The following is a 332312-nucleotide window of genomic DNA, read 5'->3' as shown; positions in this document are numbered from 1 at the left end:
ATCGTGTTTTGTGGACGGTTAGGACGGTGTTTCCGGGGGAGGGCGATACTTGATACGACTTCCCCCGGTTTCGCACTCTGGAAGCCTTGTAAATCAAGGACTTTTCAGCCCCTAACTGTCCACAGCAGACCTCCTTTTCCGTTCACTTTCTGTTTTCTGCCGCCTGTGAACTCTGGCGGCGCAGTCGGGACAGTATTTTCCCCGGTTGGACTTTGGGACGAACACTCTGCCGCAGACCGCACAGCGTTTTAGCTCCTTATCCCGGAAAATCTCTGCTTCCAGCATTCCGATTTGCGGCAAGACCGACCAGCGGAACCATTTACAGCAGACCGAGAAAGAAATCATCTGTGGGCAAGTGCAGGTGTCCCCATCGTCAAGAGCGATACAGTCCCCGTCCTCACAGTTACAGCACTCCCGGCGTATTAAGGCGTTGGCTTGTTTCCGCTGTGCCGGGGTCATGCGGTAGTGCGTGCCGTCCGGCCTGCGCTCCAACGGTGGCAAGTCTTTGTATGGGTTATTTCTCATGCGTCCCTCCGTTTGTTTTCCGTTGCCGTTCTCCCCGAAAAGGCTTCCTGCCCCATTCCTGCGGCGTGTTCCGGCGTTGGCGCGCTCCCCACAGCTTCGGGACAACTTGTCCCGAAGTGACCTCTGGACAAAGTGTCCAGAAGTTGGCTCCTTGCGGCGCTTCCCCAGCCAGGGTATTCCTTTTCGGACGGTCATTTTGTTTTCAATGCGCTGTTCATCGATGAACTATCTCAAGTCTACACTTTTTTGACCGCCTGTGCCGTATATCCGAAAGGTGGGAAATCGGTCTAAAAAACAGGCTATTTCCACGCTCTCGGAATTGTGGTAAAATAATTAAATACAGGGGGACAAACCGAAAGTGGGAGGAGAAACGCTACATGAAAACATATCAGGTAAGTTTGAACGGCAGACAATACAGTATGCTTGAAAAAATGTTATGTTCATTTAGGGCTAGCCAATTAGCAAAGAACCAATGTATAAACGGATATGAATTGTTTTCAGATATGATTGATGACATATCTTCGCCTGTAACAGATGGATGGAGTACATATGAAATTGTACTGAAAGAGTCTGTTGATAAATTGACTTTATTAAGGTCTATAACAAAAGTGGTATTCCCAGAAGATGAAGATTATTTTGTAAGGCAAATTGGGAAAAATTTTCAATGTGAAAAAGACTTTGGATTTCAGATTTCTTTGAACTTTTGAAATTCCTATTTATCGAGCAGACAAGGGGAGGGAGCGCATGGAACTGTCCATACAGGAACGCCTAAAAGACCTGCGTGTAGAGCGTGGGCTGACGCTGGAGCAGCTTGAAGAACAGGTAAATCTCTCCAAGTCTGCACTGGGTAGTTATGAAGCAAAGGACTTCAAGGACATCAGCCACTATGCCATTATCAAGCTGGCAAAGTTTTACGGCGTGACCGCCGATTACCTGCTGGGGCTGTCCGAAACAAGAAATCACCCAAACGCCGATCTTGCAGACCTGTGTTTGAGCGATGATATGATTGAACTATTGAAAAGTGGGCGGGTGGATAATTCCCTCTTGTGTGAGCTGGCGGCGCACCCTGATTTTCCCCGGCTGATGGCAGACCTTGAAATCTATGTGAACGGCGTGGCGGGAAAACAGGTACAGAGTGCAAACGCCATTGTGGACGCTGTAAGCGCAACCATTATGAAGCAGCACAATCCCGGCTTGACCGACCCACAGTTAAGACAGCTTATCGCCGCCCATATTGATGATGACAGCTTTTGCCGCTATGTGATACAGCAGGACATAAACAAGATAGCTCTTGACCTGCGGGAAGCGCATAAGGACGATTTTTTCAGCGTCCCGGAGGACAACCCGCTGGAAGATTTTTTACAGACCGCAGATGAAGTCGCCAGCGAGGGCAGCGACCCGGAGCAAGCGGCTTTGGCGTTTATCTGTAAGCGGCTCAAATTGAATTTGAAGAAGTTGTCCGAAGAAGAAAAGAAGTGGCTGAAAAAGATTGCACAGAAGTCGGACTTGCTGAAAAATCCGAACCCACAGCGGGGACGGAAGTAGAGAACAAGACAGTAAAATATGGAGGAAAAATACATGGGAATGATTGCAAATTATCAGTCAACTACTGACACTGAATTAGAAAAATTTATGTGCCTTGATGATGTGGAAGAAGCGCAGGAAAATGAGAACTTGGAAATTTGTGATATAGATAAAATGTGGGACGCACTTCATTTCTTGCTGACAGGAAAATCTGCCAGCGAACCGATTGAAGATAATTTAATCAGTGAAGCGATTGTAGGACAGTTTAATATTTCTGGGGAAGAAATCTTTATATCTGGAACGAAAACCGATAGAGTAAAAGAAATTGCAAAAGCGTTGCAGGAACTTAATTTTGAAACATATATTGATAAATTTGATATGCGTGCGTTTCGCCAAAATGGTATTTACCCCGATATTTGGGGATATGAAGATGAAGCAGATTTAATTAAAGATGATTTAAGAAATTCATTTGAAAATTTGAAAAAGTTTTATGAAAAAATGGCAGAGCAAGAAAGAGCCGTATTAGTGTCAATTTGCTAATTATCTAAATCTACCTGTTGAAAAAATAGCAAAGCCAGCCGAGCCAGTCAACGGTCAAGATGAACGGCGCATAAATGCGCCGCCGTTGACAGCCTCGCCCGTCTTTGCTGATGGGTAATCAAGGCGGGAAAGCCCTAAAATGGCTTTCCCGCCCATTTCAAAATTTAGAAAATTTGGTTATGGAGGGAGTTGCAATGTGTGACTACTGTCATAATATTCAGAAATGGAAGAGATTTAACGCACCGAAAGATTATCTGGCGTGTATCGAATACATCCAACAGCTTGTGACAAATGGCGGTTTTGAACTGCTTGAGGAAGAATCCACTTGCCCGTTGAATCAGGTAAAGACCGAAGATGGATGGGCGGATGAAATTATGGTTCACATGGTACGGTGCAAACACTGTGGACAAGTCTTTACCTGTGTTGTCAACACTTATCGTGGTAGTGGTTCTTTCAAAAAGGGTAACGGTTGACAAGTACGCTTGCTTATCAAAATGGTTCGGGACATTTTGTCCCGTAGTCCGGCGTGGGACGAGGGACGGGGGCTTTCATATCCGCCCTGTCTGCTGATGAAACCAGTCCTGCGCTTGCGGCTTCACGCCACGCAATCACAGCCCTGTTTTCCTGCTGCTTCAAATGCCCTTGCCCTCCCCGGCGGCAACCTCATTTTCGCAGCAACGCCGACAGAGCGTATAACACACTACACTTTGCAAGCAAAGTCGTGTGCCAAAGGGAAAGCCCCTTTGGAAACCCCGGACAACAAAACAGGCTGAATATCTCGCACTTCCCCGGTGCTTGATATTCAGCCTTTATTTGTTGTCAGCAGCCCCCGTTTCGTGGTCTGCGTGTAGTTCCTTGTAAACTGACCTAATTGGAATTGCAAATATCATATAGTGCTGGTGCCAAAAGATCGGAGAAAAGTAATATACACGAAGCAGCGCAAAGATATAGGGAAGATACTGAGAATAGCGCAAAGATATAGGGAAGATACTGAGAATGCTTTGCGAATACAAATATGTGGAAATGATCGGGGCCCATACAATACCGGATCACATCCATATGCTGGTATCGATTCCACCCAAATTGGCAGTAGCAGATTTTGTAGGATATTTTAAGGGAAAAAGTACACTTATGATATTCGAAAAGCGCGCAAACATAAAGTACAAATACGGACGCCGTGTATTTTGGAGTAAGGGGTATTACGTCAATACAGTGGGAGGGCAGGAAGCAGCAATAAAACATTATATTCTGGATCAAGAGATGAATGACCAGATGGGGGACCAGTTGAGCTTCAGAGAATACGAAGATCCATTCAGAAATGTAGCAGACTTTGACGATGACGATTCGCAAGAGAACTCCAACAGAAAGTAAAATAAGCAGGTAAAAAAGCGACGCCAAGTGCGGTTGGCGTCGCTTATTGTGCGTCTTTAGACGCGGCTGGCATTGCGGCTCCTATGGGGCCATTGTTCCAACCCCACGTTGAACGTGGGGTTATAATTAATGGGTAAACAGCCACGACATCATGCTATGGATAACTCCGGTTAGGAAGGCTTGTTGTGAGTATGTGACGAAGCAAGGTTTTCTCTATGTGTAACTATTGACATTACATCTGGAGTATGCTACACTGACTCGTTTTAATTGTATTCGTTACATCTGATGCCGTTCCGATTCTCATAAATAAGCAAGAGAATTTCCTGACAGAAAGAGGTTTTCCATGAAAGCAATCCAGATTGAGCGCTATGCCAAAACCATCCATACCGTTCTGCGCGATGTGCCCGTCCCGGCAATTTCCGATTCCGAAGTGTTGATCCGGGTCAAGGCGGCGGCGGTCAACCCCGTGGATCTTCTGATTCTGACAGGGAGTGTCAAACTGATTCAAGGATACTCCATGCCCCTGACTCTGGGCAATGAGTGCGCTGGAATTGTGGGGCAGGTGGGAAACAAAGTACTCGGATTTCAGAAGGGAGATCAAGTCTATGCCCGGCTGCCCATCCACAAAATCGGTGCCTTCGCGGAATATGTGGCCGTGGACCAGAAAGCAATCGCCAAAATGCCCGCGGGGTACGATTTCGCCACGGCAGCCGCTGTCCCGCTGACTGGTCTGACTGCCTGGCAGGCAATCACCGAAGAACTGGAAGCAAAGCCCGGACAAAAAATCCTGATCCCCGGCGGGTCAGGTAGTTTCGGTCAGATGGCCGTTCCTCTAGCCAAAGCTCTGGGGCTGCACGTCACGGTTACGGGCAACGCACGGTCGAAGGAATCGTTTATGGCCATGGGTGTGGACCGCTATCTGGACTACAAGCAGGAAAATTACTGGGAGCAGCTGTCCGGCCTGGACGGGGTGATCGATACGCTGGGCCCGGCGGAGTTTGAACATGAGCTGTCGGTGCTGAAACAAGGCGGACGCCTGGTCAGCCTGCGCACCGGACCCAACAGGGCTTTCGCCGAGGCTAGGCAGTTTCCCGGCTGGAAAAAACAGCTCTTCGCCTTGGCAGGCCGAAAATACGACAAGACCGCCCAAAAGCAGGGGAAAGAATACCGGTTTGTCTTTGTCCGTTCTGACGGTGCACAGCTCCGGGAAATTACCAAGGTCGTGGAACAGCAGCAGATACACCCGGCTGTGGATGATCGTGTCTTTACCCTGGAGGAGGCGAACGAGGCACTACAGTTGGTGGCAAAAGGACCGCTCCACGGTAAAGTGATGATTGAGATGTAAAGGAGGCAGACCGGTGAAACGATCCATTCCCGTTGTGAAGACCATTCAGAAGCGGCACAGTGTGCGCACCTATGAGGAACGGGCTCTTTCCCCACAGGACCGGGCTGCCCTGGTGGCCTTCATGGAGCGGCTGGACAATCCCTTCGGCGTTCCGGTTCACGAATATATCCTCGACAGGAAGGTGGATACTGCAGGGGAAAAACTGGGCACTTATGGCGTGATCAAGGGGGCCAGCACCTTTCTGGGGGTTTCTGTCCCCAAAAACGAGCTGGCGCCGCTGGCTGCCGGATATGAATTTGAAAATCTGTTGTTGTATGCTACCCATCTGGGGTTGGGCACGGTGTGGCTGGCCGCTACCTTTCAGCGGGAGCATTTCGCGGCTTCCATGGGGATTTCCAAGGAGGAACTCTTCCCGGCCATCTCGCCGGTAGGTTATCCCGCCGCCAAACGCAGCCTGGCGGAAACCCTCATGCGCGCCACCATGAAATCCTCGGTTCGCAAACCCTGGGAAGAATTGTTCTTTCAGGAGGATTTCCACACCCCGCTCACCACCGCCGAGGCGGGCCTCTACGCCCAACCGCTGGAAATGGTGCGGTTGGCACCGTCTGCCACCAACGCGCAGCCCTGGCGGGTATGCAAAGCCGGGGACCTGTATCATTTCTATGCGTCGTATAAGCCCGGACTTGCAGAGCCGGAACAACTGATCAAGCAGGTGGACCTGGGCATTGCACTGTCCCACTTCCATCAGACAGCTCTGGAACTGGGGCTTGCCGGCGCTTTTGTATCCGTACCCCAGGCGAACAGGGACCTTCCCGATACCATGCATTACATCCTGTCCTGGAAAGCCGGAAAAGAAATCTGAAGAAGGAGGATTTTTGCGATGAAACTCTATAAGATGAAACTCTATAACATCGTGTTCAGTCCCACGGGAGGGACACAGAAGGTGGCGGTCTTGCTGACAAAGGCACTGGCCGGGGAAGCAGCCGCCATTGACCTCACGGACAGCAAACAGGATTTTTCCGCCATTCGCCTGACGCAGGAGGATGTAGCACTCATAGCGGTGCCGTCCTACGGCGGTCGTGTTCCGGCAGTGGCCGTGGAACGGCTGACAGCGATGCACGGCCAGGGCGCGCGGGCGGTGCTGGTCTGCGTGTATGGCAACCGCGCTTATGAGGATACCCTGGTGGAGCTGGAAGATGCAGCCCAAAAAGCCGGTTTCCGGGTGATTGCCGCCGTGGCGGCGGTGGCGGAACACTCCATCGCCCGGCAGTTTGCCGCCGGCCGGCCCGATGCACAGGATGCAGCACAGCTTGCCGCTTTTGGCGAAAAAATCCAGGCAAAACTTTCTGCAGACGACTTGTCGGAACCGGACCTTCCAGGCAACCGTCCCTACAAAAAAGCCGGAGGTGCCGGCATGGTGCCCAAGGCCACCAAGGCGTGCAACCGCTGCGGTGTTTGTGCCGCGGAATGTCCGGTACAGGCCATCCATAAGGAGGATCCCACAAAGGTGGATGAAAAGGCATGTATCTCCTGCATGCGTTGTGTCGCCGTATGCCCGCAGGGGGCCCGAAGAGTTAATCCGCTTCTGCTGTCGGCGGCGGGCCTGATGCTGAAAAAGGTGTGCTCCGAGCGCAAGGACTGTGAACTGTTTCTTTGAGCGGAAAGGCGGCAAGACGTCGTCCGAAACAGACGTAGAAGGGCGGCAGCGGGAGTTTTGCCTGCCCACCTACGCTGATAAAGCTACCATTGAATCCGGCTGATCCGGCCAAAGAAAGACCACCTTCCGCATAGCGATGCTGTATTGCGTCGCTGCATAATTCGCTCCCTGTTGTCTATAATACGGATGGAAAAACAACAGGGAGGAACAGGGTATGAATCCTTTTGAAGAGAAGCCATCTCGGAAAGCGGGGGAGTTCCAGAGCTGGAAAAGCCTGTACCCCAAAGCTTACTGCAAGGACGAGACCGATGCCTATACCAAAGTTCGCATCATCCTGATGACCGGGGCAGAGTATGAGGCGGTATGGTTCGGTCATCAGTTCCACCGCCACTGCACGGACAACGATCTGCGCCGGGAACTGGCGGTGGCCCGGCGGCAGGAGCAGCAGCAACAACATCAGCTTGCCTACCTGAAGCCTGCCGACGAGACCCAGCTGGAGACCACCATCACCTACGAACAGCTGGCGGTGGACCTGACCGCTATTCTGGCCCAACGGGATCCAGACCCTTATGTGGTGAAGGCCCTGAACTTTGCTCTGTTGGAGGACTTTGACCACCTATACCGGTATGCGGACCTGTTGGAAATGGAGCAGGGCATTCAGGCAGAGCGCCTGGTGGGCGGCTACACCGAAATCATGCCCGGGCGGCCTACCATCGCCCATCACCGCCATCCCGTGGACAGCGTTCGCCGGGCCTGCAATTTCAAGAAGGCGGATCTGCTCACCATGCTGGATACCTGCATTATCACCGCTGCCGAACAGCAGACCATGAACTACTATATGAACCTGGGGGCCTTTTACCCCAACGATCTGGGCCGCCGACTGTACCAGGAAATCGGCATGGTGGAGGAAGAGCACGTCACTCAGTACGGGGCTCTCATGGATCCCAGCTGCACCTGGCTGGAAAATCTGCTGCTCCACGAGTACAATGAGTGTTACCTGTACTGGTCCTGCTTTGAGACCGAGACCGACGACCATGTGAAAAAGATATGGGAACGGTATTTTGACATGGAAGTGGGGCACCTGCACAAAGCGGCCAAGCTGCTACAAAAGTATGAGGACAAGGAGTGGCAGGAAGTGCTGCCCCAGGGAGAGTTCCCGGAATTACTCCGGTTCGAGCCCCAGATAGACTATGTACGCAAGGTGCTGAAAAACACGGTGGAGCTCACCGCCGGCGGGGAAGACTATCTGCCTGTTGATCAGATTGCTCCGGATTCTCCCTTCTTCCGGTACCAGGAGGCGGTCAACAAGGGTGGCCCCGAGGCGGTGCCCAGCCACAAAATCATTTGGTCCTACCAGGAGAAAAATGGGGAAGACTACCGCTACCAGACCAAAAAGCACCCCGTCCCCGCCCTGGCGGACCGGACTGCCGACAACACCCAGCTGGGCCGGATGCCCGAAACTGCCAAGAATTGACCCAACAACCGATTCCACTTTTCAAAAGCCCAGGCTACGGCCTGGGCTTTTTGCTGCCTGTGCGGTCTTTCTGCAAAATACAGGGCCAGAGGATTTTTTGGCAGCTGAAATTTTTGTGGAACCTGCAGAATAATATTCAAATTATTTAGGTAAATTTTTTGTAATCTTCCAAAAATTGATCACAATTCAATAATTTGTACATTTGTTAAAGGACATTTGCGGTTTTGTGTGGTATACTCAACGGTAGCGCCTCGAAAAAAAGGCGCAAGATTGAGAAAAAATGAACAGATGGTCAAACAGACAATTGGGTACACGGTATGATACATTCAGGAGGAAACAGATGATTACCTACGAGAATACCAAAACAGTGTATGACCTGGTAGAAAATGCGGGAAAGGAATACAGCGACAAAGTCTTCCTGCGGTATGAAGGGCCCTGCATCCAAAAGGACGATGTGGAGTCCATTCGCCCTAAAATCCTGGACGCTGATATGATGGTGTTTGTGACGCCGCTGTATTATTATGGCATGTCTGCCCAGCTGAAAGCGATGATCGACCGTTTTTGTGCTTTCAACAGTTCCATCCAGCAGAAAGGAATGAAATCTGCACTTCTTACCGCAGCCTGGAATGCGGATAGCTGGACGTTTGAAGCGCTGGAGGCCCATTATAAGACTTTGGTGCGTTATCTGAATCTGGAGGATATGGGTATGGTATTAGGGTATGGGTGTGGAACACCGTCCACAACGAAGCTCTCCTCCTATCCCCAGCAGGCCTATGAGTTGGGGAAGCGACTGCCGTGATTCTGTAGGAGTGATTCCGTGCCATGTTTCTTCGGGTCGGACCGTTGACCGCCGGAATTCAAAAGCAAGGCGGAGAAAACCTGTGTTGCCTTTGAGTCTGGTAGGAAAGGAGAGAATCTTATGAAAAAAACACTGTCTGTTTTGTTTGCTGTGTTGCTAATGGTTTCACTCGTTGCCTGTGGGGAGCAAAATACCGGTTCCGAGGAAAATTCCGCTTCACAAGCTCCGGCCGTTTCTGCGTCGCTTTCTTCGGCTCCAGCGGAAGAGCCTGCATCCGACGCGATCCCGGAATCTGCTCACGATGCGGCCTCCTCTGAATCGGTGAAGCCCGGCGGTACGCTGGTGGCGTATTTCTCCTGGTCTGGCAATACCCGCAGGATGGCGGAACTCATTGCACAGGAAACCGGCGGAAACCTCTTTGAGATTGCAACGGCGGTGCCTTACACCGATGATTATAACGAACTTTTGGATATTGCTCAGCAGGAGCAAAGCGAAGAGGCTCGTCCCGAACTGAACGGGCAGGTGGAAAACTGGGACAGCTACGATACGGTTTTTGTAGGCTATCCTAACTGGTGGAGTGATGCCCCTATGGCGGTCTACACCTTTCTGGAATCGTACGATTTTACCGGCAAAACGCTGATTCCATTCAATACCAGCGCCAGCGGCGGTTTCGGCAGAAGTCTGGCTGGTATGGAGGAGAGTGCAGTCGGTGCAACGATGCTGGAAGGCCTGGCTCTTACAGAAAGTGAGCTGGAGGATGAACAGGCCCACATCACTTCGTGGCTGGAGGAGTTGGCGTTGAACAGGTAAACCAAGAAAGGAGGGCAAGATTGTGAAACCAAAAGCACATATAAAAATGCTTGTGGATGCGTTGATGAGCCTGGCGTTGCTTTTTTTGATGGGATATCAGTTTTGGGGAAATCTTGCCCACGAATGGGTGGGGGCAGCCATGTTTGTCCTCTTTATCGTTCATCACATCCTCAATTGGAATTGGTATAAGACGCTTTTCAGCGGCCCCTGCACCCTGTTTCGCATGGCGCAGATTCTTTTGGATTTTGCCGTGTTGTCCGCTATGATTTGCCTGATGATCAGTGGAATCCTGCTGTCCAACCATGTTTTTGCCTTTTTACATCTTCAGGGGGGAACTGCGATGGCGCGATTGCTTCATATGGCGTCTTCTTACTGGGGATTTGTCGTCATGGCACTGCATCTTGGAATGCATTGGGACATTTTCATCGGTGTTGCAAGAAAAGAGCTCCGGATAGGGAAAGCATCCCCGAAACGCAGTGCGGTGCTACGCCTGATGAGTGCGTCCATTGCCCTTTACGGCCTTACGGTTTTTGCAAAACGAAATCTGTTGACCTATATGTTGGTACAGACACAATTCGTTTTTCTGGATTTCGAGGAGCCTGTGCCACTGTTTTATCTGGATTATCTTGCCATGGCGGGATCCTGCATGTTTCTTTCCCACTACGGCGGCCACCTGCTGAGGAAAATGCGCCTAGATCCTACCAGACAAACCGGGAAAGAGCGCCCCTCATAAATCGGTACAGCAGTAAGTGGAAGCAATATAAAACATATGAATCGGGAGGATTCTTACTATGAAGAAACAAATTGGAAATGCGCTGGCTCTTTATCCTACACCGCTGGTCGTGGTGGGAACGATGGTGCATGGAAAACCGAATTGGGCTCTGGTGGGGCATGTAGGGATCATTGGCCATGATCGTGTTATGGTCAGCCTGGCAAAACTGCATTACACCAATCAGGGAATCAAAGAAACGGGAAAGTTATCCATAAATATCGTGGATGAACTTCTGTTGGCCAAGGCGGACCGGGCAGGCTGCATCAGCGGGGCCAAGGCGGACAAGTCCCAACTCTTTGACTGCACTGTGGACGATGCCGGAGTACCGATGATTGCTCAGGCTCCGGTGGTCATGGAATGCGAGGTGGTGGATACTTATGTAACGGAAGGCTTTGAGTCTTTTATCTGCAAGGTTGAACGAACCTATGCGGAAGAAAACATTTTGACAGAAACCGGAAAAATCAACTACCATCTTCTCAAGCCGGTTCTGTTTGAGATGCCAACCTACGAATATTTGGCCACAGGAGATGTCCTGGGCAAATGTATGTCGTTTGGCAAGCTGGACTAAATGTTATATAAATCCCTGCAAGAAAACTTTGTTTTTATAGTAAGCACGAGGATCATACGAGGAACTTGGGTAAAGTATCTGCTGTGCAGCGGTAAGCCTTGATCATTTCCTGCTCCGGCGTCACGCACCAAATTTCCCGCGCATTCCAGTCTGACGCGGTGCGGATGGGTGTGATCGGAAGTTGGGGGAAATCTTGAACCCGTGGATTGAAAAACAGCAATCCTCCATAAGCAAGTTGGTTGAAATCCGGCTTGACAATCTGAAAAGAGGGCAATGATATGCAATACACAAAACTGGGAAATTCGGATTTGAATGTCTCCCGTATTTGTATGGGCTGTATGGGTTTTGGAGATGCCAAACGTGGTCAGCACAGTTGGACGCTGGACGAGAGGCATTCCCGTGAAATCATCAGGCATGGCCTGGAACTGGGAATCAATCATTGCATATCAGAGCGGTACCAGTGAACAGTATGTGGGCAGAGCCCTGCGTGCTTTTGCCCGGCGGGAGGATGTGGTATTGGCCACTAAGTTCCTGCCCCGTACGCAGGAAGAGATTCAGAATGGCATTTCGGGGCAGCAACATATTGAGCGAATGGTCAATACCAGCCTGAAAAATCTGGGAATGGATCATATCGATCTGTATATTTACCATATGTGGGATTACCAAACGCCGCTCTATGACATTATGGACGGTCTGAACCGTGTGGTGAAGGCAGGAAAAGTTCGATATATTGGTATCTCTAATTGTTTTGCCTACCAGTTGGCCAAGGCCAATGCGTTGGCGGAAAAAGAGGGCTTTGCCAAATTCATTTCTGTTCAAGGGCATTACAACCTGATTTTCCGAGAGGAAGAGCGGGAGATGGCCAAGCTCTGCGCCGAGGACAATATCGCCATGACGCCCTACAGCGCTCTGGCCGGCGGGCGGCTTTCCAAGCATCCTGGCGAAACGTCCAGACGTCTGGAAGAGGACAGTTACGCCAAGTTCAAATATGATGCCACGGCACAGCAGGATGGTGTCATTATCCGTCGGGTGGCAGAGCTGGCGAAAAAAAGGGGCGCGACCATGACGGAAATCTCTCTGGCATGGCTGCTGACCAAGGTGACAGCCCCTGTTGTGGGCGCCACCAAGTTCCACCATGTGGAAGGGGCTGCCAAAGCGACGGGGCTCATTCTGACGCCGGAAGAAGTCGGATATCTGGAAGAAGCCTATCTGCCGCATAATCTGGTGGGTGTGATGGCTCAGAACACCGCAACGGCAGCAAAAGATGCGCATGTATGGTCAACGGGCAACCAGAAGATCGAAAAGTAAACAACATTCTGCCTCCGGCTTAGGAAGGCCGAAACGATAAAAAGCCTTGCGGAGAAAGAAAATCTCTCACCGCAAGGCCTTTCGTTTTCTGTGAGGGTTACGCCTCAGGGGAAGTAATCAAACGAAGGGATATCTCAGTAATGACAATTCGTTTCATTTACTGTTTCCTAAAATTCAAAGGTTGTCTGCCAAGGCGGCGGCCTGCTGGCAACCGTCGGTTTTGTCAATGTCACCCAACTTCAGAACACCCGGAACCAGCACTTCACCCACCATCTTCCACTGGTTCAGGGCGGCGGTGCGTTCCATAGGAATACGCACGCCATCCAGAACGGAGGGCTCTTCCTCCTCGCAGCAGGCAATCAAGGCACATTCCTTGCCGGCGATATTTTTGCCACCAACCACCAGGGAATAGAGCCGATCAATCACACCCTTGATTTGGGAAGGGATGGAATACCAGTAGACCGGCATAGTGAAGACAAGAACATCCGCTTCCAGTATCGCCGGAGCAATAAGATTGAAATCGTCATCAAAAGAACAGGCTTTCCCGGTTTTGAAGCAGGTCTCGCAGGCGCGGCAACCGTCGATTTGCATCATGGCCGCATCAAAGCGGGTTACCGTATGGCCTTTGGCCTGAGCTGCCTGGATAAAACTGTCCGTCATGGCAAAACTGTTTCCGGATTTACGGGGACTGCCGGTAATTACAACAATCTTCTTGCTCATAATAAACCTCCTGTTGGAATGAATTTGACTTTTTGTGATCGTTCTCTTACAATCATAGCAAGAACTGGAAATTTGACAAGTACGCACATTTACGTACAATACTTACCTAAAGGAGAGTGTGCCATGGATCCACAGAAATATCAGATATGTATTGCAACCGCCAATTTGGCTGATACAGGATTCAGTTATACTTTGTCACTGATTCAGGGCAAGTATAAGATGACCATCCTGTATACCCTGATGACTTTCGGTGTGGTGCGCTTTAATGAAATGAAAAAATATATCGGCGCCATTTCCTATAAAACACTGAGTGCAACCCTGAAAGAATTGGAAACCGACCAGTTGGTGCATCGAGAGGAATATCCCCAGATTCCGCCCAAGGTGGAGTACAGCCTGACCTTGCGAGGACAATCTTTGATTCCCATTCTGGACCAGATGTGTGAATGGGGAGAAAAGAATCGTTTATAATGCTGTTCTGTTTCAGCAAAAAAGGAAGCGGCCCGCCGATTTTAATCGGTGAGCCACTTCCTTTTTATGTTTTGGGGGAGGTGAGATCTTGAATTGAGGTACCCACATGGATGGTAGGCTGCAAAACCAGGGAATAATCGTATTGCTCATAATCCCGGCGATGAATCATCTTCATCAGTTGTGACGCAACCTTGCTGCCGATGGTATATCCCTGATGCACCGAACAGGTGATTCCTTCTTCTTCCCAGTCATTGCCAGAGTAGTCAAAGCATACCAGGGAATAGTCTTCCGGTATCCGTTTGCCTTTGCTGTCCAGCACTTGACGCACCAGTTTGTAGATCATATAGTTGCAGCATACAATGGCAGTGCACTTGGGCAGGCCTTTCAGGAACTTTTCAATGGCACGAGTAAAGCTTTGATCATGTGCTTCGTTGGAAACGCACCACTTGATGTAGTCGTCCTGGAATTCCACGCCGGATTTTTGGAGCGCCATGGCCATTCCCTGAAACTTTGCAATACTTTGGTAATTGTCGTACACAAAGATGCCGGCAATATGCCGGTGACCGGCCTGGATGAGCAAGTGAATCAAACGGTCGGCACAGAGCGTATCGTTGACGGTGACCCGGGGATAGCGCAACGTTTTGTAATAATTATTGTAGAAAATAACCGGGATACGCTTGCGCTGCAATTCCTGGTAACAATCCATATTGGGGTTGAGCAGACTGGCTTTGACGCCGTCTACAATAAATCCTTGAAAATTCTGACGCATAACTGTTTGCAGACAGCGTCGCTCATTGGAAAATTTGTTATCCGTCAAAAAGACGCGCAGTTCAACCTGGTCAGGAAACAATACGCTTTTGACACCCTCTATCAGTTCGGTGTTGGCATCGGTGTCCTGCCCCTGCAAAATAAGACCGATTTTCCAGGGGGCACCGGCGCTACCAAGATCTCGGGACATGGCAGCGTCCTTGTTGAAGTAGGTACCACTGCCACGGATTTTGCGGATCAGCCCCTCCTGCAGAAGCTGATCCAGAGCGGTACGCACCGTTTCACGGCTTGTCCCCAGCCGTCGGCACAAAGCATTTTCGGATGGGAGCTTCTGGGTGTTGGAAAACTTGTTCTCATCAATATATGCCAGCAGCCATCGATACACCTGCTGTGACTTTTTGTCCGAAGCTCCCATACGCCATTACTCCTCGTCCAAAATCGTGGGACGATAACCTTCCGCGCTCTCGATCCAGTCCAGCAAGCGGCTCCGCAGATCCCGTTTGATGGCCGTATAGCGGGAATCCCGCACCACATTCTGAAGCTGCCAGGGATCCACTTTCAGATCATAGAGAAAATCGTCTGCATAGGTATCTGCTGCGGCTACTTCTCCGCCGTTGACGCCGGGAGCGTACACAGAATACAAATACTCCGGGGTACGCACGCAGCGGCCTACACGGCTCTCCGAAATCTGTGCAAATACCTGGTTGGATCTATTATCGGTCTTTTTTTGTACCACGTCAAGCAGGTTCTCTCCAATCATGGCATTACCCACATTCACACCGGCCAAGGCCAGAATGGTCTTGGGCAGGCTCTCGGTGCTGACTAGTTCCTCCACGGATACACCACCCCGGTAGGGACCCCCGGCAATGACCAACGGTACATGGAGAGCGCCATCGTGACAGCTTCGCTTATAATCGTCGTACCCGTTAAGATGATTATCGGTGTTGCGTGTTTTGAAATGAGAGCCGTGATCAGAAGCATAAATAATAACGGTGTTTTCGTACAGGCCCTTTTCCTTCAGTTTGGCAATCAAACGGCCCAGGTTTTCGTCCAGGCTGGCGCACTGTCCCAGATAGTCAGGATACTCTTCGGCCGCATTGCCGCCCAATACCTCCAAATCATGAGGAAGAACAAAATTGGCAAAGCGTTCTTTGGAACCATGTGGGCCCTCATAGTGGTTGTGGTCGTTCTGATGGTGTGGCTCAATCTGAGATACCGTCATGAAGAAAGGTTTCTTACCGTCGTAGACATCCAAAAACTCCAGGGCCATGTCGTTGATACAATCGGCTCGGTAGCCCTTGAAATCGATGCGGCGGTTGTTTTCGTCAAAGACATACCCATCGTACCCGTGGGAGGTAAACTCCAGCACGTCGGCAGCACGCCAATATCCAGTATAGCCGCCCCGTAATTCCCGGGGCACAGCGGTGATGGTGTGGTCGATGGTAGGAGCTTTTTCCAGTTCCCCGTCACTGGCCAAATGCCATTTCCCGATGTAGGCGGTTTCATAACCGGCGTCTTCAATATAGTTTGCCAAGGTTTTGATATGAGAGGGGAGCATAATGTTGTTGCGGAAACAGCCGGTCTCTGTGGGATATTTCCCAGTCTGAAACAGGGCTCGGCAGGGGCCGCAGACCGGCTGAGGGGAAAAGGCGTTGTCGAACTTGACGCCTTCCCGGGCGAGTTGGTCCAGGTGAGGGGTGATGTTCAGCGGTTGGCCAAAGCATCCACAGGTGTCCCAACGCTGTTGGTCACTGAAGTAAAAAATAATATTGTGGGGCATGGGGTCAATCCTCCTTGGGGGCGGCCGCAGCCACAGAGCGGGCCTTCTTTTGATCGATAAGCTTGCCACGCACGATGGTCGCCACGGCAACCACAATCAGGGCAAGGAAAATCAGGCAATAAACACTGCTGAAGAAGATGGACGGGTCGCCGTTGGAAATCAGCAGGGCACGGCGGAAGTTGGTTTCGGTCATGTTACCCAGTACCAGGCCCAGCAGGATGGGAACCGGGGGCATATCCAGTTTGCGCAGCACCCAGGCCAGCACGGCAAAGACCAAGGCCACGCCCACGTCAAAGTAGTTGTTGTTTACGGAGTAGGCGCCGGCAAAGCAGAAAATGACAATCACTGGGGTCAGGATAGCCTGGGGGATGGAAACCACTTTGGCGAACAAAGAGGTAAGGAATCGGCCCTGTATCAGCATGAACAAGTTTACCAGAATCAACCCCAGCATAATAGCGTACATGATGTCGCCATCCGTGGTGAAAAGAGAGAGTCCAGGGTTCAGGCCGTTGATCATCAGGGCGGACAGCATCAGGGCAACGGTACCATCGCCGGGAATGCCCAGGGTCAGCAGCGGAATCAGGGTGGCACCGGTGACGGCATTATTGGCCGCTTCGGCAGCGGCAATGCCTTCCACCGAACCGTGCCCGAATTCTTCCGGGTGTTTGGATAGGTTTTTTGTCTGGCTGTAGCTGAACCAGGATGCCTCCGAAGCACCGGTGCCAGGGATGATTCCCACCATGGAGCCAATAAGGGAGGATATCAAAACCGGACGAATCATCCGCCTGTACTCATCTTTAGTAATTTTGCCGTCGTCCTTGATTTTCCGGGTATCCATATGCAGTTCGCTGAGACACTTTTCTGCTTTGGAGAGAATTTCCACAAGGGCGAACAAACCGATCAAACAGACAGCCAGATCCAATCCCAGGTACAGACGGGGCACGCCGAAGGTAAATCGGTCATAACTGGTCATGGGATCGGAACCGATGCAGGCAATCAAAAGACCGAGACAGGCGGAAATAATGCCGCGGATCATGCTTTTTCCGGAAACACCGGCAATGATGGTGAGGCCGAAGACGCAGACCATGAAATACTCGGGAGTTCCAAGCTGGGCAGCTACCTTGGCAACCTGTGGCCCCAGGAAAAGCAGCATGAGGGCCGAGAAGACGCCGCCGAAAGTGGAAGCGTAAAGGGCGATTTTCAAAGCAGCCTTGGTGCGCCCTTTCTGAGAAAGGGGGTGACCATCCAGCATGGTAGCGGCGGCGTGGGGCGTACCGGGGGTGTTGATCAAAATTGCCGACACACTTCCGCCATAACCGCCGGCGCAATAGATGCCCAGCAGGAACATCATGCCAGGAATAGCCGACATGGTGTACGTGACCGGCAAAAAGAGAATTACGCAGAGGATAACGCTCAAGCCGGGAATTGCGGCGAATACGGAACCGACAAATACGCCGATGTTGATCCAGAGGATGTTTTCCAGCGTAAACAGCAAGCCGGTAGCGGGAGCAATATATTGAAGCATTGAAATGGTCTCCTTTCCGGCTTAGAAGTCAACGCCAAGGGCAAAACGGAACAATGCCCAAATACCTATGGCAAGCGTGAGGGTAATGGCGTAATAGGTGGGCTTTTTGCAACGGAAATAAACGAGAAAACCCAGTGCGCAGAAAACAGCGCCCACCACAAACAGATTTGTCAATCGGCAGAGAAGGTAGAAAATCAAAAGGATACCCAGAATAGCCAGAGCTTTCAGCTCTACCCACAGGTTGAGGGTTTTCCAATTCATAGGTTGTTTGGTGATCAGTTTGTACAACTCTTTGAAGACCAACAGCGCGCAGCAAATCAGCATGACCCACATGAGCAGAGAGGGAAAAGCGCGGCCATTGACCACATCTTTTTCGGAAATGACCACTTGCTGCGGCATAATGAAAAGAATGAAGAGTGCAAAGGCGGAAAAGAGGATGCCCACTGTTAAATCAACCGGGATCCGAATTTCCTTTTTGCTCAGCTTCGCCCCCCAGCTATCCAGCCGGGCGTGCAGTTGTGCCAGAGAGTCTTTCATCCGGCAACCTCCTTTTCTTGGACGGCCAAACACAGAAATAAGAAGGGGATGGGCAGGGCAACCCCCGGGCCCATCCCCGTATGAAATTCTTGTCAGCCGGCAACAATGTCCTTGTATTCGTTGACGATGTTCTTTACATTCTCAATGTGCTGTTCCACATCCTCCTGGGACATGGGATCCACTTCCAGCAGCATGGTATCCTGCAGCCAAGTCTTGACCTCTTCATCGGACAGGATCTCGTCATACAGTTCCTTCAGCTCGGTAACCTTGTCGGCATCAGTTCCCGCCCGTGCCATGACAAAGCAGCGATTGCGGAAGTAGGGGTAGCCGTGTTCCCCGACACCCTGTACACCGGCGAAGGGGCCGTGTTCAATGGCCTTTTCATCAAAGGCACAAACCACGTTAACATCACCCTGCTGGGCAGTTTCCAGAATCTGGGACTGGTGCGAAACCGCAAAGCTGGACTCGCCCTTGGCGACGGCCTGGGCGGCCTCGGCGGCGGACTGATAGGGCGTCAGCTTCAGTTTATCCCCAGCGCCCATAGACCCGAACAGGGAAGCCGCCAGAAAAGCTTCCGAACCGGTGGCCCCGTTGACCGCCACACTGATTTCCGAAGTATCCTTCACATAGGTTTCCAAGTCTTCCAGCGTTTTGACGTTCAACGTAGCATCTGCGGAAAGAACGAAAACCGAAGAATACAGATTTTCTACATAGGCAAAGTCGTCGTAAGTGAACTGCATCTTGGCGGGGTCCAGAATGGAAGTGATGGAAAGCAGACCTTCGCCCACGAAGACCAGTTCCTTGCTGTTGGCGTCGTTATTGGCAATCCATGTGTTGACGGTGGCTGCATCCCCGGGAACGGCTTCTGCGACCAGTGTGAGTTTGTCGGAGTATTTGGTGGACATTTCCGCCGCTTTCTGGCTGACTACTGCAGCCACGCCGGAGGGGGCCCAGGGGCATGTTACCTTCCAGCTACTTTTTTGAGAACCGCTGCAGCCAGCCAAAACGCCAGCACTCATGGTCAGGGCCAGGCCCAAGGATAGGAAACGTTTTTTCATCATGTTGCTCCTTTTCGGTGTGTGATAAATTGCCGTACGCTTTCGGCAGGGATGCTCCCGCCGGTTTGTTTGTTCCAATGTAACATGGCAATGCAACAAGGTCAACAAATTTTATCAAAAATATTAAAAAGTTGTATGGTAAGTGTGCATATAAGTCAAAAGATGTCTTTGATAATGGAAAAGTATTGGTCAATATTCACATCTGCACAGCGGATACATTGGGCAGTTTCACCAGACGCCTTTTTCCTCCTGAAAGGGAAGCGACTGGAGGATTTCTACTGCCTGCGCAACATCATCCGTTGTTTTCCCTGTTTCAACATGGTAAAATTGGTTCATACTTTATGTCGAGAAAAGTAAAATTTTATTGCTTGTCATTTGTGTGTTTCAAAAGCATCATCTTGATTGGTATCACCTGTTTTTTGAAAGAAAAACGGAGACATACGAGTTCTGATTATCCTGTAACTCATGTTGCCACCGGAAAGCGCTCTGGAAGAAGTGGGTGCGTACACGCAGAAAGAATCGTTGAAAAGAGGAGCTGCGGATGTCTACATTTTGGATGAAAGGCCTTGCCTTGTTGGCGATGACCATTGACCATGTGGGGCTGGTGTTCGGCAGAGAAGGGTGGGACTTGCTTCCTTTTGATTCTTCCATTCTCCGTGCTATTGGTCGGATCGCTTTTCCGCTTTTCGCTTTTTGTCTGGCGCAAGGCTGGCACAAAACCCATGACAGGAAGAAATATTTTCTTAACATTACCAGGGGGGCTGTGGCATCCCAGATCCCTTTTTGTATGGCCTTTTGCGCCCCCAATAGAATGATGGGGGACGGCAACGGTATTCAAGTTCATTGGATGCTAAGTTATCTCCTGTTTGCGATGGTGGCGGTTTGGGTATACTGGCATTTCATACTCCATGAACAAGGGGACAGGAGCCTTCTGCTGGTGGCTGTGGCAGCTCTCCTTCCTGGGATTCAGGTACAAGTCCAGGGATTCTGGTTTTTGTGTCAAAATATCAATGTACTTTATACTTTTTTGATGGCTTTTTTCTGCCTGTACGCCTTGGAACACCGCTATGATGGAAAGATCAAGCAACGCATTGGGCTGTGCATTGGAGGTAGCCTACTGCTGATCGCATATGGTTTGCCTGCTGATTATGGCACCGGCTTACTTGGAATTGTCTTGATTACGGGGTTTGCCATCCTGCCCGGAAAAATATATCAAGCACTATTTTTGGTTCTGTGGAGTATCCTTTTTTATGCTTTCTTTACAGAAAATATCTGGAACATCCTGTTCTGCTCTGCGGCTGCCGTTGGAATTTTTCTGTATGATCCGACGGCCAAAAGCCGGTTTCGCGCCAAGAAATTTTTTTACTGGTATTATCCAGCCCACCTGCTGATTCTGGGCGTTTTCAATGTCGGAATGCGCTATTGGTAACATCGGAGATTTTTTCTTGACGATGGAGGCAGGGAAGGAATATACTTACTGCATTACTGGGAAAGGAGCCTTATTTATGTTGGAAGTTGGTACAAAAGCGCCAGATTTTACCTTGTCGGATCAAAACGGCAAGGAGGTAAGCCTGGCCGATTTCTTGGGTAAGTATGTGGTCTTGTATTTTTATCCTCGGGACAATACGCCGGGGTGCACTCGTCAGGCCTGCGCATTCACACAGAATTTTGAAGGATTTCAAAGCAGCGATGTTGTCGTCATTGGTATCAGCAAAGACTCTGTAGCGTCCCACCTCAAATTTGCACAAAAATATAACCTGCCATTCCTACTGCTTTCGGATCCTGAACGAAAAGCGATTGAATCTTACGGTGTCTGGCAAGAGAAAAAACTCTATGGCAAGGTCAGCATGGGGGTAGTGCGCTCGACCTATATCATCGATCCGCAGGGAAATATCGAAAAGGTAATGCCTAAAGTGAAACCCGATACCAACGCTGCTGAAATTCTGGAATATTTTAAAGGGAAAAAATAAAGTGCGTTTTGGGAGTCAGAGAATTTATTTCGAAGCACTGTCCATTTATGACGGAGAAAAGACGAAATGAGAATCATTCTATCACCTGCCAAAAAGATGCATGTGGACCTGGATAGCCTGCCCTGGCAGAATCTGCCGGACTTTCTGGACAAAACGCAGATGCTGCGCCAAACGATGCGAGCCATGTCTTATGAAGAAATCCGAAAAGTCTGGAAATGCAACGATACGCTGGCCCGCCTTAATGTAGAACGCTTGCAAAAGATGGATTTGCGTAAAAATCTGACTCCCGCCATCCTGAGTTATGAAGGAATACAGTATCAATATATGGCACCAGGCGTTTTCAACGAGGAGGAACTGGCATACGTACAGGAACATTTGCGAATCCTTTCCGGGTTTTACGGGATGCTCCGCCCCTTTGATGGCGTGACGCCGTATCGTCTGGAAATGCAGGCCAAACTGCCAGTGGCAGGGGCCAAAGATATCTATGCATTCTGGGGTGATTGTCTTGCAAAAGCTCTTTTTGCCCAGACGGACTGTATTGTAAATTTAGCGTCCAAAGAATACAGCATGTGCATTTCCCGCTATCGCTCAAACGACATTCGTTTTGTGACCTGCATATTCGGAGAAATTCGAGCAGGGAAGATCCTGGAAAAAGCAACTATGTGCAAGATGGCACGAGGGGAGATGGTGCGCTTTATGGCCGAACGTCATGTGAAAAGCCCTGAGGAGTTGAAAGAGTTTGACAGGATGCAATTCGTTTTTTCGCCGGACCACTCTGATAATGAAACCTATGTTTTTCTGAAAAACAATGGATAAACACCGAAAACAAAAGAGGCATCCCTTTGACAGGGATGTCTCTTTTGTCGTTTGAAAAGGATTGGATCGCAGAATCTGCTGGCTGAATGCAAGGCGCCCGTTCCTTAAGAGAGTCAAGCTTCAAATGCCTGCTGCAATCTCTGCAGAAAGATCTCTGCTGCAGGAGAGAAAATCTGATACTTCTTCCAAACAATGTTGAGCCCGGATTCCAGGCGGGGAACCAGTGGACGAAAACACAACGCGCTGTTGGCAGATGTGTTTGCCAGATGATCCAGCGTTACCGCGTACCCGATACCCTCTTCCACCATAATAGCGGCGTTGTAAATCAGATTATACGTACAGACAATGTTGAGTTTTTCGAATTCGGAGCCGAACCAGGATGCAAAGGCGTTGCCGTGCCGTTGCGATAAGATCGCTTGGCGTGAACAAAGCAGCGGCAGAAAACGCAAATCTTCTTTACATACGGATTGTTTGGCGGCCAATGGGCTGTCCTTGCGCATGATGACACCCCATACATCCTTGTCGGGCAGCACAAGAGAATCGTACTTGGTGATATCCGCAGGCTGAATCAGGACGCCAAAATCCAGTAATCCGTTATCCAGGCGATCGGTGATATCTTGTGCGTTGCCGCTGTGCATATGGTAATGAATGTCTGGATAGTCCTGCTGCAGCTGCCGGATGATTCTTGCAATCTGACGAACGGCTTGCGTCTCGCCGCTGCCGATATAAACGTCACCACTGATGGTAGTTTCGAGAGAGCGGAACTCCGATTCGGTCTTGTCAACCATAGAGAGAATCTCTTCAGCGCGCTTGCGAAGCAGCATTCCTTCCGGAGTCAGTGCCACGCGATGACTTTTGCGGATTAGGAGTTGTTGCCCCAGTTCCTCTTCCAAATCGTGAATTTGCCTGGATAATGTCGGCTGTGTCAGGTGAAGGAAGTTGGCGGCAGCGGTAATACTTTCTTCCCGTGCCACAGCCAAAAAATAGCGCAAAACTCTGATTTCCATCGTACAGGCGTCCTCCTTTCCTGATTATAGTATACTCTTTCATGAAATGCTCTGCAAGCATATCATGAAAGAAAAAACAAGTATTTGCTCTTTATCAAAAAGAGAACTACAATAAAACCAGAAAGAGAGGGGGGAGCCGTATGAAAGAAATCAGCGAGGAACATGCGTTTCGCATCCGACGAAATTTAAAAGATGCCGGATGTGGATTGCCTGTGGTGACGCAATATCTGGATCTGGAACAACGGCAATGCCGGCGGGAACAATATCGGCTGCTCTCCTGCCAAAAATCAATGCTGCTGCAAAAACTGCACCGGATTCAGTATAAAATCGATTGTCTGGATCATCTGGTTTACACTATGCAGCAGGAAGACGAAGAACAACGGAGGCGTGAATCATGCAAAAAGCAACGATTGTGACCCAGGAATGGGATAAAACATTTCCTGAAAATGAACGGGTAAATCACCGCAAGGTGGTTTTTCATAATCGATATGGAATTGAGCTGGTGGGAGATCTTTACACCCCCAAGCAGGCAGCAGAGGCCCGGCTGCCTGCCATTGCTGTTTGCGGTCCCTTTGGCGCCGTCAAAGAACAATCCTCAGGATTGTATGCCCAGACGATGGCAGCTCGCGGCTTTGTGACGCTGGCATTTGATCCCTCCTTTACGGGAGAAAGCGGCGGTGAACCGCGCTATATGGCGTCTCCGGATATCAATACCGAGGATTTCCAGGCGGCAGTAGACTATCTTTCGACGCTGGATCAGGCAGACCCCGACAGAATTGGGATTATCGGCATCTGTGGATGGGGCGGTATGGCCTTGAATACGGCGGCTCTAGATACCCGTGTGAAGGCTACCGTGACCTCCACCATGTACGACATGGCCCGCGTCAATGCCAATGGGTATTTTGACAGCGAGGATTCTGCAGAGGCCCGTTATGCCAAGCGGCAGGCCCTGAATAGACAACGTACCGAGGATTATCGGAATGGAACGTACGCACTGGGGGGCGGTGTTGTGGATCCGCTTCCGGAAAATGCGCCATTTTTCGTAAAGGATTATTACGATTACTATAAAACGCCCCGTGGGTACCATGCACGTTCCCTGAACTCCAACGGTGGCTGGAATGTCATCGGGTGTATGTCGTTTATGAACCAGCCTATTCTGCGCTACAGCAATGAGATCCGCAGTGCAGTTTTGATGATTCACGGTGAAAAAGCACATTCCTGCTATTTTACCAAGGATGCCTTTGCCAATATGATGCGGCACAATCCTTACAAGGACAACAAACAATTGTTACTGATTCCCGGGGCGGTACATACCGATCTATATGATCGGATGGATGTGATTCCCTTTGATGAGATTACAGAATTCTTCCGTAAGGTTTTTGCGTAAGGAATGGAGAGGGGAAGCGTTAGAATGGTCCTTTTGGAAAATCGAACCTTTGATGAGGAGCGGGCGCTTTACGGAAGCGACGGCATTCTTGTGCGGAACTGTCGCTTTGATGGCCCCGCGGACGGAGAGAGTGCACTCAAGGAAAGTCGGAATGTACAGGTGGAGCATTGCTTTATGAACCTGCGCTATCCATTCTGGCATGATGAACAGCTATGCATCCAGGACAGCGAACTGACACCGCTCTGCCGCGCTGCTTTGTGGTATTCCAGCCATGTTCAAATCAAGAATACAAAACTGCATGGTATCAAAGCTGTGCGGGAATGCATGGATGTGTCGCTGTTCCGGTGCGATATTGATTCGCCGGAGTTCGGATGGTCTGCCGATGGAATCCATATGCAGGATTGCACTGCGCAAAGTGAGTATTTTCTGCTGAGAGCCCGCAACATTGAATTAGAACGGGTAAATTTCCAGGGAAAATATTCTTTCCAATATATTGAGAATGCGGTATTCAGTGATTGTCGCTTCGAAACAAAGGACGCCTTCTGGCACGGGAAGAATGTGACAGTGCGGAACAGCATTATTAAAGGGGAATATCTTGGGTGGTATTCCGATGGATTGACACTGGAACACTGCAAGATCATTGGCACCCAACCGTTCTGTTACTGCAAAAACCTAACTTTGATTGATTGCGAGATGGTGGATACGGATCTCTGCTTCGAAAAATCCGAAGTGGAGGCTGAAATCACCACACCGGTGCTGAGCGTCAAGAATCCGCTGGCAGGGCACATTTTTCTGCCTGCTGTAGGGGAGATTATTCGGGACGATCCGCATTCACAGGGAAAGATTCTCATCGGCACACAGAAAAATGCTCGAAATGCAGACGAAAAGGGGGCAACCAAACATGCCTAAGAATGTGGTGGTCATAACCAGCAGCTTGCGCGCCGGCAGCAATTCCGATGCACTGGCAGAAGTTTTTGCCCGCGGTGCCCGCGATGCAGGGCATTCTGTAGAAGTGATCAGTCTCAAAGAAAAGACCATTGCCTTTTGCCGTGGATGTCTGGCTTGCCAGAAGACCTGCAAATGCGTAGTGAACGATGATGCCGTTGCCATCGCCGATAAAATCTGCCAGGCTGATGTAGTGGCTTTTGCTTCGTCGGTCTATTATTACGGGCTTTCCGGACAGCTGAAAACCTTGCTTGATCGCTGCAATCCGCTGTATTCCCGCGAGTACGCATTCCGCACAGTATATCTGCTGGCCAGCGCGGCGGAAGACGATCCGTCTACCGTAGAAGGAAGCGCGCGTGGTCTGCAAGGTTGGGTCGATTGTTTTGAAAAAGCTTCCCTCGCCGGGACGATTTTTGCCGGAGGTGTTACCGAGCCCGGGGAGGTTTCCCAACATCCGGCTATGAAGCAGGCTTATGAAACAGGCAAGACCCTTATTTGAGTGTTTGGTTTCGTTGGGTATAGCTGCAGTTCTGCTGATTGGTTGGCTATTTCAGAGGAGCGAAGCAGTAGCTTCACAGGCCGTTTTGCAACGCAAAGGTGAAACAGCTGCCTATGAACAGATGCAGCGGGAAGGGGATACAGTAAAAGTGCAGCAGATTGAAATCCGAGTAGGCGAATCCGTTTATACAGTGGATCTGTATGAAAATGATACCGCACAAGCATTTGCGGAACTTCTTCCCTTGCAAGTCACAATGCAGGAATTGAATGGTAACGAAAAGTACATCTATCTGCAGGAAGAGCTCCCTGCCAAGGCTCAGGCGGTTTCCTCTATTCGAGCCGGCGATCTCATGCTCTATGGGACAGACTGCGTTGTTTTGTTTTATGAGAATTTTTCTACTTCTTATCGATATACACGGATTGGCCGAGTTGCTACCCCGGGAGGGTTGCAACAAGCGCTTGGCACCGGCACGGCAAAGGTAGTCTTTCAGGCCGTGACGACGATGTAAATGAACATAAGGAAAGCCCCAGGCAGAAGATGAACCGCCCCAGATTGTGCAGACAGCACAAAAAAAGCTCCCGGTGCAGGAATATTCAGTTTTAGCAGGAGTGGCGCAACGTCAGCGGCGCCACTCCTGTTTTGCTTTGGATGCGCTCGTGGTTGTAAAAATAGATGTATCGGTCAATCATCTCTTTGGCTTCAGAAAGAGTCGCCGGTTTGTGGCGGTAGATGCATTCTGTTTTGAGGATAGAGAAGAAATTTTCCGCCATTGCATTGTCATATGGGGTCTCACGTCTTGACATCGAAGGTGTGATGCCGTATTGTTGAGTCAGCTCAAAATATGCTTGTGAGGCGTACTGAGCACCCTGGTCGCTGTGGAGGTGCAAGTCTGCAGCGACCTTCTTCTTTTCTCCTGAGGACTGCCTGGCGGATAGTATCCAGAACCAGATTCACGCTTTGCTCCGTTCCAGTCTTGTAGGCTACAATGCTGTTGTCGTACAGATCTCGGATCATAGACAGCTACAACACCCCTTGCTTGGTTTTAATATAGGAAATATCCGTTACCCATTTGCTGTTTGGTGTTTCGGCATGAAAATCCCGGTTCAGTAGATTTTCATATTTGTGCAGTTGCTCACCCATCCGCTGCCACCTTTTGCGGCGGCGAATCTCGGCCAGCAGGCCATATTTCTTCATGACACGCAAAATCGTCTTGGGATTGTGGTAAGTTCCTTTGCTGTCTTTCAGCCACTGCCACATCCGTCGGCAACCGTAGGTATGAAAGCATTTTTTCTGCTGCTGCCAGATTGCTTCGGCAAGAGCTGCATCCCTTTCCGGTCGATTCATTCGTTTGACAAAGGTGTAATAGCCGCTTCTGGACACTGCAAAGAATCGGCACATAGCAAGCACAGGATACTCCTCCCGGTGGTGCTCTAGATTACTGCGTATTTTACTTTTGCTCTCACTTCCTTTCTGTGGATCGCAGAAAATCCCGCAGCAATTCATTCTCCATTCGCAGACGTCGGATCTCGTAAGCCTGCTCTGCAACAATGTCCCTGGGCGCATCGCTTTTCCTCCGCCTACCCTTCGGGCGTGGAAAAATTCCGGCCTTCAGTTTTGCTTGTTTGCGGTTAATCACCGTTGGAACCATTTTACATGTAAGTCAGAATAAAGCGAGCGGCGATGCCGCCGTACAACGTCTTTCTGACGCGGATAGCGCAGGCAATGTTACGGCAACCGCTACCTTGCCGCGGGGGGCATGGTCTGCCGGTGCAGCACAGGTGAGTGCCATAACACAGAGCAGCCGGCAGGACCTTGTTCTTCCAGCGAGCGCAGTCCATCAGGATCAGGAAGGAAACTATGTGCTGGTCATGGAAGAAAAAAATACTGTTTTAGGGCTGCAGTATGTGTTGCGCAGAGTGTCCGTGTCGACCATTGACAGCGGAGACTCAACGCAGGCGGTTTCCGGAGCGCTGGATTCGCAGGCGCAGGTCGTTGTGGCCAGCAGTAAGCCCGTACAGGAGGGAGATCGGGTGAAGGTCGATGAGAAATTCTGAGTGTCCTGCGTTGTCGCCCGCATCCCGTCGGAGTTGGCCGGCTCTATGGCTGTTTGGAGCCGCGTTGGTTTCACTTTTTCTGTGGCGGTATGCTGCCGAGCAGGAGCGTTTATACGCTACAACCAGTTTGCGCTTCGCGGAGGCCCTCACAGAAGAGGAAATGCAGGCAGTGACCGCTTACCAAAGCGATGCCGATCATGATTCCCGTATATATGCCAGCTTCTGGGGACAGAATACGGCAATGGTCAAGGCCGGCGATGGACGCTGGGAAGACGACGTAACTTGTATTGGATTTTGCGGAGAAGCGGCGGATTGTCTGCCGGCACGGTATCTTCGTGGAGGTGCTCCCGGCAGCACGGGGAAAACATGTTCGATTTCTGATGGATTGGTACAATCGATATATGGCAGTGTCTGGATGGAAGGCTTGCAAATCGAGCTGGCGGGAGAATTTTATGAAATCACAGGGGTATTTTCCGCAGAGGACAAAGTTGTGCTTTATCCGTCCCGGCAGCGACTGACCTGTGCAGAGCTGCGCGGTGTGTCCAAAGATACGCCTATGGCCGATGTGGAACAGTGGCGTACATCCGCAGGGCTGCCTGCACCCCAGTGGATTTACTACGGTCCTCAGCGCGTCATGATTGTGCAGTTTCTTTGCTGGCTGCCGGGGATTCTTACGGTGGCTGTGTTGCTGATTGCATGGATTCGCATGAGTATCTCCTGGGGGATTTTTGCCCGGAACGTATTATGGTTTTTCCTGGCAACGGGTGGGGCGCTGGCACTGCCCGTGCTGCTCCACGCCCTTCCCGGCTGGTTGATTCCGTCGCAATGGAGCGACTTTTCCTTTTGGCCGGATCTTTTGAAAACGATTGTGAAGAATGATGGAGCCTGGAAAACAGCTGTACGATATTGGCGGGATTATGCCCGGTTCTGAGAAAAAAGAGCTTGTTGCATTACGCAGCAAGCTCTTTTGTGAATCAGATCATCTTTTGTCCGTTGATCTCCAGGGCGAAGGTCTGGCCCAACACCTTGGCAACCTCACGGCACAACCGCATGCGATCCAGAAAAATTTCAAAATAATCCATCAAGGCACAGGAGGTGGTGTCGATTCTCAAGCGCAACAGAATCGTGCCGCCGTTGACAATCACTTGGCTCTCTTTTACCGCATAATTCACGCGATCATAAATATCGAAGGTGTTTGGATCCTGATTGCGGACACGGTTAGTACGTACGTCGGTCTTATCCGCTAAATGAGGGCCGCCGCTACCGCGTTGACAGGATAGGCGGTTCCTTCGTCATGGTTGCCGATCGCCGTGATGACAGTCGCAACCTCATCCGGGGCGGCGCCCATCTTGTCGAGAATCCGGAATGCCATAATCGCGCCGCTCTGTGCGTGGTCGTGCCGGTTGATGATGTTGCCGATATCGTGCATCCAACCGGCAATAGCGGCCAACTCCGCCGTTCTTTCCTCGTATCCAAGCGTACGAAGGATTTCGCTGGCCAACGCAGAAACTCGCCCTGCGTGGGCGTAGCTGTGCTCTGTATAGCCGAGCGCAGACAGACTTTCATCGGCCTTACGTATATAGCTGTTGATCTCTTCGCTCTTTTTGATCTGTTCCAGATTTAACGGCATAATGATACGGTCCTCTCGTTAGGCTGATATCTGTATCATACCGCAAGTGTTGTGACAGCACAAGTGAAAATCTTCGTTTTACGGAAGTTTTACACTCTTTTGATATACAACCACGGAGATTCCTGCCGAAATCACCTCGGTGATCCAGAAGGCATGCCAGACGCCCGTGGGGCCCATGGCACGGCAAAGGATCCAGGCCAGCGGCATGATCGCAAAGCTGTAACGAAACAGAGAGATAACCAGCGAGGCTGCTCCTTTACCGAGGCCCTCCAGCGCACCGGAAGAGGCAACAGAAACGGCAGAGATGATAAAGCCAAGACTGATGACGCGAAGTGCCTGCCGTCCAATGCGGATGGTTTCCGGGTTGGACGTGAACAAGGAAATCAACCGGTCGGAAAGCAGCAGACACAGCACTGTCCCCATCGCCATAATAGCAGCACAGAGCCACAGGGTCAGCCGATAGATTTTTCGAACACGCTTGGTTTCGCCGGCCCCATAATTGTACGCAATCAATGGCCGCATGCCTTGTACAATACCACTGCCCGGCAGATACAAAAAGGTCTGGAGCTTGTAGTAAATACCAAGCACCACCACATAGCTTTGAGAAAATACAGAAAGAATCCCATTCAAAAATGAAATCAGGACCGATGGAAGAGCCAGATTCAAGATGGCAGGAATGCCAATGGCATACAGCTGTAAATCCATTCTGCCGTTAGGGCACAGACAAGTACGTCGCAAATGAACAGGCAGGGAATGTGTTTTGTAATATACAAGATAAATACAAAGTGTCAGTGTCTGACCGATCCCGGTAGCCAGGGCAGCTCCGGCGATACCCAGTCTGGGAAAAGGCCCTATGCCAAAAATCATCATGGGGTCCAGCAGAATATTGCAGACGGTTCCGGCGACCAACGCACACATAGTGATTTTCATTTGCCCGATTGCCTGATACATTTTTTCAAAAGCCAACGACCCCATAATAATAATGGAAAAAGAAAAAGCGATGGTTGCATAGGTAGTGCCCATGTGGATAACAAGGGTGTTGTCGGTGAACGCGGACAAAAATTTCTGAACGACCGCAATGCTGATGATTGTGATCACGATACCGTGAAGCAGCGAATAGAGCATACCGTGGGTGGCAGCTGTATCGGCACGACACTGGGCCCCGGCGCCAAGGTGCAGCGCGATCTGCGCGTTGATACCCACCCCAAAACCGATTGCAATGGCGTTGATGAGGTTTTGCATCGGAAAAACCAGCGAGAGCGCCGTCATGGCTTCTTCACTGATCTGTGCCACAAAAAAGCTGTCCACAATATTATACAAAGCGTTTACCAGCATCGAAAATACCATTGGTAACGCCATAGAAGTCAGCAGGGGAAAAATCGGCTTTTCTTTCATAAAAGAGGTATTCATATACAGGATCCTTTCGCCCAAAAGCACACAAAAAAGCCACACAATGATCCAAATCAGACCATTGTGTGGCGAAAAGTAGCGTGACACTGTAAAAATCCACACGGTGTTTTATTGGTTTAACGATATCATAAATCGAAAGAACTGTCAAGCCGGGCAAAGGAGGGGGGAGGTGAAATCCTTCCATTCTTCACCACTGGCGGCGGTATTCCCCTGGCGGAACGCCCTCCACTTTTTTGAAGAGGCGCGAAAAATAGTTGGCATCATTCAGGCCGCAATCCTGCGCGATAGCCTCAATGCTGCGGTCAGTAAAGCGAAGCATCCGTTTGGCCTGAGTAATGCGCAATTGTACGAGGTAGTTTGTTACGGGCTGACCGAATTGCTCTTTAAAGACGCGGGTTAAATAAAATTTATTGATGTAAAATTTCGCAGAAAGATCGTCCAGTGTGATTTTTTCTGCAAAATGCGTGTCAAGATATTCCTTGATTTCCTGAAGATTTTGTTTCTTTCCGTGTGTCACACGTACAGTGCCTGGATGCCAGCTTTCTTCCATTAGAAGGGTCAAAAGTTCCACAAGCTTGCCATAAATCTGCATATCGCGCACATAGTCGTCGGACCCGGCCAGTTGGTACAGTTCCTGCAACAGGCGCGAAAAACGTTCCGGTTGGCGCGCACGAAACACTGGTTGGCCTCCGCGTTCCTCATACTTTTTGTAAATAGCTCCCATATTCGGGCCGAAAAAATGGACCCAGCGCAAATGCCAAAGATTTTCCCCGGTGCGGTGCAGATATGGTCTGCGGCAATCCAAAAAGGCACAGTCTCCAGTCTTCAGCCCGCGGTGCACCCCTTCATATTCCAGCGCACCGGAACCATGCTCTACCAGAAAAAACAGATAGGAGGAAAGATCCTTGCGTGCGCTGTCATGCGGCTGCCGAGCCTGCAAGTTGCCTACCTCCTGCAAATGCAGTAAACTGGCTCTGGCAAAGGGAGAAGGTGTGTAGATAATACGTCTGGAGTGTACCAGCTTTCCATCAAAAAGCGGCGTATCCGTAGAAGATCACCTCGTATCAGCTGTTTTTTATAGTATAGCAAGAAAGTCAATATAATGCTAGTCTTCTGCAAGATTTTCCCTGTATAAACAAAGAAAATCACGATACAATTGCAAACAGAAAAGAAGGGCCGTGTGGTGTGTTCTGTGCGGTTACCACAAGCAGAAAGGTGAAACAACGTATGAAAAAAGCATTGATTACCGGTGTAACCGGACAAGACGGAAGCTATTTGGCCGAATTCCTGATCGAAAAAGGCTACGACGTCCACGGCATGATCCGCCGTTCCAGTGTGGACTACCGGGAGCGCATTGCCCATCTGGAAGGGAATCCCCAGTTTCACTTGCATTACGGTGACCTGGGCGACTCCATCAGCCTGGTGAAGATCATCAGCGAAGTGCGCCCGGACGAGATCTACAACTTGGCCGCCCAAAGCCACGTGCAGGTCAGCTTTGACGTGCCGGAATACACCGCCGACGTGGTGGCTACCGGCGTGCTGCGCGTACTGGAAGCGGTGCGCGTCTGCGGGTTGGAAAAGACCTGCCGCATCTACCAGGCGTCCACCAGTGAGTTGTACGGCAAGGTGGAGGAAGTCCCCCAGAACGAAAAGACTCCGTTTCATCCTTACAGCCCCTACGCCGTGGCCAAGCAGTACGGCTTCTGGATCGTGAAGGAATACCGGGAAGCCTACAACATGTACTGCTGCTCCGGTATCCTGTTCAACCATGAATCCGAGCGGCGCGGCGAGACCTTCGTTACCCGCAAGATCACTTTAGCAGCGGCTCGCATTGCCCAGGGCAAGCAGGATAAGCTGTACCTGGGCAATCTGTCCAGCCTGCGCGACTGGGGCTATGCCAAGGATTACGTGGAGTGCATGTGGCTGATTCTGCAGCAGGACAAGCCGGACGACTTCGTCATCGCCACCGGCGAGCAGCACAGCGTGCGGGAATTCTGCCAGCTGGCCTTCCACGAGGTGGGCATTGAGCTGGAGTTCCAGGGCGAAGGTATGGAAGAAAAGGGCATCGACAAGGCCACCGGCAAGGTACTCATCGAGGTCAGCCCGGACTTCTACCGTCCCACCGACGTGGTTAACCTGTGGGGGGATCCCACCAAGGCCAAGACCGAGCTGGGCTGGAATCCCACCAAGACCAGCTTTGAGGAACTGGTCCGCCTGATGGTCCGCAGCGATATGCGCAAGGTAGCCGTGGAGCGTGCCGAAGAGAATGTGGACCTGTACAAGATCGAAGCCCTGGAGAAGGGCGTGCGGAAGTAAAATATCCGCCTGCAAGGGATAGAAAACGGCTTTTGCAATAACATTTCATTTACCTTGTTTCCAACAGTAGAAAGGAAGTCTTATCCCATGATGGATAAAAATGCCAAGATTTATGTGGCGGGCCACCGCGGCATGGTGGGCAGCGCCATCGTCCGTGAACTGCAGCGTCAGGGCTACACCAACATCATCACTCGTACCCACAAGGAACTGGACCTGACCCGTCAGGACGCCGTGGAAGAGTTCTTCGCCAAGGAAAAGCCGGAATACGTCTTTCTGGCAGCTGCCAAAGTCGGCGGCATCGTGGCCAATGAGGAAGCGCTGGCCGATTTCATGTATGACAACATGACCCTCGAGATGAACGTCATCCACTCTGCCTGGAAGAACGGCTGCAAGAAGCTGGAATTCCTGGGCTCCAGCTGCATCTATCCCCGCATGGCGCCTCAGCCCATGAAGGAAGACTGCCTGCTTACCTCCGCCCTGGAAAAGACCAACGAGGCTTACGCCCTGGCCAAGATTTCGGGCCTCAAATACTGCGAGTATCTCAACCGTCAGTACGGCACCGACTACATCAGCGTCATGCCCACCAACCTGTACGGCCCCAACGATAACTATCATCCCACCCACAGCCACGTGGTGCCCGCTCTCATCCGCCGCTTCCATGAAGCCAAGGAGCAGGGCCTGCCCTACGTCACCTGTTGGGGCGACGGCAGCCCGCTGCGCGAGTTCCTGTATGTAGACGACCTGGCCAACCTCTGTGTCTTCCTGATGAACAACTACTCCGGCAATGAGACTGTCAACGCCGGTACCGGCAAGGAACTCACCATCAAGGAACTGACCGAGCTGGTGGCCAAAGTAGTGGGCTACACCGGCGAGATTCGCTGGGATCCCACCAAGCCCAACGGCACACCTCGCAAGCTGCTGGACGTGAGCAAGGCAACCAAGCTGGGTTGGACTTACAAAACCGAACTGGAGGACGGGCTTCGTCTCGCGTACGAAGACTTCCTTCACAATCCCATGCGCGCAGAACGCTGATTACGGGTATTGACAGAAAAGGAAGAAGTTTATGCATATTATTTTGCTTTCCGGCGGTTCCGGCAAGCGTCTGTGGCCGCTGTCCAATGATATCCGATCTAAACAATTCATCAAGATATTTAAGACGGCGAACGGTTACGAGTCCATGGTCCAGCGTGTGTACCGTCAGATTACCGAGGTCGACCGTGACGCAACTGTCACCATTGCTACAAGCAAGACGCAGGTGAGTTCCATTCACAACCAACTGGGAGATGCCGTCGGCGTTTGTGTAGAACCCTGCCGCCGGGATACTTTCCCGGCCATTGCCCTGGCAACCGCTTATCTGCACGATGTGAAAGGGGTTGGACTGGAAGAGCCCGTCGTGGTATGTCCGGTCGATCCCTACGTCAACAACGATTACTTTGAAGCGCTCAAAAGGCTCTCGGATTTGGCGGAAGAGGGGCAGGCCAATCTGTCCCTTATGGGGATTGAGCCGACGTACCCCAGCGAAAAATATGGCTATATCATTCCGGAAACTGCCGATCCAGTCAGCAAAGTGAAGACCTTCAAAGAAAAGCCGGATACCAAAACGGCAGCAGAATACATTGCGCAGGGGGCCCTGTGGAATGGCGGTGTCTTTGCGTACAGGCTGCAGTATGTTTTGGAGCGTGCGCACCAACTGATTGATTTTACCGATTACCAAGATCTCTTTGCTAAATACGAAACCCTGCAGAAGATCAGCTTTGACTATGCTGTGGTCGAGAAAGAACCCAACATTCAGGTGATGCGCTTTGCGGGACAGTGGAAAGATATGGGAACCTGGAACACACTGACCGAAGCCATGGAAGATGCCAGCATCGGCAAGGCCATTCTGAACGATACCTGCGAAAATGTTCATGTGCTTAATGAGCTGGATGTGCCGGTTCTCTGCATGGGCCTGAAGGACGTGGTGGTTTCTGCCAGTCCGGAAGGTATCCTGGTTTCAGATAAAGAACAGTCCAGTTATATCAAACCCTACGTGGATGCCATTGACCAGCAGATTATGTTTGCCGAAAAATCCTGGGGCAGTTTTCGTGTGTTGGACGTGGAAGACGAGAGCATGACCATCAAAGTGACCCTGAATCCGGGCCACAGCATGAATTATCACAGCCACAACCGGCGTGATGAGGTATGGACGGTGATTTCCGGTACAGGGCGGACCATTGTAGACGGTATGGAGCAGCCTGTGCAGGCAGGCGATGTGGTTACCATGCAGGCAGGCTGCCGCCATACCATTATTGCAGACACCGAACTCAAGTTGATCGAGGTCCAGTTGGGCAAGGAGATCAGTGTGCATGACAAACAAAAATTCCCTCTCGAAAAATGAGCCGTTTTTGCTTTGCCCGGTAGGCAAAGACTATCTCTGGGGCGGGAACCGCCTGAACGACGACTTCTCAAAAGGAATCGACCTGCGTCCGCTGGCGGAAACGTGGGAGTGCTCCACCCACCCAGATGGCCTCAGCACGGTGGCCAGTGGGCCTTTCACAGGACAGACACTGCGGCAAGTCCTTTGCGGCCATCCGGAGTATCTTGGGACGCATCCCCGCACCCGTGATGGAGAATTGCCGGTTCTGATCAAATTCATCGATGCCAAAAGAGATCTTTCTGTACAGGTGCACCCCAGCGATGAATACGCCATGGAGCATGAACATGGCCAGTCTGGCAAAAGTGAGATGTGGTACGTCCTGGATGCAGCAGACGACGCCGAGCTTGTTTATGGATTCAATCACCCGATTGATCGGGAAACGCTTCGTAAAAGTCTTGAAAACGGCACGGTAGAAAACTATCTGCGGCGTGTGCGTATTCGCAAAGATGACGTGTTTTACATCCAGGCCGGCACAGTCCATGCTATAGGAGCAGGAGCGCTGATTGCGGAAATACAGGAAAGTTCCAATCTGACCTATCGTATGTACGATTACGGACGGGTTGATAAGAACGGAAAGCCCCGCACGCTTCATATCGACCGTGCTCTGGATGTGGCGCGCCTGGATAGCGGTGAGAATCCTCGTCAGCCGATGAGAGTTTTGAAATATACGCCTGGTTGTGCCAGCGAATTGCTGTGCCGGTGTAAATACTTCATGGTGGAACGGATGCTGATCAATACCAAACGCATCCGTCAGATGGCCGCTGTCTCCGCAGGGGAAAACTCTTTCCAGGTTTTACTGTGCGTGGATGGCTGTGGCGTTGCTTTCCCTGAGAGCGCGGAGGCAATTCCATTTTTCCGCGGGGATTGTTTGTTCCTTCCGGCCGACTCCGCTGTGGTTCGACTCCACGGATGTGCGCAGCTATTGAAAGTAAGTTGTTAAGAAATGCAGGCAACACTATACTTTTTTACCGCTAGGGCTTGACTTGCTCGTTAAAATCTGTATAATGGTAGTGTTGCTTCTGCGTGCTAGTATGGCTCAGTTGGTAGAGCAGCTGATTCGTAATCAGCAGGTCGTCGGTTCAAGTCCGACTACTAGCTCCAGATTAAAATCGCCGCAGCGTTTTGATGCGCTGCGGCGATTTTTTGTCTTTTTGAGGAATTGCAAATGCAGTGCCCCAGACTACTCAACGTAGCGCGAGAGCTAAAACACCTTCTCGTCTTTCTTTCCGCCTTGTTCCAAAATTTCAATTGTTCATAAAAATTTTATATCCAAACCCCTTGATTTTTTGTGGGAAAGTGGTTATTATATGTTTAGCACTCAAGAGAACTGAGTGCTAAACAAAATCTACAAAGAGAAATCTTTTAATAGGGAGGATCTTTCATTATGAAAATCAAACCTCTTGCAGACCGCGTTGTGATCAAGCTGGTCGAAGAAGAAGAAACCACCAAGGGTGGTTTGATCCTGTCCGGTTCCGCCAAGGAAAAGCCGCAGGTTGCCGAAGTTTTGGCTGTTGGCCCCGGTGGCATGGTTGACGGCAAGGAAGTCCAGATGATTGTCAAGGTCGGCGACAAAGTGCTGACCAGCAAGTATTCTGGTACCGAAGTCAAGGTTGACGGTGAAGAGTGCACCATCGTCCGCCAGAGCGACATTCTCGCCGTGGTGGAATAATTTTCCTGATTTTAACGCTTTTCTGAAATACAAAGGAGAAATGCTTTATGGCTAAACAGATTAAGCAGGGCGCAGAAGCCCGCAAGGCGCTGTGCGCCGGTATTGATCAGCTGGCTGATACTGTCAAGGTTACGCTGGGCCCCAAGGGTCGAAATGTGGTGCTGGCCAAGAAGTTCGGCAGCCCGCTTATCACCAATGATGGCGTGACCATTGCCAAGGAAATTGAGCTGAAAGATGCTTTCGAGAATATGGGCGCGCAGCTCGTTCGTGAAGTTGCCACCAAGACCAACGACGCTGCTGGCGACGGCACCACGACCGCTACCGTACTGGCGCAGGCTTTGGTCAACGAAGGTATGAAGAATGTTACTGCTGGTGCCAATCCTATGGACATCAAGCGTGGCATGCAGAAGGCGGTTTCCGCTGCTGTTGAGGCCGTCAAAGCCAACAGCCAGAAGGTTAACGGCAGCAAGGATATCGCCCGTGTTGGTACCGTTTCTGCTGGTGATGCCGAGATCGGCCAGTTGATTGCCGACGCGATGGAAAAGGTTACCGCGGACGGTGTTATCACCATTGAGGAAAACAAGACTACTGCCGAGACCTACACCGAGGTTGTGGAAGGTATGCAGTTTGACCGTGGCTATGTGACTCCCTACATGGTCACCGATACCGAGAAGATGGAGACCGTCTACGAAGATTGCTCTGTCCTGATTACTGACAAAAAGATCAGCGTCTTCCAGGATATTGTTCCTCTGCTGGAGCAGGTCATCCAGTCTGGCCGTAAGCTGCTGATCATCGCAGAGGATGTCGAAGGCGATGCTCTGTCCAACCTGATCATCAACCGCCTGCGTGGTGGCCTGAATGTGGTTGCCGTCAAGGCCCCCGGCTTCGGCGATCGTCGCAAGGAAATGCTGCAGGATATCGCTATCCTGACCGGTGGCACCGTGATCAGCAGCGACCTGGGCTACGAGCTCAAAGATGCTACCATGCAGTTGCTGGGCACCGCCCGTCAGGTCAAGGTGACCAAGGAGAACACCACCATTGTGGGCGGCAACGGCGATAAGAATGCCATTGCTGATCGTGTTGCCCAGATCCGCAACCAGATTTCTACTGCGACCTCCGATTTCGACCGTGAGAAGCTGCAGGAGCGCCTGGCCAAGATGGCCGGCGGTGTTGCCGTCATCAAGGTCGGTGCCGCCACCGAGGTCGAGATGAAGGATAAGAAGCTCCGTATCGAGGATGCATTGAACGCTACCAAGGCGGCCGTTGAAGAGGGCATCGTTGCTGGCGGCGGCACCGCTACCATCAACGCGATTCCTGCAGTCGACAAACTCGTCGATACTCTGGAAGGTGACGAGCGCACTGGCGCCAAGATCGTCCGCAAAGCGCTGGAAGCGCCTCTGCGTCAGATTGCAGCCAACGCCGGTCTGGAAGGCAGCGTCATCATCAACAACATTCTGAAAGCCAACAAGGCCAACTATGGCTTTGACGCTCAGAAGGAAGAGTATGTAGAGGATATGATCGAGGCTGGTATCGTCGATCCTACCAAGGTCACCCGTTCCGCTTTGGAGAACGCTTCCAGCGTTGCTGCGATGGTTTTGACCACCGAAAGCCTGGTTGCTGATCTGCCGGAACCGCCGGCTCCGGCAGCCCCTGCTGGCGGTGACATGGGTGGCATGTACTAATCCATTTTGTACAGTTTTGCGCTGAAATCACAGTAAAAATCCCTCCCGGATTCTGTAGGATCCCGGGAGGGATTTTTTGTATCTTTAAATAAAAAGTTACCGCTTACCGTTTCACTTTATGGGGGAGCAGAAAAGCCTTACGGACAAACTGATCTATTTCCGGCTTTTTGTCATAGCAACAAATCATCCATTCGTCGCCCATAGCGCCGGCCAATGCAGGCGGCATTTTTCCTACTCGGCAAAGGTGCTCACCGCAGGATATACACAACTGTTCTAAAGAATAAGCATACCGTACTTGTGTGCGGCGTCCCACATAAACGCAGAACCGTTTGGGGCCGATATATGTATGTCTGCTGGTATCGTGGGCCACCATGTCAGCATAGATCTGATAAACATCCACACTTTGCCCGTAATTGATCATCTCTGTTGTAAAACCGCCAGCAGGCCGCATATTGACTTCCAACCCAAGCAGGGTTCCTTTAGAGCCCAGACCGGGTTTATTCTGTGTCAGGCGGAAAAACTCAAGATGGAAAAAGCGGCGGGTTACGCCGAAGGCCTGCAGCGCTTTACGCCCGATCTGCTCAACATCCGCAGGAACGTGATCGTTTATATAGTAGTAAGTGGGAACGCCTTTGTTGACCATATCCATGATGGAATTGGGCGTAATATGGCTGACGGCGAAGAGCACCTTGCCCTGGGAATCGCAGATGCCGTCGTAGGTTGTGACAACACCTGGGACATATTCTTCCATTACGTAGGGAACCTGCGGAAGCGCAGCAAAAAAATTCTCTACATCAGCATCCTGCTCCAGCCGATAGGTGGCGTTGGCGCCGACACCATTATCGGGTTTTACGACCACCGGATATCCAACCTCTTTCACAAAAGCGAAGGCGGCTCTTCGGGTCGTAACTGGAATGCACCGTGCGCAAGGAATGCCCGCCTGCTGGTAGGTTTCCTTCATGGCCAGTTTGCTTTTCCAACCGTGAATTTCCGCGGATTTTGGGCCAGTTGTAATGTTGAAGGCAGTTCGCAGGGCTGCGTCCATCTCCAACCAATACTCGTTATTGGATTCAATCCAGTCAATCTTTCCGTAGCGGAAGGTGAAATACCCCACCGCACGAACCATGGCGTCATAATCTCCCAGGTCATCCAGACGGTAGTATTCCGTCAAGGCTTCCCGAAGATCCGAATGAAGCTCGTCATAGGGCGCATCCCCAAGTCCCAAAACATTTACGCCGTTTTCTTTCAGACGAATCGCAAACCAACGGAAAGTCTCGGGGAAATTGGGGGAAACCAGAATGAAATTCATACAAACGGCTCCTCCTTTTCATCGGCGGTTTCCGGGGAAGCACTGTCATTGGCTACCGGAATAAAACGTTTTACAAATTTGCCTTTGCCGCGACTGCGCACATAAAAATATCCGATAATGGAAAACACCAGTGCACCAATAAAGTTGACGAAGAGATCCTCCATCGTATCCATCAACCCGATATCGAGATACCCGCCTAGCCCTAACGCAGTCTGTGTGCCGTCGGCTTGCACAACAATCACATCCGTAATGTTGCGCAGAACAACCGGATGATTGCCGCCGGTGGGATCCAACATGATGGTGCCGATGTTGTGAACGATGGCATCCTTCTGCATGTCAAGAAAGAAAAAATGATCCATGGCGCATTCAAAAAATTCCCACACGACCCCTACTGTCATCGAAAAGCAGAAGGCAACAATGGCAAGATATAACGGAGAAAGGTGGAACCGGGCCCGGTTGTGCCGGTTCAGAATATCCAGCAGAGAAAAGCCGATGGCCGCACACAGAAAACCGTTCATCGTATGCAGGACCGTGTCCCAGTAAGGGAACGTCACATAGTACGCCCCGATTTCCCCAAGAATTTCAGCTGCATAAATGAACAAAAGAATGATGATTTCCAGCGTATTGGGCAGATCTATATCAAGTTTCCGCTCCAAAAGGGAAGGCATAGTGAAAAGAATCAGCGTGAGAAGACATAGGAAAACATTCTCGAAGTTCCGATTGAAAATTTGTGCCAGCAATACAAGCACTACGGAAGTGCGCAAAAAAATATAGACGATGGTGACTGCCTTTTTTTCCTGCCACACAGTTTTCAGGCTTTCCCGCCTGGATTGCTTTGGGTGTTCCATTGAAAACTCCTTTTACTCCAATGTGAAATCTTTGGGATCCAGTTCCGGCAGCACCTGACGATGGGGCACCCGCATCAAAGGGTCGTATTGGAAACGACGGCAAAAATAATAGGGTGATACCACACCTTTGAGCTTGCAGAGGATCATTTTAGGATCGGAGGCCGGTGTACCATGCAGGCAATAGGAGCAAGCTGGTGCAATTTTACTTCCGTAATAGGTCTTTTTGAACATATCCTCACCCCAAAGCCAACAAATATACTATTTATTATAAAAGTTTTGCCGGACCTTGTAAAGGGAAGCACAGAGAAACAAAAACACGATGATGGTGGCATCGATCGGGAGTCTCTGGGCGGTAATAACGCGCGGTGCCATACTCCGGTATACGGCAGTTGTACCTGGAAGAAAATATACGCAAAACCGTACCATAAACAAAAACATAATCAAGTGCAGGGCCCGGTGTACAAGCAACAATTTCATCGGGAGTGCTCCCTGTAGCAGCATGGAAAGCTGGACCCAGACGGAAAGTCCCAGCAGACTCAGGCAAATGCAACATCCATACAGCGCAAATCCTCCACCCAATGCGGCAAAATCTGCACAGCCTGCACTGATTTCAAGGCAGGCGCTTGTCAAAGGAACTGTCAAGCGATTGTCCGGGAGCATCGGCAACAAAACTGCCTCTGCCATACGAAAAAACAGAACACAGCCGCATACCTGCAAACTGCTGCTTACAGCGTTGTTGATGGAAATCGACAGCGATGGCTGTTTGGGGACTTTATTCGGTGCGTCGCTGTGGCATGAGGAATTTTTAGGCAGAAGGCTGAGGCAGAAAGCTGCTGCAAGCAGATTTGCCGCCAGTTGTAGTAAATACAAAAGCACACCGAGACGAAGATTTCCCAGCAGCAAACCTCCCACACACCCAATGACAAACCCCGGGCTTGAGCAACACCCCAGTAAAAGGACTAGTGATGCATCCCGTTCGTCCAGCAACTGACTGCGGCGAAGCTCTCCAACAAGACGCGCGCAAACTGCATATCCTCCCAGCCAGGAAATTAAAATAACGAGAATGCCGATGCTATTTTGCATTCCCAGACACCGCGCCGCCGGACGAAAACAATCTCCACGAAACGGACAAGACAACAGCAGATCCGTCAGAACAAAAAAAGGAAACAACGCCGGCAAAACGGTGTCCACGCAAAGGCGAAGCCCGCTTTCAAAGCCCTGGGCCGCCAGCTGCGGTTCTTTCAGAAAAAGCGTTCCCAGCAAGCTGCAGAAAAGCACCGGTAGGCATACAGTTTTTCCAGGCTGATACATAGAAACCACCTCCGTGGGCGTATATTGGGATGATCCGATCCGGGAAGGGGAGAGTATCTGCATGAAACTCCGTAAAAAGAGACTCCATAATGTAACCCATGACAGGGCGAGCGTTCATGATCTTCTGTCGCAGCCACCTGCAGATTTCTATCGTCTGCCGGAGTTTGCTCTGCGTGGAGGATATCTCACTACCGAAGGATGCCGCAAGGTTCTGGACTTCCAGCCGGAGAAAATCTGCCTGGATATGGGAAACTTTCTGGTAACATTTTATGGAGCAGAACTGCGAATAGAATCCTTGAACGGCAAAAGATTGATTCTGGCAGGACAGATTCGGGATATCTCATTCCGCGGCAAATGGGAGGAGCCATCGCATGAGGCATAGACTATGGAGGGCGGACCGCATCCGTTTTCGGATTCAGGGAAGGGATCCGCAGCGCTATATAAACCGCGTTATTTCTCAAGGTGTGCAGCTCGATCACATCCAATGGGAAACAAATGGTTGCATCGCACAGGGGTTCGGACGGGACTATGCCACGCTGCATACGATGGCCGTACAGGGAAAATGGCAGTTTTCCGTTCTGCAGCGTCATGGCCCGGGACGTTTTGGGGAAGCCACTATCGCCCGCCCCGGGCTTATCGTTGGCGTAATTTTGTTTATCCTGCTGCTGAATCTGTTGCATCGCTTTGTTTGGGTCATAGATTTTGGAGCTTTGGGGGGAGATGCTTCGGAACGGATGCGTATTCTTCTCGAAGAATGCGGCATTTATGAGGGGGCGCTTTTGCAGGAAGATGCGTTAGAAAATGCACAGACGCTGGCCTTGCAGCAAAGCGACCTGTTCGGATGGGTGAGCCTGAACTTCACGGGAGGCTGTCTTTTCGTAGAAAGCACCGAAGCGCAAGATCAGATGATCAAGGGCGAGCCGGAGCTGCGCCCACTGTACGCCAAAACAGGCGGTGTGGTCACCGCCGTACAAGCTGAAAGCGGTTTTGCCTGCGTAGTTCCCGGTCAAACGGTAACAGAGGGGCAATTGTTGGTGGATACCGTCCGGCTGGACCGGGACGGGCGGGAAATTTCTCAAGGAGCCAGCGGGAAGATTCTGGCAGAGTGTGAGATGACCTTTTCCGCTTCTGAAGAGCTGGAACAAACGTCCGCAGTGTTGGAACCCGAAAAGTTCTCCAAAAATACTTTGTACTTTCTGGGCGGAACTTGGCATTTCCAATCTCATGAGAATCACACAGCGGGGGACAGTGTTATCGAATGGTTGCCGCTGCGGTTTGGGCGCCTGAGTCTGCCAGGATGCATTTGCAGCGAAACCGTATGGAAGCGGGAGGTACAAACAATTTACTATACGCCGAAACAAGCAGAGGCGTTAGCACGCAGAGACTGCCGTCGCCAACTTTTAGATACTTTTCCAGACGCAGAAATCCTGGCAGAGCGTTGTGTACTCCAAACCGCTTCCGATTCGGTAACGGCAGAAGTAACCTACCAATTTTGTGCCAATATTGCATTTTCGCAGCAATAGTGTTCTTTATAGAGGCATAAAAGAAAGTGATGCCAAAAGCCTGGAGAAAATTTTGTGCATAATAGACAATTTCTTTTGGTAAAAATTGTGATATAATCTGAATGGGTTATTATGATATTCGATACACGGAGGGTATGAAATTTGGCAGAGCGATCCATTGAATTGGACAGCATTGAACTGGCAGCCGCCATTTTTGGTAACTGTGATCAAAACATCCATCTTTTGGAAAAAGAGTTCGGCGTCACTGCCGTATGCCGTGGTTCGGAGTTGAAGTTTACCGGTGCGGAGAAAGATGTGACTGCAGCGGCCCACGCAGTGGACGGCATGGTCACATTGATGCAGAATCACACGCCGTTGGAGGAGCAAACCGTCCGGTACTGCATTAGCCTTGCGCGGGACGGAGAGGAAAAACGCCTGCGCGAATTGACCGACGATTTTGTGGCTGTTACCGCAAAAGGCCGACCGATTCATCCTAAAACACTGGGGCAGCGGGAGTACTTGGCTGCCATCCGCAAACATGCCATCACGTTCGGGGTGGGGCCAGCCGGCACGGGCAAAACCTATTTGGCCGTAGCAATGGCGGTCAAGGCATTTAAATCCAAGGATGTGAGCCGCATTATTCTGACTCGTCCCGCAGTGGAAGCAGGCGAAAAGCTCGGTTTTCTGCCGGGAGACTTGCAGAATAAGGTAGATCCATATCTCCGGCCTTTGTATGATGGCCTGTTTGACCTGCTGGGCGCAGAGACATTTCAAAAATTGTTTGAAAAACAGATCATTGAGGTTGCGCCGCTGGCATATATGCGAGGACGTACGTTGGATGATGCCTTTATCATTCTGGATGAGGCTCAGAACACCACCCCGGAGCAGATGAAAATGTTCCTGACACGCATGGGTGTTGGCAGTAAAGTGGTTGTAACCGGTGACATCACTCAGGTGGACTTGCCGGATAAAGTCCGCAGCGGTCTTGTGGACGCATTGCAGGTATTACAGGATGTGGATGGCATTGCCCAGGTACGCCTGACGGAAAAAGACGTGGTGCGTCACCGTCTGGTGCAGCAGATCGTAAAAGCTTATGAAAAGGCGGCCGAACGTTCGGCCAAACAATAAAAACCAGAAACAGGAGGTTGATACCCTATGTCCAATAAGGTGCTGATTACCAACGATCAGAATGTTGTCAAGATTCCGTCCGGACTGCGAATCCTCATTCGGCGCAGCTGCAACGCAGTTTTGGACTTTGAAAAATTTGAAGGTTCCGCAGAAATCAGTGTTACATTCGTGGACAACCATCGGATTCATGAACTGAACAAGCAGTATCGAGACAAGGATTCCGCCACCGATGTACTGAGCTTTCCTATGGGTGAAAACGGCGAATATGATATTGACGAGGATAATGGCTGCAAAATCCTTGGTGACATTGTGATCTCTATGGAGCGCGCCATGGAGCAGGCCGAACTGTACGGTCACAGCCTGCAGCGGGAAGTGGCCTACCTGACCGTGCATTCCATGCTTCACCTGTTGGGATACGATCATGAAGCCAGCGGTCTGGAGGCTGTCCGGATGCGGGAAAAGGAGGAGGCGGTGCTGATCAAGCTGGGCTTGCCCCGTACCGTTTCGTACACCAGCGATGAAGTCTGAGATCAAACGCTTTGGCCGTGGGTTTGTCTACGCCTGGAACGGAATCCGGGCAGCGGTACAGGAAGAACGCAATTTCAGGTTTCATCTTTGTGCCGCTTGTTATGTGGTCGTTTTTAGTGTACTGGCCCAGCTGTCCGCCGTGGAATGGGCATTGATTGCCTTGTGTATTGTGGCGGTGCTGGGGATGGAACTGATGAATTCCGCGGTGGAACGAGCTGTGGACAAGCCGGACACCACCCATTGGTGGAGCGCCGGAGCTGCCAAAGATATGGCCGCCGGTGCGGTTCTGGTTGTTGCGTTGGGAGCTTTGGTGGTTGGTGGATGCCTTTTGGTGCCGCGGCTGGATCGGATCACCCAGGCTTTTCTCGATGCCCCTATGATCGGCGGCATATGCCTGTTCGCCTTGATTCCTGCTTATTTCTTTATTTTCCGATATCATTCCGCAACACAGAAAGGTGAAACAACGAATGGCAAAACCAATTCCTGAAATGCCCAGCAGCGTATTCGTGGCACTGGTAGGACGTCCCAATGTTGGCAAATCCAGCCTGACCAATTATCTGGTAGGGGAAAAGGTCGCCATCGTTACGAAAAAACCGCAGACCACCCGCAGCCGGATTACCGGTGTTATTACGAAGGGGCCTGTGCAATATGTTCTTATGGATACCCCCGGCATCCACAAAGCACATAATAAGCTGGATGCCCGCATGACACAGACAGCGGCCGCCAGCCTCAAGGATGTAGATGTGACAATGATGCTCTTCGAACCGGAGGGAGAACTGACGGATTCTGAGCTTACCATGATCAAGGCTCTGCAAAAAGGTGGCCCGGCGATTGCTGTCATCAACAAAGTGGACTTGCTGGACAGCTTTGCCGCCTTGGAACAGCGCAAGCGTCAGGTTGCTGATTTTCGATGCTTTGACGCGGTGGTCACTGTTTCAGCCAAAGATGGAACCGGCTGTGAAGAGCTGTTTACACTTCTCAAGCCCTATGGCAACGAAGGTCCCCATTATTTTGATGATGATGCTTTCACCGACATGCCGGAGAAAGAACTCGTAGCTGAGCTCGTACGGGAAAAGGCCCTTTTGTTCATGCGTGATGAAATTCCTCACGGGATTGCAGTCGTGGTGGAACGGTTCAAGGAGCGCCCAGACAAAGATCTTATTGACATCGATGTCGATATCTATTGCGAACGAAAGAGCCATAAAGGAATGATTATCGGCAAGGGCGGCCAGATGCTCAAAAAAATTGCATCGGCAGCCCGGATGGATATAGAAGAACTCCTGGGGGTGAAAGTCAATCTGCAATGCTGGGTGAAGGTCCGGGAAGACTGGCGTGACAACGAAAATCTCCTGAATACGCTGGGCTTCGCCAAGCCTTGACCTCTGTTTCGGCGCCCCCGTTGGACAACTTTTCCGTTTGTGACATGGTATGATGTCAGAAGCGGAAAGGAGGCGGCCGGCCATGGCTTGTTCAGCAGGAGACTGGGCCCGTTTTTTGCAGACCGGAAGTGTGTATGATTATCTGAATTTTAAAGCACAGCAGTGTGCGCTTCAGGAGGAAAAAGATGCAGATCGCAACGACAGGCCTGGTATTGCGCCAAGTCAAAGTGGGAGAGGCCGATCAGATCCTGACGTTGCTGACTCCTGAGCTTGGCGTTGTATCTGCTTCTGCAAAAGGAAGCCTTCGGCTGAAAAACAAACTGTTCAGTGCATGCGGGTTATTCTGCTATTCGGAATTCAGCCTGACAAGTGGACGAAGCCATTATTTTGTGGAATCCGCCCAGGTAAAAAAGGTGTTCCATGGCGTATCGGAAAGTGTGGAAGCCATGAGTCTTGCAACGTACATGGCAGAGATCGTGCTTTCTCTTTCACCTGCGCCGCCGGAAGCAGATGCTCAATTGCGGCTGCTCCTCAACAGTCTGTACATGATCGGACTGAAAAAGCTGTCGCTGCGCCAGCTCAAAACAATTTACGAGCTTCGGGCTATGAGCATGGCCGGCTATCAGCCCAATTTGCTGGCCTGTTCTGAGTGCGGCAAATATGAGGGCGGTGAGTTCTATTTTGACCCTGTAGAGGGAAACCTTCTGTGCGAGGAGTGTGCCGACAAAGCGCGTCACATCCCCAATCTGGATACCGGTGCGCTGTATGCGCTGCGCCATATCTGTCTGGCTGAAGACCGCAAATTGTTTTCCTTCACACTGGCACCTGCCAGCCTGAAGAATTTGTCCCGCGTCAGTGAACAGTATGTGTTGGCACATCTTGAACATGGGCTGAAAAGCCTGGATTTTTTGAAGACTGTACTCGAATAAGGAGAAGCACAACCCTGTATGGATACCGCTTATAAAACCACCCTGGAATTAGATAAGATCATTGCCCGTGCGGTACAACTCTGTGCCTGCCAGGAAACCAAGGAGATGATGCGGGGCCTGGAGCCCTGCGCGACGCCCGAGGATGAACGTTTTGCCCTGTCCCAGACAAACGCCGTCAACTCGTTGCTCATCAAGAACGGCAGCCCCCGGTTCGGCAGAGTATCGGAGGTACGTCGCATCACGGCCCATGCCCAAAAAGGCGGCATTCTTTCTATGGGCGAACTGCTGGAAATCGCTGCGACGCTGCGCAACTTTGCTGGATTGTCTCAATGGTACGGACTGAGCGAACACGAGATGCTGCCCACAGATGATTTGTTTTATGCACTGGCACCGCAGCCGGTGCTGGAGAAACAGATCAGTGAGAGTATTCTTTCTCCGGAGGAAATGGCGGACACTGCCAGCGTTACGCTGCATGATCTGCGCCGCAAGATCCGGCAGACGGAGGATTCTATCCGTACCAAGCTGGACAACATTATAAAGAATTCAACCACCAACAAATTCCTACAAGACGCGGTAGTCTCGCTGCGAAACGGACGGTATGTAGTTCCGGTTCGCGCTGAGTATCGCGGCGAGGTTGGCGGCGTAATCCACGACGTATCTTCGACCGGCGCCACAATTTTCGTGGAACCGACGGCTGTTGTGGAGGCCAATGCGCGGATTATGCAGCTGCGCGCCCAGGAGCAGGAGGAAATCACCCGCATTCTTTCGGCGTTCTCGGCACAGGTCGGTTCGCTGGAGCCGCAGTTCTCCTACAGCTACGAGGCAATGTTGCAGATTGATTTGCTGCTGGCCAAAGCACGGTTGGCGGTGGAGCAGAATGCTTTTATGCCGACTGTCAGTGACACCGTGTACTTCCGGTTGAACCGGGCGCGGCATCCGCTGATTGACAAGAAACAGGTCGTGCCGGTGGATATTGCACTGGGAGAAGAATATGATACCTTGGTGATTACCGGTCCCAATACCGGCGGCAAAACGGTATCCATCAAAACCGCAGGTCTGCTCAATGCCATGGCGCAGCACGGATTTTTGATCCCCGCGCATGAAAGCAGCGTTGTCTGTAATTTCCGGGAATATCTTGTCGATATCGGTGACGAGCAGAGCATCGAGCAAAGCCTCTCCACCTTTTCCGGACACATGAAGCGGATCAGCGGGATTCTTCAGCTTGCCGGTCACGGCACTCTGACGCTGATCGATGAGCTGGGGGCCGGTACCGATCCCGCGGAAGGTGCCGCTTTGGCAGTCAGCATCCTGGAACAACTGCGTCGGCAGGGAAGTCTGCTCATGGCGACAACGCACTATGCGGAATTGAAGGTTTACGCACTGGAAACGCCCGGTGTGGTAAACGCCAGCTGTGAGTTTAATGTAGAGACACTGATGCCGACCTACAAACTCAGTGTAGGTGTCCCCGGCAAGTCCAATGCATTCCTGATCAGCGCCAAATTGGGAATTCCCCAGGAAATCATCGATGCAGCCCGCAACCACATGTCCAACGATGATAAACGCTTGGATAGTGTGCTTGCTCAGTTGGATGATTTGAAGCTGCAGCTGAAGGGAGCACAGGACGAGGCGGAAAAGGCCCGCTACGAGGCGGAACACGCCCTTGAAAGTGCAGAGAAAAAGCGGGAGGAGCTGATTGAACAGGGAAAACGCGAACTGGAAGATGCTCGTCGTCAGGCTCATGAACTGATGCAGCAAGTACAAAATGAGGCCTATAATCTGACCGATGAGCTTCGGCGCATTCAAAAAGACGAAAAAACAAGTGCGGCACAGCGCGCCGTGCGTGCCCGTGAAATTGCACGCAAAGATACCGAGACACTTCTCAAACGCACTGATGCGAAACCGGTCCCCAAAAAGTTTGTTCCGCTTAAAGAAGTGCAGATCGGACAGGAAGTGGTCATTGCGGAGCTCAACCAATTGGCTACTGTCACCGCGCGCCCCGATCGCGATGGCATGGTGGAAGTACGTGCCGGTATTATGAAGACCAAAGTGCCGTTGACTGGTCTTCGTGCTCCTGACAAGATGGAAAAGCGGCCCCAACGGGAGCCCCGTCGCTCCAGCACACGGGTACAACTGGACAAGAACCGCAAGACCAGCATGGAACTGAATCTGCTGGGCTATACCGTCGAGGAGGCCTTGGCAGAAGTAGACAAGTTTCTGGATAGTGGCATGCTGCGCGGTCAGCAGACGCTGTATATTATCCATGGCAATGGCACTGGAGCCCTGCGCAGTGCCATTCAGAAACACCTTCGAACCCACAAAGCGGTCAAAAGTTTCCGCCTTGGCCGCTACGGCGAAGGGGAAAGCGGCGTCACCGTCGTGGAACTGAAATAACATTTAAAAAAGCGACCTGTCCCATGCGGGGCAGGTCGCTTTTTTGTGTCTTTCACCGTTTGCGTATTTTCTTCCTGCGCTTCACATAGACTGATATCGGAGTCTCGAGCGGGGAGGGGAAAACTTGAAAACGGTCATCTATCTGGACGTGCTGCTGCTCGTTAATTTCCTTGCAGCTTATTTTTTGCTGTTGGGGGCCGGCCTGCTCAGTGGTCAGCGCGCCGGCTTCGTCCGCCTGCTTCTGGGAAGTGGTGCAGCGGCCCTGTCGTCTCTGGTTCTTTTTGCGCCGGAACAAGCCTACCCGGTTCAAATCCTGTACAAAATTTTCACGGCACTGATCATCACCGCCATTACCTTTGGATGGCACAACAAACGCCGGCTTATCACCGAAGCCTGTTGGTATGCGGCACTCAATATTGCACTGGCCGGCCTTGTGATGCTTATCATTCTGCAAACCGGCACAAAAATACTGCAGACAGGAAATCTTGCCGTTTACCTGCGTGTTTCTCCTCTGCTGCTCGTGATCCTGTCTGGCCTTTGCTGCGCGGCGGTAGAAATCGGATCCCGCTGCTTTACCAAACACAAACCTGTATTGGAAACCGTCGGTCTGGAGATGGAACTTGGCGGGTTGCTCATTCGTCTGCGCGGAGTCCTTGATACCGGCTGTCACCTGACAGATCCTATCACCTGTTTGCCGGTGCTCGTGGTAAGTTTTCCGGACGCAAAAGACCGCCTTCCGCAGCCGGTCCGGGAATTTCTTCGGGCTTGGTTTGCAGGCGATGCACCGGGGGAGCCCCCACCCGGTACACGACTTCGATTAATCCCGTGCAACACGGCATCTTCCCACAGCCTTCTGCCGGGATTTGCTGTAAATGGCATCGGTATGATTACTCCGCACGGCGTCCTTGGGTTAGGGCGTAGCGCCGTAGCGTTTGCTCCGCAGTCTTTTGGAAGTGACCGCTATGAAGCACTGTATGGGAACGATTTTTTGTGATATAGGGGAGGAAACTTATGCAGACGATCGAACTGGTAAATCGGACGCTTCGAGCACTTTGGCTTCGGTTGGCGTCTCCGCAGGAATTGCACTATATCAACGGAGCTGATACACTGCCGCCTCCTCTGGATCCCCAGCAGGAGCAGCAAGCCCTTGAAGGGCTCAGCGCAGGAAAAGGTTCCGCGCGGGATCTTTTGATTACACATAACCTGCGGCTGGTCGTGTACATTGCGAAAAAGTTTGAAACGCCCTCCGCCGGTATTGAGGATATGATATCCATCGGGACTATAGGACTTATCAAGGCCGTAAATACCTTTGAACCTTCCAAAAATATCAAACTGGCCACCTACGCCAGTCGCTGCATTGAAAATGAAATTCTGATGTACCTGCGAAAAAGCTCCAATCGCCGTCAGGACGCCAGCATCGATGAACCACTTAATACGGATAACGACGGTAATGAATTGCTTTTGATGGACGTGCTGACAAGTGACCAGCCCCAGGTCGGGGAAGAACTGGAACGCAGCGCAGAACGTGCTGCGCTGCGGCTGGCGGTCGGACGACTGGCGCCTCGGGAACGACGAATCATGGAACTGCGTTTTGGCCTCAATCACGAGTCCGAACATACACAGAAGGAAGTAGCCGATGCGTTGGGGATTTCCCAGAGTTACATTTCCCGCCTGGAAAAACGGATCATCAAACGGCTGCGGCGGGAACTGGAAACGGTGGGTTAAGATTCCTCTGCCCGGGTATTGTTGACGAAATAATACGCCAGACCGTTCATCATGTTCATTTCCGGCTCTTCGGAATAGATCAGATATTCAAAATCACCGCGTGTCCAGTAGACGGCCGCACGCCGACCGGCTTTTTGACTTTGGGTAACGGTCACATCTGCAATATCGTATTGCTCCACGCTCTCAAACGCATCCGCGTAGTAGCTGTCCGGAAATCGCATTTTTCCCCGCTTGGCAATAAACAAAGTCATATATCGCCCAGGTACAATGCTGTAATCCAGTGCGGCGATGCTCTCTTCAATCAGCCACAGCCGCTGCAGGATAACCAGTTCATTATCCGGGTAGGCGGTCAGCCGAAAACCGGCGGAAGATGAATAGTTGGGTGTCAGATATTGGGTGCGTGTCTCACGTCCGGATGCAGGCGCCTCTGCGTGTAACACAAGCGTCAGAACCAGCGCCACCGATACTGCCGCCAGCAGTATCAGAACAATCACAAACCAAATGGATTCTACCATAGAACGACCCTCCTTTGACCTCATCCTATGCGGTTCCAGGAGATGTTGTGCGGAAGAATTTCCCAGCCTTTGCTCTGTTTGCTTGCTCTTGAATCAGACCATACTTCTCATCAACGGGAAGGAGGATGGTCCATGTATGCTGGCAAAGTGGAACTGTGTGGTGTAGATACTTCACAGTTACCTGTGCTGAGTGAGACAGAAAAAAGCGCACTGATCCGAGCGGCCCGCGCTGGTGATGCCGAAGCGCGCCGAAAAATGATTCAAGGCAATCTTCGGCTTGTGCTCAGCGTCGTGCAGAAATTTGCCAACCGCGGAGAAAATCTTGACGACCTGTTTCAGGTTGGCTGCATCGGACTGATCAAGGCCATCGATCATTTCGATCCCAGTCTGCAGGTACGCTTTTCGACCTATGGTGTGCCGATGATTGTGGGCGAGATCAGGCGTTTTTTGCGCGATAACAATGCGGTACGGGTCAGTCGGTCTATCCGGGATCTCGCATACCACTCCATGCGTGCCCGGGAAGCATTGCAGAAAGAAAACGGACGTGACCCGAAAATCTCCGAGATTGCGGCCCGGGTAGGAGCTTCACCGGAGAACGTAGCGATGGCACTGGAATCGGTGGTGGAGCCTGCCAGTCTGTATGAGCCGGTTTACTCCGACGGTGAAGACAGTTTTGCCATCGTAGATCAGCTGCACGACGCCACTGGAGAGGAGAGCTGGATCAGTGACATCATGTTTCGGGATACAGTAAAATCCCTCTCTGCCCGGGAACGCCGGATTATTGCCATGCGATATCTGGGCGGTAAAACGCAGATGCAGGTGGCACGGGAAATCGGCATCAGCCAGGCGCAGGTAAGCCGTCTGGAAAAAGGTGCCCTGAACCGCATCAAGGAACAGATCTCTTCCAATTGCTGAAAACCGCCCGGCAGGGAAGTTTCCCCCTGCCGGGCGGTTTCATTTCAGTTGAATTCCGCAGGCTCCGAGTGCCCGCAGGAAAGATTTTGGATTCTTGTACAAAATTCCGGTGATACCAAGGTTGTAAGCTGCTTGTGCATTGATTTTGTTGTCGTCCACAAAAATGGATTCGTCATAGGCAAGGTTGCATTTCTGCATCAGAATCGTATAGATCTCCGGCTCCGGCTTGCAAAGATGCACATCACAGGAGGCAATGCCGCCATCAAACAGGGGAAACCAGTCCCGTTGCCGCAGTTCATCCATAATATCCACCGGAATGTTTGTCAGATAGTACAGCCGATACCCGGCTTCCTTCAACTCCCGCATAATTTTGACCGTGGTCTTTTTGGTGCGCAGCATGGAAGCCCACTCCTCAATGACCGTCTGTACCTCAAATTCGCGGTTTACATGGGCTGCGTTCTCCATCATAATGCGATTGGCCACCGCGCGGGTAATGGTTCCGCGGTCCAGATCCTGCCACTCCTGGCTGCCGAAAGTCAGGTCGTAGACGATTTCTTCTGCATGTTTGTTCATAAATCGGTCCATCAGGAAGTTGCGCGGATTGAAATCCACCACCACGCCGCCAAAATCAAAGATGACATTTTTATACATAAAACCCTCCCGGATAGTGCAGATGTTTCAGTTTTATTATACACGGAAACGAAGCAAGAAACAATCGCCTTTTTCCTGCATAGAATAAACCGGTACGCTGCGTAAGGGAGGTGCCTTCTCTATGACATTACATGATTTAAGCGAAAAAGACGTGATTCAGATCAAGACTGGCGAAAATTTGGGGCGAATTGATGACCTGCTGTTTGATGAACATGCTGCCAAACTGCAGTCTGTCATCCTGCGTGGACGCGGGCACTTGTTTGGGCTGCTCGGCTATGAAGAGGATCTTATCATCCCATGGGAGTCTATCCGCAACATCGGTACGGATGTCATTATGGTGGATGCAGAACCGCTGCCGGCGCAGCATCGGACAAAACGATGTCAGTAAGCGGTATATTTTCTGTAAAAGGTGCGAATTTCGGGTGCATTTTTCCCTGCGCCATGGTATAATAAAAACAATTATCAGAACGGGGGCTTTGCTGTGCCAGAAAATCCGGAACGCACTGTAATTATCCGTTTGCTTCTGTGCACCGTAATCGCGCTGGCGGCCATTGCTTGGGGCGCTTTGTTCCTGATTGCGCCGGTGTGGCAATTTTCGGGACCAACAGCCTCTTATACGGACAAGGATTTTGCATCCGTCTCATCGGAAACGATTCAAACAGACTGCATTAATATCAATCTGGCAGATGCTGAAACCTTGATGATGCTGCCTGGCATTGGACCGGCTAAAGCGGAGGCTATCCTTGCATGGCGGGAGGCACACGGCCCGTTTTCCACTCTGATGGACCTGGAACAGGTAAGTGGCATATCATCAGGCATGATTGAAAGCTGGGAAGGCCTGGCCTATGTGGGCAGTTCTGATACGCAAACACAGTGACGGGAGGAAAAGGACTTGGAAAAGCCGGAAAGCATTTTTATCAACCGTGAACTGAGCTGGCTGGATTTTGACAGCCGTGTGCTCGCGCTTGCAAAGGAAAAAAATGTACCGCTCGGAGAGCGGCTGAAGTTTGCTGCCATTTTCGGCAGCAATATGGATGAATTTTTCATGGTACGCGTAGGGTCGCTGTATGACCAGACGTTGCTGAAAAACAACAAACCCGATATCGTGACGCACATGACGGCTTCGGAACAGATCGCTGCCATCACGCCCCGGGTGGCCGAACTGCAAGCCAAGTGCGACAAGTATTTCCAACATCTGGTGGATTTGCTGGCTGACGCTGGCTACAAGAAAGTGGACTTCAATAAACTGAGCAAGCAGCAGGATCATTTCTGGAAGACCTATTTCCAGAGAGAACTGCTGCCGTTGCTCAGCCCGCAGATTGTGGATTCGCGCCATCCGTTCCCGTTTCTGAACAACAAAGACATCTATTACATTGCGCAGCTTTATAACAAAGGGGATGGTGTCAGTTTCGGCATCGTGCCGGTGAGCAATCGCTTTGAACGGGTGCTCTTTGTCAAAGACGGAGAGATGACCTGCTTTGCTTTCATCGAAGAACTGGTGGCACGGTATGCATCCACGATCTTCAGTACCAGCACCGTTCAGAAAGAGTGTCTGTTCCGCGTAACCCGCAACGCCGACATCACGGTGGATGAGGGCATGATGGATCACGATATTGATTTCCGCGATGTGATGAGCGAGCTGCTGAAAAAGCGGCGTAAACTGGCAGCTGTCCGCCTTCAGTTCTGGCCTGAAGCTCCCCAGGAGATCGCAAAATTCCTGCGCGAGAAGCTCGTGGTTCCCGCATCCCGTTGCTACGCCCAAACTTCTCCGCTGGATACTGGCTGTCTGTTCAAGCTATCCAGCCGTATTGCCAATGACGGAGACCATTCCGAGATGTTTTATCCTGCCGCCAAACCGATGCAGGCGCCGGCCGGCTACGATTTGTATACCGAAGTCCGCAAACACGATGTGCTGCTGGCATACCCCTATCAAAGTATTCGCCCGTTCATCCGCATGTTGTTGCGCGCCGGTGCAGACCCGAACGTGGTTTCCATCAAGATGACGCTGTACCGCATGGCCAGTGATTCCCAGATTGTAGGGGCTTTAATCAATGCCGCGGAGAACGGCAAAGAAGTGGTGGCCATGGTCGAGTTGCGTGCCCGGTTTGATGAACAGAACAACATCGACTGGTCCAAGCAGCTGCAGGATGCCGGCTGCACAGTTCTGTACGGCTTTGACGATTACAAAGTACATTCCAAATTGACTCTGATTACCAGTCGGGTGGATGGCAAATATCATTACCTGACCCAGATCGGTACCGGTAACTACAACGAAAAAACCAGCGAGCTTTATACGGATCTTTCCTTTATCACCACCCGTCAGGAGATTGGCGAAGAGGCCAGCGCAGTTTTCAATAATATGGCGCTGCAACGCCTGACCAGCGAGGTAAACACCATGCTGGTAGCACCGCTTCACTTCAAGACTGTTCTGCTGGAAGAGATGGACCGCCAGATTGCATTGGCTATGCAGGGCAAGCCGGCATCCATTATTCTGAAAAATAACTCTATCAATGACCCACAGATTATTGCCAAGATCAGTGAAGCCAGCTGCGCTGGAGTGCGTGTTGATATGATCGTGCGTGGGATCTGCTGCGTGCGTGCCGGTGTGCCGGGCCGGACCGAAAATGTGCATATCCGCAGCATTGTCGGCCGATATCTTGAACACTCCCGCATTTACTGCTTCGGCAACGGCGATGAGATGCGGATTTACATTGCATCGGGCGACTTCCTGACCCGCAATACTGAACGCCGTGTGGAGGTAGGTGTTCGGGTTGACGATCCTGCCATTGCGAAAAAACTGCGCGGGATTCTGGATCTTCAGTTGCGGGATACCGTCAACGCACGGGAAATGCAGCCGGATGGCACTTACACCAAGGTGAAACCGGCGCCCGGCCAATTCCCGGTAGACAGTCAGATGGCTATGTTCGGTTACTTCAAGGATGGGTTTGAGATGGAACCGGCAAAGCCTAAACCGCAGGCAACGGCCAAAGTTGTCGCCAAAAAGGCAACTGCCAAACCGGTGGGCCGACAAACCACTTCTCTGCGTCCTTCGCGTTCCGGACTGTGGCAGAATTTGTTCGGCCGCGGCAAAAAATAAAAGGAGATTTCAAAAATGAAAACCTGTGTTGTGACAGCAAACTATGCCTGTGATCCCTCCAAGGTTTGGCTGTATCTGACCAAGCCTACGCTGAACGGCTGGCGAAAAGATGTGCGCGATTTCGAAGAAAGCGACGACGGGCTTCATGTTACCGAACACAACACCGATGGCAGCACAACTGAGCTTCGCTTCACCCGGAAAGAAAAGCCCCGGTGCCTGAGCTGCAGCTTTGAAAATGGCAAAGTCAGCGGCACCTTCACGGCAATCCTTCTGGGCGGCGGCGACTCCACCAGCCTGGAATGCACGATGGAAGTGTCCGGTCTCGGCTTGTTTGCCAAGCCCAAAAAACTTTTGGAAGATCGTTTGAATATGCTGCACGCAGCCCTTGGCGTTTGATAAGTTGTTCGGTATCCGCTCCGACAGAGTTCTGTCGGAGCGGATATTTTGCTTCCTCTTTGCATATAGATGCGTAAAAGGGGGTGCTTGTAGATGTGGGAAAGCGCTGCGCCGACTCCACCGCCGCAAGCCAACGATAAAGCTTACGGCAAACGTTGTATTGCCCGGCAGTCGGACGGGGATTTTGTAGTATGGGGGCAGCTGCTTGTATCGCTGGTGGTCCTCGGTGTCGTCGTACTGGCCAAGATGCTGAACTGGCCGTTTTTTCCGGAACTTCGCATCGCATTCCGAGAAGCCATGCAGCCGGAACAAGGCACATTTTTGTCCGAAAACCGGGAGTTGTCTAAATTTACCGAGAGCGCGGCACAAGCTCTCGCGGAGACCGTGCAGCAGCTCATGCCGGAACCAATACAGTCAGCCTCATCAGAAACGGCTCTTCGTCAGATCCACGCCAAAACACAGCCCATTCCTTCCGGGGCACGGCAGGAGAGTTATCTGCCTGATTTCACGTTGCAATTTCCATTGTCCGGCCAGGCCTGCACCTATACCTCCGGATACGGCTGGCGCACCGATCCCATGGGAGGCTCCGGCTCCGACTTTCATTTGGGAAATGATCTGGCCGCCGCAGAGGGGACCGCTGTCCTGGCTGCCGCAGACGGTATCGTACGCTATGCCGGAACACACAACAGTTATGGCAATTATGTGCGTATTCTGCATTCTAACGGTGATGAGACCCTGTATGCTCATATGCAATATCTGTTTGTGCATGCCGGGGAGCAGGTGTCCGCCGGAGACTGTCTTGGCACGGTAGGGGAGACCGGCAACGCTACCGGACCGCACCTGCATTTTGAACTGCTGCATAAAGGAATCCGCTATGATCCGTCCGAAGCACTGCAAAGCGCATCGTAAGGCGCGCATTCATCTTCGTGCGCCGATGCCGCTTCTGTTTCTTCTTGCGTTCGCCCTGGCCCTTGACGGAACGGGAATAGTCCGGATTGGGCTTCTTTGTGCACTGCTGCATGAGGGAGGGCACCTTTTCATGTATTACTGGCTCTGGCGCCGATGGCCCGATTTGCAGCTTTCCCCCTTGGGGATCTGCCTGCTGCAGCGTGGTCGCGTCATGACTCCACGGCAGGAATTCCTGCTGGCCGCAGCCGGACCATTGTCCAATCTCTTGTGCTGCTGTGCAGTCCTCGGCTGGATGCGTCTGACTCATTACAGCTATGCCGGCTACTGGTTTGCCAGCACCAATTTACTGGTTGGAGGTACCAATCTGCTGCCTCTGCCTGGGTTGGATGGTCAACGGCTTCTGCATTCTTTCTGGCAAGGACCGTAAACGGTTGCATTTCTGCGGCACATAGGGTACAATAAACGAAATAATGACAAGGACGGTTTATCATGATGGCGGAATTTTCCCCGAAATTCAAAGAAGCGCTCAGTCTTGTGCAGAAGCCGGGCCGTTATACGGGCGGCGAACCGGGTTGTGTCTATAAAGACAAGGCTGCGGTGGATGTGCGGATGGCGTTCTGCTTTCCGGACACCTACGAGATCGGTATGTCTTTTCTTGGCGAGAAGATTTTGTACGATCTTCTGAACCGCCATGAAAACTGGTGGTGTGAACGGGCCTTTATGCCGTGGACCGACATGAAAGAGCAGATGGAGCGACTGCAGATTCCTCTGTACTGCCTGGAGAGTAAGGATCCCTTGACCGATTTTGACATTGTCGGTTTCTCTCTGGAGTATGAGCTTTGTTATACCAATATCCTGGCAATGCTGCGCCTTGCTGGAATCCCGTTGCGTGCCGCTGATCGGGACGAACATTGGCCGCTGATCATCGCGGGCGGTCCTTGCGTCTGCAATGCTGAACCGATGGCGGATTTCTTCGATGTGATGCAGCTTGGCGAGGGAGAACAGATGTTGCAGGATATTTGCGCCACTGTTGAGCAAGGCAAAAAGCAGGGATGGAGCAAAGAGAACCTTCTGCTGGAACTGGCTAAAATTCCCGGAGTATATATTCCCTCTTTCTACGATGTAACCTACCTCCCGGATGGTCGCATTGATAAAATTTCGCCTAACCGTCCTGGCATCCCGGCGCGTATTACCAAAGCCATTGTTAAAAATATGGACGACTACGAGCCGCCCAAAAACTTTGTGGTGCCGTTGGTAGGCGCCGTGCAGGACCGAGCCAGCGTAGAAGTACTGCGTGGCTGCGTTCGTGGATGCCGGTTCTGTCAGGCTGGCCAGATTTACCGTCCTTTCCGGGAGCGTTCCCCTCAGCTGATCAGCGATTGCGCCCGGGAACTTTGCCGTAATACCGGATATGATGAACTGAGCCTGACAAGTCTTTCCACTTCCGATCACTCCCGTCTCGAGGACATTCTGGATGCCCTCAATTCTTGGGCTGAGGCGGACCATGTGAGCCTTTCCCTGCCTTCTCTGCGAGTGGACAACTTCTCGCAGTCTCTCGTGGAAAAGACCACCAAGGTGCGCAAAAGTGGACTGACGTTTGCGGCTGAAGCCGGCACACAACGTCTGCGGGATGTCATCAATAAAAACGTGACCTGGGATCAGATTGAACGCGGCTGCCGCATTGCGTTTTCGGAGGGGTATACCTCTGTCAAACTGTATTTTATGATGGGCCTGCCCACTGAAACGATGGAGGACATCAAAGGCATTGCCGACACTGCCCAAAAAGTGGTGGATCTCTTCTACCAGATTCCCGACCGTCCAAAAGGAAAAGGCGTACAGGTTACGATCAGCGTCGCTTGCTTCGTTCCTAAGCCCGATACTCCATTCCAGTTCTGTGCACAGGATCGCCGAGAAACGCTGCGCGAGAAGCAGAAGTATCTGCTCAGTTGTGTGCATTCTCGCAAAATCAAGGTCAATTATCACGACAGTGCTACCAGTGTGCTGGAAGGTGTTTTCGCTAAGGGGGATCGGCGCCTGGGACGTGTCATCGAGACCGCTTTTGAAAACGGCGCATTTTTTGATACCTGGGAAGAATACTTTGACTACGACCGCTGGATGAGTGCCTTTACCGCTTGCGGTATTGACCCGGATTTTTATAATTACCGTACGATGGGGCTAGATGAGGTAACTCCCTGGAGCCATCTTGATGTGGGCGTGAGCCACGCTCATCTGGTTCGGGAATACCAGAAAGCGCTCAAAGCCGAAACCACACAGCCGTGCAACCGCCAGTGCAGCGGCTGCGGCGCCAATAAACTGCTGGGAGGACCGTGTTTTGACTACAGTAAGAATCTTCTTTGAAAAACGCGGGGAATCTGCCTATATCTCGCTTCTGGATCTGCAGCGGGTGTTTCATCGGCTGCTCAAGATCAGCAACCTGCCGGTGTGGTACACACAAGGCTTTAACCCGCATATTTACCTTTCTTTTTCTTGTCCGCTCTCCTTGGGGCAGGAAAGTCTGTGTGAAAGCTGCGAAGTGAAAACCGAACAGGAGACGATCGATGCACTGGCCTGGCAGACTGCTCTTCAGCCGCTGATGCCGCGAGGCATTCGAATTACTAAAGTAGCCCCCGCGTTGGAGAAAGTAGGGGAAATCACATCGGCCGCTTATGAAATCATGATGCCTGGAGACTCAGCAGCAGCCATCCAAGCGTATAATGCGGCGGATGTTGCGGAGGTCACCAAAAAGACTAAGCGCGGGCAGAAATCCATCAATTTGAAAGAGCACTTGCCGCAGATTTCCTATGAAACACAGGGAGACAGTATCCATTTTACCATTCTATTGCCTTGCGGCTCCGGCGAAGCACTGAATCTGAATCCAGCACTGCTGATGGAATACCTTCAAGAGCATGGCGGCGCACCGGCATGGCAATGCCAGGTACTCAGGACACATCTATATACCAAACGGGGAATCGATTTCGCATAAAATCGGTACACTGGTATTTTTTGCAAAAAATGCTTGCAATTTCGCAATGCGTGTGGTATTATACTACGGCAATACACACGCATTGCGTTGTTTTTTTGTGCCTTTTTTCAGCAGAAATCAGGTTAGAAAACATAAAACGCCATGCGGAGGGTAAAACTAAATTTATTGGAGGAAACAAACTATGGCAGTCGTATCTATGAAACAGCTCCTGGAGGCCGGCGTTCACTTTGGTCATCAGACCCGCCGCTGGAACCCCAAGATGGCAAAGTACATCTTCACCGAGCGCAACGGTATCTACATCATCGACCTGCAGAAGACCGTGAAGAAGCTGGACGAGGCGTACAACTTCGTTCGTGACACTGCGGCCGAGGGCGGCGAAATCCTGTTCGTCGGCACTAAGAAGCAGGCTCAGGAGTCCATTCGCGATGAAGCTACCCGCTGCGGTATGCACTATGTCAACGCTCGCTGGCTGGGCGGCATGCTGACCAACTTCCGCACCATTCGCAAGCGCATCGACCGCATGGAGCAGCTGAAGACCATGCAGGCTGACGGCACTTTCGATCTGCTGCCCAAGAAGGAAGTTGTCAAGCTCGAGCTCGAGATGGAGAAGCTGGACAAGTACCTGGGCGGCGTCAAGAACATGAAGAGCCTGCCGAAGGCCATGTTCATTGTTGACCCCCACAAGGAGCGCATTGCTGTTTCTGAGGCCCGCAAGCTGAACATTCCTATTGTTGCCATCGTCGATACCAACTGTGATCCCGATGAGATCGATTACGTGATTCCCGGCAACGATGACGCCATCCGTGCTGTCAAGCTGATTTCCGGTGCCATGGCCAATGCCGTTCTGGAAGGCAAACAGGGCGTTCAGGAAGCGCCTGCCGCTGAAGCTGCTGAAAGCGCCGAGGCTTAATCGTAAGATAAAAGCGTAAGACAGAAAGGACAAAAAGAGTATGGCTATTTCTGCAAAAGACGTTATGGAACTGCGCCGCCAGACCGACTGCGGCATGATGGAATGCAAGAAGGCCCTGACCCAGGCTGACGGCGACTTTGAGAAGGCAATCGAGATTCTGCGTGAGCAGGGCCTGGCTACTGCTAACAAAAAGGCTGGCCGTATTGCTGCCGAGGGTATGGTCTACGCCGTTTCTTTTGACAACTGCGCTGTTGTGGTCGAGGTCAACGCCGAGACCGACTTTGTTGCCAAGAATGATAAGTTTGTCGAGTTTACCAAGGAGCTGACCAAGGTTGTTGCGGACCAGAATCCCGCTGATGTGGAGGCTCTGATGGGCTGCAAGATGGGCGAGGGCACTGTGGATGATGCCCTGAAGGCCCTGATCCTTGTCATCAAGGAGAACATCAAGGTTCGTCGTTTTGCCCGTTACGAGGGCCATTGCGCTGCTTACGTGCATGGCGGTGGCACCCATGGTGTCATCGTTAAGTTCGAGACCAGCGATGAAGTGGCTGCCAAGTCCGAGTTTGTTGCTTTCGGCAAAGATATCGCCATGCAGATTGCTGCTGCGAACCCCAGCTATTTGGATGAGGCTGCTGTTCCGGCTGAAATCATTGCCAAGGAAAAGGAAATTATCCTGGCCCAGATGGCTAATGATCCCAAAACCGCCAACAAGCCTGACGCTATCAAAGAAAAGATGGCTGTCGGCAAACTGGGCAAGTTCTACAAGGAGAACTGCCTGGTCGATCAGGCCTTCATCAAGGACGGCGGCATGGACGTCAAGAAGTACGTTGCCGATACCGCCAAGGCTCTGGGCGGAGACATTCAGATTGTGGCCTACACCCATTTTGTCAAGGGTGAGGGTCTGGAAAAGCGCAACGAGGATTTTGCTGCCGAAGTTGCTGCTGCCATCAAGCACTAATCATGTGTTCGGGGGCAAAATAAGTTGTCATAAAAGGCGATTTATCTTGTCCATGATATGAAAAATACGCGGAGTAATGTAGAGTTTTCACTCACATTGCTCCGCTATTTTTTATCCCTTTTTACAGCGGGCAATCTCCAGGTGCTCTCCTGATAGTTCCTCTCATAACTTTTCTTCTATCTGTGCTTCAAAGACAAACTATTTTGCTAACAGACAATCAACACGAATCAATTTAAATAGTTAAACGGCCACTGGCAACATACCAATGGATACTTTTTTGTTTGACAGCCTTCTGTTTCGGCCATACTAACACCGGACAGGAGGCGTGATTTTTATATGTCGATGAGTCGATTACGCATGTTGAGCGTTTCTCTTGTATTGCTGACATGCATTGTCCTGTGCCGTGTTCTATGGGTCAGTACCGATACCCTTTATGCCGCCAGTGCCGGAACGCAAACCGAACAAATTACGGAACTCCCTCGCACCAGAGGGAACTTTTTTGACCGTAGCGGCCAATTGCTGACCGGTTATACGCCGGAGTGGTATGCACTTTGTATCCCGGGGGACATCAGTTACGCTACACTCTTTCCCTATGTATCATATGCGGAGCAGGCAGAGCTGTATGAAAAGCGCAATACTACTTCTCCATTTTTGATTCAAGTAGATCAGGACCTTACTATGAATGGCATTCCCACCTATGAAAGCGCTCAACGGTATCTGCCTTTGCCGATTGCTGTCCATCTGCTTGGATATCTCGATGGGGAAGGCAAGGGGGTTTCGGGATTGGAATACGCTTACGATGATATATTGTCCCGATCAGGAGACATATCGGTTGTTTCTTGCCTGACTACAGCGCAAGGGAACCTCTTGACCGGTGACGAACCTATACAGCAACTCCATGAAAAAGGAACCGGCCAGGGGGTTTCCTTAACGCTGGATGCAGATATCCAGCGCGTGTGTGAGGGAATCGCCGGACTGACGATGAAACGTGGCTGTATTCTTGTGATGGAGACCGCAACAGGGGACTTGCTTGCCAGTGTCAGCATGCCGGAATATGACCCAAACAACGTCGCCAAAAGCATCCGGGCCAATGACACCTCATTGATCAATCGCACTTTCAACGCTTTCAGTGCCGGGTCGGTATTTAAGGTCGTTCTGGCTGCGGCCGCCTATGAGAACAACCTTGACTGGTTCACCCATGAGTGTACCGGAAGCGTGGAGGTTGCCGGTCAGACCTACCGGTGTGCACAGGGGCGCGCTCATGGTATCGTGAATCTGCGTGGGGCGCTGGAGCAAAGCTGCAACTGCTATTTTGTGGAGCTGGGCCGCCTTTTGGGCGAAGATTCCATTCGCTCCGAAGCGGAAAAACTGGGCTTTGGCTCTGCCTGCGCGATTGCTCCGGGGCTTAAGAGCAGCGCCGGAATGCTTCCGGAATCGCAAGATTTGCAAAACGCCGGACAGCTTGCACTTTTCAGCTTCGGACAGGGCGACTTAAGTGCAACTCCACTGCAGATCACTGCCATGATGAATACTGTGGCAAACGGCGGCGTTTATTATACGCCTCGCTTTGTATACGGTGTGGTGGATGACGATTTAAATCTGACGGATTCCATGCAACTTCCCGAAAGTGAAAAGGTTCTGGATTCGGACACTGCTCGTATTTTACGCGATATGCTTCAGTCGGTTATAAGTGAAGGTATTGGCAGGGAAGCGGCTCCGAGGGAAGAGGCCGCCGGTGGCAAAACCGGAACTGCGCAGACCGGACAGTTTGATGAAGAGGGGGAGGAATTGCTCAATTATTGGTTCAGCGGTTTTTACCCCGCAGACCATCCTCGCTATACCATCACTGTTTTGCAGGATGGAGTTTTGGAGCCGGATGTCTCCAGCGCGGCAATTTTTGCACAAATTGCCGATTCCTTGCATGTGCTGATGTCGTCGGAAAGTATCCAAACACCGGAAACTGCTGCAAAAACCAGTTGACAATACCGGCAAAGGAGCCTATAATTACCTTGTAAAAAGGAAAATGGCGTTGAAGGGGCTAATGCCGGCCCATACAGTCTTCAGAGAGGGTATTGATTCGGTGCAAAATACCTGACTGCATCCCGGTGAAGCCACCCCGGAGCTTTTGGCGGTGAGCCAAACGTATTTGCGGCGTTAACGCAGGGAAAGCGGCGGTCTGTAGAGACCGCAAACCGGGTGGTACCACGGAAGCGATCAGCCTTCGTCCCTGTAAAGGGGCGAGGGCTATATTTTTTTCATGGACCTTTTTAAATGAACCTATGGATGGGAGAACGTTTTGTATGCAATGGACCGGATTGAATGAACTTCGTGAGAAGTATTTGCATTTCTTTGAGACCAAAGGCCATCTGCGGTTGGGCAGCTTCCCACTGGTCCCGAAAGACGATCCGAGCCTGCTGCTGATCAACAGCGGCATGGCTCCTATGAAGAAATGGTTTTTAGGGCAGGAGGAACCGCCTCGCCACCGCGTCACGACCTGCCAGAAGTGCATCCGCACGCCGGATATTGAGCGCGTTGGTATCACGGCTCGCCATGGCACCTTTTTTGAGATGCTGGGCAACTTCAGTTTCCAGGATTATTTTAAGGAAGAAGTTATTCCCTGGGCCTGGGAATTTCTGACTAAGGAGCTGGAAATTCCTGCTGACAAACTGTATATTTCAGTCTACTTGGACGACGACGAAGCCTATGACATCTGGACCAAGAAAGTCGGCATTCCCGAAGATCACATGGTCCGCTTCGGGAAAGAAGACAATTTCTGGGAACACGGCTCCGGTCCGTGCGGTCCCTGCTCAGAAATTTATTATGATCGCGGTCCCGAGCATGGCTGTGGCAAACCCACCTGCAAAGTTGGCTGCGATTGTGACCGCTATATGGAAATCTGGAACCTGGTCTTCAGCCAGTTCGATTCCGACGGCAAGGGCCATTATGAGCGCCTGCCGCGCCCCAACATCGACACCGGCATGGGTCTGGAGCGTCTGGCCTGCGTAATGCAGGATGTAGGCAACCTGTTTGAGGTGGATACCGTTGCCTCCGTACTTCATCATGTGGAACGCATCTCCGGCAAGCATTACGGTGACAGCGAAAAGGATGATATCTCTATCCGCGTTATCACCGACCACATCCGTTCCACCGTTTTCATGGTATCCGACGGCATCTTGCCCTCTAATGAAGGCCGTGGCTATGTGCTGCGTCGTCTTTTGCGCCGGGCTGCCCGCCACGGCCGCATGCTGGGCATTGACCGTCCGTTCCTGACTGAACTGGTGGATACTGTCATTGAATCCAGCGAGGCCGGCTATCCCGAGTTGCGCGAGCACGAATCCTACATCAAAAAGGTAGTCGGTACAGAAGAAGAGCGTTTTGGACGCACCATCGACGCCGGCCTGAACATTCTGAATAACATGATTGATGAGCGCAAGGCCGCGGGGGAGACTGTCCTGTCCGGTTCTGAAGTGTTCAAGCTCAACGACACCTTTGGCTTCCCGCTGGATTTAACCAAAGAGATCGCCGCAGAAGCCGGTTTCACCGTGGACGAAGAAGCATTCCATGCGGAGATGACCAAGCAGCGTGAACGCGCCCGTGCTGAGCGGCTGGCCAAAGACATCTCCGGTTGGAGTGCCGACTTGTTCGGGGAACTGGCCGCAGAGCCCACTCAGTTTGATGGCTATGAGACGCTGCACGAAACAGCCAAGGTTCAGGCTTTGTCTGACGGTGAAGAGCTGGCTGATGCCATTGCCACCGATGAAGCCGGCGAATCCAAGGAGGGTGTTCTGGTTGTCCTGGACCGTACCCCGTTCTATGCAGAAATGGGCGGTCAGGTTGCTGACTACGGCTACATTGCCTCCGGTGATGCAAAACTGAAAGTCACCCAGGTCAAGAAGACTCCCAAAGGATATTTTGTTCATACCTGTGAGCTCCTGGACGGCACGATCAAAGTCGGGGACGAGGTCACCGCTTTTGTGGACGAGGCCCGCCGGATGGCGATTTGCCGTAACCACACGGCAACCCATCTGCTGCAGAAAGCACTTCGAGAGGTCCTGGGTGAGCACGTCCATCAGGCCGGCAGCTATCAGGATGACAAAATCACTCATTTTGACTTCACCCACTTCAGCGCTGTGACGCCGGAGGAGTTGACCGAAGTTGAACGCAGAGTCAATGAAAAGATTTTTGCTTCCTTGCCGGTGGTTATTCAGAACCTGCCCATTGAGGAAGCCAAAAAGATGGGCGCTATGGCGCTGTTTGGTGAGAAGTATGGCAGCGTTGTCCGCGTTGTGGACGCCGGAGGCTGGAGCACCGAGTTCTGCGGCGGTACCCATGTGCAGAACACTTCTCAAATCGGCTGCTTCAAAATCCTGAGTGAATCCAGTGTGGCTGCTGGAATCCGCCGTATCGAAGCCACGACCGGTTTTGGTGTGCTGCGCCTGCTGGATGAACGTACTGACGTACTGGCCAAAACTGCAGCTGCCTTGAAGGCCAATAACCTGAAAGATGTTGCTGACCGCGCAGAAGCGATGGCCGCAGAGCTGAAAGAGACCAACAAACAGTTGGATGGCCTTAAGGCCGAGATGGCAGCTGCCAAAGTTGATGGTCTGTTTGAGAATGCCGCTGATGTAGATGGCGTGCGGATCATTTCTGCTTATCTGACCGGTACCGGCGCCGATACGCTGCGGGAGATGGTGGACAAGGTTCGCGACAAAGCCCCCAACGCCGTTACGGTTCTGGTAGGCAACGACGGCAGCAAGACAATGATGGCCGTTGGCGTTTCGGCCAACGCCAAGGCCCGTGGCCTGAAGGCTGGTGTGCTGGTGAAGAAGATTGCTGCCATCGCAGGTGGCAACGGTGGCGGCAAACCGGACTTCGCCATGGCCGGTATCCGCGATATCAGCAAGATCGATGAAGCTTTGAATGCCGTGCCGGAAATCGTCAAAGGTGAACTCAACGCATAAGATTTGTACGACACATTTGAAATCCAGCAAAGGAGGGAAAAAATGGAAGATTGTCTGTTTTGTAAAATTGCAGCAGGGGAGATCCCTTCCAACAAACTGTATGAAGATGAAACACTGCTGGCTTTTTACGACATTGATCCGCAGGCCCCGGTTCACTTTCTTGTCATTCCCAAGCAACACATTTCTTCGGCTGCCGCTTTGACAGAGGAAAACGCTGCCCTGTTGGGGCATATCTATGCGGTCATTGCGGAACAGTGCCGCAAACTTGGTGTGGATGAAAAGGGTTATCGCGTTATCACCAATGTCGGTGAAGACGGAGGGCAAAGCGTCAAGCACCTGCATTTCCATGTGCTGGCAGGCCGCAGTCTGGCCTGGCCCCCGGGCTGATCCCGATCACTTCCCATTTTTTGATTGTAGAAAGAGGTTTTCCATCATGGCAGACACCTATACACTGCACATTGCCGGGCTTACACGTGAACTGCCCATCTGCAAGGTAAACGACCACATGGACATTGCTGCCTTCATTATGTTCAGCGATGTGGAACTGACGGAGGCATGCGCCGCTGCTCTTCTGAAAAAGGCTCCGGAATTTGATGTGATCCTAACGGCGGAAGCCAAAGGCATTCCCCTTGCATATGAAATGGCGCGCCAGAGCGGTAAATACTGGATTCCTGCACGCAAAGGCCCCAAGCTTTATATGCGCAATCCTGTGGTTATTGAAGATGAGTCAATCACCACTGCCGGCAAGCAGGTCCTTGTGATCGACGAGAAAGACATCGAGTATATGAACGGCAAACGGATTCTGATCGTGGACGATGTGATTTCCACCGGCGGGTCTCTCCATGCGCTGGAGACGCTGGCCGCCAAGAGCACCGGCACGGTTGTCGGTTGCTGTGCAGCGCTGGCGGAAGGAGATGCGGCAAAACGTACCGACATCTTTTTCCTGGAGCCGCTACCGCTGTTTATCCACTAAATCGGATGAAACGCAAACTTGCTTGTTTTGGCTTGGCCTTCGCATTGGCCGAATGGTTTGCGGCTGTTGTGCCGCCGCTGGTTCTTTTGCCCGCGGCGGCACTTTTTGCTTTGCTGTTATTCGTTTATCACCGGCAGGATCTTCGCTTCCCGCTTTTAGGCGCAGTTTGCGGACTTGCGTGGTTTTCGATCTTCGGTCTGGTAGCCGTATGGCCTGTACAGCAGTGGGCTGGCCAGCAAACGACTTGTACTGTTGTAGTGGAAACAGATGCAGAATCTTCGTATCGTGATGGATATCTGCGCGGTACCTTGCGGATAACAGAATGTGGCGGGGAACCCACCAATTTTCTCGTTTCCTGTGAGGCATTTCCAGGCGCAAAGCCGGGAGAACGTTTTACCGCCGATTTCATTTTCTCTGCACTGGAAAAAGGCCCCTATGAATCGTCCTACTTGAGCGATGGTATCTATCTGCAGGCAGAATACCAGGGGAATTACTTTCCCCTGCAGGAAAGCACAGCGTCGCGCTTCCTGTTTTTTCGCCTGCGGCAGGTTTTGGCCAATCGCTTGCAGCAGTGGATGCCCGAGGAAGAAGGCGAACTGGAATCCGCTATGCTTCTCGGTCAAAAACAGACCCTTAGGGATTCCCTTCAGGACAGTTTCCGCGCAGCGGGCGTTTCGCATCTTTTGGCAGTCTCCGGTCTGCATGTTGCTCTCCTTTGCGGAATCTTTTCGATGGGACGAAAACGCCGTTTTTTGCGCCCTTTGATTCTGTTTCGCGCCGGACTGGTTGTTTTTTATATGTTTCTTACAGGGCTCCCCGTCTCGGTCTTACGGGCAGGATTTGTGTTCCTGTTGTCACTGGTTGGTGATTTTTTCTGGCAGCCGGTAGATCTTTTGACCTCCACGGGGGTCGCCGCAGTAATACTTGGTCTGCAAAACGCCTATGCCCCCTGTGATATGGGATTTCAACTTTCCTTCTGTGCCGTGCTGGGAGTTCAAGCGGCTGGAGCCTTGTTCAACCGGGAAATTGAAGTGTTACCAGTTCTTACTGGAAAATTCACTGCCAGAATCTATGATCTGGGTCTGTGGGTTCTGGAATCGGTGCAGACGGCGCTGCTGGCCTCCCTGGCCACACTTCCTATTCTAGTTGTTCACGGTCTTACCGCCAGCGGTGTAGGTCTGCTGACTAACCTGCTTGTGGTTTGGATGCTGCAGCCTGCATTGCTGCTTGGCGTTTTCCTGCTCATTCTGGCTGCTTTGCCTCTCCTCGCTCCGGTTATGCACATGGTGAGTCTTCTCCTCTCGCTCTGGCTTCATGCCATGATTGCTGTCGTTGCATGGTGCGCCAGCCTTCCTGCTGCATATATTGATCTTCCGGCACGATACACATTGTTTGTCTTTGCTGTTCTCGGACTGTTGGCCCTTGCTTTCTGGTACATGCACCGATTGACTTGGTATTCAGCAGCGGCAGCTGCCTGTGCTGTTTTCGCTGTAATTCTTGGGATACTGGCCCAAAAAGATGTTGTTCAAATTGCGTTGGTAGGTGCGTCCAACAATTCCTGTGTGGTATGCATTCAGAACGGGGAAGGTGTGGTGCTTTTTCGCGGCGGCCAAAGCAACCTAAACGCGGTAGAACAATTTTTGGCGGAGCATGCACAACCGAACATCACCGCACTTGTGGATCTGCGGCAGGAACCATCGGAGCTGGATTTTTCTGATATTCCGGTAATTTCCGCTGAGGGCTTGGCTGCGGAGGAATCCGTGCCAGTACTTGACGATTTGACCTTGGACCTGTATCATGATGGCAGTGGAAACCTTGCAATTTTGAATGCAGGCCAATATCGTATTGCAGCTATGACTGGCAATATCCGACTGGAACAGTCTGTTGTAGTAGATGTTTTCTGTGCCACCGGCACGTTGTCCGATTCCGTGGAATCAAACACAATCCTCACCGCATCGCGTTCCCCTAAATGGTCGGATGAGGTTACGGATGAGGAAGTCCTGTATGCCGCAGACCGTTCTTTTGTGACTGTACGTCCCGGACATTCCCTGATTTTTGAGGAGGTGGAGCCGCTTGCTCTACAGTGAGAAAGAACTGAAAAAAAGGTTGCAGTCCGGCTGCGCCCTCTATTATTTTTATGCCTCTGACGAAGCATTGGTGCGCTCTGCAGCCGCCAAAGCTCTAAAGGTCCTGAATCAGGACGACCCCGAAACAACGATTCTGGATGGTCCCACGCCTACGGTGGAAGAGATTGTTCTGGCGGCAGGAACAATCTCATTTTTTGGCGGTAAACGTCTGGTTCTGATGCCGCTGATCCGTCCTTCTACGTATTCGGACAAAGATCTTCAGGAACTTTGTGAAACCCTGGCCGATACCGAAAACGCAATCTTTGTGATGACCAGTGTCATAGAAGAAAAATTCGGCAAGCTGCGCCCCGGAAAGCGTGAACAAAAACTGATTGCCGCTTGTGAAGGCATAGGATACTGTGTACAGATCAACAAACCGGGGCGTTCAGAATTGCAGTCCATGGCACGCAGTTGGGCAGAAGATGCCGGCGCTTCGTTCGCACCAGGAAGTGAGTCTGCTTTGTTGGATCGCTGCGGGGAGGACCAGTTTCTTCTCCAAAACGAGATTGCCAAACTGGCCGCTTTGGCGAACTACGGAATCATCACCCAGGAAATGGTTCAGCAGCTTGGAACGGTAACGCTTGATGCCGATACTTTTGAGATGGTGGAGTTGGTGGTGTCCGGTCGAACTGATCAGGCGCAGAAACGTCTGAAAACCTTATTGGAGTTGCAGAACGATCCCATTATGATTGCCGGTGCACTGATCGGCAATTATCTGGATCTGTATCGGGTGCTTCTCGGAAAGCGAGGCCGCCGCAGCCTGGCCGATGTAGCCAAGGATTTTGGTTATGGAGGTAAATGGAGTTATCGCCTCGGCAAGACGGAAAAGACGGCCTCCCGTTTCAAGCGACATCAGTTGGAACAATGCTTGTGCATCCTGCAAAAACTGGACCTGGATCTGAAAAGCAGCAAGCTGGATGCTGATCTGCTGTTACAAAAAGCGCTGTGCGAGCTATCCTTGGCCGGGAGGCGTGCATGCTGAAAATTCATGAAGTTCTCCTGGTAGAAGGAAGGTATGATGCTGCCCGCCTGCATAATCTTGTGGAGGGAACCATTCTCACCTCCGACGGCTTCCGTATCATGAAAGACCGTGCCTTGCAGACGATGATCAAGCGCTTGGGTCGTGCCCAAGGACTTATTATTCTGACGGATTCCGACGCGGCAGGTTTTAAGATCCGTCATTTTGTAACCGGGCTTGTGGGCGCTGAACATGTGTTGCAGGCCTACGTTCCCGCTATTGCCGGAAAGGAAGCTCGCAAGGAATCGCCTGGGAAAGAGGGGCTCCTGGGAGTGGAAGGTATCCCGGATGGCCTGATCCTGCAAGGGCTGCAGACTGCACTGGACAGTCGGCCGTATAAGGCTGACGATCAATCTGCCCCAGCTCCCATCACCTACACAGATTTGTACGAGTGGGGAATTTCTGGCACAGCGAACAGTGCAACGCGCAGGCGCAAATTGCTTCAACAATTGGGGTTGCCGCCACGGCTGAGTAAAAAAGAACTTTTGCAGGTTCTTTCCACACTGTATACGCGGGATGGCCTGGCTGCACAAATCTCACAGCTGGAAGAGGATTACTAAAAAAGCAGCTTTCCGAATTGCACCACCCCAGTAAAAACGGACAATGAAAAGAAGGCCTCCTGTGGTAGAATGGAACTACCACAGGAGGCCTTTGCTATGCCGAGAAAATACAGCCATATTCAAGACCATGAGAAAGAAATACTGGAACTGCGGGAGCAGGGAATGACCCTGCGGGAAATCGGGGAGAAATTGGGGGTTAGCTATAAAGCAACGAGAGAATGCACCACCCGATATAACCGAAGACAGAGAAAACTTGCCGCAGGGGTTATTCCAAAACCCAAGGGAAGGCCCAGGAAAGCCGAGCCAGATAAATCCAGCATTGAATACTACAAAGCTGAGATTGAACGCTTGAAAATGGAGAATGAGTTGCTGCGGGATTTTCTGCAATCCACAGAAAGGGAGTGAGCGCCAGGGTAAAATATGCTGTAATTTACCGTCACCAGGAGGCACATTCCATTTACAGGATGTGCGGGTTCTTTTGTGTTTCCCGAAGCGGGTATTATTCGTATACTGAAAGATTGAACCGACCAGATCCAAATCAGGCAATCATAGAGCGGATTGCAAGTCAACAGAAACGCTGCAAAAATACATACGGCTATCGCAGGATGCAGCTCTGGTTGGACAAGAACGGTTGCCACAAGAATCCCAAAACCATCCTCAAACGCATGAAAAGCCACGGTTTGTTGTCCGAAATCCGCAACTTCTCAGACAGTCAATCTGGTGCTGGATACCATTCGACTTGCTGTAAAGAAAGAAAAAGTCGCCGGGGAATTGCACCTCTGCGGCGACCAAGGCTTTCGATATACCTCACACGGATATTTTAAGCTAACTCAAGATTACGGCATTACGCCGCCCATGTCAAGACGTGGGAACCCGTATGACAATGCAATGGTGGAAAATTTCTTTTCCATTCTCAAAACGGAGTGCATTTATCGCCAAAAGCTCAAGACATTTCAGTAAGCCAACCATCTGATCGACGAGTACATCCATTTCTACAATTTGTGCTGTCCGCACAATCTGGAGCGGTTCATCAAATGGAAAGCTGCTTTTTTCTTTATCGAAGTGTACCATCCATGATCTGGCGGCAGTACCAGGGCTTTTCCGCATGGAATACACGTCCCGCCAGATGCGCGAACTGTGGATTTTCAATGGTTTCAGGAAACCGAAGTTCCCAGGCACACAACGCCTGATACTTGAAATGCAACTCCCTGTTTGCTGCATTATTTCCATATTTGGAATCTCCCAGAATAGGGCATCCGATATGCGCCAGATGAGCGCGGATCTGGTGGGTCCGCCCCGTTACCAGTTCCACCTCCAAAAGTGCCAAACGACCGCTTACTGCCAGCGTTTCATATCCCGTAATAACTTCTTTAGCGCCGCTGGCAGGAGAGGTGATGATTTTTACCACACCCCGTTCTGCATCCTTGAGCAGGTAATCATGCATCAAAGCCGCAGGAGGTTGTGGCCTTCCAAAGGTCACGCAGAGATACCGCTTTTCAATTGTACGGGCCTTAATGGCTTGGGTAAGGAAGAGTTCTGTGGCCTGGTTTTTGGCCAGAAGAACCAATCCGCTGGTCCCGGTATCCAAACGATGGCACAGTACCGCATGCCCCGCCTTTCCCGCAGCGGCAAGGGTGGTCTGCACGCGTTTGAGCAGAGTATCTGCCGCTGGACCATCCACTTCGATACCGGCCGGTTTGTTGACCACAAGGATATCCTCATCTTCATATACAAACACGGCGGACGGAAGCGGACGATCTTCCAGCTGCTCATCTTTCAGGAACAAGCGAATTACGTCGCCGTTCTGCACCCGGGTGGAGAGGGGCTGTTTTTTTCCGTTCAGCTTAATTTTGTTTTCCCGCAATGCCTTATTCAATCTCCCCAAACCGAGAGAAGGATACTGTTCCATCAAATATTTGTCCAGCCTTACCGGCAAAAGGCTTCTTACATGCAACTCTTTCATCTGGTCGTCAACTCCTGCCCCCACAATACTGTGGCGTCCTCAATTTCCAAGGTGACCATCAACCATCCCGGGTCGCTTTCGTCCACTAAGGTGATGGCATATTCCCGTCCGTCTGCGCAAAGATACTTTGCGTTATCCAGTTTGGCGCGTGCAAAGGGGGAATCGGCAAAGCACACTGTTTTCTTGGTAGAATCCAACACACCGCGATTCCACAAGGCATCTGTATAATCAGCAAGCCGAAGCGGATACGAACCATCGTACACCGTACACAATCTGTCAAACTCTTGGTTCTGCAACCCGGGTGCAATCACATACCAGGTGGACGTCCCGGTCTGATCTGTGACGGAACCGCACCAGGCTTGTTCTTTTACCGGTTCCACAGCTTGCAGGAAAGCGCCCTCATCCGAAAACAGATACAGTGTATCCTGCCGCAGTACCCCCATTGCCAGTTCCTGCAAAATTTTCTGGCGCTCCTGTTCCAACGCTACAGTATCATACCGAGCTGCAAAGGGATCGTTTGTCGTCATACTGTGATCGGCGGCGAACAGTGCCAGATGCAGTGCATCATCTTGAAGTCCCTGCACGGATTCTATGTGTTGGTAGCGGCCAGCAACGTTTTTCCAAAAATTGCTCTCCAGGGCACTGGGGAACGCTGCGGTCTGCACAGCAGCCGCCATGTCCTGGTGTCTCTGACAAATTCCCGGGCTGACATCCCAAATTTGTATAACCAGCATCAGCACCAATACCAACCGGGAGGCAGGGAAGCGGCAGATTCCTGCAAATGCAGACAGTAGCAGCAGCTCATAGACCGGCCAAAACAGCCGCCCGCCAGACCGAAATACCGAGCATAGTTCCACGACCTTGCCGGGAAGGGGAATGGAAAAAAGGGTGACCCCGTTGGCCGTGACGGTGTTGCTGATTGCAAACAGTGTCAGAATGAGACAAACAGATGCCAACGCCCAATGCCGGAGAAGCTGCTTCCCAATCCGGTGACGGGCGTGGAAAACAACGACGGGCAACGATATCAGAACCCCCAGTCCCAGGTAAGCGAACGCGTCATAGTTTCCATTGATCTGATTCTGTGCAGGAAGCAGGCGACTGTACAGCGTACCATTGATCCCCACCGGATTCCACAGGGAATTGAGGTTCATGGAAAAATACCCATACAGAGCTTGCCCACCATTGGTGGCTGTGCCGTAAAAAAGTCCCAACAGCCATCCGAGCCCCACCGTGCAAATCAGATTGGAGGTAAGATACAGGACGGGCCCTTTCCATTGATGTCGCTGTACGCTATATTCCAGCAGCAGCGCCAAGGTGACCGCATAAGTCATAGGCAAAAAGTAAGGGTGAATACCAATTGCGAGCACATTGAGCAGAAACAATCCTCGGGAGGCATAGCGTCCCTCCCTTCGCAGGGAAAAATACAGGTAGAGCGCTGCCAAAACAAGCCATTGTGCTCCCAGGGAAGTATGCCGAAAGGCGCGTTCATATAAAATGGGGCTGGAAACAAACAGTGTCGTCCCCAACAAGGGACGAAGTGTTCCTTCCGAAAAAAGGCCGCACAATAAAGCGCTGAAGCCTCCCTGCAAGGCAAAGCATAAAAGGGTAAACCAACCAAAATACTGGAAAGTTCCTCCCAGCCAATTGGCCAGGGGTCTGCAAAAAAGTGCCGCCAGCGGGATGGAATCCGTATAGGCGATGCTTACCCCCTGCGGTGCGTTGATAGCCGTTGTAACGCATAGAGGAAATGAGAGTGCACTTTCTCGATAAAACAGCCACCCTGCATAATGCTGCTGAATATCTTTTTCTACATAGCCGCCGCGGCAAAAGGTGTCATTGGTCACATCCAAAGGTACAATCCCGTATACCAGCAAGAACGCGGCAATCCCCAGCAGCGTTCCCAATACAAATAACCGCAGCTGCTGTTTCTGCAATGAATTTTTGTGGAGCATCTCCCTATGCCTCATTTTCAAAAGTTTTTATCAGTATACCATATAGGGATGGGCTTCTTCAATCCGCATTGACATTTACATCCTGCTGTTGTACAATAAACTCAATCTGCCGCCGTGGCGGAACTGGCAGACGCAAGGGACTTAAAATCCCTCGGTAGCGATACCGTACCGGTTCGATCCCGGTCGGCGGCATATAAAATCCCGCAGCAGTTTCTAGGGAATCTGCTGCGGGATTTTTCTTGCATCCATAAATTAATAAAATGTCAGGATTTCCTCCGGTGCTTTGCGTGGTGGATGGTTGGCAGGCTGTGCTGCATATCCCACGGCAATAACGGAAGCAATAGTCTCTGTCTGAGGGATTTTCAATAGAGTTCGGATCGATTTCTCATCCCGCAACCCCATCACCAGGGTATCCAACCCCAGTTCTTTCGCTTTCAAAAGAAACAGCGCGTTGTGCAGCCCCAGATCATAGAATCCCCAGCCGTCGGCGCATTCATTGTCCGGCTTTCCCTGCGTAAAGCCGGCGGTTTCCTTTACAAATGTCGTTACCACCAGTGCTGCATGCTCGGCTTTCTTGGCGTTTCGTTCCGGCAGGCAAAGGCGCATAAACTCTCTACGCATCTCATCCGAAAGAACTGCGTAATAACGTGCCGTCTGTGAGTTCTTCCAGGAGGGAGCTTCAATAGCCGAGGCCACGATTTCACGGATCTGCGCCGCAGTTGCCGACCGGTTGGGGTCATATTGACGGATGCTCCTTCTTTCTCGGATGAGGGTGTCAAATTCCATAACACATAACCTCCTTTTAGGGAACTTTCTACTTCTTAGTATAAAGAAAATCCGCCGAAAATCAATATTAATATAATTTTTGTCCACCTTTCGGTATGCGATTTTTTCGTTTTTTTATCTTTTTATAGGTAAACACTAAAGAAAATGCTTGTTTCTTTCGCATAAATCGTATATAATGTAGTGTATGCCTGCGATTGCGTCAAAATAGAGGGGATGCCGCAGGAAACTATAACTATAGGGGGAAATGATATGGCAGACTATTTTGCAATGGACCATGCCGCACTGACCGCTGAGAAGGACCGTCTGACGGCCGAGTACAAAAAGTTTCAGGATATGGGCCTGAAACTCAACATGGCGCGCGGCAAACCCGGCCCTCACCAGATGGACCTGGCGATGGATCTGTTGAAAATGGACGACTATACCACCGATGATGGTTTTGATGCCCGTAACTATGGCAATCTTGAAGGGTTGTATGAGGCCCGGGAACTTTTTGCCGATGTCATGGGCGTCAAGCCTGCCGAAGTCTTTGTCGGCGGCAATTCCAGCCTGCAGCTCATGTACAATCTGATGGCCATCGGTTTCATGTTCGGTTACCCGGAATCTCCGTGTCCGTGGTCTCAGGTGGAAAAGCGTAAATTCCTGTGCCCTGTGCCCGGTTATGATCGTCACTTTGCGATTACCGAAGAGATGGGCTTCGAGATGATCAATATCCCCATGTCCGAAGACGGTCCCGATATGGACATGATTGAGAAACTAGTGGCTGAGGATGACACGATCAAAGGAATTTGGTGTGTGCCTCAGTATTCCAACCCCGATGGCTATACTTACAGCGACGAGACAATCCGCCGTTTTGCTGCTATGAAGACCGCTGCCCCTGATTTCAAGATTTTCTGGGATGAGGCATACATCGTTCACCACCTCACGGATGAGATCATCGAAACGCCGGTACTCCTCAACGAAAGCAAAAAGTACGGCACAGAGGATCGGGTCTTCATGTTTACTTCTACGAGCAAGATCACGTTCCCCGGTGCCGGTGTTTCTGCCTTTGCCTGCAGTGAGAACTCCATGAAGTACATCTGCAAGCGGTTCTCTGCCATGATCATCAGCTATGACAAGATGAATCAACTGCGCCACGTGCGATTCCTGAAGAACAAGGAAGGTGTTCTGGCACATATGGCCAAGCATCGCCGTCGTCTGGTTCCTTGTTTTGACGCGGTCAAGACCACTTTTGAGGAACAGCTGACTCCTTGCGGAGACATTGCACACTGGACCAATCCCAAGGGCGGTTACTTCATCAGCCTGTATGTAATGCCCGGTTGTGCCAAGCGCGTGGCCCAGCTCTGCAAGGATTGCGGCCTGACCCTGACGGGTGCCGGCTCCGCATATCCGTACCATAAGGATCCCGACGACTCCCATCTGCGCATTGCGCCGACGTATCCGAGCCTGGACGAGGTCGAAACTGCTTCTGCGCTGCTGTGCGTCTGCGTACGCCTGGCAGTTGTTGAAAAACTGCTGGCTGACCAGCAGTAATAAAGTATCCCGCTCGCCGGTGCGGGCATATTGTTGGAGGTTTCTATGAACAAGAGAGGGAAGTCATGGCCGTTGTTCGTCGTGGCAATTTTGATCGTTGTATTTTCCCTTACGGCCATCTTCGGTGTAAGCTATCAATACGGTGACACCAAGCATACCTATGTAAAAGGTGCTTCGGATATCCGTTTCGGCATCGACATTCGCGGCGGCGTGGATGTCACCTTCATGCCGGATGGGGATGTGGATGCGACACCCGAGCAGATGACTGCCGCCAAAACGGTCATTGAAGATCGTCTTGTGGGCTTGGGTATTACCGATTATGAAAGCTATGTCGACAGCAACAAAGATCGTATCATCGTTCGTTTTCCGTGGAAAACGGGGGAGTCTGATTTCAACCCTCAGACGGCTATCGATGAGATCGGTACTACCGCCAAGATGGTGTTCCGAAAAGGTTCAACTGCCGACGGGGAAGAGATTCTCAGCGGCGATGATGTAACCTCCGCCAATGCTGCATACAGCGAGACCGACGGCTGGGTTGTCCAGCTGAAGTTCAGCAGTGAAGGGGCGCAGGCGTTTGCCGATGCCACGACGGAACTGGCCGCCAGCGGCGATCCGATTTCCATTTGGCTGGATGATGAGAACATTTCCACTGCCTCGGTTGATGAGGCCATTACCGGCGGTGAGGCTATCATCAAGGGGAACTTTGATCAGGACAGCGCCGCAACGCTTGCCAACCAGATTAATTCCGGCGCTCTTCCGTTCGCACTTTCTGCAGAAAGCTATTCCACCATTAGCCCGACGCTGGGTGCCAGAAGCCTGGAAGTAATGGTTCTGGCTGGTATTGTGGCCTTTGTACTGGTAGCGTTGCTCATGATTCTGCGCTATCGCCTGCCCGGTACCATTGCGGCGGTTTCCCTGCTGGGACAGGTTTGTGCTACGCTGGCTGTGGTTTCCGGCTATTTCAGTGTTTTCCCGGGATCCACTCTGACGCTGCCCGGTATTGCTGGTATTATTCTCGGCATTGGTATGGGCGTGGATGCCAACGTTATTACAGCGGAACGCATTAAGGAAGAACTTTCCAAGAACAAAACTCTTGATGGAGCCATTAAGAGCGGCTTTAAAATGGGGTTGACGCCCATCATCGACGGCAATGTCACCATCGTGATCGTGGCCGCCATCCTGATGGGGGCGTTTGGTCCCACGGATGGTTTCTGGGCCAAGGTCTTTAATCCGATCTTCTTCTGGTTCGGACCGTCCACAGCCGGTACCATCTATTCCTTCGGCTTTACTTTGCTGACCAGTGTTTTGCTCAACTTCGTCTTTGGTGTGTGGGCTACTCGTGTTATGATCCGTGGTGCCGTTCACTGCAAGGCTCTGCGCAATCCTTGGTTGTACGGCGGCAAAAAGGAAGGCGGTGCCGAATACAAGACCCCGACCATCAACTTTGTCGGCAACCGCAAGAAGTTCTATGCTTTCTCTTGCTGTGTCATCGCTATTGTTTTAATTTTCTCTGCTGTATTCGGTGTCAGCATGGATGTGGAATTCAAAGGCGGTTCCATGATTACGCTGGCTTATGAGGGAGATGCGGATCTGGATGCGCTGAAGAACACGGTCAGCACCGAACTCAATCAGAGCAATCTGACGCTGCAGACCGGCTCGGATATTTCGGGTGGACAGACGCTGACTATCACGCTCCCCGGTAGCGAAACCCTCTCTACTGATCAGCTGGATGGTCTGCTGACAACACTGAATGAGCAATACCCCGACAATCAGTTTGTCCAGAACGAAGTCAGCAACGTGGATGCAACCATCGGCAACGAGTTCCTGCTCAAGAGCCTTGTTGCACTGGTGGCCGCCTGTGTCCTGATTCTGCTGTATGTCGCGTATCGTTTCCGCCGCATCGGCGGCCTCAAAGCCGGTGCCACGGCAGTGGTCGCGCTGCTGCACGACATGTTCATCATCTTTGGTGTTTTTGTCCTGCTGCGAATTCCTCTGAATGGCAACTTTATCGCCGCGATGCTGACCATTCTGGGCTACTCCATCAACGATACCGTTGTTATCTATGACCGCATTCGGGAAAATAGCGCTTTGTTCGGCAAAAAGCAGATGGGCCTGAAGGAACTGGTCAATCTGTCCATCAACCAGAGCTTCTCCCGCTCGTTGATGACTTCCATTACCACTTGCCTGGCGTTGGGTGTTATCTGCGTCGTGTCGGTGGTTTATCGTCTTGACAGTATCTACACCTTTGCTTTCCCGCTGCTGTTCGGTATGATCAGTGGTGTCTACAGCACGATCTGCATTGCCACACCGCTGTGGGTCGACTGGAAAATGCATAAAAAAGCCCCTGCCAAAAAGAAAGCCTGAGTTGGCTAAGAGGAGGAATCTGCCATGAAGTGCCCATACTGCGGTGAAGTTGATTCCAAAGTTATTGATTCCCGTCCTACTGAAGACGGCGAAAAAATCCGCCGCCGCCGTGAATGCCTGAATTGCAAAAAGCGTTTCACCACCTACGAGATCGTAGAAACGGTCCCGCTGATGGTGGTCAAGAAAGACCATTCGCGTGAAGTGTTTGACCGCCAGAAGCTGCTCAACGGTATGCTACGTGCCTGCGAAAAGCGGCCTGTCAGCTATCAGCAGCTGGATGACGCTGTAAGCCGCATCGAGCAGATGCTGCTGAACTCCTATGATCGGGAGGTCACTTCGATTCATATCGGCGATCTTGCAATGCAGGAACTGAAGAAGATGGATGATGTTGCTTATGTGCGTTTTGCTTCGGTTTATCGGCAGTTCAGCGATGTGAATACCTTCATGGAAGAACTCAAAGACATGCTGGATACCCGCTCAAAACCAGCTGAAAAATGATTCCCGAATCTGCTGTGCCTGGGTACGGGCACGCGCAGTCTCTACCGCTAAATCTGCCACATTTTCTGCAGATACGTAAGAGGGGATAGTTGCCAGTGTTTGATTGAGCTGATCCACAAGGCTGCGACGGATCAGAAGCATCCAGACTGGGCTGTTTTCTTCGCTGCGTTGTGCTGCTTTCTGGAATGCCTGCTTGGCCTGTTCGTATTCTCCTGATACAGCAAGATTATATGCGACATCGAGTTCCCGGGTCAGAGTTTGTGTGTTGTTATCCACATAACGCCCAGCGATGTACAGCAGGAAAATAAGCACTGCCAGCAAAAATGCTGCATACCAATTGCGATTCAAGTCACAGGATCCTTTCCGGACCACCCTTCGGGGTGGTCTTTTTTTGTACCAGCAGTAGTTGCTTTCCGTTATACAAGACAAGAAGAACCTGCCGACGGTCGAGTCCTCTTTTAGCAAGAGCACTATCCAGCCATTTTTCATCCAGGTGCAGTGCTTGCAGATTGTCATGATAGATCTGATCATCAATCAGTAACGGAAGCATGGGTTTTTCTTGGTTGCTGTTCTTTACCGTAGCGGTGCTGATATGGCCGTTTGGTTCTACGACCGCCCAAAGAACTTCATCGGGGGAAAAGATATCTTTCCCCCGCAACGCCTCCATCAGATCTCCCGCCGTGATGCGAAGACGAGGCAGAGCCTCCTGTACAATTTTTCCGTCGCGAATCACCGTGATTGGTTTGCCGAAGAGGACTCGTGCATAGGTAGGGTTAAGATACGCCAGCGTAGAACTGAAGATCTCCAGCGACGTCAGAAGAATAATCAGAACCAGGCTGGATAGTAATGGCAGATCCGGCTCATCGATACAAATTGACGCAACATTGGAAACCAACAGCGTTGTCACCAGTTCTGAAGGCTGCAACTCACCCAACTGGCGTTTTCCCATCAGGCGCAGTGCAGCCACAACGGTAGCATAGACGACAATGGTTCGAAAAATTGCTGAAAGCATCCATTGGCCTCCTCATATTTTCCCTGATACCCGGCAACACTAATGCCTGACGAGGGGGAATCCTATGCAGCAAAAAAGATTGAATCGATCCTTACTGGAAAATCTGCGGATTCTGAAAAGCATTTTTGGCGATTCCGGAGACTTCTATACCAAGGAAATCATGATCAGCGGCGTTTCCTGCGCGATTGTGATGTTCACGGGGCTGTCTTCCCCAGAGAAGCTTTGCCATCTGGCACTGGAAATGCTGGATCACGATCTGCTTATGCTGAACGGAAGTGATGATCTGGTGCGATTATCTGCTTACCCAAAGTATGGTTCCCGCGGAACCGGCTCCCGCGGAAGACTGGACTTCTTTTGTGGAACTGCTGTGCAACGGAATGACGCTGCTTCTGATTGACGGCTGTCGCCGCGCCGTGGCGTTTTCCACCCAGGAGATGCCACAGCGGTCTATCAGCACTCCTACAGGCGAAGGAAATATGCGAGGCTCCCAGGAGGCTTTTACAGAATTGCTCCGGAACAATATCTCTCTTTTGCGAAGGCAGTTTCGCACGGAAACACTCATTGTAGAAATTCAGACCGCCCATACTCGATCCAAAACCGAATATTGTATATGCTATGACCGTGCATTGGCGCCCAAAGAGACCGTAGATGCTTTGCGGGAAAAGTTGTCCTCTGTCGAGTTGCCGGTTTTGTTGGACAGTGCCTACTTTGCTTCTTTTTTGAAACAGGACAAACTGAATCTTTTTCCGGCAGCCGCCTACACAGAACGGCCAGCGACTGCCTGTGCCCGCCTATGCGAAGGAAAAATTGTTGTCATGGTTTCCGGATGCCCTTATGCACTTGTTGTCCCCAGTTTTTTTGCGGAGCACTTTGAATGTCTGGACGACTACGCATCCGGCGCTGTTTTTTCAGGGCTGATTCGGATTCTAAAGTATCTTGCCTTTCTACTTTCTGTATTTGGGCCGGGGCTCTATGTGATGGCAGTTTCTTTCGCACCGGAAATTATCCCTATCCAGATGTTGACCAAGCTGACCCAGGCTGAAGTCAGCACACCATTACCTCCTATGCTGGAAATGCTGAGTGTCACACTTCTGCTGGAGATTGTCCGGGAAGCCGGTCTGCGTGCGCCGCAATCCATAAGTCACACGGTAAGTCTTGTGGGTGCCTTGATCATAGGGGAGACGGCCGTTTCAGCCGGGATTGTCAGTGTTCCGATCCTCACAATGGCGGCAGCCGCCACCGTTGCCACACTGGCGGTCCCGTCGCTGTACGAGCAGTCCATCCTGTTCCGCTTTGCAGTCATACTCCTGTCTGGATCTTTCGGCGTTCTTGGGCTTGCCTGTGCAGCGCTTGTTATCCTTGCCATGGCCTGCGGCAGCGAGCCTTTTGGATATGACTACCTCTATCCACTGATGCCCCTGAGCCGTACAAGCTGGCGAGATGGATTTGTGCGAAGTATCTGGTCTGATCTTTCCAGGTTCGGGGAGGTGATTGGCAAGGATGAAACGTGATTGCCCAAGCCTTCTTGCTGCTCTGACAGTGGGGGTGCTTGTCAATGTCTTGCTGCGCAGCCAAAGCGCCTACTGGCCACGCGCGGGCGCTGCAACAGCGCTGGTTTGTGTGCCATTACTGGCTGGCACCGGATGGCTGTTTGCCCGTGCCTGGAGAAGCGGAGAAAGTCCCGCCCTTCGACTTTTGTTTGCGGCGCTGCTGTTCTACACATCTGCGCTGGAAATCTTGAATTTCCGGGATTTAGCACAGCGATTGTACCCCGGAATGCTCTCGATGACAGCAATTTGCTTGATGACACTGCTTCCAGTTATCTATCTGCGAAGAGTGTCGGCTATTTCCCAAACTGCGCATGTTGTACTGTGTCTGCTGCTTCTGGCCACGGGTTTTATGTTGTTGACGGTTCTGCCACGGCTTCATATCACCAATTTACAGATAGTTCAACTCCAACCGAATGACTTTGCCACGGCTGCAAAAGAGCAGCTCACATTATATCCGGAATATCTGCTTCCAGCTTTGCTGCCGCCGTCCAAATCCAAGCACCGGCATGCCTTACTTCATTTGGCTGCGGCTGCGCTGTGGTTCGATGTGGGCATGCATCTTGTTTTAGAACTTTTCTACGGTGCCGCCATGCCGATCCGTATCGATCCCATCCACGCGGCAGCTCGCTGCGGAGCTTTGTCAGTCTTCAATCGCTTGGAAAGTTTACAGCTGATTCTGTGGATCATGGCGATTACGCTGAAGCTGTCCCTTTATCTGTATGCGATCTGTTTACTTTTGCGCAAAGAGGAAAACAAAGGTCTCTCCGTTTCGCTCCGCAACTTTCCCCTATATGGGGGAGGGCTTTGGCTCCTGTGTGCTTTGTTGCAAAAAACGGATGTTCAGACAGCTATGCAGCAGCGCAGCATGCTGACCTGGGGATTCGCTCTGCTGGCCGGAATAGGAGGTGCAGCGGCATGGCTTTGCCGAAAACTAAAGCATGGCTTGTAAACGGGTGTTTGCTCATAGGCTTGCTATTATGCGGTTGCGGAGGACAATCTCTCTCTGAGCGCGAAATTGTACGTGGCGTTCTTTTTACACGCCAGGGAACACAGTTTTCCGCCTGCCTGGTGCTGGCTGATCAGAATGCCAAGTCGGAATCTGATGGAAACAAAATTTCTGCGGCCCAAGGAAAGACTCCCGCACAGGCTCTTGAACGAGCTGAGCAATCTCTTTATGGCGAGGTATACTACGGCCTGTTGGATCTCGTCGCCTTTCCCTCTGACACAGACCTTGCAACTGCCCGGGAAATCGGCGCACTTCTATATGACAATGCCCAACCGGCTCCCGAACTTTCTGTATTCATTCTGAATACGGTTCCCAAAAGCTGGGCCGAAGAGGGAAGTACCCTTTATCTGAACATGAAAGCCTCGGAAAAAATCTATAAGGTGCACTGCGGGTTGCAGCAATTGTTTAGTCAAAAAAACGTTTGCGCCGTTCCTGGATATCGCCCTGGCGGTGGATATGACTTCCTCCTGCTGGCAGAGAATGAGCCGGCAATACGCTATACAGGGGTGGAGGAAGCACAGTTGGCAGCGGTTCTGTGCGGGCAGACTTCTGTGCTAAACGGCACCTTTGCTTTCGGTAAAGCAGCATGCGAGGCAAAAGCGTATATTATCGCCGACGGAAATGAAATACAACTGCATCTAAGGGATGTGACACTGACGGCACTGGATTCTTCTGTCGAGCCATCTTCTCTGAAATCTTTATTACAGCAGGAATTACAGACAGGTTTTGCGGATTTGCAGCGGCAAATGCAGCAGGCTGGTGCAGATCCTTTCCATTTTCGTTTCTGGCAAGCCTGCTTGTACGGCCCGGAAAGCGCGTTTCAATCCTCTGTTTTGAAAGTTCTGATTGACTAATTTCCCATCAGCACAGCAAAAAACGCCGCAGAAGATTTTTCTTCTGCGGCGTTTTTTCTGGAAGGTATCAGGAGGCTTGCAGGGAACTGGGACGGATAATGTTGATCAGGTTTTTATCGGCAAGGAAAGTTTGGAAATTATAAAGGATCAACACTTGATCGTACCCTTCTTTTTCTATGGTGGAATCCAACCCATACCGGAAATTGCGGAAATCGATTACGCCAATTTTCGCATAATTTTCGGTAAGGTAAGGGACAAAGCTGTTGGCGTAGCTATCCTTTACAACCAAAATGCTTCCGGTCCCATTGCCTTCAACCACGGAATAGCCATTGTTTCCATCCAGAAAAGCGGCATACTTGTCTCTCGTTTCAAATTTTTCCGTATTGATGAGATTTTCCGTGCGGTTTGCCTCAAACTGTGCTTCCGATGGAACATCGAAAATAGTCATTTGATTGTCCAACGGATAATAGGTGATGGAGTCATCCTCAACATTCCACAGACGAGTTGCAGAATAATGTGTTCCCTGGAAACCATTGATGGTAACAGATTCGTGTGCAGTGCGGTCAAACGGGGAAAGCCCTTTGAGCTTGCAGAATTGCTCATACGCACGATACGCGCCGTTGGGCGTCCAGTGATGGTCTGTTTTGAAATAAAGATATTCCTCTTTACTGGCGGTAAAGGTATTCCTCAGATCCAGTACTTCCGCGTACTGACCGATTGTTGCGAAAATATCATTCAGCATACTGTCCTCGTCCACCATGGGGGCGCCGGCAGGAAGCATCTCCGGATAGATCGCGCTGGCAGAAGGTGCCAGCAAAAACGTCACCTTACCGGGGTATTTGGCTGCAAAGTCCGAAACTGCCTGGATATTTTTGTCAAGCTGCTTCTGTGTGGTCTCATCTACCGTAAATAGCTTGGTGAACATCCAGTGATCCTTTCCCAGCAGGATCCCCCCCTCTTCCACCTTCTGAAAAACCATCTCATCCGCAGCGCGCTGGGTGTTAATCCACTGATCGCGGAGTATGAACTGATCCTGCATCCAGGAAGAAAAAGATTGCTGCCAGGTGCCATCCAGAAGATCAGCGATGGTCGGTGCGCGAAGTTCCGCAGCGTTTCTGTTTTCCAATTCAATCAGTTTTCGCTTGGGCCAGACAACATTCACCAGAGAAAAACCAAAGAGCAGCAGCGCCGCACAAAGCAGGATCGGGTGCACCGTTCGACGACCGGATTTCCGATAAATAACCTTTGACATACGGTTTTCCCCTTTCTCAGAAATTGGCATACAGAGCCGTGGAATTGGTTGCCGCCACCACATACGCAATGCACAGTACCGTCAGCCCCGCAAAGAGCACCACTTTAAGAGGCATCCAGCGACCAATTTTATGCCATAGCCTGCGGGGCACTGTAGAAGAGCATAGACAGCCAAGAAGCAAGAATACGCCGTAATTGCGAAGATAATAAATCGAAGAAATTCCGCTCTGGGGCACAAAAAGTTTCTGCATCAGAAGCCCCAGCGGCGCACCCGGTTGGTTGGCTGTAAAAATACCCCATCCCAGTACTACCAGGAAAAGCGTATAAAGATGCGGCCAAACACGGCCTTTCTTCAAATATTTCAAAAGGAACAGTTTTTCGATCGTAAGCAGCACAAAATAGTACAGCCCCCAGCAGATAAAATTCCAGCTGGCGCCATGCCATATCCCGGTAGCTGCCCAAACCAGCAGCATATTGAACAATTGCCGGGGCTTTCCTTTGCGATTTCCCCCAAGAGGAATATAGATGTAATCCCGGAACCAGCTGGAAAGCGAGATGTGCCAGCGCCGCCAGAATTCCGTAATGCTCCCGGAAATGTACGGTAAATCAAAGTTGACGGGGCATTCAAACCCCAGCATAGCGGCCAGACCATTGCTCATTTCACTGTAACCGGCAAAATCAAAATACAGCTGCAGGGAATAGGCAAGAATGCCCAGCCACGCCAAGGGAGTAGAAACATTGGCCAGACCAATGCCTCCATTTCCAATAATATCCGTCCACAAGGCGCCGATGGAATCTGCCAGAATCACCTTTTTGGCAAGGCCAAAGACAAAAAGCTCGGCTCCCTGTTCGATCTGTGCAAGATGACAACGGTCAGAGCGTTTGTGAAACTGTTCCGCCATGTCGCGGTATTTCACAATGGGGCCGACAATCAACTGCGGGAAGAAGAGCACATAGCTGGCAAATGTGATGGGATTTTTTTCAGGCTTGACCTTATTTGTATAGACATCAACCTCATAGCTGATGATCTTGAAGATGTAATAGCTGATACCAAGGGGAAGCACATCTCCAATGTCCAACGACGAAAGCCCGAGGCCCGCAATCCGATTCAACGTTTCAATCAGGAAATTGGTATATTTGAAATAGACAAGAACCCCAAGATTGACAAAAACCGCTATCAGGGGCAGGAGCCACCGCAATCTGGCCCGAGCCGATGCCGTCACCAGCCCCCAAACATAATTGAATAGGATCAGGCATAGGATCAGCGGCAAAAATGTAACCCCTGTCCAGCAGTAAAAGAGCAGGCTCTCCACAAGCAGGACTGCATTTTTGGCCCGACCGGGGGTTATGTAATAGATCAGCAACGCCAAAGGCAGAAAGCAGAACAAAAACACCACACTATTGAAAACCATGTGTGCTCCTCTTTTTCAAAAATAAAAGGGCCGTTACCAAAGCAGGTAACGGCCCGGTGAGCTTCGTTGTGCAGGAGAATCAGAAATTCAATGCCGTTTCCAATACTTTATCGATCTCGGTATAGTCGCCTACATCGACACTGGCAATCACCATCGCAACATAATTCCCGTTTCGGACAATACGCGCATCTTTCGCAAGCGCGGTCAGATCGGCAAACTCAGCATACAGATTGTTGGCGGTCAGACTCTCTTTATAGGCCTGCAGTTCGGATTCTACCTCTTCGGCCTTGCCCTCCTTGGCCTGTGCCACAAAAACCAGTCCACAATCAGACTGCGTATTGCTCACATCGCCCTTGTACGCCACAAGGTTGTCCTTATTCAGCATCAAGGTGTTCTCTACATCAAAATCACTGTACGCCATCGGATTGTTGATGGGGTTGACGGCCTCCAGCGCAGCGACAGCACTGTCGAGATTCTCCGTCTGAGCTACTTCCTCGGCCTCGGAACCCTGGGACGCGGAATCAGAAGCCGCCTCCGATGTTTCCTCGGAACTTACAGCCTCGGAAACAGAAGAAGCCTCGCTGCCGGAAGAAGTCGTTTCAGAATCTCCAGACTTGCTGCAGCCGGCCAAAAGAATCGCCGCGCACAAAAGAATCGGAAGTAATTTTTTCATGGGATTGTTCTCCTTTATTGCTTGATCGTAAAATCTGCCGGTATGCCGGAATTGCGTTCTCCGGTCATCCGCACGATGTTCCGTACTATCTCGGAATACCTTATTAGAATACACTATTTTAGCTGTTTTTTCAACCCGTATTCCGTCGAAACCCCTAGTGAAAGCGCCACAATCCATGTAAATTTTTTGTGGCCTTGACAAAGAAGGGGACTTTGCCGTACACTCGCAGAAGAGCATACAAAAGGGGGAGAGACTTACTGTGCAGAATTCCAAAGCAAGATCTGTAGCATTGACGGCCATGCTGTTTGCGTTGGCCCTTGCTCTTTCCTGGCTGGAGTCATGCGTCACACCGCTTCTGGGACTTATTCCGGCCCTGAAACTGGGACTTTCCAACATTGTGGTCATGTATGCGATTCTCTTTCTGCACACACGTACCGCTGTTTTACTTGTTGTTCTCAAAGCGGCGTTTGCTTTTCTGACTCGCGGGGTGACTGCCGGGTTTCTTTCCGGCTGTGGCGGATTGGTTTCTTTACTGGTATTTGTGATTTTGCTTCACCTTCCTTTTTCGGTAAGCGGCTATTTATTCTGTGTGTGCGGTGCGCTGGCACATAATCTGGGCCAGCTGGCAGGAGCCTGTGTTTTGCTTTCCAGTTCCCTGGCTCTGGCCTATGCACCGGTCCTACTTGTGGCCGGAATTGTGGTGGGAGCAGTAAGTAATATTCTGACTTCTGCTCTTTTCAAGGCACTGCCCGACGCTCTGCGAAAGGGAATGCATAAAAGATCTCCATTCCAAAGTAAAAATAAGATTTTTTCTTAAATTACGCAAAACTCTATTGACATTGTAGGAATAAGACGCTATAATAGCACCAAAGACACAGGAATGCGTCTTAGGAGCTATATCAACAACAGGAGGCTATTCATTATGACGAAATATGTTTGCACCGTCTGCGGCTACATTGCCGAAGGTTCCATCCCTGAGTTCTGCCCCGTCTGCAAGGCGCCGGCTTCCAAGTTCATTGAAAAGAAAGATAACACCTATGTGACCGAGCATGTTGTCGGAATCGCCAAGGATGCTCCGGAGGAGATTCTCCAGGGTCTGCGCGAGAACTTCAACGGCGAGTGCAGCGAGGTCGGTATGTATCTGGCTATGAGCCGTGTTGCTGACCGCGAGGGCTACCCCGAAATCGCTGAGGCTTGGAAGCGCTACGCATTTGAGGAAGCCGAGCACGCTTCCAAGTTTGCTGAGCTGCTGGGCGAAGTGCTGACCGACAGCACCAAGAAGAACCTGCAGATGCGTGTGGATGCCGAGTGTGGCGCCTGCGCAGGCAAGATGGACATCGCCAAGAAGGCGAAGGAACTGGGCCTGGATGCCATCCATGACACTGTTCACGAAATGGCCAAAGACGAGGCTCGTCATGGCCGCGGCATGCAGGGCCTGCTGGACCGCTACTTCAAATAATTTACTCCAAAAGGCGTAAATCGGGCCGGAGCATTTGCTCCGGCCCCTTTATTATCTCTTTTATTCGCCACGACAAGCAAAAAAACGGCCTTGCTTATCGCACGCTGCATAGAAGACTTCTTTACACTGCCCAATTCCCATACGGTGCAGCTGATCATCCAGCCAGCGCTCGTCACGGCCCGCCGCTTTTAAATTATCCGAAAGAAGACGCCCATCCAGAATCAGGTCATACCAGGCACTGGTCGGGTCCGGAGCGATTCCGAGATCCTGCGGATTGGCAGGGCGAATTTCACTTTTAGGCAGAAAACTGATCTGGCCGTTGTTTTCCAAAATGGCAGTCTGAATCTCATTTGGATCAAAGTAACCGGCGATCCGTGCTTGTCCCAGGAATTCATTGAGATCGATGGTGGCACGCCGTAGATTTTCTTTCAGAATGACGCCGTTGTTCATGAGGATTACCGAACGACCACTCCAAAAAGTCCGTAATGCAATACTTTTACAGGCAGAAACCTCCACTGCCCAGGTGATTATGCCATATACCAGCAAGGCAGTGAACGGGCGATACCAGGCCTCCAGATTGGTGGCCATTTCCGCCGCAATGGAACCGACGGTAACGGCATTAAGATAGTCAAATGGACTCATTTGTGCAATCTGGCGTTTTCCGCCCCAGCGTGTGATCAGAAACATCATTGCCAGAGAAAAAACGCTGGTCAGAGCTACCTGCCCCACCTCCAGAAATACTTGCTGCATAGAACTCCCTCCGATATCGGTTATTCTGGGCAAAACTCTAACAGTTTATCCCACCCTCTTGCACTTTTGGTGAGAAAAAGTTACAATAAATACTACTTGTATCTATCCAAATAAAAAGGGGAGGCGGTTGCGATTCGTTATCTGTTTGTGATCAACCCGACCGCCGGGAAGGCGGATGCAAGCGTAACCTTGCTGCCGCAAATCCGGGCTGCCGCGGATCGTGCCGGAGTTACGCCTTCCGTCGTGGTGACCCGCCGGGCGGGACACGCCCGAGAGGTTGCTGCCGCCTGTGCAGAGAGCGGGGAAGAAGTTCGCATCTATGCCTGTGGCGGTGATGGCACACTGAATGAAATTTTGCAGGGTGCCGCTGGTCATTCTCAGGTTTCTGTCGGATGTATTCCTTGCGGAAGCGGGAATGATTATGTTCGCAATTTTGGGACGCCGTCCGATTTTCTGGATCTGGATGCCCAGCTGTCGGCTCTGTCATATCCGGCTGATCTTATCCGCACGCCACAGGGCTATGGCATTGATATTTATGCTGCCGGAATTGATGCGCAGGTGGCTAACGGTATACCCAAATGGAGGCGCGTACCGCTGTGCGGCGGTACGACAGCCTATACGCTTTCCATTCTAGAGGCAATATGCAGTTCCTTCCGTCATACACTTCGTATCAGAACTGATTCCGAAGAGTTGGAGGGCACCTATATGATGCTTGCCATCTGTAATGCAAAGATGTACGGTGGCGGATATTGTGCCGCGCCTTACGCCAGCATGGATGACGGTTTGCTTGATGTGGTCCTGCTCAAACCGGTCCCCAGGCTTCGCCTGGCGGGGCTTTTACAATCCTATCGCAAGGGACAGCACCTTACTCCGGACGGTCAAGTTACCAAACCCTTTTCTCCTTACATGACCTTTTTTCGTACAAGTTCCATTGACATCCAGGTACTGGATGCTCGTCCATTGATTACTACACTGGACGGCGAATGTTCGCCCCAGATGAATCTGCACGCAGAGGTGGCGCGTCGCAGCATTCATATCTTGTTGCCGCCAAAACTCGCACAAAATGCGCCTGTACTCCAGGCTATGGGAGAGTAAGCATGTCTGAAAAAGTCAAAGTCAAAATCGCTCGGAACGTGATTCATCTGCCGGCTATTGCGCTGCGCGGTCTGGTTGTGTTCCCTAACAACGTTGTCCATTTTGAGGTTGGACGCCCCAAATCCATTGCTGCCATCGAGGCGGCCATGCACAGCAACAGCAGTGTGTTCCTGGTAGCGCAGCGCGAAATGGATGTGGAAGAGCCCGGCCTGCGGGATCTGTATGCCTATGGCGTGATTGCGGAAATCAAGCAGGTGCTGCGCGTTTCGGATGAACTGGTCAAAGTTCTGGTAGAAGGCAAAACCCGCGCTCGCCTTGTGGAACTGGTTGATGGGGAAAAGTATTTGCAGGCAACCGTTCGGCCCGTCCCTGTGCGGGGAATTGGCGCCGACAAACGAACCCAGACAGAAGCGCTGGTCCGCAGCCTGAAAGAATGCTTTGAAAATTATCTTTCTTACAGTCCTCAGATTTCCAAGGATGTAGTGTACAACATTGTAACCGCCACCAGTCCGTTGTACCTCAGCGAATACATGCCGGCCAATCTCCTGCTCAAATACGAGGACAAACAGGCGATCCTGAATGAATCCACGTTGCTGGGACGTTTGGAAAAACTGCTGACGTTACTTCGGCAGGAATGCCAGGTTCTGGAAATCGAGCGTGATCTGGACGATAAGGTCAATGCCCAGATGGACAAAGGCCAGCGGGAATACTATCTGCGGGAGCAGATGCACATTATCAGCGAAGAGTTAGGGGACGCAGAGGATACTCGCGCCGAAGCAGAAGAATATCGCAAAAAAATCGAGGCCCTGAAGCTCGACAGTGAGTCCACCGAAAAACTGCTGAAAGAATGCGATCGCTTGTCCCGGATGCAGGGTAATTCTGCCGAGAGCGGCGTAATCCGCAGTTATCTGGATGCCTGCCTGGCGCTGCCCTGGCATATCACCACAGAGGACAATTTGGACCAGAACCATGCCCGTAAGGTTCTTGACAGGGAACACTACGGCCTGCAGAAGGTCAAAGAACGCATTTTGGAACTGCTGGCGGTTCGCAAGCTGAACACCGACGTGAAGGGACAGATTGTATGTCTCGTTGGCCCTCCGGGCGTAGGCAAGACCAGCATTGCTCATTCTGTTGCTGAGTGCATGGGACGTAAATTTGCCCGCATGAGCCTGGGCGGTGTACATGATGAAGCCGAGATCCGCGGTCATCGGCGTACTTATATAGGCGCCATGCCCGGTCGGATTATCAGTGCCATTACAACAGCCAAATCGTCCAACCCGGTGATTCTTCTGGATGAGATCGACAAACTGGCTGGCGATTATAAAGGCGATCCCTCCAGTGCGCTTTTGGAGGTACTCGATCCTGAGCAGAATTGCACTTTTAAGGACAACTATCTGGACATTCCTTTTGATCTGAGCGAAGTGCTGTTTATCACAACTGCTAATGATGCATCCACCATTCCCGGCCCGCTTTACGACCGTATGGACGTCATCGAGCTACCGAGTTATACCCGTACTGAAAAATTCAATATCGCCAAGCGGCATCTGCTGCCCAAACAGCTGAAAAACAACGGCCTGGAAGGCCGCGTCACGCTGACCTCCAGCGCGCTGTATGAGATCATTGACGGATATACTCGTGAAGCCGGTGTACGTACTCTGGAGCGGACTATAACATCCGTGCTGCGCAAGTGCGCCCAGCGTATTGCTGCGGGGGAAAAAGAAAAAATCAGCGTCTCTGCATCCACCGTCAAAGCCCTCCTTGGTCCTGAGAAAGTGAAGCCCACTTTTATCTCCCGCAAGGACTCCGTTGGAATTGCGAACGGTCTGGCCTGGACTAGCGTCGGCGGTGAAATGCTGCCTGTGGAAGTTGCCGTTATCCCGGGTGGCTCCGGCAAGATTGAAATCACCGGCAGCCTGGGCGATGTGATGAAGGAAAGTGCCAAGCTGGCCATCAGCTATGCCCGTGTCCACGGCGAAGAATACGGTATTACGGCAGACCGGCTGAAAAATGTGGATATCCATATTCATGCGCCGGAAGGAGCTGTACCAAAGGACGGTCCCTCTGCCGGTGTCACGTTGACCACTGCTCTGATTTCCGCTTTGTCCGGCATCCCGGTGCGTCACGACCTTGCCATGACTGGTGAGATCACACTGCACGGCAATGTGCTGCCCATCGGCGGATTGAAGGAGAAAAGTATGGCCGCTTTCCGGGAGGGGATCTCTACGGTTCTGATTCCAAAAGAGAACGAAAGCGATCTCTTCGAGGTCGACGCTGAGGTAAAACAAAAAATCCACTTTATCCCGGTGGAGCATCTCTCCCAGGTGCTCAAGCAGGCACTGTTGCTGCCGGGGCATTCTTCCTCCCGCGGTACGCATACCGTGCCGCAGGCTACCAACCTGATTGCCAACGATAAGTCGACAAAAGAACCCGCCACGGTCATGTGAAAGGAATCTCATGAACTACAACAATTGTGAATTTCTGGCTTCTTACGGTCTTTCCCGTCAGTTGCCGGACAGTGACCGCCCAGAGATTGTGTTCTCCGGTCGCTCCAATGTAGGCAAGTCCAGTCTTATCAACAAACTGTGCAACCGCAAAAATCTAGCTCGCGTCAGTTCCACGCCAGGGAAAACCGCGACCATTAATTTTTACAAGGCCGACACGGCCTACTTTGTGGACCTGCCCGGATATGGCTATGCAAAGGTTTCCAATGCCGACAGAGCCCGCTGGGATGAACTCATCAACAGTTACTTTGAGGCAGACCGTGCGGTTTGTCTACTGATCCAACTGCTTGATTGCCGTCACGCGCCGAGTGCGGACGATGTCCAGATGCTGGAATATCTGCACTATCACGGGATCCCCTTTGTGGCGGCCCTGACAAAGGCCGACAAACTGAAAAAATCTCAGTTGGCGGCTTGTCAATCGGAATTCGAAGAAATCTGTGCCCCTTACGGCTGTCTGGGAGTCTATCTCACCAGCGCTGAAAACGGCTATGGTATGGACGCGCTGCGGGCATGCCTGGAAGATCATCTGCATGGTGAGGAAGAGCATGGCGTATAACGAGTTTGCCTACTTTTATGACGAGTTCAACGAAGCCGCGGATTACGACGCGCTCTTCTGTTATATTCAAAAAGAGCTGGCTTCGCATGGTGTAACAGACGGCATTCTGGCGGACCTTGGGTGCGGCACTGGCGATCTCACACTGATGCTTAGTCAGGCTGGATACGATGTGATTGGTATTGATCGTTCCGAAGAAATGCTCAGTGTTCTGCGAGAAAAAGCAGATGCACTGGGCCTTACCGGAAAGATTTTGCTGCTTCGGCAGGATCTTCTGGAACTGGACCTCTACGGAACGATCCGTGCTGCCGTGTCTACTTTTGATACCTACAGCCATATTGGCCCGGCAGAGCGTTTCGAGCAAGCCATCCGCAAAGCAGCTTACTTTATGGAAAAGGGTGGCGTATTCGTATTTGACCTGAACACGCCGTACAAACATCAGCATATTTTGGCCGGACAGACCTTCGATATTGAGGCGGAGGACGCTCTTTGCCATTGGACCAACCGCTATGAAGAAGCCACCGGCCGTGTAGACATCGACATTGATATTACTTATCGCGATACGGGGGAACACTTCCAGGAAGCTTTCTGCGAGTACAGTTATCCCTTGGAGATGGTCACAGAGTTTCTGCTGCGCTATGGCTTTTCTGTGGCACGTGTGGCGGACGGTGAGGATTTCGGCCCGGTTCGTCCTGACAGCCAGCGATGGATTATCACTGCCATCAAGCAATATACCCAGGAGGAAAAAAGCTAAATGGAACAAAATCATAACATGCTGCGCGGAATCTCTGAAAACGGTGGCATCGTATTTTACGGTGTGGACTCTACCGAAATGGTTCGGGAGATGGAACGTCTGCACAAGACCAGTGCTGTTACAACAGCCGCTTTGGGACGTCTGCTTACTGCAGCCTCGATGATGGGCATTATGCTGAAAAGCACCCAGGACTCCATTACAGTACAAATTAAAGGTGGCGGTCCTGCGGGTCGTCTGCTGGCAGTATCCGATGGCACGGGTAACGTCAAAGGTTATGTTGAACATCCGATCGTGGAACTGCCTTCCCGTGAGGACGGTCATCTTAATGTAGGCGCCGCTGTCGGCAAGGACGGCACCTTGGATGTCATCCGCGATCTTGGCCTTCGTGAACCTTATGTAGGACAGGTGCCTCTGACTACAGGGGAAATTGCCGAAGATATTACCACCTATTTTGCCATCAGCGAACAGATCCCGACTGTCTGCGCGCTCGGCGTGCTGGTGGACACAGACCTGAGTGTGCGCTGTGCGGGTGGTTTCATTGTACAGCTGCTGCCCGGCGCTACCGAGCGGGAAATCGACCATCTGGAGAAAAATATCAAAGCCATGCCCAGCGTGACCACCATGCTGGAGGAGGGAAAATCTGTGCAGGATATGCTGTCCATGGCATTGGATGGTTTCCAGCCGGATATTCTGGACAGCTATCATGTATGCTATCGCTGCGACTGCAGTATGGCTCGCGTGGCAAAAATGCTGCACAGTTTGGGAAAAAAAGAAGTAGAAAAATTGCGGGACGAAGATCCGATTGCAGAGGTAAACTGTCAGTTCTGCGACAAGGTTTATCGTGTAGACCTGAACGATCTTCTCGAAAAATGGCCTTCCTGCGATGAAAAAATGCCGCAAGAAAAAAGCTGAAAAAAATCGCAAAAAAATAAGAAAAAACTGTTGACAAATGCGTCGGGGTTGTATATAATAATACCCGTCGCCCGGAGAGAGCGGCTGAGCAAACTCTCCGATACATGCGGCCGTAGCTCATCTGGTAGAGCGCCACCTTGCCAAGGTGGAGGTAGCGAGTTCGAGCCTCGTCGGCCGCTCCATTGCGGAAGTTTAGCTCAGCTGGGAGAGCATCTGCCTTACAAGCAGAGGGTCAGCGGTTCGAGCCCGTTAACTTCCACCAAATGTGGCCCGGTAGTTCAGTTGGTTAGAACGCTAGCCTGTCACGCTAGAGGTCGTCAGTTCGAGCCTGATTCGGGTCGCCATTTGCCTCTGTAGCTCAGTCGGTAGAGCAGGGGACTGAAAATCCCCGTGTCATTGGTTCGATTCCGATCGGAGGCACCAAGGTTCTTGTACATTCTTTCCCTAAGAATGTACATCATGCGGCCGTAGCTCATCTGGTAGAGCGCCACCTTGCCAAGGTGGAGGTAGCGAGTTCGAGCCTCGTCGGCCGCTCCAACAAACAGTGGAAACCGGCTCCAAAAGCCGGTTTTTCACTCATTATGGTGACGTGGCCAAGTGGTAAGGCAAGGGTCTGCAAAACCCTCATTCACCAGTTCAAATCTGGTCGTCACCTCCAAAACGCGTCACAGTTTGTGACGCGTTTCTTTTTTGCGATAAAGGAGTCGGAGTATGATTCATCTGTACTGGGGCAACGGCAAAGGCAAGACCACTGCCGCCATGGGGCTGGCTTTGCGCGCCTTGGGGCACGGGCGACGCGTTGTGATTGTTCAGTTTTTAAAGGATGGCAACAGCGGTGAGATCGAACCTCTGCGCCGTCTGGGAGCTTCTGTGTACGCGTGTCCGAACGCTAAGTTCACCTGGCTCATGGACGGAGCTGAACGTCTACAGGCCAGGGATAACGGCACTGCCGCTTTACAGCGGGCAATTGCTGAGCCCTGCGACCTTTTGATTTTGGATGAAGCCTGTGCAGCTTATGAAAACGACCTGGTTGACCGTGATTTGCTCCAGCATGTCGTATCAAGCTCTGAGACGAGCTTTGAAGTGGTTTTAACGGGCCGTACACCCGCAGGCTGGATGCAAGCTGCCGCAGACTATTCAACCGAAATGCGCGCCTGCCAGCACCCTTACGAAAAGGGTGTTCCTGCACGCGAAGGAATTGAATACTGACGTCATTCATAAGGGCGGATTGCAGCCTTTCTGTTCGTGCAAATGTTTCCCAAGCGGCTTCAGACGGACTCGCTTTTTTAACACAATCCCTTTATGCCTCTCTGTGCAAATTTCTCCTGCATATAGCAATATCCCCTGATGCAGTTGCTTTTCCGCCTCTGCATCAGGGGATATTTTATTAGCGCTCTTTCAGAACGACGTGCTTTCACTTCCAGAACGATGGAAACAAAAGTTCACTGCCCACTTTTACAGTCAGCAGCATCAGGACAAGGATTACGGTAGGCTGAACGATGCGGCTGCCGTTCTTGATGGCAAGCCCTGCACCCAGATAATGCCCCAAAATCGAAGCAATCGCAGCAATGAGTCCTACGGCAACGTACACCGTGCCCGCCGTCAAAGCGGTGAAAAGACTGCCTATGTTAGAGGCTAGATTGATGACTTTCACACCACCTGCTGCATGGCGAGTATCCATCTTCCCCAAGCGAATGAAAATCAGCATCAAAAAGGTACCCGTACCGGGACCATAATACCCATCATAGGCTCCGATGATCAGCGAAGCCGCCCACACTACTGCTGCCCGCCGGGAAAATTGCATTGCTGCTGTTTCGTCAGGCCAGTTGTGATTGCGCAGTGTCACCACCGCTACCACCGGTAGTACTACCAGCAGCAGATACTTCAGAACCACATCCGGGGTGTGCAGCTGCAACCAAGTGCCTCCCACAGCCCCCAACAGAGAAAAAATCGCTGCCGGTGCGAAGAGGCGCCAATCCACATACCCTTGCCGGATGAAGCGACCGGTGGAAAACATTGTTCCGACAGCAGAGGAAAGTTTATTGGTCCCCAGGGCGTAATGGGCAGGAAGTCCCGCAAACACGATAAGATAGGTAGGGACAGAGATGATGCCGCCGCCACCGGCAATGGCGTCCATCAAAGAGGCCAAAAATACGCCCGCACAGATCATCAACACTACCCAAAGAGGAAAAACGTTCACAGTAATTTGGGTGAGCGGAGAAAAGAATTCATCCATACAGGACCTCCCGGAAAAGGCCATCCTTTACAAAACAATCTGCTCCAGTTCCGCCATCCACAGTGCGTTGCAGGCGTCACTGGGCATCCGCCAGTCTCCACGAGGCGACAGCGTGACCGATCCGACTTTAGGCCCGTCCGGCAAACAGCTGCGTTTGAATTGCTGGGCAAAAAAGCGCCGATAAAAGTTCTTCAGCCAATGCAAAAGAATTTCCGGGGCGTATTTGTCCTGGAAGGCGGTCCGGGCCAAATGGTAGATTTTGACTGGTCCGAATCCGAAACGAAGCACATAGTACAAATAGAAGTCGTGGAGTTCATATGGGCCTACCAGCTTCTCAGTTTGCTGCGCAATGGTCCCGTCCTCTGCTGTCGGTAGCAGTTCGGGGCTCACTGGCGTGTCCAGAATATCCAGCAAGACACGGCTCAGTGTCTCTTCTCCACAGGTGTCGGCCACGTAATGAACGATATGGCGGACCAGTGTTTTGGGCACACCGGCATTGACGCCGTACATACTCATATGATCGCCGTTGTAGGTGGCCCATCCCAAAGCCAACTCGCTCAGATCTCCGGTTCCAATGACAAAGCCGCCGTTTTTGTTGGCATAGTCCATGAGCTCCAGCGTCCGCACCCGCGCCTGACAATTCTCAAAAGTCACATCGTAGGTAGACGGATCCTGCCCGATATCGGCAAAATGCTGATTTACGGTATCAGTAATGTTGATTTCGGCAAAGCTTACCCCCAAAGCCTCGCACAAGATTTCGGCATTGGAGCGTGTACGCCTGGTTGTGCCAAAACACGGCATCGTCAGCGCTACAATCTCTTTCGGATCGCGGTCCAGAACCTTGCAGGCACGCACCGCTACCAACAATGCCAGACAACTATCCAATCCACCGGAGATTCCCAGCACAGCGCAGCGCGCATGGGTGTGCTCCATCCGCTTGGCCAAGCCTTCCGCTTGAATACGCAGGATCAATTCGCAACGTTCTGCGCGGGCAGTGGCATCCTGCGGCACAAAGGGCGTAGGGGAAACCGTACGGGACAGGCAGATTTCGGTAGGCATCAGTTCGAATTCTACCGTTGTGTAACCTTGATTCTGCGGCAGGAAAGATGTGTTATGCTGCCGTTCCTGTACCATCCGTCCCAGATCCAATTCGGCGATGGCTTCCTCCCCGGAAAACGGCGCCGTCTGAGCAAGAATCACACCATTCTCGGCAATTAGATTATGCCCGGCAAAAGTCATATCGGTGGTGCTTTCGCCATGGCCTGCATCGGCGTACAGATAAGCACAAAGCAACCGGCCGCTCTGTCCGGCCACGAGCTGTTCCCGGTAAGCGGCTTTTCCAATGGTCTCATCGCTGGCCGAAAGGTTGGCAATTACTGTTGCACCTGCCAGCGCGTGGGAGCAGCTGGGGGGAACAGGAGCCCAGAGGTCCTCACACACCTCAATCCCCAAAACAAAATCCGGCATTTGCTTACAGGAAAACAGAAGCTGCGTGCCCATCAGTGTTTCCTGCCCGGCATACTCGATGCACTCTGCTTCCCGCATACCGGTCACAAAATGCCGCTGCTCATAAAACTCGCTATAGTTGGGCAGATAGGTTTTGGGCACCAGCCCCAGCAGTTCACCGCCGCATACCACGGCAGCGCAATTGTAGAGCTTGCTGTTGTGACGTACTGGTACACCCACCACGGTCACGAGATTTAATCCTTTACTGGCCTGCAGAATGTTCACCAGGCCCTTTTCTGCACCGCGCAGCAGAGGCGTCTGCAAAAACAGATCGCTACAGGTATATCCGGTAAGGCTCAACTCCGGCAGACAAAGCAGCTGCACATTTTCCGCTGCGAAAGCCTGCATGGCGTCTATAATCTGTTCTGCATTGTAGGCGCAGTCCGCTACACGCAGTGCCGGGCTTACAGCCGCAGCACGGATAAAACCGTTTTCAAACGCGGGAAAGCTGTACTTCATGGCTCCAACTTCCTTTTACTCATTTTTGTTCGTTTTCTGACATCTATGGGTATCATATCACAGCAAAGCTGCTACCGCAAGCAATGCGACAATTTGTAAAATATAATTGACATTCCAGAAAATGTATGTTATATTGGGGCCACCGACAGTTGGCATCGGAAATCAAGGAGGCACGAATGGCAAAAAATCTGAAACTCAAGGCGGCACGTGCCGAAAAGGATATGACACAGGGGGCACTGGCAGAAGCGGTGGGGGTTTCCCGGCAGACCATCAATGCCATAGAAAAAGGGGAGTACAACCCTACAATCAATCTTTGTAAAAGTATCTGCAAGGCGTTGGACAAAACGCTGGACGATCTTTTCTGGGAGGAGTAAATGATGAAGCTGAATATCTTTTCCAAAAAGAATCTTCTGGATGAAATGCAGGAGCAGAAACTTCTCAAGGTGGAAAGTCGTGGTTTCTGGCTTATGTGGTGGGGACTTTTGATTTCCATGCTTGTACAGAATGTCATGGGCATTCCTGCAGAAAGCCTGACCGGGGAGTGGATCATCTTCATGATTGCCAGTCTGTATTCGCTGGAAGAGTGCCTGCGAAATGGCATCTGGGATCGCCACATCCAGGCCAATTTCGGTGCCAATCTGGTTGGGGCCCTCGTGACAGGTATTGCCGTGTTTGTGTTCAGCTTCGTGCAGCGAGGCTACTGGCCCGGGGCTCTGTTTAGCGGAGGATTTACAACACTTCTCTGCCTGGTTATCCTGCAGATTATCGCAGGTATTTATAGAAAACGTCACGAGCAGCTCGAGTATACGGAGGAGGACGACCATGAATGAGCCCATTCAAACCAGTAAACGCGAACTGACCGTTTTTTTCCTCGTTGCCTTTGCAGTGCCCTATCTTATGGGGGTTCCTCTGGCAATTGCCCAGCGGGCAGGCCTCGATACCAGCTGCTTTGCCAATTCTCAGATGATGTATCCCGCCGCAGGCGTTATGCTCGCCTATCTTGCCGCCAAGCGCCGGGCGATGCCCTTACGGTTCTTTGTGCTGCATCTTTTTGCCGCCATCCTCTGTGTGGCAGCAAGTCTTTTTTCGGTTGTTTATCCTTCCGATACGTTGTGGCTTTCAGTGATCAATGTAGTTCTGGTGATTGGTTCGCTTCTCGCCTGGATTTTTCTTCTCACAGACAAGAAAGAAAAGCGTACCATCTATGGCCTGCGTTGGCGTGGAAAAGGCCTTTTTGCTTTCGGGATCTGTGCACTGTTTTTGCTCCTCAAAACCGCCATCATTTTTGTGTCCGTCGCTTTGGAAGGCGAAACAGCATGGCATGATTATCTTGCTTACTGGGCAAGTTTCGTGCCATGGATGTATGCGGCGATCCTGATTCCCAACTTTTTTCTGTCATTTCTTCCATTTTTCGGCGAAGAATACGGTTGGCGTTATTACCTGACGCCCGTGCTTCAAAAACGGTTCGGTAAGCGGCGTGGTGTTCTGCTGCTGGGAATTCTCTGGGGGCTGTGGCATCTGCCCCTCAATCTCTTTTTTTACAGTCCGCAAACCTCCTTTCAAAGCCTCATTGCCCAAATCATCACATGCATTACAGCGGGCATTTTCTTTACATTTGCCTATGAAGTCTGTGACCGCAACATATGGGTACCGGTACTGCTGCATTACCTTAATAACAACATGATCCTCGTCTGGTCTGGAACCGCCGAGATCAGCAATCAAGTGTACTCCTGGGCGGATATCGGCCTTACCGCCGTTTTGTATGGAATTGTTTTTATACCGTTTCTCAGCAGCAAAGTTTTTCGACAACCGGCTTCTGACTAAGCGATCGCTAGGAAAAAGGACCTCTTTGCCATCTGGTTGGCAAAGAGGTCCTTTTTCCTTCAAACTTCAAAAACCTTGTGCAGCGCTTCCAGGGCCGCATCTTCATCCTGCTGTCGGATCAGCAACGAAATATCCAAATCACTGGTCGTGATCAAAACGATTTCAATTCCGGCTCCAGCCAGCGCCGAGAGCGCCCGGGCCGCCACACCGCAACTTGTGACCATTTCCTCGCCGAAAAGGTTGATTTTGCTGTAACCGCCCGAAACCAGCGGTGGATGTTGTTTGGCGGCAGCAGGCAGTGCCTTCATCACAGCCGCAAAGTTGTCATAGCTGGTTGTGAAGCTGAAATCTACAGCCGTACCGCGTGGCGCGCTCTGACAAATCATGTCAACAACAATGCCGGCCTTGGCAAAAACATCGAGATGGTCTGCCAGGCTCTGCGCACTGTACTGCGCGCCTGGAAAAGTTGTGAGCAAAATGTTCTGCTCGCTGCTGATCTTGCTGACGCCATACATAACTACATACACCCTTTCGTTTTATTTATTGATCCAAAGCAAGGAATTGCGCATCAATGGAGCTTCGGAGTGTTTCTTCAATCTGTGCCCGAGTCAACGTAAATAATCCATGCGCAGCACCCAGTTCGTCTGTATAATCACTGTAGGGATAGACGCGGATATTTTGATATCCGGCCTCATAGTGGGTTACCACGCCGTGCAGTTTAGGATCCAGCATCTTCACGGACACCGAGCCGTCCGGCTGGCTCGTCTTCTGAAACGTGATATCGAGAATTGCGCCGACCATGTTGTCAGGCTGCGACTGCGCATTGATAAAGTTGCCAAGACTGTATGCCACGAACGTCTGATTTCCATTGACGCCAGTCAGCCATTGTGCATTCTGGGTCACATGTGGATGGGTACCGATGATCAGATCCACGCCCTGGTCTGCCAGCCACTGGGCTGTTTCGGTTTGAAAATCTGTCATTTCGTGACTGCCTTCTACACCCCAATGGCAGCTCACCACCAGCACATCACAGTTGGGGCGCATGTCAGCAATCTGCTTGGCGATCGTTTCCCGGTCGTCCAAATAAACTACCCCATAGTTGGATTCACTTGGTGTCGGCAGACCGTTGGTGTATTCTGTGTAGGAGAGATACCCAAAAGTAATACCGTTGACCGTCTGGTACACATATTCATCGTAGGTATCCAGGTTGTAGAATCCCATATAGGCAACATCATCAGGCAGCGATGCCCAGTGTTCCAGCGAAGAAGCAATTCCTTCCGCACCTTTGTCATAGCTATGGTTGTTGGACATACTGAATACGCGAAATCCCAGGTCGTAGAGCGCATCTGTAATATCGCCCGGCGTAGAGAACAGGGGATAACCGCTCGGTTCAAAGGCATCATTGACAAGCGTTTCCTGATTCAGCCAGTTCACGTCAAACTGTGTGTAAAAATCACGCATCGGCTCATAGGCTTCGCTGAAATCATAATGTCCGTCTTTTCCGCGCTCTCTCGCCTGCAAAAAAATTCCGTCATGAATCAAATCGTCTCCGGTGGCGGAGAACCGGACCGTTTCCACTGTTGGTGTGGGCTCCGGCGTCGGTGCAGGCGTGGGGAGCGGGGTAGGCGCCGGTGTAGCAGTGGGCACCGGCAGTACAGTGGTGGCAAACGCCGTTACACTGGTCTGCAGCGGCTCCTGAAACAGCGATCCCAGCAACACGCCGCCTACACCTGCCGCAATTACGATGCAGGCCGCAATTTCATTTCCTCTCAGGCGCATGGCAGTTTCCCACGAAGAAGATCCGTCATCGTATAGTAGCCGGGCTTTTGCGCTGCCAGATAGAGTGCCGCCTGGATGGCGCCATCGGCAAATACCCCGCGGCTTCCTGCACTGTGCTGCAGTGTGAGGACCTCGTCCGGCCCACAGAAGAGGACTTCGTGTTCACCGACAATCCCGCCACCGCGCACTGCACTGATCCCCAGTTCCTTGGCCTCCCGCTTTTTGCGTACCTGAGAACGGTCATAGACATACTCATATTTGTCGCCGGCCTCCGCGTTGATGGCATCGGCAATCATCAGTGCCGTACCGCTGGGAGCATCCAATTTATTGTGATGGTGTTTCTCCACGATCTCAATGTCGAATTCTCCGCCGAGAGCCCGCGTAGTCTGCCGAGCCAGTTCAATCAGCACATTGACTCCCAACGACATATTGGCGCTACGGAAAATGGGGGTCTTGGTACTGGCCGTTTCAAGAGCCGCTTCATCTTCCTTGGAAAGCCCCGTGGAGCAGATCACGCAGGGCAGGGAATGGGCGGCGCCATACACTGCCGCTGAAACAGCCCCGGCCGGCGAGGAAAAATCAATGATAACCCCTTTACAGGGCAACTGTGAAAAGTCAGTATAAACCGGGATCTTGCCTACGGAGCCAACCTCCCGATCAACGCCTGCCACAACACGGCAGTCGTTGCGTTCGGAAATTTTTTCCACCAATGTCCGGCCCATACGGCCGTAAATTCCCTGGATGATGATATCCGTCATAGTCGGTTTCCAATCCTTTCTCTCTATAAAAAGCCGGTCCGCAGAAAAAACCTGCGGACCGGCTGCCATTATTTCAGCAATCCAAAGTCCCGCATAGCCGTTTCCAGACGCTGCTGCACGGCAGCCGAAGGGGCCACCAACGGCAGGCGGCAGGGACCAGCTTTCCAACCGAGGCGGTTCATCGCCCACTTGACGGGAATCGGGTTTACATCGGCAAAAAGCGCCTTGCACAGCGGGAGTGCTTTAAGCTGCATGGCCAAGCTGCCCGTCGTATCGCCCGAAAACCATTTAGCACACAGATCATGGGTGTACTGCGGTGCAACATTGGACAGCACGCTGATCACCCCTTTGCCGCCCAGAGCCAGCAGCGGGATGATCTGGTCATCATTGCCAGAATAGATATTCAGATTTTCGCCGCACAGCTCCGCCACCTCTGCGACTTGTGAGATATTTCCGCTGGCTTCTTTCACCGCATTGATGTTGGGAAGTTTGGCAAGCTCTGCCAGTGTGGCAGGCTGCAAATTGCAACCGGTTCGGCTGGGGACGTTGTAGAGAATGCAAGGCAGATCGACCGCCTGGGCAATCGCCGTATAATGAGCCAGAAGTCCGGCCTGGCTGGTCTTGTTGTAATACGGTGTAACCAGCAGCAACGCGTCCGCGCCGTCCTGCTGGGCCTGACGGGACAGCTGAATCGCATAGCGGGTATCATTGGAGCCCGTTCCCGCGATGACTGGCACCCGGCCTGCCACCTTTTTCACCGTATAACGGATGCATTCCGTGTGCTCCTCGTGATCCAGCGCCGGAGACTCACCCGTGGTCCCGCAGATCACGATGGCATCGGTATGGTTGGAAATCTGATCTTCAATCAGACGTCCCAGTTCTTCAAAGTTCACGCTGCCGTCGGCATGCATGGGGGTTATGATGGCCACAGCGGCTCCGGTAAAAACGGGCTTTTTCATGGGATACGCTCCTTATCGATCAATCAAAGTAGCCTTTGGCTGCCAGCAATTCTGCCAGCAGCACACCGCCACCGGCGGCGCCGCGCAGCGTATTGTGGGACAGGCAGACGAACTTGTAATCGTACTGGTTATCCGGGCGCAGACGTCCGACACTTACCGCCATGCCGTTTTCCAGCATACGGTCCAGTTTCGGTTGCGGACGGTCGTTTTCCTCGAAATAATGCAGGAACTGTTTCGGTGCGCTGGGGAGATTGAGATCCTGTGCCGGGCCGTGAAATTCCTTCCACGCCTTGAGGATTTCTTCCTGCGTGGGCTTATTGGAAAACCGTACAAAGACTGCTCCCATATGGCCGTCAGACACCGGTACACGCAGGCACTGGGCCGTAAACCGGGGAGAATCTGCCGAAACAATCCGGTCTCCTTCGATCTTACCCCACAACTTCAGCGGCTCCTGTTCGCTCTTTTCTTCCTCACCGCCGATATAGGGGATTACGTTGTCGAGAATGTCCGGGAACGTTTCAAATGTCTTGCCTGCACCGGAGATTGCCTGATAGGTACATACCAGCACGTCGGTAATACCATAACCACGCAGCGGATGCAGGGCCGGCACATAGCTCTGCAGGCTGCAGTTGGACTTGACCGCAATGAAACCACGCTTTGTGCCCAGCCGCTTGCGCTGAGCGGGAATAATTTCGATATGATCAGCATTAATTTCCGGCACCACCATCGGCACATCCGGCGTGAAGCGATGGGCACTGTTGTTGGAAACTACCGGGCATTCCGCCTTCGCGTAGGCTTCTTCCAGGGCTTTGATTTCATCCTTTTTCATGTTGACTGCGCAGAATACGAAGTCAACCTGCGAAGCGACCTCTTCCACATGGGAGGCGTCCAGCACCACCAGTTTCTTGGCACATTCCGGCATCGGCGTCTGCATCAGCCATCGGCCGCCCACTGCTTCCTCGTAGGTTTTGCCGGCGCTGCGCGCACTGGCGGCCACTGCTTTCAGGCGGAACCAGGGGTGATTTTCCAGCAGCGTCACGAACCGCTGACCGACCATGCCGGTGGCGCCGATGACGCCCACATTATACTGTTTCATTGTAACCAGGACCTTCCTTTCGCTTAAACCCTTCCTATTTCTATGCAGCAACATTCACTCTCGTGAATAATTTGCACAGATAACAAAAAAACCGGCTTGAAAACCGGCACAAAATGCAATATAATATCATATTGCATACACACAGCGCAACACATCCTTCAGATGTGACAGTCCCGCTCCTGTTCGGAAACGAGCCCAGGTCGGTACGTGCCGCGTACCGCCTTCGGCGAAGGTCCCTTTCACCGTTCCATGCCCTGGCGGGGCTTGCAGAACAAGCTACTGATGAACTTCGCGCCTCTGTGTTTTTTGTTTATTATAGTATGCTCCCTCTTGATTGTCAACGTAAAAAGGAAGAAAACCAATGCTGAAAAAAGATTTTTGGTATGACCTGCCCAAAGAACTGATTGCTCAGGAACCGGCAGAGCCTCGTGATGCTGCGCGCCTGATGGTCCTGAATCGCAAAAACGATACCATCGAGCACGCGATTTTTCACGATTTGCCTAAGTATTTGGAGAAAGGCGATCTTCTGGTCGTAAACAATTCCAAGGTCCTGCCCGCCCGCCTTTTGGGCACCAAAGTTCCCACCGGTGCTGTATGTGAGTTGTTGCTTCTGCGTCAGGTAAAAGGGGACACCTGGGAGTGCCTGGCCCGTCCTGGCAAACGCATGCAGCCGGGCACCAAGGTTACTTTCGGCGACGGCACTCTGACGGCGGTGGTGGATGAGACCATGCCGGACGGCAACAAGTTTGTGACCTTCACCTACGACACCGAAACACTCTACGAGAAACTGGATGAGTTCGGCAAGATGCCCTTACCTCCCTATATCACCAAACAGCTCGAGGATCAGAGTCAGTATCAGACAGTGTACGCCAAGGAACTCGGCAGCGCAGCGGCCCCTACCGCCGGCCTGCACTTTACGCCGGAACTGCTGGACACCATCCGTGCAAACGGTGTAAATATTGCAGAGGTGACACTGCACGTAGGCCTGGGCACCTTCCGGCCGGTCAACGAAGAAGAAATCGAAGACCACCAGATGCATAGCGAGTGGTATTCCGTCAGTGAGGACACTGCCAACGCTATCAACGCCACTCGCGCGTCAGGGCATCGCGTCATTGCGGTTGGCACCACCAGCTGCCGTACGCTGGAAGCTGTGTGGGCCAAATACGGAAAGATCGTACCTTGCAGTGGTAATACCGATATTTTCATTTATCCCGGTATCGATTTGCACGCCATCGACGGCATGATTACCAACTTCCATTTGCCGGAGAGCACCTTGATTATGCTGATTTCTGCCTTCTACGGATATGAAAAGACCATGGCCGCCTACAAAGTGGCCGTAGAGGAGAAATACCGGTTCTTCAGCTTCGGCGACGCCATGCTGATCCTGTAAAAGTGACGTTCAGGTGTTGACTTCCCGGCGTACTTCCTCTATAATATGGCAAGAAAAGGCGGTGCGGGGATTGCCCCTTGCACCGCCGCTTTTTTGGAAATTGACTATTTTGTATACGGAGAGAATCATTCATGCCTTACCGCCTCATCAAACAGGAAGGTGCTGCACGCCGCGGTGAATTTGTCACCGTGCACGGCACCGTACAGACCCCCGCGTTTCAGAACGTCGCCACCGCAGCCGCCATCAAGGGCGGCCTCTCGGCGCTGGATCTGAAAGAGATTCGTGCACAGGTCATGCTTTGCAACACATACCATCTGCATCTGCGTCCCGGCGATCAGATTGTCGCCGACATGGGCGGACTTCACAAGTTTACCCGTTGGGACGGTCCTATCCTAACTGACAGCGGTGGATTCCAGGTTTTCAGTCTGGCTAAACTCCGCCAGATCACAGAGGAAGGCGTAACCTTCAATTCTCATCTGGATGGGCATCGTATTTTTATGGGGCCTGAACAGAGCATGCAGATTCAGGCCAACCTGGGTTCTACCATTGCCATGGCTTTTGATGAATGTGTGGAGAATCCTGCCACCTACGAATATGCAAAAAACAGCTGTGCCCGTACGGCTCGATGGCTGCTTCGCTGCAAGGCCGAGATGGCCCGCCTCAAGCACGAAGAAAAGGCCGTCAACCCGGACCAGTTGCTGTTCGGCATCAATCAGGGGTGCACCTTTAAAGATCTCCGCGTTGAGCACATGAAACAGATTGCCGAGTACGACCTGGACGGCTACGCCATCGGCGGGTTGGCAGTGGGGGAGCCTGCGGAGGTTATGTACGACATTATTTCTGCCGTAGAACCGTATGCTCCCAAAGACAAGATTCGGTATCTGATGGGCGTCGGCACCCCGGGCAATATCATTGAAGGCGTCTATCGCGGTGTCGACCTTTTCGACTGTGTTATGCCCAGCCGCAATGCACGTCACGGCCATCTGTTCACCTGGAACGGCATTATCAATATCAAAAATCTCAAATATGAGCGTGACGAATCTCCTATCGATCCGCATTGTGATTGCCCGGTCTGCCGTAACTTTTCCCGCGCCTATATTCGTCACCTGCAGAAGGCCGATGAGATGCTCGGCATGCGTCTGGCTGTTATGCACAATCTTTATTTCTATAACCATCTGATGGAACGCATCCGGGAAGCGCTGGACAATGGTACCTTCCAGCAATTCCATGATACGTATGTTCACCGACTGGATACGCGCATTTGATAGACCGGCATAATTTTGTGCAAACTCTTGCGCTGTGCCCATAAATTCGATATAATAGAGGAAATTCGTAACTTTTAAGGAGAGTACCTGTCATGATCCAGTTTTTGTCTCAGGAAGCCACCACCGGCGATATGATTGTCAGCTTGCTGCCGATGGTTCTGATCCTCGTCTTCATGTTCCTGATTATCTATGTGCCGCAGAAGCGTCAGGACAAGAAAGATACCGCCATGCGAAACTCCATCGAAATCGGTGATAAGGTCACTACGATCGGTGGTATTGTCGGCATCGTGTTCGCAATCAGCGACAAGGACGACACACTGGTTGTGGAAACCGGCAGTGACCGCACTAAGATCCGTTTCCGTCGTTCTGCAATTTCCTCGGTGGAAAAGCTGGATGTCGGCGGCGATTCCAAAAACAGTGCAGCCAAAAAGTAAAGTGACATACCACAGCGCCCCCTTGCATAGTGTTTACTGTGCAAGGGGGGCGTTTTCTATGTTCAAAAAAAGAAATAGCATTTCTTCCAAGAATGGCATTCATCCGAAAAGACAAACGGCAAATTCCCGAAGTCCGGTCGATCGACTGCTCAGTGCTGCCGTCTTTTCTTTTCTATGTGGCGCAACTGTTCTGCTCTTGGCCCTGTGCGCCTTTGCCTTTCTTTTGGCACACACACCGGTCCCGCTGGCACTGGTCCGCCCCTTTGCCTGTATTGCCACCGCGCTGGGGGTTGCCTTGTCCGGATTGCTGTTTGCTCAAAAGGTGGGGCGGCGCTTCCTTCTGTGCGGACTTGTCTGCGGTTTCTTCTATGCGGGTTGTCAACTTCTCGCCGCATATATTCTTCAGGGAGCGACTTTTCTTCAAAACGGAAGCATTATGCTGAGCGTCGTCGTGTTGATGAGCGGTTTGTTCGGCGGCGCCTTTGCCGCAGCAAAGGCGGTGCGCTGATGCGCGCCGCTTCCTGTCGGCCTCGCCCCGGCAAACGCGTGCGTGAGCGTGTATGCCTTCCATGCGCTCAACCTTCCGTACCAAGATTGAACAAAAAGCCTTTTTCTGGCATTTCTTTTTTATATAGCGTTGCCTTTCTGCTGGGATATTTTCCCGGCATTTTCTATGGACGATTGGGTAATGGAGACATTGGGGCTCAGCTCGCCGAATATTATCTGGAACCGCTTCACTTTTCTGTCTGGTCGGATACTTTCTTCAATCAAATATCCGCCGCTTTTTTGCAACTGCTTTTCATCGTGTTTTGTGGCTTTTCAGCCTTCGGTGTGGGGCTTCTTGCGCTCTTCTTTCTGATCAAAGGCGCATTTTTGGGGCTTTGCGCCGTAAACGTTCTCGCGTTGGGCGGCAGCAGGGGATTGGTGTTTTATTGGCTCTGCGTTTGTCTTCCCAGCCTTTTGCAGCTGTTGGTCCTGCTCTGGCTCGCCGGTTATGCCGCGCGACTCAGCATCTGTCTCTTTCAAAACGCTTTCTGTGGCGGAGCCCCTCGCGGTCAACTGGAAGCTTCCAGGCGACGCTTTCTCGTCCGCTGCGGCACTTCGCTTCTATTTTTCTTTCTTTTCTGCATCCTCTGCAGCGGACTGATCTCCGGCGCCGTCCGCCTTCTGGTCGGCTGACTTCGGCTCAATGAACCGCTGGCGGGCGAGGGGAGACGCCTGCACGGCCTCCCGCAGTTGCTGCTGATTGATGTGCGTATAGATCTGGGTTGTTGATACATTCTCGTGTCCAAGGATTTCCTTCAACGCCAGCATATCAACGCCACCCTGGTACATGAGTGTGGCGGCAGTGTGTCGCAATTTATGCGGCGAAAACCCACGCCCGCTCAAACCTGCACTTTGCAGGCACCTCGCCACAATCTGTTCCACACGGCGTGCGGTAAGCCTTTTTCCGGTTCGCTTGGAAACAAACAGTGCGTCTTTGTCTGAAAGATTGACAAGCCCTCCGCGGACTTTGGCGTAGCGCTCCAGCGCCTGCTTACAAGCATCATTCAAATATACCAGCCGCTCTTTGCCGCCTTTTCCCGTGATACGGATTGTGTCGTCACGAAAATCTCCCAAATCAATGCTTACCAATTCAGCCAGACGCATCCCGCAATTCAAAAATAGCGTAATGATGCAAAAATCTCGTTCGTAAAAGTCGCTTTGTATATTATTTAACAATTCGAGACTTTCGGATTCCGTAAGATATTTGGGAAGCGTCTTTTTAGGCGCTCCCAAACTCACATTTTCCGTTGGATCTTGTGTAATCTTATTGACTTGCGTGCACATATACCCGAAAAAGCCTTTTAAAGCGCTGAGCTTGCGTGCGCGCGCTTTAGAACCGTTGTTTGCACTGCGTGCGTAGTCCAGATAGCCAAAAATGTCACGTTTGCCAATTCCGGCGATATCTTTAGAATCGATCTTTGTCAGATCGATTTCTTCCGGCTTCGCCGTAGCATCCGCGCGACCCCACTGAATCATCATATAGCGGAAGAACCCCCGCAAATCAAGATAATACCCGTTGACTGTCCTGGGAGACCGCAGTTTCACAAAATCCAAATAATGCAGGTATTCAATCACATCGTCGGGAATATCCAGATAAGGCGTATGGCGTTCCGGGTGTACCGTATCTATATAACTGCTCACGTATAAAACTCCTTAAAGAGCCATTCCGGTTCCGAATGTTGATTCGGCGCAGGAATGGCTTTTATTGGTTTTTATTGTAGCACGATTCTCGGTGGCGCGTCAATTTCACGCGTTTATAAAAATCAGAGTCAGGTTCTTCTTATACAGACTGTAGTGTAAATGAATATCAGCTTTTGTTTATGCATTGGGCGTTGCCGACGTTCGCACATGGTTTTCCACAGGTTTTTGCTTTCTTTCCACAACATGAAGTCTCCTCCCTATATTTCGCTAAATTTACATTTAGCGAAATGTTGTGTTTCGCTTTTTATGCCCCCTTGCGCATTCAAGGCATCTCAAAGTGCCCCCTGTTGGGTGGCTCACATTCGCTTGGGCCATCTTCGGCAGCACCAAAATTCAAGTGCGCACAATAACAGCGCGTTCCATGTATTTGTGCCATGCACCGCACCACATCTGTATCATGCAGATACAGTGGTTGCAATTCATCCATAATCTTTTTCCGTTTGGTTCGCAAGGTTCTCTTGACCAGACAAAGACAACCATCCTTCTGCCCTTTTTCTTTATCCAAATTTGAAAAAATCCCCCAGCATTTTCGGTCTCTTGACTATAATTGGTGTCTTCTTTGTATCATTTTGACATAGAAATTGTGCAATTTGCACATTCTGATCGATATATTTTTTTGCATGTTGTTTCTTTTGGATAATTTTTTCACACTTCTTTCGGTGAAATTTCCCCTTGTTTTTATGACTATTTTCTTTTACCATAAATAGTGTCAGGCGGGTACGTACGAAGAGCCCGCAATCAAAAAGCAAAAGGAGAAAAACTATGAGAAAAGCACTTGCATTGAGCATGGCGGCTGCGATGGCTTTGAGCCTGGCTGCCTGCGGCGGTTCTACCAGTTCCACCGCGACCGAAAGCACTGCTACCGGCACCTCCGAAGCCGCTGCATCCGAGACCTCTACCGCGGACGCCGGCACGGTTGCCAACAAGGATAAGCCCCTGGTATGGTTCAACCGTCAGCCCTCCAATAGCTCCACTGGTGAGCTGGACATGGCTGCGCTGAGCTTCAACGAGAACACTTACTACGTCGGTTTCGACGCCAACCAGGGTGCTGAGCTGCAGGGCCAGATGGTCAAAGATTACATCGAAAAGAACATCGATACCATCGACCGCAACGGCGACGGCATCATCGGTTACGTTCTGGCCATCGGCGACATCGGCCACAATGACTCCATCGCCCGTACCCGTGGCGTCCGCGCTGCACTGGGTACTGGTGTCGAGGCTGACGGTGCGATCAACAGCGATCCTGTCGGCACCAACACTGATGGTTCTGCTACGGTGGTCCAGGATGGTTCCATCGAAGTCAACGGCAAGACCTATGTCATCCGTGAGCTGGCTTCTCAGGAAATGAAGAACTCCGCAGGCGCCACTTGGGATGCTGCCACCGCTGGTAACGCCATTGGCACCTGGTCCGCTTCTTTCGGCGATTCCATCGACGTGGTTGTCTCCAACAACGACGGCATGGGCATGTCTATGTTCAATGCTTGGTCCAAGGCCAATGAAGTTCCCACCTTCGGTTACGACGCCAATGCTGACGCCGTTGCCGCTATTGCAGAAGGCTACGGCGGAACCATCAGCCAGCACGCTGACGTTCAGGCTTATCTGACCCTCCGTGTGATCCGTAACGCCCTCGACGGTGTTGACATCGATACCGGTATCGGTACCCCCGATGACGTCGGCAACGTCCTGAGCGACGATGTCTACGTTTACAACGCTGACGAGCGCTCCTACTACGCTCTGAACGTTGCCGTCACCGCTGAGAACTATCAGGACTTCACCGACTCCACCAAGGTCTATGAGCCCGTTTCCACTCAGCTCGACGCTACCGCTCATCCCACCAAGAGTGTCTGGCTCGACATTTACAATGCTGCCGATAACTTCCTGAGCGCTACTTACCAGCCGCTGCTGCAGAACTACGACGATCTGCTGAACCTGAACGTTGAGTACATCGGCGGCGACGGCCAGACTGAGGCCAACATCACCAACCGTCTGAGCAATCCCAGCCAGTACGACGCCTTCGCCATCAACATGGTTAAGACCGACAACGCGGCTTCCTACACTGCTCTGCTGAGCCAGTAATGAACGCATCTGATCCACATTGGATTGATTCTTAAACACTAAGTGACACAACCGCTATTAGGGAGAAGGAATTTCTCCATTTGGGAGAAGGAATTCTCCCTAATAGCGCTTTTTTATGGAAACAGGCAGTCTCCCCTCTTTTGGGATCCGAGCTGTCAATTTGCAAAAACGGGAGTAACGAGAATGGCAGAAGCGAAAGATGATATCGTCTTGTCAATTCGCGGTATGTGCAAGTCGTTCGGTCGTAACCGAGTGCTTGATCATATCAATCTGGACGTAAAGCGCGGTACTGTCATGGGACTTATGGGCGAAAACGGCGCCGGTAAGTCGACGATGATGAAATGCCTTTTTGGTACCTATCAAAAAGACGAGGGCAAGATTTTCCTGAACGGCAAGGAAATCAACTTTTCCGGCCCGAAGGACGCCCTGGAAAATGGTATCGCCATGGTCCATCAGGAGTTGAACCAGTGCCTGGAACGCAGTGTTATCGACAACCTGTTCCTGGGACGCTACCCGGTCAACTCTATGGGTGTAGTTGACGAAGGACAAATGAAACGTAAGGCCGCCGATTTGTTCCGCAAACTCGGCATGACCGTCAATCTGACCCAGCCGATGCGTAACATGTCTGTTTCGCAGCGGCAGATGTGCGAGATTGCCAAGGCAATCTCCTACAACGCCCAGGTCATTGTTCTGGACGAACCCACTTCCTCCCTTACTGTGCAGGAAGTCGAAAAATTGTTTGAAATGATGCGCATGCTCAAAGAGCAAGGCATTGCGCTGATTTACATTTCCCACAAGATGGATGAAATCTTTGAGATCTGTGATGAGGTTTCTGTTTTGCGTGACGGCAACCTTGTTATGACCAAGAGCACCCAGGACACCAACATGAACGAGCTGATTTCCGCGATGGTTGGTCGTTCTCTGGAGAGCCGCTTCCCTCCTGTGGACAACACCCCCGGTGAACCCATTCTTTCTATCCAACACCTGTCCACCAAATACGCACCGCATCTGCAGGACATCACCTTTGACGTCCGCGAGGGTGAAATCTTTGGTCTGTACGGTCTGGTTGGTGCTGGCCGTACAGAGTTGCTGGAGACTATCTTCGGCGTGCGCACTCGTGCTGCCGGTCGAGTGTATTTCCGGAACCGGTTGATGAACTTTAACAATGCGCATGAAGCGATCGAACACGGTTTTGCCCTGATTACAGAAGAGCGCAAAGCCAACGGTTTGTTCCTGAAATGCGATCTTACCTTCAATACCACGATTGCCAATCTGAATCAGTACAAATCCGGCGTGGCACTTTCCAATCCCAAGATGGTCAAGGCGACCAACAAGGAAATCAAGATCATGCATACCAAATGTATGGGACCGGATGACATGATTTCCAGTTTGTCCGGTGGTAACCAGCAGAAAGTCATCTTCGGCAAATGGCTCGAACGTGAGCCGCAGGTTTTCATGATGGATGAACCTACCCGCGGCATTGACGTCGGAGCCAAATACGAAATTTATGAACTGATCATCCAGATGGCCAAGCAAGGTAAGACGGTTATCGTCGTCTCCTCTGAGATGCCGGAAATCCTCGGCATTACCAACCGCATCGGTGTCATGTCCAACGGACATCTTTCCGGTATCGTCAATACAAAAGACACAAACCAGGAAGAGCTTCTGAGACTGAGTGCGAAATACCTGTGAGTGGGGGATAAAACAAATGGCAAATAGTACAATTCTTACTGCGGAGCGGGAAGCCGAACTTCGCAAGCCGATTGACGACTACGTCGGCAAAATTCAGGCACAAATCAACGATCTTCGCGCTGATGGCACAGACAAGGTTGTCAACCTCACGAATGATCTGGATAACCTCAAGCGTGATCGCATCTACACTGCCGAGGAAAAAGCCCAGCGCGAAAGCCGCATGAAGGCTGAGCTGGAAGCTGCCAAGGCTGTAGAAGCCAAAAACAAGGATCAGGTTTCCAAGCTGATCGCGGATGCCGAAGCCTATCTGAAAGAGCATTACGACTCCGAGTATTATCGGTACGTTGTCGCCAGCTGTAAAGAAGAAAAGGTTGCCGCACAGCAGAAGTATCAAGCTGCGGTTGCCCAGCTTCAGAAAGAGCATCAGGCGACCGTTTCCAAGCTGACCGACCAGCAGGAAATCAAGGACGAGAAATACGTCCATAAGAATCGTCTGTTTGACGCCAAAATGCAGCGTGATAAAGATCTGCAGGCCGTCAAAGATCGCCAGCACGCCGCTTTCGATCACAAATATCACCTGATCGATATGCTCCGCATGTCCAAATTCACCTTTGCGGAGTCCATGGCGCAGCGTTGGGAAAACTACAAGTATACCTTCAATCGCCGCGACTTCCTGCTGAAGAACGGCCTGTATCTGGCGATTATTGTTATCTTCATCGCTCTGTGCATCATCACCCCGATTGTGAAGAATGTGCAGCTGCTGACAGTCAATAATATCCTGAACATTCTGCAGCAGGCTTCGCCGCGTATGTTCCTGGCACTTGGTGTTGCAGGTCTGATTTTGCTGGCTGGCACAGACCTTTCTATCGGCCGTATGGTCGGTATGGGTATGACCGCCGCTACCATCGTCATGCACCAGGGGATCAATACCGGCTCCGTCTTTGGTCACATCTTCGACTTCACGGGGCTGCCGGTTATTGTCCGTGTTTTCCTCGCTCTGATCGTTTGTATCGTCCTGTGCACGATCTTCACGACCATCGCAGGTTTCTTCACAGCAAAGTTCAAGATGCACCCCTTTATTTCTACCATGGCCAACATGCTGGTCATCTTTGGTCTGGTTACTTACTCTACCAAAGGTGTTTCCTTCGGTGCTATTGAGACGACGATTCCCAGTATGATCATCCCCAAGATCGGCGGCTTCCCCACCATCATTCTGTGGGCTATTGCAGCTGTTGTGATTGTCTGGTTCATCTGGAACAAAACCACCTTTGGCAAGAATCTGTTTGCCGTCGGCGGCAACCCTGAGGCTGCTGCTGTTTCCGGCATCTCGGTCTTCCGCGTTACGGTTGGTGCGTTCATCCTGGCCGGTATCCTCTATGGCTTTGGCTCTTGGCTGGAATGCATTCGCATGGTCGGTTCCGGTTCTGCCGCTTACGGTCAGGGCTGGGAGATGGACGCCATCGCCGCTTGCGTTGTTGGTGGTGTCTCTTTCACCGGCGGTATCGGTAAGATCTCCGGCGTAGTGGTCGGCGTCTTCATCTTCACCGCTTTGACCTACTCTCTGACCACCCTCGGTATTGATACCAACCTGCAGTTCGTCTTCTCCGGCATCATCATTCTCGTTGCTGTTATGCTCGACTGCTTGAAGTACGTTCAGAAGAAGTAATTCTTCTCTCATTCTCTTTCCTCCCCCGCCGCTCGGCCAACTTTTGTAAGTGACTGCCCCGCGGCGGGGTTTTGTTTGTGACAATACGCAAAAAGCAACGTATCCGGCACAAAGCCAGACACGTTGCTTTTTTCTGTTCTGTATATCCTTTATCGATTTACCGACTGCGCCATCTTGTGATAGGTATGTCTCTCCCCACGGATTGCAATCGAGTAGGCCAGAATATTCTGCGGTAGTGCCATTCCCGGCACACCAGTATCGCCAATATGATGAATATCCGCCCCTGCCATTTTACACAGCAAAGCAATCTGTCGAATCGTCGCCACATCTGCACCTTCCTGGGATGTTCCGATGGCTGTCATTGCCAGTTTTCCGTGATTATGTACCGTTTCAATCAAGCGATGGGCATATCCCTGCGTAATGCACGGGACCGTTCCAGGTGCCGGCAACAGAATAATATCCGCTCCGGCCTCCATAAAAGCCTGTGCGTCAGGCTCGGTCATGATGTTTTCTCCACCTTCGCCGACAATCCCGGAGGCATGCATTTTTCCAGCAGCCAGCATCACGCGGTCGCCAACTGCAGCAGTAATTTCCCGCAGCGCCTTTTCAATCGCTTCATTGCTGACACCGTTGCCGGGATTTCCCGTCAAAACGATCAAATCCACACCCATATCCGCTGCAATCTTTGCATTTTCCGCTGTTGCCAGACGTCCCGCCTTCATTGCCCACAGCGTGCCTGCATTGACTCGTGCCATTTCTTCCGTAGTAGGTTCCAGATTAATCCCGATGATCCGACCGGTAAGCCGTTTGAGCTCACGAACGGTATCGGCAGGCGGAACTTTCGGCAGCGCCTGAATCGTCGGCTGACGCACATCAAACATATTGAGCAACAAAATATCAGCGCTCAAGGAGGCTGCATATTCTGCATTGGTCACATCCACCAAAAGGGGTGGTGTCAAGCCAATCGTCTCGCATGCCAGAACACGTCCTTCACTGCCTGCAATCGCCTGCAAAAGTTCCGCTTTTCCGTAATGAGCCAATTCCCCAGGTGTGCAATCCAGCAGGCGTTTCACGTTCATTCGTCGTCGTCCTCCTCCAGAACGCGACCGATCCCCTTGCGATAAAACGGTTCACTGCCACGCATTCCCTGCTGTCCCAGCGGAGAAACCGATGTAGTAATGGTTAGATCCATCTGCGGTTTACGCCCCGCCAAGTAAGGGCGCGCCGCCTGCGCAACGGCAGCAAAAAGCTTATCGTCCTTGGGACCATCCAAAACCAGCAAATAGCATTTACGGGTTTCGTTTACAATCATAATCTGCAGATACGCTGATCCGACTCCAGGCGCCTGTGCAAGCACTTCGCAGATCGGATCCACCAGTTCGTCTGCCAGAACCGTGGGTTCCACAATCGTTACTTTGTCGCCGGGATGAATAGTTGCGGCTTCCCTGGCCTTTGCCATAGCATCCTTCTGCTTTTTCACCGACTCGATCAGCGGGGCCTCAAGGCGAAGGCTGTTTTCCCCCGGATTCAGAACCAACCCTGAGGCCTCTTTATTCTTTTGCAGCATGTTGGCAAAATCGTCAAAGCGAAGCATCATGATCTGCCGTCCCTGCTGGGGAACCTTGTTCTGCCACTCGTGTACAGCATCCCAATCGCTGAAAGCCAGATAATAGTGCTTGCCTTCCTTGCTATTGATCATCACCAAGCTGATTTTGGTATTTTTAGGTAACTGCACCCGACCATCCGGTCCCGGCTTAGGAGCCGGAGCCCCCTGAAGATCAAACATAGCCGGAGTAAGCAAAGGAGATTTCACCAGTTCATTGATCACGGCATTTAGGTTCTGCGGACTGTTTTCTTTTTTGAACGCCGCAATGGTTTTCTTCAGCTCCGGGTTGAAAGCCGGGGCCTTTTGTTCGTTGTGTTCAGGCATGATCTTTCCTCATTTCAGTTTTATCGTATTGATGGCTTCGCGCAGATAAGAAACCCCTACTAGCTTTAATCCCGGGAACTGCGCCGGATCAATCAGCTTTAGATTGTGTTTGGGAACAATGGCGGTATCAAAGCCCACACGCTGCGCCTCCCGCAGACGAGTTTCCAGATGTGGTACACTGCGAATTTCGCCGCCAAGCCCCACTTCTCCGACCGCAAAGGTTTTTTCCCCGATCGGCAGATCCAGCAAACTGGATGCCAATGCCATACACGTAGGCAAATCACAGGCGGTTTCATCCAGTTTCAGCCCGCCCACGATATTGATATACACATCCTGATTGGCAAAGGAATATCCGGCACGTTTTTCCAGCACAGCCAATAGCAAATACATCCGATTGTAGTCGAAACCACTTGCCGTCCGGCGCGGGCTGGGAAAACTCGTTTTGGTGACCAGCGCCTGGATCTCACTCAAAACCGGACGAGTGCCTTCCATCACACAGGCAACGCAGGTTCCGCTGATCCCCAGGGGACGACCTTCCAGCATAACCTGGGACGGGTTGTCAATCTGGGCCAGCCCGCGACCAGTCATGTCAAACATGCCGATCTCATTCGTTGATCCATAACGGTTTTTGACAGCCCGCAACACCCGATACGGTAAAGTCTTGTCACCTTCAAAATAAAGTACCGTATCCACAATGTGTTCCATGACCTTCGGGCCTGCAATAGCGCCATCTTTATTGACATGTCCCACAATAAATGTGGGAATTTCCAGTGTCTTGGCTACGTTCAGGAAACGAGCCGTGCTCTCTTTCACCTGGCTGACCGTTCCGGACGAAGAGGCGATGTCTGTGCACCGCATGGTTTGGATCGAATCGATTACCACAAGATCCGGCTTCATGGATTCAATCAACCCACAAATTTCATCAACATCACTCTCCGCCACCAGAGAAATATTTTCCTGTGGAACATCCAGGCGTACCGCGCGCAATTTAATCTGCCGTACAGATTCCTCGCCTGTCACATATAGCACATTTTTGGTCTTGCTCACTTCGCCGCAAAGCTGCAGCAGAATCGTAGATTTACCAATTCCCGGCTCGCCGCCGATCAGTATGACACTTCCAATGACAATGCCGCCGCCCAGAACCCGATCCAGTTCACTGATTCCAGTAATGATTCGACTTTTTTCTTCTGTTGTACTGATATTTTTCAGCTTATGCGGTGTCAGTGTCGTCTGCCCCGGAACACGCGGAGTTGCCCCGCCCCGTGAGGAAGAGTACTTGACCGGTTCCGCCACAACATCCTCCGTCATGGTATTCCAGGCTCCACAGGAAGGACACCGGCCCAGCCATCGCGGACTGGTCTCGCCGCACTGGGTACAGACATAAACGGTTTTCAGTTTGTCTTTGGGCATGACAGCCTCCTCGACTATAGACTTCTTTTATTATAGCCTATTTTTTCTCCCCGGGCAAGAAAATCCGCTGGGAAGTCTGCATCTTTTGCCAAAACAGGGTGTATCCGCGTTCCACACAGATACACCCTGTTTTGGCTTTTACAGCATTACCTTATGATAAACCTTTTTTCCCTTTTTGATAACCACACCGGCTCGAAGCGCTTCTTCGCTGAGCGTCATCTTGGGATCGTTGGCCTTTTCCCCATCAACGAGTACGCCGCCCTGCTGTACCAGCTGGCGTGCCTCCCGATTAGAGCCGCAAAGCCCCGCCGCTACCATCGCTGCCAGCAGGCCAACCGCTCCGTCCTTGACAAGAGAGGCATCCAGAACCGTGCTGGGCATATTCTCATGGTCGGCAGCTCCGCTGAAGAGCCCACGCGCTGTCTGCTGGGCCTTCTCTGCTTCCGCTTTGCCATGGACCATCTTGGTCAGTTCATAGGCAAGAATCTCCTTGGCCTGGTTCAGCTGCTCTCCCTGCCAGTGATCCATCTCATCAATCTGCTCCAGCGGCAGGAAAGTTAACATGCGGATGCATTTCAAAACATCTGCATCTCCCACATTGCGCCAGTACTGGTAAAAATCGAACGGACTGGTCTTATTGGGGTCCAGCCAGACGGCATTTCCGGCCGTTTTCCCCATCTTCTTGCCCTGAGAGTCCGTCAGCAGCGTAATGGTCATAGCGTAGGCATCTTTGTTCAGTTTCCGGCGGATCAGCTCGGTACCGCCCAGCATGTTGCTCCACTGATCATCGCCACCGAATTGCATATTACAGCCGTAATGCTGGAACATGTAGTAGAAGTCGTAGCTCTGCATGATCATATAGTTGAATTCCAAGAAGGAAAGTCCGTTGACCATACGCTGCTTGTAGCATTCAGCGCGGAGCATATTGTTGACGCTGAAGCAAGCCCCCACTTCACGAAGCAGTTCCACATAGTTGAGATTGAGAAGCCAATCCGCATTGTTGAGCATCAACGCTTTTCCTTCGCCGAACTCAACGAAGCGTTCCATCTGGCGCTTAAAGCACTCGGCGTTATGTGCAATATCTTCCTTCGTCAGCATCTTTCGCATATCACTGCGTCCAGAGGGATCGCCAATCATCGTCGTACCGCCGCCAATCAGTGCAATAGGACGGTTCCCAGCCATTTGCAGACGTTTCATCAGAGTGAGCGCCATAAAATGTCCGGCAGTCAGACTGTCTGCCGTGCAGTCAAAGCCGATATAAAAGGTTGCCTTTCCGTTGTTGATGAGTTCCTTGATTTCTTCCTCATCCGTTACCTGCGCAATCAGGCCGCGCGCTTTGAGTTCATCATAAATCGTCATAAAAATCCTCCTGTCTGCTGCGGCAAGGGCAAAAGAAAAAGCCCCTGCCAAATGTAAGAATTTGGCAGAGGGCGAAATTTCGCGGTACCACCTCTGTTTTGCTCACACCTCACGGTTATGAGCCTTCGCGGGTGCAGCAACCAAAGGGAGCCACGACACCCAAACGCTGTAACGTGCGTACACGGCACAGCCTACTTGCCTTTGTCTGCGTTCAGCCTACTGCTCCGGAATGTATTCCCATGCCGCCGTTTGCCAGTTCCTTGCACCAACCGGAACTTCTCTGAGACACCCATACAGCAGGTACTTATTTCCTTCATCGCATTTCATTGGTATAACTGTAACACACACGCTCTGGAAAGTCAAGGCGGCCGTCTGTCATCTGGATTTTTCGATCAGTTCCCGGGCGTTGGCCAGGCTCAGATCCGTCACCTTATCACCGGAAATCATACGGGCCAATACTTGGACACGGCCATCCATATCAAGCGTATGAATCTCAGTATAGGTACGATCTTGGCGTACATTTTTCTGAATCAACAACTGGTTGTCTGCAAACGCCGCCACCTGAGGCGTGTGCGTGATGCAAAGAACCTGCCGGCCTTGCGCGGTCTGATGAAGAAGTTGTCCGATGCGTCCCGCAGCAAGACCGGAAACACCGGTGTCGATCTCATCGTAAATTACGGTGGGCAAGGCATCACGATCCGCCAAGGCACTCTTAAAGGCCAGCATAATGCGAGACAATTCACCGCCAGACGCAATTTTTGCCAACGGTTTCGGCTCTTCTCCGGGGTTGGTAGAAATCAGAAACTCTACCGTATCCTGTCCGTGAGAGGAAAGCGGACCTCGCGTATGGCGCAAGGCAAACCGGATTCCCGGCATATTCAGAAATTCCAGCGCTGCCTTCATTTCTTTGTTCATCGCTGTGAAGCCTTTAAGGCGGCTCTGTGTCAAAGATTCCGCCGCCTTTTTGGCTTTCGCGTAAAGCGATTGCATTTGTGCTTTCAGTTCCGCAATTTTCTGGTCGGAAGATTGGAAATTTTCCAGCTCTTCTGCCGCCTGTTCCCGCCTGGAAAGGATTTCTTCTACTTCCATACCAAATTTTTGTTTCAGGCGATAAATGGTATCCAGGCGGCTCTCAATCTGATCAAGTTCTGCCGGATCGAAATCATAGGCATCCAGTCGATCCGCAAGATCGGTCGCCAACTCACGCGCCGAATAATACAATTCCTGCAGGCGTTCTGCCATCGGCATCAGACTTTCATCCTGACGCGACGCATTCTGCATACCGTCTACCGCACCGCCCAACAGATCCGCCGCACCGGCTTGTTCCCCGTCCTCATCACCTGCCAAGGCCAGGTGGGCAGCCGTAATTCCTTGCAAAATACTCTGTGCATGCGTAATGACATTTTTACGTTCCTGCAGAGTCTTCTCTTCTCCCGGTTGTAGAGCTGCGGCATCGATGCTATCAATTTCGGCTGTCAATGCCTCGATTCGGCGCTGTTTGTCCGCCTCATTGGCGTTCAACGAATCCAGCTGTCGTTTTACTGTCACCAGTTCACGGTAGCACTGGTAATACTGTGTAAAAAGAGCCCTGCTTTGCGCATACTGGTCCAAAAGACCAAGGTGCAGTGCCGGATTGGTCAGACTTTGGCTGTCATGCTGCCCGTGTATAGCCAGCAGACCGGAAGAAATATCCCGGACCACGCTGGCTGTCGCAGGCATACCGTTGATGCGGCAGCTACCTTTCCCTTCAACGTTGATTTCGCGATACAAAAGCAGATCCTCGGATGCCTCATATCCGCTTTTCTCCAGCTTTTCCTGTACTGATTTGGGAATCGATTCAAAAGTGGCCCAGATACAGGCTTTCTGCGCGCCGCTTCGCACCAATTCACGAGATGTGCGGTTGCCCAGAATTGCATTGATGGAATCGATCAGAATGGATTTACCCGCACCGGTTTCGCCCGTCAGAACATTCAGTCCCGGCGTAAAGGCGACTTCCGCTTTTTCAATTACCGCCACATTTTCAATTTTCAGGTTTGCCAGCATAGGCCAGCTCCTCCCCCGTCACGATGCAACTTCTTAGCCGCGGCGCGCATATTGCTGCAGCGCCTGGCAGATCTCGGCCGCATCTTCTTCCGTGCGCATCAGGATAAAAAACGTATCGTCGCCTGAGAGCGTGCCGACTACATTGTTCCATTGTTTGGCATCAAAAACCTCGCAGGCCGCATTCGCCATACCGGAAAAACACTTGACCAGCACCATATGCCCGGCGTAATCCACTTTAAGAACCGATTCCCGAAAAATCATTTCAAAGCGGCTGGGAGAATGGGTCACCTTGCCGGAAGCAGCTGCAGGCATATATCGATAGCGGCCATCCGCATCGGCGACCTTGACTAGCTGTAAATCACGGATGTCGCGCGAAACCGTGGCCTGTGTTACATCAAAGCCGGCTTCCCGCAGATGAGCCAGCAGATCTTCCTGCCGGTCAATGGGATGCTTTTCGATCAAATCCAAAATTGCCTGATGGCGCGCACTTTTCAACGGAATCATCTCCTCATGAGCTTATTTTCTATGGCACAAAATTGTTCAGATTCTTCAAATGTAATCAGTTGCAGCTTTCCCGGCGCTGCCGTAATACTGATTTTCTGTCCAGGCAGAAGAGCATGGCGGGGACCACTGTCGGCGCAGGCATAGCAGACATCCCGATTCTCGGCATCCGCAACAATCTCCAGCGTACGGTTTGCGGCGAAAACCAGCGGTGCCGTATGCACATTATGGGCACATACCGGCGTCAGCACCATCACATCTGCCATACCGTCCAGTACCGGCCCGCCCGCCGAGAAGGAATAGGCCGTAGAGCCCGTAGGCGTTGCAACAATCAGGCCGTCACTGCGGTAGCTGCTGACAAAAGAGCCATCGCAATACACACTGTAGTCCATGGGGTGCATCCGTGTCTCGCCGAATACAACCAAATCATTGATGGCCTTTCTTTGCCAGTCTGCCTGCGGAATCTCTGCCGACAAAAGTCCACGTTTGGCAAGCATATACTCACCATCCGCAAGGCGGCGGAGTTTCTCCGGCATTTCTTCCACTTCGCAGGTGGCAAGAAAACCAGTGCGTCCTAGGTTCACTCCCAACACAGGTTTTCGGTAATGAACACAGGCATGGCCGCTGCGTAGAAGCGTACCATCTCCGCCAATCGTGAGGACCGCATCCGCCCGCTGATATGCCTGCGGCTCAGGCAGAACTGTGACCTGCGGGAAAAACTCCGGCACATTCACCTGATCCGTCAACAAAACCGACTGACCATATTGCAGCAATAAATCTGCGGCTTGTTTTGTAATGGCCAGGCCTTGGTCTTTGGTTACATTTGGAATCAGCAAGACCGCCATGTATGTCGTCCTTTCTGTCAATGTAAATTGGGTGCCTTATCCAGTGCAGCGTGGGCAGCACCAACCACTTCCGCGATCTTACCTTCCGGCAGAGGCAACGGCGTTTCACAGTGCTGTACATACATTAAAAATTCGATATTTCCTTCCGGTCCCTTGATAGGGGAAAAGTCCAGGCCAGCCGCCGTAAAATGATTGGACAGCGCATACTCCTGGGCCATTTCCAACACTTCCCGATGGGTTGCCGGATCGCGAACGACGCCTTTTTTGCCCACCTTTTCCCGGCCGGCCTCAAACTGGGGTTTAACGAGACAGACACCCACCGCATCGGGGGTGCAGATCTGGTCCGCCACCGGGAAAATATGTTTGAGAGAAATAAAGGAAACATCCACGCTGAAAAAGGAAATCGACTCTGTAAGGTCTTCCGGCTTTACATTACGGATGTTTGTCCGCTCCATGTTGACGACGCGAGAATCGGTACGCAAACTCCAGGCCAGCTGCCCATATCCCACATCCACCGCATAAACCTTGACCGCCCCATTTTGCAGCATACAGTCGGTAAAGCCTCCGGTGGATGCACCAATATCCATACAAACCTTGCCATCGGGACGCATCGGAAACACCTGCATGGCTTTCTCCAGTTTCAAACCGCCTCGGCTCACATATCCGATATCATGCCCGCGCACTTCTACCTTGGCGTCCTCCGCAATCATCTCACCGGCCTTGTCCACTTTCTGTTCATCGACAAAGACAATGCCGGACATAATCAGCGCTTTGGCTCGTTCCCGGCTCTGCACCAGGCCATGCTGACACAAATACTGATCCAAACGGATCTTGCTCATATCTGTTTCTCCTTTACCCGGGCCAGTACATCGGCAGCCAGCGCCGCTGCATCCAACCCTTGATCCCGACGCAGCTGCGGCACGTTAGCATGCAGAAGATGGGTGTTATCCACCGCATGCAGCAGATAATCCCCCTTCCAGCCTGCCTGGTGCAAAGCAAAGCACAACTGCTCCCCGATACTTCCGGTGCGAATGGAATCCTCCGCAAAGAGAACCATATCGTAGGAACGCAGCGCTTCACAGATTTCCTCCGGCAGCGGATACAGCCGGACCAGTTTAAAACAGTCCGTAGCAAGTTGCTTCTGCTGCAACAGATCGCAGGCTGCAATGATTTCCTCTGTCTGTGCGCCGTAACTCACCAGTGCGATACGGGCGCCTTCCCGAGACTCGATCTTGTCATAGGCATTGCCCGTACAAGGTAATGCTTCCAGTGCTGGTTTCTGTTCGCCGCGGGCATATCGAATGGCACGGGGGCCACGCGCCTCCATCACCAGATACCGAAGCCAGTACTTAAGCTCCTCATAGTTGGCAGGGGCATATACCGGAATGCCGATCTGACTGAAAAATGCCGTATCATAAATTCCCTGATGGGTTTCTCCGTCTCCGGGAACCAGCCCAGCACGATCCACAGCAAACAAAACATTCAGCTTCATCAGATTTACATCGTGAATAATCTGATCGTAAGCCCGCTGGAAAAATGTTGAATAAATTGCCACGACAGGCAAAAGCCCCTGGCTCGCCAGCCCGGCAGAGAAACTGACGGCATGTTCTTCTGCCATGCCTACATCGAAGAATCGCTCCGGATGGGCATGCTTGAAGAAATTCAGACCGGTTCCGTATTTCATGGCAGCCGTGATGGCGCACAGACGCGGCTCCTCTTTTCCCAGTTCTGCCAAGGTCGAACCAAAAATCGTGGAGAAAGAATCTTTCGGGGAAAGTTCCGGGTCCGTCAGGTGATTGAGGTCTATCGAAGAAACTGCGTGGAATTCGCCCGGGTTCTCTTCCGCCTGTTTGAGGCCTTTACCCTTTTGCGTGACCACATGCAGGAAAATCGGCGCAAACTGTTCCCGCAGATTGTTCAGCATCTGTTCCAGCATAATCACATCGTGACCATCTACCGGGCCAATATATTGAAAGCCCATTTCCTCGAACATGGTGGAATGGTAAATGCCTCGACGCACCAGCTGTTTCCCGCCCTGAAGTGCTCGTACCAGCGTATCGCCAATCACCGGGATACTGTCCAGCATCGTTTCCATCTGCGCTTTCGCATGGAAATACTTGGGATCGGTGCGCAGCTTGGTCAGATAATTGGCCATCTGACCAACATTTTTGGAGATGGACATCTTATTATCATTAAGGATCACAATCAGGTTGTTCAGCTTGCTGACATTGTTCATACCCTCATAGACCATGCCGCCGGTGAATGCTCCGTCTCCGACGATCACTACGACCTTACCGGGTTCCTGTTTGATTTTTTTGGCCCGGGCAATGCCGATTGCCGTGGAAAGAGCCGCGCTTCCATGCCCGGCCACAAAAGTATCACAGTCGCTTTCTTTCGGGTTGGGGAATCCTGAAATTCCTTCTTTCTGGCGCAACGCTGCAAAACCATTTCTTCGTCCGGTCAGCAGTTTATGCGTATAACATTGATGTCCCACATCAAACAGGAGTTTATCCTGAGGTAAGTCCAATGTACGGTGCAGTGCCACCGTCAGTTCCACAACCCCCAAATTGGAGGAAAGATGCCCCCCCGTAGATGTAACGCTTTGGATCAGGAACTGGCGAATTTCTTCGCACAACTGCGGCAGATCATTTTCTGCCAGTAATTTCACATCTCCCGGCGCCTGAATACGCTCTAAAAGCGGATAAGCCATTTTTCAGCACCTCGCAGTAGTTTTTAGACAATCATACCATCGGCATGGCAAATCCCAGCGCAATTCCCAGAACAGCGCCGGTCAGAACTTCAATCGGTGTATGACCGACCATCTCCTTCAATTTTTTGCCACCCAAAAACGGGAAAGACGCCGCTCCCTGGTCTACCCATTCACTGAACATCCGGTTCAGCAGTTTCGCTTGCTCGCCAGTCTCATAGCGGACCCCCATGGCATCGTACATAACAATGATGGACAAAACCGCCGCGATGGCGAACTGGGAGGAACTCACCCCGCAGTATCGCCCCGTAGCCACAACCATTGCACAGACTGTGGCCGAGTGGGAACTGGGCATACCGCCAGCACCCCATATACGCTCTGCAATAAAGCGGTGAAAAGTAAACAGATTCAGCAACACTTTGATCAGCTGTGCCAGCAAGGACGCGCATAGCGCCGTAACCAGCACAAAATTCCAACTCAAAGCCGTATGCAGCAATGTCATGCAGTCACATCCTTATTTTTTCCGTTGCAGCAGATCCGTTGCCAGACGTTCCATAAAGTCGGCGGCCGGTCCCAGTTCCCGTAAAGCTGCCAAAGCGCTTTCATTATGGTGCTGTGCCAGATGGCGGGCACCTTCCAATCCGTAGAGCGAAACAAAAGTCGTCTTGTCGTTTTCTTCATCGCTTCCCACCGGCTTCCCCAGTTCCTCGGTCGTGGAAGTCACATCCAGAATGTCGTCTACGATCTGGAACACCAGCCCCAGCTCTGCAGCATAACGCTGCAATGCCTGCCTTGTGGCAGGTGCCGCATCAGCCGCGATGCAGCCAAGCTCCACTGCCGCCAGAATCAGCGCTCCAGTTTTATGGGCATGCAATTCCAGCAGCTGCTGCTCAGTGGCAGACTGCGCTTCATATTTTTTGTCCAGTTCCTGGCCGTACAGCATTCCACGCGCACCGCCCGCTTTGGCCAGCACCGCAGCCGCACGGCAGCGGCTTTCCGGCGAAAGCTCTGCCTGAGCAATCACTTCAAAGGCTGCTGTCACAAGTGCATCCGCTGCCAACAGTGCCGTTGCTTCGCCGTATTGTTTATGGCAGCTGGGACGTCCGCGACGAAAATCATCGTTGTCCATACAGGGCATGTCATCGTGGATCAGAGAATAGCAGTGCAGCATCTCCAATGCGCAGGCATAATCAAGGGCAAGTTCCGCCGGCTTTCCAGCCAGCTCACAGGCAGACAGCGCCAACACGGCCCGAATTCTTTTACCGCCCCCCAGCAGGCTGTAACGGGCAGCCTGCCCGATCTCCGCTTTCTGCGGAAGATACTCATCACACAGTTTTTCCAGGCGCTCTTCTGACATCTGCGCCCATTTCGTAAAACAGGCGCGGTATTCTTGCTGTGTCATACAGTTTCTCCTGTTTTTTCTGCCAGTTCGGCATCGATTTCCTCTACCCGGAGTTTTGCTTCATCCAAAGTCTGCTTGCAGTACGCAATCAATCCGGCTGCTTCCGCGTACAATTTCACCGATTGCGCCAGCGGTGTTGTATCATCCTGCAGAACCGTCAAAAGATCCTGCAGACGCTGCATCCCTTCCTCGAAGGATTTTGGTTGTTTCATATCCCCTTGTTCTCCTGTCTGTGGATTTCCCGCACTGACTGCACAAGGCAATCGGCCTCGGCACAGTCCCCCTGTACCTGAATTTGTTGGCCCGGCAGCAAGTCCTCCACCGGCCGCACCTCACCCCCACGCTTGACGATCGTATATCCACGCGCCAAAATTCCGTAAGGATTCAAAGATTCTGCCAACGCCGCAGCGGCGGACAGTGCACTGTCAGAAAGTGCAATCTGATGCCGCTGTGCCTGTTGAATCAGACTGCTGGCACGCTTCAATTCCTGCGCAAAACGTGCAGTCTTCTGCACCTGATGCTGATATGCTTGCCGTACAGATGCCATTGTATATTTATTATAGCATATTTGGATATGATTCTGTATATTATTTTGAATATTCCGCTGCAAAACGGATATTTTTTGCAAAACTTCCGCCTGATCCGGAACACACAGTTCCGCCGCAGCTGAAGGTGTCGGTGCACGCAGATCTACCACGTAATCCAAAATGGTAGTATCGATCTCGTGTCCCACAGCAGAAACTACCGGTTTATGACAAGCGGCTGCTTCCCGGGCGATGCGCTCGCTGTTAAAAATCCAGAGATCTTCTTTGCTGCCGCCTCCCCGTGTGACCAGAATCAGTTCCGGCCGAGGATCCCGATCCAGCGCACGGATACCTGCCACAATACTGCGTTCTGCTTCGAGGCCCTGAACATTGACCGGTGCAAGCAACAGCTTGACCATCGGCCAGCGACGCCCAATCACGTTCTGTACATCTTGCCAGGCTGCACCGGTCTTGCTCGTTACAACGCCGATGCAGTGCGGAACCGGCGGTAATGGGCGCTTTCGTTCCGGAGCAAACAGTCCCTCCGCTTCCAGTTTTTTGTACAGGGCATCAAAAGCCATCTGCGCCGCACCGGCTCCGAACGGGCGCATGTAGTCCACATAGAGTTGAAATGCACCGTCCCGTTCATAAATAGTGGCATGGCCGTATGCCAGAACCAGCATCCCATTCTGCGGTTCAAAATTCAGGAGCCTCGCCTGATTACGGAACATCACGCATTTAACACTTGCGTTTTCATCTTTCAAGGTAAAATACAAGTGCCCGCTTTTGTAATGCCTTGTAAAGCCGGAAACCTCCCCGCATACAATCAGGTCGTTCAACGGTTCGCACTGTGCGAGTACATTCTTTGCCAGATGGTTCAGTGTAGTTACATTGATAAAATCGGCCATGCCTGATTCTCCTTGGCCGCCAGAACAGCAATTCCAATCGCATTGTCGCTGGCAAATTTTCCTGGCACAAAATGCGCACCGGGCACCCGGTGCATTACATAGGTTCGGATCAAATCACTGCTCATCACACCACCCGCAAAAATCACCGGCAATCCCGGATGCTCCTGCAGCGCGGTGCCTGCCATCCGCACGAGAGTTTCCCCAATGCACAAAAGACAGTATTTGCAGACGTAGGATGCGTTTTTCCCTTCCTCCAACATTCTATTGCACTGGTTTTCCAACCCGGATAAGCTGCATTCCATGCCCCGCACACTGACTTTGGGACGGATTTTCTCTGCACACAGGGCCGCTTGCTCGCTCACGTAAACGCCAGCCGGAAACGGATAGCCCAGTTTTACTCCCAGACGATCAACCGCCTGGCCCGCGTAAAGATCGCTGCTGGTTCCCAGCGGAACAACCGTATCCGCTCCATGGCAAAGTAAAAGATCCGTAGTTCCACCAGACACGTGGAATACCAACGCCTCCTGCATAAAAAGAGAATGCACCCCGGTAGCGAACAGCGCTGCAGCAATGTGCCCCTGCTGATGCGTTGTCTTGAACATCGGAATTTTTCGGGCCAGTGCGAACGCCGTAGCCGTATTGACTCCTGCCAGGAAGCAAGGCATATACGATCCTTCTACCGGGCGTGGCTTTGCAGAAACCCCTACGGCCCCAATACGGGACAAATCCGTTTTTTCTCCCAACTCCAGCAGCATCTGCGGCAAAGCACTGGTGTGGTGGAACAAGGCATCACTCTGGCGCAGCCCCATCTGCCCGGCTTTGACTGGCAAAAACTTTTTGCAATCACAAACAACCTCTCCGGCATTTGTGTCAAACACAGCCAGAGAGGTTGCATAATTGCTGGTATCGATTCCCAGCGTCAGCATGTTGCTTCCGGGTGCTCTTCCCGCTCACGGGCCACCGTGCCAAGCAAACCGTTGACAAACTGATAGTCGTTATCGGCACCATATTTTTTAACGAGTTCCACTGCCTCATTGATGGCTACGCCGGGCTTTTGTTCTTCACCATACAGCATTTCCGCCAGCCCCAACCGAAGCGCAACCAAACTGACACGCGGCACCCGATTCAGGGTCCACCCTTTCAGATGACCTGCAATCAATGCATCCAATTCTTCAGAATGGTCATTCATTGCCGCCAAAAGCTGCCGCGCAAAAGCGTCTGCCTCCGGCTGTTCAGCGCCCGCCGGCAGGGTGGGCATTTCGGGTTCAAACGTGGCGGCAAATGCCGTCAGAAAAGCCGCCTCACGGGATTCGCGGCGGGTGAGCTTTTTTCCCATACTTGGTTTCCTGTCCTTCTCTTCTTCAGTCCTGTGCTTCGGGTTGTGCCAGACCGACCACCAGAACATCTACGCGGGACACCGTAATCCCCGTCATATTCTGAATCGTCTGTTTGACGTTTTCCTGCACTTTTTCACACAACGGCATGATCTTCTGGCCATAGCTTGCCGTCAGATGCACGGTCACGGCGGCAACACCGTCCTCCAGAGAAACGCTGACCGGCTTCTGCAACCCGGTACGGCTCAGCAGCCGACGCACATTCTGGCCGTTTCCGGTGGTCACCTCGGCAACGCCGCCAACTTCCAACGCAGCCAGACGAGCGATCTTGGCCAAAACATCCGTCGAAATCTGCAAGCTGCCCCCGATGGTATTCTGCACATCCATGTTGTATACCCTCCCGTTGCATGCAGCCCGTACATCGGGCCACTATTTCTTATAGTATAGTTTAGTTTACCACAAAACCATACCGTTTGCAACCGATTGAAGGGTTATTTTACCTCCACGATTGTGATGTCCTGTGCCTCCAGATCTTTGCACTGACTCATCAAGGCATCCCTGATCCGGGCGACTTCCTCAGCCGTCAGCGCATCATTTTCCGTCATGACCGTGACGTTGGCACGTTCCCCCTCCAGATTGACTACGCAGTCGGCAAAGCCCTTGGACTTGATCAGCGTTTCCAGCTTTGTTTCCAATGTAATGTTGTTGACTTGTGTGCTCAGCTTATCGGTGAGTTCCTTTTTTTCCGCCTCGCTGACGGACGTGTCTTTGAGTGCTTCGTTCAGGGCCTCCAGCGCTTCATCCCGTGCTTTGCTGCGGGACAGGCGCGCCTCTTCAAAAAATTCTGTGCCGGCGTCCTGACTGACGCTTACCATCTGCGCTTCCCCATAATTTTTATTTACGGTCGATTCCGCGATATCCTCCGTACCCGCTGCTGTTTCTGCCGCCGATTCCAGCGGATCTGTCACGACCGCCGTCTCGGCCGCAGCTGCCGTTTCCACCGCAGTTTCCTCAACCGGTGCTGCTGTCAGGTCCTGCGGTGCCTGCCGCGCGAAGGACCAGTTCAGATATACTGCCGCTCCGAGTGCCAGCGCCATTACGGCCGCGGTTGCCCGGCGGCTTTTGCTTTGCTTGGATGCAGTGTGTTTCATTTCATGTACCCCCTTTATTCTGAGGCCGCCATTTTGGCGACAGTAATATGGTTGGCTCCCACACCGGTCAAGGCTTCCACCAGTTCACATATCTGATTTTGTACGGCTGCTTCTCCCCCACCTTCGCACACAACCGCCACTCCCAACACGCTCGGGTTCTGGACGGTTTCTACCAATCCCTCATGGTCAAGCAACACATGGCTGACGGAGTTCGCCCCATCCGAAGCGGTCTGGCTGTCCGTCGCATATATGTTTTCTTCACCGCATGCAATGGTCACCATCACCTTTGCATCACCGGCTCCCTCCATCTGCGAAATCAGCTCTTCCAGGCGTTCCTGCAATTGTACGGCATACTCTTCCGAGTCGGGAAGGACCTCTTCGGCAATGAGCTCTGGTTGCGTTTGTTCCTTTGGCAACCATTCCGGCACTGCCAGCAAAACAAGTCCTGTCAAACCGAGACACACCAACAGATTGATCCGCTTTTTTTCATCGCCAAGCAGTTCTTTGGCCTGCCGAAACCACGCCTGCAGCCGTTGTTCCCGATCCTTCATGGCGCATCACCTCCCGCCATGATTTGATAGGACAGTGTCCCGCAGCTAGTTTTCAGAATAGCCTCCGCACGATCCCGGTCTTTCGGATGCAGCAGCGTAACCTGACAGGTGTCGTCCTTGATCTGGACCGCCGCATCAATCCCTGCCTGATTCAAAACTGTGCGAATCGCTTGGGCAGAGGCGTCCTGTCCCAACTGGCGCCCATATGATTCGTAAGAAATTGCCCCCTGCGGTTCCTCCTCCGTAAGAGCATACAGCTCCGTCACCAAAGACTGCCAGTCAGTTCCCCGGACCATCTGCAGAGCTGCCGTTATAATATACAGTGCCAAAACAGCGTTTATGACAGGTGCAAAACTGTTTTCCGGCCAGAAAATGCGAATCATGCCCGCTACCGTTGAAATTACACAGCACCCCAGTGCCATATGCCGAACCGTTTCCATCGATTATCCCCCATTTCCTGTCAGCAACAGCAAGGCCGTGGACAAAAATGCCATAAAAAAATACAGGACCAAGACCGAAGCACAGAGTCTGCTCCCCTCTCCATATAGCCGGCACAGACGTCCGCACTGTTTTTGACCGAACAGAGAGGCGGTCACTCCGGCCGCAGCAAAGGCAGCCGTATATAGCAAGCACTGCACCAGTATCGGAATAAATGCCACTGACAGTGCCGCAAGAGCAGCCAGTGCCAGCGAGCCTTTCAACAGCTGTACCGCAGCCGCTGCGCCCGACAGTGCCGCGGCCGCTGCATCCCCGACAACGGGGATGAACCCTTGCAGCACACTTTTTCCGGTTCGCAGCGCGGCTGTATCTACGCTGCCGGCCAGAATATTCTGCAGTCCCAGAACCGTGCCGAATACAATGCCGCAGAGGCGCAAAGCCCAATGCAGAATTTTTGCGAACAAAGCCGCAGCTTCCTCGATGCCTGGATTTCCCCAGATGCAGGCACAAGCCGTAAAGCAAAAATAAATCTGCATCACCGGCAGCAAGACCACTCGGATCATCCCCGCCAAAAAGCTTGACATTGTCAAAAACATACCGCTGTACACCAGTGCTCCGGCGCTTTGCCCGCCCATTGCCGCCACACCGCTATATACCGGGACAAATGTGATCAGATAGTTTTGACAATTCTGCGCTGTGGTTACAACCGCATCGGTAAGGCTCATCATAGCCCCCAAACTGATCGTACCAAAACCCAGGAGCGATACCGATTCCAAACAACGGTGCCAGGTATCTCCGGTTACCAGCAGTCCCAGTGCACCTGCCAGAAGCAGATACCCGCCCACTTGCCACACAAAACGAAGTGGCTCCTGCAGATTCATGCCTGCAAGATCTGTAAGCCAGTTCAGCACATCCCGCAATTGCCAGCCGGAAACCTCTTGCATCGCGGCATTGCCATCTGCAATGATTTTTTCGGCATCATCGGGCAGGTTCTCCGCCCCCACCTGCAAAGGGAAAAGCAGGAGCAAAAATATTATTGCAAATATCCGGCATATGCGCTGAGCAAATCCTGTAAAAGAGGCAGCGCCTGCAGCAGAGCCAGGACTCTTCCACAAAGTTCGATCGCCGTAGAAGCCGCGGACATTCCTGCCTCGCGGCAAAGATCCCCCGCCAGCTGCGCAACCAGGGCAATGCCCATCACACGCAGCAGCGTTTCGATTCCCTGGCCCGGCAAAATTCCATCCAAAGTTTGCAGCCAGACCATAACTGGCTGCACCTGTTGTGTTACGACGGCCAGCAAACCCACTGCCGCACAGACTGATACCAAGAACGCGCATGCCGGCTGGTCTTTTTTGAGTGCCAGACTGAGTACTGCCGCCACAAACGCCACGGCGGCCATTTTGCATAACAACATTTTTCTCCATCACAGTTCGAACAGCGCCTTAATCAGCACAAAGAGATCGCTGATCTGCCTGACCAGCATGCTCAAAACGACAATCAGACCAGCCAAAGTCGTCATCATGGCCTGATCCTCCCGCCCTGAGCGAATCAGAAGCTGATTTAACACCGCCACAATAATGCCGGTCGCCGCTATTTTAAACACCAGATCAATGTTCATTCTGACGATTCCTCACCACAAAAGAATTGCAGTCAGCGCACCCAGGCACAGCCCCAACCGCGGCCAAAGTTTTTCTGCCACTTGTACTTCTTTCTCTTTTTGCTGTGCCGCCTCCCTGCACAAAGCTGCCATATGCTGCAGCGTCTTGCAGGCAGTTTCACGGGGAGCCAGCGACAGCTTGCGCAAGTCCGCTTGAATCTCTTCACATAACGGCAGAGAAAGTGTTTCGGGAAGAGGCAACCTTTCGAGCCGTGTACACGATTGGATGCCCAACCGCAGAAATTGCGGATAGATTTTTGCGTGCTGCAGCAGTTCCTCCCCCGTCAGAGCCTGATAGGAAAGAAGCTGCTCCATATATGCAAACAAACGGGACAGCATGTAGATTTCCTGCCGCTCCTCCTTTTTCTTTGCGCACGCCGCCACACCGCTTCCGCCGCCTGCGACCATCAACACAATCGTTCCCATAAAGCGAAGCAGCACTTTCAGGAGAGCGATATCCATTGCGACACCCTTCCCGGTGACTGCCTTCCATCCAGAAACGCCACTGCCGAAAAAGCCCCCGTCGCACAAAGACGTGCCAGCTGCGGCTTTTTCTGCAGCGCCTGCGGAGAATCGCAATGCACCGAAGCAAGAAAGCAAATTCCCGACGCCACCCCCCGCTCCACAGCAGCAGTGTCAGCGGTCGTCCCCAGCTCATCACAGACAATGTATCGCGGGTTCATGCACCGCAGCGCCATCTGTATGCCCTCAGCCTTGGAACAGCGCGTATAGACATCGCAACACACAGGCAATCTTTGCTGCGCTTGTCCGTCATCCGACATCATCAATTCCCCGCGCTCGTCCACCACGCAAACAATTTCATCCGTATCGCTCAAATAACGAACCAAGGTGCGCAAAAAAGTGGTCTTCCCGCTGCCGGGGGCCCCCGCCACCAGGAGTCCTCCGCTTCCTGTCGTCAGATATTCGCACACCGGTGCCGGCAGATCACAGGTAAGCCACCGTGCCACACGTAAATTCAGCGAGGTAATGGTTGTGAAGCCGCCTGTACACCGGTGCCCCGCCACACCGATGCGATTTCCTCCTCGGATGGTAAAGAACCCCTGGGACAGTTCTTCCTCGTAGGCATAAACGGAATACCGGCAGAGTTGTAAAAAACAATCCTGTAAAAATGTTTTACGGATACACATCACATGTTTAGCCGCGGGAAGATACTGGACACAGGGGATCAGCTTTCCCCCTGCAGTAAAATATGCCGGTTGTTCTGCCCGCAGACGAATCTCCTGTACCTTTGATGCCACTGCAGGGTCCAACATTTGCAGCTCGTCCGAAAGCGGCGGCGGCAAGGCCTTCACCACCGAATAATACTCGTCCATCGCTTCTTCACCTCACACTGCCACTGTATGTGCTGCTGGACACGCTTAGAACAAAAAAGCACCCTCTGGGAGGGTGCTTTTTCCGTTCAGGTATTTTGAATCAGTGCATAGAGTCCCGCCTCATCAATTACCGGGATTCCCAGCGCCTGCGCTTTGGTCAGTTTGGATCCGGCCGCCGTTCCGGCAACCACATAGCTTGTCTTCTTGGAAACAGATCCCGATGCCTTGCCGCCATTCTGGACAATCAACGCCTCCGCCTCCTGGCGGGACAGTGTAGGCAACGTTCCGGTCACCACCAATGTCTTGCCTGCCAGTGCCGTTCCCTTCGGTGTCCCGGTCCATTGCATATTCACACCGGCCTTTTCCAGACGAGCCAGCAGATCACTGGTTCCTTCTTTATCAAAAAACTCCCGCACACTCTGTGCCATCACGGCACCAAAGCCGTCGACTTCGCACATCTGTTCCACACCGGCACTGCGAATGGCTTCCATACTGCCAAAATGCTCGGCCAGCAAGGCGGCCGCCTTATCTCCAATGTTACGGATGCCCAAACCAAACAGGAGCTTATCCAGGTTGTTGGTTTTGGAATGTTCGATTGCCGTCAACAGATTCTGTGCACTTTTCTTTTTGAATTTATCCAGGGTCAGTAATTGCTCCTCATTCAGTGAATAAAGGTCCGCCACTGTGTGCACCAGATTTTTCTCGGTCAGCTGAATAGCTACCGCCTCCCCCAGACCATCAATCGCCATAGCATCACGGGAAGCAAAGTGGATCAGATTGCGCAGACTTTGCGCGGGACATTCCGGGTTGACACAGCGCAATGCCGTCTCATCCTGCAGATGTACTACAGGTGCACCGCAGCTCGGGCAAACGGTGGGCATCATAAACGGCTTGCTGTCCGGTCCGTGCGCCGATACCGCAATCACTTCCGGGATGATATCCCCCGCCTTGCGCACCTGGATCGTATCTCCGATTCCCACTCCCAGACTGCTGATGATATCCCCATTATGAAGACTGGCCCGAGAGACACTGGTCCCGGCCAAGAATACGGGGTCAAACACCGCTGTAGGCGTCAGCACACCGGTGCGACCAACCGTTACCTCGATATCCCGCACAACACTCTCCTTGACTTCAGGCGGATACTTGAAAGCAATTGCCCAGCGTGGAAATTTGTTGGTACTTCCCAGAACCCGGCGGGCCGCCAGGTCGTTGACCTTGATTACCGCCCCGTCGATGTCAAATTCCAGTGTGCCGCGCAGTTCGCCGATTGTCTGAATTTCCCGGATCGCGTCCTCGATACTGGAAAAGACACTGTAGCGTGGCGAGACCGGAAATCCCAAGGATTTGATATAATCCAGCGTTTCATGGTGTGTGGCAAAACTGCGTCCCTCACACTGCTGCAGGTTAAAGACAAAGATGGAAAGTCCTCGCTCCGCGGTAATCTTTGCATTTTTCTGACGCAGAGAGCCTGCCGCTGCATTGCGTGGATTTTTAAACGGTGTTTTATCTTCCAATTCCTGCTGCTCTTTTAATTTGAAGAAAGCAGCATGTGGCATATAAACTTCTCCACGCACTTCCAAAAATGCCGGTGCATTTTCAAGCTGTAACGGAATATCCCGGATCGTCGCCAGGTTTTCCGTTACATCCTCTCCCACCATACCGTCGCCACGTGTAGATCCCCGCACGAGACGACCATTCCGGTATTCCAAGCTGACAGACAGGCCGTCAATTTTAGCTTCCACAACATATTCAGGCTTGATGCCGGCCTCCCGAACTCGAGAATCAAAGTCCCGCAGCTCTTCCAGTGAAAAGGCATCCTGAAGGCTTTCCATCTTGACTGCATGTGTCACTTTGGTAAATTTACTGCTGGCCGTGCCGCCCACGTGCTGTGTCGGGGACTCTGGGGTGACCAGGTCCGGGAATTCGGTCTCAATTGCTTTCAATTCCCGTGTCAGCGCATCATATTCAAAATCCTCCAGTTCGGGGGCATCTTGGTCATAATATAATCGATTGTTTTTTTCAATTACTGCGCGCAGTTCTTCTGCCCGTTTCTGTGCCTGTTCCCGTTCCATTTACACTTTCACTCCCAATTCCAGATGCGGTTATTATACCACAGTTTCCCCTGCCACTTCAATCCAGAGCCGCCGCATATACAGAAGGGGTTTCGCCGCACAACAACATGCTGACCATCGGTACAAAATCCGTTACCGTAAGTGTTTCAGTTCGGCCATCCAGAATCATATTGATTGTCACGCTCAGCACAATTATCGCGCTGTAACGCGTCGTATTGATGGAAAGAGACTCAGTTTTCTCTTGCCACTGCGCCTCAATGTATCCTTCCGGGCGAAGGGTCACCTTCCAGCCTGGACCGTGTCCATTGAGCAGAGAATTGCCGGTCAGACTGCCGAAAGGAATAGTGTACTGCTGCTCCGGCAAACGTTGCATCTGTGTCTGAACCGATTGCACCAACGCACTGCGGATTCGGTTGGCGGCCTCCATATTCATCTGCACACCAATATCGGATTCCGTGTAAAGTTTCGTATATGCCTCCCCCGCTTTTTCCGTCGTCTGACTGACCGCTTCATGAATCGCCTGCAGCGTCAGTTCTCGTGCTTGGTATTCAGCCAACTTCATCAGTGTGGGGCGAACTTCCGTGTCGATATAAGCGTTAAAAAGCAGTACTGTGATAACCACTGCAATCGCGCCCCATTTCAGCCAAATCACAAAATTATAACGTCGTTTTTGCATTGGTAACCTTCGACGCATACTTTCCTCACCCTCTTTCTTCCGCCATACCCGCCATTCTATGCCAGGCACATTGAAATTGTCCCTGCAGAATCCTGCCGAAAAGTGAAAAAAGATGTTGACATTTTGGATTTCGTTTGCTATAATAGCAAACGTCGTCAGGAAATGTTCCCGACAACGTATGGGGGTGTAGCTCACCTGGGAGAGCGCCTGCATGGCATGCAGGAGGTAAGGGGTTCGATCCCCCTCATCTCCACCAGAAGCGGACTGATTATCAGTCCGCTTTTTTCTTTTGTCTACAGCGCAAAAAGAGGGATGCAGATGCATCCCTCTTTTTAACTTATTGATATAAAACCATTCAGAATGATTTATTCTGCATCCTCGCAAAATGCCTTGAAAGTCAGATACGCCATATACACATCGGCTTTGGAAACCACCTCGAACGGAGAATGCATGGAAAGAACCGGAACGCCGATATCGATGGTATCGATATCCTGATTGGCGACGAACTTTGCGACCGTTCCACCGCCGCCCAGATCCAACTTACCCATTTCGCCGATCTGCCATACCACACTGTTGCGATCCAACAAGCCGGTCAGATAGCTGACCAGTTCCGCCGATGCGTCACTGGTGCCGGACTTACCACGAGAACCGGTATATTTATAGATTGCCACACCATTGCCAGCATAAGTAGCGTTATCAGGCTCAAAAGCATCGGCGAAAGTCGGATCAAAAGCCGCCGTGACATCTGCTGACAGGCATTTTCCGGCCTTGCAAGCTGTGATATAATCGGCCTCCTGCGTCTCGCAAAGCTGCTGCAGGAAATGGAAGGTATACATACTGTGCAGACCGGTTACTCCGTCCGAACCGGTTTCTTCCTTATCTGTCAGCACACACACCGTGGTGTAGGCCGGTTTCTCCACGCCAATTTCTGCCATCAGCGCCGGATAGGCATCCACACGGTCATCGTGACCATAAGCACCGATCATAGCACGGTCCAAACCGATGTCCCGCGCTTTGTGGGCCGGTACGACTTCAATTTCAGCACGAGTAAAGTCGCGTTCAGTAATTCCGAATGCTTCATGAAGCATTCCCAGCACGTTCAGTTTGACGCGCTGCTCGGCCTCTTTATCAGCAATCGGCTGAGAGGCAATCAGGACATTCAAGTCCTCCGCTGAGATTCCCTCGCTCAACGGTTTGGCGTTCTGCTTGGCACTCAGATGGGGCAACAGATCGGTAATGCAGAAGACCGGATCATCCTCTTTTTCGCCAATGCAGATTTCCACCTTGCTGCCGTCCGCACGATAGATCACACCATGCAGGGCCAAAGGCATCGTCGGCCACTGATATTTGCGTACACCGCCGTAATAGTGGGTACGCAGATAGCCCAGACCATTCTTTTCAAACACCGGCACAGGACGCAGATCCAGCCGGGGAGAATCGATGTGTGCGATATTAAGATGGAAACCCTCGTTCAACGGTTTGGTACCAATTGTCGCCGCCAGCACGCATTTGCTGCGGTTGATCGTATATACTTTGGCACCTGCTTCCAGTTTCTGACCAGGCACAAAGGGCTTGTAACCTGCTTCCATCAGCAGCTTTTCACTGTACGCCGTTGCTTCACGCTCTGTCTTGCCGTTGTCCAAAAAAGTCTTATACCCCTCGCAGAAATCTTGTGCTGCCTGCAAGACATCCGGTGCCATATCGGCAACCGTTTCATTTTTGTACAACAGTTTCTTCAGTTCTTCGGTAGTTTGCATTATTGAACATTCCTTTCATGCATCACGATGCAGTATAAATTTCCTGATATCGCTGATAGCTACTGGTGATTTTTTTAACATACAGCCGCATCTGGGGATAGGGATAATGATCCAGCGTTTTTCCATCCGCAGAATATTGCGTCTGCGCCAGCAGATCATCTACGGTTCCCCAACCACTGTGATAAGCCGCTGCCGCCGTAGCCAGATCATCCTGGTATCGCAATAAGCAATAACTTACGAAATAACTGCCAAACCGTATGTTCGTTTCGGGATCGTACAAATCCTCAAAGGTCAGATCCTCGGTGGGTGCAATTTTTGACTTGATCCAGTCGAATGTCACTTCGGTGATCTGCATCAGTCCCCGCGCACCTGCATCAGAATCCGCCATCGGATCAAAATTGCTCTCGGTACGGATAAAGGCATACAACATCAACGGGTCGATATCATATTTGTCGGCGTAATAGGTAACGTATTCCGCATATTGGATGGGGTATTCCCAGCGGTTGATTTTATCCTGGAAAAAGGCAAACAGAACCGCTCCGGCCAATGCCAGCATCAGCAGAACGGCCAAACATTTTTTGACAATCTTATGGATGATATTTTTTTTAGCCATGGTCCTCCTTTCTCAAGGACGTCAGATACGCCTTAACTTTATCTTTCAGCTGCATTGGTGTTCCATCATTTACAATTTCAACAGTCGCTGCAGCCCGCAGTGTTTCCAAGGACGTTTGGGCATCCAGACGTCGCCTCGCCATTTCTGCCGTGATCCCGTCCCGGGCACAGATGCGCAGTACACTGGTTTCGTAAGGTGCCGTAATCAGGATCAAGGCATCGCAGCGCGCCTCAAAAGGCGTTCCCACGATCACCGCACCGTCGACAAAGACCAAATCTGCCCCTGCCTTTTGCGACTGAGCAAGGCGATCTTCAATGCGGCGCAAGATTTCCGGTTGCGTGACAGCCGTCAGCCTTTGCGTTCCTTCCGGTGTGGCAAAGGCGCGATCTGCCAGGAGATGGCGGTTCAATGTGCCGTCCGGCTCCAGGATGTCCTGTCCAAAATAAGATTGCAGTTGTACCAGACAGACCGAGCCCGGCAGCAAAACCTCCCGTGCAATTTGATCTGCATCAATACAAGGATATCCCTGCTCCACCAAGAAATTTGTCGCACTGGATTTGCCGCAGCCGGAACGTCCAGTGATTCCGATAATTTTCACAATGTCACCACCCGGAAAGCCGCCGCACGGATCAAACGATTATATACCGCCATTGAAATGCCATCCTGCTCAGGACAGCGGGCGTAAACCACCTGTGCCCCATGACGGTCCAGATCCCGCAGTGCAGTAAAAAGGTGATGTGCCTGTGTAGCCCCGTCATGATTGCGCCCGTATTCGATAGAGGGAACCGGAAGCTGTGCGCCCTCACCGTCAAAACAAAGCGCCCAAACGCCCGGGGCTGCATGCTCTGCAACATACCGGCAGTACGCTTCGAAATTGCCCCGCAGAATGGTAACCTGTGCCTTCGGCGCATAATGCTTGTATTTCATGCCAGGGGAACGGGCCACCTCCCCCTCTTTGAGCTTTTCCAGTATAGCCGGACTGACCTGGACTTCCTCACCCAGGACTGCTTCCATCTGTTCCTTGGTGATATAGCCCGGCCGCAGCAAAATGGGATGCTCCCCCGTCACTGATACAACGGTAGATTCCACGCCTACGGCACTTTCCCCTCCGTCTAAAATCAAAGGCAGACGGCCATGCATATCGGCCAGTGTATCCTGCGCATTGGTCGGGCTTGGTTTCCCGGAAAGATTGGCGGAGGGCGCAGCAAAAGCAACACCGCTTGCTTTGATGACTGCCTGTACTACCGGGTGCGACGGCATACGAACACCGACCGTGTCCAGTCCGGCGCAGGTCACTTCACTGACTTCTGCCCCGCGGGGCATTACCATCGTCAGAGGCCCCGGCCAAAAGGCCGCTGCCAGTTTGAGAGCGCGTTCCGGCACTTCAGAAACAATCCCCTGCAGCATATCCATACCACAGATATGTACAATCAGTGGGTTGTCCTGCGGTCGTCCTTTCGCCTCGAAAATTTTTCGCACAGCATCGCCGTTGCGGGCATCGGCGGCGATGCCGTAAACAGTTTCCGTCGGCAGTGCTACCAGTTCGCCCTGCCGCAACAGTTCGGCCGCCAAGGCAATGCTTTCTCCTGATACAGGCAAAACCTGTGTTTTCATCTTTTATTCCTCGCTATGCTGTTTCAGTTTTTCTTCCCGGTCCGCCAAAATCAGCGGTTCCAGCACGCGGTCCAGATCTCCGTCCAGGACCCCCTGCAAATTTCGAAGCGTCAAACCAATCCGATGATCCGTGACACGGTCCTGCGGGAAATTGTAGGTACGGATTTTTTCGCTTCTGTCTCCTGTTCCCACCTGACTCTGTCGTTTTTCATTATAGGCCTCATCGTAGGCCTGCTGTTTTTGCTGCAGAAGTCGACTGCGCAGAACCGTAAGCGCGCGCTCCTTATTTTCGCGCTGACTGCGTTGATCCTGGCACTCTACAACCATCCCGGTCGGCAGATGTGTGACCCGGATAGCAGAAGAGGTCTTGTTGATATGCTGGCCACCCGCGCCGGAGGAACGGAACGTGTCAATCCGCAGATCTTTAGGATCCAATTCCAGCTCAACCTCTTCCGCCTCTGGCATCACAGCCACTGTAACTGTTGAGGTGTGAATGCGGCCTTGTGTTTCGGTTTCCGGTACCCGCTGTACGCGATGGACGCCGCTTTCGAATTTCAAACGGCTGTACACGTCGGCGCCTTCCACCGAAAATACCACTTCTTTTACGCCGCCAAGTTCCGTCTCATTGGCACTGATCGTTTGGCAGGACCAGCCTCGTTTGGACGCATACATGGTATACATCCGCCACAGGCTGTGGGCAAAGAGCGCTGCCTCTTCCCCGCCGGCGCCCGCTCGGATTTCCAGAATCACATTTTTCTCGTCATCGGCATCCTTGGGAAGCAGCAAAAGGCGCAGGTTCTCTTCGCTCTGCGCCAGATTCCGGGCAATTTCGCAAAGTTCCTGCTGTACCATAGCTTTGAACGCCGGATCTGTCTCCTGCTGCACCAGCTCATTGGTTTCCGTCTGTTGCTGCTGCAAAGATGTATACCGGCGATATTCTTCGACTAGGGGGGTCAGCTCTTTGTAGTCTTTCATCATACGTGCATACACATCCGGCTGTGCAGCAGCATCCGGTGCCGACATACGATAGGCCAGTTCTTCATACCGGCGTTCTACTTCATGCAGTTGCAGAAATTCGGTCATACACAGTTCCTTTCCACACAAAACTTTCACAGCTTTGTGTGCTGCTACTGGCCATTTTCTCGCAGAATCTTTTTGATATTGCGCTCAATCTTGGCGCGCGGCAACATAATTTCATGTCCGCACCCCTGGCATCGGATTTTGAAATCCATGCCAACCCGCAGTACATCAAACCGATTTGCACCGCAGGGATGTGGTTTTTTGGTCTGAATCACATCTCCGACCCGTACGTCCATACGGCGCACCGCCTTTCCCGCAAATTTGCTCTCTTATTATAGTACAGCCAGTATTGTTTTGCAAATCATCCGCATAAAAGTTTAGCAACCGCTTCTGGCAACGCAAAAGCGGAAATCACAAGAAACGAGGAAACAAAAATGTTGGAATATCGTGCCGAAGGTCTTTGTCGAAACGCCAATCATCTGAGCAAAGAGGAACTGAACCACTGCATTGCAACAGGCGAAATTCTGCAAAGCACCGCCCTTGCCTATGACAATGAACATCGCCTGCGTTTTGAGATCTGTGGGCATCGCGGTTATATGCCTCACGAAGAGTGTCTCGCCGTCGGCCCTGGCGAGGAAATCAAAGACATTGCCGTGTTGACCCGGGTGGGCCGTCCTACCTGTTTCATCATCACTGGCACCGCGGCGGAAGAAAACGGTGAGGAAGTGTATCTTCTCTCTCGCGCAGCAGCACAGCGCCAATGTCGGCGGGAGTATCTCGATACATTGGAGCCTGGCAGCGTCATTCCCTGTACCGTAACTCACATTGAAAATTTCGGAGCCTTCTGTGACATCGGCTGTGGTATTTCCGCTCTGTTGCCCATCGATTGCCTCTCGGTGTCCCGCATTTCCTCCCCCAACGATCGAGTGCAGGTTGGGCAGCAGCTTTTATGCGCCATCAAAAATCGTGATCTCCAGGGCCGGATTGTCCTGACATTGCGGGAATTGCTGGGCACTTGGAGTGAAAACGCTGCCTGCTTTGCCGCTGGTGAAACTGTTGTGGGGATTGTTCGCAGTGTGGAGGACTACGGTGTCTTTATCGAGATAGCCCCCAATCTGGCTGGTCTGGCGGAAGCCGACTCTTCTCTGCATCCCGGGCAGGCCGTCAGCGTGTATATCAAAAACATTCTGCCCGATAAGATGAAGATCAAGCTGGTCGTAGTCAACAAAAATCTTTCGCAGCCGCTGCGTTTTGAACCGCATTATTTTGTAACACGCGGCCGGCTGAAAAAATGGACCTACTCCACACCGCAAAGCCGCAAGCAGATTGAAACTATTTTCTGAAGGGCACTTTTTTATTGTCGTCTCTTGCCACTGTGCAGATCGATGTGTATAATAAAAAAGAAAGATAAGATTGGCGAGGACGTGATAGCATGGCAGAAGCATTTACAGCAGGTGTAAAGCCCGGCGGCCTTACAGATGACACGCAGATCCGTATCCTGTTGTGTTATCTGGTCAAGACGGCAGGCTCGCTGACACGCGATACGCTGCAGGGCGCTTTGCTTCAGGAACAGCTGGTGAATTATTTTGAATTTGCCGACGCTTTGGCAGACGTAGAGAAACAGCAGCTGGTCACCAAAGAGGAAGACGGTCGGTATTCCATCACCGAAAAGGGGTCCACAGTAGCGGATACCCTGGCCTTGGATCTGCCGCGCACTGTACGGGAAAGCGCCATCCGTGCTGTCATGCAGATTCAAAGCTGGCGTCATAAGGCTGCTATGAACCGCGCCCATGTGGAGGAAAAAGATGGTTCGTATACGGTATGGTGCGCCATTGGCGATTTAGGAAGCGATGTGTTCCGTCTGCAACTGGCTATGCCGGATAAGCTGACGGCCGAGACCATCAAGAATAACTTCACTGCGCATGGCAGCGAGATTTACTCCAAGGTCATGGATATGCTCACTCAGCCCAGCACCGAGGAAGATCGTCCTCCCGTTGCGTTGCTGTAACATCAAAAACCCCCGCTTGCTGAGCAAGCGGGGGCTTTTATTGATGCAATTTCAGCAGCCCAGATAGGCTTTACGTACCTCAATGTTGTTGGCAAGCTCGGTGGCTTCGCCTTCCATCTTGATGGTACCGGTCTCCAGCACGTACGCACGGTTGGCAATCTCCAGAGCCATCTTCGCATTCTGTTCCACCAGCAGCACCGTTACACCGTTACGGTTGACTTCGCGGATGATCTTGAAGATTTCCTTGACCAACAGCGGAGACAAGCCCATGGAGGGTTCGTCCAACAGCAGCATCTTTGGCTTGCACATCAGCGCGCGGCCCATGGCCAGCATCTGCTGCTCACCGCCGGACAACGTGCCGGCCGGCTGGTTGCGGCGCTCTTTCAAACGCGGTAGCAGTTCGAAGACCATATCAAAGTCATTCTGGATGGCCTCCTTACCGTCACGGCGCACATAGGCGCCCATCTGCAGGTTTTGCTGCACCGTCAGACCGCTGAAGACGCGACGTCCTTCCGGCACCTGTGCCAGCCCCAAGCGAATGATCTTATGGGCTTCCATCTTACTGATGGTTTGTCCGCAATAGTCAATTTCACCGCTCTGCAATTTGAGCAGCCCGGAAATCGCATGCATCGTTGTCGTTTTACCAGCGCCGTTGGCACCGATCAGAGTAACGATTTCTCCCTCATTGACATGGAAGGAAACATCCCGGATGGCGTGGATGGAACCGTAGAAAACATTGATGTTCTTGACAGAAAGCATCTCCCCCATCGTCAATCACCTCCCAGATAAGCCGCAATAACTTTGGGGTTGTTGCGGATAGCCTTGCCGTCACCGCGGGCGATCACACGGCCGTAATCCAGCACAGTGATCTCCTCGCAGATGCCCATAACAAAGTTCATATCATGTTCAATCAACAGAATGGCGATACCAAACTGATCCCGGACACTGCGAACCGTCTGCATCAGTTCCTCTGTCTCGTTGGGGTTCATACCAGCGGCAGGTTCATCCAAAAGCAACAGTTTCGGATTAGTGGCCAGTGCACGGGCAATCTCCAGCTTGCGCTGTTTGCCGTACGGAAGCTGATTGGCTTTCAGATTGGCTTCTCCATCCAGATCGAAAATTTTCAGAAGTTTATGAGCCTCCCGGTTCATTTCATGCTCCTTCTCCTTGAAAGCAGGCAGCCGGAAAATTCCCGTCCACATATTGTACTTGATCTGGTTATGAAGGCCGACCTTAACGTTATCCAGCACTGTCATTTCATTGAAAAGCCGGATATTCTGGAACGTACGGGCCACACCGGCACGGCTGATGTGCTCGGGATTTTGACCTGTGATATCTTTGCCGTCCAGCACGATGTTCCCCTCGGTGGGCTTATATACGCCGGTCAGCATGTTGAATACAGTGGTCTTGCCAGCACCGTTAGGGCCAATCAAACCGTAGAGGTGTCCCTTCTCGATCGAAAGGTCCAACTGCGCCACGGCCTGCAGGCCACCAAACGCAATGCCCAGGTTACTGACTTCCAGCAGAGCCATGTTACGCCACCCCCTTCTTCTGTTTTGCCTTGCCGGCTTCGTGATCCTTGCGGAAACGTGCCGTCAGCTTTTCACGCAGTGCGATCATCTGAGGGCTCTGGTTGAAGATCATCACGACGATCAAAACAATCGCATAAATCAGCATACGGTAGTCATTCATGCTGCGCAGCATTTCCGGCAGAACGGTCAGGATGGCCGCCGCAATAACAGAACCGCGCAGATTACCAATGCCGCCCAGCACCACAAAAACCAGAATCAGGATCGAGGTGTTGTAATCAAACTTTTTGGCAACCAGAGAAGAGTAGTTCAAGGAATACAGAACACCTGCAATACCTGCAAAGACAGCGGAGGTGACAAAAGCCATCAGCTTATATTTGGTGATGGGAATGCCTACGGAGCGGGCTGCAATCTCATTGTCGCGGATAGAAGTAATCGCACGCCCAGCGCGGGAGTTCACAAGGTTCAGAATCACCAGCAGCGTCAGAATGACCAAAACAATACCAATGGTGAAGCTGGAAGCCTTGGTGATGCCGGTAATACCCTGTGCACCGTTAATCAAAACCTTGCCGTCCTCCATGTTCAGAGAGCTTGCATCTTTCAGAGAAAAATGCAGACCATTGGCATCTACCCCAAGGTAGCAGGCGTTCATTACATTCTTGATAATTTCGCCGAACGCAAGCGTTACAATAGCAAGGTAGTCACCGGAAAGGCGCAATACCGGAACACCTACGAGGAATCCGAAGATGCCGGCCACAAGGCCGCCCACTACGAAAGAAAGCAGCAGCGCCAGGGGCTGAGGCATCGAAGAATTGATACTGACCCACACAAGGGTACCTGAAAAAGCACCGACACTCATAAAGCCCGCATGACCGAGGCTGAGTTCACCCAGAATGCCCACAGTCAGGTTCAGCGAAACCGCCATAATAACGTAAGCACAGATCGGCACGAGCTGGCCGGAGAAGGAATTGCTCAAAAGGCCTGCCGCCGAGAGCGCCTGCACAACAATGTAAAAAGCGATCACAATACCAAAGGTGATCAGGTTGCTCTTTGTGGAGCGTTTCATTGTTTTCAAATTCATCGCTGCCACCTCAAACTTTCACATTGACTTTCTTGCCCAGCAGACCGGTCGGCTTGACAATCAGCACGACGATCAGGACCAGAAAAACGATGGCATCCGACAACTGCGTGGAGATATATGCTTTGCTCAGGTTTTCGATCACACCCAGCAGGATGCCCCCCAGGAAAGCACCAGGGATAGAGCCGATGCCGCCAAAGACTGCCGCCACAAAAGCTTTGATGCCAGGCATAGCGCCTGTCGTGGGCTGCAGCGTGGGATAAGAAGAGCAAAGCAGTGCACCAGCCACTGCTGCCAGTGCGGAGCCGATGGCAAAAGTCAGCGAAATGGTAGCATTAACGTTGACACCCATCAACTGAGCGGCACCGCGGTCTTCCGACACAGCCAGCATAGCGTGACCGGCAGACGTATTGTTCACGAACCAGATCAGGACAGCCATAATCACAATACAGACCACGATGGTCACAATGGTTTCAGCCGAGATGGTAAGCTGACCGTCAAACAGGCTGATGGGCTGCAGGAAAGGAATCCCGGAAATGACCGAGATGAAGCTTTTGGGACTGGAAGACCAGGTCAGCTGCGCTACCTGCTGCAGCAGATAGCTCACGCCGATAGCTGTGATCAGAACGGCAAGCGAAGGAGCTTCCCGCAGCGGACGATACGCCACGCGTTCAATCACAACGCCCAGCACCGTGCAGACGACCATGGACAGCAAAATGGAAAGAATCGGGTTCATACCCGAGGTTCCAAAGGTAAAAAAGACCACGTAACTGCCGATCATGATGACATCGCCGTGGGCGAAGTTCAACATTTTGGCAATGCCGTAGACCATAGTATAGCCGAGGGCAATCAGCGCGTAGACGCTGCCCAGGCTGATACCGTTGATCAGGTAGGACAAAAACTGCATTGCGTAAAACACCTCACTCTATCTCTTTCTGACGTTTACAAAACCGCACACGTACAGAAATATAGTATATAGTAGCACAATTAAACCGGCAAAACAATGGTTTTTTCGCCCGCATATCTGTGCATTCTGCTGTTTTTGCAGCCTGTGATACCAAAAAGAGCTGCCGAACCCTTTGTCCGGCAGCTCCATTGGCAACGGAATTCAGTTTACAACCGCGTCAGGCTTCTCACATTGCAGCGTAAGCGCCGTCTTTGATCACAACAGCCTTGGGGTTCTTGGAGATCGCACCCGTAGCATCCCAAGTCATACCAGTACCAGTCAGGCCATCAAAGGTCATGCTGGTAAACTGAGTCTTGAGAGCGTCACAGATCTCGCTGGCGTCCATATCGCCGTTGATACCGCCGGCCAGGACCGCCTGATAGATAGAGTAGATAACGTCGTAAGCATCCGCAGCGAACTGGTTCGGGGTCTCACCGTAGGCAGCTTCATAAGCGGAAACGAAAGCCTGGGTTTTCTCATCCTGAGCATCTGCAGCGAACGGGGTCAAAAGCATCAGGCCCTCGGCCAGAGAGGTGTCGAAGCCTTCAATGGAAAGAATACCATCCATGCCATCGCAGCCGAAGAACTCGGGCTCATAACCGATCTTGTCAGCAGCGATCAGGATCTGAGAAGCTTCCTGATAATAGATGGGCAGGAAGACCAGTTCAGCACCGGCCTCCTGGCACTTGGCCAGCTGGGTAGAAAGGTCAGACTTGTTGTCAGCCGTAAAAGCCTCGGCCGCAACAATCTCAAGGCCCTTGGTCTCAGCCTCTGCCTTGAACTTGTCATAGATGCCGGAAGAATAAGCGTCAGAAGAATCGTAAATCACACCGATCTTGGTAGGCAGACCATTGTCGGCGATGTAGTCGGCGGAAGCAACACCCTGGTTGGGGTCGGTGAAGCAGACCTGGAAGACGTTGCCGCGCGCCGTGCTCTCGTCGTTAGCATCGTTGAGGATGACCGACAGAGAAGAAGCAGACGGAGTCAGCATAAACATGTTGTCGTTAACGGTCTCAGCGGCAACAGCGACGGAAGGCGTGGTGGTAACAGGGCCAGCCAGAATCTGCATGCCCCAGTCCTTCAGAGTGTTGTAAGCATTAACACTCTTTTCGGCGTCGTTCTCGTCGTCCTCGAACTGCCACTCGAAGACATCGCTGCCGTTGGCAGCATTGATTTCTTTCACGGCCAGCTCTTCAGCATTCTTAACGGCGTTGCCGTATACAGCGGCCGCACCGGTAATGGGGCCGATGCCGCCGATCTTGATCGGGGTACCGGTATAGCTGCCGGAGCCGGCGGACTCACCAGTAGCCGCAGAGGCAGAAGCGGTGGCTTCAGAAGAAGAAGCGCTGCTCTCGGACGTGGTCGCAGTAGAACCGCAAGCAGCCAGGCTCAGCACCATAGAAGCCGCCAGAACAGAACTAACGAGTTTTTTCATGGTATTCTAACCCTCCTAAAATCTTACAGCACATTTTGCCTTGCGGCGGGCCGCACACCCCTGTGCTGTAGTATAAAAGAATTATAGACTTTTACGATTAAAAGCGCAATGTTCCAATTCTACAGTGTTGGAAAGTAAATTCTTTTATTTTGTGTCCAATTTGCATAAAATTTAGTTACAAAATGTTATCAATCTGCCAACTTGACAAAAAAATCCAGTCATTTATTGTAAAAAACTTGCAAAACACGTCGGAATTTGCCATAATGGAATCATCGAACAACTATGATCCGTGAAAGGGGCAAATTCGCAGATGAAACTTCTTGAACAGCGTATTCTGCAAGAGGGGCAGGTCCGTCCCGGCAATGTGTTGAAGGTAGACTGTTTTCTGAATCACCAGTTGGATGTAGAGCTTTTGGACCAGATCGGTGTGGAATTTCACCGCATTTTTAAGGACGATGGCATTAATAAGATTCTGACCATCGAGGCTTCCGGCATCGCCATTGCCTGCATGACGGCCCGCCATTTCAATGTTCCGGTCGTCTTTGCAAAAAAGGCAAAAAGCAAGAATATTGACGGCGATGTCTACACCTCCAAGGTGCACTCCTATACCTATGGCCGTGACTATGACATAACGCTGGCGAAAAAATTTCTTACTCCCAGCGATAAAGTACTGATTCTCGACGATTTTCTTGCCAACGGCAAAGCAATGAAAGGGCTTCTGGATATCTGCAAGCAATCCGGCTGTACCGTCGGCGGCATCGGCATCTGCATCGAGAAGGGCTTCCAGCCTGGCGGTGATGAACTGCGGGCGGCAGGTTACAAGCTGGCCAGTCTCGCCATCGTCAGCGAGATGAGCGATACCGGCCTCACCTTCCGCGAGCAAGAAGATTGATAGAAAAAGGCAACTCCCTGCCGGGAGTTGCCTTTTTTGTTGATTATTGCTGCTGCAGCGCAATGTTCTTGTAGCGCGGACGCATCATGCCATGCTCGATATGCGGTTCGCCGCCTTCGACGGTATCTGCATCGATCGTCACTTTAGTGATAGACGCATCCGACGGGATGTCATACATAATGGGGATCAATAGATCCTCTACCACACTGCGCAAACCACGTGCACCGCTCTTGCGCTCCACGGTCTTTTTGGCAATGGCGTGAAGGGCTGCATCCGTAAAGACCAGTTCCGCATTGTCCAGATGCAGCAACTCTTTGTACTGCCGCACAATGCTGTTTTTGGGTTCCGTAAGAACGCGAACCAATGCATCCTCATCCAGCGGATCCAGAACTGTCACCACCGGCAGACGGCCGATGAGTTCGGGAATCAGACCAAAACGGACCAAGTCATCCGGTTCCACCTTCTTGAGCAGCTTCTGGCGGGTTTCATCCTTATCCAGTGTGGTGCGCAGCTGGCTGCCGAATCCCATGGAAGCATTATCAGTACGTTTCTGAATCAGCTTTTCCAGACCGTCAAATGCACCGCCGCAGATGAACAGAATATTTTTGGTGTTGATCTGAATGAATTCCTGCTGGGGATGCTTACGGCCTCCATTGGGAGGCACATTACTGACCGTGCCTTCCACAATTTTCAGAAGCGCCTGCTGAACGCCTTCGCCGCCCACATCCCGGGTAATGGAGGGATTTTCGCTCTTGCGGGTGATTTTGTCGATCTCATCAATGTAGATGATACCGATCTCCGCTTTAGGAATATCAAAATCCGCTGCCTGGATCAGTTTCAACAGGATGTTCTCCACATCCTCACCCACGTAGCCGGCTTCGGTCAGAGTGGTCGCATCCGCGATGGCGAAAGGTACATTGAGCATTTTCGCCAGCGTCTGTGCCAGCAACGTTTTGCCGGTACCGGAAGGTCCCAGCATCAAAACGTTGGATTTCTGCAATTCTACGCTGCTTTCCTGACCGGAAAGAATCCGTTTATAGTGATTGTAGACCGAAACTGCCAGTACTTTTTTGGCGGCATCCTGGCCGATGACATACTGATCCAGGCCCGCCTTGATTTCAGCCGGCGTCAAAATGTTGACGCTCTCCAACGGGTTGGCATCATACCGCGTCTGTCCCGGATTGCGTGCCGCACCGGGGCGGCGATTGGCACCGGCGCGCGGCGGCATTGGACGCTCATCATCCTTATACAAAGCACGATAGCACATGTCGATGCAGTCCTTGCAGATGTTCACCCCCGGACCGATCAGAAGCTGTTCCACTTCATTTTGAGAGCGACCGCAAAAACTGCAGATCAGCTCGCGTCCTTTTCCGTCCTTCCCGGACGTTGTGTTTGCCATGTTGTTCCCCCGAATCAGTGTTTATAGAGGATATCATCGATCAGGCCGTATTCCTTGGCCTGCTGTGCCGTCATATAGTTATCACGTTCAGTATCGCGCTGGATGGTTTCCAGAGCCTGGCCGGTATACTGACTGTACAGCTGGTTCATGCGCTCCCGGATGTGAATGATATGGTTGGCGTGAATCTGAATATCGGTTGCCTGGCCGGAGATTCCACCGCCGCTGATAAGCGGCTGATGGATCAGAATCTCGGAATTGGGCAGCGCGAAACGCTTGCCCTTTGTGCCGCTAGCCAGCAGGAAAGAGCCCATAGAGGCCGCCATGCCGATGCAGATGGTAGAAACATCACATTTGATGTAGTTCATCGTATCGTGAATGGCCATGCCGTCCGAAATGGAGCCACCCGGGCTGTTGATGTAGAAGTAGATGTCCTTCTCCGGGTCCTGCCCTTCCAGATAGAGCAGCTGCGCTACCACCACGCTGGCCGAAGTGGAATTGACATCTTCGCTCAGCACAATGATACGGTCATTGAGCAAACGGGAAAAAATATCGTAGCTGCGCTCACCGCGCGCAGTCTGTTCGATAACATAGGGTACAAGGCTCATAGGGGTTCCCTCCTTATTGAAAAAATCGGATTGAGGCGGATAAAGGAACCGATACGGCAGCAGATGCACACCGTATCGGCCCTGTTTATCATACTTCCCGGGGGATTACCAAGACAAAATTACTCGCCCTTGGTTTCCTCGCTCTGAGGTTCTTCCTCTTTCTTTTCCGCCTTCTTGGTGGTCTTGCGGGTGGTCTTCTTGGCGGGCTTCTTTTCTGCTTCGCCGGTCACAACGTTAGCTTTTTCCTTGACGAAATCAATCGCCTTGTTGACAGCCAGATCCTTCTTGACAGCCTCTGCATTCACCAGGCTCTTGACCTTGTCGGCTTCCATCTGGTAGGCGTCGGCAATGCGCTTAACTTCCTCTTCGAACTCTTCCTCGGTGGCCTCGATGTTTTCCTTGGCAACGATGGCCTCCATCGCCAGACGCATCTTAACCTGCTTCTCGGCCTGCTCGCGGAACTGCTCCTTGAACTGGTCCTTGTTCATACCCATATACTGCAGGTACTGCTCGAGCTTGAGGCCCTGCTGAGAGATGCGGTACTGGAAGTCCTGGACCAGCTCATCCATGCGTCCCTCGATCATAGCATCGGGAATATCCGCCTTCATGCCGTTGACGACCTGATCGATCAGGTCGTTTTCCATCTTCTGCTCGGCCTGTTTCTCGTGGTTGGCGGCAATGCCTTTGCGGATGGAGTCCTTCAGTTCGTCCAGCGTATCGTACTCGCTGACGTCCTTGGCGAAATCGTCATCCAGTTCCGGCAGTTCCTTGTACTGGACTTCGTGCAGCTTGATCTTGAAGGTGGCATCCTTGCCGGCCAGTTCCTCAGCCTGGTACTCCTCGGGGAACTTGACGTTCACATCGAACTCGTCGCCAGCCTTGTGGCCCACAACCTGCTCCTCGAAGCCGGGAATGAAGGAACCGCTGCCCAGCACCAGAGCATAATGCTCTGCCTTACCACCCTCGAAAGCCTTGCCGTCCACAAAGCCCTCAAAGTCGATAGTAGCGGTGTCGCCGTTCTGAGCCTCGCCTTCACGGGTCAGCAGACGGCCATTACGGTCCTGCATACGCTTGATCTCAGCGTCAACATCGGCCTCATCCACAGTCTTGACATCTTTGGTCACGGTTAAACCAACGTACTCGCCCAGTTCCACTTCCGGCTTGACGGCAACCTTGACCTTCAGAACAGCGCCTTCGTCCTCCGACATGGAAACGACCTCCGGAGCGGGGCCTCCCACGACCTCGATGCCGGCCTCTTTAACGGCGGCTTCGTAGTTCTCAGGGAACAGATCGTTGATGGCGTCATACTGGAACAGGTCTTTGCCGTACATCTTTTCGATCATCGCACGAGGGGCATGGCCCTTGCGGAAACCGGGAACGGTATACTTCTTGCTCTCACGCTTGAAAGCGGCAGCGACAGCGGATTTGAAGGTCTCCGCGTCGATGGAGAACTGCAGTTCGACCATGCTCTTTTCGAGCTTTTCACAGGAAATCAGCTTCATTTATAAATTCCTCCAAAAATAAATGTACATAAAAATACAAGTAATTATAGCATGTTCCCACGCAGAATACCAGCCCTATTTGCAAAAAAGTCACAATTCATCTTACTTTTCCGGGCTTTTGCCGGCTATCACACATGGAAAAATAACATTTTGCTCATTTTCTGGACTTTCTCAACCGATTTCATCCAGTTTGTAAGGGCAAAATCCCAGACCATCTGCTGAAATCAAGCGATAACGAATTCCATCCACATCCCCCTGCACTGCGAAACGAATAGATTTCCCATGCAGATGTCCATAATAGCATTCTGTTACGCCAAACTCTTGCAGCACAGCAATCAATTCTTTTGCCGAAGCCCCCGGATAAACCGGCGGATAATGCAGAAACGCAATTCTACGGGAAGCCTCCCCCGCCGCCTGCAAGGACATGCGCAGCCGGCCGGCTTCACGGGCCATCAGTTTTTCCCCTTGTGCCGCTGCATCATCAAACGGCCACCCACGCGTTCCACAGAGCGCCGTCTGCCCGATAAGACAGGCGTTGTTATGCAGGATATGCAAAGAATCAAAGCCATTTGTCTGCAGAAAATTTTCCATCTTGCGGGTTGTGGTCCACCAATAATCATGGTTTCCTTTCAGCAGCCATTTCTGCCCGGGCAATCCCTGCAAGAAAGCAAAATCCGCACGGGTATCCTGCAAATTCATGGCCCAGCTTGTGTCCCCCGCCAGCAGCACTGTATCTTCCGGCCGGATCAACGTGCGCCAGTTGGTTTCCAGTTTAGGCAGATATCCGTCCCATCCCGGAAAAACATCCATCGGCTTATTGGTACCCAACGACAGGTGCAGGTCCCCTATTACAAATACTGCCATACAGCTCCTTCTGTTCTTAATGTTTCCTGCAAAGCAGCATTCAGCGCAGTGCTGCCGCGCGGATTTCGTCCGGCGCAATTACCTCCGTGAAACGAACGGGCAGACTGTTCAGTTCCTGCAGGCTCTTGGGCGCTTTCTGCCCCGTGGCCTCTGTGAGTACTGCCATAGCGTCAAAATCACTGGCAGGGGCCGTGATTCCCAAAGCCGACAGGACATCCCGCGGGAATTTGAAGGGACTGGCCGTAGAGAGTACAACCATGGGCGCCCCACTGCGGCAGGTCTCTGCCACACGGAACGCTACCGCTGTATGGGTATCGCAAAGATAATGATCCAACTCAAAACGTGCACGGATTTCTGCCGCACTCTCTTCATCCCCCGCGAACCCCGCCGAGAAGGTTTCCTGAATTCTGGCCAGTGTATCCGGGTCCACTGTATAGCGGCCGGTTTGTGCCAGTTCTTGCATCCAGCCCGCAACCTTCTCGCTGCTGCCGCTGACATGATACAGCAAACGCTCCAGATTGGAGGAGATCAGGATGTCCATCGAAGGCGATGTGGTCTTGTAGAAAGTACGGCGGGCGTCATAGGTTCCTGTACGAATAAAATCTGTCAGGACATTATTCTTGTTGGAAGCACAGATAAGCTTGCCTACCGGCAGGCCCATCTGTTTGGCATAATATCCTGCCAGAATATCGCCGAAGTTACCAGTGGGCACGCAAAAGTCTACCGGAGCCCCCCAGTCAATGACACTTTGTTCTGCCAAGCGGAAATAGGCATAGAAATAGTAGACAATCTGAGGCACCAGGCGGCCCCAGTTGATGGAGTTCGCGCTGGAGAGCCGGATGTCGCGTTTTTCCAGTTCTTCCGCCACCGAGGCGTCGGCAAAGACGCGTTTTACACCCGTCTGGGCATCGTCAAAGTTACCCTCCACAGCGTACACCTGCACGTTTTCACCACGCTGGGTCACCATCTGCAAGCGCTGAATTTCACTAGTACCGGCATTGGGATAGAACACCGAAATTTCAATACCGTCCAGTCCGGCGTAACCAGCCAAAGCAGCTTTACCGGTATCGCCGGAAGTTGCCACAAGAATCCGGGTGGTTTCTTTGCGTCCCAGGTTGTGTTTTGCCTCCACCAGCAACTTAGGCATCAGCTGAAGGGCATAATCCTTGAATGCACAGGTGGGGCCATGCCACAATTCGAGTGCATACACCCCGTCGCGAACGCATACAGTTCGCCCGGCATTGCCGCCAAAGGCTGCACCGTAGGTGCTTTCCGTTGCCTGTTTCAAGAACTCTGCTCGATAATCTGTCAGGTATCCCGCCAGCACTTTCTGCGCCAGTTCCGGGTAAGAAAGATGTTTCCACGCATTCAGATACGCCTGCGGGAAGGTTTCCGGTACAAAAAGGCCACTTTGCGGCGCGAGCCCGCGCACGATTGCTTCCGAAGCGGAGACACGAAGCCGGGAATCTCTGGTACTCTGATACTGCATATGATTACACCCTTTCTATCTGTTTACACTTGGAACGCATCCATAATACAATGCACCTGCCAGCCCTTGGCGGCAGGTGTCACCTCCACCACATCAAACCGAACGTTTGCTTCTGAGAAGGGACTGTTTTGCAGATACCGTTCGGCAGCCAGACGCAGCCGCTGTTGTTTGTGCAGGTCCACTGCTTCAGCAGGCGTCGCCAGCATACGTCCTGTACGGGTCTTGACTTCCGCAAAAACGATCAGATCTTCTTTGTACAGGATCAGATCAATTTCTCCCATCCGGGTGCGGTAGTTATGGCCCAGTACGAGATAGCCGCGCTGCCGATAATATTGGGCCGCAATGGCCTCACCTTTTTGGCCTATGTTACGGCTCATGCCAGTATCCCTGCTTTTTCAAAAAGCTGCGACGGTAAAATGGCTGAATGCCATACTGTGCGATAAGTTCGTAATGAAGTTTGGTAGGATAGCCTTTATGCTTAGCCAGTTGATACTGCGGAAATTGCTGGTCCAGTTCCTTCATATACCGGTCCCGGCTGACCTTTGCCAGAATGGACGCAGCCGCAATGCTGGCACTGGTAGCATCCCCTTTGACAACGGCCTTTGCCGGGTGAGACAAGTCCGGCGGGCAGCGGTTTCCATCAATCAGGACATACTCCGGCTGGGGATTCAACCCGGCTACAGCCTGAGACATTCCGTCCATTGTTGCCCACAGGATATTTCTTTCGTCAATCTCCTGCGGAGAAATAAAAACGATTTGATAGGCAACCGCCCGCTGGGTAATTTCCTCAAACAGCGCTTCCCGCCGTTTTTCGCTCAGCTTTTTGGAATCGTTGATTCCTTCGATGGGGTCATCAGGATCGAGGATGACCGCCGCACAGCAGACTGGGCCGCACAAGGGGCCGCGCCCTGCCTCATCCACGCCGCAGACCACACCAAACCGTGCGCACTGCTCAGCATCAAAGGCATACAAAGCCGGACTATTGCTCGTCGATTTCGATGTCTTCGGCATCAGCGGACTCCTCCTCTTCGGCATTGTGCTGTGGTGGGCGTTCCAAGGAAAGCCGGCCCCATTTGCTGGCACGGAATTCCCCTACCAGCATTTTGGCGGCACGTTCTGTATCCACCTCGCCGCCAGAGATCAACATTCCACGTTTGGCGCCGATGGCCTGCAGCAATTCGTACGGCGGCAGTTCCAGCGCAGATGCATCCAGTTTATACCGTGCCAGTAGCTGCTGTGGGTAAATGCCCCGAACGCTGGAAAGCAATCCGCAGGCCAGTTCTTCAATATCCAAAATGTCGTCCCGGATGGAGCCGATAAAAGCCAGGTTGGAGGCCGTTTCCAGAGAGTCAAACTTCTTCCACAGCACACCGGGCATATCCATCAAATCAAAATTATCCACAGTAATCCACTGCTTGCCGCGGGTAACGCCCGGTTTGTTGGCGGCCTTAGCACGTGTGGTACCGGCGAAGGAATTGATAAAGGTAGATTTCCCCACATTGGGAATACCGACCACCATCACACGGATGGCCGCTCCGATCATACCGCGGTTGCGACGGCGCTCCATCAATGCAGAGAGCTCGTGTTCAATCGGCGCTTTGGTCGCTGCAGCACGTCCCTTCTGCTTGGAGTCCATCGCCAGACAGCCTGCTCCCGCGCTTTTGAAATAGGCCAGCCACTGTCGGGTAATTTCCGGGTCTGCCAGATCTGCTTTGTTCAAAATATACAGATGGGGTTTGCCTGCCGTAATCCGCTCAATTTCAGGATTCAAGCTGGAAAGCGGAATTCGCGCGTCAAGGATCTGTAATACACAGTCCACATTACGGATTTCCTTTTCCATCAAACGCAGTGTTTTGGTCATGTGCCCCGGGAACCACTGAATCTGACGACTGTTGATAATATCACTCTGACTCATTCTGCTGACTCCATTCCGCCAAACGGCAGCAAACGCCATATGGCAACGCCCAGTATATCACGGGTGTCCACACAGCCGACTTCCTCGTCCCGGCTGTCCTTGGAATTGTTGCGGTTGTCTCCCATAATGAACAGGCATCCTTCCGGCACCGTGATGGGGAAATCCACGCCTTCGTAAGTCCAGGTGGGTTCCGCCGTATAGGGTTCCGAAAGCGCCTGCCCATTTCGATACACAATCCCGGTCTGAAAATCAATGTCAATGGTATCTCCGGCTTTTCCGATTACCCGCTTGACCAAAGGCTTTCCGTATGGGATATAACTGTCGGTAACCACAACGTCACCATAATCCGGCTGCAGGAAAGTTGCAATCAGCAGGCGTTCTCCGCTGTAAAGGCTGGGATTCATGGAACTGCCGTCTACCTGGACGATACGCACAGCAAAGGTAAAAACCAGTGCGATTACCGCCACAGCAACCGCCAGCGCATCATACCATTCCAGAATCCCTTTATTGCGGCGGAATCGATCTTTCAACATAGATGCCAGTTCACCTCCCGAAAAAATAATACGAAAAAAGGGAGAACGCCAACCGTCCTCCCCTTTTCTCAGTATGCTCAGATACGTGCCTTGACCTTGGCCGCCTTACCGGTGCGCTCACGCAGGTAGAAGAGCTTCGCACGACGAACCTTGCCGCGGCGAACAACTTCAACCTTCTCCACGAACGGGCTGTTGACGGGGAACACACGCTCCACACCGACACCGTAAGAGGTACGGCGAACGGTGAAAGTCTCCGCAATGCCGCCATGCTTCTTGGCAATGACGGTGCCCTCAAAAGCCTGGATACGTTCCTTGTCGCCTTCCTTGATACGGACGGAAACGCGGACAGTGTCGCCGACTTCAAACTGGGGCTTGTTCTCTTTGATCATACCCTCGGTAAAATGCTTGATTGCGTCCATGTTATGAATTCCTCCATTTTGTATCGACGTTCATTCCCGAATCTTCGGCAGAGGACCGCCTGTTTAATGATGTGTCATTATCCTGCCGGTGGCCCGGCAGCACTAACGCTTTAGTATTATACCATCCTGTTCAAGGTTTGGCAAGTGTTTTTCTACAAAAATCCGATAAAAAATTCAGCATATTCCCGATAAAAAAGGGCCGACGCATAACGCGCACGGCCCTGTAAATCATTCCATCAAATGGAAATCGCATTGGCGATATCGATCATCTCGCGGTCGATGGTCTTGTGCATGGAAAGTGCCACATTGACATCGTAATCCACAATCTTGTCGCCGGAGACGGCCACAACACGATTGTAAATGCCCTTATCCAGCAAATCAATGGCATGATATCCCATCAAGGAAGCATTCACGCGGTCACGGACCGTCGGAGAGCCGCCGCGCTGGATATGGCCCAGAACCGTAGCACGGGAATCAACACCGGTTGCCGCCTGAATCTGGTTAGCCAGTTCCTGCGCACCCACAACGCCCTCAGAAACAATAATAATGAAGTGTTTCTTGCCGGTGACCTGCGTCTGACGCATACGCTGCAGGATATCGCGCTCAAAATCAAAGGGAATCTCCGGCAGCAGAACCGCCAGTGCTCCGGTGGCGATGCCGACGTTCAAGGCGATGTAGCCGGCATGATGACCCATAACTTCCACGACGCTGCAGCGATCGTGGCTCTGAGTGGTGTCGCGCAGCTTATCAATAGCTTCCACAGCAGTGTTCATTGCCGTATCATAGCCGATGGTGTACTCGCTGCAGGCAATATCGTTATCGATGGTGCCGGGCAGACCAATGCAGGGAATTCCCTGATTGGCCAGTGCACGGGCACCCATGAAAGAGCCGTCACCGCCGATGACAACCAGCGCATCAATGCCAAGCTCCTTGCAACGAGCCAGACCCTTGGCCTGACCTTCCTGCGTTTTGAACTCCAGGCAGCGCGCCGTATACAGAATCGTACCGCCACGGTGAATGATCTCAGACACACTGCGGACATTCATCTCGTAGCACTCGCCGTTGATCAGACCATTGTAACCGCGCTGAATACCCATCATACGGTATCCCTTGCTGATACCCGCACGAACAATCGCACGAACAGCAGCATTCATACCGGGCGCGTCACCGCCACTGGTCAGAACACCGATTGTTTTGATTTCCTTAGCCATAAAGCAGCTCCTCCTGTTTGGGAACATAGCGTTACTTACAATAATTTTTTAACAATCTAGAACCATTCACATTATACCACAACTCTTGCGCTTCGATTATGGACGTTTCGCGCAAAACACATGGATTTATTTTGCATGCTGGTCCGTTCCCTGCACTTTTACGTGCTCTTGTCCCAGAATGCGAACCAGTTCGGCCCGCAAAAGAGGGTCATCTTTGACCGCCATATGCCGGGCCCATGCCTTCTTACCAGTATCGGCAAAACGAAAATAGACTTTGACTGTTCCACCATCAAAGATGTTGCAGAGAAGGTTTTCTACCTTGTGCATTTCTTCGCATTCCCGGGCCGGCACAGTCAAAAAATAGCCGGCAACGCCCTCACCACGGGTTTCCTGTTGTACGCGCTCTACCCGATTGCGTCCAAAGCTTTTGTTCGGGTCATAGGTATCAATGGATTGTACCCCTTCCACAATCAGGCGGGCGGCTTCCTCCTCCTTGACGGAAACCCGACCATGCGCCACCACAACAGCATTTTCCTGCAGCGCCGCCCTGCACTCTGCCAGAACACGGGGGAATACTAGAAGTTCCATTGTGCCGGTAAGGTCTTCAATAGTGGTGAAAGCCATCAGCGTGTTGGATTTTGTCGTCATGATTTTGTTTTTGACCACTGTGCACAGAATCGTCACCGTTTGATTATCAAACTGCTTGGCCTCTTCCCCCTGCAGCTGCGCAATGGTACAGGTGGAAATCTGTGCAATTTGCTCCCGGTAGGCATCCAACGGATGACCTGAAAGGTAAAGCCCGGAAACCTCTTTTTCCATTTTGAGCAAATCACTGGTGGGATATTCCGACAGCTTTGGGACTTTGTAGTCGTTGATCGCCGTTTCCTGGCTCTCCCCGCTCATCATTCCGAAAAGGTCCATCTGCCCTTCCAGATTCTGACGCATGTCGGTCTCCACGCTTTTCAGAATTCCTTCTACACACTCGAGCATGGCACGCCGGGACGGTTCCAGTGCATCGAAAGCACCGCTTTTGATAAGGTTTTCCAGTGCCCGGCGATTTAATTCGTTGCCGTACATCCGTCGGCAGAAATCATAAAGTCCACGGTAAGGTCGGTTCTGACGTTCCTTTACCACCGCATCAATAAGGTTCCTGCCTACGCTCTTGACGGCATTCAGTCCGAAGCGGATGCAATCTCCGTCGGCTGTAAATCCGCCGCGAGAGACATTGATGTCCGGCTGAAGGACCTTGATTCCCAGCCGCTGGCATTCCGTTGTATATTCGATGACCTTGGAAGTGTTATCCAGAACACTGGTCAGCAAAGCCGCCATGAACTCGTGCGGATAATGGCACTTGAGATAAGCTGTCTGGAAAGCCACATACGCGTAGCAAGCCGCGTGGGATTTGTTGAATGCGTAGGATGCAAAGCTGATCATCTCATCATAGATTTCGTTTGCGACATCCTCTGGAATCCCGTTTTTGACACAGCCGGCGCATTCTTTGCCCGGTTCGGTACAGCCGTGCACAAAATGTTCCCGTTCCGCCTCCATGACTTTGTGTTTCTTTTTGCTCATGGCTCGGCGAATGTTATCTGCCTGGCCAAAGCTGAACCCCGCCAATTCCCGGAAGATTTGCATAACCTGTTCCTGGTAAACAATGCAGCCATTGGTAACGTCCAGAATGTGAGCAAGCTGCGGTGTTTTGTAGCTGATCTTCCCAGGCTCGCGGCGATTGCGCAGATACGTGGGGATGGAATCCATGGGGCCTGGACGGTACAGGGAAATCAGGGCAATAATGTCTTCAAGGTTTCTGGGGCGCATGCTCACAAGAACCTGCGTCATCCCTGTAGATTCCAACTGAAAAATGCCCTCTGTCTCCCCTTTTGCCAGCATGGCATAGGTGTCAGGGTCATCGTAACTGATCGTCGCCATACGGAATTCCGGATCTTTGCGCCGCACAGCTGTCTCTGTATCATGAATGACCGTGAGCGTGCGAAGTCCCAAAAAGTCCATCTTTAAAAGGCCCAGACGCTCAATCTCCACCATATTGAACTGCGTGACCGGCAGGCCATCGTTGGTGGAGAGCGGTACATATTCGGTTGCCGGCTCTCGTGTAATGACTACGCCAGCCGCGTGGGTAGAGGCATGGCGAGGCATGCCTTCCACTTTCAAGGACGTATCGATCAGCTCGCGGACCTGGGCGTCTGCCTCATACATGGCCTTTAGATCGGGACTGACATCCAGCGCCTTTTGCAGCGTCATCTTGAGTTCCATCGGAATCAGCTTGGCAACCTTATCCACATCCTGATAAGCCATTCCCATCACGCGACCGACATCGCGCACTGCTGCACGGGCAGCCATCGTACCAAAGGTGACGATCTGTGCCACATGATCGCGGCCATATTTTTCATTGACATAGTCAATGACTTCCTGGCGTCGTTCATAGCAGAAGTCAACGTCAAAGTCCGGCATGGACACGCGCTCCGGATTCAGGAAGCGTTCAAAGATCAGATTGTAACGGATAGGATCGATATCGGTGATTCCCACACAGTATGCCGCCAGACTGCCGGCACCGGAACCGCGGCCGGGCCCTACCGGAATATCCCGGCTCTTGGCATAGTTGATGAAATCATACACAATGAGGTAGTAGTTGGTGTACCCCATGTTCTTTACTACCTTGATTTCATAGGCAAGACGCTCCCGCAGCGCATCGGTCACCTTGCCGGGATAGCGCCGTTCCAGCCCCTCCCAACACAACTTTTCAAAATACGCCTGATTTTCCATGCCATCCGGTGCACGGAAATACGGCAATTTGGTTTCTCCGAACGTGAATTCAAAGTTGCACTGCTCTGCAATCTTATTGGTATTCTCGCAGGCTTCCGGGACCATAGAGAACAACTCGTACATCTCATCTGCGCTTTTCAGATAGAACTCATCCGTCTGGAATTCCATCCGATCGGCGTCAGCAATGGTTTTTCCCGTCTGAATGCAAAGCAAAATGCTCTGCATTTTGGAATCCTCTTTGGTGATATAATGCGCATCGTTCGTGGCCACCATCGGGATTCCGGTCTCCCTGGCCAGTCGAATCAGCTGCGGCAGCACGACCTGGTCTTCTTCCAGGCCGTGGTCCTGAAGTTCAATATAATAATTTTCCGCGCCAAACAAATCCCGATAATACAATGCCGTTTGTTTGGCGCGCTCGTAGTCACCGGCCAAAATGGCCTTGGGGATCTCCCCTGCCAGGCAGGCGGACAGGCAGATCAGTCCTTCATGATGCTGCTCCAGCAGATCTTTGTCAATGCGAGGCTTGGAATAGAACCCTTCCAAAAATCCTGCTGAAACCATCTTGATAAGGTTCCTGTATCCAACTTCATTTTTGCACAGCAGGATGAGGTGACTGTTACCGTCGATGCGGTTCACTTTGTCGAAGCGCGTCCGAGTTGCTACATAGACTTCGCAGCCAATGATCGGCTTGATGCCGGCCGCCTTGGCCGCATCAAAAAAAGCCACGCACCCGTACATGACACCATGATCCGTAATGGCACAGGCAGTTTGTCCCATGGCTTTCAGGTGTTCAAACATCCGATCAATACGACAGGCGCCATCCAAAAGGCTATACTCTGTGTGGACATGCAGATGTGTAAATTGTCTTTGGTTGGTTTCAGACATGGGGTGTTTCCTTTTCCGATGAAGAAATTTCCTGAAGGCGGCGGGCAGCTTCCTGGATTCGCTTCAGGCGATGGGAAAGTCCTGCCTTGCTAACCGGCGGATCCATCTTCTGGGCCAGCTTGGCCAGCGGAAGGTCCGGATACTGCATCCGCAGCTTGGCCGTCTGCCGAAGTGTTTCGGGCAGCGTAGCCAGTGCCCCGGCCTCCTGTAGCCGTTCAATAGCCATCTGTACCTGCACTGCTGCCTGCACGCTTTTACCCAGGTTCGCAGTCTCACAGTTGGACAAACGGTTGGTCTTGTTACGCATTTCATTATACAGGCGCTGATCCATAATGCGCATGGCGGCACCACCGGCGCCCATAAAAGTGAGAAGATCCTCAATATGATCCGCCGCCTTGACGTAAACGGTATTGGCCCCCTTGCGCAGTGCACGGTGTGGATGGAAATCATGTTCCGCAAGCATTGCTTCCAACTGCTGGGAAAGATAATGTCGGGTTGACAAAAATTCCAGATTATAGCTTTTTTCAGGATCCGTCATCGTTCCGCAGCACAGAAAGGCAGTCGCAATAAACGTCTGCATACATTTCTGACATTTAAAATTTTCCGGGCGAATCCGTAAGGTAGGTTCTTTGCCGGTGTGGCAGAACAGATCCAACATTTTTTCTATCTCGTTGGGGTCTTTGACGCTGAACTCAAAAACCGCACCCGTAGGCCGTTCCTTGCGAAGGACATTGCCCTGAATACCGCAGCGTCGATACGCTTTTTGCGCAAACTGGGCCACCCCTTCGTTCTCCGTCTGCAGCACAACGCCACGGTCATCAAAATACTTACCAAAACAGGCCACCGCATAGGCGGCGGCCACGTTACAACACGGTTTTGTAATCCTATGGCGCAGGATTTCGTTTTTTACCTCTTGTGAAAAGCTCAAACAGGTTGCTCCTCCCTGGAAACCCCGCAAAATTTACAGGGTGCGCTTTGCATCGCGATGCTGTACGCTGGGTTCATATCCCAGTTTTTCACAAAACTCACCGATTTTGCGGGCAAATGTAATGGAACGATGCTTGCCTCCGGTACAGCCGACCGCAATCATCAACTGACTTTTTCCCTCTTTTACGTAGAGAGGAAGGGCGTATTCCAGCATACTCTCATAACGCCGCAGCAGTTCCTGAGACTCCGGGGCCGCCATGACGTAGTCCACAACCGCCTGATCCATACCCGTCAGATTTTTAAGTTCCGGCACATAAAAAGGATTGGGAAGGCAGCGTACGTCCAGCACGAGATCTGCTTCCTGCGGCAGACCATATTTGAAACCGAAAGATACCACCGTGAGTGCCATCGGACACTTGCCCTTGTCCAAGAACAAGCTGCAGACGCGTTCCTTGTTCTGCGCTGCGCTCAGCAGTGAAGTATCGATGACATATTTGGCACGGCTGCGCAGCGGCTGTAAAAGACGACGCTCTCGTTCGATTGCTTCCTCAATGGATACATGATCCGTAACAGAGATTGGATGCTGGCGCCGGGTCTCTTTGTAGCGGCGCTGGATCGTCTGGGAGTTGGCATCCAGAAAGAGGATTTCATAGTCGATTTTCTTGGCATCCAGATCGGCCAGCGCTTGCTCCAGCTGTTCGCTGTTGCGTACGCCGCGCACATCCATGACGACCGCTACGCGGCTGAGCTGGTTTTCGCCCTGCAAAGCAAAATCCACAATACGAGGCAACAACGCAATGGGAATATTGTCAATGCAAAAGAAGCCAATGTCCTCCAAAGCATTGACAGCCATCGACTTGCCTGCACCGGAAAGCCCTGTAACGATCAGAAAATTCATCTTTTGCTCTCCCTTATTTTACCACTCTGATTTCACGTTCCAACACAAAGCCCGTTTTTTCCTGAACAATCCGTTTGACCTCGTCCGTCAAGGCAACCACATCTGCACAGGTTGCGCCCCCCTTGTTGATCACGAAGCCACCGTGTTTCTCGCTAATCTGCGCCCCACCCACCGTAAAGCCACGCAGGCCGCAGTCTTCAATCAGGCGACCTGCAAAAGCCCCTTGCGGACGTTTGAAGGTGCTGCCTGCACTCGGCCATTCCAGCGGCTGTTTTGCTTTGCGGCGCTCCAGATATTCCTGCATCCGTGCGAGAATCTCCGCTGCGTTTCCTTTTTGCAAACGCACAGCAGCAGAAAGTATACACCAGGATGGATTTTTTTCAAAAACGCTTGTACGATATCCCATCTGGAGTTCACTGGCCGGCAGGGTCCGTTGTATCAGATTGTCATCTAGAAAAGTAACCTGTTCGATCACATCTTTCAGTTCACCGCCGTATGCTCCAGCGTTCATATAAACGGCGCCCCCCACTGTACCGGGAATGCCGCAGGCAAATTCTAAGCCAGACAGCCCACGTTGCTGTGCCTCGGCACAAAGTCGCCCCAACGTCATACCGGCACCAGCGGTAAGCAGCACAGTCTCCTTCTTCGGATTCTCGGTTACTGCAGGGGTCAAACCGCGAAGGTCCACCACCGCACCGTCAAACCCTTCATCAGAAAAAAGAGTGTTGGATCCATTTCCCAGCAAGTAAACACGAACCCCTGTGCTCCGACAAAGCGCCAGCGTATGCTGCAGCTGTTCCTCATCCTGCGGCGCGCACCAGAATGCTGCAGGTCCGCCAATTTTGAATGTGGTATGCGCCGCCAGCGGCTCTTGTTCTGTAAAAGGGAGATTCGCCCCCTGCAAGGCGCAGCGCAGCTTTGTTTGTATTTGCTCCTGCATCATGACTCCCCCCGTGCCCCTTTTTTCTCGATGATATTCAGATGGAAACCTCCAACGCAGCCGCACCGATCACTCCGGCATCATTGCGCAGTTCGCAGGCTCGGATCTCAGGCACACGGCCCCCGGTAATGTCGTGCGTTTCTTTCTCCACATAAGCACGTACAGGTCCCAGCAGCGTTTCGCCCTGGTTGGAAACACCGCCCCCTACGCAAATCACTTCCGGTTCAAAGGTGTTCACAACATTGGCCAGACCGCAGGCAACGTATTCCATCCAATTGTCCACCACCTGCTTGGCCAGCGCATCGCCTTGCGCCATGGCATCAAAAGAAGTCTTGGCATTGACATGGTCGATATCCGGCACCAGTTTCCACATCAGCGTATCACTGTGTTCCTGCATGGCGGTTTTGGTGTCTTCAGTCAGTGCACGGGCCGAAGCATAGCGTTCCCAGCAACCGCAGCGGCCACAGTTGCACTTGCGCCCCCCCTTTACGATGACCGTATGTCCCATCTCGCCGGCAGCGAAATTGAAGCCCCGGACGATTTTGCCGCCCAGGATGATTCCGCTGCCTATGCCGGTTCCCAGCGTGATGACAACCGCATCTTTATACCCTTTGGCGCCACCCGCAATGTACTCACCAAATGCAGCTGCATTGGCATCATTCTCTACATATACCTTGCACCCGAGCAATTTTTCCATATCGGGGCCAAGGTTCCAGTCATAGTATCCGAAATTGGTATTGTATCCCACAAAGCCGGTGGTAAAATTCACACTGCCGGGGGTACCGATTCCCACATATTGTACGTCCGAAAAATCAATGTTATTCTCCTTGGCAACGGTACGGCAAAGATCTGCCAAAGCTTTTTCAAGATCATCCGCCGGACGCGGCAATCTTGTTGCCCGAGTAATCTTGCCTACAATTTCATAATTTTCATTCACCAGACCGGCCGTCATGGTAGTACCGCCCAGGTCAATGCCGATGGTATACTTGCTCATAGTAGAATGCCTCCTATTTCTTCTGCACAGCGACGGCCATGCAGTTTGAGTTCCTGTACCAGATTTTCACGCGTTGCATTGACAATCAGTTCCTGCGGGAATGACAGTTCCTCCAGCATACTGTACAGCGGCGGCATGGCATGCTGCAACCGCCAGGCACTGTGGGCGTCACTGTCCACAGCAATATGGCACCCATTTTCCATACAGGCAATCAAAAGCGCCCGCATATTGGGGATGCCGTCTTTTCGCACCGTGAAAGATCCTCCGTTCAGTTCTACGACCTTGTGGTTTTTGGCAAACGCTTTGGTTACCAGATCATAATCATAGCGATAATTTTCCTGTTCGGAGTGCCCGATACAGTCCACATAAGGATTTTCTGCGACGCTCATCCAGATGCGATTGGCCTCTTTTCGGGTCAACAGCCCCGGCATGCAGGGGCTATGGATAGATGCCACCACCCAATCCTGCACAGAAAGAAGCCCCTGTGGAAGATCCAGCCCCCCTTTGGTGTCCATGACGTTGGCCTCGGCGCCATACAACATAACAATTCCGTTCATTTCCCGGGGCAGAGCGCCACCATTGGAAAAGTGCCAGATATGAGGCGCGTCCGGCATGGCCGGTGCATGATCCGTAATTGCCATGGCACAGTATCCGGCTTGTTTTGCTGCCGCCGCCATCTCGTTGAAAGTCTGAAATGCATGTGTGGCACACAGCGTATGTGTGTGCAGGTCTGCGATCATCTGCATGAATGTGGTATCTCTCTTTTCTTGTTATTGCTTGGGATTACAACGAAATATCATCCTGCAAGCCCAACTGTGCCAATAGCTCTTTGGCCGCATTATATCCCATTTCCTTTGTACGGTTGTTGATGGCAGCCGTTTCAAGGATGACCGCCAGATTCCGCCCCGGCATCACAGGGATCAGCATGCTGGGCACTTTTACTCCCAGAATGTCGTAATATTCGGTATCCAAACCGGTCCGGTCGTAGTTTTTAGTCCGATCCCAGGGTTCCAGCTGAACGACCATTTCCACTTCCACACTGCTGCGCACCGACCCAATGCCGAACACATGTGCAACATTGATAATTCCGATGCCTCGCAATTCAATAAAGTGCCGGATATTGGCCGGAGCCGTTCCCAGAATACTGCGATATGAAACGCGCCGCAATTCCACGGCATCATCCGCAATCAGACGATGCCCTCGCTTGACCAGCTCAATGGCCGTTTCACTTTTGCCCACGCCGGAATCCCCGAGGATCAGAATTCCCTCGCCATACACTTCCACAAGAACACCATGCCGAGTAATGCGTGGCGCCAGTTCAGTGTTCAGCGTGGTAATCAGCACGCCCATCAGGGCCGATGTCATCTCGGTAGACATCAAAAGCGGTACCCCATACTGCTTGGCGTACTGCATCATCTCGGAAAGCGGTTGCATATTCCGTGTCAGGATTACGGCCGGAGGCTGAAAAGAAAAAAGCTTTTCCAAGCGCATGTTCCGCAGAGAGGTAGACAATTCCTCCAGATACGACATTTCGGTCAGTCCAATGATCTGGACTCGGGTATTATCGAAGTTTTCATAATACCCTGCCAACAGAATGCCGGGGCGATATACCTCAGTCGCTGTCACCTTGACTTTGTCCAGTTCGCAGGGAGTATATGCCACCGTCAGATTTGCTTCCTCCGCCAATTTTGCCAGGGATACTGAGAATTCAGACACATCCAAACGCCCCTTTCGTGAGGTATTCAATATTAGTCTTATTATAACGTACTGTCCGTTTTTTGTACAGAGGTCATAGGGCACCCCCGGCAAAAAAAGTACCTGCCGTATAACGGCAGGTACTTACAATCACGCAGCGGCGCGCAGCGCGGTCACACCCTTTTGCAGACATCTTTGCAGCCAAAGAAGTGCCTCCGCCGCAGCCCAGACTGCCATTAGATAAATCAAAAACAGAAAGGCCGTATCACGGCGACTTAAGGCTGCCAGATCAAATTGTTCGGCCATACGCTGGATCAGCACGTGATGAACCAGAAAGACGGCATAAGAGATTTTTGCCAACCTGGCGCAAAGAATCCGCATCCAGGGATATTCCAGGAAACGCGAAACACCCGCTAACACAGCAAAAATCATCACGCTGAACAGTGCACAGGTTATCTTGCTGTCAAATCCAGCCAGGAAGATCGTTCCCACCGCGCAAAGAAGCGACACGCCCACTTTGCCTTTGAAGGTCATCTGAAGATACTGCATGCCAAACAGGAACTCCAAAACATGAATCGCCACAAGGTGCGCGTCCCACCCGGCCAGATGAATCATCAGGCAGATGGCAATACTTGCCATCCACGTCAGCCAAGGCTTGCGTCGAAGCCCGCGAAACAAAAGCGGAAACAGCAGATATAAAAAGAGGATGCTGCCCAGAAACCATTCGCCCACACAAGCGAAATCCACTCCGACCCAGCCGGCTGCTACGGCAAAGTTATCCAGCCCCAGAACCGTCAGTAGTAATGTTGGCGACTTGGCGGCCGCGTAATATCCTGGTTTTTCCAAAAAGCGCAAGGAAAAGCAAATCGCCCACGCCAACCAGAACAACGGATAAATTGCTTTGGCCCGTTTCTTGTAGAAGGTAGCAGGGCTCTGGTTATCCGGTACTGTGAGCGCCAGTGCCGCGCCGGAGACAATAAAGAAAAGCGAGGAGCCAAAATCCCCCAGATAAATGCCGAAAGGCAGCACACTGGCAAACAGCTTGTGTGGCAATGTAAAATAACCTGTTACCGTAGCATTGAAATGAATGATAAGAATAGACACCAACGCCACCGCACGGATAAAATCCAGATAAAATACTCGTTGCTTTTTAATGGTATGACTCCCCTTTTTCAGCCCTTCTTCAGTTTGTGCTTTACAAGGCGTCCCAACTGTTTAGCTACCGCAGCGGGTTCCGCCGATGCCTGAATATAAACATCGCCATACTCCGCCCGGGCCGCTGCCTGACCAACACTTTCGAAAGTCGCACTGTAGTACCCGTTCTGTTGCGCTATCAGCGGCAGAAGCCAGCAATCTATTTCCTGTTCCACAATCGGTACGCCCTGCGGGAATGCATCCGATCTGACCAGCGCCCATCCGGCGTGAGGCGCCGGCGGAGGATCATTGCCCAAGGGAACGCTCAACTTTTTGTCCAGCAGAGACCGATCTGCATGCCAACGGCTTTTCACCGTTTGCAGTGCCTTGGGCCACAGCGGCAAGGCGGGGCTCAGCACTCCCAACAAAGGTTTTTCCGCAAACAGTGATGCGGCCTCTGCAAGCCGTCCTTCCGCACATTGCGCACTTTTTCGCAGATACCAGTCGGTGACCGGTTCACTTTCAAACGGAACAAACCGTACCAGCCGAAGCCCCTGCTTTTGCAAATCGGTTTCCTGTGTATTGTCCTTCTCTGCTACCACATAATGCCAGTGCAGATTTTGGCAAAGCGCAGAAAGCGGCTGCGTCCGCAACAAGGAGCGAACCAGTGCCTCCACGGGATAGGATGTTTTGCTTTGTAAATATGCATACAATTCTGCGGCAGCATTGCCATCCGTCCGCCGCAATTCATCCAGATATGGCGTAAAAAAACTGCGACGCTTGAAAAACGGGCAGCACCGCTCTTCCAGCAGTTCCTTGGGGCAGGCCATAATCGGATTGATGAAAACCGGTTTCAAATCGTCCGTCTGAACATAGCTGTCCCAGCGGTAGCCGCGCTCTGCAAAATAGCCCGTAAAACGGGTTTCATGCCGAATGACGGATTCTTCATAGCTGCGCGGCAGTTTCATCGTCTGCCAGTACTCCCAGAAATCCGGAGAGCCGAACATCCGTTTTCGTACAGCCAGGAAATGAGACTGCAGATGCTCCGGTACAGTTCCACCAAATCGGCGGCTGTGCATGGCATAGTGACGTGTCAGCCCCCAAAAATCCAAATCTTGTCGCCGTTCCATGTGTTCCCACATAGCCGCAAGAGAACAGACCGGCCCTGCCAAGGTATAGTTCATGAGGACAAGTTCTTCATAGCAGCACACGACGTCTTGCCCCAGAGACAAAAGTGCCTCCCGATAGGCACCCACATCAAACCCATTGTTTTCCCGCTCCATCAAGCGAAGATTTTTCTGCCGTACCCAGGCCCGGCTTTCCTCTGTCAAGATGCCATTGGTAACCAGCACCAGATCCGCATTTCTGCGAAGTGCCGCAATTGCAAAACGGCAGGGCCCGTCCAACGAGCCCTGCGCGTCATAGTGAAAATAGATCACCAGTCGCTTCATGGAATCAATCCTCATAAGGGCCGTGGCGCGGACCGAAAACAGCCCGCTTGGTCGCCATCAGTCCTTTATAAGCCGGTGCCGGCAAATTATCCCGCAACCAGTTGCGGGCATGACGCCGCCGCGTATTGGCATACGGGCCGTAGACACCGAACAGATGCCGCTTGGCCGCGAAAGCTGTTGCAGCCGTCGCAGCTGCCCAGAAGGTCGTACAATCGAATACCCTTGCCAATGGCCGGATCATGCCGTTGGCATATGCCTGCATCGTATCGTTGCGCAAAACCGCAAAGGAACTGCTCATCACCACCGCCGGATAATACCCGGCAGCCTGTGCTACAAATGGATAGACTCTCTCGATCGCATGGCTAATCGTTCCATCCTGCGGCAACGGCTCCTGTGGGAAATCCGTGTGCTGCCAGCCGTGTGCAAAAAGCGGCTCCAATGCTTTGGGGCGGAACCAGAAGACACTGCCAAACGGTGCGATGGGCGACTCTTCCCCCGAGATCGGCACATCCAGTCCCAACTCTTTCAGGAGTTTTTTGGTGTTTTCAAAGTTTGGGCCCCATCCGCCCGAACACATGTTCATAAAGTAAAGACCGTGCGTCGGATACGGGGGACAGAGAATTCCTAGATAAGGATCGTTTTCAAACTCACACAGGACATTGAGTACATGCGCCGCATTCTTGCACACATTCTCATTGCACACATACCCAAAGCTGGCCCCAACGCTGCCGGGCTTGGTCTGGATCGCCTTTTTGTCATGCATGAAACAGGCATAGTCATAGTTCCGCAGATGCGGTGCCAGATCGCACAAAAATGCGCCTACGTCTCTGCCGCGGTTTTCCACAACCATAACCGTTACACTGTGCAGCTTTTGACCTGAAAACGCCTGTTCAATCTGTTCTTTCTTTTCTTCGCTGTTGGTAGAAACAAAAACATCCGTCTGCGGCGGGAATTTAGCAGCAAATGCAACACTCTGCTCCAGCATATCCATAAAATACAGATGCATCGCCAAGGCAATTCGCCGCTGTGCACAGAGTTCTTCCGCCTGTTTTGCATTTTGTACGACAGGCTGGATAACCCTCGTCAATCCCAGGTTCCTGGTAAATTCATGTGGGTGCATGGTACGGATCATGTTTTTCCAGATCAGATCCATTGGATAATCCGTTTCATCCCGCAGATACTCATACAGTTCCCGCACCGGTTCCCCTGCTGTATCATTGAGATATGCCTCCAATGCATGCATGAAACTGCGGCGCTTGAAAAGCGGACATTTTTTATCCCGCAAAAGTCGGGTCGGGCATACCAGCAACGGATAGTCGGTAAAATCTTTCAGATCTTCCGTCTTAACATAGACGTCCCATTTAAACCCGCGATCTGCAAACTGCTTGGTAAAAACTGCTTCATAACGCTGTACCGAATCGGTATAGCTTTCAATCATCGGCATCTCGTTCCAATACGCCTGCAGTTCCGCGCTTTGCACAAACCGTTTTCGGTAAACAATAAAATGCGACTGAATATGTGCCGGCAAATATCGATAGAGATGTTTGCCTTTGAACGGATTGGTCTTGGCACCATGATGCATCGTCAGGCCCCAGAAATCCAGGTCTTCCTTTTCGGCCATTGCATCAAACATCTCCTGAAGCGGTCGTACCGGCCCCATCAGGGTAGAGTTTGTCATCACAATTTCGTCAAATTCCGAAAGCCGCTCCCACCCATAATGATCCAGTGCAGTCTTATAAGCCCAAACGTCGAGGCCTTTATTTTCCCGCACAAGAATCTGGTCGGTAAATTGTGAGAACGCCCGACGTCCCTGCTCGCTGAGCTTACCATTGCACACCACAATCAGTTCACTCAGGTTTTTGGCAAGATCTGCCAGGTAATAGGTGATGAAATCATCTACATCGCCATTCTTCTCGTAGAAGAAAAAAATGCCCAGTCTTTTCATGTCCGTTCCTTTTCGAGAATTTGATTGATCTTTGTGGCATCACCCCAGGTTCCCGGGCTGTCATAAGGACGGTCCGGGAAGGCGCCGTAATCCAGCTTGATTTTATAATGCTTTTCTTTCAGGAAGCCTTCCACGCGGTCTGCCAAAGATTGCGGCTTTCCGGTACATACATTGATAATGCCGTTGATTTCCGTCTGGACACTGGCGGCCACGATCATGTTGGCAAGGTCTTCCACATCGATAAAATCATACAGGTTCTTACCGCTGGTGAACGGAAAAGTCTTTTTACCTTCCTCTTCCGCCTGGGCCAGCTTGGCAAAAATCGAACTGCCGTGTGCCTCATCCCCGGTGATATAATACGCGCGCAGCCAATGCAGTTTACACGGGCTGTCCGCCATCGAGAGCATCAGGCTCTGCCGAAGTGCATTCTTGGCAATACCGTACTGGCTCTGGGGCTTGCAAGGGGTACTTTCATTGATGGGGCCTTCCCAGTATCCCACCTCATGCATCGTTCCCATTACGCTCAAAGCCTGCAGGCCGCCTTCCACCAGGTGGTTCAAAAAGACCACATGGGAAGACAGATCGCGCATATGCGCCGGAGAATTGTGACGAAATCCATCCCGCCAAGCAAGGTGGATGCATACATCCGGGTTTCCCAACTGGCGATAAATATCCCTGTCCCCGCTGAAAATCGGCACATCGCAGAATTCTGCCCGGTCATCCAGTCCCTTGAACGCAAAATCCGATGCGATGACCCGATATCCCCGATCCAACGCGTTTTTCACTACGTGACGGCCAATATAGCCGGCCGCGCCTGTCACCAAAATCGTTTTCATGGTAATTCCTCGCTTATTTTCTGCGTTGTTCCCCTGTGAGCAGATCATACAAACGCTGCATACGCAGCTGATACAGCAGCAGCGCTGCCGTTTTCTTCTTATTTTGCCCTGTCCCCTGCCAAAAGTCAAGTGCCCGGGCAGGATATGCGGAAAAGACCGCACGCAGTGTACGCCAAGCATGGCGACGCAGCATCGGCGGCGCCTTGGCGTCCCGCAACTGGTGCATCAAAAACGTAACCGCCTCGGCCTTGCGCAGCGGCCAGAGTTTACGGCCTTCTTTCTCAGAGCAGCGGCTCTGGACCGCTCCGTACTCCGCTGCCATCCACGGCTCCAGTGCCTCGATTCGGGCCCGCAGCGCACGGGAAGATGCACATACCGACGTACTCTGGGCACGTTCGTAATGACAATATACCGCATCCGGAAGATATACCGCTCGATCTGTCCGCGCGTACAAAGTCATATTAAAGACAAAGTCCTCCAGGCCATACCGACAGCGCTCGTCAAACCGAAGATTTTGCAAAGCAGATTTTCTGTACAGCGCATTCCAGACGAACTGCGGTCCACTGTTTTGCAGAAACGCCAGATATCCTTCCTTCCAAATACAGCAATATCTCCCCGGCTCATGCCTTTGCTCCACGAAACCACCGGACCGCAGTTCCCGGAACAGACGATAATCTCCTCGGACCACATCTGCCCGCTCCCGTTCCGCCGTTTCATACAAAAGCTGCAAGGCTCCCGGAAGGAACTCGTCGTCATCATCGCAAAAAGCGATGTATTCTCCCCTCGCCACACTCAGACCGCGGTTTCGGGCCGCACAGATGCCGGCATTTTTCTGCGTAATAACCTGTATACGATTATCCTGCAATGCCAGTTGATGGCAAACCGCCGGTGTATCGTCGGTGGATCCATCGTCGACAAGAAGAAGTTCCATTTCGTCGATCTTCTGTTTGAGCAGCGAATCGACAGCCGCCTGCAAAGTGGATGCGGCGTTATAGATCGGAATAATAATGCTGATCCGAATTGCCACGCGGCGATCGTTCCTTTCCGTTTATTTTTTCATGGCCAGATACAGACGGTCATATGGCAACCGCAGCGGTAACAATCGCGCCAAAAAGCCAATTTTCCACCGTGCCAGCTGCAGATCCTTTTTCAGTTCTCGGGGATGCAGCAGATAATGCAAAATCTTTTTGGGGGCTGCCAGCGGATAGATTCCTCCGTCTTCCACGGAAAGATCTCCGAGCAGAAGCAACTGATCTTTCTCCGGGCTTCCCACTAGCTTTAAAAATGGCTCAATGGCAAGCGCCGCGGAAATATCCAATTCCTGCAGGACACTCGTTTCCCATTCCCTGGCAAAGGCAAGTGCTCCCTGCTGCAGCTGCGAAATGACGGGTTCCTTTTTCTGTGTTCCTCTGTGAACCGTAATCTGCCCGTTTTCCCGGAAGTACCCGATTGCCGGCCCCACATCCTGAGAAATCATCCGTTCCAGAATCGGCTGTCCTGCCCAATATAAGCGGAATGCCGTGGAAGGCAGGTTGAGAAAGACCTTTGCCCTTTCTTCGGGGAAACGGGTACACAGCCTTTCATCCCCCGAAAGCTGCAATCCATACAGACGGATCCCACACAGCGATTCCAAAAGCATCTGCGTGGTGCCACCGCTGCCAATATCAACCAGTATGTCCCCATCCCGCAGGCCAATGCTTTCCAGATAGGTTGACATCTGTCGGCTGCCATCGGATGGCTGCAAAGTTTTCAATATTGTCTGCAGCTGTTCCTGTATCCGGCCCTGTCCCTGTTCTTTCAGATTCAGCTGTATCTCCGCACAATCGGACGGACAGGTTGCATCGCAATACGCTGCAATCTGTCTGACGCTGAGCATCTGACGAGGCAATGCCGCTGCCACCAAATCGTATTTTTGTTGCGTCAAAAGGGCAGGGCAAAGGCTTCGCCGGGAAACTTCCAGATAAAAAGTTTCTTCCTTCGGATACAAAAGCGAATAGACGGCACGGGTCAAATACATATCCCGTGCAAGGAAATAGATACGCCCGGCTTTATGTATCTGACGCTGAGCATGAATCCAACGGCAATACGCAATCTGCAACGGCCCCAGCACCGAAAATCCAAGCGCTATCCCATCATAGGGAACCCCCGACAGACGATTTTCCACAAACGCGCGGAGGGCTCCGGATAAACAATCCTGTGCTTCCACCGTCCCCTGTACAGGCTGCGGTGCAGGCAGATGCCATGCACGGATCCCCGCCAAGGCGGCCCCCAGCACATCTGCTCGCCAGCTGTCCCCCACAAAAAGGACCTGGCCGGCCTTGAGGCCTGTCTCCCGGAGAAATCGGTGAAACAGGGCCCCACTCCGCTTCTGTACCCCATAAGAACTGGACACAAAACCGCCATCCAACATATCGTATCCGCAACGCAGAAGCATGGCATGAATCTGTTCTTGCGGCAGATACATGTCCGAGATAAAATACACTCGTTTTCTTTGTGCATGTAACGCGCGGACAGCTTCCAGCACCGGGCGATTGGCAACCGATGCCGCCAGTTCCTCTGCACACTCCTGTGCGGGCTCCCAGTCAGAAAGCTCCGGTTGGGCATAAATGTCAGCAAGTGTCACTTCGCGCTTTTCGGATGAGCGCGCTTTCGCTTCTGCCTCTGTGCGCATTTTGGCGAACTCCGCCCCACGGAGCCAAAAAAGATCGGTAGGGCTTCCCACATCCCGCTTCAGAAGAGTATCAAAGACGTCAAAAGCCACAGCCTCATACGAAGCCGCCAGACGCACTATGGTTTCGGTAATGTTTTTCATCGCAAATACTTGATCTCTGGAGCGAACCGTACTCCCGCCGCAAACCCTTTCCAGATTGTACGAATTCTCATCCAACGGTGGCCACGCGAGTCCCTCAGAACCTGCAGCGTATGCCACATGTCCTTTGCCAGCAGCCACAGCCACCCCCTAAGTCCTTCCCGGCGATAGAGGACCACATCGTTACGGTAAAAATAATGATACCGTTCCCAGCGTGCCGGCACATCGGTGGCAATATTCACCGTTCCAGGGTTCTGCATTGCATGGATGACACGGCTTGCCGGAGCAACATAGCAGGACATTTTCCGGGAAATACGGCGGGTATACTCCCAGTCATCCGACCAGATAAAAAACTCCGCAATAGGAAGGCCGTATTTCCGCACGGATGCAGTCGGAAGAAAAAGAGAAACAAAACTTGCCATCACAGCAGGGATCTCGGCCCCCTCATACGACCCAATATCTCGATAGGGGGTGACGCGCTGACGATTCATCGGTTGATCGCTGCCATCCGGTGCCAGCGCCCGACTGGAAAGCCATCCGTAATTTCCCTGCAGGTTTTCGTCTGCCCGCAGCAGCATTTCCAAGGCACCATTCTCCGGAATCGTGTCGTCGTCCATCAGCCACAAAGCATCATACCCTGCAGCCGCGGCCTCCCGGGTCCCATAGGCGAACCCGCCGGCACCGCCCAAATTTCGCCCTGTATTCCGATATACCAGATGGGAAAGTGGCATTGCCCGAACCGCTTCTCCGGTTCCATCGGTACTGGCGTTGTCAATGACCCAGATGGCTGCCAAAGTCACCGTCTGGTTTGTCAGCGCCTGGAGGCATTGCCGCAAAAGCGCCAGACGGTTATAGGTGACCACCACTGCGGCCACACGTAACGGCTTACTCATGATTGTTCGGGAAGAACTTGCGCTTCAAAAACGCGCCGCCCTTATGCAGCCAATTCTGATGTTCCATATATACAAGATCCAGTTCTTCATAGCTGATGTTGTTGGTCATAAGCCAGGCATCCAACAAGCGTTCACTCACGAATCCGAACACCCGCCTGTCATTGTCGGAATATCCGGTCATATCCAGCTCCCGCTCCAGCTCAAACAGAATATCAAACAGCCATGTACAATAGTGGCACAGAAGTTCCCGCTTCATCACGAACATATTAAAATGATGTCCGTGCGTTTTGGACATATACAGATCGTATGCAGGCAGGTATTCCGGGCACTTTCTTTCAATGATTGACCGTGTAACGGTCAGATCCTGTTTATGGTGCGCATGGATATACTGGGTATAGTTGGTTTCAATAAAGTAGTGCCGTTCTTTGGGCAACACCACATTGGTTGTAGCCAGAATGGTTCCCAGTTCCTCATGGCCAATGACACGTTCTTTTTTGGGAGCAAAGATGCTCTTTTTTCGGCTGCCAAAGTAACGGCGGTAATGCACAATGCCGATGTAATCGGAATCAATGTTGTGTGCCGCCCAGTACAGTCCTGTCAGCTCACAAAAATTTGCGTTCCGTTCCGAAATATTCTCACCGGTATCATCCCCGATATAGCCAATCGCCGGATGAATCGCATGCCCCATTTGTACCGGAAGATACATTGGATCATCCGGTACCCAATACGGCTTATGCGTGGCAATAATAATGGTTGTCTGCAAAGTGGTCTCCCCGCTTCGTTTCTGCACGGTACATGGATTTTTTCACACATACCATTTTACTTTTTCTATATACAGAAATTAGTATAGCGCGTTTTCGTCAGAATACAAGTTACAGAACGGTAACCGCCTTACTCTGCGTCTGCCTCAAACTTTTCCTGTTCTTCCGCCAGCTTTTCCCATTCCTCGTAGAGCTCCTGCTGATGGAAACGCGTATCATCCAGTTCATCGCATTTATCCCGCAGCAGCAGGTGATCCCGTAGCACCTGTGGATCATTGATCTCATTCTCCAGTTCCACAATATGGGCACCCAGTTCTTCGATTTCTGTCTCCACAGCCTTTAAGCGAGCACGAACTTCTGCACGGCGCTTGCGCTGCTCTTTGCCGTAAGCCTGCCTCTTGATCGGCTCCTCCGACTTTTCTTTTTGTGCAAAAGAGGCCGTGTCCCGACTTTTGAACGCCGCAAAGTCGCGGTAAAAAGTCTCCTTTCCGTTTTCCAGATACAGGATCGGACACCCCAGCGTCTGCATCAAATACCGGTCATGGGTCACGAGCAATAAAGTTCCTGTATAAGCCGACAGTGCCTGCGTCAGGCTTTCCCGCATATAAATGTCCAGATGGTTGGTCGGTTCATCCAAGAACATAAGGTTGGGCCGTTCCAGCGCCAGCTCCGCAAAGCGCAGACGGGCCAGTTCCCCACCCGATAGCTGCGCACAATCTTTAAAGACTTCTTCGCCGCGATAACCGAACCGTGCCAGATGGCTGCGAACTTCCAACTCAGTAAAACGGGGATATTGATTCCATATCGCATCAATCACCCTGCCGGCGCGGCGCGCCTGCTGCTGCGTGAAGATTCCCGGCTTGGCACCGCTTCCCAAACGAACCATTCCTCCGGAAGGACGGCGTTTTCCATCCAGAACCTGCAGCAAAGTGGATTTGCCAGTTCCGTTCGGTCCGGCAATGATCAACTTATCCCCTCGATGCACCGTATAGTCCAGCCCGTCAATCAGTGTGCGTTCCCCCATCCGAACGGTCAGATTCTTCATGATAACCAATTCATCATAGGGTTCAATGTCATATTCAAACCGAAAATTCAGTTCCCATGCTTCTGCAGTGGGAGCCTCTACAATATCCAGTTTTTCTAACTGCTTACGACGGCTCTGCGCCATCTTGGTCGTAGATGCACGCACCAGATTTCGGTCAATATACTCCTGCAGCTTAGCCGCCTTTTCCACTGCCGCGTCATGCATCTTTTGCTGTCGCTCATCCGCCGCCTGACGTTGCGGCAAATAGGCGGAATAGTTGCCCCGGTAGGTCTGGATTGTTTTCCCCCGCAATTCCCAGATGCGCGTACAGACAGCATCCAGAAAATACCGGTCATGGCTAACCACCAGAACCGCACCACGGTAGCTTTTGAGATATTCTTCCAGCCAATCCATCGTCTCAATATCCAAATGGTTGGTCGGTTCATCCAGAATCAGAAGATCCGGTCGTTCCAGTAAGAGTCTTGCCAGACGCAGGCGGGTCTGCTCCCCTCCGGAGAGTACACCAGCCGGTTTCTGCCATGTATCGGCAGGAAATCCCATTCCATTGAGCACCTTCTTGATCTGGATGTCCATCTGGTATGCATCCATCGCGTCAATCACTGCATTACAGTGATTGATTTCTTCCTGGATGAGGGTGTTTTCCGGCTCCTGCGCCAATTCTTTCTGCAATGTGTCCAATTTCTGCATGGCTTCCAGCGCCGGCGTAAAGGCCAACCGCATCGTTCCATAGACATCAAGCGACGGATCCAGATGCGCATTCTGTTCCAGATATCCGCAGGTGACACCATTGCCGAATGCCGCGGTTCCTGTGTCCGGCAGACTTTCGCCATACAGAATTCGCAATAACGTTGTCTTTCCTGTACCATTGGCACCGATGATCCCGATTCTGTCACCGCGCTCTACACTCGCGGTGACATGCTCCAGCACTTCACGTTCGCCAAAACTTTTTCCCAAATCTTGCAGTTCCAGCAGCATACCGTTCTTTCCCGTTCCCCTTTTCTTAAAAGATGCCGCTGCCTTCATTACAAAGCAGCGGCACATTACCTGGAGCCGCTCAATCCGGCCGCTCAGGCTTCGTTGCTGTGACGGCGGTTACGTACACCGATGTTTTCCAGTTCCTCTGGCTCCATCACAATTTTGTAAAGTTCCTCATAAGAGTGGACCTCGTACTTCGGATGGATGTCCGTCGTATTTTCCTCATTCTTGAAGTTAACCCAGCAGGTATCCAATCCCGCATTCTGACCGCCTTTGATATCCGCCAGCAGGTCATCCCCCACCATCAGCACGCGGCTTCGATTACTGATACCAAGGTCTTTCAACACATGCTCAAACAACTTGGCAGACGGCTTTGCCGCCCCGACTTTCTCGGAGATATAAATCCCGTCCATATACCGCTCCACACCGGAATCGCGGATGCGTGCTTGCTGCACAGCCAGTGCCCCGTTGGAAACAGTCGCCAGCGTCGCCACTTCGCCCAGTTCTTCCAGTGCATTCAACGCGCCAGGAATCAAATCTGCATGTGTTGCCAACAGTTCTTCGTAGCGATCATTCATCGCGTGGCATTTTCCGTTATCCGGTAATTCCATTGCCTGCATAAAGCGCTGAAACCGCGTCTGAAACAATTTTGCTTTATTGAGTTTTCCCTTGGCAAGGGCGTCCCACAGTTCCCGGTTTACTTTGTGGTAAACATCATACGCCTGCCCATCATGCGGCAACTCATATTCTGCCAACATATCTGTCAAAGCCTGACGCTCTGCGGCATCAAAATCTAAGAGTGTGTTATCTACGTCCAACAGGACGCACGTATAAATTGCCATGTTACTTTTTCCTCTTGCTCCGATATAAGTTTTTCGGAAGACCAGCAGAACGGGTATTTCCCGTTTATTCTCTCATTGTGCCGTCGACTCCGATGAAGGACTAGGTGCCGGCGTAGGTGTCGGCGTAGGAGCAGCCGAAACGCGAAGCTCAAAAACTGCTTCTGCGCCATTATTGGCAGCACGGATATGATAGGTTCCTTCCTGATTAGCAGTAAACGTCACCTGGTCACCAGTTGCTTTCCAGGAAGTTTCGTCACAGCTCCAGGACACATCTCCCTGCTTGTTCTGTACATTGGCGTTCAACGTTGTACTGCCGCCCGCCGTAATGGTGCTGGTTCCGCTGATGCTGATTGCCGTTGGATCCGACTGCACCGTCACAGTAATCTGCGCTGTGGAGAATGTCCCGTTGATTTCAATGCCCGCACGTACCACATAGCTGCCAGCATCACTCGGTGTGAAGGTGAAAGTGCCGCCGTTCTGCTGCAATTCGTCATTGACAGACCACTGGACATTGCTGTTGTCATAACTCTTGCCGCCCAGCTTGACCGTAGCCGTAACGGACAGGCTCTCACCCTTCTTGATGGTCGTGTCTCCACGATCCAACGTAAGCTCTACGCGAGCGTCATTGAACATTGCCGTAACGGAGATATCTTTCTTCATAACGTCATAGCGCGTGGCATCCGTTACGCCATCGCTCCATTTGTAGAAGGTATATCCTTCGGCCGCAACTGCCGTAACGCTGACCTGTGCCCCCGACTCAGCCTGAATTTCCAGGCTGGTAACGCCGCTCTGACCGTTTCCGGTCAAGGTTCCCTTGGCCGAATCTTCTACCGCATAATTGGCAGTGAATTTGGCTGGCGTAGCAGAAGGCGTAGGCGAGGCGCTGCTACTGCTCCCCGAAACCTGGGCCGCACGTTTGGGGATATCATTGGTATCCGGTCGGGTGTCATCAGTCTGATATGCATGGGATTTCACATACTCCAGTACTGCGCTGGCACCAGCAGCGTTTAGAGTTCCTGCAGAGGCATCCACATAGTTTTCCTCGGCATACCCTTTATCATTTTTGAGCACTTCCGCGAGATTAAGATATTTGTATCCCAACTCATCGCAAGCGGCTGCAATAGACTGATTAAACTGATCGATATACGTCTGGGTTTCGGCCGCCTTGTCACTCTCCTGCGCAACCGGCGGAATTGCACAAGCAATCAGATCGGCGTAAGAATAAGAATTTTTGATGTTCTGCAGCGCTTGCTTGTAATCGTTCATGAATTCATCAACCGTCACAGAACCGTCCACATCATTGCTGCCAATCATCACGTACACACGGCGCGCTTTCATCTTGGCAATTGCCTGGGGAATCGTATAGGTGTTGGCATCTTCCTCAAACGCCACACAGCTTTCCTTGAGGAAATTGGATATTTTCAGGTCATCCTTACCTGCATACTGATCCAGAGTAATACGGCCGTCTTTCTGCAGCGCCATAGCCGTACGGTCCCCCACAAACAGGCTGGAAGTAATATAGGAATCATCCGCAGAATTATCTTTCAGAATGGCTTCCAAACTGGTATCCAGCGGATAGAGATCCGGATCATAAGCGTCATTCTCGCCAAACAAATGTAAACTTTGGGGCAGAACCCATGCCACCACAAAACTGACAACCACTGCCAGCACACACAAAGCCAGCACGATACACGCTTTGCGTTGAATCGGACTGAGACTGGACGCGGTACGGGACTGTTTACGGCTCATCGGTAACCGTGACCTCCTTGGATGGTAATACAGGACATGCAGAGCCATACCCTGCCTAGTATAAACAAAGTCATTATATCATAAATTCTTTGTTTTGAACACACCTTTCCCAAAAATGTAACGTGTTACAATTTTTTTACAAAAAAGGAGGGGCGGCTATCCCAGCCGGCCCTCCCCAAAAGGCATTATGACAAAAGCATCCGATCGTTTGCAAAATCTCCGTCGCTGACCTGTTCAAAACGCTTAAGAAGATCACCCACCTGCAGGTTCGCCTTTTCCGCTCCACGGACATCATAAATCACACGGCCTTCGTACATCATAATCAGACGATTTCCGTAACGGATTGCATCTTTCATGTTATGAGTAATCATTAAAGTCGTCAGATGATTCTCGTGCACAATCTTATCCGACAGCGCCAATACTTTAGCTGCCGTCTTGGGGTCCAACGCCGCCGTATGCTCATCCAGCAGCAGCAAACGCGGTTTTTTCAACGTTGCCATCAAGAGGGTAACGGCTTGTCTCTGACCACCGGAGAGCAGCCCCACTTTACTGGTCATGCGATCTTCCAGGCCCAATTCCAGCGTCTGCAGCAGCTTGTAATACTCTTCGTGCTCTTTTTTGGTGATCCCGGTGCGAAGCGTACGAGCCATACCTCGCCGCGCCGCCAGTGCCAGATTCTCGTCAATCCCCATTGTTGCAGCCGTTCCCATCATGGGATCCTGGAATACACGCCCAATGTATTTGGCACGCTGATGCTCTGACAGTCGTGTTACATCTTTTCCGTCAATAATGATCTTTCCCATATCGATAGGCCACACACCAGCCACCGCATTCAGCATTGTGGATTTACCGGCACCGTTGCCGCCAATTACCGTCACAAAATCGCCGTCTTCCAGCTTGAGATCCAAACCATTCAGGGCCACCTTTTCATTGACCGTACCGGCGTTGAAGGTCTTGTAAACATTTTTGATTTCAAGCATTGTTTTTACCTCCCTTCTTCACACTCGGTTTGGTGAAATACCGGCTCTTCCAATACGGGACCGTCAGGAACACGGCCACCACAAGAGCCGTAAGCAACTTAAGGTCATCCGTGGACAGACCCAGACGCAGAACAAAGGTCATGACCATATAATAAATGATGGCACCAATAATGGCAGCAATCAGCTTCAGCGCAAAATTGCGGAAAATCTTGCTGAAAATCACCTCTCCGATGATGACCGCAGCCAAACCGATGACGATGGCACCACGCCCCATATTGATGTCCGAGAAGCCCTGATACTGCGCAAGCAATCCGCCGGACAAAGCCACAAGCCCGTTGGAAATCATCAACCCCAGCACCTTGGCAAAGCTGGTATTGATTCCCTGCGCACGCGCCATATTCTGGTTGGCACCTGTAGCACGAAGCGAGCATCCCAATTCCGTGCCAAAGAACCAGTACAGCACTGCCACCAGGATTGCACAGAAGATAACGAGCGTAAGCAGCGGGTTGCTCAGCGCTTTTTCCCGCACATATCGCGCCGATACCAGCAGCGAATATTTATCTACACTGATCGGCAGGTTTGCCTTGCCACCGCCGGTACCAGTCCCCATAATCCTGAGGTTTACGGAATACAACGCCAGCTGCGTGAGAATACCGGCCAGAATAGCAGGAATACCGCAGGCTGTATGGAAAAGTCCCGTAACCAGGCCAGCCAGCATACCGGCCAGTGTAGCAGCCACAAGCGCCAACCCGACCGGTACACCGTTCAGCATAAGTACAACACACACTGCGCCGCCGGTTCCCAGGGAACCATCTACGGTCAGGTCAGCAATATCCAGAACTCGATAGGTAATGTATACGCCGATTGCCATTATACCCCAAATCAGCCCCTGCGCCACCGCACCGGGCATGGAATTCAACAGCGAAGTCAAAAAGTCCATTGAAAATCCATCCTCCATGAAAATGATGATAAGCACCAAAACAGCGGGGAAAGGGCGCAGGCCCTTTTCCCGCTGTCATAATGATTGTTTTACTCTGCGATTGCTTCGTAGCCTTCCGGCGGCGTAATGCCCAGCGCTTCGCAGTTTGCGGCATTATACTTCTTGGTCACATTGGGCGCATATTCGATGGGCATAGTGGAAATATCCGCACCTTCAGCCAGAATCTGGTAAGCCATCGTACCGGTCTGGTAGCCCAGATCATAGTAACTGATGGACAGCGTAGCAACGCCGCAACCCTTGCAGATACCTTCCTCGCCGGCTACCACGGGGACCTTGGCCGGCAGTACAACATTGGCAATAGCCTCGGTATTGGAAGCCGCCGTATTGTCGGTGGGGATGTAAATGACGTCCGAAGCATCCGCAGCCGTCTGCGCCACCGAGGTGACATCGTTGGTATCCGTAAAGGCATAGCGGGTCACCGTGTAACCAGCATCTGTCAGATAGCCTTCAATTACATCACACTGATAAACCGAATTAGCTTCGGCGCTGCAGTACAGAAGGCCAACATTTTTGGCATCCGGGAACAGTTCCTGAATCATGGCTGCCTGCTGATCCAGCGGAGCAAGATCAGAGGTTCCGGACACATTGCCGCCCACCGTACCGGTCCAGTCACTGATATCCAATGCCGTCGCGTAATCGGTTACCGAGGTCCCCAGGATCGGAATATCCGAAGTAGCCTGCGTTGCCGTCTGAAGCGGGGCCGTAGCGTTGGCCAGGATCAAATCAACACCCGAGGATACAAATCCGTTGATGATGGTGGAGCAGTTGGCCGTGTCGCCGGAAGCATTCTGCTCATCAAAAGTCACATTGCCTTCACCCAATTTTTCAGTCAGGGCATCCTTGAAACCTTGGGTAGCCGCATCCAGCGCGTCATGCTGGACCAACTGGCAGATGCCAATGGTATAGCTCTTTGCATCGGCGGCATCCGCTTCAGAGGTTTCCGCCGTGCTGGAAGCTGCTTCCGCCTCCGACGTGCCGCTGGAAGTTGTCGCGGTGCTGCCGCAGCCTGCCAGCCCCAGAATCATCGTTGTGGCCACCAATAAGGAAACTGCTTTTTTCATTCTTCTTCCTCCAGACAATACCGGCTCGGCGTCCAGTGCACACTGGCTTCTCCCTCTGCTTTGCCGATTTAGTGCTTTAAAGTATATCACACTTCACCCCTCTAAAGCAATCTATTATATGCACAAAATTCGTCTTGTTTCTTTCTTTTATCTTGTGCATACTGTCTCGTTTTGGCAAAAAAGCTGCCGACGGAGAGAACTCCGTCGGCAGCTTTTAAAAATTTCAGCCGCCAAAGCAGGCATTTTCTACTTTTTGCAACAATTCAAGAAATCGCTCCGGACTGCTGGCATGACGCAGTGCATCCACCAGAGCATGCCGCCCCAACAAATTAACCAGTCGAGCAAGAATCTGCAGATGCAGGCTATCCTGCTCCGGGGGCACAGCGATCATAAACAGGAGATCAACGGGGCGTCCATCCGGAGCTCCCCAGTCCACCCCACGCCGCAGGGTCAAAGCCGAAATGCCCGGTGCCGACACGCCCGCATTGATTGCATGCGGCAGTGCAATGCCTTCTCCGATTGCCGTGGTACCACCGAAATTTTCCCGCTGGCACACAGCGTTGTAATAGGCCGTTCCGTTGGTGATCACGCCGATTCCTTCCTGAAGCTCCACCAAAATTCCCAGCACATCGGCGGCATTATTGATATTGGCATAAAGCAGAATTCCCTTGGGGTCCATCAGTTCACTTATTTTCATGGCTTCCCCCTTCTGACAGCATCTCAGACATCCGTCACTTTTCGGATCAGCTGATATAAGTACTCCCCTACCGCGCCTTCGGAGCAGGTACAGGTCGTCACCACATCGGCAGTAGCTTTTACCTCCGCGGGCGCATTGGCAACAGCTACAGCATATCCGGCTGCTTTCATCAGCTCCAGATCATTGTAATAATCTCCGATCACAATGGTCTTTTTTTGAGAACGATTCATCAATGCGCACAGATCGTGCATGCCCGTTGCCTTGCTGACGCCTCCCGGCATAATTTCAAGGTAAATATTATTTGTCGCCAGGAAATAGTTATCCCGTCCATAATACTTGGTCTTAGCATACTGACCAAGCTTGCGGATTGTCTCGGGATCCGAGGCAAACACCACCTTGATCCAACCATCCGGTACACATTCGATAGGGCAGGCAATGCTGCCCAGATGTTCATCAACCTGATGCGCGTGGGTGTATTCATTGGCATGGATCACGAACATTTCTCCGTTGCCAGCCATAACTTCCACGCCCATACGGGGAAATTTTGGAAGGATATCCGCAATCGCCGCCGTTGCCTGTTCGCGATTCAGCGTCGATCGATGCAACACCGATTCCGTAGAAAAATCATAGAGCAGGGCTCCGTTACAGGAAATTGCCGGCAGTGAAAGCTGAATTCCGTCCAGTGCCGCGCGGATGGATTCCGGTGGACGTCCGGTAGCCACCGTAAACAAACCGCCCATCTCGATAAACAGCTGGATTACCGTCTTATTGCAGGCCGGAAGCCCTTCCTTTGCGGTAAGCAGAGTATTATCCATATCACAGATGACTAGATAATCGCTGAGTGCTGATTTCATGCACGGTGTTCCTTTCTAAGCCGATTCAGAAAATCTGTAAAGTAAGCCGGCAAGGGGGAATCGAACTGCATCCAATTTTCGGTAGACGGGTGGACAAACCCCAGTTCCTTGGCGTGCAGACATTGCCCTGCCAGGCTCTTGATGCAATTGCGTGGTCCATACACCACATCTCCGGCAAGCGGATGTCCAATGGATGCCATATGCACCCGGATCTGATGGGTGCGACCGGTTTTGAGCTTACAGGCAATGTAGGTGAAATTGCCGAACCGTTCCAGTACACGCCAACCCGTGTAGGCATACCGTGCTCCGGTGGTGTTTTCTGATAACACCGCCATTTTCTTCCGGTCCCGCGGGTCTCGCCCCAACCATGCTTCGACAAAGCCCTCATCTTCTTTGAGATTGCCATAGACGATGGCGTGATACACGCGGTGAATGCTATGCACACTCATCTGGCTGCTCAAAGCCTGATGCGCCACATCATTTTTGGCAACAACCAGCAGTCCGCTGGTGTCTTTATCAATACGATGTACAATTCCCGGACGAATGGCTCCACCGATTCCGGAAAGTTGGCCGGCACAGTGATAGAGAAGTGCATTGACCAACGTGCCGTCCGGGTTTCCCGGAGCAGGATGGACCACCATCCCCTTGGGTTTGTTGACAACAATAAGATCGTTGTCTTCATACACGATGGAAAGCGGGATATCCTGCGGCACCGCCTCAATGGGCTTTGGGTCCGGCAACTGCAGGAGGTATACGGCACCAGGACAAACTTTCTCCTTTTTATTGACCGGACGTCCGTCCTTTGTCACGCGTTCCTGCTCGATCAAGGTCTGCAGGGCGTTGCGGGAAATTCCCTCGCACTGCCCTGCCAGCCAGGCGTCCAGTCGGCCGGCCGTCTGCGGCCCCGCTGTAATCTCAATTGGTTCCATCGGAGACTCCATTCACCTGGTCCGATGACATTTCCGCCTTTTCCTTGCGGAAAGAATCGTAGAGAACCCATGCCATCAGGGAGATCACACCCGCTGTAATGCAGATATCCGCAAAATTGAAAACGGCGAAGTTTACAAACAAAACGTTGATATAATCTACCACAACACCATTGAGGAAACGATCGATCAGATTACCGATGCCGCCCCCCAGGATCAGTGTCCAGGAAATACGCTCCCACGGCCCCATTTTTCGCAGCAGAAGCACCAACAGTACGCACACCAGCATGATGGAAGTCATGGCGATGAGCAACGTTTGCTTTCCTGCCAGCATGGAAAACGCCATACCATCGTTCAGATAGTATCGCAGCTCCAAAATGCCCGGCAACACCGTAATGGCGCCCACCGGCTGCAAAACAGCCGTGGCCCATTGCTTAATCAGTTGATCCACTGCAACGAGAACTGCAGCAACCAATACAGAGAAAAAGGATACAATCATCTGAAACCCCATGATTTCAAAAAATCAGCGGTGCTTACACGAATATAAGCACCGCTGAAAGTAAAATTACATTCCCAGGACCTTTGCGCAACGCGGGCACAGACCGTTATCATTGACGGCCGTATCATACTTCCAGCAGCGCAGGCACTTGGCACCTGCCGCGTGCTCCGCCTGTACACCCAGGCCATCCACGACGCCCTTCACGCCGCCTTCTCCCTGTTCCAGGCGAACCTGGGACACGATGAAGAGGTCAGCAAGTTCATCCATCGGGATAGAATTCAGGAACTTGTAAACATCCTCATTGCAATACAGTGTCAGAGCCGCCTCCAGCGAGGAACCGATCTGCTTGTCTGCGCGAGCCTGCTCCAGAACCTTCTTTACGTCATCGCGGATTGCCATGATCCGGTCCCACTTGGCCGTAAACGCCTCACCGGCAGCAGGTTTTGCCTCCGGCACCTGCTCAAAGACTACATAATCTTTCATACCGGGCATCTTGGGCACATAGCTCCAGATCTCCTGGCTGGTGAAGCAGAGGATTGGCGCAAGCAGTTTGGTGAAATCCACCAGAATGCGATACAACGCTGTCTGGGCGCAACGGCGGGCATGGTCGTCTGCGCAGTACAGACGATCCTTGATCACGTCCATATAGAAGTTGGACATGTCAATAACACAGAAATTGTACAGCGCATGGTAGGCACGGGAGAAATCATAATGATCATACGCATCCCGCATCGTTGCTGTCAGCGCGTTGCAGGCCTCCAGCGCCCAGCGGTCAATCTCATAGAGCTGGTCATCGGCCACCGCATCCTTGTTGGGATCAAAATCGCTCAGGTTGCCAAGCATAAAGCGAGCGGTATTACGCATCTTACGATAAGCTTCCGAAAGCTGACGGAAGATTTCCTTACCGGCGCGCACGTCGACGGTGTAATCGCTGGAAGCGACCCACAGACGGATGATGTCTGCGCCGTAGTCCCGGATAATCTCCGAAGGCTCCATACCGTTGCCGGCAGACTTGTGCATCTGCTTGCCCTGCGCATCGACGACCCAACCATGGCACAGAACCTCACGGTACGGTGCAATGCCCTGGGTAGCAACACAGGTCAGCAGACTGGACTGGAACCAGCCGCGGAACTGGTCCGCGCCCTCCATATACATATCCACAGGCCAGGTCAGCTCAGGACGCTCGCGGCAAACCGCGCTCCAGGTGGAACCGGAGTCGAACCAGACGTCCATGATATCGGGATCCTTCTCCCAGTCAGAAGCACCACATTCACAGACCTCGGTCTTCGGCATGATCTCGTTGGCATCGTACTTGTACCATGCGTCGCTGCCTTCCTTACGGAACAGATCGGAAACAGCCTTGATGGAAGCGTCGGTGATATGATACTTGCCGCACTTCTTGCAGTAGAACACCGGGATGGGAACACCCCAGACGCGCTGACGGCTGATGCACCAGTCACTGCGATCCCGCACCATGCCCGTCATACGGTCATGGCCCCAGGCCGGTTGCCAGTGCACACTGTCAATTGCTTTATAGACATCCTCCTTGAACGCATCGATGGAGCAGAACCACTGCTCAGTGGCGCGGAAGATGATGGGATGATGGCAGCGCCAGCAATGGGGGTACTGGTGGGTGATGTGCTGTACGCCCATCAGATGGCCAGTCTCCTTGATATGCTCCAGAATAACCTTGTTGGCCGCCCAGACTTTCAGCCCGGCGAACTCTTTGCCGGCTTCCTCCGTCAGACAGCCGGCGTCATCCACAGGAACCACAACGGGCAGCTGAGGATAATGATTGACGCAGACCTCAAAGTCCTCAACACCATGACCGGGGGCGGTATGGACACAGCCGGTGCCGCCTTCCAGGGTTACATGGTCTCCCAGAATCACAAGACCAGTACGGTCCAGGAAGGGATGCTGGTACTCCATAAGCTCCAGCTCATCACCATGCACCGTCTCGGGCATGACTTCATATTCTTCGATATGGCAAGCGTCCATCGTGGGCTTGACCAGCTCCGCCGCCATGATGTGGTATTCATCGCCGATCTTGACGAATGCATACTCCAGATCCGGATTCAGGCAGGTCGCCACGTTGGCAGGCAGTGTCCAGGTCGTAGTGGTCCAAATCACAATCCACGCCTTCTCCAGCGGAATATTGTGCTTGGCCAGAACCCCCTTGGGGTCACCAGTCAGCTTGAAGCGGACATAGATGGAATCGCACTCGTCCTCTGCATATTCAATTTCAGCTTCAGCCAGCGCGGTACGGTCTTCCGGGCACCAGTACACGGCTTTCATGCCCTTGTAGATGTAGCCCTTCTTGGCCATTTCGCCGAAGATCTCGACCTGGCGGGCCTCAAACTCCGGTCGAAGCGTCAGATAGGGATTCTCAAAATCGCCCTGCACACCAAGACGTTTGAACTGATCGTTCATCACACCGATGTGCTCGGTGGCAAACTCCTTGCAGATCTTGCGCAGTTCCAGCTTGGAGACACCGGATTTCTTGTCTCCAAGAGAGCCCAACGCCTTCAGCTCGATGGGCAGGCCATGGGTGTCATAGCCCGGCACATAAGGAGCTTGGAAACCTGCCATATTCTTGTAACGGATGATAATATCCTTGATGATTTTATTGAGCGCCGTACCCATGTGGATACTGCCGTTTGCATACGGAGGGCCGTCATGGAGAATGTAACGGGGCTTGCCCTCATTGTTGCGGATCATCTGCTCATAGACATGGTTCTGTTCCCAGTCTTCCAGCATTTTCGGCTCTTTCTTGGGCAGACCGGCCCGCATCTCAAAGGGCGTCTGCATCTTGTGGATGGTGTCATTGTAATTCTGCGGCAAGATTTCCTACTCTCCTCTATTTAGAAAAATTCTTTTCTGCCTATGCAGGCTCAACTGTCAAAGTCTACGCCTTCAAAATTGTCAAACGCGGGAGAAGCCAATTCCTCCTGCGGTTCAGCAGCTGCCTTGGTTTTGCGGGAAGCCCGTTTTCCTGTAGTGGATTTTCTGGTCTTCCGTGCAGGCTTTTCAGCCGGTGGTTCATCATACAACCCGGCCCCAGGCTGGAACGGAAGATCCTCCTGCTGCGGAGCGGACTGCACCGGCGTGGGGATTTCCTCCGGTTCCTCAGGATGGGGCGCGATGGCAAACTCTACCGTATCCACCTTTTCCCGTTCCTCCGTCACAGGAGGCTGCGTTCCCTCCCCTGCATCATAGTAACGGGATTCCTGCGGCGCAGTGGATTCCTGCACCGGAGCAGTCTGCACCGGCTGCACCGGGGGTTCCGTATAAGCGGGCTCTGCCGGCGCGGTCTGGACCGATTCCGAAGAGGTCTGCGCCGGAGCTGCCGCGGGGGCAGGCTCCTCCTCTTCCGGTTTCTTGTATTCCGGCAGTTTGCTGATCAGGTTGATGTGCTTGCGGTACATCTCCATCAGCGAACGCTTGAAGCTGTCCGCTTCGCTTTTGAGCGTGACAATTTCCTGCTTGGCCAGTTCCACATCATCGCGGGCACGCTGTTCTCTGTCTTCCGCCTTCATATTGGCAGCGCGAATAATCTCAGCCGCCTTCTGCTTGGCCTCACGGATCACATTTTCGCCCAGACGCTGCGCATTGATCATAGTAGTGCGAAGCGTATCCTCCTCCGCACGATACTGATCGATACGCTGTGCAAGCACTACCAGTTTTTTCTGCAGGTCGTCGTTCTTTGCCGACAGTTCCTCCATACTTTCCGCAACCTGTTTGAGATAGTCGTCCACATCATCGCAGCGATAACCACGCATGGATTTTTCAAACGTTACGCGGCGGACATCCTCAGAAGATATCATGATTTTCCTCCTGTTTTCGGACTTTCCGTGGTAATCTATGGGAAAGGGGAGCGTTTTCTGTACGCCTCAATACTGAAAAAACGAAATGAATATACGGTCTTTCCGGCTTTTACCGCCAATATCAGCCAGCTGATATCGGCCCACACCTCGTACTGTAAAGATATCCCGGGCATATACAGGCTCATGGGCAGCCCGCAATGGCAGATGGTTGATCTCCACTCTTCCTGCCGCAATATAGTCTGCAGCCTTTGTGCGAGAGGTATGCATCATCGCCGCCAATACGGCATCCGCCCGCAGTGAAGAGACTGTCGCCTCTCGCAAAGCCCGCTCCGTTGCCTGCCCCACATGTACTGGAAGCTGTTCACAGCATTCTGCCCGCACCGGACAGTGACCGGCGCTCGTCAGTTCTGATGCAATAAACTCTTGCTTATCTGCAAGCACTATGGCGTAAAACACCGCCGAATCCTGGGGATCCGCAATAAGGTCTCCAAGGCAGGCACGGTCAAGTCCCAATGCCAGAATGGACCCGAGATAATCCCGATGTCCCGGCATTTTGTCTTCTCCAGCGTTCAGCGCCGCAAGGCGAAGATAAGCGAGCGGTTCTTCCTGCCAGGCTTCCGGAGGCTCCAGACACAACACTTTCCGCTCCGCCTCATCATAACCGCCCCAAAAGCGAGCTGCTGAAAAAAGCGCCTTATGACAGGCAGCCTGCGCCAGCACCTGTTCCCGGTCCGACAGAAATCCTGTGTATCGGGGAATGCCACGGTTTTGGGCCACACGACAGAGCTCCTCCACCCGACGCATCAGGCGGCGTTCTTCATCGTTTTGAGGCGGTACAAAGCCCCGTGTCGCCGTTGAATCAGAAGAATACGCCATTATTCTCCAGTTCATCAATCAGGTCGCCCATAATATCCACATTGTAGGGCGTAATGATGAAAGTGCTGGTTGCCACCCGTTTGATCTGACCATTGTTGGCATAGGCAACGCCGGACAGGAAATCGATCAGGCGGCGGGAAACTTCCTTGCCAGTGGACTCCAGGTTCAGCACAACGGTACGTTTGGCATTCAGCTGATCTGCAATCGTGGAGGCATCTTCAAAGCGTTCCGGTTTGACCAGAACGACCTGCAGCTGGGTGGTCGCATTGATGTTCACCACTTTGTTGCTATGCTGTTTGACCTCAGCCTGAGAATAATTCTGTGCCGCAGCTCCCTGGCCGCCGGCAAAGATTTCGTCCTCGGTATCGTCGATATATGAATCCCCTTCCGGGTCGATTCCAAGCTTACTCTTCAAACTGTCAAACATAGACATCGTCGTTACTCCTTTGGTCGAACCCGCACTTTACCCAGTGCGGGAACTGTTACAGCGATATACACTAAACATTATCTTCTTTTTTATGTTGATTGTCAATATCAAACGATCAGTTTCTCTGCTACAACAGCTTACCGTCCTGCAGATTGGTTCCCTGAACAATAATTTCATCATACAGACGCACTTCGTTGTCAGTGCCAATGGCGCCATTGTTCGGGATGAGAATATAATTTTCATCTTCATACAGTGTCGTGATTTTCAGAAACCGCTGAAGATTGCCGTACTTCACATAGACGCCCCGTGCCCCGTCCACAATGTGCAACGCATCTTTGTTGATTCGAATTCCCTCATAGGTTTTGATGTCGATCTGGGCTGTTTCCTGCCCAAAACTCAGGATTTCCGCGTTTATGGTCTGACATTCAAAAGTCAGCTTTGCGACACCCGCCTCTTCATCCTGCGTCATATCCACCAGTGTAGCAGCCAGCGGCGTGTTCTGCTTTCCCGGCACGCTGATTTTTACCGACGTAATGCCATCAAAGCGCGCTGCCGTTTCCAGGTCACAGACTGTATAAAAGCGCCAGCTGAATCCGGTGGCGATCTGTCCCGCATAACCAGTGTCAGACGCCGGAAACCCATCCGCAAGCATCTGCTGCAATTCTGCAGGGGAGGCATTATCCAGTGTCTCCTGATCTGTCACAATGGGCGACATTGCCTCCGTACTGCTGAAATACCCGTTGGTGGAAGCTGTAATGGTCTGCAGGGAACTGAGCTGGCCATTGATTTCATCGTATTCGGTCTGCAAGGAACGGATCGTCTGGGAAAAATCTCCGGTCTGCCCTGTGCTCACCTGCAGCCTGTTCTGGGCAAGCAGAAAATCATCCTCTGCATCCGCAATCCCACTGTATTCAGCTGTATCCAGCTTGTCCAACAAATTATATAACGCCTGCCGTGTCTGGTTCGTCAAAACGGAAAGGTCACTACCTGTTGAATTCTGTGATTTGCTCAGCAGATCGATGGTGCGTCCCAGGCGGTCCAGACGCTCCCGCAGAAGTCCCTGCGTATCATCCGTGTAGCATTCTGCCAGAACCGTACCATTGCTGACACGTTCCCCATCCTGTACAAGATATCCCAGATTGCCGCTACCTTCCACCGGCACCGTGGCAAAGGAAACAACACCGTCCAGCGTCACACTGTCTGCCATCGTATAAGCAATGGCTGTCTCTGTTTTATAAGACTGGTGGAAGATCACAAAGCACTGCACGATTACATACAAAGAAACGGCCGCCAGCAATGCCATGCTGACGCCCTTTGCTATGCGTCCCGCCGCGTGTGGTTTCGGAGATTCCATGCAGCCCTCTGCCCCCTTCCCATTCAGTTCTGTAAAAAGTCATGGACCAATTCTGTGGCCCTCGCCAGGACATCCTCCTCATCCGTATACAACCACACCGCTTCGTTTTGATGCCGGAACCAGGTAAGCTGCCGCTTGGCGTACTGTCTGGTTGCCTGCTTAAGCCGCACTGTACATTCTTCCAACGACTGGGTTCCCTCAAAATAAGGGAAAAATTCTTTGTAGCCGATGGCCTGTGCTGCTGTCTGATACTGTCCTTTATGTTGCCAGACCATCTTGGCCTCCGGGAGAATGCCCTGTTCCAGCATTGTGTCTACGCGCTGATCAATTCTGCGGTAAAGCGTTCCACGGTCACGACAGGTCAGGCACAGGCAAAGAGAACGGTACGGCGGAATTTCCGGCCTGGAGCTCTGCTGCTGTTCACTCATTCTACGTCCGGTGATCTGAAAAAGTTCCAACGCCCGAATGATACGCGGCAAATTATGGGGATGTACTTTGGCAGCATATTCCGGGTCGATTTTCTTCAAACGGTCATATAGCTCCCCAGCGCCCTTTTCTTCAGCTTCCTGCTGCAATGTTTTTCGAATAGCAGGATCGGATCGTTCCGGGGCAAAGGTGATCCCGTTCAAGAGACTGGTGATATACAGTCCCGTGCCACCGACTACCAGAGGCAGATGCCCAAGAGCCGTAATCTGTGGAATCAGTTCGGTCGCTGCTTCCACAAAATCCGCAACGCTGTAAGACTCTTCTGGTGGCAGGAAGTCCAGCAGATGATGTTGAATTCCGGAGCGCTCTTCTTCTGTAGCTTTTGCCGTGCCGACCGACAATTCCCGGTATACCTGCATCGAGTCAGCATTGATGATCTCCCCGCCGAACCGTTTGGCTAACCCGACAGAAAGCGCCGTTTTCCCGGTGGCTGTGGGGCCCCCGATTGCCACAACGCGGGGACGATCAAACAAGGCGTCCAAACTGCTTTTCCAGCTCCTTCCGGGTAATCTTCAGTACACAGGGCCGTCCGTGCGGACAGAATGGCGGGATGGAACCATCCAGAATGTTCTGCGCCAGCACCAGCATTTCGGCATCGCTGGTACGATCCCCTGCTTTGATGGCCGCACGGCAGGCGATGGAATGCAGCACCCATTCGGTCTTTTCCCGCAGGGCATCCCGGCTTCCGTCCACAAAGCGAGATGCCAGCTCCACAACCATATCCTCCACGTCATCCACCTGCACATCCGCAGGCACTGCACGTACCATTACCGTAGAGCCGCCGAAATCTTCCACCTCCAGACCAGCATCATTCAGCATCTCCGAATTCTGCAACAAGGCCTGTTTTTCAGCTGCGGTCAGGTTGACCTGTACTGGCACCAGCAGCATCTGTGCGGGCACATTACCATAATCTTTCGCCAGCTTTTCAAACAAAATACGCTCATGAGCCGCATGTTTGTCGATAAGGCAAAGCTCTCCTTCGCGCTCGGTAATAATATAGGTTTTGAATACCTCACCTACAAGGCGAAGCGGTTGGACTGACGGCGGCGTCATCGTAATCTGCTGCGGTTCTTGCGTTTCCTGCGGCAGCGCACTCAATGCCTGCATCGTCTGCTGCTCCGGTTCCGGCTCCACCGGTGCCGGTTCTTTTTCCAAGGGGATTCCCATCGGAGTCGAAGACGTTTGTGAGACTGTACTTACAGGTGATGTTTTTTCTTCCGGTAAATCCGGCAGAATGTCGAGCACTTCCTCCTGCTGGGTTGTCGGACGGAAAGGTGCCTCCGAAGGCTTTGCCGGAGTCGTCTGATAATGCGGCGCCGGAGATTCCACCGATACAACAACGCCCGGCAACGGACGTGCCGGTACCGGTTCAGTCAACCGATTCAGCGCCCGGTATTCAGCCGCCGACAATGTTGTAAACCGGGATTTTTCCGGTACTTGCGGGTGTGCCGGCGTTCCCTGAGAAGACGGCTGCTTTGCAGGGACCTCCGCTTTTTGAGCAGATGTGTCATGCGACATTTCAAACCGACACTCCCCGCTTCCGGGGGTGGTCAGCGCTGTGCGAACCGCGCGATACACCGCGTCAAACACGTCACTTTCCCGAGCAAAGCGAATCTCCGTCTTGGCCGGATGCACATTAACATCCACCAGGTCGGCAGGCATTTCCAGCATCAGCACCGCCCCGGGAAATTTCCCCTGCATCATGGTGCCTTTGTAAGCGTTTTCCAGTGCCGCCATCATGGTACGGTTTTTTACATAACGCCCGTTCACAAAGAAATGCTGCGTCCCCCGACTGGCCCTACAGGCGCGCGGTGGGGTAATCAGTCCTGTGATGCGGTAGACACCATTGCCCCCGTCCACCGGCAGCAGGTCCCTCGCAAACTCTCTGCCCATTACTGCATATACGGCACTGCGCAATTCTCCATCGCCCGGCGTCATAAACTGCTGTTTGCCTTCACGAATAAAGCGAAAGCTGATCTCCGGATGAGATAAAGCGGCATGCAATACTGTCTCCGCCACATAAGTTCCCTCGCTGGCATCCTTTTTTAGGAACTTCATCCGAGCGGGTGTGTTATAGAACAGTTCATTGACTGTAATTGTCGTGCCGACCGGGCGTGCCCCCGGTTCCGTCCCTTGCGGTTCTCCGCCCGCAATGCGATAACAGCAGGCATACTCATCCTGTTCGGTACGGGTCAGAACTTCCACCTTGGCCACACTGGCAATAGAGGCAAGTGCCTCGCCGCGAAAGCCCAGCGTATGGATGTGATTGAGATCCTCGGCCGATGCAATTTTGCTGGTCGCATGGCGGATAAATGCCTTGTCGATATACTCCGCCTCGATACCGCTGCCGTTATCCACGATCTGCAGCTGTGCGATGCCTCCGCGAGTGGCCGACAGCGTAATCTGTGTCGCGCCTGCGTCAATGGCATTTTCCAGTAATTCCTTTGCAACCGATGCAGGACGCTCCACGACCTCTCCCGCCGCAATCAACTCTGCAGTGTGCTTGTCCAGTACGCGGATTTCCGCCATGCCATTCACCTGCCTTTAGTCTTTATCCAATACATTTTTCAGTTCATACAGAAAGTTCAGTGCTTCCAGCGGCGTCAGCGTCTCAATGTCCACGCTGTGCAGCTTGTCCACCACTTCGCTGGGGACCGACGGATTGTTGTAGGCTTCCACCGTTTCAAAATCCAGCTGCATCGTCTGGTTTCGTCCCGGTGCGCTGGCCTCCAGCTGGCGCAGCACGGCGTGAGCACGCTTGGTCACGCTGGAGGGAAGTCCCGCCAGCTTCGCCACCTCAATGCCATAACTGTCATCCGCAGGCCCCGCCACAATCCGGCGCAAGAAAGTAATGTCTTCCCCGCGTTTCTTGACAGCGATATTGTAGTTCTTCACGCCGTAGATATCCTGGTCCATGCTGGTGAGCTCGTGGTAGTGGGTGGCAAACAGTGTCTTGCATCCAATATTGTCGCAGATATACTCCACCACAGCCCGCGCAATACTCATACCATCAAAGGTAGAGGTTCCACGGCCAATCTCGTCCAGGATCACCAGGCTGTTTTTGCTGGCGTGGCGCAGGATTTCTGCCACCTCGGTCATTTCCACCATAAAAGTGGACTGTCCAGCAGCCAGGTCATCCGATGCGCCCACACGGGTAAAAATCGCATCCACCACACCGATGTGTGCGCTGGCGGCCGGCACAAAACAGCCGATTTGCGCCATCAGAGCAATCAGCGCGTTTTGACGCATGTAGGTAGATTTACCAGCCATATTGGGGCCGGTAATCAAAAGCATGCGGTTTTCGCCCTCATCCAGCAGAGTATCGTTGGGCACAAACAGTGTCCCTTTGAGCATCTGTTCGATAACCGGATGGCGGCCTTCCTTGATTTCGATAACGCCGCTCTGATCCACCACTGGCAGAACATAGTTATTTTGCAAAGCAACCTCTGCAAACCCGGCCAGAACGTCAAGTTGAGCAACAGCCAGGGCCGTGCGCTGAATGCGCACAATCTGAGCGGAAATTTCCGACAGAAGATCCGCAAACAGTTGATGCTCCAGCACCAAAAGCCGCTCATTCGCACCCAAAATTTTGTTTTCCAGTTCCTTGAGTTCCGGAGTAATGTAACGCTCACCGGTAGTCAGAGTCTGTTTGCGGGTAAAGCTGTCCGGCACCGAATCCGTATAGGAACGACTGACTTCAATATAATAGCCAAACACCTTGTTAAAGCCAATCTTCAGCTTAGGAATGCCCGTTTCCTCACGGAGCTTGGTTTCGAGATTGGCAAGATAGCCCTTGCCGCCATGCATGATGTCCCGCAGTTCATCCACTTCGCTGTTATAACCGGCACGGATGGCTCCCCCGTCTTTCAGCGTAGCCGGAGGATCATCCACCAGGGCTGTGGTAATCTTCTGCAGCAAATCATCCAGCGGATCGATCTGATCCGCCAACTGGGTCAGCAACGGTGCTCCGCAGGCGGACGCCTGTGTTTTGACCTCCGGCAGGCGGGCGCAGGTATCTCCCAGAGCCTTGACTTCACGGGGTGTTGCCGATCCATACAGGATGCGGGTCGTCAACCGTTCAATATCGAACACATGGGATAATGCCTCTTTCAGATCTGCGCGGGCAATATTGGCGGTATACAGTGCCTGAACCGCCGACAGCCGAGCATTGATGGCCTCCGCATCCACCAGCGGCTGTTCAATCCAGGAACGGAGCAATCGCTTGCCCATGGAGGTTTCTGTCTTGTCCAGCACCCAAAGCAGCGTACCACGCTTCTCGCGGCCACGCATCGTTTCTGTCAACTCCAGGTTGGCACGAGTCACCGGGGACAACCGCATGTACTGTGCATCGGCATAGTTATCAACCGTCTTGATGCGTTCAAGGCCATGCTTCTGCGTTTCCTGCAGGTAATTAAGGAGTGCTGCCACGGCATAAGGAACAAGCGCATCTTCGTCATACCCCAGGGTGGTCCGCCATTCGGGACCGAATTGCCCGGCCATGGTGGATTCCAAAAGGGCGTCCTTATAACAGGCCTCCTCCCGCAGTTCCACCAAGGCGCTGGTATGCTGCTTGATATAGCCCGTCACATCTTTGAAGTCCAGCATCGGCGGGCAGATCAGAATTTCACTGGGCATATAACGGCACAGTTCCGTAATGATTGCCCCGCCTATCTTCTCAGCGTTCAGTTCCGTGGCACGCGCTTCGCCTGTGGAGATATCTGCAAAACAGATTCCCGCACGCCAATGGCCTCGGCGGCGCTTACAGTAGATGCTGCACAGATAATTGTTCTTGTCTTCCGCCAGCATGCTGCTCTCGATGACCGTGCCCGGCGTGACCACGCGGATAATATCCCGTTTGACCAGACCCTTGGCCAGTGCCGGGTCCTCCATCTGCTCACAGATAGCTACTTTGTACCCCTTGGCGATAAGTCGGGCCACATAGGTTTCATAGGAGTGAAACGGCACCCCGCACATCGGGGCCCGCTCTTCTTTGCCGCAGTTTTTGCCGGTCAAGGTCAGTTCCAGTTCCCGCGAAGCTGTCAGGGCATCATCATAGAACATTTCATAGAAATCGCCGACACGATAGAATAGAATCTCGTTGGGATGTTGTTTCTTGATTTCAAAATACTGCTGCATCATGGGCGATACTGCTTGTTCGGCCATGTTTCACACTCCTGTTATCTCTCGAAAATCCTGAATGGGCACACTATTAATGGCAACCGCCGCAGGTAGCGCAGCTGCCGGTACAGCCCCCCTCCGGCTGCTGCACGGTCATGGGGTCACCACCGTTCATGGCCGTATTGATGATGGCATCAATATAGCTCACCATTGCCTCACACTCTGCCTTGGCCGCCGTATAACGCACCATGCCTTCGCTGGCCATGATCTGGGTGTACAGGTCATTGATGCGCTGATTCAATTCCGCCACGCGGGCAGCATCGGTTTCCGTTTTAGCGCTTTCATTGTTGAGATCCAGTCGCGCAAGGTTAAACTCACCAATCATACCCTGCAGTTCCTGGTCCGCGTCGTTGGCGCGGCGCGCCGCATCCAGTTCGAGGTAACGGGGATCGGTCTGCATCGCAGCAGCCGCTTTCTTAAACAAATCCATGCAATCCATTGTTGTATACTCCTTTGTAGATCATTTTTATTCATCAACCAGTTCACCGGTCAGAAGTGCGGCACGGGAACCCGTAAGATTCACCCGCGCCCACTGACCGATCAACATTTCCGGTGCGGGGAATTCCACCACCAGATTGTTGTCAAGGCGACCATTCACTGTGCCAGGTGTGCGACCGGCAGCCTCCACCAGGACCCGAACATTCTGCCCCGCCATCGAAGCGATGGCAGCAAAGGCAATCTCATCCTGCGTGCGAAGCAACCGTTCCATGCGGGCCGCTTTCTCGGCATGGGTGGTCGGATCCGGCATTTTGGCGGCCGGCGTGCCGTTGCGCTTGGAATAGATAAAGGTAAACAGCTGCATATATCCCACTTTGCGCACAAGTTCCAACGTCGCCTCGAAGTCTTCCTCGGTTTCTCCGGGGAATCCCACAATAATATCGCTGGAAAATGTCACGCCGGGTATTTTATTGCGGGCATAATCCACCAGATCCAGATATTGTTCCACCGTATAATGCCGGTTCATCTGCTGCAGAAGCCGATTGCTGCCGGATTGTACCGGCAGATGAATATGTTTGCACATATGCGGCTGCGCGGCAATGGTATCGATCAGTTTACGGCTGGCATCTTTCGGGTGGCTGGTCATGAAACGGATCTGGTAGTCTCCCGGCACGGCACAAAGCAGATTGAGCAGATCAGCAAAGTCGATGGGATTTCCCAGTCCCTTGCCGTAACTGTTGACATTCTGTCCCAGCAGAGTAATCTCTTTGTACCCCTTGGTAATCAAATCCCTGAATTCCGCCAGAATCGCATCCGGTTCCCGGCTGCGCTCACGTCCACGTACATAGGGTACTATGCAATAGGTGCAGAAATTGTCGCACCCATACATAATCGGCAGCCAGGCACGGAAGCCTGAGTCACGGCGGATCGGCATTTCCTCCACCACGGCATTGCGCTGTTCCGGTGTTTCCAAATACCGCTTGCCGCGGCGCAGACGCTCCGCCAGCATCGCTGGCAAGCGGTCAATTCCATCCACTCCGAAAACGAGGTCTACGTAAGGATAGCTCTGACGCAATTTTTCCACAATATGAGGCTGCTGAGCCATACAACCGCACACACCGATGATCAGCCGCGGATTCTGTTCTTTGAGCTTCTTCAGCGCACCAATATTCCCGAACACACGCTGTTCTGCATGCTCTCGAACAGCGCAGGTGTTGAACAGGATCAGATCCGCATCTTCCAGTGTATCACAGATACCGAAGCCGACGTCCTGTAATACACCGCGGATTTTCTCGCCATCGTTGACATTTTGCTGGCAGCCGTAGCTGCGCACAAACGCCAAAGGTGGTGTTTCGTAGTAAGCCGCCAGCATTTTGGCCGCTTCATCATTATGGGTATAAGTTAATTTTTCCAAAAGAATTCTCCTTAAGGGCGTACAAATCCAATATACCGTAATAGTATAGCAAATTACCCGCGAAAGTACAAGCGCTTGTTTTCTCTTTTTGTTCCGTACACGGTATCCTGTGGTCTGCATACAAAAGCAGAGGCGCCCGTCACGCGGGCGCCTTCTGTTCTTATTTTTCTTTTTGCTGCAGCTGACGTGCTCTCTCCAACATCGGCTTCAGATACTGTCCTGTAAAGGAGTTCGGATTTTCCGCCACCTCTTCCGGCGTGCCGGTAGCCACGATTCGACCTCCCCCGCTGCCGCCTTCCGGTCCCAGATCAATGATATAATCTGCGCGCTTGATTACGTCCAGATTGTGCTCAATGACAATAACCGTATTACCTGCATCTACCAACTTATCCAGTACCTTTACCAGGCGGTGTACATCTGCCACATGCAAGCCGGTTGTGGGTTCATCCAGAATATAGACCGTCTGGCCTGTTCCCCGACGTGCCAGCTCGTTAGCCAGCTTAACGCGCTGTGCCTCACCGCCCGACAGTGTGGTAGCTGCCTGGCCCAGCTGAATATAGCCAAGACCGACCTCCTGCAGCGTTTGCAGTTTACGGGCAATCTTGGGAATGTTGGCAAAGAAATTGCAGGCCTCCTCCACTGTCATGTCCAATACGTCGGAGATATTTTTATCCTTGTATTTTACTTCCAGTGTTTCACGGTTATAACGTTTTCCTTTGCAGACATCACACGGAACATAAATATCCGGCAAAAAATGCATCTCAATCTGCAGGATACCGCCGCCTTCGCAGGCCTCACAGCGGCCGCCCTTGACGTTGAAACTGAAACGGCCGGGACCGTAACCGCGCATCTTGGCGTCCTGCGTACTGGCAAACAGGGCACGGATATCGCCAAATACACCGGTGTAGGTTGCCGGATTGGAACGAGGTGTGCGGCCAATGGGCGATTGATCAATGCCAATCACTTTATCCACCCATTCCATGCCCTGCACTTCTTCGCACTGACCGGGCCGGCTGCGGGCGCCGTTCAGTGCTGCGGCCAACGTCTTATACAGGATCTCATTGATCAATGTGGATTTGCCGGAACCGGAGACACCGGTTACGCAAATCATCTTGCCAAGCGGGAAATCCACCGTAATGTTCTGCAGATTGTTCTCATGCGCTTTGACAACCCGAAGAAATTTCCCATTGCCTTCCCGCCGTGTTTCCGGAACTTCCACAAACTTGCGGCCCGACAGATAGGCGCCGGTCACGCTGCGTTTGACCTTGCAGATGTCCGACACACTGCCCGCTGCCACAATCTCACCGCCGTGGACACCCGCACCCGGTCCCACATCCACGATATAGTCCGCCTGACGCATAGTATCTTCATCGTGTTCTACGACTATCAACGTATTTCCCAGGTCGCGCAGACGTTTCATGGTAGCAATCAGTTTGTCGTTGTCGCGCTGGTGTAGCCCGATACTCGGCTCATCCAGCACGTACAACACGCCGGTCAAAGCGCTGCCGATCTGTGTCGCCAGCCGGATACGCTGGCTCTCGCCGCCCGAAAGAGAAGCAGCTCCACGGGACAATGTCAGATATCCCAGACCTACGCTTTCCAGGAATCCCAGTCGTTCTTTGACTTCCTTGAAAATTGGTGCGCCAATCATCTCGTCCCGTTCACTGACTTTGGCATTTCTGATGAATTCCAGTTCCTCACTGACGCTCTTATCGCAGAAATCCGCGATGTTGATGCCGCCCACCGTAACCGCCAGACTGGTCGGCTTCAGCCGACGACCATGACATGCCGGACATTCCTCGCTGGACATGACGAGCGCGATTTCTTCCTTGACCCACTCGCTGCTCGTCTCCCGGAATCGGCGTTCCAGATTGGGAATGATGCCCTCAAACTGGTTGTAGTAAGTGCCGGAGCCAAACATGCTCTCCCGCTGCATCTCGATGCGTTCCTCTCCGGTTCCGTAGAGCAACGCGTGCAGTGCCTCCTCGCTGAAATCCTTGATGGGCGTATCCAGTGTGAAGCCATACCGCTTGCCAAGGGCAACATAGGTCATCTCCGAGATGGAGCCTTCCGCGTAGTACCAGCCACTGGCCTTGATAGCACTTTCCCGGATGGACTTGCGCTTATCTGGAATGACCCGGGCCGGGTCCACCTTCATGAAGGTCCCCAAACCCGTACATTTTTCGCAGGCGCCAAAAGGATTGTTGAAGCTGAACATCCGGGGCGTCAGTTCTTCCACCGAAATGCCATGTTCCGGACAGGCATAGCTCTGACTGAACATCATCGGCTCCCCGCCGATTACATCGACCAGTACCAGACCGCCGGTCTGCGCCAGGGCCGTCTCAATGGAGTCCGCCAGGCGCCCGCGAACCGTGTCATTGATGACAAGACGGTCCACCACAATCTCGACCGTATGCTTGATATTCTTTTCCAGACTGATCTCTTCGCCGAGATCATACATGTTTCCGTCAATCCGGACACGCGCAAAGCCCGCACGCCGTGCGGCCTCCAGTTCCTTGGCTTGGGTGCCCTTGCGTCCACGAACCACCGGTGCCAGTACCTGGAAGCGGGTTCGCTCCGGCAATTTCATAACCTCATCCACCATCTCATCGATGGATTGCTGAGTGATTTCCCGGCCGCAGATCGGGCAATGCGGTACGCCAATCCGTGCATACATCAGACGCAGATAGTCGTAAATTTCCGTGACCGTGCCTACGGTAGACCGGGGGTTATGGCTGGTGGTCTTCTGATCAATGGAGATAGCCGGGGAAAGTCCCGTGATTTCATCCACATCCGGCTTTTCCATCTGGCCTAAAAACTGCCGCGCATAGCTGGAAAGGCTCTCCATATACCGGCGCTGGCCGTCGGCAAAAATAGTGTCAAAAGCCAGGCTGGACTTACCAGAACCCGACAGCCCTGTCATCACAATCAACTTATTGCGCGGCAGCACCAGATCCACGTTTTTCAAATTGTGTTCCCGGGCACCTTTGATAACAATCCGGTTATTGGGATCGATCTGAATTTTGGATTTTCGTTTGGTTTCTTTCGGTGCAGTATTCAATTTTTATATTTCCTCCTGCCCTTTCGCGTCTTGGCCGCAGCTTTTCGTTCGCTGGTGTCCGCCGCCGTCGGGTCTTCCCCGCGTTCCAACCGTGCAATCTCATCGCGCAGCTGTGCTGCCAGCTCGAACTGCAGCAACCTTGCGGCCTCTTTCATTTCCTTGGTCATACGTTCAATGGTCTGTTGGCGTTCTGCACGGCTCATACGGTGCTGGCGCATCCGCTTGTTTTCCTCGCTCATGCTGATTTCCAGCCCGTCGCCAATCGCTTTCACAATGGTTTTCGGCGTAATACCATGCTCCTGATTGTAGGCGTCCTGGATGGCACGGCGTCGCTCCGTCTCCATAATGGCGCGCTCCATGCTGGGCGTGACTTCATCGGCATACATGAGTACCACACCATTCGCATTGCGGGCCGCACGGCCGATCGTCTGAATCAGACTCGTCTCACTACGAAGGAAGCCTTCCTTGTCGGCATCAAGAATCGCAATCAGGGAAACTTCCGGCAAATCCAGCCCTTCACGGAGCAGGTTGATGCCTACAATCACATCGATTGCTCCTACGCGCAGATCCTTAATGATCTCCATCCGCTCAAAGGTATCCACTTCATGGTGCATATATTTGGTCTTGACACCATGCTCCTCCAGATAATCCGTCAGATCTTCCGCCATCTTGACTGTCAGCGTAGTGACCAATGCTCGCTCCCCACGGTCGATGCGTTGCCGGATTTCTCCCAGCAAGTCCTCAATCTGTCCTTCCACCGGTCGCACCATAATCAACGGGTCCAGCAGGCCCGTGGGGCGGATCACCTGCTCCGCCACCCTGCTGGAATGCTGCCGTTCATATTCGCCCGGGGTCGCCGAAACAAAAATTTTCTGGTGAACCTTTTTTTCAAATTCTTCAAAGCGAAGCGGTCGGTTATCAAAGGCAGACGGCAAACGGAATCCGTACTCCACCAGTGTCTTTTTACGACTGTAGTCCCCACCATACATGCCACGAATCTGCGGAAGCATAACATGACTTTCGTCTACCATGAGCAAAAAGTCGTCTGGGAAATAGTCCAGCAAGGTGGTAGGCGTAGAACCCGGCGCACGACCAGACAACACAGCCGAGTAATTTTCAATGCCTTTGCACATCCCTACTTCCTGCAACATTTCCATATCATAATTGGTTCGCTGCTGAATGCGCTGCGCTTCCAGTAATTTTCCTTCTTCGGTAAACTTTTTGACCTGCTCTTCCATCTCCAGCGCAATCTTGGCCAGGCCCTCTTTCATCTTTTCCGGACCAACGATGTAATGGCTGGCCGGGAAGATTGCCACGTGACGCACCACGTTCTTGTGTTGTCCCGTCAACGGATCAAACTCAATAATACGGTCGATTTCGTCCCCGAAAAACTCTACCCGAATGGCATATTCGTCGTTGTAGGCCAGATGGATATCCACCGTATCGCCTTTGACTCGAAACTTATTGCGGATAAAGTTCATGTCATTGCGCTCATACTGCAGCTTCACAAGCCGGTTGCACAGCTCATCCCGCTCCATCTGCATGCCAGGACGCAGACTGATCACCATACTGCGGTAGTCGATAGGATCACCCAGCGAATAAATACAGGAAACACTGGCCACGATGATCACATTGCGCTGTTCAGACAAGGCCGCTGTGGCAGAATGGCGCAGCCGATCAATCTCATCATTGATAGCGCTGTCCTTTTCGATATACGTATCCGTGGAAGGAATATACGCTTCCGGCTGGTAATAGTCATAGTAGGAAACAAAATATTCCACCGCGTCATCCGGGAAAAAGCTGCGCATCTCAGTACAGATTTGGCTCGCCAATGTTTTATTGGGCTCCAGAATCAGCGTCGGACGGTTGCATCGAGCAATGATATTGGCCATCGTAAACGTTTTGCCGGAACCGGTCACGCCCAACAGCGTCTGAGCATCATCGCCCTCCTCAATGCCTTGTACCAGCGCTTCGATTGCCTGGGGTTGGTCACCGGTTGGCTGAAAAGGCGCTTTCAGATGGAAAACTTCATCCATGACGTACCTCGCTTACATTAACAACGTTTTGTTGTAAACAGATTATAGCATAGGCATTTTTATAAGTAAAGACCCACACCTACATTTTGTGTAGCATACGGTAAAAAATGCACCCTGCTGCCTTCCGGCAACAGAGTGCAGGTTTCATTATCTGCTGGAAGCATTGAGTATGTCGCTACCGCCATGGTATTCCGGCAGACAACCGCGCGCCCGCATGGAACAGGAATCCTCCCCTGCCACGATGATATGATCAATTACGCTGACGCCCAATGGGTCCAATGCCTTCATGATCCCAACTGTCGCAATTACATCTGCCTCACTGGGCAGTGGTAATCCGGTGGGATGATTATGGGCCAGAATTCCGCAGGTCGCATCGGTACGGGCCACGTCCCGCAACAGTTTACGGGTATCGATATGCACGCGATTCGGAACTCCTTCGGCAATCCGCAAATCTCGAACCGGGCAGCACTTGTCATCCAACAGAATCAAGTACAAAAGTTCATTCTGTAATCCCAAAAACAGCGGTTTCACATATTCAACGGCCGCCTCCGTATGATTGAGCGCCACCCGGTGTTTCCTCTTCTTGAGAGCATAGTAACGGCCGAAAGCCGTTACGGTTGAGATCAGTCTCGCGCTTTTCTCTCCAATTCCTTTTACCTGTTTCAATTCCTCGGGATCCGCTTCCATAACTTTGCAGAAATCTCCGAAATGCTGAATCAGGCGGTGGGCCAACTCATTGGTATCCTGTCGCGGGATTGCCAGAAACAGAAGATATTCCAGTGCTTCATGCTCGGCCAAACTGTCCAGTCCGTCCCGCTCCACTCGCACCTGCATACGGGCCCGATGTTTTTCGTGCAGCGGACGCGCCTTGTTTTGGTCCATGCTCTCACATCCTTCTGGCATTTCCCTTTACCTTTTCTTCATTTTATTATATACTGTAAAAAACAATTTGCAAAGTATGAATTTGCCAAGTGAGGATTCCATGAAAAGTTTTACTGCCGGTTCCAATGAAAACGGAGTACGCCTGAGCCGCTTTGTGGAGAGTGTGACGCAGCAGTTGCCAAGAAGCATGATGTACAAAGCATTCCGAAACAAAAGAATTAAAGTAAACGGGAAACGCGCCGAACCTGACACACGGCTTTGTACCGGTGATGTGATCGAGATGTATATCAACGACGAATTTTTCCCGGCCCACACCGGAACCTCCAAACCGAAACCGCCCCGTCGGCAGCCTCCCGTCACCATTGTATACGAAGACGAGAATTTTGCAGTTCTGTACAAGCCAGCACATCTGCTCTGTCACCGTGATCGTACCGGCGATCCCAACCTGGTAGACGCCTTTGCTGCCTATCTGGAGGCCAAGGGCGAGTATAATCCCCATGCCGAACAGCGATTTGCCCCTGCCTTGTGCAACCGCCTGGACCGCGGTACCGAAGGTCTGGTTCTGGCTGCGAAAACTTACCAGGCGCTGCGTGATTTGAATGAAATCATCCGTACCGACCTGATGAAAAAAGAATACCTTACCATCACCGTAGGAGCACCGCCAGCGGGCCGCCACATTGCCTGGCTCCAGCACAGCGAAAAAAACAACAAGGTTCGCATTCATGCCCGGCAATCCGAGGGCTACAAGCAGATTATCACGGACGTCACTGTCATCCGCCAGTCCGGACCGTTTGCGCTTTGCCGGATTGGTCTGATTACGGGACGTACGCATCAGATTCGTGCACATCTTTCTTATCTGGGCCATCCCGTTTTGGGAGATATCAAATATGGCAACCGTAAAATGAACGAACGAACCGGATTGAAAACACAAGCTCTCTGCGCACAGCGCCTGACTTTCGGGCGCATTCCTCCGGAGAACCGTCTACAGTATCTGTCCGGACGCGTCATCAAACTGGACGATCCTGAAATCATCAGACTGTTTGATCGTCTGACACAACAATAAAAACAACCGCTGCCAATGTTGGCAGCGGTTGTTTTTATTGTACAGATGATTTACGCGAATGCTTCTGCATTACGCAATCACAAAATGATACACCAAAGACACCGCAATAATTAAGGCACAGACAATCGCCGTAATCGGAGGCGCCCAGTGGATAATACGTTCCGCCATCACATCGTCTTCGCTGGCTTCATCATCATCTGCATAACGGCCGCGCTTTTTGCCCCGCGGCATATCATCTTCGTCCTCGTCCTCGTAGTCGAGTTCATCGGTATCGTACATCTGCGTGCCTTCGTCGTCATCCTCTTCGTCGTCAAACAAACGACCTTTGGGAGCATAACGACGCACACGTTCCATCTCAGCATCATCCTGCTGTGCATATTCTTTGGGATCATAGGTAGCTGTTGCGTCTTCGGCATAGCCATCATCAGCCTGATCAATGGCTGCCTGCGCAGCTGCCGCTGTAGCCGCGGGATTGCTGGCAGGTGCGCGTTGCGGCGCAACATTGTTTGCGACAGAATTGATCTCCTGTTGCTGACGTTCCGCTGCACGACGCGCTTCTTCCAGAATGGTGGTCAGCGTCGCCTTGATGCCGGCACGATCACCGCCGCACTCCGAACAATAGGTGCAATTTTCCTCATTTGGATGGAACGCACCACAAGCGCAGAACCAGCCGTATTCGGTATCCTGCGGAACACAGGTCAGCATGCTGTTGCCTGTACGCTGCTGCAGCGTTTTAGCGATGGAAGCCGGCAGTACACGGGGCATCTGCAAACGAACTCGCTTATAGTTGCGCAGATCCACACCACGTCCATTCAGGAAAGCGCGGTCCTGTTCCACTTCCACGCTGGAAACGGGGGTGTCACTGACATATACAGCATCGTCACTGCCGAAAACATCACCAGGCTGTGCGTCCAACTGCTCATAATAGAAATCATCTTCGCACAGGACCTGACCGGCGGCATCTTTGCATTTGAAATGAACCACCAATCCGGTCAACGGCTCTGTCCCCACATTTTTGAAAGTAAGGCAAACCGCAACTTCACCGGTAACATCACCTTTCAGCAGTTCAACGCGAACAAACTGAACCGGGCTGCCGGCAGTGTAATAATTGGCGCGGGATTGCGCCATCAGGGAAAAATTCTGATCCATGATCCAACACCTACTTTTTACTCTTGGGCGTCCGGTCGGTCTGCATCCGGCTCGGCAGCAGTATCAGGCTTACGGGATTCTTCCTGCGCAGGATCCGGGGCAGCCGCAGGCGCTTCCGGCTCCGCAACTTTTGTTGTTTCACCTTTACCCAGATCAAACGGCGGGAGGTTACCGCCCTCCATCAGCGTTCTAAATTCATCACCACTGATTTTCTCGCGCTCCATCAAAACGGTGGCCACCTTGTGCAGCTCAGTCATGTGCTCCGTCAGCAGCCGCCGCGCCGTTTCATACGCTTCATCCACAATATCGCGGATCTCATTATCAATTTCCGAGGCAATAGCTTCGGAATAGCCTTTTCCCTGACCGAAATCACGGCCCAGGAATGTCTGTTCCGGATCGCTGCCGTAAACGACCGGCCCCATCCGCTCCGAGAAGCCGTACCGCGTAACCATTGCGCGGGCGGTATCGGTAGCGCGCTGCAAATCGCTGGAGGCACCGGTCGAGATATCGTCGAGCACCAGTTGCTCCGCAACACGACCGCCCAGCAGGGAAACAATGTTTTCAAACATTGCGGTTTTGGTTACATAGCTGGGATCTTTTTCGGGCAGATACATGGTATATCCGCCTGCGCCTCCGCGGGAAATAATACTAATCTGATGCACCGGGTCATGATGCTTTCCGAAATAACCGGTAATGGCATGCCCCGTTTCATGATACGCCACCAGACGGCGTTCATCATCCGTCACAACATGGCTCTTCTTCTCAGGGCCCATCATGACCTTGACAGAAGCTTCTTCGATCTCCGGCTCGGTAATGGCCTTCTTGCCGCGCCGTGCAGCCAGCAGAGCTGCCTCGTTGACCAGATTTTCCAGGTCAGCACCAGAAAATCCTGCCGTAGAACGGGCAATGGTCTTCAGGCTGACGTCCGGGCCCAGCGGTTTATTTTTGGTATGGACCTTGAGAATTTCCTCGCGGCCCTTCACATCGGGCAACCCCACATAAACCTGACGGTCAAAACGGCCAGGACGGAGCAACGCCTTATCAAGGATATCTGCCCGGTTAGTCGCAGCCATGACGATAACGCCATCATTGGCATCGAAACCGTCCATCTCTACCAGCAACTGGTTCAGAGTCTGTTCACGTTCGTCGTGACCGCCGCCCAAGCCAGCACCACGCTGCCGGCCAACCGCATCGATCTCATCGATAAACACAATGGAGGGCATCGTTTTTTTGGCCTTTTCAAACAGGTCACGCACACGGGAAGCACCGACGCCTACATACATTTCCACAAAATCGGAACCGGAAATAGCATAAAACGGCACGCCCGCTTCACCAGCGCAAGCGCGGGCCAGCAGCGTCTTACCGGTACCCGGAGGGCCTACCAGCAAAACGCCATGGGGAATCCGTGCGCCAAGAGAGTTGAACTTACCCGGCGCTTTAAGAAATTCCACCACTTCCTGCAGCTCAGCTTTTTCTTCATCGGCACCGGCCACATCAGCAAAAGTAGCCTTGCGCTGATTTTCCTGCTGATCTTTCACTTTGGCACGGCCGACATTCATAATGCCGCCACCGGCTCCGCCGCGGTACATCGACATAAACAGCATGCCGAGGCTTCCCAGCATCACGACATAGAAGATAATCTCCAGCCAGGGGATACTGGTCTTGGCTGCCACGTAGTCGAAAATCATCGGTGCATCCGGGTTTGCCTCATTGTATGCATCGATGAAATCGGAAATTTTTCCGGTGTTGAAATCCACACCGTACGGCAGTTTGTAGGTTACATACACCGTACCGCCATTGGCAGGCAGTGCATCCTCCTCTGATCCGCCCAGACTGTTGAGCAGACCTCCCGTCTGCTGATCATCCATCTGAACGGTGGCCTCTGGAAGAGGAATCTTTCCTTCCTTCAGCCACATTTCCAGCTTGTTCGTTCCCATATCCAGACGGTACGAGGTGACCTGCTGGTTTTCAAAATAATAGTAAATCTCAGAGTAATTGATATGGTTCGATGCAGAGACCGACAGCAGCGGCGACAAACTCACAAAGAACAATACCACGACCATGAGCACGGCAACCACAAGGATGCCGCTGAAACGAGGTTTATGCTGCAAGAAATCAACTCCTATCCGGTACGTCGCACCGGGTAATTTGGCCGCCCGAGCCGGCTTTATTTACTGTAAATCTCGGGTTTCAACACACCCACATAAGGCAGGTTGCGATACTTTTCATCAAAATCCAGGCCATAGCCCACCACAAATTCATCAGGCACTTCAAACCCGAGATAATCCGGTTCAATGTCAGCCTTGCGGCGGCTGGGCTTGCTCAAAATGGTACACAGACGCACACTGTTCGGGTTACGCATCCGCAATACCGGCAGTAAATGAGACAATGTGATGCCAGTATCCAGAATGTCCTCGACAATCAAAACGTCCTTACCGGTCAAATCGGCGTCCAAATCCTTGACAATTTTCACAAGGCCTGTGGATTCGGTGTTGGCACCGCCATAGCTGGAAACCACCATAAAGTCAATTCCGCAGGGAATCTTGATCGCTCGCATCAAGTCTGCCATAAAGACAACAGATCCCTTTAAAATGGAGACCAACAGCAGATCCCTGCCCTGATAGTCGCGGCTGATCTGCTCACCAAGTGCCGCCACCTTGTCCTGAAGTTGCTCTTCCGATACCAAAATATGATCGATGTCCCGATCCATGCTCTGCATGCTATTCATCCTCCTCGGCTTTCTCCGTACGAACCATCCATACCTCATTGGTATAAGAATCGGGAGCAACACCTTCAGCAAAGCCGCTGCCCCACAACCAAAGCACCTCACTTCCGTCTGCAAGCAGCGGTAACAGCGGGCGCTCATCCTGCGGAATCCCGAGTTCGTTATAGTATTTTTTCAATGTCTTACGCACATGCCGACCGGCCGGGCGGAAAAAATCCCCCGGCAGCCGCGTACGCAATTGTAGATTCTTCTGTATTTTAGCACAATCCGCGCAACAGTTTAAGTCTTTTTTGAAAATTGGTTGATTTTTTAGAAATTCTTCATACTTTACACGGCGAAATTCAACAAAATAACCACCCGGCAGGAAAAATTGTCCTTCTCCGAAAGGCTGCGGGGGGGCCGGCGGCGGTCGGATTCCCCGCGGTGTCAGGCGCAACAAGACTCCATCTTTAACTTTATAAGTCACTTCCGGGGTCAGTTGCAGAGCACCTTCTCCCCTTTGCAGCAGGAATCGAAGCAAGGTGATATATTTTTCTTCCGCATCACGAACCGGACTGATCAGCGAATGCAAAGCTGCGTCAAGTACCGGTCCTTCCGCTTTGCGCAGAACCGAAATATCATACCCCTTTTCTACTGTGGCCGCTTGCAGCAGCGCCGCAGCTTCTCCCGTCAGCCACTGGTCCAGATCGCGCATCTGACGGCAAAGCCGTGCAATAGCCACCTCGGCCGCCGGGTTGGCATACTGCAGCGCAGGAATGGCATCATGACGGATCCGATTGCGTGCATAGGTGTCCTGCGCATTGGTTTCGTCCTGCACATAGTTTTGCCCAAGTGCAGTGCAGTATGCCTCGGTTTCCCCGCGTGTCAGACAAAGGCAGGGGCGGATATAGTATCCTCGGCGCGGCGGAATGCCCGCCATTCCATGCACGCCTGTGCCGCGGGCCATCCGAAACAGAATCGTTTCCACCTGATCTGACATCGTGTGCGCTGTGGCAATAAACGCTTCCTCTTGCACGGCCAGCTGGTCAAACCAACCGTAGCGAAGCCCCCGCGCCCATTCCTCGCTGGGCTGCTGAGGAATCTGCACTCCTTCTTTTACCGCATCATAGAGGAAAAGCTCCACTCCGTTTTTGCGGCAGAACGCCGTCACGAAATTGGCATCCGCAATAGCATTGACGCCACGGATTCCATGATTGACATGGGTTGCCAGCACTTCAATCTCCAGATCCCGGCGCCGGCGCAGTAAAAAAAGCAACAAAGCCATAGAGTCTGCCCCTCCGGAGCAGGCTGCAATGACTCTGTCGCCAGACTTGAACAAACCCTGTTGACGGCAATATGCCAGCAAGGTTTCTTCCACATGTTCAATTACCTTTTCGTCCTCAGAACTCATGGGTCACATCCAGATTGCTGAAGCGTGTATGGGCACCATCCCAGCCAAGACGGACCACACTGGTCTCACCGTGACGGTTTTTGGCCACGATACATTCGGCTTCGTTTTCATTAGCCTGATTTTCCTCACCGTTCTGCGAATTGTAATAGGCCGCACGGTACAGGAACAACACAATATCCGCATCCTGCTCGATCGAGCCGGAGTCACGCAGATCGGAAAGCTGCGGCCGATGGTCCGAACGCCCAGCCGTCTTTTCCGCCGCGCGGGAAAGCTGCGACAAAGCAATGACGGGGACATTCAGTTCCTTGGCCATAATCTTGAGGTTTCGGGTAATATCACTGATTTCCTGCACACGGCTTTCCGTTCGCTTGGCGCTCTGCATCAGCTGCAGATAATCAATGATTACAAGGCCAATCTTATCTTTTTTCGGATCTTGATTGATGGTGCGGATTTTGGCCTTGATTTCGGGCACCGAAATACCGGATGTATCATCCATATAAATGGGCGCATTGTAAAGTAAGGAGGTCGCCTGCGCAAAGTCATTCCAGTCAGAGTTGTTCAGTCGACCTGTACGGAAAGCCTGACTGTCGATGTTGGCTGTGCTGGAAAGAATTCGGTCGGTCAACTGTTCGCAAGTCATTTCGAGACTGAAGATGATCGTGGGCACCTTTTGCTGCCGAGCCACGTTGGTTGCAATATTCAGTGCGAAACTCGTTTTTCCCATGCCGGGACGCGCTGCCAGAATAATCAGGTCAGAACGTCCGAGGCCGGTCAAAACGGTATCCAGATAATTGAATCCGGTGGGAATGCCGGCAAACTTGTCACGATCTGCACCACTGAGCTTCTGCATCGTGTCAATGACTTCCAGAATAGACTCCCGGATTGTCTTGACGCCAGACTTATCCTTTCCACTGCGGATATCATAAATTTTCTGTTCTGCCGATTCCAGCAGCAGATCCGCGTCTTCACCGCTCGCTGTCTCGCTGAGGATACTGCGCGCCGCTTCAATCAGACGGCGTGCCTGGTACTTTTCCTTGACGATTTTAAAATAGGAATCCACATTGGAGATGGCCGGAACCGTCTCGGCAATATGCGTGATATAGATTTTTGCATCGTCAGCGCTGGCAAAAGTTCCTGCTCCCGCCAGAGCATTCACCAGTGTGATGATATCTACCGCTTCACTCTCGGTATACAGGGTTCGCATCGTTTCATAGACGGCGCGGTTCTGATCCGAATAGAACATTTCCGGTTCCATATCGGTGATGAGACGGTTAAGAACCGTTTCATCCATGAGGGCGGCACCAAGAATACTTTGCTCGGCCTGCATATTGTAGGGCATCTGGATGCCCAGACTCGAAAGGCTCAGTTCTTCATTGCGAGGCACTGCGGGCATCCTCCTTCCCTCCGGTTTTTATGTAAAGCATTTTTGCCTTACAGCTCCTCCACCTTAACTTTGAAGGTAGCCGTCACGCCCGCATACAGACGCACCGTGGCGTCATAACTGCCGAATTCCTTGATGGCAGACGGAAGTTCCACCTTTTTCTTGTCAATCTCGGTGCCTGTAAGCTTGGTCAACAGTTCAGCAACTTCCTTGCCGGTAACCTTACCATACAGCTTGCCGGAAGCGCCGCCCTTGATCTTGGTAGACACAGTCTGGCCCTGAATTTTGTCCGCCAGCGCCTGGGCGGCTGCACGAGCTTCTGCCTCGTGGTGCGCTTTTGCCTCGCTCTTGGTGCGAGCCTGATTTAAGGCCGCAGCATCGGCAGGCGCTGCCAGACCGCGGGGAAAAAGAAAGTTGCGTGCGTATCCGTCCGAGACCTCATGAATCTCGTCCTTCTTGCCAATGGTTTTAACATCCTGTTTCAGAATGATTTTCATAGCATTGTCCTCCGATTCTATCAGTGTATGTGCGCCGCCGCAGCATTTGCTGCCTGCGAAGCACGGTAAAGATCAATTTGTTCGCGGATTTTGTGTTCCGCCGCGTCCAACGTGCAATTCTGCAGCTGAGCGCCGGCCATCATAAGGTGGCCACCGCCGCCCAAAGGTTCCAGAATCACCTGGACGTTAAGTGCCCCCATACTGCGGGCAGATATGTTAACACCGCCATTTTTAGCGACCGCCACAAAGCTGGCGTCCACACCATTGATGGTCAGCAGGTCGTTGGCCGCCATCGGCAGTACCACATTCATGCCCGCATCCAGTTCCCCGGACAGCGCAATGGCACAGCCCTTATATATGTAAGCGCTTTCCACAATGTGTGCACGCGCCTCATATTCTTCCTTGGAGGTGTTGAAAAGCAGCTTCGTTTCTGCTGTCTGTGCACCACGGCTACGCAGCCACGCAGCCGCTTCAAACGTGCGTACCCCGACATGCAAAGCAAAACTGCGGGTGTCAAGCATAATACCAGCCAGCAGCGCTTGCGCCTCCAACGGCGTAATATTGCCTTCCTTCGGCATAAACTGCAGTAATTCGCAAATCAGTTCGCTGGCGCTGGAAGCATACGGTTCATGATACAGCAATAGCGGACGATCAATGTGTCCCACCGCCATTCGGTGATGGTCGATGACTACCACACGCTTGCACTTCTCATAGATTTTCTGGCTTTCGAGCAGCCGGACCTGGTAGGTATCCACCACGATCAGCAGCGTATTAGGCGTAATAACCTCCAGCGTTTGATCCGGGGTAATGAAATCCTTGCCGCACCCGGCATCCAGAAACGTCTTGAGCAACGGCCCTGCCAACGTAGCATCACTGTTGATGGCAATTACAGCCGGTACCCCACACATCTTACAAATTCGCAGGGCACCGATTGCAGATCCCACCGCATCGAGGTCACTCATACGGTGCCCCATAACGATGACGCTGTCACTCTTTTTGATCAAATCGCACAATGCACGGGAAATGATTCGGCTGCGCACATGACTGCGTTTTTCTACGCCGTGAGAAATACCCCCGTAGAATTCGAAACCATCCACCGTTTTGACGGCTGCCTGATCGCCGCCGCGCCCCAGCGCGATGTCGATACTTTCCCGTGCCATCTGATGGCACTCCTGCAAGGTTTTTCCACCATGCCCTACTCCGATGGAGAGCGTGGTCAAACCACCCGGATGCAATGCACGCACCTTGTCAAGAATGTCAAATCGTTCCTGAATCATCCAGCGAACATCGCGCTCTTCCACCACCGCAATGTAACGGCTGTTGGAAACCCTGCGCAGAAAGCCGGTGCTTCGCCCGATATAGGTTTCCAACAAGCTGTTGATGGCTTCCAATTCCTTGGCCTGTTCACTGTCCTTCATATCATCAAACAGTTCGTCGTAACTGTCAATGACAATAATCAGACAGGCCGGTCGGCTCTCGGTATATTCCTCCAGTGTTTGCTTGTAAAAGGTATCGTCCACCAGGTAAACAATGCTGGCTCCTCGACTCCCTTTTGCGGAACCTGCATACGCCGTAAAACGCCGGTCCCCTACTGTCAGATCCTGACCGTGGGGCCGGGAACAGACGGCCAGATCCAGATCCGGAAAGACCCTGTCCACCGGACGAGTAACGGCGTCACTCCCTTGCAAAACTTTCTCACGGAAGAAAGTATTATACCACAGAATTCTACCATCCGCAACGAGCATGGTCGGAATCGGCAATCCCGTCAGACTGTACTGGATGCGGCTGTTTTCAAAATCCGTGCTGCACAGCTGGGCAGCCACATAGGTCCGCAGCCTGCGGCGCATATACCAAAGGGTGCCCAGTGCAATGGCAACCAGTACAAACGGCACGATCAGCCACTGCGGCGAAACCATTGCCACCGGAACGATCATAACCACCAGCGCCACAAGCAGCAGCAACAATACCGCTGCCGTATCCAGGCCGTCTTTGTGTTTCATGGTGAAAAACCCCACATTCCCGCCGGGCGGGCGGATTCTCAAACTTCCAGCAAGATGGGCAGGATCATCGGGCTGCGCTTGGTGCGACGATAGATATAACTGGAGAGAGCCTCCCGCACACGAGCTTTTACGCTGGCCCAGTCATGCATGTTGTCGCTCAGGCTGCGGTCCAGTGCCATTTCTACCTGGGTGCGAAGACCATCCATCAGTTCCTCGCTCTCCCGCACATACACAAAACCACGGCTTACGATGTCCGGCCCAGAAAGCACCTGCCCGTTAGATCCATCCACCGCTGCCGTAACGATGATGATGCCGTCCTCCGACAGATGATGACGGTCCCGCAGAACAACGTTGCCCACGTCACCCACACCATAACCGTCCACCATAACGGCACCGGCGGTGACGGTATTTTCCACCGTCATTCCATCCACCGAAAGACGGATATTCTGCCCGTTTTCCGCAATATAGATGTTCTGTTTCGGAATATACCCCAGATGCTCTGCCGTCTCGGCATGGCGCTTGAGCTGTTTGAACTCACCATGCACCGGCAGAAAATACTGCGGATGCGCCAGCGTAAGCATCAGTTTCTGTTCTTCCTGGCAGGCGTGACCGGATACGTGGGTGTCATACATATTCTCGTAGATGACTTCCGCTCCCAGGCTCAACAGCCCGTTGACCACTTTGGTCACCGTCTTTTCATTGCCGGGAATCGGACGCGCCGAGATGATGATAAAGTCATTGGGGCCAACCTTTACCTGACGGTGGCTGGCCTGCGCCATGCGAGACAGGGCAGAAAGGGGTTCGCCCTGGCTACCGGTCGTGATCAGCACAACCTTCTCCGGCGGGTACTTGTTGATCTCATCGATGTCAATCAGCACATTATCCGGTGCATGCAGATACCCCAGTTCCCGTGCCATTTCAGTATTGGAAACCATGCTGCGGCCACTCACGGCCACCTTACGACCCGACTCGATGGCCAAGTCGATGATCTGCTGTACACGGTAAATATTGGAAGCAAAGGTCGCAACTATGATTCTGCGGTTGCGGGCGCGCACAAAAAGTCGACGCACGCCTTCTGCCACGGTCTGTTCGGTTGCCGTAAATCCAGGGCGCTCTGCATTGGTGGAATCGGCCAGCAATGCAAGCACACCTTTGCGGCCGTATTCCGCAATCGTAGACAAATCCGTAACGGCATCCCCAGAAAGCGGTGTATAATCCACCTTGAAGTCGCCCGTATGAATCACGATACCCGCCGGGCACTCAATGGCAAAGGCCAACGCATCGGGAATGGAATGATTTACGTGAATGGGTTCCACCGTAAAGCAGCCCAATTTAACTTTTTGCCGCGGACGGATTTCGTGGAAAATGGCACTGGATGCAAGGCCATGCTCTTCCAGCTTGTTCTTGATCAGGCCGATAGTCAACCGTGCCGCATAAATCGGCACATTGAACTTCTTGAGCAGATACGGCAGGCTTCCGATGTGATCCTCATGACCATGGGTAATAAACAGACCCTTGATTTTGTCCTTGTTTTCCAGGACATAGGTGAAGTCCGGAATAACCAGATCTACGCCAAACATATCGGCATCGGGAAAAACCAGACCACAGTCCACAAGGATCATATCCCCCTGGCACTCATACAGGGTAATGTTTTTACCGACCTCGCCGAGACCGCCCAGCGGGCAGATGTGCATGGGAATCGCCGGTGTCATTTCATAGCCGCGTGCCTGCTGCTTACGGCCACGGCGGGTCTGCGTTTTATTGGCGGCAGTCGCATTGTTTTGCCCCTGCGGGCCGCGGCTGCGACGGGAACGCGGTGCCGGCACGCTCTGCGACGCAGAGGCAGTGTCAGCGGCTGCCACCTGGTGGCCTGGCCGACGGCGAGGTTTGCGCGGCGCATTGTTGTTCTGCTGATTTTTTTCGGCGCGAGGGGCGCGATGAGTTGTGCTGCGATCTCCCGCCGCCTGTCCGTTATGACTATTGGATGCTTTGCGTTTGGGCTTGATTTCTTCCATGAAAACCTCCATACTTTCTTCTGACAGAGGCTACTGCCTGCGGACGGTTCCTGCGGGTTCCCCTGTGCTGAATTTGCGATTTATGTATCAGAAAACATCAACGTATTTCCTGTTGGTTGGGCGCGAAAAGTCCGCCTGAAAAGGCGCGGCCAGGCCCTGTCTATACACATCATTGCAGTTATTATTTATTATAAACGGTATCCGTTATCTTGTCAAACTTGCCAGAACCGTACAAAGCGGGTATAATTCCTGTACAAGGATTATTGCCAGTACCAGGAGATTTATATGAAACATATCGAGATCTATACCGACGGCGCCTGCAGCGGCAACCCCGGTCCCGGCGGCTGGGGAGCGATTCTGCGTTTTCGTGCCCGTGACAAGATATTTGAAAAAGAGCTCTCCGGCGGCGAAGCGCAGACAACCAACAACCGCATGGAAATGACAGCTCTGCTGGAGGCACTGCGCCAGCTGAAAGAGCCTTGCGCCATCGAGCTGTACAGCGACAGCCAGTATGTAATCAACGCGCTGGAGAAGGGATGGGCCAAAGGGTGGCGTTCCAGAGGCTGGAAAAAAGCCGATAAGTCCCCCGCGCTGAATGCCGATCTCTGGGACCCGTTACTTGCGGAAAGTGAAAAACATCACCTTACCTACCATTGGCTCAAAGGACACGCCGGACACCCGGAAAACGAACGCTGTGACCGCATGGCGGTGGAACAAAGCAAAAAATACGGCGGCCGGCAGGCCTGAGTACAGCAAGGAGGACCTCTATGGAAGGTTTCAACACCTTTGAAAAGCAGTATAAAGTTCTGATGGGCATGAGCGGCGGCGTGGATTCCAGTGTTGCCGTACGCATTCTGCAGGAGCAGGGGTTTGCCGTACAGGGAGCCGTAATCCGGTTTTCTCCGGCCCATGACGGTGCGGTTTCCGCTGCACAGGAATCTGCCAAAACATTGCAGATTCCCCTGCACATCATCGATGCCCGGGATGCGTTTGAGCAGCATGTGATTCTGCCTTTCTGTGAGAGCTATTGCGCCGGCATGACCCCCAACCCCTGTATTCTCTGTAACCCGCTTGTCAAATTCCGCCTTCTGGCTGAAAAGGCAAACGAACTGGGCTGCCAGTTCATTGCCACCGGCCATTATGCCCGTGTAGAAGTAGATCACAAGGGGGTCAGCCGCATCGCCGTGCCGCAAAGCACTGCCCGCGACCAGAGCTATATGCTCTATCGCCTGCCGCAGGAAATCCTCAGCAAGCTGATTCTGCCGCTGGGCGAATTCGAGAAGGATGACATCCGGGAGATGGCACGAGACATTCATCTGGCTTGTGCCGATGCACCGGACTCCATGGAAATCTGCTTCATCCCGGATGGGGATTATGCCGCCTACATCCGGAGCCGTGGTTTTTCCCCCAAGACGGGTCGCTTCATAGGCCCACAGGGGGAGGACCTCGGCCCTCATGCCGGCGTGGATCATTACACCGTGGGGCAGCGCAAAGGGTTGGGCATTGCCGCAGGGCGGCCGCTGTTTGTCAAGGCAATTTTAGAAAACGGTGACATTCAGCTGGCAGAAACCGGCCAGGAATACAGCACTCACATTACCCTTTGTGATCTGACCACACCGGACGGACAGCCCTTGCCTGCCGGAGACTACCTTGTGAAAATCCGCAGTGCCGCCAAGCCCTCCCCGTGCCTATACGACGGTGCCGGAGCCGTACGCTTTCCAGACCCGGTCCGTGCACCCGCCCCTGGACAAAGCGCCGTCTTCTACCGCGATGGCCTTGTTTTCGGTGGCGGTATTATCGCAGAAACCGATTGAGTGCATATACAAGCAAAAAGCCTTCCCGCAGTTAAACCGAACCGGTAAAAACGGACAATAGACAAAACGCCCCCTGCATAGGAAAATAAACCTATACAGGGGGTGTTCGTATGTCATGAAGGAAATACGCACATATTCAGGAGTTGGAAGAAGAAATCCTAAGTATGCGGCAAAGGTGTGCAACACGGCAAGAGATAGCAGATCAGTTGGGATTGAGCAAATCGCAAATCAAGAATTGGATCAATCGGTATAACCGCAAACAAGCAAAACTGAAAGCCGGAATTTTTCCACGCCTGAAAGGCAGCAAAGGAATTTACCACAATCCCAAGACAATTCTGCGTGTCATGAAAAAATATGGCTTGCTGGCCGAGATTCGCCGCCGCAGAAGATGGGACAGCAGCTGCACAAATATGAAAATCTTCTCAACCGAGATTTTCATGCCGAAAGGCCAAACTACAAATGGGTAACTGACATTTCTTATATTCAAACCAAGCAAGGTGTATTGTACCTGTTCATGATTCGGGACCTGTATGACAACAGCATCGTAGCCTACAAAACCGGGACGGAGCAAAGCGTGAATTTGGTGTTGGACACGATCCGCCAGGCAATACGCAGAGAAAAAAAGAAGGTCACTGCGGAGCTCCACCTCCACAGTGACCAAGGTGCTCAGTACGCCTCACAAGCATATTTTGAGCTGACTCAACAATACGGCATTACGCCTTCGATGTCAAGACATGGGAACCCATATGACAACGCAATGGCGGAAAATTTCTTCTCTATCCTCAAAACAGAGTGCATCTACCGCCACAGACCAGCCACCTTTTCAGAAGCCAATGAGATGATTGACCGTTATATCCAAAGCAAAACAGGAGTGGCGCCGATGACGCTGCGCCACTCCTGCTAAAACTGAATATTCCTGCACCGGGGGGCTTTTTTGTACTGTCTGCACAATTTGGGGCGGTTCAGTTGCAGGAAGGCTTTTTACTTATGATTTTTTGAAAAACGGCGTAAAATCAAAGGTTGCGAAATAATCCTCCGGCGTTTCCGCGCGACGAATCAGCTGATGGGATCCGTCCTCTTTGAGCAGAACTTCCGCACTGCGTAGTTTTCCATTATAGTTGTATCCCATCGAGAATCCATGGGCGCCCGTATCATGGATAAACAGTACATCCCCCTTGTCGATCTTCGGCAGCATGCGGTCGATGGCAAATTTATCGTTGTTCTCGCACAGACCACCGGTAATGTCATACTTATGGTCGCAAGGTTTGCTTTCCTTGCCCAGCACCGTGATATGATGGTACGCACCATACATGGCCGGCCGCATCAGGTTGGCCGCACAGGCATCAACACCGATATACTCTTTATAGATATGCTTCTCGTGCAGAACCGTGGTCACAAGACCGCCGTAAGGCGCCAGCATATAGCGCCCCATCTCGGTGAAAAGTGCCACGTCACCAAGTCCTGCCGGCACGAGAATTTCCTCGTACTGTTTGCGCACGCCCTCGCCGATCTTGGCAATGTCATTGCTGCGCTGTTCCGGGCGGTAGGCAATACCAACACCACCCGAGAGATTGATAAATTTGATTTTGGCCCCGGTACGTTCATGCAGACGCACCGCAAGCCGGAACAGAATGCCTGCCAGCTTCGGATAATATTCATCAGTGACCGTATTGCTGGCAAGGAACGCATGGATGCCGAACTCTTCCGCTCCCAGAGCCATCAGCTTGGTGTAGGCTTGTGCCATCTGGTCCTCGCTCATACCGTACTTGGCGTCTCCGGGGTTATCCATGATGCCATTTCCCAGGTCAAAGACGCCACCCGGGTTATAGCGGCAGCAGATCGTTTTGGGAATGCCTGCCACCTGCTGCAAAAACTCCACGTGGGTCAGATCATCCAAATTGATGTAGGCACCCAGTTCATAGGCTTTCTGCATATCCTGCACCGGGGTATCGTTGGAGGAAAACATGATATCGCTCCCCGTAAAGCCACAGGCCTCACTCATCAGCAGCTCGGTATAGCTGGAGCAATCCACGCCGCAGCCTTCCTCCTGCAGGATTTTGAGGATGTAGGGATTGGGCGTAGCTTTAACAGCAAAATATTCCTTAAATCCCTTGTTCCAGGCAAACGCTGCGTTGACGCGGCGCGCATTTTCCCGAATCCCTTTTTCATCATACAGATGGAACGGCGTCGGCACATCAGCAATGATTGCCTGGGCCTGCTCCAGCGTCACAAACGGCAATTTCTGCGTCATTTTTATTTCCTTTCCGACTTTCCCTGTCTTGGATTATGAATGCTGCTATTATAAACCGTTTTTGAAAATTCGGCAAGAGCCTGCGCAAATTTATACATCATTATACAATAAAATCTTCCGACACGGCCGTCCGGTTCTGCATGTGCAGTCTTGCTGCCAACAGTCGGTTATCCAGCTGGCGACACGTCCAGATGTAAGCCGGATACAGGAACAGACAAGCTGCCACCCAGGCCGCCGGGTTGGCCAATTCTGCGCCGAAATACCCCAGAACCGGCACCAGAAGGATGGCCACCGCCGTGCGTGCAGCCATTTCGGCCACGCCGGCCAGCATGGCCAGCGAAGAGAATCCCAGCCCCTGGATGGTATACCGCCAGACAATCAGTGCCCCCAACGGAATGAAAAAGACGCTGTTCCAGAAAAGGTATTCCTGCCCCATGCGGACAATCTCAATCTCGGTGGATGTATCCAGGAACAGTCCCATCACCGCTACGTCGCCGAAATGCAGCAGAATCAACGAAACAACCGCATAAACAGTGGCAATCAGCAGCGCACTGTGAACACCTTTGCGCACGCGGTCCATCCGTGCTGCCCCCAGATTCTGTCCTGCGTAGGTCGCCATGGCCGTGCCAATGCTTTCAAGGGGAGCTGTCAGCAGATTCATGGTCTTACTGGCTGCTGTGACAGCGGCTACCGCTGTGCTCCCCAGCACATTGACCGCCCATTGCGCAATGACGCTGCCGATGGCCGTAATGCTGCACTGTAGCCCCATGGGCAATCCGATTCCCAGAAGCCGGATACAGGCACGCTGATTCAGGCGCGCCTCACCCTTTTCCATGCGCAGCACTTCAAACTTCCAGCACAGATATACAAAACTCAATATCCCGGAAACAGCTTGAGAAATATCCGTCGCCAAGGCAGCGCCGAAGATTCCCATATGAAGAGGAATTACAAACACCAAATCAAGAATGATGTTCATGGCACTGGTGAGAATTAGGAAATACAGCGGCGTTTTGCTATCCCCCAAAGCACGCATGATACCGGCCACCATATTGTACAGGAAAATAAAAGGAATTCCCGCAAAAATCCAGCCGATGTAAAGGGCAGCACCATCGAGAATATCCTCCGGTGTCTGCATCAACGTCAGCAGAGGTCGCGTCAGGCTCACGGTGCACACCGTAAGCACAACGCTGCCTGCCATACACAACCATGCCGCATTGGCTACATGGCGCCGCAGATCATGGTAATCCCGCGCACCGAAAAGCTGAGCTATAGGAATAGCGAAGCCATTACACACACCAATCACAAATCCCAGAATCAAATAATTGATGGAACTTGTTGAGCCTACGGAAGCCAACGCACTGACACCACAATAATGCCCCACAATGATGGTATCCGCCAACGCATAGAATTGCTGGAACAGGTTGCCCAGTGTAAGCGGCAGTGTAAACAGCAATATCACTTTCAGCGGACTTCCGCTTGTCAGATCCTTTGTCATACTCTTTATTCCCCTGCTATGTATTCAGATTTTGCGTCTGGTATTATAGCACAGCTCGGGCAAAAAACAAGAGCCGGAAGACTTGATTTTATAACAAAAAAGACCTGTCGGATGACAGGTCTTTTTGGCAGGGGTAGAAGGATTCGAACCCTCGGCACGCGGTTTTGGAGACCGCTGCTCTACCAACTGAGCTATGCCCCTATATAAAACGCCCACAGTGCAATATAGCGCTGTGGGCGTCGCGCTGGAGCTGCTAAGCAGATTTGAACTGCTGACCTCATCCTTACCAAGGATGCGCTCTACCAACTGAGCTATAGCAGCAAATGGCGACCCGAATCAGGCTCGAACTGACGACCTCTAGCGTGACAGGCTAGCGTTCTAACCAACTGAACTACCGGGCCATACCCAGCTTGTTGTCCGCCGTGGCGGCTGCAACGTCAATTATTATAGCCAAACATGTGCCAACTGTCAAGGATTTTTTTCAATTTTTTTCGGTTTTTTTGAAGTTTTTTTATTTTCTATTTTGCTACGTTGTTTTTCTTTTCGGATTGCAATATTATTCTGCCGGTGGTATGATGATATCAGTCCTTTTTACGGCAGCTCCTCGTTCCGCCCGCGCCGAAAGGAAAGATTTCTGTACGGCATTGCCAAAGCAAAACAAACAACACAGCTACCGCTCCGCTGCCGCTTTGCGCACCAAACTGCAAAAAGGCCACCGGAATCGCCAAGAGTGCCGCAAGCACACTTCCCCAAACCCACCTTTTGGTCCCGATTGTTGCCACAGCCCCGGCAAGACAGCACAGGGCCCCGGTAATGGGAAGATAGACTACCAACCAGGTGGCTGCCACCAGGGCGGCATAGCCGCCTCGTCCCCGTCGCCAGACCGGGAAGGCATGACCCAGGACAGCACCCACTCCTCCATACAGTACCGCAACGTGTTCCAGTTCGGGTGCAGCCAATCGATAACAAAACCAGCAGGCCAGTACGGTTTTCAGGATGTCGCCGGCCACAACAGCCAATCCGGCTGCCTTGCCGAGACGTCTTGCGATATTCTCTACATTGGGTTCTCCGTTTCCGACAGATCGCACAGCTACACCGGCGAGGCACCGCGCGACAATTTCTGCTGTCAGGAAGCATCCAAAGGCATACCCCGCCAGCAGGCACAACACTTTTAACAAGTAGCCTTGTTCCACGGGCATGGCTTTTCCCTCCCAACCATTCAATTACAAGAGGTGTTTTCGCATGGATCTACAAACGTTACAACAGGAATGTCTGGCATGCCGCCGGTGCGGTCTGTGCGAATCCCGCACCCATGTAGTGTTCGGGCAGGGAGTCCCCAACGCCGAAGTCCTCTTTGTCGGCGAAGGTCCTGGCGCCAACGAAGACGCGCAGGGGCAACCTTTTGTGGGACGCAGCGGCCAGTTGCTGGACCATTACCTGGAGGCTGTTGACCTGAACCGAGAGAAAAATGTCTACATTGCAAATATTGTCAAATGTCGGCCTCCGCAGAACCGCGATCCCTTGCCGGAGGAGTCCGCAGCCTGTCTCCCCTGGCTTCGGCAGCAGTTTCAGCTGCTTCGCCCCAAGATTATCGTCTGCCTGGGCCGCATTGCAGCCCAACAGCTTATCGAACCAGGTTTTTCTGTCACCCGTGATCACGGGAAATTCTTTGACAAACACGGCACGCTGTTTATGGCCACCTACCACCCCGCAGCCCTTCTGCGCTACCCCGTAAACAAACCCGCCGTCTTTGGTGATTTTGTGGCATTGCGCGAAAAAATCGCTCAGGTTTGTGAACACACATATTGATCAGATAAAGGAGTTGACCGCCATGCAGCCGGAATCCCTGGCACTCACCCTGCCAATCCGGCAGCTGGTGGAATTTTTATTGCGTACCGGCAGCATCGACAGCCGCTTTACAGGCTTTGACCGTGCCAACGAAGGGGCACGCCTGCACCGCAAACTGCAGAAAGCTGCCGTCAAGGATTTTCCTGACTACGCGGCAGAAGTACCCCTTACCCAAGAGTATGGCTGTTGCGACATAGAATATACCTTGGAGGGCCGTGCCGACGGTATTTTTACCGGCACAGACGGTGTCACAACAGTGGACGAAATCAAAACCACGGCCTTGCCTTCCGATCAAATTACGGGAGAACAATCTCGCGAACATTGGGCACAAGCCAAAATTTACGCCGCTATCTATGCCCGCCAGCACCAGCTTTCCCTGATAAGGGTGCGGCTCACCTACTATCAGGTCGATGAAGAGCAAACCTTTTACTTCGTCAAGGAATACACCACAGATACGCTGGAATTCTTTGTGCAGGACTTGCTGACACAATATGCTCCGTGGGCCAAACGGGCCGCGCAATGGCGTGATGATCGTCAGGAAGGCCTGCGCCGTCTCACCTTTCCGTTTCCGGAATACCGCGCAGGGCAGCGTGCCCTGATCAAAGCCGTCTATGGGACTTGCCGGGACGGCGGCCAACTGCTGTGCCAGGCGCCCACCGGCATCGGGAAAACCATGAGTGTCCTCTTCCCCGCCCTGAAAGCACTGGAAAAGGGTGGGCCCATTTTTTATCTGACAGCACGTGGGACCACCCGTACGGCAGCGGAGACAGCCCTTGCCATTCTTCGGAGTCACGATGCCGATCTCTCTCTGCGCAGTGTCACGCTGACAGCCAAGGACAAGATCTGTCTTCAGGAAACGCGGGAATGCACGCCGGATGCCTGTCCTTATGCCAAAGGATATTATGACCGCATCAAAAACGCCCTCTGGAACGCGTTGGATACCCCTTCGCTGACAGCGGAGGGGTTGCAGCACCTTGCACACCAGTACGAAGTTTGCCCCTTTGAATTGGGTCTGGATCTGAGCCTTTGGAGCGATGTAGTGATCGGTGATTACAATTACCTGTTTGATCCGGTGGTTCATCTGGCACGTTTTTTTGAGAGCCGCGGCGATTATCTTTTTCTGATAGACGAGGCCCACAATCTTCCCTCCCGCGCACGGGAGATGCACAGCGCCTCTCTGTGTAAAAGCAGTTTTTGGGATGCCAAGAAATGTTTGGGATCCGGAAAGAGCAGCCTGAAAAACGCCTTGAACAAAGTCAACCAGATCTTTATTTCCTGGCGGCATCGCTGTGAGGAGGAATCGTCAGATTCCCGGTCCGGCAAAACGTTTTTTGTGAAAGAACGCGCGGAACTTTTGGATCGCGCCTTGCTGAAACTATGTGAGCCCTTGGAGAACTGGCTGGATGAGCACCGGGACCCCAGTGAAACACACGACGCACTGCTGCAGCTTTACTTTGATGTACGCGCCTGGCTGCGCATTTCCGACACCTTTGACGATCATTTCGTGCTGCAGATTGCATCCCACGGCAGCGAGGTCCGCGCCGCGATGCTCTGCCTGGATCCCAGCGCTTTTCTGGCTAATGACTTCTCCAAAGGCCGCGCCGCTGTTCTGTTCAGCGCCACACTGGCCCCCGCAAACTACTACAAGGATTTGTGCGGCTTGCCCGAGGCACGCGCCGTTGCTCTGCGCAGTCCTTTTCCCGCCCGGAACCTTGGCCTTTGGTGCGCCCGCCATGTCAGTACACGATACAAAGACCGAAGCGCCAGTATTCCCCAGGTTTCCGATTTGATTGCCTGCCTTGCCGGTGCCAGGACCGGTAACTATTTAGCTTTCTTTCCCAGTTACAGTTATCTGCAGTCGGTTCTGGAAGATTTTTCTGCACGCTATCCCAATTTTTCCACACTCTGTCAGCAAAGCAGCATGGACGAAGCGCAGCGTACGGTATTTCTTTCCCATTTCAAGCCCAATCCACCGCAGACACAAATCGGTTTTGCCGTTCTGGGCGGCGTGTTCGGGGAGGGAGTGGATCTGACAGGGGACCGCTTGATCGGTGTTGCCATTGTCGGCCCGGGACTACCGCAGGTCGGTCCCCGGCAGGAACAGCTTCGCCAGCACTTTGAGGAGACTTGCGGCTCCGGTTTCGACTACGCCTACCGATACCCCGGTATGAACAAGGTATTGCAAGCCGCCGGACGGGTGATCCGCACGCCGCAGGACAAGGGCGTTGTCCTTTTGATCGATGACCGTTTTGCATCTCCTGAAAATCGGCGCCTGATGCCTCCGCATTGGGATCATCTGCGCCTTGTAAACGGCACAGAGCCGCTGCGCAGCGAGCTTTCGGCCTTCTGGAGTAATACCTGTCCATAAACGCTTACAGCCCCGCAGAGACGTCTCTGCGGGGCTGTAAGTGAGTTCAGGTTGTTTCTTCCTGTTTTCGCATACGCAGCAGGCTATAAGGCATCAGCGGCGTCTTACAGGGGATGGTGTAGTGCATCATAGGATGCGGCGTTGCATCCACACGTTTTCCCTCCTCGTTTTCAATCCATTCTGGTGCCAGCGTGACCACGCTTCCATCAGGCTGTAAGATTTCCAGAGAATCCCCCACCGTAAATTTTCCGCGCTGGGTACAATGTGCAATCCCATTTTCCCAGGAATCTACCGTGCCAATAAAGTCCCACGCCCGCACATAGCTATGGCTGGGTGTCTGGAGCGCCTGCTCCTTGCCGAAATAGAATCCAGGCGAATAGTGGCGATGACTGGTGCGGTTCAGTTCTTCAATGACATCATCAGGCAGTTCGTAGGAATCATTGAAAGGATCTTTCAGATATAGATCCAGGGCACGGCGGTACGCGCTGGTCACGGATGCCACATAGTAGAAGGTCTTGGCCCGGCCCTCAATTTTGAGGGAATCCACACCAGCCTTGCAGATCAGATCCAGAAAAGGGGCCGTGCACAGATCATTCGCGTTGAGGATATAGCTTCCATTCTCGCTTTCTCCGATCTCCATGTACTGACCAGGACGATGTTCCTCCACCAGTGCGTACTTCCAGCGGCAGGGCTGCGCGCATTCGCCGCGGTTGCCACTGCGGCCCGTCATATAACTGGACAGCAGGCAGCGGCCCGAGACGCTCATACACATGGCGCCGTGCACAAACGCTTCCAGTTCCAGATCCTGCGGACAGTTGTCCCGGATCTGTGCGATCTCGGTCAGCGGCAGTTCCCGGGCCAGCACCACCCGCTTGGCTCCCAATTCATAGCACACATTGGCGGCCTCATAGTTCGTGATGCCGGCCTGGGTGGATACATGGCGTTCCACATAGGGAGCATACTTCTTGGCCAGTGCCAGCACCCCCAGATCAGCAATGATAAAGGCATCCACGCCAGCCTCCGCTGCATCCTGGATATACTGCGGCAGCTTTTTCAGTTCTTCATTGGTGGGCAGGGTGTTCAATGTCAGATAGACTTTTTTGCCCCGCGCATGAGCAAAGATGCAGCCCTCATGCAATTCGCCTACCGTAAGGTTGACAGGAGCCGCCCGCATGCCAAACTCCGGCAAAGCGCAGTAGACGGCATCGGCGCCATACAAAATGGCGTATTTCAAAGTTTCCAGGCTGCCCGCAGGGGCCAACAGTTCCGGCTGTTGCAGCATCGTAGTTTCCTCCTGTACAAAAGCGCCCGGACGCGCCGGGCGCTTTTGTATTTTTTGTATTTTTGATCAGTAAGCCCAGCCTGCTTTTTCCACATTTGCCTGGTGCTCTTCTGCCGTCTTGGCATAGAAATACTGTCCTGCCACATCGGTATCGGGATGTCCCGTGACAAAGAAGAAATATCCCTCGTCCATGAATTCCTGATCAGGGTTCAGGGCCGCCTCAATGGCTGCGTATCCCGGGCAGGAAATGGGGCCTGCCGGCAACCCGCTGATGCGATAGGTGTCATACAGATTCAGCACATCCTCAGGAATCTCCCCCAACGCCGGCCAGCCGTAGTATTCCGCTGTAGGAGAGTTCCACAGGTAGTTGTTCTCCACATCCTGCATGATATAGCTGCAGGCGTTGGATTCCAGCTTATGCTCCGCCCACAGCGGATCACTGGACTCCAGACGGTTGTGGAAGCAGGCGCTGACCTTGGCATCCTCCGCTTCCACTCCGGCTTCCTCCTGGATGAAGCTGGCCAGCTTAACCACATCGTCCAGTGTTGTCCCCTTTTCGTTGATGGTATCCATCAAGCCTTCGGTCTTGGCCGAAAATTCGCTGTAGAGGGTATCCACATAGTAATACACATCTTCGTCGGCATAGACGTTGTATGTGTCGGGGAAGAGATACCCCTCGCACTTCATCAGACGGCCGTTATCCGGGATCTGCGTCCAGAAGCTGTACTGACTGAAATCCGAACCATCGGTGCCGTTGGCGCAGTTCAGGAAGGTGTCCACACTGTCGACCAGACCCGCATTCACGAAAATCTGGGCCACGCCTACCGCCGTTGTGCCTTCCGGGATGGTGATGTTGGCAGTGGGGCGGCGAACTTCCTGGGAAATCGTCTGGATGATCGTGTTGTAATCCATGCCGGAACGCAGTGCAAAGTCCCCGTACTGGATGCCGGCCGCCTTGCCACTGTACTTGACATACTCCTTGAAAAGCCAGTCGTACTGGATGATGCCGGCGTCCTTCAGCTGGGTGGCAATGCTGCCCACCGATGCGCCCTGTTCGATGGTAATCGTCTGTTCGCTGCCCAGTTCGGAGCCTCCATCGATTTCTCCGTAGAACTGCATCACCTTATATCCACCGAAGGCCACCAGCGCCAGGATGATCAGCACAATCAGGCATCCAAGCGGAAAATGCCGTCTGGTATGCTCCGCCCCTTCCTCGGTGTCCGGTTCCGGCTTTGCCTTCCGCTTTCTCGTTTTGGCGGGTGCGGCCTTTTTTTCAGGGGTTGGCTCCTTGCCTGCCGTCGGTTCTTTTTTTACCTCCGAAGTCGGTGCGGGCCGGTTCTGCGATGCCCCACCGGCAGCACCGCTGTCATTGCGATTGATCCTCATGGGATTTCTCCTTTTGTTCTTGTGCAGGCTTTCCCCTGCTCTATCCTGTCTGCTGCTCACAGCAGCATTCTGAAATACACATCCGTAACCGGGAATTCTCCGCGCAGAAACGCGATCATCCCGTAACCGCAGCGCCTGCCGGCCCCCAGATACAGCGTCTGGTTCTCCGCCAGCAAGATGCGGGCCCTGTCGACGCCGGTCTTTTCCCTGGCTGCCTGCAGCAGTGTATCGGCACAATAATCATTGTCAGCCTGCAATTCCAGAAACTGCAGTTCCTCTGCCTTCGTAAAATACAGCCCGTACCCGCGACGGTTGGATACCACGGTGAGACCACGACGGTACAGTTGAGTCATCACTTCGTTCATCGCTGTTTCGGGCAAGGCGATACATCCCGGCTGGCAGCGCATCCTTATTTCCAGCAGGTGGCGCACCGTCAGGCTGTCAAACTCTGCCTGTGCCAGCAGATTGCGCTGAATAGGTTTTTGCAGTACCCGCATAGGCAGGAGATTGCGAAACCCCAATGCTTCCAATGCCTGAGCTTCCTGGGCATTCTCCGGTGCCAGAACCGCAAAGTCGTAATCCTTGGCCCCGAAGGCACGCAGGCAGCCGTTGAGCAGCTTGGGCAACAGTGTCTCCATCGGAATTCCCTGCGCGGCAGCCGCCCCGCAGAACCAGATCCCCCTGCGGTGGCTGTACTGCACCGGCACCGCTGCCAGCATGGCAGCCGCCGGCTTGCCCGGCTGTTGCAGTACCAGAATATGGGCAAGCCCCGCCACATTCTGCAGCCAGCCGGCCGCATCGGCCCGGGATTCCCCATAGCGGGCACAGCGCAGATCCACCAATGTTTCCAGATCTTCAGTGTCTGCCGTTCGCACCATAGGCACGTCCCCTTTCAGCAATCCTCATTTTACAGGATCGGTTGTATTTTCGCAAGTATCTCAGCATTGATATCCTCCACCGAGCGGATAGTTTTTACATCTTGCCCTTCCGTACATTCAATGCGATACCATCCGAACATTTTGGCACAGTATTCCGCCGCTGCTCGGCTGCGGGCAATATATTCCCGGTCCTTTTCCTGAATATCCTTTTTGCTTTCGTCGCCGTGGTAGCGCTGATCCATCAGTTTCTGGGACACCTCGGGATCCACCGCCAGATAGACAACCGCATCCGGCGCCGGAATTCCGATTTTTTTATACTCAAAATCAAACAGCCAGTTGAGGAACCCGTCCCAATGCATCGGCGGCAGCTTGGCACACTGATGCACCGCATTGGAGGTGGTATACCGATCCGAAAGAATCAATCCGCCGGCGCGGTAAAAATCCCCCCAGTCGGTTTTATAGCTGGCAAAGCGATCCACCGCATAAAAGCTGGATGCTGCATAAGCATTCACATCATCCGGCTTATCGCCGAACTGCCCGGACAGGTACATCTTGACCAGTGCCGAGGAATCGCTTTCATAATTGGGAAAAGTAATCTGCCGCAGATCCACACCGTGGGCTTTGAGTTTTTGGGCTGTAAGCGCTGTCTGCGTTCCCTTGCCGGAACCATCCAACCCTTCAAAAATAATGAGCTTACCCATGGCAGACCGCCTCCTGTTTCAGTCGGGCGTATTTTTCCCGCACCTCGGCCTGCATGCCGCAGCACATCCGCCCCTCCGGGCAGGGGCCAGTCAGGCAGCGCGGCCCGGCCGTAGCAAAGATGTGCGGTGCCAGCGGCAGTACCAGACGCAGCATCTCATCCGCCACCGCACGGATCTCCCACTGGGCACGGTTGCAGCAGCGCAGGTTGAAAAAGTTCTGCAGGCTGCGGCAGTTCATCGTCATGACCATCTTGGTCTCGCAGGCATTGGGCAGCACAAAGCGCGCATCCTCATTGGCCTGTTTAGAGGCTTTGGCCCGGGCTGCTTTTTCCTCCATGCCCTGCGCCATCAACCGCCGGGTGTGGGCATCCTCCAGGGATTGTACCAGTTCCAGATACTTCCGGGCATCGGTATTCATGGCATCAATAAATTGCGCCTTTGCCTCCGGGATGGCTTCGATCTCCGGCGGAATCACATACCGGAAATCCTCCAGACGCACATAGCGCTGGCTCTGCACGCTGAAGCTGGCGATGCGGTGCCTTGTTACCTGCGCCAGAAACGTCCGGGACACCCCCTCAATACCGAAGGTAAAGCTGGCATGTTCGATGGGGCTGGCATGTCCCAGGTCCGTCAGCTTTTGTAAAAAGGCAGCCGTCTTCTCAGGCGTCAATCCGTCGAGCAGAGTTTCGATATGTGCATCCGAATAGCAAAGTTTGGCCGCAGCGGCCACCGTCTTTTCGGGATCATTGGTATGTGCGATCAGTTGAACCAGCATGAAAACGCCTCCCTTTCGTCATTCCGCCTCGGTAATCTTTTTCAGCGGTGCGTAATTGGCCATTGTCTTTTTGACACCTACCCGGTCGAACTGGATCTCGACGATGCAGTCTCCCGCAATGGGTGTTGCTTTGAGCACCTTACCGCGGCCAAACACACGGTGCTCCACAAGATCTCCGGCTGCATACTGGACTGCCTGCTTTTTGGGCGTCGCATTCTGCATGCCTGCCAGCGTCGAAGTACCTGCGCCGGCCGGCGCAGCCGGTGCACCGCTGTGATGATTGGTGCGGCTGCCGTATCCGGCACCGAAGCCGGCGCTTTGCACCGTATGACGGCCGCCGTTATAGTGAGGGCTGTCATGTCCGCCACTGGCAAAGCCGCTGCTGTACCCGGCACCAAATCCGCCCCGGGGCCGTGCGTTATACTCACTGTTCAGATACCCGCGGGAAACGCCGGAATAGCCACTGCGCCCGCCAGGCACACTGGTGCTGTAGGTGCCGTATCCAGCCCCGAAACCACCCGCAGAATAAGCCAGTTCCGGACTTTGGGTTTCCTCCATAAGACCCGGATCGATCTCGCTCAGGAAGCAGGAGGGCAGATTGCGCCGTGTCTGGCCAAAGATCAACCGACTGCGGGAAGTGGACAGGTACAACTCCTTCTTGGCACGCGTAATGGCTACATAGCACAGTCGACGCTCCTCTTCCATATCCTCCTCGTTGTAACGGGCCATATCTCCGGGGAAGATGCCATCCTCCATACCAACCACGAAAACATAAGGAAATTCCAAACCTTTGGCGGAATGAATGGTCATCATCGTCACACTGTCGGCATCCTGGTCATAGCTGTCCAGATCGGAGATCAGCGCCACTTCTTCCAGGAACCCCGAGAGCGTGGCATCCTCTCCATTCTGGTCCGCATAGGTTTTGACCGAGCTGACCAGCTGCCCCAGGTTTTCCAGACGAGTCTCCCCTTCTTCCTTCTGAGCTTTCAGCATCGCCTCATAACCGGTCTTTTTGATGACCTCTCCGGCGAATTCATCCAGTGGGATTGTCACAGAGAGATCACACAATTCGCGGTACATCTCGTAGAATTTTTCCAGAGACGCTGCCGCCCGCGTCAGTTCCGGGTACTGCCGTACATCCGCAATGATCTGCAGCATGGGAACGCCCTGACGCGCTGCCAGTTCTCCCACCTTGTCCACCGTGGAGGCGCCGATCTTGCGTGCCGGTTCATTGATGATACGCCGCAGGCGCACATCATCCCGCGGGTTGACGATTACCGCCAGATAGGAGTTGATGTCCTTGACTTCCTTGCGGTCGAAGAATCGCTGGCCTCCGACAATGCGATAGGGAATACCCGCCCGGGCAAAATATGTTTCGATGGGGTTGGACTGGGCATTCATGCGGTACAGAACGGCATGATCCCTCAGATGCGCCCCCTCCCGCAGATGCTCACCGATCACATCGGCAATATGGCTGGCTTCATCCTGCTCGCTCGCTGCCGTATAATGGTGCACTTTGTCGCCGTCACCTTTTTCCGTCCACAACGTCTTGCCCTTTCGGCCGGTATTGTTTTTGATGACACTGTTGGCCGCATTGAGGATATTGGAGGTGGAACGATAGTTCTGCTCCAGGCGGATGGTCTTGGCGCCGGTAAACACCTGCTCAAAGTTGAGGATATTTTCAATGGTGGCGCCACGGAACTTGTAGATTGACTGGTCGTCATCACCCACCACACAGACATTATTGGTGCCCCCCGCCAGCAGGCGGACCAGATGAAACTGTGCGATGCTGGTATCCTGGTACTCGTCCACAACCACATACCGGAATTTGTTCTGGTAGTATTCCCGTGCCTCGGCATCGGTCTGCAGCAAGCGCACGGTGTGGTATATCAGGTCGTCAAAGTCCATAGCCCCTGCAGTCTTCAGGCGGCCGGCATAGGTCGTGTAGATTTTGGAAATCAGCGCAGCCTTTGTATCCCGCGGCGTTTCCGCCGCCACATCCTCCGGGGACATGAGCTTATCCTTATAAGAGCTGATCTGAGAAACCGCCGACTTGATGGGCAGGAACTTGTCATCGATCATCTTGTCCTTATAAATCTGCTTGAGGACGCGCTGCTGATCGTCGGAATCGTAAATGGTAAAGCTCTTGGGAAATCCGATGCGCTCGGCATCACGGCGCAGGATCCGCACACAGGCCGAATGGAAAGTGGATGCGTTCACATCACCGCCCATCGTCTCTCCCAGCATGGCACGAAGACGTTCCTTGAGTTCGCCCGCAGCTTTATTGGTAAAGGTAATGGCCAGTACGTTCCAGGGCCGCGCGGGACGCACTGCCAGATAGGCGGTTTCCCGGGGAAGATCCCGACCCGACTGGACAGTTGCGCGCAGGTCTTCCAGATCCTGCTGGGTTACGGTGCGGGGCAGTTCCTTGCTGCCGTGCGCAGAACCAAAACGGATAATATTGGCAATCCGGTTGACCAGCACCGTGGTCTTTCCGGACCCTGCACCGGCCAGAATCAGCAGCGGTCCTTCGGTGGTAAAAACGGCCTGCCGCTGAACCGGATTCAGACGGGTAAATTTACTTTCAATATACTGGTCGCGCAGAGCGATATATTCCTGGGTAATCTCAGGCATAGCTTGGTTTCCCTTCTCTAACGTTCTTTCGGTGGTGTGGCATCTATCATTCAGCGGCAAAGGGGTCACGGATATTCTGCAGCGTCTTTTTCCACGCTTTGGGCGTCGCATCCCGGAACCCGGCCGTCAGATATTTTCCTTCGCTGAGGCTGATGGCCGTACCGCGCGCCACGCAGTTTATGGGATCAGGCGCAATGGCCACATCCACATGCAATTCCCCGGCCAGATAACTGGCCAGGCCGCGGAGCAGTGAACCACCTCCGGTAAGAAGGACACCCGTAGACGACACATCCGCTGCCAATTCCGGCGGAGTGCTTTCCAGTACTCCGCGGGCGGCCGCCACAATGCGAGTAGCCAGTTCCTGCACCGGCTCATACAGATCGTGGGTATAAATCAGGCGACGCGCCGGCAGATTGGTTTCCCAGGAATGCCCCCGCACCTCCATAACACCTTCAAACCCACTCTTGGTACAGCAGGCAACCTGCTTTTTCAGGGCTTCTGCCGTCAGCGGCCCAATGGCAATCTGATACTTTTCCTGTACGAACTGAGCGATGCACCGGTCAAAGGCATTGCCGGCCACCGGGATACTGGCGGCTTTCACCCTACCGCCCATGCTGATGACTGCAATGTCGGTGGAACCTCCACCGATGTCCACAACCATACAGCCATGGGGCTGGCGAATCTGCAGCCCGGCCCCCAATGCTGCAGCAACCGGCTCGTCCACGAGATAGACCTGCCGCGCGCCGGCCGCCATAACCGATTCCACGACAGCATCCGCTTCCACACCGGTGATGGCCGCCGGGACGCAGACCGCAATCCGCGGTTTGAAAAAGCGGGAACGGCATACCTCGTTCACAAAACGCACAATCAGTTCATTGGTCATCCGGTGGTCCTGAATGACACCGTCGCGCAGCGGACGGACCAGGTCGATGTGAGCAGGCGCACGCCCTACCATACGCAGCGCTTCATCCCCCACCGCCAGAATCGTATTGCTGCGCGTGTCCACCGCGCCAATAGTAGGCTGAGTGAACACCACACCCTGTTGTTCGGTTGCGATAATGATCGAGGTAGTCCCCAGATCAATACCGATATCCTGTTGCTTCATTTTTCATTCTCCGTAGAGGTTCGTTTTTCTTTCGGCAATTCTTCATCCGCCGCGATGGCTGCTGCCGTCACGTCCACCGCCCCGGCTTTCAGCAGGGCAAGAGCACAGGCCGAGACCGTGGCTCCTGTGGTAATGATGTCATCCACCAGCAACACCCGCTTGCCGCCGAGATCGGCGTCCGTGCGGCAGGCATACGCTTTCCTTGCATTTTGCATGCGCCCGGCACGGTCCAACTCTTTCTGTGCTTGTGTTCCACGCACGACATACAGTGGAGTTTCTACAGGAATCTTCCATAGTATACCCAAGCGCCGTGCCAGCAGCATCGGCAGACCCGGCACACCGGGCATCGGCTGATGGGGCGGAACCGGCACAATGCAATGATAAAGCGGCATATCCAAAAGCAACTCATTTTTCGGGCGCATGCCGGGTCCCGGTGCCGGTGCTGCACCCCAGATGCGTACCGCCATGCGGTCAGCCAGTTCCCGTGCATACCAGGGATGGTATCCCCTTTTGCACAACAAAATGGCCTCACGGACTGCATCCGCATAATAGTATGCAGCCAATGCACTGTGCAAGGCGTAAAAATGGTGTTCTGTGTCCGGCAGGCGCGGTGGGCGATGGGAAAGGCGTTCTTCCTCCTCCTTGCAGGAAGAACAGAACGTTCCCTGCACAGCATCGGGTCCCAGCAGCGCATCACAGAAAGGGCACCGGCGCGGATACAGCCAAGCCGCCGCCCGTTCTGCGACATAGCCCCAGTCCGGCGCGGTCATCGCCTTTCTGCCGGCGGTGTTGCCGCCTCCTTCAGCAGATAGCGCAGACAGCTGTAGCGCAAATTTTGTCGGACATTGCGCACCATCTGTTCCACGATCCAGTGGCTGCCGGTCAGAATACACAGTTTCCGCGCACGGGTCACGCCGGTATACAGAAGGTTGCGATAACGAAGCCGCGGAGGCACGTCCGCCACCGGCACGATGATCGCCGGGAATTCAGATCCCTGGCTCTTATGAATGGTAACAGCATAAGCCGGTTCCAGTTCCCCGAGTTGGTCGGCGGAATACACATACTTCCGGTCATCCATCATGACAGTGACCGAACGTGACTCCACGTCCACCTCAGTGATGATGCCCATATCCCCATTATATGCTCCGACGCCGGCCTCAGCGCCGGAGCGTTCAAAGGTGATGTCGTAATCGTTTTTGATCTGCATGACTTTGTCGCCCAGGCGCAAAATCTTCGATCCTTTTTCTCCCCCCAGCTGTGGCTTCCGGGGAGAAGGAGGGTTCAATACCTCTTGCAGGCATCGATTGAGTTCCACGCTTCCCGTGGTTCCTTTTTTGGCCGGGCAAAGGACCTGAATATCCCGAATGGGATCAAATCCGTAGGCACGGGGCAGACGCTCGCTGACCAAATCGCAGATCAACTTCTGGCAGGCGAGACCATTCTTTTCCATGATAAAAAAGTCATCCTGGGCGGTCCCCTTCTGCGGTTGTTCTCCCTGTACAATACGGTGGGCGTTCTGCACGATCAAACTCTTCTGCGCCTGGCGGAAGATTTCTGTCAGACGTACCGTGGGGACCACCCCCGCAGAAAGAATCTCCCCCAGAATATTGCCGGGCCCCACACTGGGCAGCTGGTCGGCATCTCCCACCATAATAATACGGCAATGGTACCGGGCAGCCGCCAGCAGAGACTGGAACAGTTTGACATCCACCATGCTCATCTCATCGAGAATGATGACATCATATTTCAGAAGATTTTTCTCGTTATGAATAAAGCGGACTGCACCGGTAGTGTAATCCACTTCCAGCAGCCGATGGATCGTAGAAGCCGTATGATGCGTCAGTTCACTCAGACGCTTCGCTGCACGACCAGTAGGAGCACAGAGCGCTACCCGGTCATACTCCCCTTCGTACAGACTCAAAATGGCATTAACAGTCGTGGTCTTGCCGGTACCGGGACCTCCCGTAAGCACCATTACACGGTTGGAAAGCGCCATACGGATTGCTTCCCGCTGCAGCGGGGCGTAAGGAAATCCCTGTACGATCTCCAGTGCATGGATATCGCTTTCCAACGTCTTGGGCGGTTCGGTAGGGAACGTGGATAATTCCCCAAGGCGTGCGGCAATATCTTCTTCGGCAGAGAGCAGATCCGGCAGGAAAATATACTCGGTATCGTCAAACGTTCGGGGTTGCAGTTCCCCGGACTGCAGCAATTCGTCCAGTCCGTTTTCGATGTCGAGGGAAGTCACCAGCAAGAACTTAGCCGTCGTCTCCAGCAGCTTGGCACGGGGCAGGCAGGTATGCCCATTGCCTGCGTTATGCCGCAGCACATAGACAATTCCTGCCGTCACCCGGAGACGACTCCCCAATTCCACGTGCAAAGCGGCGGCAATTTTATCTACATCAGAAAATTTGAGCTGCAGCGGCTCCCCGCACAGCAGATAGGGATTTTGATTGAGTGCCTCGATGGTATGCGGGCCAAACGCCCGATACGCAGTCACGGCATTTTGCGACGAAAGTCCGAACTGGGCAAACCAGGCAATCACTTCCCGGACACCATACATCCGGCGGAATTCATTGGAAATGGCAGCGGCCTTTTCCGGGGTGATCCCCTTGATTTCGCAAAGGCGCTGCGGCGTTTCGGAAATCACCGTCAGCACATCTTCCCCGAAAGCCTTGATGATTTTTTTGGCCGTAGCGGGTCCGATATAAGGCAACACACCACTGGACAGATAACTGAGCAGTCCCGTCGTATCCTGCGGCAGACGCATCTCGCAGGACTCCGCACGGAACTGCTGACCGTAATGAGGATGATTGATCAGGTGACCGTAAGCGGTAATCTGCATGCCGTTATCTACGCTGCCCACATTGCCGGCCACCACGATATCCTGATCGCCCACATTGACCTCAAAGACTGCGTAGCCGGTATCAGCGTTTTCGTAGATTCTGTGCTCCACAACGCCTTCCAGTTTCTGCAGCGGCTGTGCGGTATCCTCCATGCATCCCGCCTCCCTTCGGCACACTTCCACAATATCTTTTATATTATACCCTAACAACCTGTATTTGGCAAACCAAAAAAGCGCAGGGAGTCCCCTGCGCTTTTGTTGTATTTGAATATGCGTTTTTCCGCAGACCCGGTTAGTTCAGTGCCGCTTTCAGAGCATCCACACGGTCCGTATTTTCCCACTTGACGCCCAGGTCTTCCCGGCCCATATGGCCGTAAGCAGCCAGGCGACGGTAAATGGGTTTACGAAGATCAAGATCCCGGATGATAGCCGCAGGGCGCAAATCAAACACCTTCATGACAGCAGCCTCGATCCGGTCATCTTCCACCGTGCCGGTACCGAAGGTATCCACCATGATGGATACCGGTTCCGCCACGCCGATGGCGTAGGCCAGTTCCACTTCGCACTTTTTGGCAAGCCCCGCCGCCACGATATTTTTAGCCACCCAGCGCGCTGCATAGGCAGCGGAGCGGTCCACCTTACTGGGATCCTTGCCGCTGAAGGCACCGCCGCCGTGACGGGCATAGCCGCCGTAGGTGTCTACAATGATCTTGCGGCCGGTCAGTCCAGTATCTCCCTGGGGGCCGCCCACCACGAAACGTCCGGTAGGATTGATATAGTACTTGGTGTTTTCATCAAGCATCTCGGCCGGAATGACCTTTTCGATGACTTCCCGCTTGATATCTTCGTGCAGCTGCTCCTGGCTGATTTCCGGGCTGTGCTGGCTGGAAATGACCACCGCGTCCACACGCACCGGCTTGCCGTCATCATATTCCACGGTCACCTGGCTCTTGCCATCGGGACGCAGATAATCCAGCAGACCGCTCTTGCGCACCTCGGTCAGACGTTTGGCCAGCTTGTGGGCCAGGCTGATAGGCAACGGCATGAGCTCCGGCGTTTCATCGCAGGCATACCCGAACATCATACCCTGGTCACCTGCACCGGCCACCTCGTCATTGGTGCCCAACGCAATGTCAGGACTCTGACCGTCAATGTTGACGATAACACCGCATGTATCGCAGTCGAATCCATACTTGGCACGGTCGTACCCGATGGAGCGGATAACATCACGGGCAGTTTCAGCGATGTCCACATAGCAACTGGTGGTGATTTCCCCCATGATATGGACAAGGCCGGTGGAGCAGGTCGTTTCGCAGGCCACACGGGCATCGGGATCCTGCTTCAGGATCTCGTCCAGAATGGCATCCGAAATCTGGTCACAGATTTTGTCGGGATGTCCTTCCGTCACCGACTCCGAGGTAAAAAGAACTTTGGACATGGTAAAAAGCCTCCCTTATGAATGTAAGCAGAAGCGCAACTGGCGAGAACAAAAAAGCGCGCAGCCAAAAGACTGCGCGCTGACGCTTATCTTTCGGTTCCCCGCAGGAATTGGCACCTTGCACATTTGTGTAGGTTGTCGGGCTTCACAGGGCCTGTCCCCTCTGCCACTCTTGATAAGTTGCTATTCTGTTGTAAAACGCATTATAGCACAGGCTCTGTGCTGCGTCAAGAGGATTCCGGCCGGTTCTGCGTTCTTTTTTCACCGCATATCTTTCAGCGGCGGCCATGCAGGATCGGAGAAAGCGGCTTGTAAATCAGGAAGCAAAGTACCGCATCGATCAATCCCTTGACAAGGGTGAACGGCATATTGAAAACCAGCAGGCATTCCAACAGGCCGTCGGTCCCCGGGCGAAGTTCCTGATACGCAGCAATGATATTGTCAAGACCGCCGAACATCGCTGCGTAGACAGGATAGCTCAGGAAGTAGTTCACCGGAACGCTGACCAGAGCCATCACCACGGCGCCGATCAGGCAGCCTGCCACAGCGCCCTTGCGCGTTTTGTGGAAGCGATAGATCACACCGGCGGTCCCAACAAAGGACGCACCCAGCAGGAAGTTGCAAACTTCTCCAATGCCACCGGTCGATCCGTGAAAGATCATCGACAGAATATTCTTCACAAGGCAGGTGGCAACACCATACACGGGGCCCAGACTGAAGGACGCCAGCAAGGCCGGCAGTTCTGAGACGTCCATCTTTACAAAGCTGGGGATGAACATGGGCAGGCTGAAGTCCAGAAACATCAGCACGGTGGCAATCGCACAAAGCATGGCGGTCACGGTAAGTTCGCGAACATGGTTGTGGGTTTTGGTCATAAGATTTTCCTCCCGAAAAATAGTTTGCGAAAGCCGATTCCTATGTGACAAAACTGCGGGAGGCTGGTTATGCTTGCGGCCGGCAAAAACAAAAGCCCTGTTGCCGTATGGGTACAGCAACAGGGCGAAAAAGCATAGCAAACAGCTTTCCGTTTCTTTCATCCGGACTATACCGTCGGCCCCGGATTCACACCGGATCAGCGGCTGCCCAAGCAGCCGGTCGCGGGCTTACGGCCCTTTGGGCCGCTTACCGCCGGTGGGGAATCACACCCCGCCCTGAAACAGACTTTCTACCTGCTTAGTATAGCACAGGTTTTACAAAATGCAAGAGGGTATGGTATAATGTTTTTGTCCGAACCCCCGTCATCCATGGAGAATCAACATGCAAGAATTTACGATCAGCCTTGTTCTGGACCTTCTGCCCACTGTTCTTTTTCTTTTGGGGGCCTTGGTCCTCCCCCTCCTTTATACGCGCATAATCCGCCGGGTCCTGGACGGATTGCATGGTCATCTGACCGAGTGGCTGTACATTTTGTTTAACAGTTATGTACAGCCCACCTCCCTGATCCTGCGCTCGGTACTGCTGTATCTGGCACTGATGGTGGTCCCCTTCACCTTCAATTCCCCCACGTACCAGACGGTACTGCGTCTCCTGTTCGATCTGGCCCTGACTTTCCTGCTGGGCTTGGGTGCCTGGCGCGCGGCCCCTATGTGCCGACTTCTGCTGCGCAGCGCCCAGAACAAACTGGACCTTACCACCAACAATACGATGGGCCGCTTTTTTGAAAACATCTTCCGTGCCCTCGTAGCCGTCTTTACCGGCATTGCGATCCTGGACCGGCTGGGGGTGCCGGTCACCGGTCTGCTGACCGGTGCCGGTGTTGCCGGCCTGGCAGTCTCGCTGGCTGCCCAGTCCACTCTGTCCAATCTGATTGCCGGCATCACCCTCGTGCTGGAGCACCCCTTCGGTATCGGGGACTATGTCATTCTCGGTTCCTCCGAAGGCACGGTAGAAGACATCTCCTTCCGTTCCACCCGCATCCGCACCACCGACAATGTAGCGGTCACCATTGAGAATTCCAAAATCTGCTCCGAATACATCCAGAACTGCAACCAGCGCAGCAGCCGGCTTTGGCAGTTCACGCTGGGGCTGACCTACGATGCCACCCGCGAGCAGCTGGATACGGTGTGCCGTGATCTCACCGAGCTGCTCAAAGCCCAACCCACCGTGCAGGCCGATACCGTAACCGCCACAGTGGACAAATTCAACGATTACAGCATCGACATCCTTGTACGGCTGTATGTGACCACCCTGCCCTACGGTGACTTTTTGCGGGAGAAAAGTCGTCTGAATCTGGAGATCATGCAGCTGGTGGCCCGGGATGGCTGCAGCTTTGCTTTTCCTACCACAACATTGGATATGCCAGCCAAAAACTGATTTTCCGTTATTGGAAACAAAACAACCCCCGGGGCTCTTAAAAAAGAGTCCCGGGGATATTTTATTTTGTGTCGGTAATGCCGTCCCGCTGGCAGGTCACAATCATCGTATCGGTACCGTTCTCAGTGGTAACGACAAACTCAAAATTGTAGACGGTATCCAGCCTGTATTGCAGACTTCCATCATCCAGTTCGGTAACTATGTAGTCAAGATCCACCTGCGGCATCATTTTGTCATAATACAGATACAGGGTATCGATATTTTCCACGAAGCGCAGCTCCACCTCGTCCTGCGAAGCGCCCTGCAGTGTTACCACCGGAATTCCTTTGGTTTGCAGCGCCGGCTTTTTCACCCAGGGGTCTCTGCTGTCTCGGTCCAGGGTATAATCCACCGCTTCCGTCCCCAACAACTCACAGTTGCTCAGTTCCATCCGTACACCGGTCTGCGGAAGCTGCTGTGACCACACAGGCGTTGTATCCACCTCCGCCTGGCTACATCCGGTAAACGCAACCAGGCACAGCGGCGCAAGGCAAAGGTATTTTTTCATAATGTTTTTCTCCTTATTGATATGGATCATAAGGGGGGCGGGGAAACTCATCCCCCGGCTCCAACGTACGCGGGCACAGACCAATTTCCGAAACGATAAAGCCCATCAGCATACCAAGATGCAAATGCAGATGGCGGTATTGTGACAGAATCAGGGTAAAGCGCGTCCACTCACAGTTTTCCGGCCGCTGCAAAAGATCCTCGTCGTGGAGCGACGTCAGATACAGGGACAACTTCGCCTTGATGGTATAAAAATAATCGTCCATCTGTTTTCGGTTCAGATGTGCCGCCGGATAAATATCCAATTCCTGCAGATCCGGCGTATGAATGGGCGGCTCCACGAAATCGTTTGCCCGAGGGTTGATGAACCATTGATCCAGGCTGTGCAGCATATGATACAGGTGCTGCCACAAGGGAGAGCCACCGTAATGCTTATCCCACATTTCATCCGGGATACAATCCATAACGTTCTGTGTTTCCCACAGGGCCCGGACCGTCATCTCAGTAATCACCGCATGATAGGATGTTTCTCGCACACCGTCCGCCCCCTTGTCTTGGGGGTAGTATGCCTGCTCCGCACCGGATTTATTCGTCCACCAGCAGCGTCGGCAGCGTCTTTTCGCTGTACTGACTGGAAATAATGGGACTGAGTGACACGCGGGAATAGACCCCCTGTGCCACGCCATCATACACATACACTCCGGTCAGGTTGTAATAACGATTTCGGCCAAAAGATCCATCCGGACCGATTCCGTAATTTTCCGTTACATAGGGGCGGTAGAATTCCTGCAAAAGGTATCCTTCCAGCGGCGTAGCCCGCACAATAGCGGCCCATTCGTCTTCGCCGCATTCCACACCGGCATGAACGCCCCGCGACGCATAGGAGTCCAGCGGCTTAAGGATCCAGGCATCTTTATCCGCCAGTACCCGCGGGATATCTGAGGCCTCAAATGTTTTGGTCAACGGCACATGGGCATTGACAAAGGAGCGCTCATCCTCGGTCAGCATCGCCTGGGTCTGTGCCTCATGCAATATACGGAAAATCGTCTTATTGTGCACCAACTGTGTGTGAAAGTCCCCCACCAGGAGCACCGCATCATCCCGTACAGCTGCCAGCAGCGGTCCGCACTCTGCGTACCGCTGCAGAATATCGCTGGTGACGGCACGGCGGTAGATGGCATCAATTTTATGTCCGCCGGGCCCATAGAGCACTTTCTCCTTGGCATTGTACTGCAAACTGCGCAGATCGCAGACCTCGGCAGGTACCCCTTGCTCTACAAAAAATCCTTGAAACACCTCAAACTCGTTTACCGTACCGCAATCCATAAAATCCACGATGGCCACATAGGGAATTTGATCGGTACGTCGGGCCCGCTGATAAATCGCACATAACGTTTTGACCCAGCTTTCAAACAACTCACAGGTTCGGGTGGTATGCGCCGCCCGGAAATTTCTGTATACGGTGGAAAGTTGCTGCGCAAGGTTCAGCTCCCTGTCCTCGTTCATGGCACTGGTACCGTCTGTGTTGAATTCGCAGTACTTGTAGGCCCCGGTCTCTTCGTTATAGAAGAAATCAATACGCGCCATCGGCAACAAGGAGACGGACGGATCAGCCCGCAGAATCAGCTCCTCTGCCGTCTTGTCAAAGCCAAACAGAGCGCGATAGCCGGGATCCCGGTAATAGGCCCGCATCACCTTGTTCAGAATTCCATAGAGTGTGCGGATATCAGATCCAAACTGCGCAAAAACCGTTTCAGTGAAGAGTTTGGGCATATAGCAGGTACGCACATACTCTCCGTGATGGATTGCCGTGGACGCCTTCATGTATTCAGTGATCTCATCAAATTCTTTGGCAAGCCGCTCCGGGTCCGAAGCAGCCTCCTTCAGATAGGCTTCATTTACATTATGCAAATCAGTCATTCTCGTGTTCTTCTTCCCGTATCGTTTTCTTCATTACCACCAGTTTGGCAAGAGGTTCCAGCAAGGCCCGTTCCTCCTGCGACGGCGTACGGCTGCGTGCCTGCAGCAAAAGCCATGCCAGTTCCTTACCGATGGGCCGCCCATAAACCCAGGCGTTGAACCCGTCTTTGCAAACCGCCATTTTTGCATTGGCGATATCCCCGGTGTTTACCCCCTCATAGTGCCGCAACACGTTCTGCAGGGCCGCCTGGCTGCCGAAAATCGTCTTGACCAGCTGGGCATACGCCGCAATAAATTTGGGCGGCATACAATCTGCTCCACGGATTTCCACATACGTTTTCAGGCGCGCGTCAAAAAAGAACATGGACAGTACATGCTCTACTTCTTTTTTTAACAGGTGGCTGCCGTATATTTCCTGTGCGCTTTTGCGCCCTACTGCCTTGGTCCGGTTGCCTCGCAGTGCCACAATCAGAGGCCGTGTCAGAATGGTCTCGGCATAACGTTCAAACCCAAAATCCGGGTCCATAAGGTGCGGCGGGACACCACACCGGTCACTGTCCACATCCTGCCAGATTCGGGTGCGAACGCTGTAGGCATTGTTACGGTGTGCCTGATACTGTACGGCGTTATCACTGAGCAGTGCAAAAAACGGTGTCAGCAAACAAGCCGCCCGCATTTTTTGTACAAAATCACGTTCACTGTAATAATCGACTGACAGCTGGGTCGAAGCTGTCGCCCGCATCATCTGAATGCCACAGGAACCGGTGTTTTTAAAATATCGGTCCATCGCCTCATAGCGTTGCTTCGGGATCAGCGGCAGTTCCTCCGCCCGGCGAGTAGGATGATAACTGACCGTCCAGGCCCTCAAACCGCGCGCCGCCAGTGTCATGCTCAACTGCAGATAAAACTGATTATAGATATCCATGATTTTGAGCACACTACTTTGGGGCATGATGCTGATTTCCACCTGGCAGGCAGGTTCCAGAGATACGCTATACTGCTCGGTGGTATAGCCCATATATTCTCCATCGATCATGATGGGGGTATCATAGGGCTGCTGCATCTGCCGCATAACGCTCTGGATTTCGCCGAAGGTTACCGGCTCACCGCCTGCGTGGGTAACAAAATGCTCCACCTCAAGTCCCAGTGTGAGCTTTCCCTCCGGCTTACACCCCTGTTGGAAATACTCAACCAGGACTCTTTTTTGTTCATCCAGTTTTGCCATACCTTTGTACTCCCGGCCTCTGTGAAATTCCTACTGTTTTGGTGTCCCTATTATACCCCGAATCTCGTTATAAGGCAACGGGCCACAAAAAAGTTCCTGCCGCCAAACGGCAGGAACTCCTCTTTTTACAGATCTGAAACCGCCGGGAATCCGTAGGCACTTTGTGCTGCACGCACTGCACGCAAGATAGCCTCCGCCATGACACGTGCTCCCAGTGCACCTACCACATCCTGATCAGCCGGCACATCGCCCAACGAAACCGCATAGATACTGTCTCCGTCCGCCGTAGTGTGTACCGGACGGATTGCTCTTGCATACCCGTCCTGTGCCATCCCGGCGATCTTGCACAATCTCGCTTTGTCAAACCGCGCGTTTGTCACCACAACCCCCAGCGTAGTATTGCCGACAAATTTATTTTCTACCACTTCGATTTTGTGCAGCAGCGCCTCCTCACCGTCCAAAAACGTTTTACGGTCATCCGCCAGAAGCCCCGCGGCCTTTTGACCGGTTTTCCAGTCATATACATCTCCCAGGGCATTGACGGCAACCACCGCCCCCACTTTCAGAGGACCCGCCTGTACAGCATAGCTGCCGATCCCGGACTTCATGCAATGATCCATGCCAAGTGTCTTGCCCACCGTTGCACCGGTACCCGCGCCAAAATTGCCGTCCCGATAGTTGCCGCTCTCCGCATTCTGGCAGGCCTCATATGCCATCGCCTCATCGGGACGTATGCGGCTGTCCGCAACAGTCAGATCAAAAAGGCAGGACTGACAAACCAGCGGAACCTTTGTGACGCCTACATCAAAACCAATGTTACGTTCTTCCAGATAGCGCATTACACCACCGGCTGCATCCAGGCCGAATGCACTGCCCCCGGAAAGCAGAATGGCGTGAATCACGTTTGCGGCCGCCATGGGTTTGAGCAGTTCACTTTCCCGGGACGCCGGACCTCCGCCGCGCACGTCCAATCCAGCAGCCGCGCCTTCCTTACCCAAAAGCAGCACGGTGCAACCGGTACCGGCCTGTACGTTCTCTGCCTGACCGATTTTCAGATTTTCAAAGTCCGTGATGGAAATTTCCCGCATAATTGCCTCCTGTAAAGCACCTTCACTTGTCATTGATTCCGTTTTCTTTTCGGGTCGTGCAAATCCCGGATATCAACGCCCTCATATTGGAGGATGCGTTTTTTCAGCGCCAGACCGCCGCCGTACCCAACCAGATTTCCGTTGGCTCCGATGACTCTGTGGCAGGGAATAATCAGGGCGATGGGGTTATGTCCGACAGCTCCGCCGACCGCCTGGGCCGACATTTTTCCGCCTTTTGGCTCTGCCATTTCCCGGGCAATCTGCCCGTACGTTTCCAGTTGGCCATACGGAATACGGCAAAGCCGGTGCCATACCGCACGGCGAAAATCGCTGCCCTGAGGATCCAGCGGAATTTCCTGCGGTGTCGGACGCTGTCCGCAGAAATACCGATCCAACCAACTGCGTCCCTGTTCCAGCATCGGCGCAGAATCTCTCCGACAAGCCTGTGCCAGCCGTTCCTGATCGATGGTCTGGCCCGGCAGCCACAGACCCATCAAGGCTTTTTCCGAGGCCAGCATGAGAATGCTGCCCAACGGAGAATCATAGTTCGTGTAGTACAGCATCCCAGCGCCTCCCTGATTCATTTTATACTTGTATTGTAACAGATTCACAGGCGGGATTCCAGCCTGCGCAACGCTATTTTACAACTTTGCCTATGCCAGGCTTCGGCAAAGACTACGGGAATGGTATGCAATCAGCAGCACTGCCACTCCAGTCAGCCCCAACACACTCCCCGCCGGCAGCCGGTCCCATCCCCATCCGTACAACAGCTGCCCCAGAGGCTGCGCACATTGGGAGATGGTCATCACAAAGGCCATCACCTTACCGGTCATTTCGGCGGGCGTTCGTTGCTGGATTGCACACAGCCCCAGTACGGAAAAGATACTGCATCCTATGGAAGCTGCTGCCATTCCGGCAACCAGCACAAAGTAGGACAACACCGCACCGCTTCTTACGGAAAAGGCCACAGCAGAAGGCAGCAGCGAAAATCCAAAAGCTGCCAACAAGCGGGGCATTCTTTTAAACGGCAGATAGTTGGCCAGCACAGTGACCAACAAGCCCCCAAAAATCGAGGCCAGTCCCAGAACGCTCTCGGCCGCGCCATACCAGGCGGCAGACATTCCCAATTCGGTACGTACCAGAAACGGAAGACCTACCGTCAAACATCCCGAAGCAAAGAAATTGACCGCCGCGGCCAAAAACAGAAGCCGCATCACAACCGGTTGCTCTGCGTGCAAGAAATGCACACTTTGGCGAAGGTCATTCCACAGAATCAGAAAAGGCGGTTCCTGCCTCTTTTGGGGCAGTCCGGGCATACGGATCCAGCATTCCAGAAAAGCAGCCACCCAAAAACATGCGCAAACTGCTGTCAAAATCGGGGCAATGCCCCATGCCGCATACACAAGTCCTCCCACAAAAGGTGTAACCATGCCGGCAATCGCTTGGATCTGGTTGACCAGTGCATTGGCCCGCAGCAAATTCTCATCACTGTGTAACTGCGGTACGCAGGCCTGCACCACGGGAGACTCAAAAGCACCCAGAATCCCCAGAAAAATCTGCATTCCCGCAATGGCTTCCAGTCTGTTTCCTGCACTCATAAACAATCCGCAGCAAAGAACCGCACTCCCGGAGAGTACATCCAGACCAACCATCAGCCAGCGACGATCCAACCGGTCCGCCATCACCCCGCCCAGCGGTGAAAAAAGCACCGTCGGCACCACCGACACTGCCAAGATCATCCCGAACATTTCGGCCGATCCCGTCAGTTCCAATACATACATGGAAAGTGCAAATTTCAGTGTGTAGTTTCCGATGAGGGAAATAAGCTGTCCCAGCAACAGCAAGGCGAAATAGCGTGTGAACAATGGCCGCTTCATCTACGGTACCTCCTGTCATTCATACATACCGCCAGTATGTATATCAGTGAAAAAGAAGCGGGGCTCCACCCGCTTTCCAAACATACCAAGAGAATGTATATGAGTAAAATAAAATTGCCCGAAGGCAATTTTATCAATGTTTTTGCGCCTGCTCCAATCTGGCAAAATAAGGAGCCAATTTGTTGAGCAGCTCCTCATTCACTACAGGTACCCCCATCCGTTCCAGCATCGTTCCGAGAAAGCGGAATTTACGCATCATCTCTTCCGCTGTAGCCGGATACAGGCTTGGCACCATCCAAAGACCTGTCAAAAGCGGAATCACTTCAGACAGCTCTTTGGGGTATTCCGTCCGGATGGACCCGTCGCGAATTCCTTCTTCCAGAAAGCGGCGAAGATACGGCGCGATCTCCTGCTGGTTGTCCTTGATCATGCCCGCCAGAAAGCGAGGATTTTCCAGGATCGGCATGCTTTGTACCGTCATCTCCATCCGCGCATCGTCACTTTGGTTCAGCAAAATCGAGGCACGGATTTTTTCCAGTCCATTCAGATCTTTACGCGCTGCTGCGGCGGCAAAAGGATTGTCGCGCAGAAACATCCGATCCCCCACCGCTTCCATAATCTCTTCTTTAGATTTGAAGTGATGGTACACAGCCCCTTTTGTCAGGTCTCCCAAAGCGTCAACAATATCCTGAATTGTAGTATTGTCATATCCCTTCTCGAGAAAAAGACGTTCTGCCACCTGCAGAATTCTTTCCTCCGTGATTTCAGGATACTTATTGCGGGCCATCCGGACTGCCTCCTATACATTCTCTTGGTATGTATAATAGTACCACGCTTTTCCAGCGCCGTCAAGTGCTCGCAACCGTCTGCCGTAAGGGCCTGCAATGCTACATCATTCCCCCTGGGACAGCGTGGTTTCCTCAGCCAATAATAGCAAGCGCTGAAACGTCATCCGTTCTTCTTCTGTCATGCGCTGCGTCATCCGCTGAAAGCAACGATCCACTTCTTCTTTGACCACGGGATAAGCTTCCCAGGATTTCTGCGTCGGACAGATATCATACGTTCGCTTGTCCCTGGCGTTGGTATGCCGCTCCAGAAACCCTGTCTCCAGCAATTTATTGACCGTCTTTGCAATTACGCTCTTATCCAAGGAAAGCCGCTTGGTGATTTCATCCTGTGTCAGCGTTTGGAAATCACAGACTATGAGAATAACCAACGCCTGTGCGGCTGTGAGATCATATTGCGCACATCCATTGCTGAGCCAGATGTGTGATTTCCGGTAGAGGATAGAAATGGATTTGAATGGACTGTTCATCGTATACGGCATAAGCCTATCTCCTTTCTGTCCGTATTATAGCCTTTTTTGGTGGCACTTGCAACCAGATATTGACGCACAACGAATTCCGTGCTATTGTAAATATAGTGGCAATTGCCACTATATTTTATATTTTACACAAAAAAGGAGTTTGCTTTTTATGGGAAAACCCGAAAAAATCTGGAATCGAAGATTCATTCTGCTCTTCATCACCAATCTTTTGGTGCTGGCCGCGTTCTACGCCTCTATTCCGATCATTCCTATCTACTGCCAGGAGATCGGCATCACCGGCTCCCGTGTCGGTATCGTTCTGACCGCCATGTCTGTGGCCACCATTCTCTTTCGGCCAGTCGCCGGATATCTGCTGGATAACTTTAACCGATATCGAGTATACCTGCTGTTCCTTGCCCTGTTCTGCCTGTCTTTTCCGGCTTTCATCGCCTTCCCAATTTTCGCCGCACTGATTGTGATTCGCTTGTATATGGGGGCTGTCTATTCCGTGTGCGGTTCCGCCACCATGACACTGGCCGGTGATGTGCTGCCCACGACCAAAATCACCGAGGGAATCAGCCGGTTCGCCTTTACCGTCTCCATCGGCATGGCTGTTGGCCCCTACGTCGGTCTGCAAGTCCAAAGCCATATGAGCAGCAAAGCTTCTTTCCTGACGATTTTCGGCATTACCGTTCTGGCGTTTCTCTGTGTTTCCTGCTGCCGTATCCACTACCCGAAGGTTCAGCGTAAAAAATTTTCCATCCGTGATTCCATTTACGGTCCCGCGCTTCCGTTCATGTTCAACATGATGTTTTTGATGATTCCCTACGGCGCTGTCATCGCCTATTCTTCTATTCTCGCCCAGGAGAAAGGCCTCTCCGGATACCTGCCTTATTTCTATATCTTTCTTGTCGTCGGGATGCTGGCATCCAAGCTGTCTACGCAGAAAATGATCGATGCCGGTATTCCCCGACAACCGCATTGAGATTATCTACAAAGTCCATGACCTCTTTGAATAATTGAAGGTACAAAAACGGAAAACCCAGGCTATCAAATTCATCTTGGTAGCTTGGGTTTTCTGCTTTTCAGAATTATATTTTTTTGTCGTGTGCTTGACATACGGGTGTCTCAAATCGTGGATTCGAATCCGTTTCACACCAGTTGCCTTGCAGCCCCGATCCATTTCCCTGTGGAGATAACTTTTGCTGATAGGAAACATCCGGCTATCCGGCTGTACACCGTAAAGCTGCTTGAGGTAATCCTGGATCTCGTCACAGAGGAATTTCGGCATCTGAATCACCCGGTTACTTTTCGGTGTTTTGGGATCTGTGATCACATCCTGCTTGTTCAGTCTCTGGTAGGACTTATTGATGCTGACCGTGCGTTTTTCAAAATTGAAATCTGCCGGAGTCAAAGCGAGCAGCTCTCCTTCACGAAGCCCACACCAGTAGAGCATCTCAAAGGCATAGAAGGACAACGGTTTATCCATCATGGCCTCAGAGAACTTGGCATACTCTTCCCTGGTCCAGAACAGCATCTCTTTCCGTTCTTCCGTCCCCATATTTCCCGCCTGCCTAGCCGGGTTGATGTTCAGGCCATAAAAGCGAGCTGCGTGGTTAAAGATGGCACTGAGCTGATTGTGAACCGTTTTCAGATAGGTTTTGGAAAGTGGCTTTCCGTGCCAGTCCGTCAGTTCTCGGATCTCATTTTGCCAGTGGATAATATCCTTGGCTGTAATCTCCGACAGTTTTCTCTTGGCGAAATAAGGCAGGATCTTCTTTTTGATGATGCTCTCCTTTGTAAGCCAGGTATTGAGCTTCAGCTTTGGTTTGACATCCTTCTCATACAGCTCGACGAAGCTCTCAAAGGTCATATCGATGTCCGCCTGTTTCTGCATCAGGAACTCACGTTCCCAGGCAAGCGCCTCCTTCTTTGTGGCAAACCCGCGCTTGAGTTTCTGCTGACGCTCACCTTTCCAGTCGGTATAGCGGAACTGCACATACCAGGTACCGTTGTTCTTGTTCTTAAACGCTGCCATGACTGCTCCCTCCTTTCAGTCTTTCTCGGTTCTTGTACCGTAGAACTTCTCGTGGAAGAACTTGCGGTCAATCCGCCCGGAAATTGTGATGCACCCGGTTTTGGCCAATTCCTCATTCAACTGGCGAATCAGCTTGTAGGCGTAGGGGATCGATACGCCCAGTTCCTCGGCCACTTCGTTAACACGCATAAAAATCTGGTTTGCCATGGTAAGTACCTTCCTTTCTCTGTTGTTCGTGACTGCGGCTTGCGGTTGTTGCGTTCCATACATGCCTCCTTGCTTATGGCCATCACCTTATCTCGTTTGTACCCGGAAATCAGACAGTCCATTTTATGCGCTATAATTTCTAAGCTTTTATGCTTAGTATCTTTATAATACTATACATATTAGCTTAGTTCAAGCCTTTTCAGAAAAATATTCTTAAATAAATTTGTTTAGATTCTCTTGACTTTCCTAAGCAAATATGCTATGTTCACTATAAAGATCATCATAGATTGGAGTTGGACGTATGGCCATCGGTGAGAGAATCCACTTTTTCCGTTTGCTGCGAGGAATGACACAGAAATATCTGGGTATGGCCGTGGGCTTCCCCGAGAAATCCGCCGATGTGCGCCTGGCTCAGTATGAGACAGGATCAAGAACTCCTAAGGCAGACCTGACTGCTGCCCTGGCACAGGTGCTTGATGTATCTCCCCACGCCCTCTCTGTCCCGGATATAGACTCCTATGTTGGGCTCATGCACACCCTGTTTGCCCTTGAGGACAACTACGGGCTGAAAGTCACGGAACAGGATGGTGTACTTTCCCTGCAGGTAGATTTCCGCAAAAATAAGGATGCTGCCAGACTGCACGAGATGCTCTGGGCCTGGCGGGAGCAGGCCGCCAAGCTGGAGGCAGGAGAGATCTCTCAGGAGGAGTACGACCGCTGGCGTTACCACTACCCGGAATACGACAACAAGCAAATCCGTGCCAAGGTTTTACCGGAGGGTCTGCTCTGACCCTCTCATTTGTAGGCCACGGGAGAGCCTGTTTGTTGCACAAAATCAGTAAATTCAGATACACGAGAGCAAAATAAAAAAGGTCTAACTGATCAGCAAAAATCAGTTAGACCTTTTCTCTTAGAATAAAAATCCTGCGTATTCGCAAGCCACCCAAATCACCAGAATAACTCTGAAATTGACGGGTGCTATCAATCTGCTATCAAAGGGGAAATCTGAAATCCGAAAAACCAGTGTTTATGCGGGTTTACAGGCTCTCATATCCACTTTTTACTTATTCGAACTCGATTGTGGCCGGCGGTTTGGTCGTATAATCAAACAGCACGCGGTTGATATTTTTGACTTCATTGACGATGCGGTTGGCCGCCGTCGTAATGGTCTCGGTGGGAAGCAACGTCACTTCCGCCGTCATAAAATCGGTAGTGGTTACAGCCCGCAGAGCAATTGCATAGTCATAGGTGCGTTCATCGCCCATAACGCCCACACTGCGCATATTGGTCAGCGCCGCAAAATACTGGCTCGGGCGCTGCTCCATGGGCAGCTTGTCCACCTCTTCACGCCAGATAGCGTCAGCATCCTGCACAATGGCCACTTTCTCCGGCGTCACATCGCCGATGATACGGATGGCAAGGCCGGGACCGGGGAACGGCTGACGGGCAACCAGGTACTCGGGCAGGCCCAATTCACGACCCGCCTGACGGACTTCGTCCTTGAAGAGGTCACGAAGAGGCTCTACGATTTCCTTGAAATCCACATAGTCCGGCAGGCCTCCCACATTGTGGTGGCTCTTGATGGTTGCGGATTCGCCGCCCAGGCCGCTCTCGACCACGTCAGGATAAATCGTTCCCTGTGCCAGAAAATCTACAGCACCAATCTTCTTGGCTTCATCCTCAAAAACGCGGATAAATTCTTCGCCAATGATTTTGCGCTTGCGTTCAGGTGCGGTCTCCCCCGCCAGTTTTGTATAAAAACGGTCACGGGCATCCACACAAACAAAATTGATATCAAACTGTCCGCCTTCGCCGAAAACCTCACAGACCTGTTCCCGTTCATGCTTGCGCAGCAAACCGTGATCCACAAAGACGCAGGTCAGCTGTTTGCCGATTGCTTTGGCCAGCATAGCAGCACAGACACTGGAGTCCACACCACCGGAAAGGGCACACAAGACTTTACCGTCCCCGATTTTCTCACGAAGCGCCTGCACCGAATGCTCCACAAAAGAATCCATCTTCCAGGTGCCTGCACAGCCACAGACCTTATACACAAAGTTGTGCAGAATCTGCGTGCCGTTCTCGGTGTGCATAACTTCGGGATGAAACTGCACACAGTACAGACCGCGGTCGGAAGCCTGTGCCGCAGCCACCGGGCAGTTGGGAGTATGGGCCACAATCTGGAAACCGGGAGCTGCCGTTTCAATATAGTCGTTATGGCTCATCCAGCAGACATTCTGCGCCGGCAGACCGTCAAACAACGGACTGGACGTATCCAAATCCACCAGCGTTTTACCGTATTCCCGTTCCGGTGCCTTGGTAACATGGCCGCCCAGCATATGCATCATCAGCTGGCTGCCGTAGCAGATCCCCAAAATCGGCACACCCCAGGTGTAAATTTCCGGATCAATCGTCGGAGAATCCGGCAAATAGGCACTGTTGGGACCACCGGTGAAAATGATTCCCTTGGGATTTTTGGCTTTGATTTTAGCGAGGTCCGTGCGATACGAGTAGATCTCACAGTAGACGTTGCATTCGCGGACACGGCGCGCAATCAGCTGATTGTACTGGCCGCCGAAGTCAAGAACAATAACGGTTTCCTGCTGCATGGAGATGCTCCCTTCTCTTTTTCTTTCCTTTTATCAGATAATTATAGCATACTGTCCGGCTCTTGAACAGATGGCAGAGTGAAAAATGTTTGCCATACCGGCTCCATGAAACTATACAAAAAGGCAGGCATCTGCCTTGCGGTAGATGCCTGCCTGGATTGCTGTTTTAGAGCGGGAAATTACTTCTCGATCTTGGAAACAACGCCGGAACCAACGGTGTGGCCGCCTTCACGGATAGCGAAGCGCATGCCTTCTTCCATGGCAACGGGGGTGATCAGCTCAACATGCATATCGACGTTGTCGCCGGGCATGCACATCTCGGTGCCCTCGGGCAGGGTGATGATGCCGGTAACGTCGGTGGTGCGGAAGTAGAACTGAGGACGATAGTTGTTGAAGAACGGGGTATGACGGCCGCCCTCTTCCTTCTTCAGGACGTAAACGTGACCGTCGAAGGTGGTGTGGGGATGAACAGAGCCGGGAACAGCCAGAACCTGGCCACGCTCGATCTGATCACGGTCGATACCACGCAGCAGAGCGCCGATGTTGTCGCCAGCCTGAGCGTACTCCAGGCTCTTGCGGAACATTTCAAGGCCAGTGATGGTGGTGGTCAGCTTCTCTTCCTTGATGCCGACGATTTCCATCTGATCGCCGACATGGGCGGTACCACGCTCAACACGACCGGTGGCAACAGTGCCACGGCCAGAGATGGTCATAACGTCCTCGATGGGCATCAGGAAGGGCTTGTCAGCAGCGCGGTCGGGAGTGGGGATGTAGCTGTCAACAGCATCCATCAGTTCCCAAATGCACTTGTACTCAGGAGCGTCGGGATCGGTGGAGGTGGACTCCAGAGCCTTCAGAGCAGAGCCACGGATGATGGGAGCGTTGTCGCCATCGAAGCCCTGGCTGGACAGCAGCTCACGGATCTCCATTTCGACCAGATCCAGCAGCTCGTCGTCGTCGACCATGTCGCACTTGTTCATGAAGACAACGATCTTGGGCACGCCAACCTGACGGGCGAGCAGGATGTGCTCACGGGTCTGGGGCATGGGACCGTCGGTAGCAGCAACGACCAGGATAGCGCCGTCCATCTGAGCAGCACCGGTGATCATGTTCTTGATATAGTCAGCATGGCCCGGGCAGTCAACGTGGGCGTAGTGACGCTTCTCGGTGTGATACTCAACGTGAGCGGTGTTGATCGTGATACCACGAGCCTTCTCTTCGGGAGCCTTGTCGATGCTGGAGTAATCCATAAAGTCGGCGTCGCCCTTCAGAGCCAGAGTCTTGGTGATCGCGGCGGTCAGAGTGGTCTTGCCGTGGTCAACGTGACCAATGGTGCCAATGTTGACGTGCTCCAAAGAGCGGTCAAATTTTTCCTTTTCAGCCATTGGAAGTATCCTCCTTTAGTTAAAACAATTTTAGTTTGCCTTGTATAAGGCTATCATACTAAATTCCGTACAAAAAATCAAGTAAAACTTATGAATTAAGCCTTGTTTGCACGGTCATTCATGATCTTGTCGGCAATGTTCTTGGGCACCTGCTGGTAATCAGCCGGCTCCATGGAATACTGGCCGCGGCCCTGCGTCTTGGAACGCAGGTCGGTGGCGTAACCGAACATCTCGGACAGAGGAACCATCGCGGTAACGCGAGCGGTGCCGTCCTGCGATTCCTGATTCTGGATCTGGCCACGACGGCTGTTCAGGTCGCCGATGACGTTGCCCATATATTCATCAGGAACGATGACGTCAACCTTCATGATGGGCTCCATGATGACGGGATCGCACTTCTTCATAGCTTCCTTGAAAGCCATAGAACCGGCGATGGAGAACGCCATTTCAGAGGAGTCGACTTCATGATAAGAACCATCCCACAGAGTGACCTTGACATCCACAACGGGATAGCCAGCCAGAATACCGGCCTTCATAGCGCCCTGGATACCATTGTCGACAGCGGGGATATATTCCTTCGGGATCGCGCCGCCAACAACGCCGTTGACGAACTCGTAACCCTTGCCCGGGTTGGGTTCCAGCTTGATCTTGACGTGACCATACTGACCCTTACCACCAGACTGGCGAGCGTACTTGGTCTCCTGGTTGGCAGACTTGCGAATGGTTTCGCGGTAAGCAACCTGCGGAGCGCCGACGTTCGCTTCGACCTTGAACTCACGCAGCAGACGGTCGACGATAATCTCCAGATGGAGCTCGCCCATACCGGCGATAATGGTCTGACCGGTCTCTTCGTCGGTCCAGGTCTTGAAGGTCGGGTCTTCTTCGGCGAGCTTCGCAAGAGCGATGCCCATCTTTTCGGAGCCGGCCTTGGTCTTGGGCTCGATGGCAACACGGATAACGGGCTCGGGGAAGTTCATGCTCTCCAGAACGATGGGAGCCTTCTCGTCGCACAGGGTGTCGCCGGTGGTGGTGTTCTTCAGACCGACAGCCGCCGCGATATCACCCGCGTAAACGGTGTCGATATCCTTACGGTTGTTAGCATGCATCTGCAGGATACGGCCGATACGCTCGTTCTGATCCTTGACAGAGTTGTACACGGTGGTGCCGGCATCCAGCTTACCGGAGTAAACACGGAAGAAGCACAGCTTACCAACGTAGGGGTCGGTCATGATCTTGAACGCCAGCGCGGAGAACGGAGCGTCGTCGGAAGAGATACGATCCTCTTCCTCGCCGGTCTCCGGGTTGGTGCCCCTAATGGCCTCAACGTCGGTAGGCGCCGGCATATAGTCGACGATGGCATCCAGCAGCTTCTGAACGCCGCGGTTCTTGTAAGAAGAACCACAGGTAACAGGCACGATCTCGTTGGAGATGGTAGCCTTACGCAGGGCAGCCTTGATTTCTTCCTTGGTCAGCTCTTCGCCTTCCAGGTACTTCATCATCAGGTCTTCGTCGGTTTCGGCGACAGCCTCGATCAGCTTGTCGTGGTACTCCTGCGCCTGCTCTTTCATGTCCTCGGGAATCTCCTCCACGCGGACATCGTTACCCATATCGTCATAGTAGACGTCAGCCTTCATGTCGATCAGGTCAACGATACCTTTGAAGGTATCCTCCTGGCCGATGGGCAGCTGGATGGGCACACCGTTGGCATGCAGGCGGTCATGCAGCATCTGCACGCAGCGGAAGAAGTCGGCACCCATGGTATCCATCTTATTGACGTACACCATACGGGGGACCTTGTACTCGTCAGCCTGACGCCAGACGGTCTCAGACTGAGGCTCAACGCCGCCCTTGGCAGCCAGAACGGTCACAGAACCGTCCAGCACGCGCAGGGAGCGCTGGACTTCAACGGTGAAGTCCACGTGGCCCGGGGTGTCGATGATATTGATACGATGACGATTCTTCTTGAACAGAACCGGATCGTGCTGGGTCTCGGTATGGCTCCAATAGCAGGTGGTAGCAGCGGAAGTGATGGTGATACCACGCTCCTGCTCCTGTTCCATCCAGTCCATCGTCGCAGCGCCGTCGTGCACCTCACCGATTTTGTGGTTGATACCGGTGTAGTACAGGATACGCTCGGTGGTGGTGGTCTTACCTGCGTCGATGTGGGCCATGATACCGATGTTTCTGGTCATTTGCAGAGATACATCTCTCGGCGTCGCCATGGCTTTAACCTCCTAAGACAGCGAATCAATAACGATAGTGGGCAAAAGCCTTGTTGGCCTCGGCCATCTTGTGAGTGTCCTCGCGCTTCTTCACAGAACCGCCGACACCGTTGGTGGCGTCGATGATCTCGGCCGCCAGACGGGCAGACATGGTCTTCTCACCACGGCTGCGGCTGTACTGGGTCAGCCAGCGCAGGCCGAGGGTCTCGCGGCGAGCGGGGCTGACTTCCAGGGGAACCTGGTAGTTGGCGCCGCCGACACGACGGGTCTTGCACTCGAGGTTGGGCATGATGTTTTCCATCGCCTTCTCGAACATCTCCAGCGGATCGTTGCCGGTCTTCTCCTTCACGATGTCAAATGCATCGTAAACGATCTCCTGCGCAACACCTTTTTTGCCATCCAGCATGATGTAGTTGACCAGACGGGTGACAACTTTGGAATTGTAAATAGGATCGGCCAGAACTTCGCGTTTCGCGACATTACCTCTTCTGGGCATCTTTCTTCCCTCCTTCACATAAATGATATCATCGGTACTCGAAAGTATAGAAACTCCCGTTATGCCACAAAAAAGGCTTGGCCTATTTTATGGCGAAAAGATGTTTCCTTACTTCTTGGCACCGGCCTTGGGGCGCTTAGCACCGTATTTGCTGCGGGCCTGGTTGCGGTTCGCAACACCCTGGGTGTCGAGGGTACCACGAATGATGTGGTAACGGACACCGGGAAGATCCTTGACACGGCCGCCACGGATCAGAACGACGCTATGCTCTTGCAGGTTATGGCCGATACCAGGAATGTAAGAGGTGACCTCGATACCATTCGTGAGGCGGACACGGGCAACTTTACGCAGAGCAGAGTTCGGCTTCTTGGGGGTCATGGTACGCACGGCGGTGCAGACACCACGCTTCTGAGGGCTGTTCAGGTTGGTGTACTGCTTCTTCTGAGAGTTGTAGCTCTTCTGAAGGGCAGGCGCGGTGCTCTTGCGAACCAGGACCTCACGGCCTTTGCGCACGAGCTGGTTAAAAGTAGGCATTTCTTTTCTCCTTTCTTCACGTATTCACGCTCGTTTTCGAATTTGTGCGGCTTTTTGACCGCACTTCACCCCGGAAACTCACGCATTTGTTATTTTAAAGGATAGAACCCCGCTTGTCAAGAGTATTGCCAAAAAAATCCCAGAAAAATCGTGCAAAACAGAGATTTTTTATAACTTGCAGCTTTCGCGCCTTTTTCCTGTCCGATTGGTTTAAAACCTATAATTTCCCTTCCTTCACACAGAATGGACCGTCAGAACACGCTCCTCCTTAATTGTCACCAATTGTTGCCTGAAAATTCTTTCTGCCATATCATATAAGGATTCATTTAAAAATGGTTCCTGCTCTCAAGCGCCCTCCCAACGTTTACACATTTCTTACACAATGCTTTCACAGATATATGACGACTTACACGCCGATTTTTCATAATCCCCCTTTGTTTTTGTTGATATTGCACAATTTTCGTGATAATTCTTTTTCGATTAGTTTTCACATTTCTATTGCACATTTTTATTTTGCTTGTTATAATCAAAGCATGGAAGCTCCCAGACGGAGCGCCAAATTAAGGAGGTATCGATTATGAAAAAACTGCTCGCGTTCCTGCTTTCCGTATGCATGGTCTCTGCCTTTGCTGTACCGGCATTTGCCGATGCCAACAGCGATTACATTGCAGCCGTCAAAGCCTATCAGGCACAGGTGGCTGCCAAGGAAGCCGCTTACACCGCTGCCGTTCAGGCTGCTGCGCAGCAGGCGCAGGCCAAAGCGGACGCTGAATGCCTCGCCGTAATCGCTGCCGGCAAGGCTGCCCAGGCGAAAGCTGACGCAGACGTTGCTGCTGTGATCGCCGCCGGTAAGGCCACTCAGGCTGCCGCCGACCAGCGTGAAGCTGCTTACGCTGCTGCTGTTAAAGCTTACCAGCAGCAGATTGCTGCCAAGGAAGCCGCTTACACCGCCGCTGTGATGGCTGCTGCCAAGGAAGCACAGGCAAAAGCTGACGCCGATGTCGCCGCTGTGATGGCCGCCGCGAAAGCTGCCCAGGCGAAGGCTGATGCTGATGTAGCCGCTGTCGCCGCCGCCGGTAAGGCCGCTCAGGCCGCCGCTGATCAGCGTGAAGCCGCTTATGCTGCCGCTGTGAAGAATTACCAGGCACAGGTTGCCGCCAAAGAAGCTGCCTATATTGCTGCCGTTCTCGGCCAGTAACTCTTGAATCCGCATCCCTGAGCGGAATTCAGCCAGTACTTAAAAAATCTCCCGCAGGTTCTCCTGCGGGAGATTTTTTGTCCGTAAAGGAAATCAAAGTTTGGCGAAGGTCTTTTCCGCATCCTCAAGAATGCGTTCAAATTTTCCCAGCGCTGCCTCCACCGGTTCCGGCGTTGCCAGATCCACACCCGCATGACGCAGCTCATCCAGCGGGTACGCACTGCCGCCCATAGAAAGGAATTCACGGTAGCGTCGGACCGCAGGTTCTCCCTCCTTCAGGATGGCCTCCGAGAGTGCCACTGCCGTAGAATAGCCGGTAGCGTACTTATAAACGTAGAAAGGCCGGTAAAAATGCGGGATTCGGGCCCACTCGTACTGCACTTCATCATCCACGACCAGTTCCGGGCCGAAATACTCTTCCACAAGGCACTTGTACAATCCATTCAGGGCAGCCGGACTGAGCGCCTCCCCACGTTCCGCCATTCCGTGTGCTTCCTTTTCGAACTCAGCAAACATCGTCTGGCGATAGACCGTTCCCTTGAAATTTTCCAGGTACTGGTTGAGCAGATACAGCCGCATCTGGGGCTCCTGCTCCTTCTGCAGCAACTGCTCAATCAACAGATTCTCATTGACCGTGGAGGCCACCTCCGCCACAAACAGCGTGTAGTCTGCATACTGGGGCGGCTGATGGTGATTGGAGTGCCAGGTATGCATGCTGTGTCCCATCTCATGAGCGATGGTGGAAACGCTGTCCAGCGTACCGGTAAAATTAGTCAGAATATAGGGATTAGAGTCATAGGTGCCGGAGGAGTAGGCGCCGCCGCTTTTTCCTTTGTTGGGATAAACATCAATCCAGCGCTCAGCAAAGGCCTTGCGCACAAGATTGCAGTAATCTTTTCCCAACGGCTTAACCGCCTCCAATACCATCTGCTGTGCCTGCGCATAGGTATACCGGACTTTGACCTCCCCTACCAGCGGTGCATATACATCATAATAATGCAGTTCCTTCAGGCCAAGGATCTTCTTGCGCAGCGCAACATACCGGTACATGGCCGGCATGTGTTTCCGTACCGCAGCAATCAAATTGTCGTAGACTTCCCCTGGGATGTTCTCCCCCGCCATGGACATGGCCCGGGAAGATTCATAATGCCGCACCGCAGCCTCGGCAGTGGCTCCCTTTACCGCACCGGCGTAGGCAGACGCAAAGGTGTTGATATGCTGGCGATATCCTTTATAGAAACTGACAAAGGCGTTTTCGCGCAGCGTGCGGTCCGGGGACATCTGGAGCATGATATAGTTGGAGCCGGTCACCTCCACGGTATTCCCTGCACTGTCCTGCACAGAATCAAAAACCAGGTCAGCATCCTGCAGATTATCTGCAATTTCAGACGGTGCGCCCAATGCTTCTCCAAAAGTTGCCAGGAGTTTTTCTTCCGGTGCACTCAGGGTATGCGGTTTTTGCCGCAGCAGGTTTTCCATCGTGAATTTGTGGTCGGCCAGCTGTTCATCCCGGACAATCTCCTGAAGTGTTTCTTCAGGCAGCGAGAGGATCTCCGGTTCCGCAAAGGAGATGGCAGCCATTGCCTGTACATACTTGGCCGTGATGCGGGCGTACATACTCTGCCCAGCCTCCGCGCGGGTATCCTCACTGCGGCGCAACGAAGCATAGCAGTACAGGTTGGACAGCTTACGAGACAAATCCGTTCCCGCATCCAGGTAAGCTCCGATGGAGACAGCGTCTTTCAACGTTCCGGCAAAGGCGGTCATCGCCTGCACCTGATCGTCCAAAGTGGCGAAATCCGCCTCCCAGGCGGCATCGTCATGGTACATCGGCGTCAGATCCCACTGATATCGGGGATCCATTTCATCGCGTTCTTTGAGCACTTGTGTTTCGGACATCGTAGCCCCTCCTTATTTTCTCAGTGCTTGTTCCCACTCGGCTGGTTTGAACCCCACCAGCACAAAGTCATCCGTCACCAACAGCGGACGCTTGACCAGCATTCCATCCGTAGCAAGCAGCGCCAGCTGCTCCTCCTCCGACATACCCGACAATTTATCTTTGAGCCCCATGGATTTGTAGGCAAGGCCGCTGGTATTGAAAAAACGTTTGAGCGGCAGTCCGCTGCGCGTATACCAGCTACGCAGTTCCTCCTTGGTAGGATTTTCTTCCTTAATATGGCGTGCTTCGTAAGATACATCATGTTCATCCAGCCACTTTCTGGCCTTCTGGCAGGTCGAGCAGGTCGGATACTGCAAAAACAGCACAAGATCACTCCCTTTCGGATTCTTGGTTCAGTATACCCAATTATACCCACTTCTTTTTACAGCGTCAACCAACGCAAAAATCCCCGCCACCAAAGTGACGGGGATCGTTTTTATGGATTAGTGGTCGTAAGCAGCCTCAGCAGCATCGCGGGCGATTTCCGCCTCTTCGAGCTCCTTCTCGACCTCCGGCAGACCAGTACCAGCGGGAATCAGCTTACCGATGATAACGTTCTCCTTCAGGCCGGCCAGCGGGTCGGTCTTGCCCTTAATGGCGGCTTCCGTCAGGACACGGGTAGTCTCCTGGAAGGAAGCGGCAGACAGGAAGGAGTCCGTCGCCAGGCTGGACTTGGTGATACCCAGCAAGACTTGGCTGGCCTGCACGAGCTTCAGATCGGTCTCGCCTGCATCGATGCGGGCCTGAATCTCCTCGTTCTTGATCATGACATCACGGCGATTGACCGTGCTGCCGACGATAAAGTCGCTGGAGCCAGCATCCTCAATACGGACTTTGCGCATCATCTGACGCACAATGACTTCGATATGCTTATCATTGATATCAACGCCCTGCAGACGGTAAACCTTCTGCACTTCGCTGATCAGGTAGTTCTGGGTGGCGATGGGGCCCTGAATGGCCAGAATATCCTGCGGATAGGCGTGGCCTTCGGTGAGCAGAGCGCCCTTCTGTACCTCGTCGCCCTCCATAACCTTGAGGCGCTGACCGAACGGGATCAGATAGCTCTTGGTAATGGGCGCGCCGTTGTCGTCAAAGCCGTTGATCTCGGCATGTCGACTCTTCTTGGTATCGTCAATGTGGACGGTACCGGCGATCTCGCTCATGATGGCCATTGCCTTGGGACGACGGCTCTCGAACAGTTCCTCAACACGAGGAAGACCCTGGGTAATATCTTCGGCCGATGCAATACCACCGGTATGGAAGGTACGCATGGTCAGCTGGGTACCGGGCTCGCCGATGGATTCAGCAGCGATGATACCGACACTCTCGCCGACCTTGACGCACTCGCCGTTGGACATGTTGGAGCCGTAGCAGCGGGCGCAGACACCCACATGGGCACGGCAGGTCATGACCGAGCGGATTTCCAGCTCGGTGATGCCGGCGTTAGCAATCTTCTCGGCATCGAACATGTCCATCATCTTGTCCTTGCTGACCAGCAGTTCGCCGGTGTTCGGATCATAGACGTCATGCAGCGCGTAACGGCCATTCAAACGTTCCTTGAAGGACTCGACGACCGAATTGCCCTCGCTGATTTCACGGACCCAGATACCCTCGGTAGCGTGGCAGTCTTCCTCGCGGATGATAACTTCCTGAGAGACGTCGACCAGACGGCGGGTCAGGTAACCAGAGTCGGCGGTACGAAGCGCGGTATCGGCCAGGCCTTTACGGGCGCCTCGAGAAGAAATGAAGTATTCCAGGATATTCAGGCCTTCACGGTAGTTGGCGCGAATAGGCATTTCCAGCGTCTTACCGGCTGTATTGGCAAGCAGGCCGCGCATACCGGCCAGCTGCTTGATCTGGTCCATAGAACCACGGGCACCGGAATCGGACATCATATAGATGGGGTTGCGCTGGTGGTTCTGGCGCAGGTTGTTGCCCAGAGCCTCGGAAACCTGCTCGGTGGCCTCCTGCCAGATGGCGACGGTGCTGCGATAACGCTCCTCGTCCGAAATAAGACCGCGGTTGAAGTTCTTCATGACCTTCTCGATCTTCTTGTCGGCAGCCGCCAGGATGGCCGGCTTCTCTTCGGGGATAATCGCGTCCGGCACCGCAACGGTGATGGCAGACAGCGTGGAATACTTGTAGCCCTGTGCCTTGATGGCATCCAGCATAATGGCGCAGGCCTTGGTGCCATGCTTGGTCAGGCAGCGGCTGATGATGTCAGGCAGGCCCTTCTTGGTCAGCTTGTCGGACTTGCCGCCCGAAGCGATCTTCAGGGTGCGGGGATTCATCTCGTAGTCGAACTTGTGCTCCGGATCGGTGCGGTCGACATAGCCCAGATCCTGTGGGATCGGGTTATTGAAGATGATCTGACCCATGGTGGTATCCACCAGAGCGCTCTCCTCCACACCGTCAAAGGTCATGGTGCGGCGCACCTTGATGGGCGCCTGCAGTGTGATCAAGCCTTCGGAGTAGGCCATCATAGCCTCGTCCTCATCGCGGAAGATCTTGCCATGGCCCTTATCGTCGGGGTTGACCAGCGTCAGGTAGTAGCTGCCCAGGATCATATCCTGCGTGGGCACGGTGACGGGTTCGCCGTCAGAGGGCTTCAACAGGTTGCCGGACGCCAGCATCAGCATCTTGGCCTCGCGCTGAGCTTCCTTGGACAGCGGCAGATGGACGGCCATCTGGTCACCGTCGAAGTCGGCGTTGAACGGCGTGCAAACCAGGGGGTGCAGCTTGATGGCGCGGCCTTCCACCAGCACCGGCTCGAACGCCTGGATGCCCAGACGGTGCAGCGTAGGTGCACGGTTCAGGAGGACCGGATGGCCCTTGATGACGGTTTCCAGAGAGTCCCAGACCTCAGGACGGGCACGCTCCACCATCTTGCGGGCGGACTTGATGTTGTTGGCCTTCTCCTTCTCCACCAGGTCCTTCATGACGAAGGGCTTGAAGAGTTCAAGGGCCATCTCCTTCGGCAGACCGCACTGATACATCTTCAATTCGGGGCCGACAACGATAACAGAACGGCCGGAGTAGTCAACACGCTTGCCCAGCAGGTTCTGGCGGAAGCGGCCCTGCTTGCCCTTGAGCATATCAGACAGACTCTTCAGCGCACGGTTGTTGGCGCCGGTGACCGGACGGCCGCGGCGACCGTTATCGATCAGAGCGTCCACCGCCTCCTGCAGCATACGCTTCTCGTTGCGCACGATAATGTCAGGCGCACCCAACTCCAGCAGACGCTTCAGGCGGTTGTTACGGTTGATCACGCGGCGGTACAGATCATTCAGGTCGGAGGTCGCAAAGCGGCCACCATCCAGCTGCAGCAGCGGGCGCAGATCCGGCGGGATCACGGGGATAACCGTCAGGATCATCCACTCGGGGCGCTGATTGCTCTCGATGAAAGCCTCAACAGCTTCCAGACGCTTGAGCAGGCGCACGCGCTTCTGGCCATTGGATTTTTCCAGCTCCTCACGCAGCTCAGCGGAGAGCTTTTCCAGATCGATCTCAGCCAGCAGTTTCTGGATAGCTTCAGCACCCATGCCAGCTTCAAACGTATCTTCGTACTTCTCGCGCATCTCCTTGTACTCGCGCTCGGTCAGCAGCTGCTTTTTCTCCAGCGGCGTGAAACCGGGATCGGTGACAATGTAGTTGGCGAAGTACAGGACTTTGTCCAGCTGACGGGGGCTGATGTCCAGCATCAGGCCAATGCGGCTGGGAATGCCCTTGAAATACCAGATGTGGGACACGGGCGCGGCCAGTTCGATGTGACCCATACGCTCGCGGCGAACCTTGGCGCGGGTGACTTCCACGCCGCACTTGTCGCAGATCTTGCCCTTATAGCGGATGCGCTTGTACTTGCCGCAGTGGCATTCCCAGTCCTTGGTGGGTCCAAAAATGCGCTCGCAGTACAGGCCGTCGCGTTCCGGCTTCAGGGTACGGTAGTTGATGGTTTCGGGTTTGGTGACCTCGCCATAGCTCCAGGCGCGGATCTGGTCCGGGGAGGCAAGGCCAATCTTAATCGAAGCGAATTCTTTATTTTCCATTCAGCGAACCCTCTCAATTCAAGTATGACACACGATACAGCGAAACATTATTCATCGTCGAAGGGATCGTCCATCTCGATCTTGGCCAGGTCATCGGCACTGGGCTCGCTGTCCTCATCCAGATCGTCATCAAAGCCCTCGTCAGCATCCTTCACGCTGTAGTCATCCTGCAGCTCGCTCTCGACCAGGACATTGTTGCCCACTTCGTAATCGCTGCCTTCAAAGCTGCTGTCATCGTCGTCAAATTCCTGACGCATATCCACGGGATTGCCTTCCTTATCCTGCACAACGATATCCAGGCCCAGGCTCTGCAGCTCCTTGAGCATAACGCGGAAACTCTCGGGGATACCGGGACGCGGGATAGGATCGCCCTTGACGATGGCCTCGTAGGTCTTGACACGACCCACAACGTCGTCGGACTTGATGGTCAGGATCTCCTGCAGGGTGTAAGCGGCGCCGTAAGCTTCCAGAGCCCAGACTTCCATCTCGCCGAAGCGCTGGCCGCCGAACTGCGCTTTGCCGCCCAGAGGCTGCTGGGTGACCATGGAGTAGGGGCCGGTGGAACGGGCATGGATCTTATCGTCGACCAGGTGATGCAGCTTGAGGTAGTACATATAGCCGACGGTAACCTTATTGGGGAACTGTTCGCCGGTACGGCCATCGTAGACAGTGGTCTTGCCGTCATCGGTCAGGTCGATCTTGGAGAAGTCGATGATGTGGCCCTTCTCGCCCATCAGGCGGTCCAGCTTGGTGGGATACTCAGGGGCGTTTTCGCCGTGCCACTTGGTGCGGGCTTCTGCGAAGCAATCACGCAGATCGGATTCGTGCGCACCATCGAAGACAGGGGTCTGCACCTTCCAGCCCAGAGCCTTGGCCACATAGCCCAGGTTGACTTCCAGCACCTGACCGATGTTCATACGGGAGGGAACGCCCAGGGGGTTCAGCACGATATCCAGCGGCGTGCCGTCGGGCAGGAAAGGCATATCCTCCTGCGGCAGAATGCGGGAAACAACACCCTTGTTGCCGTGACGGCCGGCCATCTTGTCGCCGACGCTGATCTTACGTTTCTGCGCGATGTAGCAGCGCACGCACATACGGACGCCGGGCTGCAGTTCATCGCTGTTTTCGGGGGTAAAGACCTTAATGTCCACCACGATACCGTAGGCACCATGAGGCACACGCAGCGAGGTATCGCGGACTTCGCGGGCTTTCTCACCGAAGATGGCGCGCAGCAGGCGCTCCTCGGCGGTGAGTTCGGTCTCGCCCTTCGGGGTGACCTTACCAACCAGGATGTCGCCGGTCTTGACCTCAGCGCCAATGCGGATAATGCCGCGATCGTCCAGATCCTTCAGCGCGTCATCGCCGACGTTGGGGATGTCGCGGGTGATTTCTTCAGGTCCCAGCTTGGTGTCACGGGCCTCGGTCTCATACTCTTCAATATGAATGGAGGTATAGACGTCCTCACGCACCAGCTTCTCGTTGAGCAGGACGGCGTCCTCGTAGTTGTAACCTTCCCAGGTCATGAAGCCTACCAGAGCATTTTTGCCCAGGCTGATCTCGCCGTTCTTGGTGGCGGGGCCGTCGGCCAGCACATCGCCGGTCTTGACCGCATCGCCCACCTGGACGATGGGACGCTGGTTGTTGCAGTTGCCCTGGTTGGAGCGCATGAACTTGATCAGTTCATAGGTGTCGGCAGAACCATCGGCGCAGCGGACAACAATCTTCTCGGCATCCACGTACTCCACAGTGCCATCATGGGCGGCCAGGATGCAGACGCCGGAGTCGGTGGCTGCTTTGTATTCCATACCGGTGGCCACAATGGGCTGCTGAGTGACCATCAGAGGCACAGCCTGCCGCTGCATGTTGGAGCCCATCAGTGCACGGTTACAGTCATCGTTCTCGAGGAACGGGATGCAGGCCGTAGCGACGGAAACCATCATTCGCGGAGAAACGTCCATGAAGTCGACCTGACTGGCTTCAAACTCCTGGATGTCGTTGCGGTGACGGCCGGAAACGCGGGGACGGACAAAACGATTGTTCTCGTCCAGAGGTTCATTGGCCTGGGCAACGATATATTCATCTTCCACGTCGGCGGTCATGTAGACCACTTCGTCGGTAACCACGCCGGTGGCCTTGTCCACACGGCGGTAAGGTGCTTCCACAAAGCCGTACTTGTTGATCTTGGCATAGGTAGCCAGGTAAGAGATCAGACCGATGTTGGGGCCTTCAGGGGTCTCAATGGGGCACAGACGGCCGTAATGGGTATAGTGAACGTCGCGGACTTCGAAGCCGGCACGGTCACGGGACAGACCGCCAGGGCCCAGAGCGGACAGACGGCGCTTATGGGTCAATTCGGCCAGCGGGTTGTTCTGGTCCATGAACTGGGACAGCGGGCTGGAACCGATGAATTCTTTGATAGCGGCCACAACCGGGCGGATGTTGACCAGGCTCTGCGGGGTGATCTCGCCGTTTTCCTGGTTCTGCAGGGTCATACGCTCGCGGATGACGCGTTCCATGCGGGAGAAGCCGATGCGGAACTGGTTCTGCAGCAACTCACCCACACTGCGCACACGACGGTTGCCCAGATGGTCGATCTCGTCAGTAACGCCGATGCCGTGGTCCAGACCGATCAGGTAGTTGATGGATGCAAAAATATCGTCCACCGTGACAGTACGGCTGATCAGCACATCATGATTCTGGCGCAGCAATTCCTTCTGCTCTTCGGGATCCGAAGTGGCATCCAGGATCTTACGGATCTCAGCAAAGTTGGCACGCTCGTTGATGCCGCACTCAGCATCCACATCGAAGCTGAAGAAGGGCTGGGCATCCACACAGCCGTTGGAGATGACGATTACCGGGGTGCTCTCCTCGCCCTTGCGCTCCACAAGCACAACCACACGGGTCACACCAGCGGCGTCGATCTCATTGGCCTTGGCGGTGTTGATCTTTTCACCCTTCGCAACCAGCAGTTCGCCGGTCAGGGGTGCAATGATATCCTCGGCAGCCTTGTAACCGGCAATGCGGCGGGCCAGCGCGAGTTTATTATTCATCTTGTAGCGGCCAAAGCGAGCCAGATCGTAGCGGCGCGGGTCAAAGAACAGCGAATTCAGGTGGCTGCGGGAGTTTTCCACCGTCGGGGGCTCGCCGGGGCGCAGCTTGCGGTAAACTTCCAGCAGGCCTTCCTCCGTGGAGTGGGTGATGTCCTTCTCCAGGGAAGCGTTGATCTTGGGCTCCGAGTTGCCGAAGAACTGACGGATCTGCTCATCGGTGCCAAGACCCAGCGCACGGATCAGCGTGGTGACAGGCAGCTTGCGGTTCTTGTCGATACGGACATAGAAAACGTCCTGGGAGTCGGTCTCGTATTCCAGCCAGGCGCCGCGGTTGGGGTTCATGGTTGCGGTGAACAGGTCCTTGCCGGTACGGTCCTTGCTGGAGCCGTAGAACACACCGGGAGAACGGACCAGCTGGCTGACGATGGCACGCTCGGCACCGTTGGAGATGAAAGTACCGGAATCGGTCATGAGCGGGAAGTCGCCCATGAAGATTTCCTGCTCCTTCACCTCACCGGTCTGCTTGTTGAACAGCCGGGCCGTGACATACAGGGGCGCCGCATAGGTGGCGTCCCGCTCCTTACATTCTTTAATGGAGTACTTGGGGTTCTTGTCCAGCCGGTAATCGACGAATTCCAGCACCAGATTTCCGGTGTAGTCCTCGATCGCGGCAATGTCATGGAAGACCTCATGCAGACCTTCCTGAAGGAACCAGTTGTAAGAGTTTTTCTGGATCTCGATGAGATTGGGCATATCAATCACTTCGTTGATACGGGAAAAACTCATGCGGGTCGTTCTGCCGTTTTGTACGGGCTTGACCTTTACCATAAAACGCGACCACTCCTATTCCATAGATTGACAAAGTTGGCGAAAGCCACCCAAAGAGGCCTTTGCGAAAGAAGCCATATTCGGCATTTTCCACAAATTTTGAGGTTTTCGCATTTTTGCAAAATCCCCTTAGGGCGCTCTATTCCATTTTTGTGATACTGATTTAGTATACAGGCTAAAACCCTTATTGTCAAGGCTTTTCGGGGCTTTTTTACAACTTTTGTCTTCGTTATGATACGCCCGGGTGCGTGTAGGTTATTTTCGGCATTTTGACGATTTTGCACCTTGCCCATCGCCTTGACAAATCCGTCCACACTGTTCCAAAGGGCCTTTTTGGGCATTTTTCACAACCTGCCGCTCGTCTTTTTGTGCGAGCACACTCTTGACTTTTGGAAAAGCCCCTGCACAGCCAGAGCCCCGGCCGAAAATCGGCCGGGGCTCTGATCCATACAAAATTAATCCAGGAAATCGCGCAGTTTCTTGCTGCGGCTGGGATGACGCAGCTTGCGAAGTGCCTTGGCTTCGATCTGGCGGATACGTTCACGGGTCACGTTGAACTCCTTACCCACTTCTTCCAGCGTGCGGGGGCGTCCGTCTTCCAGACCAAAACGCAGGCGCAGCACCTTTTCCTCACGCGGAGTCAGCGTCTTGAGCACGTCGGCCAGCTGTTCTTTCAGCAGCGTCTGGCTGGCAGCCTCGGCCGGGACGGGAGCGTCATCGTCGGGAATGAAGTCCCCCAGATGGCTGTCCTCCTCCTCACCGATAGGGGTCTCCAGGCTGACAGGTTCCTGGGCCACCCGCATGATTTCGCGGACTTTGTCCACCGACATATCCAGACGTTCCGCAATCTCCTCGGCACTGGGGTCATGCCCGTACTCATGCAGGAGCTGACTGGAAACCTTCTTGACCTTGTTGATCGTCTCGACCATGTGTACCGGAATGCGGATGGTGCGGGCCTGATCGGCAATGGCACGGGTAATCGCCTGACGGATCCACCAGGTGGCATAGGTGGAGAATTTAAAGCCTTTGGTATGATCGAACTTTTCAACCGCCTTGATCAGGCCCAGGTTACCTTCCTGGATCAGATCAAGGAACTGCATACCACGCCCCACATACCGCTTGGCGATGGAAACAACCAGACGGAGGTTGGCTTCGCTCAGGCGCTGTTTGGCCTTTTCCCCTTCGGGGCCACCGGCCTGAATCTTCAGAGCCAGGTCGATTTCCTCTTCCGGCGTCAGAAGGGGCACACGGCCGATCTCTTTCAGGTATACCTTGACCGGGTCATCAATGGTAATGCCGTCGGTATTCAGGCTTTCCTCAAAGTCGTCCACATTGTCCTCGGTCAGCGCCACATCCGCTGCGTCCGACGCGTCGTCGTCCACCACTTCGATGCCGTTGCTTTCCAGTTCTTCGTAGAGCTTTTCCATCTGCTCCACGTCCAGAACGTGGCCGCTTTCCTCCATCGCATCACCGATCTCGGTGTTGGTCAGTTTGCCGCTGCGACGGCCGTTTTCGATCAAGCTGCGAATGGGATCTTTTTTCTCTGCCATAAGTACGTTTCTCCTTTTGGTTTTCTATTGGTACACTGCGCGTTTCCGCGCGGGGAGATGATTTATCTGCTGCGGAAATTCACCCGTCGGTTTCCGGCGGCGGCTCCTGCACGCCCTTTTCCTTTTTTACATTGGCAAAAAAGTTCAGGAACTGATCATCACTGGTGCCGGCTACCCGCTCACTGATGGGTTTGGCGTTCTGCAAACGCTCCAGGTACATATCGATATCCCGCTGTGCCAGCTTCTGGTCATGGTTCTGTGCCTGCGCCAGCGCCACCTGTTGGAAAGCTTTATCGTCCAGTCTCTGCTGCAGGGAGGTCAGATTAACGGGCTGCTTTTCCTCCGCACAGCGAAAAATTGCTTGCAGTGCCTGCTGCATCTCTGGCAGCAGGATGGTGTCCATATTCAGCCGGGCACGTACATAAGGAACCTCATCAGGGTCCTGGAGCAGCGCCGCCACCAACTGGCGGCTGGCACTGGCAGCCCCCAGTGCCGCATCGCCGCCCTGCGTGTAGGGCACCCGGATATCCGCCGCAATCCCCTTTTGGACCATTTCTTTCTGCTCTTTGCGATGGCTGCGTCGATCAGCCGCCCGCAATGCTCCCTGCATCTGGGAGAGAATGGCCTGTTTGGCTACACCCGTTTCCTCGGCAAGGCGTCCCGCATAGACGTCCCGTGCCGTAGGGGTCACGCCGTGCCCGGTGAGGATATCAATGGCCTCCCGGATGTAGTTGAGCCGGCCGTCGTCACTGCGCAGATCATATTTGGCCTTGGCCTTTTTCAGCTGAAACTCGGTGGGATTGGCCGTGCCGTTGAGCAGCATATCAAACCGTTCCCGCCCATACTTTTTGATGAATTCATCAGGATCCTTGGCGCCCTGATAGCTCAATACACTGACCTTTACAGGACTGTTGGCAAACAGTCCCAGGCTGCGCTCCGTGGCCTTCTGCCCGGCCTCGTCCGAGTCATAGCTCAGGACCACTTCATCGGCATACTCGCTCAGAAGCTTGACCTGTTCCGGCGTCAGAGCCGTACCGCAGGCGCACACCGCCGTATCAAAGCCCGCTTCATGCATGGAGATCACATCCATGTAGCCTTCACAAAGGATGTAACGCTTGCTGGCAGACTTTTTGGCAATATTGAGCGCAAACAGGGTGCGGGATTTATGATAGACCACCGTTTCCGGGCTGTTGATATACTTGGGTTTGGAATCATCCAGAACACGGCCTCCAAACGCGATAATGGAGCCTCGCACGTCAATAATGGGCACCATCACCCGATGACGGAAAATATCATACAGATTGCCCTTGGCGCTTCGCTTGATAAGACCGGAATGCTCCAGTTCATCCTCCCGGAATCCGCGGCGCCGCAGATAATGCAAAAGGCCGCTGAAATCTTCCGGTGCATAGCCCAGTCCAAACCGACGGATGGCCGCATCGGACAGGCCGCGCTTTTCTTTCCAGTACCGCCGCGCCAAAGCCGCTTCCGGCGTTTTGGCGTTAAGCTGCTCATAAAAGTACCGTGCTGCGCAGCGATTGATTTCCAGCAGACGCTGACGGGCACGAGCCTCCTTGTCTTCTTCCTCGGGAAGAGGCATTCCTGCTCGGGACGCCAGCTGTTTGACACTTTCCACATACCCGAGATTATTGTACTTGCGCACAAAGTTTATAACATCGCCCGCCGCGCCGCATCCGAAGCAATAAAAGCTCTGGGTATCAGGATAAACCACGAAGGAAGGCGTTTTTTCGTTGTGGAACGGACACAGACCGCTCAGCGTCCTGCCGCGCCGCCGCAATTGCACATACTGGCCAATGACCTCCTCGATGTCATTGCGGCGCACAACTTCCTGTATGTATTCCTGTGGAATCAATCCGCTCCACCTCCTTTATGGAAAAGCAGCAATCACAAAACCTGCCATTTTTGCGGCACAAACCATTCTACAAACAACCGGGTGGCAAATTCATCACTCATCCCGCTGATGTAGTCGGTAGCGGCCCGGTCCACGCCCTCGTTGTAGGCAATTTGCAGATAAAAGTTCGGCAACAGGTCCGGATCCCCGCACAGCCTCTCATACAGCCCTTCGATCAGCTTGTCCACCTTTTTTTCTTCCCGTTTGGCTTCCCGGTCCACGTAGACCGTAGAATACATGAAATCCTTGAGGACCGCATAGGCCGCCTCCACCTCCGGAGAAAAATTGATACGACCATTCTGGCTGTGCTCCACAAGATCTGTAATCATGGTAGTGATGCGCTGGGATTTGGTATTTCCCAAAACTGCCGTAGCCTCCGGCGGGATCTGACGCGGATCCAGCACCCCGGCCCCCACCGCATCCTCAATGTCATGATTCAGGAAAGCGATATGATCCGCCCTGCGCACCACGCAGCCCTCCGGCGTGCGCGCCCATGTGCCTGTAGTGTGCGTGATGATACCGTTGCGGACCTCCCAGCTCAGATTAAGGCCCTTGCCGTCTTTTTCCAGATAATCCACTACCCGAAGGCTCTGGCGAAAGTGCGTAAACCCACCCGGGCACAGACGATTGAGGGCCCGCTCCCCCGCATGGCCAAACGGCGTATGACCCAGATCATGTCCCAGCGCAATGGCTTCGGTCAGATCCTCGTTCAGGCGCAGCGCCCTCGAAATCGTCCGGGCGATCTGGCTGACCTCCAGTGTATGCGTCAGCCGGGTACGGTAATGATCTCCCTCCGGAGAGAGAAACACCTGTGTTTTCTGCTTGAGGCGACGGAACGCCTTGCAGTGCAGAATCCGGTCCCGGTCCCGCTGAAAACACGGGCGGATCGGATCTTGTTCCTCCGCCCCCCGGCGGCCACGACTGTGCTCACTCAGCGTTGCGTAGCGGCTAAAAGTCTGGCGCTCAATCGCCTCGGTTTCTTCTCGAATCGTCACAGAATCCGCCCCCTTTCGTTGGTCTCTATATATAAGTACGATAAAACCGTGCAAAAGACTTTATTTTTGCCGGAATTTTCAGATTTTTTTCAAAAAGGCGCATAGGATGGTGCCGAAACCATCACCTGTGCCGCCCCACGGGTCAATTCCGACAAAGAGGCGCACAAAGCAGTCTCTTTCCCAGCCGGCATACGCCACAGCAGCGTGACCGCATCGGCAAAAACAGGTTCCTGCAATCTGGCTCCCGAGGCCAAGATTATCCGCTGTACCTGTTCAAACAGTGCATAGGGCACCTGCAGACTGCAATCTACCACCAGGCGCATACTGACCAGTTCCGCCTGCTGAAGCGCACCTGATGCCGCTGCTGTGTAGGCACGCACCAGCCCACCGGTTCCCAGCAGAATGCCGCCAAAATACCGGGTTACCACTACAATCACATCGGATAGTTCCGCATGGCCGATAGCTTCCAGCACCGGTGTTCCCGCAGTTTTGGCGGGTTCTCCGTCATCAGAATAGCGCGTACGGCCGTTTTGCAGTACATACGCATATACATTATGCCGGGCGGTACGGTTGGCAGCACGCACCCCGTTAAGGACCGCCAGCGCCTTTTCTTCGGTGTCCGCGAAAGCAGCCGTTGCAATAAACCGGCTTCTCTTTTCTTCATAAGTGAAAGTTGACACCCCGCGGATGGTCTTGTAATCGGACATGAAAATTCCTCACAGACAGCCAAAAATACCCCAGATGTCGCCATCTGGGGTACAGTGCAAACAAATTTATTTGCCGACGTTGGCATAACGGCGCTTGAAGCGCTCGACACGGCCACCGGTATCGACCAGCTTCTGCTTGCCGGTATAGAACGGATGGCACTTGCTACAAACTTCCACGTGGATCTCCGGTTTGGTGTCACGAGTGTGAATCACGTTGCCGCAGGCACAGGTAATGGTGCAGTCCACATAGTTCGGATGGATGCCCTTCTTCATGGTTATTTCACCTCTTTCTCGATCATGATTACGGGAGCCATACTTGATATATGTGCTCATCACAATCTTCGAATTGCGGCTACCAGCATTCACCATCCTGTGCGAATGGAGCAGCCATCTGAACGATTGCTAAAGTATTTTAGCAGAAAAAGAACCCGTTGTCAAGGATTTCCTCGCAAAGCGGCGAAAATACCCAGATGGCAGCCTTCAAAAAAGAAACGCCTTGCGCAGCGGTAATATCACCTACTGGCAAGGCATTTTTGGAGCGGGATACGAGTCTCGAACTCGCCACCTACTGCTTGGGAAGTCCAGTCTCCTGCACGTTGCAACGCCAAAAAGCGGGTTTATACAGGTCTTATACAGGCTTACGCCAATTTATAGTTGCCATACCGTTCACCAGCAAACTGACGTCAGGATGTGTATAAATGTTGAGCGTCGTGGTAATATCGGCGTGCCCAAGGATCTGCTTCACCACCTCCGGAGCCAGTCCAGAAGCCATCATCTTGGTGGCAGCAGTGTGACGGCAGGTGTGGGGCTTTACGCCCTGGATTTCCAGTTTTTTCATCAGACTGCCGAAGGACTTGCGCACATTGTTGTGGTCTCGCGGGATGCCATACTTGGACGGAATCAGAAAGTCAGTATCGTTCCCATTCAGCCATTCTCGAATGAAAGGTTGTACATCCGTATGCAGAGGAATCACACGGTCACGGCCAGCTTCGGTCTTTTCACCGCCTACCAGGTAACCCGCCTCCAAATGCACGTTTGTCCGGCGGGCTGTGAGCAGTTCGTTCAAGCGCATTCCGGTGTAGATCAGTACCAGTGCAATGCGGGCTGTTTCCCCCAGGCGCTTATCGTCTGCCATAGACCAGATTGCCTCTACCTCTGCTTCGCTCAAGACCCGCGTCTGCGGGGCACTGGCGCTGGGAAGTACTAACCCCTGGGCATAGTTTGTGTTAATAATGTCCTGGCGCATGGCATACTGGCAAAGCTGGCTGAACAGTTGGCGCTGCTTCTCGCACAGGCTGCGGCTCGCTTTATGTGCAGCCATATCGGTAATGATTTCCTGATAGTCTTCAGTTTTCAGATCCATCATGCGGCGCCCCTGCAGCGGCTCCGCCTTGCGGTAGGCGTTCTTGTAGGACTGTTGGGCTGACTTTGTGATCTTAGGAAAATGCAGCACGCTCCATCGGTCGTAAACATCGGCCAGGGTGTACATCTGCCGGTCGGGTGCGATCAGACGGGCATTCACTGCATCCAGCTCCCGCACCGCCTCGCTGGATTCCGCGAAACAGCCGATGTAGGTGCCGTCCGCCGCCCGGGCCACCCAGGGCCGGTCATGGTTGCGAGGGTCTTTCCACACACTCCCCTGCCCACGAGGCCGTCGGCGCTGGCGGCGCTGGGGCGCCGGCGCACCGACCTGACGCTTGCCACAGTAACAGCACAGTCGGGAGTCGTCGGGAATCTCGCGGCGGCAGCGAATACACAACACAAAACCACCTCCAAAGGGTACACTTGTCAAAGCCTGCCCGGAGGTGGTATAATCCGAATTGGACTAGGTCGGGTTATGCCTTCGTGCAAGCTGATCTATTCAAACGCCTCTGGTGTTCCAGCACCGGTGGCGTTTTTTCTTCTTATTATTGGAGAACGAACCCGCTGATGCTACGGCAGATTGCTGCCACGTCCGCATTGCTGGTGAATTCAAACTTCACCTTTCCAAGGCCACTGAACCACAGTTCCAACTCACTGTCCAAATCCAACACACCGGCGGTTTCCACAGAAAAGCACTGGATTTTACTGTACGGAAGCGAGGTAAAGTCCTTCTTCTTTCCGGTGATTCCCTGCACATTGATGGCAAAGATTCGCTTGTTAGTGAAGACGATCCCATCCCGGATGCTCTTGAACGCCTGCAGAATTTCTTCGCCGGGAACAAACATCGGCTCGATCATCCCTGAGAAAGCTTTTGCATCCACTGGTGCCAACTTGATGTAGTTTGCGTTTTTAAAATCAATCATAAGATTTTCCTTTCTCCCTTTGCAGAAATCGAATCATTCTTCTTCACCATCGTCTTCAGAACTGCTCGCCGGGTTTTCTGAGACGTGAGTAATGGACAAGCTCTGCCGATACTGCTCTGCCAGTGCTGTGCGTTTGAATTCAGCTGTGGGTGCCACTTCTTCCACAAGTTTTTCGATATCGTCGAGCGAAACCCGGAAAAACTCTTTGCGGAGATTCACCTTATTAACACGCTGGTCATTGAGCATATGATGTAGTTTTGTTTCCAGCCCTACGGCATCATCCGAGAAAATCAGCGAATGAACATCAAACGGGAACGGGACACTGGCGTTGCCCAATTCGTTGACACGATCCATCGGTTCCAAACGTCGCGTCATACCGATTTTGAAGACATTTTCACCGAAAGAGCCAATATTACTGATAACATACACATTGCCGGCTTTTCCGTTTTGCAACTGAACAATCTTTTCGCGCTGCTCCGATACCGATGCGAGCTGGCGCTGCAATTCTTCAATACGGGCCTGCAGCAGCTTTGTTTTTTCGTCATCCTGAGACTGAGCCATCTGCTCGTTCAACTGACCGATCTGATCCTGGAACTTGCTTTCCTCTTTTTCAATCTGTTTGCGTTGCCGCTCCAGTTCGCGACGTTCCTCGGCTTCCTGCCGCATTTGCTCCCGAATGGCCCGCTGCTCTTCACGGGCTCGTTCCTTCTGGACGTAATATTCATACTCGATTTTGACAGCTTCCTGGAAGTAGTAGTCAATTTCTCCAATGAATTTTTTAACGGTTGGAGCGATATTTTGATTGCCATCGGTGGCAATATCATAATACTTTTGCGTAATGGTTTTAATATCCTGCAAAGCATCTTCCAGCTTGCCGTAACTGATATTGTGCAAAACATTCTGCAGCTCTGCGGAAAGGGCAATAACCATCAACCGGTAAATGGTCATATTGGTCTTTGTGGTATACCGGCTTTTATACTTTTCCAGGGTTTTTTCAATGTTCTTTTCATTTTGGCGGTACCGCTTGCGAAGGTCACGCATATCCAGACACTGCAAGTTCAAGGTGACCGTCGGCTTCAGGAACTCCTCCGCATCTTCAGCCGCTTGCTTTGCCTCATGTCCATCATCAAGGCTATCGAAAGTTTCACAGGCGTGCTGGATTGCCTTGACAAGTTCCCTACTGCGGAGCACCTTTCTCTCGGATGCAGCAACGCTTTTTTCGGCCTTTGCTTTTTGATCCAGTATGTCGTTCAGTTTGGCTGACTGCTCATCAACAACTTTCCGCAGGTCCTCTACCCGGGCTGAGATTTCCTTTTCTTCCTCTTTGGCCTGGGCCGTTCCCTTTTCACGGGCTTCCTGGGCAATACGGTCGTACAACTTCTGATGATCAGAAAGTTCTTCTTTCAGGACCTCAATATCCGCTTTGATTTTAGACTGCTCTTGCTCCATCAACATTGTAGAGTGGCAATTATCACACAAGCCATCCGTCAGTTTCAGGAAAAATCCTTTTCGTCCGCATTTTTTACACTTTGCCAAAATTTACACTCCTATCAAACCGAATCTTCCACAACAACCCTTTACGGATTCTCCTTATAGTAGTAGTACGCACGGCGGACATATTCCTCGGTGGTATTCAGCTGCTCGGCGATTTCCCAGGCGTCATACCCTTTTCCCAGTAACCGGAACAAGGTCCGGCGCGGAATGGCGCGCTTGATATACCAGCGATCGGCGCGCACCTCGTGGCGCTCCATCACATCGTAAGGGGTATTCCGTGTATAGAATCCCCCATACAGGCAATGCCCCAGTTCATGACCGATGCGCACTTCCTCCTCGGTGGCTGTGTGATGGCGGGAATTATCCACCGCAATGTAGCACCGGCCATCAATTTCTGCAGACATACTATCCACCGTGGGAAGCCGGAAGGAAACGATCTCTATCCCATTGTTTTCTGCAATAGCATGGAAATCATTCTTTTTTCCCATGGGCATCGCGCTCCTTTATAAACCGTACAAACTGCTTGACTTCCTCATACTGGGCATCCGATACGGGCCCGCCGCCAAACAGTGCGAACTTGATATCCTCGTCTGTGACCTTGCTCTTGGGGGCAAGGTCTTTTTCTTGTTTAAGCAGATCATCCACAGAAACACCGAAGTAGGCAGCGATCTTTGTCATCGTTTCTCCCGAAGGCGTCGCCCCGGTCTTTTTCCATTTGGTCACCGTGGAATTGCTCAACCCCATCTCTGCTGCCGCACGGCTGCGGCTGATTCCCTTCTGCCGGCATAGTTCTGTGTACACATCATAAAACACAATTCTCAACGCCCCTTTTTGTGCAGAGCGCCAAAACTAACCAAATTCAGATTTTTATGTTGACATTCTAACCATATTCAGATATTATATAGACACAGGTTGACCATGGTTAGAAACAGAATGTCCCCATGCGATCTGCGGCTTTGGACAGATTTTGCGCTGATATTTGTTGGCGCTTTTATCTTATCGCAAAATCTAACCAAAGTCAAGTTTTAGGCTATAAAGGAGGTTAGATTTGTATGCCTGCACAATGGACCGGCGAACTTGTTGGGAAAATGCACAATGCAGGGGTAACGGCCAAGCAGCTTGCTGCCGAGTTGGGAAAAAATCCGAAATACGTTTCGGGTGTTCTCAATGGACACTATTCGCCAAAAAAAGCCGAGCAGGAATTCAACCAAGCGTTTGAAAGGATTTCCTGCGCACTTTCTTCCCAGGATGATTCTACCATATAGCCAGTACCATATTCGGTACGACAAAGGAGGTAAACACAATATTTCCAAATCTACTGATTGAACTCAAGAAAAAGGGACTCTCTCAAAAAAGACTCGCAAAATACCTCGGTATTACGGAATCATCCATTCAAAACAAATTGCACGGAAAAACCCAGTTTTCCCTAAAAGAGATGCGTGCAATTCAAACAGTCTTCAAGGATTACTCCCTTGATTACCTGTTTACAGAATATAACAAAAAAGAATGAGCGGGATGGTCGCACATCGCCGCTCATCTGGTAAGAGCTATTTATTTTTTCTTGCCTTTGCTCTTGGTCTGAGCAAGGGCGCTTGCAGCTACGCTCTTTGATTTTGCGCTGTACTGTTTTCCTCTCAAAATCGAAGACGCTTTGCTTGCGACGGTCTTACTCGTCTGCTTGGTATTTGCCATAGAGTACCTCCTTTCTGTAATAATGTTGCAATTATACCAATATTTTACTATTTTGTCAAACCAGTTTCGACCCAGAAAAGTCTGACAAATGCATCGTAAATAGGCGTTTTAGCTTCACAAAGGCACAAATCATGTAAAAACGCTTCATATTTTATCAAAATGGACAAATGTGAACATTTTGAAAACTTTTCAAAACATAAGGAGGTGACCCGCCGTGCAGACCATGGATCTGTCCCTACGGTCATCTACGCAACATTGTACAGATTGCTCTTGGAGCAGAACACCTATTTCAACCAGCTTAGGGAGTATGTCCGTACGCTTAAGACCGTGCCGGAAATCAATGCCGTGCAATACGGCGACCATCTGACCGGCGTGTATCTTGACGGGTATAACTCACTGATTTCGCAGGCGGACGCCGAGACACAGAAAATCCTTACGAAGGTGATGGACGATGCTGGCTAAATATGCGTTTCTGGCGTGGTTTGGTGGTTCAACGTATTGCGCGCTTGAGGTGATCTGGCGCGGGTACAGCCACTGGACGATGCTGGTGCTGGCCGCCGTGGTTTTTATCGTCATAGGCGCCATGAACGAGGTATGGAGCTGGCAGACAAGCCTTGCTTTGCAGGTCGTAACCGGGACCGCGCTGGCCACCGCACTGGAATTCATCACCGGTTGCATTGTAAATCTGTGGCTGGGCTGGGACGTGTGGGACTACAGCGATATGTCCGGAAATCTCATGGGGCAGATTTGCCCTCAGTACACACTGCTGTGGGCCGTTCTGGTACTGGTTGCCATCCTTCTGGATGACTACATCCGATGGCGTTTTTTCGGAGAAGAGAAACCGCACTACACATTATGAAAGGACTATAGAATGACGAAAGAAGAACAAAGTGTCGCGCTGCAGTCGGCAGCCCGGCTTGCAACCGCAATGCAGACCGGCATTTACAATGGCCGGTCGCAGATTGTATACAGTTACGGTTGTTACGGCTATACCCGCGGCGGTGGAGCCACCTGGCACGGAGGTCTGGACCTGGTTGGCCTGGACGACAAGTTCATCCGTATGCCTTCCTACAAGGGAAAAGCGATCCAGGGCACCGTTACCCGCGCCCGAATCGTAACAGATCACTGCGATAAAACCTGGGAATGGGGCTGGTATGTCTGTGTGCAGATGGACGCTGCCCAGACCCCCGACGAGGTGAATTTCCTGTATTTCTGCCACTGCAAAGAACTGCTCGTCCAGGTAGGACAGAAGGTCAAGACCGGTGACATTCTTGCCATTATGGGCCAGACCGGCAACGCTGCCGGAGGATACGATCACTGCCACCTGGAAGCCCGCGCCACCGCCACCGGCAAGGGCCTGGACCCCACGGCCTACAGCGGCACCGATAACGCTGTGGGCATCTATGGTACCAAACCCGCAACCGAGCCGGATAAGACTGCACAGGATCTCACTGCAGTGCCCAACAGTCAGTTGAACACCATCCAGCTGGTGAGCCTGGCTCCCCTGACCGATGAGCAGATGCGCCAGGCGGACAGCCTGGCCGAAACTCTGGGACTGACCGATAGCGAGCACTACAAGCAGCTGCGTCTGGGCGATAGCTATTTTGCTGCGGTCTTCTCCGTAAGCAGCGGCGATGCCATCAAGGTACTCGCGCTTGCCCAGAAAAACGGTTGGGACAAGCTGGAGCGGTATCACAGCCGCTTTGTGGGGTAAGGGCATAGCCCGGAAAGGATTGGCGGATGCAAAGCGATAACATTTTCCTCTGGATCAAAGCCACCATCGTTGCCGCGGCCGGTGCCTTTAGCGCGGCCTTTGGCTGGCTGGGTTGGCTGATTCTGGCCTGGGTGGGCTGCATGGTGCTGGACTGGATCAGCGGCAGCGCGGCCGCAGCAGCTAAGGGCAAATGGTCCAGCGCCGTAGCCCGCGCCGGCATCTGGCATAAGGGCGGTATGATTGTGGTGGTACTGGTGGCAGCCGTGGCCGACTGCGTCCTGGGCATGGCCGCGGCTCACTTCCCTGTTCTGGGCATCGACTACACGGTGCTGGTCCTGCCGGTGATCTTGGTGTGGTACATCTTCACCGAGCTTGGCTCGATCGCCGAGAACGCCACCGACATGGGCGCCCCTGTCCCGGCCTGGCTCACCAGGCTCCTGGCCGCCGGCAAGCAGCTGGCCGAGCAGCAGCTTGACCTGCCGGACGGCACCGACGACACCACGGAAGAATAACAGCAATCCCCCAGCTTGTAAGCAATCCTTACAGGTTGGGGGATTTTTTGTTATGGAGTTTTTGATTCTACTCAATCTTTCGCCACCTGTTTTTCTGTACAGGCTTACGTACAGGTTTACGAGGCCTTAGCCTCATTTTTAGGTGGTAAAAATGTTGCACAGGGAAAAAAGAAAGCGCCTTGAATATACGAAGCATCGTACAATTCAAGGCGTTTGTGGAGCGGGATACGAGTCTCGAACTCGCCACCTACTGCTTGGGAAGCAGTCACTCTACCGGATGAGCTAATCCCGCATGACTCAATTATTGTACCGCAAAGGAGTAGTTTTGTCAATGGCGTTTTTGGTCTTCTCTTGCCAAGGATCGCAGAATCCGATATAATGATAATAATATCTTGCCCATGACCGGCAAAAGGAGTTACGATCTATGCTGGACGCTTTTCCGATCTATCACTGGTTCCATAACGGCAATTCCTATTCAGGAGCGGAGGGCGGCATGCGCTATGTCATTGTTCCCGGTAAAAAGGCAGACCCCGCCGACGAAAGCGGGAAAAAGAAGATTGAGTTTCTGACCGCCTATATCTGGCCCGGCCCATGGAGCATCGAGCACACCGCTGAAGAGAAAATCCAGAGTCAGGAATTTGATGGCAATCAGCAGGGATTGAATGCTGCAGTGGCCTGGTTTCACGAAATGTATACCGGCGAGGCGGATCGCTGGGAAAATATCCCCTCCATTCTGGATTGCGAGCCTGATCGCTGATCCAATTACAACAAAAAGCAGCACCATGCCTGCCAGGCATGGTGCTGCTTTTTGTTTTTAGTAGCGTGCATACAGGAATCCGCCGCCACCCAGGAAGTATCCCATCAGCAAAAAAGCGAGGATGGCCGCCTCATAGACTGCCCAGCGCACTGGCCGCGGTGCCGCCAGGAGCTTTTCCAGAACAGGAACATGGAATTCCTGCAGAAGATCGGCGATGACGAGAATCGCTATACCTGCAAACAGAAAAATCTGTTCCTGTCGGGTGGTAAGTCCCAGTTCCCAATAGTTGCTGAGTGCATCATGACCACTGTTGTGCAGGATTCCGTTAAAATATTGCACAGCATTGGTCAGACTGGTAGCACGGAAAATTGTAAAGGTAAAGACGAAGATTCCAAACGTCCCTACGATCCCCACCAGACGCACCCCCCCCTTGGTGATGGCACGGCGCCAAGGCAGATGGTTTTCCAGCGCCTGGCACAAACCGTGGAGGAATCCCCACACCAGATAGGTAACCCCTGCCCCATGCCAGAGCCCACTGACCAGGAAGGTCAACACAAGATTCATATCCCGCCGTGCCGGGCTGCAGCGGCTGCCGCCCAACGGAATATACACGTAATCTTTCAGCCATCGGGAAAGACTCATATGCCACCGGGACCACAATTCCTTGACCGTAGCAGACAGGAAAGGTTGTCGGAAATTTTCAGGCAGGGACAGGCTCAGCATCTGCCCTACCCCCAGCACTATATCGGTATAACCGGAGAAGTCCGCATAGAGCTGAAGGGAATACAAAATTGTGGCCAGTAAAAGCTGCGTCCGGTCGAAGGCGCCCGGGTTTCCAAACGCCGCACTCACAACCACGGCAGCACGGTCCGCTACTACAACTTTTTTGAAATAGCCCCAGAAGCACCGCACTGCCCCTCTCCAGATACGGTCGCCCGACCAGCCGGCAGGAGCCTCCAGCTGCGGCATCAGTTCCCCGTAGCGATTAAAAGGGCCTTGGGTAATGGAGAGAAAAAAAGATGTGAAACAAAGAACCCGGGCGAAACTTTTTTGCGGAACCAGCATGCCGCGGCGTACATCCACAAGGTAGCTGACAAGCTGCAGCGTGAAATAACCAACACCCAGCGGTTGCAAGATTGCAGGCTGCCACAATCGCAGAGAAAAAAGTGTCTGCAGTCCCCCTGCCGCAGCTACATAGTATTTCAAAAGCAGCAACGGCGCCAGAGCGCACAACAGGCCGACTGCAAACCAGCCCATTTTTCCACGCGCCCGCAACGCACACTGCCAGACCAGCAGTGCACAGAGCAGCAGGACCAGAAAGCCCTGCCAGTCCAGAGACAGAAAAAACACCGCACTGGAAGCCAACATCAACTGCCAGCGGTGCTGCGGTTTTGTCACATACCAGAGCCCCACCAGCAATGCCGCAAAAACGACAAAACCTGGCGAAGAAACAGCCAGCATGGCAGGACCTCCTTTATGATTTGCTGTAGGCATCCGCCATAAAAATCGTATTATCTGCGTATTCGGTGAGTTTTTCGTCCACCGTGTCGCAGAACAGGGACGAAACATCCTCCCCCGCCATATCACGGGCAATCACTTCGCAAAGCACCGCCGTGAATTTTTCCGCTCCCACACCATTCAGATGGTGGGCGTCCGAAAAGTCTCCGCCTCCCAGATCCATCGCTTTGGGATTACGGTACAAGGAGAAATCCCAATAAACTGTATGATGTTCCTGCGCAAATTTCCGCAGTGCATCCACATAAGCCTGATAGTCGGCTGTATTGGATACATACGCACTCGGCAGCGGTGCCGCAAAGAGCACCAACCGGATATTGTTTTCCTCACAGAATGCTGTAATGCGGGTCAGATTCTTCCACCCGAACTCCGAAAGCGGACATTGCGGATTCACATCCAAAAGGGTTGCGTAACCATCTCGTCCCGCTCCTACGGTATAGACAAAGCCATTGCCCGCGTAACGTTCCCCCTCCTCCGGGTATGTCACGTAGGTGTAGTTACCTGGCTCATAGCCGTCTGTCAATTTGGCCTTCCACAGATCCGGCAGACTTCCAAGCGATGCAATGCCATGACGTGCCGGAAGCAGCAGATCGGCAAAGGCAGCGGTTCCGCCCATCTCCCAGAGATAACGGTAACGGTTCGGCGAATTCCACCGCATATAATCCGTGAGCAGATAACACGCCATCGGGACATCACGGGAGGCACTCTGATTATATCCCGTGTAGAACATCTCGAGATACACCGTCTTCAACGGGTTTTCTTCTGCCGCTTCCCGCAGCATGTAGTAAGAGCCATCCGGCAACTGCTGTGAGGAGCCGGCGTTGAAACTGTGCGTTCCCAGCGTTTCGTCCACTACCGCCGGATCTACACTGCGGTAACAATGGGAAGACCCCAGAAACAACGTATCAATCTCCCCGGCCTGCGCATACATTTCCTGCAGCATCACCCGAGAATAGGAATGCACATCGTCCACCAGCAAAAAACGGGCTGCCGCCAGCAGGATCACCGTAAGCAGCACAAATGCTGCCGCAAGAGCTCCTTTTTGCAGGACGGTTTTCTTCATGCATGCTCCTTTCGGTCAGCGTTCAATCTTCATATGCGGATGGCGCGGCAGATATGAAGCCACGTCCAGTTTCCAAACGATATTGCCGGCCTCATCCTCACTGACTTCCGCAAAGCCAAAATTCCCATAGAATTGCCGTACCATTGCGTTCTTGGCCGTGGGATAGTAATATCCATACACAGTTTTCACCCCGCGGGCCGCCGCTTCCGACACAAGAGTGTCCATCATGGCATCTTCCATGCCGCGTTTGAGTACACGGCAGCTCATCAACCACAGCCGCAGGTGTAGGTCGGTTCCCTGCTGCTCACCAGACACCACCGTAACAATCCCGTTATCCCCGAATTTATCCACCAGCTTCCCACACAGACAAATCCGATTTTTGTCCTCCGCCATGGCACGGATGTCATCTTCGGAGCAGCGCAATGTCGTGAGATTGAACTGATTGGATTTGTTGGTCAGCTGGGCAATGCGCTGGATATACAAAGGTTCAAACCCACGGATCGTGGCGGTCATCTCCAGACTGTCCAGATATTCGCCATAGTCTCCGAAAGCGGCCTGTGCAGCCGCACGCTGGGCGTTCTGATGATACAGTTCCGTCTTTTTGAGGTCCTCCTGAGAAAGGGTAGTCACCTCAAAATAGCCGCCGTGATCCAGCATCTTGATGTAGTTTTCGGCGCCATCCAGAACCGGCACTGCTACCCCCGGCACCTGCGCTTCAACGATGGCACGCTCCGCCGGGTTGTCGTCGGCAAAAACAAAGCTGTCTGCGCCCAGGTTCAGTTCCGACGCAATGGCTTTCAAATTCTGATCCTTAGGCTCCCAGTTCGCTTTGATGGCCACAAAATCGTCAGGGCGCAACACACCATCCGGATGGTTGAGTCCTGCCAGCGCATTGGATTCTTCATTTTTGGAATCCACGGCCAGAATGACACCAATGGTTTTGAGCGCCTTGCAGTAGCTCTGGAACTCGGCATAGACCTGTCCTTCCGGCACTTCGGGCCCAATGGCCAGTCCATCCACGCCGTCATCACCGACTACGCCTCCCCAGAGGGTGTTGTCAAGATCCAGTACCAAAGCCTTCTTATTGCGACCGTACAAGGATTTGATGATGTTGGCCACACTGTTTGCCAAAGATGGAATCGCATCAAGGCACATGGCATATTTGTACATATGCCAGTAGAAAGCATCTCCCCAGGCCGTCAGGCCATAGTCTGCCGAAAGATAATCGATATCATTGATGTAAAAGTGCTCATGGGCTGCCGCATAGGTATAGAATTTCTGGTTCAGACGACTGATGAAGTTGGACCGGCCATGCACGTCCCAGATATCTCGATTTCCCATCAGGCGGTAATTGGGCCGATCAAAGTTGTTCTGGATAATGGGGCAGGAAAACTTTTGTTCCAGTGCCTGCCACATGGTTTCAAAATGCACATACTGGTTTTCCAGCATAGCATCGATCTGCTCTGCAGTGTCCGCCGTGGTGGGCAGCGCCGTCAGATTGCGCCAGTTGGTATGGATGTAGATTACATCCGGCGCAAAGGCATCCAGTTCCGGCGTACCGAACATGGCGTCCTGCCAGTACTGGGCATATTCACTCTGATAGAATTCCGCCTCAATGCCATATTGCAGCAAAAAAAGCCCCAGCTGATCCGCCACCTCGTTGGTGGTGGACCCGCCGAGAATTGCAATCTTTTTATGCAGCGGGTGCGGATTCTGCGTCAACAGTTCGCGGCGCAGACGGCGCTTTTTGCGCAGCAGCGTTTCGGTATCCAGCGGATAATGGAAGCAATCCATACAGGGCTCCTTTGCAGATTACAGTTGGGCCAGGGCCCCCTTGAGGGCCTGCGCGATCTGGTCCGGGCAGCTGGTGGGCTTATTGCCGCAGGTGGTTCCCTCCATACGGGCGATGGCATCCTCCGCCTTCATACCGGTGAGCAGGCTGGAGATTCCCTTCAGATTGCCGTTGCAGCCGCCCAGCACGCGGACCGCAGCAATGGTATGGTCAGCGTTGAGTTCCACTTCGGTGCGAACAGAGCAGGTGCCCTTGTTGTTGTATACATACGTCATAATTCGTGATGCTCCTTTGTGTTATTATGCTTTTTTATTGGACATTTTGCGGGCCTTGGCCAGCGTTTCCAGCCGGGTGATCTGCTCATCCCGGGTAGAGAAAGCGCCCACCGGACGCGGTGTGACCGTATTGAGCCCATGATAATCCGTACCACCGGTGATCAGAAGGTCGTTTTCTTTTGCCAGTTGCAGCAGTTCCGTCTTGTCCTCCGGCGTGTTGCGGGGATGGTCAATTTCCACACCGTCCAGCCGTCCGGCTGCAATCAGTTCTCTTGCCAGCTCCATGCTGTGATAGACGCTGGGATGCGCCAGCACTACCACACCGCGGCAGGTCTTGATCAGGGACAGGACATCGTCGACCGGTTCATACCGCGGGGTATGCAAGATCCGTCCGCGCACCGGCTTGAGCCCGAAAAGAGAGCGATAAACATCGTTGTACATGCCGTCTGCCAGACCATACTGCCACAACACCCGCATCACGTGCGCCTTGAACAGTGTACCGCTGTCCCGGGCCAGCTCCAGAGCCTCTTCAGTACGGAACTGCGGGCAAATTTCCTCCAGTTCCCGGCAGCTCTGGAGCACCGCCACACGGCGGCGCTCTGCCATCATATCACAGAACTCCGCCAGCGGAGCACAGTCATCCGGCCAGTAGCATAAAAGATGAACCCGATGGGCACGCTCATAGTCATAGGCCGTCATCTCGATCGCGGGGATCAGGTGCACGCCTTCCTGCGTCGGGTGGGCGTAGGCATAGCGGATTCCTCGCATTGAATCGTGGTCCGATATGGCAAGATGCGTCATGCCCGCACACTTTGCAAGGAACGGTAACTTTTCGGCAGGGGTAGACCCGTCGGAAAAGGTGGTATGGGTATGCAGGTCGCCTGGCATGGCAGTTCCCCCTTTCGGCTCTTTAACATCTTATTATACTCTTATTGACCGACTTTGAAAAGCCCCTGTCCGACTTTCCCCTTATTGCGGTCATTTCATCGTTTCGGCATATTCCCGGGCATGTTCGATAAACCGGCTGGCTGCCGGTGACAGACCCCGGCGCGAAAGGCAGGCAATCCCGATACTGCGCCCCGCGGCGGGTTCCAGCCGCAGCACCTGACAGCCACCGTGGTCCGTCCCACGCTTGAACATCAATTCCGGCATAATGGCAAGCCCCTGTCCGCAGGAAACCATCGCAATCATAGACTGGTCATCCACAATATAGCATCGGCTGTTCACATGCAGATCATTCTTTTTGAAATAACTCTGGATATCGGCATCCAGATCCGCCTGCTGGCTGACAAACGGCTGTCCCTGGAGTTCTTCCGCCCAGACGCATCCCGGACGTTTGGGCTTATAGGAGGCCGGTGCAATGCAGACCAGGGGATCTTCATACAGCGGCTCGAAATCCAGGTCCTTGGCGCTGGAATTGGAAAGGAATCCTAATTCCACCACACCGTTTTTGAGCCAGCCTGCAATGTCGGCGTAGGAGCCTTGGTAGAGCTGCACATCAATACCGGGAAATTCCTGCTGGAACGGCGGCACCAGCTGCGGGATCCAGGTCACACAGGCCGAGTTGAACACGCCCACCCGCAGCACGCCTTTGTGCATGCCGTTGATCTGCGCGATGGACTGGTCCAACAGCTCACTGCTGTTGAGCATCTGACGAATGGAGGGGAACAGACTCTCCCCCGCCGCTGTCATCGTCACGCCACTTTTGGTACGGGTAAACAGCGGAAATCCACATTCCGCCTCCATGCCGGAGACCGCATGGCTGATGGCTGACGGCGTCAGGTGCATCTGCTCCGCCGCTGCCGCAAAGGTTCCCAGCTGGGCCACCATCATCAGGATCTGACAGTCTGTCAATGTCATGGACGAGCCCCCTTTCGTGAATCATTTTCATCTTGCATATGAAAAAATTGTACTTTACTTCACGTCTATACTGTACTATGATAGTAAAAGAAAGTCAATGCCTGCAACGCACATTGCAGGACTTTCATTGGCTCCTCTCTCCCTCCACGACCTTACCGGCCCGCACACCGGTTGGGTCTTTTTTTATTGCGTGGAATACGGCAGTGTGTTATGATAGTACAAAATAAGTGTTTGTGTAAGGGATGAGGGAATGGCTAAATCACGGGGAGTGCGCGGGGCCGCCAGCTGGTGTGCGATTGCCGCGCTGTTCTATTTGCTGGTTCGTTCACTGTTGTACGCCGGGATCAGTGCCCTGCTGGGCCTTTTTCAACCGGGTGCCAGTGTGAGTAAACCGATTGGATTCTCCGACATCTCCATTGGTTTGCTGCAACTGTTCATCGGTATCGGTGCTATCGCCATTCCCCTGTGGTGCATGCTCCGTCTTACACGTCTGGAATCCCGGGATCTGCGCATAACCTTGCCAGCTCCCTGGAGTCCGGCTTTCTGTCTGCCGGTTTTTCTGGGGCTCGCCAACGCCGCCAACCTGGCCGGTGCCCTGCTGACCCATCTGCTGGGCATCGAGGTTTCCAACAATATCCTGCCAAGCGGCGGCATGGAGCTTATTGTCCAATTTCTTGTTCTGTGCGTCATGCCGGCCGTCGTGGAAGAACTTTTTTTCCGGGGCGCTTTGCAGGGGCTGCTTCGCCCCTGCGGCAGTGCAGTGGCAATCTTTGGACCGGCGCTTCTCTTCGCGCTGCTGCATCTTGATCCCATCCAGGGACTGACTGCACTGGTCTGCGGAATCTTTCTGGGCTGGCTGGCAGAACGCTCCGGCAGCATTCTGCCCGGTATCCTGCTGCACTTCACCAACAACTGTCTGGCATTTTTGAGTCTGTATCTTCGGTTTTACGCACCCGCTAGTGTTTCTTTCGGCGTGGAGCTCTTTGTGCTGTTGTTCTTTCCTCTGTTCAGCTTATGGCTGGTCTATCACGCCCGACAGCAGGGATTCCGCTTTGCGGCCGGACTTCGCCCCGGCGTGGATGTCCTGGAGGTATTCAGCAGTCCTGCCTACACGGTAACAGCAGTCTTCCTGCTTCTGTATACCGTATTTCTGAGTCATTGAGGAGTGGATCATGACCGACGAACAACTGATGCAAGTTGCTTTGGAGGAAGCGCGCATCGCCGCCGCCCTGGGAGAAGTCCCCGTGGGGGCAGTGATTGCCAAGGACGGGGAAATCGTTGCCAGAGCACACAATCTTCGGGAAAGGGGCAAAAATGCCACCTACCATGCGGAGTTGCTGGCCATCGACGCCGCGTGCAAGGCATTGGGCGGCTGGCGGTTGTGGCAATGCGAGCTTTTTGTAACTTTGGAACCTTGCCCCATGTGCAGTGGCGCAATCATCAACAGCCGACTGCGCCGGGTGGTCTATGGCGCCCGGGACCCGAAGGCCGGCTGCTGCGGTGGCCTGACCGATCTGTTCGCCCTGCCTTTCAATCACCACCCTGTGATCGAACAGGGGCTTCTGCAGGAGGATGCGCAGGCTCTGTTGCAGGATTTTTTTGTGATGCTGCGTGAGAAGCGGAAGAAGAAATAAAATGAAACAAAGTGTTTTGATCACAGGCGGCAGCCGCGGCATCGGCGCCGCAGCTGTTCTGGCCTTTGCCAGTGCCGGATATAACGTTGCCTTCACCTGGCACCACCATGGCAGTGCCGCCGAACAGGTTCTGGCCCGGGCGCAGAAGATTGCTCCGGACCGGCTCATTCTGGCCTTGCAGGCAGATGCAGCCGACGCCGGCCAGGTTTCCACCGCCGTGCGGCGTGCCGAGCAAGAGCTGGGCGGATTGCAGGCACTGGTTTGCAACGCCGGTATTGCCCAGCAGAAACTTTTTACCGATACCACCGACGAGGACTGGCGCCGTATCATGTCAGTCGACCTGGACGGTGCTTTCTATGCATGTCGGGCTGCTCTGCCCGGCATGATTCACCGGAAATACGGCCGCATCCTGCTGGTCAGCAGCATGTGGGGACAGACCGGCGGCAGCTGCGAAGTAGCTTACAGCGCCGCCAAGGCCGGGCTGATCGGCCTTGGCAAGGCCCTGGCCAAGGAGGAAGGCCCCAGCGGCATCACGGTCAACGTGGTGGCTCCGGGGGTCATCGATACCGATATGATGGCTGGATTTTCTGCGGAAGATCGGGCCGTGCTGGCCGAAGACACCCCGGTCGGTCGCCTTGGCACTCCCGAAGAAATCGCCCGAACGCTGGTTTTTCTGGCCGACGAGGCCTCCGGTTACATCACTGGGCAGGTGATTGGCCAGAACGGCGGGCTGGTCATCTAAAAAAGCAGCGCAGCCTTTCGGCTGCGCTGCTTTTACTTTTTCTTGGTGCCGGTGCGCCGGGATGCCTTTTTGGTACCGGTACGGCGGGTCACGGTTTTCTTGGGAGCAGGACGAATCCGCACAAACTGGATAGGATTGCCATTGGAAAGGATCCGCTCCTCCACTTCCATTTCGGGAAGAGACGCCAGAAACTTGTTCAGGCTCTTGGAGCCGAAGTTACGCACATCGAAATCAGGATAACGCTTGATGAGCTGATCTCCCACACGGGAGGTGCGCACCCAGCCGGTTCCATCGTCCATCTCTCCGATCAGGCCGTGAATGATCCTCTCGATGGATTCACGGTTGATGGCGGTATCATCCCCGGCATTGGCCCGTGCATCATTTTCCGCCGCGGGCGCCGCCGGATCCGCCGGTTCCGTCTCTCCATGGTCGAGAATCAGGTCCAGATATTTAAATTGGTCACAGGCCTTGACAAAGGGGCCAAGGGCCTTGCTCTCCCCCATGCCGATGACCAGTTTGCCTGCTTCCCGCAGACGGGCCGCCAAACGGGTAAAATCACTGTCTGAAGAGACAATGCAGAAACCATCCAGGTTGCCGCCGTACAACAGATCCATGGCGTCGATGATCATAGCTGAGTCGGTGGCGTTTTTCCCTGTGGTATAGCTGTACTGCTGAATGGGGATTATGGAGTTGTTCAACAGGGCATCCTTCCAGCTTTTCAGACGTACATCAGACCAGTCGCCGTAGATGCGCTTACAGGCTGCCACGCCGAAAGACGCCGCCTCATCCAGAATCACCTTGACATACTTGGGCGAGATATTATCGGCATCGATCAGGATGGCCAATTTCAGATCTTCCATAGCTTTACCTCTTGGGCTGGTCATAATACATATACAGCTGGCAGGGAATCATACCGTTGTAGATTTTGCGGCGGCGTGCGGCTTTTTTACCGAAATGCTGCTCAAAATCCGCATCCGCTGTAATGGCATACAAGCCTTGTCCGGGGTGCCGCTGCCATACCTGCCCCAGCGTTCTGGCCAGCGAAGCAGCCTCGGCACTGTCGCCCAGCCGCTCCCCATAGGGCGGGTTGGTCAGCACCGTAGCTCTGGCATCCGGAGTGAAGTCCTTTACATCGGCCACCTCAAAACGGCAGCGGTCCCCCACGCCGGCCAGCTTGGCGTTGGCATTGGCAAGGGCCACGGCAGCGGGATCGATATCGTAGCCCACACCTTCAAAGGCTGCATCCCGGCGCACCTCCGCCAGTGCCTTCTGCCGCTGCTCTTTCCAGGCTTCCGCCGGCACAAAATCGAAATGCTCCGCAGCAAACCGGCGGCGCAGTCCGGGGGCCAGATTGAGGGCTTTCTGGGCAGCTTCAATCACCAGGGTACCGGAGCCGCAGAAAGGATCTTGTACCACGCTGTCCCGGCGTACCCGGCCCAGGTCGGCAATGGCTGCTGCCAAAGTTTCCTTGATGGGGGCCAAAGTTGCATTTTTCCGGTAGCCGCGTTTGTGCAGACCATCCCCGGAAGTATCAAGATAAATTTCTACCAGATTTTTGCGCAGCGCGAAACGAACCTTGTAGACGTTGCCGGTCTCCGGCAGGGTGCTTGTCTTATGACCGGCCATCAGCCGCTTGACGATAGCCTTCTTGACGATACTCTGACAGGCCGGCACACTGGAAAGCTGACTGGACAGGCTGGATCCTTTCACCGGAAACGCCGCATCGGTAGGAAGCAGGTCTTCCCACGGAATGCGGTAGCAGCCATCGAAGAGTTCATCAAAGGTGATCGCCTTATAGGAAGCCAGCTGCACCAGCACCCGTTCAGCTGTGCGCAGATTCAGATTGGCTGCTGCAATGAGATCCGCTCCGCCCTGGAAAGCGATGCGTCCGTCGGTAACTTGGATATTCTGTGCCCCCAGGCGCCTGATCTCAAAATGCAGGGTGGATTCGGTGCCGAAAAAACAGGGGGCAACCAAGGTATACAATGTGGGCATAACGTTCCTTTCCCTTTGAATTTTTGCAAAAAAGCTCTAACCCCGGCGGTGAAGCGCCGTCAGGGTAGAGCTGTGTTCCTGAAATGTAGTGTGCCGATCAGCCGCGGCGACGGGAATATCCACCACGGTGGTTTTCCGTCACACGTTTGAGGTCAGCAATTTTTTCTTCGCTGCGGGATTTGTAGCGCGCCATCATATCCTCAAAGCTCATCTCGCCCTGGGGAGCCGCCGGTTTGGGCTGCCAGACGCGAGGCTTTTCCTCACGCTTGGGACGGTGGGCAGGCCGTGCGCCGCCCCCCTGCTGCGAGCGGGAGCCGCGCTCCGGTGCGGGCTGCGTGCGCTTGATGGACAAGGCAATCTTTCCGTCCGGTGCGATGGAAAGTACTTTCACCGTAACCGTCTGCCCGTCTTCGAGCACTGCCGAGAGATCCTGCACAAATTCATAGGAAACCTCGGAGATGTGGACAAGACCGGTCTTGCCCTCCGGCAGAGAGACAAACGCGCCGAACGGCTTGATTCCGGTTACCTTGCCCTCGACAATATCCCCAACTTGTAATGCCAAACTAGAATACCCCTTTTTCTTTTGATTGATTTATGCAGAGGGGTTGCCGCAAAGCTCCCCCGCTGAATCTGATGTTTTGCACTTATTTACCGCTGATATCTACAAAGACGCGCTCATTGGGTTTGGCATACCCCTGTTCCCGGGCATACCGTTCAATGATGGCGTCCTCGCCCTGATCCAGCGTATTGGAAAGTTCCGCGTTTTCCGTCAGCTGGTTGCTGAGCTGGCTCTGAACGCTGAGCAGTTCCTGCTGCTTGGAGCCGATGGAAACCTGATAATGGATCAGACTGACAAACAGATATCCGCAAAGCCCCAGAAACGCAGCGACCAGCAGCCACCGCGGGAGCAGCCCATGACGCTTGTGCATAATCGGGATGCCCCCTTTCCTCGAAAATTGCGCGGTTTCATGCGTATACGGCGCACAGCACTACGTATGGTTAATTATATAATATTTTCGACGGCTTTTGCAACTGCTTTTTTCCATTTTTGGCCTTTTTTCCCGCTTTTTTCTGAGTATGCTGTTTTCTGTACCGTTCCAGCATGCCAACGGTACGCCGCCGCATCGGTGCAAAGCAGCGTTGTTCCAGAACACGGGCAGGCCACAGTAGAAATCTGAGCACTCCCCGGAAAAAGCGCCGGATGGCCGGTCCCACTGTCCCATTCCAAGCCAAAACGCCGGCCAGGACACCGGCCGTCATATACCAGCGGGCCATCCCACTGGCACTGACACCGGCGGAAAAACCGCAAACCAGAAAGGCCGCTGCCGCAAAAGACAACACGTCCCAGCAAAAGCAGCGCACCTGCCCTTCCCCAAAAAGAAGCCCCAGAGCCTCGCGACCGGCGCCTAACAGACACCCCAGTCCAAGGCACCAAAGAAGATCCCCTAGAACCGCCGCTGCGGCGGGTGACGCAGCCATCTCAGCGGAACAGGCGGGCCAGCAACCCACCGTTGGACTGACGGTTTTCTGCATACTGCATGTACTCGATCTTTCCGGAGAGCTGCACCTGCCCACTCTGCACCGAAAGCTCGCTGACCTGCAGCTCCTGGCCGCCAATGGTCAGATTTCCCAGCGGTGTTTCCAGCACAGCGGCTGTCTCGTCACAGCTGATGATCCTCGTAACACCGGTCACCGCCAGATGGCGGCGATCCTTCAGCGCCAAGCTGTGACCGCGGGGCTGTGGTTCCACAGCGCTGGTCTGGGTCCGGACCGGTTCATTTCTCATTTCCGCCATAGCGGTTGTCCCCTCCTCCGCAATTGGGTGTACACCCATACGATATGCGGCAGGGATCGGAATTATGACTGCAAGTCCATCACTTCAAACAATTCCCGGGCAACATCTTTGCCCTTGGGTTCTTCGGTGGACAGGACCCGCACCTTGATCGGGCGGTTGCCGAAGGTGATTTCGATCACATCCCCTGTCTTGACAGCATAGCTTGCCTTGGCCGGTTTGTCATTGACCAATACCCGGCCCGCATCTGCCACCTCGTTGGCCAGCGTGCGGCGCTTGATCAGGCGGCTCACTTTGAGATACTTGTCTAAACGCATAGTTTCCTCCTACGAAAAATACCCCATCGCCAACGGCGACGGGGCAAGCAAGGTACAATGTGGCTTACTGCACAGCGTCCTTCAGAGCCTTGCCGGCCTTGAAAGCGGGCAGCTTGGACGCCTCGATGGTGATCTCAGCGCCGGTCTGGGGGTTGCGGCCTTTGCGGGCCGGACGCTCACGGACCTCGAACGTGCCAAAGCCCACCAGGGTCACTTTGTCACCGTTCTTCAGCGCCTCGGTAATGGCGTTGAGGGCGGTGTTGACAGCCTGCTCGGCGTCCTTCTTGGTCAGGTTGGCTTCGTTCGCAACAGCGGCGATCAATTCAACTTTCGTCATGGTTTGTACCTCCAAAGTTATTTATCTGCCAAAAGCGGCTGCAGGGATCTTCCCAGGCGCCTGCTTCTCAGCTCAGTTGGATTCGGGTGCCGCCTCAAAGGCAGCATTGCGCTTTTGCAGCGCCTGCTCCGGATCAATGCCTGCCTGCCGGGCCAGTGCCACAGCGGCAAACAACAATTCCCCCACCGCCTTCTCGGCGGTCTTCGGATCGGCAGTTTCCTGCAGGGTACGGGCACACTCTGCCACACGCTGCGCGTCGGCAGGTGTTTCGACACCGTAGCGCGCGGCGCGTTTCTGCAGTTTGCCCGCACGCATCAGCGCAGGCAAGGCTCCCGGCACGCTGGCCAGGTCATCCTGCAGGGTCAGACGGCCCTTTTCCTTATTTTTGAGCGCATCCCAGTCTTTTATGCTTGTGTCCCCGCCAAAAATATGGGGATGCCGCTGAATCAGCTTGCGGCAAACACCGTCACAGACCTGCTGCCAGGTGAAATGCCCGGCCTCCTGCTCAATCTGTGCATGGAAAGCGACCTGCATCAGCACATCGCCCAGCTCCTCACACAGCAGATGGGAATCTTCCAGATCAATGGCATCCACCGCTTCGTAGGCTTCCTCCAGGAAGTTCATGCGAATGGACTGATGTGTCTGGACCTTATCCCAGGGGCAGCCATTCTCCGGGTCCCGCAGCAAGGCAATGATCGTTACAAGATCCTCAGCCGTATAGGTCTGTTTCTCAGGAAATGCTCTGTTCATAGGTTTTTACAGCGTCCTGCGCACGGCGCAGTACGCAATATTTTACTCCCAATCCGGAATTTGTCAAGCCTTACGGGCGGCACTGCAGCCGCAGCACCGCCCGCAGACCCATAGTTTTTACGAAATAACGCAGATTACAGCTGGGCACCGCAATGGTTGCAGAACAGCGCGTCGCCGTCCACTTCCGCCTTGCAGACCGGGCAGATCTTGGTTTCACCGCGCAGCTGCACGGGTTCTTCCTCGATCTCCTCTTCCTCCTCAGCCGGCTCCTCCATAGGATCTTCCGCCGCAGCATCGGCCTCGGCTGCCATATATTCCTCCGGGCTCATGTTGGCCTTGATCTCCTCAATGGCCTTCTCAACCTCGGCAACAGCTTCGATATATTTGTCCACCAGGGGCTGGTTTTCCTCCCCTGCTTTATGCAGGCTGTAGACGAGTGCACCCAGCTGACGCTGTGCTCTGGACAGACGTGCCTGCTGGTTCATGAGGTCCAACTGGTTTTTGCCTTTGTCGGCCAGATCCTGGGCGGTCTTTTTGGCTGTATCTACCAGCTGCAGGCCCTGCTCCTTCAGCATTTCAATATCCAGTTCAAACATAGGAAACACCTCTTTCTTTAAACGTGCGCAGCTTTCGCTCCGCCGCGCTCTTTACGCCTATTATAGCGGATTCCTACAGGCTTTGCAACGCGCAAATGTATATTTTCCGTGAATTTACGGAGCCTGTGTTCCGATAAATTCACGCAGCATACTGTCCTTTGGCACAAGTTCCGTTCCCAGGGCCGGGAACGGCACGAATTTGCGGCAAAGCGCCTCCAGCTGCCGCCGTTGCGCTGTGGCCAGTGCCGGGTCCGACGGCATGGCATCCAACACGTTATGCCACAGGCAGACTTCGTAGGTATGGGTTGTATCCAGCAGCAGATCGGCCCGCGGCTTGTAAGGTTTGATATAGCGATCCTCCCCGTCGCATACATGGCCCCAGAGCCCCAGCGTGAAGGAGGCACCATGCCCCCGGAACAGGAAGTCCCGCACCAGGCGCCGGGCCAGCCGGATGTCCCGCGTGGCCAGGCAGCGGTTACCGTCCGGGTCAGCGTACTCTTCCCGCAGACCGGCATAAAGGCAAAACACTGCATCCGCTGGCAGATTTTCGGTGAGCGCCGGATTCAAGGCATGGAGACCTTCGATGACGACCACGCCGTCGCGGCAGTCGATGGTCTGCACCCCGTTGGGCTGCTGGATTTTGAAATCAAACACCGGCGCCTGGCAAATTCCGTTACGGTGCAACTCCCCCAGACAGCGGCGCAGCACCGGCAGGTCCAGAGACTGCAGACTTTCATAGTCATCGCTGCCGTCGGGATTCTTGGGATATCGCCCCGCCCCTGCATAGAAATCATCCAGACTGAGCACGACGCTGCGGCGGCCTTGGGCCGCGATCGCCGCAGCCAGTTTGTGCGCCGATGTGGTTTTGCCAGCGGCCGAAGCCCCCGTCAGCATGACAATGTGGCGCCCGCCCGCCAGAACTTCCCGGGCAATCGCCTCGATGCGTTCATGGTACTGCCGCTCACACAGCGCAGCGAACGGCTGCGGCTGACTGGCCGCCAGTGCTACCAGTTCACGGCTGACAAATCGTTTGCGTTGTGCAACGTTCATAGAAATCCTCCACCCCCTGCTTGCGGGCCAAAATCTCCGCAAAGCGGTCGATGTATTCCGTGGGATATTTGAAATTGAAGATGCGTTCGATCTTTCCATGGCGTTTGCCGGGAATCACGAGCTTTGTGGAGCCGCCTGCCCCTGCCGAGAGGATGGTGTGAATTTCCTCCATGATATAGATATTATACAGGCACTCCTTGCCGGGTTTGGCCCAGCCGATATTTTCCAGATTCTGCAGCGTCCCCTTCTGCCGGTAGAGATAGTATGGACGGTATCCGGCCTGCTGCAGACGATCGCAGCGGGCCAGCATAGCCGCCACATCATCGTAATCTGCGGCGCGGTGTTCCACCACCAGGTTGGAGGCACGCTTCAGGGTCAAAGTATGCACTGTGATATTTTCCGGATCCAGCGCGATGGCCTGCTCCAGACTATGCGTGAACCCCTCCACCGTATCACCGGGCAGACCGGCGATCAGATCCATATTGATGTTCTGATGCCCCGCCGCACGAGCTGCCGCAAAGCAGTCTATAATGTCCTGCGCGGTATGGCGCCGGCCGATATTCCGAAGCACCTCATCAGAAAAGGTCTGCGGGTTGATGGAGATGCGGGTGGCACCATACTGTTTGATGATGCGCAGTTTTTCAGCATTCGTACAATCAGGCCGGCCCGCCTCCACCGTGTATTCATCCAGTGTGGAAAGGTCAAAGGTCCGGGCAATATGCCCCATCAGTTGTTCCAGCTGTGCAGCCGAGAGACTCGTGGGTGTACCGCCGCCGATATAGAAAGTACGGATATGTAAACCGCACCGGTCGGCAGTCTGCCGGATGGCCGTCAGTTCCTCACAGAGTTTATCCACGTAAGGCTGCACCAGTGCCCGGGTTGCCTTGTCTCCCACGGTGCGGGAGACAAAGCTGCAATAGCTGCAGCGGGTCGGGCAGAACGGGATTCCCGCATAGACGCTGCAGTCCATGGGATCGGCTCCTGCCAGCACAGGCCGCTGCAGATCAGCAATGCCCCGGGCCAGCGTAAATTTCTCCGGTGTACAGGCAAAATGCCGCAGGAAGCGGTCCTCAATTTCGGTTTCTGTGGCTCCCATTGCCCGCAGATCATGGATGATGCGAACGGGACGCACACCGGTCATCATCCCCCAAGGCGGATTCTGGCCGGTCTTTTCCCGCAGCAGCTCAAACAAAAGCGTACAAAGGGTATATTCCGCATCGCCGTCCTCAGCGCGCAACGCGCTGCGCCAGCTAAGTGCCTCCCCCAGGCGAAGCAGCACAAAATCGGTTTTTTCATGACTGACGGCCAGCACAAAATCTCCACTTTCCGGAATCTGTGTAACCTTTTCAGCGCCGGGGAAAAAGATGCGGGCGGTATGCTCCGCTTCATATCCCGCCGCTGCGCCGCGCAAAACGATCTGCATCATGGTTGTCTCCTTGCTGTTTTCCGCTCAGAACCACATACCGTTCAGGTACGGGTTGGAGCGGCGTTCCTGCCCCATCGTCGAGAACGCCTCATGACCAGGCAGGACTTTCACATCCTCCGCCAGAGGCAGGGCTGCCAGCATGGAAAGACTTCTCTGCATCTGCTGCATGCTGCCGCCCGGCAGATCGGTGCGGCCGCAGGAGCCGGCAAAAAGCGTATCACCGCTGAACATCACCTGCCCGCAGAGCAGGCAGACACTGCCGGGGGTATGGCCCGGCGTATGATAGATTGTGAACATCAGTTCGTCAATACGCAAGGTGTCATCGGCAGGCCAGTTTTCATCTACAAGATCTTTGGTCAGCGGCAGCATCTGGCTGCCCGCGGCGTCCACCGGATCCATATACACCTTGCAGCCGGTGGCCTTGCGCAGTGCCGCCACAGCCCCCACATGGTCGTAGTGCCCGTGCGTGAGCAAAATATGGGTAAGCTGTGCGTTCTCCTTCTCCAGGGCGTCCAGGTAGGTCTGGGGAGCTGCTGCCGGGTCCACCAGAATGCTGTGCTTTGCGTCGGTGATGATCAGAAAGGTATTGGTATACAGCGGGGCAAGCCCGTGAATATGCTGGATCTTCATAGGTCCTCCTATTTTTTCCACTCGTCGGTATCGATCACAATGGTCACCGGCCCGTCATTGAGCAGCCGGATCTGCATGTCGGCACCAAACTCTCCATGCTGCACGCCTTTGAGCCCCTGCCGGCTGATTTCCGAAAGGAACTGTTCATAGCACGGAACTGCCAGATCCGCCTTGGCCGCATGGCTGAAGCTGGGGCGCTTTCCCTTGGCAGTGTCCCCGTACAGCGTAAAATTGGAGACCACCAACGCCTCATAGCCCAGTTCTACCGCGCTGCGGTTGAGTTTGCCGGCTTCGTCTTCAAAAATGCGCAGATGCGCACATTTTTCAGCAAGTTTTGGAATGATGGCCGGATCGTCGGTTTCCCGCACCCCCAGCAAGATCACAAGACCCGGACCGATGGCACGCGCCGGGCCGCCGTTGACGGTGACCGATGCTTCGGTTACACGCTGGATCACTGCTCGCATCGTGATTGACTCCTTATCGGTTGATTTCAGCTGCGGATGACGCTGATGACGTCCTTGACCTTTTTCAGACGCGCCACCACGCTGTTCAGATGTTCGGTATTGGTAATGCCCACCGTGACGCTCATGCGGGCACGGCCCTGCTCCGCCGCGCGGGCCATCAGGGAATAGATCGGCACCCGCATGTCGCCCAGTGCCAGCGCGATATCGGAGACCAGGTTGGCACGATCCATACAGGTAAGTTCCAGCGATGCCTTGTAGTTTTCCTTGGCATCATCCGCCCAGTAGGCGCGAACCCAGCGGTCGGCATTTTCGGGGTGGCGCATACTCTCCCGCACATTGGCGCAGTCCCGTTTATGAATGGACACGCCAAAACCGCGGGTGACAAAACCGATGATGTCATCCCCGGGCAGCGGCGAGCAGCACTTGGCAAACTTGATGGGGCAGTTGTCGATGCCCTCCACCACAACGCCGTCGGAGGAATGGACGTGCTTAAGCTCCACCGTGATGGGTTTCGGCTCAGTTTCCTTGAGCTTGGCGTATTCTTCCTTGATCTTGGAAAGCATCCGCGAGAGCTGCAGGCCTCCGTAACCGATGGCTCCGTACATTTCATCCACCGTATTGCAGTGGTTCCGCCGGGCCAGATTCTCCATGAACGGCGTGCGCTGTTCGTCGGTAAGCACGATCATATTGCGCCGCAGCTCCCGCTCCAGAGCGTTGCGGCCTTCCTCGATATTCTCTTCCCGGCGCTCCTTCTTGAACCAGTTGCGGATCTTGTTTTTTGCCTCACTGGTTTTGACAATATTGAGCCAGTCACGGCTGGGGCCACGGTTTTCCGGTCCGGTGAGAATCTCAATAATTTCGCCGGTCTGCACCTTGTGGTCGATGGACACAATACGGTTGTTCACCTTGGCACCGATCATCCGGTTGCCTACCGCCGAATGGATAGCATAGGCAAAATCAATGACTGTGGCCCCTGCCGGCAGATTGATCACATCGCCCCGCGGAGTGAAGGCGAAAACCTCCTCCGGCAGAAGATCGCTTTTGATATCACTGAGCAGGTCGGTGGCATCGGCACTGGAGCGCTGACTTTCCAACAGCTGTCGTACCCAGGCCAGACGCTCATCGAGCTTGTCGTTGGAACTGCCGGTAATACCGGCCTTGTATTTCCAGTGGGCAGCAATGCCGTACTCCGCCATGCGGTCCATATCCCAGGTACGGATCTGCACCTCAAACGGAATGGCCTCCCGACCAATGACCGTGGTATGCAGGCTTTGGTAGCCATTGGGTTTCGGCGTGGAAATATAATCCTTGAACCGATTGGGCAGCGGATGGTACATATCATGGATCAGGCCCAGTGCCGTATAGCATTCAGGGACGTTTTCCAGAATGATGCGCACCGCATAGATGTCGTAGATTTCCTCAAAGTCCTTATTCTGCATATACATCTTGCGGTAAATGCCGTAGATGCTCTTGACACGATGCCGGATGGTTGCCTTGGGAATGCCGTTTTCCGCCAGATGACGGGCAATGGTATGGCAGACTTTATGCAGGAATTCATCGCCGTGTTTGTTCAGCAGGTCACGGATGGTCTCGTATCCGATGGGATCCAGATAATGCAGGCTGCGGTCTTCCAGTTCCTCCTTGATGTTGGAGATTCCCAGACGATGCGCAATGGGAGCATAGACTTCCATCGTTTCCAGAGCCTTGTCCCGACGTTTCTGTTCCGGCCAGGCATCCCCCGTACGCATATTGTGCAGGCGGTCGCACAGTTTGATGATCATGACACGGACGTCCTGGCTCATCGCCAGCAACATCTTGCGCAGGTTTTCCGCCTGACGATCCTCCACATTGGAGAACTTGATCTGGGTCAGTTTGGTGACGCCATCCACCAGCAGGGCCACTTCGGGGCCGAATTTCTGCTTGATTTCCGCCACCGTTACGGGGGTATCCTCCGCTACATCATGCATAAGGGCCGCCGCAATGCTCTCGCTGTCCATACCCAGTTCCACCAGGATCTGCGCAACGGAAAGCGGGTGGCAGATATATGGTTCGCCGCTGCGGCGCCGCTGCCCGCCGTGCGCCTGCGCGGCCAGCGCGTAGGCACGGTCAATCATCTCAAAATCATAGGGGCGCCCGCTGTCAACCATGTTCTTTTTCAGATCATCGTAGGTGATGGGCATCTTCAATTCCTCTGCCGCTTTGACTTCTTTCGTTGCTTCGGTGTTCCCCATAATCATTCTCCCCCTTTTTGCATATTATCGCTGCGCGGCCTGGGCCAGTTTCCGCAGTACCGGCGCCGAGGCCAGATCCTGCTTTCCGCTGACCGGAACGGGCAGCCAGCGGCCATCCTGCTCTTCGATCAGCCCCAATTCCCGCAACGCCATCAGGCTTGCCAGCGTTTTACCGGTATTCTCCGCCCCCTGGGCGGCAAAGGTCGGCTGCAGATCCTCTGCAAAGACCTGTCCGCCCCGGATGCGCTTATATAACATCACGGTATCGCTGCGATCCGGCAAAAGCACTTCCGCACGTACCGGCTCCAGTTCAGCCCCCGCGCAGAAGGCCTCAAACCAGGCAGCCTGTTCACTGGGTGTATTGCTCAGATTAGCCGGGCGTATTCCTTTCAGATGCGCGGATACCATCGGTCCGCTGCGTCCCGTAAAGATGGAAACCTCCAGAGCCGCCTCCACGGCAGTACCCACCGGATAGGCGAACTTCTGGGGCGTCACGCCGAACAGCGAGGCAAACATGGTGTGATTGCCCTGCCGCAGACGTACGCGGGTGTGGCGTCCCTCGGCGCCCATCGCCCACACACCGTCAATCACAGCATCCCGGACCAGCAGTACCGGGGTGGGATTTTCCCGCCCGAAAGGTGCCAGTCTGGTAAGATCACGCACATTTTCCAGCGTCAGTTCTTCCAGTTTGACAACGGCGTCCAGCTGCAACATGGCGGGTGCCGGGCGGGCCGCATGCCGGGCGGCCCATTCATTGATGGCCTGGCGGAAAACCGGGAGCTTTTCCTCTTCGATCTCAATGCCGGCTGCTGCCGCATGACCGCCGAAACGCGTCAGATTCTCTGCACAGGCGGCCAGCGCGCTGTGCAGATCGAAGGAATCCGGTGCCCGGCCACTGCCCCGTCCCTCTCCGTCATGGAGCGAGATAACGATGACCGGGCGGCTGTACCGTTCCATCAGGCGGGCGGCTACGATTCCAATGACACCAGGGTGCCAATCCTCTCCCGCCACCACCAGAACCCGGTCCCGCAGCCTGGCGGGATCCGCCTCCAATACACCGCAGGCGGATGCAAAAACTGCCTGTTCTGTCTGCTGTCGTTCGGTATTGATCTCCGCCAGACGCGCCGCAATGCCGGTAGCCTGTTCTTCATCCCCGCACAGCAGCAATTTCAACGCCACAGAAGCATTGTCCATCCGGCCCGCCGCATTCAGTCGCGGCGCCAGACCATAGCTGACGGTATCCGTTGTGACCGGCTTGCCCGCATAGCCACCGCTTTCCAGCAATGCATGCAGACCGGGCCGCATGGTATCCTGCAAGAGGGCCAACCCTTCGCGAACTAGCACGCGGTTTTCTCCCACCAGCGGCATCACATCCGCCACCGTGCCCAGCGCCACAAACTCACCGTACATTTCCAGCAGCTCTGCCGGATTGCAGCCCTCCAGCGCCGCACATAGCTTGAACGCCACCCCCGCACCGCAAAGGTTCTTGAAGGGGCTTTCATCATCGGCACGTTTGGGGTCCACCACTGCCACCGCTTCCGGCAGCACATCGCCGGGCAAATGATGGTCGGTGATGACCAAATCCAGTCCCAGCTCCTTGGCACAGGCAGCTTCTTCCACCGCCGAAATACCATTATCCACCGTGACCACCAGCGTAAACCCTTTTTGGGCCAGTGCCTCCAGTGCCGGACGGGTCAGCCCGTAACCGCTGCCCCGGGTGGGCAGTTTGCAGCGCACATGAGCCCCCTGGCTGGACAGGCACTCATAAAGAAGAGCTGTGGCGGAAATGCCATCCACATCGTAGTCGCCGTAGATAACAATGGGCTCCTCCGCCTCAATGGCCTGACCAATGCGCGCCACCGCCTTATCCATGTCGCGGAGCAGGAACGGGTCCGAGAGATCTGCCGCAGGTTCCAGCATCTGACGTGCGGTCTCCGTATCGCGGATACCACGTGCCGCCAGCACTCGGCGCAGAAGCACACCGCATCCGGCGGCGGCCAGGGTATCCTCCGCTCCCGGTTCTGCAGTTCTGATCTGCCAGGCGGGATATTTCATCGTGTTTCGCTCCTTACCAAACATGGCTGGTCAGCCATGTTTAAAATCTGATTCAAAATCGTGGGTCAGGCCATCCTGACGCAGCATGGTTTCCAGTGTATCGATCTCCGTGGAAACATCCAGACTTACATCCCGCAACAGTGTATCGTACAACTTGCTGTAGGCCAGATTCAGGGTGTGCAGGATACCGGTGATATCCCGCCGGATCTCCTGTGCATGCTGTGCCTCTGCCTCCCCCAGTCCCTGTGCAGTATCCAGAAGTTTGCGGGTGGTTGGCAGATAATATTCCCGGAATCGCCGTACACGGGGCAGTTGTTCGGGATGATTGTGTACAAACCCGAGAATAGCAGCACAATTTCTGCGCATCTGCACCAGTTCTTCCGCTGCGTCGCTTCCCAGTTTTCCCTGCGCCCGGTCGAGGTACGCGAGAAACGCAGAGCCTTCCTGCTCCAGCGCTTCGCCCTCACTCAACGGCGTTTCCTCCACTTTCTGTGCAGAATCGTTCGCCGCTTGAGGGGCGACATGATTTGTGTTCAGGTACAGCTTGCCGTCCGGCTCCAGCACGGCCTCAGAGAAATCCCCTCGTGCCACGGCTTGTGTCAGATCTTTCACCACCAGGTCCTGCGACACGGCGCTGTCCCGTGCAATCGTCGGCAGATCGCAGACCCAGCCCCGCGCCACCCGCAGATAACGCCGCAGCCGGCTGACATAACGGTATTTTTTGACGCCAACACCACCCATAATGCCAAATCCCACGGTAAGCGGTGTAAAGCAGGCCATCAGAATAGGAAACACCAGAAATTCTTCCCTTGTGACGCCCAAAGCCTCTGGTCCCGCTGCGGACAGCGCCCACATCACAATCGCGGCAATGCCAAAACAGGCAGCCATCGTCCAGCCGGTCACCGCCAGTGCCAGAGCCTCGCTCTGATTTTTGTTTTGCAGACGGCGATCCAGACGACGTTTCCACTGGGCAAAGGGGAGCTCACGGTTGGATGTCCGGGCCGCCTCCAGGCCTTCCCCTACGCGATCCAGCACATCCGCAAGACCGGACAGCATAGCGGACCCCAGTCCCGTGCCAATCCGCACAGCCCCATTGACCAATTCGTCCAGATCCGGTGCCGGGCCGTAGCCGGGCGTTTCTTTCTGATATTCCTTCTGTTCCTCCGAAGCATGATTCGTCATACTCATCCTCAACTTTTCAAAGGTCTGCCGGCGCATGATGCCGCATGAGGGCTGCCGCGCAGCGCACACCGTCCACGGCGGCAGTCATGATACCACCTGCATAGCCGGCCCCCTCACCGCAGGGATACAGTCCTTCCAGTGTGGTACACTCCAGGGTTTCTCCATCCCGCAGCAATCGCACCGGGCTGCTGGTGCGGGTCTCCAACCCCGTCAGAACGGCATCCGGTGCCCGGTAAGCAGCGAGCTTACGGCCAAACGCCGTAAGACCCTCCCGCAACGAGCCGGCAAGTTCATCCGGCAGCAACGCCCCCAGATCTGCCGGTGTGACCCCTCGCGGATAGGTGGGCTGTACACGGTCCAGTTCCAGGTGTCCGCGCCCCTGCAGGAAGCTGCCCACAGTCTCGGCGGGAGCCTGATAGGCCCCGCCCCCGGCGCGAAAAGCAGCCTGTTCAAGACGCCGCTGAAAAGCGACCGCCTTGGCCGGATCTTCATCAAAATCCCGGCCATCCACGCTGACAACCACCGCCGCGTTGGCATTGCGGCCGTCCCGGGCATGCAGACTCATGCCATTGGTCACGACGCCGCCTTCCTCACTGGCCGCTGCACAGACGGTACCACCCGGACACATGCAGAAAGTATAAACGCAGCGTCCGCCACGCACATGCTGACTGAGCTGGTATTCCCCCCGCGGCAGCGACGGATGTCCTGCCGCCGCATGGTAGAGGCTTTTTTCAATTTCAGACTGCAGATGCTCCGCGCGGAATCCCACCGAAAAGGGCTTGCATTCCAGCGGCAGCGCTGCACGATGGAGCATGGCGAAAGTATCCCGCGCACTATGCCCCACCGCCAGGATCATACTATCGCAGGGGAAGTCTCCGGCAGTCGTCTCGATGCCCGTCAGCAGCCCTCCGCGGCGCTTCAAGCCGGTAAGGGCCGTGTCAAAATGGATCTCCCCGCCCAGCGATTCGATCTCGCCGCGGATGCTGCGGATGATACCGCGCAGCAGATCTGTTCCCACATGGGGTTTCTGCCGCCAGGCAATATCCGCCGGGGCTCCGTGCGCAAGAAATGCCTGGGTCACAAACGCACACAACGGATCTCCCACCCGGGTCGTCAGCTTCCCGTCCGAGAAGGTACCTGCGCCCCCCTCGCCAAACTGGATATTGGCGTTGGGATCCAGCTCACCGGTCTTTTCGAACCGTTCAACCGCTTCCACACGCCGTGTCAGGTCAGGCCCCCGTTCCAGGACCAGCGGCCGATATCCGGAACGCGCCAGCAGCAGCGCTGCGAAAAGTCCTGCGGGGCCAAGTCCCACCACCACCGGGCGATGCGCCAAAGGTGTTCCCCCCACCGGGAAGTCAAACCGGGGGGGACGGGTGAAACAGACACAGGGCGAGGCCCCGGCCAAAGCCGATTCCTCACCCTCGTCGTTGAGCGTGACTGCGATGGTGTACACCAGCACGGGCTTACCGTGCCGGGCGTCCACCGAAAGTTTTGACACCCCGGTCTGCACCGCCCGGGCGGGCGGCAGACGCAGGATCTGCAGGGCCTGCGCTGTCGCCTCGGCATCGGGGTCGGGGCAGGACAGCGGCAGGCGAATATTGCGGACCAGAAGCATAGACAAATTCCTTTGGATATTTTTATTTGGCAACGACCTCGCACTGGACAGTATAACTGCCGGTGGCGAAAATTCGGGTCGAGGACGGAATCTGGATGGTGACAGGAATGCTCTGCTGGCCCACCGTAAGATTCACACTCTGGCAATCGATCTGCGCCACAACACTGTCTGCCGAGAGAGCGGCAATCTCATCCGCCGGGCCGTACAGCGTCACACCGGATACAATGCTGGACAAAATCTCCAGTTCATAATTGCTGGGTACGTTGATGGCCTTGATGTTGGAGATATTCAGCGCTTTGGAGTCCATATCTTCGGTATCAAAGCTCAGCGTCACACTGGTAACGCCATCCAGCGACACAATGCCCGAAGGCAATTCCACCAGTCGCTGATAATCCCGTCCCATTTCAAATTCCTGGGCAAGGTCAAAATCCGTAACCGTTAGTTCTTCCAGAGCGCTTACAGTACGTGCCGGCCCCGCCACCCGCAGGGTATTCTGACTCAGCGAGTATTTCAGGCTGCTGGCGTCGAAATTGGTGGGCGTTCCAATGAAGTCCACCGCCAACGGCAATTCACGTACCTGATACACAGTCAGCGTTACATTGGCCGTCTCACTGTCCATTGTGGTATACTGCGGCGTGAAAGCCAGACCGTTCTCGTCGCGGAATTCCAGTGTGGACGGTACCGTTGTGGTATCGGACAGATTCGTTTCACTGCTCACCGTTGCCACCACCGACGAGATCTGATCCAATTCACTAGTGGGACCGCGCAGCGTGACTTCCGCCGGGACTGCCGCCGTCTTGTTGAGCATATATCCATCTGCCACCGAAATGCCCGATGCGTCCACCGTAACCGGCAGCGTCTTTTCGCTGACTTCATCAAAAACCACATCGATGGTCTTGGGATTTTCCACGGTGCATTCAATATCACCCGGGAAATCCGTCGTGTTCACCAGCTTCGCCTGCAGGCGGAGCGTCACTTTGCCGGGACCGCTCACACCGGCGTAGCTGGGATATACCATGATATCAGAGTTCTGGATGTTGCCGATGATCGTGCTGTTGCCGCTTACCCGCACGTCCACCGTTTCAATATCCGGTTTTTCCACGATATCCAGGCCCTGCGAAGTATAGGTAGAGGCAGAGTTTGCATAATTGATGGGAACATCCTGTACGGTATAGCTGCTTTGAGGATCAATGCTGATGGTTACAACCATCCAGGCGATGATGCCGCACAACAGCGCCAGAAGCACGGAAAACGCCGGATGATTCCAGGGGGAGGTACGCCCCGCAGACGCTTGCGGCGCAGCGTTATTCGGCTTTTGCATGGCTCTTTGCGCCTCCTTTGCGCAGCAGATTCTTCAGCGTAGGCACCCGTGTTTCGGTGGTTTCCTCCGGCGGAACGATTTCCTCCTGCAGCAGGTTGAAAAGGTTCTGGCGATCCAGACGGCGGATCAAAACGCCGTTCTTGGCCATCGAGATGATGCCCGTCTCTTCACTGACAATCACCACGATTGCATCGGAATTTTCGCTCATACCGAGGCCCGCACGGTGGCGGGTGCCCATATCTTTGCCCATTTCCAGGTTGTTGGACAGCGGCAGCACACAACCGGCCGCCACGATTACACCATCCCGTATGACCACTGCGCCATCATGCAGCGGCGTTCCCTCATAAAAGATCGTGCCCAGCATTTCAGGAATCACGTCGGCATGCATCGGGGTGCCTGTACGGATGATTTCCTCCAGGTTGTTGTTGCGTTCAAGGACCATCAGCGCACCGGTGCGGGTGTCGGAAAGCTGTTCCGCGGCGTCGCAGATGGCGACCACCGCGCTTTGCCAGACACCGCGCAGCGAAGGGTCCGCCCGACGGTTGCCGAACAGGCGCCCCGCCCAGACAGTGGTTTGACCCATACGCTCCAGGGTTCGGCGCAGTTCCGGCTGAAAAATCACCACAGCCGCTGTAAAGCCAATGGTGAGCACGTTGTTGAGTACCCAGGTCACGGTACGCAGATTGAGCATATACGCCAATCCGTAGAACACCACGATGAGCAGAATGCCTTTGACCAGCTGGCCGGCACGGGATTTGCGTGCAAACTGAATCAGCTGATAAAAAGCAAAGGAAATGATCAGGATATCCAGCGTATCGGATATCGGATCAAAGGCACGCAAAGTACTTGCGATGGTAGAAATCCACTGGTTTTGCAGCATGGACCGCCGGGCCCCCTTCCCCGCCTATGTATTCGGAATCACCGCTGTTGCAGTGCCCTCAGTTCTCCAACAGTACGACCGCGTGAGCGGCAATGCCACGGCCTTCCCCCGTAAAGCCCATATGCTCTTCGGTGGTGGCCTTTACGCTGACAGCATCCAGCGGGATACCGAATGCTTCCGCAATATGCGCACGCATGGCCGGAATATGCGGTGCCAGTTTGGGTGCCTGGCACAGGATCGTAGAATCAATATTTCCTACCGAATATCCCTGCTCCCGCACGAGCCCGGCCACCGCACGGGTCAACGCCAGGGAATCTGCTCCCTTATAAGCGGGATCGGTATCCGGGAAATGTTTGCCGATGTCCCCCAGCGCCGCGGCGCCCAATACCGCATCCATGATCGCATGCAGCAGCACATCGGCGTCGGAATGGCCCAGCAACCCTTTCTCGTACGGAATTTCCACTCCACCAAGGATCAGTTTGCGGCCTTCCACCAACTGGTGAACGTCATATCCATGTCCGATGCGCATTGTCTTCTCCTTCTGTAAGTCGTCCTTTGTGGTGATTTTGTAATTTTCATAGCTTCCTGCCGTCAGAGTCACCGGCATCCCCGCCAGTTCAAACAGACTGCAGTCATCCGTCACCCGGGAGGCCGTATCCTCGTTGAGCCCGGCCAGCGCTTTCTCATACAGAGCCCGGGAGAAACACTGCGGTGTCTGTACCGCGTACAGCGAAGCACGATCCGGGGTGTAATCCACCGTTCGGTCCGTGCGAACCACCTTGATGGTATCCTTGACCGGAACCGCCGGTGCTGCCGCCCCGGTACGGGCCGCCATCTGCAGCGTTTCCGTAATGATTTGCTGACTCACAAAGGGACGGGCCGCATCGTGTATGGCCACCAGTTCCCCCTGCGCAGCGGCCAGACCGTTGCGCACACTGTCTGCACGGGTTGCCCCGCCGTCCACTACAGTACACGGCTTGGCGCAGCACGCGGCGATCTGCTCGCAAAGCGCCCGGTTGGCACCACAAACCAGTACCAGCTGCGTCACCGCCGGGTTGGCAGTCAAGGCTGCACAGCTTTTTTCCAGCACTGTCTGTCCATCCGGCAGGCGATAGCTGAGTTTATCAAAGCCCATACGCCGGGAAGCTCCTGCGGCCACCACAATAGCAGTGACTTCCGGCAGCTGCTGTTCGGGCATGACGTACACTTCCCCTCTTACAGTATTAAGTTTATTATACAGGTTCCCAAGGAAAAAATCCACTAAATTCCCCAGGATTTTTTGTGCACAGCGAAAAAAATGCCGCCGGATGTTTCCTCCGGCGACATTCCTTTTTCTTTTCCCTCTTGCCTCTGTACTGGCAACAAAATACCAGGCTGTCCGCAAGGGCCCGCCTGGTTCTTTCGATTATGCACGGCGCTTTTTGTCCAGCCGGATTTTATCCGCGATCATCGCAATAAATTCGCTGTTGGTAGGTTTGCCGCGCAGATTGTGAATGGTATACCCGAAATAACTGTTCAGTGTATCCACATCGCCGCGGTCCCAGGCCACCTCGATGGCATGGCGGATGGCACGTTCCACACGGCTCGCCGTGGTTCCGTTGCGTTTGGCGATTTCCGGATAAAGCCGCTTGGTGACGGCATTGATGTAGCCATGGTCCTCTGTGGTCAGCAGGATCGCATCGCGGAGAAACTGATACCCCTTGATGTGGGCAGGCACGCCGATCTGATGCAGAATCTCGGTGACGGTAAGTTCATCGGAATCCTGTGAGCTGACCGCAGGACGGCTTGTCCCACCCGCAGCCTTGAGCACCCGACTGACCAGTACACTCTCGTCAAACGGTTTGACAAAGAAAAAGGAAAAGCCGTTATCCAGCAGTTCCTGTTCCATCTCTTCACTTTGAAAGGCACCTGTCACAAAAAAGGTCGTCCGTGTGCCGCTGGTGTTCTGTGCCTCATAGCGCTGCTTCACCGTGATCGCATCGAGATCCGGCATGAACGCATCCAGCAGAACCGCCTGGGGATGCACATTCAGCAGCGTTTCCAGCGCTTTGTCGCCGTTTTTCTCGCATACAGTCACCGCGACCCCCTTGGCTTCCAATGCCTGGCGGCACAAAGCGGACACCTGTGCGCCGGTATCGGTCATCACGAACTTGATCTTTTCCATCATCATATCCTCCAGACATATCTCGGGTCCCGGGCGTTTCGGCGATGACGTGCACTTTGTGTGCTGGCACTCCGCAGGCCGGGTTTCGTTTACGATGGAAATTTTACCATATTTTTCCATCTATCGCAAGAGGAATTTCCAGTTTTTTTCTTCACGGGAGCGATTTTCGTTCGACCGTTTTTGGCTTTTGATGCCTATTTTTTTGTTTCTGCGCAGTTTTCCATTCCTATTTGGCAAAAAGCGATCAGTTTTTCCTCACATCAGTCTGGAATATATTTCCATTTTCTCCAATTCCCGTATTTTTCTCTTCAAGGGGCAATGGCATCCGCCTTTTCCAACATCGCTGTGGCAAAGATTCCATACCCGCGGCTGGGATCATTCACCAGCACATGGGTGACCGCACCAACCAGCCTTCCGTTTTGCACGATGGGGCTGCCGCTCATTCCCTGCACGATGCCGCCCGTCGCCGCCAACAGGTCCGGATCCGTAATCTTGATCAACAGATTCCGGTTGGGATCGCCGCTGGTCATATTGACCCGTTCAATGCGTACCTGGTACCGCTGCGGTGTACTGCCGGAAATAGTCGTCCAGATTTCAGCTTCCCCCAGCGCAATCTGCTGAGGCTGCGCAACCAGGCAGTTTTGTCCCGATACAGTACCCGTATAGGCTCCGTACACGCCGGTCGCGTCATTGGCCAGTACCGTCCCCGCCGACGCTGCCGAAAACTCTCCGCGCAGTTCCCCGGGGCTGCCTGCCGCGCCGCTGACGCAGCCGGTAATCACCACCGGAACGATTTCTCCGGACAGCAATGTTATATCCGCACCGGTATCCGTATCACTGATGGCATGCCCAAGACCGCCGAAGGTCCCGTTCTTTGGGTCAAGAAAGGTCATTGTCCCGATACCGGCGCTGGAATCCCTCACCCAGATTCCCGCCCGATAGGCACCTGTCGTCGCGTCAGCCACCGGTGTCAGCGTTGTTGTATACTGATGTCCATCCCGTTGGTATACCAGCTGCAGAGAGGCCCCCTCCGCAGCAGTAATGGCATGGGTGAGTTCCTCATTGCTGCGAATGGGCTGCCCACCTGCCGATACGATGAGATCCCCCAGTTTCAGTCCCGCCTCCTTGGCGGGGTTTTCCGTTCCCAAAGCTGTATACTGATCCGAGAAGGCTACTACCAGCGCCCCGTCCGAGAACATCTTGATGCCGAAGGGCGTTCCGCACACCTGTACACTGCGGGCCTCGGTATCCACTGTGCGCACCGTTTTCAACGGAATGGTACCAAACAAGGCCAGCGTCACATTCCGGCTCCGGTCTGCGTTATTGTTGCCCGCCCGGGCCACATTCTCCGATTGCGATCCTACGGTGACCCAGGGCATCGAAGCAATGCGAAATCCTCCATCCTGCTCGCTTGTGTAAAAGGTATCCGGCAGCGCCGCCCGCAGCGCCGCCACCAAGCCTCCCGACAATACCGTCAGAAGCAGCAGCACCGTCAGCAAGGCGCGCCGTATGCGATGTTTGGGCATAAGAAATCCCCTCCTGCCCAATATCCTGTGCAGAAGGGGACGAAATTATTACCGTTTGTCGAAACTGTACGAAGTCAGGAATTTGTCTGGCGGCCCGGGCGGAGTTTCTGGCAATATTGGGTACAGAGCTTATCCGTGCATTCAGAGCACTGCAGCGCCGCGTTGGAGTGATCCCAGAAACGTTCAGGATACATCATCACGCAGAGTTCCCATACCAGCCAGGCCACGCCTGCCATCACTGCCAGAGAGGTGGCAAAGAAGCCGCCCATGAAAACCAGCGGAGAGAACATCATCAGATGATCCCAGTTAAAGATACGGCAGGTGGTGCAGCAACGGTTTTTCATGATCAGCCGGAATGGGCACCAGACCAGTACACAGATCAGATCGCACACATAAAAGAACACAGAGATCATGAACAGAAAAATCTTATCAATCACACCGGTATAGTAAAGCACCCCAATGACCGCCACGAGCACACACCAGAGGATGAATACCTTATAGGCAGCCTTGGTGGTACTGACAATATAATTCTTCAGCGCTTCATAATTGATCTTTTCCCGAATGGGGCGAAAACGATTGGCAAACAATTTCTGGGATCCCAGGGGAACCTTGTTGCGGATGGGAATAATCTGCAGAAACATGTCCAGGACCCACACGCACCACAAAAAATGAAGCGGAGAAAGCCGCGTGAAGAAGTTCATGCCCTCCAGCACCAAAAAAGCATCCCTGTAAAAGACACACATCCACAGGCAGCCCGCAAAAAGCAGGCACCGCCCCACAAGTCTGGCGATATAAATTTTTCTTGTTCTGGACATTCTTAACTTCCTTCTGTACGGTTTTGTTCTTCCTTGCGCCTTTCGGGATTGGCGCATCGTTACCAGTATACTATATTTTTACACGAACACACAAGTCCTCGCCCTGCACCTCCCACACGCAGGGCGATTCTGGTTTGCGTGGTTGTCGCAAAGAAAAATCCCGAACACTTACGTGTTCGGGATTTGGTGCGGATGAAGGGATTTGAACCCACACTCTTTTAAGGGAACTAGAACCTGAATCTAGCGCGTCTGCCAGTTCCGCCACATCCGCATATTTGCTGTCGTTTCCGTGTCTTTCGTTTGCCTCGTGACCCGGGCGACGTGTATTATTATAGCCATAGTCCCCCCAAATGTCAAGCACTTTTTTCAAAAAAATCCAAATTATTTTTGTTTTTTCAAAAACAAACGAACTGTCGTTCTTTTACTTTTTGATTCTCTTGCTTTCCCCGCCTAATTTGCTATAATGTGCTTAATGAATGGAGGTGCAAACACCATGTGGACATGTTCCATGCTCAAAACCAACGCCCGGAACGCCCTGCGCGGTCGCTACTGGCGTTCTTTCTGGGGATGTTTTCTCATCGCTTTACTCAGCGGTGGAGGCGTCACCAATCTTAGTGTGCTGTATTCTCCCGAAGAGGCCAGCCGCTATCTGGAATCCCTTCCGTCATACTTTCTGGTTTGGGTCCTGGTCGCTTCACTGATCGGCGCGGTGCTCGGGATTCTGTGGAGTATTTTTATTTCCGGGGTACTGGAGGTCGGCAGCTGCCGCTACTTCATGGAAAGCCGGCAGAGTCCCTCCCCCATCAGCACTTTTTTCAGTGTGTTCCAGACCCCGTACCTGAACGTAGTCAAAGTTTCTTTTCTCACTTCTCTGAAAATCACCGTCGGCATGTTTTTGCTCGTGATTCCCGGCATCTATTGGACCTACTGCTACGCTTTGGTTCCCTATCTGCTGGCCGAGAACCCTTATCTGAGTACCTCCCGGGCCATGGAGCTGAGCAAAGAAATAATGTACGGCGAAAAACTTCATTTCTTTATTCTGGAGCTTTCCTTCCTGGGCTGGATTCTCCTCTGTATCCTGACGCTGGGCATCGGCAGTTACTTTCTTTTCCCGTATATGAACGCGACCTTTGCGGAATTCTATGCGGCTATGCGCGCCAAAGCATTGGCGCAGGGCCTTACCACCACCCACGAACTGGGCGGTTTTGTGCGGCATGACGCCTCCCGTTTCTGAGCATATAAAAATAACCCGGTTCATTTTGAACCGGGTTATTTTTATGCCTGAATCTGGTTGGGATGCGGCTGCGGCGGCATCTTCACAAAAAGATTCTTCAACACCAAAGGTGTCGCCACCGAGGAAACCACAATCAGCAGGATGACGGCCGTAAAGTAAACAGGATCGACCACGCCGACTTCCAGGCCCTTCTGAGCCACGATCAGTGCCACCTCGCCGCGGGTCATCATGCCGACGCCCACCTTGAAGGAGTCCCCCCAGTTAAAGCGGCAGATCTTCGCAGCCAGGCCACAGCCCACGATTTTGGTGACCAGTGCCACAATCACGAAACAGACGCAGAACAGCAGGATGTCCGGCGTCAGACCGCTGATATCGGTTTTCAGGCCGATACTGGCAAAGAAGACCGGTGCGAAAATCACATAGTTACTGATATCCACACGGCGCTCCACATAGGACGCATCCTCCATGGTGCAGAGCACGATACCGGCAATATATGCGCCGGTAATATCCGCGATGCCGAAATACTGTTCCGCCACATATGCCATGGCAAAGCAAAACGCGAGGCTGACAATGGTGATTCGCTGGGTGTGCGGGTTGCGCTTGTCCAGCCACTGCATCGCGTAGTGGATCACAATACCGACCACAATGGCCACCACAAAGAAGAGGACGGTGTTCAGCAGCACTTGTCCAAGGCCGGTTCCCTCGCCGGAGCTGGCGCCGATAACGCAGGTCAGCACCACAATGCCGATGACATCATCGATAACCGCCGCGCTGACAATGGTTGTGCCCAGAAAACTTTTCAGATGTCCCAGTTCCTGCAGCGTCGCCACCGTGATGGAGACGCTGGTGGCCGTCATGATGGTGCCGATAAACAACGCCCGGTAAAACTCCACCGTACCAACGGCAGCAAAACCGTAAAACAGGCTGTACAGCAGCGTGCCGCCTGCCAGAGGCACCGCCACACCCACACAGGCAATCAGCGTTGCAATAGGTCCCGCCCGCAGCAGTTCCTTGAGGTTGGTGCCAAGGCCGGTGGTGAACATCAGCAAAACAACGCCGATCTCGGCAAATACAGAGATTGTATCATTGCTCTGCACCAGGTTGAAAAGGCAAGGTCCGATGAGAAGTCCCGCAATGATCTCACCTACCACCTGAGGCGCTTTGCATTTCCGCGCCACCAGTGCAAAAAACTTGGCGCTGAGGATGATGATCGCCAGATCCCGAAAAACCGAATACATAATAACCCCCACTTCTTCCAGATCTATATAAAACCGAACTTAGTTATAGTTTTAACATTTTTGGAAGGATGGTTGCAATAGCTTCCGGCCTTTTTGTTGGTTTTGCTGATTTTCTTTGTGAATATTGACGAAAAAACTTTTTTTGATTTTGTACTTGACATCTCCCCCATAAATTGCTATAATAGCCCATGCAGTCAGACGACTGCTGTGGAAAGATGGCTGAGCTGGTCTAAGGCGCACGACTGGAAATCGTGTAGGGCCCCTAAAGCCCTCGAGGGTTCGAATCCCTCTCTTTCCGCCATAAAGAAGCACCAACGGTTTTGGCTGTGGGTGCTTTTTTATTTTTGTTTTATTTGCCCAGCAAAATAGCCCGCCCGGGAAACTCCCAGGCGGGCCATTTATTTTTCCAGGATTACTCCACCATATACTCGAAGTCGATACGGCCCAGCGCCACATCGGACGCCGCCACACGGATCTTCATGGAAGTGCCCAGCATCCAGCTGCGGCCGGTAAGCGGATCCAGCATGCTGACGCCGTCCACAACCTGAGCCTCACCTTTGCAAAGCTGCGCCGCCGGCACAAAGCCTTCCACGGTGTTTTCCAGCTCCACAAAGACACCGCGGGGCGTGATACCGGCCACCGTGCCGGTATACACTTCGCCCAGGTGTTCATGCATATATTCAGCCTTGTAAAGGTCTTCCACATCGCGCTCGATACGCACAGCATCCACCTCTTTCCGGCTGGACTGCTCGCTGGCTTTCTGTGCGAACTCGTTGAAGTCCTTGCCGATGCGCTCCGAAGAGGCTCCCAGCAGCATCTCGCTCAGGATGCGATGAATCGCCAGGTCAGGGTAACGGCGGATGGGGCTGGTAAAGTGCGCATAGTCCGCCAGCACCAGACCGTAATGGCCAAGGGGCTGCGGGGCATAGCGGGCCTTCTGCATGCTGCGCAGGATACCGGTGTGCACCGGCGTCTGGATGGGCTGACCACGGGTTTCATCCAGCAGCGCCGCCAACTCCAACTGGGTGGGGATGGGATTCTTGAACTTGGCGTTCAGACCGCAGGCCAACAGCGTGGCCGACAGTTTTTCCATCTTTTCGGCATCGGGTGCCTCATGCACGCGGTAGACAAAGGGCACCTTGTTGGTGCGGCCGGCATTGGCGGCGCACTGGTTCGCCAACAGCATAAATTCCTCGATCATGCACTCCGACGTGCCACGGCCCCGCTTGACGATGTCCACGCAGCGGCCGCTCTCCGGATCGATAATCAGTTTTGCCTCGTCGGATTCGATCTCCATCGCTCCCCGCTTGCGGCGCAGTTCCAGGCGCTTGCGATAGAGCTCGTCCATCACCGGGAGCTGCTCAAGCACATCCGCGTACTTATCTTTCAGCTCCGTCAGATCTGCCCCTTCTTCAGGTTCGAGGAGCGCGTTGATCTCCTTATAAACGCCCTTCACGCGGCTGCGGATAACCGTTTTCACAAAATGATAGCTGTGAATATTGCCTTCCCCGTCCAGGCGCATCAAGCAGGAAAAAGCCAGACGGTCCTCCGCGGGATTCAACGAGCAAATACCGTTGGAAAGCTGGGTCGGCAGCATCGGGATGACCTTATCGGCGTAATAGATACTCGTAGCACGCTCAAAAGCCTCGTTGTCCAGCGCCGAGCCCGGGCGGACATAATGGCTGACATCTGCGATATGCACGCCCAGCTCATAGCCACCGTCCTCCAGTTTCTGCAGACTGATGGCGTCGTCGATATCCTTGGTCTCGGCCGAGTCAATGGTAAAGATGGGAATGCCCCGCAGGTCCATCCGACGGGCCGCCTCGGTGGGATCAATGACCGCATTATCGTAAGCGTACGCTTCCGCCAGCACCTCCGGCGGGAATTCCTGCCGCACATTGCGGCCGTAGAGAATGGCCTTGGCACACTCTGCGGCACGGTCGGAGGAGCCGAATTTTTCCACCACCGCAGCGCGGTGATCGCTGTGACGCGGTCCGCGGTGGGTGATCAGAATACCGACCTTGTCGCCGATATGCACGCCTTCACTCCCCTGCTTGGCCAGCAGGAACTTCACATCCCGGCATCCGTCGGGTTCCACCGCCAGACGGCCATCATCAGCCAGACAAACCGTACCGGCAAAACGGTTGTTGGGGACCTTGACCTCCACCACCTCGCCTTCGGAAGAGCCCTCCACACGGGGATGCTCGAAGAGCTTGACGTCGATCTTATCCTGGGGCATGGCGCCGTGCAGCGCCCGGCCCGGGATAAAGATATCTCCCTGCCCATCATCCCGGCTGGCAAAGCCAAACCGGGCCGCCAGCTTGACCAGCGTGCAGGGAATCGTGTTGGGATTGGCGTCATTCTGATAGGTGGCAAAGCCCGGCACATAGGTGCCATTGCGCATCGACAGCTCACCCGTGGCCACCATAGCCGACACGGTGGTACGCAGGCGGGAATTGTCCACCTGCAGGTTGTTCTGCAGCTCGCGCAGCGTCATGGGACGGCGCTTGACAGCAGACAGGATACTTTTTTGTAACGGTGTCATACTTGCTCCTTTAATTTACGTCGCCGCACCGTCCGGTGCAGCCCTTCCAACTGCGGGACTCGTCCCGCCACTTTCCCACAAAAAACGGCCCGCCGGGGCGCAGAGACTTCTTCGCGCTTGGCGGACCCTTTTGTTTTGTGATTGCTGTTTCTCCGATTACAGGCGGGCGCTGAGTACGCAGACAACCAGCACCACCACAAAGAACACACCGCCAAAGACCTTGGTCCATTTGGCGAGCTTGGCGTCGATGCCGCGCTCACGGCCGGCCGCCATGTGGGTGTTCTCGCCCATGATTGCGGCAGAGAGGCCCTGGCCCTTCTGCTCCTGCGCAAGGGTGAAAACGATGATCAAAAGCGACACTGCAATCAGAACGCAGCCGAGAGCGATCTCATACCAGTTCATTGAATAGCACTCCTTTAACTTCTCATGCGGGGTATAGTATAACACAGATATGCCGATGGTGCAAGCTTTTTTTGCGATTTATTTGCCGTTCTTTCCCATATTACATCAGGCTGAAAAGGTCCACCTGACTGGTTTCCGGCAGGTTGCCCAGGGCGCCCACCGAGCGAAGTTTGTCAAACACCGAGCTTGCCACGCCACTGGCCTGCTGCAGTTCCTCGATGGAGATATACTCCTGACCGTGGATCGTAGCTTCCTCCAGCGCCACAGCAGCCGCTTCACCCAGGCCGCGCAGCGACGTAAACGGCAGACGGACTTTGCCGTCCTCCACCACGTATTTGCTGGCATGGCTCTTGCCCAGTTCGATGGGCAGGAACTGACAACCGCGCTGCAGCATTTCATTTTCCAACTGCAGGCTGACCAGCGCATCGTCATCCTTGGCGGTGCGCTCCTCCTTGGGGATGCGCTCGTTGTCCCGCAGATGCTCCTTGGCCACCCGCACGCCGCCCACGGCCGCTTCGTAGTC

Annotated in this window: 320 protein-coding genes, 15 tRNA genes, 2 pseudogenes, 3 riboswitches and 2 other annotated features (1 of these 342 only partly in view); of the genes and pseudogenes, 122 read left to right on the top strand and 215 right to left on the bottom strand. The window is 53.0% G+C overall.

Annotated features, from left to right (window positions below):
- Nucleotides 1-111 precede the first annotated feature (111 nt).
- Nucleotides 112-459, bottom strand: a complete 348-nt coding sequence (locus tag NQ490_RS15375; RefSeq protein WP_455432114.1) for a cysteine-rich VLP domain-containing protein — start codon at nt 457-459, stop codon at nt 112-114.
- 443 nt (nt 460-902) lie between these two features.
- Here NQ490_RS15375 and NQ490_RS15370 point away from each other — a divergent pair, with 443 nt between their 5' ends.
- The 14 genes and pseudogenes from NQ490_RS15370 to NQ490_RS15305 all read left to right on the top strand — a co-directional run bounded on the left by NQ490_RS15370 (nt 903) and on the right by NQ490_RS15305 (nt 12693).
- Nucleotides 903-1232 (top strand): hypothetical protein, encoded by a 330-nt coding sequence (locus NQ490_RS15370; RefSeq protein WP_055194841.1) that lies wholly within the window; start codon nt 903-905, stop codon nt 1230-1232.
- Between the two features lie 37 nt (nt 1233-1269).
- Entirely contained in the window at nt 1270-2070 is an 801-nt protein-coding gene (locus tag NQ490_RS15365; protein ID WP_007046252.1) for a helix-turn-helix domain-containing protein, read from the top strand.
- 33 nt (nt 2071-2103) lie between these two features.
- On the top strand, nt 2104-2589 hold the full coding sequence (locus NQ490_RS15360) for a YfbM family protein (RefSeq protein WP_040917536.1): 486 nt from the start codon (nt 2104-2106) through the stop codon (nt 2587-2589).
- Between the two features lie 194 nt (nt 2590-2783).
- Entirely contained in the window at nt 2784-3062 is a 279-nt protein-coding gene (locus NQ490_RS15355; RefSeq protein ID WP_040917537.1) for a hypothetical protein, read from the top strand.
- 417 nt (nt 3063-3479) lie between these two features.
- A pseudogene (gene tnpA / locus NQ490_RS15350) lies at nt 3480-3960 on the top strand (IS200/IS605 family transposase).
- A 343-nt stretch (nt 3961-4303) separates the two neighbouring features.
- Complete coding sequence (locus tag NQ490_RS15345) at nt 4304-5305, top strand: NADP-dependent oxidoreductase (RefSeq protein ID WP_007046255.1); 1002 nt, start codon at nt 4304-4306, stop codon at nt 5303-5305.
- A gap of 13 nt (nt 5306-5318) precedes the next feature.
- Nucleotides 5319-6167 (top strand): nitroreductase family protein, encoded by an 849-nt coding sequence (locus tag NQ490_RS15340; protein WP_040917539.1) that lies wholly within the window; start codon nt 5319-5321, stop codon nt 6165-6167.
- Nucleotides 6168-6185: 18 nt separating this feature from the next.
- Nucleotides 6186-6962: a 4Fe-4S binding protein gene (locus NQ490_RS15335; RefSeq protein WP_007046257.1), complete on the top strand. Its 777-nt coding sequence runs from the start codon at nt 6186-6188 to the stop codon at nt 6960-6962.
- A 214-nt stretch (nt 6963-7176) separates the two neighbouring features.
- Nucleotides 7177-8436 (top strand): hypothetical protein, encoded by a 1260-nt coding sequence (locus NQ490_RS15330; RefSeq protein WP_007046259.1) that lies wholly within the window; start codon nt 7177-7179, stop codon nt 8434-8436.
- A gap of 340 nt (nt 8437-8776) precedes the next feature.
- Nucleotides 8777-9235 carry a flavodoxin family protein gene (locus tag NQ490_RS15325; RefSeq protein ID WP_007046261.1) on the top strand — a complete coding sequence of 153 codons (459 nt, stop codon included), beginning with the start codon at nt 8777-8779 and terminating at the stop codon, nt 9233-9235.
- A gap of 120 nt (nt 9236-9355) precedes the next feature.
- On the top strand, nt 9356-10045 hold the full coding sequence (locus NQ490_RS15320) for a flavodoxin (RefSeq protein ID WP_007046262.1): 690 nt from the start codon (nt 9356-9358) through the stop codon (nt 10043-10045).
- A 22-nt stretch (nt 10046-10067) separates the two neighbouring features.
- Complete coding sequence (locus NQ490_RS15315; protein WP_040917541.1) at nt 10068-10778, top strand: DUF4405 domain-containing protein; 711 nt, start codon at nt 10068-10070, stop codon at nt 10776-10778.
- Between the two features lie 58 nt (nt 10779-10836).
- The gene (locus NQ490_RS15310) at nt 10837-11385 is read left to right on the top strand and encodes a flavin reductase family protein (protein ID WP_007046264.1); all 549 of its coding nucleotides are present in this window, start codon (nt 10837-10839) and stop codon (nt 11383-11385) included.
- Nucleotides 11386-11663: 278 nt separating this feature from the next.
- Nucleotides 11664-12693 (top strand): annotated as a pseudogene (locus NQ490_RS15305) (aldo/keto reductase).
- Between the two features lie 174 nt (nt 12694-12867).
- Here NQ490_RS15305 and NQ490_RS15300 read toward each other — a convergent pair.
- Nucleotides 12868-13413 (bottom strand): flavodoxin family protein, encoded by a 546-nt coding sequence (locus tag NQ490_RS15300; RefSeq protein ID WP_007046268.1) that lies wholly within the window; start codon nt 13411-13413, stop codon nt 12868-12870.
- A gap of 123 nt (nt 13414-13536) precedes the next feature.
- Between NQ490_RS15300 and NQ490_RS15295 the strand changes: the two genes are divergently transcribed.
- Complete coding sequence (locus NQ490_RS15295) at nt 13537-13881, top strand: winged helix-turn-helix transcriptional regulator (RefSeq protein ID WP_007046269.1); 345 nt, start codon at nt 13537-13539, stop codon at nt 13879-13881.
- 64 nt (nt 13882-13945) lie between these two features.
- Here the strand turns inward: NQ490_RS15295 and NQ490_RS15290 are convergent, their stop codons facing one another.
- The 5 genes from NQ490_RS15290 to NQ490_RS15270 all read right to left on the bottom strand — a co-directional run bounded on the left by NQ490_RS15290 (nt 13946) and on the right by NQ490_RS15270 (nt 19552).
- Nucleotides 13946-15064: a GntR family transcriptional regulator gene (locus NQ490_RS15290; protein WP_007046270.1), complete on the bottom strand. Its 1119-nt coding sequence runs from the start codon at nt 15062-15064 to the stop codon at nt 13946-13948.
- A 6-nt stretch (nt 15065-15070) separates the two neighbouring features.
- Nucleotides 15071-16429: a sulfatase-like hydrolase/transferase gene (locus NQ490_RS15285; RefSeq protein ID WP_007046271.1), complete on the bottom strand. Its 1359-nt coding sequence runs from the start codon at nt 16427-16429 to the stop codon at nt 15071-15073.
- A gap of 4 nt (nt 16430-16433) precedes the next feature.
- Nucleotides 16434-17954, bottom strand: a complete 1521-nt coding sequence (locus tag NQ490_RS15280; protein WP_007046272.1) for a tripartite tricarboxylate transporter permease — start codon at nt 17952-17954, stop codon at nt 16434-16436.
- 21 nt (nt 17955-17975) lie between these two features.
- Nucleotides 17976-18491, bottom strand: a complete 516-nt coding sequence (locus NQ490_RS15275; protein ID WP_007046273.1) for a tripartite tricarboxylate transporter TctB family protein — start codon at nt 18489-18491, stop codon at nt 17976-17978.
- Between the two features lie 92 nt (nt 18492-18583).
- The gene (locus NQ490_RS15270; protein WP_007046274.1) at nt 18584-19552 is read right to left on the bottom strand and encodes a tripartite tricarboxylate transporter substrate-binding protein; all 969 of its coding nucleotides are present in this window, start codon (nt 19550-19552) and stop codon (nt 18584-18586) included.
- 538 nt (nt 19553-20090) lie between these two features.
- Here NQ490_RS15270 and NQ490_RS15265 point away from each other — a divergent pair.
- The 3 genes from NQ490_RS15265 (at nt 20091) to yaaA (ending at nt 22335) form a co-directional block, all read left to right on the top strand.
- On the top strand, nt 20091-20978 hold the full coding sequence (locus NQ490_RS15265; RefSeq protein WP_007046276.1) for a TraX family protein: 888 nt from the start codon (nt 20091-20093) through the stop codon (nt 20976-20978).
- 76 nt (nt 20979-21054) lie between these two features.
- The gene (gene bcp, locus NQ490_RS15260; RefSeq protein ID WP_040917545.1) at nt 21055-21519 is read left to right on the top strand and encodes a thioredoxin-dependent thiol peroxidase; all 465 of its coding nucleotides are present in this window, start codon (nt 21055-21057) and stop codon (nt 21517-21519) included.
- Nucleotides 21520-21585: 66 nt separating this feature from the next.
- Nucleotides 21586-22335 carry a peroxide stress protein YaaA gene (gene yaaA / locus NQ490_RS15255; protein WP_007046278.1) on the top strand — a complete coding sequence of 250 codons (750 nt, stop codon included), beginning with the start codon at nt 21586-21588 and terminating at the stop codon, nt 22333-22335.
- A gap of 113 nt (nt 22336-22448) precedes the next feature.
- Here yaaA and NQ490_RS15250 read toward each other — a convergent pair whose 3' ends face one another.
- Nucleotides 22449-23342: a LysR family transcriptional regulator gene (locus NQ490_RS15250; RefSeq protein WP_007046279.1), complete on the bottom strand. Its 894-nt coding sequence runs from the start codon at nt 23340-23342 to the stop codon at nt 22449-22451.
- 140 nt (nt 23343-23482) lie between these two features.
- On the opposite strand from NQ490_RS15250, the gene NQ490_RS15245 reads away from it, so the two are divergent.
- Genes NQ490_RS15245 through NQ490_RS15225 form a run of 5 tightly spaced genes read left to right on the top strand, consistent with a single transcriptional unit; the run spans nt 23483 to nt 26681 of the window.
- On the top strand, nt 23483-23758 hold the full coding sequence (locus NQ490_RS15245) for a hypothetical protein (RefSeq protein WP_007046280.1): 276 nt from the start codon (nt 23483-23485) through the stop codon (nt 23756-23758).
- Nucleotides 23737-24729: an alpha/beta hydrolase gene (locus NQ490_RS15240; protein WP_007046281.1), complete on the top strand. Its 993-nt coding sequence runs from the start codon at nt 23737-23739 to the stop codon at nt 24727-24729. The genes NQ490_RS15245 and NQ490_RS15240 overlap by 22 nt, the downstream gene beginning before the upstream one ends.
- A 24-nt stretch (nt 24730-24753) precedes the next feature.
- Nucleotides 24754-25638, top strand: coding sequence for a DUF3737 family protein (locus tag NQ490_RS15235; RefSeq protein ID WP_050764672.1), 885 nt, complete (start codon nt 24754-24756; stop codon nt 25636-25638).
- Nucleotides 25631-26173: a flavodoxin family protein gene (locus NQ490_RS15230; protein WP_007046283.1), complete on the top strand. Its 543-nt coding sequence runs from the start codon at nt 25631-25633 to the stop codon at nt 26171-26173. The genes NQ490_RS15235 and NQ490_RS15230 overlap by 8 nt, the downstream gene beginning before the upstream one ends.
- Nucleotides 26148-26681: a cyclophilin-like fold protein gene (locus tag NQ490_RS15225; RefSeq protein ID WP_007046284.1), complete on the top strand. Its 534-nt coding sequence runs from the start codon at nt 26148-26150 to the stop codon at nt 26679-26681. Before NQ490_RS15230 ends, NQ490_RS15225 begins: the two co-directional genes overlap by 26 nt.
- 91 nt (nt 26682-26772) lie before the next feature.
- Here NQ490_RS15225 and NQ490_RS15220 read toward each other — a convergent pair whose 3' ends face one another.
- Complete coding sequence (locus tag NQ490_RS15220) at nt 26773-27060, bottom strand: IS3 family transposase (RefSeq protein WP_187118496.1); 288 nt, start codon at nt 27058-27060, stop codon at nt 26773-26775.
- A gap of 133 nt (nt 27061-27193) precedes the next feature.
- Nucleotides 27194-27571, bottom strand: a complete 378-nt coding sequence (locus NQ490_RS15215; RefSeq protein WP_242655001.1) for an IS3 family transposase — start codon at nt 27569-27571, stop codon at nt 27194-27196.
- Between the two features lie 461 nt (nt 27572-28032).
- Between NQ490_RS15215 and NQ490_RS15210 the strand changes: the two genes are divergently transcribed.
- Both NQ490_RS15210 and NQ490_RS15205 read left to right on the top strand, forming a co-directional pair.
- Nucleotides 28033-28227 (top strand): hypothetical protein, encoded by a 195-nt coding sequence (locus NQ490_RS15210; protein ID WP_147644652.1) that lies wholly within the window; start codon nt 28033-28035, stop codon nt 28225-28227.
- A gap of 160 nt (nt 28228-28387) precedes the next feature.
- Nucleotides 28388-29158, top strand: coding sequence for a hypothetical protein (locus tag NQ490_RS15205; protein WP_147644653.1), 771 nt, complete (start codon nt 28388-28390; stop codon nt 29156-29158).
- Nucleotides 29159-29201: 43 nt separating this feature from the next.
- Here the strand turns inward: NQ490_RS15205 and NQ490_RS15480 are convergent, their stop codons facing one another.
- The 4 genes from NQ490_RS15480 to NQ490_RS15190 all read right to left on the bottom strand — a co-directional run bounded on the left by NQ490_RS15480 (nt 29202) and on the right by NQ490_RS15190 (nt 32207).
- The gene (locus NQ490_RS15480; RefSeq protein ID WP_341271062.1) at nt 29202-29372 is read right to left on the bottom strand and encodes a hypothetical protein; all 171 of its coding nucleotides are present in this window, start codon (nt 29370-29372) and stop codon (nt 29202-29204) included.
- A 98-nt stretch (nt 29373-29470) separates the two neighbouring features.
- The gene (locus tag NQ490_RS15475) at nt 29471-29857 is read right to left on the bottom strand and encodes an HD domain-containing protein (RefSeq protein ID WP_007046290.1); all 387 of its coding nucleotides are present in this window, start codon (nt 29855-29857) and stop codon (nt 29471-29473) included.
- A gap of 78 nt (nt 29858-29935) precedes the next feature.
- A complete protein-coding gene (locus tag NQ490_RS15195) occupies nt 29936-31267 on the bottom strand; it encodes an MATE family efflux transporter (protein ID WP_040917550.1) in 1332 nt (443 codons plus the stop codon).
- A 187-nt stretch (nt 31268-31454) separates the two neighbouring features.
- A complete protein-coding gene (locus NQ490_RS15190; protein WP_242654972.1) occupies nt 31455-32207 on the bottom strand; it encodes an AraC family transcriptional regulator in 753 nt (250 codons plus the stop codon).
- Nucleotides 32208-32494: 287 nt separating this feature from the next.
- Between NQ490_RS15190 and gmd the strand changes: the two genes are divergently transcribed.
- From gmd to groL, 7 genes are all read left to right on the top strand, one after another.
- Nucleotides 32495-33583: a GDP-mannose 4,6-dehydratase gene (gene gmd, locus NQ490_RS15185; protein ID WP_007046295.1), complete on the top strand. Its 1089-nt coding sequence runs from the start codon at nt 32495-32497 to the stop codon at nt 33581-33583.
- Between the two features lie 87 nt (nt 33584-33670).
- A complete protein-coding gene (locus NQ490_RS15180; protein ID WP_007046296.1) occupies nt 33671-34615 on the top strand; it encodes a GDP-L-fucose synthase family protein in 945 nt (314 codons plus the stop codon).
- A gap of 31 nt (nt 34616-34646) precedes the next feature.
- Nucleotides 34647-35960, top strand: coding sequence for a sugar phosphate nucleotidyltransferase (locus NQ490_RS15175; protein WP_007046297.1), 1314 nt, complete (start codon nt 34647-34649; stop codon nt 35958-35960).
- Nucleotides 35929-36939, top strand: a complete 1011-nt coding sequence (locus NQ490_RS15170) for a type I phosphomannose isomerase catalytic subunit (RefSeq protein WP_050764673.1) — start codon at nt 35929-35931, stop codon at nt 36937-36939. Before NQ490_RS15175 ends, NQ490_RS15170 begins: the two co-directional genes overlap by 32 nt.
- 85 nt (nt 36940-37024) lie before the next feature.
- Nucleotides 37025-37100 (top strand) — tRNA-Thr (locus tag NQ490_RS15165).
- Between the two features lie 283 nt (nt 37101-37383).
- On the top strand, nt 37384-37668 hold the full coding sequence (locus NQ490_RS15160) for a co-chaperone GroES (RefSeq protein WP_007046300.1): 285 nt from the start codon (nt 37384-37386) through the stop codon (nt 37666-37668).
- A gap of 47 nt (nt 37669-37715) precedes the next feature.
- Nucleotides 37716-39350 (top strand): chaperonin GroEL, encoded by a 1635-nt coding sequence (gene groL / locus NQ490_RS15155; protein ID WP_007046301.1) that lies wholly within the window; start codon nt 37716-37718, stop codon nt 39348-39350.
- A 103-nt stretch (nt 39351-39453) separates the two neighbouring features.
- On the opposite strand, the gene NQ490_RS15150 is transcribed toward groL, so the two are convergent.
- The 4 genes from NQ490_RS15150 to NQ490_RS15135 are packed head-to-tail and all read right to left on the bottom strand — an operon-like array spanning nt 39454 to nt 42818.
- Nucleotides 39454-40659, bottom strand: coding sequence for an ATP-grasp domain-containing protein (locus NQ490_RS15150; RefSeq protein WP_007046302.1), 1206 nt, complete (start codon nt 40657-40659; stop codon nt 39454-39456).
- Nucleotides 40656-41507 (bottom strand): hypothetical protein, encoded by an 852-nt coding sequence (locus NQ490_RS15145; protein WP_007046303.1) that lies wholly within the window; start codon nt 41505-41507, stop codon nt 40656-40658. The genes NQ490_RS15150 and NQ490_RS15145 overlap by 4 nt, the downstream gene beginning before the upstream one ends.
- 12 nt (nt 41508-41519) lie before the next feature.
- Nucleotides 41520-41738: a hypothetical protein gene (locus NQ490_RS15140; protein ID WP_007046304.1), complete on the bottom strand. Its 219-nt coding sequence runs from the start codon at nt 41736-41738 to the stop codon at nt 41520-41522.
- 27 nt (nt 41739-41765) lie between these two features.
- A complete protein-coding gene (locus NQ490_RS15135; protein ID WP_147644654.1) occupies nt 41766-42818 on the bottom strand; it encodes a hypothetical protein in 1053 nt (350 codons plus the stop codon).
- Between the two features lie 61 nt (nt 42819-42879).
- Between NQ490_RS15135 and NQ490_RS15130 the strand changes: the two genes are divergently transcribed.
- From NQ490_RS15130 to sigK, 10 genes are all read left to right on the top strand, one after another.
- Nucleotides 42880-43200, top strand: a complete 321-nt coding sequence (locus tag NQ490_RS15130) for a YabP/YqfC family sporulation protein (RefSeq protein WP_007046306.1) — start codon at nt 42880-42882, stop codon at nt 43198-43200.
- Nucleotides 43190-44341, top strand: coding sequence for a sporulation protein YqfD (locus NQ490_RS15125; RefSeq protein WP_007046307.1), 1152 nt, complete (start codon nt 43190-43192; stop codon nt 44339-44341). Before NQ490_RS15130 ends, NQ490_RS15125 begins: the two co-directional genes overlap by 11 nt.
- Nucleotides 44342-44482: 141 nt before the next feature.
- Nucleotides 44483-45448 (top strand): PhoH family protein, encoded by a 966-nt coding sequence (locus NQ490_RS15120; protein WP_040917553.1) that lies wholly within the window; start codon nt 44483-44485, stop codon nt 45446-45448.
- 27 nt (nt 45449-45475) lie between these two features.
- On the top strand, nt 45476-45976 hold the full coding sequence (gene ybeY, locus NQ490_RS15115; protein WP_007046309.1) for an rRNA maturation RNase YbeY: 501 nt from the start codon (nt 45476-45478) through the stop codon (nt 45974-45976).
- Nucleotides 45966-46463, top strand: a complete 498-nt coding sequence (locus NQ490_RS15110; protein WP_007046310.1) for a diacylglycerol kinase — start codon at nt 45966-45968, stop codon at nt 46461-46463. The genes ybeY and NQ490_RS15110 overlap by 11 nt, the downstream gene beginning before the upstream one ends.
- Complete coding sequence (gene era / locus NQ490_RS15105; RefSeq protein WP_147644655.1) at nt 46444-47355, top strand: GTPase Era; 912 nt, start codon at nt 46444-46446, stop codon at nt 47353-47355. Before NQ490_RS15110 ends, era begins: the two co-directional genes overlap by 20 nt.
- 185 nt (nt 47356-47540) lie before the next feature.
- Nucleotides 47541-48284: a DNA repair protein RecO gene (recO, locus tag NQ490_RS15100; protein ID WP_007046312.1), complete on the top strand. Its 744-nt coding sequence runs from the start codon at nt 47541-47543 to the stop codon at nt 48282-48284.
- A gap of 18 nt (nt 48285-48302) precedes the next feature.
- Nucleotides 48303-50675 carry an endonuclease MutS2 gene (locus NQ490_RS15095; RefSeq protein WP_007046313.1) on the top strand — a complete coding sequence of 791 codons (2373 nt, stop codon included), beginning with the start codon at nt 48303-48305 and terminating at the stop codon, nt 50673-50675.
- A gap of 124 nt (nt 50676-50799) precedes the next feature.
- Nucleotides 50800-51669: a sigma-E processing peptidase SpoIIGA gene (locus tag NQ490_RS15090; RefSeq protein WP_007046314.1), complete on the top strand. Its 870-nt coding sequence runs from the start codon at nt 50800-50802 to the stop codon at nt 51667-51669.
- A gap of 17 nt (nt 51670-51686) precedes the next feature.
- Nucleotides 51687-52400: an RNA polymerase sporulation sigma factor SigK gene (sigK, locus tag NQ490_RS15085; protein WP_007046315.1), complete on the top strand. Its 714-nt coding sequence runs from the start codon at nt 51687-51689 to the stop codon at nt 52398-52400.
- Here sigK and NQ490_RS15080 read toward each other — a convergent pair.
- A complete protein-coding gene (locus tag NQ490_RS15080; protein WP_007046316.1) occupies nt 52397-52915 on the bottom strand; it encodes a hypothetical protein in 519 nt (172 codons plus the stop codon). The genes sigK and NQ490_RS15080 overlap by 4 nt on opposite strands.
- Nucleotides 52916-53047: 132 nt before the next feature.
- Between NQ490_RS15080 and NQ490_RS15075 the strand changes: the two genes are divergently transcribed.
- Nucleotides 53048-53830 carry a SigB/SigF/SigG family RNA polymerase sigma factor gene (locus tag NQ490_RS15075; protein ID WP_007046317.1) on the top strand — a complete coding sequence of 261 codons (783 nt, stop codon included), beginning with the start codon at nt 53048-53050 and terminating at the stop codon, nt 53828-53830.
- A gap of 39 nt (nt 53831-53869) precedes the next feature.
- On the opposite strand, the gene NQ490_RS15070 is transcribed toward NQ490_RS15075, so the two are convergent.
- The gene (locus NQ490_RS15070) at nt 53870-54481 is read right to left on the bottom strand and encodes an HAD family hydrolase (protein ID WP_007046318.1); all 612 of its coding nucleotides are present in this window, start codon (nt 54479-54481) and stop codon (nt 53870-53872) included.
- 121 nt (nt 54482-54602) lie between these two features.
- Here NQ490_RS15070 and NQ490_RS15065 point away from each other — a divergent pair, with 121 nt between their 5' ends.
- From NQ490_RS15065 to NQ490_RS15470, 19 genes are all read left to right on the top strand, one after another.
- Nucleotides 54603-54869: a YlmC/YmxH family sporulation protein gene (locus NQ490_RS15065; protein WP_007046319.1), complete on the top strand. Its 267-nt coding sequence runs from the start codon at nt 54603-54605 to the stop codon at nt 54867-54869.
- Nucleotides 54870-54962: 93 nt separating this feature from the next.
- A complete protein-coding gene (locus tag NQ490_RS15060) occupies nt 54963-55358 on the top strand; it encodes a ComEA family DNA-binding protein (RefSeq protein WP_050764674.1) in 396 nt (131 codons plus the stop codon).
- A 15-nt stretch (nt 55359-55373) separates the two neighbouring features.
- Entirely contained in the window at nt 55374-57578 is a 2205-nt protein-coding gene (gene ppk1 / locus NQ490_RS15055; RefSeq protein WP_007046321.1) for a polyphosphate kinase 1, read from the top strand.
- A gap of 15 nt (nt 57579-57593) precedes the next feature.
- Entirely contained in the window at nt 57594-57974 is a 381-nt protein-coding gene (locus NQ490_RS15050; RefSeq protein WP_007046322.1) for a hypothetical protein, read from the top strand.
- Between the two features lie 93 nt (nt 57975-58067).
- A complete protein-coding gene (locus NQ490_RS15045) occupies nt 58068-58883 on the top strand; it encodes a M23 family metallopeptidase (RefSeq protein ID WP_007046323.1) in 816 nt (271 codons plus the stop codon).
- Nucleotides 58849-59310 carry a metalloprotease gene (locus NQ490_RS15040; protein WP_050764675.1) on the top strand — a complete coding sequence of 154 codons (462 nt, stop codon included), beginning with the start codon at nt 58849-58851 and terminating at the stop codon, nt 59308-59310. Before NQ490_RS15045 ends, NQ490_RS15040 begins: the two co-directional genes overlap by 35 nt.
- Before the next feature lie 62 nt (nt 59311-59372).
- The gene (locus NQ490_RS15035; RefSeq protein WP_007046325.1) at nt 59373-61241 is read left to right on the top strand and encodes a TIGR03960 family B12-binding radical SAM protein; all 1869 of its coding nucleotides are present in this window, start codon (nt 59373-59375) and stop codon (nt 61239-61241) included.
- Nucleotides 61216-61866, top strand: coding sequence for a TIGR03936 family radical SAM-associated protein (locus tag NQ490_RS15030; protein ID WP_050764676.1), 651 nt, complete (start codon nt 61216-61218; stop codon nt 61864-61866). The genes NQ490_RS15035 and NQ490_RS15030 overlap by 26 nt, the downstream gene beginning before the upstream one ends.
- Nucleotides 61867-62047: 181 nt before the next feature.
- Nucleotides 62048-62776, top strand: a complete 729-nt coding sequence (rpsB, locus tag NQ490_RS15025) for a 30S ribosomal protein S2 (RefSeq protein ID WP_007046328.1) — start codon at nt 62048-62050, stop codon at nt 62774-62776.
- 40 nt (nt 62777-62816) lie between these two features.
- On the top strand, nt 62817-63734 hold the full coding sequence (tsf, locus tag NQ490_RS15020; RefSeq protein WP_007046329.1) for a translation elongation factor Ts: 918 nt from the start codon (nt 62817-62819) through the stop codon (nt 63732-63734).
- A 336-nt stretch (nt 63735-64070) separates the two neighbouring features.
- On the top strand, nt 64071-65714 hold the full coding sequence (locus tag NQ490_RS15015) for a peptidoglycan D,D-transpeptidase FtsI family protein (RefSeq protein WP_050764677.1): 1644 nt from the start codon (nt 64071-64073) through the stop codon (nt 65712-65714).
- Between the two features lie 40 nt (nt 65715-65754).
- Nucleotides 65755-65966: a binding site (T-box leader), on the top strand.
- A gap of 68 nt (nt 65967-66034) precedes the next feature.
- The gene (gene alaS / locus NQ490_RS15010) at nt 66035-68695 is read left to right on the top strand and encodes an alanine--tRNA ligase (protein ID WP_007046331.1); all 2661 of its coding nucleotides are present in this window, start codon (nt 66035-66037) and stop codon (nt 68693-68695) included.
- Nucleotides 68696-68737: 42 nt separating this feature from the next.
- The gene (locus NQ490_RS15005) at nt 68738-69082 is read left to right on the top strand and encodes a histidine triad nucleotide-binding protein (protein WP_040917554.1); all 345 of its coding nucleotides are present in this window, start codon (nt 68738-68740) and stop codon (nt 69080-69082) included.
- Nucleotides 69083-69128: 46 nt separating this feature from the next.
- The gene (locus tag NQ490_RS15000; protein WP_007046333.1) at nt 69129-69668 is read left to right on the top strand and encodes a phosphoribosyltransferase family protein; all 540 of its coding nucleotides are present in this window, start codon (nt 69129-69131) and stop codon (nt 69666-69668) included.
- A 5-nt stretch (nt 69669-69673) separates the two neighbouring features.
- Nucleotides 69674-71755 carry a ComEC/Rec2 family competence protein gene (locus NQ490_RS14995; RefSeq protein ID WP_007046334.1) on the top strand — a complete coding sequence of 694 codons (2082 nt, stop codon included), beginning with the start codon at nt 69674-69676 and terminating at the stop codon, nt 71753-71755.
- Entirely contained in the window at nt 71742-72776 is a 1035-nt protein-coding gene (holA, locus tag NQ490_RS14990; protein WP_007046335.1) for a DNA polymerase III subunit delta, read from the top strand. Before NQ490_RS14995 ends, holA begins: the two co-directional genes overlap by 14 nt.
- On the top strand, nt 72770-73372 hold the full coding sequence (locus NQ490_RS14985; RefSeq protein ID WP_007046336.1) for a toprim domain-containing protein: 603 nt from the start codon (nt 72770-72772) through the stop codon (nt 73370-73372). Before holA ends, NQ490_RS14985 begins: the two co-directional genes overlap by 7 nt.
- Before the next feature lie 96 nt (nt 73373-73468).
- On the top strand, nt 73469-73777 hold the full coding sequence (locus tag NQ490_RS14980) for a helix-turn-helix domain-containing protein (protein WP_040917555.1): 309 nt from the start codon (nt 73469-73471) through the stop codon (nt 73775-73777).
- Between the two features lie 59 nt (nt 73778-73836).
- Nucleotides 73837-74196, top strand: a complete 360-nt coding sequence (locus NQ490_RS15470; protein ID WP_084759152.1) for an IS3 family transposase — start codon at nt 73837-73839, stop codon at nt 74194-74196.
- A gap of 230 nt (nt 74197-74426) precedes the next feature.
- Here the strand turns inward: NQ490_RS15470 and NQ490_RS14975 are convergent, their stop codons facing one another.
- The gene (locus tag NQ490_RS14975; RefSeq protein WP_007046339.1) at nt 74427-75335 is read right to left on the bottom strand and encodes an RluA family pseudouridine synthase; all 909 of its coding nucleotides are present in this window, start codon (nt 75333-75335) and stop codon (nt 74427-74429) included.
- The gene (locus NQ490_RS14970; RefSeq protein ID WP_040917556.1) at nt 75332-77287 is read right to left on the bottom strand and encodes a DUF6311 domain-containing protein; all 1956 of its coding nucleotides are present in this window, start codon (nt 77285-77287) and stop codon (nt 75332-75334) included. The genes NQ490_RS14975 and NQ490_RS14970 overlap by 4 nt, the downstream gene beginning before the upstream one ends.
- Nucleotides 77288-77395: 108 nt before the next feature.
- On the opposite strand from NQ490_RS14970, the gene NQ490_RS14965 reads away from it, so the two are divergent.
- A tRNA-Leu gene (locus NQ490_RS14965) sits at nt 77396-77479 on the top strand.
- A gap of 60 nt (nt 77480-77539) precedes the next feature.
- Here NQ490_RS14965 and NQ490_RS14960 read toward each other — a convergent pair.
- Nucleotides 77540-78073 carry a nitroreductase family protein gene (locus NQ490_RS14960; protein ID WP_007046341.1) on the bottom strand — a complete coding sequence of 178 codons (534 nt, stop codon included), beginning with the start codon at nt 78071-78073 and terminating at the stop codon, nt 77540-77542.
- 249 nt (nt 78074-78322) lie between these two features.
- On the opposite strand from NQ490_RS14960, the gene NQ490_RS14955 reads away from it, so the two are divergent.
- Genes NQ490_RS14955 through nrdR form a run of 3 tightly spaced genes read left to right on the top strand, consistent with a single transcriptional unit; the run spans nt 78323 to nt 82465 of the window.
- Nucleotides 78323-79603 carry an aminotransferase class I/II-fold pyridoxal phosphate-dependent enzyme gene (locus NQ490_RS14955; RefSeq protein ID WP_040917557.1) on the top strand — a complete coding sequence of 427 codons (1281 nt, stop codon included), beginning with the start codon at nt 78323-78325 and terminating at the stop codon, nt 79601-79603.
- A gap of 45 nt (nt 79604-79648) precedes the next feature.
- Nucleotides 79649-81967 (top strand): protein translocase subunit SecF, encoded by a 2319-nt coding sequence (gene secF / locus NQ490_RS14950; RefSeq protein WP_007046343.1) that lies wholly within the window; start codon nt 79649-79651, stop codon nt 81965-81967.
- Between the two features lie 24 nt (nt 81968-81991).
- The gene (nrdR, locus tag NQ490_RS14945; RefSeq protein ID WP_007046344.1) at nt 81992-82465 is read left to right on the top strand and encodes a transcriptional regulator NrdR; all 474 of its coding nucleotides are present in this window, start codon (nt 81992-81994) and stop codon (nt 82463-82465) included.
- Here nrdR and NQ490_RS14940 read toward each other — a convergent pair.
- Both NQ490_RS14940 and NQ490_RS14935 read right to left on the bottom strand, forming a co-directional pair.
- Nucleotides 82445-82813 carry a DUF4363 family protein gene (locus NQ490_RS14940; RefSeq protein WP_040917558.1) on the bottom strand — a complete coding sequence of 123 codons (369 nt, stop codon included), beginning with the start codon at nt 82811-82813 and terminating at the stop codon, nt 82445-82447. The genes nrdR and NQ490_RS14940 overlap by 21 nt on opposite strands.
- A 1-nt stretch (nt 82814) precedes the next feature.
- Nucleotides 82815-83477 (bottom strand): DUF421 domain-containing protein, encoded by a 663-nt coding sequence (locus NQ490_RS14935; RefSeq protein ID WP_007046346.1) that lies wholly within the window; start codon nt 83475-83477, stop codon nt 82815-82817.
- A gap of 64 nt (nt 83478-83541) precedes the next feature.
- On the opposite strand from NQ490_RS14935, the gene NQ490_RS14930 reads away from it, so the two are divergent.
- Genes NQ490_RS14930 through NQ490_RS14915 form a run of 4 tightly spaced genes read left to right on the top strand, consistent with a single transcriptional unit; the run spans nt 83542 to nt 86887 of the window.
- Nucleotides 83542-83874 (top strand): hypothetical protein, encoded by a 333-nt coding sequence (locus NQ490_RS14930; RefSeq protein ID WP_050764678.1) that lies wholly within the window; start codon nt 83542-83544, stop codon nt 83872-83874.
- Nucleotides 83756-84988 (top strand): spore germination protein, encoded by a 1233-nt coding sequence (locus NQ490_RS14925; protein ID WP_007046347.1) that lies wholly within the window; start codon nt 83756-83758, stop codon nt 84986-84988. Before NQ490_RS14930 ends, NQ490_RS14925 begins: the two co-directional genes overlap by 119 nt.
- The gene (locus tag NQ490_RS14920) at nt 84978-85976 is read left to right on the top strand and encodes a hypothetical protein (RefSeq protein ID WP_007046348.1); all 999 of its coding nucleotides are present in this window, start codon (nt 84978-84980) and stop codon (nt 85974-85976) included. Before NQ490_RS14925 ends, NQ490_RS14920 begins: the two co-directional genes overlap by 11 nt.
- Entirely contained in the window at nt 85943-86887 is a 945-nt protein-coding gene (locus NQ490_RS14915; protein WP_147644657.1) for a hypothetical protein, read from the top strand. Before NQ490_RS14920 ends, NQ490_RS14915 begins: the two co-directional genes overlap by 34 nt.
- Before the next feature lie 67 nt (nt 86888-86954).
- On the opposite strand, the gene NQ490_RS14910 is transcribed toward NQ490_RS14915, so the two are convergent.
- The 3 genes from NQ490_RS14910 to NQ490_RS14900 form a co-directional block, all read right to left on the bottom strand.
- Entirely contained in the window at nt 86955-88139 is a 1185-nt protein-coding gene (locus NQ490_RS14910) for a DHHW family protein (RefSeq protein ID WP_050764680.1), read from the bottom strand.
- 16 nt (nt 88140-88155) lie between these two features.
- A complete protein-coding gene (locus tag NQ490_RS14905; protein ID WP_242654973.1) occupies nt 88156-89409 on the bottom strand; it encodes an MBOAT family O-acyltransferase in 1254 nt (417 codons plus the stop codon).
- A 220-nt stretch (nt 89410-89629) separates the two neighbouring features.
- Entirely contained in the window at nt 89630-90223 is a 594-nt protein-coding gene (locus tag NQ490_RS14900) for a DUF4358 domain-containing protein (protein WP_040917559.1), read from the bottom strand.
- 259 nt (nt 90224-90482) lie between these two features.
- On the opposite strand from NQ490_RS14900, the gene NQ490_RS14895 reads away from it, so the two are divergent.
- Complete coding sequence (locus NQ490_RS14895) at nt 90483-91040, top strand: Gx transporter family protein (RefSeq protein WP_040917560.1); 558 nt, start codon at nt 90483-90485, stop codon at nt 91038-91040.
- Between the two features lie 105 nt (nt 91041-91145).
- Nucleotides 91146-91682 (top strand): NADH peroxidase, encoded by a 537-nt coding sequence (locus tag NQ490_RS14890; protein WP_040917561.1) that lies wholly within the window; start codon nt 91146-91148, stop codon nt 91680-91682.
- Between the two features lie 60 nt (nt 91683-91742).
- Here NQ490_RS14890 and NQ490_RS14885 read toward each other — a convergent pair whose 3' ends face one another.
- The gene (locus NQ490_RS14885) at nt 91743-92432 is read right to left on the bottom strand and encodes a DUF421 domain-containing protein (protein ID WP_007046355.1); all 690 of its coding nucleotides are present in this window, start codon (nt 92430-92432) and stop codon (nt 91743-91745) included.
- Nucleotides 92433-92621: 189 nt separating this feature from the next.
- Here NQ490_RS14885 and NQ490_RS14880 point away from each other — a divergent pair, with 189 nt between their 5' ends.
- The 12 genes from NQ490_RS14880 (at nt 92622) to NQ490_RS14825 (ending at nt 99456) form a co-directional block, all read left to right on the top strand.
- Nucleotides 92622-93527: a diacylglycerol/lipid kinase family protein gene (locus tag NQ490_RS14880; protein WP_242654974.1), complete on the top strand. Its 906-nt coding sequence runs from the start codon at nt 92622-92624 to the stop codon at nt 93525-93527.
- A 2-nt stretch (nt 93528-93529) separates the two neighbouring features.
- Complete coding sequence (gene lon / locus NQ490_RS14875; RefSeq protein ID WP_007046357.1) at nt 93530-95971, top strand: endopeptidase La; 2442 nt, start codon at nt 93530-93532, stop codon at nt 95969-95971.
- Between the two features lie 10 nt (nt 95972-95981).
- A complete protein-coding gene (gene yihA, locus NQ490_RS14870; protein WP_007046358.1) occupies nt 95982-96584 on the top strand; it encodes a ribosome biogenesis GTP-binding protein YihA/YsxC in 603 nt (200 codons plus the stop codon).
- Nucleotides 96574-97335, top strand: a complete 762-nt coding sequence (locus tag NQ490_RS14865; protein ID WP_007046359.1) for a class I SAM-dependent DNA methyltransferase — start codon at nt 96574-96576, stop codon at nt 97333-97335. The genes yihA and NQ490_RS14865 overlap by 11 nt, the downstream gene beginning before the upstream one ends.
- The gene (gene hslO, locus NQ490_RS14860; RefSeq protein ID WP_007046360.1) at nt 97336-98247 is read left to right on the top strand and encodes an Hsp33 family molecular chaperone HslO; all 912 of its coding nucleotides are present in this window, start codon (nt 97336-97338) and stop codon (nt 98245-98247) included. It begins immediately after the preceding gene.
- A gap of 106 nt (nt 98248-98353) precedes the next feature.
- Nucleotides 98354-98429 (top strand) — tRNA-Gly (locus NQ490_RS14855).
- Nucleotides 98430-98433: 4 nt separating this feature from the next.
- Nucleotides 98434-98509: transfer RNA gene (locus NQ490_RS14850), tRNA-Val, on the top strand.
- A 5-nt stretch (nt 98510-98514) separates the two neighbouring features.
- Nucleotides 98515-98591 (top strand) — tRNA-Asp (locus NQ490_RS14845).
- A 3-nt stretch (nt 98592-98594) separates the two neighbouring features.
- A tRNA-Phe gene (locus NQ490_RS14840) sits at nt 98595-98670 on the top strand.
- A 38-nt stretch (nt 98671-98708) separates the two neighbouring features.
- Nucleotides 98709-98784 (top strand) — tRNA-Gly (locus tag NQ490_RS14835).
- 46 nt (nt 98785-98830) lie between these two features.
- Nucleotides 98831-98905: transfer RNA gene (locus NQ490_RS14830), tRNA-Cys, on the top strand.
- Nucleotides 98906-98958: 53 nt separating this feature from the next.
- Nucleotides 98959-99456 carry a cob(I)yrinic acid a,c-diamide adenosyltransferase gene (locus NQ490_RS14825; protein WP_007046361.1) on the top strand — a complete coding sequence of 166 codons (498 nt, stop codon included), beginning with the start codon at nt 98959-98961 and terminating at the stop codon, nt 99454-99456.
- A gap of 205 nt (nt 99457-99661) precedes the next feature.
- Here NQ490_RS14825 and NQ490_RS14820 read toward each other — a convergent pair whose 3' ends face one another.
- Together NQ490_RS14820 and NQ490_RS14815 are read right to left on the bottom strand one after the other, a co-directional pair.
- Complete coding sequence (locus tag NQ490_RS14820) at nt 99662-100483, bottom strand: sulfite exporter TauE/SafE family protein (protein WP_007046362.1); 822 nt, start codon at nt 100481-100483, stop codon at nt 99662-99664.
- Between the two features lie 27 nt (nt 100484-100510).
- Complete coding sequence (locus NQ490_RS14815) at nt 100511-102448, bottom strand: NAD(+) synthase (protein WP_007046363.1); 1938 nt, start codon at nt 102446-102448, stop codon at nt 100511-100513.
- Between the two features lie 176 nt (nt 102449-102624).
- Here NQ490_RS14815 and NQ490_RS14810 point away from each other — a divergent pair, with 176 nt between their 5' ends.
- Genes NQ490_RS14810 through NQ490_RS14800 form a run of 3 tightly spaced genes read left to right on the top strand, consistent with a single transcriptional unit; the run spans nt 102625 to nt 104272 of the window.
- On the top strand, nt 102625-102822 hold the full coding sequence (locus NQ490_RS14810) for a helix-turn-helix transcriptional regulator (RefSeq protein WP_040917562.1): 198 nt from the start codon (nt 102625-102627) through the stop codon (nt 102820-102822).
- Entirely contained in the window at nt 102823-103278 is a 456-nt protein-coding gene (locus NQ490_RS14805) for a DUF6773 family protein (protein ID WP_007046365.1), read from the top strand.
- The gene (locus NQ490_RS14800) at nt 103271-104272 is read left to right on the top strand and encodes a CPBP family intramembrane glutamic endopeptidase (protein WP_007046366.1); all 1002 of its coding nucleotides are present in this window, start codon (nt 103271-103273) and stop codon (nt 104270-104272) included. The genes NQ490_RS14805 and NQ490_RS14800 overlap by 8 nt, the downstream gene beginning before the upstream one ends.
- A 59-nt stretch (nt 104273-104331) precedes the next feature.
- Here the strand turns inward: NQ490_RS14800 and NQ490_RS14795 are convergent, their stop codons facing one another.
- From NQ490_RS14795 to asd, 5 genes are all read right to left on the bottom strand, one after another.
- Nucleotides 104332-104787, bottom strand: coding sequence for an ACT domain-containing protein (locus tag NQ490_RS14795; protein WP_007046367.1), 456 nt, complete (start codon nt 104785-104787; stop codon nt 104332-104334).
- 25 nt (nt 104788-104812) lie between these two features.
- Nucleotides 104813-106051, bottom strand: a complete 1239-nt coding sequence (locus tag NQ490_RS14790; RefSeq protein WP_007046368.1) for a CapA family protein — start codon at nt 106049-106051, stop codon at nt 104813-104815.
- The gene (dapB, locus tag NQ490_RS14785) at nt 106042-106809 is read right to left on the bottom strand and encodes a 4-hydroxy-tetrahydrodipicolinate reductase (protein WP_040917564.1); all 768 of its coding nucleotides are present in this window, start codon (nt 106807-106809) and stop codon (nt 106042-106044) included. Before dapB ends, NQ490_RS14790 begins: the two co-directional genes overlap by 10 nt.
- A 68-nt stretch (nt 106810-106877) precedes the next feature.
- Complete coding sequence (gene dapA, locus NQ490_RS14780; protein ID WP_007046370.1) at nt 106878-107768, bottom strand: 4-hydroxy-tetrahydrodipicolinate synthase; 891 nt, start codon at nt 107766-107768, stop codon at nt 106878-106880.
- Between the two features lie 19 nt (nt 107769-107787).
- Nucleotides 107788-108864 (bottom strand): aspartate-semialdehyde dehydrogenase, encoded by a 1077-nt coding sequence (asd, locus tag NQ490_RS14775; protein WP_040917565.1) that lies wholly within the window; start codon nt 108862-108864, stop codon nt 107788-107790.
- A 134-nt stretch (nt 108865-108998) separates the two neighbouring features.
- Nucleotides 108999-109172, bottom strand: a riboswitch (Lysine riboswitch).
- Nucleotides 109173-109225: 53 nt separating this feature from the next.
- On the opposite strand from asd, the gene queA reads away from it, so the two are divergent.
- The 5 genes from queA to NQ490_RS14750 all read left to right on the top strand — a co-directional run bounded on the left by queA (nt 109226) and on the right by NQ490_RS14750 (nt 113132).
- Complete coding sequence (queA, locus tag NQ490_RS14770) at nt 109226-110254, top strand: tRNA preQ1(34) S-adenosylmethionine ribosyltransferase-isomerase QueA (RefSeq protein WP_007046373.1); 1029 nt, start codon at nt 109226-109228, stop codon at nt 110252-110254.
- A 131-nt stretch (nt 110255-110385) separates the two neighbouring features.
- Complete coding sequence (gene tgt / locus NQ490_RS14765) at nt 110386-111519, top strand: tRNA guanosine(34) transglycosylase Tgt (protein ID WP_007046375.1); 1134 nt, start codon at nt 110386-110388, stop codon at nt 111517-111519.
- Nucleotides 111520-111611: 92 nt separating this feature from the next.
- Nucleotides 111612-111953, top strand: coding sequence for a preprotein translocase subunit YajC (gene yajC / locus NQ490_RS14760; RefSeq protein WP_007046376.1), 342 nt, complete (start codon nt 111612-111614; stop codon nt 111951-111953).
- Nucleotides 111954-112011: 58 nt separating this feature from the next.
- A complete protein-coding gene (locus NQ490_RS14755) occupies nt 112012-112461 on the top strand; it encodes a TIGR04086 family membrane protein (protein WP_007046377.1) in 450 nt (149 codons plus the stop codon).
- Nucleotides 112461-113132 carry a stage II sporulation protein M gene (locus NQ490_RS14750; protein ID WP_147644658.1) on the top strand — a complete coding sequence of 224 codons (672 nt, stop codon included), beginning with the start codon at nt 112461-112463 and terminating at the stop codon, nt 113130-113132. The genes NQ490_RS14755 and NQ490_RS14750 overlap by 1 nt, the downstream gene beginning before the upstream one ends.
- On the opposite strand, the gene NQ490_RS14745 is transcribed toward NQ490_RS14750, so the two are convergent.
- Nucleotides 113061-114140, bottom strand: a complete 1080-nt coding sequence (locus NQ490_RS14745; RefSeq protein ID WP_007046379.1) for a tyrosine recombinase XerC — start codon at nt 114138-114140, stop codon at nt 113061-113063. The genes NQ490_RS14750 and NQ490_RS14745 overlap by 72 nt on opposite strands.
- An 822-nt stretch (nt 114141-114962) precedes the next feature.
- Between NQ490_RS14745 and NQ490_RS14740 the strand changes: the two genes are divergently transcribed.
- The 3 genes from NQ490_RS14740 to NQ490_RS14730 all read left to right on the top strand — a co-directional run bounded on the left by NQ490_RS14740 (nt 114963) and on the right by NQ490_RS14730 (nt 119634).
- Complete coding sequence (locus NQ490_RS14740) at nt 114963-116276, top strand: substrate-binding domain-containing protein (RefSeq protein WP_040917566.1); 1314 nt, start codon at nt 114963-114965, stop codon at nt 116274-116276.
- Nucleotides 116277-116459: 183 nt separating this feature from the next.
- Nucleotides 116460-117968: a sugar ABC transporter ATP-binding protein gene (locus tag NQ490_RS14735; protein WP_007046382.1), complete on the top strand. Its 1509-nt coding sequence runs from the start codon at nt 116460-116462 to the stop codon at nt 117966-117968.
- Between the two features lie 16 nt (nt 117969-117984).
- Nucleotides 117985-119634, top strand: coding sequence for a galactose/methyl galactoside ABC transporter permease MglC (locus NQ490_RS14730; protein WP_007046383.1), 1650 nt, complete (start codon nt 117985-117987; stop codon nt 119632-119634).
- Nucleotides 119635-119783: 149 nt separating this feature from the next.
- Here the strand turns inward: NQ490_RS14730 and NQ490_RS14725 are convergent, their stop codons facing one another.
- The 26 genes from NQ490_RS14725 to NQ490_RS14600 all read right to left on the bottom strand — a co-directional run bounded on the left by NQ490_RS14725 (nt 119784) and on the right by NQ490_RS14600 (nt 142671).
- On the bottom strand, nt 119784-120713 hold the full coding sequence (locus tag NQ490_RS14725; protein WP_007046384.1) for a DUF7916 family protein: 930 nt from the start codon (nt 120711-120713) through the stop codon (nt 119784-119786).
- Nucleotides 120710-121564, bottom strand: coding sequence for an enhanced serine sensitivity protein SseB C-terminal domain-containing protein (locus NQ490_RS14720; protein ID WP_007046385.1), 855 nt, complete (start codon nt 121562-121564; stop codon nt 120710-120712). The genes NQ490_RS14725 and NQ490_RS14720 overlap by 4 nt, the downstream gene beginning before the upstream one ends.
- Before the next feature lie 9 nt (nt 121565-121573).
- Nucleotides 121574-122974 (bottom strand): DNA repair protein RadA, encoded by a 1401-nt coding sequence (gene radA, locus NQ490_RS14715; RefSeq protein ID WP_040917567.1) that lies wholly within the window; start codon nt 122972-122974, stop codon nt 121574-121576.
- Nucleotides 122975-123112: 138 nt separating this feature from the next.
- The gene (tyrS, locus tag NQ490_RS14710) at nt 123113-124333 is read right to left on the bottom strand and encodes a tyrosine--tRNA ligase (RefSeq protein ID WP_007046387.1); all 1221 of its coding nucleotides are present in this window, start codon (nt 124331-124333) and stop codon (nt 123113-123115) included.
- Between the two features lie 64 nt (nt 124334-124397).
- Nucleotides 124398-124659: a binding site (T-box leader), on the bottom strand.
- Between the two features lie 49 nt (nt 124660-124708).
- Nucleotides 124709-126376: a DNA repair protein RecN gene (gene recN / locus NQ490_RS14705; protein ID WP_007046388.1), complete on the bottom strand. Its 1668-nt coding sequence runs from the start codon at nt 126374-126376 to the stop codon at nt 124709-124711.
- Between the two features lie 33 nt (nt 126377-126409).
- Nucleotides 126410-126880, bottom strand: coding sequence for an arginine repressor (locus NQ490_RS14700; protein WP_007046389.1), 471 nt, complete (start codon nt 126878-126880; stop codon nt 126410-126412).
- Nucleotides 126877-127722, bottom strand: a complete 846-nt coding sequence (locus tag NQ490_RS14695; protein WP_007046390.1) for an NAD(+)/NADH kinase — start codon at nt 127720-127722, stop codon at nt 126877-126879. Before NQ490_RS14695 ends, NQ490_RS14700 begins: the two co-directional genes overlap by 4 nt.
- 17 nt (nt 127723-127739) lie before the next feature.
- On the bottom strand, nt 127740-128561 hold the full coding sequence (locus NQ490_RS14690; RefSeq protein WP_007046391.1) for a TlyA family RNA methyltransferase: 822 nt from the start codon (nt 128559-128561) through the stop codon (nt 127740-127742).
- A complete protein-coding gene (gene dxs / locus NQ490_RS14685) occupies nt 128558-130390 on the bottom strand; it encodes a 1-deoxy-D-xylulose-5-phosphate synthase (RefSeq protein ID WP_242654975.1) in 1833 nt (610 codons plus the stop codon). Before dxs ends, NQ490_RS14690 begins: the two co-directional genes overlap by 4 nt.
- Before the next feature lie 73 nt (nt 130391-130463).
- Nucleotides 130464-130931: a divergent PAP2 family protein gene (locus NQ490_RS14680; RefSeq protein WP_007046393.1), complete on the bottom strand. Its 468-nt coding sequence runs from the start codon at nt 130929-130931 to the stop codon at nt 130464-130466.
- 12 nt (nt 130932-130943) lie between these two features.
- A complete protein-coding gene (locus NQ490_RS14675) occupies nt 130944-131831 on the bottom strand; it encodes a polyprenyl synthetase family protein (RefSeq protein ID WP_007046394.1) in 888 nt (295 codons plus the stop codon).
- Nucleotides 131828-132043, bottom strand: coding sequence for an exodeoxyribonuclease VII small subunit (gene xseB / locus NQ490_RS14670; RefSeq protein WP_007046395.1), 216 nt, complete (start codon nt 132041-132043; stop codon nt 131828-131830). The genes NQ490_RS14675 and xseB overlap by 4 nt, the downstream gene beginning before the upstream one ends.
- A complete protein-coding gene (gene xseA / locus NQ490_RS14665; RefSeq protein WP_007046396.1) occupies nt 132040-133263 on the bottom strand; it encodes an exodeoxyribonuclease VII large subunit in 1224 nt (407 codons plus the stop codon). The genes xseB and xseA overlap by 4 nt, the downstream gene beginning before the upstream one ends.
- Nucleotides 133242-134189, bottom strand: coding sequence for a tRNA (adenosine(37)-N6)-threonylcarbamoyltransferase complex transferase subunit TsaD (locus NQ490_RS14660; RefSeq protein ID WP_007046397.1), 948 nt, complete (start codon nt 134187-134189; stop codon nt 133242-133244). The genes xseA and NQ490_RS14660 overlap by 22 nt, the downstream gene beginning before the upstream one ends.
- Complete coding sequence (nusB, locus tag NQ490_RS14655) at nt 134183-134599, bottom strand: transcription antitermination factor NusB (protein WP_007046398.1); 417 nt, start codon at nt 134597-134599, stop codon at nt 134183-134185. The genes NQ490_RS14660 and nusB overlap by 7 nt, the downstream gene beginning before the upstream one ends.
- Before the next feature lie 25 nt (nt 134600-134624).
- The gene (locus tag NQ490_RS14650) at nt 134625-134984 is read right to left on the bottom strand and encodes an Asp23/Gls24 family envelope stress response protein (RefSeq protein WP_007046399.1); all 360 of its coding nucleotides are present in this window, start codon (nt 134982-134984) and stop codon (nt 134625-134627) included.
- Nucleotides 134985-135088: 104 nt separating this feature from the next.
- The gene (locus NQ490_RS14645) at nt 135089-135748 is read right to left on the bottom strand and encodes a SpoIIIAH-like family protein (protein WP_007046400.1); all 660 of its coding nucleotides are present in this window, start codon (nt 135746-135748) and stop codon (nt 135089-135091) included.
- Between the two features lie 14 nt (nt 135749-135762).
- Nucleotides 135763-136299: a hypothetical protein gene (locus NQ490_RS14640; protein ID WP_007046401.1), complete on the bottom strand. Its 537-nt coding sequence runs from the start codon at nt 136297-136299 to the stop codon at nt 135763-135765.
- The gene (locus NQ490_RS14635; RefSeq protein ID WP_040917570.1) at nt 136296-136739 is read right to left on the bottom strand and encodes a hypothetical protein; all 444 of its coding nucleotides are present in this window, start codon (nt 136737-136739) and stop codon (nt 136296-136298) included. The genes NQ490_RS14640 and NQ490_RS14635 overlap by 4 nt, the downstream gene beginning before the upstream one ends.
- A gap of 3 nt (nt 136740-136742) precedes the next feature.
- Nucleotides 136743-137765 carry a stage III sporulation protein AE gene (locus NQ490_RS14630; RefSeq protein ID WP_007046403.1) on the bottom strand — a complete coding sequence of 341 codons (1023 nt, stop codon included), beginning with the start codon at nt 137763-137765 and terminating at the stop codon, nt 136743-136745.
- A 5-nt stretch (nt 137766-137770) separates the two neighbouring features.
- Nucleotides 137771-138151 (bottom strand): SpoIIIAC/SpoIIIAD family protein, encoded by a 381-nt coding sequence (locus NQ490_RS14625; RefSeq protein ID WP_007046404.1) that lies wholly within the window; start codon nt 138149-138151, stop codon nt 137771-137773.
- 9 nt (nt 138152-138160) lie between these two features.
- Nucleotides 138161-138355 carry a stage III sporulation protein AC gene (gene spoIIIAC, locus NQ490_RS14620; RefSeq protein ID WP_007046405.1) on the bottom strand — a complete coding sequence of 65 codons (195 nt, stop codon included), beginning with the start codon at nt 138353-138355 and terminating at the stop codon, nt 138161-138163.
- Nucleotides 138356-138367: 12 nt separating this feature from the next.
- The gene (locus NQ490_RS14615) at nt 138368-138856 is read right to left on the bottom strand and encodes a hypothetical protein (protein WP_007046406.1); all 489 of its coding nucleotides are present in this window, start codon (nt 138854-138856) and stop codon (nt 138368-138370) included.
- The gene (locus NQ490_RS14610) at nt 138838-139728 is read right to left on the bottom strand and encodes an ATPase, T2SS/T4P/T4SS family (RefSeq protein WP_007046407.1); all 891 of its coding nucleotides are present in this window, start codon (nt 139726-139728) and stop codon (nt 138838-138840) included. Before NQ490_RS14610 ends, NQ490_RS14615 begins: the two co-directional genes overlap by 19 nt.
- An 86-nt stretch (nt 139729-139814) precedes the next feature.
- Nucleotides 139815-141800 carry an NAD-dependent DNA ligase LigA gene (gene ligA, locus NQ490_RS14605; protein WP_007046408.1) on the bottom strand — a complete coding sequence of 662 codons (1986 nt, stop codon included), beginning with the start codon at nt 141798-141800 and terminating at the stop codon, nt 139815-139817.
- A 58-nt stretch (nt 141801-141858) separates the two neighbouring features.
- A complete protein-coding gene (locus NQ490_RS14600) occupies nt 141859-142671 on the bottom strand; it encodes a sporulation protein YunB (RefSeq protein ID WP_187118501.1) in 813 nt (270 codons plus the stop codon).
- On the opposite strand from NQ490_RS14600, the gene NQ490_RS14595 reads away from it, so the two are divergent.
- Nucleotides 142657-142732, top strand: a tRNA-Ala gene (locus tag NQ490_RS14595). The genes NQ490_RS14600 and NQ490_RS14595 overlap by 15 nt on opposite strands.
- 109 nt (nt 142733-142841) lie before the next feature.
- Here NQ490_RS14595 and NQ490_RS14590 read toward each other — a convergent pair.
- From NQ490_RS14590 to NQ490_RS14565, 6 genes are read right to left on the bottom strand one after another with little or no spacing between them, the layout of a single operon-like run.
- Entirely contained in the window at nt 142842-144233 is a 1392-nt protein-coding gene (locus tag NQ490_RS14590) for an aminopeptidase (protein WP_007046409.1), read from the bottom strand.
- A gap of 22 nt (nt 144234-144255) precedes the next feature.
- Nucleotides 144256-144846 carry a lytic transglycosylase domain-containing protein gene (locus tag NQ490_RS14585; RefSeq protein ID WP_007046410.1) on the bottom strand — a complete coding sequence of 197 codons (591 nt, stop codon included), beginning with the start codon at nt 144844-144846 and terminating at the stop codon, nt 144256-144258.
- On the bottom strand, nt 144839-145444 hold the full coding sequence (gene coaE, locus NQ490_RS14580) for a dephospho-CoA kinase (protein ID WP_007046411.1): 606 nt from the start codon (nt 145442-145444) through the stop codon (nt 144839-144841). Before coaE ends, NQ490_RS14585 begins: the two co-directional genes overlap by 8 nt.
- Entirely contained in the window at nt 145441-146460 is a 1020-nt protein-coding gene (locus NQ490_RS14575) for an L-threonylcarbamoyladenylate synthase (RefSeq protein WP_007046412.1), read from the bottom strand. Before NQ490_RS14575 ends, coaE begins: the two co-directional genes overlap by 4 nt.
- Before the next feature lie 3 nt (nt 146461-146463).
- Nucleotides 146464-147543, bottom strand: coding sequence for a peptide chain release factor 1 (gene prfA, locus NQ490_RS14570; protein WP_007046413.1), 1080 nt, complete (start codon nt 147541-147543; stop codon nt 146464-146466).
- 44 nt (nt 147544-147587) lie between these two features.
- Nucleotides 147588-147776 (bottom strand): DUF951 domain-containing protein, encoded by a 189-nt coding sequence (locus tag NQ490_RS14565; RefSeq protein WP_007046414.1) that lies wholly within the window; start codon nt 147774-147776, stop codon nt 147588-147590.
- A gap of 138 nt (nt 147777-147914) precedes the next feature.
- On the opposite strand from NQ490_RS14565, the gene NQ490_RS14560 reads away from it, so the two are divergent.
- Both NQ490_RS14560 and NQ490_RS14555 read left to right on the top strand, forming a co-directional pair.
- Nucleotides 147915-148823 carry a S1 RNA-binding domain-containing protein gene (locus tag NQ490_RS14560; RefSeq protein WP_007046415.1) on the top strand — a complete coding sequence of 303 codons (909 nt, stop codon included), beginning with the start codon at nt 147915-147917 and terminating at the stop codon, nt 148821-148823.
- A gap of 89 nt (nt 148824-148912) precedes the next feature.
- Complete coding sequence (locus NQ490_RS14555; RefSeq protein ID WP_007046416.1) at nt 148913-149488, top strand: DUF4364 family protein; 576 nt, start codon at nt 148913-148915, stop codon at nt 149486-149488.
- 51 nt (nt 149489-149539) lie between these two features.
- Here NQ490_RS14555 and NQ490_RS14550 read toward each other — a convergent pair whose 3' ends face one another.
- The 5 genes from NQ490_RS14550 to NQ490_RS14530 form a co-directional block, all read right to left on the bottom strand.
- Nucleotides 149540-150256, bottom strand: coding sequence for an ABC transporter ATP-binding protein (locus NQ490_RS14550; RefSeq protein WP_007046417.1), 717 nt, complete (start codon nt 150254-150256; stop codon nt 149540-149542).
- A gap of 2 nt (nt 150257-150258) precedes the next feature.
- A complete protein-coding gene (locus NQ490_RS14545) occupies nt 150259-151020 on the bottom strand; it encodes an ABC transporter ATP-binding protein (protein WP_007046418.1) in 762 nt (253 codons plus the stop codon).
- Nucleotide 151021: 1 nt separating this feature from the next.
- On the bottom strand, nt 151022-152098 hold the full coding sequence (locus NQ490_RS14540; protein WP_007046419.1) for a branched-chain amino acid ABC transporter permease: 1077 nt from the start codon (nt 152096-152098) through the stop codon (nt 151022-151024).
- 10 nt (nt 152099-152108) lie between these two features.
- A complete protein-coding gene (locus tag NQ490_RS14535; protein WP_007046420.1) occupies nt 152109-153002 on the bottom strand; it encodes a branched-chain amino acid ABC transporter permease in 894 nt (297 codons plus the stop codon).
- Nucleotides 153003-153228: 226 nt separating this feature from the next.
- Nucleotides 153229-154476 (bottom strand): ABC transporter substrate-binding protein, encoded by a 1248-nt coding sequence (locus NQ490_RS14530; RefSeq protein WP_007046422.1) that lies wholly within the window; start codon nt 154474-154476, stop codon nt 153229-153231.
- Nucleotides 154477-154786: 310 nt separating this feature from the next.
- On the opposite strand from NQ490_RS14530, the gene NQ490_RS14525 reads away from it, so the two are divergent.
- Entirely contained in the window at nt 154787-155368 is a 582-nt protein-coding gene (locus NQ490_RS14525) for a xanthine phosphoribosyltransferase (protein WP_007046423.1), read from the top strand.
- A gap of 43 nt (nt 155369-155411) precedes the next feature.
- Here NQ490_RS14525 and clpX read toward each other — a convergent pair whose 3' ends face one another.
- From clpX to NQ490_RS14280, 49 genes are all read right to left on the bottom strand, one after another.
- Nucleotides 155412-156767, bottom strand: a complete 1356-nt coding sequence (gene clpX / locus NQ490_RS14520) for an ATP-dependent Clp protease ATP-binding subunit ClpX (RefSeq protein WP_007046424.1) — start codon at nt 156765-156767, stop codon at nt 155412-155414.
- A 14-nt stretch (nt 156768-156781) separates the two neighbouring features.
- The gene (locus NQ490_RS14515) at nt 156782-157372 is read right to left on the bottom strand and encodes an ATP-dependent Clp protease proteolytic subunit (protein ID WP_007046425.1); all 591 of its coding nucleotides are present in this window, start codon (nt 157370-157372) and stop codon (nt 156782-156784) included.
- Nucleotides 157373-157491: 119 nt separating this feature from the next.
- Nucleotides 157492-158874, bottom strand: a complete 1383-nt coding sequence (gene tig, locus NQ490_RS14510) for a trigger factor (RefSeq protein WP_007046426.1) — start codon at nt 158872-158874, stop codon at nt 157492-157494.
- A gap of 171 nt (nt 158875-159045) precedes the next feature.
- Complete coding sequence (locus tag NQ490_RS14505) at nt 159046-159738, bottom strand: metallophosphoesterase (RefSeq protein ID WP_007046427.1); 693 nt, start codon at nt 159736-159738, stop codon at nt 159046-159048.
- A gap of 40 nt (nt 159739-159778) precedes the next feature.
- Nucleotides 159779-161227, bottom strand: a complete 1449-nt coding sequence (thrC, locus tag NQ490_RS14500) for a threonine synthase (protein ID WP_007046428.1) — start codon at nt 161225-161227, stop codon at nt 159779-159781.
- Nucleotides 161228-161250: 23 nt separating this feature from the next.
- Complete coding sequence (locus NQ490_RS14495; protein WP_007046429.1) at nt 161251-161604, bottom strand: YraN family protein; 354 nt, start codon at nt 161602-161604, stop codon at nt 161251-161253.
- Nucleotides 161594-162238: a ribonuclease HII gene (gene rnhB / locus NQ490_RS14490; protein ID WP_040917573.1), complete on the bottom strand. Its 645-nt coding sequence runs from the start codon at nt 162236-162238 to the stop codon at nt 161594-161596. Before rnhB ends, NQ490_RS14495 begins: the two co-directional genes overlap by 11 nt.
- On the bottom strand, nt 162207-163142 hold the full coding sequence (gene ylqF, locus NQ490_RS14485; protein ID WP_007046431.1) for a ribosome biogenesis GTPase YlqF: 936 nt from the start codon (nt 163140-163142) through the stop codon (nt 162207-162209). Before ylqF ends, rnhB begins: the two co-directional genes overlap by 32 nt.
- A complete protein-coding gene (gene lepB / locus NQ490_RS14480; RefSeq protein ID WP_007046432.1) occupies nt 163139-163675 on the bottom strand; it encodes a signal peptidase I in 537 nt (178 codons plus the stop codon). The genes ylqF and lepB overlap by 4 nt, the downstream gene beginning before the upstream one ends.
- 77 nt (nt 163676-163752) lie before the next feature.
- Nucleotides 163753-164094, bottom strand: a complete 342-nt coding sequence (gene rplS, locus NQ490_RS14475; RefSeq protein WP_007046433.1) for a 50S ribosomal protein L19 — start codon at nt 164092-164094, stop codon at nt 163753-163755.
- A gap of 236 nt (nt 164095-164330) precedes the next feature.
- Entirely contained in the window at nt 164331-165305 is a 975-nt protein-coding gene (gene pfkA / locus NQ490_RS14470) for a 6-phosphofructokinase (RefSeq protein ID WP_007046434.1), read from the bottom strand.
- A gap of 126 nt (nt 165306-165431) precedes the next feature.
- The gene (locus NQ490_RS14465; protein WP_040917574.1) at nt 165432-168971 is read right to left on the bottom strand and encodes a DNA polymerase III subunit alpha; all 3540 of its coding nucleotides are present in this window, start codon (nt 168969-168971) and stop codon (nt 165432-165434) included.
- Nucleotides 168964-169899, bottom strand: coding sequence for a DNA-binding protein WhiA (gene whiA, locus NQ490_RS14460; RefSeq protein WP_040917575.1), 936 nt, complete (start codon nt 169897-169899; stop codon nt 168964-168966). The genes NQ490_RS14465 and whiA overlap by 8 nt, the downstream gene beginning before the upstream one ends.
- A 33-nt stretch (nt 169900-169932) precedes the next feature.
- On the bottom strand, nt 169933-170796 hold the full coding sequence (gene rapZ, locus NQ490_RS14455; RefSeq protein WP_007046437.1) for an RNase adapter RapZ: 864 nt from the start codon (nt 170794-170796) through the stop codon (nt 169933-169935).
- 13 nt (nt 170797-170809) lie between these two features.
- A complete protein-coding gene (murB, locus tag NQ490_RS14450) occupies nt 170810-171739 on the bottom strand; it encodes a UDP-N-acetylmuramate dehydrogenase (RefSeq protein ID WP_007046438.1) in 930 nt (309 codons plus the stop codon).
- Between the two features lie 34 nt (nt 171740-171773).
- Nucleotides 171774-172730, bottom strand: coding sequence for an ROK family protein (locus NQ490_RS14445; RefSeq protein ID WP_007046439.1), 957 nt, complete (start codon nt 172728-172730; stop codon nt 171774-171776).
- Nucleotides 172727-173476, bottom strand: a complete 750-nt coding sequence (locus NQ490_RS14440; RefSeq protein ID WP_007046440.1) for a phosphatase — start codon at nt 173474-173476, stop codon at nt 172727-172729. Before NQ490_RS14440 ends, NQ490_RS14445 begins: the two co-directional genes overlap by 4 nt.
- A gap of 37 nt (nt 173477-173513) precedes the next feature.
- Nucleotides 173514-174446 carry an HPr(Ser) kinase/phosphatase gene (gene hprK, locus NQ490_RS14435; protein WP_040917578.1) on the bottom strand — a complete coding sequence of 311 codons (933 nt, stop codon included), beginning with the start codon at nt 174444-174446 and terminating at the stop codon, nt 173514-173516.
- Between the two features lie 129 nt (nt 174447-174575).
- The gene (locus tag NQ490_RS14430; protein ID WP_187118502.1) at nt 174576-175529 is read right to left on the bottom strand and encodes an acyltransferase family protein; all 954 of its coding nucleotides are present in this window, start codon (nt 175527-175529) and stop codon (nt 174576-174578) included.
- A gap of 68 nt (nt 175530-175597) precedes the next feature.
- A complete protein-coding gene (locus NQ490_RS14425; protein WP_050764681.1) occupies nt 175598-177010 on the bottom strand; it encodes a rhamnan synthesis F family protein in 1413 nt (470 codons plus the stop codon).
- Between the two features lie 4 nt (nt 177011-177014).
- Nucleotides 177015-178955 carry a rhamnan synthesis F family protein gene (locus NQ490_RS14420; protein ID WP_007046444.1) on the bottom strand — a complete coding sequence of 647 codons (1941 nt, stop codon included), beginning with the start codon at nt 178953-178955 and terminating at the stop codon, nt 177015-177017.
- On the bottom strand, nt 178952-179791 hold the full coding sequence (locus NQ490_RS14415; protein ID WP_007046445.1) for an NAD-dependent epimerase/dehydratase family protein: 840 nt from the start codon (nt 179789-179791) through the stop codon (nt 178952-178954). Before NQ490_RS14415 ends, NQ490_RS14420 begins: the two co-directional genes overlap by 4 nt.
- A gap of 13 nt (nt 179792-179804) precedes the next feature.
- Nucleotides 179805-180818 (bottom strand): glycosyltransferase family 2 protein, encoded by a 1014-nt coding sequence (locus tag NQ490_RS14410; RefSeq protein ID WP_007046446.1) that lies wholly within the window; start codon nt 180816-180818, stop codon nt 179805-179807.
- A gap of 21 nt (nt 180819-180839) precedes the next feature.
- Nucleotides 180840-182603 carry an HAD family hydrolase gene (locus tag NQ490_RS14405; RefSeq protein WP_007046447.1) on the bottom strand — a complete coding sequence of 588 codons (1764 nt, stop codon included), beginning with the start codon at nt 182601-182603 and terminating at the stop codon, nt 180840-180842.
- Complete coding sequence (locus NQ490_RS14400; RefSeq protein WP_187118503.1) at nt 182600-183475, bottom strand: glycosyltransferase; 876 nt, start codon at nt 183473-183475, stop codon at nt 182600-182602. Before NQ490_RS14400 ends, NQ490_RS14405 begins: the two co-directional genes overlap by 4 nt.
- A gap of 10 nt (nt 183476-183485) precedes the next feature.
- Complete coding sequence (locus NQ490_RS14395) at nt 183486-184256, bottom strand: DUF4422 domain-containing protein (RefSeq protein ID WP_040917582.1); 771 nt, start codon at nt 184254-184256, stop codon at nt 183486-183488.
- Nucleotides 184257-184384: 128 nt separating this feature from the next.
- The gene (locus NQ490_RS14390) at nt 184385-186274 is read right to left on the bottom strand and encodes an ABC-F family ATP-binding cassette domain-containing protein (RefSeq protein ID WP_040917583.1); all 1890 of its coding nucleotides are present in this window, start codon (nt 186272-186274) and stop codon (nt 184385-184387) included.
- A 92-nt stretch (nt 186275-186366) separates the two neighbouring features.
- On the bottom strand, nt 186367-187116 hold the full coding sequence (locus NQ490_RS14385) for a YjjG family noncanonical pyrimidine nucleotidase (protein WP_007046451.1): 750 nt from the start codon (nt 187114-187116) through the stop codon (nt 186367-186369).
- Between the two features lie 72 nt (nt 187117-187188).
- On the bottom strand, nt 187189-188865 hold the full coding sequence (locus tag NQ490_RS14380; protein ID WP_007046452.1) for a GDSL-type esterase/lipase family protein: 1677 nt from the start codon (nt 188863-188865) through the stop codon (nt 187189-187191).
- Between the two features lie 185 nt (nt 188866-189050).
- Nucleotides 189051-189845, bottom strand: coding sequence for an ABC transporter ATP-binding protein (locus tag NQ490_RS14375; protein ID WP_007046453.1), 795 nt, complete (start codon nt 189843-189845; stop codon nt 189051-189053).
- Nucleotides 189838-190785, bottom strand: coding sequence for an ABC transporter permease (locus NQ490_RS14370; RefSeq protein WP_040917585.1), 948 nt, complete (start codon nt 190783-190785; stop codon nt 189838-189840). Before NQ490_RS14370 ends, NQ490_RS14375 begins: the two co-directional genes overlap by 8 nt.
- Before the next feature lie 89 nt (nt 190786-190874).
- A complete protein-coding gene (locus tag NQ490_RS14365) occupies nt 190875-191906 on the bottom strand; it encodes an ABC transporter substrate-binding protein (protein ID WP_007046455.1) in 1032 nt (343 codons plus the stop codon).
- Between the two features lie 223 nt (nt 191907-192129).
- Nucleotides 192130-192603, bottom strand: a complete 474-nt coding sequence (locus NQ490_RS14360) for a PTS sugar transporter subunit IIA (RefSeq protein WP_007046456.1) — start codon at nt 192601-192603, stop codon at nt 192130-192132.
- Between the two features lie 23 nt (nt 192604-192626).
- Nucleotides 192627-193457: an HAD family hydrolase gene (locus NQ490_RS14355; protein ID WP_007046457.1), complete on the bottom strand. Its 831-nt coding sequence runs from the start codon at nt 193455-193457 to the stop codon at nt 192627-192629.
- The gene (locus NQ490_RS14350) at nt 193454-194386 is read right to left on the bottom strand and encodes an RluA family pseudouridine synthase (RefSeq protein WP_007046458.1); all 933 of its coding nucleotides are present in this window, start codon (nt 194384-194386) and stop codon (nt 193454-193456) included. Before NQ490_RS14350 ends, NQ490_RS14355 begins: the two co-directional genes overlap by 4 nt.
- Nucleotides 194373-194882, bottom strand: a complete 510-nt coding sequence (gene lspA, locus NQ490_RS14345; RefSeq protein WP_040917586.1) for a signal peptidase II — start codon at nt 194880-194882, stop codon at nt 194373-194375. Before lspA ends, NQ490_RS14350 begins: the two co-directional genes overlap by 14 nt.
- Before the next feature lie 66 nt (nt 194883-194948).
- Complete coding sequence (gene ileS / locus NQ490_RS14340) at nt 194949-197723, bottom strand: isoleucine--tRNA ligase (protein ID WP_007046460.1); 2775 nt, start codon at nt 197721-197723, stop codon at nt 194949-194951.
- 50 nt (nt 197724-197773) lie between these two features.
- Nucleotides 197774-198706: a DivIVA domain-containing protein gene (locus NQ490_RS14335; protein ID WP_007046461.1), complete on the bottom strand. Its 933-nt coding sequence runs from the start codon at nt 198704-198706 to the stop codon at nt 197774-197776.
- Nucleotides 198707-198772: 66 nt separating this feature from the next.
- On the bottom strand, nt 198773-199483 hold the full coding sequence (locus tag NQ490_RS14330; RefSeq protein ID WP_242654977.1) for a YlmH/Sll1252 family protein: 711 nt from the start codon (nt 199481-199483) through the stop codon (nt 198773-198775).
- A gap of 82 nt (nt 199484-199565) precedes the next feature.
- Entirely contained in the window at nt 199566-200015 is a 450-nt protein-coding gene (locus NQ490_RS14325) for a cell division protein SepF (protein WP_007046463.1), read from the bottom strand.
- Between the two features lie 121 nt (nt 200016-200136).
- Complete coding sequence (locus NQ490_RS14320) at nt 200137-201363, bottom strand: HlyD family efflux transporter periplasmic adaptor subunit (protein WP_007046464.1); 1227 nt, start codon at nt 201361-201363, stop codon at nt 200137-200139.
- 23 nt (nt 201364-201386) lie between these two features.
- A complete protein-coding gene (gene miaA, locus NQ490_RS14315; RefSeq protein ID WP_007046465.1) occupies nt 201387-202331 on the bottom strand; it encodes a tRNA (adenosine(37)-N6)-dimethylallyltransferase MiaA in 945 nt (314 codons plus the stop codon).
- A complete protein-coding gene (mutL, locus tag NQ490_RS14310; RefSeq protein WP_007046466.1) occupies nt 202315-204378 on the bottom strand; it encodes a DNA mismatch repair endonuclease MutL in 2064 nt (687 codons plus the stop codon). The genes miaA and mutL overlap by 17 nt, the downstream gene beginning before the upstream one ends.
- Before the next feature lie 15 nt (nt 204379-204393).
- Complete coding sequence (gene mutS / locus NQ490_RS14305) at nt 204394-207012, bottom strand: DNA mismatch repair protein MutS (protein ID WP_007046467.1); 2619 nt, start codon at nt 207010-207012, stop codon at nt 204394-204396.
- Nucleotides 207013-207058: 46 nt separating this feature from the next.
- Nucleotides 207059-207466, bottom strand: coding sequence for a YlbF family regulator (locus NQ490_RS14300; RefSeq protein WP_007046468.1), 408 nt, complete (start codon nt 207464-207466; stop codon nt 207059-207061).
- 27 nt (nt 207467-207493) lie between these two features.
- Nucleotides 207494-208879: a tRNA (N6-isopentenyl adenosine(37)-C2)-methylthiotransferase MiaB gene (gene miaB / locus NQ490_RS14295; protein ID WP_040917591.1), complete on the bottom strand. Its 1386-nt coding sequence runs from the start codon at nt 208877-208879 to the stop codon at nt 207494-207496.
- Nucleotides 208880-209039: 160 nt separating this feature from the next.
- Nucleotides 209040-211940, bottom strand: a complete 2901-nt coding sequence (gene uvrA, locus NQ490_RS14290) for an excinuclease ABC subunit UvrA (RefSeq protein WP_007046470.1) — start codon at nt 211938-211940, stop codon at nt 209040-209042.
- Complete coding sequence (uvrB, locus tag NQ490_RS14285) at nt 211937-213976, bottom strand: excinuclease ABC subunit UvrB (RefSeq protein ID WP_007046471.1); 2040 nt, start codon at nt 213974-213976, stop codon at nt 211937-211939. Before uvrB ends, uvrA begins: the two co-directional genes overlap by 4 nt.
- Before the next feature lie 147 nt (nt 213977-214123).
- Complete coding sequence (locus NQ490_RS14280; protein WP_007046472.1) at nt 214124-214858, bottom strand: JAB domain-containing protein; 735 nt, start codon at nt 214856-214858, stop codon at nt 214124-214126.
- A gap of 100 nt (nt 214859-214958) precedes the next feature.
- Between NQ490_RS14280 and NQ490_RS14275 the strand changes: the two genes are divergently transcribed.
- Complete coding sequence (locus tag NQ490_RS14275; RefSeq protein ID WP_007046474.1) at nt 214959-215921, top strand: RluA family pseudouridine synthase; 963 nt, start codon at nt 214959-214961, stop codon at nt 215919-215921.
- A 69-nt stretch (nt 215922-215990) separates the two neighbouring features.
- On the opposite strand, the gene NQ490_RS14270 is transcribed toward NQ490_RS14275, so the two are convergent.
- The 8 genes from NQ490_RS14270 to NQ490_RS14235 all read right to left on the bottom strand — a co-directional run bounded on the left by NQ490_RS14270 (nt 215991) and on the right by NQ490_RS14235 (nt 227078).
- The gene (locus tag NQ490_RS14270) at nt 215991-217070 is read right to left on the bottom strand and encodes a hypothetical protein (RefSeq protein WP_007046475.1); all 1080 of its coding nucleotides are present in this window, start codon (nt 217068-217070) and stop codon (nt 215991-215993) included.
- Nucleotides 217071-217087: 17 nt separating this feature from the next.
- Nucleotides 217088-219133: an ATP-dependent zinc metalloprotease FtsH gene (gene ftsH / locus NQ490_RS14265; RefSeq protein WP_007046476.1), complete on the bottom strand. Its 2046-nt coding sequence runs from the start codon at nt 219131-219133 to the stop codon at nt 217088-217090.
- Nucleotides 219134-219237: 104 nt separating this feature from the next.
- Nucleotides 219238-219789 carry a hypoxanthine phosphoribosyltransferase gene (hpt, locus tag NQ490_RS14260; protein WP_040917595.1) on the bottom strand — a complete coding sequence of 184 codons (552 nt, stop codon included), beginning with the start codon at nt 219787-219789 and terminating at the stop codon, nt 219238-219240.
- A 1-nt stretch (nt 219790) separates the two neighbouring features.
- The gene (gene tilS, locus NQ490_RS14255; protein WP_007046478.1) at nt 219791-221185 is read right to left on the bottom strand and encodes a tRNA lysidine(34) synthetase TilS; all 1395 of its coding nucleotides are present in this window, start codon (nt 221183-221185) and stop codon (nt 219791-219793) included.
- The gene (gene dnaB / locus NQ490_RS14250) at nt 221175-222578 is read right to left on the bottom strand and encodes a replicative DNA helicase (protein ID WP_007046479.1); all 1404 of its coding nucleotides are present in this window, start codon (nt 222576-222578) and stop codon (nt 221175-221177) included. Before dnaB ends, tilS begins: the two co-directional genes overlap by 11 nt.
- A gap of 38 nt (nt 222579-222616) precedes the next feature.
- Nucleotides 222617-223063 (bottom strand): 50S ribosomal protein L9, encoded by a 447-nt coding sequence (gene rplI / locus NQ490_RS14245; RefSeq protein WP_007046480.1) that lies wholly within the window; start codon nt 223061-223063, stop codon nt 222617-222619.
- A 20-nt stretch (nt 223064-223083) separates the two neighbouring features.
- A complete protein-coding gene (locus NQ490_RS14240; RefSeq protein ID WP_007046481.1) occupies nt 223084-225063 on the bottom strand; it encodes a DHH family phosphoesterase in 1980 nt (659 codons plus the stop codon).
- Nucleotides 225064-225101: 38 nt separating this feature from the next.
- On the bottom strand, nt 225102-227078 hold the full coding sequence (locus NQ490_RS14235; protein WP_242654979.1) for an RNase J family beta-CASP ribonuclease: 1977 nt from the start codon (nt 227076-227078) through the stop codon (nt 225102-225104).
- Between the two features lie 285 nt (nt 227079-227363).
- Here NQ490_RS14235 and rnhA point away from each other — a divergent pair, with 285 nt between their 5' ends.
- From rnhA to NQ490_RS14220, 4 genes are all read left to right on the top strand, one after another.
- Complete coding sequence (gene rnhA / locus NQ490_RS14230; RefSeq protein WP_007046484.1) at nt 227364-227825, top strand: ribonuclease HI; 462 nt, start codon at nt 227364-227366, stop codon at nt 227823-227825.
- Nucleotides 227826-227845: 20 nt separating this feature from the next.
- Entirely contained in the window at nt 227846-228892 is a 1047-nt protein-coding gene (gene mnmA, locus NQ490_RS14225; RefSeq protein ID WP_007046485.1) for a tRNA 2-thiouridine(34) synthase MnmA, read from the top strand.
- 164 nt (nt 228893-229056) lie between these two features.
- A complete protein-coding gene (locus NQ490_RS15465) occupies nt 229057-229359 on the top strand; it encodes a helix-turn-helix domain-containing protein (RefSeq protein WP_147644660.1) in 303 nt (100 codons plus the stop codon).
- Nucleotides 229281-229796, top strand: a complete 516-nt coding sequence (locus tag NQ490_RS14220) for an IS3 family transposase (RefSeq protein ID WP_007046486.1) — start codon at nt 229281-229283, stop codon at nt 229794-229796. The genes NQ490_RS15465 and NQ490_RS14220 overlap by 79 nt, the downstream gene beginning before the upstream one ends.
- Nucleotides 229797-229877: 81 nt before the next feature.
- On the opposite strand, the gene NQ490_RS14215 is transcribed toward NQ490_RS14220, so the two are convergent.
- The 6 genes from NQ490_RS14215 to NQ490_RS14190 all read right to left on the bottom strand — a co-directional run bounded on the left by NQ490_RS14215 (nt 229878) and on the right by NQ490_RS14190 (nt 233837).
- Nucleotides 229878-231143 (bottom strand): diaminopimelate decarboxylase, encoded by a 1266-nt coding sequence (locus NQ490_RS14215; RefSeq protein ID WP_007046487.1) that lies wholly within the window; start codon nt 231141-231143, stop codon nt 229878-229880.
- Nucleotides 231144-231243: 100 nt separating this feature from the next.
- Nucleotides 231244-232638: an MATE family efflux transporter gene (locus NQ490_RS14210; protein ID WP_007046488.1), complete on the bottom strand. Its 1395-nt coding sequence runs from the start codon at nt 232636-232638 to the stop codon at nt 231244-231246.
- 125 nt (nt 232639-232763) lie between these two features.
- Nucleotides 232764-232839: transfer RNA gene (locus NQ490_RS14205), tRNA-Trp, on the bottom strand.
- 44 nt (nt 232840-232883) lie between these two features.
- Nucleotides 232884-232959, bottom strand: a tRNA-Thr gene (locus NQ490_RS14200).
- A 3-nt stretch (nt 232960-232962) separates the two neighbouring features.
- Nucleotides 232963-233039 (bottom strand) — tRNA-Asp (locus NQ490_RS14195).
- A gap of 180 nt (nt 233040-233219) precedes the next feature.
- Nucleotides 233220-233837: a glycerol-3-phosphate acyltransferase gene (locus tag NQ490_RS14190; RefSeq protein WP_007046489.1), complete on the bottom strand. Its 618-nt coding sequence runs from the start codon at nt 233835-233837 to the stop codon at nt 233220-233222.
- A gap of 43 nt (nt 233838-233880) precedes the next feature.
- Here NQ490_RS14190 and NQ490_RS14185 point away from each other — a divergent pair, with 43 nt between their 5' ends.
- Nucleotides 233881-234447 (top strand): uracil-DNA glycosylase, encoded by a 567-nt coding sequence (locus tag NQ490_RS14185; protein WP_007046490.1) that lies wholly within the window; start codon nt 233881-233883, stop codon nt 234445-234447.
- Between the two features lie 22 nt (nt 234448-234469).
- Entirely contained in the window at nt 234470-236854 is a 2385-nt protein-coding gene (locus tag NQ490_RS14180; protein ID WP_007046491.1) for an ATP-dependent DNA helicase, read from the top strand.
- Nucleotides 236855-236900: 46 nt separating this feature from the next.
- Here the strand turns inward: NQ490_RS14180 and NQ490_RS14175 are convergent, their stop codons facing one another.
- From NQ490_RS14175 to NQ490_RS14125, 11 genes are all read right to left on the bottom strand, one after another.
- Nucleotides 236901-238136 carry a peptidase U32 family protein gene (locus tag NQ490_RS14175; RefSeq protein ID WP_007046492.1) on the bottom strand — a complete coding sequence of 412 codons (1236 nt, stop codon included), beginning with the start codon at nt 238134-238136 and terminating at the stop codon, nt 236901-236903.
- A gap of 66 nt (nt 238137-238202) precedes the next feature.
- Nucleotides 238203-239522, bottom strand: coding sequence for an endolytic transglycosylase MltG (mltG, locus tag NQ490_RS14170; protein WP_007046493.1), 1320 nt, complete (start codon nt 239520-239522; stop codon nt 238203-238205).
- A gap of 56 nt (nt 239523-239578) precedes the next feature.
- Nucleotides 239579-240400: a hypothetical protein gene (locus NQ490_RS14165; RefSeq protein WP_007046494.1), complete on the bottom strand. Its 822-nt coding sequence runs from the start codon at nt 240398-240400 to the stop codon at nt 239579-239581.
- A gap of 29 nt (nt 240401-240429) precedes the next feature.
- Nucleotides 240430-241101, bottom strand: a complete 672-nt coding sequence (locus NQ490_RS14160; protein ID WP_007046495.1) for a dTMP kinase — start codon at nt 241099-241101, stop codon at nt 240430-240432.
- On the bottom strand, nt 241094-241876 hold the full coding sequence (gene thyX / locus NQ490_RS14155; protein ID WP_007046496.1) for an FAD-dependent thymidylate synthase: 783 nt from the start codon (nt 241874-241876) through the stop codon (nt 241094-241096). The genes NQ490_RS14160 and thyX overlap by 8 nt, the downstream gene beginning before the upstream one ends.
- 18 nt (nt 241877-241894) lie before the next feature.
- Complete coding sequence (locus NQ490_RS14150) at nt 241895-244510, bottom strand: ATP-dependent helicase (RefSeq protein WP_007046497.1); 2616 nt, start codon at nt 244508-244510, stop codon at nt 241895-241897.
- 46 nt (nt 244511-244556) lie between these two features.
- Complete coding sequence (gene mreB, locus NQ490_RS14145; protein WP_007046498.1) at nt 244557-245615, bottom strand: rod shape-determining protein; 1059 nt, start codon at nt 245613-245615, stop codon at nt 244557-244559.
- Nucleotides 245612-246385: a ComF family protein gene (locus tag NQ490_RS14140; protein WP_007046499.1), complete on the bottom strand. Its 774-nt coding sequence runs from the start codon at nt 246383-246385 to the stop codon at nt 245612-245614. The genes mreB and NQ490_RS14140 overlap by 4 nt, the downstream gene beginning before the upstream one ends.
- Entirely contained in the window at nt 246382-248613 is a 2232-nt protein-coding gene (gene recD2 / locus NQ490_RS14135; RefSeq protein ID WP_007046500.1) for an SF1B family DNA helicase RecD2, read from the bottom strand. The genes NQ490_RS14140 and recD2 overlap by 4 nt, the downstream gene beginning before the upstream one ends.
- Before the next feature lie 139 nt (nt 248614-248752).
- A complete protein-coding gene (gene metK / locus NQ490_RS14130) occupies nt 248753-249898 on the bottom strand; it encodes a methionine adenosyltransferase (RefSeq protein ID WP_007046501.1) in 1146 nt (381 codons plus the stop codon).
- Between the two features lie 83 nt (nt 249899-249981).
- A riboswitch (SAM riboswitch) is annotated at nt 249982-250080 on the bottom strand.
- Nucleotides 250081-250173: 93 nt separating this feature from the next.
- Entirely contained in the window at nt 250174-250773 is a 600-nt protein-coding gene (locus NQ490_RS14125; RefSeq protein ID WP_040917597.1) for an ECF transporter S component, read from the bottom strand.
- Nucleotides 250774-250919: 146 nt separating this feature from the next.
- Nucleotides 250920-251061, bottom strand: a riboswitch (FMN riboswitch).
- A gap of 94 nt (nt 251062-251155) precedes the next feature.
- On the opposite strand from NQ490_RS14125, the gene NQ490_RS14120 reads away from it, so the two are divergent.
- Complete coding sequence (locus tag NQ490_RS14120; protein ID WP_007046504.1) at nt 251156-252211, top strand: mechanosensitive ion channel family protein; 1056 nt, start codon at nt 251156-251158, stop codon at nt 252209-252211.
- A gap of 61 nt (nt 252212-252272) precedes the next feature.
- Here the strand turns inward: NQ490_RS14120 and NQ490_RS14115 are convergent, their stop codons facing one another.
- From NQ490_RS14115 to NQ490_RS14075, 9 genes are all read right to left on the bottom strand, one after another.
- Nucleotides 252273-252758 carry a hypothetical protein gene (locus NQ490_RS14115; protein ID WP_040917598.1) on the bottom strand — a complete coding sequence of 162 codons (486 nt, stop codon included), beginning with the start codon at nt 252756-252758 and terminating at the stop codon, nt 252273-252275.
- A 13-nt stretch (nt 252759-252771) separates the two neighbouring features.
- Nucleotides 252772-253293, bottom strand: coding sequence for a DinB family protein (locus tag NQ490_RS14110; RefSeq protein WP_040917600.1), 522 nt, complete (start codon nt 253291-253293; stop codon nt 252772-252774).
- A gap of 49 nt (nt 253294-253342) precedes the next feature.
- Nucleotides 253343-254677, bottom strand: a complete 1335-nt coding sequence (locus NQ490_RS14105) for a glutathionylspermidine synthase family protein (RefSeq protein ID WP_007046507.1) — start codon at nt 254675-254677, stop codon at nt 253343-253345.
- Nucleotides 254670-255902, bottom strand: a complete 1233-nt coding sequence (locus NQ490_RS14100) for a glutamate-cysteine ligase family protein (RefSeq protein WP_007046508.1) — start codon at nt 255900-255902, stop codon at nt 254670-254672. The genes NQ490_RS14105 and NQ490_RS14100 overlap by 8 nt, the downstream gene beginning before the upstream one ends.
- A 125-nt stretch (nt 255903-256027) precedes the next feature.
- Nucleotides 256028-256990 carry a P1 family peptidase gene (locus NQ490_RS14095; protein WP_040917601.1) on the bottom strand — a complete coding sequence of 321 codons (963 nt, stop codon included), beginning with the start codon at nt 256988-256990 and terminating at the stop codon, nt 256028-256030.
- Nucleotides 256991-257019: 29 nt separating this feature from the next.
- The gene (locus NQ490_RS14090; RefSeq protein ID WP_040917604.1) at nt 257020-257553 is read right to left on the bottom strand and encodes a methylated-DNA--[protein]-cysteine S-methyltransferase; all 534 of its coding nucleotides are present in this window, start codon (nt 257551-257553) and stop codon (nt 257020-257022) included.
- A gap of 90 nt (nt 257554-257643) precedes the next feature.
- On the bottom strand, nt 257644-258867 hold the full coding sequence (locus NQ490_RS14085; protein WP_007046511.1) for an MFS transporter: 1224 nt from the start codon (nt 258865-258867) through the stop codon (nt 257644-257646).
- 133 nt (nt 258868-259000) lie between these two features.
- Nucleotides 259001-259654, bottom strand: coding sequence for a TetR/AcrR family transcriptional regulator (locus NQ490_RS14080; RefSeq protein ID WP_007046512.1), 654 nt, complete (start codon nt 259652-259654; stop codon nt 259001-259003).
- A 105-nt stretch (nt 259655-259759) separates the two neighbouring features.
- The gene (locus NQ490_RS14075) at nt 259760-260194 is read right to left on the bottom strand and encodes a MarR family winged helix-turn-helix transcriptional regulator (RefSeq protein ID WP_007046513.1); all 435 of its coding nucleotides are present in this window, start codon (nt 260192-260194) and stop codon (nt 259760-259762) included.
- 148 nt (nt 260195-260342) lie between these two features.
- On the opposite strand from NQ490_RS14075, the gene NQ490_RS14070 reads away from it, so the two are divergent.
- Entirely contained in the window at nt 260343-261158 is an 816-nt protein-coding gene (locus NQ490_RS14070) for an MFS transporter (protein ID WP_007046514.1), read from the top strand.
- Between the two features lie 6 nt (nt 261159-261164).
- On the opposite strand, the gene NQ490_RS14065 is transcribed toward NQ490_RS14070, so the two are convergent.
- Both NQ490_RS14065 and NQ490_RS14060 read right to left on the bottom strand, forming a co-directional pair.
- Nucleotides 261165-262211 carry a tyrosine-type recombinase/integrase gene (locus NQ490_RS14065; protein ID WP_007046515.1) on the bottom strand — a complete coding sequence of 349 codons (1047 nt, stop codon included), beginning with the start codon at nt 262209-262211 and terminating at the stop codon, nt 261165-261167.
- A 15-nt stretch (nt 262212-262226) separates the two neighbouring features.
- A complete protein-coding gene (locus NQ490_RS14060) occupies nt 262227-262418 on the bottom strand; it encodes a MerR family transcriptional regulator (protein ID WP_040917605.1) in 192 nt (63 codons plus the stop codon).
- Nucleotides 262419-262719: 301 nt separating this feature from the next.
- Here NQ490_RS14060 and NQ490_RS14055 point away from each other — a divergent pair, with 301 nt between their 5' ends.
- On the top strand, nt 262720-263208 hold the full coding sequence (locus NQ490_RS14055) for a helix-turn-helix domain-containing protein (RefSeq protein WP_007046518.1): 489 nt from the start codon (nt 262720-262722) through the stop codon (nt 263206-263208).
- 274 nt (nt 263209-263482) lie between these two features.
- Here NQ490_RS14055 and guaA read toward each other — a convergent pair whose 3' ends face one another.
- From guaA to rpsL, 5 genes are all read right to left on the bottom strand, one after another.
- On the bottom strand, nt 263483-265027 hold the full coding sequence (gene guaA / locus NQ490_RS14050; protein ID WP_007046519.1) for a glutamine-hydrolyzing GMP synthase: 1545 nt from the start codon (nt 265025-265027) through the stop codon (nt 263483-263485).
- Between the two features lie 179 nt (nt 265028-265206).
- Nucleotides 265207-266412: an elongation factor Tu gene (gene tuf / locus NQ490_RS14045; RefSeq protein ID WP_007046520.1), complete on the bottom strand. Its 1206-nt coding sequence runs from the start codon at nt 266410-266412 to the stop codon at nt 265207-265209.
- Nucleotides 266413-266507: 95 nt separating this feature from the next.
- Entirely contained in the window at nt 266508-268604 is a 2097-nt protein-coding gene (gene fusA / locus NQ490_RS14040) for an elongation factor G (protein ID WP_040917607.1), read from the bottom strand.
- A gap of 55 nt (nt 268605-268659) precedes the next feature.
- On the bottom strand, nt 268660-269130 hold the full coding sequence (gene rpsG / locus NQ490_RS14035) for a 30S ribosomal protein S7 (RefSeq protein ID WP_007046522.1): 471 nt from the start codon (nt 269128-269130) through the stop codon (nt 268660-268662).
- Nucleotides 269131-269238: 108 nt separating this feature from the next.
- Entirely contained in the window at nt 269239-269664 is a 426-nt protein-coding gene (rpsL, locus tag NQ490_RS14030; protein WP_007046523.1) for a 30S ribosomal protein S12, read from the bottom strand.
- Nucleotides 269665-270241: 577 nt separating this feature from the next.
- Between rpsL and NQ490_RS14025 the strand changes: the two genes are divergently transcribed.
- Complete coding sequence (locus NQ490_RS14025; protein WP_007046524.1) at nt 270242-270862, top strand: hypothetical protein; 621 nt, start codon at nt 270242-270244, stop codon at nt 270860-270862.
- A 93-nt stretch (nt 270863-270955) separates the two neighbouring features.
- On the opposite strand, the gene pepF is transcribed toward NQ490_RS14025, so the two are convergent.
- The 14 genes from pepF to NQ490_RS13955 form a co-directional block, all read right to left on the bottom strand.
- Nucleotides 270956-272761, bottom strand: a complete 1806-nt coding sequence (gene pepF / locus NQ490_RS14020) for an oligoendopeptidase F (protein ID WP_007046526.1) — start codon at nt 272759-272761, stop codon at nt 270956-270958.
- Between the two features lie 12 nt (nt 272762-272773).
- Nucleotides 272774-273127 (bottom strand): arsenate reductase family protein, encoded by a 354-nt coding sequence (locus NQ490_RS14015; protein WP_007046527.1) that lies wholly within the window; start codon nt 273125-273127, stop codon nt 272774-272776.
- 117 nt (nt 273128-273244) lie between these two features.
- Nucleotides 273245-276847, bottom strand: a complete 3603-nt coding sequence (gene rpoC, locus NQ490_RS14010) for a DNA-directed RNA polymerase subunit beta' (RefSeq protein WP_007046528.1) — start codon at nt 276845-276847, stop codon at nt 273245-273247.
- A 47-nt stretch (nt 276848-276894) separates the two neighbouring features.
- Nucleotides 276895-280725 carry a DNA-directed RNA polymerase subunit beta gene (rpoB, locus tag NQ490_RS14005; RefSeq protein ID WP_007046529.1) on the bottom strand — a complete coding sequence of 1277 codons (3831 nt, stop codon included), beginning with the start codon at nt 280723-280725 and terminating at the stop codon, nt 276895-276897.
- A gap of 455 nt (nt 280726-281180) precedes the next feature.
- Entirely contained in the window at nt 281181-282275 is a 1095-nt protein-coding gene (gene rpoD, locus NQ490_RS14000; protein ID WP_007046532.1) for an RNA polymerase sigma factor RpoD, read from the bottom strand.
- 79 nt (nt 282276-282354) lie between these two features.
- Entirely contained in the window at nt 282355-284145 is a 1791-nt protein-coding gene (dnaG, locus tag NQ490_RS13995; protein WP_007046533.1) for a DNA primase, read from the bottom strand.
- A 32-nt stretch (nt 284146-284177) separates the two neighbouring features.
- Complete coding sequence (locus NQ490_RS13990) at nt 284178-285179, bottom strand: deoxyguanosinetriphosphate triphosphohydrolase (RefSeq protein WP_040917608.1); 1002 nt, start codon at nt 285177-285179, stop codon at nt 284178-284180.
- A gap of 89 nt (nt 285180-285268) precedes the next feature.
- Nucleotides 285269-285886, bottom strand: a complete 618-nt coding sequence (locus NQ490_RS13985) for an IMPACT family protein (RefSeq protein WP_007046535.1) — start codon at nt 285884-285886, stop codon at nt 285269-285271.
- Nucleotides 285887-285952: 66 nt separating this feature from the next.
- Nucleotides 285953-286159: a 50S ribosomal protein L31 gene (gene rpmE / locus NQ490_RS13980; protein WP_040917610.1), complete on the bottom strand. Its 207-nt coding sequence runs from the start codon at nt 286157-286159 to the stop codon at nt 285953-285955.
- A gap of 355 nt (nt 286160-286514) precedes the next feature.
- Complete coding sequence (locus NQ490_RS13975; protein ID WP_147644661.1) at nt 286515-287648, bottom strand: tyrosine-type recombinase/integrase; 1134 nt, start codon at nt 287646-287648, stop codon at nt 286515-286517.
- A 145-nt stretch (nt 287649-287793) separates the two neighbouring features.
- Nucleotides 287794-288171 (bottom strand): PH domain-containing protein, encoded by a 378-nt coding sequence (locus tag NQ490_RS13970; protein ID WP_007046538.1) that lies wholly within the window; start codon nt 288169-288171, stop codon nt 287794-287796.
- Nucleotides 288172-288204: 33 nt separating this feature from the next.
- Complete coding sequence (locus NQ490_RS13965; protein WP_242654980.1) at nt 288205-289707, bottom strand: GIY-YIG nuclease family protein; 1503 nt, start codon at nt 289705-289707, stop codon at nt 288205-288207.
- Nucleotides 289708-289748: 41 nt separating this feature from the next.
- A complete protein-coding gene (locus tag NQ490_RS13960) occupies nt 289749-290153 on the bottom strand; it encodes an ImmA/IrrE family metallo-endopeptidase (protein WP_007046540.1) in 405 nt (134 codons plus the stop codon).
- Nucleotides 290137-290478, bottom strand: a complete 342-nt coding sequence (locus NQ490_RS13955; RefSeq protein WP_050764683.1) for a helix-turn-helix domain-containing protein — start codon at nt 290476-290478, stop codon at nt 290137-290139. The genes NQ490_RS13960 and NQ490_RS13955 overlap by 17 nt, the downstream gene beginning before the upstream one ends.
- A 239-nt stretch (nt 290479-290717) precedes the next feature.
- On the opposite strand from NQ490_RS13955, the gene NQ490_RS13950 reads away from it, so the two are divergent.
- Both NQ490_RS13950 and NQ490_RS15460 read left to right on the top strand, forming a co-directional pair.
- Complete coding sequence (locus NQ490_RS13950) at nt 290718-290930, top strand: helix-turn-helix domain-containing protein (protein WP_007046542.1); 213 nt, start codon at nt 290718-290720, stop codon at nt 290928-290930.
- The gene (locus NQ490_RS15460; protein WP_084759109.1) at nt 290927-291175 is read left to right on the top strand and encodes a helix-turn-helix transcriptional regulator; all 249 of its coding nucleotides are present in this window, start codon (nt 290927-290929) and stop codon (nt 291173-291175) included. The genes NQ490_RS13950 and NQ490_RS15460 overlap by 4 nt, the downstream gene beginning before the upstream one ends.
- A 41-nt stretch (nt 291176-291216) precedes the next feature.
- Here the strand turns inward: NQ490_RS15460 and NQ490_RS13945 are convergent, their stop codons facing one another.
- Entirely contained in the window at nt 291217-291357 is a 141-nt protein-coding gene (locus NQ490_RS13945; protein ID WP_187118506.1) for a hypothetical protein, read from the bottom strand.
- Nucleotides 291358-291627: 270 nt separating this feature from the next.
- On the opposite strand from NQ490_RS13945, the gene NQ490_RS13940 reads away from it, so the two are divergent.
- The 4 genes from NQ490_RS13940 to NQ490_RS13925 are packed head-to-tail and all read left to right on the top strand — an operon-like array spanning nt 291628 to nt 293583.
- Entirely contained in the window at nt 291628-291819 is a 192-nt protein-coding gene (locus NQ490_RS13940) for a hypothetical protein (RefSeq protein WP_147644662.1), read from the top strand.
- Nucleotides 291809-292216 (top strand): putative ABC transporter permease, encoded by a 408-nt coding sequence (locus NQ490_RS13935; RefSeq protein ID WP_007046544.1) that lies wholly within the window; start codon nt 291809-291811, stop codon nt 292214-292216. Before NQ490_RS13940 ends, NQ490_RS13935 begins: the two co-directional genes overlap by 11 nt.
- A gap of 12 nt (nt 292217-292228) precedes the next feature.
- The gene (locus NQ490_RS13930) at nt 292229-293071 is read left to right on the top strand and encodes a M23 family metallopeptidase (protein ID WP_007046545.1); all 843 of its coding nucleotides are present in this window, start codon (nt 292229-292231) and stop codon (nt 293069-293071) included.
- Nucleotides 293072-293097: 26 nt separating this feature from the next.
- A complete protein-coding gene (locus NQ490_RS13925; RefSeq protein ID WP_007046546.1) occupies nt 293098-293583 on the top strand; it encodes a phage holin family protein in 486 nt (161 codons plus the stop codon).
- A 216-nt stretch (nt 293584-293799) separates the two neighbouring features.
- Here the strand turns inward: NQ490_RS13925 and NQ490_RS13920 are convergent.
- Nucleotides 293800-293875 (bottom strand) — tRNA-Gly (locus NQ490_RS13920).
- 132 nt (nt 293876-294007) lie between these two features.
- On the opposite strand from NQ490_RS13920, the gene NQ490_RS13915 reads away from it, so the two are divergent.
- Complete coding sequence (locus NQ490_RS13915) at nt 294008-294340, top strand: hypothetical protein (protein ID WP_007046547.1); 333 nt, start codon at nt 294008-294010, stop codon at nt 294338-294340.
- Nucleotides 294341-294397: 57 nt separating this feature from the next.
- Here NQ490_RS13915 and NQ490_RS13910 read toward each other — a convergent pair whose 3' ends face one another.
- The 6 genes from NQ490_RS13910 to NQ490_RS13885 all read right to left on the bottom strand — a co-directional run bounded on the left by NQ490_RS13910 (nt 294398) and on the right by NQ490_RS13885 (nt 300845).
- The gene (locus NQ490_RS13910) at nt 294398-295801 is read right to left on the bottom strand and encodes an MBOAT family O-acyltransferase (RefSeq protein ID WP_007046548.1); all 1404 of its coding nucleotides are present in this window, start codon (nt 295799-295801) and stop codon (nt 294398-294400) included.
- Nucleotides 295802-295814: 13 nt separating this feature from the next.
- On the bottom strand, nt 295815-296918 hold the full coding sequence (locus NQ490_RS13905; RefSeq protein ID WP_007046549.1) for a hypothetical protein: 1104 nt from the start codon (nt 296916-296918) through the stop codon (nt 295815-295817).
- A 15-nt stretch (nt 296919-296933) separates the two neighbouring features.
- Nucleotides 296934-298712, bottom strand: a complete 1779-nt coding sequence (locus NQ490_RS13900; protein WP_007046550.1) for an HAD-IIIC family phosphatase — start codon at nt 298710-298712, stop codon at nt 296934-296936.
- Nucleotides 298713-298730: 18 nt separating this feature from the next.
- Nucleotides 298731-298985, bottom strand: a complete 255-nt coding sequence (locus NQ490_RS13895; RefSeq protein WP_007046551.1) for a TIGR03905 family TSCPD domain-containing protein — start codon at nt 298983-298985, stop codon at nt 298731-298733.
- A 24-nt stretch (nt 298986-299009) separates the two neighbouring features.
- Nucleotides 299010-299873 (bottom strand): PHP domain-containing protein, encoded by an 864-nt coding sequence (locus tag NQ490_RS13890; protein ID WP_007046552.1) that lies wholly within the window; start codon nt 299871-299873, stop codon nt 299010-299012.
- Nucleotides 299874-299963: 90 nt separating this feature from the next.
- Nucleotides 299964-300845 (bottom strand): LysR family transcriptional regulator, encoded by an 882-nt coding sequence (locus tag NQ490_RS13885; RefSeq protein ID WP_007046553.1) that lies wholly within the window; start codon nt 300843-300845, stop codon nt 299964-299966.
- 250 nt (nt 300846-301095) lie between these two features.
- Between NQ490_RS13885 and NQ490_RS13880 the strand changes: the two genes are divergently transcribed.
- From NQ490_RS13880 to ymfI, 3 genes are read left to right on the top strand one after another with little or no spacing between them, the layout of a single operon-like run.
- Nucleotides 301096-302007, top strand: coding sequence for a CPBP family intramembrane glutamic endopeptidase (locus NQ490_RS13880; protein ID WP_007046554.1), 912 nt, complete (start codon nt 301096-301098; stop codon nt 302005-302007).
- 10 nt (nt 302008-302017) lie between these two features.
- Nucleotides 302018-302479, top strand: coding sequence for a nucleoside deaminase (locus tag NQ490_RS13875; protein ID WP_007046555.1), 462 nt, complete (start codon nt 302018-302020; stop codon nt 302477-302479).
- 1 nt (nt 302480) lies between these two features.
- On the top strand, nt 302481-303221 hold the full coding sequence (gene ymfI, locus NQ490_RS13870) for an elongation factor P 5-aminopentanone reductase (RefSeq protein WP_007046556.1): 741 nt from the start codon (nt 302481-302483) through the stop codon (nt 303219-303221).
- 32 nt (nt 303222-303253) lie between these two features.
- Here the strand turns inward: ymfI and NQ490_RS13865 are convergent, their stop codons facing one another.
- From NQ490_RS13865 to NQ490_RS13740, 25 genes are all read right to left on the bottom strand, one after another.
- Complete coding sequence (locus NQ490_RS13865; RefSeq protein ID WP_007046557.1) at nt 303254-304081, bottom strand: NYN domain-containing protein; 828 nt, start codon at nt 304079-304081, stop codon at nt 303254-303256.
- A gap of 4 nt (nt 304082-304085) precedes the next feature.
- Entirely contained in the window at nt 304086-305216 is a 1131-nt protein-coding gene (locus tag NQ490_RS13860) for a THUMP domain-containing class I SAM-dependent RNA methyltransferase (protein ID WP_007046558.1), read from the bottom strand.
- Nucleotides 305217-305313: 97 nt separating this feature from the next.
- A complete protein-coding gene (locus NQ490_RS13855) occupies nt 305314-305778 on the bottom strand; it encodes a S1 RNA-binding domain-containing protein (RefSeq protein WP_007046559.1) in 465 nt (154 codons plus the stop codon).
- Nucleotides 305779-305860: 82 nt separating this feature from the next.
- Nucleotides 305861-306145: an FtsB family cell division protein gene (locus NQ490_RS13850; protein ID WP_007046560.1), complete on the bottom strand. Its 285-nt coding sequence runs from the start codon at nt 306143-306145 to the stop codon at nt 305861-305863.
- Between the two features lie 70 nt (nt 306146-306215).
- The gene (locus NQ490_RS13845) at nt 306216-306749 is read right to left on the bottom strand and encodes a hypothetical protein (RefSeq protein WP_187118507.1); all 534 of its coding nucleotides are present in this window, start codon (nt 306747-306749) and stop codon (nt 306216-306218) included.
- A complete protein-coding gene (yabP, locus tag NQ490_RS13840; protein ID WP_242654981.1) occupies nt 306697-307011 on the bottom strand; it encodes a sporulation protein YabP in 315 nt (104 codons plus the stop codon). Before yabP ends, NQ490_RS13845 begins: the two co-directional genes overlap by 53 nt.
- 62 nt (nt 307012-307073) lie before the next feature.
- A complete protein-coding gene (locus NQ490_RS13835; RefSeq protein ID WP_007046563.1) occupies nt 307074-307325 on the bottom strand; it encodes an RNA-binding S4 domain-containing protein in 252 nt (83 codons plus the stop codon).
- Nucleotides 307326-307389: 64 nt separating this feature from the next.
- Nucleotides 307390-307662 (bottom strand): HU family DNA-binding protein, encoded by a 273-nt coding sequence (locus tag NQ490_RS13830; RefSeq protein ID WP_007046564.1) that lies wholly within the window; start codon nt 307660-307662, stop codon nt 307390-307392.
- 72 nt (nt 307663-307734) lie between these two features.
- Nucleotides 307735-308412, bottom strand: coding sequence for a nucleoside triphosphate pyrophosphohydrolase (gene mazG, locus NQ490_RS13825; protein ID WP_007046565.1), 678 nt, complete (start codon nt 308410-308412; stop codon nt 307735-307737).
- A 134-nt stretch (nt 308413-308546) separates the two neighbouring features.
- The gene (locus tag NQ490_RS13820) at nt 308547-309008 is read right to left on the bottom strand and encodes a zinc ribbon domain-containing protein (protein ID WP_007046566.1); all 462 of its coding nucleotides are present in this window, start codon (nt 309006-309008) and stop codon (nt 308547-308549) included.
- Between the two features lie 114 nt (nt 309009-309122).
- Nucleotides 309123-310058 carry a uridine kinase family protein gene (locus NQ490_RS13815; RefSeq protein WP_007046567.1) on the bottom strand — a complete coding sequence of 312 codons (936 nt, stop codon included), beginning with the start codon at nt 310056-310058 and terminating at the stop codon, nt 309123-309125.
- Nucleotides 310021-311481 carry a coproporphyrinogen dehydrogenase HemZ gene (gene hemZ, locus NQ490_RS13810; RefSeq protein ID WP_040918026.1) on the bottom strand — a complete coding sequence of 487 codons (1461 nt, stop codon included), beginning with the start codon at nt 311479-311481 and terminating at the stop codon, nt 310021-310023. The genes NQ490_RS13815 and hemZ overlap by 38 nt, the downstream gene beginning before the upstream one ends.
- Before the next feature lie 27 nt (nt 311482-311508).
- Nucleotides 311509-312114 (bottom strand): MBL fold metallo-hydrolase, encoded by a 606-nt coding sequence (locus NQ490_RS13805; RefSeq protein WP_007046569.1) that lies wholly within the window; start codon nt 312112-312114, stop codon nt 311509-311511.
- Nucleotides 312115-312122: 8 nt separating this feature from the next.
- Complete coding sequence (gene dtd, locus NQ490_RS13800) at nt 312123-312578, bottom strand: D-aminoacyl-tRNA deacylase (protein ID WP_007046570.1); 456 nt, start codon at nt 312576-312578, stop codon at nt 312123-312125.
- Nucleotides 312579-312604: 26 nt separating this feature from the next.
- Nucleotides 312605-314809 carry a RelA/SpoT family protein gene (locus NQ490_RS13795; protein ID WP_242654982.1) on the bottom strand — a complete coding sequence of 735 codons (2205 nt, stop codon included), beginning with the start codon at nt 314807-314809 and terminating at the stop codon, nt 312605-312607.
- Between the two features lie 24 nt (nt 314810-314833).
- The gene (recJ, locus tag NQ490_RS13790; RefSeq protein ID WP_040917616.1) at nt 314834-316864 is read right to left on the bottom strand and encodes a single-stranded-DNA-specific exonuclease RecJ; all 2031 of its coding nucleotides are present in this window, start codon (nt 316862-316864) and stop codon (nt 314834-314836) included.
- A gap of 30 nt (nt 316865-316894) precedes the next feature.
- Nucleotides 316895-318046 (bottom strand): hypothetical protein, encoded by a 1152-nt coding sequence (locus NQ490_RS13785; protein ID WP_050764684.1) that lies wholly within the window; start codon nt 318044-318046, stop codon nt 316895-316897.
- Nucleotides 318047-318062: 16 nt separating this feature from the next.
- Nucleotides 318063-319664: an NAD(P)/FAD-dependent oxidoreductase gene (locus tag NQ490_RS13780; protein ID WP_007046574.1), complete on the bottom strand. Its 1602-nt coding sequence runs from the start codon at nt 319662-319664 to the stop codon at nt 318063-318065.
- Nucleotides 319665-319686: 22 nt separating this feature from the next.
- On the bottom strand, nt 319687-320985 hold the full coding sequence (locus NQ490_RS13775; protein WP_007046575.1) for a CdaR family protein: 1299 nt from the start codon (nt 320983-320985) through the stop codon (nt 319687-319689).
- Nucleotides 320969-321865 carry a diadenylate cyclase CdaA gene (cdaA, locus tag NQ490_RS13770; RefSeq protein ID WP_007046576.1) on the bottom strand — a complete coding sequence of 299 codons (897 nt, stop codon included), beginning with the start codon at nt 321863-321865 and terminating at the stop codon, nt 320969-320971. The genes NQ490_RS13775 and cdaA overlap by 17 nt, the downstream gene beginning before the upstream one ends.
- A gap of 58 nt (nt 321866-321923) precedes the next feature.
- The gene (gene ispF / locus NQ490_RS15430) at nt 321924-323063 is read right to left on the bottom strand and encodes a 2-C-methyl-D-erythritol 2,4-cyclodiphosphate synthase (protein WP_040917617.1); all 1140 of its coding nucleotides are present in this window, start codon (nt 323061-323063) and stop codon (nt 321924-321926) included.
- Between the two features lie 207 nt (nt 323064-323270).
- Nucleotides 323271-324029 (bottom strand): sporulation transcription factor Spo0A, encoded by a 759-nt coding sequence (gene spo0A / locus NQ490_RS13755; protein ID WP_040918030.1) that lies wholly within the window; start codon nt 324027-324029, stop codon nt 323271-323273.
- A 308-nt stretch (nt 324030-324337) separates the two neighbouring features.
- On the bottom strand, nt 324338-325555 hold the full coding sequence (gene spoIVB / locus NQ490_RS13750) for a SpoIVB peptidase (protein ID WP_007046579.1): 1218 nt from the start codon (nt 325553-325555) through the stop codon (nt 324338-324340).
- 74 nt (nt 325556-325629) lie between these two features.
- On the bottom strand, nt 325630-326370 hold the full coding sequence (locus tag NQ490_RS13745; protein WP_007046580.1) for a hypothetical protein: 741 nt from the start codon (nt 326368-326370) through the stop codon (nt 325630-325632).
- A gap of 184 nt (nt 326371-326554) precedes the next feature.
- Nucleotides 326555-326641: transfer RNA gene (locus NQ490_RS13740), tRNA-Leu, on the bottom strand.
- Nucleotides 326642-326863: 222 nt separating this feature from the next.
- On the opposite strand from NQ490_RS13740, the gene NQ490_RS13735 reads away from it, so the two are divergent.
- On the top strand, nt 326864-327604 hold the full coding sequence (locus NQ490_RS13735; RefSeq protein ID WP_050764685.1) for a DUF975 family protein: 741 nt from the start codon (nt 326864-326866) through the stop codon (nt 327602-327604).
- A 41-nt stretch (nt 327605-327645) separates the two neighbouring features.
- Here NQ490_RS13735 and NQ490_RS13730 read toward each other — a convergent pair whose 3' ends face one another.
- The gene (locus tag NQ490_RS13730; protein WP_007046583.1) at nt 327646-328842 is read right to left on the bottom strand and encodes a cation:proton antiporter; all 1197 of its coding nucleotides are present in this window, start codon (nt 328840-328842) and stop codon (nt 327646-327648) included.
- Between the two features lie 209 nt (nt 328843-329051).
- Between NQ490_RS13730 and NQ490_RS13725 the strand changes: the two genes are divergently transcribed.
- Nucleotides 329052-329143, top strand: a tRNA-Ser gene (locus NQ490_RS13725).
- 111 nt (nt 329144-329254) lie between these two features.
- Here the strand turns inward: NQ490_RS13725 and NQ490_RS13720 are convergent.
- The 3 genes from NQ490_RS13720 to NQ490_RS13710 form a co-directional block, all read right to left on the bottom strand.
- Complete coding sequence (locus NQ490_RS13720; RefSeq protein WP_040917618.1) at nt 329255-331387, bottom strand: ribonuclease R family protein; 2133 nt, start codon at nt 331385-331387, stop codon at nt 329255-329257.
- A 156-nt stretch (nt 331388-331543) separates the two neighbouring features.
- Complete coding sequence (gene secG, locus NQ490_RS13715) at nt 331544-331789, bottom strand: preprotein translocase subunit SecG (protein WP_007046586.1); 246 nt, start codon at nt 331787-331789, stop codon at nt 331544-331546.
- Nucleotides 331790-331889: 100 nt separating this feature from the next.
- A protein-coding gene (locus NQ490_RS13710) for a PolC-type DNA polymerase III (protein ID WP_040917619.1) crosses the window boundary here: on the bottom strand, nt 331890-332312 show its end. The gene runs 3885 nt beyond the window's last position; 423 of the gene's 4308 nt are visible here — the last part of the coding sequence; its start codon lies off the right edge, out of view; it ends in the stop codon at nt 331890-331892.

This window comes from Subdoligranulum variabile, assembly GCF_025152575.1.
In the GTDB taxonomy this organism is placed as follows: Bacteria; Bacillota; Clostridia; order Oscillospirales; family Ruminococcaceae; genus Gemmiger; species Gemmiger variabilis.
This window is presented reverse-complemented; position numbering and strand designations above follow the sequence as displayed.

What these genes read in the sequence shown, in the direction of transcription:
- secG (WP_007046586.1), bottom strand. Translation starts at nt 331,789, where the DNA reads ATGAACTGGTATGAGATCGCTCTCGGCTGCGTTCTGATTGCAGTGTCG.
- NQ490_RS14190 (WP_007046489.1), bottom strand. Translation starts at nt 233,837, where the DNA reads ATGCCCGTGGAACAAGGCTACTTGTTAAAAGTGTTGTGCCTGCTGGCG.
- era (WP_147644655.1), top strand. Translation starts at nt 46,444, where the DNA reads ATGGCAAAACCAATTCCTGAAATGCCCAGCAGCGTATTCGTGGCACTG.
- NQ490_RS14525 (WP_007046423.1), top strand. Translation starts at nt 154,787, where the DNA reads ATGAAACTTCTTGAACAGCGTATTCTGCAAGAGGGGCAGGTCCGTCCC.
- NQ490_RS15045 (WP_007046323.1), top strand. Translation starts at nt 58,068, where the DNA reads ATGTGGGAAAGCGCTGCGCCGACTCCACCGCCGCAAGCCAACGATAAA.
- NQ490_RS15295 (WP_007046269.1), top strand. Translation starts at nt 13,537, where the DNA reads ATGGATCCACAGAAATATCAGATATGTATTGCAACCGCCAATTTGGCT.
- NQ490_RS14530 (WP_007046422.1), bottom strand. Translation starts at nt 154,476, where the DNA reads ATGAAAAAACTCGTTAGTTCTGTTCTGGCGGCTTCTATGGTGCTGAGC.
- NQ490_RS14625 (WP_007046404.1), bottom strand. Translation starts at nt 138,151, where the DNA reads ATGTTGTTATGCAAAATGGCCGCCGTGGCGTTTGTGGCGGCAGTACTC.
- NQ490_RS15160 (WP_007046300.1), top strand. Translation starts at nt 37,384, where the DNA reads ATGAAAATCAAACCTCTTGCAGACCGCGTTGTGATCAAGCTGGTCGAA.
- NQ490_RS13915 (WP_007046547.1), top strand. Translation starts at nt 294,008, where the DNA reads ATGCTGGACGCTTTTCCGATCTATCACTGGTTCCATAACGGCAATTCC.
- NQ490_RS15080 (WP_007046316.1), bottom strand. Translation starts at nt 52,915, where the DNA reads ATGGTAGAATCCATTTGGTTTGTGATTGTTCTGATACTGCTGGCGGCA.
- NQ490_RS15110 (WP_007046310.1), top strand. Translation starts at nt 45,966, where the DNA reads ATGAAGTCTGAGATCAAACGCTTTGGCCGTGGGTTTGTCTACGCCTGG.
- NQ490_RS13985 (WP_007046535.1), bottom strand. Translation starts at nt 285,886, where the DNA reads ATGTCCGATTACAAGACCATCCGCGGGGTGTCAACTTTCACTTATGAA.
- nrdR (WP_007046344.1), top strand. Translation starts at nt 81,992, where the DNA reads ATGAAGTGCCCATACTGCGGTGAAGTTGATTCCAAAGTTATTGATTCC.
- NQ490_RS14920 (WP_007046348.1), top strand. Translation starts at nt 84,978, where the DNA reads ATGAAACGTGATTGCCCAAGCCTTCTTGCTGCTCTGACAGTGGGGGTG.
- NQ490_RS13780 (WP_007046574.1), bottom strand. Translation starts at nt 319,664, where the DNA reads ATGCTTCTGGTCCGCAATATTCGCCTGCCGCTGTCCTGCCCCGACCCC.
- rnhA (WP_007046484.1), top strand. Translation starts at nt 227,364, where the DNA reads ATGAAACATATCGAGATCTATACCGACGGCGCCTGCAGCGGCAACCCC.
- dtd (WP_007046570.1), bottom strand. Translation starts at nt 312,578, where the DNA reads ATGCGAGCAGTGATCCAGCGTGTAACCGAAGCATCGGTCACCGTCAAC.
- NQ490_RS15475 (WP_007046290.1), bottom strand. Translation starts at nt 29,857, where the DNA reads ATGCCGTTAAATCTGGAACAGATCAAAAAGAGCGAAGAGATCAACAGC.
- NQ490_RS14515 (WP_007046425.1), bottom strand. Translation starts at nt 157,372, where the DNA reads ATGAGCCTTGTACCCTATGTTATCGAACAGACTGCGCGCGGTGAGCGC.
- spoIIIAC (WP_007046405.1), bottom strand. Translation starts at nt 138,355, where the DNA reads ATGAACATTGATCTGGTGTTTAAAATAGCGGCGACCGGCATTATTGTG.
- NQ490_RS14350 (WP_007046458.1), bottom strand. Translation starts at nt 194,386, where the DNA reads ATGGAACCAATTGAGATTACAGCGGGGCCGCAGACGGCCGGCCGACTG.
- NQ490_RS13860 (WP_007046558.1), bottom strand. Translation starts at nt 305,216, where the DNA reads ATGCCCACATTGTATACCTTGGTTGCCCCCTGTTTTTTCGGCACCGAA.
- NQ490_RS14650 (WP_007046399.1), bottom strand. Translation starts at nt 134,984, where the DNA reads ATGGATGTGCAGAATACCATCGGGGGCAGCTTGCAGATTTCGACGGAT.
- NQ490_RS14085 (WP_007046511.1), bottom strand. Translation starts at nt 258,867, where the DNA reads ATGAAGCGGCCATTGTTCACACGCTATTTCGCCTTGCTGTTGCTGGGA.
- NQ490_RS14865 (WP_007046359.1), top strand. Translation starts at nt 96,574, where the DNA reads ATGGCGTATAACGAGTTTGCCTACTTTTATGACGAGTTCAACGAAGCC.
- NQ490_RS15095 (WP_007046313.1), top strand. Translation starts at nt 48,303, where the DNA reads ATGGATACCGCTTATAAAACCACCCTGGAATTAGATAAGATCATTGCC.
- queA (WP_007046373.1), top strand. Translation starts at nt 109,226, where the DNA reads ATGCTGAAAAAAGATTTTTGGTATGACCTGCCCAAAGAACTGATTGCT.
- ymfI (WP_007046556.1), top strand. Translation starts at nt 302,481, where the DNA reads ATGAAACAAAGTGTTTTGATCACAGGCGGCAGCCGCGGCATCGGCGCC.
- NQ490_RS13880 (WP_007046554.1), top strand. Translation starts at nt 301,096, where the DNA reads ATGGCTAAATCACGGGGAGTGCGCGGGGCCGCCAGCTGGTGTGCGATT.
- bcp (WP_040917545.1), top strand. Translation starts at nt 21,055, where the DNA reads ATGTTGGAAGTTGGTACAAAAGCGCCAGATTTTACCTTGTCGGATCAA.
- NQ490_RS14545 (WP_007046418.1), bottom strand. Translation starts at nt 151,020, where the DNA reads ATGGCTCTGCTGGAAGTCAGTAACCTGGGCATTGCGTTTGGTGGCCTG.
- NQ490_RS14955 (WP_040917557.1), top strand. Translation starts at nt 78,323, where the DNA reads ATGGCAGACTATTTTGCAATGGACCATGCCGCACTGACCGCTGAGAAG.
- NQ490_RS15310 (WP_007046264.1), top strand. Translation starts at nt 10,837, where the DNA reads ATGAAGAAACAAATTGGAAATGCGCTGGCTCTTTATCCTACACCGCTG.
- NQ490_RS14360 (WP_007046456.1), bottom strand. Translation starts at nt 192,603, where the DNA reads ATGAAAATAAGTGAACTGATGGACCCCAAGGGAATTCTGCTTTATGCC.
- NQ490_RS14505 (WP_007046427.1), bottom strand. Translation starts at nt 159,738, where the DNA reads ATGGCAGTATTTGTAATAGGGGACCTGCACCTGTCGTTGGGTACCAAT.
- NQ490_RS13960 (WP_007046540.1), bottom strand. Translation starts at nt 290,153, where the DNA reads ATGGGAAAAAAGAATGATTTCCATGCTATTGCAGAAAACAATGGGATA.
- NQ490_RS15290 (WP_007046270.1), bottom strand. Translation starts at nt 15,064, where the DNA reads ATGGGAGCTTCGGACAAAAAGTCACAGCAGGTGTATCGATGGCTGCTG.
- metK (WP_007046501.1), bottom strand. Translation starts at nt 249,898, where the DNA reads ATGTCCAAAGTTCTTTTTACCTCGGAGTCGGTGACGGAAGGACATCCC.
- NQ490_RS14615 (WP_007046406.1), bottom strand. Translation starts at nt 138,856, where the DNA reads ATGGATATCGCTCTCCTGAAAGTGCTGCTTCGCTTTATGGGAACGATT.
- NQ490_RS14915 (WP_147644657.1), top strand. Translation starts at nt 85,943, where the DNA reads ATGGCTTTGCCGAAAACTAAAGCATGGCTTGTAAACGGGTGTTTGCTC.
- NQ490_RS14975 (WP_007046339.1), bottom strand. Translation starts at nt 75,335, where the DNA reads ATGAAAGAGTTGCATGTAAGAAGCCTTTTGCCGGTAAGGCTGGACAAA.
- NQ490_RS14725 (WP_007046384.1), bottom strand. Translation starts at nt 120,713, where the DNA reads ATGAACGTGAAACGCCTGCTGGATTGCACACCTGGGGAATTGGCTCAT.
- dapB (WP_040917564.1), bottom strand. Translation starts at nt 106,809, where the DNA reads ATGACGGATATCATCATCCAGGGAATTTACGGCCGTATGGGCCGGACA.
- hpt (WP_040917595.1), bottom strand. Translation starts at nt 219,789, where the DNA reads ATGCAGAGCATGGATCGGGACATCGATCATATTTTGGTATCGGAAGAG.
- NQ490_RS15065 (WP_007046319.1), top strand. Translation starts at nt 54,603, where the DNA reads ATGACATTACATGATTTAAGCGAAAAAGACGTGATTCAGATCAAGACT.
- NQ490_RS15175 (WP_007046297.1), top strand. Translation starts at nt 34,647, where the DNA reads ATGCATATTATTTTGCTTTCCGGCGGTTCCGGCAAGCGTCTGTGGCCG.
- secF (WP_007046343.1), top strand. Translation starts at nt 79,649, where the DNA reads ATGAACAAGAGAGGGAAGTCATGGCCGTTGTTCGTCGTGGCAATTTTG.
- NQ490_RS14140 (WP_007046499.1), bottom strand. Translation starts at nt 246,385, where the DNA reads ATGACCGCGCCGGACTGGGGCTATGTCGCAGAACGGGCGGCGGCTTGG.
- NQ490_RS14420 (WP_007046444.1), bottom strand. Translation starts at nt 178,955, where the DNA reads ATGAAAAGACTGGGCATTTTTTTCTTCTACGAGAAGAATGGCGATGTA.
- yihA (WP_007046358.1), top strand. Translation starts at nt 95,982, where the DNA reads ATGAACTACAACAATTGTGAATTTCTGGCTTCTTACGGTCTTTCCCGT.
- NQ490_RS14680 (WP_007046393.1), bottom strand. Translation starts at nt 130,931, where the DNA reads ATGACATTGCTGCATACGGCTTTGAGTTGGAATTTTGTGCTGGTTACG.
- NQ490_RS14215 (WP_007046487.1), bottom strand. Translation starts at nt 231,143, where the DNA reads ATGACGCAGAAATTGCCGTTTGTGACGCTGGAGCAGGCCCAGGCAATC.
- rapZ (WP_007046437.1), bottom strand. Translation starts at nt 170,796, where the DNA reads ATGAATTTTCTGATCGTTACAGGGCTTTCCGGTGCAGGCAAGTCGATG.
- NQ490_RS14300 (WP_007046468.1), bottom strand. Translation starts at nt 207,466, where the DNA reads ATGGATTGCATGGATTTGTTTAAGAAAGCGGCTGCTGCGATGCAGACC.
- NQ490_RS15205 (WP_147644653.1), top strand. Translation starts at nt 28,388, where the DNA reads ATGCAGGCAGTGACCGCTTACCAAAGCGATGCCGATCATGATTCCCGT.
- NQ490_RS14540 (WP_007046419.1), bottom strand. Translation starts at nt 152,098, where the DNA reads ATGAATTTGAAAACAATGAAACGCTCCACAAAGAGCAACCTGATCACC.
- NQ490_RS15040 (WP_050764675.1), top strand. Translation starts at nt 58,849, where the DNA reads ATGATCCGTCCGAAGCACTGCAAAGCGCATCGTAAGGCGCGCATTCAT.
- NQ490_RS14080 (WP_007046512.1), bottom strand. Translation starts at nt 259,654, where the DNA reads ATGGCCCGCAATAAGTATCCTGAAATCACGGAGGAAAGAATTCTGCAG.
- NQ490_RS14120 (WP_007046504.1), top strand. Translation starts at nt 251,156, where the DNA reads ATGCAAGAATTTACGATCAGCCTTGTTCTGGACCTTCTGCCCACTGTT.
- thyX (WP_007046496.1), bottom strand. Translation starts at nt 241,876, where the DNA reads ATGCTGGTTCAACTGATCGCACATACCAATGATCCCGAAAAGACGGTG.
- NQ490_RS14235 (WP_242654979.1), bottom strand. Translation starts at nt 227,078, where the DNA reads ATGGAAGAAATCAAGCCCAAACGCAAAGCATCCAATAGTCATAACGGA.
- NQ490_RS14335 (WP_007046461.1), bottom strand. Translation starts at nt 198,706, where the DNA reads ATGATATCTTCTGAGGATGTCCGCCGCGTAACGTTTGAAAAATCCATG.
- NQ490_RS14105 (WP_007046507.1), bottom strand. Translation starts at nt 254,677, where the DNA reads ATGACTGATTTGCATAATGTAAATGAAGCCTATCTGAAGGAGGCTGCT.
- yaaA (WP_007046278.1), top strand. Translation starts at nt 21,586, where the DNA reads ATGAGAATCATTCTATCACCTGCCAAAAAGATGCATGTGGACCTGGAT.
- ybeY (WP_007046309.1), top strand. Translation starts at nt 45,476, where the DNA reads ATGTCCAATAAGGTGCTGATTACCAACGATCAGAATGTTGTCAAGATT.
- NQ490_RS14960 (WP_007046341.1), bottom strand. Translation starts at nt 78,073, where the DNA reads ATGGAATTTGACACCCTCATCCGAGAAAGAAGGAGCATCCGTCAATAT.
- cdaA (WP_007046576.1), bottom strand. Translation starts at nt 321,865, where the DNA reads ATGCTGCAAAACCAGTGGATTTCTACCATCGCAAGTACTTTGCGTGCC.
- NQ490_RS15230 (WP_007046283.1), top strand. Translation starts at nt 25,631, where the DNA reads ATGCCTAAGAATGTGGTGGTCATAACCAGCAGCTTGCGCGCCGGCAGC.
- NQ490_RS14375 (WP_007046453.1), bottom strand. Translation starts at nt 189,845, where the DNA reads ATGCTTGAAATCAAAAATGTTTACAAGACCTTCAACGCCGGTACGGTC.
- NQ490_RS15285 (WP_007046271.1), bottom strand. Translation starts at nt 16,429, where the DNA reads ATGCCCCACAATATTATTTTTTACTTCAGTGACCAACAGCGTTGGGAC.
- NQ490_RS15225 (WP_007046284.1), top strand. Translation starts at nt 26,148, where the DNA reads ATGAAACAGGCAAGACCCTTATTTGAGTGTTTGGTTTCGTTGGGTATA.
- NQ490_RS13930 (WP_007046545.1), top strand. Translation starts at nt 292,229, where the DNA reads ATGACGAAAGAAGAACAAAGTGTCGCGCTGCAGTCGGCAGCCCGGCTT.
- NQ490_RS15465 (WP_147644660.1), top strand. Translation starts at nt 229,057, where the DNA reads ATGCGGCAAAGGTGTGCAACACGGCAAGAGATAGCAGATCAGTTGGGA.
- NQ490_RS15145 (WP_007046303.1), bottom strand. Translation starts at nt 41,507, where the DNA reads ATGGAACACCCAAAGCAATCCAGGCGGGAAAGCCTGAAAACTGTGTGG.
- uvrB (WP_007046471.1), bottom strand. Translation starts at nt 213,976, where the DNA reads ATGGATGAAGTTTTCCATCTGAAAGCGCCTTTTCAGCCAACCGGTGAC.
- tgt (WP_007046375.1), top strand. Translation starts at nt 110,386, where the DNA reads ATGCCTTACCGCCTCATCAAACAGGAAGGTGCTGCACGCCGCGGTGAA.
- pfkA (WP_007046434.1), bottom strand. Translation starts at nt 165,305, where the DNA reads ATGGCTAAGGAAATCAAAACAATCGGTGTTCTGACCAGTGGCGGTGAC.
- NQ490_RS15375 (WP_455432114.1), bottom strand. Translation starts at nt 459, where the DNA reads ATGACCCCGGCACAGCGGAAACAAGCCAACGCCTTAATACGCCGGGAG.
- NQ490_RS14425 (WP_050764681.1), bottom strand. Translation starts at nt 177,010, where the DNA reads ATGAAGCGACTGGTGATCTATTTTCACTATGACGCGCAGGGCTCGTTG.
- NQ490_RS13805 (WP_007046569.1), bottom strand. Translation starts at nt 312,114, where the DNA reads ATGAAGATCCAGCATATTCACGGGCTTGCCCCGCTGTATACCAATACC.
- NQ490_RS15300 (WP_007046268.1), bottom strand. Translation starts at nt 13,413, where the DNA reads ATGAGCAAGAAGATTGTTGTAATTACCGGCAGTCCCCGTAAATCCGGA.
- NQ490_RS14800 (WP_007046366.1), top strand. Translation starts at nt 103,271, where the DNA reads ATGAATGAGCCCATTCAAACCAGTAAACGCGAACTGACCGTTTTTTTC.
- NQ490_RS15130 (WP_007046306.1), top strand. Translation starts at nt 42,880, where the DNA reads ATGAAACTCCGTAAAAAGAGACTCCATAATGTAACCCATGACAGGGCG.
- NQ490_RS15240 (WP_007046281.1), top strand. Translation starts at nt 23,737, where the DNA reads ATGCAAAAAGCAACGATTGTGACCCAGGAATGGGATAAAACATTTCCT.
- ylqF (WP_007046431.1), bottom strand. Translation starts at nt 163,142, where the DNA reads ATGAGTCAGAGTGATATTATCAACAGTCGTCAGATTCAGTGGTTCCCG.
- NQ490_RS14065 (WP_007046515.1), bottom strand. Translation starts at nt 262,211, where the DNA reads ATGGCAGCGTTTAAGAACAAGAACAACGGTACCTGGTATGTGCAGTTC.
- NQ490_RS14930 (WP_050764678.1), top strand. Translation starts at nt 83,542, where the DNA reads ATGCAGCAAAAAAGATTGAATCGATCCTTACTGGAAAATCTGCGGATT.
- NQ490_RS14390 (WP_040917583.1), bottom strand. Translation starts at nt 186,274, where the DNA reads ATGCTGCTGGAACTGCAAGATTTGGGAAAAAGTTTTGGCGAACGTGAA.
- tyrS (WP_007046387.1), bottom strand. Translation starts at nt 124,333, where the DNA reads ATGACGATTTATGATGAACTCAAAGCGCGCGGCCTGATTGCGCAGGTA.
- mltG (WP_007046493.1), bottom strand. Translation starts at nt 239,522, where the DNA reads ATGAGGATCAATCGCAATGACAGCGGTGCTGCCGGTGGGGCATCGCAG.
- lspA (WP_040917586.1), bottom strand. Translation starts at nt 194,882, where the DNA reads ATGATTGTATCCTTTTTCTCTGTATTGGTTGCTGCAGTTCTCGTTGCA.
- NQ490_RS14695 (WP_007046390.1), bottom strand. Translation starts at nt 127,722, where the DNA reads ATGGCGGTCTTGCTGATTCCAAATGTAACCAAAGACCAAGGCCTGGCC.
- hslO (WP_007046360.1), top strand. Translation starts at nt 97,336, where the DNA reads ATGGAACAAAATCATAACATGCTGCGCGGAATCTCTGAAAACGGTGGC.
- NQ490_RS14810 (WP_040917562.1), top strand. Translation starts at nt 102,625, where the DNA reads ATGGCAAAAAATCTGAAACTCAAGGCGGCACGTGCCGAAAAGGATATG.
- NQ490_RS15125 (WP_007046307.1), top strand. Translation starts at nt 43,190, where the DNA reads ATGAGGCATAGACTATGGAGGGCGGACCGCATCCGTTTTCGGATTCAG.
- groL (WP_007046301.1), top strand. Translation starts at nt 37,716, where the DNA reads ATGGCTAAACAGATTAAGCAGGGCGCAGAAGCCCGCAAGGCGCTGTGC.
- NQ490_RS14125 (WP_040917597.1), bottom strand. Translation starts at nt 250,773, where the DNA reads ATGACCAAAACCCACAACCATGTTCGCGAACTTACCGTGACCGCCATG.
- NQ490_RS14560 (WP_007046415.1), top strand. Translation starts at nt 147,915, where the DNA reads ATGTTGGAATATCGTGCCGAAGGTCTTTGTCGAAACGCCAATCATCTG.
- NQ490_RS14700 (WP_007046389.1), bottom strand. Translation starts at nt 126,880, where the DNA reads ATGATTCCGTTGAAAAGTGCGCGCCATCAGGCAATTTTGGATTTGATC.
- NQ490_RS14750 (WP_147644658.1), top strand. Translation starts at nt 112,461, where the DNA reads ATGCGCGCCGCTTCCTGTCGGCCTCGCCCCGGCAAACGCGTGCGTGAG.
- NQ490_RS15325 (WP_007046261.1), top strand. Translation starts at nt 8,777, where the DNA reads ATGATTACCTACGAGAATACCAAAACAGTGTATGACCTGGTAGAAAAT.
- NQ490_RS15135 (WP_147644654.1), bottom strand. Translation starts at nt 42,818, where the DNA reads ATGTATCAGCCTGGAAAAACTGTATGCCTACCGGTGCTTTTCTGCAGC.
- NQ490_RS14060 (WP_040917605.1), bottom strand. Translation starts at nt 262,418, where the DNA reads ATGGCAAACCAGATTTTTATGCGTGTTAACGAAGTGGCCGAGGAACTG.
- clpX (WP_007046424.1), bottom strand. Translation starts at nt 156,767, where the DNA reads ATGGCAAACACAACGTCCGGGAAGGACGGAAAAGGACGCGAGCTGATC.
- NQ490_RS14070 (WP_007046514.1), top strand. Translation starts at nt 260,343, where the DNA reads ATGGGAAAACCCGAAAAAATCTGGAATCGAAGATTCATTCTGCTCTTC.
- mreB (WP_007046498.1), bottom strand. Translation starts at nt 245,615, where the DNA reads ATGAAGCAACAGGATATCGGTATTGATCTGGGGACTACCTCGATCATT.
- spo0A (WP_040918030.1), bottom strand. Translation starts at nt 324,029, where the DNA reads ATGGAAAAGATCAAGTTCGTGATGACCGATACCGGCGCACAGGTGTCC.
- tig (WP_007046426.1), bottom strand. Translation starts at nt 158,874, where the DNA reads ATGAAGCTGATTTCCTGTGAAAAGCTCGAAAAGAGCATGGTCGAACTG.
- NQ490_RS14910 (WP_050764680.1), bottom strand. Translation starts at nt 88,139, where the DNA reads ATGTCAAAGGTTATTTATCGGAAATCCGGTCGTCGAACGGTGCACCCG.
- NQ490_RS14735 (WP_007046382.1), top strand. Translation starts at nt 116,460, where the DNA reads ATGGCAGAAGCGAAAGATGATATCGTCTTGTCAATTCGCGGTATGTGC.
- NQ490_RS14795 (WP_007046367.1), bottom strand. Translation starts at nt 104,787, where the DNA reads ATGTATGGCGTCAGCAAGATCAGCAGCGAGCAGAACATTTTGCTCACA.
- rpsB (WP_007046328.1), top strand. Translation starts at nt 62,048, where the DNA reads ATGGCAGTCGTATCTATGAAACAGCTCCTGGAGGCCGGCGTTCACTTT.
- prfA (WP_007046413.1), bottom strand. Translation starts at nt 147,543, where the DNA reads ATGACCGAATTTCTGCAACTGCATGAAGTAGAACGCCGGTATGAAGAA.
- NQ490_RS15275 (WP_007046273.1), bottom strand. Translation starts at nt 18,491, where the DNA reads ATGAAAGACTCTCTGGCACAACTGCACGCCCGGCTGGATAGCTGGGGG.
- NQ490_RS14555 (WP_007046416.1), top strand. Translation starts at nt 148,913, where the DNA reads ATGGCAGAAGCATTTACAGCAGGTGTAAAGCCCGGCGGCCTTACAGAT.
- mutS (WP_007046467.1), bottom strand. Translation starts at nt 207,012, where the DNA reads ATGGCCGAACAAGCAGTATCGCCCATGATGCAGCAGTATTTTGAAATC.
- nusB (WP_007046398.1), bottom strand. Translation starts at nt 134,599, where the DNA reads ATGGGAAAAAAGCTCACCCGCCGCGAATCCCGTGAGGCGGCTTTTCTG.
- NQ490_RS13945 (WP_187118506.1), bottom strand. Translation starts at nt 291,357, where the DNA reads ATGGCAAATACCAAGCAGACGAGTAAGACCGTCGCAAGCAAAGCGTCT.
- NQ490_RS15015 (WP_050764677.1), top strand. Translation starts at nt 64,071, where the DNA reads ATGTCGATGAGTCGATTACGCATGTTGAGCGTTTCTCTTGTATTGCTG.
- NQ490_RS14535 (WP_007046420.1), bottom strand. Translation starts at nt 153,002, where the DNA reads ATGCAGTTTTTGTCCTACCTGATCAACGGTATCAGCCTGGGCAGCGTC.
- NQ490_RS14995 (WP_007046334.1), top strand. Translation starts at nt 69,674, where the DNA reads ATGAAACGCAAACTTGCTTGTTTTGGCTTGGCCTTCGCATTGGCCGAA.
- NQ490_RS14820 (WP_007046362.1), bottom strand. Translation starts at nt 100,483, where the DNA reads ATGGATGAATTCTTTTCTCCGCTCACCCAAATTACTGTGAACGTTTTT.
- NQ490_RS14590 (WP_007046409.1), bottom strand. Translation starts at nt 144,233, where the DNA reads ATGCAAACTACCGAAGAACTGAAGAAACTGTTGTACAAAAATGAAACG.
- NQ490_RS13900 (WP_007046550.1), bottom strand. Translation starts at nt 298,712, where the DNA reads ATGGATTGCTTCCATTATCCGCTGGATACCGAAACGCTGCTGCGCAAA.
- sigK (WP_007046315.1), top strand. Translation starts at nt 51,687, where the DNA reads ATGCAGACGATCGAACTGGTAAATCGGACGCTTCGAGCACTTTGGCTT.
- NQ490_RS14805 (WP_007046365.1), top strand. Translation starts at nt 102,823, where the DNA reads ATGATGAAGCTGAATATCTTTTCCAAAAAGAATCTTCTGGATGAAATG.
- dnaB (WP_007046479.1), bottom strand. Translation starts at nt 222,578, where the DNA reads ATGCCCGCAGTGCCTCGCAATGAAGAACTGAGCCTTTCGAGTCTGGGC.
- NQ490_RS15180 (WP_007046296.1), top strand. Translation starts at nt 33,671, where the DNA reads ATGATGGATAAAAATGCCAAGATTTATGTGGCGGGCCACCGCGGCATG.
- NQ490_RS13875 (WP_007046555.1), top strand. Translation starts at nt 302,018, where the DNA reads ATGACCGACGAACAACTGATGCAAGTTGCTTTGGAGGAAGCGCGCATC.
- NQ490_RS15345 (WP_007046255.1), top strand. Translation starts at nt 4,304, where the DNA reads ATGAAAGCAATCCAGATTGAGCGCTATGCCAAAACCATCCATACCGTT.
- ftsH (WP_007046476.1), bottom strand. Translation starts at nt 219,133, where the DNA reads ATGGTCGTGGTATTGTTCTTTGTGAGTTTGTCGCCGCTGCTGTCGGTC.
- NQ490_RS14405 (WP_007046447.1), bottom strand. Translation starts at nt 182,603, where the DNA reads ATGAAAAACATTACCGAAACCATAGTGCGTCTGGCGGCTTCGTATGAG.
- NQ490_RS14585 (WP_007046410.1), bottom strand. Translation starts at nt 144,846, where the DNA reads ATGGCTAAAAAAAATATCATCCATAAGATTGTCAAAAAATGTTTGGCC.
- NQ490_RS13865 (WP_007046557.1), bottom strand. Translation starts at nt 304,081, where the DNA reads ATGGAAGATCTGAAATTGGCCATCCTGATCGATGCCGATAATATCTCG.
- NQ490_RS15005 (WP_040917554.1), top strand. Translation starts at nt 68,738, where the DNA reads ATGGAAGATTGTCTGTTTTGTAAAATTGCAGCAGGGGAGATCCCTTCC.
- NQ490_RS14175 (WP_007046492.1), bottom strand. Translation starts at nt 238,136, where the DNA reads ATGCTGCAACAGCCGGAACTGTTGGCCCCTGCGGGCAGCCTGGAAACT.
- NQ490_RS15050 (WP_007046322.1), top strand. Translation starts at nt 57,594, where the DNA reads ATGAAAACCTGTGTTGTGACAGCAAACTATGCCTGTGATCCCTCCAAG.
- NQ490_RS14980 (WP_040917555.1), top strand. Translation starts at nt 73,469, where the DNA reads ATGCCGAGAAAATACAGCCATATTCAAGACCATGAGAAAGAAATACTG.
- pepF (WP_007046526.1), bottom strand. Translation starts at nt 272,761, where the DNA reads ATGTCCGAAACACAAGTGCTCAAAGAACGCGATGAAATGGATCCCCGA.
- NQ490_RS14320 (WP_007046464.1), bottom strand. Translation starts at nt 201,363, where the DNA reads ATGGAATCTCCGAAACCACACGCGGCGGGACGCATAGCAAAGGGCGTC.
- NQ490_RS15150 (WP_007046302.1), bottom strand. Translation starts at nt 40,659, where the DNA reads ATGAATTTCATTCTGGTTTCCCCCAATTTCCCCGAGACTTTCCGTTGG.
- yabP (WP_242654981.1), bottom strand. Translation starts at nt 307,011, where the DNA reads ATGGCGGAAATGAGAAATGAACCGGTCCGGACCCAGACCAGCGCTGTG.
- NQ490_RS14150 (WP_007046497.1), bottom strand. Translation starts at nt 244,510, where the DNA reads ATGCCTGAGATTACCCAGGAATATATCGCTCTGCGCGACCAGTATATT.
- lon (WP_007046357.1), top strand. Translation starts at nt 93,530, where the DNA reads ATGTCTGAAAAAGTCAAAGTCAAAATCGCTCGGAACGTGATTCATCTG.
- NQ490_RS14385 (WP_007046451.1), bottom strand. Translation starts at nt 187,116, where the DNA reads ATGGCAATTTATACGTGCGTCCTGTTGGACGTAGATAACACACTCTTA.
- recN (WP_007046388.1), bottom strand. Translation starts at nt 126,376, where the DNA reads ATGCTGGCAAACCTGAAAATTGAAAATGTGGCGGTAATTGAAAAAGCG.
- NQ490_RS14610 (WP_007046407.1), bottom strand. Translation starts at nt 139,728, where the DNA reads ATGGACGAGTATTATTCGGTGGTGAAGGCCTTGCCGCCGCCGCTTTCG.
- NQ490_RS14280 (WP_007046472.1), bottom strand. Translation starts at nt 214,858, where the DNA reads ATGGACCAAAACAAGGCGCGTCCGCTGCACGAAAAACATCGGGCCCGT.
- NQ490_RS14325 (WP_007046463.1), bottom strand. Translation starts at nt 200,015, where the DNA reads ATGTCTATGTTTGACAGTTTGAAGAGTAAGCTTGGAATCGACCCGGAA.
- NQ490_RS13830 (WP_007046564.1), bottom strand. Translation starts at nt 307,662, where the DNA reads ATGACGAAAGTTGAATTGATCGCCGCTGTTGCGAACGAAGCCAACCTG.
- NQ490_RS14090 (WP_040917604.1), bottom strand. Translation starts at nt 257,553, where the DNA reads ATGCTGTACTACACGAACTATGATTCTCCGTTGGGCAGCATTCTCATG.
- NQ490_RS14220 (WP_007046486.1), top strand. Translation starts at nt 229,281, where the DNA reads ATGGGACAGCAGCTGCACAAATATGAAAATCTTCTCAACCGAGATTTT.
- NQ490_RS13815 (WP_007046567.1), bottom strand. Translation starts at nt 310,058, where the DNA reads ATGAACGTTGCACAACGCAAACGATTTGTCAGCCGTGAACTGGTAGCA.
- NQ490_RS14415 (WP_007046445.1), bottom strand. Translation starts at nt 179,791, where the DNA reads ATGAAAACGATTTTGGTGACAGGCGCGGCCGGCTATATTGGCCGTCAC.
- asd (WP_040917565.1), bottom strand. Translation starts at nt 108,864, where the DNA reads ATGAAACAGTATAATGTGGGCGTCATCGGCGCCACCGGCATGGTCGGT.
- radA (WP_040917567.1), bottom strand. Translation starts at nt 122,974, where the DNA reads ATGCCCAAAGACAAACTGAAAACCGTTTATGTCTGTACCCAGTGCGGC.
- NQ490_RS15470 (WP_084759152.1), top strand. Translation starts at nt 73,837, where the DNA reads ATGTGCGGGTTCTTTTGTGTTTCCCGAAGCGGGTATTATTCGTATACT.
- NQ490_RS15270 (WP_007046274.1), bottom strand. Translation starts at nt 19,552, where the DNA reads ATGATGAAAAAACGTTTCCTATCCTTGGGCCTGGCCCTGACCATGAGT.
- NQ490_RS14095 (WP_040917601.1), bottom strand. Translation starts at nt 256,990, where the DNA reads ATGCGGGAAATTTCCATCACGGACTTTGAAAATCTGAAAATCGGTCAG.
- ispF (WP_040917617.1), bottom strand. Translation starts at nt 323,063, where the DNA reads ATGCCCGAACAGCAGCTGCCGGAAGTCACTGCTATTGTGGTGGCCGCA.
- NQ490_RS14690 (WP_007046391.1), bottom strand. Translation starts at nt 128,561, where the DNA reads ATGAGCAAGATCCGTTTGGATCAGTATTTGTGTCAGCATGGCCTGGTG.
- mnmA (WP_007046485.1), top strand. Translation starts at nt 227,846, where the DNA reads ATGGAAGGTTTCAACACCTTTGAAAAGCAGTATAAAGTTCTGATGGGC.
- NQ490_RS14160 (WP_007046495.1), bottom strand. Translation starts at nt 241,101, where the DNA reads ATGGGTAAGCTCATTATTTTTGAAGGGTTGGATGGTTCCGGCAAGGGA.
- NQ490_RS13895 (WP_007046551.1), bottom strand. Translation starts at nt 298,985, where the DNA reads ATGACGTATGTATACAACAACAAGGGCACCTGCTCTGTTCGCACCGAA.
- NQ490_RS14885 (WP_007046355.1), bottom strand. Translation starts at nt 92,432, where the DNA reads ATGCAGCAAGTATTTCTGGAGGTGGGGCAGGTAGCTCTGACCAGCGTT.
- NQ490_RS14445 (WP_007046439.1), bottom strand. Translation starts at nt 172,730, where the DNA reads ATGAGCAAGTATACCATCGGCATTGACCTGGGCGGTACTACCATGACG.
- NQ490_RS13925 (WP_007046546.1), top strand. Translation starts at nt 293,098, where the DNA reads ATGCAAAGCGATAACATTTTCCTCTGGATCAAAGCCACCATCGTTGCC.
- NQ490_RS14790 (WP_007046368.1), bottom strand. Translation starts at nt 106,051, where the DNA reads ATGCGCCTGAGAGGAAATGAAATTGCGGCCTGCATCGTAATTGCGGCA.
- NQ490_RS14660 (WP_007046397.1), bottom strand. Translation starts at nt 134,189, where the DNA reads ATGCTGACGCTGGGAATCGATACCAGCAATTATGCAACCTCTCTGGCT.
- rpsL (WP_007046523.1), bottom strand. Translation starts at nt 269,664, where the DNA reads ATGCCTACTTTTAACCAGCTCGTGCGCAAAGGCCGTGAGGTCCTGGTT.
- guaA (WP_007046519.1), bottom strand. Translation starts at nt 265,027, where the DNA reads ATGCAGCAGGAAACCGTTATTGTTCTTGACTTCGGCGGCCAGTACAAT.
- spoIVB (WP_007046579.1), bottom strand. Translation starts at nt 325,555, where the DNA reads ATGCCCAAACATCGCATACGGCGCGCCTTGCTGACGGTGCTGCTGCTT.
- NQ490_RS14370 (WP_040917585.1), bottom strand. Translation starts at nt 190,785, where the DNA reads ATGGACTTTTTGACTTCGCTGTTGAATTCCATGCCCGGTGCGGTGGCG.
- NQ490_RS14890 (WP_040917561.1), top strand. Translation starts at nt 91,146, where the DNA reads ATGACGAAATATGTTTGCACCGTCTGCGGCTACATTGCCGAAGGTTCC.
- NQ490_RS13850 (WP_007046560.1), bottom strand. Translation starts at nt 306,145, where the DNA reads ATGCACAAGCGTCATGGGCTGCTCCCGCGGTGGCTGCTGGTCGCTGCG.
- lepB (WP_007046432.1), bottom strand. Translation starts at nt 163,675, where the DNA reads ATGTTGAAAGATCGATTCCGCCGCAATAAAGGGATTCTGGAATGGTAT.
- NQ490_RS14550 (WP_007046417.1), bottom strand. Translation starts at nt 150,256, where the DNA reads ATGGGGGAGATGCTTTCTGTCAAGAACATCAATGTTTTCTACGGTTCC.
- NQ490_RS14740 (WP_040917566.1), top strand. Translation starts at nt 114,963, where the DNA reads ATGAGAAAAGCACTTGCATTGAGCATGGCGGCTGCGATGGCTTTGAGC.
- thrC (WP_007046428.1), bottom strand. Translation starts at nt 161,227, where the DNA reads ATGCAGTATCAGAGTACCAGAGATTCCCGGCTTCGTGTCTCCGCTTCG.
- NQ490_RS14270 (WP_007046475.1), bottom strand. Translation starts at nt 217,070, where the DNA reads ATGGATCAGAATTTTTCCCTGATGGCGCAATCCCGCGCCAATTATTAC.
- NQ490_RS15250 (WP_007046279.1), bottom strand. Translation starts at nt 23,342, where the DNA reads ATGGAAATCAGAGTTTTGCGCTATTTTTTGGCTGTGGCACGGGAAGAA.
- rpmE (WP_040917610.1), bottom strand. Translation starts at nt 286,159, where the DNA reads ATGAAGAAGGGCATCCATCCGAACTATGTGGACTGCACCATTACCTGT.
- NQ490_RS14565 (WP_007046414.1), bottom strand. Translation starts at nt 147,776, where the DNA reads ATGGACGTACGGGTCGGAGATGTGATTCAGACCAAAAAACCACATCCC.
- alaS (WP_007046331.1), top strand. Translation starts at nt 66,035, where the DNA reads ATGCAATGGACCGGATTGAATGAACTTCGTGAGAAGTATTTGCATTTC.
- NQ490_RS13950 (WP_007046542.1), top strand. Translation starts at nt 290,718, where the DNA reads ATGCCTGCACAATGGACCGGCGAACTTGTTGGGAAAATGCACAATGCA.
- tuf (WP_007046520.1), bottom strand. Translation starts at nt 266,412, where the DNA reads ATGGCTGAAAAGGAAAAATTTGACCGCTCTTTGGAGCACGTCAACATT.
- rpoC (WP_007046528.1), bottom strand. Translation starts at nt 276,847, where the DNA reads ATGGAAAATAAAGAATTCGCTTCGATTAAGATTGGCCTTGCCTCCCCG.
- xseA (WP_007046396.1), bottom strand. Translation starts at nt 133,263, where the DNA reads ATGGCCGATTTTATCAATGTAACTACACTGAACCATCTGGCAAAGAAT.
- NQ490_RS14635 (WP_040917570.1), bottom strand. Translation starts at nt 136,739, where the DNA reads ATGGAAACGGTTCGGCATATGGCACTGGGGTGCTGTGTAATTTCAACG.
- NQ490_RS15360 (WP_040917536.1), top strand. Translation starts at nt 2,104, where the DNA reads ATGGGAATGATTGCAAATTATCAGTCAACTACTGACACTGAATTAGAA.
- NQ490_RS13745 (WP_007046580.1), bottom strand. Translation starts at nt 326,370, where the DNA reads ATGTCCAGAACAAGAAAAATTTATATCGCCAGACTTGTGGGGCGGTGC.
- NQ490_RS14720 (WP_007046385.1), bottom strand. Translation starts at nt 121,564, where the DNA reads ATGCCTGAACACAACGAACAAAAGGCCCCGGCTTTCAACCCGGAGCTG.
- NQ490_RS13905 (WP_007046549.1), bottom strand. Translation starts at nt 296,918, where the DNA reads ATGAAGAAAACCGTCCTGCAAAAAGGAGCTCTTGCGGCAGCATTTGTG.
- NQ490_RS15070 (WP_007046318.1), bottom strand. Translation starts at nt 54,481, where the DNA reads ATGTATAAAAATGTCATCTTTGATTTTGGCGGCGTGGTGGTGGATTTC.
- tilS (WP_007046478.1), bottom strand. Translation starts at nt 221,185, where the DNA reads ATGAGTTCTGAGGACGAAAAGGTAATTGAACATGTGGAAGAAACCTTG.
- NQ490_RS14240 (WP_007046481.1), bottom strand. Translation starts at nt 225,063, where the DNA reads ATGAAACACAAAGACGGCCTGGATACGGCAGCGGTATTGTTGCTGCTG.
- NQ490_RS13735 (WP_050764685.1), top strand. Translation starts at nt 326,864, where the DNA reads ATGTGGACATGTTCCATGCTCAAAACCAACGCCCGGAACGCCCTGCGC.
- NQ490_RS14025 (WP_007046524.1), top strand. Translation starts at nt 270,242, where the DNA reads ATGAAAAAACTGCTCGCGTTCCTGCTTTCCGTATGCATGGTCTCTGCC.
- NQ490_RS14165 (WP_007046494.1), bottom strand. Translation starts at nt 240,400, where the DNA reads ATGGTGCGAACGGCAGACACTGAAGATCTGGAAACATTGGTGGATCTG.
- NQ490_RS15140 (WP_007046304.1), bottom strand. Translation starts at nt 41,738, where the DNA reads ATGTTCAAAAAGACCTATTACGGAAGTAAAATTGCACCAGCTTGCTCC.
- recD2 (WP_007046500.1), bottom strand. Translation starts at nt 248,613, where the DNA reads ATGGAGGATACCGCACAGCCGCTGCAGAAACTGGAAGGCGTTGTGGAG.
- NQ490_RS14970 (WP_040917556.1), bottom strand. Translation starts at nt 77,287, where the DNA reads ATGCTCCACAAAAATTCATTGCAGAAACAGCAGCTGCGGTTATTTGTA.
- NQ490_RS15215 (WP_242655001.1), bottom strand. Translation starts at nt 27,571, where the DNA reads ATGTGCCGATTCTTTGCAGTGTCCAGAAGCGGCTATTACACCTTTGTC.
- NQ490_RS14675 (WP_007046394.1), bottom strand. Translation starts at nt 131,831, where the DNA reads ATGACACAGCAAGAATACCGCGCCTGTTTTACGAAATGGGCGCAGATG.
- NQ490_RS15035 (WP_007046325.1), top strand. Translation starts at nt 59,373, where the DNA reads ATGATGGCGGAATTTTCCCCGAAATTCAAAGAAGCGCTCAGTCTTGTG.
- tsf (WP_007046329.1), top strand. Translation starts at nt 62,817, where the DNA reads ATGGCTATTTCTGCAAAAGACGTTATGGAACTGCGCCGCCAGACCGAC.
- NQ490_RS14100 (WP_007046508.1), bottom strand. Translation starts at nt 255,902, where the DNA reads ATGGCAAAACTGGATGAACAAAAAAGAGTCCTGGTTGAGTATTTCCAA.
- NQ490_RS14755 (WP_007046377.1), top strand. Translation starts at nt 112,012, where the DNA reads ATGTTCAAAAAAAGAAATAGCATTTCTTCCAAGAATGGCATTCATCCG.
- NQ490_RS15330 (WP_007046259.1), top strand. Translation starts at nt 7,177, where the DNA reads ATGAATCCTTTTGAAGAGAAGCCATCTCGGAAAGCGGGGGAGTTCCAG.
- NQ490_RS15235 (WP_050764672.1), top strand. Translation starts at nt 24,754, where the DNA reads ATGGTCCTTTTGGAAAATCGAACCTTTGATGAGGAGCGGGCGCTTTAC.
- NQ490_RS14055 (WP_007046518.1), top strand. Translation starts at nt 262,720, where the DNA reads ATGGCCATCGGTGAGAGAATCCACTTTTTCCGTTTGCTGCGAGGAATG.
- NQ490_RS15265 (WP_007046276.1), top strand. Translation starts at nt 20,091, where the DNA reads ATGTCTACATTTTGGATGAAAGGCCTTGCCTTGTTGGCGATGACCATT.
- NQ490_RS13835 (WP_007046563.1), bottom strand. Translation starts at nt 307,325, where the DNA reads ATGCGTTTAGACAAGTATCTCAAAGTGAGCCGCCTGATCAAGCGCCGC.
- NQ490_RS14180 (WP_007046491.1), top strand. Translation starts at nt 234,470, where the DNA reads ATGCAGCCGGAATCCCTGGCACTCACCCTGCCAATCCGGCAGCTGGTG.
- NQ490_RS13795 (WP_242654982.1), bottom strand. Translation starts at nt 314,809, where the DNA reads ATGGGGAACACCGAAGCAACGAAAGAAGTCAAAGCGGCAGAGGAATTG.
- NQ490_RS13820 (WP_007046566.1), bottom strand. Translation starts at nt 309,008, where the DNA reads ATGTTTGAACTGGATATTGAAATGCTGAAGGAGCAGGGCCTGCAGCTG.
- rplI (WP_007046480.1), bottom strand. Translation starts at nt 223,063, where the DNA reads ATGAAAATCATTCTGAAACAGGATGTTAAAACCATTGGCAAGAAGGAC.
- yajC (WP_007046376.1), top strand. Translation starts at nt 111,612, where the DNA reads ATGATCCAGTTTTTGTCTCAGGAAGCCACCACCGGCGATATGATTGTC.
- NQ490_RS14495 (WP_007046429.1), bottom strand. Translation starts at nt 161,604, where the DNA reads ATGAGCCGTAACATAGGCCAAAAAGGTGAGGCCATTGCGGCCCAATAT.
- NQ490_RS13720 (WP_040917618.1), bottom strand. Translation starts at nt 331,387, where the DNA reads ATGACACCGTTACAAAAAAGTATCCTGTCTGCTGTCAAGCGCCGTCCC.
- rpoD (WP_007046532.1), bottom strand. Translation starts at nt 282,275, where the DNA reads ATGGCAGAGAAAAAAGATCCCATTCGCAGCTTGATCGAAAACGGCCGT.
- murB (WP_007046438.1), bottom strand. Translation starts at nt 171,739, where the DNA reads ATGATGCAGGAGCAAATACAAACAAAGCTGCGCTGCGCCTTGCAGGGG.
- hemZ (WP_040918026.1), bottom strand. Translation starts at nt 311,481, where the DNA reads ATGCAGATCGTTTTGCGCGGCGCAGCGGCGGGATATGAAGCGGAGCAT.
- NQ490_RS15370 (WP_055194841.1), top strand. Translation starts at nt 903, where the DNA reads ATGAAAACATATCAGGTAAGTTTGAACGGCAGACAATACAGTATGCTT.
- NQ490_RS14925 (WP_007046347.1), top strand. Translation starts at nt 83,756, where the DNA reads ATGATCTGGTGCGATTATCTGCTTACCCAAAGTATGGTTCCCGCGGAA.
- NQ490_RS14185 (WP_007046490.1), top strand. Translation starts at nt 233,881, where the DNA reads ATGGATCTACAAACGTTACAACAGGAATGTCTGGCATGCCGCCGGTGC.
- NQ490_RS14440 (WP_007046440.1), bottom strand. Translation starts at nt 173,476, where the DNA reads ATGCAGATGATCGCAGACCTGCACACACATACGCTGTGTGCCACACAT.
- NQ490_RS13970 (WP_007046538.1), bottom strand. Translation starts at nt 288,171, where the DNA reads ATGATTGATTTTAAAAACGCAAACTACATCAAGTTGGCACCAGTGGAT.
- NQ490_RS13775 (WP_007046575.1), bottom strand. Translation starts at nt 320,985, where the DNA reads ATGCAAAAGCCGAATAACGCTGCGCCGCAAGCGTCTGCGGGGCGTACC.
- NQ490_RS13885 (WP_007046553.1), bottom strand. Translation starts at nt 300,845, where the DNA reads ATGACATTGACAGACTGTCAGATCCTGATGATGGTGGCCCAGCTGGGA.
- rnhB (WP_040917573.1), bottom strand. Translation starts at nt 162,238, where the DNA reads ATGCCGAAGACATCGAAATCGACGAGCAATAGTCCGGCTTTGTATGCC.
- NQ490_RS15355 (WP_040917537.1), top strand. Translation starts at nt 2,784, where the DNA reads ATGTGTGACTACTGTCATAATATTCAGAAATGGAAGAGATTTAACGCA.
- NQ490_RS14575 (WP_007046412.1), bottom strand. Translation starts at nt 146,460, where the DNA reads ATGAAAACACAGGTTTTGCCTGTATCAGGAGAAAGCATTGCCTTGGCG.
- NQ490_RS14900 (WP_040917559.1), bottom strand. Translation starts at nt 90,223, where the DNA reads ATGAAAAAATTACTTCCGATTCTTTTGTGCGCGGCGATTCTTTTGGCC.
- NQ490_RS14115 (WP_040917598.1), bottom strand. Translation starts at nt 252,758, where the DNA reads ATGAAAAAATACCTTTGCCTTGCGCCGCTGTGCCTGGTTGCGTTTACC.
- NQ490_RS15365 (WP_007046252.1), top strand. Translation starts at nt 1,270, where the DNA reads ATGGAACTGTCCATACAGGAACGCCTAAAAGACCTGCGTGTAGAGCGT.
- NQ490_RS13910 (WP_007046548.1), bottom strand. Translation starts at nt 295,801, where the DNA reads ATGCTGGCTGTTTCTTCGCCAGGTTTTGTCGTTTTTGCGGCATTGCTG.
- NQ490_RS15245 (WP_007046280.1), top strand. Translation starts at nt 23,483, where the DNA reads ATGAAAGAAATCAGCGAGGAACATGCGTTTCGCATCCGACGAAATTTA.
- xseB (WP_007046395.1), bottom strand. Translation starts at nt 132,043, where the DNA reads ATGAAACAACCAAAATCCTTCGAGGAAGGGATGCAGCGTCTGCAGGAT.
- gmd (WP_007046295.1), top strand. Translation starts at nt 32,495, where the DNA reads ATGAAAAAAGCATTGATTACCGGTGTAACCGGACAAGACGGAAGCTAT.
- NQ490_RS14730 (WP_007046383.1), top strand. Translation starts at nt 117,985, where the DNA reads ATGGCAAATAGTACAATTCTTACTGCGGAGCGGGAAGCCGAACTTCGC.
- NQ490_RS13730 (WP_007046583.1), bottom strand. Translation starts at nt 328,842, where the DNA reads ATGTATTCGGTTTTTCGGGATCTGGCGATCATCATCCTCAGCGCCAAG.
- NQ490_RS14380 (WP_007046452.1), bottom strand. Translation starts at nt 188,865, where the DNA reads ATGAGCCGTAAACAGTCCCGTACCGCGTCCAGTCTCAGTCCGATTCAA.
- NQ490_RS14985 (WP_007046336.1), top strand. Translation starts at nt 72,770, where the DNA reads ATGCTGAAAATTCATGAAGTTCTCCTGGTAGAAGGAAGGTATGATGCT.
- NQ490_RS14465 (WP_040917574.1), bottom strand. Translation starts at nt 168,971, where the DNA reads ATGTCTGAAACCAACCAAAGACAATTTACACATCTGCATGTCCACACA.
- NQ490_RS15170 (WP_050764673.1), top strand. Translation starts at nt 35,929, where the DNA reads ATGACAAACAAAAATTCCCTCTCGAAAAATGAGCCGTTTTTGCTTTGC.
- fusA (WP_040917607.1), bottom strand. Translation starts at nt 268,604, where the DNA reads ATGACCAGAAACATCGGTATCATGGCCCACATCGACGCAGGTAAGACC.
- NQ490_RS15280 (WP_007046272.1), bottom strand. Translation starts at nt 17,954, where the DNA reads ATGCTTCAATATATTGCTCCCGCTACCGGCTTGCTGTTTACGCTGGAA.
- rplS (WP_007046433.1), bottom strand. Translation starts at nt 164,094, where the DNA reads ATGGACGCAATCAAGCATTTTACCGAGGGTATGATCAAAGAGAACAAG.
- NQ490_RS13785 (WP_050764684.1), bottom strand. Translation starts at nt 318,046, where the DNA reads ATGACGAATCATGCTTCGGAGGAACAGAAGGAATATCAGAAAGAAACG.
- NQ490_RS15320 (WP_007046262.1), top strand. Translation starts at nt 9,356, where the DNA reads ATGAAAAAAACACTGTCTGTTTTGTTTGCTGTGTTGCTAATGGTTTCA.
- NQ490_RS13935 (WP_007046544.1), top strand. Translation starts at nt 291,809, where the DNA reads ATGCTGGCTAAATATGCGTTTCTGGCGTGGTTTGGTGGTTCAACGTAT.
- NQ490_RS14935 (WP_007046346.1), bottom strand. Translation starts at nt 83,477, where the DNA reads ATGCTTTCAGCAATTTTTCGAACCATTGTCGTCTATGCTACCGTTGTG.
- NQ490_RS14815 (WP_007046363.1), bottom strand. Translation starts at nt 102,448, where the DNA reads ATGAAGTACAGCTTTCCCGCGTTTGAAAACGGTTTTATCCGTGCTGCG.
- NQ490_RS15000 (WP_007046333.1), top strand. Translation starts at nt 69,129, where the DNA reads ATGGCAGACACCTATACACTGCACATTGCCGGGCTTACACGTGAACTG.
- NQ490_RS14355 (WP_007046457.1), bottom strand. Translation starts at nt 193,457, where the DNA reads ATGAAATCAGCACTCAGCGATTATCTAGTCATCTGTGATATGGATAAT.
- NQ490_RS14640 (WP_007046401.1), bottom strand. Translation starts at nt 136,299, where the DNA reads ATGAAGGATCGGGAACAACGGCTGCAGGCGTGGTTTCGGCAGGCCAAA.
- NQ490_RS15075 (WP_007046317.1), top strand. Translation starts at nt 53,048, where the DNA reads ATGTATGCTGGCAAAGTGGAACTGTGTGGTGTAGATACTTCACAGTTA.
- mutL (WP_007046466.1), bottom strand. Translation starts at nt 204,378, where the DNA reads ATGGCGGAAATCCGCGTACTGGACAAGCACACTGCAGAGTTGATTGCG.
- NQ490_RS14365 (WP_007046455.1), bottom strand. Translation starts at nt 191,906, where the DNA reads ATGAAAAAAGCAGTTTCCTTATTGGTGGCCACAACGATGATTCTGGGG.
- recO (WP_007046312.1), top strand. Translation starts at nt 47,541, where the DNA reads ATGCAGATCGCAACGACAGGCCTGGTATTGCGCCAAGTCAAAGTGGGA.
- NQ490_RS13890 (WP_007046552.1), bottom strand. Translation starts at nt 299,873, where the DNA reads ATGCCAGGCGACCTGCATACCCATACCACCTTTTCCGACGGGTCTACC.
- mazG (WP_007046565.1), bottom strand. Translation starts at nt 308,412, where the DNA reads ATGAACAGAGCATTTCCTGAGAAACAGACCTATACGGCTGAGGATCTT.
- recJ (WP_040917616.1), bottom strand. Translation starts at nt 316,864, where the DNA reads ATGAAATATCCCGCCTGGCAGATCAGAACTGCAGAACCGGGAGCGGAG.
- NQ490_RS15195 (WP_040917550.1), bottom strand. Translation starts at nt 31,267, where the DNA reads ATGAATACCTCTTTTATGAAAGAAAAGCCGATTTTTCCCCTGCTGACT.
- NQ490_RS14075 (WP_007046513.1), bottom strand. Translation starts at nt 260,194, where the DNA reads ATGCCGTATACGATGAACAGTCCATTCAAATCCATTTCTATCCTCTAC.
- NQ490_RS14275 (WP_007046474.1), top strand. Translation starts at nt 214,959, where the DNA reads ATGAAAAGTTTTACTGCCGGTTCCAATGAAAACGGAGTACGCCTGAGC.
- NQ490_RS14825 (WP_007046361.1), top strand. Translation starts at nt 98,959, where the DNA reads ATGATTCATCTGTACTGGGGCAACGGCAAAGGCAAGACCACTGCCGCC.
- NQ490_RS15335 (WP_007046257.1), top strand. Translation starts at nt 6,186, where the DNA reads ATGAAACTCTATAAGATGAAACTCTATAACATCGTGTTCAGTCCCACG.
- NQ490_RS14645 (WP_007046400.1), bottom strand. Translation starts at nt 135,748, where the DNA reads ATGAAACACACTGCATCCAAGCAAAGCAAAAGCCGCCGGGCAACCGCG.
- rpoB (WP_007046529.1), bottom strand. Translation starts at nt 280,725, where the DNA reads ATGGTAAAGGTCAAGCCCGTACAAAACGGCAGAACGACCCGCATGAGT.
- NQ490_RS14210 (WP_007046488.1), bottom strand. Translation starts at nt 232,638, where the DNA reads ATGACAAAGGATCTGACAAGCGGAAGTCCGCTGAAAGTGATATTGCTG.
- ligA (WP_007046408.1), bottom strand. Translation starts at nt 141,800, where the DNA reads ATGGAACGGGAACAGGCACAGAAACGGGCAGAAGAACTGCGCGCAGTA.
- NQ490_RS13845 (WP_187118507.1), bottom strand. Translation starts at nt 306,749, where the DNA reads ATGCAGAAAACCGTCAGTCCAACGGTGGGTTGCTGGCCCGCCTGTTCC.
- rpsG (WP_007046522.1), bottom strand. Translation starts at nt 269,130, where the DNA reads ATGCCCAGAAGAGGTAATGTCGCGAAACGCGAAGTTCTGGCCGATCCT.
- dapA (WP_007046370.1), bottom strand. Translation starts at nt 107,768, where the DNA reads ATGAAAAAGCCCGTTTTTACCGGAGCCGCTGTGGCCATCATAACCCCC.